Source organism: Sorangium sp. So ce1036, from assembly GCF_051369805.1.
GTDB classification, from domain to species: domain Bacteria; phylum Myxococcota_A; class Polyangia; order Polyangiales; family Polyangiaceae; genus Sorangium; species Sorangium cellulosum_F.
In genome coordinates this window covers 115,343-576,715 of sequence record NZ_JBBMOX010000001.1, presented here as the reverse complement: position 1 = coordinate 576,715, position 461,373 = coordinate 115,343, and the positions used below count along the sequence as shown (strand labels likewise).

Annotated in this window: 382 protein-coding genes, 1 tRNA gene, 4 pseudogenes and 1 CRISPR repeat array (2 of these 388 only partly in view); of the genes and pseudogenes, 203 read left to right on the top strand and 184 right to left on the bottom strand. The window is 71.4% G+C overall.

The genetic code is table 11. The features are described 5' to 3' along the window. From WMF31_RS02170 to WMF31_RS02115, 12 genes are all read left to right on the top strand, one after another. A protein-coding gene (locus WMF31_RS02170) for a PAS domain-containing protein (protein ID WP_129354101.1) crosses the window boundary here: on the top strand, positions 1-1,150 show its 3' portion. 29 nt of this gene lie to the left of the window's left edge; only the last 1,150 of its 1,179 coding nucleotides appear in the window; the start codon falls outside the window, past its left edge; it ends in the stop codon at positions 1,148-1,150. A gap of 145 nt (positions 1,151-1,295) precedes the next feature. Next, positions 1,296-6,155: direct repeats of the CRISPR family, unit length 36 nt; unit sequence GCTTCAATGGGGCCGCCGCCTTTCAGCGGCGGAGAG. Between the two features lie 1,295 nt (positions 6,156-7,450). Beyond that, on the top strand, positions 7,451-8,389 hold the full coding sequence (locus tag WMF31_RS02165; RefSeq protein ID WP_436600347.1) for a hypothetical protein: 939 nt from the start codon (positions 7,451-7,453) through the stop codon (positions 8,387-8,389). A 128-nt stretch (positions 8,390-8,517) separates the two neighbouring features. Beyond that, positions 8,518-8,874: a hypothetical protein gene (locus WMF31_RS02160; protein WP_207213707.1), complete on the top strand. Its 357-nt coding sequence runs from the start codon at positions 8,518-8,520 to the stop codon at positions 8,872-8,874. Between the two features lie 750 nt (positions 8,875-9,624). Next, positions 9,625-13,821, top strand: a complete 4,197-nt coding sequence (locus tag WMF31_RS02155) for a hypothetical protein (RefSeq protein WP_436600346.1) — start codon at positions 9,625-9,627, stop codon at positions 13,819-13,821. 2 nt (positions 13,822-13,823) lie between these two features. Further along, on the top strand, positions 13,824-14,978 hold the full coding sequence (locus WMF31_RS02150) for a UDP-N-acetylmuramate dehydrogenase (RefSeq protein ID WP_436606508.1): 1,155 nt from the start codon (positions 13,824-13,826) through the stop codon (positions 14,976-14,978). Positions 14,979-15,210: 232 nt separating this feature from the next. Further along, complete coding sequence (gene pheA / locus WMF31_RS02145; protein ID WP_436600345.1) at positions 15,211-16,290, top strand: prephenate dehydratase; 1,080 nt, start codon at positions 15,211-15,213, stop codon at positions 16,288-16,290. Between the two features lie 23 nt (positions 16,291-16,313). Then, positions 16,314-16,736 (top strand): hypothetical protein, encoded by a 423-nt coding sequence (locus WMF31_RS02140; protein WP_436600344.1) that lies wholly within the window; start codon positions 16,314-16,316, stop codon positions 16,734-16,736. A 177-nt stretch (positions 16,737-16,913) separates the two neighbouring features. Further along, the gene (locus WMF31_RS02135; protein WP_436600343.1) at positions 16,914-18,050 is read left to right on the top strand and encodes a PAS domain-containing protein; all 1,137 of its coding nucleotides are present in this window, start codon (positions 16,914-16,916) and stop codon (positions 18,048-18,050) included. A 186-nt stretch (positions 18,051-18,236) separates the two neighbouring features. Next, positions 18,237-19,691: a hypothetical protein gene (locus WMF31_RS02130; protein ID WP_436600342.1), complete on the top strand. Its 1,455-nt coding sequence runs from the start codon at positions 18,237-18,239 to the stop codon at positions 19,689-19,691. A gap of 108 nt (positions 19,692-19,799) precedes the next feature. Then, complete coding sequence (locus WMF31_RS02125; RefSeq protein WP_436600341.1) at positions 19,800-20,399, top strand: RNA polymerase sigma factor; 600 nt, start codon at positions 19,800-19,802, stop codon at positions 20,397-20,399. Continuing rightward, positions 20,396-21,436 (top strand): tetratricopeptide repeat protein, encoded by a 1,041-nt coding sequence (locus WMF31_RS02120; protein ID WP_436600340.1) that lies wholly within the window; start codon positions 20,396-20,398, stop codon positions 21,434-21,436. Before WMF31_RS02125 ends, WMF31_RS02120 begins: the two co-directional genes overlap by 4 nt. 410 nt (positions 21,437-21,846) lie before the next feature. Next, positions 21,847-22,845, top strand: a complete 999-nt coding sequence (locus WMF31_RS02115) for a hypothetical protein (protein WP_436600339.1) — start codon at positions 21,847-21,849, stop codon at positions 22,843-22,845. A gap of 72 nt (positions 22,846-22,917) precedes the next feature. On the opposite strand, the gene WMF31_RS02110 is transcribed toward WMF31_RS02115, so the two are convergent. Beyond that, positions 22,918-23,232, bottom strand: a complete 315-nt coding sequence (locus WMF31_RS02110; protein WP_436600338.1) for a hypothetical protein — start codon at positions 23,230-23,232, stop codon at positions 22,918-22,920. Between WMF31_RS02110 and WMF31_RS02105 the strand changes: the two genes are divergently transcribed. The 6 genes from WMF31_RS02105 to WMF31_RS02080 all read left to right on the top strand — a co-directional run bounded on the left by WMF31_RS02105 (position 23,231) and on the right by WMF31_RS02080 (position 31,468). Then, the gene (locus tag WMF31_RS02105; RefSeq protein WP_436600337.1) at positions 23,231-24,007 is read left to right on the top strand and encodes a hypothetical protein; all 777 of its coding nucleotides are present in this window, start codon (positions 23,231-23,233) and stop codon (positions 24,005-24,007) included. The genes WMF31_RS02110 and WMF31_RS02105 overlap by 2 nt on opposite strands. A 57-nt stretch (positions 24,008-24,064) precedes the next feature. Further along, positions 24,065-26,137 carry a PEP/pyruvate-binding domain-containing protein gene (locus WMF31_RS02100; protein ID WP_436600336.1) on the top strand — a complete coding sequence of 691 codons (2,073 nt, stop codon included), beginning with the start codon at positions 24,065-24,067 and terminating at the stop codon, positions 26,135-26,137. A 64-nt stretch (positions 26,138-26,201) separates the two neighbouring features. Continuing rightward, positions 26,202-26,885: a DUF4956 domain-containing protein gene (locus tag WMF31_RS02095; protein ID WP_436600335.1), complete on the top strand. Its 684-nt coding sequence runs from the start codon at positions 26,202-26,204 to the stop codon at positions 26,883-26,885. 100 nt (positions 26,886-26,985) lie between these two features. Beyond that, positions 26,986-29,109 (top strand): HlyD family secretion protein, encoded by a 2,124-nt coding sequence (locus WMF31_RS02090; protein ID WP_436600334.1) that lies wholly within the window; start codon positions 26,986-26,988, stop codon positions 29,107-29,109. After that, positions 29,106-30,536, top strand: a complete 1,431-nt coding sequence (locus WMF31_RS02085; protein WP_436600333.1) for a TolC family protein — start codon at positions 29,106-29,108, stop codon at positions 30,534-30,536. The genes WMF31_RS02090 and WMF31_RS02085 overlap by 4 nt, the downstream gene beginning before the upstream one ends. Before the next feature lie 101 nt (positions 30,537-30,637). After that, positions 30,638-31,468, top strand: a complete 831-nt coding sequence (locus WMF31_RS02080; protein ID WP_436600332.1) for a hypothetical protein — start codon at positions 30,638-30,640, stop codon at positions 31,466-31,468. A gap of 39 nt (positions 31,469-31,507) precedes the next feature. On the opposite strand, the gene WMF31_RS02075 is transcribed toward WMF31_RS02080, so the two are convergent. The 8 genes from WMF31_RS02075 to WMF31_RS02040 form a co-directional block, all read right to left on the bottom strand. After that, complete coding sequence (locus WMF31_RS02075) at positions 31,508-32,005, bottom strand: hypothetical protein (protein WP_436600331.1); 498 nt, start codon at positions 32,003-32,005, stop codon at positions 31,508-31,510. Positions 32,006-32,319: 314 nt separating this feature from the next. Then, entirely contained in the window at positions 32,320-32,856 is a 537-nt protein-coding gene (locus WMF31_RS02070) for a hypothetical protein (RefSeq protein ID WP_436600330.1), read from the bottom strand. Between the two features lie 194 nt (positions 32,857-33,050). Further along, positions 33,051-33,407 carry a hypothetical protein gene (locus WMF31_RS02065; protein ID WP_436600329.1) on the bottom strand — a complete coding sequence of 119 codons (357 nt, stop codon included), beginning with the start codon at positions 33,405-33,407 and terminating at the stop codon, positions 33,051-33,053. A 122-nt stretch (positions 33,408-33,529) separates the two neighbouring features. Then, positions 33,530-33,778 (bottom strand): hypothetical protein, encoded by a 249-nt coding sequence (locus WMF31_RS02060; protein WP_436600328.1) that lies wholly within the window; start codon positions 33,776-33,778, stop codon positions 33,530-33,532. Positions 33,779-34,065: 287 nt separating this feature from the next. Continuing rightward, the gene (locus WMF31_RS02055; RefSeq protein ID WP_436600327.1) at positions 34,066-34,839 is read right to left on the bottom strand and encodes an acyl-CoA desaturase; all 774 of its coding nucleotides are present in this window, start codon (positions 34,837-34,839) and stop codon (positions 34,066-34,068) included. A gap of 512 nt (positions 34,840-35,351) precedes the next feature. After that, complete coding sequence (locus tag WMF31_RS02050) at positions 35,352-35,660, bottom strand: RNA recognition motif domain-containing protein (RefSeq protein WP_436600326.1); 309 nt, start codon at positions 35,658-35,660, stop codon at positions 35,352-35,354. A gap of 328 nt (positions 35,661-35,988) precedes the next feature. Further along, positions 35,989-36,750, bottom strand: coding sequence for an SDR family NAD(P)-dependent oxidoreductase (locus WMF31_RS02045; RefSeq protein ID WP_436600325.1), 762 nt, complete (start codon positions 36,748-36,750; stop codon positions 35,989-35,991). 22 nt (positions 36,751-36,772) lie between these two features. Further along, the gene (locus tag WMF31_RS02040; protein ID WP_129354147.1) at positions 36,773-37,441 is read right to left on the bottom strand and encodes a TetR/AcrR family transcriptional regulator; all 669 of its coding nucleotides are present in this window, start codon (positions 37,439-37,441) and stop codon (positions 36,773-36,775) included. A 138-nt stretch (positions 37,442-37,579) separates the two neighbouring features. Between WMF31_RS02040 and WMF31_RS02035 the strand changes: the two genes are divergently transcribed. The 4 genes from WMF31_RS02035 (at position 37,580) to WMF31_RS02020 (ending at position 43,390) form a co-directional block, all read left to right on the top strand. Then, on the top strand, positions 37,580-38,263 hold the full coding sequence (locus WMF31_RS02035; protein WP_436600324.1) for a methyltransferase domain-containing protein: 684 nt from the start codon (positions 37,580-37,582) through the stop codon (positions 38,261-38,263). A gap of 58 nt (positions 38,264-38,321) precedes the next feature. Then, a complete protein-coding gene (locus tag WMF31_RS02030; protein WP_436600323.1) occupies positions 38,322-40,607 on the top strand; it encodes a glycosyltransferase in 2,286 nt (761 codons plus the stop codon). A gap of 10 nt (positions 40,608-40,617) precedes the next feature. Continuing rightward, entirely contained in the window at positions 40,618-42,033 is a 1,416-nt protein-coding gene (locus WMF31_RS02025; protein ID WP_436600322.1) for a DUF362 domain-containing protein, read from the top strand. 388 nt (positions 42,034-42,421) lie between these two features. Beyond that, a complete protein-coding gene (locus tag WMF31_RS02020; RefSeq protein ID WP_436600321.1) occupies positions 42,422-43,390 on the top strand; it encodes a macrolide 2'-phosphotransferase in 969 nt (322 codons plus the stop codon). A gap of 103 nt (positions 43,391-43,493) precedes the next feature. Here the strand turns inward: WMF31_RS02020 and WMF31_RS02015 are convergent, their stop codons facing one another. From WMF31_RS02015 to WMF31_RS02005, 3 genes and pseudogenes are all read right to left on the bottom strand, one after another. Continuing rightward, on the bottom strand, positions 43,494-44,348 hold the full coding sequence (locus tag WMF31_RS02015) for a hypothetical protein (RefSeq protein ID WP_436600320.1): 855 nt from the start codon (positions 44,346-44,348) through the stop codon (positions 43,494-43,496). 179 nt (positions 44,349-44,527) lie between these two features. Continuing rightward, positions 44,528-44,904 (bottom strand): annotated as a pseudogene (locus WMF31_RS02010) (sigma 54-interacting transcriptional regulator); the annotation flags it as partial. A 464-nt stretch (positions 44,905-45,368) separates the two neighbouring features. Beyond that, positions 45,369-45,905, bottom strand: a complete 537-nt coding sequence (locus WMF31_RS02005; protein WP_436600319.1) for a peroxiredoxin — start codon at positions 45,903-45,905, stop codon at positions 45,369-45,371. Positions 45,906-46,087: 182 nt separating this feature from the next. On the opposite strand from WMF31_RS02005, the gene WMF31_RS02000 reads away from it, so the two are divergent. Continuing rightward, entirely contained in the window at positions 46,088-47,254 is a 1,167-nt protein-coding gene (locus tag WMF31_RS02000) for a hypothetical protein (RefSeq protein WP_436606507.1), read from the top strand. A 66-nt stretch (positions 47,255-47,320) separates the two neighbouring features. On the opposite strand, the gene WMF31_RS01995 is transcribed toward WMF31_RS02000, so the two are convergent. The 5 genes from WMF31_RS01995 to metG form a co-directional block, all read right to left on the bottom strand. Continuing rightward, positions 47,321-49,750: an ATP-binding cassette domain-containing protein gene (locus WMF31_RS01995; protein ID WP_436600318.1), complete on the bottom strand. Its 2,430-nt coding sequence runs from the start codon at positions 49,748-49,750 to the stop codon at positions 47,321-47,323. Between the two features lie 51 nt (positions 49,751-49,801). Beyond that, the gene (locus tag WMF31_RS01990) at positions 49,802-50,020 is read right to left on the bottom strand and encodes a hypothetical protein (RefSeq protein WP_436600317.1); all 219 of its coding nucleotides are present in this window, start codon (positions 50,018-50,020) and stop codon (positions 49,802-49,804) included. A 77-nt stretch (positions 50,021-50,097) separates the two neighbouring features. Next, positions 50,098-50,538, bottom strand: a complete 441-nt coding sequence (locus WMF31_RS01985) for an SRPBCC family protein (RefSeq protein WP_436600316.1) — start codon at positions 50,536-50,538, stop codon at positions 50,098-50,100. Next, the gene (locus WMF31_RS01980; protein ID WP_436600315.1) at positions 50,535-50,864 is read right to left on the bottom strand and encodes an ArsR/SmtB family transcription factor; all 330 of its coding nucleotides are present in this window, start codon (positions 50,862-50,864) and stop codon (positions 50,535-50,537) included. The genes WMF31_RS01985 and WMF31_RS01980 overlap by 4 nt, the downstream gene beginning before the upstream one ends. 421 nt (positions 50,865-51,285) lie before the next feature. Beyond that, positions 51,286-53,340 (bottom strand): methionine--tRNA ligase, encoded by a 2,055-nt coding sequence (gene metG, locus WMF31_RS01975; RefSeq protein WP_436600314.1) that lies wholly within the window; start codon positions 53,338-53,340, stop codon positions 51,286-51,288. Positions 53,341-53,555: 215 nt separating this feature from the next. On the opposite strand from metG, the gene WMF31_RS01970 reads away from it, so the two are divergent. Together WMF31_RS01970 and WMF31_RS01965 are read left to right on the top strand one after the other, a co-directional pair. Beyond that, positions 53,556-54,845 carry a phytoene desaturase family protein gene (locus WMF31_RS01970; protein ID WP_436600313.1) on the top strand — a complete coding sequence of 430 codons (1,290 nt, stop codon included), beginning with the start codon at positions 53,556-53,558 and terminating at the stop codon, positions 54,843-54,845. Positions 54,846-54,847: 2 nt separating this feature from the next. Next, positions 54,848-55,843, top strand: coding sequence for a sigma-70 family RNA polymerase sigma factor (locus WMF31_RS01965; RefSeq protein WP_436600312.1), 996 nt, complete (start codon positions 54,848-54,850; stop codon positions 55,841-55,843). 171 nt (positions 55,844-56,014) lie between these two features. Here WMF31_RS01965 and WMF31_RS01960 read toward each other — a convergent pair whose 3' ends face one another. Further along, the gene (locus WMF31_RS01960) at positions 56,015-56,338 is read right to left on the bottom strand and encodes a polyhydroxyalkanoic acid system family protein (protein WP_436600311.1); all 324 of its coding nucleotides are present in this window, start codon (positions 56,336-56,338) and stop codon (positions 56,015-56,017) included. A gap of 434 nt (positions 56,339-56,772) precedes the next feature. Between WMF31_RS01960 and rseP the strand changes: the two genes are divergently transcribed. From rseP to WMF31_RS01945, 3 genes are all read left to right on the top strand, one after another. Continuing rightward, positions 56,773-58,443: an RIP metalloprotease RseP gene (rseP, locus tag WMF31_RS01955; protein ID WP_436600310.1), complete on the top strand. Its 1,671-nt coding sequence runs from the start codon at positions 56,773-56,775 to the stop codon at positions 58,441-58,443. Then, positions 58,436-59,971: an RsmB/NOP family class I SAM-dependent RNA methyltransferase gene (locus WMF31_RS01950; RefSeq protein ID WP_436600309.1), complete on the top strand. Its 1,536-nt coding sequence runs from the start codon at positions 58,436-58,438 to the stop codon at positions 59,969-59,971. Before rseP ends, WMF31_RS01950 begins: the two co-directional genes overlap by 8 nt. Positions 59,972-60,061: 90 nt before the next feature. Continuing rightward, positions 60,062-60,466 (top strand): GFA family protein, encoded by a 405-nt coding sequence (locus WMF31_RS01945; RefSeq protein ID WP_436600308.1) that lies wholly within the window; start codon positions 60,062-60,064, stop codon positions 60,464-60,466. A gap of 168 nt (positions 60,467-60,634) precedes the next feature. Here WMF31_RS01945 and WMF31_RS01940 read toward each other — a convergent pair whose 3' ends face one another. Beyond that, positions 60,635-61,783 carry an FAD-dependent oxidoreductase gene (locus tag WMF31_RS01940; protein ID WP_436600307.1) on the bottom strand — a complete coding sequence of 383 codons (1,149 nt, stop codon included), beginning with the start codon at positions 61,781-61,783 and terminating at the stop codon, positions 60,635-60,637. Positions 61,784-62,049: 266 nt separating this feature from the next. On the opposite strand from WMF31_RS01940, the gene WMF31_RS01935 reads away from it, so the two are divergent. From WMF31_RS01935 to WMF31_RS01910, 6 genes are all read left to right on the top strand, one after another. Next, positions 62,050-62,355 (top strand): hypothetical protein, encoded by a 306-nt coding sequence (locus WMF31_RS01935; protein WP_436600306.1) that lies wholly within the window; start codon positions 62,050-62,052, stop codon positions 62,353-62,355. Further along, entirely contained in the window at positions 62,352-63,659 is a 1,308-nt protein-coding gene (locus WMF31_RS01930; protein WP_436600305.1) for a hypothetical protein, read from the top strand. The genes WMF31_RS01935 and WMF31_RS01930 overlap by 4 nt, the downstream gene beginning before the upstream one ends. Before the next feature lie 188 nt (positions 63,660-63,847). Beyond that, complete coding sequence (locus WMF31_RS01925) at positions 63,848-65,089, top strand: DUF4339 domain-containing protein (RefSeq protein WP_436600304.1); 1,242 nt, start codon at positions 63,848-63,850, stop codon at positions 65,087-65,089. Positions 65,090-65,129: 40 nt separating this feature from the next. Further along, positions 65,130-65,203, top strand: a tRNA-Gln gene (locus tag WMF31_RS01920). 395 nt (positions 65,204-65,598) lie between these two features. Continuing rightward, positions 65,599-66,261: a sigma-70 family RNA polymerase sigma factor gene (locus WMF31_RS01915; protein ID WP_436600303.1), complete on the top strand. Its 663-nt coding sequence runs from the start codon at positions 65,599-65,601 to the stop codon at positions 66,259-66,261. Further along, complete coding sequence (locus WMF31_RS01910; RefSeq protein WP_436600302.1) at positions 66,258-66,767, top strand: hypothetical protein; 510 nt, start codon at positions 66,258-66,260, stop codon at positions 66,765-66,767. The genes WMF31_RS01915 and WMF31_RS01910 overlap by 4 nt, the downstream gene beginning before the upstream one ends. 183 nt (positions 66,768-66,950) lie before the next feature. Here the strand turns inward: WMF31_RS01910 and WMF31_RS01905 are convergent, their stop codons facing one another. Continuing rightward, positions 66,951-67,724 (bottom strand): Stp1/IreP family PP2C-type Ser/Thr phosphatase, encoded by a 774-nt coding sequence (locus WMF31_RS01905; protein WP_129354194.1) that lies wholly within the window; start codon positions 67,722-67,724, stop codon positions 66,951-66,953. Positions 67,725-67,894: 170 nt separating this feature from the next. Next, positions 67,895-69,205 (bottom strand): trypsin-like peptidase domain-containing protein, encoded by a 1,311-nt coding sequence (locus WMF31_RS01900; protein WP_436600301.1) that lies wholly within the window; start codon positions 69,203-69,205, stop codon positions 67,895-67,897. Between the two features lie 181 nt (positions 69,206-69,386). Between WMF31_RS01900 and WMF31_RS01895 the strand changes: the two genes are divergently transcribed. Continuing rightward, the gene (locus WMF31_RS01895) at positions 69,387-69,965 is read left to right on the top strand and encodes an RNA polymerase sigma factor (protein WP_436600300.1); all 579 of its coding nucleotides are present in this window, start codon (positions 69,387-69,389) and stop codon (positions 69,963-69,965) included. Positions 69,966-69,969: 4 nt separating this feature from the next. Then, on the top strand, positions 69,970-74,382 hold the full coding sequence (locus WMF31_RS01890) for a FecR domain-containing protein (RefSeq protein WP_436600299.1): 4,413 nt from the start codon (positions 69,970-69,972) through the stop codon (positions 74,380-74,382). Between the two features lie 86 nt (positions 74,383-74,468). Here WMF31_RS01890 and WMF31_RS01885 read toward each other — a convergent pair whose 3' ends face one another. Both WMF31_RS01885 and WMF31_RS01880 read right to left on the bottom strand, forming a co-directional pair. Beyond that, on the bottom strand, positions 74,469-75,014 hold the full coding sequence (locus WMF31_RS01885; protein ID WP_436600298.1) for a hypothetical protein: 546 nt from the start codon (positions 75,012-75,014) through the stop codon (positions 74,469-74,471). Between the two features lie 3 nt (positions 75,015-75,017). After that, positions 75,018-75,350 carry a hypothetical protein gene (locus WMF31_RS01880; protein WP_436600297.1) on the bottom strand — a complete coding sequence of 111 codons (333 nt, stop codon included), beginning with the start codon at positions 75,348-75,350 and terminating at the stop codon, positions 75,018-75,020. 205 nt (positions 75,351-75,555) lie between these two features. Between WMF31_RS01880 and WMF31_RS01875 the strand changes: the two genes are divergently transcribed. The 3 genes from WMF31_RS01875 (at position 75,556) to WMF31_RS01865 (ending at position 79,566) form a co-directional block, all read left to right on the top strand. Then, entirely contained in the window at positions 75,556-78,018 is a 2,463-nt protein-coding gene (locus WMF31_RS01875; protein ID WP_436600296.1) for an AAA family ATPase, read from the top strand. Between the two features lie 154 nt (positions 78,019-78,172). Then, the gene (locus WMF31_RS01870; protein ID WP_436600295.1) at positions 78,173-78,640 is read left to right on the top strand and encodes a hypothetical protein; all 468 of its coding nucleotides are present in this window, start codon (positions 78,173-78,175) and stop codon (positions 78,638-78,640) included. 35 nt (positions 78,641-78,675) lie between these two features. Next, the gene (locus WMF31_RS01865; protein ID WP_436606506.1) at positions 78,676-79,566 is read left to right on the top strand and encodes a 3-hydroxyacyl-CoA dehydrogenase family protein; all 891 of its coding nucleotides are present in this window, start codon (positions 78,676-78,678) and stop codon (positions 79,564-79,566) included. A 37-nt stretch (positions 79,567-79,603) separates the two neighbouring features. Here the strand turns inward: WMF31_RS01865 and WMF31_RS01860 are convergent, their stop codons facing one another. The 7 genes from WMF31_RS01860 to WMF31_RS01830 all read right to left on the bottom strand — a co-directional run bounded on the left by WMF31_RS01860 (position 79,604) and on the right by WMF31_RS01830 (position 89,472). Next, complete coding sequence (locus WMF31_RS01860) at positions 79,604-80,257, bottom strand: hypothetical protein (protein WP_436600294.1); 654 nt, start codon at positions 80,255-80,257, stop codon at positions 79,604-79,606. A gap of 131 nt (positions 80,258-80,388) precedes the next feature. Continuing rightward, positions 80,389-81,375, bottom strand: coding sequence for a PfkB family carbohydrate kinase (locus tag WMF31_RS01855; RefSeq protein WP_436600293.1), 987 nt, complete (start codon positions 81,373-81,375; stop codon positions 80,389-80,391). Positions 81,376-81,603: 228 nt separating this feature from the next. Beyond that, on the bottom strand, positions 81,604-82,353 hold the full coding sequence (locus tag WMF31_RS01850) for a hypothetical protein (RefSeq protein WP_436600292.1): 750 nt from the start codon (positions 82,351-82,353) through the stop codon (positions 81,604-81,606). 163 nt (positions 82,354-82,516) lie between these two features. Beyond that, on the bottom strand, positions 82,517-83,482 hold the full coding sequence (locus tag WMF31_RS01845) for an RluA family pseudouridine synthase (protein ID WP_436600291.1): 966 nt from the start codon (positions 83,480-83,482) through the stop codon (positions 82,517-82,519). Next, positions 83,479-86,556: a PEP/pyruvate-binding domain-containing protein gene (locus tag WMF31_RS01840; RefSeq protein WP_436600290.1), complete on the bottom strand. Its 3,078-nt coding sequence runs from the start codon at positions 86,554-86,556 to the stop codon at positions 83,479-83,481. The genes WMF31_RS01845 and WMF31_RS01840 overlap by 4 nt, the downstream gene beginning before the upstream one ends. A gap of 69 nt (positions 86,557-86,625) precedes the next feature. After that, positions 86,626-87,543: an alpha/beta hydrolase gene (locus tag WMF31_RS01835; protein ID WP_436600289.1), complete on the bottom strand. Its 918-nt coding sequence runs from the start codon at positions 87,541-87,543 to the stop codon at positions 86,626-86,628. A gap of 336 nt (positions 87,544-87,879) precedes the next feature. Further along, positions 87,880-89,472: an AgmX/PglI C-terminal domain-containing protein gene (locus tag WMF31_RS01830; RefSeq protein ID WP_436600288.1), complete on the bottom strand. Its 1,593-nt coding sequence runs from the start codon at positions 89,470-89,472 to the stop codon at positions 87,880-87,882. A gap of 507 nt (positions 89,473-89,979) precedes the next feature. Between WMF31_RS01830 and WMF31_RS01825 the strand changes: the two genes are divergently transcribed. Both WMF31_RS01825 and WMF31_RS01820 read left to right on the top strand, forming a co-directional pair. Further along, a complete protein-coding gene (locus tag WMF31_RS01825) occupies positions 89,980-91,632 on the top strand; it encodes a serine/threonine-protein kinase (protein ID WP_436600287.1) in 1,653 nt (550 codons plus the stop codon). 74 nt (positions 91,633-91,706) lie between these two features. Continuing rightward, the gene (locus tag WMF31_RS01820) at positions 91,707-92,339 is read left to right on the top strand and encodes an AMIN-like domain-containing (lipo)protein (RefSeq protein ID WP_436600286.1); all 633 of its coding nucleotides are present in this window, start codon (positions 91,707-91,709) and stop codon (positions 92,337-92,339) included. 78 nt (positions 92,340-92,417) lie between these two features. On the opposite strand, the gene WMF31_RS01815 is transcribed toward WMF31_RS01820, so the two are convergent. Then, complete coding sequence (locus tag WMF31_RS01815) at positions 92,418-93,659, bottom strand: LysM peptidoglycan-binding domain-containing protein (protein WP_436600285.1); 1,242 nt, start codon at positions 93,657-93,659, stop codon at positions 92,418-92,420. A 242-nt stretch (positions 93,660-93,901) separates the two neighbouring features. On the opposite strand from WMF31_RS01815, the gene recD2 reads away from it, so the two are divergent. Beyond that, positions 93,902-96,349: an SF1B family DNA helicase RecD2 gene (gene recD2, locus WMF31_RS01810; protein ID WP_436600284.1), complete on the top strand. Its 2,448-nt coding sequence runs from the start codon at positions 93,902-93,904 to the stop codon at positions 96,347-96,349. A gap of 368 nt (positions 96,350-96,717) precedes the next feature. Further along, positions 96,718-97,851: a tetratricopeptide repeat protein gene (locus tag WMF31_RS01805; protein WP_436600283.1), complete on the top strand. Its 1,134-nt coding sequence runs from the start codon at positions 96,718-96,720 to the stop codon at positions 97,849-97,851. Between the two features lie 91 nt (positions 97,852-97,942). Here the strand turns inward: WMF31_RS01805 and WMF31_RS01800 are convergent, their stop codons facing one another. The 4 genes from WMF31_RS01800 to WMF31_RS01785 form a co-directional block, all read right to left on the bottom strand. Beyond that, the gene (locus WMF31_RS01800; protein ID WP_436600282.1) at positions 97,943-98,785 is read right to left on the bottom strand and encodes an HAD hydrolase family protein; all 843 of its coding nucleotides are present in this window, start codon (positions 98,783-98,785) and stop codon (positions 97,943-97,945) included. A 93-nt stretch (positions 98,786-98,878) separates the two neighbouring features. Continuing rightward, on the bottom strand, positions 98,879-99,136 hold the full coding sequence (gene rpmA, locus WMF31_RS01795; protein WP_129354228.1) for a 50S ribosomal protein L27: 258 nt from the start codon (positions 99,134-99,136) through the stop codon (positions 98,879-98,881). 14 nt (positions 99,137-99,150) lie between these two features. Next, positions 99,151-99,459, bottom strand: a complete 309-nt coding sequence (rplU, locus tag WMF31_RS01790) for a 50S ribosomal protein L21 (RefSeq protein WP_436600281.1) — start codon at positions 99,457-99,459, stop codon at positions 99,151-99,153. Positions 99,460-99,780: 321 nt separating this feature from the next. Continuing rightward, a complete protein-coding gene (locus WMF31_RS01785; protein ID WP_436600280.1) occupies positions 99,781-102,393 on the bottom strand; it encodes an ATP-dependent Clp protease ATP-binding subunit in 2,613 nt (870 codons plus the stop codon). Positions 102,394-102,472: 79 nt separating this feature from the next. On the opposite strand from WMF31_RS01785, the gene grxC reads away from it, so the two are divergent. From grxC to WMF31_RS01760, 5 genes are all read left to right on the top strand, one after another. Next, positions 102,473-102,766 carry a glutaredoxin 3 gene (gene grxC / locus WMF31_RS01780; RefSeq protein ID WP_436600279.1) on the top strand — a complete coding sequence of 98 codons (294 nt, stop codon included), beginning with the start codon at positions 102,473-102,475 and terminating at the stop codon, positions 102,764-102,766. A gap of 180 nt (positions 102,767-102,946) precedes the next feature. Further along, the gene (locus WMF31_RS01775; RefSeq protein WP_436600278.1) at positions 102,947-104,632 is read left to right on the top strand and encodes a serine/threonine-protein kinase; all 1,686 of its coding nucleotides are present in this window, start codon (positions 102,947-102,949) and stop codon (positions 104,630-104,632) included. Positions 104,633-104,639: 7 nt separating this feature from the next. After that, the gene (locus WMF31_RS01770; protein ID WP_436600277.1) at positions 104,640-105,887 is read left to right on the top strand and encodes a hypothetical protein; all 1,248 of its coding nucleotides are present in this window, start codon (positions 104,640-104,642) and stop codon (positions 105,885-105,887) included. A gap of 132 nt (positions 105,888-106,019) precedes the next feature. Then, positions 106,020-107,987: an acetate--CoA ligase gene (gene acs, locus WMF31_RS01765; protein ID WP_436600276.1), complete on the top strand. Its 1,968-nt coding sequence runs from the start codon at positions 106,020-106,022 to the stop codon at positions 107,985-107,987. 238 nt (positions 107,988-108,225) lie between these two features. Then, positions 108,226-109,662 (top strand): serine/threonine protein kinase, encoded by a 1,437-nt coding sequence (locus WMF31_RS01760; protein ID WP_436600275.1) that lies wholly within the window; start codon positions 108,226-108,228, stop codon positions 109,660-109,662. 84 nt (positions 109,663-109,746) lie between these two features. Here WMF31_RS01760 and WMF31_RS01755 read toward each other — a convergent pair whose 3' ends face one another. From WMF31_RS01755 to rho, 4 genes are all read right to left on the bottom strand, one after another. After that, positions 109,747-111,432: an ATP-binding protein gene (locus WMF31_RS01755; RefSeq protein WP_436600274.1), complete on the bottom strand. Its 1,686-nt coding sequence runs from the start codon at positions 111,430-111,432 to the stop codon at positions 109,747-109,749. Then, positions 111,429-112,535, bottom strand: coding sequence for a (Fe-S)-binding protein (locus WMF31_RS01750; protein WP_436600273.1), 1,107 nt, complete (start codon positions 112,533-112,535; stop codon positions 111,429-111,431). The genes WMF31_RS01755 and WMF31_RS01750 overlap by 4 nt, the downstream gene beginning before the upstream one ends. A gap of 33 nt (positions 112,536-112,568) precedes the next feature. Beyond that, complete coding sequence (locus WMF31_RS01745; RefSeq protein WP_436600272.1) at positions 112,569-114,656, bottom strand: GAF domain-containing protein; 2,088 nt, start codon at positions 114,654-114,656, stop codon at positions 112,569-112,571. Between the two features lie 155 nt (positions 114,657-114,811). Then, on the bottom strand, positions 114,812-116,059 hold the full coding sequence (rho, locus tag WMF31_RS01740) for a transcription termination factor Rho (RefSeq protein WP_044986941.1): 1,248 nt from the start codon (positions 116,057-116,059) through the stop codon (positions 114,812-114,814). 389 nt (positions 116,060-116,448) lie between these two features. Between rho and yccX the strand changes: the two genes are divergently transcribed. Together yccX and WMF31_RS01730 are read left to right on the top strand one after the other, a co-directional pair. Further along, the gene (gene yccX, locus WMF31_RS01735; protein ID WP_061609615.1) at positions 116,449-116,727 is read left to right on the top strand and encodes an acylphosphatase; all 279 of its coding nucleotides are present in this window, start codon (positions 116,449-116,451) and stop codon (positions 116,725-116,727) included. Positions 116,728-116,828: 101 nt separating this feature from the next. Further along, on the top strand, positions 116,829-118,670 hold the full coding sequence (locus tag WMF31_RS01730; RefSeq protein WP_436600271.1) for a hypothetical protein: 1,842 nt from the start codon (positions 116,829-116,831) through the stop codon (positions 118,668-118,670). A gap of 59 nt (positions 118,671-118,729) precedes the next feature. On the opposite strand, the gene rplQ is transcribed toward WMF31_RS01730, so the two are convergent. The 24 genes from rplQ to rplV form a co-directional block, all read right to left on the bottom strand. Next, on the bottom strand, positions 118,730-119,248 hold the full coding sequence (gene rplQ / locus WMF31_RS01725; RefSeq protein WP_436600270.1) for a 50S ribosomal protein L17: 519 nt from the start codon (positions 119,246-119,248) through the stop codon (positions 118,730-118,732). 20 nt (positions 119,249-119,268) lie between these two features. Continuing rightward, positions 119,269-120,309 (bottom strand): DNA-directed RNA polymerase subunit alpha, encoded by a 1,041-nt coding sequence (locus WMF31_RS01720; protein WP_012240545.1) that lies wholly within the window; start codon positions 120,307-120,309, stop codon positions 119,269-119,271. A gap of 207 nt (positions 120,310-120,516) precedes the next feature. After that, positions 120,517-121,146 carry a 30S ribosomal protein S4 gene (gene rpsD, locus WMF31_RS01715; RefSeq protein ID WP_436600269.1) on the bottom strand — a complete coding sequence of 210 codons (630 nt, stop codon included), beginning with the start codon at positions 121,144-121,146 and terminating at the stop codon, positions 120,517-120,519. Between the two features lie 11 nt (positions 121,147-121,157). Beyond that, complete coding sequence (gene rpsK / locus WMF31_RS01710) at positions 121,158-121,568, bottom strand: 30S ribosomal protein S11 (protein ID WP_129354252.1); 411 nt, start codon at positions 121,566-121,568, stop codon at positions 121,158-121,160. Between the two features lie 20 nt (positions 121,569-121,588). Beyond that, positions 121,589-121,966 (bottom strand): 30S ribosomal protein S13, encoded by a 378-nt coding sequence (rpsM, locus tag WMF31_RS01705; RefSeq protein ID WP_129354254.1) that lies wholly within the window; start codon positions 121,964-121,966, stop codon positions 121,589-121,591. Between the two features lie 42 nt (positions 121,967-122,008). After that, complete coding sequence (gene rpmJ / locus WMF31_RS01700; protein WP_012240549.1) at positions 122,009-122,125, bottom strand: 50S ribosomal protein L36; 117 nt, start codon at positions 122,123-122,125, stop codon at positions 122,009-122,011. 30 nt (positions 122,126-122,155) lie between these two features. Then, on the bottom strand, positions 122,156-122,407 hold the full coding sequence (gene infA / locus WMF31_RS01695; RefSeq protein WP_020740966.1) for a translation initiation factor IF-1: 252 nt from the start codon (positions 122,405-122,407) through the stop codon (positions 122,156-122,158). Continuing rightward, complete coding sequence (locus WMF31_RS01690; protein WP_436600268.1) at positions 122,404-123,042, bottom strand: adenylate kinase; 639 nt, start codon at positions 123,040-123,042, stop codon at positions 122,404-122,406. The genes infA and WMF31_RS01690 overlap by 4 nt, the downstream gene beginning before the upstream one ends. Positions 123,043-123,052: 10 nt before the next feature. After that, complete coding sequence (gene secY / locus WMF31_RS01685) at positions 123,053-124,381, bottom strand: preprotein translocase subunit SecY (protein ID WP_436600267.1); 1,329 nt, start codon at positions 124,379-124,381, stop codon at positions 123,053-123,055. A gap of 43 nt (positions 124,382-124,424) precedes the next feature. Then, positions 124,425-124,916, bottom strand: coding sequence for a 50S ribosomal protein L15 (gene rplO / locus WMF31_RS01680; protein ID WP_436600266.1), 492 nt, complete (start codon positions 124,914-124,916; stop codon positions 124,425-124,427). Positions 124,917-124,966: 50 nt separating this feature from the next. After that, complete coding sequence (rpmD, locus tag WMF31_RS01675; RefSeq protein ID WP_436600265.1) at positions 124,967-125,170, bottom strand: 50S ribosomal protein L30; 204 nt, start codon at positions 125,168-125,170, stop codon at positions 124,967-124,969. Beyond that, positions 125,167-125,769, bottom strand: coding sequence for a 30S ribosomal protein S5 (rpsE, locus tag WMF31_RS01670; protein WP_436600264.1), 603 nt, complete (start codon positions 125,767-125,769; stop codon positions 125,167-125,169). Before rpsE ends, rpmD begins: the two co-directional genes overlap by 4 nt. Positions 125,770-125,848: 79 nt before the next feature. Beyond that, the gene (gene rplR, locus WMF31_RS01665; protein WP_129354266.1) at positions 125,849-126,208 is read right to left on the bottom strand and encodes a 50S ribosomal protein L18; all 360 of its coding nucleotides are present in this window, start codon (positions 126,206-126,208) and stop codon (positions 125,849-125,851) included. A 47-nt stretch (positions 126,209-126,255) separates the two neighbouring features. After that, complete coding sequence (rplF, locus tag WMF31_RS01660) at positions 126,256-126,873, bottom strand: 50S ribosomal protein L6 (RefSeq protein WP_436600263.1); 618 nt, start codon at positions 126,871-126,873, stop codon at positions 126,256-126,258. Further along, entirely contained in the window at positions 126,873-127,268 is a 396-nt protein-coding gene (rpsH, locus tag WMF31_RS01655; protein ID WP_129354270.1) for a 30S ribosomal protein S8, read from the bottom strand. Before rpsH ends, rplF begins: the two co-directional genes overlap by 1 nt. 4 nt (positions 127,269-127,272) lie before the next feature. Then, positions 127,273-127,458: a type Z 30S ribosomal protein S14 gene (locus tag WMF31_RS01650; protein WP_081426659.1), complete on the bottom strand. Its 186-nt coding sequence runs from the start codon at positions 127,456-127,458 to the stop codon at positions 127,273-127,275. 10 nt (positions 127,459-127,468) lie between these two features. Further along, positions 127,469-128,191 carry a 50S ribosomal protein L5 gene (rplE, locus tag WMF31_RS01645; protein ID WP_436600262.1) on the bottom strand — a complete coding sequence of 241 codons (723 nt, stop codon included), beginning with the start codon at positions 128,189-128,191 and terminating at the stop codon, positions 127,469-127,471. A gap of 2 nt (positions 128,192-128,193) precedes the next feature. After that, a complete protein-coding gene (gene rplX, locus WMF31_RS01640; RefSeq protein ID WP_436600261.1) occupies positions 128,194-128,511 on the bottom strand; it encodes a 50S ribosomal protein L24 in 318 nt (105 codons plus the stop codon). After that, positions 128,511-128,879 carry a 50S ribosomal protein L14 gene (gene rplN / locus WMF31_RS01635; RefSeq protein ID WP_061614904.1) on the bottom strand — a complete coding sequence of 123 codons (369 nt, stop codon included), beginning with the start codon at positions 128,877-128,879 and terminating at the stop codon, positions 128,511-128,513. Before rplN ends, rplX begins: the two co-directional genes overlap by 1 nt. A gap of 4 nt (positions 128,880-128,883) precedes the next feature. Further along, on the bottom strand, positions 128,884-129,234 hold the full coding sequence (gene rpsQ / locus WMF31_RS01630; protein WP_436600260.1) for a 30S ribosomal protein S17: 351 nt from the start codon (positions 129,232-129,234) through the stop codon (positions 128,884-128,886). A gap of 2 nt (positions 129,235-129,236) precedes the next feature. Beyond that, positions 129,237-129,440 (bottom strand): 50S ribosomal protein L29, encoded by a 204-nt coding sequence (gene rpmC, locus WMF31_RS01625; RefSeq protein WP_129354274.1) that lies wholly within the window; start codon positions 129,438-129,440, stop codon positions 129,237-129,239. Positions 129,441-129,448: 8 nt separating this feature from the next. Then, on the bottom strand, positions 129,449-129,862 hold the full coding sequence (rplP, locus tag WMF31_RS01620) for a 50S ribosomal protein L16 (RefSeq protein WP_104985823.1): 414 nt from the start codon (positions 129,860-129,862) through the stop codon (positions 129,449-129,451). 12 nt (positions 129,863-129,874) lie between these two features. Beyond that, complete coding sequence (gene rpsC / locus WMF31_RS01615; RefSeq protein ID WP_104985824.1) at positions 129,875-130,567, bottom strand: 30S ribosomal protein S3; 693 nt, start codon at positions 130,565-130,567, stop codon at positions 129,875-129,877. Positions 130,568-130,584: 17 nt separating this feature from the next. Continuing rightward, a complete protein-coding gene (gene rplV / locus WMF31_RS01610) occupies positions 130,585-130,923 on the bottom strand; it encodes a 50S ribosomal protein L22 (protein ID WP_129354276.1) in 339 nt (112 codons plus the stop codon). Positions 130,924-131,551: 628 nt separating this feature from the next. Here rplV and WMF31_RS01605 point away from each other — a divergent pair. From WMF31_RS01605 to WMF31_RS01595, 3 genes are all read left to right on the top strand, one after another. Further along, entirely contained in the window at positions 131,552-132,298 is a 747-nt protein-coding gene (locus tag WMF31_RS01605; protein WP_436600259.1) for a hypothetical protein, read from the top strand. A 369-nt stretch (positions 132,299-132,667) separates the two neighbouring features. Beyond that, complete coding sequence (locus WMF31_RS01600; RefSeq protein WP_436600258.1) at positions 132,668-133,588, top strand: SUMF1/EgtB/PvdO family nonheme iron enzyme; 921 nt, start codon at positions 132,668-132,670, stop codon at positions 133,586-133,588. Positions 133,589-133,719: 131 nt separating this feature from the next. Beyond that, complete coding sequence (locus WMF31_RS01595; RefSeq protein WP_436600257.1) at positions 133,720-135,165, top strand: hypothetical protein; 1,446 nt, start codon at positions 133,720-133,722, stop codon at positions 135,163-135,165. A gap of 101 nt (positions 135,166-135,266) precedes the next feature. Here the strand turns inward: WMF31_RS01595 and WMF31_RS01590 are convergent, their stop codons facing one another. Continuing rightward, on the bottom strand, positions 135,267-135,833 hold the full coding sequence (locus WMF31_RS01590; protein ID WP_436600256.1) for a hypothetical protein: 567 nt from the start codon (positions 135,831-135,833) through the stop codon (positions 135,267-135,269). Between the two features lie 975 nt (positions 135,834-136,808). Here WMF31_RS01590 and WMF31_RS01585 point away from each other — a divergent pair. Beyond that, entirely contained in the window at positions 136,809-137,474 is a 666-nt protein-coding gene (locus WMF31_RS01585) for a class I SAM-dependent methyltransferase (RefSeq protein ID WP_436600255.1), read from the top strand. 81 nt (positions 137,475-137,555) lie between these two features. Further along, positions 137,556-138,185: a hypothetical protein gene (locus WMF31_RS01580; RefSeq protein ID WP_436600254.1), complete on the top strand. Its 630-nt coding sequence runs from the start codon at positions 137,556-137,558 to the stop codon at positions 138,183-138,185. A 49-nt stretch (positions 138,186-138,234) separates the two neighbouring features. Here the strand turns inward: WMF31_RS01580 and WMF31_RS01575 are convergent, their stop codons facing one another. Then, the gene (locus WMF31_RS01575) at positions 138,235-139,335 is read right to left on the bottom strand and encodes a PhoH family protein (protein WP_436600253.1); all 1,101 of its coding nucleotides are present in this window, start codon (positions 139,333-139,335) and stop codon (positions 138,235-138,237) included. Positions 139,336-139,577: 242 nt separating this feature from the next. Between WMF31_RS01575 and WMF31_RS01570 the strand changes: the two genes are divergently transcribed. From WMF31_RS01570 to WMF31_RS01555, 4 genes are all read left to right on the top strand, one after another. After that, on the top strand, positions 139,578-141,350 hold the full coding sequence (locus WMF31_RS01570) for a porin (protein WP_436606505.1): 1,773 nt from the start codon (positions 139,578-139,580) through the stop codon (positions 141,348-141,350). Between the two features lie 180 nt (positions 141,351-141,530). Next, the gene (locus WMF31_RS01565; RefSeq protein ID WP_436600252.1) at positions 141,531-142,811 is read left to right on the top strand and encodes a penicillin-binding transpeptidase domain-containing protein; all 1,281 of its coding nucleotides are present in this window, start codon (positions 141,531-141,533) and stop codon (positions 142,809-142,811) included. 484 nt (positions 142,812-143,295) lie between these two features. Further along, positions 143,296-143,547, top strand: coding sequence for a hypothetical protein (locus WMF31_RS01560; RefSeq protein WP_129354294.1), 252 nt, complete (start codon positions 143,296-143,298; stop codon positions 143,545-143,547). Positions 143,548-143,819: 272 nt separating this feature from the next. Further along, the gene (locus WMF31_RS01555) at positions 143,820-143,999 is read left to right on the top strand and encodes a hypothetical protein (RefSeq protein ID WP_436600251.1); all 180 of its coding nucleotides are present in this window, start codon (positions 143,820-143,822) and stop codon (positions 143,997-143,999) included. Between the two features lie 104 nt (positions 144,000-144,103). On the opposite strand, the gene WMF31_RS01550 is transcribed toward WMF31_RS01555, so the two are convergent. From WMF31_RS01550 to WMF31_RS01535, 4 genes are all read right to left on the bottom strand, one after another. Next, positions 144,104-144,628 (bottom strand): hypothetical protein, encoded by a 525-nt coding sequence (locus WMF31_RS01550; RefSeq protein WP_436600250.1) that lies wholly within the window; start codon positions 144,626-144,628, stop codon positions 144,104-144,106. Between the two features lie 59 nt (positions 144,629-144,687). Then, positions 144,688-147,735 (bottom strand): BamA/TamA family outer membrane protein, encoded by a 3,048-nt coding sequence (locus tag WMF31_RS01545; RefSeq protein ID WP_436600249.1) that lies wholly within the window; start codon positions 147,733-147,735, stop codon positions 144,688-144,690. A gap of 24 nt (positions 147,736-147,759) precedes the next feature. Further along, the gene (locus WMF31_RS01540; RefSeq protein ID WP_436600248.1) at positions 147,760-148,782 is read right to left on the bottom strand and encodes a PilZ domain-containing protein; all 1,023 of its coding nucleotides are present in this window, start codon (positions 148,780-148,782) and stop codon (positions 147,760-147,762) included. 212 nt (positions 148,783-148,994) lie between these two features. Continuing rightward, positions 148,995-149,975 (bottom strand): methionyl-tRNA formyltransferase, encoded by a 981-nt coding sequence (locus WMF31_RS01535; protein ID WP_436600247.1) that lies wholly within the window; start codon positions 149,973-149,975, stop codon positions 148,995-148,997. Between WMF31_RS01535 and WMF31_RS01530 the strand changes: the two genes are divergently transcribed. The 9 genes from WMF31_RS01530 to WMF31_RS01490 all read left to right on the top strand — a co-directional run bounded on the left by WMF31_RS01530 (position 149,948) and on the right by WMF31_RS01490 (position 156,788). Continuing rightward, positions 149,948-150,769, top strand: a complete 822-nt coding sequence (locus WMF31_RS01530) for a cell division ATP-binding protein FtsE (protein ID WP_436600246.1) — start codon at positions 149,948-149,950, stop codon at positions 150,767-150,769. The genes WMF31_RS01535 and WMF31_RS01530 overlap by 28 nt on opposite strands. 40 nt (positions 150,770-150,809) lie before the next feature. After that, positions 150,810-151,703, top strand: coding sequence for a cell division protein FtsX (locus WMF31_RS01525; protein ID WP_436600245.1), 894 nt, complete (start codon positions 150,810-150,812; stop codon positions 151,701-151,703). Beyond that, positions 151,700-152,716, top strand: a complete 1,017-nt coding sequence (locus WMF31_RS01520) for a murein hydrolase activator EnvC family protein (protein WP_436600244.1) — start codon at positions 151,700-151,702, stop codon at positions 152,714-152,716. Before WMF31_RS01525 ends, WMF31_RS01520 begins: the two co-directional genes overlap by 4 nt. Before the next feature lie 140 nt (positions 152,717-152,856). Then, positions 152,857-153,630 carry a ribonuclease PH gene (gene rph, locus WMF31_RS01515; protein ID WP_436600243.1) on the top strand — a complete coding sequence of 258 codons (774 nt, stop codon included), beginning with the start codon at positions 152,857-152,859 and terminating at the stop codon, positions 153,628-153,630. Further along, positions 153,627-154,280 carry an RdgB/HAM1 family non-canonical purine NTP pyrophosphatase gene (gene rdgB, locus WMF31_RS01510; protein WP_436600242.1) on the top strand — a complete coding sequence of 218 codons (654 nt, stop codon included), beginning with the start codon at positions 153,627-153,629 and terminating at the stop codon, positions 154,278-154,280. Before rph ends, rdgB begins: the two co-directional genes overlap by 4 nt. A 68-nt stretch (positions 154,281-154,348) precedes the next feature. Continuing rightward, positions 154,349-154,729, top strand: coding sequence for an AtpZ/AtpI family protein (locus WMF31_RS01505; protein WP_436600241.1), 381 nt, complete (start codon positions 154,349-154,351; stop codon positions 154,727-154,729). Then, positions 154,719-155,183 carry an ATP synthase subunit I gene (locus tag WMF31_RS01500; protein WP_436600240.1) on the top strand — a complete coding sequence of 155 codons (465 nt, stop codon included), beginning with the start codon at positions 154,719-154,721 and terminating at the stop codon, positions 155,181-155,183. The genes WMF31_RS01505 and WMF31_RS01500 overlap by 11 nt, the downstream gene beginning before the upstream one ends. A gap of 204 nt (positions 155,184-155,387) precedes the next feature. After that, positions 155,388-156,155: a F0F1 ATP synthase subunit A gene (atpB, locus tag WMF31_RS01495; protein WP_129354318.1), complete on the top strand. Its 768-nt coding sequence runs from the start codon at positions 155,388-155,390 to the stop codon at positions 156,153-156,155. A 294-nt stretch (positions 156,156-156,449) separates the two neighbouring features. Further along, the gene (locus tag WMF31_RS01490; protein ID WP_436600239.1) at positions 156,450-156,788 is read left to right on the top strand and encodes an ATP synthase F0 subunit C; all 339 of its coding nucleotides are present in this window, start codon (positions 156,450-156,452) and stop codon (positions 156,786-156,788) included. Between the two features lie 287 nt (positions 156,789-157,075). Here the strand turns inward: WMF31_RS01490 and WMF31_RS01485 are convergent, their stop codons facing one another. The 3 genes from WMF31_RS01485 to WMF31_RS01475 form a co-directional block, all read right to left on the bottom strand. Next, a complete protein-coding gene (locus tag WMF31_RS01485; protein ID WP_436600238.1) occupies positions 157,076-158,413 on the bottom strand; it encodes a L,D-transpeptidase in 1,338 nt (445 codons plus the stop codon). A 94-nt stretch (positions 158,414-158,507) separates the two neighbouring features. Then, positions 158,508-159,656 (bottom strand): FHA domain-containing protein, encoded by a 1,149-nt coding sequence (locus tag WMF31_RS01480; protein WP_436600237.1) that lies wholly within the window; start codon positions 159,654-159,656, stop codon positions 158,508-158,510. A 268-nt stretch (positions 159,657-159,924) separates the two neighbouring features. Beyond that, a complete protein-coding gene (locus WMF31_RS01475) occupies positions 159,925-161,529 on the bottom strand; it encodes a hypothetical protein (protein WP_436600236.1) in 1,605 nt (534 codons plus the stop codon). Positions 161,530-161,829: 300 nt separating this feature from the next. Between WMF31_RS01475 and WMF31_RS01470 the strand changes: the two genes are divergently transcribed. The 3 genes from WMF31_RS01470 (at position 161,830) to WMF31_RS01460 (ending at position 169,911) form a co-directional block, all read left to right on the top strand. Then, positions 161,830-165,219, top strand: a complete 3,390-nt coding sequence (locus WMF31_RS01470) for a DNA translocase FtsK 4TM domain-containing protein (protein WP_436600235.1) — start codon at positions 161,830-161,832, stop codon at positions 165,217-165,219. A 179-nt stretch (positions 165,220-165,398) separates the two neighbouring features. Then, positions 165,399-165,626: a hypothetical protein gene (locus WMF31_RS01465; protein WP_436600234.1), complete on the top strand. Its 228-nt coding sequence runs from the start codon at positions 165,399-165,401 to the stop codon at positions 165,624-165,626. A 2,230-nt stretch (positions 165,627-167,856) separates the two neighbouring features. Next, the gene (locus WMF31_RS01460) at positions 167,857-169,911 is read left to right on the top strand and encodes a hypothetical protein (protein WP_436600233.1); all 2,055 of its coding nucleotides are present in this window, start codon (positions 167,857-167,859) and stop codon (positions 169,909-169,911) included. A 103-nt stretch (positions 169,912-170,014) separates the two neighbouring features. On the opposite strand, the gene WMF31_RS01455 is transcribed toward WMF31_RS01460, so the two are convergent. The 4 genes from WMF31_RS01455 to WMF31_RS01440 form a co-directional block, all read right to left on the bottom strand. Further along, positions 170,015-170,692, bottom strand: coding sequence for a hypothetical protein (locus WMF31_RS01455; protein WP_436600232.1), 678 nt, complete (start codon positions 170,690-170,692; stop codon positions 170,015-170,017). Between the two features lie 163 nt (positions 170,693-170,855). Further along, positions 170,856-171,848 carry a hypothetical protein gene (locus WMF31_RS01450; RefSeq protein WP_436600231.1) on the bottom strand — a complete coding sequence of 331 codons (993 nt, stop codon included), beginning with the start codon at positions 171,846-171,848 and terminating at the stop codon, positions 170,856-170,858. Positions 171,849-171,859: 11 nt separating this feature from the next. Beyond that, positions 171,860-172,966, bottom strand: coding sequence for a M50 family metallopeptidase (locus tag WMF31_RS01445; RefSeq protein ID WP_436600230.1), 1,107 nt, complete (start codon positions 172,964-172,966; stop codon positions 171,860-171,862). A 222-nt stretch (positions 172,967-173,188) separates the two neighbouring features. Then, entirely contained in the window at positions 173,189-173,749 is a 561-nt protein-coding gene (locus tag WMF31_RS01440; RefSeq protein ID WP_436600229.1) for a hypothetical protein, read from the bottom strand. Between the two features lie 359 nt (positions 173,750-174,108). Here WMF31_RS01440 and WMF31_RS01435 point away from each other — a divergent pair, with 359 nt between their 5' ends. Further along, on the top strand, positions 174,109-175,929 hold the full coding sequence (locus WMF31_RS01435) for a right-handed parallel beta-helix repeat-containing protein (protein ID WP_436600228.1): 1,821 nt from the start codon (positions 174,109-174,111) through the stop codon (positions 175,927-175,929). A 537-nt stretch (positions 175,930-176,466) separates the two neighbouring features. Further along, positions 176,467-177,231: a hypothetical protein gene (locus WMF31_RS01430; RefSeq protein ID WP_436600227.1), complete on the top strand. Its 765-nt coding sequence runs from the start codon at positions 176,467-176,469 to the stop codon at positions 177,229-177,231. Between the two features lie 309 nt (positions 177,232-177,540). On the opposite strand, the gene WMF31_RS01425 is transcribed toward WMF31_RS01430, so the two are convergent. Continuing rightward, complete coding sequence (locus tag WMF31_RS01425; protein ID WP_436600226.1) at positions 177,541-179,166, bottom strand: hypothetical protein; 1,626 nt, start codon at positions 179,164-179,166, stop codon at positions 177,541-177,543. A 141-nt stretch (positions 179,167-179,307) separates the two neighbouring features. Next, positions 179,308-181,185: an ATP-dependent zinc metalloprotease FtsH gene (gene ftsH, locus WMF31_RS01420; protein WP_436600225.1), complete on the bottom strand. Its 1,878-nt coding sequence runs from the start codon at positions 181,183-181,185 to the stop codon at positions 179,308-179,310. 520 nt (positions 181,186-181,705) lie between these two features. Between ftsH and WMF31_RS01415 the strand changes: the two genes are divergently transcribed. The 3 genes from WMF31_RS01415 to WMF31_RS01405 all read left to right on the top strand — a co-directional run bounded on the left by WMF31_RS01415 (position 181,706) and on the right by WMF31_RS01405 (position 183,993). Beyond that, on the top strand, positions 181,706-182,632 hold the full coding sequence (locus tag WMF31_RS01415) for an SUMF1/EgtB/PvdO family nonheme iron enzyme (RefSeq protein ID WP_436600224.1): 927 nt from the start codon (positions 181,706-181,708) through the stop codon (positions 182,630-182,632). A 347-nt stretch (positions 182,633-182,979) separates the two neighbouring features. Next, positions 182,980-183,213: a hypothetical protein gene (locus tag WMF31_RS01410; RefSeq protein WP_436600223.1), complete on the top strand. Its 234-nt coding sequence runs from the start codon at positions 182,980-182,982 to the stop codon at positions 183,211-183,213. A gap of 42 nt (positions 183,214-183,255) precedes the next feature. Next, positions 183,256-183,993: a hypothetical protein gene (locus tag WMF31_RS01405; protein WP_436600222.1), complete on the top strand. Its 738-nt coding sequence runs from the start codon at positions 183,256-183,258 to the stop codon at positions 183,991-183,993. Between the two features lie 186 nt (positions 183,994-184,179). Here WMF31_RS01405 and WMF31_RS01400 read toward each other — a convergent pair. Then, positions 184,180-184,410, bottom strand: a pseudogene (locus WMF31_RS01400) (RNA polymerase sigma factor); the annotation flags it as partial. Between the two features lie 251 nt (positions 184,411-184,661). Between WMF31_RS01400 and WMF31_RS01395 the strand changes: the two are divergent. The 3 genes from WMF31_RS01395 (at position 184,662) to WMF31_RS01385 (ending at position 186,995) form a co-directional block, all read left to right on the top strand. Then, on the top strand, positions 184,662-185,528 hold the full coding sequence (locus WMF31_RS01395) for a hypothetical protein (protein WP_436600221.1): 867 nt from the start codon (positions 184,662-184,664) through the stop codon (positions 185,526-185,528). 727 nt (positions 185,529-186,255) lie between these two features. Beyond that, positions 186,256-186,516: a hypothetical protein gene (locus WMF31_RS01390; protein WP_129354357.1), complete on the top strand. Its 261-nt coding sequence runs from the start codon at positions 186,256-186,258 to the stop codon at positions 186,514-186,516. Then, positions 186,513-186,995 (top strand): hypothetical protein, encoded by a 483-nt coding sequence (locus WMF31_RS01385; protein WP_129354359.1) that lies wholly within the window; start codon positions 186,513-186,515, stop codon positions 186,993-186,995. The genes WMF31_RS01390 and WMF31_RS01385 overlap by 4 nt, the downstream gene beginning before the upstream one ends. 163 nt (positions 186,996-187,158) lie before the next feature. Here WMF31_RS01385 and WMF31_RS01380 read toward each other — a convergent pair whose 3' ends face one another. From WMF31_RS01380 to WMF31_RS01355, 6 genes are all read right to left on the bottom strand, one after another. Continuing rightward, positions 187,159-188,091 (bottom strand): NAD(P)-binding domain-containing protein, encoded by a 933-nt coding sequence (locus WMF31_RS01380; protein ID WP_129354361.1) that lies wholly within the window; start codon positions 188,089-188,091, stop codon positions 187,159-187,161. Continuing rightward, a complete protein-coding gene (locus WMF31_RS01375) occupies positions 188,088-189,986 on the bottom strand; it encodes a 1-acyl-sn-glycerol-3-phosphate acyltransferase (protein ID WP_436600220.1) in 1,899 nt (632 codons plus the stop codon). Before WMF31_RS01375 ends, WMF31_RS01380 begins: the two co-directional genes overlap by 4 nt. Positions 189,987-190,052: 66 nt before the next feature. Beyond that, a complete protein-coding gene (gene gloB, locus WMF31_RS01370) occupies positions 190,053-190,808 on the bottom strand; it encodes a hydroxyacylglutathione hydrolase (RefSeq protein WP_436600219.1) in 756 nt (251 codons plus the stop codon). A 230-nt stretch (positions 190,809-191,038) separates the two neighbouring features. After that, the gene (locus tag WMF31_RS01365; protein ID WP_436600218.1) at positions 191,039-192,658 is read right to left on the bottom strand and encodes a glucosamine inositolphosphorylceramide transferase family protein; all 1,620 of its coding nucleotides are present in this window, start codon (positions 192,656-192,658) and stop codon (positions 191,039-191,041) included. Positions 192,659-192,668: 10 nt separating this feature from the next. Then, positions 192,669-193,931: a hypothetical protein gene (locus WMF31_RS01360; protein ID WP_436600217.1), complete on the bottom strand. Its 1,263-nt coding sequence runs from the start codon at positions 193,929-193,931 to the stop codon at positions 192,669-192,671. A 10-nt stretch (positions 193,932-193,941) separates the two neighbouring features. Next, positions 193,942-195,663, bottom strand: coding sequence for a GNAT family N-acetyltransferase (locus WMF31_RS01355; RefSeq protein ID WP_436600216.1), 1,722 nt, complete (start codon positions 195,661-195,663; stop codon positions 193,942-193,944). Between the two features lie 210 nt (positions 195,664-195,873). Here WMF31_RS01355 and WMF31_RS01350 point away from each other — a divergent pair, with 210 nt between their 5' ends. Together WMF31_RS01350 and WMF31_RS01345 are read left to right on the top strand one after the other, a co-directional pair. Next, a complete protein-coding gene (locus WMF31_RS01350) occupies positions 195,874-196,872 on the top strand; it encodes a hypothetical protein (protein ID WP_436600215.1) in 999 nt (332 codons plus the stop codon). A gap of 115 nt (positions 196,873-196,987) precedes the next feature. Next, positions 196,988-198,139, top strand: coding sequence for a bifunctional methionine sulfoxide reductase B/A protein (locus WMF31_RS01345; RefSeq protein ID WP_436600214.1), 1,152 nt, complete (start codon positions 196,988-196,990; stop codon positions 198,137-198,139). An 87-nt stretch (positions 198,140-198,226) separates the two neighbouring features. On the opposite strand, the gene lpdA is transcribed toward WMF31_RS01345, so the two are convergent. The 6 genes from lpdA to WMF31_RS01315 all read right to left on the bottom strand — a co-directional run bounded on the left by lpdA (position 198,227) and on the right by WMF31_RS01315 (position 204,063). Beyond that, entirely contained in the window at positions 198,227-199,633 is a 1,407-nt protein-coding gene (gene lpdA / locus WMF31_RS01340) for a dihydrolipoyl dehydrogenase (RefSeq protein ID WP_436600213.1), read from the bottom strand. A 189-nt stretch (positions 199,634-199,822) separates the two neighbouring features. After that, complete coding sequence (locus WMF31_RS01335) at positions 199,823-201,016, bottom strand: thiamine pyrophosphate-dependent dehydrogenase E1 component subunit alpha (protein WP_436600212.1); 1,194 nt, start codon at positions 201,014-201,016, stop codon at positions 199,823-199,825. 96 nt (positions 201,017-201,112) lie between these two features. Continuing rightward, complete coding sequence (locus WMF31_RS01330) at positions 201,113-201,388, bottom strand: hypothetical protein (RefSeq protein WP_436600211.1); 276 nt, start codon at positions 201,386-201,388, stop codon at positions 201,113-201,115. 42 nt (positions 201,389-201,430) lie between these two features. Further along, positions 201,431-202,045, bottom strand: coding sequence for a DUF4149 domain-containing protein (locus WMF31_RS01325; protein ID WP_436600210.1), 615 nt, complete (start codon positions 202,043-202,045; stop codon positions 201,431-201,433). 117 nt (positions 202,046-202,162) lie between these two features. Next, the gene (locus WMF31_RS01320; RefSeq protein WP_436600209.1) at positions 202,163-203,212 is read right to left on the bottom strand and encodes a HEAT repeat domain-containing protein; all 1,050 of its coding nucleotides are present in this window, start codon (positions 203,210-203,212) and stop codon (positions 202,163-202,165) included. Positions 203,213-203,265: 53 nt separating this feature from the next. Continuing rightward, entirely contained in the window at positions 203,266-204,063 is a 798-nt protein-coding gene (locus WMF31_RS01315; RefSeq protein ID WP_436600208.1) for a hypothetical protein, read from the bottom strand. 157 nt (positions 204,064-204,220) lie between these two features. Between WMF31_RS01315 and WMF31_RS01310 the strand changes: the two genes are divergently transcribed. The 4 genes from WMF31_RS01310 to WMF31_RS01295 all read left to right on the top strand — a co-directional run bounded on the left by WMF31_RS01310 (position 204,221) and on the right by WMF31_RS01295 (position 208,568). Further along, positions 204,221-204,526, top strand: coding sequence for a YfhL family 4Fe-4S dicluster ferredoxin (locus tag WMF31_RS01310; RefSeq protein ID WP_129354383.1), 306 nt, complete (start codon positions 204,221-204,223; stop codon positions 204,524-204,526). Positions 204,527-204,620: 94 nt separating this feature from the next. Further along, a complete protein-coding gene (locus tag WMF31_RS01305) occupies positions 204,621-205,412 on the top strand; it encodes a hypothetical protein (protein WP_436600207.1) in 792 nt (263 codons plus the stop codon). 89 nt (positions 205,413-205,501) lie between these two features. After that, complete coding sequence (locus WMF31_RS01300; protein ID WP_436600206.1) at positions 205,502-206,479, top strand: hypothetical protein; 978 nt, start codon at positions 205,502-205,504, stop codon at positions 206,477-206,479. A 22-nt stretch (positions 206,480-206,501) separates the two neighbouring features. Then, positions 206,502-208,568, top strand: a complete 2,067-nt coding sequence (locus tag WMF31_RS01295) for a protein kinase domain-containing protein (protein WP_436600205.1) — start codon at positions 206,502-206,504, stop codon at positions 208,566-208,568. An 11-nt stretch (positions 208,569-208,579) separates the two neighbouring features. Here WMF31_RS01295 and WMF31_RS01290 read toward each other — a convergent pair whose 3' ends face one another. Next, positions 208,580-208,843 carry a hypothetical protein gene (locus WMF31_RS01290; RefSeq protein ID WP_436600204.1) on the bottom strand — a complete coding sequence of 88 codons (264 nt, stop codon included), beginning with the start codon at positions 208,841-208,843 and terminating at the stop codon, positions 208,580-208,582. Between the two features lie 253 nt (positions 208,844-209,096). Here WMF31_RS01290 and hutU point away from each other — a divergent pair, with 253 nt between their 5' ends. Then, positions 209,097-210,776, top strand: coding sequence for a urocanate hydratase (hutU, locus tag WMF31_RS01285; RefSeq protein ID WP_436600203.1), 1,680 nt, complete (start codon positions 209,097-209,099; stop codon positions 210,774-210,776). 3 nt (positions 210,777-210,779) lie between these two features. Here the strand turns inward: hutU and WMF31_RS01280 are convergent, their stop codons facing one another. Beyond that, the gene (locus tag WMF31_RS01280) at positions 210,780-211,718 is read right to left on the bottom strand and encodes a deoxyribonuclease IV (protein ID WP_436600202.1); all 939 of its coding nucleotides are present in this window, start codon (positions 211,716-211,718) and stop codon (positions 210,780-210,782) included. 370 nt (positions 211,719-212,088) lie between these two features. On the opposite strand from WMF31_RS01280, the gene WMF31_RS01275 reads away from it, so the two are divergent. Both WMF31_RS01275 and WMF31_RS01270 read left to right on the top strand, forming a co-directional pair. Beyond that, positions 212,089-216,591, top strand: a complete 4,503-nt coding sequence (locus WMF31_RS01275; protein WP_436600201.1) for an AMP-binding protein — start codon at positions 212,089-212,091, stop codon at positions 216,589-216,591. Next, the gene (locus WMF31_RS01270; RefSeq protein ID WP_436600200.1) at positions 216,588-217,589 is read left to right on the top strand and encodes an NAD-dependent epimerase/dehydratase family protein; all 1,002 of its coding nucleotides are present in this window, start codon (positions 216,588-216,590) and stop codon (positions 217,587-217,589) included. The genes WMF31_RS01275 and WMF31_RS01270 overlap by 4 nt, the downstream gene beginning before the upstream one ends. A 43-nt stretch (positions 217,590-217,632) precedes the next feature. Here the strand turns inward: WMF31_RS01270 and WMF31_RS01265 are convergent, their stop codons facing one another. Together WMF31_RS01265 and WMF31_RS01260 are read right to left on the bottom strand one after the other, a co-directional pair. Beyond that, positions 217,633-218,550 (bottom strand): DUF2267 domain-containing protein, encoded by a 918-nt coding sequence (locus WMF31_RS01265; protein ID WP_436600199.1) that lies wholly within the window; start codon positions 218,548-218,550, stop codon positions 217,633-217,635. Between the two features lie 102 nt (positions 218,551-218,652). Then, positions 218,653-222,621 carry a transglutaminase domain-containing protein gene (locus WMF31_RS01260; RefSeq protein WP_436600198.1) on the bottom strand — a complete coding sequence of 1,323 codons (3,969 nt, stop codon included), beginning with the start codon at positions 222,619-222,621 and terminating at the stop codon, positions 218,653-218,655. Positions 222,622-222,861: 240 nt separating this feature from the next. Here WMF31_RS01260 and WMF31_RS01255 point away from each other — a divergent pair, with 240 nt between their 5' ends. The 4 genes from WMF31_RS01255 to WMF31_RS01240 all read left to right on the top strand — a co-directional run bounded on the left by WMF31_RS01255 (position 222,862) and on the right by WMF31_RS01240 (position 227,352). Then, on the top strand, positions 222,862-223,308 hold the full coding sequence (locus WMF31_RS01255; RefSeq protein ID WP_436600197.1) for a hypothetical protein: 447 nt from the start codon (positions 222,862-222,864) through the stop codon (positions 223,306-223,308). A gap of 93 nt (positions 223,309-223,401) precedes the next feature. Continuing rightward, positions 223,402-223,833 (top strand): hemerythrin domain-containing protein, encoded by a 432-nt coding sequence (locus tag WMF31_RS01250; protein ID WP_129354409.1) that lies wholly within the window; start codon positions 223,402-223,404, stop codon positions 223,831-223,833. A 54-nt stretch (positions 223,834-223,887) separates the two neighbouring features. Next, on the top strand, positions 223,888-226,599 hold the full coding sequence (locus WMF31_RS01245; RefSeq protein WP_436600196.1) for a protein kinase domain-containing protein: 2,712 nt from the start codon (positions 223,888-223,890) through the stop codon (positions 226,597-226,599). Positions 226,600-226,608: 9 nt separating this feature from the next. Continuing rightward, positions 226,609-227,352, top strand: a complete 744-nt coding sequence (locus WMF31_RS01240; protein ID WP_436600195.1) for a class I SAM-dependent methyltransferase — start codon at positions 226,609-226,611, stop codon at positions 227,350-227,352. A gap of 202 nt (positions 227,353-227,554) precedes the next feature. Here the strand turns inward: WMF31_RS01240 and WMF31_RS01235 are convergent, their stop codons facing one another. The 5 genes from WMF31_RS01235 to WMF31_RS01215 form a co-directional block, all read right to left on the bottom strand. Continuing rightward, a complete protein-coding gene (locus tag WMF31_RS01235; RefSeq protein WP_436600194.1) occupies positions 227,555-230,149 on the bottom strand; it encodes a hypothetical protein in 2,595 nt (864 codons plus the stop codon). A gap of 187 nt (positions 230,150-230,336) precedes the next feature. Then, complete coding sequence (locus tag WMF31_RS01230) at positions 230,337-230,582, bottom strand: hypothetical protein (RefSeq protein WP_129354417.1); 246 nt, start codon at positions 230,580-230,582, stop codon at positions 230,337-230,339. Positions 230,583-230,800: 218 nt separating this feature from the next. Then, positions 230,801-231,109 carry an NADH-quinone oxidoreductase subunit NuoK gene (gene nuoK, locus WMF31_RS01225; RefSeq protein ID WP_129354419.1) on the bottom strand — a complete coding sequence of 103 codons (309 nt, stop codon included), beginning with the start codon at positions 231,107-231,109 and terminating at the stop codon, positions 230,801-230,803. Between the two features lie 5 nt (positions 231,110-231,114). Next, positions 231,115-231,630 (bottom strand): NADH-quinone oxidoreductase subunit J family protein, encoded by a 516-nt coding sequence (locus WMF31_RS01220; RefSeq protein ID WP_129354421.1) that lies wholly within the window; start codon positions 231,628-231,630, stop codon positions 231,115-231,117. A gap of 60 nt (positions 231,631-231,690) precedes the next feature. Next, the gene (locus tag WMF31_RS01215; protein WP_436600193.1) at positions 231,691-232,401 is read right to left on the bottom strand and encodes a NuoI/complex I 23 kDa subunit family protein; all 711 of its coding nucleotides are present in this window, start codon (positions 232,399-232,401) and stop codon (positions 231,691-231,693) included. A gap of 292 nt (positions 232,402-232,693) precedes the next feature. Here WMF31_RS01215 and dapA point away from each other — a divergent pair, with 292 nt between their 5' ends. From dapA to WMF31_RS01185, 6 genes are all read left to right on the top strand, one after another. Next, a complete protein-coding gene (gene dapA / locus WMF31_RS01210) occupies positions 232,694-233,599 on the top strand; it encodes a 4-hydroxy-tetrahydrodipicolinate synthase (RefSeq protein ID WP_436600192.1) in 906 nt (301 codons plus the stop codon). Positions 233,600-233,670: 71 nt separating this feature from the next. Then, a complete protein-coding gene (gene dapB / locus WMF31_RS01205; protein WP_436606504.1) occupies positions 233,671-234,492 on the top strand; it encodes a 4-hydroxy-tetrahydrodipicolinate reductase in 822 nt (273 codons plus the stop codon). Between the two features lie 103 nt (positions 234,493-234,595). Then, a complete protein-coding gene (locus WMF31_RS01200; protein ID WP_436600191.1) occupies positions 234,596-236,734 on the top strand; it encodes a hypothetical protein in 2,139 nt (712 codons plus the stop codon). Positions 236,735-236,816: 82 nt separating this feature from the next. Next, positions 236,817-238,916 carry a glycine--tRNA ligase subunit beta gene (glyS, locus tag WMF31_RS01195; RefSeq protein ID WP_436600190.1) on the top strand — a complete coding sequence of 700 codons (2,100 nt, stop codon included), beginning with the start codon at positions 236,817-236,819 and terminating at the stop codon, positions 238,914-238,916. A 26-nt stretch (positions 238,917-238,942) separates the two neighbouring features. Then, positions 238,943-239,194, top strand: a complete 252-nt coding sequence (locus WMF31_RS01190; RefSeq protein WP_436600189.1) for a hypothetical protein — start codon at positions 238,943-238,945, stop codon at positions 239,192-239,194. A 189-nt stretch (positions 239,195-239,383) separates the two neighbouring features. Then, positions 239,384-240,121: a hypothetical protein gene (locus WMF31_RS01185; RefSeq protein ID WP_436600188.1), complete on the top strand. Its 738-nt coding sequence runs from the start codon at positions 239,384-239,386 to the stop codon at positions 240,119-240,121. A 234-nt stretch (positions 240,122-240,355) separates the two neighbouring features. Here the strand turns inward: WMF31_RS01185 and WMF31_RS01180 are convergent, their stop codons facing one another. The 3 genes from WMF31_RS01180 to WMF31_RS01170 all read right to left on the bottom strand — a co-directional run bounded on the left by WMF31_RS01180 (position 240,356) and on the right by WMF31_RS01170 (position 243,246). Then, positions 240,356-241,246: a zinc metalloprotease HtpX gene (locus WMF31_RS01180; RefSeq protein ID WP_436600187.1), complete on the bottom strand. Its 891-nt coding sequence runs from the start codon at positions 241,244-241,246 to the stop codon at positions 240,356-240,358. Between the two features lie 417 nt (positions 241,247-241,663). After that, positions 241,664-242,317, bottom strand: a complete 654-nt coding sequence (locus WMF31_RS01175) for a hypothetical protein (RefSeq protein ID WP_129354437.1) — start codon at positions 242,315-242,317, stop codon at positions 241,664-241,666. Next, positions 242,314-243,246 carry an ABC transporter permease gene (locus WMF31_RS01170; protein ID WP_436600186.1) on the bottom strand — a complete coding sequence of 311 codons (933 nt, stop codon included), beginning with the start codon at positions 243,244-243,246 and terminating at the stop codon, positions 242,314-242,316. The genes WMF31_RS01175 and WMF31_RS01170 overlap by 4 nt, the downstream gene beginning before the upstream one ends. Before the next feature lie 382 nt (positions 243,247-243,628). Between WMF31_RS01170 and WMF31_RS01165 the strand changes: the two genes are divergently transcribed. Then, positions 243,629-245,056, top strand: coding sequence for a sensor histidine kinase (locus WMF31_RS01165; RefSeq protein WP_436600185.1), 1,428 nt, complete (start codon positions 243,629-243,631; stop codon positions 245,054-245,056). Between the two features lie 11 nt (positions 245,057-245,067). Here WMF31_RS01165 and WMF31_RS01160 read toward each other — a convergent pair whose 3' ends face one another. The 3 genes from WMF31_RS01160 to WMF31_RS01150 all read right to left on the bottom strand — a co-directional run bounded on the left by WMF31_RS01160 (position 245,068) and on the right by WMF31_RS01150 (position 247,160). Beyond that, positions 245,068-245,496 carry a hypothetical protein gene (locus WMF31_RS01160; RefSeq protein ID WP_129354441.1) on the bottom strand — a complete coding sequence of 143 codons (429 nt, stop codon included), beginning with the start codon at positions 245,494-245,496 and terminating at the stop codon, positions 245,068-245,070. Positions 245,497-245,529: 33 nt separating this feature from the next. Then, complete coding sequence (locus WMF31_RS01155; protein WP_436600184.1) at positions 245,530-245,943, bottom strand: hypothetical protein; 414 nt, start codon at positions 245,941-245,943, stop codon at positions 245,530-245,532. Positions 245,944-246,029: 86 nt separating this feature from the next. After that, the gene (locus WMF31_RS01150) at positions 246,030-247,160 is read right to left on the bottom strand and encodes a site-2 protease family protein (RefSeq protein WP_436600183.1); all 1,131 of its coding nucleotides are present in this window, start codon (positions 247,158-247,160) and stop codon (positions 246,030-246,032) included. Between the two features lie 277 nt (positions 247,161-247,437). On the opposite strand from WMF31_RS01150, the gene WMF31_RS01145 reads away from it, so the two are divergent. Beyond that, positions 247,438-249,528 carry a carotenoid oxygenase family protein gene (locus WMF31_RS01145; protein ID WP_436600182.1) on the top strand — a complete coding sequence of 697 codons (2,091 nt, stop codon included), beginning with the start codon at positions 247,438-247,440 and terminating at the stop codon, positions 249,526-249,528. Positions 249,529-249,537: 9 nt separating this feature from the next. On the opposite strand, the gene WMF31_RS01140 is transcribed toward WMF31_RS01145, so the two are convergent. Beyond that, complete coding sequence (locus tag WMF31_RS01140; protein ID WP_436600181.1) at positions 249,538-250,539, bottom strand: 3-oxoacyl-[acyl-carrier-protein] synthase III C-terminal domain-containing protein; 1,002 nt, start codon at positions 250,537-250,539, stop codon at positions 249,538-249,540. A 932-nt stretch (positions 250,540-251,471) separates the two neighbouring features. Here WMF31_RS01140 and WMF31_RS01135 point away from each other — a divergent pair. After that, the gene (locus tag WMF31_RS01135; RefSeq protein WP_436600180.1) at positions 251,472-252,389 is read left to right on the top strand and encodes a hypothetical protein; all 918 of its coding nucleotides are present in this window, start codon (positions 251,472-251,474) and stop codon (positions 252,387-252,389) included. A 213-nt stretch (positions 252,390-252,602) separates the two neighbouring features. Here WMF31_RS01135 and WMF31_RS01130 read toward each other — a convergent pair whose 3' ends face one another. Together WMF31_RS01130 and WMF31_RS01125 are read right to left on the bottom strand one after the other, a co-directional pair. Beyond that, positions 252,603-254,432: a glycoside hydrolase family 15 protein gene (locus WMF31_RS01130; RefSeq protein WP_436600179.1), complete on the bottom strand. Its 1,830-nt coding sequence runs from the start codon at positions 254,430-254,432 to the stop codon at positions 252,603-252,605. A gap of 189 nt (positions 254,433-254,621) precedes the next feature. Beyond that, entirely contained in the window at positions 254,622-254,753 is a 132-nt protein-coding gene (locus WMF31_RS01125; protein WP_436600178.1) for a helix-turn-helix domain-containing protein, read from the bottom strand. 813 nt (positions 254,754-255,566) lie between these two features. Here WMF31_RS01125 and WMF31_RS01120 point away from each other — a divergent pair. After that, the gene (locus WMF31_RS01120; protein ID WP_436600177.1) at positions 255,567-255,689 is read left to right on the top strand and encodes a hypothetical protein; all 123 of its coding nucleotides are present in this window, start codon (positions 255,567-255,569) and stop codon (positions 255,687-255,689) included. 35 nt (positions 255,690-255,724) lie between these two features. Further along, entirely contained in the window at positions 255,725-256,810 is a 1,086-nt protein-coding gene (locus tag WMF31_RS01115; RefSeq protein ID WP_436600176.1) for a hypothetical protein, read from the top strand. A gap of 553 nt (positions 256,811-257,363) precedes the next feature. Here the strand turns inward: WMF31_RS01115 and WMF31_RS01110 are convergent. Both WMF31_RS01110 and WMF31_RS01105 read right to left on the bottom strand, forming a co-directional pair. Next, positions 257,364-257,906 carry a response regulator transcription factor gene (locus WMF31_RS01110; protein WP_436600175.1) on the bottom strand — a complete coding sequence of 181 codons (543 nt, stop codon included), beginning with the start codon at positions 257,904-257,906 and terminating at the stop codon, positions 257,364-257,366. Beyond that, a complete protein-coding gene (locus WMF31_RS01105; protein ID WP_436606503.1) occupies positions 257,903-259,189 on the bottom strand; it encodes a sensor histidine kinase in 1,287 nt (428 codons plus the stop codon). Before WMF31_RS01105 ends, WMF31_RS01110 begins: the two co-directional genes overlap by 4 nt. Before the next feature lie 226 nt (positions 259,190-259,415). Between WMF31_RS01105 and egtD the strand changes: the two genes are divergently transcribed. Beyond that, positions 259,416-260,378: an L-histidine N(alpha)-methyltransferase gene (gene egtD, locus WMF31_RS01100; protein ID WP_436600174.1), complete on the top strand. Its 963-nt coding sequence runs from the start codon at positions 259,416-259,418 to the stop codon at positions 260,376-260,378. Then, positions 260,375-261,649, top strand: a complete 1,275-nt coding sequence (locus tag WMF31_RS01095) for an SUMF1/EgtB/PvdO family nonheme iron enzyme (RefSeq protein WP_436600173.1) — start codon at positions 260,375-260,377, stop codon at positions 261,647-261,649. The genes egtD and WMF31_RS01095 overlap by 4 nt, the downstream gene beginning before the upstream one ends. 50 nt (positions 261,650-261,699) lie before the next feature. Here WMF31_RS01095 and WMF31_RS01090 read toward each other — a convergent pair whose 3' ends face one another. Continuing rightward, positions 261,700-262,317, bottom strand: coding sequence for a class I SAM-dependent methyltransferase (locus WMF31_RS01090; protein ID WP_436600172.1), 618 nt, complete (start codon positions 262,315-262,317; stop codon positions 261,700-261,702). Between the two features lie 135 nt (positions 262,318-262,452). Here WMF31_RS01090 and WMF31_RS01085 point away from each other — a divergent pair, with 135 nt between their 5' ends. From WMF31_RS01085 to WMF31_RS01030, 12 genes are all read left to right on the top strand, one after another. Beyond that, complete coding sequence (locus tag WMF31_RS01085; protein ID WP_436606502.1) at positions 262,453-264,699, top strand: bifunctional salicylyl-CoA 5-hydroxylase/oxidoreductase; 2,247 nt, start codon at positions 262,453-262,455, stop codon at positions 264,697-264,699. A gap of 152 nt (positions 264,700-264,851) precedes the next feature. Then, complete coding sequence (locus WMF31_RS01080) at positions 264,852-265,580, top strand: MerR family transcriptional regulator (RefSeq protein WP_436600171.1); 729 nt, start codon at positions 264,852-264,854, stop codon at positions 265,578-265,580. A 311-nt stretch (positions 265,581-265,891) separates the two neighbouring features. Beyond that, positions 265,892-266,902, top strand: coding sequence for a YihY/virulence factor BrkB family protein (locus WMF31_RS01075; RefSeq protein ID WP_436600170.1), 1,011 nt, complete (start codon positions 265,892-265,894; stop codon positions 266,900-266,902). Positions 266,903-267,009: 107 nt separating this feature from the next. Continuing rightward, the gene (locus WMF31_RS01070) at positions 267,010-267,339 is read left to right on the top strand and encodes a hypothetical protein (RefSeq protein WP_436600169.1); all 330 of its coding nucleotides are present in this window, start codon (positions 267,010-267,012) and stop codon (positions 267,337-267,339) included. 68 nt (positions 267,340-267,407) lie between these two features. Continuing rightward, positions 267,408-268,358: a diacylglycerol/lipid kinase family protein gene (locus WMF31_RS01065; RefSeq protein ID WP_436600168.1), complete on the top strand. Its 951-nt coding sequence runs from the start codon at positions 267,408-267,410 to the stop codon at positions 268,356-268,358. A 58-nt stretch (positions 268,359-268,416) separates the two neighbouring features. After that, positions 268,417-268,704, top strand: a complete 288-nt coding sequence (locus WMF31_RS01060; protein ID WP_436600167.1) for a hypothetical protein — start codon at positions 268,417-268,419, stop codon at positions 268,702-268,704. A 290-nt stretch (positions 268,705-268,994) separates the two neighbouring features. Next, the gene (locus WMF31_RS01055; RefSeq protein WP_436600166.1) at positions 268,995-270,308 is read left to right on the top strand and encodes a Kelch repeat-containing protein; all 1,314 of its coding nucleotides are present in this window, start codon (positions 268,995-268,997) and stop codon (positions 270,306-270,308) included. A gap of 209 nt (positions 270,309-270,517) precedes the next feature. Further along, positions 270,518-271,714 (top strand): ketopantoate reductase family protein, encoded by a 1,197-nt coding sequence (locus tag WMF31_RS01050; protein ID WP_436600165.1) that lies wholly within the window; start codon positions 270,518-270,520, stop codon positions 271,712-271,714. Between the two features lie 187 nt (positions 271,715-271,901). Next, complete coding sequence (locus tag WMF31_RS01045; protein WP_436600164.1) at positions 271,902-273,824, top strand: hypothetical protein; 1,923 nt, start codon at positions 271,902-271,904, stop codon at positions 273,822-273,824. A 2-nt stretch (positions 273,825-273,826) separates the two neighbouring features. Continuing rightward, positions 273,827-275,653 (top strand): acetyltransferase, encoded by a 1,827-nt coding sequence (locus WMF31_RS01040; protein ID WP_436600163.1) that lies wholly within the window; start codon positions 273,827-273,829, stop codon positions 275,651-275,653. Positions 275,654-275,682: 29 nt separating this feature from the next. Beyond that, the gene (locus WMF31_RS01035) at positions 275,683-277,173 is read left to right on the top strand and encodes an OmpP1/FadL family transporter (protein WP_436600162.1); all 1,491 of its coding nucleotides are present in this window, start codon (positions 275,683-275,685) and stop codon (positions 277,171-277,173) included. Positions 277,174-277,444: 271 nt separating this feature from the next. After that, positions 277,445-278,602 (top strand): hypothetical protein, encoded by a 1,158-nt coding sequence (locus WMF31_RS01030; protein WP_436600161.1) that lies wholly within the window; start codon positions 277,445-277,447, stop codon positions 278,600-278,602. A gap of 351 nt (positions 278,603-278,953) precedes the next feature. Here the strand turns inward: WMF31_RS01030 and WMF31_RS01025 are convergent, their stop codons facing one another. Next, positions 278,954-279,340: a fucose-binding lectin II gene (locus WMF31_RS01025; RefSeq protein WP_436600160.1), complete on the bottom strand. Its 387-nt coding sequence runs from the start codon at positions 279,338-279,340 to the stop codon at positions 278,954-278,956. 737 nt (positions 279,341-280,077) lie between these two features. On the opposite strand from WMF31_RS01025, the gene WMF31_RS01020 reads away from it, so the two are divergent. The 3 genes from WMF31_RS01020 to WMF31_RS01010 all read left to right on the top strand — a co-directional run bounded on the left by WMF31_RS01020 (position 280,078) and on the right by WMF31_RS01010 (position 283,188). Continuing rightward, a complete protein-coding gene (locus WMF31_RS01020) occupies positions 280,078-280,773 on the top strand; it encodes a pirin family protein (RefSeq protein ID WP_436600159.1) in 696 nt (231 codons plus the stop codon). Positions 280,774-280,876: 103 nt separating this feature from the next. After that, positions 280,877-281,833: a LysR family transcriptional regulator gene (locus tag WMF31_RS01015; RefSeq protein WP_436600158.1), complete on the top strand. Its 957-nt coding sequence runs from the start codon at positions 280,877-280,879 to the stop codon at positions 281,831-281,833. 137 nt (positions 281,834-281,970) lie between these two features. Further along, a complete protein-coding gene (locus tag WMF31_RS01010; protein ID WP_436600157.1) occupies positions 281,971-283,188 on the top strand; it encodes a serine hydrolase domain-containing protein in 1,218 nt (405 codons plus the stop codon). Positions 283,189-283,230: 42 nt separating this feature from the next. On the opposite strand, the gene WMF31_RS01005 is transcribed toward WMF31_RS01010, so the two are convergent. Beyond that, positions 283,231-284,571 (bottom strand): cytochrome B6, encoded by a 1,341-nt coding sequence (locus tag WMF31_RS01005; RefSeq protein WP_436606501.1) that lies wholly within the window; start codon positions 284,569-284,571, stop codon positions 283,231-283,233. 739 nt (positions 284,572-285,310) lie between these two features. On the opposite strand from WMF31_RS01005, the gene WMF31_RS01000 reads away from it, so the two are divergent. The 3 genes from WMF31_RS01000 (at position 285,311) to WMF31_RS00990 (ending at position 288,885) form a co-directional block, all read left to right on the top strand. Beyond that, complete coding sequence (locus WMF31_RS01000; RefSeq protein WP_436600156.1) at positions 285,311-286,057, top strand: ABC transporter ATP-binding protein; 747 nt, start codon at positions 285,311-285,313, stop codon at positions 286,055-286,057. Beyond that, positions 286,058-288,178, top strand: a complete 2,121-nt coding sequence (locus WMF31_RS00995) for an FtsX-like permease family protein (RefSeq protein WP_436600155.1) — start codon at positions 286,058-286,060, stop codon at positions 288,176-288,178. It abuts the gene before it with no gap. Between the two features lie 176 nt (positions 288,179-288,354). Continuing rightward, positions 288,355-288,885 carry a Uma2 family endonuclease gene (locus WMF31_RS00990; protein WP_436600154.1) on the top strand — a complete coding sequence of 177 codons (531 nt, stop codon included), beginning with the start codon at positions 288,355-288,357 and terminating at the stop codon, positions 288,883-288,885. A 515-nt stretch (positions 288,886-289,400) separates the two neighbouring features. Here WMF31_RS00990 and WMF31_RS00985 read toward each other — a convergent pair. The 3 genes from WMF31_RS00985 to WMF31_RS00975 all read right to left on the bottom strand — a co-directional run bounded on the left by WMF31_RS00985 (position 289,401) and on the right by WMF31_RS00975 (position 291,561). Then, the gene (locus tag WMF31_RS00985) at positions 289,401-289,670 is read right to left on the bottom strand and encodes a hypothetical protein (RefSeq protein ID WP_129354522.1); all 270 of its coding nucleotides are present in this window, start codon (positions 289,668-289,670) and stop codon (positions 289,401-289,403) included. Positions 289,671-290,226: 556 nt separating this feature from the next. Beyond that, on the bottom strand, positions 290,227-290,772 hold the full coding sequence (locus WMF31_RS00980) for a hypothetical protein (RefSeq protein WP_436600153.1): 546 nt from the start codon (positions 290,770-290,772) through the stop codon (positions 290,227-290,229). A 498-nt stretch (positions 290,773-291,270) separates the two neighbouring features. Next, positions 291,271-291,561, bottom strand: a complete 291-nt coding sequence (locus WMF31_RS00975) for a hypothetical protein (RefSeq protein WP_436600152.1) — start codon at positions 291,559-291,561, stop codon at positions 291,271-291,273. 225 nt (positions 291,562-291,786) lie between these two features. Between WMF31_RS00975 and istA the strand changes: the two genes are divergently transcribed. The 4 genes from istA to WMF31_RS00955 all read left to right on the top strand — a co-directional run bounded on the left by istA (position 291,787) and on the right by WMF31_RS00955 (position 299,558). Beyond that, on the top strand, positions 291,787-293,274 hold the full coding sequence (gene istA / locus WMF31_RS00970; protein ID WP_436600151.1) for an IS21 family transposase: 1,488 nt from the start codon (positions 291,787-291,789) through the stop codon (positions 293,272-293,274). Further along, on the top strand, positions 293,271-294,032 hold the full coding sequence (locus WMF31_RS00965) for an ATP-binding protein (protein WP_436600150.1): 762 nt from the start codon (positions 293,271-293,273) through the stop codon (positions 294,030-294,032). Before istA ends, WMF31_RS00965 begins: the two co-directional genes overlap by 4 nt. A gap of 924 nt (positions 294,033-294,956) precedes the next feature. Then, positions 294,957-297,590: a type VI secretion system tip protein TssI/VgrG gene (gene tssI / locus WMF31_RS00960; protein ID WP_436600149.1), complete on the top strand. Its 2,634-nt coding sequence runs from the start codon at positions 294,957-294,959 to the stop codon at positions 297,588-297,590. A gap of 9 nt (positions 297,591-297,599) precedes the next feature. Continuing rightward, entirely contained in the window at positions 297,600-299,558 is a 1,959-nt protein-coding gene (locus tag WMF31_RS00955) for a hypothetical protein (RefSeq protein WP_436600148.1), read from the top strand. Between the two features lies 1 nt (position 299,559). Here WMF31_RS00955 and WMF31_RS00950 read toward each other — a convergent pair whose 3' ends face one another. Continuing rightward, positions 299,560-300,678 (bottom strand): hypothetical protein, encoded by a 1,119-nt coding sequence (locus WMF31_RS00950; RefSeq protein ID WP_436600147.1) that lies wholly within the window; start codon positions 300,676-300,678, stop codon positions 299,560-299,562. A gap of 355 nt (positions 300,679-301,033) precedes the next feature. Between WMF31_RS00950 and WMF31_RS00945 the strand changes: the two genes are divergently transcribed. The 3 genes from WMF31_RS00945 (at position 301,034) to WMF31_RS00935 (ending at position 303,902) form a co-directional block, all read left to right on the top strand. After that, positions 301,034-301,432 carry a PAAR domain-containing protein gene (locus WMF31_RS00945; protein ID WP_436600146.1) on the top strand — a complete coding sequence of 133 codons (399 nt, stop codon included), beginning with the start codon at positions 301,034-301,036 and terminating at the stop codon, positions 301,430-301,432. Between the two features lie 11 nt (positions 301,433-301,443). Beyond that, entirely contained in the window at positions 301,444-303,213 is a 1,770-nt protein-coding gene (locus tag WMF31_RS00940) for a hypothetical protein (protein ID WP_436600145.1), read from the top strand. A gap of 230 nt (positions 303,214-303,443) precedes the next feature. Beyond that, complete coding sequence (locus WMF31_RS00935) at positions 303,444-303,902, top strand: hypothetical protein (protein WP_436600144.1); 459 nt, start codon at positions 303,444-303,446, stop codon at positions 303,900-303,902. 489 nt (positions 303,903-304,391) lie between these two features. On the opposite strand, the gene WMF31_RS00930 is transcribed toward WMF31_RS00935, so the two are convergent. After that, positions 304,392-305,900 (bottom strand): hypothetical protein, encoded by a 1,509-nt coding sequence (locus tag WMF31_RS00930; RefSeq protein ID WP_436600143.1) that lies wholly within the window; start codon positions 305,898-305,900, stop codon positions 304,392-304,394. A 152-nt stretch (positions 305,901-306,052) separates the two neighbouring features. Continuing rightward, positions 306,053-307,147, bottom strand: coding sequence for a PEGA domain-containing protein (locus WMF31_RS00925; protein WP_436600142.1), 1,095 nt, complete (start codon positions 307,145-307,147; stop codon positions 306,053-306,055). A gap of 214 nt (positions 307,148-307,361) precedes the next feature. Between WMF31_RS00925 and WMF31_RS00920 the strand changes: the two genes are divergently transcribed. The 3 genes from WMF31_RS00920 (at position 307,362) to WMF31_RS00910 (ending at position 309,651) form a co-directional block, all read left to right on the top strand. Beyond that, complete coding sequence (locus tag WMF31_RS00920; protein WP_436600141.1) at positions 307,362-308,462, top strand: sigma-70 family RNA polymerase sigma factor; 1,101 nt, start codon at positions 307,362-307,364, stop codon at positions 308,460-308,462. Positions 308,463-308,569: 107 nt separating this feature from the next. Then, entirely contained in the window at positions 308,570-309,139 is a 570-nt protein-coding gene (locus tag WMF31_RS00915) for an RNA polymerase sigma factor (protein ID WP_436600140.1), read from the top strand. A 191-nt stretch (positions 309,140-309,330) separates the two neighbouring features. Further along, positions 309,331-309,651, top strand: coding sequence for a hypothetical protein (locus WMF31_RS00910; RefSeq protein ID WP_436600139.1), 321 nt, complete (start codon positions 309,331-309,333; stop codon positions 309,649-309,651). A 3,375-nt stretch (positions 309,652-313,026) separates the two neighbouring features. On the opposite strand, the pseudogene WMF31_RS00905 reads toward WMF31_RS00910, so the two are convergent. After that, a pseudogene (locus WMF31_RS00905) lies at positions 313,027-314,366 on the bottom strand (IS3 family transposase); the annotation flags it as partial. 485 nt (positions 314,367-314,851) lie between these two features. Here WMF31_RS00905 and WMF31_RS00900 point away from each other — a divergent pair. The 4 genes from WMF31_RS00900 to tnpC (WMF31_RS00885) all read left to right on the top strand — a co-directional run bounded on the left by WMF31_RS00900 (position 314,852) and on the right by tnpC (WMF31_RS00885) (position 318,755). Next, entirely contained in the window at positions 314,852-315,841 is a 990-nt protein-coding gene (locus WMF31_RS00900; RefSeq protein ID WP_436600138.1) for a DUF2806 domain-containing protein, read from the top strand. A gap of 479 nt (positions 315,842-316,320) precedes the next feature. After that, positions 316,321-316,662 (top strand): IS66 family insertion sequence element accessory protein TnpA, encoded by a 342-nt coding sequence (tnpA, locus tag WMF31_RS00895; protein WP_436600137.1) that lies wholly within the window; start codon positions 316,321-316,323, stop codon positions 316,660-316,662. Continuing rightward, positions 316,659-317,030 carry an IS66 family insertion sequence element accessory protein TnpB gene (gene tnpB, locus WMF31_RS00890; protein ID WP_436600136.1) on the top strand — a complete coding sequence of 124 codons (372 nt, stop codon included), beginning with the start codon at positions 316,659-316,661 and terminating at the stop codon, positions 317,028-317,030. Before tnpA ends, tnpB (WMF31_RS00890) begins: the two co-directional genes overlap by 4 nt. Positions 317,031-317,150: 120 nt before the next feature. Beyond that, positions 317,151-318,755 carry an IS66 family transposase gene (gene tnpC, locus WMF31_RS00885; protein WP_436600135.1) on the top strand — a complete coding sequence of 535 codons (1,605 nt, stop codon included), beginning with the start codon at positions 317,151-317,153 and terminating at the stop codon, positions 318,753-318,755. Positions 318,756-319,817: 1,062 nt separating this feature from the next. Here tnpC (WMF31_RS00885) and WMF31_RS00880 read toward each other — a convergent pair. Together WMF31_RS00880 and WMF31_RS00875 are read right to left on the bottom strand one after the other, a co-directional pair. Beyond that, entirely contained in the window at positions 319,818-320,852 is a 1,035-nt protein-coding gene (locus WMF31_RS00880; RefSeq protein WP_436600134.1) for a hypothetical protein, read from the bottom strand. Next, entirely contained in the window at positions 320,837-321,256 is a 420-nt protein-coding gene (locus tag WMF31_RS00875; RefSeq protein ID WP_436600133.1) for a hypothetical protein, read from the bottom strand. The genes WMF31_RS00880 and WMF31_RS00875 overlap by 16 nt, the downstream gene beginning before the upstream one ends. A 1,006-nt stretch (positions 321,257-322,262) precedes the next feature. On the opposite strand from WMF31_RS00875, the gene WMF31_RS00870 reads away from it, so the two are divergent. The 4 genes from WMF31_RS00870 (at position 322,263) to WMF31_RS00855 (ending at position 327,558) form a co-directional block, all read left to right on the top strand. After that, entirely contained in the window at positions 322,263-323,096 is an 834-nt protein-coding gene (locus tag WMF31_RS00870; RefSeq protein WP_436600132.1) for a transposase, read from the top strand. Positions 323,097-323,411: 315 nt separating this feature from the next. Then, positions 323,412-324,446 (top strand): hypothetical protein, encoded by a 1,035-nt coding sequence (locus WMF31_RS00865; protein ID WP_436600131.1) that lies wholly within the window; start codon positions 323,412-323,414, stop codon positions 324,444-324,446. A 322-nt stretch (positions 324,447-324,768) separates the two neighbouring features. Further along, complete coding sequence (locus WMF31_RS00860; RefSeq protein ID WP_436606500.1) at positions 324,769-325,938, top strand: IS4 family transposase; 1,170 nt, start codon at positions 324,769-324,771, stop codon at positions 325,936-325,938. Positions 325,939-326,484: 546 nt separating this feature from the next. Continuing rightward, a complete protein-coding gene (locus WMF31_RS00855) occupies positions 326,485-327,558 on the top strand; it encodes a DUF4062 domain-containing protein (RefSeq protein ID WP_436600130.1) in 1,074 nt (357 codons plus the stop codon). A 248-nt stretch (positions 327,559-327,806) separates the two neighbouring features. Here the strand turns inward: WMF31_RS00855 and WMF31_RS00850 are convergent, their stop codons facing one another. The 13 genes from WMF31_RS00850 to WMF31_RS00790 all read right to left on the bottom strand — a co-directional run bounded on the left by WMF31_RS00850 (position 327,807) and on the right by WMF31_RS00790 (position 337,550). Beyond that, a complete protein-coding gene (locus WMF31_RS00850; RefSeq protein WP_436600129.1) occupies positions 327,807-328,343 on the bottom strand; it encodes a hypothetical protein in 537 nt (178 codons plus the stop codon). Further along, a complete protein-coding gene (locus WMF31_RS00845; RefSeq protein ID WP_436600128.1) occupies positions 328,340-328,906 on the bottom strand; it encodes a sigma-70 family RNA polymerase sigma factor in 567 nt (188 codons plus the stop codon). Before WMF31_RS00845 ends, WMF31_RS00850 begins: the two co-directional genes overlap by 4 nt. 292 nt (positions 328,907-329,198) lie before the next feature. Beyond that, positions 329,199-329,633 (bottom strand): DUF6573 family protein, encoded by a 435-nt coding sequence (locus tag WMF31_RS00840; RefSeq protein WP_436600127.1) that lies wholly within the window; start codon positions 329,631-329,633, stop codon positions 329,199-329,201. A gap of 11 nt (positions 329,634-329,644) precedes the next feature. Next, positions 329,645-330,283, bottom strand: coding sequence for a hypothetical protein (locus WMF31_RS00835; RefSeq protein WP_436600126.1), 639 nt, complete (start codon positions 330,281-330,283; stop codon positions 329,645-329,647). 76 nt (positions 330,284-330,359) lie between these two features. Further along, positions 330,360-331,094, bottom strand: a complete 735-nt coding sequence (locus WMF31_RS00830) for a hypothetical protein (protein ID WP_436600125.1) — start codon at positions 331,092-331,094, stop codon at positions 330,360-330,362. 110 nt (positions 331,095-331,204) lie between these two features. Next, positions 331,205-331,627, bottom strand: a complete 423-nt coding sequence (locus WMF31_RS00825) for a hypothetical protein (protein WP_436600124.1) — start codon at positions 331,625-331,627, stop codon at positions 331,205-331,207. A gap of 217 nt (positions 331,628-331,844) precedes the next feature. Further along, on the bottom strand, positions 331,845-332,420 hold the full coding sequence (locus tag WMF31_RS00820; protein ID WP_436600123.1) for a hypothetical protein: 576 nt from the start codon (positions 332,418-332,420) through the stop codon (positions 331,845-331,847). Further along, a complete protein-coding gene (locus tag WMF31_RS00815; RefSeq protein WP_436600122.1) occupies positions 332,417-333,271 on the bottom strand; it encodes a tyrosine-type recombinase/integrase in 855 nt (284 codons plus the stop codon). The genes WMF31_RS00820 and WMF31_RS00815 overlap by 4 nt, the downstream gene beginning before the upstream one ends. 4 nt (positions 333,272-333,275) lie before the next feature. Further along, a complete protein-coding gene (locus WMF31_RS00810) occupies positions 333,276-334,445 on the bottom strand; it encodes an IS4 family transposase (RefSeq protein ID WP_436606500.1) in 1,170 nt (389 codons plus the stop codon). An 86-nt stretch (positions 334,446-334,531) separates the two neighbouring features. Continuing rightward, entirely contained in the window at positions 334,532-334,849 is a 318-nt protein-coding gene (locus tag WMF31_RS00805; RefSeq protein ID WP_436600121.1) for a hypothetical protein, read from the bottom strand. Positions 334,850-334,948: 99 nt separating this feature from the next. Then, on the bottom strand, positions 334,949-335,173 hold the full coding sequence (locus tag WMF31_RS00800; protein WP_436600120.1) for a helix-turn-helix domain-containing protein: 225 nt from the start codon (positions 335,171-335,173) through the stop codon (positions 334,949-334,951). A gap of 2 nt (positions 335,174-335,175) precedes the next feature. After that, a complete protein-coding gene (locus tag WMF31_RS00795; protein ID WP_436600119.1) occupies positions 335,176-335,589 on the bottom strand; it encodes a single-stranded DNA-binding protein in 414 nt (137 codons plus the stop codon). Between the two features lie 59 nt (positions 335,590-335,648). Next, positions 335,649-337,550, bottom strand: a complete 1,902-nt coding sequence (locus WMF31_RS00790) for a 5'-3' exonuclease H3TH domain-containing protein (RefSeq protein ID WP_436600118.1) — start codon at positions 337,548-337,550, stop codon at positions 335,649-335,651. Between the two features lie 265 nt (positions 337,551-337,815). On the opposite strand from WMF31_RS00790, the gene WMF31_RS00785 reads away from it, so the two are divergent. Continuing rightward, complete coding sequence (locus WMF31_RS00785) at positions 337,816-338,136, top strand: hypothetical protein (RefSeq protein WP_436600117.1); 321 nt, start codon at positions 337,816-337,818, stop codon at positions 338,134-338,136. On the opposite strand, the gene WMF31_RS00780 is transcribed toward WMF31_RS00785, so the two are convergent. After that, entirely contained in the window at positions 338,111-338,593 is a 483-nt protein-coding gene (locus WMF31_RS00780) for a helix-turn-helix domain-containing protein (RefSeq protein ID WP_436600116.1), read from the bottom strand. The two genes, WMF31_RS00785 and WMF31_RS00780, sit on opposite strands and share 26 nt — an antisense overlap. A gap of 154 nt (positions 338,594-338,747) precedes the next feature. Between WMF31_RS00780 and WMF31_RS00775 the strand changes: the two genes are divergently transcribed. The 9 genes from WMF31_RS00775 to WMF31_RS00735 are packed head-to-tail and all read left to right on the top strand — an operon-like array spanning position 338,748 to position 344,539. After that, on the top strand, positions 338,748-339,023 hold the full coding sequence (locus WMF31_RS00775) for a helix-turn-helix domain-containing protein (protein ID WP_436600115.1): 276 nt from the start codon (positions 338,748-338,750) through the stop codon (positions 339,021-339,023). Then, on the top strand, positions 339,020-339,559 hold the full coding sequence (locus WMF31_RS00770) for a hypothetical protein (protein WP_436600114.1): 540 nt from the start codon (positions 339,020-339,022) through the stop codon (positions 339,557-339,559). Before WMF31_RS00775 ends, WMF31_RS00770 begins: the two co-directional genes overlap by 4 nt. Further along, complete coding sequence (locus WMF31_RS00765) at positions 339,556-340,668, top strand: adenylosuccinate synthetase (RefSeq protein WP_436600113.1); 1,113 nt, start codon at positions 339,556-339,558, stop codon at positions 340,666-340,668. The genes WMF31_RS00770 and WMF31_RS00765 overlap by 4 nt, the downstream gene beginning before the upstream one ends. After that, positions 340,668-341,432, top strand: coding sequence for a dUTP diphosphatase (locus tag WMF31_RS00760; RefSeq protein ID WP_436600112.1), 765 nt, complete (start codon positions 340,668-340,670; stop codon positions 341,430-341,432). The genes WMF31_RS00765 and WMF31_RS00760 overlap by 1 nt, the downstream gene beginning before the upstream one ends. Beyond that, on the top strand, positions 341,429-341,683 hold the full coding sequence (locus WMF31_RS00755) for a hypothetical protein (protein WP_436600111.1): 255 nt from the start codon (positions 341,429-341,431) through the stop codon (positions 341,681-341,683). Before WMF31_RS00760 ends, WMF31_RS00755 begins: the two co-directional genes overlap by 4 nt. A gap of 27 nt (positions 341,684-341,710) precedes the next feature. Beyond that, complete coding sequence (locus WMF31_RS00750; protein ID WP_436600110.1) at positions 341,711-342,226, top strand: HNH endonuclease; 516 nt, start codon at positions 341,711-341,713, stop codon at positions 342,224-342,226. Further along, positions 342,226-342,435 (top strand): helix-turn-helix domain-containing protein, encoded by a 210-nt coding sequence (locus WMF31_RS00745; protein ID WP_436600109.1) that lies wholly within the window; start codon positions 342,226-342,228, stop codon positions 342,433-342,435. Before WMF31_RS00750 ends, WMF31_RS00745 begins: the two co-directional genes overlap by 1 nt. Beyond that, positions 342,432-342,884, top strand: a complete 453-nt coding sequence (locus tag WMF31_RS00740) for an ERCC4 domain-containing protein (protein WP_436600108.1) — start codon at positions 342,432-342,434, stop codon at positions 342,882-342,884. The genes WMF31_RS00745 and WMF31_RS00740 overlap by 4 nt, the downstream gene beginning before the upstream one ends. Continuing rightward, positions 342,881-344,539 (top strand): hypothetical protein, encoded by a 1,659-nt coding sequence (locus WMF31_RS00735; RefSeq protein ID WP_436600107.1) that lies wholly within the window; start codon positions 342,881-342,883, stop codon positions 344,537-344,539. Before WMF31_RS00740 ends, WMF31_RS00735 begins: the two co-directional genes overlap by 4 nt. Before the next feature lie 11 nt (positions 344,540-344,550). Here WMF31_RS00735 and WMF31_RS00730 read toward each other — a convergent pair whose 3' ends face one another. After that, positions 344,551-344,976: a hypothetical protein gene (locus WMF31_RS00730; RefSeq protein WP_436600106.1), complete on the bottom strand. Its 426-nt coding sequence runs from the start codon at positions 344,974-344,976 to the stop codon at positions 344,551-344,553. A gap of 184 nt (positions 344,977-345,160) precedes the next feature. Next, positions 345,161-345,466, bottom strand: a complete 306-nt coding sequence (locus WMF31_RS00725; protein ID WP_436600105.1) for a PadR family transcriptional regulator — start codon at positions 345,464-345,466, stop codon at positions 345,161-345,163. Between the two features lie 605 nt (positions 345,467-346,071). Here WMF31_RS00725 and WMF31_RS00720 point away from each other — a divergent pair. From WMF31_RS00720 to WMF31_RS00650, 15 genes are all read left to right on the top strand, one after another. Further along, positions 346,072-346,827 carry a hypothetical protein gene (locus WMF31_RS00720; RefSeq protein WP_436600104.1) on the top strand — a complete coding sequence of 252 codons (756 nt, stop codon included), beginning with the start codon at positions 346,072-346,074 and terminating at the stop codon, positions 346,825-346,827. Then, positions 346,824-348,389 (top strand): hypothetical protein, encoded by a 1,566-nt coding sequence (locus WMF31_RS00715; protein ID WP_436600103.1) that lies wholly within the window; start codon positions 346,824-346,826, stop codon positions 348,387-348,389. The genes WMF31_RS00720 and WMF31_RS00715 overlap by 4 nt, the downstream gene beginning before the upstream one ends. Further along, positions 348,386-349,771: a phage portal protein family protein gene (locus WMF31_RS00710; RefSeq protein ID WP_436600102.1), complete on the top strand. Its 1,386-nt coding sequence runs from the start codon at positions 348,386-348,388 to the stop codon at positions 349,769-349,771. The genes WMF31_RS00715 and WMF31_RS00710 overlap by 4 nt, the downstream gene beginning before the upstream one ends. Next, on the top strand, positions 349,761-350,897 hold the full coding sequence (locus tag WMF31_RS00705; protein WP_436600101.1) for a hypothetical protein: 1,137 nt from the start codon (positions 349,761-349,763) through the stop codon (positions 350,895-350,897). Before WMF31_RS00710 ends, WMF31_RS00705 begins: the two co-directional genes overlap by 11 nt. A gap of 3 nt (positions 350,898-350,900) precedes the next feature. Beyond that, positions 350,901-351,338 carry a hypothetical protein gene (locus tag WMF31_RS00700; RefSeq protein ID WP_436600100.1) on the top strand — a complete coding sequence of 146 codons (438 nt, stop codon included), beginning with the start codon at positions 350,901-350,903 and terminating at the stop codon, positions 351,336-351,338. Between the two features lies 1 nt (position 351,339). Then, positions 351,340-352,344, top strand: coding sequence for a Mu-like prophage major head subunit gpT family protein (locus tag WMF31_RS00695; protein ID WP_436600099.1), 1,005 nt, complete (start codon positions 351,340-351,342; stop codon positions 352,342-352,344). A gap of 76 nt (positions 352,345-352,420) precedes the next feature. Beyond that, a complete protein-coding gene (locus tag WMF31_RS00690; protein WP_436600098.1) occupies positions 352,421-352,891 on the top strand; it encodes a phage protein Gp36 family protein in 471 nt (156 codons plus the stop codon). After that, on the top strand, positions 352,881-353,291 hold the full coding sequence (locus WMF31_RS00685; protein ID WP_436600097.1) for a hypothetical protein: 411 nt from the start codon (positions 352,881-352,883) through the stop codon (positions 353,289-353,291). The genes WMF31_RS00690 and WMF31_RS00685 overlap by 11 nt, the downstream gene beginning before the upstream one ends. Beyond that, positions 353,288-353,824, top strand: coding sequence for a hypothetical protein (locus tag WMF31_RS00680; RefSeq protein ID WP_436600096.1), 537 nt, complete (start codon positions 353,288-353,290; stop codon positions 353,822-353,824). Before WMF31_RS00685 ends, WMF31_RS00680 begins: the two co-directional genes overlap by 4 nt. Next, positions 353,825-355,282: a DUF2586 family protein gene (locus tag WMF31_RS00675; RefSeq protein WP_436600095.1), complete on the top strand. Its 1,458-nt coding sequence runs from the start codon at positions 353,825-353,827 to the stop codon at positions 355,280-355,282. A gap of 3 nt (positions 355,283-355,285) precedes the next feature. Further along, the gene (locus WMF31_RS00670) at positions 355,286-355,786 is read left to right on the top strand and encodes a hypothetical protein (RefSeq protein ID WP_436600094.1); all 501 of its coding nucleotides are present in this window, start codon (positions 355,286-355,288) and stop codon (positions 355,784-355,786) included. Between the two features lie 2 nt (positions 355,787-355,788). Continuing rightward, positions 355,789-356,313, top strand: a complete 525-nt coding sequence (locus WMF31_RS00665; RefSeq protein ID WP_436600093.1) for a hypothetical protein — start codon at positions 355,789-355,791, stop codon at positions 356,311-356,313. Positions 356,314-356,516: 203 nt separating this feature from the next. Then, on the top strand, positions 356,517-358,511 hold the full coding sequence (locus WMF31_RS00660; protein WP_436600092.1) for a hypothetical protein: 1,995 nt from the start codon (positions 356,517-356,519) through the stop codon (positions 358,509-358,511). Further along, positions 358,508-359,071: a hypothetical protein gene (locus WMF31_RS00655; protein WP_436600091.1), complete on the top strand. Its 564-nt coding sequence runs from the start codon at positions 358,508-358,510 to the stop codon at positions 359,069-359,071. The genes WMF31_RS00660 and WMF31_RS00655 overlap by 4 nt, the downstream gene beginning before the upstream one ends. Then, a complete protein-coding gene (locus WMF31_RS00650) occupies positions 359,071-359,748 on the top strand; it encodes a hypothetical protein (protein WP_436600090.1) in 678 nt (225 codons plus the stop codon). Before WMF31_RS00655 ends, WMF31_RS00650 begins: the two co-directional genes overlap by 1 nt. Positions 359,749-359,750: 2 nt before the next feature. Here the strand turns inward: WMF31_RS00650 and WMF31_RS00645 are convergent, their stop codons facing one another. Next, entirely contained in the window at positions 359,751-360,041 is a 291-nt protein-coding gene (locus WMF31_RS00645; protein ID WP_436600089.1) for a hypothetical protein, read from the bottom strand. Positions 360,042-360,361: 320 nt separating this feature from the next. Between WMF31_RS00645 and WMF31_RS00640 the strand changes: the two genes are divergently transcribed. Continuing rightward, a complete protein-coding gene (locus WMF31_RS00640; RefSeq protein WP_436600088.1) occupies positions 360,362-360,871 on the top strand; it encodes a hypothetical protein in 510 nt (169 codons plus the stop codon). Between the two features lie 14 nt (positions 360,872-360,885). Then, positions 360,886-362,490, top strand: coding sequence for a baseplate J/gp47 family protein (locus WMF31_RS00635; RefSeq protein ID WP_436600087.1), 1,605 nt, complete (start codon positions 360,886-360,888; stop codon positions 362,488-362,490). A gap of 8 nt (positions 362,491-362,498) precedes the next feature. On the opposite strand, the gene WMF31_RS00630 is transcribed toward WMF31_RS00635, so the two are convergent. After that, complete coding sequence (locus WMF31_RS00630; RefSeq protein ID WP_436600086.1) at positions 362,499-363,383, bottom strand: hypothetical protein; 885 nt, start codon at positions 363,381-363,383, stop codon at positions 362,499-362,501. A gap of 56 nt (positions 363,384-363,439) precedes the next feature. Here WMF31_RS00630 and WMF31_RS00625 point away from each other — a divergent pair, with 56 nt between their 5' ends. Genes WMF31_RS00625 through WMF31_RS00615 form a run of 3 tightly spaced genes read left to right on the top strand, consistent with a single transcriptional unit; the run spans position 363,440 to position 365,063 of the window. Continuing rightward, positions 363,440-364,249, top strand: coding sequence for a hypothetical protein (locus WMF31_RS00625; RefSeq protein WP_436600085.1), 810 nt, complete (start codon positions 363,440-363,442; stop codon positions 364,247-364,249). Between the two features lie 2 nt (positions 364,250-364,251). Beyond that, positions 364,252-364,830: a hypothetical protein gene (locus tag WMF31_RS00620; protein ID WP_436600084.1), complete on the top strand. Its 579-nt coding sequence runs from the start codon at positions 364,252-364,254 to the stop codon at positions 364,828-364,830. Beyond that, positions 364,827-365,063: a hypothetical protein gene (locus tag WMF31_RS00615; RefSeq protein WP_436600083.1), complete on the top strand. Its 237-nt coding sequence runs from the start codon at positions 364,827-364,829 to the stop codon at positions 365,061-365,063. The genes WMF31_RS00620 and WMF31_RS00615 overlap by 4 nt, the downstream gene beginning before the upstream one ends. A gap of 76 nt (positions 365,064-365,139) precedes the next feature. Here the strand turns inward: WMF31_RS00615 and WMF31_RS00610 are convergent, their stop codons facing one another. The 4 genes and pseudogenes from WMF31_RS00610 to WMF31_RS00595 all read right to left on the bottom strand — a co-directional run bounded on the left by WMF31_RS00610 (position 365,140) and on the right by WMF31_RS00595 (position 368,528). Continuing rightward, the gene (locus tag WMF31_RS00610; RefSeq protein ID WP_129348459.1) at positions 365,140-365,409 is read right to left on the bottom strand and encodes a hypothetical protein; all 270 of its coding nucleotides are present in this window, start codon (positions 365,407-365,409) and stop codon (positions 365,140-365,142) included. Further along, positions 365,406-366,242, bottom strand: coding sequence for an ExeA family protein (locus WMF31_RS00605; RefSeq protein ID WP_129348457.1), 837 nt, complete (start codon positions 366,240-366,242; stop codon positions 365,406-365,408). The genes WMF31_RS00610 and WMF31_RS00605 overlap by 4 nt, the downstream gene beginning before the upstream one ends. 86 nt (positions 366,243-366,328) lie before the next feature. Beyond that, positions 366,329-367,738: pseudogene (locus tag WMF31_RS00600) on the bottom strand (IS481 family transposase); the annotation flags it as partial. Positions 367,739-367,838: 100 nt separating this feature from the next. Continuing rightward, the gene (locus tag WMF31_RS00595) at positions 367,839-368,528 is read right to left on the bottom strand and encodes a hypothetical protein (RefSeq protein ID WP_129348455.1); all 690 of its coding nucleotides are present in this window, start codon (positions 368,526-368,528) and stop codon (positions 367,839-367,841) included. Between the two features lie 125 nt (positions 368,529-368,653). On the opposite strand from WMF31_RS00595, the gene WMF31_RS00590 reads away from it, so the two are divergent. The 3 genes from WMF31_RS00590 to WMF31_RS00580 all read left to right on the top strand — a co-directional run bounded on the left by WMF31_RS00590 (position 368,654) and on the right by WMF31_RS00580 (position 371,241). Beyond that, entirely contained in the window at positions 368,654-368,878 is a 225-nt protein-coding gene (locus tag WMF31_RS00590; protein ID WP_436600082.1) for a hypothetical protein, read from the top strand. Between the two features lie 609 nt (positions 368,879-369,487). Next, positions 369,488-370,591 (top strand): DUF262 domain-containing protein, encoded by a 1,104-nt coding sequence (locus tag WMF31_RS00585; RefSeq protein ID WP_436600081.1) that lies wholly within the window; start codon positions 369,488-369,490, stop codon positions 370,589-370,591. After that, on the top strand, positions 370,588-371,241 hold the full coding sequence (locus WMF31_RS00580) for an MAE_28990/MAE_18760 family HEPN-like nuclease (protein WP_436600080.1): 654 nt from the start codon (positions 370,588-370,590) through the stop codon (positions 371,239-371,241). The genes WMF31_RS00585 and WMF31_RS00580 overlap by 4 nt, the downstream gene beginning before the upstream one ends. A 298-nt stretch (positions 371,242-371,539) precedes the next feature. Here the strand turns inward: WMF31_RS00580 and WMF31_RS00575 are convergent, their stop codons facing one another. Continuing rightward, positions 371,540-371,809 (bottom strand): hypothetical protein, encoded by a 270-nt coding sequence (locus WMF31_RS00575; protein WP_436606499.1) that lies wholly within the window; start codon positions 371,807-371,809, stop codon positions 371,540-371,542. A gap of 559 nt (positions 371,810-372,368) precedes the next feature. Next, on the bottom strand, positions 372,369-372,878 hold the full coding sequence (locus tag WMF31_RS00570) for a hypothetical protein (protein ID WP_436600079.1): 510 nt from the start codon (positions 372,876-372,878) through the stop codon (positions 372,369-372,371). Positions 372,879-373,184: 306 nt separating this feature from the next. On the opposite strand from WMF31_RS00570, the gene WMF31_RS00565 reads away from it, so the two are divergent. The 4 genes from WMF31_RS00565 to WMF31_RS00550 all read left to right on the top strand — a co-directional run bounded on the left by WMF31_RS00565 (position 373,185) and on the right by WMF31_RS00550 (position 378,546). Then, on the top strand, positions 373,185-373,601 hold the full coding sequence (locus tag WMF31_RS00565; protein ID WP_436600078.1) for a helix-turn-helix domain-containing protein: 417 nt from the start codon (positions 373,185-373,187) through the stop codon (positions 373,599-373,601). Next, a complete protein-coding gene (gene tnpB / locus WMF31_RS00560; protein ID WP_436600077.1) occupies positions 373,598-373,942 on the top strand; it encodes an IS66 family insertion sequence element accessory protein TnpB in 345 nt (114 codons plus the stop codon). Before WMF31_RS00565 ends, tnpB (WMF31_RS00560) begins: the two co-directional genes overlap by 4 nt. 254 nt (positions 373,943-374,196) lie before the next feature. Beyond that, entirely contained in the window at positions 374,197-376,242 is a 2,046-nt protein-coding gene (tnpC, locus tag WMF31_RS00555; protein ID WP_436600076.1) for an IS66 family transposase, read from the top strand. A gap of 1,383 nt (positions 376,243-377,625) precedes the next feature. Further along, the gene (locus tag WMF31_RS00550) at positions 377,626-378,546 is read left to right on the top strand and encodes a hypothetical protein (RefSeq protein WP_436600075.1); all 921 of its coding nucleotides are present in this window, start codon (positions 377,626-377,628) and stop codon (positions 378,544-378,546) included. 955 nt (positions 378,547-379,501) lie between these two features. On the opposite strand, the gene WMF31_RS00545 is transcribed toward WMF31_RS00550, so the two are convergent. The 6 genes from WMF31_RS00545 to WMF31_RS00520 form a co-directional block, all read right to left on the bottom strand. After that, positions 379,502-379,981, bottom strand: a complete 480-nt coding sequence (locus WMF31_RS00545; protein ID WP_436600074.1) for a hypothetical protein — start codon at positions 379,979-379,981, stop codon at positions 379,502-379,504. A gap of 665 nt (positions 379,982-380,646) precedes the next feature. After that, positions 380,647-381,183 carry a hypothetical protein gene (locus tag WMF31_RS00540; protein ID WP_436600073.1) on the bottom strand — a complete coding sequence of 179 codons (537 nt, stop codon included), beginning with the start codon at positions 381,181-381,183 and terminating at the stop codon, positions 380,647-380,649. After that, positions 381,180-381,668 carry a sigma-70 family RNA polymerase sigma factor gene (locus WMF31_RS00535; protein ID WP_436600072.1) on the bottom strand — a complete coding sequence of 163 codons (489 nt, stop codon included), beginning with the start codon at positions 381,666-381,668 and terminating at the stop codon, positions 381,180-381,182. Before WMF31_RS00535 ends, WMF31_RS00540 begins: the two co-directional genes overlap by 4 nt. Positions 381,669-381,871: 203 nt before the next feature. Continuing rightward, entirely contained in the window at positions 381,872-383,389 is a 1,518-nt protein-coding gene (locus WMF31_RS00530; RefSeq protein WP_436600071.1) for a hypothetical protein, read from the bottom strand. Between the two features lie 89 nt (positions 383,390-383,478). Continuing rightward, positions 383,479-384,978, bottom strand: a complete 1,500-nt coding sequence (locus WMF31_RS00525) for a hypothetical protein (protein ID WP_436600070.1) — start codon at positions 384,976-384,978, stop codon at positions 383,479-383,481. Positions 384,979-385,129: 151 nt separating this feature from the next. Beyond that, a complete protein-coding gene (locus WMF31_RS00520) occupies positions 385,130-386,221 on the bottom strand; it encodes a PEGA domain-containing protein (RefSeq protein WP_436600069.1) in 1,092 nt (363 codons plus the stop codon). 213 nt (positions 386,222-386,434) lie between these two features. Between WMF31_RS00520 and WMF31_RS00515 the strand changes: the two genes are divergently transcribed. Further along, positions 386,435-387,535 (top strand): sigma-70 family RNA polymerase sigma factor, encoded by a 1,101-nt coding sequence (locus WMF31_RS00515; protein ID WP_436600068.1) that lies wholly within the window; start codon positions 386,435-386,437, stop codon positions 387,533-387,535. A 39-nt stretch (positions 387,536-387,574) separates the two neighbouring features. Further along, complete coding sequence (locus WMF31_RS00510) at positions 387,575-387,976, top strand: RNA polymerase sigma factor (RefSeq protein ID WP_436600067.1); 402 nt, start codon at positions 387,575-387,577, stop codon at positions 387,974-387,976. A 311-nt stretch (positions 387,977-388,287) separates the two neighbouring features. Here WMF31_RS00510 and WMF31_RS00505 read toward each other — a convergent pair whose 3' ends face one another. Continuing rightward, positions 388,288-389,004, bottom strand: coding sequence for an RNA polymerase sigma factor (locus tag WMF31_RS00505; protein ID WP_436600066.1), 717 nt, complete (start codon positions 389,002-389,004; stop codon positions 388,288-388,290). Positions 389,005-389,540: 536 nt separating this feature from the next. On the opposite strand from WMF31_RS00505, the gene WMF31_RS00500 reads away from it, so the two are divergent. Next, positions 389,541-391,532, top strand: a complete 1,992-nt coding sequence (locus tag WMF31_RS00500; protein WP_436600065.1) for a YgiQ family radical SAM protein — start codon at positions 389,541-389,543, stop codon at positions 391,530-391,532. Beyond that, on the top strand, positions 391,507-392,739 hold the full coding sequence (locus WMF31_RS00495) for an aminotransferase class V-fold PLP-dependent enzyme (RefSeq protein WP_129354538.1): 1,233 nt from the start codon (positions 391,507-391,509) through the stop codon (positions 392,737-392,739). Before WMF31_RS00500 ends, WMF31_RS00495 begins: the two co-directional genes overlap by 26 nt. Before the next feature lie 46 nt (positions 392,740-392,785). Here the strand turns inward: WMF31_RS00495 and WMF31_RS00490 are convergent, their stop codons facing one another. The 4 genes from WMF31_RS00490 to WMF31_RS00475 form a co-directional block, all read right to left on the bottom strand. Next, positions 392,786-394,057 (bottom strand): calcium-binding protein, encoded by a 1,272-nt coding sequence (locus tag WMF31_RS00490; RefSeq protein ID WP_436600064.1) that lies wholly within the window; start codon positions 394,055-394,057, stop codon positions 392,786-392,788. A 91-nt stretch (positions 394,058-394,148) separates the two neighbouring features. Further along, on the bottom strand, positions 394,149-399,947 hold the full coding sequence (locus tag WMF31_RS00485; protein WP_436600063.1) for a calcium-binding protein: 5,799 nt from the start codon (positions 399,945-399,947) through the stop codon (positions 394,149-394,151). A gap of 313 nt (positions 399,948-400,260) precedes the next feature. Then, on the bottom strand, positions 400,261-401,661 hold the full coding sequence (locus WMF31_RS00480; RefSeq protein WP_436600062.1) for a sigma 54-interacting transcriptional regulator: 1,401 nt from the start codon (positions 401,659-401,661) through the stop codon (positions 400,261-400,263). Between the two features lie 195 nt (positions 401,662-401,856). Next, the gene (locus WMF31_RS00475) at positions 401,857-402,846 is read right to left on the bottom strand and encodes a hypothetical protein (protein ID WP_436600061.1); all 990 of its coding nucleotides are present in this window, start codon (positions 402,844-402,846) and stop codon (positions 401,857-401,859) included. Between the two features lie 475 nt (positions 402,847-403,321). Here WMF31_RS00475 and WMF31_RS00470 point away from each other — a divergent pair, with 475 nt between their 5' ends. Next, positions 403,322-406,606, top strand: a complete 3,285-nt coding sequence (locus WMF31_RS00470) for a CHAT domain-containing protein (RefSeq protein WP_436600060.1) — start codon at positions 403,322-403,324, stop codon at positions 406,604-406,606. 54 nt (positions 406,607-406,660) lie between these two features. Here the strand turns inward: WMF31_RS00470 and WMF31_RS00465 are convergent, their stop codons facing one another. Further along, complete coding sequence (locus tag WMF31_RS00465) at positions 406,661-410,332, bottom strand: protein kinase domain-containing protein (RefSeq protein ID WP_436600059.1); 3,672 nt, start codon at positions 410,330-410,332, stop codon at positions 406,661-406,663. A gap of 427 nt (positions 410,333-410,759) precedes the next feature. On the opposite strand from WMF31_RS00465, the gene WMF31_RS00460 reads away from it, so the two are divergent. After that, positions 410,760-411,098: a hypothetical protein gene (locus WMF31_RS00460; RefSeq protein WP_436600058.1), complete on the top strand. Its 339-nt coding sequence runs from the start codon at positions 410,760-410,762 to the stop codon at positions 411,096-411,098. Between the two features lie 166 nt (positions 411,099-411,264). Here WMF31_RS00460 and WMF31_RS00455 read toward each other — a convergent pair whose 3' ends face one another. Both WMF31_RS00455 and WMF31_RS00450 read right to left on the bottom strand, forming a co-directional pair. After that, positions 411,265-411,846, bottom strand: coding sequence for a hypothetical protein (locus tag WMF31_RS00455; RefSeq protein ID WP_436600057.1), 582 nt, complete (start codon positions 411,844-411,846; stop codon positions 411,265-411,267). A gap of 24 nt (positions 411,847-411,870) precedes the next feature. Beyond that, positions 411,871-412,749 (bottom strand): hypothetical protein, encoded by an 879-nt coding sequence (locus WMF31_RS00450; protein WP_436600056.1) that lies wholly within the window; start codon positions 412,747-412,749, stop codon positions 411,871-411,873. Positions 412,750-412,840: 91 nt separating this feature from the next. Here WMF31_RS00450 and WMF31_RS00445 point away from each other — a divergent pair, with 91 nt between their 5' ends. The 5 genes from WMF31_RS00445 (at position 412,841) to WMF31_RS00425 (ending at position 420,474) form a co-directional block, all read left to right on the top strand. Then, positions 412,841-414,706 (top strand): bifunctional homocysteine S-methyltransferase/methylenetetrahydrofolate reductase, encoded by a 1,866-nt coding sequence (locus WMF31_RS00445; protein WP_436600055.1) that lies wholly within the window; start codon positions 412,841-412,843, stop codon positions 414,704-414,706. A gap of 122 nt (positions 414,707-414,828) precedes the next feature. Further along, a complete protein-coding gene (locus tag WMF31_RS00440) occupies positions 414,829-417,489 on the top strand; it encodes a M1 family aminopeptidase (RefSeq protein WP_436600054.1) in 2,661 nt (886 codons plus the stop codon). 153 nt (positions 417,490-417,642) lie between these two features. Then, positions 417,643-418,431 carry an enoyl-CoA hydratase-related protein gene (locus WMF31_RS00435; RefSeq protein ID WP_436600053.1) on the top strand — a complete coding sequence of 263 codons (789 nt, stop codon included), beginning with the start codon at positions 417,643-417,645 and terminating at the stop codon, positions 418,429-418,431. Positions 418,432-418,534: 103 nt separating this feature from the next. Further along, positions 418,535-419,785, top strand: coding sequence for an AAA family ATPase (locus WMF31_RS00430; RefSeq protein ID WP_165373531.1), 1,251 nt, complete (start codon positions 418,535-418,537; stop codon positions 419,783-419,785). A gap of 14 nt (positions 419,786-419,799) precedes the next feature. Beyond that, on the top strand, positions 419,800-420,474 hold the full coding sequence (locus WMF31_RS00425; protein WP_129354564.1) for a hypothetical protein: 675 nt from the start codon (positions 419,800-419,802) through the stop codon (positions 420,472-420,474). 19 nt (positions 420,475-420,493) lie between these two features. Here the strand turns inward: WMF31_RS00425 and WMF31_RS00420 are convergent, their stop codons facing one another. From WMF31_RS00420 to WMF31_RS00390, 7 genes are all read right to left on the bottom strand, one after another. Continuing rightward, positions 420,494-421,564, bottom strand: a complete 1,071-nt coding sequence (locus WMF31_RS00420; protein ID WP_436600052.1) for a hypothetical protein — start codon at positions 421,562-421,564, stop codon at positions 420,494-420,496. Positions 421,565-421,595: 31 nt separating this feature from the next. Continuing rightward, positions 421,596-422,717, bottom strand: a complete 1,122-nt coding sequence (locus WMF31_RS00415; RefSeq protein WP_436600051.1) for a hypothetical protein — start codon at positions 422,715-422,717, stop codon at positions 421,596-421,598. Between the two features lie 310 nt (positions 422,718-423,027). Beyond that, the gene (locus WMF31_RS00410; RefSeq protein ID WP_436600050.1) at positions 423,028-423,729 is read right to left on the bottom strand and encodes a hypothetical protein; all 702 of its coding nucleotides are present in this window, start codon (positions 423,727-423,729) and stop codon (positions 423,028-423,030) included. Positions 423,730-424,082: 353 nt separating this feature from the next. Then, positions 424,083-426,287 carry a hypothetical protein gene (locus tag WMF31_RS00405; RefSeq protein ID WP_436600049.1) on the bottom strand — a complete coding sequence of 735 codons (2,205 nt, stop codon included), beginning with the start codon at positions 426,285-426,287 and terminating at the stop codon, positions 424,083-424,085. Continuing rightward, the gene (locus WMF31_RS00400) at positions 426,284-427,741 is read right to left on the bottom strand and encodes a hypothetical protein (RefSeq protein WP_436600048.1); all 1,458 of its coding nucleotides are present in this window, start codon (positions 427,739-427,741) and stop codon (positions 426,284-426,286) included. The genes WMF31_RS00405 and WMF31_RS00400 overlap by 4 nt, the downstream gene beginning before the upstream one ends. A gap of 425 nt (positions 427,742-428,166) precedes the next feature. Further along, entirely contained in the window at positions 428,167-428,997 is an 831-nt protein-coding gene (locus WMF31_RS00395) for a hypothetical protein (RefSeq protein ID WP_436600047.1), read from the bottom strand. Positions 428,998-429,075: 78 nt separating this feature from the next. Beyond that, complete coding sequence (locus WMF31_RS00390; protein ID WP_436600046.1) at positions 429,076-429,243, bottom strand: hypothetical protein; 168 nt, start codon at positions 429,241-429,243, stop codon at positions 429,076-429,078. Positions 429,244-429,544: 301 nt separating this feature from the next. On the opposite strand from WMF31_RS00390, the gene WMF31_RS00385 reads away from it, so the two are divergent. Further along, positions 429,545-430,732, top strand: coding sequence for an amidohydrolase (locus tag WMF31_RS00385; RefSeq protein ID WP_436600045.1), 1,188 nt, complete (start codon positions 429,545-429,547; stop codon positions 430,730-430,732). 87 nt (positions 430,733-430,819) lie between these two features. On the opposite strand, the gene WMF31_RS00380 is transcribed toward WMF31_RS00385, so the two are convergent. Beyond that, on the bottom strand, positions 430,820-431,401 hold the full coding sequence (locus WMF31_RS00380) for a hypothetical protein (RefSeq protein ID WP_436600044.1): 582 nt from the start codon (positions 431,399-431,401) through the stop codon (positions 430,820-430,822). 228 nt (positions 431,402-431,629) lie between these two features. Here WMF31_RS00380 and hemE point away from each other — a divergent pair, with 228 nt between their 5' ends. The 7 genes from hemE (at position 431,630) to WMF31_RS00345 (ending at position 440,925) form a co-directional block, all read left to right on the top strand. Then, positions 431,630-432,679, top strand: coding sequence for a uroporphyrinogen decarboxylase (hemE, locus tag WMF31_RS00375; RefSeq protein WP_129354578.1), 1,050 nt, complete (start codon positions 431,630-431,632; stop codon positions 432,677-432,679). 177 nt (positions 432,680-432,856) lie between these two features. After that, the gene (locus WMF31_RS00370) at positions 432,857-433,642 is read left to right on the top strand and encodes a class II glutamine amidotransferase (RefSeq protein ID WP_436600043.1); all 786 of its coding nucleotides are present in this window, start codon (positions 432,857-432,859) and stop codon (positions 433,640-433,642) included. An 842-nt stretch (positions 433,643-434,484) separates the two neighbouring features. Continuing rightward, positions 434,485-435,384: a GGDEF domain-containing protein gene (locus WMF31_RS00365; protein ID WP_104986242.1), complete on the top strand. Its 900-nt coding sequence runs from the start codon at positions 434,485-434,487 to the stop codon at positions 435,382-435,384. Between the two features lie 52 nt (positions 435,385-435,436). Further along, entirely contained in the window at positions 435,437-436,795 is a 1,359-nt protein-coding gene (locus tag WMF31_RS00360) for an aspartate aminotransferase family protein (RefSeq protein WP_436600042.1), read from the top strand. Between the two features lie 62 nt (positions 436,796-436,857). Beyond that, positions 436,858-438,129 (top strand): acyl-protein synthetase, encoded by a 1,272-nt coding sequence (locus WMF31_RS00355; RefSeq protein WP_436600041.1) that lies wholly within the window; start codon positions 436,858-436,860, stop codon positions 438,127-438,129. Further along, entirely contained in the window at positions 438,129-439,274 is a 1,146-nt protein-coding gene (locus tag WMF31_RS00350) for an acyl-CoA reductase (protein ID WP_436606498.1), read from the top strand. Before WMF31_RS00355 ends, WMF31_RS00350 begins: the two co-directional genes overlap by 1 nt. A 100-nt stretch (positions 439,275-439,374) precedes the next feature. Continuing rightward, positions 439,375-440,925, top strand: coding sequence for a GAF domain-containing protein (locus WMF31_RS00345; protein WP_436600040.1), 1,551 nt, complete (start codon positions 439,375-439,377; stop codon positions 440,923-440,925). 27 nt (positions 440,926-440,952) lie between these two features. Here the strand turns inward: WMF31_RS00345 and WMF31_RS00340 are convergent, their stop codons facing one another. Then, on the bottom strand, positions 440,953-441,090 hold the full coding sequence (locus WMF31_RS00340) for a hypothetical protein (protein WP_165373534.1): 138 nt from the start codon (positions 441,088-441,090) through the stop codon (positions 440,953-440,955). A gap of 96 nt (positions 441,091-441,186) precedes the next feature. Here WMF31_RS00340 and queD point away from each other — a divergent pair, with 96 nt between their 5' ends. Continuing rightward, a complete protein-coding gene (gene queD / locus WMF31_RS00335; RefSeq protein WP_436600039.1) occupies positions 441,187-441,549 on the top strand; it encodes a 6-carboxytetrahydropterin synthase QueD in 363 nt (120 codons plus the stop codon). Between the two features lie 4 nt (positions 441,550-441,553). Then, positions 441,554-441,835 (top strand): (2Fe-2S)-binding protein, encoded by a 282-nt coding sequence (locus WMF31_RS00330; protein ID WP_129354588.1) that lies wholly within the window; start codon positions 441,554-441,556, stop codon positions 441,833-441,835. On the opposite strand, the gene WMF31_RS00325 is transcribed toward WMF31_RS00330, so the two are convergent. Beyond that, a complete protein-coding gene (locus WMF31_RS00325; protein WP_436600038.1) occupies positions 441,832-442,656 on the bottom strand; it encodes a class I SAM-dependent methyltransferase in 825 nt (274 codons plus the stop codon). The genes WMF31_RS00330 and WMF31_RS00325 overlap by 4 nt on opposite strands. Then, the gene (locus WMF31_RS00320; protein ID WP_436600037.1) at positions 442,656-443,333 is read right to left on the bottom strand and encodes a HEAT repeat domain-containing protein; all 678 of its coding nucleotides are present in this window, start codon (positions 443,331-443,333) and stop codon (positions 442,656-442,658) included. The genes WMF31_RS00325 and WMF31_RS00320 overlap by 1 nt, the downstream gene beginning before the upstream one ends. A 279-nt stretch (positions 443,334-443,612) precedes the next feature. Here WMF31_RS00320 and WMF31_RS00315 point away from each other — a divergent pair, with 279 nt between their 5' ends. Continuing rightward, entirely contained in the window at positions 443,613-444,560 is a 948-nt protein-coding gene (locus tag WMF31_RS00315) for a hypothetical protein (protein WP_436600036.1), read from the top strand. Between the two features lie 81 nt (positions 444,561-444,641). Here the strand turns inward: WMF31_RS00315 and WMF31_RS00310 are convergent, their stop codons facing one another. Beyond that, a complete protein-coding gene (locus tag WMF31_RS00310; RefSeq protein ID WP_129354596.1) occupies positions 444,642-445,334 on the bottom strand; it encodes a response regulator transcription factor in 693 nt (230 codons plus the stop codon). A 173-nt stretch (positions 445,335-445,507) separates the two neighbouring features. Then, on the bottom strand, positions 445,508-447,961 hold the full coding sequence (locus WMF31_RS00305; RefSeq protein WP_436600035.1) for a hypothetical protein: 2,454 nt from the start codon (positions 447,959-447,961) through the stop codon (positions 445,508-445,510). 703 nt (positions 447,962-448,664) lie between these two features. Between WMF31_RS00305 and mgtE the strand changes: the two genes are divergently transcribed. Continuing rightward, positions 448,665-450,050, top strand: coding sequence for a magnesium transporter (mgtE, locus tag WMF31_RS00300; RefSeq protein ID WP_129354598.1), 1,386 nt, complete (start codon positions 448,665-448,667; stop codon positions 450,048-450,050). A 292-nt stretch (positions 450,051-450,342) separates the two neighbouring features. After that, on the top strand, positions 450,343-450,942 hold the full coding sequence (locus WMF31_RS00295) for a single-stranded DNA-binding protein (protein WP_436600034.1): 600 nt from the start codon (positions 450,343-450,345) through the stop codon (positions 450,940-450,942). Positions 450,943-450,959: 17 nt separating this feature from the next. Here the strand turns inward: WMF31_RS00295 and WMF31_RS00290 are convergent, their stop codons facing one another. The 4 genes from WMF31_RS00290 to WMF31_RS00275 all read right to left on the bottom strand — a co-directional run bounded on the left by WMF31_RS00290 (position 450,960) and on the right by WMF31_RS00275 (position 454,201). Further along, complete coding sequence (locus tag WMF31_RS00290; protein WP_436600033.1) at positions 450,960-451,619, bottom strand: hypothetical protein; 660 nt, start codon at positions 451,617-451,619, stop codon at positions 450,960-450,962. Then, positions 451,600-451,974 (bottom strand): MerR family transcriptional regulator, encoded by a 375-nt coding sequence (locus tag WMF31_RS00285; RefSeq protein WP_129354604.1) that lies wholly within the window; start codon positions 451,972-451,974, stop codon positions 451,600-451,602. The genes WMF31_RS00290 and WMF31_RS00285 overlap by 20 nt, the downstream gene beginning before the upstream one ends. A gap of 5 nt (positions 451,975-451,979) precedes the next feature. Beyond that, complete coding sequence (locus WMF31_RS00280; protein ID WP_012241218.1) at positions 451,980-452,285, bottom strand: integration host factor subunit alpha; 306 nt, start codon at positions 452,283-452,285, stop codon at positions 451,980-451,982. Positions 452,286-452,638: 353 nt separating this feature from the next. Further along, positions 452,639-454,201 (bottom strand): glycosyltransferase, encoded by a 1,563-nt coding sequence (locus WMF31_RS00275; RefSeq protein ID WP_436600032.1) that lies wholly within the window; start codon positions 454,199-454,201, stop codon positions 452,639-452,641. Between the two features lie 511 nt (positions 454,202-454,712). Between WMF31_RS00275 and WMF31_RS00270 the strand changes: the two genes are divergently transcribed. Further along, the gene (locus tag WMF31_RS00270; protein WP_436600031.1) at positions 454,713-455,753 is read left to right on the top strand and encodes a hypothetical protein; all 1,041 of its coding nucleotides are present in this window, start codon (positions 454,713-454,715) and stop codon (positions 455,751-455,753) included. 26 nt (positions 455,754-455,779) lie between these two features. Here the strand turns inward: WMF31_RS00270 and WMF31_RS00265 are convergent, their stop codons facing one another. The 6 genes from WMF31_RS00265 to WMF31_RS00240 all read right to left on the bottom strand — a co-directional run. Beyond that, positions 455,780-456,154, bottom strand: a complete 375-nt coding sequence (locus WMF31_RS00265; RefSeq protein WP_436600030.1) for a response regulator — start codon at positions 456,152-456,154, stop codon at positions 455,780-455,782. A gap of 204 nt (positions 456,155-456,358) precedes the next feature. Continuing rightward, a complete protein-coding gene (locus WMF31_RS00260) occupies positions 456,359-457,117 on the bottom strand; it encodes an ABC transporter ATP-binding protein (RefSeq protein ID WP_129354612.1) in 759 nt (252 codons plus the stop codon). Next, positions 457,114-457,932, bottom strand: a complete 819-nt coding sequence (locus WMF31_RS00255; protein ID WP_436600029.1) for an ABC transporter ATP-binding protein — start codon at positions 457,930-457,932, stop codon at positions 457,114-457,116. The genes WMF31_RS00260 and WMF31_RS00255 overlap by 4 nt, the downstream gene beginning before the upstream one ends. Beyond that, positions 457,929-459,146, bottom strand: coding sequence for a branched-chain amino acid ABC transporter permease (locus tag WMF31_RS00250; RefSeq protein ID WP_436600028.1), 1,218 nt, complete (start codon positions 459,144-459,146; stop codon positions 457,929-457,931). Before WMF31_RS00250 ends, WMF31_RS00255 begins: the two co-directional genes overlap by 4 nt. A 47-nt stretch (positions 459,147-459,193) precedes the next feature. Further along, positions 459,194-459,913: a ClpXP protease specificity-enhancing factor SspB gene (locus WMF31_RS00245; protein WP_436600027.1), complete on the bottom strand. Its 720-nt coding sequence runs from the start codon at positions 459,911-459,913 to the stop codon at positions 459,194-459,196. A gap of 180 nt (positions 459,914-460,093) precedes the next feature. Continuing rightward, positions 460,094-461,373 carry the 3' portion of a phenylacetate--CoA ligase family protein gene (locus WMF31_RS00240; protein ID WP_436600026.1) on the bottom strand. Its footprint extends 91 nt past the window's final position, so 1,280 of the gene's 1,371 nt are visible here — the last part of the coding sequence; the start codon falls outside the window, past its right edge — the gene reads right to left on this strand; the stop codon is at positions 460,094-460,096.

The following is a 461,373-nucleotide window of genomic DNA, read 5'->3' as shown; positions in this document are numbered from 1 at the left end:
GGTGATCGAGTGCGCGGGAAACCTCGACGATCTCGTGGTCGCCGGGTGGAACGCCGGCGCTGAACACATCTTTGGCTACACCAGCGCCGAGGCGGTGGGTCGTCCCCTGACGGACACGATCTTGAGCGGGCCCGACGGCGAGGCCTGGCGGCGCGCGCTCGGGCAGGAGGGCGCCGCCCCGCTCCGCTGCACCCATACGAGCAAGGACGGTCGCACCGTGGTGTGCGAGTGGCACCATGCGCCGGTGCTCGACGACGCCGGCGGGCCGACGCGGCTGCTCTGCTTCGGGCACGACGTCACGGAGCTGGTGACGGCCGTGGAGGCGCTGAGGCAGCGCGACGTCGTCCTCCGGGCGATCCTCGGCACGCTGGAGACGGCGGTGACCCGGATGGATCGGGACGGCTATACCGTCTTTCACGAGGGCAAGCTGCTCGATGCGCTCGGCATGAAGCAGGGCCAGTTCATCGGAATGAACGTGTTCGATCCTCCTCCTGCGCCGATGGACATGGAGCCGCTGCGCCGAGGGGTCCGAGGCGAGTCGATGCGCGCCCGCGTGGAGGTGTTCGGGACGATCTGGGAGACGTGGGTGATCCCGCTGCGTGACGCGCGGGGGGAGCCGGACGGCGCGGTGAGCGTGGTGCTCGACGCGACGGAGGCGAAGGTCCGGGAAGACGAGCTGAGGTCGCGGATCGAGCTCATCGAGCGCCAGCAGGAGGTGATCCGCAGCCTGTCGGCGCCGATCATCGAGGTCTGGGACGGCGTGCTGACGCTGCCGATGGTGGGGGTGGTCGACAGCCAGCGGGCCGCCGAGGTGATGGACAGCCTGCTGGCGGCCATCGTGGACAAGCAGGCTCGGTTCGCGATCCTGGACCTCACGGGCGTCGAGCTGGTCGACACGAAGACGGCGAGTTACCTCATCGAGCTGGTCCGCGCGATCCGGCTCCTGGGCGCGGAGGGGGTCATCACGGGGATCCGGCCGAACGTGGCGCAGACGATGGTGGCGCTGGGGCTGGATCTGTCGGGGATCGCGACGAGGGGGAACCTGCGGGCGGGTCTCAGGCTGTGCATCCAGCGCCTCTCGGCGGGCGGGGCGGCGAACGGCGCGCCGGCGGGCGGCGCGCCCGCGCCGGCGGGCGGCGGGCGGCGCTGAGCCGAGGAGAGGCGACCGCGAGGGCGCAACGAACGCACGGGAGAGGGAACTCACCTTTCTATCCTGAGGGATCCCCTTGTTCTTCGCGGAGCCGGGAATCCATCGCCCGGCGGGTGGTTGATGCGGCAGTACGGGAAGGGCTAGCGCTTCAATGGGGCCGCCGCCTTTCAGCGGCGGAGAGAAATCAGGCGACAGCGTACAGGGTACGGGAAGGGCTAGCGCTTCAATGGGGCCGCCGCCTTTCAGCGGCGGAGAGGAGCAGATCCGCGCCGCCCTCCCGGGTGCCTGCGTGCTTCAATGGGGCCGCCGCCTTTCAGCGGCGGAGAGCGGCAACGGGATCGATTACTACGCGTGCACGGCACGGCTTCAATGGGGCCGCCGCCTTTCAGCCGCGGAGAGGCTGCCACCGCGGCTCGCGTCCGGGCTCGCGGCCGACAGCGCTTCAATGGGGCCGCCGCCTTTCAGCGGCGGAGAGCCTTTGAGCCGCTGGGCTGGCGACGATGCCGAGGTCGAGCTTCAATGGGGCCGCCGCCTTTCAGCGGCGGAGAGAGCGCGTCAATGTGACGCGCATGGTGGCGGTCAAGTAGCTTCAATGGGGCCGCCGCCTTTCAGCGGCGGAGAGGAGCGGGGCGCGATGCGGGCGCGTCGGGATCTGGCCCGCTTCAATGGGGCCGCCGCCTTTCAGCGGCGGAGAGCTCGCGACCATGGGCGACGCCTCGCTCGATGCGCTCGCTTCAATGGGGCCGCCGCCTTTCAGCGGCGGAGAGGTGCACCTCGAGACGTTCATGAAGAAGACCCGGGAGCTTCAATGGGGCCGCCGCCTTTCAGCGGCGGAGAGGAGAGCTCTCCCACGTCACCATCGACGGGCGACCACGGCTTCAATGGGGCCGCCGCCTTTCAGCGGCGGAGAGAGGGGTTCGACGGCGGCGAGCTCGGCCTGTCGTTGGCGCTTCAATGGGGCCGCCGCCTTTCAGCGGCGGAGAGACGGTCGTTTCATCGCCAAGAAATGGGCACGAACGGGTCGCTTCAATGGGGCCGCCGCCTTTCAGCGGCGGAGAGCTCGATCGACGCGGCCGACCTCCCGGAGGAGAGCTGGCTTCAATGGGGCCGCCGCCTTTCAGCGGCGGAGAGCCGCGGAAAGGTGTAACGATGAACATCCAGGACTGGCTTCAATGGGGCCGCCGCCTTTCAGCGGCGGAGAGCATGCACAGGACGGATCGCTCCGCAAGATGGATCGTAGCTTCAATGGGGCCGCCGCCTTTCAGCGGCGGAGAGGGCGCATGGGAGGCGCTGCTCAACACGTGCCTCGTGCTCGGCTTCAATGGGGCCGCCGCCTTTCAGCGGCGGAGAGCTCGTGGGGCGGGCCCGCGGTCGCGCTTCGCATCGTGGGCTTCAATGGGGCCGCCGCCTTTCAGCGGCGGAGAGTTCAGCGCTGCCTGCGCATCCAGCGCGGCAGTGACGCGCTTCAATGGGGCCGCCGCCTTTCAGCGGCGGAGAGTTCGGGGCGCGGTCCGCGGAGCGAGACCAGATCGCTGCGCTTCAATGGGGCCGCCGCCTTTCAGCGGCGGAGAGCAACGGGATCGCGGTACACGTCGCCTCGCACTGGCACGAGGCTTCAATGGGGCCGCCGCCTTTCAGCGGCGGAGAGCCCGAGCTCGCGCTCCAGCCGGGAGAGCGTGTGGTCGCTTCAATGGGGCCGCCGCCTTTCAGCGGCGGAGAGGACCTGGGCGAGGCGCTCTCCGGCCTCAGCGACAAGATGCTTCAATGGGGCCGCCGCCTTTCAGCGGCGGAGAGTTCCCGTGCAACGTCTACCCGGACGAGAACCGGGAGCTGCTTCAATGGGGCCGGCGCCTTTCAGCGGCGGAGAGGCACTGGCCGAGCGACGGATCGACCGCGTAGTGCCGCTTCAATGGGGCCGCCGCCTTTCAGCGGCGGAGAGCCTAGGGTCCTCGCGTGCGAGGGTCCTAGGCGTCGAGCTTCAATGGGGCCGCCGCCTTTCAGCGGCGGAGAGGACCGGCTTGTGGTGGGGCAGCGCGGCGGCGTCGAGGCGCTTCAATGGGGCCGCCGCCTTTCAGCGGCGGAGAGCGACCCTCATGTTGAGGACCGCCGTGCCACCCTGCGCTTCAATGGGGCCGCCGCCTTTCAGCGGCGGAGAGCAGAAGGCGCGCGCGAAGGCTCGATATGCCGCCGAGATGCTTCAATGGGGCCGCCGCCTTTCAGCGGCGGAGAGCTCCGCAGCTCCCCGGAGCGACGCATCAATGGGCGGCTTCAATGGGGCCGCCGCCTTTCAGCGGCGGAGAGTGATCCAGGGCCCTCCCGATGACGCTATCCCCGCCCTTGCTTCAATGGGGCCGCCGCCTTTCAGCGGCGGAGAGGCTGTTTTTGGGTGGTAGGCGGGTGGGGACCGTGCGGCTTCAATGGGGCCGCCGCCTTTCAGCGGCGGAGAGACGGTGTTCCGGTCGCTCACCTTCACGGGGATACCCATGCTTCAATGGGGCCGCCGCCTTTCAGCGGCGGAGAGCGCCGATGAGCAAGACGCTGGACATGGTGGCGACGCTGCTTCAATGGGGCCGCCGCCTTTCAGCGGCGGAGAGTCGCCAACCGGGCCCCCATCTACGCCGACGAGTTCACGCTTCAATGGGGCCGCCGCCTTTCAGCGGCGGAGAGCACCGGACCGACAGGATGCCGATGCCCCTGTCCGCGCTTCAATGGGGCCGCCGCCTTTCAGCGGCGGAGAGAAACGCAGGGGATGCACTACCCCGCGAACAACCCTGAGCTTCAATGGGGCCGCCGCCTTTCAGCGGCGGAGAGACGTGCAGGCGCTTGAGGGGTACATCGTCACGGCGAGCTTCAATGGGGCCGCCGCCTTTCAGCGGCGGAGAGGGCCTTCGTCATGAGCCGATCGGCTGGGAGATGGAGCTTCAATGGGGCCGCCGCCTTTCAGCGGCGGAGAGGCGGCAGGTTGCGTAGCGGTCTGCCGTCGCGCACTACGGGGCTTCAATGGGGCCGCCGCCTTTCAGCGGCGGAGAGCTGCAAGGCGGAGAGGGTCGAGTTCGAAGTGAGCGAGCTTCAATGGGGCCGCCGCCTTTCAGCGGCGGAGAGCTGGATCGATGCGCAACTGACCCGCCTGCGCGAGGGGGCTTCAATGGGGCCGCCGCCTTTCAGCGGCGGAGAGTCCTGGGCAGCGCGCAGCACCTCGACGAAGGCCAGGGCTTCAATGGGGCCGCCGCCTTTCAGCGGCGGAGAGGTCAAGCAGCACGACCAGGTGATCACCAACACCAGGCTTCAATGGGGCCGCCGCCTTTCAGCGGCGGAGAGTGCGGTTCCGCACGGACTACGCCGCGCGACGGGAGTACGGCTTCAATGGGGCCGCCGCCTTTCAGCGGCGGAGAGGCTCGCGCGAGACGCCCGCCGACGTCCTAGCGCTCATGCTTCAATGGGGCCGCCGCCTTTCAGCGGCGGAGAGGGCGGCGTAGTCGGTGTCTCCAACCTCGTGAGGATCGCTTCAATGGGGCCGCCGCCTTTCAGCGGCGGAGAGGACGGGTGGGTCGACAGGCTGACCGCCGACCTGGCGCTTCAATGGGGCCGCCGCCTTTCAGCGGCGGAGAGAACCCCTTCCTGGAGACGACACGATGCCGAACGACCCGCTTCAATGGGGCCGCCGCCTTTCAGCGGCGGAGAGTTCCGGCATCTCGGAGCCAGCGGAGAAGACGCGGCGGGCTTCAATGGGGCCGCCGCCTTTCAGCGGCGGAGAGCCGTCTGGGTCACGATCTGCCCGACGAAGGCGATCATGCTTCAATGGGGCCGCCGCCTTTCAGCGGCGGAGAGCAGGCGCCCGCGCCCGCGACGTCTACGGGAATCCCGGCTTCAATGGGGCCGCCGCCTTTCAGCGGCGGAGAGCCGCGGCGCGCTCGCCCCGGCGTCAGCTCGGCGCGTCGCTTCAATGGGGCCGCCGCCTTTCAGCGGCGGAGAGGTCGAAGATAAACAGGTTCGATTCTTGGATTGGGGTGACAAATGCTTCAATGGGGCCGCCGCCTTTCAGCGGCGGAGAGAGAGGCCAGCTCCCGCCGCACCTCGGCGTCGTACGCCTCGGGGCTTCAATGGGGCCGCCGCCTTTCAGCGGCGGAGAGACGTTCTATGTGCTGACGCCGGCGGGCGAGGAACTGGCTTCAATGGGGCCGCCGCCTTTCAGCGGCGGAGAGTTCGCGCGGCTCTACGCGGACTCGCGCACCGGCATCACGCTTCAATGGGGCCGCCGCCTTTCAGCGGCGGAGAGTCGATATCGTCGACGTCTCCGACAATCGACGAGAAGCTTCAATGGGGCCGCCGCCTTTCAGCGGCGGAGAGGCCGGTGCTCCGCGAGATCCTCTACCTCGCTCCACGGCTTCAATGGGGCCGCCGCCTTTCAGCGGCGGAGAGTTCCAGCGCTTGGCGCCGTGCACAGCCCGCTCGATTCGCTTCAATGGGGCCGCCGCCTTTCAGCGGCGGAGAGCGACACGCTGGAAGTCGGCAGCTACCCGGACGGGATCGCTTCAATGGGGCCGCCGCCTTTCAGCGGCGGAGAGCGAGCAGGCGCAAGCCGAGGTCGCTGCCGCACAGCGCCATGCTTCAATGGGGCCGCCGCCTTTCAGCGGCGGAGAGCCGCCCAGGAGATCGGATCCGATGGGTTCATGCCAAACGCTTCAATGGGGCCGCCGCCTTTCAGCGGCGGAGAGATGTGGAGGCAGAACCACTGGATCTGGTGGTTCGCCACGCTTCAATGGGGCCGCCGCCTTTCAGCGGCGGAGAGTGTCGGTCGCCAGCAGCACGCGCACGCTCCCCGCCGGCTTCAATGGGGCCGCCGCCTTTCAGCGGCGGAGAGAAAGAAGGTCGTGCCGCGGGTGACGACGGAGCCTGGGCTTCAATGGGGCCGCCGCCTTTCAGCGGCGGAGAGCATTGTTCGCCGCAATGACTAGTCGTGTGGCTCCTAGCTTCAATGGGGCCGCCGCCTTTCAGCGGCGGAGAGAGGTCTCGCAGCTTACGAGACTTTTCGCGCACTTACAACCCGGTTTGCGAGAGGTTCCCGTTCCACCCCCCGCTCCGGGGGTCGGAGGCGCCCCGCGGGCCCCCGTATCCTCTCGAAATCCTCCATCATTTCAAACATCTACCGGCCTTGCGAGCGCCCCCCGGGTTTTTGGCGTCACTCCACCGCTCGCAGCCGGTCCGCCCTCCTCCTTACTACCATGCCCACCCCCTCCCTCGCCCAGCCCCTTCCGTTCTCCTCCGGCGCTGTGCCTCCATCTCCCCCTCCCCTCCGCCGCCGCTCGCCCTGCCGCCTCCGTCCCCTGATCCCCCACCTCGCCCGGGTTCGTCCCCCGGCTCACGCCGTCCTGTCCGTCCGCTGCCTCGTCCTCCCCCCACTTCACCCTCCCCCACCTCACCGGATGTGCTCATCCCCCTCGGGGCTCCCACCTTCCGGGCCGGGGCCGGAGCCCGCCGGCCAGGGGGATCCGCTCTTCATCATCCCTGGCACCCCTGGCCCCTCCCGCCCCCCCGCACGGTCGCGCTGGCGCTCCCCTCCCGCGATCCCGTCCGCGGCGTCGCCGCATCCCGGGATCGCTCTCCGAGCGCGGGGTCGACCCTCCCACCCTGGGACGTGCTCACCCGGCGGACAGGACGGCGCTGGCGCTGTTCCGTTCTGCTCCCGGTCTGCTCCCCGCCTACCGGAGCCTACCGGAGGGCCTGCCGAGGTCACGTCGAGCCCCGTCCTCCAGCAGAGGTCGAGCAGAGGTCGAGCGGAGTCCGGGCGGGGGGCGGGCGCGCGACCGACCCCAGGACCTCGCACGACTCGCACGAGAAGGGTCGCCGCAGCGCCCGTGCTGCGCGCACGGCTATCCGGCGGCGCGGTCGCGCCGAGGGGGGCGCCTGATCCAGCGCGTCTCCCCTCGCTCGGCTCGGCGTCCTTCTTACCGCGGTGGCGGCCGCCAGCGCCCCAGCTCGGCGGAGCGACGCCGGGGCGGAGAAGCGACTTCCCGTCGCATCGCCTCGGCGTTCCTCAGGCGCCACTCCCCTCGCCTCGCCTATTACCCACGCTCCACACGAATCGCCTCGAATTGCGCAGCAGCGGCAACAGCAGCAGCAACGCGACATGCCCACTCGCCCCATCGATTACAGCACGAGATCGCCGCCACCCACGCAACACCGCTCCGGCGCACGCCGAGCGCCTGCCATCGCGCCTCCGGCCCTCGAAAATCCAGCCCACGAAACACCACAATGGCCTTGCCGCACCGCGGGCAAAATCCCATGCTCGCCCTCGAGTCGATGCGCAGCAGATTCGACGCCTTCGGCAAGAACGTCTTGCGCGATACCCTCACCCGCGTCGGCGCCGTCGACACCGAGGTCGAGGTCATCGCCGCTTCCCAGACCATCGACGTCTGGTACGTGCCCGACCCGACCCGCGCGACCGCGCGCGCCGAGCTCGGCTTGCTCGGCGAGCTCGCGGCCGATCCATGCCAGTTCGAGCCGTTCCACGACACCCCGGGTCCGGGCGAGCTGCGCGGCTGCGTGCGCAAGCAGCTCCACTGGCATCATGAGCTCGCGCGCCGCGCCGGCGGCGAGGTGCCGTTCCCGCGGCTGTGCGTCCTGAGCAGCGGCCGGCCCGCGACCGTGCTCGACGCGTTCCGCTTCGAGCCCGAGCCCGGCCGCGCCGGCCTCTACCGCGCCGCGCCGGGCTGGCGCGTCGATGTCGTCGTCATCGCCGAGCTGCCGCGCACGCGCGAGACGCTGCTCCTGCGGCTGCTCGGCGCGCGCGCCGTGCTCCGCCACGCCGTCCAGGACCTCGTCGCCCTGCCCGAGGACGCCTGGGAGAGGAGCATCGCCCTGCCCTGGCTGGTACGATTGCGCTTCATGAGCCAGCAGGACCCCTCGGCGCGGACGGCGGAGCAGGTTGAAGAGGAGGAGATCATGGCGGAAGTCCACGAATGGTTCGAGCAGCTCAAGCAATCGATCCGGAGGGAGGGGCTCAAGGAAGGGCTCGCGGAGGGGCTCAAGGAAGGGCTCGCGGAGGGGCTCAAGGAGGGGCAGATCCGGGCCCTGGCCAGGCAGTTCGAGAAGAAGCTCGGCCGGCCGCTCTCCGGCGCCGAGCGATCCGTGCTGGCCGAGCGGTTCGACCGGCTCGGCCTGGATCGCCTCGACGATGTCCGTCTGGAGCTCTCCGCCGACGCGCTCGCCGCGTGGCTTGCCGAACCGACAGCGCGCTGAACGTGGATTGCGCGCTGACGATGCCGGTCCGAGGCGTGAGAAGTCCGTCGCCGGAAACGGAATGCATCAAACGAAAGGCCCGGCGTGGCGACCCATCCGGATTGCTATGACCCCATGAAGGCACACGAATGAGCCAGCAGGACCCCTCGGCACGAACGGCGGAGCAGGTTGAAGAAGAGCAGGTTGAAGAAGAGGAGATCATGGCGGAAATCCACGAGTGGTTCGAGCAGTTCAAGCAGTCGATCCGGAAGGAGGCGCTGCAGGAAGGGTTCAAGGAAGGGCTTGAGAAGGGGCTCAAGGAGGGGCAGATCCGGCCCCTGGCCAGGCAGTTCGAGAAGAAGCTCGGCCGGCCGCTCTCCGAGGCCGAGCAGTTCGTGCTGGTCGAGCGGTTCGACCGGCTCGGCCTGAATCGCCTCGACGATGTCCGTCTGGAGCTCTCCGCCGACGCGCTCGCCGCGTGGCTCGCCGAGCCGGCGGCGCACTGAACATGGATTGCGCGCCCACGATGCCGGTTCGAGGCGTGAGAAATCCGGTGCCAGAACGGAATGCGTCCAACGAAAGGCCCGGCCTGGCGACCCGTCCGGATTGCTATGACCCCATGAAGGCACACGCCGAGCCCCTCCGAGGTCGGCGTCTCACGCTCCCCCTCGCCCTTCGGCGACTGGACGGCGTTCGGGGTCGACGTGGACTCACCCCGGTCGCCGGCCGCAGCTTCCGACCCGCCGCGACACTCAACTTTGTATAATGAACTACATAAATGTGCTGCCCAGGAGACATTTGTGTATGCCGCACTACATAAATATCCTCCGCGGGAGACATTTGTGTATAACAAACTACATAAATGTGCTGCCCGGGAGACATTTGTGTATGACGGCCTACTTTAACCCCCGGTCTCGTTCGCCGGTGCCGCCTGGTTTGTATAAATGATCACACGAATGTCCTGCCCGGGAGCCATTCGCGTGTTGTGGACCACAACAACTTCCGGCTTCGTTCACCGAGCTGCCTGATTTTCTGCCTCCGGGGGTACCCGCGCCGCCACGCTTGCATGAGCTCTTCCTTCCGGGAGTCGCCGCGGAGGCCTCCGCGAGCGCCGGCCGGCTCCCGGAGGTCGCCTGGAGGGCGAACCCGCGAACGAGGGCCAGCTCCCGCGGGGAAGTTCGCGTTTGCGTCGGCAATCCACGCCCCCTAAGGAACCGCGGGCAGGCGCCGCCGCGCGACGCCGGGAGACGCCGATCGTGACCATCCAGCCTCGCCGCAGCATGAACGTGGACCAGCGCGCCGCGAGCCCTCTCCCCGCCGCGAGCCCTCTCCCCGCCGCGAGCCCTCTCCCCGCCGCGAGCCCTCTCCCCGCCGCGGGCCCTCGCCCCGCCGCGCGCCCCCGCCTCGCCGCGCCCCCCCGCCTCGCCGCGCCCCCTCGCCCCGCCGCGCCCCCCCGCCTCGCCGCGCCCCCTCGCTCCGCCGCGGGCTCCCGCCTCGCCGCGCCCCCCCGCCTCGCCGCGCTGGCGCTCGCCGCCGCGCTCGCCGCCCCCGCGTGCGCCCCCCCGCGCGCCGAGGCGCCCGCGCAGCCCGGCGGGGGGCTCGCCGCGACGTTCGCCAGGGCGATGGAGGCCGAGGCCGCGCGCTCCGCCGCGGCGGCGCCGTACCTCGACGCCATCGACCAGGCCGTCGAGGCGCCGCGCGCCGACGGCGCGCTCGCCGCCGTCCTCGCGTCCACCGACGCCCTCGTCTTCGGCGCCGGCACCGCGAGCGGCCCCGATCCCGCCGCCTCGGCCATCGCGTTCCGCTCGCGCGAGGCGCTCCCCGAGATCGCCCGCCGCCTCCAGCGCGCCTGGGCGCTCGCGGACGCCAGGGGCCGCGGCGCGACGGAGATGCCGTTCCTCCGCGGCGCGCTCGCGAGCGCGCTCCACCGCATCGCCCTCCACGTCGGCGACGAGACCGCGGCCGTGACCTGGAGCGCGCGCCGCGGCTGCGCGGGCGAGGCCGCCCTCATCGGCCCGCTCGACGGGCCGCCGCTCCACGGCCTCGCCCGGCCCTCGCCCGTGAGCTCCGCGCCCGGCGCGCCGCTCGCGCGCTCCTACCCCGGGATCGCGCCGTTCGCGAGGAGCGTCTCGCCCGTCGTCGTGCGCGCCAACGCGTGCGCGATCGACGTCGACGCGGTGAGCGCGCTCCAGGGCACGCGCGCCGTGGTCGTCGACCTCCACAACCCGATCGCCCAGCGGGTGAGCCTCGCGCTCGCCTCCTCGTCCGCCGCCGAGCTCGAGATCGGCGGCGTGCCCGCCATCCACCGCAGCTACGCCGCGGGCGGCGACGAGGTCACCCGGCTCGCGACCGTCGAGGCCCAGCCGGGCACGCTGCGCGTCGTCGTCCGCGTGGCGCAGAAGGGCGACGGCGGCACCATCGAGCTCGACGCGTGGGGCGAGGACGGCCTGCCGCTCCGCGCCCGCGCACCGCGCCCCGGCGCCGCGGCGGCCGCGGCGGCGTCGCGGCCCACCCCGGTCGCGCTCGCCCCCGCGAGGCGCGCCGGCCCCGCGGAGCTCGATCTCGCCGCCGCGGCGCTGCTCGCGCTCGGCGACGCGCGCGCGGCCGAGCACCTCCTCGATCCGGCCGGCGACGGCCTCCTCGCCGACGCCGCACCGCGCTCGCCGCCCTCGCCGCTGCGCGCCCTGCTCTACGCGCGCGCGATCCGCCGCGTCGGCGATCTGCCCGAGCCCCAGGTCGCCGAGCGCACCCGGGCGGCCCTCGGCCGCGTGCTCGCCGCGTGGCCCCGGTCGTGGGAGGCGCGCCTCTACCTCGCCGAGCTCGCCGAGCGCCGCGGTGGCCCCGGCCAGGGCACGATGGACGCCCTCCGCGAGCTCGGGCTCCACGTCGCGCCCCCCGGGCCGTCCGGCCTCTCGGCGCCCGCCGTCCCCGACGCCGACCGGATGGTCCTCGCCCAGCTCGCCGCGATCGCGCGCCGCGCCGGCGTCACCGACGTCGCCGAGGCCGCGTACGCGAAGCTCGCCGCGGCCGCGCCGGGCTCGGCCCTGCTCGCCAGCGTCGACGACCGGATCCACGGCCGCGCCGGGGCCGACGCCGTGAAGGCCGCCTGCCACGGCGGCCTCGATCGGTCGGGCTTCGCCTGCCTCGTCGCCCTCCAGAACACGGGCGACCACCCCGCCGTCCTCGCCGAGATCCAGCGGCTCCGCCGGCTCCGCCGCGCGCCGCACGCCCTGCGCGACGTGGAGCTCGGCGAGCGCGTCGCCCGCGGCGACCTGCGCGGCGCGCTCGCCGTCTACGACGCCATGGCGCCGGGCGAGCGCGTCCTGCTCGAGGCGCTCGGCCTCGCCGCCGGCCGCGGCAACGCCCGCGCCGTGCGCGGCCGCCTCGCCCGCGACCGCGCCGCCGCCCACGACGCCCCCACCGGCATCGCCCCGATCGCCCGCGCCCTCGGCCTCACGCCCGATCCGGCGCCGCGGCTCGAGGCCGAGGGGCGAAAGCTCGTGCTGGAGGACCAGGCGAAGGCGTTCCTCCCCGGCGCCGCCACCGCGGTGCTCCGCCACGTCGAGCGGTTCGACATCGCGCACGACGGGCTCGTGTACTTCGTGACCTACGATCTCCGCCGCGTCTCCGGCACCACCGACGTGGCCCAGGGGGCGGCCACCTACGGCCCGCTCATCGAGGGCCGCGCCGTGACGCGCCTGTTGCGCCGCCGCATCCACAAGCGCGACGGCCGCGTCCTCGCGCCCGACGCCGCGGCGAACGCCGCCCAGGAGCACAGCGATCTCTCGCAGCTCGAGCAGGGCGACTACGTCGAGCAGATCACCGAGGGGTACGCGCTGCCGGGCGACAGCGGCCAGCTCGTCATCGACACGTGGGACCTGCTCCCCGAGCGCACGAGCGTCCGCGAGGCCGAGATCGAGGTGCGCCGCCCGTCGTCGCTGCCGCTCGCGATCTGGTCGCACCCGCTGCTCGGCGAGGCGGAGCAGCGCGCCGAGGGCGCCTCCACGGTGAGCGTCTTCCGGCTCGAGGACCAGCCGCCGCGGCGCATGGAGGACGGCGTGCCCCGGCTGGAGATGGCCGTGGGCGTCAGCCTGGGCACGCTGACCTGGGACCACGTGGCCGCGGCCATCGACGAGAACATCCGCTCGCTCGACGACCGCGATCCGTTCATGGCCCGCTGGGCGAAGGAGGCGGCGGGGGCCGAGCGCGCCCCGGGCCCCGCCCTCCTCGAGCGCGTCGTCGCGGCCGCGGGCAAGGCGGTGAGGCTCGCCGGCGGCGCCGACCTCTCGGACCTCGCGGCGCTCTTCAACGCCGGCCCGCAGCGCACGACCGCGCGCACGATGATCGAGCTCGGCCAGGGCAGCCGGTCGTGGGTCATCTACCGCGCGCTGCGCGAGCTCGGCGTCCGGGCCGACCTCGCCGTCGCCGAGACCGAGCCGTTCAGCGCGTCGGCGGACTTTCCGCCGCACGCGGGGCGCTTCCGCCACCCGCTCGTCATCGCCCGCCTGCCGGGCGGCGACGTGTGGATCGACGCCGACGTCGAGGGCCCGCCGCTGCCGCCCGGGCGCGTGAGCCCCGAGCTCCGCGGCCGCTCCGCCATGCTGCCGACCGGGGAGCTCGTCACGGTGCAGGGGACGAGCGGCGAGATGGGCGACGAGGTCGACCTCAGGCTCCGGGTCGACGCGCACGGCAACGCCTCGGGGACGCTGACGATCCTGCTGCACGGCCGCGCGGCGCAGGCGCTCTCGGAGGCGTTCGAGACCGTGGTCGGCACGGCGCGGCGCGACCTGCTCCGGGAGGTGGTGCTCGGCTGGCTCCCGTGGGCCGACGTCGAGGACGTCGTCGTCTCGTCGGCCGAGGGCGCGTGGGGGGTCACGCTCCGCGCGGCCGTGAGCCTCCACGGCTTCGCGCGGCCGGAGGGCAAGGACGGCGCGACGTGGACGCTGCCGGGCGTGGAGCCGGTGCACCTCGTGTTCCCGCGCGCGTTCACGAGCACGCTCGGCGCCACGTACGCGTCGCGCGGCGCCCGCACGAGCGCGCTCGCGATCGAGACCGCGCTCCAGTACCACGTGCGCCGCAGGATCGAGCTGCCGGAGGGCCACGTGGTCGTGCGCGCGCCCGAGGGCGTGCGCGTCGAGCACCCGATCCTCACGGCGTCGCGCAAGGGCACGTACGGCGGCGCGGCGGGCGGCAACACGAGCGGCGGCGCGGCGGGCGGCGGCGCGGCGGGCGGCGGCGCGGACGGGGCGGCCGGCAGGACGATCGAGGAGGATTTCACGCTGAGCTTGCCGACGGGGACGGTGGACGCCGACGATTACAAGGCGTTCGTCGAGCGGGTGCAGGCGGTCGACAGCGGCTTCATGGCGGGCATCCGGGTGGCGCGGCCGGCCGGGGCCGCGCCGGAGCCGGGTCGCGGGGCCGGGGCCACGGGGACGGCGGAGAAGAAGCCTTGAGCCTGGAGATCCGCGAGTCGGTCCCGCTGGCACCGCTCACGACGCTCGGCGTGGGCGGTCCGGCGCGCTTCTTCGCCGAGGCCGACGGCGAGGCCGCCGTGGCCGAGGCGTTCCGCCTCGCCGAGGCGCGCGGCGTGCCGCTGTTCGTGCTCGGCGGCGGCTCGAACCTGCTCGTCGCCGACCGCGGCGTCGACGCGCTCGTGCTGCGCGTGCGCACCCGCGGCATCGAGGTCGAGCGCGCGGGCCCGGCGCGAGCCGGGGCGCACGGGGGCGCGGCGGACCGCGCGCTCGTGCACGTCGGGGCGGGCGAGCGGTGGGACGACCTCGCCGCGCGCGCGGTCGAGGAGGGCTGGGCGGGCGTCGAGTGCCTGTCGGGCATCCCCGGCGACGTCGGCGCGACGCCGATCCAGAACGTGGGCGCCTACGGCCAGGAGGTCGCGGAGACCATCGCCGAGGTCCGGGCGATCGACCGCGCGACGGGCGCCGCGGCCGTCATCGCGGGCGCGGACTGCGGCTTCGGGTACCGCGACAGCCGGTTCAAGCGCGCGTGGCGCGGCCGGTACGTCATCACGCGCGTCACCTTCGCGCTGCGCCCCGGCGGCGCCGCGACGGTCCGCTACCCCGAGCTCGCGCGCGCGCTCGCGGCGCCCGCCGGCGGGCCGGCGCCGCCGCTCGACGAGGTGCGCCGCGCGATCCTCGCGCTCCGCCGCGGCAAGTCGATGGTGCTCGATCCGACGGACGAGAACGGCCGGAGCGCCGGGTCGTTCTTCATGAACCCGACGCTCGCCGCAGGGGACGCGGCGGCGGCGATCGCGCGCATCGAGGCCTCGGGCGTGCTCGCGCCCGGCGAGGCGATCCCGCGGTACCCGGCGGGCGCCGGCCGGGTGAAGCTCTCCGCCGCCTGGCTGATCGAGCGCGCCGGCTTCGCGAAGGGGACGCGCCACGGCGCCGCGGGCATCTCGACGCGCCACACGCTCGCGCTGGTGAACCGCGGCGGCGCCACCGCCGCCGAGCTCCTCGAGCTCGCGCGGCGCGTGCGGCGGGGCGTGCTCGATCGGTTCGGCGTGGCGCTGACGCCGGAGCCGGATCTCGTCGGCTTCGCGCCCGGCGAGACGGACGATCTCACGGGCGGGCGCGCGGCAGACCAGGGCGGCTGAGCGGCCGCGCCCGGGGAGCTGAACGGCCGCGCGCCCGGGGACGGCGCGCCCAGCGCAACGCGCGCCGGCGCCGCCGCTGCGCCCGCGACGCGCGCGCAGGCGCCCCAGGCGTCGCCGCTGCGCCCGCGGCGCGCGCGTCCGTTGCGCGCATTCCGGGCGCCGCGGCGAGCCTTGCGCGGCCGCGCCCCCTGCGCTTTGATGGCCGCTCGACCCTCCCGAGGTGGATCCTTCCATGGCGACCCTGGACGAGCTTCGCGCGCGCATCGACGGCATCGACGACCGGATCCTCGACCTGCTCGCCGAGCGGGCCGAGGTGGCCGTCGAGGTCGCGCACGCGAAGCGCGCGGCGAACGCGACGCGGTTCCACGACCCGGAGCGGGAGCGGCGCGTGCTCACGCGGCTCCAGGCCAGGGGCGCGGGCCGCTTCCCGCGCGACGCCATCCGGGTCGTCTTCCGCGAGGTGATGAGCGCCTGCCTGTCGCTCGAGGAGCCCATGAAGGTGGCCTTTCCGGGGACGGAGGGCGCCTTCGCGGAGGTCGCGGCGCGGCACCTGTTCGGGCTGGCGGCGGTGTACCGGGAGACGGGCACCATCGAGGGCGTCTTCGACGCGGTGCGCGCGGGGGAAGCGGCCTGCGGCGTGGTCCCGGTCGAGAGCTCGACCGAGGGCTCGGTGACGCTCACGGCGGACGCCCTGATCGAGAGCGATCTCCAGATCCGGCAGGAGCTCGTGCTCGACGTCGCCTACTGCCTGTTCAGCAAGGCGGCGGGGCTGAGCGGCGTCAGCCGGGTCCACGGGCACGCGCAGGCGCTCTCGCACTGCCGCCTCTGGCTCGCGAAGCACCTCCCCGGCGCGCAGATCGTCCAGACGGTCTCCGCCGCCGAGGCGGCGCGCGAGGCGCTCGCCGATCCCGCCGCCGCGGCGGTCGGCAACCGCGGCGCGGGCGAGCTCTACGGCCTGCCGCTGCTGCGCGAGCGCATCCACGACCGGCCCGAGAACGCGACCCGGTTCATCGTGATCGCGCCGGCCGACGCGCCGCCCACGGGCACGGACAAGACCTCGATCGTCTTCTCGGTGCAGGAGGAGCCCGGGGCGCTCCGCCGCGTGCTCGCGATCTTCGACGACGCGGCGATCAACCTGACGCGGATCGAGTCGCGGCCGAGCCGCCAGAAGCACTGGGATTACGTCTTCCTGGTCGATCTGGAGGGGCACCGGACCGAGGCGCGCGTGGGGGAGGCGATCGAGCGGCTGCGCGCCCGCTGCGAGATGGTGAAGGTGCTCGGCAGCTACCCGCGCTCGACCGGCGTGCGCTGAGGCCCAGGCGGTGGTGCGGCCCTTTGGGGGGCTCACCTCCGGGGCTTAATGCGCTCTCGCAGAAGCTCATTCCGAGCATCGCGCTGCAGGACCCCACGGGCGAGTGGGACGAGCTGCCGAGCCTGGTCGACTACTGGACGAAGCCGGATGTCGTCGCGGTGATCAAGGAGCGCCGGCAGAGCCTGCTCGTCGACATCGGCAACGAGGTGGCCAATCCGGCGTGGGAGGCAGGCTGCAAGGACGCGATCCCGCGGATGCGCGCGAACGGCGATTGCCAGGACGATGGACCATTCGACATCCGCCAGCGCGGAGCGCCGCGCCCCGGCGCCGCTCGCGCTCCGGGCGCGGCGGCGCGTCGAGCCGCCCCCGCCTCTCCCACGGTGACCGGCACCACCGAGACACGATGCGGTGAGCCGAGATCGGCAACACCGGGCATCATGCGGTGAGGCGGTGCGACACCCTGTGACTCAAGGCGCGATGTACCCCGAAAATTCGCCCTGATCGACCGGGCGTCGCGCCTGCCCCCTCGACGGACCTCGCGCGCGCAGGGTATGGGTGAAATCACCATGGGGGGTGCGAAGGCGACGAGAGACGAGCACCGGGCAACAGGCTACCTGCGCGCGATGCGCAAGGCGCCATTCGCCCTCATCGAGTGCGCCGGCGGCCTCGACGCGCTCGAGATCGTCGAGTGGAACGCGGCGGCCGAGCGGGCCTTCGGCTATTCCAGAGAGGAGGCCATCGGCAAACGCCTCGTCGAGCTCCTGGTGCGCGAGGCGGACCGGGCGGCCTTCCGGCGCGCCTGCGCCGACGAGAGCGGCGCGCCGCACGTCTTCACCATCGCGCGCAAGGACGGCAGCGCGGTCGAGTGCTCATGGGTTCACGAGCCCGTCCTCGACGAGGCGGGAGCGCCGGTGGGCCTGGTCTGCTTTGGCCAGCTCGTGACGGAGCGGGCACGGCCGTCGGCGGAGCGCGACGAGGCCGGGGAGCTCCTCCGCGCGCTCCTCGATCGCCTGCCGCTCGCGCTCGCCAGGTTCGATCGGGCCGGCGTGTTCCGGCTCCACAAGGGGCTGGCGCTCGCCAGGGCGGGCCTCGAGGAAGATCAGCTCGTCGGGCAGAGCGTGCTCGATGTCTTCGCGGGCTTCCCGTCGACGCAGCTCATCCGCGAGGCGCTCGCGGGGACCCCCGGACACGAGATCGCCGACGTGAACGGCTGCACCTGGGAGACATGGTATGTGCCGGTGAGCGACGAGCGAGGCGAGCCGGATGGTGTCATCAGCATCTCGCTCGACGGCTCGGAGGCGAAGCGGAGGGAGACAGAGCTCCTCTCGAACCTCGAGACCATCGAGCGGCAACAGCGGGTGATACGCGAGCTGTCCACGCCCATCATCGAGGTCTGGGAGAGCGTCCTCACCGTCCCCATGGTCGGCGTGGTCGACAGCGCGCGGACCTCCGAGGTGATGGACAACCTGCTCACGGCCGTCGCCGACAAGGGCGCTCGCTTCGCGATCCTGGATCTCACGGGCGTCGAGGCGGTGGACACGAGGACGGCGGGCTACCTCATCGAGATGGTCCGTGCCCTCCGCCTCCTCGGCGCCGAGGGGATCATCGCCGGGATCCGCTCGAACGTCGCCCAGACCATGGTCGCGCTCGGCGTCGATCTCACCGGCATCGTGACGAAGGGCAACCTGCGCGCGGGCCTCAAGCTCTGTATCCAGCGCATGGCCGCCGAGGCGGCGACGCGCGATCTGTCCCCCTCCTGACGCAGCCCCCGGCGTGCAGCGCCACCCGCGGAGGGGCCCGTCCCGAAGCGCCGGGCGGGGATGGTGCGACGAGAGGAGCAATGGTAACTTCGGTCGCCCGTGCCGGCTGCGACGTCCGCGCTCGCCCTCCGCGCTGCCTCAGCGGCCGCAAGCGCGGCCGCTTGCGCGGTCCTCGCGCTCCCGGCGTTGGCGGCCGGGCCGCACGCGGAGCTCACGCCGGTGCTCGTCCTCGCGGCCTCCCCGGGCGCCGGCAGCCTCGACCGGCGGGCCCTCGACCTCGTCGCGGCCCACGTTCGCCCGCTCGGCGTCCGCCTTCAAATCGTCCGCCCCGACGCGCCGAGGCCGGCGCTAACACGGCTGCTCCCCGACGCGCGCGCGCTCGCCGAGGCGTGGGATGCGCGGGGCGTGCTCTGGATCGACGCCGGGTCGAGCGACGAGCTCGCGCTGTACGTGGTCGAGCGGGACGGCGAGCAGATCCACGGCCGCCGCATCCCGGTCCCGCCCGGGCAGACCGCGACGGCCCTCGAGTCGCTCGCCAACATCGCCGCCGCGGTCGCCGAGGAGCTCCGCGAGGGGCACGTCGTCGGCCTGGCCGAGGTGGACGCCGCCGCGGCGGTACCGACGCAGGCGGCCTTGCCTGCGCCCGCCGCCCCTGCGTCCGCCGCCCCTGCGTCCGCCGCCCCTGCGCCCGCCGCCCCCGCATCCGCCGCCGCCCCTGCATCCGCCGCGTCCGCGGAGCCGCGGAGCGCCCCCCTCGCGCCGAGCCGGCCGCCGACCGTCGCCGTCCTCGTCGGCTACTCGGGCGCGAACTTCAGCGGCGAGGCGCCCTGGCAGAGCGCCGCCGCGCTCCGCGCCTCCTTTGCGCCGGTAGATCGCGTGGTCGTCGGCCTGGGCTACGACCTGATCTTCCCGACCACGATCGGCGACGAGCGCTCCGGGTTCGAGCTCATGCGGTACCCGGTGCTCACGACCGCGCAGGTTCGGTTCGGCCTCCCGCTCGGCTTCGACCTGCTGCTCGGGGCGCGCGCCAGCGTCGATGTCGTCCAGCGCATCCCCCGGCGTGGCGCGCCGCCGACCACGACCACCGCGTCGTCGCCGCCGCCGACCACCACCTCGCCGCCGACCACCACTTCGCCGCCGACCACCACCTCGCCGCCGACCACCACTTCGCCGCCGACCACCACCTCGCCGCCGACCGCGACCACCGCGCCGTGGCCCCCCCCGTCGTGGCCGCCGCCGTGGCCGCCCCCGTGGCCGCCGCCGCCTCCGCGGCCGCGCGGCGATGCGCCGCTGGGCGGCTCGCCCTGGCCGTGGCCAGAGGCCGATCCGCAGAGGCCCCCGCCGCCTCCGCCGGAGACCCGGACCGACGTGCTCGTGAGCGTCGCGCCGGTCGCGGAGCTCGGGGTTCCGCTCACCAGGGGGCTTCGCCTCAAGCTGACGCTGGGCGTGGACTTCCTCCTGACGCGACCTGACGCCGCCGTGCACCCGAGCCTCGCGCTCGATCCCCACCCGGTGCGGTTCCTCACCGGGCTCGGGCTGGAGCTCGGTTTCCCCCCGTCGGCCCCACCGCGGCCGCGGGCGCGGCCGGCCGACACGCCTTCGCAGCCACGGCGGAGATCTCCTGCGCAGAAGGAAAATTGACCCGGTTCGGGCCGGGTGCCGCACCTCTGGGCCGCGATGGACGCTGAGCACACACGGGCTCTTCGCGCGAGCTTCGGGCTGTCGCCCGAGCCACGCTTGACCAGCGCCATGATGCGCCCCGCTCCCGTCCTGTCGACCACCGCGCCCGCGTCACCCGATCTCGAGCGGATGCGCCGCGCCGGCGCCGGGGACGCGGCGGCCCAGGCCTGGCTCATGGCCCAGGTGATCTCGCGGGTCCGCCGGATCGCGCGGGCGTTCCTCCGCACATCGGCCGACGCGGACGACGCCGCGCAGCTCGCCCTGCTCGCGATCCTCGAGAGCGCCGCGACCTACCGCGGCGAGGCCGCCGTCGAGGCCTGGGCCCGGCGCATCGCCGTCCGGACGGTCCTCCGGTACGCCAGGCAGCAGCGCCGGGATGGCGCGCCGGTCGCCCCGGAGAGCGCGATCGACGAGGAGCTCGTCGATACGCCGCGCCAGCGCCCCGGCGAGGCCCTCCCGCGCGAGGTGCGCGAGTACCTCGACGGGCTGCCCGAGGCGCAGCGCGACGTGATCATCCTGCACCATGCGCTCGACTACTCCATCGAGGAGATCGCTGGAATGACGGAGGTCAGCCCCGACACGGTGAAGAGCAGGTTACGCCTCGGGATCGGCGCGCTCCGCAAGCAAGTGCGCCAGGACATCGCCGTCGGCCGGAAGAGAGCGTCATGACTGGCCCGCAGAAGTCCGAGATCGACGTGGACCGCCTGCCCACCCTCCTCGTCACGCAGGCGCGCGGCGCTCCACTCCGCCCGGAGGACGCGGCGCTGCTCCGCCGCGCCGAGGAGGCGGACCCCGATCTCCGCGTGGAGGCGCAGCTCTGGGCTGCGATCGGAGCGCTCGGCGACGCGCGCGGCGACGGGCGCGAGCTCAGCGAGGCCGCCCTGATCGAGCGGGTGCTCGCGCGCACCCACGGCGAGCCCGCGCCGCGGAGCACGGCGCGGCCGCGCGCGGCGCCGCGGCCGCTGCTGCGACGAGGGGTCGCGGCGGCGGTCGCGGGCGTGGCGGTCGCGGCGACCCTCCTGGTCGCGCTCGCGGCCGAGCTGATGGACGGGGGTGACGAGGCGCCTCCGCCCGCGCCGGGCGGGAGCGAGGCGCTCGATCCGAACGGCGCGCCGCGCGTGCTCCCGGGCCCCCCCTCGCCCGCGCCGCCGGAAGAGCCCCCGCCCGGCGCCGGCGCGGCGGCGGCGGAGCCCCCGCCCGGCGCCGGCGCGGCGGCGGCGGAGCCCCCGCCCGGCGCCGGCGCGGCGGCGAGCGAGCCCGCGGACACCGCTGTCGTCGAGGCCCGGCATCGCGCTCCACAGCCGCCCAGACCGCCTCCGGAGGAGCCCGCGATGGGGGCCGAGGCGCTGCTCCTGCGCGCGCAGTCCCGGCTCGGTCAGGGGAAGACCGCCGAGGCGCTCGCCGCGTACCGCGCCCTGCTCGCGCGGCACCCGGAGAGCCCCGAGGCGCGGGCCGCGCTCGTATCGCTCGGCCAGATCGCGCTCCGCCAGGGCAAGGCGGCGGAGGCGCTCGGCCATTTCGAGCGCTACCTCGCCGGCGGCGGCCCCCTCGCCGCGGAGGCCCGGATCGGGCGGGTGCAGTGCCTGCGCCGGCTCGGGCGCACGGCCGACGAGCGCGCCGCCATTGCCGAGTTCCTCGCCCGTCATGGCGACAGCGTCCACGCGCCGCGGCTGCGCGCGCGCCAGACCGAGCTCGGCAAGAGGTGAGCCCCGGGGTCTGACGCCCTCCCGGCCTGATCCGCGAAAGGCACGACGCCGGACTGGGCGGCAGAGGCCGGCGCGGGTCGCGCGAGAACAACGCCTCTCCTCGCCGGGGCCTGCGCACACCGCGAGACACCTTCCCCGGGGCCTGCAGACACCGCGAGACGCCTCGCCGGGGCCTGCCGGTGCCTCACGCCCCCTGTGCCGTCGGCGCTTCGGGCTCCTTCCTCAAGCCCCCTCGCGCCCCTCCGGGGCCTCGGGGTCACCGGCGTTCGCGCGGGTGCGGCGCGCGCAAAAAAGATTGACCCACCCTCCCGTAAGATCGACACCTGGCCATCGAGATGTCGCACAAAGTTTGCCAGAATGTAAAAATCCCATTTCGAAGCGGCTGGCGCATCGGCGTCCTTGGCGGGGTCGTGGGCCTTCTGTCCCTCAACTGCTCGAGCTCGACGGCTGACGGCAACGATACGCCGGACACCGGGACCCCTGGCAGCTCCGCGGCATCGGGCGGCGGCTCCACGGCATCGGGGGGATCGACCGGCGACCCGACGCGCCTCATCGGCGCCTTCCAGGTGCGCTCGCTGCCTGCCAGCCCCGCGGAGGGCACGCCGGAGGCGACCGGAAGCACCTCCGTGCTTGGAAAGATCTACGACGGCCCCACGCCCTCCCAGATCGTGTGGGAGGTGCAGGCCGAGGAGGGGGGCTGTCAGCTCCTCACGCCGCGCGTCCCGTTCTGCAATCAGCCCTGCGGGGGCAGCGCCGTCTGCGTGGAGGACGACACCTGCCAGCCCTATCCGGCCGCGCACAGCGCCGGCAACGTGACCGTGACCGGCTTGAACCTCGAGTCGGGCGAGGCGTCCTTCGTGATGACCCCCACGGCGAACAACTATCAGCCGCCCGCCGGCGTGAGGCTCGCCTATCCGCCCGCCGACGAGGGCCAGGTGGTCCGCTTCGAGGCGAGCGGCGATCACTTCGGCGCCTTCACGCTGGAGGCCCGGGGCGTGAGCCCCCTCGCTCTCCTGAACGACACGATCCGCCTCGATCCCGGCCAGCCCGTGCGGCTCGAGTGGGCGCCGCCCGGGCAGGCCGACATCTCCAGAGTCCACGTGAAGCTCGATATCAGCCATCACGGGGGCACGAAGGGGATGCTCGAGTGCGCCGCGGAGGACACCGGCGCGCTCGAGCTGCCGGCATCGCTCGTCACGCAGCTCCTCGATCTCGGCGTCGCGGGGTTCCCGACGATCATCGTCACGCGCAGGTCCGTCGGCTCCACGACGATCGACGCCGGGCGCATCGATCTGATCATCTCGTCTCAGATCGAGCAGTCGGTGGTGATCGAGGGGCTCACCTCGTGCAACGACGACGCGCAGTGCCCCGACGGCCAGACCTGCCAGGCCGATCTCACGTGCCAGTGACCCTCGAGGGGCCTGCGCACCGAACCATCTTGCTTACCAGAGACAGGGAATCGACATCATGACACGCGCTTATCAATCCTTGTTCCTTCCTCTCTCCATGGCGCTGTTCTCGCACGTGCTCGGCTGCTCCGGCGCGGATGGGGACGCCTCGAGCGACGGGGCGACCAGCACGTCGTCGAGCTCCGGCGGCGGCTCCGGGGCGACCAGCGGCAGCACCACGACCACCGGCGCCGGCACCACCACGACCACCGGCGCCGGCACCACCACCACGACCACCGGCGCCGGCACCACCACCACGACCACCGGCGCCGGTACCACGACCAGCAGCGGCACCGGCGGCGCGGCGACCGAGAAATTCAGCTTCTTCGTGACGAGCCTCGTCGCCATGCAGGAGCTGTCTGGCTCCCAGGACGGGTTCGGCGGCGATCTCCGCTTCGGGGAGACGGGCCCGGGCGCCGGCCTGCGCGGCGCGGACAAGATCTGCGCGACGATCGCCGAGAAGAGCATGCCGGGCGCGGGGGCCAAGGGGTGGCGCGCGTTCCTGAGCGCCGTGGACGGCGGGGACGGCAAGCAGGTCGACGCGATCGACCGGATCGGCGAGGGGCCCTGGTATGACCGGCTCGGCCGGCTGGTCGCCAACAACAAGGAGGAGCTGCTCAACGACCGCCCCATCGCGGCCGATCCGGCGATCATCGATGATCTGCCGAACGAGGACGGCGTCCCCAACCACCAGCCCGATCCGAGCCAGCCCGAGGTGGACAACCACGACATCCTGACGGGGACCAACGCGGAAGGGAAGCTCTACAGCCCGACGGCGACGTGCAAGGACTGGACGAGCGCGGAGGGCGACAGGGACACCGAGGGGAGGCCGCGCGTCGGGCACTCGTGGCCGAGGAGCTTCGGCTTCCCCGGCGGCACCACCGGCACCGGCGGCCCCGGCGGCACCACCGGCACCGGCTTCCCCGGCGGCACCACCGGCACCGGCGGCCCCGGCGGCGTCGGCGGCGACTTCAACATGGCCAACTGGATGTCGTCCCTCGACGAGTCGGGGTGCGCGCCGGGCGTGCACCTCGTGGAGATGGGGCCGCCGCAGCTCGACGTGCCCACGGTCGGATCCGGCGGCGGTTACGGCGGGATCTACTGCTTCGCGCTGACGCCCTGACGCAGGAGCTCCGACGTGCACCGCCCCTCGACCAGCCCGTCCGCCTCAGGAGAACTCATGGTCCAAAGCACCCGCATCACCTCGATCGCCGTGCTCGCCCTGGTCGCGGCGATGCTGCCGCCGGCGTGCAGCAGCTCGGGCAGCGGCCCGGGCGACGACGGCCCGCCCATCGAGGTCTGCGAACGCACGAGCGACGACGCGTCGACGGAGTTCCTGAAGCGCGTGGGATGCGCCGAGGACTTCGAGGCGCTCGCGTCGGAGCCCATCGACGCGAGCTTGCCCGGCGCGCGATCGGTCAAGGTCGTCCTGGATCAGGCCGATCAGAACGCGCTGTATTTCCAGAACAGCGTGCTCTACAGGGTCCACTACGACTTCGTGTCGTCGCACCTCTCCGGCGACGGGCTGCCGTTCGTCCCCCCCCTCGGCGAGTTCAACGCGACCGAGTACTTCACGCCGGATCGCCGCTTCGTCCTCGGCGCGGTGACGCATTACGAGGGGCCGGACGTCTGGGCGCTCGAGATCTCTCCGTACGACACCGCGTCCGCGGACATGATCACCACCCTGTTCAAGGCGGTCCAGCGCGCCTCCTTCTTCGGCGCGAAGCTCGCCTTCCACCCCACGTCGGAGTCCGTGGCGATCGAGGCGCAGAAGCTCCCCGAAGGCGTCCCCGTGGTCAGCACCGACGATCTCTACGCCGGGATCGACTACCAGCCGCTCTCGCTGGGCACGGCCGTGGGGCGGCTCCGCTTCGTGAGGGCGGCCGCCCTCGACTCGGAGTACCTCTCCCACCAGGACATCGTCGTCCTCGACCAGGCGCCCAACGACATCTCGGTCGTCCAGGGCATCATCACGGAGGAGTTCCAGACGCCGCTCTCGCACGTCAACGTGCTCTCCCAGAACCGGCGCACGCCCAACATGGGGCTGCGCAACGCGATGAGCCACCCGGAGCTGCTCGCGCTGAAGGACAAGCTGGTCGAGCTCACCGCGGGGGCGTCGTCCTGGAGCGTTCGCGAGGTCACCGAGGCGGAGGCCGAGGCGTTCTGGGAGGCGCACAAGCCCGTACCCGTCACGCTCCCGCCGCTCGATCTGACCGCCACCGAGCTCCTCGACCTCGAGGAGGTGACCCCCGATCCGGCGGATGGCGAGTCGCTCCGGGACGCGATCAAGAAGGCGGTCCTCGCCTACGGCGGCAAGGCAGCACACTATTCCATCCTGGCCCGGATGCCGGAAATCCCGATCCTGAAGGCGTTCGCGATCCCGGTTTACTACTACGACCAGTTCATGCAGCAGAACGGGTTCTACGACCAGCTCGAGGCGCTGCTCGAGGACCCGGAGTTCAAGACCGATCCGGCGGTCCGCGACAGGGAGCTGAAGGCGCTGCGCGACGCCATGAAGGACGCGCCCCTCGACGCCGACTTCCAGGCGCTCCTCCAGGCGAAGATCGAGGCGGACTATCCCGGGTTCAAGATGCGCTTCCGCACCAGCACGAACAGCGAAGATCTGGAGGGATTCCCGTGCGCAGGATGCTATGATTCACACACCGGCGACCCGGCGGACTGGGAGGACGTGGCGGACGCAATCCGCAAGACGTACGCCAGCGCCTGGAAGCTCCGTACCTTCGATGAGCGCACTTATTACGGCATCGACCACAGGTCCCTCGGGATGGCCCTGCTCGTGCATCACAACTTCCCGAACGAGGAGGCGAACGGCGTGGCCGTGACCAACAACCCGTTCGATCCCTCGGGGCTCCAGCCTGCCTTCTACGTCAACGTGCAGAAGGGCGGCAGCGTGGAGGTCGTGGCCCCGCCCCCCGGCGTGACGAACGACGAGTTCCTCCACTTCTTCAACCAGCCGAATCAGCCGGTCACGTACCTGACCCACTCGAGCCTCGTGCCGGAGGGTCAGACGGTCCTCACGCCGGCGCAGGTGCACCAGCTCGGCGTGGCGCTCGACGCCATCCACGACCGGTTCTCGCCGGCCTACGGGCCCGCGTCGGGCAACAGCGGCTGGTACGCGATGGACGTGGAGTTCAAGTTCGACGACGACGAGAACCCGGGCGAGCCGCCGGCCCTCTTCATCAAGCAAGCACGCCCCTACCCGGGACGCGGGGCGGCATCCGAGGCGCCGTGATGCGGGCACGCGCGCGGCCGGGCGGGCCGCACCTCACGAGCGCCCCGAGGAAGAGCGGCGCCTCATGATCGACTGGCTCGGGTGGCTCACCCAGGGGAGCGTCGTGGAGCTCCGCGTGGCCCTCGTGTCGCTCCTGCTCGCGTTCGGGCTCGGACAGGCGGTCGCGGTCGTCTACATGGCCACGTTCCGCGGGCTCTCGTACTCCCGCTCCGCCGTGCACAGCATGGCGATGGGCAGCGTCATCGCCTGCATGCTCATGCTCGCCGTCGGCAACAGCATCGCCGCCGGCATCGGCGTCGCCGTGGGCCTCAGCGCGGTCCGGTTCCGGACGACCCTGCGCGATCCGCGCGACATCATGTTCATCTTCGCGGCGCTCGGCGTCGGCATCGCCAGCGGGCTCCAGGCGCACGCCGCGGCCCTCCTCGGGACGGCGATGTTCGCGGGCGGGTCCTTGCTCCTCCACTTCACCGGCTACGGGGCGCGGCATCAGCCCGACGGCCTGCTCCGCTTCACGGCGCCCGCGGGGCCCGGGGCGGAGGAGGAGATCACGACGATCCTCCGCACGCACTGCCGCACCTTCTCGCTCGTGACGCTCCGGGAAGCCGCCCAGGGGACCGTCATGGAGCACGCCTATCAGATCACCGTGCGCGCCCCGGAGCTCCGCTCCTCGCTCGTCTCGAGGCTGCAGGCCATCCCGGGCGTGCAGGACGTCTCACTCCTGCTCCAGGAGCCGACGCTGGATCTCTAGGGACCGAGATCCACCGCCGGCGGGCCTGTTTCGTGCCCTCGCGGGCCATCCCGACTCGTTGACGCGATCGCCGTTGTCTTCACCGCGCAAGGAATCACCGATGCTCAGCTACCCGCGACTCCGCTCGACGCTCCAGGATGCCGGCCCCGCGATCACCCTCGTGCTCACGCTCGGGGCCGCCCTGTGGCTCCACGTGGGCGGCAGCCCGCACGGCCGGGTCTTCGGCTACGCGGAGGCGCTGCCCGAGGTGATCTCGCCGGTCGAGACCGCGCGGGTGGCCACCGTCGAGGTGGCCGTCGGCGAGGAGGTCGAGGCCGGGCAGATCATCGCGACGCTGGACGCCTCGGTGATCGACGGCGAGATCGGCGTCGCCAGGGCGGAGAAGGAGCAGATCGAGGCCGACCTGCGCGCGGAGCTGGCCCTCCTCGAGCAGGAGATCGACATGGATCGCGAGTCGGTCGAGCGCGACATCGCGGTCCACCGCGAGGAGCAGCGCCGGGCGCTCGCCGAGGCGAAGGTGCTGGACAGCGAGATCTCGAGGATGAAGCAGCTCGTCGAGAACCGGCAGGCGGTCCTCGACGACCTGACGAAGCTCGACCTGCAGCACGCGACGGCCACGGCGATCGCCCGCGAGAAGCCGCGCACGCTGAGCGTCCTCACGGCGCAGCTCAAGGCGGCGGAGCGGCGCCGGAGCGAGCTCCGGGATCAGACGTCCGGGCTGGCGGCGAAGCTCGACGCGGACGTGCGCGTCGCGGCCGAGACCATCGCGATGCTCGAGAAGCGGCGCGAAGCGTACGTGCTGCGCGCCGCGAACGCGGGGCGCGTCGCCTCGATCCTCAAGCAGCCCGGCGAGGTCGTCCCGGCCGGCGAGCCGCTGGTGCAGCTCCTGAGCGCGCGCACGGGCGCGCGCGTGGTCGCCTGCGTCCCCGAGCGCGCCGCGTTCGGCGTCCACGAGGGGGACGCCGCCAAGCTCTGGATCCGGGGCCAGCTCGGCGACGCGCTCCCGGGCACGGTCCTCACGGTGGGTCCGCTCGTCTCGGAGCTCCCGCCGCGCTGCTGGTCGGCGCCGGACATGCCCGCGTGGGGTCGCGTGGTCACCATCACGCTGGACGCGCCGGTGGCCATCGTGCCCGGGCAGGCGTTCGACATCAGCTTCGACCGCCGCGGCGGCGCCGCCGCGGCCCCGCCGCCGAAGGCCCCCGCCGCGCCGGACGCCGACGCGCCGCCCGGGGCCGGCGCGCCGCCCAGGGCCGCCGCGCCTTCGGCCCAGCGCGTCCTGCAGATCCCCCCGGCGCTCGCGATGCGCTCGCGCTTCGAGCCGTCCGGCGTCCTCGCGCGCCCGGGCGAGTCGCGGTACCTCGTCGTCAGCGACGACACGGGCCAGAAGCGCAACGAGGGCGTGCCGTGGCTCTTCGCGATGTCCGCGGGCGGCGCCGTCGATCCGGAGCCGGTGCCGGTGCACGGCGTCCAGAAGATCAACGACATCGAGGGGATCGCAGCGGGGGACGCGGGCGAGCTCTACCTCCTCTCGTCCCAGAGCTACAGCAAGAAGGGCAAGCGCAAGCGGGAGCGGACCGCGCTCCTCCGCCTCCGCCCGGAGGGCCAGGGCTTCCGCGTCGACGGCGCCATCCACCTGGCGGAGGTCCTCGACGCGGCCCCGGCGCGCGCCGCGGCGCTCGGCCTCCCCGACGGGACGCGGGCGCTCGACATCGAGGGCCTCGCGTTCCGGCAGGGCGCCCTGTACCTCGGGCTGAAGGCGCCGCTCGATCCGCAGGGCAACGCGATGATCTGGCGGATCGAGTCCCCGGGCGCGCTCTTCGGCGAGGGGAGCGCCTCCCCGGTCAAGGTGGCGGTGGCGAGGGACAAGGGCGCCGCGGACGAGGCGAGGCGCTTCGACGCGGCGCGCGTCTCGCTGTGGGCGCGCGCCCGCGTCGACGTGGAGCTCGCGGGGCGGCCCACGCCGGGCGGCATCTCGGACCTCGTCTTCATGCCCGACGGCGCGCTCGCGATCACGTCCACGCCCTCGACGGCGGACGGCGACGCCGGCGCGCTGTGGCGGGTCGATCGCCCCGAGGCCGGGGCCCTCTCCCCGCGCCTCGTGCAGCGGTTCCCCGAGCTCAAGCCCGAGGGGATCTCGCCGTCGCTCACGCCGGGCAAGCTGATGATCGTGTTCGACGCCGGCAGCGCCGCGCCGTCGTTCCAGGAGGTCTCGTGGAGCCCATGACGCCGCGCGCCCGGGGCGCGGCGCTGTGGATCACGCTGCTCTGCGCGGCGCTCGCGGGGTGCGCCGCGCCGCCGAGGGCGTCGGCCTCCGATCGAGCGATCGCCCTCTACCGCGAGGGCCGCTCGCCCTCCGGCGCGGCCGCGCACCGGCGCGCGGGCCCGGGGCTCGGCGCGCGGGGGGCCACCGCCGGGGAGCCGCTCGCGCTGACCGTGGACGACGCGGTCGCCTGGGCCAGGGAGCGCAGCGCCGAGCTCGCCGCGCAGGACGCCCGCGCCGACGCGGCCGCGGCGCAGATCGAGGCGGAGGACCATTTCGAGAACCCGGAGCTCCGCCTGTCGAACATCGACATCGAGCCGATGGTCCACGGCGAGCCGCGGGTGAGCGCCGCGCTCCGCTTCCCGTTCGCGCGCCCGGGCGAGGTCGGCGCGAACGTCGCGGCCGCGCGCGCGGACGAGGCCAAGGCGCGCGGCGAGGCGCGCGAGATCGAGATCGCCATGGAGGCCGAGATCCGCGCGCTCTTCGACCAGGTGCTCCTGCTCGACGCGGAGATCGCGGCCGCCGACGCGGTCGCCGCGGCGCGCCGGTCGCTCGCCGCGTGGATGAAGAAGCAGCTCGCGGCCGCGCGCACGACGGCGCTCGACGAGGCGATGACGGAGCTCGCCGTGGTCGACGCGGAGCAGGACACCGTGGACCTGCGCGCGCAGCGGAGCGCGGCGCTCGGCGCGCTCCTCGCGCGCATGGGGCTCGACCCGTCCGTGCCCGTGCGTGTCATCGGCGAGCCGAAGGCCACGTGGCCGCCCCCGGAGCTGCCCACGGAGGAGGCGGCGGTCGAGCTCGCGCTCCGGCGCCGGCCCGAGATCGAGCTCGCGGCCGCGCAGCTCGACGAGGCGGACGCGGCGCTCCACGCCGGGCGCGGCGAGCGGTGGCCGTGGCTGTCCTTCTTCGAGGTCGGCTACGACTTCGAGCCCCGCACCCGGACCGGCCTCGGCTGGACGTTCGGGCTCGCCGTCGACCTGCCGATCTTCGATACCCGCAGCGCGACCGTCACCGCGGCGGACGCGGCGCGCAGGGCGGAGCTGCGCGCGATGGCCGCCGCGGTGGAGCTGGTGACGCGCGAGGTGCGGACGAGCCTGAGCGAGGCCCGGGCGGCGCGGGACGCCGCGACCGAGATCCGGCGCCGGATGCTCCCCGCCGCCGAGCGCGCGGGCGAGGAGGCCAGGCGGGTGCTCGAGAGCCACGCCATCGACGCGGGCGAGGCGCTCGAGGCCGACGAGCGCCGCATGCGCCTGGAGCTGCGATGGCTGCGCTCCGTGCGCCGGTACTGGGAGGCCGTCGGCGAGCTCCGCCACGCGGTCGGCGGCCGGCTCCCGGCGGAGGCGGGGCGGGCGCCGAGGAGCGGGGGCGTCGAGCGAGATGCGCCACGGTAGGCTGGACACGACGCGCTTCCGGCGCGCGCCTCTCCTCCTCTTTGTCCTGCCTCCGCCTGGCGTCGAGCCAAGCCCCGGTGGACCGGTCGCGTCCAAGCGCCATGCCCACCCCCTACCGGGATGATCTCGACGCCCTGAACGCCCGCCACGATCTGCTCGCCGAGGAGCTCGCGGTCCTCAAGGAGCGGACGGCGGAGCTCTCCGCGCTGAAGGAGGCCGAGCGGCGCGTCGAGGGGGAGCTCGACGCCGTGCGCCGCCAGCTCGACGAACGCGCGGCGCGCCGATCGCTCGCGCTGCTCGAGCGTGTCCGCGTCGCGAGCCCCTGCAACGCGGACTGGGACGAGATGGTCGGCGACGACCGGGTGCGCTTCTGCGATCACTGCCAGAAGGACGTGTACAACCTGTCCGGGATGCCGCGCGACGAGGCGGAGCAGATGATCCGCGAGGCCACGGGCGCCGTGTGCGTGCGGCTGTACCGCCGCGCGGACGGGACGGTGCTCACGGCCGACTGCCCCGTCGGCGCGAGGCGTCGCCGCGTGCGCAACGTGACCGCGGCGGCGGTGGGGGGCGGCCTGCTCGCCGCGGGGGCGGCGGTCGTCGACCTGCTCACCGTCCCCGTGGCCACCGTGGGCGCCGTGGAAGCGTCGCCGCCCGAGGTCGCGCCGCCCTCCTTCGCGCCGCCCGAGGTCGTGCGGTATCCCGTCGTGCACGCCGACCCCGGCGACACGGTGATGATGGGCCTGCTCCGGCCGTCCGATCTCCCCCTCTCCGGCGCGCCGGGGTCCGCCGCGACAGGCTCGGCAGGGCGCATGGAGGGGCGAGACAGGCCCCCTCCCGGCACCCGAGTAACGCCCCGGCGCCCCGGGGACGCTCAGGGCGCGACCGTGGGTTGCAAGTGCGTCCCGGGGGATCCGCTCTGCACCTGCCTGTGATCGCTGGCGGTCGAGAGCGCCTGGAGCGCCCGGCCCGACTCAAGCCGACTGGGCGCGCCGCTGACCCATCTGGCGCCTCAGCACCTCGACGGCGTCGATGCAGATCCCCGGATTGATCGGCGCGCCGGAAGCCGCCAGGTGCCTCGACACGAAGTTGGCCGAGTCAGCCACGTTCCCGCACGGTCGGAATGCAGCGCGCGAGTTGGCCAGCATCATGATACCGGTCGCCACGCTGCGCACGGCGGACGCGAAGAACCCCTGCCCTTCGAACGCGACCGAGACGGCGCCCACGGCCGTCGGGTGCTCCTCGAAGACACGGATGATGATCTTTCGCACCTCCGGTGGCGGAAGCGGGGTATTCGGCTCGATGACCGCGAGATGGCCAAGCCCTGAGCCGAAGCGCGAAATACCAGCCTTCATTTCCCTGTAAAACACACGGGCTGTGTAGATATCGTTTTCTCGCCAGACGGCGATCTGAAGCCGATCCACCCAGCCGAGCGCGCAGATCTCGTTGACCAGGCGAACGTCTACAGCCATATCCGAGGAAGGATAACCGGCGCGCTGTCCATGGCGCAAGGCCCGGTCGCGCCGCGGCGGACGGCGCCGATGGCGCCGATGGATGAGAGCGCTGCCGCCACACTGGTGTGATGGCGGCCACACCCATCAACGTGACCGCCATCACTCATCTTGGCGCTCGGCACGGCCACGGTGGTGCTGCACTCTGGGTGCTGCCGGAGTGGCTGGCGTCCAGGCGCGAGCGCCACAAGGGGCCCGCCGGCACGCACCCCGGAGAGGTGAGCCCCCACAGGAGCCGCAGCGGCGCGTTCAGCGCCGGCGTCGTCCGACCCGGATCAGGCGGACGGGGCGCCCTGCCGCCCCATCCGGCGCCTCAGCTCTTCGACCGCGTCGATGCAGAGCCTCGGCTCCAGAGGCGCGCCGGAGACCGTCACGTACCTTGACAAGAACGCGACCGCATCGGCCACGCTGCCGCAGGGTCGAATTGGAATCCGCGGCTTGGCCAGCAGCATGAGGCCGGTCACCGCGCTGCGCACGGCGGACGCGAAGAAGCCTTGCCCTTCGAACGCGACCGCCACGGCGCTCACCGCCGTGGGGTGCTCCTCGAACACGCGGATGGCAGTCTTCCGCACCTCCGGCGGCGGGAGCGAGACCTGCGGATCGGCGACGGCAAGATGACCGATACCCGATCCGAAGCGCGCGATGCCGGCCTTCATCTCTCTATAAAACACGCGGGCTTCATAGAGGTTGCCCTCCCGATAGACAGCGATCTGGAGCCGGTCCAGCCAGCCGAACGCGCAGGCCTCGTTGATGAGGCAAACCTCGAAAGCCATTGGCATTCGAGCATAACCGGCACGCTTCGCTGAACGCAAGGCTCGATCGCGCCGGGGCGGCCGGCGCGGACGGCCGCAATGATCAGCACCTGCATTGGCATATGCTCGACGCAGCCGACCGGTGTCAGGGCGACGGCGTCGCCGGCGCCGCGCACACGAGCAGCTCCCCGGACCCCCTCGGTCGAGCGCCAACGCGGCCGGCTCGCGCAGCCCGGGGGGCCGCGCGAGGGCGATCAGGCGCTGCCGCTCACCTTCGCCGCCCGGGTGGCGCCGTCGAACCAGGATTCAATCGTGTACAGCGCCCCGTAGTAGGAGATGCTCCCGTCCTCGCTCAGGCTCCCGCCGCGCAGCACGTTGGCGGCGCTCTCGTACAGGAGAAAGGGCGCGACGCCCACGGGCAGCTCGCTCGACAGCGTCCAGGTGCCCTCCGCGCCGCCCGAGGCGATCATGAGGTGCTGCTGAGCGCCGGACGCGTCGACGAGGACGCCGAGCGTCGAGCCGCTCCGGTCGCGGCACGTCGCGCGGAAGTTGAGGTGGGCCGCGGTGGCGAGCAGGTGGGCGGAGGTGACGGGCTTCTGTGGGGTAGGCATGGCTGTGATCGCTGTGATCGACGACGGGGGTGAACAACTCGGCTGCTGGCTCGACGACCGCTCCGCGGCTCCGCGTCGTGCTCGACGCGGATGCGGTCCTCCGGTCGCCGCGGTCCAGGCGCTCACGCGCCGAGACCGGCGATCGCGCTCCTGGGCTGCCAGAAGAGCCCGCGGTACTTCCGGGGAGATCCAGAGGGGTCCAGCCGCTGGAACGTCTCGCCCAGCCTGAGGTGCCGCTGACGGTCGCGATCGAACGGGCCGTGCGGGCCGCTCGCTGGCTCGTACATGGCCTCGCTCCTTCCATGGACCTGGAAGCGCCAGCAGAGCCTCAGCTCCACGCCGTCCACGACCCGCGACAGACACGATTTCATGGCGACCACCTCCTGTATGCTCAGCCCATGAGCTGGACGAGCGGAATCGATGGACGCGACCGGACCAGCGGGCGCGACCTCCCTTTTCGCGCCTCGGCCGCCGCGCGAGCCTCCCGGGCTCGGCACCTTCAGCAGCTTCGCTGCGCGCGCATCACCGTGTACCAGAGAAAGCTCCGTGGCACCACAAAAGCCGGTGACGTACCGGTCGATTTTGGCGATACGAGGCGTCTCCTCTCCTCGTGCGCGCGCCTGACGGCAGGGGGAGCCCGTCGCCGGGTGACGGCCTTTCACCCCCCGGCGCGCGCGGAGTCATGCTCCAGCCGCGCGACCTGATGCCTCTCGGGCAACTGGAGGATGCCCACCGCGGCGAGCAGGCGGATGACCTGATAAGCCGGGTCGATCTCGAACCAGCGCACCGCGAAGTTCGGGCTCATCGCGTATTTGTGGTGGTTGTTCTGGAAGAGCTCGCCGAGCGTCACGAGATCGAGCGTCAGCGTGTTGCGCGAGTCGTCGTCGCTGTTGAAATTGCGGTAGCCGTAGCGGTGGCCGCACCAGTTCACGATGGCGCCGTGCAGCGGGCCCATGGTCCAGTGGAGCGGGAGGAACAGGAACTGCCACCACTGCGTCGCGAAGGCGATGTAGAAGAGCGCGTAGCCCGTGCCCCAGGCCAGGCGGCTGGTCCACGAGTTGCCGATGCGATCGAGCGTCGGCCACTCGGGATAGCCGCCGAGGAAGCGCGGCTCGACCTCGGCCGTGCCATCGCAGATCGCGTCGTATTGCTTCTTGGTCGCCCACATCATCGCGGCAGGCCCCTTGGCGTACCGCGGCGAGTGTGGGTCCTTCGGCGTGTCGCTGTACGCATGGTGCATGCGATGCAGGATCGCATAGGCCCGGGGCACGAGGTACGAGGAGCCCTGCGCGAGGTACGTGAGGAAGTGGAAGGCGCGCTCCCAGCGCCTCGACATCGTGAACATCCGATGCGATGCGTACCGATGCAGGAAGAAGGTCTGAAAGAAGACCGAGACCGTGGAGTGGGCAATGAGGATAGCGACTAGCTCCATGCCCGGCTTATACATCAATACATTCCCGGCAGACGGTCAGCACACGGTCACGACTGCAAGCACGGATTCACAGATTGCGTCGCAGGTCGATATCGTATGTCCACACAGCGCGCCTTTCCGTCCACGACAATGGCCGCGCCCGTGACGGCATGGTGATCTTCATGTTTCCTGAGCCGGGCGCCTCCTGCCCCCAGGGGCACTGGCGCGCCGGTCACCGGGCGGGTTCAGGGCGCGAGAGCGCCCCTCGGCGAGCGGCATCTCTCCGATGCACGCAACAGCGCAGCGCGGGCGCGCGCTGAATCGCGCGCTGGCGCGGCGCTGCCGACGTCGCGATCGGCACGACCTCCGGCCCGAGCTCGCTCGATGGAATCCACGTCTGGGCGGACGAGATCGAGGGCCCGCTCGCCTGGCGCGGCGTCCGCGCGCGGCGCGGGCGCCTCGTGAGCCCCCCCAAAAAAAAGCGGCGGGCCCGGAGGACCCGCCGCGCTGTGCCGGTTCGACGAGGGGAGCTATCAGTAACGACCGCGACCGCCGCCGCCGCCGAAGCCACCACGGCCGCCGCCGCCGCCCGCCGGGCGCTCCTGCGCCTCGTTGACCCGGAGCGAGCGCCCGTCGAGCATCATGCCGTTGAGCTGCGAGATGGCGTTGTTCGCCGCCTCGGACGAGCCCATCGTGACGAACGCGAACCCGCGCGGCTGGCCGGTCTCGCGATCGGTCGGCATCGCGACCTCGCGGACGTCGCCGCTGTTGGCGAACGCGGCCTCGAGCGACTCGCGGGTGGTGGAGTACGAGAGATTGCCGACGTAGAGACGATTACTCATGACACATGACTTTCACGGCTTGCAGCTGCGCTCGTGAGCGCTCTTCGCCTGCCATTCGATGAAGCCGTCGCGGATCGAACGGGGACGTGCCGCGCAGCGAAGCCTGCGCAGGCACACGGTGCGTCGTCCAGTCATCCGCGCGAGCAACGACCTCCCTCGCGAGGAGGGAGAGAGAAAGCATCGTGTCGAGAGCCAGTGACGTCGTGAGGGACCCAGGCTAGCCCTGCGCCGCGCCCCGCGCAAGGAACATCGCTGGATTCTTCATCCGCCCGCCGCGTCGTCGGCGGGCGCCGCGCGGCCAGGCCGCACGGGCCTGGCCCCCCGCCGCTCACGCGGCCAGAAAGCCGCCGTCGACCGGCAGCGCAGCGCCGGTCACGTAGGCCGCGCCCTCCGAGCACAGCCACGCCGCGGCGCCGGCGATCTCCTCCTCCGTCGCCATGCGCGCCATCGGATGCTGCGCCACCAGCGCACGGACGAGCTCCGGCGCCGCCTCCTCTGCCGCCCGGATCCCCGGTGTCCGGGTGACGCCGGCGCAGATCGCGTTCACGCGGATCCCCCGGGACGCCATCTCGAGCGCCACCGAGCGCGTCATCCCGACGACCGCGTGCTTGGACGCGACGTACGCGTGGTGCGCGGGCGCGGCCGCGACGCCGAAGATCGAGCTCATGTTGACGATGGCGCCGCCTCCCGACCGGAGCATGGCCGGGATCTCGTGGCGCATGGCCAGCCAGACCCCGCGCGCGTTGATCGCCATGACGCTGTCCCACACCTCCTGGTCGGTCTCCTCGACGGTGGCCCTGTCGCCGGCGCCCGCGCAGTTCACCGCGAAGTCGAGCCGGCCAAGGCGCGTCATCGCCTGTTCCACGGCGCGCGCCACCGCCGCCTCGTCGCGCACGTCGGCCTGGATGAACAGCGCCGCCGCGCCCTCGCGCTCCAGCGCCGCGCAGGCCCGCCGCCCGGCCTCGTCGCCGCGCGCGACGACGGCCACGCTCGCGCCCCCGGCCGCGAACGCCCGCGCCGTCGCGAGGCCGATGCCCGAGGTGCCGCCGATGACGAGCGCGACGCGCCCGGAGAAATCGTACCGGATCATGAGAGCTCCCTTCTTTCTGGTCCTATGAATCGCGCGCGCCCAGGCCGCTCCGGATGAACAGGACCGCCTGGCGCGCGAGGCGGCGGCGGCGCTTCGGGCCGAGCTGCCGCCGGAGCGCGTCCGAGGCCAGCACGTCATGCAGCTCGGCCCCGAGCTCCTGGAGCACGACGTCGGTCAGCCCGGGGCCGACGACCGCGGCGACCAGGCGGGTCGCCGCCTCGAGGCTCAGGTCGGAGGACCGGAGGGCGCCCGCCGCGATCCCCTGCTCGAGCAGCGCCCGGAGCTCCGCGAGCCCGGCCTCGCAGATGGCCCTGTGCAGGCCGCGGACCTCCGCGATCGCCGTCGGATCGGCGGCCGCCGCGGAGAGGCGGGCGAGGTGCGGGTGCTCGACGAGGAACGCCATGCCACGCTCGATCATGGTCTCCAGGCGAGCCCAGAAGTCGCCCTCCAGCCGCGCCGCGCCGACGAACTCGCGCTTGCGCCGCGGCGCCTCCTCGGTGAGCAGCCACCGGTACAGATCGAGCTTGTCCTCGAAGTACTGATAGAAGCTGCCCTTGGGGATCCGGGCGCGACGGGCGATCTGCGACAGCGAGGCCTCGGCATAGGTCCGATCGGCGAACTCGGCGATGGCCTCGCGCACGAGGCGCTCCCGCCGCTCCTCGGGCAGCCCAAAGAACGTGCTCTTCGGCATGCGACCGGTCAGTCATATGACCGCGCGGTCGCATCGTCAAGGGAGATGCGACCGATCGGTCACATGACCGCGCGGTCGCGTCGGCGGGCGGCGCGGCCTCCGGGTGAGGCTCCGCCGGCCCCGTGCTATGCCCGCGGCATGCCGAACGCAGCCGGCGACATCGACGTGGAGGCGATGAACGACCGCCTCGCCCGGGAGCACCCGATCGACGACTACTACGAGCGCGCCCCGCTGCCGATCCGCCTCATCGAGCGAAAGCGGCTCGCCATCCTCCGCGACATGCTCGGCGACTGCGCCGGCCTCGAGCTCGCCGAGGTCGGCTCGGGCGGCGGCCACGTGCTGCGCATGTTCCCGCGAGCGCGCATCACGGCCATCGACGTCTCCGACGTCTACCTCGACACGGCCCGCAAGAACCTCGCGGGCTACGACGTCCGCTTCATCAAGGGCGAGGTCGACAAGCTCGACCTGCCCGCCGCGAGCTTCGATCGCATCGTCTGCACCGAGGTCCTGGAGCACACGGTCGATCCCCCCGCGATCCTCGCGGCCACGGCGCGCCTCCTGCGCCCCACCGGGGTGGCGGCGATCACGGTGCCCAACGACCCGCTCATCGCGCGGCTGAAGCGCGTCCTCCGCGGCACGCCCGTCCTCGGCCGCCTGCTCGGCGACCGGATCCGCTGGGGCGGCGACGCCTACCACCTGCACCAGTGGACGCCGGCCCAGTTCGGCCGCCTCCTCTCGCGCTATTTCCACGTGGTCGAGCGCCGCGCCGCGCCGTACGACGCGCTGCCGATCCGCGCGTGCTTCCGCTGCGCGCCCCTGTGATCCGCGCCGCGCGCCCGGGGCCTCTCTCGGGCTCCCCTTCAAGATAGGCGAACCCACCATGACCGACCCCCATCGTGAGCCTGCCCCGGAGACGCCGATCGAGCTCTCCGTCATCGTGCCCTGTCTCAACGAGGAGCTGAACATCCCCGAGCTCACCGACCGCGTCCTCGGCGTCTTCCGCCAGGGGGAGCTCTCGGGCGAGCTCCTCCTCGTCGACGACGGCTCGACCGACGGCACGAAGACCACGATCCGCGCCCTCATGGCCGCGCACCCCGGCGTCGTCAGGGGGTGCTTCCACCCGCAGAACCGCGGCATCACGGCGGCGTGGCGGACGGGCGCGGCCGCCGCGCGGGGCAAGCTCGTCGCCATCCTCGACGCCGACCTCCAGTACCAGCCCGAGGACCTCCTGCGCCTCCGGCGCGAGCTCTACGAGCACAGCGTCGATGTCGTCCAGGGCTGGCGGAGCGCCGTCGGGCGCCGCAAGGACCGCCGGTACCACCTGAGCCGCGGCTTCAACCTCCTCCTCAACAAGACGTTCGGGATGTCGCTCCGGGACAACAAGAGCGGCTTCGTGATGTGCGCGCGCGAGGTGTTCCAGGATCTGCTCACGTACAAGGGGACGTACTTTTACTGGCAATCGTTCATCCTGGTCGCCGCCCACGCCAAGGGCTATTCGTACAAGGAGGTCGAGACGCTCTTCGAGCCGCGCCGACAGGGCGTCTCGTTCCTCGACCAGGCCGAGGTGAGCGCGGTGCTCCGGTCGTTCTACGACCTCGGCAAGGCGGCGTGGGAGTACCGCGTCGACCGGATCCCGGCGGACGCGGCCACGCAGTACCTGCGCCGCAACCCGGTGATCGACCGCTCGCCGGAGCGCGATCCGCTCACCGCGGCGCGGTGGCGCGCGTACCTCGCGGCGTTCAACCACACCCACTGGATGATCACGCGCGACGTCGAGCACTATTACGAGACGCTCCGCAAGACCCAGTGGCTCACGCCCGCGCAGACCCGCGAGCTCCAGGACGAGAAGCTCCGGCGGCTGCTCCGCCATTGCTACCGCAACGTGCCCTATTACCGCGCCCGGATGCAGGAGCTCAAGCTCCGGCCCGAGGACATCCGCGGCCAGGAGGACCTCCACAAGCTGCCGTTCCTCACGAAGGCCGATATCCGTCGCCACCTCTACTTCGACATCATGTCGGAGAACCACGACAAGTCGCAGATCCTGAAGATCACGACGAGCGGCTCCACCGGCGAGCCGTTCGTCTGCTATGCCGACCGGGCGCAGCTCGAGTTCCGCTGGGCGGCGACCTTGCGGGCGCAGGAGTGGACGGGCTACCGCTTCGGCGATCCCACGGTCCGGCTCTGGCACCAGACGATCGGGATGACCCGGTGGCAGGCGGCCCGCGAGCGCGCGGACGCCATCCTGTCGAACCGGACGTTCATCCCCGTCTTCGAGCTGTCCGACGGCAACCTGAGCGGGATGATCGCGCGGATCGCCCGCGCGCAGCCGGTGCTCATGGACGGCTACGCCGAGGCGCTCGATCTGCTCGCCCATTACGTCAAGAGCACGGGCCAGGTCGCGGCCCGGCCGCGCGCGATCATGTCGAGCGCGCAGACGTTGCCGCTGCCGAGCCGCCGCCTCATCGAGGAGGCGTTCGGCTGCCAGGTCTTCGACAAGTACGGCAGCCGCGAGTTCTCGGGCATCGCGTACGAGTGCGAGGCCCACGAGGGCCACCACGTCGTGGCCGAGGGGTACATCGTCGAGATCCTGCGCGACGGGCAGCCCGCGAAGCCGGGGGAGATCGGCGAGGTGGTGATCACCGATCTCAACAACACGTGCATGCCGTTCGTGCGCTATCGGATCGGCGACCTCGCGGAGGCGATGGATCCGGCCGCGCCGTGCCCGTGCGGCCGGGGAGCGCCGCGCGTGGGCAGCATCGAGGGGCGGGTCCAGTCGATCATCCGGGGGACGGACGGGCGTTATCTTCCGGGCACGTTCTTCGCGCATTACCTCAAGGAGTTCGATCATGCGATCAAGCGTTTCCAGGTGGTGCAGGAGGAGCGCGACGCGCTCACGTTCCGCGTGGTCAAGGGCGGTCGGTTCTCGCAGCAGGTGCTGGACGAGGTGCTCGCGACGTTCCGCCACTACCTCGGCGAGCGGATGCGCATCGAGGTCGAGTTCACGGACGACATCGCGCTCGTCCGCACGGGCAAGCACCTCGCGAGCGTCTCTCGCCTGAACGTCGACTTCCAGCGCGCCGCGCCGGAGGAGATCCGGCCCGCCGGCGGAAGCGGCGCGAACGGCGTGAACGGCGTGAACGGCGCGAACGGCGCGCGCATCGGATGAGGAGCTCCCGATGGCAGTGACGAGGAACCGCGTTGTCACGGTGTCGAGGCCGGGCGTGGCCTACGCCGATCGCGCGCCGTTCGGCCCGCCGAGCCCGGTCTACGAGGCCGTCGAGGCGCTCTTCCGTCGCCTCGGCCTCGACGCGGGGCGCGCCGGCACGCCCGCGTGGAACCCGCTCGGCGACCTGATCGCGCCGGGCGACCGGGTCATCATCAAGCCGAACCTCGTCTCGTCCAGGAACCTGCACCAGAAGATCACGGGCGAGCGGCTCGCCGCCTCCAGCACGCACGGCTCGCTCCTCCGGCCCGTGCTCGACTACGCGCTCCGCGCCGCCGGCCCGCGCGGGCGGGTGCGCGTGGTCGACTCGCCGGTCGAGGGGTGCGAGATCGAGAAGGTCGCAGGGCCGCTCGGGATCTTCGACGTCATCGATCACCTGAAGGCCCAGGGGCACGACCTCGATTTCATCGACCTGCGGTACTTCCGGGTCGCGCCGCTGTTCGCGCTCGACGACGTGCGCCGCCTCGGCCGCTCGTGGAACCTCGGCCTGCTCCTCCGCCGCCCCCTGCCCGGCGACCCCGCGGGCTACCGGGTCGTCGATCTCGGCCGCGACAGCTTCTTCGCCCTGGCGGGCGCGCCGCGGCCCGACGCGCTCCGCTTCCACCGCAGCCATTACGCGACGCCGGTGCCACACCACACCGGGGAGCGGCACGAGTACAGCATTCCCCAGACGCTGCTCGACGCCGATGTCGTCATCAACCTCCCCAAGCTGAAGACGCACAAGAAGACGGGCGTCACGCTCTCGCTGAAGAGCGTGATCGGACTCACCAACGAGAAGTACTGGCTCCCTCACTTCACCGAGGGTGATCCGTCGGTGGGCGGCGACGAGTTCGACAGGCCGCAGCGGCTCGCCGAGGCGGTGGAGGACAAGCTGAGCCGGCTCCCGCTGCCGGGCGATCACTCGCTCGTCGCGCGCGCGCCGCGGCTCGGGGCGCCGCCGAAGGTCATCGACGGGAGCTGGGAGGGGAACAACACGCTCTTCCGGACCATCCTGGACCTCAACCGCATCCTGTTCTTCGCGAGCCGCGAGGGCGCGCTGCGCGGGGAGCCGCAGCGGCGGTATCTGACGATCGTGGACGGCATCGTCGCGGGCGAGGGGGAAGGGCCGCTCGGGGCGACGCCGGTGCGCGCAGGGCTCTTGATCGGCGGGTTCGATCCCGGCGTGGTGGACGCGGTCGCGTCGCGGGGGATGGGCTTCGATCCGGCGCGGATACCGCTCGTCCGCGAGGCGCTGGGCGGGGCGCTGCTCCCCGGCAGCCGCCTCGACGACGTCGAGCACATCGTGGATGGGCCCGCGCCGACGCACCGGTTCAGGCCGCCCCGGAGCTGGCCGTCGCTGCTCGATGGCGTGGGCGGCGCGGCGGCGTGACCGAGGGGGCGTCTCCGGGGGCGGCGTCGCCCATGCTCCGACAGCAGCGGCCCGAGGCCCACGGGCGCTTTCGTACCGGCGACTCCGCTGTTGCGCTCCACGGCCCCGTGTGAGACGCTCCGGCCGTGGCATTCATCCGGCTGCGCTGAGCTCGGCATCCTCGTCCTCCTGTAGCCCCCGGCGCCGCCGGGGAGGTGCGGTGAGCGCGTGGGTGCCTGTCCGTGCCCTGTCTTCCCCCGAAACGCGGAAGACCGGGGCGCGGTGACTCACGCCCGGCAGCCTGGAGGAAGCATGCCACGCTCACCGATCCGGTCGTGATCTCGCGCCGCGCGTCTTCCCCTTCCCCACGCGCCGTCGACGTCGGCGGCGCGCGAAGAGGATCGCGATCATGACCGAGCATCACCCGATATCGTCCACGGACTCTTCCTCCTCATCCTTCGAGCCGCTCGACTCCGTCGGCGCGCTCCTCGAGGCCGCGCGCCGCGAGGGGCTCCGCCTGACGACGTCCCAGACCGAGCTCGACCAGATGGGGCTCGATTTCCTCGTCGTGCACGCGACGGACGAGGCGGGCGTGCCGTGGATCGTGCGCGCGCCGCGCCGGCGCGCCGTGGTCGAGGCGGCCCGCGTCGAGGCGCGCGTGCTCTCGCTCGTGCGCCCGCGCTTGCCGGTGGCCGTGCCCGACTGGCGCGTGCACACCGACCATGTGATCGCCTATCCGCGGCTCGGCGACGTCCCCGCCGTCACCGTCGATCCGGCGGCGGGCATTCGCTGGAATCGCGTCGATCCGGCGGCGCCCTCGGCCGCGTTCATCGCGTCGATGGCGGGGGCGCTGGCGGCGCTGCAGCGCGTGGACGCGGCGTCGATCGAGCGCGCCGGGGTCCCCGTGAAGCCCATCGACGACGCGCGCCAGCTCCTCGCGAAGGCCATGGACGAGACGCGCGGGGTGCTGGCGCCGCCCGACGCCCTGTGGGCGCGGTGGCACCGGTGGCTCGACGACGACGCGGTGTGGCCGCGCCACCTGGCCCTGGTGCACGGCGACCTCCACGCCGGGCACATGCTCGTCGACGAGGGCGGCCGGCTGACGGGGATCCTCGACTGGACCGAGGCGCACCTCGGTGACCCGTCGATCGACTTCGCCCTCTTCGTCGGCACGTTCGGCAAGGCGGCGCTCGACGCGTGCATCGCGCGCTTCGAGGCGGCCGGCGGGCGCGTCTGGCCCGGCCTCGCGCTCCACGCCGCGGAGCGCTGGGCGGCGTTCCCCGCGCTCGGGGCGAAGTGGGGAATCGAGTCGGGCAACGAGGCTGTGATCGCGCAGGTGCGCAGCATGCTCGGCACGATCGCCGCCGAGAGCGGGTGAGCGCAGGCGCCCGCGACGCCCGGGGGCTCGCGCGACGCCCGGGGGCTCGCGCGACGCTTGGGGCACGGCCGAGAGCGGCCGTGCCCCTTGCGCACAACGAGGTTCAGCGGAGGATGGGCGAGCAGCACCCGAGCTCGCAGGTGTAGCCGACCTCGCATCCGTCAACCCCCGCGCTGTCGCAGGTGTCCTGGCACGTCCAGCCAGGCCCGTCGCCCCCGCCGCCGTCGCTGCCCCCGCCGTCGTCGCTGCCCCCGCCGTCGTCGCTGCCCCCGCCGTCGTCGCTGCCGCCGCCGTCGTCGCTGCCGCCGCCGTCGTCGCTGCCCCCGCCGTCGTCGCAGCCGTCCGACCCGCAGCCATCATCCGGGCCGCAGCCGCCGTCCGGATCGCCCGGGTCGCCCGGATCGCCCGGATCGCCCGGATCGCCGGAGCCGCTGCCGGGACCGTCATCGCAGTGGCCGGGGCCGAGGCGGCCCTCGTTGAACGCGGTGAGCTTCTCCGAGAGCGAGACCGCCTCGCTGGCGGCGGGGCCCCCTCCCTTCACGCCGTACGGGAGCTCGTCGTCGGCATCCAGGTTGGCGGCCATCCATTCGTCGGCCTTTGCGATCGCCTCGTCGAGCGCCGCGTCGCTCGCGCTGCACTCGGCATTGAGCTTGGCGGCGATGAGCTGGTGGCCCAGGATCAGGCTCTTGTCGCCGCTCGGCGGCGTCTTGAGGAGCTCGAGCAGCTCCGCCTTGGAGTACTCGACCCCCCCGAGAGAGAGCGACCCCACACACCAGTCCTCGGGGTGGTTCTTCCAGAAGCCCTGCGTGAGCGTACAGCCGTCGCCGTCCTCGGACGGCACCCTGACCACATTGCCCCGCCCCTGCGCGAGGGGATCCGCGTCGCTCCCCTGACATGCGAACAGGCCGGTGCCAGCCAGCGACAGACATCCCACAAGCATCATCCTGCTAAGCGTCATGAGTCCTCCTGCGTAGTCTCCCGGTGCAGTGCCGAGGTCAGCTCAGCGCGGCTCATGTTTTTTCGATGTCAGCCCGGGACACGGACAGATCTCTTCATATCAAAAATTTCCCCCGTGGCAGCACATACGTTGTCGACAGGACCGACTGTCCCGTGCGGCCGCATCCGTTCCCTCGGCGGCAGCGACCGGTGCGTCGCCGACGCGATGCCGAGGTCGACCGTCAGCGGCCGCGCCGCGCCCAAGGGCAGGATCCCGCCCGTCTCGAGCACCCGCAGGAGCTTCACCTGCAGCGCCGGATCCATGTCGCCGATCTCGTCGAGGAACAGCGTCCCTCGTCCACCTCGACGAACAGGCCGGGGGCGTCCTTGACCGCGCTCGTGAACGCGCCCTTCCTGTGGCCGAACAGCGTCGACTCCAGCAAGGTCGGCGCGAGCGCGCCGCAGTCGACGGCGAGGAAGGGCCTGTGCTTCCTCCGGCTCCTCGCGTGCAGGTACCGGGCCAACACCTCCTTGCCGGGCGGGGGGGGGGCAATGGTCGGGCCATCGAGGAGCACGGGATCAATGCATGCGCATCAGGGCTTCTCGCAAGCGCAGGACATGCTCCTTCGACTGAACACAATCAGCGGGCCTCCGCCCTCCGAGCGCAGGGACCCTCATCTCGAGCCACGCCAGACACCCCTCCCCCACCTTCGCGAAGATCATGGCCGCTAGGGGCAAATCGCCCTGGACCCTTCGAAGGAGCTCTCGCTGGAGCTCGGAGCTGGTCCAGTATTGTTCCTGGGCGATCCTGGCGTTATCAAGCCAGACGTCATCTCCGGAATAAACATCTTCGAGCTGGAGTCGCTTCATCTCGACAGTCCGGCGAGGCCCATCGGGCTCGAACCAACGTTGCTGTCGGGCCAGCGCGCCTCGGAGCGCGCGCCGCCCCCCCCGGGGCGCGCTTCGAGGCGCAGCCACCCGCCGTGCCGCGCCAGCCAGCGCGCCGCGACGGCCAGGCCGAGGCCCGTGCCCGGGTGCTTCGCTAGGCGCCGAGCGTCTTCTGCCCCGGCTTCCACTCGCACGGGGTCAGCTCGCCCGTCCTCAGGGCATCGAACACGCGCAGGACCTCATCGACGCTCCTCCCGACCGGGAGATCGTTCGCGCTCGCGAAGCGGATGATCCCGCCCGGATCCACGATGAAGGTCGCGCGCAGCGGGACGCCTTCGGTCGGGTGCAGGATCCCGAGCTGCGTGGCGAGCTCGCGCTTGTGGTCGGCGAGCATCGGGATCGGGAGGTCGCGGAGCGCCGGGTGGTGCTCGCGCCACGCGAGGTGGACGTAGTGCGTGTCCGTGCTCAGCCCGAGGACCTGGGCGCCGCGCTCCGCGAAGTCGCCCGCGCGGCGGCCGAACTCGGCGATCTCGGTCGGGCAGACGAACGTGAAGTCCATCGGCCAGTAGAACAGGACGAGCCACTTGCCCTCGAAGCTCGACTCGCTGAGGGTCTTGAACTCCTTGCCCGGCTCGCGGCTCACGACGGACTGGAGAGAGAAGGAAGGTAGACGATCACCGACGGTCAACATGACGAATGGCTCCTTTCAGGATGGCTCGGAGGGCATGGCGCTCGGCAGCCCTCGCGCTCCTGAAAGTTAGAATCATTATAAACTGAATGTCAAGTGGGCGGGGGTGCGCTCCGCGCCGCGCGCGCAGCCCGCGCCGCTGCGCGGCGCCGCCGCGCGTATGCTTTCCGGTCGAGGAGGAGATGATGCGGCGATCGCGGGGACCGATCTTGTGCCTGTCGATGGCGTGCGTGCTCGGCGCCTGCGGGGGCGGTGAGCGCGGGGGCGAGGAGGCGCCCGGCACGGGTGGCCCCGGCGGGACGGGCGCCTCGGGCGGTGGAACGGGCGCGGGCGGCGCGATCCCGCGGTCGCCCGCGCACGGAGGCGGCGGCCCGCCGGCGGGCAACCCCGACGGGGCCTGCGCCGTGCCGGCCGAGGCGCAGGCCGTCGACACCTCGTCCCCGACGACGGTGATCGGCGACGGGACGCCGGAGAGCTGCACCTCCGAGGAGGTCGTCCGCGCCGTCGCGGGCGGCGGCATCATCACCTTCGACTGCGGCCCCGACCCGATCACCATCACGCTCGAGGAGACGGCGAAGATCTTCAACGACACCGGCCCCGAGATCGTGATCGACGGCGGCGGGCTCGTGACCCTGAGCGGCGGCCGCAAGCGGCGCATCCTCTACATGAACACCTGCGACGAGGCGCAGGTCTGGACGACGCCGCGCTGCGACGACCAGGACCACCCGCGCCTGACGATCCAGAACCTCACCTTCATCGAGGGGGACTCGACCGGCGAGGACGACGAGGGGGGCGGCGCCATCTTCGCGCAGGGCGGGCGCCTGAGGGTCGTCAACTCACGCTTCTTCGACAACGCGTGCGATCCGACCGGCCCCGACGTCGGCGGAGCCGGGATCCGGGCGCTCATGCAGTACGATGGACTGCCGCTCTACGTGGTGAACAGCACCTTCGGCGGCGCCGAGGGGTACGGGAACGCGTGCGCGAACGGCGGCGGCATCAGCAGCATCGGCGTCTCCTGGACGGTCATCAACAGCCTGTTTTCCCACAACCGCGCGCTCGGCAACGGCGGCAACCCCGCCCAGGCGGGGACGCCGGGCGGCGGCAGCGGCGGGGCCATCTACAACGACGGCAACACGATGACGCTCACGCTCTGCGGGACCCGGATCGAGCGGAACGAGGTGAACGCCCACGGGAGCGCGATCTTCTTCGTGAGCAACGACCACTCCGGGAAGATCGTCATCGATCGGTCGGTGATCACCGGCAACACCGGCGGCTCCTGGTATCCCACGTACCCGCAGATCTCGAACCACGACGATACGTCGATCACGGTGACGGGCTCGATCATCGAGTGAGCGCGGCCGGCTGCGGCGGACGAGGCGGGGACGCGCCGGCGACGCCGTGGCGCCGGCGCTGCTGCGTCACAACCGCTTTTCCAGCCGCTGCCTCGGCTCGGGGCCTCGCGCCGAGGGCGCCCTTCGCTCGACGCCGCCGCCGACGAACGCCGCCAGGTGCTCGCCGGTCACCGTCGACCTCGCCGCCACCAGGTCGGCCGGGGTGCCTTCGAACACGATCCGCCCGCCGTCGTGGCCCGCGCCCGGCCCGAGGTCGATGATCCAGTCGGCGTGCGCCATCACCGCCTGGTGGTGCTCGATCACGATGACCGACTTGCCGGCGTCGACCAGCCGGTCCAGGAGCCCGAGCAGCTGCGCGAGGTCGGCCAGGTGCAGCCCGGTGGTCGGCTCGTCGAGCACGTAGACGCCGCCGTCTTCGCCCATGTGCGTCGCGAGCTTGAGCCGCTGCCGCTCGCCGCCCGACAGCGTGGTGAGCGGCTGGCCGAGCCGCAGGTAGCCGAGCCCCACGTCGGCCATGCGCTGCAGGATCGCGTGCGCGGCCGGCGTGCGCGCCTCGCCGGCGCCGAAGAAGCCGACCGCGTCGTCGACCGACAGGTCGAGCACCTCGGCGATGTTGAGCCCGCCGAGCCGGTAGCCCAGCACCGACGCCTGGAACCGCCGGCCCTCGCACTCCTCGCAGACCGTGGTGACGCCGGCCATCATCGCGAGGTCGGTGTAGATCACCCCGGCGCCGTTGCAGGTCGGACAGGCGCCCTCGGAGTTGGCGCTGAACAGGGCGGGCTTCACGCCGTTGGCCTTCGCGAACGCCTTGCGGATCGGCTCCAGCAGATCGGTGTACGTCGCCGGGTTGCTCCGCCGCGAGCCGCGGATCGGGGTCTGGTCGACCGACACCACCCCGTCCCGGTTCGACACCGAGCCGTGGATCAGCGAGCTCTTGCCCGACCCCGCCACGCCGGTCACCACCACCAGCACGCCGAGCGGGATGTCGACGTCGACGTCCTTCAGGTTGTGCGTGCGGGCGCCGCGCACCTTCAGCACGCCCGACGGCTTCCGCACCGACCGCTTCAGGGAGGCCCGGTCGCTCAGGTGACGCCCGGTGAGCGTGGCGCTCTTCCGCAGCCCATCCACGGTGCCCTCGAAGACCACCTGGCCGCCGGCGGTGCCGGCGCCGGGGCCGAGGTCGACGACGTGGTCGGCGATCGCGATCACCTCCGGCTTGTGCTCGACCACGAGCACGGTGTTGCCCTTGTCGCGCAGCCGCAGCAAAAGGTCGTTCATCCGCTGGATGTCGTGGGGGTGCAGCCCGACCGTCGGCTCGTCGAAGACGTAGGTCACGTCGGTGAGCGACGACCCGAGGTGGCGGATCATCTTGGTCCGCTGCGCCTCGCCGCCCGACAGCGTGCCGGTCGGCCGGTCGAGGCTGAGGTAGCCGAGGCCGATCTCCACGAACGAGTCGAGCGTGTGCCGCAGCGCGGTGAGCAGCGGCGCGACGGACGGCTCGCTCAGATCGCGCGCCCACCCGGCCAGCTCGCTGATCTGCATCGCGCAGGCGTCGGCGATGTTGATCCCCTTGATCTTGGACGACCGGGCGACCTCGTTGAGCCGGGTGCCGCGGCACTCGGGGCAGGGGCTGAACGTGGCCACGCGCTCCACGAACGCTCGGACGTGCGGCTGCAGCGAGTCGAGGTCCCTGGACAGCATCGACTTCTGGATCTTCGGGATCAGCCCCTCGTAGGTCAGGTTGATGCCGTCGACCTTGATCTTGGTCGGCTCCTTGTGGAGCAGGTCGTGGAGCTCCTTCTTGGTGAACTTGCGGATCGGCTTGTCCGCGTCGAAGAAGCCGCAGCCGTTGAAGATGCGGCCGTACCAGCCATCCATGCTGTAGCCGGGGATCTTGATCGCGCCCTCGTTGATCGACTTGCGCTCGTCGTAGAGCTGCGTGAGGTCGATGTCGCTGACCGACCCCATGCCCTCGCATCGCGGACACATGCCGCCGGCGCGGGTGAACACGACGTTCTCGGCCTTCTTCCCTCCCTTCTCGACCGTGATCGATCCGGACGCGCGGACCGACGGGACGTTGAAGGCGAAGGCCCCGGGCCCGCCGATGTGCGGCTCGCCGAGGCGGCTCCACAGCACGCGGAGCATCGCGTTCGCGTCGGTCACCGTGCCGACCGTCGAGCGGGGATTACCGACCAGCCGCTCCTGGTCGATGAGGATCGCGGTGGTCAGCCCTTGCAGGACGTCGACCTCGGGCCGGGCCAGCGTCGGCATGAACCCCTGCACGAACGCGCTGTACGTCTCGTTGATCAGCCGCTGCGACTCGGCCGCGATGGTGCCGAACACCAGCGACGACTTGCCCGATCCCGAGACGCCGGTGAACACGGTCAGCCGCCGCTTGGGGATCTCGACGCTGACGTCCTTCAGGTTGTTCTCCCGCGCGCCCTGGACGCGGATCAGGTCGTGGCTGTCGGCGGGGTGCTGGGTGGAGGAGGCCATGTTCAAGCTCATTCCATGAAGATTTCAGGTTTCGTGCGGCCGGCCGCCCGTTCAGTCGGCGCGCCGCCCGCTGCGCCGCTCGGTGGCGTACGGCAGCACGAACAAGTACAGGCCGGTGAACAGGAGAAAGACGAGCGGAAGCAGCGCCAGGAGGCCCACCCAGACGGCAGGCTCTTCCCGTCCCATGGCGACGAGGTTGACGATGACGGCCACCGTGAAGGCGATGGACACCCAGCGGTGGGATTGTCGAATCCATTTGTTCCAGTTCAATGGGACCTCCTCTGAAGACGAGCCCGGAGTGATCGGGCACCCCCGCGACGAGCCTCAGGCCACGAGCCTCCACCGGCTCACGGGATCCTCGCGACCAGGTCGACGAGCCTCCCGCCCATCATCTTCCAGCCGTAGCGCGCGCCGGCGAAGTTCTGCTTCTGGTCCGGCTTGAAGCCCGAATGCACGAGGGACAGGCGCGTGCCCGACGCCGTGGGCGTGAGCGTGAACGTCACGAGGGTGTCCATGTCGCCGACGACCCACGTGTAGCTGAGCTTCCTGCGCTCTTCGATCTCGGCGAGCCGGCAGTTCACGAGGCCGTCCCAGCCGGGCTGCGGCTGCGCCTTGAGCGTGAACGCGGCCCCCGGCTCGAGCTTGAGATCGACGACGGGCAGGAGCCACTCCGCGAGCAGCGCGGGGTCGGTGAGCGCGCGCCACACCTTCTCCGGCGAATGACGCAACTCGAACTCGAATGAAATGGACTCGGTCTGCGCTCGTGCGGTCTTGTCGGTGAGAGTCATTCGTCCATTTTCTCCAGCAGTCGCTCGAGGCGATCGACGTGCTCCGTCCAGAAGGCGCGGTAGTGCGCGATCCAGTCGATGAGCGGCTTCAGCCCGCGCGGCTCCACCCGGTAGTAGACACAGCGCCCCTCGCGCCGGCCGTTCACCAGGCCGGCGTCTTTCAGCGTGGCGAGGTGCTGCGAGACCGCCGGCTGCGAGATGTCGAAGCGCGCCGTGAGGTCCTTCACGGCCGCCTCGCCGCGCGTGAGCGACTCGAAGATCGCCCGGCGGCTGGGGTCCGCCAGCGCCTGGAAGATCTTGTCTTCGGCCGCGGCCGCGCGGTGCATCCTCGAACGTATAAGTCTATGCTTATATATTGTCAAGCGCGCGCTCGCTCGCCGGCAGCGCGAGCGCGCGCAGGAGCCCCCTGCTGGCGCTGGCGGATGAGGGGACGGCGAACCCGCGTGCCGCCGGCGGGTGGGCGCTACGGCGTGGAGGAGAGGATCCGGCGCTCGGCCACCGGGGCGCGTGGCCGCCCCCGCAGCGCTTCCTCGAGGTGGGCGTGGGCGCGCTCGGCGCGGCTGGGGTCACGATCCTGGAGCGCGGGTCCGCCGAGCGTGCTGGCATGGCACGCGGAGCAGCCGCGTCGTCGAGGTGGACGCCGGCGAATTCGTGGTCGTCGATGGCCGCCCGTGTGAACGAGCTCGGGCGGAGACAGGACACGCCTCGGAGGGCGCCGCGCCGGCGCGCCGCGCCCCCCGGGGCGCCTCAGTGCACGCGCATGCCCGGCTTCGCCCCGGCGTCGGGCGACAGCACGTGCACCGTGTCGTCGCCGGCCGCCAGCACCATCCCCTCGCTGAGGCCGAACTTCATCTTCCGGGGCGCCAGGTTGGCGCACACGATGACGAGCCGCCCGACGAGATCCTCCGGCTTGTAATGGGCCTTGATGCCGGCGAACACCGTGCGCCGCGCCTCTCCGCCGAGCGAGACGGTGAGCTTGAGCAGCTTCTTCGCCTCGGGCACGTGCTCCGCCGCGAGGATGCGCGCGACGCGCAGGTCGATCTTCGTGAAGTCGTCGATCGTGCACTCCGGGGCGAGCGGCTCCTTCGCGAGCGCCGCGCCGTCGTCCTCGGCGCCCGCGGCCCCGCCCGGCGCCGCCGCGCCGGCGGCCGCCGCGGCCGGCGCCTCCTCGGCGGGGCGGCTCTCGGCGATCATCCTGTCCACGGCGGCCGGCTCGACGCGCTTCATGAGGTGCTCATACGCGCCCACGGGCGTGCCCACGAGCGGAGTCCTCGCGTGCGCCCAGACGTCCATCGGACACCCGAGCAGCCGCGCCACGTCGTCCGCGAGCTTCGGCAGCACCGGCGCCAGGTAGAGGACGATCTGCCGGAACAGGTTGAGCGCCACCGTGCAGACGGCCTGCACCTCGGCCTTCTTGTCCGGCTGCTTCGCGAGCGCCCACGGCTGCATCCGGTCGACATACTCGTTCGCCCGGTCGGCGAGGGCGATGATGAGCCGCGTCGCCCGCGCGAAGTCGAACGCCGCGTACGCCGCCCCGATCGCGTCCCCCTCCGCCGCCGCCGCCGCGAAGAGGCCGCCGTCGTCCGGATACACGGGCGACAGCCCCACCCCCGCGACGAAGCGCGACGAGCGGCTCGCCAGGTTCACGACCTTGTTCACGAGCTCGGCGTTCACCTTGTTCACGAGCTCTTCCAGGTTCAGATCGATGTCGTCGACCTTCGAGCTCAGCTTGCTCGCGTAGTAATAACGCAGGTACGCGGGGTCGAGGTGCTTCAGGTACGTCGAGGCGAGCACGAACGTGCCCTTGCTCTTCGACATCTTCTCGCCGTTCACGGTGAGGAACCCGTGCACCTGCACGCGCGACGGCAGCGTGAAGCCCGCGCTCCTCAGCATCGCCGGCCAGAAGAGGGTGTGGAAATAGACGATATCCTTGCCGATGACGTGGACGATCTCGGTCTCTTCCGAGCGCCACCAGTCGTCGAACGACTCGCCCTCCCGGTCGCACCACTCCTTGCTTGCGGCGATGTAGCCGATCGGCGCGTCGAACCAGACATACCAGTAGTTCCCGGGCGCGTCCGGGATCTCGAAGCCGAAGTACGGGGCAGGGCGCGACACGTCCCAGTCCCGGAGCGGCTCCGACAGGAAGTGGCCCGCGAGGTAGTTCGCGATCTCCTTCGGCATCCGCCCCTCGGCCTGCGTCCAGGTGGCCAGGAACGGCCGCTCCGGCTCGATGGCCACCATGAGGTGCTGCGCGCTCCGCACCTCGGGCCGCACGCCCGTGAGGGCGCTCCTCGGCTCGACGAGATCCGTGGCGGCGTAGGTCGAGCCGCACTTGTCGCAGCTGTCGCCGTACTGGTCCGGCGCGGCGCACTTCGGACAGGTGCCCTTGACGAAGCGGTCCGCCAGGAACATCCCCTCCTTCGGATCGAAGAGCTGCGTGACGTCCTTCGTGGTCACCCTGCCGCGCTCCCGCAGCGACGCCCAGATCTCGTGGCACAACGCCCGGTTCGCGGGGGAGTTCGTGCTGCCGTAATGGTCAACGCGGATCTGGAATGCGGCGAAGTCGCGCTGGTGCGCCGCGTTCATGTCGGCGATGACGTCGACCTCGCTCCGCCCCTCTTGCCGCGCGCGGATCATGATGGCCGTGCCGTGGGTGTCGTCGGCGCAGAGGTAGATGGTCCTGCGCCCGGTCATGCGCCAGTAACGCGCGAAGATGTCGGTCTGCGTGTATTCGACCAGGTGGCCGAGGTGGATGTGGCCGTTCGCGTAGGGGAGCGCGCTGGTGATGAGGAGCCGTTTCATGCTGGGCAGGACTTTGCACGAACTCGCGGCCCGACGCCATGCGCGGGCGCGGCCCCGCGCGACGGCGTCGCCGGGGCGCGCGGTCCGGGACGGAGCGAGCCGCCGCCGCCAGCGGCGTTGAGCCGGGCGCCGCGAGGGCGAGCCCGCGATTCGTCCGGGACCGCGTAACCTTTCCGGCCCCCCGATCGTGGTACGGCCAGGAAAGGGGACACGGGATGAGACACACGAACGACGTGGTGGTGATCGGCGGCGGGCTCGCGGGGCTCGCGGCGGCGGCGTACCTGGGCCGGGCGGGGCGGTCCGTCGCCCTCGTCGAGAAGGCGCACGCGCCGGGCGGCCGCGCCGCCACGCAGGAGAGCCGCGGCTTCTCGCTCAACCTCGGCGCCCACGCCCTCTACCGGGGCGGCGCGGCGCACCGGGCGCTCCAGGAGCTCGGCGTCCGGTTCAGCGGCGGGGCGCCGCCCGGGTCGGGGGCGTTCGCCCTCGACCGGGGCGTCCTGCACACCATGCCTTACGGCGCGCTGTCGCTGCTCACGACGGGCCTCTTCGGCGTCGCCGAGAAGATCGAGGTGAGCCGCGTCCTCGGCAAGCTCGCCTCGGTCGACGCCGCGCCGCTCATGGCGGTCCCGGTCTCGACCTGGCTCCAGGGCGCGTTCCGCTCCCCCGCGGTGCGCCGGTTCGTCTCCATGCTCATCCGGCTGTCCACCTTCTGCGCCGACGACGAGCGCCAGAGCGCCGGCGCGGCGCTCGAGCAGGTGCAGCGCGGCGTCCGCGACGGCGTGCTCTACCTCGACGGCGGCTGGAGGACGCTGGTCGACGGCCTGCGCGACGCGGCGGTCGCGGCCGGCGTGCAGATCGTCACCGGGGCGCGGGCGGAGCAGGTCGAGCTGCAGGGCGGCGAGGCGGCCGGCGTGATGCTCGCGGGCGGCGACCGCATCCGCGCCGGCGCCGTGCTCATCGCCGCCGGCCCGCGCGCGGCGGCCGCGCTCGTGCCCGGGAGCCCAGCGCTCGCGGGGTACGCCGAGCGCGCCGTCCCGCTCCGCGCGGCGTGCCTCGACGTGGCGCTCTCGCGGCTGCCTCGCCCGCGCCTCAACCTCGTGCTCGGCATGGATCGCCCGCTCTACCTGTCGGTGCACTCGAACGTCGCGCGGCTCGCCCCCGAGGGCGGCGGCGTGATCCACACGATGCAGTACGGCCCCGAGCGCGCCGGGGGCGACGCGGAGCGCGCGCTCGAGGACCTCCTCGAGCTCGGCCAGCCGGGCTACCGCGACGCGCTCGTCGAGCGCCGCTTCCTGCCGTCGCTCGTCGCCAGCAACGCCGTGGTCACCGCCGACGGCGGCGGCTTCGCGGGGCGCCCCGGCGTCCGCGTCCCGGAGCTCGCCGGGCTCTTCGTCGCGGGCGACTGGGTGGGACCGGAGGGCATGCTCGCCGACGCGAGCCTCGCCAGCGCCCGGGCCGCCGCCGAGGCCATCCTGGCGCGCCGGGCGCTCGACCGCGCCGCATGACGATGAGGTCGCCGCAGCACGCCGCCGACCCGAGGGGCGCTTCCGCGCCGGACGCGGCGCTCGCCTCGAGCTACCTCGGGGCGAGCTACCGCGAGCACGAGCGCTTCCTCTGGGCGCTGTCCTACCGGCTCACGGGCAGCGCCGCCGACGCGGACGACATCGTGCAGGAGACGTTCATCCGCGCGCTGGAGCGCCCGCCGGCGCGCACGGACGAGCCCGTGCGCCCCTGGCTCACACGCGTCGCGCTGAACCTCGGCCGCGACGTCCTGCGGCGCCGCAAGCGCCGCCCCTACGACGGCCCGTGGCTCCCCTCCCCGATCGAGGCGGAGCCCGAGCCGCCGTCGTTCGAGCTCCCGGGCAAGGACGGCACCGAGCACCGCTACGATCTCCTGGAGAGCGCCTCGTTCGCGTTCCTCGTCGCGCTCGAGGCGCTCACCCCGCGGCAGCGCGCCGTGCTCCTGCTCCGCGACGTCTTCGACTACTCGGTGCAGGAGACCGCCGCCGCGCTCGACCTGTCGGAGGCCAGCGTGAAGACGACGCACCACCGCGCCCGCCGCGCCCTCGAGCCGTACGACCGCGATCGCTGCCGCCCCTCGCCCGAGCTCGTCGAGCGGTCGGGCGCGGCGCTCGTGCGCTTCCTCCGGACGCTGGCGACGCACGACGTGCCGGCCATCGAGGCGCTGCTCAGCGAGGGCGTCCGCGTCGTCAACGACGCGAACGGCGAGTTCAAGGCGGCGCGCAAGATCGTCACCGGGCGGAGCCGGGTCGCGCGGTTCTGCGCCGGCGTGCTCCGGTTCGGGTATGGCGGCGAGGCCCGCCACGCGATCCGCCTGCTCAACGGCCTCCCCGCGCTCGTCGTCGAGCGCCTGGGCGGCTCGGGCAAGCTCGCCCCGCGGTACGTCACGCGGTGCGACATCGACGCGGACGGTCGCATCACGGTGATCCACACCGTGCTCGCCTCGCGCAAGCTGACGGCCGTGAAGCCGCTCGCCCCGTGAGCCCCCGGTGCGCAGCACCACCGGCGCCCAGGGGGCAGAGGCAGCCCCCTGCCGGCCGAGCACTGGAGTGAGTCATGTCGTGGGGCGTGCTTCGGCCGGCGAAGTAGATACTGTGATTCAGCAGCCTAGCGCCGGTGGGCGTTCGTGTCCACGCTGGAACAGCCCGCTCGCTCAGGTCGCTTTCTGGGCCCGCTCGCGGTGCGCCTGCTCGATGAAGTGGCGAACCTCCTTCTCGATCGCCGCGAGCGCCACCCCCTTGAAGGGGCGCAGGAGGAGCGGCACGTCGAGATCGACGTCCACGGCGCCGGGGCGGAGCTCCATGCTGCCTTTCAGCTTCACCCCCTTCACCGAGAATCCCAGCTCGGCGCGCCGGTCGTCTCGCCACACGAGGAAGGGCTGATACTCCGCGTACTGCTCTCTGTACTGTGCGATCGCTCGTTCGGTCGCCAGCTTCGCCTCTTGGTCGTTCAGGTCATGTTCGATCGTGTGTTTCATGGGACCTCGCAGTTGGGTTCAGAGGCACATCGCGAGAACCGGCCAGTGAGCCGCCCGCCGCGGGCGCTTCGCGGGGCGAGCGCGGTGCCCGGCCGATTTTCTCCGTGAATACCACGGATGCACCCCACCCGCGGGACGTTGACTCGCCTCCTGACTCGAAATCTGCATTGTGGGACATTTCGCCGCGCCCGGCACCGGTGCGCGCGGCCAGCGCGCGGCCGGGCAGCCGTCGCGAAGGCGGCGCGGATCGCGGCGATGTCGGCGCGGATCGCGCGGATGAGCCCGGCCATGACGGGCCACGGCCCCGGCACGCCTGAGCCCGCTGCCGCGCGCGGCCGCGCCGGGGGGCGCCCGGGCTCGATGACCACAGGCGCCCCCCCCCCGCGCGCGCCTGTGGTCATCGAGCCCGGCCTCGCGTAAAGAACAGCGCCGCCGTGGACCTCCTGTATTTCGCGCTGCTCTGCTCCGTGCTCATCTTCGTGCACGAGCTCGGCCACTTTGTGTGCGCGAAGCTCTTCGGCGTGAAGGTCCTCACCTTCTCGATCGGCTTCGGCCCCCGCGTGCTGCGCCTCCGGGGCCGCGAGACGGAGTACTGCATCGCGCTCCTGCCCCTCGGCGGCTTCGTGAAGATGCTCGAGGAGAACCGGCAGGAGGCCGTGCTCCCCGAGGATCGCAAGCGCACCTTCGAGTCCCAGGCGCTCTGGAAGCGCGTGATCATCGTCATGGCGGGCCCGGCGATGAACGTGCTGTTCCCGGTGCTCCTCTACTTCGCGGTCTTCATCGGCGAGACGCGCTTCGTGCCGCCGACGGTCGGCGTGGTCCTGCCGGGGCACCCGGCCGAGGGCCGGCTCGTGCCGGGCGATCGCATCCTCGAGGTGGACGGCGAGCGCATCGGCACCTTCGCCGAGCTCCACCGCATCGTATCGAAGAGCCCCAACCAGGAGCTCCGGCTCACGGTCTTCCGCGACAAGGAGCGCGTCGAGGTCACGGTCGTCCCGGAGGAGAAGATCGTCCAGAAGCCGCTCGAGATCGTCGACCGCGTGGGCGAGATCGGCATCAAGCCGAGCCGCCCCGCGGCCGTGATCGGCGTGGCGCGGCCCGACTCGCCCGCCTACCGCGCCGGGCTCCGCACGTTCGACGTGGTGACGGACGTGCGCGGCAAGCCCGTGAAGACGTTCGCCGACCTGGAGCACGCGCTCGAGGACAACCGCGGCGCCACGGTGCCGGTCACGTACCTGCGCCCGGTCCCGGTGCCGAACGCGCTCGGCGGGCTGGCCGAGCTCGCGGTGTACGAGTCGGGCGTCGCCGCGCTGACCCCCGAGGCCGGCCACGGCGATCTGCTCGCGCGGACCGGCATCGAGCCCGCGGACCTCTACGTCGCCGAGGTGCCCGAGGGCTCGGCCGAGTGGGACGCCGAGCTCCGGCCGGGCGACCGCATCACCGAGGTCGACGGCGTCGAGGTCACCGCCTGGTCGACGTTCGTCGAGCTCCTGTTCGCCGCGCCGGACCGGCCGCACGTGATCACCTGGCAGCGCGCGGGCCAGCGCAAGAGCGGCACGATCGAGCTGCGCCGCGAGGACTGGATCGACGAGTACGGCCAGCACCGCCCGCGCTTCTACCTGCGCGCGTCGAACTGGTCGCCGATGGTGGCCGAGCCGTTCGTCGACAGCCCGTCCGCGTTCCAGTTCGCGCTGGAGAGCGCGATCGACGAGACGTACGACGTCATCCGGTTCATCGTGGTCGGGATCGTCCGCATCATCGAGGGCAAGGTCAGCATCTCCACGCTGGGCGGCCCGATCACGGTGTACGACGTGATCGGCGAGGAGGGCGCCAAGGGGGTCAGCTACTTCGTGTGGGCGATGGCGGTGATCTCGATCAACCTCGGGCTCATCAACCTGCTGCCCATCCCCGTGCTCGACGGCGGCCACCTGCTGTTCTTCACGTTCGAGGCCGTGCTGCGGCGCCCGCTGCCGCTGCGCGTGCGCGAGATCGCGAGCCTGGTCGGGCTCGTGGTGCTCATCGGCCTGATGGGCATCGCCTTCAAGAACGACGTCGAGCGCCGCTGGGACGTGATCCAGGGGCAGTTCAAGGAGCTCGTTGGCTGACCGGACGCGAGGTGACGGGGGCGGCGCGGCGCGCGCGCCCCAGGGCCCGCCGGGCCCGCGGCGGCCCGGCGAGGGCGGGGCGCGGGCGGTCGCCGCGCGCGTGCTCGCGCGGGTGTGGGGCTCGGACGCCTTCGCCTCCGCGGCGCTGGACGCGGAGCTGCGCCGCGCGCCGGCGCTGGATCCGCGGGACGTCGGCCTCGCGACCGAGCTCGTCTACGGCGTCCTGCGCGCGCAGGCGGCGCTCGAGGGGCGCATCGCCGAGCTCGCCGCGAAGGGCGGGTGGGCGACGGACCCGGTGGTGCGGGCGCACGTGCTGATGGGCGCGTACTCGCTCTGCTTCCTCGACCGGATCCCCGCGTTCGCGGCCGTCTCGGAGGCGGTGGCCGGCGTCCGGGCGGCGGGCGGGCCGCGGGTGGGCGCGTTCGCGAACGCGGTGCTGCGCAGGCTCGCGGCGGCGGTGGACGGCGGCGCGCGCCCGCCGCTCGAGGCCGCGGTGGTCGCGTCGGCGCCCGGGTGGCTGCGGGGCGCCCTGCGGCGCTCGCTCGGCCGCGCGGCGGCCGAGGCGTTCCTGTCGGCCGGCCCGGTGCCGCCGCCCTCGGGGCTCTGCCTCGCGCCGGGCGAGGATCGCGACGCGTGGCTCTCCGCGCTGCGGGGCGCCGCGCCGGCCGCGACGTTCGAGGCGGGGCGCGTCTCCCCGCGCGCGATCGTCGCGCGCGGCGCGGGCGATCTCCGGCGGCTCCCCGGCTTCGGCGCGGCGTGGATCGGCCAGGAGGAGGGGGCGCAGGCGCTCGCGCTCGCGCTCGGGGCGCGGCCCGGCGAGCGCGTGCTCGACGCGTGCGCCGGCCGGGGCACCAAGTCGTGGCTGCTGTCGCGCGCGGTGCTCCCCGGCGGCGCGGTGGACGCGGCGGACCTGTACCCGGCGAAGCTGTCGCAGCTCCGGTCGACGCTGGGCGCGCCCCCGACGAGCTCGGAGAGCGCGAGCGCGGAGGGCATCGACGCGCCGGGCGGCGCGCCCGGGAGCGATGCGCTGGGCGACGCGCCCGGCAGCGGCGCGCCGGGCGGGGCGCGCGAGCGAGCGGCTGGCCTCGTCCGCGCGACGTACGCGGTCGACTGGACGGTGGGCGTGGGCGACGTGCCCGAGGGCTACGACCGGGTGCTCGTCGACGCCCCCTGCTCCGGGGTGGGCACGCTGCGGCGGCGCCCCGAGCTCGCGCTCCGCCGCGAGGCGGACGACCTCGGGCGCCTCGCCGACCTGCAGGTCGCGATCGTGCGCCGCGCCGCGACGCGCGCCCGGGATGGCGGCCGGCTCGTGTTCGCGGTGTGCAGCGTGCTGCGCGAGGAGTGCGAGGCCGTGGTGGCGCGGCTCGCGGCCCCGGCCGAGGACGACCTCGGGGTCCAGCTCTCGCCGGCTCCGTTCGACGCGGAGATCGCCCGGGAGCTCTCGGGGGGCGGCGAGGCGTTCCGGCTCCTGCCGCACGTACACGGGACCGACGGGTATTTCGCCGCGATGTTCGTCGTGCGGCGCTGACGGCGCGCCCGCCGTCGCCCGCCGAGATGGAGTAGCTTCATGCCGTCGAGCGTTCGAACGTGAACGCCCATCGTACCGGGAGGTAAGTGGATGAAGAAAACGTACACGGGGAGCTGCCACTGCGGCGCGGTCCGCTTCGAGGCCGACATCGACCTGAGCGCTGGAACCAATAAGTGCAACTGCTCTATCTGCATCAAGACGAGGAACTGGAACGTGATCATCAAGCCGGACGCGTTTCGGTTGCTCGCGGGAGAGGACGCGCTGAGCGACTACCAGTTCGGCCTGAAGGTTGGACACCACCTGTTCTGTCGACACTGCGGCGTGCGCTCGTTCGGGCGTGGGCATGTGGAGGAAATCGGCGGTGACTACGTGGCGGTTCAGCTTGCTTCGCTGGACGACGTGGATCTCGGGGAGCTCATCTCCGCGCCGATCAGGTACGCCGACGGACGTAACAACAACTGGGGGGCATCCCCCACAGAGATCCGGCACCTGTGAACGTGGCGCGCCACCCCCGGAGGCCCGGCGTGCTTCGGCGGCGACGGCGGGCGTCGTCGCGATCGCGGACACGGGCGCGGCCGAGCCTGCGGAGATCGTCCGGGGGCGCCCGTTCTTTTTCTTCCTCAACGACCGCCACGGCGGCGGAGCGCACGAGGTGTCAGCGGCTCATCCGAGGGCGCCGGACCAGAGCTTCGCCATGCCCTGAGCGGCTTCGTCGAAGTTCGTCTGTCGGCTTCGGCGATTGCGCTCGCTCACGAAAGCGGGATCCGGGTTGAACAGCATCGCCGCGAAACCACGCCCCGCGCCGATGATGGCGTTTGCCTTCTCGCGGCGGACCGCCGTGAACCGCGGGAAGAGCTCGGAGGGCGCCTGTGGCACGCCATCGTCGAGCAGACGGCCCAAATGCCACGCGTCTTCGAGCGCCTGGCACGCGCCCTGACCGGAGGTGGGGAGCGGAGCGTGGGCCGCATCGCCGATCAAGAGCACCCGCTGCCGATGCCAGAGGTCGATCGGATCGTGATCGTGCACGTAGATTTCTCGGAGGCTGTCAGCATCGGCGCAGCGGATCGTCTCCTGGACAGGCTGGGGCCAAGCGGAGAAGCGCTCCGCCAGCATCGGTCCGATGGCGCTGCGGTGCGCCGCGGCCCTGGGCATGGCCGCGGCCCCAGCGAAGTAGGCGAGCCGGCTCGAGATGGGGACGATGCCGAAGCGCTCGCCGCATCCCCAGACATCGAGGACCGTATGGGGGTCGAAGACGTGCTCGGCGGAGCGGGCCACGCCGATCCAGTTCACGAACCCGCCGTAACGTGCCTGGTTGTCCCCCAGCACGAACTTCCGCAGGGGTGAAGCCATGCGCCCGTCGGCGCCGAGGACCCAGTCGGCCTCGAGCCGTCGACCATCGCTCAAGAGGACCGCGCCTCCTTCCGCGGCGCCGGTGACCCGCCGGGAGTACTCGACCGTCGCCCCGCTCTGCTCGGCAAAGCGGGTCAGAATTTCATGCAGGTCAGCACGCAGGATCGAGTAGCTCGGCGCGCCGAGACGCTCGTTGATGGCGGACAGAGGCAGGTCTCCCAGGCGCTCACCGCGATCCGACATGCGTCGCATCGTGCGTGGCGTGCCCGCGACCCCACGCACCGCTTCCTCCAGCCCAAAGGAGCGCAACACCCGGGTCGCATTGGGGAAGGAGACGATGCCAGCCCCCAAGGTCGAGGGCCCCTCCCGCCGTTCGAACACGCGCACGTCGTGACCGCGCTGGGCCAGAACACCTGCTGCGCTGAGCCCCGCGATGCCCCCGCCGGAGATGATCACCTCCATGGGGAGAAACGATGGCACCCGCGCGATCGGCGCGCCAGGAAGGTGCCCTCACGCGGGCGCTGCTGGCGACAGCACGTCACCGCCGGAAGCTCGGGGGCGTTCCGCTCGGAAGAGCTCCCCCGTTCTTCTCGCAAGCACGCACATCCACCGCGGCGCCTCCGCGCCCGGCCGCCTCCGACATCGGGAGAAACCCGATTGTCGCGGCGTCCCCCGCCGTGAGCGCCGCTGTACGGTGCCGCGGGCGTGTGCGAGGATCGCTGTCGCGCATGAAGAGGATCAAGCTCAAGCTGCACAGCGACGAATACCACCTCAGCGCCGTCGGCTTCCTGTTCGAGGGCGCCGCCCCCGAGGAGGATCCTGCCGGCGTGAAGCCGTTCTCGATCCGCAACACGGTATTCCCCGAGTTCGATCTGGAGCCCGGCGACTACGTGTTCCGCTTCAGGGTGCGGAACGGCAGCGGCAAGTTCCAGATCCTCGCCCTCGACCCCAAGACGAACCAGAGCACCCGCGCGGACTTCGACACGGCCAACGGCGCCGAGGGGCTCACGTTCAAGTTCACGGTGACGCCATGAGGTGCTCCTCGCTGCCGGGGCGCGCCGCGGCGCTGCTCTCGCTCTCGCTGGCCGCCCCCGCGCTCGCCCAGGGCGCGCCGCCGTCGTCGGTCCCTGCGCCGCCCGCCGCCGCCATGCCGAGCGTGCCCGTCCCGCCCGCCGCCGCGCCGGGCGCCCCCGCCGCGCCCCCCCTGCCCGCCGCGCCAGGCGCCCCCGCCGCGCCCGTCCCCGCCACGCCGAGCCCTCCGCCCGCTCCTCCGCCAGTCCCCGCCGCGACGGCGGCGCCCTCCCCTCCATCCGGCCGCGCCATGGCGCCGATCGCGCCCGCTTCCGGCGCGTCGATCGCGCCGGTCGCCACGGGCCGCGAGCTCGTCTTCCTCTTGCCCGCCAATGTCACGGGCGGCTCCGGGGGCGGGGCGCTCGCGCGGGTCGGCTTCGGTGTGCTCGCCGGCTTCGGCGAGGCGACGGATCCGACCGGCTGGGACGTCAGCACCGTGCTCGAGGCCGAGGTGGCGACGCAGAACGGGCTGGCCTCGCTGATCGGGCTCGCCGCGGTCGACGACAGCACGCAGCTTCCGAGCGGCCGCCTGCACCTGTCCGCGTCGCTCGCGCGCCTCGACTTCGAGGGCAAGGGCAGCTCGGCCTATCCCCCGCTCATCTTCTATCTAGGCGGCTCCGTCGGCCGCGCCCGGTTCAATTACCTCGGCCCCGGCCCCGAGCGGCGCGACCAGAGCCTGCCGCCGACCTTCGTGCGGCGTGAGCTCATCGCGCTGCCCTGGAGCGTCGGCGCGGCGGCGGTGTACATCACCGAGGGCTGGTCGAAGCTCGCGCCGACCTTCGAGGGGCAGGTCGCGTTCGACTCGCGCTGGACCGCATCGACGGACAGGGTCTCGTGGTGCGAGCCCGTGGGCGACGTCTTCGGCAGCGTCGATCCAGGCACCCAGCCCCCCCGCTATGTCCCGACCTCGCGCTGCAAGGAAGAGGTGCTCGGCGCGCCGGCGAAGAGCCAGGAGCTCAAGCTCACAGCGCACCTCGGGCTCGTCGACAAGGTCGCGGACGCGACGTTCCGCGCCTCGTTCGGCGCGAAGGTCGCGGTCGCGCTCAACGACGATGCGCCCGCCGATCTGCACATCAACCTCCGCGCCCCGGTCCACGTGACGCTGGCGCGCGCGCCGAGAGGGACGAAGTACCGCGGCATCGTCCGGCTGTCGCCCGCGCTCAGCATCGCCCGGCTCTCGGACGGCAAGACGGACATCGGCGGCATGCTCGAGATCAGCCTTCTCGGCCAGCGCGCGATGTTCTCCGACAGCTACACCGATCTCTGATCGCAGCGCGCCGCCTCGCCCCGCCGCGACCCGCCCCGCAGCCCCGGTGCCGCAGCGCCCGCCGCGCCGGTCCCGCCCGGCACTTTCTTGGCCCACCGCGCCATCCTCCGCTACCGACGCACGGGAGCAGCGGAGGTGCACCCGGACGCAGCATCGGGTGGGCCGCCGTTGCCCGTCACGGAGATGCGATGGGCCCGAGCACGGCGTACAAGGTGGAGGGGCTTTGCGACGACGGGGTGCCGGCGCGGCGCGGCGCGGCGGGGCGCAGGCAGGACCTGTCGAGCCTCTGCAGCGCCCCCACGATGCCGGTCAGCTCGCATACCGGAGTCGTGGCGGACGAGCCGGCGGAGTCGAAGCCCTGGTGCATCGATCACGGCGACTGGCTCGAGGCCATGAGCACGGTCGCGCTGTGGCGCGCGCTGGAGATGGGCGAGCTCCCGCCGTCCACGCGCGTGTGGCGCGAGGGCCTCGAGTGCTGGACCCCCGCCGGCGAGGTGAAGGCGCTCTGCTGGACCGTCTCCCAGCCGCCCCCGCGCGACGAGGCGTGCGTCGAGGAGGCGCAGGCCCTCTCCGCCGCGAGCGAGGGGCCCGAGTCCACGGGTCCGCTCAGCTTCGCGCTGACGCCGGGCGACCTCGAGGCGGTCGCGCCGCGCCTCGACTGGAGCGACCCCGCGAGGGCCCCCGACGCGCGCGCGGACGCCTGCGCGCTCGGCCCGTTGCCGATGGCCGACGCGGCGTCGCGGTCCGCGCCCCCCTCGCCGCCGATCTCCCTCGAAATTCCGGCGTCGTTCCCGGCGATCCCCGCGTCCGCGCCGGACACGCTGCCGAGCGCTGGGACCCGGAGATCAGGCGCTCCGAAGCGCGTGTCCGGACCGGCGCGCGGCGCGGCCGGCGAGGCGCCGCGCGGCCGCGGGCCGGGCGTGTGGTCGAGGCTCGCGCGACGCGCTCGCGCTTCCCGGAGCGCGGCCGCGCTGGCCGCGGGCAGCGCGGCCTTCGTGCTCGCGCTCGGCCTCTCGGCCCTGAGCTCGCTCGCGCCCCCGGCCGCGCCGGCGAGCGCCACGATCCTGCCCACGGCGCGGCCCGGTATCGCCCGGGGCATCGCAGCGGCCGCTGCCCAGGCCGATCGCCCGCGCGCCCCGGCGCTCGCCGCGGCGACGCCGGGGGCCGCGGACCTCGACCGCGCCGGCACCGACGCGGCCCTGGCGGCCGGCGCGGCCTCGGCCGTGGACGCTGAGGCCGCGGCGCAACCGCGTCCGCGCGCGGAGAGCGCCCCGTCGCCGGGCGCGAAGCCGGCGCCGGTGAGCCGGGGCCGCGAGCGCGGGCAGTTCCGCCTCCGGCGAGGTCGATCCGAGGCGGACACCGGGCCCGGCATCCGCTACCCCGGCCGTGATTTCGCCAGGACGGGTGCCATCCTGCGCGACTCGCGCTAAGGTGCGCGCCGCGCGGCGGTCAGCGCCGATCCCGCAGCACTCCGGCGTCGTTCAAGGGCAGGACGGGGGACTTTGAATCCCCTAATCGTGGTTCGAATCCACGCGCCGGAACCAATCGAGCGCCCGTACCCTCTGAGCAGGGGTTGTGGCGAGCGACCTCCATCGAGAGCGCGGGCGCGCCTCGGGCGCCGCCGCACCGCGGCCCGAGCGCGGCCGGCGCCGTCCCCTGCTCGCTATTGTCTGGCGCGCCCGAGCCAGGGTTGTTTACCGTGGTCTCGTCGAAGGCCCCGCGCCTGCCGCGCGGCGGGCGCGATGCCCTGAATCCTGGAGGACCGGACGGCGTGGCGAGTGACGAAGGGGATCGCGTACGCGGATCCACGACCCATGCAGAAGCGGGCCGCGGACGCGGATCCTCGACCCACGTCGGCGCGGACCGCGGACGCGGAGCCCCGCCCCACGACGGCGCGGACCGCGGACGCGGAGCCCCGCCCCACGTCGACGCGGGCCACGTGCGCCCCGCGCCGACCCACGCGGTAGCGGAGCCCGAGCGCGAGGCGGCGGCGCTCCTCGAGGTGGGCGAGGCGCAGTTCATCGCGCGGCTCGTCGCGCGCGACGAGAGCGCGTTCAACGAGCTCGTGGTCCTGTACGAGCGCCGCGTCTTCGCCCTCGTCTACCGCATGCTCGGCCGGCGTGACGAGGCCGAGGACCTGTCCCAGGAGGTCTTCGTGCAGGTCTTCAAGGCGATCGACCAGTTCCGCGGCGAGTCGAAGCTCTCGACCTGGATCTACCGCATCGCCGTGAACCTCTGTAAGAACCGGACGAAGTACCTCTCACGCCGCCACGCCGGCGCCCAGGACGACGTGGACGCCATGGTCGAGCGGGTGCCGCTGTCGGCCGCCAAGGGCGTGAGCGTCGGCGACGTGAGCCGCCCCGACGAGCTCGTCGAGGGGATGCAGCTCGAGGCCGTCGTGAAGCACGCCATCGGACAGCTCGATCCCGAGTTCCGGGAGGCGCTCATCCTGCGCGACGTCGAGGACATGTCCTACGAAGAGATCGCCTCGGTCACGGGGCTGCCGGACGGGACGGTGAAGAGCCGGATCCATCGCGCGCGCGCGCAGCTCCGCGCGCTGGTCGAGAAGGTGATGGGCGAGAAGGTGAGAGGCGGAAAATGAGCGGAGCGGATGACCCCAGGCGCACGGGGCAAGCCGAGGAGCCGACCGCTTCGGGCGTGGAGAGCGGCAGCTCCGGCGTGGAGAGCGGCAGCTCCGGCGTGGAGAGCGGCAGCCGCCCCACGCCCACGATGTCGCGACAGCAGCGCGACGACGCCGCGCCGCCCCACGCCGTACCGGACGATCGGCCAGGCGCCCCGCCCCGGAGCGGCGATCCCTCCGAGGACGGCGATCTCCCCGAGGACGGCGATCTGCCGCTCGTCGACGAGCTCGATCTGCGCGAGCTGCTCCGCGACGCCATGCGCCCGCCGCCGGCCGCCCCGCCGAGCCTGCTCAGCGGCGTACAGCGACGGATCCGCGTGCGGTCGCGGGGGAAGTTCTACGGCGACGGCTGGAGCACGGCGCGCTCGCCGCGCTCGACGTACCTGATGACGAGCCTGTTCATGCTCTGCCTCATCGCGTTCGTCTTCCTCGTCCTCGTCCCCTGGAGCACCGGCGCCCTCCCGTAGCCAGACCCCCGCGCTCCCCCGCCCCACCCCTGGCCCCGCAGCGAGGCCGCTACCGCCCCTGAGCGCCGATCACCCGCACAGGAGACGGGCCCAGATCGGCGTTTTCGGCGCGGAAGCGCACTCCTGTGCGCTGAGCACCGAAAACGTCGAGATGGACCCGTATCCGAAGCGGGTGACCGCCGCTCACTGCGTCCAGCGGACGAGGACGCAGGTCACGTTGTCGGGGCCGCCGTTCTCGTTCGCGCGCTCGATGAGCTTCGACGTCGCGACCTGGATGTCCTGATGCTCCGCCAGGATCTGGGCCATCTCGGCGTCGGGCACCGGGCCGGAGAGGCCGTCCGAGCAGAGGATGTAGGTGTCGTTCAGCTGCGGCACCTCGAAGCGCGTGTCGACCTTGACCGTGTCCTTCATCCCGAGCGCGCGGACAATCACGTTCTTGTGCGGGAAGTTCGCGATCTCCTCGGGCGTGAGCCGCTTCATCTTGATGTAGTCGTTGAGGAGCGAGTGGTCCTCGGTCAGCATCTCGAGCTTGCCGTCGCGGAAGCGATAGACCCGGCTGTCACCGACGTGCGCGACGTACACGCCGTCGTTCGCCGTGAAGATGCCGACGAACGTCGTCCCCATCCCCCGCTTCTTCGCCTCGCGCTGCGCGGTCTCGTAGATGCGCAGGTTGGCGAGCTTGATGCCCGTGATCAGCCGGTTTTCCTCGTACCCCTTGGACCTGTCCATCTTGTACGGCCAGGTCCGCTCCGGGTCGTCCTGCGTCTGGGCAAAGAAGTCCTGCATCGCGTCGACTGCCATCTTCGACGCGACCTCGCCCGACGCATGCCCGCCCATCCCGTCGGCGACCATGAAGAGGCCGTACTCCACCATGATGCCGAAGTTGTCCTCGTTGTGGTTGCGCTTGCGCCCGACGTTCGTCTCGCCGGCCACTTCGATTCGAAACGTTTGGGACACGGATCACCCGATCGAAGGCCCCTGTACGCAGGGCCGAATGAGAACCGCGAGCGCGCCGGATCGAGCCGCCCGAGCTTGATCCTGGAGGTTCCGTCGAGGAGGTGTCAACCCGATCACGCCCGGACGCCGAGCTTATAGAATCCTCGCACCGGGCCACATCATTTTTCTGCTCACTTGCGGTACGCCTCGGGCGCCTTGCCGCCCGAGCTCGGCCGCGGGAGCTCGGCCTCGTGCGCGGCCGCCTTCGTCGCCGCGCCGGCCCTGGGATCCGGCGCGGCGCGGAGCAGCACCGTGACCTGACGGTACTTCCCGCCGCTGAGCAAGGTGAGGGGCACCTTCTCGCCCACGGCGCGCGCGCGGATCGCGTCGGCGAGCGCCTCGGGGCTCGTGACGGGGACGCCGTCGACCGCGAGGATCATGTCGCTCTCGTTGCGAGCACCCCCCTTGAGCTGCGCCTCGTCCGCGGGGCTCCCGGGGTGCACCTCCGTGACCCGGACCCCCTTGGCGACCGGCGCCGCCTCGCTGACGCCCTGGATCCCCAGCCACGCGGCGGGCGCGACGGCCGTCTTCGGGACGGCGCGGAGGAACGTCCGGATGGCGGCGATCGGCGCGCCGTAGGCGACCGGCGTGCACGGCTTGCCCTCGTTCGGGGCGCAGCCGCGGCCGAGGATCGCGACGACGCGGCCGTCCTCGTCGACGATGGGCGCGCCCAGGTCGAGCGGCGAGACGCGCGACCCGAGCTCGATGGCGTCGTCGAGCGGCGTGTCGTCGCCGCCGATCAGCGACCGGCGCGACCGCAGCACGAGCGGGACGGCCGCCGCCTTGCCCCGGACCGCCGAGAACGAGCGGATCTTCGCGTCCGGGCGCACGGGATCGCGCGACGAGGCGGTGAGCCCCTCGGTCCACCTGCCGCTCTGCGGCACGAGCAGCGCGAGGTCCCACACGCGGTCGTGGTGGCCGAGCTTCACGCGCACCACCGTCCCGTCGGCGAAGCGCGCGGTGAGGTCGTTGCCCGCGCCGAGCGGCGAGAGCGCCGTGAGGATGCGCCCGTCGCCCGCGAGCACCGCGCCGAGGCCGAGGACCTGCCCGCCCCGCTCCACGATCGCCACGCCGCGCCCAGCGCGCTCCAGGGCCGCCTCCGCCTCGTCCCCGTCGGCCGGCCCGCCCTTCCGGTCCGCGGGGGCCGCCTTCCTGCCCCGGTCGCCCGCGGGGGCCCGGGCCGGGGCCACCGCGCCCCTGTCCTTGCGCGCCCTCTGGGCCGGGGGCGGGGCCTCGCCCCCGGCCTCCTGGGTCGGCGCTCCGTCCGGCGCGCCCTGCGCGGGCGCCGCGGGCGACAGCGACGCGCCGGCGACGGACAGGGCGACCAGGAGCGCCTGGCGCCGTCGACGGCGCTTCACAGGCGACGTGTCAACGGAAGCGCCCGGCCCGGCGCCCCCTGGCGCGTTGGCCTTCGCGAACACGGACAGGCTTGTCTCATCCATAAGCGCGGCTCCTGAGGCGACTGCCGATTCTGCTGCGGCTGGGATCGCATTGCAAAAGGCAAAGGCCGGACCGGCCTGTACGGTGAGATCCGGCACCGGAGTCCGCCGGGGGGGCGAATGGCGAGAGAATTCCGGTCACGAAGCGGGGGGACGCAGGCACATGGCCGGCAATGAGGCAGCGATGGCAGCTGGGTTAGCGCTCGTGGGCTCGGAGGGCGGCGCGCGGGCCGACGAGGCGCAGGAGATCGAGGCGCTGATCGGGGCAGGCGACTTCCGGGAGGCGCTCTCGCGGTGCGCGAGGGCGTACGCCATGCCGCTCGGCCGGCTGTGCATGGCGTTCACCGGATCGCAGGCCGAGAGCGAGGAGCTGGTGCAGGAGACGCTGCTCGCGGCGTTCGACGCGTTCCCGCAGTACCGCGCCGAGGGGAGCGTGCGGGCGTGGCTCTTCGGGATCGCCCGGCGCCTCTGCGGGCGGCACACGGAGCTCAAGGCGCGCCGGGAGGCGCGGCTGCGCCTCGTGCACGACACCCGGCCGCGCCCCGACGCGAGCGAGCTCGCGGCGGAGCGCGAGCGGGCCGAGCGCGCCCGGGCCGCGCTCGCGAGGCTCAAGCCGAGCGAGCGCGAGGCGGTGGTGCTGCGCTTCGAGGCGGGGCTCTCCTTCAAGGAGGTGGCCATCGCGTGTGGGATCGACGAGGCGGCCGCGCGGAAGCGGGTGAGCCGCGCGCTGGCCCGGCTCAGGGCCGAGCTGGGCGAGGAGTGAGGCGATGAGCGCGACAGGAACGGACAGGGCGGAGCTCTGCGGCGAGATCGAGGAGCAGCTCGCCGCGGTGCTCGACGGGACGGCGCGGGCGGCGCTGTACGAGCACATCGCGGGCTGCGACGCGTGCCGCGATCTCCGGCACGACGCGGCCGCGGCCGCGGAGGTCGTGGCGGGCGCGGGCGCGGACTTCCGGCCCGCAGGCGACCTCGCCGACGCGCTGCTCCGGCGGATCGAGGCGGCGCGGCCCGCGGAGCGCGGGGCGAGCGGCGCCGTCGCGAAGGCGGCGCTCGAGGCGGCCGCGCCGGCCGAGGCGGCCGAGGCGCGCACCGGTGCGACGACCGAGGCGCACACCGGCGGCGCGCCGGCCGAGCTCCCCGCCACCCCCGCCGACGCGCGCACCGGCGGCGCGCGCGCCTCGAGCGCGGAGCGGGCCGCGCCGGCCGCGCGCCGCGCGCGAGGCGCGGCCCCCGCGCGACGCCCGGTCGTCGCCGGCGCCGCCCTGGCCGCGGCCGTGGCCGCCGGGGTCGCCCTGTGGAGGAGCGGCGGCGAGGACAGGCCGGCCGATGCCGTCGCGACCGCGTCGCCCTGGTCCGGCAAGGTCGCCTCGGTGGCGCGCGCCTCGGCCGACAGGTCGGGCGGCCTCGAGGCGTGCGACGCCTCGGGCGCCTGCGCGCCGCTCGCCCCGGGCGCGGCGCTCCCCGAGGGCGCGACCCTGCGCACCGATCCGCGCACGCGCGCGCACCTCGCGCTGAAGGACGGCTCCACCCTCGCGCTCGACCGCGGCTCCCGCGTGTGGCTCGGCGCCGGCGACGCCCGCCGCGCGCGCGTCGACGAGGGCGTCGTCGTCCTCGACGTCGCGCCGGCCCCGGGCGCGCCCCCCGCGCGCGTCGAGGTGCCGCACGGCGAGATCGAGGTGCTCGGGACGAAGCTCGCCGTCACCGCGGGCGCGGCGCGCGCCTCGGTCGAGGTCACCCGCGGCGCCGTGCGCGTCACCGGCGAGCAGGGCGAGCCCGTCGAGGTGCGCGCCGGCGAGGAGGCCACCCTCGCGCGGGGCGCCGCGCCCCGGGTCGCGAGCGCGGCGCCGTTCGCCGACGCGCTCGCGTGGAGCGACCGGTCGGCCGAGGAGGCCGACGCCCCGGCGCTCCGCGGCCTCGGCGAGCTCAGGGCGCGCCGGCCCGGCGCGACGCAGGAGAAGGAGCGCGCCGTGCGGCTCGCGCGGCACGCGGTCAAGGTGCGCATCGTCGACGTCGTCGCCAGGACGGAGATCGACGAGACCTTCGCCAACGACACCGACGAGGAGCTCGAGGGCATCTTCCGCTTCCCGCTGCCGCCGGGCGCGCAGATCGAGCGGCTCGCGCTCGAGGTGGACGGCGAGCTCGTCGAGGGCGCGTTCGTCGATCGCGATCGCGGCGCCGCCATCTGGCGCGGCGTCCTCCAGAACGCCGCGCCCAAGGCGCCGAAGCCGCGCGAGGAGATCGTCTGGGTCCCCGGCCCCTGGCGCGACCCGGCGCTGCTCGAGTGGCAGCGCGGCGGCCGGTTCGAGCTGCGCATCTTCCCCATCCCGAAGCGCGGGTCGCGCCGCGTCGTGCTCACCTACACGCAGATCGTCGAGCAGTCGGGCGGCGTCCGGCGCTTCACCTACCCGCTCGCGCACGACCAGAGCGGCACGACGAACATCGGCGACTTCTCGCTCGACCTCCAGGTGCTCGGCCACGACCGGGCGTTCGGGGTGGAGACGCGCGGCTACGCGCTCGAGACAGCGCCCGCGGACGGCGCGGCCGAGCGGCGCACGCTGGAGGCGCGCGGCTTCACGCCCGCCGGCGACCTCACCGTCGAGTACGCGCTCCCCGATCGCGATCGGCCGGTCACGGCGTGGGCGTACGAGATGCCGCCCGCCGCCGCAGAGGAGCCGCCGGCGCCGGCGAAGGGGCGCGGCGCGCCCGGCCTGTCCGGCGCGTCGGCGCGCGGCGACGCCGAGCGCGCGGCGTCGCTCGCCGCGGCGCGGGCCGTCGCGAGCGACCCGTCGCCGTACGTCGCGATCGCGATCCGGCCCAGGCTCCCCCGCTGGCAGGAGGCGAGATCGCGGCTCCACGTCATCGTCGTCGATTCGAGCCGGTCCATGGTCGGCGAGCGCTTCGCCCGCGCGACGCGGCTCGCCTCGTCGATCGTCCGCGAGATGGACCGGCGCGACGAGGTCCTCGTGCTCGCGTGCGACACCCTCTGCCGCGCCCTCGGCGAGGGCGGCGAGGGCGGCGCCGCGCGGCCCATGGCGCCCGGCGCCGCGTCGGCCGGCGAGGTCGAGCGCTTCCTCGGCCGCATCGAGCCCGACGGCGGCACCGATCTCGCCGCGGCGATGGTCGCGGCGCGCGCGGCCGCGGGCGCGCTCGGCGACAGGGAGCTCCGGATCCTCTACCTCGGCGACGGCACGCCCTCGGTCGGGCCGACGCGCCCCGCGCACATCGAGGCGGCGGTGCGCGGCGCCGTCCCGGCGGACGACGCCGCCGTGGTCGCGGTGGCGCTCGGCAGCGACGCGGACACGACGTCGCTCCGGGCGCTCGCGCGGGGCGGCGGCGGGGTGATGGTCCCCTACGTGCCCGGCCAGAAGGTCGCGAGCGCGGCGCGGGCGGCCCTCGGCGCGGCCTACGGCCTCGTGCTGCGCGATCCGGAGGTCGAGCTGCCGGCCGGCCTCACCCAGGTCACGCCGGCGCGGCTCGACCCGATCCGGGCGGGCGGCGAGGCGTTCGTGATGGCGCGGATGAGCCCCGGCGCCGACGTGACCGGCGCGATCCGCCTCCGGGGCCGCATCTCGGGTGAGCGCTTCGAGCAGACCTACCCGGTCCGCATCGTCGCCGGGAAAGGCGCGGGCAACGCCTTCGTCCCGCGCCTCTACGCCGCGGCGAGGATCGCGGAGCTCGAGGAGACGGGCGGCGACGCGCAGAAGCCCGCGATCATCGAGCTGTCGCGGCGCTTCGCCGTGGCGAGCCGGTTCACGTCGCTGCTCGTCCTGGAGAGCGAGGCGATGTTCAAGGCGTTCGGCCTCGAGCGGGGCAGCATCGCCCCCGCCTTCACGGGCGAGGAGCAGGCCGACAGCGTGAGCGCGAGCGCCGAGGGCGGCGAGCTGCACGACGGCGCGGAGGACGAGGCGGACGCGCTGGGCGGGCTGCTCGACGCGGAGCCCGCGGCGGCGGCCGCCCTGCCGAGGGCGCGCGCGTCCAGGTCCGCCGGGGATCTCGGCGTGACGGGCAGCGGGCTGGGCGGCGGCGGCCGCGGCGGGCCCGCGCCGTCGCGGCTCAAGAAGGGCGACGGCGGCCCCGCCGCCGAGCCTCCCCCGGCGTTCGAGCAGCGCGCCCTGCCGAGGCCCGCGCCGCCGCTCGCGCCGCCGGCGCCCGCGCCGACGACGGCGCCGCCGACGATCCCGGAGTGGTCGCGTCCGGCGCGACGGATGATCCCGATGCGCCGGGTGTTCGATCGCAAGGTGGGCTTCGACGCGGCGGGCGCGCTCGCGCCCGGGGGCGAGGGCGCGATCGCGGCCGCCGAGGCGGCGCTCGCGGCGGCCCCGGACAGCCGCGACAGGACGGCGAGCCTCTACGCGCTCTACGCCACGACCGGCCGCCTCGGCGAGGCCCAGGAGCTGACCGCGCGCTGGAGCGGGCGCGACGCGCTCGACCCCGACGCGCTGATCGCCCGCGCCGACCTCGCGGCCCGGCAGGGCGAGCGCGACCGCGCCGCGCGCATCCTCGGCGGCCTCGCCGACGTGCGCCCCGGCGACCGGGCGATCCAGGCGCGCCTCGCCGAGCTCTGGGACGCCGCGGGCCGGCCCGCGTTCGCCTGCCAGCACCGGGTGGCGCTCGCCGACCTCGCGCCCGCCGACGCGAAGCTCGTCGCCGCGGCGATCCAGTGCGCCGGCGACGGCGGCATGCGCGAGCTCGCCGCCCAGCTCCGCGTCGACGTGCCCTCCTCCGCCCGGGCCGAGCTCGAGCGGCAGCTCGCCCGGCCTCGCGCGGCGCCGGCCGCGAGCCTCCCGGGCGACGTGCAGCTCAGCGCGACGTGGTCGGGCGGCGCCGATCTCGACCTCGCGCTCATCGACGCGCAGGGGCGCCGCATCTCCTGGATGGGATCCACCGCGCGGGCCGTGACCGTGCGTTCGCGCGACGCGACGAGCACGCGCGCCGAGACCCTCGCGCTGCAGAGCCTCCCGAGGGGGCGCTACCTCGTGGAGATCGCGCGCGCGTCGACCGGCGAGGGGCCCTCGGCGTCCGCCGCGCCGGGCGCGCTCGACGTCGTGCGCGGCGAGCTGACCCTGCGCCTCGCGGGAGCGACGCGCAAGGTGCCGTTCACGCTCACGGGCGCGCGCCTCGAGCTCGGCACGGTGCGCGTCTTCTTCACCTCCCGCCTCGTGCCGGTCGACGCCCCGTGACCGTTCCCGTCCCGGTGAGCCCGAGCGCTGACGTCAGCTCCGTGCAGGATCATCGCTCATGCGGCGAGGCTCCGCGTCAACCCAGCTCAGCGCTTCGGGATGATCTTGTCTCCCGTGAGGAGCAGAAGCAGGAAGAGCTGTGCCAGCGGATCGTTCTGGGCGTGCTGCCAATCCTTGAAGGCCTGCTCGGCGCGTTCGACCGTGTTCAGGGCCCCTTGCCGCGTCAGGCGAGGCGCGCCGAGATCGTAGTCCGCCATGTGCCGCTGCTCCTGCAGATCTGCGAAGGTGGCCGCGACGTCGCGTAGCTGGGGCGAGACCAGCCTGGGCAGCTTCGACATCGAGGTTCGATCCGTCATGTCGGCCAGGGCTGGCGGCGTCCCCTTCCCCTGGAACCACTCGGCCACGCGCTTCATGGTCGTGTGATCGAACCAGCGCCGCACGCCGTGGTTCACCTCGGCGGAGACCCCGAGCAACGGATGGCCCACGAGCCGGGCGCTCGCCTCATGGATCAGGAGGTGAAACACCGCGTAGTAGGCGCTGGATACGGCGCGCCTCAGGTTACCTTGCCGGGGTCGCCGAGGGTCGTAGGTGGCGAGGTTTCGTGCCTGCTCGAGCAGCTCGTCGTGCAGCATGCCTCAGGCATCCGCGCCATGTCCGCTATCCTCGTCCTCTTCCGGCCCCTTCAGCTCGGATTCCAGGCTGAACTGGATGTACGGCCATCGCCGCACCGCGGACTGCTGGAATGTCTCGACGATCGCGTTCCGGATCGGGGCGAGCTCGCTCCAACCGTAGAGGCCTCCTCCAGGCGGATCTTTCAAGATGACCGTGACCAGCACCGAGTCCTCCCCGGTCGAGTCGACGTGGAATCTCCAGTCGTAGCGTTCGACCTGAGGCGCTGGGGGGAAACGCCGCCGCGCCTCCTCCAGGGTGCTGTTGACGAGCTGGGATTCGGCGTCCGCGGCGTGCATGCCCAGGAGGGTGCCAGACCCGCCCGCGGCGGTCCACCTGCGGCACCGGCAGACGCCAGCCGCTCCTGGCGCGAGCGGTGGCGGTCAAAAATCCACGGATTTCTGACGCCCAACGCTCCGTTCGGCCGCGCGCGCGTTCGCGCCGAGGGTCCGCAGGCCGCCCGCCGCGCTCGTGTCGGGCGGAGATCCCCGATACAGTTTGGACATGAATCCGCTCGTCCCGGACTTCATCCTCGAACAGGACGCCGAAGGGCAATACGCGGGCGCGCTCGACGCGGCGGTGCTCCACGTCTCGCTGCCGGCGGTCGTGGATCTCGCCGAGCAGATGATCGCGCACCAGGCGATCGACCCTGGGGCGCTGCGCACGCTGTTCGATCCGCTGTTCGAGGCCGTGCACCAGTCGGGCGGGTTCGTCGCGGCGTTCCCGCCGGGCGGCGGGTTCACCGCGCTGTTCCCGGACAGGCCGGGGCGCAACGTCACCCGGCTCGCCCGCAGCGCCGCCCTCGCGATACGGCGCAGCCTCCTCGAGTTCGCCGCGCGGCGCGCGCTCGGCGCCGTGGGGGCGCAGGTGCCGTTCCGGATCGGGCTCGCGTGGGGCCCGGTCCACTGGACGATCGTGCGCATCGACCGGGATCGGGCCTATTTCCTGCTCTATGGCCCCGCGATCGAGGCGTGCCAGGCGACGTACCGCGGGGTGGACGACAGCGAGCTCCACCTCGATCGCAGCTTCCGCGAGCGGCTCCCGGCCGCCGGCGCGAGGGAGAGCATCCCGGAGATCGACGAGGCGGATCTCCCCGGCGATCCCTCCTCGCCGACGGCCGCGTCGGGCGCGATGACCGCGGCGGTCGAGGCGTTCCTGCCGCCGGGCGCGGGCGAGCTCGCGCCGGAGGGCGAGCTCCGGGAGGTGACGACCGTCTCGCTCTCGTTCGATCGGGGGGCGAGCCCGACGGAGCTCATCCAGCAGCTGCACGAGATCTCGGCGATGTACGGCGCCACGTTCGCGGGCATGACGGCGACGGACCGCGGCTTCGGCGCGCAGTTCTACTTCGGCGCGCCCGTCGCGCACGAGAGCGACCACGATCGCGCGCTCGACTTCGCGCTCGAGCTGAAGAGCAACGGCCTCGGCGTGCCGCGGCTCGCGATCGGCATCACCCGCGCGCGCTGTCTCGTCGGCTTCTTCGGCGGCGAGGGCCGCCGCGAGTTCGCGTGCCTCGGCCGCGCCGTCCACCTCGCCGCGCAGATCGCGCGCAAGGCCGCGCCGTCGTCGATCTGGGCGGACGAGCGGGCCCACCTCGCGGGCGAGGCGAGCCACCAGTGGTCGACCGAGAACATCTTCCGGTTCGACGGGTTCGACCTGCCGATCCTCGTCTACTCGCTCGAGCGGCGGCGCATCGCCGTGCAGGAGGAGTTCTACGACCTCGGCCCCATCGGCCGCGAGGCCGAGCTCGAGAAGCTGACGCGCGCGCTCGAGCCCCTCTTCGCCGGGCGGACCGTCGGGGTCGTGCACATCGTCGGCGAGGCGGGCATCGGCAAGAGCTACCTGGTGCACAGCTACCGCCACAAGCGCGCGGAGCTCATGGACATGCGCCCGCTCCTCTGGATCGAGGCCCGCTGCGACCAGACGCTCCGGACCCCGCTCTACGCCTTCGAGTTCGCGCTCAAGGAGTACCTCGGGATCTCGTCGGAGATCGGCCAGCACGAGAAGCAGGCCGGGCTCGACCTCGCGCTCCAGCTCCTCCTCGAGCGGCTGTCCGACGGCTCGATCGAGGCGCGGGCGCGGATCGATCGCGCGCGCGGGGCGCTCGGGCGGCTGCTCCGGCTGCGCAAGGACGAGGCGACGAGCGCCGAGGCCGAGCGCGAGGAGGCGCTCGCCGCGCTCTCCGCGCTGCTCGTCGCGGAGAGCTCGCTGCAGCCGGTGGTGGTGCACCTCGACGACGCGCAGTGGGCCGACCCCACGTCGATCGAGGCGGTCCGCGCGATCACGGCCGCATGCCGGGACCTGCCGCTCGCGGTGATCTGCACGGCGCGGCCCGGGCCGGACGGCGCCGCGGCCTCCATCCCGCTCGACGCCGGCATCCCGTCGCAGGTGATCGAGCTCGCCCCGCTCCCGCGGGAGCGGCTGCTCGCGCTCGCGGAGCCGTTCTTCGGCGGCCCGCTCCCCACGATGCTCGAGTCCCTGATCGGGCAGACCGCGGGCGGCAACCCGTTCTTCGCGCAGGAGATCCTCGCGTACTGGCTGGAGGACGGCCGGTACGGGTCGAGCCCCGACGGCGTCCGGTCGAGCCGGTTCATGCCGCCGCGCACCGTGAACAGCCTGCTCGTGGCCCGGCTCGAGCGGCTCGAGCCGCGGACGAGGCAGACGGTCATCGCCGCGGCGGTGCTGGGGCGGGAGTTCGACACGCGGGTGCTCGCCCGGATGATCCCGGACGCCTCCGTGCTCGTGGACCACCTGCGCTTCGGCGAGGCGCAGCGGATCTGGTCGCGCATGGGCGAGCACCGCTTCGAGTTCTGCACGGTGCTGATCCGCGACGCCGCCTACGGGATGCTCCCGCAGGAGCTCGCCGAGCGGCATCACCGCCTCGCGGCCGAGGCGATCGAGGCCGTCTACGGCGACGACATCGAGGACCAGCGCCCCGCCCTCGACAGCCACCGGAGCCTCGCGGGCTGAGCCGCCGCCGGAGCCTCGCGGGCCGAACAGCCTCGCGGGCCGAGCAGCCGCCGGAGCCTCGCGAGCTGAGCGCGCCCGACCGCCGGCGCGCGCCTCGGGGCCGGCGCGCTGAACCCCCTCGACGCCGCTGGGGAAGTGCGGCAACTGTCCGCGCATGAGCACGGCCCATCCCGACCCTCGCGCGGCCGCGGCGCACGACGCGAGCGATCACCACGACTTCGACGGGGAGCCCGCCCGCGCGCTGCCGGCCGACGAGCCGCCCACCCCGAGCTGGGTCCCTGTCCTGGGGCTGGCGCTCTTCGTCGTGGCGGGCATCGCGTTCCTCGCGATGAGCAGCGATGGCGCCTCCGAGGGGCAGGCCGCCCCGGCCCGCGCCCGCGCGGCGGCGGCCGCCGAGGCCCGCCCGGCGTCGCGCCCGGCGGCGCGCCAGCCGACGGCGCCCGCCGCGCGGCGGGCGGAGGCCCAGCGCGCGGCGCCCGGCGGCACGGCGGCGCCCGCCGCGCCGGCCTCGGCGAACCTGCGCAAGCTGTCGCCCGAGGAGGTGGAGCGGGTGCGCCAGCGCATGCTCGACGCGCGGCAGCGCGCCGGCGCGCCGGCGCAGGCCCCCGCGCCGGCGAAGTGAGCGAGGCCGGCGTGGAGGGCTCGGCCGCCGCGCGGATGCGCACGGTGCTCGTGCTCGGCGCGGGCACCATGGGCCAGGGGATCGCGCAGGTCACGGCGGTCGCCGGCTACGTGACCCGGCTCCACGACGTCGACGCCGCGCGGATCAAGGCGGCGATCGAGGACATCAAGCGCACGACCGATCGCCTCGTGCAGAAGGGCAGGATGCTCAACGAGGCGCGCAGCGAGATGATCGGCATGCTGGTCGCGGCGCCGGATCTCGCGCGCGCGGCGGCCGACGTCGATCTGGTGATCGAGGCGGTGCCCGAGCAGATGGACCTCAAGGTGGAGGTGCTCGGCCGGGTGAAGGCGGCGGCGCCGGAGCGGGCGCTGTTCGGGTCGAACACGTCGAGCCTGAGCATCACGGAGCTCGGCCGCCGGCTCGGCGCGGGCGCGCGCACGGTCGGCCTGCACTTCTTCAACCCGCCGCCGGTGATGGAGCTGCTCGAGGTCGTGCAGGGCCTCGAGACGGACGAGGCGACGGTGACGGCGGCGCTCTCGGTGGCGAGGCGCCTGGGCAAGACGCCGATCGTGGTGAGCGACACGCCCGGCTTCGCGACGAGCCGCCTGGGCGTCGCGCTCGGCGCCGAGGCGATGCGGATGCTGGAGGCCGGGGTGGCGTCGGCGGTCGACATCGATCGCGCGATGGAGCTCGGGTACCGGCACCCGATGGGCCCGCTCAAGCTGACCGACCTCGTGGGGCTGGACGTGCGGCTCGCGATCCTGGAGCACCTGCACCGGGAGGTCGGGGAGCAGTTCCGGCCGCCGGTGATCCTGCGGCAGATGGTGCGCGCGGGGCGGCTCGGGAAGAAGACGGGCGAGGGGTTCTACCGGTGGACCGAGGCTGGGCCCCAGCCGGTGGGCGACGGCTTGCGCAGGGGGCGGTGAGCGCACCGGCGCGCGCGGGCAGCGGCGGGCGCAGGGGCTAGCGGTTCCGCTTGTCCTTCTTGGCGTTCTCCTCGGCCTCTTTCTGGCGCTCGGCCTCGCGCTGGACGATGCGCTCCTTGACGGCGGCGTAGTCCTTCTCGTCCTTCACCCGCCGGTCGATCTGCTTCTGCCGCTCGGTCGCGGTCCCGGGATAGCCGCCCGCCTTGGGATTGCTGGTCAGGTACGCGCCGTACGCGCCCCACGCCTCCCGCGCCGCCTGCCAGCTCTTCTGGCGCTCGCGCAGATCCGCGAGGCAAAACAGCACCTTGGCGTGGAGCTCGTCCGCGCCCTTCTTGCTGAGCGCCGTCGTCCAGGCCGCCTCCGCCTCGGCCGCGTTGCCCGACTCGAGCATCGCCTCGCCAAGGCGATAGAAGCCGAGCATCCTCGTGGGATCCTGCTTGATCGCCTCCTGGAACGCCGCGATCGCGCCAGGGATGTCGCGCGCCACGAACGACGCCTGGCCCCTCACCACGTGCTCCATGTACGGGCTGATGCCGGTCTGCCCCTCGGGATCCTTGCGCGCTGACGCGGAATCGGCAGGGGCCGGGGTGGCCTCCGGGGCCTCGGACGGTTGCTGGGCAGCGGCCGGCGCCGCGAAGACGACGGCGGCGAGGGCGAACGATGCGATGCTGGCGAGCGGGCGGTCCTGCATGCGCGCCAGCGTACCGCAGCCGCGGCGCGGAGGGGAAACGTTGCAGCGCGCGCCAGCCGCCGGCGCACGCCGGAGGCAGCCCGGTGGCGGCAGGGAGCCCCCCTCGGCCCCTGCTGCGGGAGCTCGCGACATCACGGGCGGCCGCGCGCCCCCGGCAGGGAGCGCCGCCACGCCGGTCCGTCGCGGAGGCGACCCCGAGGGGCCATGGCGTGCGCCGCTCGATGCGCCCGCGCGACACGATCCCCCGTCGCCGGGAAGGGGTGCTCCCGCATGTACGCGAGGACCTCCTCGCGGCTCGGGATCCCGGCCATGCCCACGCGCTCGACGCCGAACGAGGCCGTGACGTTGGCGAAGCGCGCCGACTGGACCGGATCGCCGGTCTCCTGGAGCCGGATCATGAACGCCGTCGCGAAGATATCGCCTGCTCCGGTGGGGTCGATCTCCTGGGCCTCACGAGGAGGGACCTTCGTCTCCACGATCGCCCCGCGGCCGAGGCGCCGATAGAGCGTGCTCCCGTCCCGGGACTCGGTGAGCACGACGAGCGGCACATGCTCGAAGAACGGCTCGAGGCGGCTCAGGTCGTGATCGATGTCCTCCTGCGACAGCACGAGCACGTCCACGAACGGGAGGACCTCGGCGACATCGTCCCATCGCTTGCTGTAGACACGCCCCGTGTCGTCCCACCGCCGCATCCACCCCTGCGGCACCGCGACGACGAGCGTCGTATCATCGAAGATGCCCGCCACGTCCGGGCCGATCTCGTTGACGAGCGGGCCCAGCAGCACCGCCCGCGGCCTGCGCAGCGGGCCGTCGATGTCGTTGGCCGTGATCGGCAGCGCCCGCGCATAGCAGGTTTGAACCCGACCCTGCTCGGTGTAGACGTTGGCGAAGGTCGTCGTGGTCGGCGACGGCAGGACCCTCACCTCCGCCTCTGCCGGGAGCCCGGACAGATCCGTCGAGGGGGCGGCGCGTGTGATGATCGTGGGGGCGCGGCCGAGCCGCACCGCCGTGACCGCCGCGAAGCTGACGGTGCCACCGAGGCGGTGATCGCTTTGCGGATCGGCGCTCGACAGATCGCAGGTGACATGCCCGATGAGCAGGATATCCGGGTGGGCCATGTCCTTCCCCCTTCGCTGTGCCTGACGAGCCGCTGCGCGCCCCGCTCCGTGGGTCGAGCCCGCTCGAGACACCGCAGCACGCCTCGCTCGCTCTCCCAGGCTCGGGCCGCTCGCAACGTCCATCCCATGGAGCCCGGAGCCGCGTTGGCCAGTCCATCGCGGGTGCTTTGGCCAGGTCCCTCCCCGGTTCCCCTGTTGCGTGAGCCCAGGGAGAGGGTGTTCGCCGCGCTACTTCCCCCGCGGCCGCCCCGCGTCCAGGGTCCACCCTGCATCCACCGACGGCCACCCGGCATCCGCGGGTGGCCACCCGGCATCCGCAGGCGGCTTTCCCGCGTCCGCAGGCGGCCTTCCCGCGTCCGCAGGCGGCCACCCGGCATCCGCGGGCGGCTTTCCCGCGTCCGCAGGCGGTCCCCCGGCATCCGCGGGCGTGCCCCCGTCGAGCGCCGCCGGGCGCCGCGCGTCGAAGGAAAGGAGCCGGCCGTCCGGCTCCGGCGGCCACAGGAAGCGCTGCTCCACGCCCGTCTTCCGGTCCACCAGCTTGGCCCAGCTCGCGCGCGGGTTGTCCGCCATCTGCACGCGCAGCCGCGTCGTCACCCCCTCGTCGAACGTCGGCCGGCGCCGCAGCACGCCGGATGACCTCTCGGGCGCGTCGCCGGTCAGCGGCACGTCGAAGCGGATCCGATCGAGCAGCTCCGTGCCCACGTAGAGCTCGATCGCGAACCGGCCCATCAGGCGCGCCGTCGCCGCAGGCCTGGCGAGCACCACGGGCCGCGCGCGCGTGATCGAGCTCTTCCCCTTCGTGTGCAGCACCTCGAAAACCCAGTGCTTCGCGCTGGGCAGCGCCGCGGGGTCCGGCGCATACCCCGCGCGGGGCGGAGGCCTCGGGGGCTCTGCCAGCGCAGCCACGCCGGCAGCGGCGAGCGCGACGCCGGTGAGGGCCGCGAGGGCGGTACGGGCAAGCGGGTGGCGCAGGGTCATCGCGAGCAAGGCTCCCTCTCGGGCGGCGAGGCCGCCTCGACAAGAGCCGCTCTTCCCACGCCGAGCCGCCGCCGTCGAGGCCTCGGCCGGGCATGCGCGCGGCTGCGCAGCCAGGCCACGGGCCTCTCGGGCCCTGCCGCACGCGGTTCTCCTCTGCGGCTCTCTAGACCCCCGCCGTCGCAGCGAGCGCCTGGTCCCACGCCGAGCCGTCGCCCCCGAGCGCCGCCCAGAGCTCGCGGAGCTCCTCCGGCACCGGCGCGACCACGGCGCGCGTCCGGCCGCGCTCGTCCGGCACCGAGACCTCCACGGCATGCAGCGCGATGCGCGCGAGCGGCAGCACGCGGCCCGTCGCGGTGGTCACCGCGCGCGCGCCCCCATGATCGCGATCGCCGAGGAGCGGCGCGCCCGCGTGCGCGGCGTGCACCCGGAGCTGGTGCATGCGCCCCGTCACCGGCTCCAGCCGCAGCAGCGTCGCCACCGCGGCCCCACCGCCCGCCGAGGCGATCGCCCGGTAACGCGTCGCCGCATCCTTCGCCCCGGCGCCGCCCACCGCGGGCAAGCTGCGCCCGCCCCGCGCCCGCGCCGCGCCGATCGGCGCGTCCCACGTGCCCGCCCCCTCGACGCGCCCCGCGGCGACGCCGACGTAGACCCGCGCGATGCGCCCGGCCTCGCGCATCGCCGCGAGGTGCCGCTGGCCCCGCGGCCCCGTCGCGCACAGCACCACCCCGCTCACGCCCACGTCGAGCCGGGAAGCCGCGTGGGGCAGCGCGGGCGAGCCGAGCAGCTCCGCGACCTCCGTGACGAGCGACCGCGTACCCCGGCGCTCCGGCTCGGTCGGCAGCGCGGCCGGCTTCGACGCGACCAGGATCTCCCCCCAGCGCGCCAGCACCTCCACGGGCGGCGCGCCCGGCGCTTCGCGCCGCGCGGGCCAGACCGCGAGCTCATCGCCTGGCGCCACCGCGTCGCCCGGCCGCGCCCGTCGTCCGTTCAGGAAGGCGCGCCCCTCCGCCGCCGCGCCCGCCATGCCCGCCGTACCCTCCGCGCCCGCCACCGACGTGGCCCTGCGCTCCAGGACATCGGCCACCGTGGGGCCGTCGCCCGGCCCGACACGCCACCGCGCAGCCGTCATTCGTCCGGCGCGACGGCCGGCGTCGCGCCCTCGACCGCGGCGCCCTGCCCGGCCCTGCCGTCCTGCCTGGCCTCGTCAACCTGCCCGGAACCGTCAACCTGCCCGGAACCGTCAGCCTCCCCGGCCCTGCCAGCCTGCCCGCTCCCATCGTCCTGCGGCGCTGGCGGCGCGGCGCGCTCCTCCAGGCGCTCGACCACGCCGCGATCACCGTCGATCCGCAGCCGGTCGCCCGTCTTGATCGCCAGCGTCACGCCGGGCACGTTCACCACCGCGGGGATGCCGTACTCCCGCGCGACGATCGACGCGTGCGACATCGGGCCGCCGAGCTCGGTCACCACGGCGGCCGCCACCAGGAACAGCGGCGACAGGCCGACGTCCGTCGTGCGCGCGACCAGGACCTCGCCCGGCTCGACCGCGTCGAGCGCCGGCGCGCCCGGCTCGATCACGCGGGCGCGCCCCTCCACGACCCCGGCGCTCGCCGGCAAGCCGAGCAGGCGCATCCCCGACGCCGGCGGCAGCACGACGGGCGGCGGCCGGCCGATGAACGTGGGCGGAGGATCGGGGCGCGCGGCGTCGCGCACGTGCTCGGCGCGGCGCAGCCGCACCACGTGGCCGAGCTCCGCGCGGCCGCTGGAGAGCGCCGACGCGAGCTCCTCGTAGGTGCAGAAGAAGACGCTGCCCGGCGCGAGCGAGGGCTCGATGCGCCGGAGCCGTCGGTCGATGTCGAGCGCCACCTTGCGCATCATGCCGAGCACGCGGGTCACCCACGTGCGCATCCGCTCGCGCAGGCGCGTGTAGCGCTGCGCCCGGCCGACCAGCACGCGCACCAGCGCGAGCTCCGCCCGCGGCACGCGCATCTCCAGCACCGCCATCTCCCGATCGGCGAGCGCGCGCGCCCGCGCCAGCGCGCGCTCGGGATCGCCGGGCGCCCCGCGCAGCGACGCCGTGAGCATCGCGATGACCGGGGACGGGTCCTCCCGCCAGCGGGGCGTCGCGAGCTCCGCCTCGCGCACGGCGCGGTCGCCGTACGCGTCGAGGAACCGCGCGAGCGCGTCGCGCGCCGGCCCCTCGGGCAGGTCGCGCGGCCACCTCACCTCGCCGGCGAGCAGCCGCTCGCGCGACACCCGGTCCTGCATCACGAGCTCGGCCACCCGCGCGAGCTCGATGCCCGGCCCCGCGCTGTCGAGCTCGCGCACGCCGCCCGCCAGCGCCTGCGCCAGGTGCTCGATGCTGGCGTCCGAGCGCCCGGCCGGCTCGTCGAGGGGCGCCTCCCCCGACGCCGACCGCGCGGACGCGCGGCGGCGCGTGACCCGCTGCAGCGCCCTGGTCAGCGCGAGGTGGCTCGCGAGCGACGCCGACGCGCAGTGCAGCATCAGCGCCCCGGTCCGCTCTAGCAGCAGGTACACGCTGCGCAGCGTCGTGCCGATGGCGTCGTCCGGCAGCAGCGTCATGTCGAGCTCCGAGAGCGCGCGCTGCGCCCAGAGCGCCTCGCCCTCGAACGCCGCGACCTCGCGCTCGAGCCGCGCCTGCCGCAGGAGGAGCCGCGGCCCCGTGAACGGCAGCCGCGCGTAGAAGCCGCGCCGCGAGACGCCCGCGCTCTGCGCCGAGAGCCGCGCGATGAGCGGCTCGCTCGCCCCGCCGCTCATGCCGAGCAGCGCCCTCGGCGACAGCCCCGGCACCTGCGCCGCGATCTGCATGAAGGCGGAGAGGTTCAGGTAGAAGCGCCCGTGCACGTTGGCCACGAGGCGCGCGCCGCGCGGCACGCGGCAGCCGAGCGCGGCGAACGCCTCGCGGAAACCGCGGTCCGAGAACGCCCGGGCCACCGACCAGGTGAGCGGCGTCGCCGCCCCGGGGAGCGCCTCGCTGACGTTGGCGCGCGACCAGATCGTCTCGGCGTCGCCCCCCTCGGGGAAGCCGCCGCCGCTCACCGGGCGCACCTGGAGCAGCCACACCCGCGGCGCGCCCGCGCCGCTGGCCGGCAACAGCGCGCCGCCCGCTGGCGAGGCCGCGCCTTCGGCCGCCGACACCGCGCCTTCGGCCCCGGACACCGCGCCTTCGGCCGCCGACACCGCGCCGCCGGCCAGGTGGCCGGAGTCGTCCCCCTCCACCGCGAACTCCACGTCGAGCGGGCCCTTGCCCCCCTGCTCGAGCCGCTCGGCGAGCTCGGCGAGCAGCCGCAGCGCGGCCTCGCTGAGCGCCGGCTGGTCGGCGCGCTGCCCGGGGACCGCGACCTCCTCGAGCCCCCGCGGGCCCACGACGAGCGCCCGCCGCTTCTGCGCGACCGCCGACGCGACGACCTGGCCGCCGGCGCGCGCGATGCGGATGGTGTCCGCCGTCACGGCGCCGTCGACGACCGGCGCGCCGAGGCCGAGCGTGGCGTTCACGAGCCGCTCGCCGGCGCGCCAGTGCTCCCCCTCGAGCCCGGGCGGGGGCGCGGTGAAGAGCACGCCCGCGGCCTCGGCGCGCACCATGACCTGCAGCACGACGCCCATCGCGATGTCGCGGACGCCGGCGCGCGCGAGGTACGCGAGCGCGCGCGGCAGGAACGCGCTCGCCCAGACCTGCCGGATCGCCGCGCCGAGCTCGTCCTCGCCGCGCGCGCCGAGCACGGACGTGGCGAGCCCCGCCATCGACATCTCGTCGGAGTCCTCGCACGTCGCGCTCGACCGCACCGCGAGCCCCCAGGGCGCCTCGGGCTCGACGGCCTGCCAGAGCGCCCGCAGCGCGGCCGAGAGCGCCTCGGGCAACGGCTCGCTCAGGATGCGATCGCGCGCCCGCGCCGCCCGGTCGACGCCCACCTTGGTGCCCGCCAGCCGGATCAGCGTCGCGACGTCGTGCCCCCTCGGCAGCTGCCGGTCCACGAGCTCGGTGAAGCACCGCGCGTCGAGCACCCAGCCGCGCGGCACCGGGAAGCCGTCGCGGAGCAGGCGGCCGAGCGAGGCCGCCTTGCCGCCGACGCGCCGCGAGCTCGTGCTCCGGCGCTGGCCGGCGCGCTCGAGCGGCTTCAGCCACTCGCGCACGGCGGGCGGGTCGGGCGCGCCGTCGGCGCGGGCGATGCGGGTCGGGTCGGCCACGTCGTTGCCGAGGAGTTAACACGGTTCGGCGGCGTGGGTCAGGGCCTTGTGACGCCCGACCCGCCGCGCTCACGGCGGGCGCAACCCCCGCTGCACGCGCTCGTGCCAGAGCACCATTTCGACGCCGCCGGGGCCGCGATTCCAGGCATAGTCGTGCGGTCCGGGCGCAATGAGCAGCTCGTGGGCCACGCCGTCTCGGCGCAGCCTGTCGCTGAGCGCCTGGATGGCGGGCAGGAACGGATCGGCCTCGCTCGACACGAGCCGCAGCGCGACCGCGCGGCGCTCCATGGCCCGGCGCGCGAGCGCGGAGAACATCTCCGCCTCGTCCGCCCGCACCGCGGGCTGGAGCGCGCCCACCGCGCCGAAGACGTCCGGGTGCGACAGGCCCACGAGCAGCGCGAGGCGGCCGCCGAGGCTCACGCCGTCGATCCCGGTCGCCTCCCGGGCCGCCTGGCAGCCGCTCTCGGCGCGCGCCCGCGGCAGGAGCCGCTCGACGACGAACCGCCCGAAGTCCGCGGCCCCCGCGACGGATCGGTCGCGGAGGTCGGGCGTGAACGGCGTCGCGATGCACAGCCCGCGGTAGGGGTGCTCCTTCAGCGAGGCGTTGAGCTGCGCGAGCCGCCCGGGCGTCACCATCTGCCCGAGATCGTCGGGCGTGAGCGGCGGCGAGAGGATCCGCGCGAGCGCCGCGTCGAGGCGATAATCGTCGCGCCACCCGCGCGCGCCGACCTCGAGGCCGCGCACCGCCTCCCCGCGCCCGTGCAGCGCGACGAGCATCGGCAGCGTCGCCGCGCCCTCGGGCGCGAGGAGCAGGGCGCGCTGCGGGCCTTCGCCCGCCGAGGCCGGCTCGAACGCGAGCTCCTTCCAGGCGGCCGCCGCGGTCGGCGGCGGACCGCTGCGCCGGCAGGCGGGCGCGGCGAGCGCGGCGAGGCCGAGCAGCGCGCGCCGGCGCGTGAGCGAGGGGGGCGCGGGGGGCGCGGGGCGCACGGGGTCAGCCGCGCTCCACCCACGAGCTCAGGAGACGGGAGAGGGCAATCATGCGAGGACGATAGAGCATGTCAGGGGCGGAGACGACGCCCTCGATGTCTATCGCAGTGAGGACGGATCGCCCGCTGGAAGGGCTGCTATCACGACCGCGGGAAGTTGCCCCGGATCAGCAGAAGAACCGCCATGGCGCCAACGACGCCAAGAAGAGAGGGGAAGGGTTGTCCCGCCATTTTCCCCTTCTACTTCCCTGGCATCTTGGCGCCCTTGGCGTCATGCCGGTTCGCCTCTCGGCCCGACTTCCCGCCGTAGCGCTATCCCCCGCTGGAAGGGCTGCTGTCACCCGCCGGAAGGGCTGAAGAGGATTGGATAGCTCACGGTCACGACGCCGGCGTCCGGCGGGGGGAACGACAGCCCGTAGAACGCTCGCACCACGCAGGCGACAATGCCGCTGTCCGGCAGGTCGGAGCCGCCGTTCTGGACGCTCGACACCGCACCGTCACGGCCGATCACGAACGCGACCGAGACGCGTCCGGTAAGGTTCGGGCTGCTGCGCAGCCCGCTCTCGTAGCAGAGCCGGAAGCGACCGAAGTTCTGGCGCACGATGCGCTGGATGACCTCGGGCGGGAGCCGGCCCGACACCGAAGGCGACCCGACCCGCATGCGCGGGGCGCTCGGCTTGTGGCCGGGGCCGCCGACGAAGCCCGATCCGCCGTGGCCAGGGCCGAACCCCTGCCCGTCGCCGAGGCCGTTGCCGCGGCCGATGGTGCCGATCGCCCCCATACCGACGCCCAGGAAGCGGCCGCCGCCGCCCTCGCCGATGCCGGTCAGCCCGAGCCCGCCCGCGCCGCCCGACTCGCCGAGGGTCGCGTCCCACAGGGTGCCGAGCGCGCTCTTCGAGCCGTTGCCGAGCGTGTCGACGCCGCTCCAGGGCGCCGTGAGCGCGTTCGGATCGCCGCCCATGCCCGCCTGGAGCACGCCGATCATGCCGAAGCGCGCCGCATCCTCCAGCGCCTGCGCCCGCGAGATCCGCACGTCGCGGTTGTCCTTCGGCCCCTCGATCTCCCAGCGTCCGCCGGTCTTCTGGCTGGTCGTGCTCCCGGCCTTGCCCGACTCGCCCACCGCCGCCGCGCCCGTGCCGCCTTCCCGCTCGCCCGGGCGGCTCGCCTCCGTTTCCTGCTTCGCCTCGGGCAGCTCCCTCTCCGCGAGGGCCTCGAGCGCCTGCGCCATCAGGTAGGCCTGCTCCGAGGTCACGCCGCCCTCGTCGGCCATCGCCATCGGCGGCATCAGCGCGGCCATGGTCGCGAGCAGGCCGACGTGGAGCGCCGTCGAGAGCGCGGCGAACGGCAGGCTGCGCCGGTCGACGCTCACGTTGCCCGCGACGCGCCGGCCCGCCCTGCCGACCGCCACCTCGACCTCGAAGTCGCCGAGCTCGAGCGTCGCGCGCGCGCCGAGCGGGAGCTCGATCTGCCGCGCCCCGGCGAGCTCCGCGCAGGGCACGGCGCGCCCCGACGAGATCGCCTGCGCGATCGTCATCCTGCAGTTGCCGATCTGGATCGAGCCCGACGCGCCCTCCGGGATGACCGCGCTCACCTCGCCGCCGTCCCCGACGAGCACGAGCGGCGCCCTCGCCGCGCCGAGCCGCGCGGCCGGCACGAAGACGTCGCACGCGCCGGCCGGGGCGTCGTCCTCGCCCACATAGAAGGCGCGCGGCGGGGTCAGGTGCGCGAGGTGAAGCAGGCTGTTGCCCCACCGGACGAGCACCTCGACGGACATCGCGTCGGTCTCGCACTCCTCGACGGGCACGTCGGGCGCGCTCTTGACCAGCGCGTAGGTGTACGAGCCCTCCGGCGCGTCCTCGGGCACCCCGGGGTCGCAGGCCGGATACGGGCTGAAGGGCAGGTTGCCAAGAAACGGATTCGAGGATGCCATGCTCGGAGCCACCTTGAACGTGTCCATCTGAGACCAGCCCTTTCCCTGCTCGCGCGCGAGCGGCCTGAATGGAGCGAGCGCTCGAGAGCCCGCGGCCGCCCGCGCTCCCGGCGCACACGCGGCGAGCACCGCCGCGCTCTGTGCGCGCGGAGCCTCGCGTCCACGCCCGGGATCGACAGCGCGACCCGCCCCAGGTTCCGCACCCGGGCCGCGATTTTCGGCGGGAGCTCCGGCGCGCAGGGCGACGTCCCCCCGCGCTCGAGCAGGAGAGAGGGCGCAGGCGCGGAGCACCCGTGAAACCGGATCGCAACGTTCTGGCGTCCCCTGGTTCACGGCGCGGAACCGCTCCGGAGATGCGGCCAGAGGACTCCGCTTCAGCACAGCAAGATATCGACCACGCATAGCGCAGGACGAAGCGATCTGCGCGGCGAATTCGTCACACTGCAATCGGCCTGGACACAGGGGTTGGGGTAGCCGTGCGACCATCCTCGGGCATATAGTGACGACATGGCTGCAACCAGGAGCAGCGGTCATGACCCGCTCATCGGCGCGACGCTCGCCGGCCGATATCGGATTATCTCGCTGATCGCGCGCGGAGGTATGGGCAAGGTCTACAGGGCAGAGCAATCCGCGCTGGGCAGACTCTGCGCTCTCAAGCTCCTGTGTCCCGACGAGCGCCGCGAGCAGGATCCGGAGTTCTTCCGGCGTTTCTCTCGCGAGGCGGCGACCGCGGCGCGGCTCACCCACCCGAACTCGGTCACCGTCTTCGATTATGGCAGGGACGGTCCACTCGGTATCTACTTCATCGCCATGGAGTACATCGCCGGGCGCACGCTCCACCGGGTGCTCCATGACGAGGGCCCGCTCACCGAGGCGCGCGCGAGCCGGATCGCGCGGCAGATCTGCCGCTCCCTGGCCGAGGCGCACGGCCTCGACCTCGTGCACCGGGATCTCAAGCCGAGCAATGTGCTCCTCGTCGACCGGGGTGACGAGGAGGATTTCGTCAAGGTGCTCGACTTCGGCCTGGTCAAAGACATCTCCGGGCAAGAGGACGACCTGACCCAGAAGGGCCTGTTCATCGGGTCTCCCAAGTACGCCGCGCCGGAGCAGGCGATGGGCAACGAGCTCTCGCCGCGCGCAGACATCTATGCGCTCGGCGTCCTGCTCTACGAGATGCTCTGCGGCGAGGTGCCGTTCGACAGGAAGACGCCCACCGCGACCCTCATGGCCCACGTGAGCGAGCCGCCGCCGCCGCTCGCCGGCCGCGCTCCGGGCGTGCTCGTGTCACCGGCGATGGAGGCGATCGTGATGCGGTGTCTCGAGAAGAGCCCGGACAGGCGCTTTCAGTCGATGCGGGAGTGCCTCACCGCGCTCAAGCGCGCGGCGGGCGAGCCGATCGAGGTCGCGCGCGCGGCAGGCGAGCCGATCGAGGTCGCGCGCGCAGCAGACGAGCCGATCGAGGTCGCGCGCGCGGCAGACGAGCCGATCGAGGTCGCGCGCGCGTCGATCTTCGACCTCCTGCCCACACCGCAGCCCTGCGGCGCGCCGGCTTCCGTCCCGCCGGGCTCCTCCGGGATGCGCCTCTCTGCCCTCGCGACGCCGCTGAACGAGTCGGGTGCGTCGCCCCAGCCAACGACGCTCGACTCGCTCGCTCCTCCCCTTTTCCCTCCGACCCTGGGCGGCGCTGTCTCCCCTCCCCGCCACCGGCCCTTGTCTCTCTACATCGTGATCGTGGCGGTCGCCGCGGCGGTCGTCGGCGGCGGCCTCGTGCTGACGCTCGGCGGGCGCGCGCGCGGACCGGACGTCGCGAGCGCCCCCGCGCACGGCAGGTCCGACCTCGTGGCGAGCGCCGCGCCCGCCCGGCCGCGAGCGCCCGGCCCGGCCGAGTTCAGGATCGTGAGGATCGAGAGCGCTCCGCCGGGCGCTCGTGTCGCCGATCGCGGCACGGAGGTCTGCCTGGCGACGCCGTGCCGCCTCGTCCTGCAGGGCGCCGACGGACGGGCCGAGCACCGGCTCGAGCTGACCAAGCCCGGCTTCAACCCGACGCTGCTGGTCGTGCGCCCCGAGGACGAGATCGCCTCGGCGAAGCTCGAGGCCCTCCCGGCCGCGGCCGCGCAGCGCGCCGCGCGGAGGGGGAAGTGCGCGCACGGCGCGTGGTGACGACGGCCGGCGCGTCGCGCGTCGCCGTGGACGAGGTGGACGCGCGGCCGCCGTGGATCCATGGAAGGGGCCTCATGAGAACCGCGGACCTGCTGCTCGCAGCCACGACCGTGTCGCTCGCCGCGGGTTGCCGGGGCGGCGCCGGCAGCGAGCCCGCCCAGCCCATCCCGCACGTCACGCCGATCGACACGCGCGCCCCCGAGCCGGTCGCGGACGACGTGCCGCTCACGCCGCGGCCGCCGAAGCAGGTGGACGCGGCGGGCGCGGACACGTTCGAGGGCACCGCGGGTGTCACCGACAAGCCGCGCCCGGACGCGAAGCCCTCGGTCTTGCGCGATGTCCGGGCGGCCGGGCACGAGCACTACGACCGCGTCGTCTTCGAGTTCGAGGGGGACGCGCTCCCTGGCTACCATGTCGAGTACGTCGACCGGCCGGTGCGGCAGTGCGGCTCGGGCGAGGTGACCGAGGTCGCCGGCGACGGCTGGCTCGCGGTGCGCATGACCCCCGCCGCGGCGCACACGGAGGCCGGGCGAGCGACGATCCCGTTCCGCGAGCGCAAGCTCTCGCTCGGCGTGATCGAGGAGCTCGAGCGCACGTGCGACTTCGAGGGTGAGGTGACGTGGGTCGTCGGCGTCTCGTCGCCGAACAGGTACCGCGTGCTCGAGCTGACCCGGCCCGCGCGGCTCGTGATCGACGTGAAGCGCTGACGGCCCGCCGGGCGGGCTCCGGCGCATCGCCAGCGCGCCGCGTCCAGGTGGGCGAGGCCACGGCGCGCGCGCCGCCGCTCAGCCGCCGAGCCCCGGCCCGGCCTCGCCGGGACGCACGGGCCTGTGGCGCTCCGGCAACGATGCGTCCGCTGCCCTGGGCGGGGGCAACCGCCTCGCGGGCACCGTGATGTGGTGCAACGCCTGCGGGGCGGCCGGCCCGCCTCGCCGCGGGATGTTGTAGACGCGCCGCGCCTGGATCAACGAGGATCGCAGCCCGTTGGCCCGCTTGATCGCCTCCACGGTGGTGCCGTACCGCCGGGCGAGCCAGCCCAGGGTCTGCCCCTTCTTCACCCGGTGACGCACGTAGTAGGTCCTCGGCTTGATCGCTTTGTGCTTCACGAGCAGCGGATACGCGCGCGCGGCCGATTCCTGCGCGATGGGGTTGTAGAACCGGATGTGGATGTGGCTCGCATGCCCCCGGGCATGACGGATGAGCGGGCGCGGCTTCCTCGACCCGAACTGGAAGATGTCGTCGAGCCAGGCCTTGTCCTCGCCGATCTTGAGCGCGTGCTCCTTGAGCAGCCGCTGCACGCTGCTGTCGATGAGGATGAGCTCCACGTCGGTCTCGGTGATGAGCGCCCGGACGAACGCCCAGGTGCGCTCCCGGTCGAGGTTCGCGGCCGTGGCCCGCTGGTACCAGCGGTGCTGCGCGTCGAGGAAATAGCTGATGTCGACGTCGCGGCCGGCCTGATGGCTCTTGTGCGGGGAGAGATAGCCCCCGTCCCGCGCGCTGATGTGGCCGATGTAGAGCTTCGGGCTGCCCGGGAATTGCCGGTGCACCTCCGCGATCGCCCGCTCCAGCGCGTCGACCGTCTCGCGCGTCCCCCAGGCGTGGTTCGGATCGACGAGCTCCCACCGCTCGCCCTCGGGCATCCGGATCGCGTTGAACAGCGCGCCCGCGTTGGTGGGGCCCACCGACATCGGCCCGAGCGCCGCCGGATCCTTGAGGAGCAGCTCCTCGATCTGGGCCTCGGTCATCGCCGCGAGCGGCGAGCGCGCCGCCGTGCCGGCGCCCGGCTCTGCCGGCAGCTCCGGGCCGTCATCGACCTCGTCGTCCTCCTCCTCGGCCTCGTGGACGCCCGCGGCGTCCTCCTCCGGAGCCCCGGGCGCGGCCGCCGGCGCGGCGCCGCGCTGCTCCACGGAGACCGAGGCGGCGGCGCGCAGCAGGCCTTCCTTGGCTCGCGCCGCCTCCGGCGCCTTGGCGACACAGCCTGCGAAGACGAGGGCGCAGATGACGGAAACGAAGCTGCTGCGGCCCATCGGGCGCGCACTATACCGACCCGCGGATGTCGCGCCAACCGCGGCCCCGCGGACGCCCGCGCGCCTCAGGACACCTGTTCAGCGCCGGGACGCCCGGCGCGGCCGCGCTCCGGCCGGCAACGCAGGTGCGCTCCGGCCGGCGACGCGGCTGCGCTCCGGCCGGCAACGCGGGTAGAAGACGCTGCCCCTCGCCGCGCACGAGGACGTTGCCGCCGGCGCGCGGGCAGCTACATGCTGCCCTCGTGCAACGGTCCCAGCGGAGCGGCCGCCCCGATCGGGCGGCCCCGGGAGGCGGCGGGGCCCGGGGGGCAGCCGCGCCGGCGCCACGGCCGGCGCCGGACGGCGAGCCGCGCCCGCACGACGGCGGCGAGCGTCCGGCGGGTAGCGGCGAACGCCAGGCGGGCGGCGGGGGCCAGCAGAAGCTCTTCTCGGCCAGGGAGGTGGCCGGCGACGGGACCGCGACGATCGAGGGCGAGGTCGTCCGGGTCACCTACGAGAGCGAGTCGAGCGGCTTCCGGGTGCTGCGGGTGGAGGTCACGCCCGGCGCCGTGCCCGAGGTCTGGGTCGGCGTGTTCCCGCAGGTCTGTCCCGGCACGCGCGTGCGGGCGACCGGGCGGTACGAGCGGGATCCCCGGCACGGCGAGCAGCTCAAGGTCGAGACGCTGCTGCCGATCGCGCCCGCCACGCTCGACGGGCTCGAGCGCTACCTCGGCTCCGGCATGGTGCCGGGCATCGGCCCCGCCTACGCGAAGCGGATCGTGGAGGCGTTCGGCGCCGAGACGCTGGAGATCCTCGATCGGTCGCCGGAGCGGCTCGCCGAGGTCCCGGGGCTCGGCCAGCGGAGGGCGCAGGCCGTCGCGAAGGCGTGGGCGGCGCAGCGCGCGATCGGGGCCATCATGATCTTCCTCCAGGCGCACGGCGCGTCCCCGGCGCTCGCGAGCCGCATCTACAGGCGGTTCGGCCCCCACGCCATCGACATCGTCTCCCGCTCGCCGTACCGGCTCGCGCTCGACGTGTGGGGCATCGGGTTCAAGACCGCCGACCGGATCGCGCGCTCGATCGGCGTCCGGGCGGACTCGCCGGAGCGGGCGCAGGCGGGCGTGCTGCAGACGCTCGTCGACCTGTCCACCCGCGGGCACACGCTCGCGGAGCGGGCGGAGCTCGCGGCGCTCGCCGCGACGATGCTCGAGCGCGACGCCGCCGAGGTCGACGGCGCGATCGACGCGCTCGCGGCGAGCGGCCACGTGCGCATCGAGGAGCTGTCGACCGGCGAGGTGGCCGTCTACCCGAAGGACCTCCACGAGGCCGAGGTGCGGCTGGCGCGCCGGCTGCGCTCGATGCTGGCGGGCGGCGAGGACGACGCCTCGGACGCGGCCCGCCTCGCGGAGGGCGTCGGCGCGGCGCTCGCCGCCTTCGAGGAGAAGACGAAGGTCTCGCTGGCGCCGGCGCAGCGGGCGGCCGTGGAGCAGGCCGCGCGGAACAAGGTGCTCGTCATCACGGGCGGCCCGGGCGTGGGCAAGACGACCATCGTCCGGGCCATCCTCGCGCTCTTCGATCGCGCCCGGCTGCCGGTCCGGCTCGCCGCGCCCACGGGCCGCGCCGCCAAGCGGATGAGCGAGGCGACCGGGCGCGAGGCCGTCACCCTCCACCGGCTCCTGGAGTTCGATCCGAAGCAACGCAAGTTCGGGCGCCAGCGGGGCCGGCCGATCGAGGCGGCGGCGATCGTGGTCGACGAGGCGTCGATGCTCGACCTCGCGCTGGCCGACGCGCTCCTGCAGGCCACGGCCGACGCCGCGCGGCTCGTGCTGGTCGGCGACGTCGATCAGCTCCCGTCGGTCGGGCCGGGCGCGGTGCTGCGGGACGTGATCGCCTCGGGCGAGGTGCCCACGGTGCGGCTCACGCAGATCTTCCGGCAGGCCGAGGGCAGCCTCATCGTCCGCAACGCGCACCGCATCCACGACGGCGAGCCGCCGGAGGGCGCGCGCGGGCCCGGCGGCGAGTTCTACGTCATCGAGCGGACCGAGGCCGAGGCGGCGGCGGAGCTGATCCTCCACCTCGTCACCGAGCGCATCGCCAAGGGGTTCGGGCTCGATCCGCGGCGGGACGTGCAGGTGCTGACGCCGATGCACAAGGGCGAGGCGGGCGCGATCGCCCTGAACGCGCGGCTCCAGGCGGCGCTCAACCCCGAGGGCCCGAGCGTGACGCGCGGCGCGCGCACGCTGCGGCTCGGCGACAAGGTGATGCAGCTCCGCAACGACTACGACCGCGAGGTGTACAACGGCGACGTCGGGTTCATCGCGGACGTCAACGTGGAGGACCGGAAGCTCCTGGTCCGCTTCGACGATCGCGAGGTCAGCTACGAGGAGGCGGAGCTCGACGAGCTGACGCTCGCCTACGCGACGAGCATCCACAAGAGCCAGGGGAGCGAGTACCCGGCCGTGATCGTGCCGATCCTCACCCAGCACTTCGTCATGCTGTCGAGGAACCTCATCTACACGGCGGTCACGCGCGGCAAGCGGCTCGTTGTGCTCGTCGCGGACCCGCGGGCGGTGTCGCTGGCGCTGGCGGAGACCCGGCGGGAGGACCGTCGCACGCACCTCGCCGAGCGGTTGCGCGGCGCGGCGCCGGCGCACGTCGGGTCCGTGCGCGAGCCCAAGGCGGCCCTCGCCGCCGGCCCGCGACTCGACTAGGACGGCGGCCCGAGAGGGCGAGCGACATGGGCGTCCGAGACAACGACAACGACGACGACAGGCACGATCACGATCCCACGATCGCGCGCGGCGAGGAGGCGCGCGCCGGATCCACGGCCACGGGCACGCAGGGGGCGGCGCGGCTCGCGTGGAGCGCGAGGAGCACGAGGAGCACGGCGAGCGCAACAGGCGGAGCCAGAGCCCGCGCGCTGAGAGCTCCCCCGTTGCCGGGCTGGGCCCACCCTGCTAGCGTTCGCGCCCCCTCTACACGAACGACTGCCCTCATTCCAGCGCGCAGGGTACCGGGGCGAGGCTGGGCGTTTCCTGCCCCTCGGCGCGCGTGGGGGAAAGATCTCGGAGCATCGACGATGACGACCAACGGACAGCAGCAGGCGGGTGGGCTCAACATCACCGGAGGGGCGGCGATCGTCGCGCCCGTGAGCGCGTTTCCGAACGGAGTTCCGGGCAACGCGCTCATCGTCATCCCCATGAACAAGCCGACCGATGAGCTGAAGGGGATGCTCGAGAAGGGCCCCGCGGCCGTGACCCTCGATCAGATGTGGCAGCTCCTCGGCTTCAACGGCCCTGCGGTGCAGGTGCAGGACGAGCAGGGGCGTCCCATCGCGATCGGCCTGGAGGACCTCCTAGCGGGCCTCGAGAAGCACTGGACCGAGCAGCCCGATGACCTGAACCGCGGGCGCATCTACGCGCAGGAGCTCCTCAAGCACAACCGGCTGCAGCGCGCCGAGCAGGTGCTCTCGAAGGTCGTGGCGAAGGGCGGCACGGGCGACGACTGGCTCGCGCTCGGCATCGCGCAGCTCTCCCAGGACAAGCACGACAAGGCCGAGGGGACGCTCAAGGGCGCGCAGAACCTGCTCAAGGACAACCCCTACCCCTCGCTGCACCTGGCGAAGCTGTACCAGGCGCGCAAGGACGACGCGAAGGAGCGCGAGTTCATCGACAAGGCGATCGCGATCGACGCGGGCTGCATCGACGCGTGGGCGTACCTCTTCCAGTACCTGAAGCAGCGCGGCGACGAGGCGAGCGCGATCTCCGAGATGGAGAAGCTCGCGGCCGACAAGAAGACGGCCGCGCCGTACATCGCGATCCAGGGCTTCTTCGCGGGCAACGAGGAGACGCGGGACAAGGCGATCGAGTACGCGAAGAAGGCCGTCGACCTGAACCCGGACGACCCGCTGGCGCTGCTCTGCCTGTCGGCGCTGTACGGGCAGAAGAACGACCTCGAGGCCGTGGTTCGCCTGCTCCAGCCGCACGAGGCGAAGATGAGCCGCGACGTGCGCCTGGCGAACAACTACTTCGAGGCGCTCTTCCAGTCGCGCCAGCTCGAGAAGGTGACGAAGCTGCTGAACGCGCTCGCCGGCTCTCCGAGCAAGGAAGTAAAGCAGTTCGCCATCGAGCGCTCGCGCGCCGTCGCTCAGTACCTGCAGCAGCAGCAGCAGCAGCTCGCCGCGGCAGCCCAGCCGGCGCAGCGCAAGGCCTGACCTCACACGCGGGGCGCGGTGGGCGCAGACGCCGCCCCCGCGCCTGAGCGCATCCTTCCAGCGCTTGCGCTGCGCGCGGGCGCCTCGGAGATCAGTGACCGAACGCGCGGCGGATGGCCTCGGCGATGCCGCCGCCGAGCGAGCCGTCGGCTTCCAGGTGGTCCGTCGCCGCCAGCTTCACGCTCTCGGGTGCCTGCCCCATGGCAAAGGAGCGCCCGGCGACCTCGAACATCGGCACGTCGTTGAGCCAGTCGCCGACGACGACCACGTCCGACGGCGAGCATCCGTGGTGCTCCGCCAGCCACGCGATCGCCGTCCCCTTGGTGGGCCCCGCGGCGCGGACCAGCATCGCGAAGATGCTGGCGCGCGGATCGCGCGCGACGGGGAACGAGGCGACGAAGGCCACGTGACCGAGCTCGGACCGGATCTCCTCGACGGCGGCCGTGATCTGCCGCTCGGTCCCGATCGCCACCAGCGCGAGCAGGCCGTGGTCGTGCTCCCAGTACGGGTGCGACAGGACACGCTCGACCTCGGCGATGGCGCTGGACCAGGTGCGGACGTAGTGGACGTGGGGCACGCCGGACGCGTCGTGGACGATGCTGTCCTGCGCGAACAGGAAGCAGGCCATCGCGTGCCGCTCGATGACCGAGCGCAGGAGGGCCGCGTCGGCGCCGAAGATCGTCCGCGAGTACAGGTGCGCGTCGCCCTCGGTGTGCACGATGTGGCTGCCGTCGACGCACGCGATGGGGCCGATCACGCCGATCTGCCGCGCGACGTCGCGCGTCCCCGAGTACAGGCGCCCGGTCGCGATCGACACCGGGACGCCGGCGGCCTGGAGCCGCCGGATGGCGCGTAGATCTTCGTGATGGATGGAGCCGTCTCGACGGAGGAGCGTTCCATCGACGTCAACGGCGAGGAGCTTGTACGTGGTCACCGCGCTTGGACGGACTGCGAGCGCTGCAGACGCGGCAAAAGGGACACGATGGCCCGGATCCCGAGGATCCGGAGGCCATCTCCGAGGCGAGGATCAGGAAGCCGGGTAGACCGACACCTGCTTCTTGGTATTGGACTTCCACTCGTACTTCACGACGCCATCCACGAGGGCGAAGAGCGTGAAGTCGCGGCCGGTGCCGACGTTCTCGCCGGCATGAATCGACGAGCCGACCTGCCGGACCAGGATGTTGCCCGCACGCACGGGCGCCCCGGCATACACCTTCACCCCGCGGCGCTGCGCGTTCGAATCGCGGCCGTTCCTGGAGGAGCCGCCGCCCTTTTTGTGAGCCATGTCTACTTCTCCTGCTAGGCGGTGATGCCGGTGATCTTGAGCTCGGTGTACGGCTGGCGATGGCCGTTCTTGCGGCGGTAGTTCTTCCGGCGCTTGAACTTGAAGACCACGATCTTCTTGCCGCGGTCCTGCCCGGTAATCTCGGCGGCGACGGAGGCGCCGCTCACGAGGGGCCTGCCGATCTTGGGGGTGTCTCCGCCGACAAGGAGCACCTCGCCGAAGGTGATCTTGTCACCGGCATTGCCGGCGAGCTTCTCGACCCGGAGCTTCTGACCTTCGGCGACCCGATACTGCTTGCCGCCCGTCTTGATGACCGCGTACATGGTGCGTCTTCCTCAACCTGGGGACCGCGAATCCCTCACCTGACGCCGCGTGGTGAACGCCGCGTAACGGCCCACAAGGGGCCCGGTGAGCGAGGGAGCGGCAGTATACGGACCCTGAGCAGCTTGGCAAGTGCTTCGCAGCGTCGGGGCCGGGTTCTTCGCCCGGAGATGGAGATCCCGCTGGATCCGCGGCGCAACGGCCAGGCCGCGGCCACGAGCGGCCACGACCGGCCACGACCGATTGCGCGGTCGCTACCGCTGCGCCTCCCTTCCTTCCACTCTCCCCTCGAGCTCCCGCGTTCCCGTCCCGAGCTCCCGCGTTCACGCCTTGGTGAAGACGAACCTGTCGTCCGACACGTCGACCTGCATGGTCTGGCCGGCCTGGTAGCCGCCGGCCAGGATGGTCTCGGCGAGCGGGTTCTGGAGCTCGCGCAGGATGGCCCGCTTCAGCGGGCGAGCGCCAAGGCTCGGCTCGTAGCCGAGCTCGACGAGCCGGGCCTTGGCGGCGTCCGTGAGCGAGAGGCGGATCTCCTTGTCCGTGAGCAGCCGCTCGAGGCGGCGGAGCTGGATGTCCACGATGCCCCGGAGATCCTCCTTGCTGAGCGCCTTGAAGACCACGATGTCGTCGATGCGGTTCAGGAACTCGGGGCGGAAGAACCCGCGCAGCTCTTCCAGCAACACGTCGCGGATCGCCTCGCGGCCGTCCTCCGTCGACCAGAGCTTCGCGTCGGTCTCGAGCACGCGCTTGGATCCGATGTTCGAGGTCATGATGACGACCGTGTTCGAGAAATCGGCCAGCCGACCCCGGCCGTCCGTGAGCCGGCCGTCGTCCAGGATCTGGAGCAGCAGGTTGAACACGTCCGCGTGCGCCTTCTCGACCTCGTCGAACAGCAGCACGCTGTACGGCCTGCGCCGGGCCGCCTCGGTCAGGAAGCCGCCCTGCTCGCTGTCCGCGTAGCCCGGGGGCGCGCCGATCAGGCGCTGGGCCATGTGGCGCTCCATGAACTCGCTCATGTCCATGCGCGTCAGCGCCTGCTCGTCGTCGAACAGGAACTCCGCGAGCGCCTTCGCGAGCTCCGTCTTGCCCACGCCGCTCGGGCCGAGGAACAGGAACGAGCCGATCGGCTTGCCCGGGTCGCGCAGGCCGACGCGGCCGCGGCGCACCGCCTTCGCGATCGCGCGCACCGCCTCGTCCTGCCCCACCACGCGCAGGGCGAGCCGCTCCTCCATCTTGAGGAGCTTCTCGGCCTCGCCCTCGAGCATCTTGGCCACGGGGATGCCGGTCCACTCGTTGAGCGTGGCGGCCACGTCCGACTCGCTGACGACGTTCGAGGCGGGCGCGATCCCCTCGCGCTGCGCGGCCTCCTCGGCCGCCTGGAGCCGCCGCTTGATCTCCGGGATCGTGACGTGCTCGAGCTCGCCGATCTTGGCGAACACCTTGTCGCGCTGGGCGACCTTCAGGGCCTCCGTCGCGGCGACGAGCTCCCGGCGGATGGACTGGCACGCGGCGATGACGCCGCGACGCGACGCGTTGCGGGCGCGCATCGCCTGCGCCCTGGGCTCGATCTCCGCGAGCTCCGCCTCCAGGCGCGCGCGGGTCTGGACGCTGAGCTTGTCGTCGTCGTCGGCGAGCGCGGCGATCTGCGCGCGCAGCGCGTCGACGCGCCGGGTCAGCGTATCGAGCTCGGCCGGCACCCCGTCGACCTCCACCCGCTTGCGCGCGGACGTCTCGTCGAGCAGGTCCACGGCCGTGTCGGGGAGCGCGCGATCCGAGAGGTACCGCTTCGCCAGCGCGACGGCCGACGCGATGGCGCTCTCGCCCACCCGGACGCGGTGGTGGGACTCGTACTTCGTCGCGATCCCCCGCAGGATCTCCGTCGCCTGATCGATGCTCGGGGCCTCCAGGGTGATGGTCGAGAAGCGCCGGATGATCCCGGGGTCGCGGTCGTTGATCTTGCGCACGCCCTCGGGCGTCGTCGTGGCGACGATCCGGATCTCCCCGCGCGACAGGAGCGGCTTCAGGAGCTCGCCGACGCCCGCGCCCTGCACGCCCTGGCCGAAGAGCGCGTCGAGATCCTCGACCACGAGGATGCTCTCGGCGTCCTGCTCGCCGCGCAGGCGGTCCACGAGGACCTTGAGGCGCTGCTCGATCTCGCCGCGGAGCTTCGCCCCGGCGACGAGCGCGCCGGTGTCGAGCTCGTAGAGGTGGGCGCCGGCCAGGTTCGTCGGCACGTCGCCGTGGGCGATCCGGTCGGCCAGGCCCCGGATGAGGGCGGTCTTGCCCACGCCGGGCTCGCCGACGATGAGCGGGTGGTTCTTGAACCGACGCTCGAGGATCTGCAGCAGGCGGCGCGCCTCGACGTCGCGCCCGATCACCGGGTCGAAGCGCCCCTCCCGGGCGTCGGCCACGAGATCGCGGGTGTAGGGCGCGGGCTGCCCCGGCTCCGCGGCGCTCCCGAGCGCGGGCAGCGGCTCCCGCGAGGCGGCCTCCAGCGCCCCGAGGTGCGGCCGGAACGCCCCCGGGCCGATGCCGAACGAGGAGAGGATCTCCCCCGCGGGCCCCCGGATCTCCTGGGCGAGCGCGTGGAGCAGGTGCTCGATGCCCACGTTCGCGGACTTGTCCCGCGTCGCCTCCCGCTCGGCGCGCCCCAGGAGGTCGAGCAGCCGAGGGCTCACGTACGCCACCCCGCTGCTCGACCTGGGCAGCTTCTTCAACGCGCTCTCGGCGAGCTGGAGCACCTCGTTCGGGTCGGCCCCGGCCCGCCGGAACACCTCCGACACCCCCCGGTCACGCTCGATCAGCCGCGTCAGCAGGTGCAGCGGAGTGACCTCGGTGTGCTGGCGCTCGTCCGCGATCTGCTGGGCGCCGGCGACGACCTGCTTCGCGTCGCTCGTATAGCGATCGAGGTGAATCGTCCCCTCTTTGTCGGCCATGCGCGCAGCCTACCGCACGCCGCGGCCTGCGCGCTTGCATCTTTGGCCGTCCCGATAAAGGAAAGAGGACGGGATTTCCATGCAGGCAGCCGAAGTTATCCTCTACGTCACCGACTACTGCGGATACTGCGCGATGGCGAAGCGCCTCCTGACCCAGAAGCAGGCGCGCTTCACCCAGATCAACGTGGAGGCGCGAGACGACCTCCGCGTCTGGCTGGTCGAGGCGTCCGGGCAGCGGACCGTCCCCCAGATCTTCATCAACGGGAAGAGCATCGGCGGGTTCAGCGAGCTCGCGGCCCTGGACAGGAAGGGCGAGCTCGACGCGCTCCTCGGCGAAGCGCCGAGCGCGGACGCGCCCGCCCTGCCGCGCTGAGGGCAGTCCATGTGCGGTGTGGACAGGCGCCGGCGCGCCCCGAGGGCCCTGGCCGGCGAGGCTGCCCCCTGGCGCGGGTAGGTGATAAGCTCCGGCGCGGGGACGGGGCGCAGCTTTTCTTGATACGGTTCGTCCAATAGGGCCTCCTGGGCTTCCTCCGCCCCCTGAGCCGCCACCGCCATGCCTAGCAGCCCCGACAGCACTGCCGCAGCGCCTCAGCCGGCCGAGGGGTCGCTCGTCGGGAAGCGGGTACAAAAGTACGAGATCGTACGAACGATCGGGCGTGGCGGGATGGGCACGGTCTACGAGGCGATCAACACCGCCATCGGCAAGCGCGTCGCGATGAAGTTCGTCGACGCCGACCTCACGCAGAACAAGGACGCGGTGGCGCGGTTTCACCGCGAGGCCCAGGCGGCGAGCGCGGTCGAGAGCGCGCATATCGTCGAGATCTTCGACTCCGGGTTCGCGGACGACATCCCCTTCCTCGTCATGGAGCTGCTCCGCGGCGAGGATCTCGCCCACCGCATCCGGCGCTGCGGCAGGCTCGACCTGGGCGAGGCGCTCCACGTGATCGCGCAGATCCTCCGCGGTCTGCACCGCGCCCACGAGGCGGGCATCGTCCACCGCGACCTCAAGCCGGACAACATCTTCCTGGTCGACCGCGACGACGACCCGAACTTCGCCAAGATCCTGGACTTCGGCATCTCGAAGGTGCCCCGCGCCAGCGGCATGTCGGCCCACACGTTGACCCGGCAGGGCACGGTGCTCGGAACGCCGTTCTACATGTCGCCCGAGCAGGCGCAGGCGCTGCCGGACGTGGACGGGAGGACCGACCTCTGGGCCGTGGGCGCGATCCTCTACGAGTGCCTGACCGGGCACCCACCCCACAGCGGCAACTCGTACGAGCAGGTGATCGTCAACATCTGCATGAAGGACGCCCAGGACGTGCGGATGAGCAACCCGGCTGTCCCGGAGCCGATCGCGCGCGTCATCGCGAAGGCGCTCGCGCGGGACCGGGACGCGAGGTACTCGTCGGCGCGGGAGCTCCTGGACGCGCTGGTCGCGGCGTCCGGCGGTGCGCTCGCGTCGCGGCGCAGCTCGAGCGACGAGCTCGGGGTGCTGACGACGAGCGCGGCGGGGGCGGCGGGGCAGGTCCTGGCGCAGCGGACGCCGGGCGACCCGGGCATCGGCCTGGATCCGACGCTCGAGGTGCAGGGCAGCGGCTCGAAGGTGGGCTGGTCGAGCAACGGCCGCGCCGGCGCGCGGGGGCCGCGGTGGCGCGCGCTCGTCGCGGTCGCGCTGGTCTCGATGGCCAGCGGGCTCGCCGGCGCGCTCCTCTTCGCGCGCCGCTCGCCGCCGGTCGAGGAGGTCGCGGCCGCGCCTGTGCCTCCCTCCCAGGTCTCGGTCGCGCTCCGGGCGAACGCCGAAGGCGCGCGCTTCCTCGTCGACGGAGTGGACCTGGCCGACCGTACGCTGCGCGGCCGCGAGGGCGAGACCAAGCGGGTGCGGATCGAGGCGTTGGGCTACACGCCGGTGGACAAGGAAGTGACGCTCCAGGCCGGCCAGGAGCTGATCGAGGTGCAGCTCGATCCGCTGCCGCTCGTCGTGACGCCGGCGCCCACGGCCGCCGCGCCCACGGCCGCCGCGCCGACGACGGCCGCGGTCGCGGAGCCGGCGCCTCCTGCGTCCGCCTCGCGCCCCACGGCCGCGCCGGGCGCGCGCAAGGCGACGGCGATCCCCTTCTCGGCGCGCCCGCGGGGGACGGGCACCGGCGCGAAGCCCGCCGCTCCGACCAGGGCCGCCCCGGAGGTCGCGACGCCCAAGCCGGGCGGGGTCGCGGCAGGGCTCCAGCTCAAGGTCGACTGAGGCGCGCTTGGCCCGATCGCACGGATTGCTCCCGCTCGCGCTCTGCGCGGCGATCCTCGGTCTGGTCGTGCAGCTCTCGCCGGCGCACGCGCAGGTCGAGCCGTACCGGCAGCACATGGAGAACGGCATCAAGCTGTTCCAGGACCGGAACTACCGGGCTGCGGTCGTCGAGTTCGAGGCGGCCTACAAGGCGAAGCCGAAGGCCAGCCCGCTGTTCAACATCGCGCTCGCCGAGAAGGCCCTCTTCAACTACCCGAGGGCCATCGCGGCGCTCGAGCGGGCGCTCGCGCACCACCGCGACACGATGGACGAGGGCGACGAGAAGACGGCGCGCAGCGCCATCGAGGAGATGCGTGCGCTGCTCGCCCACGTCACCATCGAGGTCAATCCGCCGACCGCGGCGCTGCTCGTCGACGGGGAGGAGCTGCCCCCCTCGTCGTCGGCGACGCGGGTCGTGGAGCTCGGCCCCGGGGTGCACCGCATCGGCGCGCGAGCCGAGGGGTACACGAGCGCCGAGCAGAGCGTGACCGTGGTGAGCGGCCAGCGCGACCGGAAGGTGAAGCTCACGCTGGCCCCGGACAGGGCCGCCATCCCCCCCGAGCCGACCCCGGTCACGCTGCCGCCCCCGCCTCCTCCGCCGAAGCCGGTGCCCGTGCAGAGCTCCCGGCAGGGATACTACGTGATCGGCGCCGCATCGCTGCTCTGGCCGCTCGCCCATCCGCGGGCGTTCCCGGCGGAACCGAACAGCGGCGGCGCCGGGTCGATCCGGGTAGGCTACCGGGTGAACACGCCCGCGGCGTTCGACGTGATGTTCCAGTACGCGAATATCGCGACCGGAGCGGACGAAGCCGAGTACTCGGACGCCAGCTACACGCTCGGCTCGACGCGCGTCGGGCTCAACGTCCGCCTGATGACCCCCGGGCAGACATGGCGGTTCGTGGGCTCGATCGGGGGCGGCCTCACGTACGACGACGTGAGCTTCGACAACCTCCGGAGGCCGGACGGGTCCGACATCTGCAATGGCGGATGTCAGCACGCCGACGGGGTGAACGCGTTCGTCTTCTCCGAGGTGGGCGTCGAGCTCGACCTCGGCGGCGTGCTCCTCGGCTTCTCGCTCGACAGCTACTTCCAGTCGTCGCGCGGCATCAGCTACAAGCTCGACGAGCACGACCCGAACAGCGACGACATCACGCTCTACTCGTCCGTGTTGCTGCAGCTCGGAGGCAGCCTGCACGCCGGGTATGCGTTCTGGTGACCGGCCGCGCCGGGCCTGAGCGCTCGATCGCTCCCTTCTTGTTCCGCGGCGTGGCGGATGTATTCTCGCTCGCCCTCACGATGAGTCGGGGACGGTCGGGGCTCGGCTTCGCCGGCCCCTCAAGGGGTGACCATGTCGCAGGATGCCATCACGTCATTGCTGAAGGAGACGCGCCGGTTCGCGCCGTCGGCCGATTTCTCACGTCGCGCGCGCGTCGGGTCGCGGGAGGCTTACGAGGCGCTCTACCGCGAGAGCATCGAGCAGCCGGACGCGTTCTGGCGCCGGGAGACGAGCGATCTCGTGTTCCGCACGCCATGGACCACGACCAGCGACTGGTCCCTGCCGCACGTCCAGTGGTTCATGGGCGCCACGCTCAACGTCACCGAGAGCTGCCTCGACCGACACCTGACGACGGCCACCAAGAACAAGGCCGCCATCCTCTGGGAGGGCGAGCACGGCGAGACGCGCACGCTGACCTACGCCCAGCTCCACCGCGAGACGCTGCGGCTCGCCAACGCGCTGAAGCGGCTCGGCATCGAGAAGGGCGACCGGGTCGCGATCTACATGGGCATGGTCCCCGAGGTCGCCGTCGCGATGCTCGCCTGCGCGCGCCTCGGCGCGGTGCACACGGTGGTCTTCGGCGGCTTCGCCGCGGACGCGCTCCGCGACCGCATCCACGACAGCCAGGCCAAGCTCGTCATCACGCAGGACGGCGCCTACCGGCGCGGGCAGATCGTGCCGCTGAAGGCGACCGTCGACAGGGCGCTCGCGCAGCCCCAGGCGAAGAGCGCGACGCGCGTCATCGTGTACCAGCACATCGGCGCCGAGCGCTGCGAGGTGCAGATGACGCCTGGCCGCGACGTCTTCTGGCACGATCTGCTCGCCGAGGCCGCGGCCTCCTGCGAGCCGACCATCGTCGACGCCGAGCACCCGCTGTTCATCCTCTACACGAGCGGCTCGACCGGGAAGCCGAAGGGCGTGCTCCACACGACCGCCGGCTTCCTGGCCGGCGTGCACGTCACGACGAAGTACGTCTTCGACCTGCGCGACGACGACGTCTACTGGTGCACCGCGGACGTCGGCTGGGTGACGGGGCACAGCTACATCGTGTACGGCCCGCTCTCGTGCGGCGCGACGTGCCTCATGTACGAGGGGGCGCCCAACTTCCCCGACTGGGGCCGCTTCTGGAGGCTCATCGAGCGGCACGGGGTGACGATCCTCTACACCGCCCCCACCGCGATCCGCGCCTTCATGCGGCAGGGCGACGAGTGGCCCGCGAAGAGCGATCTGTCGAGCCTCAGGCTGCTCGGCTCGGTCGGCGAGCCGATCAACCCGGAGGCGTGGATCTGGTACCACCGGACCATCGGCGGCGGCCGCTGCCCGATCGTGGACACCTGGTGGCAGACGGAGACGGGGGCGATCATGATGACCACGCTCCCCGGCGCGGTGCCCTCGAAGCCGGGGTCGACGGGGCTGCCGATCTTCGGGGTCGTGCCCGAGGTCGTGACGAAGGACGGCAAGCCGGTCGCCCCGGGAGAGGGCGGGCTGCTCGTGCTGAAGAAGCCGTGGCCGTCGATGCTGCGCACGGTCTGGGGTGACGACGAGCGCTTCCGCAAGCAGTACTTCAGCGACGTCCCGGGCTGCTACTTCACCGGCGACGGCGCTCGCCGCGACGAGGACGGCTACTACTGGGTCGTCGGCCGGATCGACGACGTGCTGAACGTGGCCGGGCACCGCATCGGGACCGCCGAGATCGAGAGCGCGCTCGTCTCCCACCCCGCCGTCGCGGAGGCGGCCGCGGTGGGCCGCCCGGACGACCTCAAGGGGCAGGCGCTCGTGGTCTTCGTCTCGCTCCGGCCCGGCTTCACGGCCGGATCGGAGCTCCAGGCGAAGCTCGCGGAGCACGTCGCCAAGGAGATCGGCAAGTTCGCGCGCCCCGACGCCATCCGCTTCGCGGACGCCCTGCCGAAGACGCGCAGCGGCAAGATCATGCGCCGGCTGCTGAAGGACGTCGCCGCGGGCCGCGAGCTCAGCGGCGACACCTCGACGCTGGAGGACTTCACCGTCATGGCGAAGCTGCGGCAGCAGGAAGACGAGTGAGCCCCGTGGCGCCGCCGGGGCCCGCGCGCCCCGGCGGCCGGCGCGACGGTCCCTGCGCGCGCCGACCTGGAGAGGCCCCACGGAAGCGAGCTCCACCACGATAACGCCCCATGGTGCCGCGCCCCCGTCGTTCGCGGCGTGGGAGGGGATCACCGCGGCCGATGGCCGCGCCGCGTCGTTCGCGCCGGAGAATTTGATCCCCCCCATCCGCGCGGGGAATAATGTCTGTGAGGCGCTTTTGGAGCTCGAAGCTGGAACCGTCGTTGCGCACCGCTATCGCATCCTCCGCCAGCTCGGCCGCGGCGGCATGGGGGAGGTGTTCGCGGCGGAGAACGTCCGCACCGGCCGCCAGGTGGCCATCAAGCTCCTGCGCTCCGACTCGAAGGCCAAGTCCTCGGCGGTCGAGCGGTTCCGGCGCGAGGCGCGCGCCGCGGGGTCCATCAACAGCGACCACGTCACCGAGATCCTCGACGTCGAGGAGGACGCCGAGCACGGCATCGTGCTCGTGTTCGAGCTGCTCGAAGGCGAGTCGCTGATCGACCGCCTGAAGCGGACCGGACCGATCGGGTTCGACGAGCTGCACCCGATCATCGAGCAGGTCTGGATGGGCCTCGCCGACGCGCACCGCGCCGGGATCATCCACCGCGATCTGAAGCCATCGAACGTGTTCCTCGAGCGGCGCCCCGACGGGACCACGCGGGTCAAGATCCTCGACTTCGGCATCTCCAAGCTGCCGAAGGAGATGGGCGCGGAGACCCTGACCGAGATGGGCCAGAGCCTGGGCACGTTCTCGTTCATGCCGCCCGAGCAGATCGGAAAGGCGAAGACCGTCGACCACCGCGCGGACATCTACGCCTGCACCACGATGATCTACCAGTCGATGAGCGGCCAGCTGCCCTACCAGGCGCGCAACCTCCTCGTCATGGTCGAGATGAAGCAGAAGGCCGACGCGCGAACGCTCGCCGAGGCGCTCGACGGGCCGGTCGATCCGCGGCTCGAGGCGTTCCTCGCGAAGGGGTTGGCGCGCGATCCGGGAGACCGCTTCCAGAGCGCGCTCGAGGGGCTCGAGGCGTGGAGGGCGCTGCGCCCGGCGAGCGCCTCCAGCCATCCTGCCGCCGTCCGGTCGTCGACGGTGCGCCCCTCCGCGCTGCCCGTGAGCAGCGCGCCGGGTCACCCGGCCGGCGCGGCCGGCCACCTCCACACGGCCGCGGAGCCGCCGCAGGTGCCGCTCGAGGACCCGGGCCAACCCCGCGGGGCCAGCGGCTACCCGGCGTTGCCGCAGGTGCCGTGGACCGGTCCGAACGGCACCATGGTGCTGAGCAACCCGGCCGGCGAGCTCGCCCCTCCGCTCGCGCCGCCCGTCAGGGCGTCGCAGGAGCTCCCGGACTTCTCCGCGGACAGCTCCAGCGGGGCGACGAGCCAGGGTCCGACGCTCGTCTACCGCCCGACGCGGCCCACCACGGGCACGATGCCGGGCACGGGGGCGATCCACGAAGCGCCCACGGCGGCCGACGTGCCGGCGCCGATCGAGCAGCATCCTGCCGGGCGTCCGCCCGCGCGGACGCTTCGAACGGTCGTCTATGTGCTGGCGGCGCTCCTGTTCGCGGTGGTGGGCTTCCTCCTCATGGGGATCGCGCTCGAATACCTGGACGCGCAGGGGTGGCCCGCGCGCTGAGCTGCGCTCCTGCCCTGGACGCGCAGGGGTGGCCCGCGCGCTGAGCTGCGCTCCTTGCTCTGCCCTCGCCGCGGCCTCCGCGGGTCAAAGGGCCGCGTGCTCCTCCGCGGCGCGGCCCTGGGCCGGCGCGCCCCCGGCGGGCAGCGTGATCCGGAACCGCGTGCCTCCCGCCTCGCGCGCCTCGCACGAGATCGTGCCGCCGTGCGCCTCGATGATGTCCCGCGTCACCGCGAGCCCGAGCCCCGTGCCGCGCTGCTTGGTCGTGAAGAAGGGGTCGAAGATCGACGCCCGCAGCTCCTCCGGCACGCCCGGGCCCGTATCGTCGACCGTGATGGTCGCGGCGCCGCTCGAGAAGCTCACGGTCACCACGATCTCGCCGCCCTTCGGCATCGCCTCGCGCGCGTTGCGGAGCAGGTTCAGCAGCGCCTGACGGAGCTGCGACTCGTCGAGGAGGATCTCGGGCCCCTCCGCCTCCACCTCGACGCGGACCGCCACGCCGGCGCGATCGAGCTCGGGCCGCACGAACGCGACGAGCTCCTGCACCAGGTCGTCCACGCGCTCCGGCTCCAGCCGGGGCCGGGGGCGACGCGCCACGCTGAGGTACTGCTCCGCGATGCGCGACAGGCGATCGACCTCGGCGCGGATGGCGGTGACGAGCTGCGCCGACTCCTTCATCACGGGCCTGAGCTCCGCGTCGGGGGTGTCCGCGGCCGTGGCGCGCGCCACCTCCTCCTCGAGCAGCTCGAGGTTCAGCCCGATCGACGACAGCGGGTTCCTGATCTCGTGCGTTACGTGCGCCGCCATCTTCCCGATCGTCGCCAGCCGCTCGGCGTTCACGAGCTCGGCGCGCGCGCGGCGGATCGCGGCGACCATGTCCTCGAACGTGGTCGCGAGCTCGCCGATCTCGTCGTTCGTCGCGAGCACCTGCTTCGGGGTGAGATCGCCGCGGGCGACCGCGTTGGCCCGCTCGGTGACCGCGGTGAGCGGGGCGAGCACGCGCCGCGCGTACAGCGACATCATCACGCCGACGAGCAGCGTCAGCACGCCCAGCCCCACGAGCAGGTGCATCGAGCGCTCCTCTCGCCGCCGCGCCTCGGTGGTGAGGCTCTCCATCCGCTCCTCGACGCGGCTCTTGATCGCCCGCAGCCGCTGCGCGCCCTCGACCTCGCGCTTGACCATCTCGTCGCGCGTGCGCTCGGCGAGCTCGCGGTTCCCGACGGCGAGCGCCTGGAAGAGCTGAGAGAACCGCTCCGGGTTGGCCCCCACGAGCCGTTCGATGGCCGTCACCTCCGCCACGACCTCCTCGCTGAAGCGACGCACGCCCGACGAGATCGCCGCCTGTCCGACGCCGGCCTCGCCGCCGGCCGCCCTCTCGTCGGCCCCGGCGAGCGCCCGGGCGGCGTCCTTGACGAGCGAGAAGGCGAGCGGCCGGGTCCTGCGGGCGGTCTCGAGCCACTCCCGCACGTCACCCGGGTTCTTGGCGGCGGTGATGTGGTTGAGCTGGGCGTTGAAGACGTTCTGCTCGGCCAGGACCTCGCCGATGCGCAGCAGCAGCGGGACGTACCCCGCGCGCAGGAGCTGGGCGTCGCGGGACGCGGCCCGTAGCGCCTGCACGCTCCAGCCGACGGTCAGCGCGAAGGCGGCGAGCACCACGAGGTAGCTCGCGAGGAGCCGCCCGGCGACGGTGCGCCGCTTCTGCGGCGCGCGCCCCGCCGCCGGGCCCGCGGCGCCGCCGCGCGCGTCGTCCACGGCAGGCGGCGGCGTGCTCATCGCGGCGCGACGGCCCGGGCGACGAGGCTCGCGAGGTCCTCCGCCGGCTCGCCCCGCGTCCTGAACCGCCGGAGGCTCTGCGCGCAGTGGGTCACGAGGAGCCCGCCGCCGAGCGCCCGGTGCTCCGCGATCCGGCCGTCGGCGATGGCGGCGGACGAGGCGGGGCGCGTGGCAGGCACGAGGCCGCCGCCGCCGCTGCAGTCCGCGTGCTCTCGGCGATGGATGAACTCCTCAGGCGGCCGCCCCGTGATGCGGGCGAGGATCTCCCGCGGCGCGTCGTAGCGATCGAGGCCGCGGCCGAGCTGGCACGGGTCGTGGTAGCGCACCCGCCGCTCCGACGTCGACCGCTGCAGCCGATCCAGCGAGGCCCGCGCGAGATCGACGAACAGCTCCGGCGCCTCCACGCTGACGCCGACGCGCGCGTACTCGACGCGCACGGCGCGCGCGCACCCGGGGTCGACCGCGACGAAGCGCCCGCCGTCCGCGACCTCGGCGGCGAGCCGCCGCGCCGCGGCCTCGAAGCCCGGCCGATCGCCCGCGTAGAGCAGCGGCAACCCGCAGCAGGCGCGCACCGGGCGGACGGGGGCACCGGCGAGCGCCTCGGTGGCATCGAGCGCGTCGCGGGCGACGTCCGGCGCGTGGCGAACGTACCCGCAGCCGATCAGCACGCGGACCGCGGCAGGCTCCGCCGCGCGGGAGAGCGCGTCGAGCGCGCCGCGGAGCTCCTCCTCGCGGGCCGCGAAGCGCGCCGAGACGCGCTGGGCCGGCTCCGGCGCGAGGCCGCGCGCGAAGAACTCGGCCCGCGCGTCGGTCAGCACCGTGGCCACCTCGTTCTTGTGATCGCAGCGCTCGCGGCAGGCGTAGCAAGCGGAGCACGCCCAGGCGGGATCCGCGTGGCGCGCGTCGAGCGGCACGTCGCCGCGCGCGGCGAAGTACGCCATCGACATCTTCCCCCAGGGCGTGACCGTCTCGTTCGTCTCGGCGTTCGACACGGGGCACGCGGCCCGGGAGAGCTTGGGGCAATAGACGCACTTCTCGAGCGACGTCCGGTGCGGCTCGAGGAGCTTCAGATGGAGCTGGGACACCGGTTCGAGTCTCTTCATGGGATGCGCCTCGCGCAAGCGGCGGAGGGCGCGCTAGGCGTCCGATCCGCTGCTCGAGCGTCTACCTCGCTCGCCCGCTGGGGGGGCCGAGCTCGCCGTCCGGCGGCGGGGGCCGCCTTCGTGGACCACCGGCGCGGCCCCCGCGGCCGGCCTGACGACCGCGTGGCCGTCCGTCGAGGCCAGCCGGGGCGGCGCCTCCGCCTCCCCCGCGGGGGGCGCGGACCGCGACGGCGCGCTCTCCTGGGGCAAGCGGATCGTGAACTTCGCGCCCTTGTCGGACGACTCGACGTGGATGGTCCCGGCGTGCTCGTCGACGATCTTCTTCACGATGGCGAGCCCGAGCCCGGTGCCGCCGCGCTTGCCCGAGGTGACGAACGACTGGAAGAGGCGGCCCTGGACGTCCTTCGGGATCCCCTTGCCCGTGTCGGCGACGCTGACCACGAGGTCGCCGCCGTCGCGGTAGGTGCGGATCGTCACCGTGCCCGCGCCCGGGCGCATCGCCTCGACCGCGTTGCGGACCAGGTTGTGCAGGAGCCGCGTCATCTTCGCCTCGTCGAAGCGCGCCGTCCCTCGATCCTCGAGCTCCATGCGGAGCGTCACGCCGGTGCCGGCGAGCTCGTGCTCCAGCTGCTTCTCCATATCGCCGAAGAACTTGGACAGGTACACCTTGCGCACGAGGATGCTCCGCTCGCCGCGCGCGAACTCGAGCACCTCGCGCTGCATCGCGCTGATCACGTCGAACTGCTTGAGGATGAGCCGCGCGTGCTCCTCGCGCGTCGCCCCGTCGGGCGCGCTCGCCATGAGCTGGACGTAGCCGCTGATCACGGTGAGCGGCGTGCGCATGTCGTGCATCACCCCCGAGAGCAGGCGCCCGATCGTGGTGAGCCGCTCGCTCTGCTCCCGCTCGAGGCGCGACCGGAACAGCCGCAGCGCGGTCGACGCGTTCGCCGAGATGAGCCGCAGCAGCGCGCGATCGTCCTTCGAGAAGCCGTGCGGCTTCCTGGAGTTGTAGAGCGCCATGGCCCCGATCGGCACGGCGTCCTCGCCCTCCAGCGGCACGGCGATCGCCGACGTCAGCTCCGTGCCGAGCAGGTGGGCGAGCCGGGTCGGCCCCTCCATGTCGCCGCGCTCGTCGTCGGCGCCCTGGCCCTGCGAGAAGCACACGGCCTCGTCGTGCACCATCGCGCGCCCGATGACCCCCTCGCCGCGGCGCATGGCGATGCGCATGACCTCTGGCCGCGGGGGGACCCCGTCCACGACGCCCTCGATCTCGGCGCTCGCGGCGGACGCTCGCGCGGACGGGCTGCCCGCCTCGAACGCCGCCAGGTCGAAGAAGTAGAGGAACAGCCCGCCCTCGATCTCGTCGACGAGCATCCCGCCCGCGCGCGCCTCGCACGCCCGGCCGGCCTCGGTGATGACCGCGCGCGCGAGGTCCTCCATCGTCGTCGCGCGGCCCATCGCGCTCTCGAGCTCGAAGAGCAGCTTGAGGTCGCTCACGCGATGCTCGAGCTGCTCCTTCGTCTCCACGAGCTGCGTGTTCTTCTGGATGACCGAGAGGAACAGCCGCGAGTTGTCGATCGAGACGGCGGCCTGGGTCGCCAGGGCGCTGAGGAGCTCCTCGTCGTGGACCGAGAACTCCCCGTCCCCGTGCTTGTTCAGGACCTGGATGACCCCGATGGTCCGGCCGACGTGGTTCTTCATCGGCGCGGCGAGGATCGAGCGCGTGCGGTACCCGGTCACCTCGTCCCACTCGCGCTGGAACCGGCGATCCCGGTAGGCGTCCTTCACGCGCACCGTGCGCCCGACCTTGGCGACGTGGCCGGCGATGCCGGCGCCGACAGGCAGCTCGATCGCGCGCGCCTCCTCCCCGATGACGATCCGGGAGAACAGCCGCTGGCGCTGCTCGTCGAGCAGGTACAGGGTGGCCCTGTCGGCGTCGAGTAGCTCCGTGATCTTGTTCAGGATGAGCGCGAGGAGCTGGTCGAGATCCAGGGTGCTGCCGAGCGCGAGCCCGACGTCCCGGAGCGCCTGCACGGTCTTGTCAGCCTGGGCAAGGCGCGCCTCCAGCTCCGCTATCCGAGCCTGCAGCGACTTCGTGCGTTGTTCCGCCTTCGCGGTCACCAGAGGACGCTAACACGACTTCGCCCGAAGGAGCGCGCGCCGCGGTCCCCTCCACGCCCCGCTCCGCCGGCGGAGAGCGCTCCCTATCCACGCCCCGCTCCGCCGGCGGAGAGCGCTCCCTACAGCCGCGCCGGGAGCGCCCCTAGGAGCCAGCGCTACTGGTTCATGCTCTCGAGGAATTCCTGATTCGTTTCGGTGCGGCTCACCTTGTCCAGGAGGAATTCCATCGAGTCGATGACGTTGAGGGGGTGCAGGAGCTGACGGAGCAGCCACACGCGCTGGAGGATCCACTCGGGGAGGAGCAGCTCCTCCTTGCGGGTCGCGCTCTTGTTGATGTCGAGGCAGGGGAAGATCCGCTTCTCCATCAGCTTGCGATCGAGGTGGATCTCGCTGTTGCCGGTCCCCTTGAACTCCTCGAAGATGACCTCGTCCATGCGCGAGCCCGTGTCGACGAGCGCGGTCGCGACGATGGTCAGCGAGCCGCCCTCCTCCACGTTGCGCGCGGCGCCGAAGAACCGCTTCGGCTTGTGCAGCGCGTTCGAGTCGACGCCGCCGGAGAGGATCTTGCCGCTCGGCGGGACGACGGTGTTGTAGGCGCGCGCCAGGCGGGTGATCGAGTCGAGCAGGATGACGACGTCGTGCTTGTGCTCGACGAGGCGCTTGGCTTTCTCGATCACCATCTCGGCGACCTGGACGTGCCGCGTCGGCGGCTCGTCGAAGGTCGAGCTGATCACCTCGCCCTTCACGGTCCGCTGCATGTCGGTCACCTCTTCCGGGCGCTCGTCGATGAGCAGCACGATCAGCGTCGTGTCCGGGTGGTTCGAGGAGATCGCGTTCGCGATCTGCTGGAGCAGCACCGTCTTGCCGGCGCGAGGCGGCGAGACGATGAGGCAGCGCTGCCCCTTACCGATGGGGCAGAGCATGTCGATGATGCGCGTCGAGAAGCTCTTCGTCCCGTTCTCGATGTTGAACTTCTGCTGCGGGTAGAGCGGCGTCAGGTTGTCGAACAGGATCTTGTCGCGGGCGACCTCGGGGGGCTCGCCGTTGATCTTGTCGACCTTGAGCAGCGCGAAGTACGCCTCGCGCTCCTTGGGCGGCCGGATCGAGCCGCTGACGCTGTCGCCGGTGCGGAGGTTGAAGCGCCGGATCTGCGAGGGCGAGACGTAGATGTCGTCCGGGCCCGGCAGGTAGTTGTAGTCCGGCGCCCGCAGGAAGCCGAAGCCGTCCGGCAGGCATTCGAGGACGCCCTCGCCGTACACCGGCTGGTCCTGCGCCGCGTGGGCCTGCAAGAGCGCGAAGATGACCTCCTGCTTGCGCAGCCCGGCAGCGCCCTCGATGTTGAGCCCCTTCGCCATCTGCACGAGCTCGGCCATCGGTTTCTGCTTCAGTTCCCTGAGGTGCATGAGTCGGAAAGCTCCAGGATGCGACAGCGCGCGCCCGTCAAGGGACGTGGAGGCCGTCGGTCGATGGTTTCTGGTTGGGGGGGTCTAGCGGGTCGAGCCCGAGGCGGGGCCGAGCATGCCGTCGATGCCGGCGGGTCGCCAGGGGGAAGAGGGCTCGCCACGCGGGCGGCGCCCCTCACGTTCATGTCGCTCGATCGGCGGGCAGCGCTTGCCGATCGGGCGGCGACTGTATCAAGCGCGTTTGCTCTGTCAATGCGCGCCGGGAGGCACGGGCGCGCCGCCCGGTACCTTTCGTGCCGCGGGACGGCAGGGGCGAACCGCTGATAACACGCTCGGGCGCTGCCTGAAGTTGCCTCCCTCCGGATGCGCGGCTAAGTCAAGCTGGTTCCATGGGGCTCAAACAGGTTCAACTGTTCGTCCGCGGTCGCGTCCAGGGCGTCTTTTTCCGTGCCTCCACACAGCGCGAGGCGAAGCGGCTCGGCCTCACCGGTTGGGTGAAGAACCGCGCCGATGGCAGCGTCGAGGTCCTCGCCGAGGGGGAGGAGGACGAGCTCAAGGAGCTCATCGCCTGGGCCAACAGGGGCCCGAGCGCGGCGCGCGTCGAGCGCGTCGACGTCCGGTGGCGGGGCTTCTCTGGCGATTTCTTCGACTTCCGCATCACGGATTGAGGGGCTTGGCACGCGTTCCGTCCGAACCGAGGGGCGCCGGCGCGGAGCCGCGGCGGCGATGTCGACGGGCGAGAGCGTCGCTCGTAGGGCTCAGCCTGCTCGTGGCGATTCCGCTCGCGCCGGCCGCGGCGCACGCCGCGGCAGAGCGCGCGGCGAGCGCCGCGCCGGCGTCGTCCGCGCTCCCGGAGCTCCCGCGGCTCGCCCCGATCCCCCGTCCAGAGCCGGACATCACGGCGCTCCGCGAGCTCGACCGCGTGCTGGAGCAGATCACGTCGCAGGACGCGCGCTCCCGCGAGAGCGCCCGCGCGGCCCTCGACGAGCCGATCCCCGGCATCGTCGACGCGGTGCGGGTGCGCGTGCAGGACATCCGCGGCTCGCTCGATCGAGACGCCGCGCCGCGCGTGCTCACCGAGGCGCGCAAACAGGGGCGCAAGGCGCTGAAGGCCGAGAGGGACGACGACGGCGCCAAGGAGGGCGCGGACGCGAAGAGGGGCGCGAAGGACAGCAAGGCCGCGAAGAAGGGCTCTGGCACGGCGAAGAGGGGCGCCGGCGACGACACGGACAAGAGGGACGAGCCCGAGGGCGACTGGCTGGACTTCATGCTGGCGATGCCGCGGCCGCGCGACGGCGCGTGGCGCGATGTCGTCAAGCTGCTGACGATGGATCGGATGCTCGTCGCCGCAGGCACGACGCCGGCGGTGCGTGAGCTCATCGCGCTGCACGCCTACTTCGGCGAGCTGCTCCGCATCGATCTGCAGAGGCAGATCGCCAAGCTGCGGGACAAGGCCGTCCCTGCGCTGATCGAGGCGCGCCAGCACGACGCGAGGATCGTCCAGCGATGGGCGAACAAGCAGCTCGACCTGCTCGGCCGGGCCATCCCCGGCGAGGCGATCGCGTCGAACGACACGCAGATCCTGGCCGACGTCCTCCGCGCCTATGGCCGCGTCCGCGACGTCGACGCCATGCGCGTGATCCTGAGCTTCTGCAACAGCGATCGCGCGCGGCTGCGCGACGCTGCGCGCGAGGCCATCTCCGCGATCGGCGAGCCCGGGATCTGGCAGCTCCGCGACGCTTACCTGAACCTGACCGGGGAGAAGGCGCCGCGAGACTGGGCGTGGGATCGCATCGCGCGCGAGCTCTTCGCGACGTATGACCGCGCGCGCCTCGCAGAGGTTTACAAGCTGATGGACGAGGGCGTCGCCGCGGCGAGCGCGGGCAAGCACGCCGAGGCGACCGACGCCTTCGACAAGGTGCTCGCCCGCTCGCCGCTCTTCGAGCGCCGCAAGGAGATGGTCGGAGCCTACGTCGAGCGGGCGAAGGCGCTCTCCGGCGACCGGCGAGAGGACGCGCTCGCGATGCTGCGCAAGGCGCTGCGCCTCGGCCCGGACAAGGAGCAGGCGAAGCAGATCGAGGCGGACATCGCGTACCTCGAGGGCGTGCTCCTCATCGAGCGCGGCACACCGGACAAGTTCGTGCTCGAGCGTGCGCTCGAGCTCGATCCCGCCCACGCCGGCGCCAGGGAGGCGCTCGCGTCGCTCGCGGACAAGGTCGTGGAGCAGAAGAGCCAGACGGATCGCTACATCGCCGCGGGAGCGGTGGGTCTCGCGGCGATGCTCGCGATGCTCTTCATCGCCCGCTTCCGGAGCGATCCGGCGCCGTCGCCTGGGCGACGCAGCGCCGCTCCTGCGCGACCGCCGGCAGCTCCTCCGCCCACGCCGCCCTCCGAACCGGCGCCTCAGGCCGCGCCGCCCTCCGAACCGGCGCCTCAGGCCGCGCCGCCCTCCGAACCGGCGCCTCAGGCCGCGCCGCCCTCCGAACCGGCGCCTCAGGCCGCGCCGCCCTCCGAACCGGCGCCTCAGGCCGCGCCGCCCTCAGAATCGGCTCCTCAGGCCGCGTCGCCCTCCGAGCTGGACGCTGAACGCAAAGACGCCGGGGGAGCGTGATCGCTCTCCCGGCGTGCTCCGCGTAACGCCGGCGCCGTGGGGCGCCGGCTCACCTCAGCTCAGCCCGCGGTGGTCGCCGGTGCGGCCGGCTCCGCCGCGGTCACCGGCTCTGTCGCCTGGGTGGGCGCATCCTCCAGCGCGGGCGCGTCGATGAACTCGATGAGGCTCATCGGCGCGCTGTCACCCCGACGCGGCCCGAGCTTGATGATCCGCGTGTAACCGCCAGGTCGCCCCTCGAACCGCTTCGACAGCTCGATCATCACCTTCGCGACGATGTCGACCTTCTTGCCGTCGGTCGCGACCCCCCAGCGAGGGATGTAGCTGCCCACGAGCCGCTCGGCGTGGAGCCGGCGCGCCCTGTCGCCGGGGCTGAGCTCCCCGTGCGCGGTGTACGCGACCTTGCCGAGCCGCGTGGCCTTGGTGATGAGCCGCTCCGCCACACGCCGCAGCTCCTTCGCCTTGGCGTCGGTCGTCTCGATCCGCTCGTGGGTGATCAGGTTCGCCGTCAGGTTGCGAAGCATCGCCCTGCGGCTGGAGGTATCCCGACCAAACTGCCTGCCCGCTTTCTTGTGACGCATGACGTTCCCTCAGTACCGACTCACGCCTGCGCCTGCTGCGCCTTCCAGCGCTCGAGGAGCTGCGGCCAGTTGTCGATCTTCATCCCGAGCGAGAGCCCCATGTTCGCGAGGATCTCCTTGATTTCCTTCAGCGACTTCCGACCAAAGTTCTTGGTCTTGAGCATGTCCTGCTCGGTCCGCTGCACGAGCTCGCCGATGAGCGTGATGTTCGCGTTCTGCAAGCAGTTCGCGGAGCGCACGCTCAGCTCGAGCTCCTCGACGGAGCGGAACAGGTTCTCGTTGAGCGGCTCGTCGTCGCTCATCACCGCCTGGTAGCTCGTCTCTTCGCTCTCCTCGAAGTTGACCCAGATGGAGAGCTGCTCCTTCAGGATCTTCGCGGCGAACGCGACCGCATCCGCCGGCGACACCGAGCCGTTGGTCCAGACCTCGAGCGTGAGCTTGTCGTAATCGGTCACCTGCCCGACGCGGGCGTTCTGCACGGTGTAGTTCACCTTCCGGATCGGCGAGAACAGCGCGTCGATCGGGATCGTCCCGATGGGCATGGTCGGGGTCTTGTTGCGCTCGGCAGGCACGTACCCGCGGCCCACGTTGACCGTGAGCTCCATCGAGAGCGGCCCCTTCTTGTCGAGCACGGCGATGAGGTGGTCGGGGTTGAGCACCGACAGCCCCTCGACGAGTTGGATGTCGCGCGCGTAGACGGGCCCCGGGCCCTCGCGGTCGATCCGCACCGAGTACGTCTTCGGGGTGGCCGCCTTGAAGACGACCTCCTTCACGTTGAGGATGATGTCGCTCACGTCCTCGACGACGTCGGGCACGGTCGTGAACTCGTGCAGCGCCCCCTCGATGCGGATGGCCGTCGCGGCCGCCCCCTGGAGGGAGGAGAGCAGCACCCGGCGCAGCGAGTTGCCGATCGTGATGCCGAAGCCGCGCTCGAGCGGTTCGCACGTGAACTTGGCGTAGAACTGGGTCCCGCTCTCAGCGTCGATCGAGATACCCTTGGGCCGGATCAGGTCGCGCCAGTTCCGCGCGATCATCGTGAGGTTCGGGTTGTTCATCGTCATGACCATCTCCTTCCTTCATGAGGTTTGCGCGGAGGTCTCACGCCGCGGCCGCACTCGACCGGTCCGGCGCCGCCTCCTGCCCGCATCCTTGGCTCCGTGCGCCCGCGCCCTCTGCGCGCGGGCGGCGGCGTCGGGAGCCCGCGGCGGGCGAGCGCACCGCGTCGGGTGCGCTCGCGCGCTGCGCTCTTCCGGGCCGCCCTCGCGCGATCAGCGCGAGTAGTACTCGACGACGAGCTGCTCGCGGATCTCCGGCTCGTTGAGATCCTCGCGGATCGGAGCTCCCTTGATGGCGCCGGCGAACGCCTGGCGATCCACCTCGATCCAGCTCGCGACCGGGCGCTTGTCCGCGCCCCCGACGGACGCGAGGACGCTCTTGAACTTGCGCGCCCCCTCGGTGAGCTCGATCCGGTCCCCGGTGCGCACCACGTAGCTCGGGATGTCCAGCCGCTTGCCGTTCACGTGAACGTGCCCGTGCCGGACGAGCTGGCGCGCCTCGGCGCGGGACGAGCCGAAGCCCATCCGATGCACGACGTTGTCGAGGCGCCGCTCCAGCAGCGCGAGCATCTCCTCGCCCGTCCGGCCCTTGCGCCGGTTGGCCTCCTGGAAATACCCGCCGAACTGCCGCTCGAGCACGCCGTAGATGCGGCGCACCTTTTGCTTTTCACGCAGGCGCACCGCGTACTCGCTGAGCTTGATGCGCCCCTGGCCGTGCTGGCCGGGCGGGTACGGGCGCCGCGTGTAGGCGCACTTCTCGGAGTAGCAGCGCTCTCCCTTGAGGTAGAGCTTCATCCCCTCGCGGCGGCAGAGCTTGCAGACCGGACCAATGTAGCGAGCCATCGTGAATTACCTCAAACCCTGCGCCGCTTCGGCGGCCGGCAACCGTTGTGGGGGATCGGCGTGACGTCGCGGATCAGCGTCACCTTGAAGCCGGCGGTCTGGAGCGCGCGCAGCGCGCTCTCGCGACCCGCCCCCGGCCCCTTCACGAACACGGCGACCGAGCGCATCCCGTGCTCCTGGGCGCGCCGCGCCGCCTCTTCGGCCGCGAGCTGCGCGGCGAACGGCGTGGACTTGCGCGACCCCTTGAAGCCGCGGGCGCCCGCCGACGACCACGCGATCGCGTTGCCGTTGATGTCCGTGATCGTCACGACCGTGTTGTTGAAGGTCGACTGAATGTGCGCGATGCCCGCGGCGACATTCTTCTTGACCTTCTTCTTCTGCTTGGCCTTGCTGGTGGAGGCAGCCGTCTTCGCTTGCGCCATGGCGTCCTAATCCCCGCTCATCACTTCGCGGCTGGACGCCGCTGCAACATGCCCTTGCGCGGTCCCTTCCGGGTGCGCGCGTTCGTATGCGTCCTCTGCCCGTTCGCCGGGAGGCCGCGCCGGTGCCGGAGGCCCCGGTAGCAGCCGAGATCCATCAGCCGCTTGATGTTGAGCTGCACCTCGCGTCGCAGGTCACCCTCGACCTTGTACTCCGTGTCCAGGAGGTCGCGGATCGCCTTCACCTCAGCGTCGCTGAGCTCCTCGACCCGCTTGTTCACCGGAATGTTGGTCTTCTCGCAGATTTGCAAGGCGAGCGTGCGACCGATGCCGTACAGGTACGGCAGGGCGTAGGCGATATGCTTTCGACGCGGGAGATCGACACCAGCGATACGAGCCATGGTTACTCCAAACCAAAACGGGGCGGGCTTCCGCCGAAAGAGCTAGTTCCCCTGGCGCTGCTTGTGGCGGGGGTTCTCGCAGATGATCCGAACGACACCACGCCGCCGCACCACCTTGCACTTGTCGCAGATCTTCTTGACGCTCGGGCGCACCTTCACGGGGAGCCTCCAGATTCCTCAAAAAATACGTTACTTGTGCCGGTACGTGATCCGGCCTCGGCTCGGGTCGTAGGGCGAGACCTCGACGGTCACGCGATCGCCCGGCAGGATCTTGATGTAGTACTGCCGCATCCGGCCGCTGATGGTGGCGAGGACGCCCAGGCCATTGTCCGCCTTGACGCGAAACATGGCGTTCGGCAGGGCTTCCTGAACCACGCCGTCGAACTCAAGCTTGTCGCCCTTCGGTTCCTTCGGCGGTCTGGCTTGTTTGGAACGCCTCATTCTCCACCCGAGCCCGGTCGGTCCAGGACCGACAGTACCCTCTGCGTAACTTCTTCTGGTTTCCCGACACCGTCGACGCGATGCAGCAGCTTCTTCTCCTCGTAGAACGGGAGAAGGGCGGCCGTCATCGCCTCGTAGGCATCGAGACGCCTGGCGACAGCCTCAGGCCGATCGTCGGCCCGATGCTCGAGCTCCGCTCCGGGGGGCGGCGGATTATAGACGAGATGATATATCTGTCCACTGCGTTTGTCAGTTCGGCGGTGGATCAATCGTTCCTCGAGCAGGGGGCGCGGGACGTCCAGCTGGAGCACCGCGTCGATCCGCTTGCCGCCCCGGGCGAGCAGCTGGTCGAGCGCCTCCGCCTGAGGTACCGTCCTCGGAAATCCGTCCAACAGAAAACCGTTCGCGCAGTCAGGTTCGGCCGTCCGGCGGTCGATGAGGCTGATCACGGCCTCGTCCGGCAGCAGCCCACCCGAGTCCATGATGTCGAGGTAGTGCTTCTCGAGCGTGCCCGACCGCTTCGCCTCGCGCAGCATGTCGCCGGTCGAGATCTGCGGGATGTTGAAGCGTGCGCACAGCAGCTTCGCCTGCGTACCCTTACCAGCACCAGGCGGTCCCACCAGAACCAAGATCATTTGCCCTCCATCACGCCTCGGGGAGCCGGCGTCCACGGATACGGGTCGCACCGGGGCCGGTCAGCCCCTCGTAGCTCCGCGTGATCAGGTGCGCCTCCAGCTGGTTCACGGTGTCGAGCGCCACGCCGACGACGATCATGAGCGACGTTCCTCCGAAGCCAAACGGGATACGCAGCCAGTTACCGACGATCGAGGGAACCACGCACACCGCTGCGACGTAGAGCGCGCCGCCTACGGTGACCCGCTGGATCACCCGGTTGATGTAGTCCGCCGTCTGCTTGCCTGGACGGATCCCAGGAATGTTTGCCTGTTGCTTCTTCAGGTTCTCGGCGACGTCCACGGGCTGGAACGTGACATTCGTGTAGAAGAAGCAGAAGAAGATGATGAGCAGCGCGTAGCCGGTGTTGAAAACCCAGTCGCCCCGGTTGATGATCGCCTGGATCTTGTCGGCCCCTGGCACCTCCATGTTCGCGAGCGTCGCCGGGAACATGAGCAACGACGAGGCGAAGATGGGGGGGATGGTGCCGGCCGTGTTCACCTTGAGCGGCAGGTGCGCCGTCTGGCCGCCGTAGACGCGGCGGCCGACCTGGCGCCGCGAGTACACGATCGGGATCTGCCGCCTGCCGTTCTCGAAGAAGGCGATGACCCCGATGATGGCCACGATGAAGGCGACGATCGCCGCCATGTTGAGCGGCTGGAGATCGCCCGCGTTCTGCGCGAAGTAGTTCCCGATCTCCTGCGGGATGGCTGTGATGATGCTCGCGAAGATCAGGAGCGAGATGCCGTTCGAGACGCCGCGCTCGGTGATCTGCTCGCCGATCCACATCAGGAACGCGGTCCCGGTCGTCAGCGTGATGACCGTCATCAGCTGGAAGGCGATGCCGGGGTGGGTCACGATGCCGGCGCCCGTCTCGCTGCTCGACAGCCCCTCCAGCATCTTCGCGATGGAGAAGGCCTGGAACAGCGAGAGCGCGACCGTGCCGTATCGCGTGTACTGATCCAGCCGGCGACGCCCCTGCTCGCCCTCTTTCCGCAGCTCGTCGATGGGCTTGTACACCATGCCCATGAGCTGCATGATGATCGATGCCGAGATGTACGGCATGATCCCGAGCGCGAAGATCGACAGGTTCTCCAGCGCTCCGCCCGAGAACATGTTGATGAAGCCCAGGAGGCCGCCCGACTGCTTCGCGACATACTGTCGCATCGCGTTGCGGTCAACGCCGGGGGTGGTCACGAAGACGCCGACCCGGTAGACGGCGAGCATCACCAGCGTGAAGATCACGCGTCGCCGGAGCTCGGGGATCTTGTGAAAATTGGTGATTCCCGCGAGGCTGGCCATGGGCGATCCTGGGCTCTGGGTGGAGGGGGCGCCTGCGCGTTGGCTAGGCGGACGCGGAGTCCGTCGACTGTTCCCGGGGAGCGGGCGAGGCAAGCACGACCGCCTTGCCCCCCGCCTTCTCGATCTTCTCGATCGCTCCCTTGGAGAAGCGATGCGCCGTCACGGTGAGCTTCTTCGTGAGCTCGCCGCCGCCGAGGATCTTCACGACGTCGAATCGCCCCTGGACGAGCCGGGTCGCCTGGAGCGCGGTCACATCGACCGCCACGCCATCGTCGAACGCCTCGAGGGCGCCGACGTTGACGTTGACCACCACGTCCGCGAGCGGGTTGCGGAAGCCGCGCTTCGGGAGGCGCCGCTGGATCGGCGTCTGTCCACCCTGGAAGTGCTTCTTGTTGATGTTGCCGCCCGCCCGGGCCTTCTGCCCTTTCTGTCCGCGGCCGGCCGTCTTGCCAACGCCGGATCCCACGCCGCGGCCGACGCGGAGCTTCTTCGTTACGGCGCCCTCGGGGGCCTGAAGCTTAGAGAGGATGTCCATGTTTCACACTTCCGTACGCGGCAACTCCGCTGGAATGACGATCTAGCTTCTCAGGACTTCGAGGGGGCCGCCTCGTTGGCGACCTCCTCGACCTCGACCAGGTGGAGGACCTTCTTCACCATGCCACGGAACGAGGGCGTGTTCGCGACGATCACCTCGGATCCCGGGCCACGGAGGCCGAGCCCCTTCACCACGCGGCGGGTGTGCTCGACCTGGCCGATGGTGCTGGCCTTCTGACGTACGCGGAGCTTCACTGCGAGCCTCCTTCGGCGCCACCCTGCGGCGAACCACCCTGCGCAGGCGGCGCGACGCTCGCGCGCCGGCGGCCCGTGGTGCTCGTCGCGCCGCGGCGCTGGTAGTCCAGCGAGTCGAGCTGCATCGACCGCTTCCCGGCGACGCTCTCCGGGCTCTTGAGGCCGCGGAGCGCAGCGACGGTCGCGTGCACGACGTTGTGCGGGTTGCTCGTCCCGAGCGACTTCGTCAGCACGTCGTGGATCCCCGCCGACTCGACGACGGCGCGCACCGCGCCGCCGGCGATGACGCCCGTCCCAGGGCTGGCCGGCTTCAGCAGCACCTTGCCCGCCCCGATGTGGCCGAACGACTCGTGCGGGATGGTCACCCCATCCAGCGGGATGCGGAACAGGTTCTTGCGAGCCTGATCGTTCCCCTTGCGGATCGCCTCGGGCACCTCGTTGGCCTTGCCCAGACCCACGCCCACGTGCCCCGCTTCGTCGCCCACCACGACCAGCGCCGAGAAGCTGAAACGCCGGCCGCCCTTGACGACCTTGGCGACGCGGTTGATGTGGATGACTCGCTCTTTCAGCTTCTCTTCGTCGACATGATCGAACGCCATAACCGTCCTCTATCACGTTCTCCGCCGCGGCAGTCGACCGCGCCCGCCGCCCTCTCCTCGAGGGCAGCGGCTGTGGGAGTCAGAAATCGAGACCTTCCTCGCGCGCCGCCTGGGCGAGGGCGCTCACGCGCCCGTGATACAGATAGCCGTTGCGGTCGAAGACCACCCTGTCGATCTTCTTCGACTTGCAAATCTTGGCGATCAGCGCCCCGACCTTCTTCGCCGCCTCGACCTTGTTGTCCTCGTCGAGCGAGCCCTTGAGATCCTTCGACAGCGTCGAGGCGTGGGCGAGGGTCGTGCCGCTCACGTCGTCGATGACCTGCGCGTAGATATGCTTCGAGCTGCGGAAGACGCTGAGGCGCGGGCGCTCCGGCGTCCCCGAGACCTTCTTGCGGATGCGGAGCTTCCGGCGCTCCCGACCGACGATATTCATGCCCATGACCGTCTCGTCCCTCGGTGCAGCGGCGTACCCGCCGCCGCTCGCCTTTACTTCTTGCCGCCCTTGCCGGCCTTACCAGCCTTCTCCCGGACGCGCTCGCCGCGGTAACGGACGCCCTTGCCGCCGTACGGCTCGGGCGGCCTGAAGCCACGGATCGTAGCGGCCGTCTGCCCGATGAGCTCCTTGTCCGCGCCGGTCAGGACCAGCACGGTGCCCTTCGAATCCGCAGGGATCGTCGCGGAGAGACCGGCGGGCACAGCGAACGTCACCGGGTGGGAGAAGCCGAGCGCGAAATTCAGCGTCATGCCCTTGAGCTCGACGCGGTAGCCGGTCCCCTTGAGCTCGAGGACCCGCTCGTAGCCCTCGGAGACGCCCTTCACCATCGCGGCCACCAGGGCCCGCGTGAGCCCCTGCAGCCGGGACGCGTCGCGCCCGGGCGCGACCGAGCTCACGTGGAGCTTCCCCCCGTCGAGCTTGATCTCCACCTTGTCGGTGAGCGTGCGGGAGAGCTGCCCCTTCGGGCCCTTGACCTCGATTTTGCGCCCGTTGACGGTCGCGGTGACGCCCTTCGGGAGGTCGATCGGCCGCTTGCCGACCCGCGATGTCTTCGACGCGAGCCGGTTGTCACCGTTCGCAGCCTGGGCTGCGTTCGCCTGGAGTTCCATCACCACACCTCGCAGAGCAGCTCACCGCCCACCTTGAGGCGGCGCGCATCCCTGTCGCTCATGAGCCCGCGCGACGTGCTCAGGATCGAGATCCCGAGCCCGCTGAACACGCGCGGGATCCGGTCGTGACGCACGTACACGCGACGCCCCGGGCGGGAGACACGGCGCACGCCGTCGATCGCGCTCCGTCGATCGCGCCCGTACTTGAGGACGATCGTGAGCTTCTTGGGACCCTCGCCCTCGGTCTCGCGCACGTCGGCGATGAAGCCCTCGGATTTGAGGATCTCCGCAACGGCAGCCTTGATGCGGCTGGCGGGGACCTCGGTCCGGTCGTGCCGCGCGAGCGCCGCGTTGCGAATGCGGGTCAGCATGTCGGCGATGGGATCGGTCATCATAGAATCACCAGCTGGCCTTGATCACACCAGGGAGCTCACCACGGAGCGCGAACAACCGAAGGCAGACACGGCAGAGCTCGAAATCGCGGTAGTAAGCGCGCGAGCGCCCGCACACCTTGCAACGGTTCTTCTGCCGGGTAGAAAACTTCGGCGGACGGTTCAGCTTCGCAAACTCTTTTGCACGGGCCATCGAAAATCCCTCAGTGCCGGAACGGGATGCCAAGCTCCGTGAGGAGCGCGCGTCCTTCCTCGTCCGTCTTCGCCGTGGTCACGAACGAGATGTTGAGCCCCTTCACGACGTCGATCTTGTCGTAGTCGATCTCGGGGAAGATGATCTGCTCGCGCAGGCCCATCGTGAAGTTGCCCTTGCCGTCGAAGCCCTTCGGGCTCACGCCCTTGAAGTCACGGACGCGCGGCAGCGAGAACGAGATCAGGCGATCCACGAACTCCCACATCCGCTCGGCGCGCAGGGTCACCATCACGCCGATGGGCAGGTTCTCGCGCAGCTTGAACGTCGCGATCGACTTCCGGGCACGGGTCACCACCGGCTTCTGGCCGGAGATCGCCCGCATGTCCTCGACCGCAGAGTCGATGATCTTCGGGTTCTGCACCGCCGCGCCGAGCCCCATGTTGAGCACCACCTTCTGCAGGCGGGGCACCATCATCGGGTTCTTGTAGCCGAACCGCTTCGAGAGCGCGGCCGTCACGCTCTTCTGGTAGTGCGTGCGGAGCCGCGGGGTGTAGTTCGGGTCGCGCGGACGCACCTCGGCCGGCTCGGCGGCCTCGACCTCGGCGGCCTTCCCCTTCGCGCCCTTCGCTTCCTTGCTCTTGGCGGGCGCCTGCGGCTTCGCCTGCTGCGGCTTGGGCTTGTCCTTGCCCTTGCCGTCCTTGGCCGCCTTGTCCTTGTCCTTCTTGTCCGCCATGGCTAGCCCACACCGATCGCGCTGCCGCTCTTGCCGACGCGCGTCTTCTTGCCGTCCTCACCGACGCGGATCTTCACGCGCGTCGGCTTGCCCGTCGCCGGATCCACCGGCATGACCTTCGAGGCGTGGATCGGCGCCTCCTTGGTGATCTTCCCGCCCTCCTGGTTGCGCGGCGTGGGCCGCTGATGGCGGGTCACCGTGTTCAGGCCTTCCACGATCACGCGATCCTCGTCCGCGAGGATCCTCGTGATGCGCCCCTGCTTCCCCCGCTCCTTGCCGCTGATGACCTCCACGAGGTCACCGACCTTGAGGCGCTTCATCAGAGGACCTCCGGGGCGAGCGAGATGATCTTCATGAACTTCTTCGCGCGGAGCTCGCGGGCGACCGGCCCGAAGATGCGGGTGCCGATCGGCTCCTTCTCCTTGTTGATGAGGACCGCGCTGTTGCCGTCGAACTTGATGTAGCTGCCGTCGGAGCGCTGGTACTCCCGGGCGGTGCGGACGACGACGGCGCGCGCCGTGTCACCCTTCTTCACCTTCGTCCCCGGCAGCGCCTCCTTGATCGACACGACGATGACGTCGCCGAGCGCGGCGTACTTGCGGCGCGAGCCGCCGAGCACCTTGATGCACTTCACGACGCGGGCCCCGGAGTTGTCCGCGACCTCGAGATGGGTGGACACCTGGATCATGGCGCTACTCCTCCACCGTACGAGCAACGAGCTTGGTCACGAGCCACCGCTTGTCGCGGGAGATCGGCCGGTGCTCCATGATCTCGACGCGATCGCCCACCTTGTACTGGTTCGTCTCGTCGTGCGCCTTGTAGCGGTCCCGCTGCCGGACGTACTTCTTGTACACGGGGTCGAGCGCGTTCCGGATGACCTCGACGGTGACCGTCTTGTTCATCTTGTCGCTGACCACCTTGCCGACCAGCCTGCGCCGGAAGCCGTGCGCCTTCGCCTCGGTCTCGGGCTGCGCAGGCGCTGCGGCGGCCAGCTCGGGCGCCGCAGCGACCGGCTGCTGGGATTCTGCCTTCTTCTTCGCCATGGCTATGCCTTCTCCTCGGCACGCGCGCGCTGCGTGAGGATCGTCTTCACCCGCGCGAGATCTCGCTTCGCCTTGCGAATCGTCGCCGTGTCGTTCAGCCGATTCGTGAAATTCTTGAACCGCGCCTCGAAGAGGCTCGCCGCCAGCGACTTCTCGAGCTCGCGCAGGTGGTCGGTCGTGCGTTCCCGCAAATCCTTCGCCTTCATCTCAACCCTCACGTCAGCCCGCGGGCGAGGAACTTGCACTGCATCGGGAGCTTGTGCGCCGCGAGCCGGAAGGCCTCCTTGGCGGTCTCCTCGCTCACGCCGCTGATCTCGTACATCACGCGACCCGGCAGCACGAGCGCGCACCACTCCTCGGGCGCACCCTTTCCGCCACCCATGCGCACCTCGAGCGGCTTCTTCGTCACCGGACGGTCCGGGAAGATGCGGATCCAGAGCTTGCCGGCGCGCTTCACGTGCCGCTGGATGGCCATACGGGCCGCCTCGATCTGCCGCGCGGTCACGCGCGCGGGCTCGACGCACTGGAGCGCAAAGTCGCCGAAGGAGACGTCGCTGCCCGTCGTGGCCAGGCCGCGGTTGTTCCCCTTCTGCATCTTGCGGAACTTGGTTCGCTTCGGAGACAGCATTCTGCAATCCCTCTACTGGATCCGGCGCGCCTTACGCTGCAGGACCTCGCCCTTGAACATCCAGACCTTCACGCCGATGATGCCGACCTTCGTCCTCGCCTCGGCGAGGCCGAACTCGATGTCGGCGCGGAGCGTGTGCAGCGGCACCCGGCCCTCGCGGTAGGTCTCGACGCGGCTCATCTCGCTGCCGCCGAGGCGGCCAGCGCAGCGCACGCGGATCCCCTTCGCGCCGAACTTCATCGCGGTGGCCACCGCCTTCTTCATCGCCCGGCGGAACGCGATCCGGCGCTCGAGCTGCGTCGCGATGTTCTCGGCGACGAGCTGCGCGTTGGTCTCGGCCTTCCGGACCTCCTGGACGTCGATGAAGACCTCGTTGTCGGTGAACGACGACACGCCAGGGAAGAGGGTCTCGCCCTTGGACGCGGTGCCGATGTTGCCGCTCTTGAGCGTCTCGATCCCCTTGCCGCCCTTGCCGATCACCATGCCCGGGCGGGCGGTGAAGACGATGACCTTCGCGCGGTTCGCCGCGCGCTCGATCTCCACGCCGGCGATGTTCGCGTTGTAGAGGTACTGCTTGATCGCCCGCTTGATGCGGATGTCCTGGTGGAGCCACTTCTGATACGCGGCGCCGTCCTCGTACCACTTGCTGCTCCACGTCTTGATGACACCGACGCGGAAGCCATACGGATGGGTCTTCTGTCCCATATCGGCAGGTCCTCTACTTACTTTCTCTCGTCGACTTCGATGACGATGTGCGACACGCCCTTGGTGATCCGGGTCGCACGGCCCATCGCGCGCGGCCGCCAGCGGCGGTTGAACTTGTTCGGCCCCTTGTCGACGGTGGCCTTGCTGATGAAGAGCGCGTCGATGTCAGCGCCCGCCTGCTGAGCATTCGCGACCGCGCTCTCGATGACCTTCCGCAGCACGGGGGCGCCGCTCTTCTGCGTGAACGAGAGCAGCTGGATCGCCTCGTCCGCGTCGCGACCTCGGACGAGATCAGCGATCATGCGAGCCTTGCGCGGGGCGATCCGCGAAAACATCGCACTGGCTTTGCTTACCATTCGAGACACCTCGCGACACCGGCGGGCGGAGTGACTCCGTACCGGGTTTCGGTTCGCTGCGAACCGGTTGCACCGTCGTACGCTTCCGGTCCCAGCCCGGCGTCCCTGGACGCGACCCCCCCCTCGCGTCACCGGGGGGCTTCCCGCGGCGGCCGAGGAGGCGGAGCTGAGATCGAAGCGCCGTTACGGCTCTTCTACTGGGAGACCGGGATGACGCCCGATCGCCCGGGAAAACGGAGCGCGGTGCTTACCAGCGCGAGCCACGGTACGCAAGCGCGATCCTTCCGCTCGCCTGCAGTTTCTTGCGCCGGGCCGCGCCCCCTGGGCAGGCTTTCAGACTTTCCTGAACGCGCGTCCGGAGGAGCCGGGCTCCTCGCCGCTGCACCACGAGCCCGAGGCGGGCCGCAGGGCCCTTCAATTTTTCCTTGACATCTGGAAACATCGAGAAAATCGCAGCCTCGGCCCTCGGGCGCGCGCCGATCGCGCGCGCTGCGGGCGCGCGTCGCGCCCGTCGCTCGGCGTCGCAGGAGGAAGAGCAGGATTGCGCGGGGAATAGGAGAGGTCCAGGTTGAGTCGAACGCACCACGCTCGGGAGCTCTTCCCCGACGATGTAGGAGGTCACGACACCATGCTTGCTCGTCATCGCCATCGTTTTCTCGCGCTCACCTTGGCCCTGCCCGCAGCGATTCACGCCGGCTGCGTCGTGCGGGCCGCGGACACCGACAACGACGTGGAGCAGACGACCGGGCCCGGCGTCACCAGCACCACCTCCACGACCGGCGGCGGATACGGAGGTGACGGCGGATACGACGGCGAAGGCGGATACGGAGGTGACGGCGGATACGACGGCGAAGGCGGCCAGGGCGGGGATGGTGGGCAGGGCGGCGAGGGCGGCCAGGATGGAGCGTGTGTCCCCGAGTGGGACGGCGACCTCACCGTCGAGGCCTGTGACGAGCTGAACATCTCGCCGGCGCAGGGGGCGACGAGGCAGTGCGGCGACACCCGCGACGAGGACCCCATCGGCTACAGGCTCTGCACGCGCGGCTTCGCCATCTTCGGCCCCGGCCACGCCGCGGATCTCGTGGATTGCCTGAGCGACATCGGCGTGCAGGACGCGTGCGATCAGGCGCCCGCCGAGGCGTGCCTCAACCGGATGTACGCCAACGCGTGCACCGGCCAGGCCGCCGCGACCTGCGACGCCATCGTCGTGGGCTGCAACTCTCAACCGTTCGACGTCGACCAGTGCGAGCGGCAGCTGAACCCCCTCAGCGACGCCGGCGTGGATGAGCTCGTCGGCTGCATCAACGAGACCGATCTGAATGTCAGCTGCCAGCAGGCCTACGACGACTGCTATCGATATGTCATGAGCTTCTGAGCAGGCCCCGCCCACGAACCGCGATCCGGGGCGCGCTCGCCGCCTCTCCGCTGTGACGGTTCTTTTCGCCCGACATCCTACGCCCCTCGGATCACTCTGGGCCTCGCGCCAGCGCACGCCCACCACGCGTGCCGCGCGCGCTCTCCGGCCCCACGGCGCCGCGGCGAGCGCGCCCTCCGCCGCGACGAGCGCGCCCTCTCATGCACGCGCGTTCGGGGCCGCCCTGAGCGCGGTATTCGGTTGCATTTGGGATGGCGGGAGGGGATCCTCGGCTCCTCCGTGGCCAAGGACATGTCCTGCTTGCGCCTGGTCTCCCACCATCCCCGTTCGTCGGGGGCGCGTCCATGCCGCGGCGGAGCGCTGCTCGGTGTGCTCGTCGCGTCGGCCGGGTGCACGCCGGGCTCGACGACCGCGGAGCAGATGTCGCCGCGGCTCATGGCGCGAGCCTCGATGGAAGCGAGCTCCACCGTCGCCGTGGAACGGCCGACCAAGGCCAAAGGGAACGCGCTCGCCTCCTTCAAGGAGAGCGCGCTCGTTTCTGCCAACGACGGCATCTCGCTCGAGCCCGTGACGGAGCCCGTCCCAGGAGCCGACCAGCAGGCCTCGTCGACCGGTGGCCCGCGCTGCCCCGCGGAGATGGCCCTCGTCGAAGATCGCGTGTGCGTCGACCGCTGGGAGAGCTCGCTCGTCGAGCTGACGCCGAGCGGTGAGCGCCCCTGGTCGCCGTTCGATCCGATCGACGGTCGGGAGCGACGCGTCCGCGCCGTGTCCTGGCCGGGCGTCATCCCGCAAGGCTACATCAGCGGACGGCAGGCCAAGATGGCGTGCGCGGCGTCGGGCAAGCGCCTGTGTCGCTCGGATGAGTGGGTGAGCGCCTGCCGCGGGCCGCAAGACACGCTCTTCCCGTACGGCGCGCTCCGCCAGCGCGGCGTGTGCAACGACGACGAGCGTCCCGTGCATCCCGTCGCCGAGATCGCGGCGCTGCTCGACATCAGGTCCGAGGAGCTCTGGACGACGGCGATGAACAACCCCCTCATCAACCAGCTCTCCCACGCGCTGCGCCCGACGGGCGAGCGAGCGGGGTGCACCAACGCCTACGGCGTGTTCGACATGGTCGGCAACCTCCACGAGTGGGTCGATGACCCGGGCGGCACGTTCCGTGGCGGCTATTACATGGACACGACGCGCAACGGCGAGGGCTGCAAGTATGCCACGACCGCGCACTCCTTCGGCTACCACGACTACTCGACCGGCTTCCGGTGCTGCATGGATCCGGAGCAGGTTGACTAGCTTCGCGCCCCCCAGGCTCATCCATCATTCCGCGGCGGCGGTGGGCTCGAGGAGAGCCTGTTCGTCGCGCGGCGCAGCGAGGGCCAATGGCTGAGCCCGGTTGCCCGTGCGCCTCCGGCTCCGCCCGAGGTGTGTCGGATCAGGCGAGGCACGGTTCAGGGGCGAGCGCGATCGTCCGGCGCGACGTCGCCTCCGCCGCGCTGGCCGTCCTGATCGCTGTCCTGCCGCTCGGATGCAAGAAGAAGGAAAAGCAAGAGCCCATCAACGTCCCGCCGCCCCCGGGCGCGGCGTCCTCGGATGAGCTGACCACCGCCGTCGGCCCGGCGCGTGGGCTCAGCTCGACGCTCGCGCCGACGTCGACCCGATGGAAACGTGTGTTCGTGCTCGACGACAAGCGGGCCGTCGTGGCAGGCGAGACCGAGGATGAGGCGATCGCGCTCGTGACGGAGAATGCGGGCAGGACCTGGCGCTCGCTCCGGCGTCCGCGCGACGGCTGGTCTGCCTGGTCGGTCGGCGCGGACGGGTCCATCGTGCTCGCCGTGGGCTCGCGCGCCCCCGGGCGCTCGAAGGACGTGGACGGCGCGGCGTTGCCCCCCGAGGAGGAGCCGATCAACCTCTTCTTCGCGCCGTCGGAGGCTGCCGATCTCCTGGCGCCGTCCCCCGTCCCCCTCCCCGAGCTCGGCCGCAAGGCGACACCGCCGGTGGATTCCGTACCCGCGGTGTTGTCTGCCGAGAGCGCGGCGCTGCTCATCTCACCAAAACCCCGACGTGCCGCCCTCGTCCACGCGGGGCCACCTGGCGCCACGCCGGCTCCGCCGATCCCGCTCCCGCCGCAAGAACAGGCGCTGCCCATCCCGTATGGCCGGCCACCAGCGCTCCTGTCCGTGCGCGGACGCAACCTCCTCACGCGGCCCGTACCCGCACCGGGAAAGCCGCTCGAGGCGCCCCGGACCGTCGCCGGGCTCGTGATGACCCCGGCGGCGACGGCCGCGCTCTCCGCGTCCCCAGCCTGCGATTTCGGAGAATGGTCGATCCAGGTCGTCCCCCAGCCGCCCGACAAGAGCGCTGTGGTCGCCATCTCCGCGGCACGGACAGCCGTGCTCAAGCTCCCCGCGAAAGCCGCCCCCCTGGCCACGGTCGGCTGTGGCGCCAACCGGATCACCGTCGATGTCATCGCGCCCACAGGCGGAGAGCCCACGCTCGCGACGTGCGACCTCAAGGGCGCTTGCGTCCTCGCGGAGAAACAGCCCTTTCACCCCTGGATCGAGCCGCATGAGCGGTCCGTCGCCTCGGCCCCCACACGCGAGGGGGTCGCGGCCGTGCTGACCGCCCGCGCCGCAGCGCGATGGGGGCTCTACATCGCGCTCTCGCCATCGCCTGAATCGGGCAAGCTCTACGAGGTCCCCAGGGTGATCGGCGAAGGCCAGGGCGAGCGCGGCCGTATCGATCTCGGCGCGCTCCTCTCCTTCGGCGATCGCCTCCTGATGCTCCTCCAGGCCGACGTTACCGGGACATCACGTCGCGGCTGGTATGTCACGGTTTCCGAGGATAGCGGGCTCACCTGGAGCCCGCCCTGAGCTCCGTCTGGAACGGGATAGCCATTCCAAACGCGGCGCGTCAGCATGGTGGTCTACCAATGTGACCGAACTGACCATGAAGCGCGTGATGGTTTTCAGCCTTACTTTGCGGGAGCAGCGGCCGGAGCGACGCGCTTGCGTCCCTTGACGCTCGGCTTCTTCGCCGGCGTCGGCCCGGCCGCGTTCTTACGTGCGTTCGCGCTCGCCTGCTCGGCGGTCTTCGCGTCACCCGCATAGCGAGCGAACCGCCGGTCTCCTCCCTGGAAGATCCGCTTCTCCAGCTTGAGCTCCTTCAGCGCTGCGGCTGCGCGCGTCTGCGGGATGCCCGCCTGCTTCGCCACCTCGCTCGCGCTCAGGCCAGAGCTCGCTTTGACGATGCGCTCGACGGCCTCCAGCGTCTCCTGCCGCTCCGCCGAGGCAGCGGGCGACTTGCGCGGGCGACCAGGCCGGCGCTTCGGCGCGGCGCCGCGCTTGGCCGCGACGGACGACGGTTTGGACTGGGCCGCTCCAGCACGGGCGCGCGCGCGGTTGCGGCGCGGCGCGGGAGGAACCAACGGCGTCTCCCCCGTCACGGCGCCCAGCTGATTCTTGACGAGCGCGAGGATCGCCTCGTCCGGCATCTTCCGCACGAGGTTTACAATCTGCTGTGAAAAGGCGTCCGTTGCCATGTGCTCTCCCTCGTCGCCGAATCCAGCTCGGCGGTTGGATACGACTATGCCGTTGCCACTTGCCTGGTCAAGCGAATTGAGGACACAGGGCCGTCTTTTCTTTCATTGGGCGCTGCGGGCGGGCTCAATCGGAGAGCACATTTGGACGGCCACGAACGGCTGGGCTGCTTTGCTCGACAGGCGCCGAGCGTTGAAGGGGGCCCGCGAGCCGCGATTGATAGCCGAGACCCCTCCCCCGCGCAGGACGGCCCGCCCGCGCCAATTCCCTCTCGCTCCCCGCTCACGATGCACTGCGGCAATGCCTGTCTCGGGTGCTCGCGGCGCCGGTCGGGCAAGCGCTGTATGGGACCGAGCGGCTCCGCTCCCTCGATCCAAGCTCCCGTCGCGGGCGGCAATGCGAGCGCGCGTACAGCGGGCCGCGAGGCGCATCGCCCCAGGGCACGGCGCGCCCACCGCAACCATTGAAGCATCCTGCGCAGACGCGAGCGCCTGGCGACCCCACACAGGCGCCCAGCGCGTGGCTACATTGCACGCCCTGGGCGCACGACTGGCCTGCAGGGGCGTCATAGGATACCGCGTCGCAGATGGGGCGACGCGCGGGGCCTTCGCGAGGGGCGCCCGCGGGGACAGTCGACTCGAGAGCGCCGGGAGGGGGGCCGGCTGCATCGTCGACCCGAGAGCCCTTCACGGGTCACGCTCCTCGGCGGCGCTCAGCCATCGACCCGGCGCTCTCATGCCTGGCAGGTGCCTCCCCTGCACGTACGTCCTCTACACTACATTTCGCCTGCGCCAGCCGCGCGGGTGGCACGGTCCCGGCCAGCTCGACCTCGACTTCTGCAAACGCCTTCCTCTCCATTCTACTCCACGAGACCCGCCTGCGCCGACCCGGCCGGCTCCGGTCGAGGGGCCAGCCGAGATGGGTCAGTCGCCGACAATCGGTTGACAGGCACATCCCCCGCGGAGAACGATGCGCTCATGCCGCTGGTGCGCGTGCTCGAGCCCGAGGTCATGGATACCCACGACGACGCGCTCGCCTATGACAGCATGGACCACGCCGCCGTCAACGCGGCGTTCTGCGATGATCTCCTCGCCCAGGCCCCCGATCTCGCATACGCCCTCGACGTCGGCACAGGGACGTGCCTGTTGCCGATCGAGCTTTGCAAGCGCGTGGCCACGGCGCGGATCAAGGCGATCGATCTCTCGGCGTCGATGCTCGATGTCGGGCGCGGCCACGTCGAGCAGGCAGGGCTCACCGGCGCCGTCACGCTCGCGCTCGCGGACGCCAAGGCGCTGGCCGAGCCGGACAAGACATTCTCGGCTGTCCTCTCGAACAGCATCGTCCACCACATCCCGGAGCCCACGTCGGCGCTGCGCGAGATGCTCCGCGTCCTCCGGCCCGGCGGTCTCCTGTTCGTGCGAGATCTCGTGCGTCCGGAGGATGAGGCCTCGGTCGCGGCCCTCGTCCAGAGGTATGCAGCGAACGATACCGCGTACCAGCGGGCCCTGTTCGACGCGTCGCTGCGGGCTGCGCTCTCGCTGGACGAGGTGCGGGAGATGCTGCGTTCACTCCAGGTTCCCCCCGAATGCGCGCAGAAGACGAGCGATCGGCACTGGACCCTGGCGTTCCGCAGGCCATCCTGAGCGGCAGCGGCTGGCCCTCCGCCGCGCGGGACCGTCAAAATCGACGCGACGGCCAGCCCGGCACGTAATAAAAGCGTCCGCGTGAATCCCCCCGGAACGAGAGCTCGCCGGGCGCGCGGTGGCGTCCGCGCGCTCCTCCTGCCCGTCGCCTTCGCCCTGCTCGCAGGGTGCGAGGAAGGTCCGCCGCGCCCGAGCCAACCGGAGCGGCCCGAGCCGCCGGCGCCTCCGCCGAGCGCCGCCGTCGCAGCGCCGCCCGCGAGCGGATCGGCCGCCGCCGGGGCGAATGGCGCCAGCGCGTCGGCCGTCGCGGTCGGCGCGACGGATGCGGCGCCCTGGCAGGGCACCTGGGAGGGAAGCTACGACGCCAGGAAAGGGAGCGTCGTGCTGCCCCCCAAGGTCAAGGACGTCGTGCGCAAGAAGGACGACGGGAAGCTGGCCACCGGCAAAGGGACGGTGACGTTGACCATCGAACCGAGCGGTGAGCTGAAGGGCAAGGCGAAGGGAGCGCTCGGCGACGCGAGCCTCGTCGGCAAGACGGAGGACGGCATGGTCCGCGCCTCGGTCTTCCCCGACGATCCGCGCGCGCCGAACGCAATGACCGGCATCTTGGTCGGCGAGCTGAAGGGAGAGGTGATCGAGGGGGAGCTCCGGGTGACCGGGCCCGACGCCATGCTGGTGCGCGAGTCGCCCGTGACGCTGCGAAAGCAGTGATCCGCACGGCGGGCGAGGGCGCCGGCGCCCCGTCCAGCCGCCGCTCGAGTCAGCTCCTCCCGCCGGCCGAGCCCAGCCCCCCCGCGGGCGCCTGCCCCGGAGGCGCGGCCTCGGCGTCCCCGCCCGCGCCGCCGCGCGCGCCGCGCATCGCCTCGCTCCGTCGCTCCTCGCGCTGGCGGGCCACCTCGGCGTCCCGCTTCTCGTACGCCACGATGATCCGCTGCACGAGCGGGTGGCGCACGACGTCGACCTCCGAGAAGGAGCACATCGCGATCCCCTCGATGCCCGCGAGCAGCTCGCGCGCCTCGGCGAGGCCGCTGCGCGCGCCGTGCGGGAGATCGACCTGCGTGACGTCGCCCGTCACCACGGCGCGAGACGCGTACCCGAGGCGCGTGAGGAACATGCGCATCTGATCGCTCGTCGCGTTCTGCGCCTCGTCGAGGATGACGAAGCAGTCGTTGAGCGTGCGGCCGCGCATGAAGGCCAGTGGCGCGACCTCGATCTGACCGCGCGCAACGAGCCCCTGCGCCTTGTCGGCATCCATCATGTCGTGGAGCGCGTCGTAGAGCGGGCGCAGGTAGGGATTCACCTTCTCGGCGAGATCGCCGGGCAGGAAGCCGAGCCGCTCTCCCGCCTCGACGGCCGGGCGGGTCAAGATGATCCGCTTCACCCGGCGCTCGAGCAGCGCGTGGACGGCCATCGCCATCGCGAGGTAGGTCTTCCCCGTGCCGGCCGGGCCGATGCCGAACGTCATGTCGTGCGATCGGATCGCCTGGATGTAGCGCTTTTGCGCGAGCCCCTTCGCCGAGATCGGCCGGCGCCGCGCCGAGATGAGGACGACGTCCTCGAACAGCTCGCGCAGCGTCATCCCGGGGTCGTCCTGCAGCGCCTGCACCCCGCGCACGTAGTCCTGCGGATCGAGGACCATGCCGCTCCTCAGCATCTGCGCGGCCTCCGCCAGGCACCGCTCGGCGAGCGCGACCTTGTCGGCGTCCCCCGCGAGCCGGATCGTGTTGCCACGGACGCCTGATTCGATCCCGAGCGTGCGCGCGATCAGCTTCAGGTGTTCGTTCCCCGGCCCGGCGAGAGCCACGAGGGTGCTGTTGTCGAGCACCTCGACATCCGCCGTGATCCGCACGCTGGTCGTCATCCAATCATCCTTCCCGGGCCTTGCCTCGGCGCGTCGTTGCCGCCAGCGCGCCATCCCCGCGACGGGGACCTTGATGTCACCCGCGGTCGCATGCGACTGTCCGGCCCGCTCGCCTCATGACCTACACGGAACTGTGACGTCTCGGTCATCATTCTGCGATTGAGTGCCCGGCGGAATCAAGCGCGCGGGCGGGCCGCGCAAGGGAGATATGCATGAGGGTAGCTACATCGGCGCTGTTGGGCATGAGTGTCACGCTGTCGGGCCTGTCGGCGCTAGCACAGCCTGGGCCTCAAGGCCCGGCGCAACCGCCTGCGGCGCAGCAGCCTCCGGCCCAGCCGCTCCCGGCCGAGCCGCCTGCGGTCCAGCCGCCTGCGGCTGCGGTCCCGGCGCCCGGCGGCGCGGTCGCCCCGCCCCCCGCCGCCCAGAGCCCCGCGCCGCCTGACCAGGCGGCGCCGCTCGCGGAGCAGGCGCCGCCGCCGCCTCCTCCTCCTGGAACGGCAGCGGCCATCCCGCCGCCGCCGCCGCCGCCGCCGCAGGTGTTCGCGCCGACCGCCGAGACCGCCGGCGTGGCGGAGCGGCAGCCGCTCGCCGGCTGGCACGGCAGCTTCTTCCTCCGGGACGCCAGCGACACCTTCCGGCTGTACCCGAAGGGGCGGATGCACCTCGACTTCTACAGCAGCTTCGGCGGCGGGGTCTCGGAGGTGAGGGCGCAGGACGGCGGGAACGCGCTGCAGCCGCGCTTCTTCGTCCGCCGCGCCCGGCTGGAGCTCGACGGCGAGCTCCTGAAGCGGTGGTCGTTCAAGCTCGACGTCGACTTCGGCGGTCAGGGGCTCGGCAACGCGAACGGCAAGAGCCAGACCTCCGCCGCGCCGGCGGGCAGCGCGCCGACCGCCGAGTCGGCGCGCTTCGCCGCGGTCCAGGGCACGAGCTCGAGCGCCTCGCTCGCCGACGTCTGGCTGAACTACTCGGTCGTCCCGGCGCTGAACTTCATGTTCGGGCAGTTCACGTCGCCCTTCTCGATGGAGAACCAGACGAGCAGCAACAGCATCACGTTCATGGAGCGCAACATCGCGGTCCGGAGCTTCGCCCACCCCGAGGGCAAGAGCATCGGGCTGATGGCCTGGGGCGACCTCGCCGGCAAGGCGCTCTCCTACGGCGTCGGGGTGTTCGGCGGCGACGGGCAGAACCGGACGGGCGTCGACGCCCCGCCCGATTTCATCGGCCGCGTGGTCGTCCGCCCGTTCAGCGGCGACAAGGAGGCGCTGCTCTCGAAGGCGCAGATCGGCCTCAGCGCGCGCCACGGGGAGCGCGACCAGGAGTACGTGGGCTACGACTACGCGCCGATCAAGACGGGGCAGGGCTACACGCTGTGGGGCGGCGGCTACAAGGACTCGCTGAGCCGGCAGATCCACGTCATCCCGTCGGGCGCGCAGAACGCGATCGGCGGGGAGCTCCGGCTGCCCATCAAGCGGGTCGAGCTGCGGGCGGAGGCGTACTACCTCGCGAACAACACCCGCGAGGCGGTCGAGGGCTATCAGCTCGGCCACACCGAGCGGCTCGGTCAGGTGAGGGGGCTCGGCTACTACGTGCAGCTCTCGGCGTGGCCGCTGGGCGACGCGTTCGTCACCGGCGACCCCGGGACCAGCCCGCGTCCGGCGAAGGTCGATCTGTCGAAGGACCTCGGGAAGCCGAAATCGGGGCTCGAGGTCGCCGCGCTCCTCTCGGGGATCAGCGCGACGTACGACGGCGCGTCTCGCGAGGGCGCGTACGACGAGAAGACGCCGGGCGCCGAGGCGGGGCCGGGCACCGACCTCTCGGTCATGCAGGTCGGCCTCGCCGCGAACTACTGGCACACGAAGCACGTGCGGCTCAGCGTGAACTACAACGTTTACCTGACGCCGGGCAGCGGCTCGGCCGACAACCTCCTCAGGGTCCCGGGCAATACCCTGAAGGAAGCGGATCCGGACGCGCACGCGCTGCACGAGCTCGGCACCCGGCTCGGCCTGTCGTTCTGACCCGCGCGCCGCCCCCCCCGCCGCGTCCCCCTCCTTCGCCAGAGCGCCGCCTCGATCGTTTGTGCTCCAATGAACCGCGCCGCGGGGCGGCGCCCGCGCGGCGCGGCGCGCTCTCCCCGGCGCGCGGGCGGCGCGCCTCAATCTTGGCCCAACCCACGTCGGCGGGGTACCGGTCGGGCCATGCGCGAGATGCGTCAGTGGATCGCCGTCGGTGCAGCCGTGGGGCTCGTGGCCGTGACCCTCCCCATGCTTCGCGAGCACGACGTGCAGCTCGAGGGGCTGCTCTCCAAGAAAAAGGTCGCCGGTGGGCCGACGATCATGCGGACCGTGACGCCGCCGCCACTGACGGACCTCGACCTGACGCGCATCGACGACCGAAAGAGCCCGCCGACGGCGCCCGCCCACGGCGGCCGCGTCGCGGAGCTGACCCTCGATCCGAAGTACCAGCGCGCGGCGCTCGGCTTCCTGCGCGCGGGCCGCGTGCCGGAGGGCGCGGTCGTGATGACCGATGTCCGCACGGGGAAGGTGCTGGTCTGGGCGAGCTACGTGGACGAGGGGGCGCTGCACGACGTGGCGGCCGAGGCCACCGCGCCCTCGGCGAGCGTCTTCAAGATCGTGACCGGCACCGCGCTCATCGAGGCCGGCCTGAGCCCGAGCACCAAGCAGTGCTATTCGGGCGGTGAGCACTCGATCCGGCCGATCGACATGATCGACAACAAGCGGCGCGACAAGTACTGCGCGACGCTCACGCAGGCGATGGGCCGGAGCATCAACACGGTGTTCGCGCGGCTCGCCGCCAGGAACCTCGATCAGGAGAAGCTCGGCGCCGTGGCCGCGAGGCTCGGCTGGGCCCAGGACACGCCGTTCGACGTGAAGGTCGCGGAGAGCACGATCTCGCTGCCGGAGGACGAGCTCGGCTTCGCGCGGACCGCGGCGGGCTTCTGGAATACCACGCTGTCGCCGTTCCAGGGCGCAAACCTGGCGACCATCGTCGCCAATGGCGGCGAGATGATCCGGCTCCACATCGTCTCGAGCGTCAAGGACGAGGCCGGCGAGATCTACCAGGGGCCGACCGAGCGGCAGGTCCTCAAGCGGGTGATGGAGGAGAGCACCGCCAGCGCGGTGACCACCATGATGGAGGCGACGGTGGATAACGGCACGAGCTACCGCTCGTTCCACGATCGCAACGGGCGCGCCTACCTGCCGGACATCCGCGTCGCCGGCAAGACGGGGACGCTCACGAGGAAGCCCGAGGGGCCCTTCTACACCTGGTTCGTCGGCTTCGCCCCGAGCCGGAAGCCGGAGATCGCCATCTCGGTGATGGTCGCCAACGGCGCGAAGTGGCGGGTGAAAGCGACCAACGTCGCGTGCAACATGCTCCGCACCTACTTCGCGGACCAGGGCGCGCCCGGCGTGAGCGATCCCAACGGCCGGACCGGCGCGAAGGCTCGCCGTCGATGACGCCGGGGCGCGGCGAGCCGCTGCCCGCGTGGAGGGGGCGATCGCGGGCGCGCGGCGCGTCGCGCCCTGCGACCCGGGAGCCGCCGCGCGCCGCGCCGGAGACCCGGGTCGCGGGGATCCCGCGGCCGGCGTCGCCCGCGCGCTGAGGCCGCCGGGCGTGGCCCCCCGGCCGTGCCCGGCCAGCGGCCGGGATCGCTCGTCAGGCGGGTCGCTCGCCCCCGCGGCCGGCGAGGATGGTGCGCGGGATCGGTGTGCTGGGCCGCCGGCCGCATGCACAGGAGCGCTGGGCGCGCGTCGATAGCCATGTATTTCTGGAACTTTTCCGCCCGGGACCTAGCCCTGCCGCCCGCTCGCCGTCCGCAGTGCGGAGGTCCGGCCCGCTCCGATGCAGCCGGACACTCTGGGCCAGGGTGGGACCTAGTTGCGAGAGGCGCTGCTTGTGCAGCTTGTGCTCGGCCGAGTTCTGCGTGCTAGCATCTCGGCTGTGCAGGTTGTGCTCCGCAAGCTCGGCCGGGGATCGCGCGCAGTCGTTGGCCGGCTCGTCCGTGCACCACGGAAAGGCTCGGTCATCGTCATCGAGTTTTCCGACGGAATGCATGAATACGTCACGACGCCGGTCAAGCGCGTGTTGCGTCTCGCCGGGCGCGAGGTCTTCTACATCGAGACCGTCAACTCGAGGTACCGCCTCGAGGTCCGCGGCCGTGAGGTCGCGCTGGACGGCGCCGTCGGCGGCTGAGCGAACGCCCGGCGGCGGGACGAAGACCCGGCGATACTGAACACGACGGCCCCAGCGGAACACGACGGAGCGCAGCGAAACGCGACGAAGCGCGACAGACCGCAGCGAAACGCGGCCGTGAGCGCGATCCCGCGCCGGCCAGGCGCGCGGGCTCAGCAAGGCACTGCGCACACGTCTAGCGCAAGAACCGCGCTCGCGAGCGCATTGACCCTTGCGCTTCCCCTCGCTCTTGGGCACATTGCGCGCCCCCGACCGCGAGGAGATTGAAGCAGATGGGCAAGCGCGATCGTCGCCAGTCGATGAAGATGAGGCGCCGCAAGGCGCAGGCCGCCAAGAAGGAGCGCTCGAAGCGCAGCAAGGCGGCGAAGGCCACGCCGGAGGCTGCGGGCAAGGCGAAGAAGCCTCGGGCCCCCAAGAACACCGCGCCTGCGGCCCCTTCACCGGCTGCCTGACGGCCCCGTAACCGGCCACGCAGGCCGCACGTGGGGCCGCCTCGCTGGGCGGTCCCGCGTGCTGGATGGCATCGTCACGCGGCGCCCCGCCGCCACCGCTGCCTTCATTCCTCACGGATGACGCGCGTGTGGAGGCTCATGCCGGCCCGCCGCCCGCCGCTGGCCGCGCCCGCTCCCGAGGCCGCGCCCGCGGCCTCTCCCGGCGCGCTCTCCGCGGGCCGAGGCTCACCGAAGAGCCCGATCTCGCCGTCTTTCCGCGCCTCGCTGACCAGCTCCCAGTGGCCACGTTCGTCGCGCCATCGCTGGGTGATCCTGGTGGTGCGCACCGTGGTCTCGTCGTTCCGCAGCCAGAGGACGTCGAGGAAGACGTCGGCCTCGTCGCGCTTCACCATCTCGAAGCCGCCGAACTCCACGTCGACGACCCGGAGGCGGGTGCCCCAGTCGGCGTGGCCGCGCAGGAAGTCCTCGCGCGCCTTCCATCCCACGCGCTCGAGCGCGACGTCCATGCGGCCGAACCGGGTCGCCGTGTTCATCTCGAGCGCCGCCTCGGTGAGACGCTGGGAGCTGGTCGGCGGCATGGGACAGCCGGCGAGGGAGAGGAGGCCAAGGGCGAGCACGACGCGGCGCATGGCCGAGCACCCTGGGCGAAGCGACGGGCGCGGGCAAAATTTCCGGCGAGCGCGCGCGCTCAGAACGAGCTCGTCGCGACGAAGTAGAGCTGACCGCCCGGGATCGCGAGCGGGCTGAGGCCGTAGGCATAGCCGAGGCGCAGCTGCGATGTGAGGACGTACCCGAGGTTCATTTCGAGCCACAGCTCGCCGCCGATCGACGTGTGCAGCTGGGGCGAGAGCAGGCCGTGCCGCGTGAACAGCGCGAGCTCGTCCACCTCGAAGCGGTTGAACGCGCCGCCGAGATCCAGGAAGAGGCTCGCGTCGATGCGGCGCAGGTAGACCGGCAGCGTCGAGAGGCCGCGATCGGGCTGCGCGATGGGCGCGCGGTACTCGAGCGTCTGCGAGAAGTAGGAGCGGCCGGCGACGGCGCCCGGCGCGTAGCCGCGGAGGGTGAACGAGCTGTTCGTGACCCCCGTGAGCAGCGTGTCGACGAGCGAGAGGCGCTCGAGATCGTACCCGCCCACCGAGTACGTGGCGCCACGCGGATAGCCGCCGCCCGAGACCGCCCCGGCGACGCGGAGCGCGACGGTGTGGTCGCCCGACCAGGGCATCTCCACGTAGGCGTTGAGGGACGTCGAGAACGCGTAGGTCGTGTAGCTGCTGCCCGTCTCCTGGCCGGCGTAATCGAGGCCCGCGTTGAGCGAGACGCCGCGCGCCGCGCCGGCCGCGTCGAGCGAGCCCTCGGCGTTCGAGAACCCGTAGCCGAGGTGCGCGATGTTCAGCGTGCCCTGCGGCGGGAGGAGGGTCCGGGGCGCGTACGGATCGAGGTCGCTGCCGACGGGGAGCTTCCCCTTGAACGCGACGGCGCTGAACGAGGCGCTCAGGGTATGCCGCGAGAACTCGCCGCGGATGGGATAGCTGACGCCCGAGACGATCCCGATCGATCGCTCGTCGTAGGGGGCATTGCGGCCGCCGATGCGGTAGCCCCAGCGCGGCAAGAACGTGTGGTACGCGCGGACGCCGAGATCGATGGGCAGCCGCCCGTAGGTGTACGAGAGCAGGACGTCCGGCGCCGGCGCGTCCGGCTGCACGGTGATCTGCCCGTAGATCGCGTGGCGACCGACGATGTCGGTGCCCGTTACGCTCACCGTCAGCGCGTTCGAGCCGTACGCCCCGGGCGCGTAGTCGAGCGTGATCGCGCGCGGCGCGAGCGTCGGCAGCGGGTCGTAGGGGTACCGCACGAGCCGCACCCCCGCGGGCTCGGTCGGGGGATCGGGGCGATCGGTCGGCGGGGGCGGCGCCGGCAGGAACCGCTCCCGATCGAGCGGCATGACGAAGAGGTCGTGGCCGCGCGAGGTGTAGCCGACATAGACGAGCGTCTTGCCGTCGGGGCTGATCGCCGGATGGAACGCCCCGAGCTTCACATTCGTGACCTGCCGCAGCGTGCCGGTCGCGAGATCGTGGGCGTAGACGTTGGAGATGCCGGTGCGGTCGGAGCAGAAGTAGAGCGTCCGCCCGTCGGGCGACCAGACCGGGTTGGTGTCGGCCGCGCGATCGCGGGTGATCTGACGGAAGCTGCCCGTCGCGACGTCGACCACGCGGATGTCGCGGTAGCCGCCGGCGGTCCATACGCTGTAGGCGAGGAGCTTGCCGTCGGGGGAGAACGACGGCGAGTAGGCCTGCTCGAAGCGCGCGCTCGGCACGAGGTCGCGCCGCTCCGAGATGGATCCGCCCGCGGAGAGCCGCGCGATCTCGAGGTAACGGGTTCCCTTGCTGTTGAGGGAGAAGGCGATGTGGCCGCCGTCCGGGCTCACGTCCGGCGCCGAGGACCGGAGGCCGTGCGTCAGCCGGCGCCGCGCGGGCTCGTCGCCGTCGGGCGCCGTCTCGCCGCGCGGGAGGAAGACCAGGTCGTGCCGGTAGTAGTGATTGCGCCACGGCATGAGCGCCGTGAACACCAGATCGCCGTCCGGCGTGAACGCCGGCCGCGAGGCCGCGTGGGTCCGCGCGACCAGCTCCTCCGGGCGCTCGCGCCCGGGCGCGGGCGCGGCGAGGGAGAGGCGGTAGATGCCCCGGCGAGCGCTGCCGTCGTCGCGGTAGTAGACGATCTCGTCCGCGGTGGACCGGCGCGCGACGGGCGGGACGAACCGCGGGTAGTACACGGTGCGCCCGTGGTGGGTGAGCCGCATGCCCTCGCGGAGCCCGCGCGCCTCGACGGCCGCGATCTGCTCGCTGTAGAGCCGGCGGAGGTGATCCTTCCAGCCCTCGTACAGCTCGACGTAGGTCTTGCCGGTCACGCGGCGGATGGCGCGGTTGATCCCCCAGGGGACGAGCGACGCGCCATAGTCGGCGGAGACCGCGCGCATGGTGCTCGGGCCGTAGACGTCGAGGATCCAGCCGAGGAACCTCGATCCGTAAAGATACCAGAGGTTGCCCTGCGGCCAGCGGAAGGGGACGCTGGAGATCTGATCCAGCCCGGCGAGGTTGTCCTCGATCACGTCCGCGCGCAGGTACATGTCGAAGAGGGTCGAGCGCATCCGGCCGCCGCTCGTGTGATGACTCTCGCTCACGACGGCGAGCCCCTCGATGATCCACCGCGGCTGCACCTGGTTCGGCGAGAACGACTTGCCCAGGATCGCATTCAGGATCGCCGGGATGCCCGAGGTGTTGTCGATGTGCGCGATGTGCGTGAACTCGTGCGTGACGAGGTCGAGGTACCAGTCGTCGTAGTCGCCGAGCACCGACATGTCCTCGGGCGCGGTCACGTAGAGGCGGATCGCGTTGTAGGGGAGCGTGCCGGCCGACCCGTTCGCGATCTCGGAGTCGTCGGTGATCACGATCTCCGTGCGGCTCGACGGGGCGTAGCCGAGCGCGTCCTCGACGCGCCCATGGATCGTCTCCGCGAGCGAGGCGACGCGCGCGGCGACGGGCGCGAGGCCCTGCGGGTGGTGCACGCGGAAGTGCTCGGTCTCGAAGGTCCAGAGCTCGAGATCAGGGTCGCCGGTCGCCCGGGCGGAGCGCGGCGCGAGCAGCAGCAGGACCGCCAGGGCGACGGCGGACAGGGCGGTGGCTACGCGGTGGAGCGGCCGGCTCGCTCGTGAGCCAGGGCTCGCGGGAGGAGGATTCACCAGGCTCGATGCGACGTGGAGGCGTCAGAGGTCGTCGTAAAACAGCGGCTCCCGGTTGCGCGTGAACCGGGAGACGAGCTGGCGGCCCTCCGCCGAGATCTGCGTGATCCGGGCGCCGAAGCCGGGCTCCACCGAGTCCCTCGAGCCGCCGGCCTCGCGCGTCCATCGGACCGTCGCCGACGCGGTGAACTCGTAGTCGCCCGGCAGGCGGACCCGCAGGCTCACGACGGAGCCGATCGGCGGGATCTTGTAGGTCGCGACGAAGATGCCCCCGTGCTCGATGACGTCGTTGCCAGCAAGCCCTTTGTAGAAATTCGACGGGGTCAGGGCGCCGAGCTCGACGTCGACGACGGAGACAGGTGTGCGGTTCTCGACGGGCTGCAGCGTCGCCGGATGGGGCGGCGGCGCGGGCGCGGGCGCCGCCGGGTGACGCGCGGCAGGGTACGCAGGCGGGGCGGCCGCAGGCGCGGGCCGCGGCTGGTGCTGCGGCGGGGAAGCGGGCGCCACCGGGTGACGCGCGGGCACGGCCACCGGCGCGGGCACGGCCACCGGCGCGGGCACGGCCACCGGCGCGGGCGCGGCCATCGGCGCGGGCACGGCCACCGGCGCGGGCGCGGCCACCGGCGCGGGCGCGGCCACCGGCGCGGGCACGGCCACCGGCGCGGGCGCGGCCACCGGCGCGGGCGCGGCCACCGGCGCGGCCATCGGCGCGGGCGCGGGCGCGGCCACCGGCGCGGGCGCGGCCACCGGCGCGGGCGCGGCCACCGGCGCGGGCGCGGCCACCGGCGCGGGCGCGGCCGTGGCGGCAGCAGCATGCGCCCTGCTCAGCGCGTGCACCTTGCTCAGCGACGCGGCGACGTGCTCCATCAGCACATCGATCACCGGATCGGCCACGGTGATCCTCTGCAACCGGTTCAGGACGTCGCGCACGTGTCCGAGCGCGATCTCGCTGCCGTCCAGGGCCTGCCCCCCGGAGCGCTCGATGCGATGCATGATGCTCATCGCCTGCGCGATCGGCTCGGCGAGCGCCTCGATCTCGGGCGACACTCCGCCGTTCGACTGGAGTGCGTTGAGCGCCGCTGCAAGCTTTTCGCGGGCGCTTTTCGCAAGCTGCGCGGGTTCCGACATGAATCCTCCGAAGGGCGCATCCTACGCGGTCGCGCGCGCGCAGGCTCAGGATTCGATGGTCAGCGCGCCGGCCAGCCGAGCCCGCCGTCCACCGCCCGGCCGCCGAACGCGCCGGGTCGCGGAGGTGGCGACTATCCGATCGGCGCGCCCGATGAAAGGAGCGCCGCGAGCTCGCCGGCCGACGCCGGCTCCCCCTCGATCTCCCCCTCCAGCAACGCGACGGCCGTGTCGCCGGTCCGCACCACCACCACCCCACCCTGGGCGACCGCTTCGCCCGGCTCGAGCGCGGCCGGGAAGCTCGGCGCCGGCGCGGCCCGCAGGACGATGACGCACACGCCCTCGATCTCGGTCCACGCCCCCGGCGCCGGCGCGAGGGCGCGGATGTGCCGGAGGACGCGCTCGGTGGGCCACGACCAGCGGATGGCGCACGCCTCGTCGTCCAGCGCGGGCGCGTGCGTGGCGAGCGCCGGATCCTGCGCGACCCCCGCCACCTCCTCGCCGCGCGCGAAGCGGGCCACCGTGCGCCGCAAGACGCGCAGGCTCGGGCGATCCAGGGCGCGGGCGAGCTGCCACCCGGTCCACGCCAGATCGATGGGGAGCCGCTCCTGGTCCAGGATGTCGCCGGTGTCGTAGTCCTCCTCGATACGGTGCGCCGTGACCCCGCTCTCGAGGTCGCCCGAGGCGATCGCCCAGGTGGTCGGGTCCGGCCCGCGGTGGCGCGGGAGCAGCGAGGGGTGCACGCCGATCCCCCCCAGCCGCGCCGCCCTCACGAGCGACATCGGCAGGCGCGTGGTCCAGAACCAGCTCACCAGGAGATCGGGCGCGAGCGCCTCGACGCGCGACCTGAGCGCCGGGCTCCCCGCGTCGGGCCGCAACAGGAGGCGCGCCCCGAAGACGCGGCGGGCGCGGCGGAGCCCCACCACGTCGGCGCGGCTGATCGCCGCGAGCGCGATCTCGTGGCCGTCGCGGTCGAGCAGCAGGGCCGCGAGCGGCAGCCCGAAAAAGGCGATCCGCAGCGGCCGCTCGCCCGGCCGTCGGCCGAAAAGTTTTCCGTGTCCGAGCAGGCTGATAGGGGAAGGGTCCGATGGCGGCGCCCCCTCTGCAAGGCTCATTTCGTCCGGCGCTCCGGCCTGGCCACCGCTACGACGCGTCCGCCGCGCGCCGGCCGATCCTCGTGTTCGAGGACGTATATAAGTCCTACCGCGCGGATCAGCCGGTGCTCCGCGGGATGTCGCTCTCGATCGAGCGGGGCGAGTTCGTGTTCATCACCGGCCCGAGCGGCTCGGGCAAGAGCACGCTCCTCCGGCTCGTGCACCGCACCGAGCGCGTCGACGACGGGCGGATCCTGTTCCTCGGCCGGGACATCGCGCGCCTGACCGAGGCGTCGATCCCCGCGCTCCGGCGCAACATCGGCTTCGTGTTCCAGGATTTCAAGCTGGTCCCGAGCTGGTCGGTGTTCGACAACGTGGCGATCGCGCTGGAGGTGCTCGGCCTGCCGTCGCGCCTGCTCCGGACCCGGGTCGGCGAGGCGCTCGAGCGCGTCGGGCTCTCGGGGCGCGGCGGCGACCGGGCGCAGGTGCTGAGCGGCGGCGAGCAGCAGCGCGTCGCGATCGCGCGGGCGATCGTCGGCGAGCCGGCGCTGATCCTCGCCGACGAGCCCACGGGCAACCTCGACCCGCAGCTCGCGATCGATCTGCTCGGCCTGTTCGAGGACATCCACGAGACCGGCACGACGGTCCTGTTCGCGACGCACGACCGGACGCTGCTCGACGTGCGCCCGCGGCGCGTGGTGGTGCTCGACGACGGCAAGGCGACCGACGTGCCGCACGGCCTCGGGGCCGCCGGCGCGCTCGACGATCTCGACGGCGAGGATGAGCTGAACAGCGGCGTGCGCGGCGCGGCCTAGCGCCGAGGCGCCGCCGCAAGCGATGGATAGAGGGAGCCGGATGCAGATGAACGAGCGTGACGATCGGCGGAGATGGCTTCGCACCTGGCGGGCCGGGAGGAGCGACTGGCGCCTGCAGGCGCTGTCGATCTTCTCCCTCGCGGTCGCGTTCGTCTGCCTCGCGTCGGCCCTCCTCGTGGTCACGAACCTCGCGGCGGTGCGCGACCGCTGGTCGCGCGCCGGCCGCGCCACGATCTACCTGCGCGACAGCGCGACCGAGGCCGAGACCGCGGAGCTCACCCGCGCGCTCGAGGGCACGCCGGGCGTCCAGAAGGTCCGGCTCGTGACGAGCGCCGAGGCGCGCCGCGAGGTGGTGCACGACGACAGCGACGGGGCCCTCGCCGCGCTCCCGCCGAGCGCGTTCCCCGCCTCCCTCGAGGTCGGCTTCACCGAGGAGATCACCGACGACGCGCTCGCCTCGATGACCGTAAAGCTGCGCGCCCTGCCGGCCGTCGACACGGTGGAGACCTACCAGCGCTGGACGGAGCGGCTCTCGTCGCTCCTCGGCGGCGGCGTCGCCGCGAGCGCCTGCCTCGCCGCGATCGTCCTCTGCGCGGTCGTGAGCGTCATCGGCTCGACGATGCGGCTGCTCTTGCACCGGCGGAAGATCGAGGTCGAGGTGCTGAAGCTGGTCGGCGCGACGGACGGCTTCGTGCGCCGGCCGTTCATCGTCGAGGGCGCCACGCAGGGCGCGGCCGGCGCGGCCGGCGCGCTGCTCATGCTGGGCGCGCTCTTCTTGATCGTCCGCGGCCGCTTCGATCACGAGCTCGCGAACCTGCTCGGGGTCTCGCCGTCGTTCCTTCCCTGGCCGGTCGCGCTGGGGATGGTGGCCCTCGGCGCCGCGCTCGGCGCCGCGACCGCGCTGCTCACGCTGCGCAAGATGGTGGCGGTGTGAGGCGCCGCGCTCGGATCGCGCCGATCGCGCTCGCGCTCCTGACCGGCGCCGCCACGAGCGGCGCACAGGTCCGGGCGCTCGACGCGCCGGCGGCCCCGCCCTCCGCGCCGACGAGGGCCCCGGCGCCCGCGGCGCGCCCGAGCTCCGCCCTGGCCGAGAACGATCTCGATCGGCTGCTCGCCCGGCTCGACGCCGAGGAGAAGGCGCTGCGCGCGGAGCTCGCCTCCATCGGCCCCGCGCTGGACCTCACCCGCCGCCGGATGATCGCGCGCGGGCGCGCGTATTACCGCCACGTCCGCGCCGGTTTCCTCCCGGTGGGCGGCGGGTTCGACGCGCTGGTCGATCACGCCGCCCGCGTGGAGCGCACCCGGCTCGCCCTGGAGCGCGATCTCGCGCGCGAGGCCGAGCTGACCCGGCGGAGCGCCGAGATCGCGGATCGCCTCACGCGCCTCGGCGCGGAGCGCGCGCCCCTCGAGGTGCACCGCGAGGCGATGAACCGCGCGCGGGTCGCGCTGGCCCAGGAGGAGGAGCGCCGCGCCGCCTTCGCGCGCGCGTTCGAGACGAGCGTGCGCCCCGACTACCTCGCGATCTACGGCGCGGACGTGGGGCCCACGGAGCTCGACCGCCGCGCCGGCTTCCGCTCGCTCGCGGGCCGGCTCCCCTTCCCCATCGCCGGGCGCGCGGAGGTGCGCAAGGTCTCGCGCCGCGGCGCGGGCGGGCCGGGCGTCGAGCTCACCGCCCTGGCCGGCGCCCCGGTCCGCAGCGTGGCCGCGGGGCGGGTGGCGTTCGCCGACACCTACGCGGACTATGGGCTGACCGTCATCGTCGATCATGGCGAGCGGTACTACTCGGTGTACGCGAACCTCGGCGCCGCGGACGTGCGCGCCGGCGATCAGCTCCCGGGCGGGGCGCGGGTGGGCACGGCGGCGAGCGGGCCGGACGGCGCGAAGCTCTACTTCGAGCTCCGGCGCGGCGCCGAGGTGATCGACCCGGGCCCCTGGTTCGGGATGTAACGACCGCGGCGCGCCCGCCCCCGCCGGCCGCGCGCCCGGCCCCTGAGCGCGGCGCGCCCGCCCCCGCCGGCCGCGCGCCGCGCCGGTTCCACCTCGCGGCGACCCCGTACCCCCGCCCGACCTGTGCTAAGGCGGCGCTCGTGAGTCGCCCTGACGGTCGCGCCCTCGATGTTCACCGCCCCGTGGAGATGATCCTCGGGTTCCACCGCAACGCAGAGGGGTCCGTCCTCTACCGGGCCGGGCGGACGGTCGTGCTCTGCACGGCGTCGGTCGATCCCACGGTGCCCGCCTGGATGCTCGGCAAGGGCGCGGGGTGGCTCACGGCCGAGTACCAGATGCACCCCCGATCCAGCCCCGCGCGCAGGGAGCCGCGCGACGGCCGCGGCAAGGCGCCGAGCGGGCGCACCCAGGAGATCCAGCGCCTCATCGGGCGCGCGCTCCGGGCCGCGGTCGATATGAAGCAGCTCGGCGAGCAGACGATCGCGATCGATTGCGACATCCTCGAGGCCGACGGGGGCACGCGGACCGCGTCGATCACCGCCGGGTTCGTGGCGCTCGCGCTGGCGCTCGCGCGGATGCGCGCGGCCGGGTCGCTCACCGCGCCCGTGCTCCGCGATCAGGTCGCGGCGATCAGCGTCGGGCACCTCGCGGACGGGCTCGCGCTGGACCTCGTGTACACCGAGGACAGCGCGGCGCGCGTCGACATGAACGTCGTCGCGACGGCGCGCGGTGCGATCGTCGAGGTCCAGGCCACCGCCGAGGACGAGGCGATCCCCCGCTCGGAGCTCGACCGCATGGTCGACCTCGCGACCGCGGGTGTGGCGTCGCTCGCGCGCGCGCAGCAGCGGGCGCTGGCCGACGCCGGCGTGGATCTCGCCGGGCTGTTCCAGCCGGGCCGCTGGAGGGCCGCGTGAGCCGGGAGCCGCTGCGCGTGCTCGCCGCGACCTCGAACCGGGGGAAGCTCACGGAGCTGCGCTCGCTGCTCGCGGATCTCCCGATCGAGGTGATCTCGCTCGCGGAAGCGCTGCCCGGCGCGCCGCCGGTCGTCGAGGACGGCGAGACCTTCCTGGAGAACGCGCTCCTCAAGGCGCGCGCCGCGGCGCTCCGATCCGGGTGGGTGACGCTCGCGGAGGACTCGGGGCTCGAGGTCGACGCGCTCGGCGGCCGGCCGGGCGTCCGGTCCGCCCGCTTCGCGCGGGAGGGCGCGACCGACGCGGAGAACAACGCGGCGCTGCTGTCGGCGCTCGCCGAGGTGCCGGACGAGCGGCCGCGGGCGCGCTTTCGCTGCATCATGGTGCTGCTCGACCCGCGCTCCGAGGGGCAGCCCGTCGTCACCGAAGGACGCTGCGAGGGGTGGATCTGCCGGCAGCCCCGGGGCGCGGGCGGCTTCGGCTACGATCCGCTGTTTGTCGTGGAGGAGTTCGGACGGACGATGGCCGAGCTCGGCGAGGCCGAGAAGAACCGCGTGAGCCACCGCGGCAAGGCCACGCTGGCGATGCGCGCCGCGCTGGACGCGTTGATCGCGCGCCGTCGCGAGGCAGGGCCGCCGGGCGGCGGCGGTTGACCCCGCCCGGGACCGCTTGTAATCGCAACCGGAGGCACCCAGGTAGCGCAGGGTGATCGGATCCCCTGATGAAGCAGGACTGGAAGGCCGTCGGAAGCTACGGGACCGTCGGTCTCGAGATGGTGCTGAGCATCCTGCTCGGGCTGTTCATCGGCCGCTGGCTCGACGGCAAGCTGGGGACCGAGCCGGTCATGTCGGTGCTCTGGTTCTTCTTCGGGCTCGGCGCGGCCGGCAAGGCGGTCCACCGAGCGTGGAAGGAGATGCAGGCCGTGGCCGCGCGGGAAGAGCGCGAGGAGGGGAACCCGGCGCCGCGGTTCGGCGACCGGGAGCCGCGCCAGGACGAGCGCTCGCCGGGGCCGAACGACGGCTACCGGACGGCCCCGAGCGATGTCCCCGGCGACGGCGACGGCCGGCCCCGCGCGGACGTGGAGAGGCACGATGAACGCTGATCGCCCTGGAGCGCCTGGCAGCGAGCCCCCGCAGAAGGACCCCGCACCCGGCGGGCAGCCGGGCGTGGACGCGGCCATGCGCGTCGTGCTCCGCTGGGTCGCCGGCACGGCCGCGGTCCTGGCGGTCGCCGCGCTGCTCGCGTACGGCGCCCGCGCGGCGCTCGGCGTCGCCATCGGGGGCGCGATCGCCGCGGCCAACCTGTACGTCTTCGCCCGCATCGTGGACGCGTTCCTCTCGCGCAGAGGACGCACGGCCTCGTGGACCCTCATCGCCTTCGTGAAGCTCACCGGCCTGATGGGCGGCGTGTGGCTCATCCTGAGGAGCGGGATCGTCTCGGGCGTCGCCCTGATGGTCGGTTATGCCTCGCTGGTCGTCGGCATCACCCTGGGGACGCTGTTCGGCCCCAGGCCTCCGGAAGACGGCGCCGGCGCCCCGCCGGGCGGCCCCGGCTGAGCTCCGGAGAGGCGCGCCGGGCGGCCGAGGATCTGCGCGCGACGCGGCGGCGACTCGGCGCGCTCCTGGATACCCATCGTAAACGAGTTGTGGTAGAGGCGAGGCCCCCTCGTCCGAGGGTGAACTCCCACAGGATCGCCAGCCGCTGCGGCCGCGCCGTCACGGCCGCGCAGCCGCCGGCTCGGCGCCTCGACGACGAAAGCCATGCCTGAGCATACAGGGTTCCTCACGTATCTCCTGGCGCAGCTCCCCGGGCTGCGGGAGAACGCTCGCAACATCGGCAAGACGTTCATCGGCCACCACACGGTGGACTACCGCGGGACCGAGCCGATCTTCATGAGCCTCTTGATCATCGTGCTCTTCTTGCTGCTCGCCATCGAGGTGCGCGGGCAGTACCGGCGCCTGAACGAGTCGGTGATCCCCGAGGAGAAGCTCACGCTGCGCACGTTCTTCGAGGCGTTCTTCGGCTACTTCTACGGGATGTCCCGGGACGTCATGGGGCCCGACAACGCGAAGCGGTACTTCCCGGTCATCGGCGGCGCGGCGGCCTTCATCTTCTTCTCGAACGCCTCGGCGCTCATCCCCGGCGTCAACCCGCCGACCTCGAGCCTCAACGTCACGATCGGCTGCGCGGCCGTGGTGTTCATCCTCTTCAACTACTACGGGCTCAAGGAGAACGGCTGGAGCTACGTCGCCCACCTCGCCGGGCCGAAGTGGTACCTGGCGCCGCTCATCTTCCCGATCGAGGTCATCTCCACCTGCGTCCGCCCGGTCACGCTGGCGATCCGGCTCATGCTCAACATCGGGGTCGACCACCTCGTGGCGAGCCTCTTCCTCGGGCTGGTCGCGATCCTCGTGCCCGTGCCGCTGATGTTCTTGGCGATCATCGTCACCGTCGTGCAGACGCTGGTGTTCTGCCTGCTGTCCTGCATCTACATCGGGCTCGCGACGGAGAAGGCGGATCACCACTGATCGCCTCGCCTGGCCGCCCGGCCAGGGGTGACCAGCGCCGTCGAAGAACGGCGCCCGAGGTGCAGAGAAGGCTAGCCAGCCTTCGAAATTCGGATTAGAGGGGGCCCCGCTGTCGATGGGTTGCCCCAGAGAGGTGGGTGGATCGCGAAGGCGCATCCCCTACCGAGCAGTGATAGGGGCCGCGGGAACGATCCCCGGACCTCGCAAGGGTGCCGCCAGCGCGGCCCCCGACCCTCGCAGAAGATACGCATGCGGCCCCGCACGGGCTGCGTGGCTTGAAAGGAGCAGATTCGGATGTCGCTGAAGAGCAAGCTGTCGCTGTCCGTCGTTGTCGCCACCGCGCTGGTACTCGTTCCCGCCATGGCGCTGGCGCAGGATGGTGCGGCGTCGAACAAGTACGACGCGAACTCGTGGCTCGCCGTCGCTGCCGGATTCGCGATCGGCATCGCGGCCCTCGGCGGCACGATGGGCCAGGGGCGCGCCGCGGCCGCCGCCCTGGAGGGCATTTCCCGGAACCCGGGCGCTGCCGCCCGCATCCAGACCCCGATGATCCTCGGCCTGGCGCTCATCGAGTCGCTCGTGCTCTTCGCCTGGGTCATCGCGTTCTTCCTCCAGGGCAAGATCGCCCTCTGAGCCGGCGCTCGCCGCGCCCGAACGGGCCCGACGCCGCCGCCTCTCCTCCGCCTCACCGCCGCGCCGGACGAGCGCTCCTTCGACAGGACCTCGCTCTCGGCGCGCTCGCTTACCCGAGAATGAGCCGTCGCGCTCGATGCCAGCCCCGCACGGCATCGAGCGCCGCGTGACGTCATCTCACCGACGCGCCGCCGCAGCCCGCTCACGATCGCGCCCGCGACACCGCGCCCGCCCGCGACACCGCGCCCGCGACACCGCGCCCGCGCGCGCCGTCGCACGCGCTCGCGCTATCGCACGCGCACCACGGTGCCGGGCTCGTGCGCCGTGGGGAGGACGGCCGTCCAGCCGGCGGGGAGCCGGGGCGACGTCCACCAGAACAGCCGCTGGGCGTCGAGCGGCGCCAGGTTCACGCACCCGTGGCTCCGCACCTGGCCGAACGAGCGATGCCAGAACGCGCCGTGCAGCCCGATCCCTCTGGAGAAGTACTGCACGTACGGGACGTCCTCCATCCGGTAGTAACGCTCGGCCTCCTCGTCCTCGAGGTTGTCCATGTCCGAGGTGAGCAGCTTGGCCCAGACGCGGTAGGTCCCCGCGGGCGTGGCGCGCGGCGACCCGGGCGCGCCCTTGCCGGTCGAGACGAGCGTCGTGAACACGGGACGCCGCCCCTCGTAGGCCACGAGCGTCTGCGTCGAACGCTCGACGTCGATCCAGCGCTCGCCCGCGTCGACGTCGACCTCGGGCGGCGGCGGCGCCGCCGTCGGGCGCCGGAGATCGCGGACCGAGATCCAGCGGGCCTCGTCGCCCTCCGCGATGCGCGCGAGCCTCCCGGAGGGGCCCTGCGCCTCCTCGAGGTAGGGGACCGCCTCGAACCGCGCCTTGCGCTCCTCGGTCCTCGTGAAGCCCGCCCGCGTGCGCGTGAAGAGCGGAGCCCTCTCGGACACGACCCACGCGATCGCGATGTCCTCGGCGTCCTCCGGGAGCTCCACGCCGCGAAAGGCGAAGGCGTGCACCGGGCCGAGATCGCGCATCGGCACCCAGAAGCCGCTGTTCGTGCGGCCGTAGCGCGATCCGCCCTCGACGCGCTCCTCGACGATCGCCACCGCGAAGCCGGGCTCGAGCTGCGCGTCCGGCGCGTCGATGTCGGCGGCCTCGGCCCGGCGGTAGCCGAACGATCCGTCGGGGCCGACGAAGTAGTACCGGTACGGGAGCCCGTCCGGCATCTCGCGCCACGTCCGCACGAGCGGGCTGATCGGGCCCGCGGCCGAGAGCTCGACGGCGTCGTCGCAGAGCCAGGCCGTGGCGCCCACCTCGAGCCAGCGCCCGAGGCAGCCGTCGGCGCGCCGGGCCGCGAAGACGGGCAGCTGCACGTTGCGATCGACGGAGCCGCGCCGGCGCGGGTCCTTGCCCGGCGCCTCGAACAGCGGCTGGTCCCGCTTGAGCACGCGCGCGCTCCTCACCCAGGCCGGGAGCGGGGCCTCGCCCGCCGGGACCCACGGCGGCAGCTGTGAAGCGAACACCGCCCCGCCCCAGATCGACGCGACCAGGACGCCCCCCACCGCGCCGCCCCGCCACGCGCTGCGGCGCAATCCCCGCGAGCCGGCCGCCGCGCCTCCACGCCTCCGCATCCTGCGGCGGGATCCTAGGGCGTCTCGCGCGCGCGAGCCAAGCTCCTGAATCCCGCTCCGGCGCGCGGCGGCGCAGAGGCCACGGTGGCCTCGGTCAGCGGTACGAGAAGCGCACTTCGTGGTCGCAGATCCGGAACAGATCGCCCTCGACGATGGCCTTCCGGGCGATGCGCTGGCCGTTGTACTCGACGCCGTTGGTCGAGCCCATGTCGACCATGTAGTACTGGCCGTTCAGGAACTCGACCATGGCGTGCTGGCGCGACACGTTCGGATCCTTGATCGTCAGATCGCTCGACTGCTTGCCGCGCCCGATGATGAACCGGTCCTTGTTCACGACGAAGCGCTGCCCCGCATAGAACGCCGCGAGCGCCGGGCCGGCGGGGGCCTGGTTCGGCATCCCCACGCCCATGGCCGGGGCGCCCGGGATGCCAGCGGGCGGCTGCGGCGGAACGACGTACCCCGGCGGCGCCATCGGCGGCGCGGGCGGCCCGTAGCCGGGCGCGTGGCTCAGCGGGTTGCCGAGCGGCGGCGGGGGCGGCCCCGAGCGGCTCGCCGCGGCGCCGGAGAGGCTCGGGCGCGCGCCGGGGCTCGAGACCTGCGACGGGAGCGGCGGCGGCGCGCCGAGGCGAGCCGCGCTGGGCGGCGGGGGCGGCGGTCCGCCCACGCGACCCGGAATGGGCGGCGGAACGGGGAGGCTGGGCCGCTTTCCGCCGGCCGTGCTGCTGCCGGGCGGCGGCGGGGGCGGCGGGGGCGCGCCCGGCCGGACCTGCCCCGGCGGCACCGGCGTGATGGCCGGGACCGGCGTCGGGATCGGCGCCGCCACCGGGGGCACGCCGAACGGCGGCGAGGCCGCGCCATATGCGGGCGCACCGGCCGAGGCGCCGTAAACCACGCCGCCAGCTGCCGGTGCGGCCATCGGAGCGCCGCCCGCGCCGAACGGCGGAGGCGGTGAGCCGGACGCCGCCGGCCCGGGCGGCTGGGGCGTCGCGTTGTGGGGGGGCATGCCTGGATGAGCCTGTGCGCTCGCCTGCGCTGCGGAGCCGGTAGGCCCGTCGACCCGGGCAGGCGGCGGAAACGGCGTGCGCGGGCTGTAGCTTCGCTGCCGCGCGTACTGCTTCATCGACTCATTGATGAGGTAGTCGATGGAGCATTCGAGCTCGCGCGCCATCTGCTCGAACGTTTCCCAAAGGACATCGCGACACTGGAACGTCCGTGCGCTTTTCTTGTTCGGATCCGCGCTCATCTCTACCTAACGATAACGGAGGATGAATTGCGCTGGGAAGCCTCCTCCCGGCCTCTTCCCTGCAAGCACCTGACTGCTCTGGACCGTGCCGCCAGCGCGCTGCGACGATGGACATGCCGGTGCGAGATCCGTTGGCCGCGCGCCGCGCCCCATGCGGCCGGGCCGCCCGGCGAGCCGGGCTCCGAGCGCCGCGCGACGGGCGCGCGAGGCCGCGCCGGGGCCGGGGCGCGCTCGCCCGAGCATCTCGCGTTCCGCGCCGGCGCCCGTGTCACTTCGGCGCGCCCTTCTCGAGCTCCGGCTTCCTCTCCTGCACGGCCGGCTCGATGCAGTACTGAACGAAGTCGCCGACGGTCTTCACAGCCCTGAGCTCGCGCTCGTTCGACCCCGCCTTCGACACCTCGCACGCCCACTTGCAGTCCGGATCGGCCTCGCAGACCGGCGCGCGCGTGGTGTCGCCCTCGAGCGCCTTGAGCGCGGGGAGATCGGCGGCCGTGCCGAAGGTGAAGTAGTAGGAGATCGCGCTCGTCCGCACCGGCGCCGGGCCCGAGGTGAAGTGCTTCTTCAGGGCCTCGAGGGGGGAGCCCTCCTTCAGGTCGCCGAGCGCCGCGCCGTACGTGAGCGCCTCGGGCAGGGCGAACCCCTTGCTGTCGGGGAGCCTGCTCATGAACTCGTCAATGTGCTTCACCGTCGACATCTTCAGGAGGGTCGCGGCGGCCGCGCGGCGGATCTTCCACTTGTCGGTCTTGAAGAGCCCGTACAGCTTGTCGGCGACGAGCTCGCGCGGCATCTCGCCGACGCGACGGAAGGCCTGGTCGAGCACCACGTCGGGCGCGTCGGCGGTCACGATCTCGAGGATGCGCTGGATGTCGCTCGGGTTGTTGCGGTCGAGCCGGCCCTCGAGCGCGGCGAGGGCGGCCTGGCGGCGCTTCTCGGGCAGCTCCTTGTTCGCCGCGAAGGCGAGGAGGTAATCCACCGACGGCCGGCCGCCGAGCTTCTTCATCGAGCCGAAGACCCGGAAGAGCTCCTCCTCCTGGTACTGCGCGAGCTGCGCCTCGAACTGCTTCTCGGTGGGCGTGAGCTTCGACGCGGCGTTCGCCGCCTGGAGCTCGGGCTTCTTGGCGTCGATCCACGCCTCGGACGTGACGAATCGGGCGATGGCGACCAGGTTCGCCGACGCGGCCTCCTTGGTGGCCGCGTCGCCGTGCTCGGCCACGAGCGACGCCATCTGATCGAGCCGCTTCGCCTCGCGCGTCATGAGCCTCGGCAGCCCGGCCACCGCGGCGGGGCCGATGAAGCGCAGGAGCTGCTCCATCCCGTACGCCTGCGAGCGGTCCTCGAGCCGGTGCTCGAAGTCCGCCATCGCCCAGTCGATGAGGGCGGCCTTCAGCCCCTCCTTCAGCCCCTCGTCCGCGATGATCGCCGTCCGGTCCGACGTGAGCATCGCGTAGGCGGCGTCCTTGTACGGGAACGAGGTGTCCGGCGGGAGCGGCTGCCCGGGCTGCGCGACGGGCGGGGGCTTCCGGAGCTCGGCGATGATCGCCGGCACGAGCGCCGCCACGATGGCCTGCCGCTCCGCGGGCTCGATGCTCGCGAGGGTCTCGACCAGGATGCCGATGCCCACGCGCCGCCCCTGCCGCGGCTTCATGCGGATGAGCGAGGTGGCCGCCTCGACGCGGAGCGAGGGGTCGTACTTGTCATGGAACAGCACGGCCCTGAGCTTGTCGGGCCCGTGCGCTGTGGTCTCCCAGCGGCGGATGTCGTTCTCGTTGACGCGGCAGCCGCTCGCCGTGAGCCCCGCGGAGGCGGCCGCGAGGTACAGCAGAAGAAGGCCCGCAGCGCCAGCGCGCCGCCCTGCTCGTTCGACAGTTTCCATGCACGTCCCAGGAGGGTCGGGATGGTACCGCCCGCCGCGTCCTGTTTGAAAGAATTTCAAGGCCGATAAGAAGCGAACTCCAGGACATCGCGGGCCAAATACGGCCGGAATTCCGGCGCGGCGCCGCGCTCGCCGCCCGCTCGCCGGGCGCGCCCACGGACCGCTCACCTCGGCATCGCTCGCCATGCGGGCTCAGGCACGTGGTCGAGGCGCGAAACGGCGCCAGTTCTTCCAGTCCCACCAGACTTCTTGCCCCCGTGGGGGAGTGCGCATATGTGAGCAAGGTAGGTTCAAGTAGGCATGAACGTCCCCTTGTTCGCACCTCGACGGGCCCAGCCCACCGCCGGCCTCGGCGATTCCCTGCGATCGGAGGCGCCTCTCGGGGCGCGAAGCGGCAGGGCGGCGAGCGCGGGCGCAGCCGGAACACGTGGGCACGGGTACGCCCGGGACGCGGCGGCGCTGGTGCTCCTGGTCTCGGCGCTCTACAGCGCGCTGGCGCTCGCGTCGTTCCGCGCGGATCCGCTGCGCCCGGAGGTCTCGGGCGAGGACTGGGTGGGCCCCGTGGGCGCCGCGCTGGCGGGGGCGTCGGTCCACGCGGTCGGCGTGATCGCGTGGTTCGTCCCGCTCGAGCTCGCGCTGCTCGCGATGCCGCTGCTCGGGGCGAAGCGCTCGATCGCCAGCGTGTTCCGGCTGAGCGGCGACGTGGTGGTGGTCATCGTCCTCGCGGCGCTCGCGCACGTCGCGTTCCCGCAGGCGGTCGCGTTCGGCGCGATGCCGCTCGGCGGGGCCGTGGGCGAGCTGTTCGGGGAGGTGCTGCGCGCGCTCTTCTCGAACATCGGATCGTACATCATCGGGCTCACGATCGTGGCGCTCATCCTGATGGGCCGGGCGACCTTCTCGTTCATCGAGCTCGCGCAGCGGTCCGAGCAGATCGTGATCGCGATCGCCCAGCGTATCGCGGGCTGGGTGCGCGCGCTCTTCGGCGCGTGGGCCGCGGCGCGCGACCTGGAGCGGGGCGCGGGGGCGCCGGCGCAGGAGGCGCAGCCGCGCATCGCGCGCAACTCGAGCCCGGACGCGATCATCGCCGCGCTGGCCGACGACGCGGACGGGCCGACCTCCGATCCGGCGGCGAGGAGCACGCCCGCCGAGCCGGCGAGCGTCGAGGCGCCGGCGATCGACCTGTGGAAGGCCGGAGCCGGCGTCGCCGCCGCCGAGGAGCCGGCCCCGCCGAAGCCGCGGCGCGGTCGCAAGGCGCAGCCGCGCGAGCCGCGCGAGGCCGCGCCGCAGAGCGACGAGCCGCGCGTGGTGATCCACGACGACGAGCCGCGCGTGGTGATCCACGACGACGAGCCGCGCGTGGTGATCCACGACGACGAGCCGCAAAGGCCGGCGGAGCACGGCGACGAGCCGCGCGTGGTGATCCACGACGACGGGCCGCGCGAGGCGGCGCCGGACAGCGACGGGCCGCGCGAGCTGGTGCTGTTGCAGGGCGATGAGCCGGACGAGGCGGCGGAGCGCAACGACCGGCAGGAGGAGCCGGCGGCGCGCCGCGCCGCGCCGCGCGAGGCCGCGCCGCGCCGCGCGAGGCCGCGCCGCGCCATGGCCCCGGCGGGGCCGCCCGGCGCCGCGGCCCTGGAGGATCGTGAAGCGGCGCATTTCGAGGGCGAGGCGCGCTTCCTCGAGGGCGAGGCGCGCTTCGAAGAGGACGGCGTGGCCGAGCTTACGGCGATCGCGTCGGCCGACGAGGAGATCGCGGCGGCGTTCGCGGAGCCGGAAGTGGTCGATGTGCCCACGCCGTCGCCCATCCTGCCCGTGCGCGAGCGGCGTGAGCTGCCTGCGCGCGAGCCGCGCGAGCTGCCCGCACGCGAGCCGCGCGAGCTGCCCGCACGCGAGCCGCGCGAGCTGTCCGCACGCGAGCCGCGCGAGCTGCCCGCACGCGAGCCGCGCGAGCTGTCCGCACGCGAGCCGCGCGAGCTGCCCGCACGCGAGCCGTCCCTGCGCGAGCCGTCCCTGCGCGAGCCGCGCGAGCCGGACGCCAGGGTGGCGCCGCGCGAGGCGCTGGCCGGCGCCCCGGAGCGCCCTCAGGGCGCGAGGCCGCGCGGCCCGACGATCGTCGACACGAGCCGCGAGCTCATGAGCGAGAAGCCGGCCCTCACGAAGGTCGTCCCGGCCACCGGGGAGGGCTTCCGCCTGCCCACGACGGACATGCTCGAGTTGCCCGCGGGCGGGCGCCTCCAGCTCGACGCCGACCAGCTCAAGGCGACCGCCCAGCTCCTCGAGAAGACGCTCGCCGACTACGGCGTCAGCGGGAAGGTCGAGGAGATCCACCCGGGGCCGACCGTGACGACGTTCGAGGTCTCGCCCGCCGCCGGCACCAAGGTCTCGAAGGTGGCCGGGCTCGCGGACGACCTGGCGCTCGGCCTCTCGCGCAAGGTCCGCATCGTCGCCCCCATCCCCGGGAAGAACCGGATCGGCTTCGAGATCCCGAACGAGCACCGGCTGCCCGTCAACCTGCGCGAGCTCGTCGAGGACCGCCGCTTCGTCGACATGAAGGCGCCGCTGCCCTGCGTGCTCGGCCGCGACATCATCGGGACGCCGTACTTCGCCGACCTCGCGTCGATGCCGCACGTCATCGTCGCGGGCGCGACCGGCGCGGGCAAGAGCGTCGGGCTCAACGTGATGCTGGTGAGCCTGCTCTTCCGCAAGACGCCGGAGGAGCTCAGGCTCCTGATGATCGATCCCAAGGTCGTCGAGCTCGCGCCGTTCGATCGCATCCCGCACCTGCTCCTGCCGGTCGTGACGGACATGAAGCAGGCGGCCAACGCGCTCAAGTGGGCCGTCGACGAGATGGAGCGCCGCTACCAGCTCTTCGCGAACGCGGGGACCAAGAACATCACGACCTACAACGCGTGGGTCGAGCGCGTGCAGCGCGGCGAGGCGCGCCCGCCGCGGCCCCCGGCCAAGGTGAGCGCGATCGCCGTCGACGGGACCGAGGTGGAGGTCGACGCGGCGAAGGACGGGTCGGACGCGGCGCTGCCGGAGAAGATCCCCTTCATCGTGATCGTGGTCGACGAGTTCGCCGACCTGATGATGCAGCAAGGCAAGGACGTGGAGGCCAGCGTGGCCCGGCTCGCGCAGAAGGCGCGCGCCGCCGGCATGCACGTGATCCTCGCGACGCAGCGGCCGAGCGTCGACGTGATCACCGGCATGATCAAGGCGAACTTCCCCACGCGCATCGCCTTCCGGGTCGCGCAGAAGGTCGACAGCCGCACGATCCTCGACGAGCAGGGCGCCGAGCACCTGCTCGGCCGGGGCGACATGCTGATCAAGATGAACGGATCGAACGACACGCGGCGCGTCCAGTGCCCGTTCTGCTCCGAGGAGGAGGTGCAGCGGATCACCGACTTCCTCCGGCTGCAGGGGGAGCCGGTCTACGACGAGGCGATCCTCCGCCCGCGCGACGAGGACGGCGAGGAGCCCGACACGTCCGACGCGGAGAGCGACCCGATGTACGACGCCGCGGTCCGGATCGTGGCCGACACGCGGCGCTGCTCGACCTCGTGGCTGCAGCGAAAGCTCGGCGTCGGCTACAACCGCGCCGCCAAGCTGGTGGAAGCCATGGAGAAGCGCGGGCTCGTCGGCCCCGCGAACGGCGCCAAGGATCGCGAGGTGCTGATCGCGCCGATCTGATCCGTTCTCATTTTCCTTGACGCCGATTCGTAACGCGTGTTCGCACGCCATCGCTCCGGGCGGGCGAGGCGGGACGGGATGCGGAGGGGCGCAGCGCGTCCTCCTCCAGCGCGGTGGCCGCGCCCCGGCAGGGCGGTTGTTTTGACTTTCCCGTTTGAATGCTTCATGGAGCACGCAGGATGGCGCCTGAGGAAACGCGCACGCGTCTGATCGCTCAGATCGCGAGCCTCCTGAACGACGGCACGATGCCCGCCGACGCCCGCGCGGCGGGGCTGACGCTCATCGGCTGGCTCGCGAGGCGCATGCCCGGCGAGGCGCCGTCGCGCGATGGCGTCGACGAGATGTGCCGGCGCGCCGCGGTGTTGAGCTGCCGCCCACGGCGCATGGGCGGGCGGCGGCCCCGCTGAGCGGACGGCGCCGGGTCGGACAGGGCGCTGCCCGAGCGCATCGGATCCGGCCGCGATGTACGGCGGCGGACCGCCGGAGGGCCGGAGAGCCGACCCGATGCCGTAATTTGTACGTGCCGTATCGACCGCGGTTAAGCTCCGGGTGGCGCGGCGTCTCCGCGCCGTCGGGCTCGCGCGACGCTTGAACCGGACGTCGGCTCGCTTGGTACGATGGGGTAAACGGCCGCAGTGGGGCCTGTGATAGGTGGTGTTGCTCATGGCGAACCGCGTGGTCGCCCTCCCCGAACCGCACCCGGATGACGATGAAGATGTCGTATGGGGGATCTCCACGGCCAGCGCGCTGTGGGCTCGAGGCGAGCGGCGCGACGCCATCGTGTGGCTCCGGCGCGCGGCCGAGGCGGCCCAGGCGGCGGGGCAGCCGTTCCGCGCCTCGGAGCTCGGCCTGTGCGTGACGACGCTCGAGGAGGTGATGGCCTCGGAGGTCGGGCAGCCGAGCGATCCCGATCTCCTGGAGATCTCCAGCGACGACGACGCTCCCCTGTCCCCTGACGAGGACCCGCCGTCCGACGAGCAGACCTGGCGCCGCCGCATGTCGCTCACGCAAGAGCTGCGCGCCTCGATGCCCTCGATCGAGATCGATCTGTTCGAGCCTCTCTCGCAGCCGGAGCTGGCCTCGGAGGCGGCGCGCCGGCCCCCCCCGCCGCCGCCACGTGTCCTGCAGCAACCCTCGCAGGGTGGAGCGGATGCGCCCGGCGCGGCGGCCCGGCCGATCGCGCCGTTCGCCCCGGCGCCGCCCGGCCTCTCGCACGGCGGCGCATCGCCCCCTGCACCGCCTCCCGCGCCGGCCACGGTGCCCGCAGCGCAACCGCCGGCGCAGCGCCCTCCGGGCGTCGCTTCCCCGCACGCTCCCCCGCCCCTTCAGCCGGCGGCGGCCTTCACGCCAGGAGCGCAGCCCGGCGCCGCGTACCAGCCGCCGGCCGCCGCTTACCTGCAGGCGGCCACACCGCAGAGCGCCGCGTCCGCGCAGCCCGTCGCACCGCCGGTGGCCGCGTCTCCGCAGCCCGTCGCGCCGCGCTCCCGGCCGCCGGGTGCGCCATCCGCACCGCCCCCACCGCCGGCGATGCCCAGCCCCCAGGCGGGTGCGCTCTACCAGAGTCAACCGCCCCCGCTCACGAGCGCGCATCCGGCGAGCGCCATCCCGCCTCCGCCACATCCTCCATCGTTCCGTCCACGGATGATCACCGAGCCGCTGCTCTCGGTGGAGGCGCCCGCGCAGAGCGCCCTGCCGCCCGCGCCGGTACCGCCGCTGCCCGCGCCGGCGCCTCCGCCGGCCCCACGGCATGCCTCCGCGCCCCCGCAACCGCCTCCGCCGGCCCCACGGCATGCCTCCGCGCCCCCGCAACCGCCTCCGCCGGCCCCACGGCATGCCTCCGCGCCCCCGCAACCGCCTCCGCCGGCCCCACGGCATGCCTCCGCGCCCCCGCAACCGCCTCCGCCGGCCCCACGGTATGCCTCCGCGCCCCCGCAACCGCCTCCGCCGGCCCCACGGCATGCCTCCGCGCCCCCGCAACCGCCTCCGCCGGCCCCACGGCATGCCTCCGCGCCCCCGCCGCCTCCGCCGGCCCCACGGCATGCCTCCGCGCCCCCGCCGCCTCCGCCGGGAACGGCCGCGCCCCTGACGCATCCGCCGGCGTCCGGGCCCTCGCCGTCGCCGTCCCACCCGCCATCCTTCGGACATCCGCCGGCGCTGCCGCCCTCCTTCACGCCGGCGATTCCCCCGCCGTCCGCTGCGCCGCCGCGGCCACAGGTCGTGCCTCCACCGGCGCCGCACCCGCCGTCCTTCGGGCCGCCGCGCCCGCAGCCTCCGCCGCCCGCGCTGGCGTCCGCCGCGCCGCCGCCCGTCGCGCCGCCGCATCCGCAGCAGGCCCTGCCCCCGCCGGGGCGACCGCCGTCCGTCGCGCCGCCACCGTCCGTCGCGCCGCCGCATCCGCAGCAGGCCTCGCCTCCGCCGGGGCGGCCGCCGTCCATCGCGCCACCGCCGCCCGTCGCGCCGCCGCATCCGCAGCAGGCCTCGCCTCCGCCGGTGCTACAGCCGTCCGCCGCCCCCCCGCCGCCGCATCCGCAGCACGCCCCGCCCCTGCCGTCTTTGCCCGCAACCGCGGCGCCTCCACCTGCCGCGCCGCACCCGCCGCCTGCCGCGTCGTTGTCGCCCCCGGCGCCACCGCAGGTCGTGACCTCGGCGCCGCGCGTCGAGGAACCCGGGCAAGAGGAGGACATCGCCGAGATCCTCGTGGAGGATCAGGATACGCCGCCCGAGCAGGCCCGCGCCGTAGCGGCTCCCCTCGCCCAGGGAGCGGGCGCACCGAAGCGCAAACCGCGCGAGCCCATCCTCGATCCCTGGTCCGACGATGCGGAAGCGGCCGCGCCGCCCCGACCCCCGCAGGAGACCATGACCCCGAGCGGCGACACGTACCTCGTGGCTCGCCGGTCGCCCTCCACGCCGCAGGTGGGCGATGACGATGAGGTCATCACGTCCGCAGCGCCGCTCGATCTGACGCTCAAGCGCAAGCCGATCTCGGGGCGCCCCCCCGGGCCTCCATCGCCGCCGGCGCGCCCCCGGCCCCCCACGCACCCCGGGAGCGCGCCGCCCGGACACCTCGGGTCCGCGGCCGCCGCCATTCCCGCGAAAAAGAGCGCCCTGGCCGCGAGCGGGAACGACGAGCCCGAGCCTCTGCCGATCGCAGAAGAGCCGCCGCCGGTGTCGACACCGGATGGAACCGTCGTCGTCGAGCTCTCTGACAGCGATCTCGAGACCCAGGCGCCGCCCTCATCGCCGCTCGACCGCTCGCCCCCTGCGCCGCAGCAGGACGACGGTCGGCGCGCGGCGGCTGGCCCTGGCGTGAGCAGGCCCGCCGCCGACGGGACCAAGGAGCCGGCGCGTCCGCAGCCCGAGCTCGCTCGCCCGGCTCCCACGCCCGGGGCCGAAACTCGCTCGGCTTCCACGCCTGAGGTCGACGCGGCCGATGTCGATGCATCCGATGAAGAGGTGCTCGATGACGCGGACATCGCGCTCGACGAGGAGCCTGCCGAGCCGCTGCCGCCACGCGCTGCTGCGGCCGACAGGCTGGCCCCGGCCGGCGCTCTCCGCGAGAGCGCCGGGGCGCCGCCCGAGCCGACCGCGATGGGGTTGCCCGGACCGGATGCAGGCCGACGTCTCGATCTTCTCGACGCGCCGGCCGCGCCGGCCGCAGCGCAGCAAGCGAGCGCCGCGCCCGACCCCGCGCCGGCGCTCGCGGCCCGACCCGCACCGGCGCTCGCGGACGACCTCGCCCCGCAGCCAGCGTCCGCCCCCGCCCCGGAGCTGCTGGAGACTCCCGCGGCGCACGCTGCGGCGGCCCACGACGCGGCGGCGCACGCTGCGGCGGCCCACGACGCGGCGGCGCACGCTGCGGCGGCCCACGACGCGGCGGCGCACGCTGCGGCGGCCCACGACGCGGCGGCGCACGACGCGGTGGGAGCCGAGGCCCTCACCGGCCGCGAGCTCGAGCACATCGAGGCGTTCGCCGACCTCCCCGAGGGGATGCACGACGAGCTCGCGCGCGCAGCGCACGTCGGCAATCTCGCGCCCGACGAGGAGCTCGCCGTCTACGGGGCGGCGCTGGTGCTCACCGGGAGCGCCTCCGTGTGCGCGAACATCGTCGATACGCCGGCCGAGCGCGCGGCCACCCGGACGCTCGTGCCGTCGCGCGGGACGCTCCAGGAAGGGATCCCGCTGCGCGTCGTCGCCGGCGCCGGCGGCGCGCGGGTGGCGATCTGGGACCAGACGACCATCGACAACGCGCTCCGCACCTGCCCCTGGGTGGTCGACGAGCTGCGCGGCGTCGCCGACCGGCTCCAGGCCCTCGCTGGAGCCACGATGGGGCCGCTCGGCGAACTCGAGGAGCCGCTGCTCCGCCGCGTCCTCGGCCGCCTGCGCCTCCGCGTCCTGGAGCCCGGCGAGCAGCTCATCCACGCCGGCAATCCCATGCCCGGGCTCGTGATCATCGGGGCCGGCGCGCTGGATCTGATCGAGGAGCGATCGCGGCAGAGCGCCGGCGCCGCCAGGCCCGGAGAGCTCCTGTTCGCCTCCGAGCTGCTCGCGGGTCAGCCGGCGCCGTCCATTGCGCGCGCGGCCACCGGCGGCGCGCTCGTGCTCGTCGCCGACCACCCCACGCTGCGCGAGCTGTTCGAGAGCACGCCGGAGATGCTCTCCATCCTCGCCCAGGCCGTCTCGATGCACGCCTAGCGCGGCGAGCGCGGCGAGCGCCGCGGCCCGACGCCCCGCTGGCCCTCGGGCGCGCCGCGCCGTCCTCGTCCCGTGGGAGCGCCGCCGCCCCACCGCCGGCCGCTCACCGGCCCGCGACCGGACGCCGCGGCCGCGCGGCCTCCTGCTCCAGCTCGACGGGCGCCGCGGGCTCCTCGTCCTCCGCGAGCTGCCAGACCAGCTCGCTGTTGCCCTGCGCCCCCGCGAAGCGGAGCCCGAACCACTTCGCGCTCGGCGAGATCGTCTGCCTCCCGTCCGCCGTCGTGCGCGGGAAGCGGATGCGGAACGCCTGCCGCCACACCGTGTTGTACGGGAAGTACGTCCGCTCGAGCGCGTTCGGCTTCGTGATCGCGATGATCTCCTCGGGCGCCGTCTCGTTGCCGGTGTCGTCGATCAGCCGGACGATCCACGCGCTGTTCGGCGCCGTGAGATCGTTGTACTTGCGCACGCCCCCGAAGATCGCGACGAAGAACTGGTGCCGCTGGTGCGTCTCCTCGAGCGTCTTCTCGAGGAGCTTCTGCCGCTGATCGATCGTGAGGCGGTAGTCCTGCGCGTAGCGGACCACGTACGCCCAGCGGAAATCCCACGACTCGAAGGTGGCGGTGGCCGTGAGGAAGTTGTCGAGCTCCGAGAGCGCGAACAGGTGCTCCGTGCGCGTCCAGGCGCGCAGCACGTTCTCGTAGTCCGTGGCCACGTACTCGCGTGGCCCCTCGCTCAGGCTCACGAGCTGGGTCGCGCAGCCGGTCGATCCGAGCAACGCCATGAGAGCCACGAGAGCCGCGCGAGCCGCGCGAGCCGCGGTGACCAGAGCGCGCCGGCTCCATGCCGCATTGACCACGCGCCCAGGGTACCCAGCCGCCGCGCCGGATGCACGCGCTCGAGCGGGGGTGCGAGCTCACCTCGCCCGCCCTGCCCCGGCGCGCGCGCTACCGGGGCGCCCTGGGCGCCTTCGTCGGGAAGGAGAACCCGACGTTGATGCGCGCGGCGTAGTACGAGTCGACGTCGCCGCGCAGCGGCGTCGCGAGCGGCAAGAGCACGCTCAGCGCCGGCTGCACGTTGGCCAGGATGAAGCGGATGCTCGGCGAGATCGCGAACGTCGCGCGCTTGTTGTCCCGCAGTCCCTCGGTCAGCGGGTAGACCTCCCAGAGCTCCAGCCCCAGCCCGACCGGCCTCGAGAGCCGGTAGCCGAGGTAGAACGCGACGTGCGCCGTGATGTCGGTGCGGCGCTCTCCGGGCCGGAGGCCGCGCACGACCAGCGACCAGTCGAGGCCTTGCCGGAGCTGGAAGATGAACGGCCCGGTGATGTGCCGCATGTCGAACCAGGGCCGGAACGTGAGCGTGAGATCCCGGAAGCGGGTCTCGTCCCACGGCCGCACCACGCGCGCCGTGCGCAGCACCTCGTCCTCGGCGGGCGAGACGTCGCGCGGGACCGGCAGCACGACGCCGAAGCCTCCGCCCGAGGAGAGCCCGCGCACGCTCGACCAGACGCCGCGCCCGTAGAGCTCGGGGCTCCCGAGCAGCACCGACCCCTCGACCCCCGGGACGCTCGCGGCGGCGAGGTCGTGCGCCGCGCCGACGAACCACTTGCGGGGCACGAGCGGCACCTCGAGGTCGCCGTGCGCGTACCAGGCGAGGGCGCTCCTGCCCCCCGCGCGGCTCGCCGACTCGGGCTCGATGACGGCCGCCGTGTACTCGAAGGTGAAGGTCGGATCGCGCCGCGTGAGCCCGGGGAGCGTCGGGGGCGCGGGGACGTCGAAGACGGCCGCCGCCTCCTCCTCGTCGGCCCACGATCCCGGGCCCGGCGGCGCGGCCAGCGCGGCGCCCGGCCGCGCGGCCAGCGGGAGCAGCGAGAGCCAGGCCGCCGCCCGGGCGAGGCGCCCGGCCGACGCCAGAACCCGCGCGGGCGGCCGCGATGCCACGCCGGGGGGAGCTACTTCGACCCGAGGCCGAAATCGTTGGCCGTGACGTAGATCATCAGCCCGATGAGCATGAACACGCCGACCAGGTGGATGTGCGCCTCGATGCGGGCGTTGGGCCGGCGCCGCGTGGCGGCCTCGTAGAAGAGGAACATCAGGCGGCCGCCGTCGAGCGCCGGGAACGGGATCAGGTTGAAGGCGCCGAGGTACGCCGAGAGCAGGCCCAAAAACTCGAGCCCCTCGGCCCACCCGCGCTTGGCCGCGTGCGCGGTCTCCTCGATCATCCGCTTCGGGCCGCCGAGCTCACCGTCGACCTTGCCCGTGATGTACTGGCCGAGCCCCACGACCAGGCTCTTCACGACCTTCGGCGGCTTGGTCACCGCGATCACCGCGGCCTCCTTCATGGTCACCGGCGCCGAGTGGACCGGGCCGATGGCCATCACGCCGATCTTGCCGGAGCCGTTCTCGTTCGCGGGCGTGACCGTGGTCTGGATCCGCTCGTCGCCGCGCTCGACGACGAGATCGAGCGGCCGGCCCGGGTTGCGGGAGATGATCTCGGCCATCTTCTCCCACTCCTTCACCGGCGTCCCGTCGATCTCGACGATGCGGTCGCCGTCCTTCAGGTTGGCGGCCGCCGCCGGCATCCCGGCGACCACGCCGACCTCGGTCAGGCGGTAGGGCTTGCCGCCCACCATCAGGCTCGCGAAGAAGAGCACCGAGGCGAACAGGTAGTTGGCCAGCGGACCGGCGAAGATCGCCGCGATCCGGCCCATCAGGCTCGCGTTCGCGTAGCTGCCCTTGTCCTCGGGATCGACCTCCTCGAGCGGGTTCATCCCCGCGATCTGCACGTACGCGAGGAAGGGGATCATCGCGACCTGGAACACGGTGGGGCCGTGCTTCACCGGGTCGTGACGCCAGAGCCGCACGCGGATCTTGTCCGCGGCGGTCGTGAACCAGAAGTACCCGTCCTTCGGGACGACCTTGAAGAAGGTGGGGCCGAAGCCGATCGAGAACTTCAGGACGCGCATGCCGTAGGCGCGCGCGGCGAGATAGTGCCCGCCCTCGTGGACCACCATCAGCAGGGCAAGACCGAGGATGCCTACCAGATACCAGCCGACCATCTCCGGCTAGTCTAACCAGGGCGGGGCCCATCCGCACGCGCGCGCTGTCCGCCCCGCACGCTCGCCTCGCGCATCCCCCCGGCGAATCGCGCCGCCGACGGCAGAGGCCGCGCGCCGTCTCCCCGGCGCGGCTCGGAAGCAGGGCCGCGGCGCGAGCTGGAGCGGCGCGAGCTGGAGAGAGGGGGGGCTACGAGGCGCGGCGGAGAGCCCGCAAGGAGCGGATCAGCCGACGAAGAACGACACCCCGAAGCTGACGAACGGGTAGCCGATGCGCATCGTCAGCGAGATGTCGTCGTTGAAGTGGTACCGGCCGCCGATCATACCGATGACGTCGAACCAGGCATCCCGGTAGAAGCCGTCGGACCGGATGGCGACGCCGAGGTCGGCGAACGCGCTCCACTGATCGGTGAAGAAGAAGTTCCACTGCATGGTGACCGGACTCCACAGGGTGAAGTCGTCATAGCAATACCTGCAGTTCGTGAGATCCAGGCCGAACGAGATGCCGACCGTGTTGTTGAGCCTGGGGATGAAAGCCGGATCCGCGAGCTCGATCGTCGCCCGGAAGCCGACGCCGAACTCCGGGTCCCCGAAGTCCCGGTACCTGCGGTAGTTGCGCAGGCCGTAGTCGCGCCGCCAGAACACGAAATTGCCGTGCGGCTCGAGCTCGGCGAAGTAGTCGGGGTGGTCGTTCGGATTCTTGATGTTCGCCTGCGCCTCGGGCGCGAGCGCAAGGAGGGTGGCGCCGGCGAGGGCAACACTCACGAGCGAGGGGAGCGCTTTCATGAGCTCTTCGTATCAAAGGAACGGCAGCGAAGGAAGCGAACGGCCACCCCGACGGCCCCTCGCCACCACGACCACCGCTGGACGGCGATGTCGCACCTGATCCGGAGCGCTGCGCCGGGACCGCGCTGCGCCGGGACCGCGCTGCGCCGGGACCGCGCTGCGCCGGGACCGCGCTGCGCCGGGACCGCGCTGCGCCGGGACCGCGCGTCAACCAGGCGAGCGCGCTCGCCTGGCTGACGCGCGGGAGCTCGCCGCACGGCGCGCTCGCCTGGCTGACGCGCGCGCTTCGAGGTAAACAGGGGCCTGCCGCCGCATGAGCCCGCGCGCCGCGGAGGGGCGGCCCTCGCCGGAGCATCCAGATGAGAGGACCGACAAGCGCCACGGAACGGACCCGCACGTACTCGCGCCTCGGCTGCGTGCTCATCGCGCTCGGCGCGCTCGCCTGCGGACCGACGGTCCATGTCGCCGGGCCGCCGGCCGAGGAGGCGGCGCAGCCGCCGGGGCCGCAGAAGACGCCGCCGGCCCCGCCCACGCCGCCGGAGGCGCCGGCTCCAGCGGCCGGCGTCGAGCCGTTCGTGAAGACGCTGGACTCGGACGAGTGGGTGAGCAAGACGCTGAAGCTCCAGCGGCGCTACGAGCGCGTCCTCGTCGTCGGCGCGCCGGCCCCCGCCACGATCCGGGTCGGCGCGCTCGATCTGAACGCGCGCGGCGCCGCGGCCGAGCTGCAGGAGGTCCCCGTCACGCGCGCGTTCGCGACGCTCCAGGAGGCCGCGGACGCGGCCCGGGGCGGAGACCTCGTCGCGGTGTTGCCCGGGACATACGCGGGATTCTCGCTCGATGACGAGCCGAGCGCCGGCCAGGAGCGGTTCCTTCATTTCAAGGCGATGGGGCGCCCCGGCGAGGTCGTGATCAACCGGCCGTGCGCCGCCGACCCGCGCTGGATGATCTATCTCAGGGCCGCGCACCACGTGGTGGTCGAGGGCTTCAACATCGCCGGGAGCAGCGCGCCGGGCGCGCAGAGCGCCCAGAGCGCGGGCGGACGGGGCGCGGGGATCATGGTCGACGGGGCGTTCGCCGAGACGGGCAAGCTCGCGCACCACATCGCGCTGGTCGGCAACTTCTCTCATCACCACCGGACCTGGGGGTTCCACTCCACCGACAGCCACTCCGTCCTCCTGCAGGACAACCTGTTCGCCTTCTCGGCGCGCGAGCATGGCGCGTACGCCTCGGACGGCTCGGACAACTATGTGGTGAGGCGCAACGTGTTCTTCGGCAACAACGCAGGAGGGTTCCAGGCGAACCTGGATCCGGAGGCGTCGCTCGAGGAGGTGTTGCGGCATCCGGCCTTCCGGGGCTATCCGCCGATGGAGCCGACGCGCGCCTGGGCTGCGGGGTTGATGAAGCTCGCCACGGAGCGGTTCGGCGAGCACGGGTTTCCCGACGGCCGGGGCGTCAATTACATCATCGAACAGAACGTGATGAACGGTAACGGGCGCGCCGGCGGCGGGGCGATCAACCTGGCCGGGCTGTCGGACTCGCTGATTCAGAACAACCTCGTCTACGGGAACTTCGCCCACGGCATCGCGCAGTGGGACAACGCGAACCCGTTCGACCGGGCCTACGTGGAGCCGGGCCCTCGCTCGCCGGAGCAGGTGAGCGGCCCTGACGCGCTGCCCCTCTGGGGGTGCCGCAACAACCTGATCCGCAACAACACCGTGATCATGAGCAACGGCGGCCGGGCCGCGCTCCAGTGCGGCAACGGGAGCTGGGGTTGCCGGCTGCGGAACAACATCCTGATCAACGACGCCTCGGCGTCGATCGAGGTGCTGAACACGAGCATCTACCGGTTCGACGCGGGCAACAACGTGGTAACCCAGGTGAGCTACGGCGGGATGCCGGCGGCGCTGAAGCGCCTGGCGGCGGCGCTGCCGGAGACGCGGGCCATCACGGGGATCACGCGCGCGCGGTTCGCGGCGGAGGTGGTGCGCGCGAGCGAGGAGCCGTGGGTGGTCCTGGAGGGGAGCTGGTGGAAGCTCAACCCGAACCGCCCGGATTTCCGGCCCAAGCCGTCGTCGAAGATGCTGCTCGGACAGGGCGACGCGCGCGAGATGCCGGCGCGGGATCTGCTCGGGAACAAGCGCAACGGCGCGGAGCTCGGGGCGCTGTCGCCGGGGGGCTGAGGGAGGCTGCCGAGGCTGCTGCGACGGCTGCGGGGGACCCTCAGGGCGGTTGCAGGCTTGTTGAGGCTGCTGCGGGCTGCTGAGCCGTTGCGGACTGCCGCGGGTTGCTGAGCCGTTGCGGGCTGCTGCGGGCTGCTGAGCCGTTGCGGGCTGCTGCGGGCTGCTGAGCCGTTGCGGGCTGCTGCGGGCTGCTGAGCTGCTGCGGGTTGCTGAGCTGTTGCGGGCTGCTGAGGCTGCCACAGAAGTTGCTGGGGCTGCTGCGGTCGAGGAATCCAGCCAAGTCGAACTATGCCGAGGACGTGCGGGGCAGGGGCAGACCGGGCGTGGCCGGGTCCGCGAGACGGATCCGGAAGGCGCCGCCCCCGGACCCTGGAAGGAAGAGACCGCGAAGACGCTCACAGTGAAACATGTGCATGCGGGCGAAAAATCTTGCCGGGGGTCCGAAGTAGACGAACGATCGCACCGTGTTGGGCGCAATTCCGTGGAACCTCCGCGGCGTGCCCAAGGAGATTGGCGATGCGTAGAAGAACTTCTTCTTTGGTTATCATGGTTTGTATCGCGGCAAGCGCGGCGCTCGCGGCGTGCTCGGGCGACAGCTCGGAGAACCCCGGTGGAGACGGCGGGAGCGGGGGGACGACGACGAGGACGACCACGAGCGGAACCGGCGGCGAGGACGGCGCCAACGAAGGCGGCGCTGACGGCGAGGGCGGCGCCAACGAAGGCGGCGCTGACGGCGAGGGCGGCGCCAACGAGGGCGGCGCGAGCGGCGAGGGCGGCGCCAACGAAGGCGGCGCGAGCGGCGAGGGCGGCGCCAACGAGGGCGGCGCGAGCGGCGAGGGCGGGAGTGACAGCGGGAACGTGTGCGATGAGGCGTGCGCGCGCGCAGTTGAATGTGGCGCGGACCTTTGCAAGGACATGCCCTTGGACTGCGGGAGCCCGCAGAACGAGTGCATTGCCCAGTGCGTCGTCGATGCCGGGGAGTGCTCCGACCTCAGCACTGACAACCAGGAATTCATCGAGTGCGCCGTCGCATGCGCGGGCGAGGAACAAGCAGACGGCGCCGCGTGCGGCGAATGCGCTACTCAGGGCGGCTGTCTGGACAGCTGCCTTGATAATGATCCAGTGTGCCAAGCGTGGGCGGCTTGCGCGTTCCTGTGCTTCGCGAACGATCCGCAGCCTTCATGCTTCGATGCGTGCGACGCGGCCTCCCCTGGCGCCGCGCAGAAGTATGGCGATGTGTATTCCTGCGCCTGCACGAGCTGCAGTGAGAGCTGCGCGGCTGTCGCGAATCCCTGCGACTAGATAGCCGGCGCCAGATCGGGGCGGCTATGCCGGGCTGAACGGCCTCATCGCCTGCGCCGTGGCGCCACGCCGGCCCCACGGCGCGCGCGCCACAAGAGCCTCGGCGCGCACGCAGGATCGCCTCCAGGCCAGCCCGGTCCATCCTCTCCCCCTTGAGCGACGCTCCGCGATGCGATGGAGCGACGGCAGCGCCCATCCAGGAGGGCGCGGCTTCGCTCGTACGCAACCAGCAAGGCTGCGCGCGCCGCGACATCGATCGCGCGGGCAGGCCCCTCGCTGGAGTTGCACTTGCCCCTGCGCTCGCCCGCATCACGGAACAAACTTCGCCACGAACCCATCACTCTCCCCGTCCGGAACCATCGCTCCAGCACCAAAGTCCGCCATGCCGTTCGCCCTCCCGACGACGAACAACCCATGAGCATCGGAATGCGCAAGAGCGACAGCACCGCGATTCCCCACATGACCAAACGCTCTGGCCCACAACAGGTCTCCCCGTTCGCCCATCTTCACGAGAAGCAAATCATCCGCAGAGATCGGATGAACCGTCTCACCATCCAGCTCCACATCACCAATCAATCCCCCCACAATCAACGACTCACCACGGGCATCGACCGACAGCCCCCCGAGAAGCACATCATCCATATCGAACGTCCGATGCCACCTGTAGATATTCGACGTAGTATACCTGGACACCACATGCGTGACCTTGCCGACAGTAATCTCCCCGCCACCGAGATCGAATGTGCCATTAAACACACCCACAACAACCGGCCCACCGAATCGGTCCACTGCTACAGAATCGAATCTATCCCCATGGACTCCGCCAGACGACCTCACCCAACTCACAAGACCAAGATTCGTCAGCTTAGCAACAAACGCATCCGCATTCCCGGCTGACTGGAGCGAAGCGTCACCAAACCGCAGCTCCCCCCAAAAGCTACCAACAACAACAACGTTATCAGCAGCATCAACAGCAACATCGGCCACATACTGCACGTCATCGCCACCAAAGACAGTCACCCAGCCTTCACGGCCATCGATCCCTCCGTCGGAAGACCGGATTTTGGCAACAAAAGCATCGGGAAGCCCTGTCTCGTTCGAGACAGCATGAGTCTCATCGAACCGGATCTCTCCACAGTAGATACCCGCGACCACCACGCTCCCGTCCGACACAATGGCCATGGATCCTACACTACTCGGCACAATTCCACACATGGAGCCACCCAGCGCCCTGCGCCATGACAGGGCTCCACTCGACTCATATCTCTGAAGCACCACTTCGCTATGATCCAGCCTCGTATCAAATTCAACAACCGCGACAATCGCCTCTCCCTCGGGACTGACCGCAATCGCGTAGGCAGTGTCGTGATATATTCCCCCCAGCTGCCGGCTCCAGAGATACTCCCCAGACGGGGAGAACTTGACCAGGAAGGCGTCATTCTCCCCGGAAGCAATGAGCACATCCTCTCCCAGAGGGATCGCCCCCTCGAACGTGCCGACCACGTAGACATTGCCCATCGCGTCCACCGCGACGTCGTTCACCGCCTCGCCTTCCGCTCCTCCGATGAGCGTCGCCCACGCGACGCAGTCCTTCCCGTCGCAGTCCTCGTCCTCCGTGCTCGCGCACGTCTCCGCCGCCGGCGTCACCTCGCCCGAGCACACCTCGTAGCCGGAGCCATCCTGCTTGCACGCTTGCGTCCCCGCCTGGCAGATCCCGACGCCCTCCGTCCCGGGAGCTCCGGAGTAGCACTCGACTTCACTCTCCGGCTCGCACGTGCCCCCTCCGCCCGTCCCCGCCGATGTCGCGCCGCCAGAGGTCGCGCTGCCAGCCGGCGCGGCGTCCTCGAAGTCGTCGAGGCCGAGCACCAGTCCGCAACCGGATACCGCCAGGACGCCCACCCCCACGATGCACCGAAGCGACACACGTATCTTCATGCGCGCCATCGTAGAGCGAGCGGCCCAGGGAGTCAGCCCGCGCCCCTGGGTCCACCGCGCTGCGCCAGGACACCGCCCTCGCGAGGGGACACCGCCCTCGCGACGGCACACCCCCGTCGCGACGGGACGCCGCCTCAGGCCTCAGGCCACGCCCGCCGCTGGCGCGCCGGCGCGCGCGCCGTCCCGCGCCGGCGCGCCCTGCGCGCGCACGATCGCCTCCAGATCGCTCCGGTCCAGCGTCTCCCGCTCGAGCAGCCGCTCCGCGATGCGATGGAGCACCGGCAGCCGCTCCTTCAGCACGGCGCGGCTCCGCTCGTACGCCGCCGTGACGGTCGCCCGCACCTCCGCGTCGATCGCGCGGGCCGTCTCCTCGCTGAAATTGCGCTCCTCCCCGAGGCTCACCGGGCTGTCCAGGAACCGCGCCCCCGCCGGGCGGCCGAACGTGAGCGGACCGAGCGCGTCGCTCATCCCGAAACGACACACCATCTGCCGCGCCGTCTCCGTCGCGCGCTCCAGATCGTTCTGCGCGCCCGTCGAGATGTCCTTGCAGCAGAGCTCCTCGGCGATGCGGCCGCCCAGCATCACGCAGAGCCGATCCCGCAGCTCGCCCCGCGTCATCAGGTACCGGTCCTCGGTCGGGAGCTGGAGCGTCGCGCCGAGCGCGCCGATCGAGCGCGGGATGATCGTGACCCGATGCACCGGATCGGCGTGCTCCACCGAGAGCGCCACGAGCGCATGGCCCGCCTCGTGGAACGCCACCCGGCGCTTCTCCTCCTCGTTCATCGCGCGGCTGCGCTTCTTCAGGCCGAGCTGGATCCGATCGATGGCCTCCTCGAAGTCCCGCAGCTCGACCAGCGCCGAGCCCCGGCGGGCCGCCGCCAGCGCGGCCTCGTTGACCGCGTTCGCGAGATCGGCGCCCACCATCCCGGAGGTGCGCTGCGCCACGACCCCCAGATCGACGCCCTCCGCCAGCTTGAGGCGGCGCACGTGGACGCGCAGGATGTCCTCGCGCCCCTTCAGGTCGGGCCGGTCGACGAGCACCTGCCGGTCGAAGCGCCCCGCCCGGAGCAGCGCCGGGTCGAGGACCTCCGGGCGGTTCGTCGCGGCCATCAGGATGACCCCGCCCGTCGGATCGAAGCCGTCCATCTCGACGAGCAGCTGGTTGAGCGTCTGCTCGCGCTCGTCGTGCGTCGCCAGCGCGGCCACGCCCCCGCGCGACTTCCCGATCGCGTCGAGCTCGTCGATGAAGACGATGCAGGGGGCGCGCTCCTTGGCCTGCACGAAGAGATCGCGCATGCGGGCCGCGCCCACGCCGACGAACATCTCCACGAACTCCGATCCGGAGAGCGAGAAGAACGGCACGCCGGCCTCCCCCGCGACGGCCTTGGCGAGCAGGGTCTTGCCCGTGCCCGGCGGCCCCACGAGCAAGACCCCCTTCGGGATGCGCGCGCCGAGGGCCCGGTACTTCTCGGGGCTCTTCAGGAAATCGACGATCTCGACGAGCTCGGCCTCGGCCTCGTCCACCCCGGCCACGTCGTCGAAGCGCACCCGCTCTTCCTGGTTGACGTCGTAAATCTTCGCGCGGTTCTTGCCGATGGCCATCGGCCCGGCGCCCCGGCCGAGCCTGCGATACCCCATGTAATAGATGCCCGCGATGAGCGCGAGGGGCAGCGCCCAGCTCAGGAGCAGCTGCTCCCAGAACGAGACCACCTCGATCTTCCCCGAGAACTTCACGCCCTTCGCGACCAGCTGCTCGAACAGGTGCGTCTCGTCGATGCCCGGCAGCCGGGTGGTCTCCACGAGCGAGCGCGCGTCAGGGCGCGCGTCCCCTTCCCCGCCCGGCTTGAGCGCCGCGACGAGCTCGTTCTGGCGGATCTCGACCTCGTCGAAGCGCCCTTCCTGGAGCATCGACAGGAACTCGCTGTAGGGCACGACCCGAGGCTCGAAGCGCCGCGCGACCGTGGCCTGAAAGAGCCACAGGAGGGCGAGCGCGACAATCAGATAGATCCCAGAGAACATCGCCCGTCGCTTCTTCACTGGATCCATGATGGCCGCTCCGATCACGAGACGTGGACGTACTGACGGATCGATAGGCATCTTCCCGCCGCGGGCAAGCGAGCGCACGCGAGAAGGCTGGGGGGTTGACGTCCTGTCTCGATGTCGCGCTTCGATGTCGCGCGCCGGGACCATGGGATCTCCGTGAGCCCGGGGCCCGCTGGAGCGCAGGCCCCGCGAGCGATGAACCGGGACGGGCTCGAGCGACAGCGTGGCGGGGCGACGGGGTCGAAGCGCGCCGCGATAGACCGCGGTCCGTGCGCCGGGCACGTGTACACTTCCGCCCGTGCCGATCGAGCCGACCCGCGATGCCCTCCGGGCTTCCCTGTCGAACCGCTCCCCGAGCCCCCGGCGCCGCAGATCGGGCCCCGCGCATCCAGGCTGGCTCCTTGCCCTGCTGTGGCTCACGGCGTGCCCCGGGCCCAGCGATGGCGGCGGCCCCGCGCCGAAGGCGGACGCGCCCGTCGAGCTCCATGCAGCCCAGATGGCGGCGGCTGCCCCGCCCCCCGCGCACGCCCCGCAGGCCCCTGCGGTCGCCGGGAGCGCGGACGCCGGGGCGGCGCTCCGCGGCGGTCCAAGCGGCGCGCCGGCGGCCGTCGCGGCCAGCGCCGGCGCCGCCCCGACGGGGACGCCGTCGCTCGGAGCGGCCAGCACCGGGGTGCCCGCCCTCCCCGCGCAGGGGCTCGGCTCGTGTCCCGCCGACATGGTCCTCGTCGGCAACTTCTGCATCGATCGCTACGAGGCGCACCTCGTCACCGGCGACGGCGGCGAGCTCGCCGTCCACCCGTACTTCCAGCGGCCTGAGCCGGGGGTCCGCTACCTCGCCCGGAGCGCGGCCGGCGTCTTCCCGCAGGCGTACATCAGCCGCGTCGAGGCCGAGGCCGCGTGCGTCGCCGCCGGCAAGCGCCTCTGCTCGCGGCGGGAGTGGCAGCGCGCCTGCCGCGGCGACGGCGTCCACCGCTACCCCTATGGCCCCCGCGGCGAGCGCGGACGGTGCAACACCGGCAAGCCGCACCTTTTGCGCGAGGTCTTCGGCGACCACCCGCCGGGCGGGTGGAGCTACGAGCGGCACTTCAACAGCCCCGACCTCGACCAGAGACCCGGCTTCCTGGCCAGGAGCGGCGACCACGCCGGCTGCGCGAGCGAGCTCGGCGTCCACGACATGGTCGGGAACCTGCACGAGTGGGTCAGCGACAGGGTCGATCGCGCGCTCGTGCAGCGCATGGAGCTCGAGAACGTCACCCGCCGCGATCAGCCCTGGCACGACGGCGGCGGCGTGTTCATGGGCGGCTTCTTCAGCACCACCAGCGAGCTCGGCGCGGGCTGCTACTTCACCACGATCGCCCACGAGCCGACGTATCACGACTACTCCACCGGCTTCCGCTGCTGCGCCAGCCCCGCCGGCCGCTGACATCCCCTCTCCCGCGAGGGCAATCCCGCGCCGGCGAACCTCCAGTAAGGTGCCGCCCTGTCGCCGTCGCGACGGTCCGCATCGCTGGTCCTGAGCAGCGCGCTCGCGCTGGGGTCCGTGCCGGCGTCGGCGCGGCCTGGGCCCGCCCCGCCCTCTCCGATCCCCGCTGCCCCGGCCGCCTCGGCGGCGGACGCCAGCGCGCGCGAGGCCCTCCAGCGCGGCCACGCGGCGCGCCGTGCCGGTCGCCTGGCCGAAGCCGCCGCCGCGTACCGTGGCGCGCTGGAGGCAGGCCGCGGCCAGGCGCTCCCCCGCGCGCGGCGCGCCGAGCTGGCCGGGGAGCTCGGCGTGTGCGAGCTCGCGCTCGGCGCGCATCGGAGTGCAAGCACCAGGAAGCCCTCATCGCGCGACGCGACGGCCTGGGCGCGGCGGCCGCCGCGCTCCTCATCGCGCTCGGCGCGCTCGCCGTGTCGTCGTACGGGTGGGCCCCGGCGACACCGTCGCGCGCCACGATCGGCTTCTCGCCGATGGCTGCACGCGCGGACGGGTTTTCCCCCGGCGTGACCCTCGAGACGGTGTGGTAGGGTCTTCCGGTGACCTGGGGCACGTGAGGAGGGCACGCTGCCGTGCGCCGTCGTGCGCTCGACGCCGCCGTGGCAGGGATCGTCGGGTGCGGCAGCGCGGCCACCGTGTGCGGGTGCTATCCGTACGATTGCGCCGAGCACGTCGCGTGCAGCAATCCCTCCACGCCGGAACCGGTGCCCGAGGACGCGGTCGGGCCCGACGCGCCCGACACGCCGGCAGATCCCGGGGGCGTCCCGTGCGGCGGCGATCCCGACGGCACCGCGCCCGGCGACGGCTGCGGGATCTTCGCGAGCAGCAGCCTGGGCGACGACGCGAACCCGGGCACGCGCGCGTTGCCGGTGCGCACGATGCGCCGGGCGATCGAGCGCGCGCGCCGGGGCGCGCGGCGCATCCATGCCTGCGCGGAGATCTTCCCCGAGGCCGTCGAGGTCCCGGCCGGAACGCAGATCCGGGGAGGCTTCGACTGCGCGCGCGGCTGGGTCCTCGCCGGCGATCGCGCGAGGACGGTGCTCGCACCGGGGCCCACCCGTACGACGATACGGCGCTCGCGACGGCGAACGGCGGTGACGGCGGGCGGGGCGGCGTGGGTCAGATCGGCGGAGAAGGGGGCAGCCGAGGCACCGGGGGCGCGGCAAGGGACGGCTCGCTGCGGGGCTGCGACGGCGGCCGCGGCGGCCAGGGCGGCAACGGGGGTCACGGCGGCGGTGGGCTGGGTGGCCCCTCCATCGGGGTCGCCTATTTGCTGGATCCCCCAAGGATCGTCGGGACGCTCGCGCTGAGCATCGGTGAGCCCGGCAAGGGCGGCGCGGGTGGACGCGCGGGCTCCACTGATCTGGCGGGCGAGGACGGCACATCCGCCGAGCTGCTCGGATTTCTCGAGTGAGCGCCTCGTTGCTCGGCGCCTCGTCGAGGAGGGGCTCGAAGCGCTCGGGGGCCCAGGGGACCTCGCGGCGGCGATGGGCTCGGCCCCGGTAGTGCGACACGTGGTGCGTCGCGATGCGGAGGAGCCAGCCACGCATCGTGCCGAGCGCTGGATTGAACCGATTCAGCGAGAGATAGGCGCCGTGGAGCACGTCCTGCATCACGTCCTCCAGATCCTGCCGCTTCACGCCGAGGCGCAGCACGTACGTGGCGAGCATCTCGCGATGGGTCTGCCAGATTGTCTCGAAGAGCGCTTCGTCGGATTCCAAGACCATCTCACCCGGGCGCGCGCGAGACCTCTGCGCGACGTCGCGTCACCGCGCCTCGCGGCCCTCACTTCAGAAATTGCGAGCAGGCGCCGCGGACCGTCACGGAATCGACGCGCTCCCCTCCCCTCGGCTCGGCGTTGACAGGCGGGAGAAGGCTCCCTGTAAGATGTCCGATCGACAATCTGCCGCGGGGCGTTTGCTTGCAAAGAACGTGTCCCTGCCAGGCGAACGGCGCTCGCGGCCGCAAGGGAGGAATCGTGGCAAGACCGAGAGGAAAGAAGTCGGCGCCGGCGAGGCCGAGCGCTCCCAAGGAAGCTGCCGAGGCGTTCGCGCGGATCGAGCCCGAGCTCGAGCGCGTCGAGAAGGTCGTTCCCATCAACGTCGATATCCCGCGCGCGGTCGCCGTGGCGGTGGGCGCCGTTCCGCACCTCATGGCGCTGCGCCCGCGCTTCGTGGACGAGCTGCCCAGGTTCCCGATCGAGGCGCTGGACAAGCTGATGAACTACGCGCTCGGCGCCTGGTACGCGCACCTCCTGGCGCTGCCGGCCGGTCCCGGTCAGGACGGGCTCAAGCCGCTCCTCGACGAGGCGTCCGCGCTGCGCGCCGACCTGCTCGTGGCGGCGGAGGCGCTCGCGCACAAGGGCTTCGTCGACGCGGGCAGGGTCGCGGAGATCCGGAGCGGCAACGGCCACCTCGACACGGCCAACGATCTGGTCGCGCTGGCCGCGCTGTTCGGCGAGGCGTGGGACGCCGTGAAGAACAAGACGACGGTGGAGTGGACGGAGGTCGAGCGCGCCTCGAAGCTCGGGCCGGAGCTGCTCGTGGCCCTCGGCGCCCGCAATCAGCCGGGGCTCCCGGCGCCCAGGACCGCCGACCCGGCGGACCGACGCGCCCGGGCGTTCACGCTGCTCGTGCGGGCCTATGACCAGTGCCGCCGCGGGGTCACGTACCTGCGCTGGGCCGAGGGCGACCACGATGCGATCGCGCCGTCCCTGTTCGCAAGTCGCGGCGGCGCGCGGCGCGCGGCGCGGGCGAAGGACGAGGAGACCGACGAGGGGGCGGAGGCAGAGCAGGCGGGAGGTGGCGGGGTGGACCTGGAAGGCGGCGAGATCCCCGTGGAGTAGCGTGGGGCAGAGGTCTGCGGCGGGGTCGAGGCGAGGGTCGGCCTCGAGGCCGGACCAGCCCCTGTGGCGGGAGCGGTCAGGAAGACCGTTCCCGTCGGCCTCGCCGCTCCCCGGATCCGAGTGCCGCGCACACAGCCTCTGCGCCGACCGGTCGAATCCCACGGAAAGAACGCCTTTGGAGCTGCCCGAGCACCCCGCCCGCGACGACGCGACCCCGGCGGAGCGGTAGGACCGCCGCTTCGCTGTCGGGATCGTTGTCCAGAGGGCGGTCCGACCGCCCCGCCGCTAGCGAGATCGATGCCGGAAGGGCGGTCCGACCGCCTCCCGGGCGGCGAGTTCGATGCCGGAAGGGCGGTCCGACCGCCTCCCGGGCGGCGAGTTCGATGCCGGAAGGGCGGTCCGACCGTCCCGCTGCTGTCGAGATCGACGCTGGACGGGCGGTCCGACCGCCTCCCGGTTGGCGAGTTCGATGCCGGAAGGGCGGTCCGACCGCCTTCCCGGGTGGCGCGACCGGTGCCTGGTATGCCCGACGCGTCCGCGCAACGGAGAGCGAAGACCGCCAACCAGCCGATTCGCAGCGCGATCCTCCCCAAACACCAGTCTTGAGGACTCAAGGGCGCCACGAGCGCACTCGTGCTCTGCTCGCGTGGCGCTCTCCCCCATGTCTCCTCCATGCGGCGCAGCATCGTGATGGCTCGACCCGGGCCGACCGTGGCATGCTCAACCCATGGGCGACGACCAGCACAGGCAGGACGGCGGCCAGCAGGCGGACGCCTCGCCACCGCCGCAGCATGCCGATGCGTCGAGCGTGGATCCGGTGGACCGGCCTGATCCGATCATCGAGCTCTACAAGAAGCACGTCGACCGCAGCCTGCTCCGGGAGAACCTGAAGCTGACGCCCGAGCAGCGCCTGCTGAAGATGATGGACCTCCAGCGCTTCGCGGCCGAGCTCCAGCGCGCTGGCCGCGCAGCAAAGAAGCGCCCGTGACCGACCTGCGCCGGCTCATCGAGGTGCTCGTCGAGGGCGGCGTCGAGCTGATCCTCGTCGGAGGCGCCGCGGCGGTCGCCCACGGGGCGTCACGGCTGACGCAGGACGTCGACGTCGTGTACGCGCGGACCGGCGAGAACCTGCGGCGCCTCGTGGCTGCCCTGGCGCCGTACCGTCCGTACCCGCGCGGTGCCCCGCCCGGCCTGCCCTTCCTGTGGGACGAGATCTCGCTGAAGAATGGGCTCAACTTCACGCTCACCACGGAGCTCGGTGACGTGGATCTGCTCGGGGAGGTGGCGGGCGGCGGCGACTACCAGGACCTGCTGCCCCATGCGGTACCGCTCGTGGTCTTCGGCCGCGAGATCCAGTGCGTGGGGCTGCGAAAGCTCATCGCGCTGAAGCGCGCCGCCGGGCGGCCCAAGGACTTCGAGGCGATCGCCGAGCTGGAGCTCCTGCTGGAGGACGAGGCGCCGGGCTGACCGCCGAAGCCGCCGGCTCAGGCCAAACGGATCTCCCTGGAGCGTGACATGCCCTCTCCGGCTCGTGCTCCGCAGGGGGCGCCCCCTCTCCGGCTCGTGCTCCGCAGGGGGCGCCCCCTCTCCGGCTCGTGCTCCGCAGGGGGCGCCCCCTCTCCACGTCACGTCACGCCGCGAACATCCGCGCCAGCACCGCCTTCGGCTCGCCGCCCCGCAGCATCGCCTCCAGCGCCTCGAACACCCCGCCGTCGACCCGCCGCTCCCGCGCGAACGCCACGACGCGCGGGATCAGCGGGATCGCCTCGACGCGCAGCCGGGCCTCCGCGACCGCCTCGTCGAGCGTCCGCCCGCGCGCGAGCGCCTTGCCGAGCCGCACCTCGGGGCGGCTCTCGAGCCGGATCGACGCGAGCAGGTCGCCGTACCCGCCGAGCCCCAGCATCGTCCGCTCCTCCGCGCCCGCCGCGGCCGCGATGCGGGCCGCGCCGTCGACCGCCCTCGAGATGAGCGCCGCGAGCAGCCCCGGCCCGGCGCCCGCCTGCTCGGCGAAGCCCACGCCGATCGCCAGGCAGCCCACCAGCGCCGACGCCCACTCCAGACCCCGGATGTCCGGCGTCGTGTAGACGTGCAGCGCGTCCGACTGGAACGCCGCCGTCACCGCCGCGTGCACCTCCGGGAACCGCGAGCCGCACACCACCGCCGAGGGGCGCCCCTCCGTGAGCTCATCGGCCTGCACCGGGCCGCCCAGCGCGCCCACCCGGCGCGCCGGGGTCTCCTCGCGCACCAGGTCCGAGAGCGTCTTCAGCGCCTCCCCCTCGAGGCCGCGCACGCCGTGGATCACGAGGTGCGAGCCGTCCATGTGGTCGCCGAGCGCGCGGAGCGCCGTCCGCGCCGCGTTCGACGGCACCGCGATCACGAGCAGCCGCGCCCGGGCCACCTCGGCATAGTCCCGCACGACCCGCAGGCCGCCCGCGAGCTCCGGGTGCTCGCGGCGGGAAAACAGCACGACCTCCGCCCCGGTGCGGCTCGCCGCGAGCGCCAGCGCCACCCCCCAGAAGCCGCCGCCGATGACCCCCACCGACGACGCCGCACGCGCGCTCATCGGACACCTCCGGCCCCGTGGGCCGACCCCGCGCGGGCGCTCGCGCCGCCGGCGCTCGCGCTGCCAGCGCTCGTGCCGCCGGCGCTCGCGCTGCCAGCGCTCGTGCCGCCGGCGCTCGTTCCGCCGGCGCTCGTGCCGCCAGCGCTCGTGCCGCCGGCGCTCGTGCCGCCGGCGCTGCCATCACCGGCGCGCGGCGAGGCCGCGCCCCGGTCGTCCCGCGGCACGTACGCCGGCGAGGACGGCGGCAGCGGCGGCAACGGCGGCTGCACCGGCAGGCCGGTGGGGACGCCGGGGGGCGCGATCACGTCCCACGCCACCCCGTGGGCCGCGAGGCGGTTCTGGTAATAGAAGAGCAGGTTGGTGTCGCACAGCGCGATGCCGTCGGGCCGCGAGGCGAGCACCGGCGCCGAGTGGTAGCTCGCGAAGGCCCGCAGCGCGCGCTCGATGATGTCCCCGCCCGAGCCGAGCCGGACGTCCTCGCCCAGCACGATGCACCCCTGCCGCTCCAGCGCGCGCAGCCGGTCGCACAGCGCCACCACGTCGGCCGCGAGATCATCCCGCGGCACCGTGAGCACGTCGCGCTGGCGGAGCACCGTGAAGAGATCCGCCGCCGGCGCGTGGCCGCGGAGCCGCGCGAAGCTCGCCGCCGCGACCACGTGCGTCGCCATCACCACCGTGTCGCGCGCGTACGCCCGGCACAGCTCCTCGCCGAGCTCGCGGGCATACTGGGCGTCCCGCGCCGCGTCGATGACCGCGTTGCCGTCCCGGTCCCTCACGTAGCTCGCCGGGTCGACCTCGCGGCCGCGCGCGTCGTAGGAGCGGCCGAGCTCGTCCACCCGGTTGCCGAACGGATCGAGCGGCTCCGAGAAGCGGATGACCACCGCGGCGTTCATCGCGAGGAGCTTGCGGAGGAACGAGGCGATCCGGCCGATCCGGCTCGACTCGTCGTCCTCGATGATGAACCGGCCCTTGCCGGCCTCGGAGAGGAAATCCGCGATGAGCGTCTCGGCTTCCAGCGTGATGAGGTAGTTGATCGTGGCCGGGACGAAGAAGATGCGGCGCTCGCGGCCGCTCTGCAGCGTCCGCGTGTACGCCTCGAACGCGCTGCCGACCAGGCCCAGCTTGAGCCGCCGCTCCACGCCGCCGGAGCGCGACCGCGTGCCCCCGGGGAAGAACAGCGAGTGATAGCCGCGCTCGAGGAGCACGCTCGAGTACGTCTTCAGCACGTCCTTGTAGAGGTTGTGCCGGATGCGCCGATCCACGCGGTAGGCGCCGAGGTTGTGCATGAAGAACGAGAGGACGGGGTTCGTGAACAGGTTCTTCCCCGCGCCGTAGGTGGCCGGCGGCAGGCCGGCCCGCTCGAGGGCATACCCGAAGACGATCGAGTCCAGGTTCGACAGGTGCGTCGGGACATAGACCGCCGTGCCCTGGCGCACGAGCGACCGGAGCTTCGCGAGCGGCCCCTGCACGAGCACCCGGTCGGCGAGCAGCTCGAGGCTGACCAGCCTGCGCGGGTCGTGGACGATGGTCGCCAGCTTGCGCGGCGCGAGCAGGGCGCTGACGACCGGCGGCAAGAGCCGCGACGAGAGCTGGTAGACGCGCCGGTCGAAGTTCCCCGCCGTGTCCCACGCGTACTGCTCCGCGAGCTCCCGGAGCCGCCGCCGGCGCTCGGCGTCGTGCATGCGGCCGAGCGACCGGGCGAGCCGCTGCCACTCGGCGAGCTCGCGGAGGTCGTGCGGATCCCGCGACCCCTCGAGCCGCTTCGTCTCCTGATACGCCGCCTCGTTCATCGCGAGCAGCGGATCCTTCGTGGCGCCGACGACCCGGTCGATCACGGTGCGCACGATCGCGTCGCGCGCGTCGTTGAACCCGAAGATGGGAGCGCGGGAGTCCATGGGTCTAGTCGTATAGAATTCAGGCGGCGGGCGCGAGCGGAATACGGCCCCGCGGGATGCGGTCGCTCAGCGGTAACTGTCCTTGGCGCGACGCACGGCGGCGAACACCTCGGGCAGCGTGGCGCCCGGGAAGCGGGCCTGCACGGTCGGCTCGCCGCAGCGCAGGAACGGGTTCGTCGCGAGCTCTTCGCCGAGGGTGCTGCCCACGGTGGGCTCGCCGCGCTCGCGCGCCGCGCGGGCGGCGGCGAGCTTCTCGCGGATAGCCGCGTTGCCGGGCTCGACCGTCTCGGCGAAACGGAGGTTGCTGACCGTGTATTCGTGGCCGCAGAAGACGCGCAGATGCGGCGGGAGCGCGGCGAGCTTGGAGAGCGAGGCGTGCATGACCTCCGGCGTGCCCTCGAACATGCGGCCACAGCCGCCAATGAAGAGTGTGTCCCCGGTGAACACGGCGTCCTCGACGCAGTACGACACGGCGCCGAGCGTGTGGCCGGGGACATGCAGCGGCCGGAGCGTGAGGCCGGCGATCTCGACCGGCTTGCCCTCCTCGACCCGCTCCGTCTGCGCCGGCACCCGCCCGACGTCGCTCGCGTGCGCGTAGACGGGGAGATCACCGTAACGCTGGCGCAGCGCCTCGTTGCCGCCGACGTGGTCGTGGTGATGATGCGTGTTGACGATGGCGACCAGGCGGAGCTGCTCGCGCTCGAGCGCTTCGACGACCGGCGGGGCCTCGGACGGGTCGATGACGATCGCCTCGCGCCGCCCGTCCGCGGCCACGAGGTAGGCATAGTTGTCGCTGAGGCAGGGTACGGGGACGATGCGCATGGGACGGGACTATAGCGGCGCCCCCGCCGAGGGCCGGAGAAAAGGTGAGCGGGCCTCCGGGCGGGGTGGGGCTGCGGCCTGGGGGGCTCACCTCCGGGGCTTGCGTTCCGGCGAGCCCCTTGCGTGGCTCGCCTGCACGAAAGCCCCTCCGGTGAGCCCCCCAGGCCGCAGCCCCACCCCGGGCGACGGCTCAGTCAGGTGGCAGATCTGCGGCTCAGCCACGCAGCCGATCAACCAGAGGGACGGCCGAGGCCCATTCGCCCGGCGATCTTCAGCACCTTCCGGCGAATATCCTGGGCTGTCACGCGCCGGGTGCGCTTGCCATCCACGAGCGTCCGCTCCCCCGCCGCCGACAGCGTGTGCAGCCCCTCCGGGAACGGGCCGCCCGGATCAGGCTCCACGGCGGCCACCACCTCCTCCTCGTACTCGGTCGGCGTGAGCCGGTTGACGCGCAGGATCACGATCCGACCTCCATAGGTCCTCGAGCAATCCTGGGCAGGCCGGTAGAGCTGACCGTCCACGACGAACGGTGTTCCGCCCGGCCGGGCAGAGCCGACATCCACCTTGACGGGATTGGCCGGGTGCGGCGCCCAGGGGCCCAGGAGATCCGGCGCGTGATAGAGAAACAGGCTCGTGGAGTCGCCCGAATACGGGACGTCCGCGGCCCAGAGCCAGAATCGCCCGCCGTGGTGCACGAGGGTGGCGTCGGAGTAGTCGAAGTCGTCGAGGAGGGTCGCGGCGTGGACCCACCGCTCCGGGAACGGATCGGCGCGGTAGAGCGAGAGCTTGCCGGTCATGCGGGTCTCGGGGACGCAGTAGATCTCGCCGCCGTGGCGGAACAGGTACGGATACGACGCGTGGACGCCGGGATCGAGATCGGCCACCGGGCGCGCCGGCGACACGCGATCGCCGTCGAGCGTGAGCCCGACGAGGACGCCGCGGCCAAGCTGCATGTCGAGGTACTCGCAGAGGATGCTCAGGCGATCGCCGTCGGCGACGCCGAACGGATCCGCGAAGAACTCGTCCGGCCCCCCCTCCGCGAGCCATCGCACCTTCGGGCGCGCGCTCGGCTGGCCGAGGAAGGAGTGAATCGGGGCGTCCACGACGCCGATGCACCACTCCTCCTGGAGGAAGACCCGCCGCGCCATGAACGCGGCGCGGTTCTCCGCCGTCCGCGCGAGCAGCCGGGCGACGTCGCGGCGCGTCGGCGCCCCCTCGGCGGGCGGCGGCTCCGCCGCGGGCGGCGCCTCGAGGTAGCCGGCCGCGCCCCGCGCGATATCGGCGCACACCTGCGCCGGCCACGCCGCGCTGCCGTCGCACGAGCGCGCGACGTTGGCCGGATAGGTCAGCACCGTCTTGAAGAACCCCCGCTTGAGCGGCGCCGCCGCGCCCGGCGCCGCGCCGAGGCGCTGGAGCACCACCTCGGTCACCGGCGCGCGGGTGAGCACCTCCCAGAACCCCGGCGGGCGGCCTGAGGACGCGTCCTGCGCGTCGTGCCGGAACGTCCAGGCCCCGTGCCGGGGGGCGCGGAGGAGCGCGCCGTCGAGCCCCGCGGCCCCGAGCACGAGGAGGAAATCGAGCTCCGCCGCCGCGCGCGCGCCGTCGGCGAGCGGGATCCGCGGGGCGTCGGGGAGGGCCGCCGCGAGGTCGACGGCGCGCTCGGCGCCCACGGCGGCGCGGCGGTAGGCCTGGAAGAGCGGCGGCGCGGCGCTCGCCGGCGGCGCCGGGCAGCGCACGACGAGGGCCGGGCGCGCGCCGACGCGGCGGAGCTCCTCGATCGCCCTCGCCTGCCACGCCTTGAGCGCGTCGCCGGCGCAGGCGACGCCGAACCGCAGACCCGTGCTGTCCATGGCCGCTACCCTAGAGCAGAAGCGAGACGGCGTAGCCCAGGAACAGGAGCCCCAGGGCGGCGAGCGTGATGCGCCGGAGCAGGGGCACGTCGAGCAGGAACAGCATCCGCAGCACCGCGATGAGCCCCGAGGCGCCGAGCACGCCGAACCGATCGAGGAACCCGGCGGGCCAGACGAGGAGCACGACGGCGAGGAGCAGGCTGCTCAGCACGCTCCCCAGCACCAGGCCGCGGCCGCCGTGCGACCGGGCGAAGAAGAAGCACAGCGGGTCCGAGATGGCCGGCACCGAGACGGACACGAGGAACGTGGGCGGGAGCGCCTCCCGCGCGCCGCCCGTGAACGGCAAGAGCGGCACGCGGACGACGAACAGGAGGTAGATGGCCACCCCCACCGCGAGCGTGAACGGCACGGTCCGCGCCCAGGCCGAGAGCGCCTGCGCGCGCCGCTCGGCCTCGGCGCCGCGCTTGTCGAGCGCGGCGGCGGTGAGGGCGCGGCTCGCGAACGACTGCGAGGTCGTCGAGAGGAGCGGCACGATCGACCAGCAGAGCGCCTGCGTGCCGACCTTCGCCTCGCCGAGCAGCGGGATGCCCTGGTACAGGGCGAGCGGGTAGATCGCGACCGTGGAGAGGTTGACGATCGAGGGCGGCACCGAGCTCCGCACGAGCAGGACCGCGTAGCGGGCCGCGCGCCGGAGCTGGACGCGGCCGAGCATCGCGAGGACGGGCACGGCGACGCCCGCGCCCACGAGCACGGCGCTCAGCCGGGGCATCCCGAGCAGCGCCGCGCCGAAGCAGAGGCCGACCGAGATCACGGCCGTGACCGAGAGGAGCGCGAGGAAGCGCCCCCGGGCCTGCCAGACGGGCCACGCGACCGGGTTGGCGCACGCGAGCAGCGTGGGGAAGGCGAACAGCGCGGCGCTGAGGGCGGCGACCGGGCCGAGCCCGAGGGCGAGGTCGACGGCCAAGGTCAGCGCGCCGGCGACGGCGCCGAGCACCGCGAGCGCGCCCGCCACGAGCGCGCGGCCGCGCGCCGCGCCGAGCAGCCTGGCGCGGTGCGTGAGCGCGGACGCGAGGCCCACCGCCACGAGCGAGACGATCGTGCTCGCGTGCGACGTCGTGAGGACGTAGGCCGTGACGGCGCTCGGGCCGGCCACGCCCGACAGGAGCCACTGGCTGGTGAGCGAGGCGGCGCGGGGCAGGAGCAGCGCCGCCGCCACCCCGAGGCCGCCGTGCGCGATCCGGTGGAGCAGCTTCGTCGCGGCGCGGGGGTTCACGGCGTCTCGACTACGGCGCGGGGAGCCACTGCGTCTCGACGGCGCCGCCGCGCCGCCGCCGCTCCCGGATCGACACCGGCTGGAACCCGGCCTTCACGATCCCGCGCTGGGAGGCGACGTTCCAGTCGTTCGTGTAGATGAGGCACGTGTCCCCGGGCGGGATCGCCGCGCGGACGGCCCGCAGCACCCTGGGGTACAGGCCCTGCCCCCGGGCGCGCCGCGCCGTGACGCAGTCCGCGATCACCCAGGCCGGGGCGCCCTCGGCGCCGGGCGGGATCTCCTCCGGCGCCGCCGGGCGCAGCCAGCAGACCTGCACCGCGCGGCCGTCCCGGAGGACGCCGAAGGCGCGCTGGCCCTGCGACAGGGCCGCGAGGTACCGCGCGCGCCCCCGCGCGTCGAGGGCGACCTCGTCCTCGAGCATCGCGAGCAGCGCCGGGGCGCGGAGCTCCACCACGTCGGGGTGCGCCTGCCCGGCCTCGGCCGGCGCGCGGTAGAAGAGCATGCGCTCCCGCTGGAGGCGGCTCCGCGCGCGCCCCGCGAGCGCGCCGAGCGGCTGGCGCGCGTCCACCGCGACCGCCCTGCGGAGCCGACGCCGCGAGCGCTCGAGGCCCGACATCACGGCGCCGCGCAGCCTCCTGTTCCCCCACTCGTCCCAGAGCGCCTGGAGGCGCGACGACGCCCGGATCCGCTCCTCGACGAGCCCGCGCACGTAGAGCGCGGACGCGGCGCGCGGCGCGGCGATGAGCCGGAAGAGCGGCTCGTCGACGTCGGCGAAGCGCCGCTTGTACGACTCGCCGCCGGCGCCGAAGTCCATGCACGTGTACCCGCGCTCGCCCATCCAGAGGACGATGCGCCGGATCAGCACCGTGGCCGGCGAGCAGGCGGCGTGCTCGGGCGCGTACGCGACGTGGTGGTAGACGAGCCGGTCGCGCGCCGTGAGCGCCACGGCGAAGGCGATCCCCTCGCCGGCCGCCTCGAGCGAGAACCGGACGAGGACGCCGGCGCGCGCCCAGCCCCGGAGCTTCACGAGGAGGCGCCGGCGCTCCTCGGCGACGCGGTACTCGGACGGGGTGGTCGTGATGTTCCAGCGCCGCTCGTGGGCGTCGCAGAAGGCCTCGACCCAGGCCTCGAGGCCGGCGTCGCCCTCGACGGCCTTGAAGGCGAAGCCGGGCAGCCGCTTGAGGCGGTTGTCGAGGTTCTTCAGGCTCGACCCGCTCACCTTGCGGCGCAGCGCGTCCGGAGCGCCCGCGCCCTCGGGGACGCGGAGCACGGTGCAGGGGGTCGCCGCGAACGAGCGCCCCCGCCACCCGGCCGCGGCGATCCCGCGGCGCGCGGCCTCCAGGGTCGGCCCCCAGCCCGGGACGTTCTTGAGGAGCAGGCCGGCGCCGCCGACCTCCGCGAGGGCGCGGGCGAGCCCCTCCCCGAGCGCCTCCGGCGCCGCGCCCTCGCGCGCCACGCAGGTGCAGTGATCCGCGCCCTCGATGTTGAGCATCTGGATCACCCCGTCGCGCTCGCGGCGCAGCGGCCAGGCCGCGGCGGCCGAGCCGTCCGGCGCGATCGCCACGGCGACGAGCGGCGCGGCCCCGTCGCGCCTCGCCAGCTCGGCCAGCTCGTCGAGGTAGGCCGGCGCGCAGAAGGGGCTCCGGTGCGGATCGGCGCTCCAGAGCGCCGGGTACGCCGTCTCCAGGATCGCCCCCGGCGCCTCCAGGGCCGCGATCTGCCACGTCATCATCGTATTTTTCCCCAAGGGGCGCGCGAGCTTAGACGAAGCGCGCGGGCCTGACCACGGGTCTGGGCCGGGGGGCCCACCACCCCGCGCAGGAGCTCGACAACGTTTGAGAATTTCGCGAGGGCACCCGGAAAGGGCTTCGCCTGGCCGGCGTGGGGTGTGGACGAGAACGGCGCGGTGACACGGGCGCCGTCGTGTGGCAAGGGGGCCCGCATGGCGTCGGCCGAGCCCTCTGTCCGCTACCGCATCGGCGTCGATGAGAACGGCCTGGGCCCGCGGCTCGGCCCGATGGTCGTGACCGCGGTCCTCTCGCGCGTCACCGACGCGGGCTGGCCGGTCGCGGGCCGCGCGCCCCGCGGCGCCCTGGCCCGGCGGCTCGGCGACTCGAAGCAGCTCGTCTCGTACGGGGACGCGTCGCTCGGCGAGGCGTGGGCCCGCGCGCTGGTGGCGCGCGGCTGCGGCCGCACGCGCGCGGCCGCCTCGACGGTGGACGAGCTGCTCCACGCCGTCTCGCTCGACGACCGCGCCGCGCTGCGCGCGCTCTGCCCGGGCCACGTCGAGGAGCAGTGCTGGTCCGCAGAGGGCGAGGCGTTCACCGCGCCCGACGACCTGCTCTGCGCGATCGACCGCGACCTCGACAAGCTCGCGGCGAAGGGGGTCGAGATCGTCGCGGTGCGCTCGGTGCTCCTCTGCGCGAAGCAGATGAACGACGGGGTCCGCGCCGGCAAGAACCGGTTCGTGCTCGACCTCCACGCCATGGAGCGCCTCGTCCTCGAGCTCGGCGGCCTCGCCGGCGCGGAGGTGTTCGCGGTCTGCGGCAAGGTGGGCGGCTTCGGCAAGTACGGGTCCGCCTTCGGCCCGCTCGCCGGGAGGCTGCACCTCGTCCTCGAGGAGAGCCGCGCCCGCAGCGCCTATCACTTCCCCGGCCTCGGCGAGATCGCCTTCGTCCGCGACAGCGACGCGTCCGATCTCTGCGTCGCGATGGCGTCGATGGTGGGCAAGTATGTCCGCGAGGCGATGATGGAGCGGGTCGCGCGCCACTACCAGCGCGCGATCCCGGATCTGCGCGGGGCGAGCGGCTACCACGATCCGGTCACGTCGGCGTTCATCGCGGCGACCCGGCTCGTCCGCCGCGAGCGGGCGATCCCCGACGACTGCTTCGAGCGGCGCTCCGCCGCGGGGGACGCCCCGGCGGAGCGCGTCGGCCCGTGATCCCCGAAGCGAGCGCGGGCGCGTCGGCCCGTGAGGCGCGCGCGCCGGGCGAAACCAGAGGCGGCGTCCGGCGTAGGGAGGTCGGGTGAGCTACGCTCGACCGGCCAGGTGAACCATGGATTTGCTCCGCGCTGCTCGTCTATTTTTCACGCTCTTGCTCGTCGCGTGCGCGGGCCTCGCATGCCAGCGCGCGGGCGACGCGCGACAGGCGGGCAAGGTCGCGCCGGGGTCGAAGGAGGCTGTGACGATGTCGGACAGAAGCTATCGCAAACCGTCGGAGGAGGAGCTGCGCAAGAGGCTCACGCCGCTCGCGTACGAGGTCACCCAGCGTGACGCGACCGAGCCGCCGTTCCGCAACGCCTACTGGAACAACCACGAGGCGGGCCTCTACGTGGATGTGGCGAGCGGCGAGCCGCTCTTCTCGTCGCTCGACAAGTTCGACTCGGGCACCGGGTGGCCGAGCTTCACGCGCCCCGTCGCGCCGGAGCGGGTCGTGACGCGCGTCGACAGGGCCCACGGCATGATCCGGACGGAGGTGCGCTCGCGCGACGGCGACTCGCACCTCGGGCACGTCTTCGAGGATGGGCCCGCGCCGACCGGGCTGCGGTACTGCATCAACTCCGCGTCGCTCCGGTTCATCCCGCTCTCCCGGCTCGAGGCCGAGGGCTACGGCGCCTACCGCGCGCTGTTCGAGGGGAAGGCCGGCGCGTCGCAGCCGGAGGGCGGCGCCAACGCCTGCGCGCTCCCGGCGGAGGGAGAGGTGGCCGGCTGCAAGGCGACGCTCGAGACGGCCATCCTCGCGGGCGGGTGCTTCTGGGGGATGGAGGAGATCCTCCGGAAGATCCCTGGGGTCCTCGAGACGGAGGTCGGGTATGCGGGCGGCCGGACGAAGGACCCGACCTACGAGGACGTGAAGACCGGAGCGACGGGCCACGCGGAGTCGGTGCGCATCGTCTTCGACCCGGCGAAGCTGTCCTATGCCGAGCTGCTCGAGAGGTGGTTCTTCCGCATGCACGACCCGACGACGCGGGACCGCCAGGGCAACGACGTCGGCACGCAGTACCGCTCGGCCATCTTCGTCACGACGCCCGAGCAGCGCCGCGTGGCCGAGGAGGTGAAGGCGCGCGTCGATCGGAGCGGCAAGTGGCGCGCCCCCATCGTCACGGAGATCGTGGAGGCCGGGCCGTTCACGCGCGCCGAGGACTACCACCAGAAGTACCTGGAGAAGTACCCGGGCGGGTACACGTGCCACTACCTGCGCGACTGACGTGACGGCGGCCCGCCCCCGGCTCCGCGGCCGGCCGCGCCCATCGCGGGGCGCAGGTCGGCGCGGCTCCGGGGGGCCGCGCCTCGCTCAGCGGTTCGCGATGTGGATCGCCGCGCCCATCGCGTGGGCGGCGGCCTCCATCAGCGACTCGCCGAGGGTCGGGTGGGGGTGGATCGTGAGCGAGATGTCCTCGAGGAAGGCGGCCATCTCGAGCGAGAGGGCCGCCTCGCTGATCATCGTGCTCGCCTCGGGGCCGACGATGTGCACGCCGAGCACCTGCTTCGTCTTCTTGTCGGCGACGATCTTCACGAACCCCTCGGTCTCGTTCATGGCCATGGCCTTGCCGAGCACCGAGAACGGGAACTTGCCGACGCGGATCTCGAGGCCCTTGGCCTTCGCCTCCGCCTCGGTCAGCCCCACCGTGGCGATCTCCGGATCGGTGAAGATCGCGCCCGGGATCGCGACCCAGTCCTTCTCGGCCTTGTGCCCCGCGATCACCTCGGCGACGATCTCGCCCTCCTTCGTCGCCTTGTGCGCGAGCAGGGGCGGGCCGCTGACGTCGCCCACGGCGTAGATCGACGGGATGTTCGTGCGGCCCGTCCTGTCCGTGGGGATGAAGCCGCGCTGATCGACCGTCACGCCGACCTTCTCGAGGCCGAGCCCCTTCGAGCTCGGCCGCATGCCGACGGCGACCAGCACCGTGTCGACCACGATCGTCTGCTCCTTGCCGTCGATCTGGATCTTCACGCCGACGGAGCCGTCCTTCTGCTTCTCATAGCCGAGCGCCTTCGCGCCCTTGTAGATGGTGCCCCCGCGCTTCAGGATCTTCTTCTCGACGACCTTGGTGCAGTCGGGGTCGACCCCGGTGAGCAGATCCGGCAGCGCCTCGACGACGGTGAGCTCGGAGCCGAACGCCTGGTAGACCATGCCGAGCTCGAGGCCGATCACGCCGCCGCCGATCACGAGCAGCCGCTTCGGGATGCGGCGCAGGCTAACCGCCTCCTTGGCGCCGATGATCGCGTCGCCGTCGAACTTGAACGTCGGGATCTCGATGGTGGTCGAGCCGGTCGCGATGACGATCCCCTTCGTCGCCTCGACCTGCTCCACCGAGCCGTCCGGCAGCGCCACGTCGACGCGGTTCGGCCCGACGATCGTGGCGGTGCCGGTCATCAGCTCGGCGCCGTTGCCCTTGAGCAGCGACCTGACGCCGCCGGTGAGCTTCTTGACGATCCCCTCCTTCCAGTTCTGGAGCTGGTTGGGATCGAGCTCGACGCCGCTGACCTTGATGCCCATGGCGCCGCCGGCCTGCGACTTCTCGTAGAGGTGGGCGGCCGAGATCAACGCCTTGGAAGGGATACAGCCCCAGTTGAGGCAGACGCCGCCAGGCTGCTCCTTCTCGATGCAGAGCGTCTTCTGCTTGAGCTGAGCCAGCCGGATGGCGCAGGGATAACCGCCGGGGCCGGCACCGATGACGATCGCGTCGTAGGTCTTCATCCTTGTCCTTTTGTGCGCTTCGGAGACTGGGATAGGGGCGCCGGGGTTCGCCCGGCAAGCCCCTCGGAAACCAGCCCTGAGGCCGCGCCCGCGCTCGCGAGCCGTACCCTGGGGTGAGGCGGGCTTACACGACCTCGCCCCGAGGGGAAATCCTCTCCACCGGGCCGGGTGGCGCTGCGCGTCGGGTGCTCAGCGCCCGTCGGGGTGCGCGGGCGCCCTCGGGCAGCGCAGGAGCTCTGCGCGCTGGTCGCGCAGGTGCCAGGGCGGCTCGGCGTAGACGTCGTCGAACAGCGTCGCGCGATCGGGCGGGGCCATCACCTCGACCTCCGCGACGGCGGCGGCGATCTCGGCGTTGAGCTCCGCCTCGAGGGCGGCCTCCGCGGCGTCGTCGAGGAGGCCGCGCGCCGTGAGGTGGCGGCCGAGGCGCAGCAGCGGATCGCGCTGCGTCCAGCGGTCGACCTCCTCCTGCGACCGGTACCGGCTGGGGTCGTCGCTCGAGGAGTGCGCGCCGATGCGGTAGGTCAGCGCCTCGATGAAGGTCGGACCGCCGCCGGCCCGGGCCCGCGCGACCGCCCCGGCGACGGCGCGGTAGACGGCCAGGACGTCGTTGCCGTCGACCCGCGTCGACGGGACGCCGTACGCCCGCCCCTTGATGGCGATCGTCTTCGAGGCCGTCTGCCGGGCCGTCGGCACGCTGATCGCCCAGTGGTTGTTCTGGCAGATCAGCACGCAGGGCACCTTGAACACGGCCGCGAAGTTCATCGCGTTGTGGAAGTCGGGCTCGCTCGTCGCGCCGTCGCCCATGAACCCCACGACCACGATGCTGTCGCGGCGCAGCTTCGCCGCCCACGCGGCGCCCACGGCCTGCGGGATCTGCGGGCCGATGCAGCTCGACCAGGACACCTGGTTCACCTGCCGCCCGCTCATGTGCGACGGCATCTGACGCCCCTTGAGGAGATCGCCCGAGTTGCCGAAGACCTGGGCGACGTAGGTGCGGAGCGGGAAGCCGCGCACCAGCATCATCACGCTCTCGCGCAGCGCGGGGAAGATCCAGTCCGAGGGCTCGAGCGCGAGCGCCGTCGCGATCGGGGTGGCCTCCTGGCCGGTGCACGCGCCGTAGAAGCCGACGCGCCCCTGCCGCTGGAGCAGCAAGAGCCGCGCGTCGAGCAGCCTGAGGCGCTTGATCTCCCGGTAGGCGCGCAGCAGGAGCGCGTCGGAGAGGCCGGGGTCGGTCGCGGGATCCAGCGACCCGTCGTCGCGGAGGACGCTGAGCAAGCCTTCATCGTCCGCCTCCGCCGCCCAGGACAGCGGCGCATGCGGTGGAGGGGCATCGGCGGCGGGCGGCGTCGAGGCGGCGGGCGGCGTGGCTTCCAGCTCGCTCATGGGCGGACCATACCGCGAAACGGCGGCGGTCGCGGCGCCTTCGGCCCCGCCGGGGCGCGCCTGCTCCGGCCCGATCGGCGCGCCCGCGCGGCGCGCTCAGCCGAGGAGGACGCGGAACATCCGCTTGCTGTCGGAAAGGTAGTAATACGCGGCGCGATCCGCGTCGCCCATCAGATCGAGGATGGCGCGCTCCATCTGGTCCGGGCTCAGCGAGTTGGACACCTCCCAGGTGCCCGGCGTGACCTCGTCGCCCTGCCACGGCCCGGCGCAGAGCGCGACGAGGCGAGCCCGGTTCGCCTCGTCGGCGATCGAGAAGGTGAGGATGTAATCGTGGTTGACGAAGCCGCTATAAAGCCTGTTGTCGCGCGGCATCTGGTCTCTCCCTTCGTGGGGTGGTGCGCTGCGCCGCCGGCGTCACCGCGGCCCCGGCGGTAGCGGGGCGACCGCCTCGTCGTCCTCGTCGTCGTCCTCGGGGCGGCGGGCGCCGAGCGTGAAGACGTGCAGCACGACCAGGGTCGCGCCGAGGAACACCTCGGCCCTGCCCGCGAGCTCGGCGTGGCGATGGACGCGCTCGAGCTCCACGCCGAGCGCCCCCTCGCCGCGCCGGGCCCCCTCGCGATGGAGCTCCGTGATGCGGGGCGTGAGCACGAGGCCGACGTACGCGGCGCAGCCGGCCATCACCATGGCGAGCGCCCGGCGCACGCGGGCCGCGCCGCTCGCGCCCCGGCGCCCCGCCGCCCAGGTGCGCGCCACCTCGGCGCCGAGGAGGATCACGGCGGCGCCGAGGGCGAGCTGATCGAAGCGGGCGAACGCGGCGCTCATCGCGTCGCCGGAGAACGGGGCCGGGGCGAGCCGGAAGACGAACGGGGCGGCGCACGCCCCGAGCGCGACCATGCCGCCGGCCCAGGCGCCCGCGGCGAGCGCGGCCGCGCTCGCGGCGACGCGATCGATGAGGTGGCGGCGCGACGCGGCGCGCTCCTCGGGGCTCGGGGCGAGGTCGGCCTCGCTGAACTGGGCTTCATCGTTCATGCATCCACCTCGGCGGGGCGGCGCGGCGTCGCAGCGACGGCCGCGCGGCTCGGTCCTTCTACGCCACCCGCGCGCGCGGCGCATGCCCCGCGCGCGGCGCGACGCCGCGGCGGGGGCTCAGCCGCCCGGGGGCGCCGCGCCGGGGGCGGTCGCCGCGCCGAGGGCGGCGAGCGCCTCCTCCACGGCGCCCTGATCCGCCCGCCGCTCGTCGCCGCGCATCGCCGCGATCGGCCCGAGCGCGGCCGCGAGGCGGGCTCGACCCGCGGCCGCGACGGCGAGCGTGCGGCGGTGGCGGTCCCACGCGCCGAGGTCGCCGAGGATCTCGCGGACGGCGCGCGCGTGCCCCATCCGCGCGAGCGCCACGCGCGCGTGCCAGCGGAGCGGATCGCGGCCGAGGCCGAGCTTCAGCCCGAAGGCGCGCCGCTCCAGGGCGCTCGTGGCCTCGGACAGGCCGAGCTCGCCGCAGAGCTCGATGGCCGCGGCCTCGTCCTCGTGGTCGACGTCGCGGAGCCTCCGCTCCGCGATCGCGACGAGCACCGGGTGTCCCGCCGGATCGTCGAAGCGCGCGAGGACGACCGCCGCCGCGGCCTGGACGAGCGGCGAGGCGTGGCCGAGCAGCGCGCGCGCTCGCTCCATGCCCGAGGCGGGTAGCTCGCCGAGCGCCTCGCCCAGCTCCTCGAACATCCGCAGGGCGATGTGGCAGACGAGCGGGTCGTCGTCGTGGGTGGCCCGGAGGATGGCATCGATCGCGTCGGCCTTCTCGGTGCAGACGCGGGGGAACGCGATCACCGCCTGGAAGCGGACCTCGGGCCGCTCGTCCGAGAGGGCGCGCCGGAGCCGACCCGTGGCGCGCGCGTCGCCGATCTCGCCGAGGGCGGTGATCGCCATCTGCCGGACGTGGGCGTCTGCGTCCTCGACCGCCAGGAGCAGCGCGGGGAGCGCCTCGACGGCCTTGGTGTCGGCGAGGGCGATGGCCGCGGCCGCGCGGACGGAGGCGTGCGCGTCGGAGCGCAGCGCGTTCTCGAGGGCGCGCAGGACCTGCTCCCGCGCCGTCGCCGCATACGGGACGAGGTCTCCCACCGCCTCGGCGCGCACCGCGGGCTTCAGCGAGGCGACATCGCGCAGCGCGGCCTCGAACGTCCTCTTCGCGGGAGCCAGTCCAAACACGCGGCGAACGCTAGCACGAGCGCCGCGCGGAGCCGGATCGCACCGAGGGACGCTCAGCCCCCGCCTGAACCGCCTGCGCCCCCGAGGCCACCCGAGCCGCCCGCGCCCTCCGAGCCGCCCGCGCCGCCCGTGCCCTCCGAGCCGCCGGCGCCATCCGAGCCGCCCGAGCCGCCGGCGCCATCCGAGCCGCCCGAGCCGCCGGCGCCATCCGAGCCGCCCGCACCGCCGGCGCCGCCGGCGCCATCCGAGCCGCCCGCGCCCTCCGAACCGCCGGCACCGCCCGCGCCCGTCGACACCGGCGTGTAGGGGGTCCATTCGGGCCGCTCCGGAGCGGCCCCGCAGACGCCAGGCTCGCTGTCCGGATCCTGCGGCCTCTCCTCGGGATCGCTCGGAGCGGAGCGCCCGTCGGGCAGGCACGCCTTGTAGGCGTCGGGCTCGACATCGACGATGGCCGCGTTGCGCTCGCCCGGCGGGATCGCCGCGGCCTCCCGGAGCCCGCGGAGCTCGACGCACGAGTAGCCGCCGCGGCAGTCGTCGTCGTCGTCGCAGGTGGCCATGCAGAACGTCCGCCCGAAGCGCGGCCAGCGGACGTTCTCGAGCTCGCCGCACGCCTGATCCAGCACCGGGTTGAACGCGACGCAGACGCTGCTTCCGACGCAGCTGTCCGGCTCGCAGTTGAAGACCGTGCAGTAGCCGCCCGGCTGGGTGCTGTCGCAGAAGAGCGCTTGCTCCTGCTGCACGCAATCGAGCGACGAGGCGCACGCGTCGCCGATCTGCGGGCCGCATCCGGCAAGCAGCGAGGCGGCGCCGAGGAAGACGAGCAGGAGGGCGGGCCCGGTGAGGCGGAGCATCGAGGAGGCCGCTTAGTACCGGCAGGGGCGCCCGCGCGCAAGCGCGCGCCGGATCTGCCACGAACCCACGCGTGGTTCCGCCCCGAATTGACACCCTGCGGTCCGGCCTCTACAAACGAGCGGACCGGGGTTGACCCCGGAGAATGAAGCGAAGGCCATGGCGACTTACATCACCGAAGACTGCATCAACTGCGGCGCCTGCGAGCCGGAATGCCCGAACGAAGCGATCAGCGAGGGCGATGAGATCTACGTGATCGATCCCGAGCTCTGCACGGAATGCGTCGGATTCTACGACCACGAAGCGTGCCAGGCCGTGTGCCCGGTCGAGTGCTGCCTGCCCAACCCGCAGATCGTGGAGACCGAGGAGACGCTCATCGCGCGGGCGGTCAAGCTGCACCCCGACGACGCCGAGCTGCAGAAGCGGGCCGCTGCCAACGACTACCCCTCGCGCTTTCGCAAGTAACACCCCCCATCGGACCCCGCGTCGCCTCCCTGGCCGCGCATCCCATGGCTCTGCTGGCTCCTTCAGGTCGACGCGGCGCCCGGGGTACGCGGTGGTGAGCCGCCCGTGGGCCGCACGGCTCCTCGCGGGAGCTTTCGCCGCGGGGGCTTGCGCCGGCTGCCACGGCGGCGGCCCGCTGTTCCATCCAGCGCACGTCCTCCGTCCGGGCAACGTCAGCTTCGGCGGAGGGATCTCCGGCGCGATGGTCGTCGCCGGCGCGACGGCCGCCGAGGCAACCACCGGCGCGAGCACGGCCGGCGACCCGGCGGAGGGCGCCGCCGAGCGGGCCCTCTCCGAGCTGACCGCGGCGCCCGGCGTGGCCCCCTGGGTCAGCGCCCGCGTCGGGATCGACGGCGACAACGAAGCGGGGCTGACGTACACGGGGCGCTCGGTCCGGCTCGACGGACGCCATGCCTTCTCGCTCGGCAAGCCGACCCTGTCGATCGGGCTCGGCGCCTCGGCGCTCTTCGCCGACGGGCGCGGCGCCGACGGGAGCGGCGTGCAGGGCGCCGGACTCGACGTGCCTGTCCTGCTCGGCTTCCAGTCGGACGCGGACCTCTACGCCGTGTGGTTCGGCCCGCGGCTCGGCCTCGAGCTCCTCGGCGGCGAGGTGCGGTTGCCCGCGGCCGATGCATCGGCGGCGACCCGGGGGCCGCTCGTCGACGCGTCGGGCCGGCACCTCGCGCTCGGGTTCGTGCTGGGCGTGCGCGCCGGGTTCCGCCATGTGCATGTCGCCCTGGAGACCACAGCGACCTACCACCACGCGAGGGGCGAGCTGGGCGGCGCTCCGGTCGCGATCGACCAGGGGACCATCGTCCCGGGCGGCGGCCTCACGGTCAGCTTTTGACGCGATCGCAAATAACGGAATTTGCTTGCACTTTTCGCATTCCGCGCAGGCGCTTGCCCGCCCGGAGCGCCGGCCTTAGACTCGGATCCATGCGTCCCTACGGCGCCCTCTCCAGTACCTGCCTCCTCCTCGCCGGTGCGGCGCTCGTCGGCTGCTCGGCGCCGGTCGCGGGTGATACGGCCGACGCGAGCGGGGCGATCACGCAGGGCGTCGTGCTCGTCGAGCGCGCGATCAACCTGAGCCGGGACGCGACCTTGACCTCCTCCGCCCTCGAGGGCGAGGACGCCGCGCCGGGCGCGGCCGCCGTCGCGGGGTCGGTCACCAACGTGTCGGCCAAGTTCATGCGCCTCTCGTCCGCGACCGATCCCGAGCTCGCCGAGCGCCTGGTCGGCTCGCCGTTCGATCTGCCGTCCGCGGGCAGCTGCATGGTCCTGTCGCCCGCCGCCGGGGACGAGGCGACGAGCCTGAGCTCGCTCGGCTCCATCGAGCTGCTCGACGCGGGCGACGTGACGATGAAGACCGACAGCACGGAAATGCCGCTCGCGGCGCGCGCATTCCCGGACGTGGGCGACCTGGTCTTCGGCGTGTTCTACACGTCGCGCGACGCCACGAGCGATCTGCCGGCGCCGGCCCGGTACGCCTTCGAGAGCTCCGGCTCGGGGATGCTCGATCGGTTCGCCTTCGAGGCCGACGCCCCCGCGGGCCCCGAGGAGGTGCGGATCGGCGACGTCGATCTGGCCGATGGCGTCGAGCTCGACGCCGGGGTCTCCGCGATCGTGCAGTGGCGCGCGGACGAGGACGGCGGGGCCGGCAGGGCGCGGGACATCGTCTATGTCGACGTGACCTCGGCGCGCGGCACGGCCGTGCGGTGCGCGTTCAGGGACACGGGTCGCGGCGTGATCCCCGGGTCCCTGCTGGATCCCTCGACGCTCGGGCCCCTGCCGGCGAGCGCGACCCTGGCCGTGCACCGCACGCGGCAGGTGCCCTTCAGCGCCTCGGGGATCGACCTCGGCGAGGTGCGCTTCGACCTCTCCGTGATCGGCCGCGCGCGCGTCGTCGCGCGCTGAGGCTCGGACGATCGACGTCGGGGTGGCGGACGAGGAGCTGCGACGGCGCGCGGACGAGCTCGCGGCGATCGGGCAGCGCGACCGCGGCGCCGCCCTCCTCGCGGACGCGGGCGATCACGCGGGCGCGTCCGCGCTGCTCGAGCGGGCCTGCGATTTCCCCGGCGCGGCCAGGGCGGCGCTCTCGGCCGGGGACCCGGCCCGCGCGGCGCTCATGGCCGCGCTCGGCGGCGACGACGCGCTCGCCCTCGAGGCGATCGACCTGCTCGCCGCCACGGCGCCCCGCGACGCCGCGCTGCGCGCCGCCGCCGAGCTCTCGGCGCGCGGGTTCGCCCGCCACGCCGGCGCGCTGTTCGCCGCGCTCGGCGCCCACGCCGCGGCCGCGGAGGCGTTCACCGCCGCGCAGGACGCGCGCCGCGCCGCCGAGAGCTTCGAGCGCGCCGGCCGCCCAGCGGACGGCGCGCGGGTGCTCGAGGCCGCGCTCCGTCGCCGCCCCGAGGACGCGGCGGCCTGGCTCGCCCTGGGCGAGCTGCTCGCGCGCCACGGCCGCACCGAGGCCGCGGTGCGGGCGCTGCAGCAGCTGCCGCCGTCCGCCCCGGAGCGCGCCCGCGCGCTGCCGCTCCTCGGCAAGTGCCTGAGCGAGCTCGGCCTCGAGGAGGCCGCCCGGACGGTGCGCGACGAGATCTCCCGGCTCCCTCGGGCCGGCGAGGCGGCCCCTTCGCCGCGGGTCGCCCCGTCGTGCCGGCCCGCCTCGAGGCCTCTGCCTGCGGGCGCCGTGCCCGCGGGGCCGCTCCTCTTCGGGCGCTACGAGACCCTGCGCGAGATCACGGCCACGCCCCACGCGCGGGTCGTGGAGGCGCGCGACCGGATCACGGCGGAGCGCGTCGCCGTGAAGATCTTCACGGGCGCGGCGTTCGGCGCGGGCCGCGACGCGCTCCTCCGGTTCGAGCGCGAGGCGCGCGCGCTCGCCCAGCTCCGGCACCCGAACGTCGTCGCGCTCCGCGCGTACCACCCGGAGGGGCCGGCCATGGTGCTCGCCTGGATGGCGGGCGGCTCGCTCATCGAGCGGCTGCGGGGGGAGCCGGTCGCGCCCGCGCGCGCCGTCGAGATCGCGTGCGCGCTCCTGTCCGCGCTCGGCGAGGCGCACCGGCTCGGCATCCTCCACCGCGACGTGAAGCCGAGCAACGTGCTCTTCGACGAGGTCGGGACGGCGCACCTCGCGGACTTCGGCGCGGCGCACCTCGGCGATCTGTCGACCACCGCCACGGCCGGGGCGATCGGGACCTTCGCGTACATGTCGCCCGAGCAGCGCATGGGCCGGCCCGCGACGCTGGCGAGCGATCTGTACGGCGTCGGCGCGGTGCTGGCCGAGCTGCTCACCGGAGAGCCGCCCGCGCCCGCCGTGCGCGGGCGGCTCGATCCCGCGCCGAGCGAGGCCCACCCGGATCTCACCGCGGCCCACGACGAGGCCGTGGCGGCGCTGCTCGCGGAGGACCCCGCCGCGCGGCCCGCCGACGCGTTCGAGGCGCGGCGCGCGCTCACCGCGCTCGCCTGGCCGGAGCGCCCGCGGCCGCAGCGAGCGCGCGCGAGCGCGCGGCCGCGCTCGAGCGAGGCGCCGCCCCGGGCGACGGCGCGGCTCGGGGCGACCCTCGAGGCCGGCGACGGCCGGGACACGGAGGGGCGGTGGCGCGACCTGTGGCTCGAGCGCGACGTCCTCGTGCTGCAGCTCGACGACGCGTCCCTCGCCCGCGCCCGGGCGTTCGCGCGCGCCGGTCACGCGGCCCTGCCGGCCGTGCTGCGCGTCGACCTCGCCGAAGGGGAGATCTGGGTGGCGCCGCCCCGGGGCCGCGCGCTCGCGGACGAGCCGCGGGCGCTCACGCGGGGCCACCGCGCGCGCCTCGGCGAGGCGATCGCCGCGCTGCACGCGGCGGGGGGCGCGCACGGGTGCATCGACCGCCAGCACCTCTACCTGCACGACGGCGAGATCACGCTGGCCTACCCGCGCGAGGCCCCCGGCGACGTCGCGGAGACGGCGGCGCGCGATCTCGCGGCGCTGCGCGAGCTCGACGACGGCGCGCTCGACGCGCCCTGAAGCGGCGCCGGCTACGGCGAAGGCGGCGGCGACGCGCGGCCGTCGGGCGAGGCCTGGCAGACGCCGTAGTCGTCGTAGTCCCGCTTGGTGATGTCGTAGCAGCAGTAATCGCCGTCGAACTCGGGCTCGCTGTCGACCGACGCGACCTCGCCGTCGCACGCGGTGCTGCCGAAGTAGGCGAGCGCCTCGTCCTGGGAGGGGCACGCCCCCTCGTGCTCCGTCCACTCGAAGCACCCGACCTTGCCGCAGCCCGCGCCCGCGAGGGCGAGCACCATGGCCGCGAGCGGAAGAGCACCGAGCGAGCGACGCGCACGTGCCGAACGGAGGGAAGAGATCATGGAGTCTCCCGCAGAGGGGCGAACGCCGCGCCCGGCGCCAGCATACTCCGGTTCGGACGAAGCCGGCGCCCCTGGAGGAGGCGCTGTCGCCCCGAGCGGGATCACGCCACGCCCTCGGCAGGGGCGCCCGGCGCCCCGCGGGGCGGCCTCCCCTCCTGGTCGCCTCGGAGCGGCTGGAGTACAGGACAGCATGGCGACCGGAGAGCAGGGGGCCCGGGTGGTGCGCGCGCCGCGCGGGAGCGAGAAGAGCTGCAAGGGGTGGGTCCAGGAGGCCGCGCTCCGGATGCTCCACAACAACCTGGATCCGGAGGTCGCCGAGCGGCCGGAGGATCTCGTGGTCTACGGGGGCACCGGCAAGGCCGCGCGCTCGTGGGAGGCGTTCGACGTGATCGTCCGCGAGCTCCGGGACCTCGCCGACGACGAGACGCTCCTCGTGCAGTCGGGCAAGGCGGTCGGCCGGTTCCGCACGCACCCGGACGCGCCCCGCGTGCTCCTCGCGAACGCGAACCTCGTGGGGCGGTGGGCGACGTGGGACGAGTTCCGGCGGCTCGAGGCGCTCGGCCTGACCATGTACGGGCAGATGACCGCGGGCTCCTGGATCTACATCGGCTCGCAGGGCATCGTGCAGGGCACCTTCGAGACGTTCGTCGCCGCGCGGAAGGCGCACGCGGCGCGCGTCCCGGGGGGCGGGCGCTGGGTGCTCACGGCGGGCCTCGGCGGCATGGGCGGCGCGCAGCCGCTCGCCGCGACCATGGCGGGCATGGCCTGCCTCGGCGTCGAGATCGACCCGGCGCGCATCGAGAAGCGGCTCCGCACCCGCTACGTCGACGAGCGCATCGACGACCTCGATCGCGCGCTCGAGGCCGTCCTCGAGAGCGCCGAGCGCGGGGCGCCGCGCTCGATCGCCCTCTGCGGCAACGCCGCCGACGTCTACCCGGAGCTCGTCCGCCGCGGCGTCACGCCGGACCTCGTGACCGAGCAGACCGCCGCGCACGACCCGCTCGTCGGCTACATCCCGCCGGGGCTCACGCTCGAGCAGGCGGCGGAGCTCCGCACGCGCGATCCGGGGGAGTACGTCGCGCGCGCGAAGGCGGGGATGCGGCTCGAGGTCGACGCGATGCTCGCGATGCAGCGGCGCGGGGCCGAGGTCTTCGACTACGGCAACAACCTCCGCGCCTGCGCGCTGGAGGCGGGCTGCGAGGACGCCTTCGCGATCCCCGGCTTCGTCCCGGCGTACGTGCGCGAGCTGTTCTGCCAGGGCAAGGGCCCGTTCCGCTGGGTCGCGCTCTCGGGCGATCCGGAGGACATCCTCGCGACCGACCGCGCGGTGCTCGAGGCGGTCCCGGGCGATCCCGATCTCCGGCGCTGGATCGAGCTCGCCGAGCAGCGGATCGCGTTCCAGGGGCTCCCGGCCCGGATCTGCTGGCTCGGGTACGGCGAGCGCGCGCGGGTCGGGCTCGCCTTCAACGAGCTCGTGCGCGCCGGCCGGGTGAAGGCGCCGATCGTGATCGGGCGCGACCACCTCGACTGCGGGTCGGTCGCGTCGCCGTTCCGGGAGACGGAGGCGATGAGGGACGGCTCGGACGCGATCGCCGACTGGGCGCTCCTGAACGCGCTCGCGAACACCGCCGGCGGCGCGTCGTGGGTCAGCTTCCACCACGGCGGCGGGGTCGGGATCGGCAACTCGCTGCACGCCGGGGTGGTGATCGTCGCCGACGGCACCGAGGCCGCCGCCCGCAGGCTGGAGCGGGTGCTGACCATCGACCCGGGGATGGGCATCATCCGCCACGCGGACGCGGGGTACGAGACGGCGATCCGCGTCGCGGACGAGAAGGGCGTCCGCGTGCCGCACCGGCCCGCTCGCCCGTGAGGCTCACCCCCGCCGCGCGCGGGGGCCTCGCCTCGCCGGGCGCGGCGCCTCCGGCGCGCGCTGCGACGGCGCGGGCGGCGGCTCGGCCGCGCCGCGGAGGCGGCGAAGCCGGTCGATCTCCTCCGCGTAGCCGCGCCGCTCCTTCGACAGCGGCGGCAGCTCGATCACCGCCGGCACGTCCGCGAGCCGCGGGTCGTTCGCGAGGCGCCAGAACGGCACGAGGCCCATCTCCCCGTCGCCGATGCGCTCGTGCCGGTCGAGCCGCTGGCCGAGCGCGGCCTTCGAGTCGTTCACGTGCATGCACCGCAGCCGGTCCCTGCCGAGCAGCCGGTCGAAGTCGGCCCAGAACCGCTCGTAGCCGGCCTCGCTCCGCAGATCGTGCCCCGCCGCGAAGGCGTGCTGCGTGTCGATGCAGACCCCGAGCCGCGCGCGCTCCGGCCCGGCGCGCTCGATCATCGCGGCGATCTGATCGAGGCGATCGCCCAGCGTCGTCCCCTGCCCGGCCATGTTCTCGATGCACAGCGTGGCGCGGAGCCCCTTCGCCCGCGCGAGCACCGTCGCGAGGCTCTCGCCGATGCGATCCAGCCCGGCCTCCTCGCCGAGGCCGCGGTGCGCGCCCGGATGGAACACCACGAAGTCGATCCCGAGCGCGTCGCACCGGGCGAGCTCCTGGAACAGCGCCTCCCGCGAGCGCTCGAGGATCGAGGCGTCGTCGGCGCACAGGTTGATGAGGTAGCTCGCGTGGGCGAGCGTCCGCCCCGCGCCCGCCCAGGCCGCGCGCGCGGCGCGAAACGCGGCGATCTGGTCCGCGCCCAGGGCCGGCTCACGCCACTGGCCCGAGACCTTGGTGAAGATCTGCATCGCCTCGCATCGGTCCTCTCCCGCCAGCGCGATCGCGCGGTGAAGACCGCCGGCCACCGACTCGTGCGCGCCGAAGATCATGGGCCGCACTGCTTGGGTCGCCCGCCCCGCGCCGGCAACCCATTCCGCCGAGCGCGCCCGATTTGCCACGAGCCCCGCACGCCGCACCAGCGCACGACGCACCCAGAGCACCGCGTCAACTCCCTCGCAACATCTTCAATTTCACCACTCAACCCGCCCCAAAGCCGAGCAAACCGCGTGCCCGGCGGGCGCGTACCGTGGTTCGCGGCACCTCGCCCTTGACGCATTCCGGCCCAGGCGCGAATTGAGCGGCCTTCCTGGAGTCTCGATGAGCCATATGGGTGTTACGAACGGGGCTGGGGCCAGAGGGGCGGTGCCGGGGTTGCCGGGTGGAGCCCGCGGCGAAGAGAACGCGGCGGTCCCGCCGCTGGTGCCGTCTCACGTGCTCTCGGGCAAGCGGCTCGTGGTGGTCGGAGGCACCGGGTTCCTCGGCAAGGTCTGGCTGGCCATGCTGCTCGCGAGGTTCCCCGAGATCGCGCACATCTACCTGCTCGTCCGGGCCAAGGGGGACCAGTCGCCCGAGGAGCGCTTCTGGTCGCAGATCGCGACCTCGCCGGTGTTCGATCCGATCCGCGAGCAGCACCCGGGGCCCGCCTTCGAGGAGTACCTCCGGCAGAAGGTGACCCCGATGAACGGCAACGTGGGCCTGCCGATGCTCGGGCTCGGCGACCGCGTGGGGGAGCTCACCGGCCAGATCGCGGCGGTCGTGAACGTCGCCGGCGTCGTCGACTTCAACCCCCCGCTCGACGAGGCCCTTGAGGTCAACGCGTTCGGCGTCAGCAACCTGGTCGAGCTCGGGCGGGCGCTCGGCGCCAAGCTGATGCACACGAGCACCTGCTACGTCGCGGGGTACCGCTCCGGCCTCATCGAGGAGAACCACCCGGCCGAGATCCCCTTCCCCCGCGCCGCGGGCGAGACGTGGTTCGGCGCCGCCTGCCCGAAGCGGACGCTCGATCGCTCGCACTGGGATCCGCAGCGCGAGATCAGCGAGTGCCTCGACCTCGTGAAGCAGGCGCGCCAGCGGTGCGAGGACGCCTTCCGGCAGAGCGCCTTCCTCGACGAGGCCAAGGCCAACCTCGCGGCGCGCGGCGAGCCGTGCCGCGGCAGCGCGCTCGAGAACGAGCTCGCCCGGGTCAAGCGCAAGTTCATCAAGGACCGGCTCGTCGAGGCCGGTAAGGAGCGCGCGCTCTTCTGGGGGTGGACCAACATCTACACCTACACGAAGAGCATCGGCGAGCAGGTGCTCGCGAGCTCCGGGCTGCCGTTCACCATCGTCCGGCCCGCCGTCGTCGAGACCGCCGTCGAGTTCCCGTTCTGCGGCTGGAACGAGGGGATCAACACCTCGGCGCCCTACCTCTACCTCGCCTCCAAGGGGCAGGTGCAGTTCCCCGGCGACCACGACGTGCGGCTCGACCTCATCCCGGTCGACATGGTCGCGAGCGGCATGATCGCCTCGCTCTGCGAGCTCATCGAGGGGCGCGCGCCCGCGGTGTACCAGTACGGGACGACCGACACGAACGGCTGCCGGGTGACGCGCTACCTGGAGCTCGCCGGGCTCTACAAGCGGCGGCAGGTGTTCGAGGGGAAGAAGACCGCGCTGTTCGACGTCGTGTCGTCGCGCTTCGAGCCGCGGGGCCTGACCAAGCAGCAGTACGGCGCGCACGGCGCGCGCGCCATCGAGGGCGCGCTCCGCGGCCTGGGCAGCCTGCTCAAGGCGGCCAGCGTGGGCCCCGCCGCGGCCGTCCTCAAGCCGGCGTCGGCCGCGCTGGAGGGCGCCGCCAGGGCGGAGCAGAAGACGGCCTCCCTCCTCGAGGTGTTCATGCCGTTCGTCGCGGAGGCGGACTGGGTCTTCTCCTGCGCCAACACGCGCGCGGCGATGGCCCGCATGCCGCCCGAGGAGCGGGCGCGCTTCACCTGGGAGCCGGAGAAGATCGACTGGCGCGACTACATCTTCAGGGTCCACCTCCCCGGCCTGGAGAAGTGGGCCTTCCCGCTCATGGAGCAGATGCTCCGCCGCGAGATCAAGCCGCTCCGGGCCTACGACAGCCTCGTCGACCTGCTCGACGAGATCGCCGAGCGCCACGATCACGCGCTCGCCCTGCAGCAGATCGAGCAGGACGGGCTGTCGCGCACGAGCTACCGCGAGCTCCGCGACGCGGCGTGCAGGACGGCCGCGCGCCTCGCCGCGCTCGGCGTGCGCCACGGCGACCGCGTGGCGCTCTCCGGCGCGAACCAGCCGGCGTGGCCCGTCGCGTACTTCGGCATCCTCCGCGCGGGCGCCGTGGCCGTGCCCGTCGATCCGGGGCTCGACGCGAGGGCGTTCGCGGACGTCGTCCGCGCGTCGACGGCGAGGATCGTCCTCTGGGACCGCCGCGTCGAGGAGCGCCTCGGCGCGGCCGTGCGCGAGGCGCTGCCCGAGCTCCACGCCTTCGACCTGGCCGGCTTCCCCGACGGCCGCGCGGGCGACCTGGGCCCGGCCTCGGGCGACGGGCTCGCGCCCCCCGACGCGCGCCTGGGCAAGGACGACGTCGCCAGCGTCGTCTTCACGAGCGGCACGACCGGGGAGCCGAAGGGCGTCCTGCTCACGCACGGCAACTTCACGGCGCTGCTCGCCTCCCTCGCCCCGCTCTTCCCGCTCACGGCGCGCGACCGCGTGCTCAGCGTGCTGCCGCTCCACCAGACCTTCGAGGTCACCTGCGGCCTGCTGCTGCCGCTGTCGCAGGGCGCGCGGGTCATCTACCTCGACGAGCCCTCGAGCGACCGGCTGGGCGACCGCCTGGGCGAGGGGCTGAAGAGGGCGCGCGTCACGGCGATGGTCGGCGTGCCGGCGCTCTGGCAGATGCTGGAGCGCAGGATCGTCGCCGGCGTGAAGGAGCAGGGGCCCGCCGCGGCGGCCGCGTTCAGCTGGGCGATGGAGCTGAACCGCATGCTCGGCAAGCGCCTGGGGCTGAACGCGGGGCGGCTCTTCTTCGGCAGCGTCCACGACGCGCTCGGCGGCAACGTCCGCTTCCTGATCTCCGGCGGCGCGGCGCTCCCGAAGGACACGGCCGCGGTGTTCAAGGGCCTCGGCCTGCCGCTCGCCGAGGGCTACGGCCTGACCGAGGCAGCGCCGCTCCTCACCGTCGCCAGGCCCTCACCGGCCGGGTCGCCGGGGCACGTCGGCAAGCCGATCCCGGGCGTGCAGCTCAGGATCGCGAACCCGGACGCGAGCGGCGTCGGCGAGGTGCTCGCGCGGGGCCCCAACGTCATGAAGGGCTACGCCGACGCCTCCGACGCGACCCAGGCGGCGCTCGACGCGGACGGGTGGCTGCACACGGGCGATCTCGGCAAGCTCGACAAGCAGGGGCGGCTCATCCTCGTCGGCCGGCAGCACGAGGTCATCGTCGTGAAGGGCGAGCACGTGTACCCCGACGAAGTCGAGCGCCTGCTCGGCAAGGTCGAGCACGTCCGGGAGCTCGCGATCGTCGGCATCGACGGCGGCCGCGGCGGCGATCATCAGGTCGCGTGCCTCGCCGTCCCCAGGGCGCCGGAGGCCGGCTTCGACGGCGACGACGAGGCGGCCCTGCGGGCGGCGCAGCACGAGCGCGCGCTCGAGGCGCTCCGGACGGCGATCCAGGCGCTGCCGAAGCCGAGCCAGCCCGCGGTCGTGCACCTCCAGGAGGCCGACCTGCCGCGCACCGCGTCCGGGCAGGTGAAGCGCGCGGAGGTGAAGGCGATCCTCACGCGCCTCGCCGCCGAGGCCTCGGCGGCGGCCGCCGAGGCCTCCGCCGCGACCCCGGCGCACGACGCCGGCGCGGCGCCGCCGGGGCCGAGGGTGAAGCCGGGAGAGGAGCCCATCTACATCCCCCGCCCGGTGGCCGACTTCGCCAAGCACTGGATGAACAAGGTCCAGTCCGGCTTCTACGGGAACGTGATGCGCCCGAAGGTCTACGGGCGCGCGTTCATCCCGCACAACCGGCACACGATCGTCATCTCGAACCACGCGAGCCACCTCGACATGGGGCTCGTGAAGTACGCGCTGGGCAGCTATGGCGACGGCCTCGTCTCGCTGGCCGCGCAGGACTACTTCTTCGAGGGCAACCGCTGGCGGCGCGCCTACTTCGAGAACCTCACGAACCTCGCGCCGTTCGACCGCAAGGGCGGCCTCCGCACGGCGCTGCGGCAGACCGGCGAGATCCTGGACAGCGGGCGGACCGTGCTGCTCTTCCCCGAGGGCACGCGCAGCCCCGACGGCGCCATCCTGGAGTTCAAGCCGGCGATCGGGCACCTCGCGCTCACGCACGGGGTGGACATCCTGCCGCTCTACCTCGGCGGGACCTACGAGGCGCTCCCCAAGGGGCGCACCGTCCCGATCCGCCGCGACCTGCTCGCCCGCATCGGGCCGCCGCTCGAGATCGCCGACCTGCGCCGCCTCACCGCCGGGATGAAGTACGCGGTCGCCTGCCGCAAGGTCGCGGAGCTCACCCAGCTCGCCGTGATCAAGCTGCGGGACGGAGGCGCCCTCGACCTGCGCCGGGTCGAGAGCATCGACCAGGCCGCCGGGACGAAGGAGCACCCGCTCACGCTCCTGTTCCGCGAGCTCGAGGGCAAGTACGTGGCGGGGCGGGTCACGCAGCCGATCACCTACTACGTCACGCTCGGGAACGAGGACGAGGCGAAGTGGACGCTGCGGATCGATCCGGCCGGCTGCGAGGCGCGGGTCGGCAAGCCGAGCCAGCAGGCGGACTGCGTGCTCAAGACGACGCCCGAGATCTTCACCAAGATCGTCCGCGAGGCCTACACGCCGAGCCCGATGGAGTTCATGACGGGCCTCGTGAAATCGAACGACATCTCCCTCCTGCAGACCTTCCAGAAGGTGTTCGACCTCGCATGAGCCGCTACCTCGTCACCGGCGCCACCGGTTTCCTGGGTTCGCACCTCGTCGCGGAGCTCCGCAGGGCAGGCCACGAGGTCGTGGCGCTCTGCCGGACGGAGGCGCCCGCGCTCGCCGGGGCGGGCGCCCTCGTCCGCCGCGGGGACGTGCTCGACGCGGCGTCGGTCCGCGCCGCCGCCGAGGGCTGCGAGGGGCTCTTCCACTGCGCCGGGCGCGTCTCGCGGCGCCGCGAGGACGCCGAGCTGCTCTACCGGATCCACGTCGAGGGGACGAAGATCACCCTCGACGCGTGCCGCGACGCGGGCGTGAAGCGCGCGGTGGTCGCGAGCACGAGCGGCGTCGTCGCGGTGAGCCGGGATCCGAACGACATCCGCGACGAGACGGCCGAGCCGCCGATCGACCTCATCGCCCGCTGGCCGTACTACCGCTCGAAGCTCTACGCCGAGCGCGCGGCCCTCGACCGCAACGGCCCGGCTTTCGAGGTCGTCGCCGTCAACCCGAGCATCCTGCTCGGCCCGGGCGACGTCCACGGCGCCTCGACGGGGGACGTGGTGAGCTTCCTCGAGCGCCGCCTGCCCTTCGTCCCGGCGGGCGGCCTCTCTTTCGTCGACGCCCGCGACGCGGCGCACGGCATGGTGCTGGCGATGGAGAAGGGCCGCCCGGGCGAGCGCTACCTGCTCGGCGCGGCCAACATGAGCCTGGAGGTCTTCTTCCGCCGGCTCTCGCGCATCTCGGGCGTCCCGGCCCCCGCCCTGCGGCTCCCGCGGAGCGTCGCGCTGGCGAAGGCGGGCGCGCACCTCATCGAGCAGGCGCGGAAGCGGTTGCCGATCGATCTGCCGGTGGATCCAGTGTCGGCGGAGATGGGCCAGCACTTCTGGTACCTCGACGCGACCAAGGCCCGGCGCGAGCTCGACTGGACACCGCGCGACCCGCTGGAGACGCTGGCGGACACGGTCGCGGACCTGCGCGCGCGGGGCGTGGTCTGGCCGCAGGGGTAACGCGGCGGGCCCCCCGGCGTGCGGCGCCTCCCGCCGGCGCGGGTCAGCCCGCCCGGCGGAGCGGGGTCGGCGGGAACAGGTCCTTCATCTCGAGCGGCAGCTGACCCCGGAAGCCCTCGATCTCCCCGGCGGACACGCTGTCCGCGACCGCCTCGCAGATCGACTGGAGCACGAAGCTGGCCGCCTCGCGGTCCATCTGCAGCTCGCGCGCGACGGCCTCCTCGATGGTGTCCGTGGTGATGCGCTTGTCCGGCCCGTCGAGGAACGGATCGAGCGACGGGTGGAGCCTGGAAGGGAGCTGCGCGATGAGGTGCCGCGCCTCCTGGGGTGTCACCCGGCGGCACAGGTGGCCGAGGACGATCTGCAGCGCGAGCTCGGCGCGGTCGCGCTGCTGGAGGCCGCTGTGCCGCTCGACCGCGCGGAGCAGCCGGCCGTAGGCGTTGTCCGCCCGCGCCTTGCGCCGGGTGATGGATCGCACCGGGCGCGAGATCTCCGGGCGCGCGGGCTCCCCCGGGTGCGTCGCGCCCTCGGGCTTGAACCGGGCGGCCACCTCGAGCTGCGCCCTCACGACGGCTCCGGCGGCCTGCGCGTCGATGACCCCGTCGGCCAGCAGATCGTCGAGCGTGACCAGCCCGACGGGCCGGCCGTTCTCGATGATCGGCACGCGCCGACACGCACGCTCGCGCATCGTGCGCACGGCGTCCTCGACCGACGCGCTCACCTCGAGGGCCGCGACGTCGTCCGACATGATGTCATGCAGCGGTGTGCTGCGCGCGTCGAGCTCGCCTGCCACGACCTCGATCGCGATGTCGCGGTCGGTCACGATGCCGGCGAGCTGCTGCGTGTCGTGGACCAGGATGGCGCCGACGTGGTTGTCGACCATCGCCCTGACGGCCTCGTAGGCGGTCGAGCGCGGGCTCAGGACGATCATCCGCGACCGGCGGTACTTTTCGAGCGACATGACGGGAGCCCCTCCCCTGGGCAGCGTGGGTACGTGCGTGCGCCCCGGCACGACTAGCCAGAACGGTACCAACCTGGGCCGCGACGGCTCGAGGGGACGCGCTCAGCGCGCCCGCCCGGCGCCGCTACCCTGGCGGCCTCGGCCGTCCGAGGGCACGAGCCGCACCATCCGGTGCAGGAGGCCGTCGACCCGCTGCAGCCAGCCGCGCCAGGCGGCGTACTGAGCCACCGGGATGGTCGAGCGATCGACGACCACGCGCTCCTTCACCACCACCGCGTCCTTGCCCGGCACCCTCTCGAACGTGAGCGTCGCGCGGCCGAACTCGCCGCCGTCCTCGTCGCCCCCGGGCGGGAGCTCGGCGAACGTGTAGCCCGCGGGCGCGACGATCGTGATCGTCCGGTGGTGGTGGCGTGGCGCGAGGCTCGGCGGGAGCACCACCGGCAGCGCGCGCTTCACGAGCGGCGCGAGCTGCGACGTCAGCGTGGAGCTGCCCGCGAGGGGCACCGCGAGCTCCGCGCCCTCGCGGCGCGCGAGCCCCTCGGAGCGCGCCTCGAACGCGAGCGACGCCGCCCCCTGCGGGAGATCACCCCGGAACGTCACCTCCGGCTTCACCTGGATGGTCGGGAACCAGCCGTACGCGAGGTACTGCTCGACCCACTGCGCGCGCGCGTCGGCCTCGGCCAGGTTCGACCGGAGCTCGAACGCCGCGTCGCCGATGTGCCGCTCCCTCGCCGCGAGCTCGCCGGCGCCCGTCGGGTGCAGCGCGATCGTCCACGCGGCGTCGACGCCGTGGTCGGCGGGCGAGCTCGCCGGCGTCTCGACGATCTTCGGCGGCCCGTCGTCGACGAACAGCGCGAGCGTGCGCGCGTCCATCGCCGGCAGCGGGCCGAGCCGGCTCTGCGGGCTCGTCGCGTCGAGCCACAGGCCGGGCGCCCCCCCCTTGCCCGGGAGGTACGCGATGCCGTGATCGAACGCCGGGATGGCCGCCACCTCGCTCCGCAAGAGCGACGGCTGGCCCGTGTAGCGCGTCTGCACCAGCACCTCCGTCGCCTCGATGCCGATCGACTTGAGCAGCGTGATCAGCAGCATCGCCTTGTCGTCGCAGTCGCCCTGGCGCCGGGCCAGGAGCTCCTGCGGCCGGTTCGGCAGCCACCACTCGCCCGACACGAAGTTCACGTAGCGGATGTCGTCCGCCACGAAGTCGAAGAGCGCCCGCAGCTTGTCCTCGCGCGTCACCTTGCCCTTCGTGAGCTCGGCGGCGAGCCGCCGGACCTGGTCGTCGGGCTCGGTGAAGCCCGCGACCGCGCCCCGGTACCACTCCCGGAAGTCGTGCCAGCCGTGGAACGTCGACCCCACGACGACCGGCAGCACCTCCGCGAGGTGCGGGGCGAGCGGCTCCTCGGGCACCTCGGGCGGGTCGTCCCAGATGAACCGCGTCACCTCGCGGCCCTCCTCCTCGGACCGGAGCACCCGCTCCGCCTTGCCGTTCAGGACATCGATCGCCAGCGGGTCGCTCTTCGGCGAGTCGACGACGACCTCGTTGTAGAGGATCGGCCGCGTGTCGGTCGAGCCGACGTAGTCGATGAAGTAGAACGGCGCGTCGCCGCGGCGGCCGACGGGGCCCGGCGTCCAGGAGCGCACCGCGACCTCGACCACGTCGCCCGTCCTGAGCCTGGGCCACCGTACGAACGGCCTCGCCCCGCCCGAGCCCTGCTCGTCGGGCTGCGCCACCGAGCCGTCCTTGCGGTGGACGCGCGCGAAGAGCAGCTCGGTCTGCGCGCCCTCGGTGGGGATGTCGCGCTCGTAGAGCTCCTGATCCGAGCGCGGCTCGATGACGATCTCGCGCGCGTAGTGCATGAGCTGTGAGACGCGCTTGTCCGGGTGGTAGGTCACGGCGCGCACCCAGTGGAGCTGCCGATCGGCCACCTCCCCGACCTTCGCCGGGGCCCCTCGCGCCCGCGCGAGGAAGATCTCGGGCGCGACGAGGTGCTGCTCGTCGCGCATGCGCCGCCGGCCGGGCGCGGAGGGCGAGCCCTCGCCGAGGCGGAGGGCGAGCTCCGCCCGGAGCGACGGGTCGCCCGGCGCGAGGTCGCGCGCGCGCGCGAGCGCGGCGTTCGCCGCGGCCGCCCACGGGCCGCCCGCCGTGCCCTGCCGGGCCGCGGCGAGCGACCGGAACGCGCCGGCCTGGTTCGGCGCGATGTGGGCGGCGTAGGACAGCACCTCGCGCGCCCACGCGCCGCGGCCCGCGTCGTGGAGCGCGCGGCCGATGCGGATCACGTCCTCGGCCGACGTCTGCTGCGCGAGCGCGCCGGCGGCCGCCACCTCCATCGCGGCGCCGCCCTGGTGCTCGAACGCGAGCACGTAGGGCGCGCCCCGGGACTCGGGCGCGATCTCGGCGAGCCGCTGCGCGGCCCGGAGCTCGAGGGCAGGGTCCCGCCGGGCCGCGGCCGCGATCTCCTGCCAGACGACGACAGGGGTCCGGCCTTTCTGCTGGCGCTCGATCGCGAGCAGCTCCTCGAGCGCCGCCCGGCCGAGCCCCGACGGCGCGAGCTCCTTCTTGACGAGCGCCCTGAGGACGCGCGCCTCGGGATCGCGCGCCGAGCGCAGCGGCTGCTCGCGCAGCGCCGCGGCCGCCCAGTCGACCCGGCCCGACGCGAGGTGGGCGGCGACGAGCCTGCGCTGGGCGAAGGCCGCCGAGGCGCGATCCTTCTCGGTGAGGCCGCGGGCGCGCGCGGCCTCGAGCCAGCCGCTGCGGTTCGCGCCGAACGGGGACACCCACCCCGCCATCGCGAGCGCGTCCGGCGAGACCTCCGGCGCCCGCGTCACGCGATCGAGCAGCCCGGGCGCGCGCGGCGATCGCTGGTCGTCCGCGCCCCCGAGCGTGCGCACCACGGCGGCCGAGAGGACCCGATCCAGCGGCTCGTTCGCGCCGACGTCGAGCGCCCTGTCGAGCGCCGTCTTGACGACGGTCACGCTCGAGGGCGCCGCCGGGGGCGCCCGGAGCGGCGAGAGATCCGACGAGGTCGGGAGCGGCGCCGGGCGGCGCTGCTCGTCGGTGAAGCGCACGCGGACCCGCCCCGCGTCGGCGATCGCGCCGGTGCACACCTTCAGCGCGAGCAGGTGATCGCCCGCGGGCGCCTCGATCCGCGCGGCGATGCGGTCGAGCACGAGGCGCTCGTGGGACGCGTCGCTCGACGCGACGTCGGCGCCGTCCCACGCGACGCGCACCGCTCCGGTCGCGGCGACGTGGGCGAGGATCGGCGCGCGATCGAGCGCGGGCGGGATGGTGACGCGGGAGGCGAGGTACGTGCAGCTCTCGGCGCGCGGGTGGATGTAGAGGTCGAGCGGCACGCCGCGGGCGGTCGACGCGGCGGGCAGCACGCGGCGCCACGCGACGTCGTAGACGCCCCAGGAGTAGCGGGCGCCCATGTCCGAGAAGCGCCGGCCGTCCGCCTCGGGGCCCTCGCGGCGCGCGAGCCCGTCACCCGAGTTGTCCTGGAACGGCCCCAGGATGGCGAACGCCTTGACGAGCCCTGATGCGTCCGGGGGGGCGTCGTACGACACGGCGCGCGCGCCGGGCCACGCCGCGGCCTGTGGCTCGGGGGTGAGCGAAGCGGCGAGCCAGCGCGCGTCGTCGGCGAGCGGCGAGGAGGACCGCGCGATCCGCGCGAGCCCCTCGCGGGCGCGGCCCTCGGCCGCGCGCTCGGCGAGCGCCGCCGCGATCACGAGCCCCGGGATGGCGTCGTCGCCGCCGCGCTGCGCCCGGGCCAGCGCGGCGCGGAGCATCTCGTCGGGCGTCGCGGCGGTCCACCGCGGCGAGCGCGCGATGGGGGCGCGCTTGTCGCTCACCTTCGCGGGGCCCGCCGCCGGCTTCTTCACGGGGCCCGCCGCGGGCTGCTCCGCGGCGCCCACGGCCGCGCCGCCCGGGCGCTGCGCCTGCGCGCGCGCGGGGGCGGGCGCGACGGCGACGGCGAGCAGCGCCGCGATCCATCCGCGCCGCCCGCACCAGCGCGCTGCCCGCGCGCGCAGGCGCCCTCCTCGTCGACTTGCCCCCGGCGAGCTCCGTTCCATCGCTCCTCGCTTCCGGGCCACGGCATAGCGCGGGCCGGATCGCGGCGCGAGCGCGCCGAGGGGCGCGCCGGGGCGCCCCGCGCTGCGCCGGAGCAGCCGCCCGCGCCGGGACCGGTGCGCGCGCCTCTCGGGACCGGTGCGCGAGCCCCTCGGGACCGGTGCGCGAACTTGGCCGGCGAGCGCGCGGTTCACTAGCGTGCTCCCATGCGGCGCGCGTCGAGATGGTTGCTTTCGGCGGTGATGGCCCTGACCACGCTCACGGTCTCGCCCGCGGAGAGCCTTGCCCGTGGCACCCGGGTCGAGTGGAAGAGCGTCGATGTGCCCGCGGGCGAACGCCAGAAAGAGCGGGCCCGCGCGCTGCGCGGCATGCTCAGGAGCGCAGCGAAGGAGGCGGATTTCGGCAAGGCCAAGTCGGTCGTGCTGAGCGCGCGCGTGGTCGAGTTCACCTCGGCGACGCGCGGCGACGTCCACCGGGTGAGCTGCACGCTGGTCGGCCGCGTCGTCGGCGGCCCCACCGCCCGCTCGCGCATCTCGTTCGGCGGCCGGCCCAGCGAGCGGCAGGCGCTGGAGAAGCAGGTCCTCACGATGGTCGCGAACGGCATCGTCGGCAGGCTCGCCTCGATCGTCCGCGCCCGCGACGAGGCGCGCGACAAGGCGCGCGACGACCGCGACGAGGCGCGCGACTGAAGGCGCGCCGGCGCGGTCCGCGCCCTGCGCGCGGGCCCGCGCCGCGCCTCGCTCGACCTTCCTCGCGATCTGGACTACGAGGGCCCGCGCATCATGGAACTCGACCGGATGGTGGCCGAGCTCTTCCAGGAGGAAGACCGCGCTCGGGAGATGGCGGGAAAGCTCATCCAGCTGGCGCAGCGCTCTCCGGCCGCGGCGTGCGCGGAGCGCGAGGGCCTGCTCGCGTTCCTCCGCGGGCCGATGGAGCGTCACATGCGCTACGAGGAGGCGGCCATCTTCCCGCATTTCCAGGCGCACGGCCTCGCCGAGGAGGTCCAGGTCGCGCTGAAGCACCACGCCGCCCTGCGCGAGGCGACCGAGGCGCTCGCGAACGTCGCGCCGGACGGCGACGTCGCGGCGCGCATCGCGAACGTCGCCCGGCTCCTCTTGCACCATACAAATTTCGAGGGCGACTACATTTACCCCGAGCTCACCCACGACGAGTGGCGCGAGCTGATCAGGGAAACGGTTCGCCCGGGCGTCTGACGTCAGCGCAGGAACTCGACAGGGATGTTCCCCTCGACGTAGGCTTTTGCCGCCGTGTCGATCGCAGCTGGTCAGGTGCTGAGCGAGCGCTACCGCCTCATCCGACCCGTCGGGCAGGGTGCGCAAGCTTCGGTGTGGGTCGCCGAGCACCTGGCGCTCAGCACGCAGGTCGCGGTCAAGCTGATCGATCCCGAGCTCGCGAAGCAGGAGGAGGCGCGCGAGCGGTTCCGCCGTGAGGCGACGGCTGCAGCCCAGCTGCGCAGCGCGCACGTCGTGCAGATCCTCGATCACGGCATCGCGGGGGAGCAGCCGTTCATCGTGATGGAGCTGCTCGAGGGCGAGGACCTCTTCGAGCGGCTCGCGCGGCGCCGCCGCCTCTCGCTCCAGGAGACGTCGCGGATCGTGACCCAGGTCGCGCGCGCGCTCACCCGCGCGCACGGGGCCGGCATCGTGCACCGCGACCTCAAGCCGGAAAATTTCTTCATCTCCGCGAACGAGGACGACGAGATCGTCAAGATCCTCGACTTCGGCATCGCCAAGGTGCGGGCGCAGTCGGGGAAGCGGGCCATCAAGCGGACCACCGCCGGCACGCTCATGGGCACACCGCACTACATGAGCCCGGAGCAGGTGAAGGGGCTCCGGGAGGTCGATTATCGCGCCGATCTCTGGGCGCTCGGCGTCATCGTCTACCAGTGCGTGACGGGCGAGCTCCCGTTCGACAGCGAGGGGGTGGGCGATCTGCTGATCAAGATCTCGATCGGCGAGATCCCGGTCCCCTCGAGGGTGAACCCGGAGCTGCCACCGAGCTTCGACGCGTGGTTCGCGCGAGCCTGCGACCGCGACCCGGCGCGCCGCTTCGAGAGCGCGCGCGACCTCGCCGAGTCGCTGGCCCGCGTCGCCGAGCTGTCGACGGAGTCCCAGGGCGCCCTGAGCTCACCGCGACCGCCGCCGATGCCGCCGGCGCCGCCGCGGCCGTCGCCCACCCGCCCGCCGGCGGCCGCGCCGCGGCCGGCGACGGGCTCGTCGATCCCCAAGGCGCCGCCCGTCCCCCGCGTGGCCGCTCCGACCGGCGGAGGCCTCTCGCGATCGCCGGAGCCGATGCCGGGCGAGCGATCCGCCGACAGGGCAGCGACTCCGCTGCCGGGGGGGCCGAGCGCGCGGCTCAGCGAGCGGGCACCGGTCGCGCCGCGGCTCAGCGAGCGGCCCCCTGTCGCGCCGCGGCTCAGCGAGCGGCCGCAGGCCACGCCTCCGCTCAGCGAGCGCACGCCCCTCTCAGCGCGACGCGGCGGGCCGCCTCCGGCGCCACCGCGGCTCGGCGACACCGCTTCCCAGCGACCACCGGCGCCGCGCTCCACCGGCGCACCGCTCTCCGTCAGCAGCGCACCGCGCTCCACCGGCGCACCGCTCTCCGCCGGCGGCGCACCGCGCTCCACCGGCGCACCGCTCTCCGCCGGCGGCGCACCGCGCTCCACCGGCGCACCGCTCTCCGCCGGCGGCGCACCGCGCTCCACCGGCGCACCGCTCTCCGCCGGCGGCGCCCCGCGCTCCACCGGCGCACCGCTCTCCGCCGGCAGCGCACCGCTCTCGACCAGCGCACCCCTCTCCCCGCCGCGGAGCAAGACGCCGCCCGCGGTGGTGGACGAGAGGCCCGAGGCGACGCCGGTCTCGCCGCCGGGGCCGCCGGCGAGCGCCGAAGCGCCGCACCGCGCAGCAGCCGACAGTGCGCCCTCCCTCGTCGACGTCGACATCGCCGACTTCGAGAACGACCCGCTGGACACCGACGTGGACCAGCCGCGCTCCGAGCTGTCGGCGCCGCCCGCGCCGCCCACGCCCGCAGCGCTCGCACCGCAGCCGCCCGCGTCACCCGAGCTCGCGGCGTCCACGCCCGTCAGCGACGTGCCCGCCGCGGCGACCGCACCGCCCGCGTCCCCGGCCGCGGCGCCGCCGCCCTCGCAGCGGGCCCCCACGCCGCCGGGCGTGGAGTCGGCCGAGGACGAGGTGCCCCCGAGCGAGCCGCTGCAGCTGCAGCGCCGTGATGGCGCGGGGCGAGCGCCTGCCGGCACGGTCGGCGGCGAGCTCGCCTCACCTCCCGCCTCGCATCACGCGCCACGTCCGCCCGCGCAACCGATCGCGCCGGCTCCGGCCTGGTCGGAGCCCGCCGTGCCGTCCGACATCACGACGGGCCACTGGGTGAAGGGCTCCAGCGTGAGCGGGCTGGCGCACGAAGGGATCCTCCCCGAGCTCGACGCAGGCTCGCGTCGGCGCCGGCTCGTTCGCTGGGTGGCGTTCGCGCTCCTGGCCCTCACCGGCTTCGTCGCCTGGCAGGTCGTCCGCTCGCAGCTCCCGCCGCAGGACGCGCCGGCGGCCACGAGCGCGCCCGAGCCGCCGGCCGCCACGCCGGAGCCCGAGCCGCCGCCCGCGCCCACGCCCGCGCCTCAGCCCAGCGACACGCCGCCGGCCGCGCGGGCGGTCGATCCCGGACATCCTTCGGCCAGCGCCGTCGCACCGTCTCCGCCGCGAAAGCGGCGGGCGCCGCCGCCGAAGAAGCCGCGAAGACCGCCCCCGCAGCAGCAGCAACAGCCCAAGGTGGACGATCTGACGATCGAGATCCCGATCCCGCCGCCCGAGACCACCGCGGCAGAGCCGAGCTCGCCTGCCGGGGCAGAATCGCCTGCCGGGGCAGAATCGCCTGCCGGGGCAGGGGCAGAGTCGCCTGCCGGGGCAGAATCGCCCTTGGAGGAAGAAGGCACCCCGCAGGCAAAGTGATAGAGGCGGATGGAAACCACAGCGTATCAGCAGTACTCCGAGGAATCCGGCGATTGGTTGAAGAAGGGGAGGTCCCGGCTGCTCGCTCACCTGGTGCGTGAGTTCAGCCCTGGAAAGCGCCCCCTGGAGATGCTGGAGGTCGGCGCCGGGGTCGGCCAGAACCTGGGTGTCCTGACGGAGTTCGGGGTCGTCGATGCCATCGAGGTGAGCCCCCTCGGACAGGACGCGATCGCCAGGACGGGCGCGGCGCGGACGCTCTACAGCACGTCGGTCCCGTTCGAGCTCGACCGGCGCTACGACGTGATCTGCGCGCTCGACGTGATCGAGCACATCGAGGACGACCGCGGCGCGCTCCAGTGGATCCACGATCACCTGAACCCCGGCGGGATCTTCGTCGCCACGGTGCCGGCGTATCCGTGGCTGTTCAGCGATCACGACCGCGCGTTGCAGCATTTCCGCCGCTACACGGCCGGCACCTTCCGTCGCGCGCTGCCGGCCGCCTTCCACGTCGAGGCCTGCGCCTACTTCAATCAGCTGCTCTTTCCCGCCGCCGTCGGCTCGCGCGCCGCCTGGAGCGCCGCGCGCATGCTGCGCCCCGGCAAGGGCAGCGCGAAGCAGTCGTCGCCGAGGTCAGGCCTGGCCTCGTCGGCGCTCGGGGCGGTGCTGCGCGCGGAGGTCGACCTCATCGCGCGCGGGTACCGGCCGCGCTTCGGGCTGTCGGTCTTCTGCGTGGCGAGGCGCACGGCGGCCTGAGGGTCGCCTCGCGCCTCGCGCCTTCCCTCGCGGGCGGGCTCGGCAGGGCCCACCCCCGCGGGCGCCCCCCTCGCCCCTGGCCGGGCGGCTCGCAAACACCTCTCCCGCGGCCAGGGGCAAACCCCGGCGGCAGCGCGCGCGCCGCGACGCCGTGGCCGGAAGCCGTCCGCGAGCCTGCGGACACCTCCGGCCGTGAGGCGGATCAGCGCTCGTTCTCGTTGGAGAGGTCTTCTTCCTCCTCGTTGGAGAGGTCTTCTTCCTCGCCGGGCGCCACCGGATCCTCGGCAGCAGCGGGGGTCGGCGCCGGCGGCTTCGCCGCAGCGGGCGTGCTCGGCCCGCCGCCCTTGCGCACGTAGAGGTCGAGCTTCCCCTTCCCGCCCAGGAGCACGCGCCGCCTGGCAGCGAGCATGAAGTCGCGCTTATCGGCGGGCAGCGACGGGTGACACTTCGGATCGACGACGGCGAACGCCGCCTGCTTCAGGAGCTCCGCCGCGCTCGCGCCGCCAGGGGGGCCGCTCACCCGGGGCGCAGGGAACGCCCGGTTGTTCGGTCCGAAGACCGGCACCGTCAGGTCGCTGAGCTCGTAGAGGCCTGACTTGTAGGCGTTGCCGCAGCCCAGGTACGCGACCGTGGTCGGGAACGGGGTGTCCGGATCGGGCGCGGGCCCCATCTCGGCGAGCGTCATGCCGCGGTGCTTCGAGTGCTTCACGGTCCGCTTGAGCGCGAAGTCGAAGAACATGAGATCTCCGGCGACCGTGTCCCACCCCTTGCTGACCTGGGTGTCCCAGGCGACATGGGTCACCCCCATGCCCTTCAGGAGGTCCCAGACCTCGCGCGGGGTGCGCAGCCGGCCATAGCTGATGCCGTATTGCCAGCCGTTCCAGTCCGACAGCGTCTCGGCGCCGATGCCGAGGTGGTTGTGGTTGTCGTGCAGCAGCACGCGCGCGCCCTCGGGGAGCGCCCGCGAGATGGACTGGAACGTCGGGTAGATATTGAACCGCTGCGTGTAGCGCTTCGCGTACCCCTGCCCGAGGAGGTCCACCACGGCCTTGATCGGCGACTTCACCATCGCGTGGCCGGGGATGAAGTAGATATCGCCTGACCACACGACCTGCAGCCCGACCAGCGTGCCGAGGCTCGTCCTCGTCGCGAGGGTCGCGAGCCGGCTCTCGCTTGCCGCACGCCAGAGCAGCGCGATCGTGGCCGCGGTCGCCGCCGCCATGTACGGGACGATCGCCTGGAGATACCGGTCCTGGTGGTGCGTCCAGTACCAGCAGAGGAGGGCCACCTGCACGTAGCCCACGAGCAGCCAAATGCGCCTCGTCCCCTTGAGGAAGGGCAGGCAGAGGAGCAGCAGCGTGTAGAGCGACCCGAAGGTCGGGACCTTGCCGTGGTAGCGCGGGTAGTCGTTCGGGATGAAGGAGAAGTCGACGAGCGCTCGGAGCGTCCGCAGCACCCCATCCAGGTTCCGATCTGGCCGCCAGAACTGGTAATCCTTGTAGCCCCATTCAAAGATGTTGGCCGCGTCCGGGGTCCAGGGGCGCAGGGAGAGGTACTTGTACAGCGTGGGATAGAGCGGGTCCCCGTAATAGACCAGGTTCTTCGCCCAGTGCGTGGACGTGAAGAACAGGCCCGCGGCGACCGCGACGAGCGGACCGAGGTACCAGTTCTTGCGGATCGCAGGATCGACCTTTCCTCGGAGCGAGCGGTAGGCAAGGACGAGCGTTCGCGCGCCGAGGAAGAGCGCGGGAAAGGGGACCAGGATGACCGCGCCCGTGTACTTGGTGAGCCCGGCGCCGGCGAGCACCATGATCAGCAGCGCGATGAAGCGGGGCGAGAGCTCCCGGTAGGCGCGGATCAGCAGGGTGAACGCCGGGAGCGCGAAGATGGACGCGATGTGATCGCCCCCGACGCTCAGGCTGGAGTCGTAGAGGAAGATGCCGGGGAAGAGGAAGCGCGCCGCCCACGAGAGCCGGAGCGCATACGGCCCGAGCCCGCGGGGGATCATGAGCCGCACGGCGGCCGGGATGGCGGCCAGGGTCGAGAGGAACCCGACGTACTCCATGTGCGCGGCGAGCTCGACCTTGTCGAAGACGATCCCGCCCGGCAGGAGGAAGGCCCACGAGTACACGAAGGTCGCCAGGTGCGGGTAGGTCTCGACCGTCCAGCCTTCGGGGAACCGGCGAACGCCGCCGGTGACGGCGTACTCCTCCGCCAGCGCCAGGTGCTTCCAGCGCGAGTCGAACTGGACGTTCTCCGGCGTGAGGATGACGAAGTACACCATGCCCGCCCCGAGCAGCCCGAGCGCGAGGACCGCGTAAGTCCAGGCCGGCGGAGGCGGCGCTCGCCGACGCCCGTGGCGGACGTGCCGGACGACCCGCGCAAGGTAGCGCCGCAGCGGGACGAACCCCGCGCCCAGCATCATCAAGGGCAGGAGCACGAAGAGCGCGGGGCCATAGAGCTTGAGGAGCCCCGCCACGCTCATGAGGAAGGCGAACTCGAAGACGCCTATGGCGAAGCTCGTGACGAGATGCTCGACGATCGGGAGGGGGCGGCCGACAACGAGCTTGAGCGTCAAGTGGCCGGCGGACACGCAGGCAGCCGACCAGAGCCCGCAGAGGAGCCAGTAGCCGGCGTAGCGCCAGAAGAGCCACTGCTGTATCGGATAGAAGCGATGGACGAAGCTGGCGAAGAAGGCGGCGGCCCCGAGCAGAAGGACCGGTAGAAGGATCTGCCGGGCGCGCGCCCAGCGCTCGTGCGTGCGTCCCGCGATTTTCGGCGTCTGCGGGGCGTCCATCAGCTCTTTGCAAACCAGGTGGGCTCGACCATGCGCCCGCTCCTAGCTTGCTGCGCGCTGGATGACCAGCGGAACCTGGCCCGCGCCGCCCCTCAGCACGGATCCCGCTTCCCGGAGGATCGCTCGGACGCGGAGGCGGTGTCCCGCAGCCCACCCCCCCGGGCCGCGGGGCGCATCGCCCGCCGCGTTAGTTGAGCAGCTTCTTCGACAGGTGCTTGACCGCCTCCTGCGCCGCATGCCGCAGCGCGACCTCGACCGCCTTGGAGGACGTGTCGCCTCGCACGAGGATGGCGCAGCTGTCCCCTTCGGCCTCGAATGATGCGAGCGGGAGCTCTTTCGCCGCCTCCGCGGCGCGAATGGGTACCTGCACAGCAAGCGAGCCGACCTCGAGCTCCACGAACCCCACCAGCTCCGACTTGGATAGGTTCTGCATGGATTGAACGTGGGTCGTCCACAGGCGCTTAGCAAGGTCAGGTTTTTCCTGCTTGTCGGTGGGATCGAGCGCCCACCTCGACGGATGGAAACGCGGTCGCGTCAAGCGCCCCCTCTGCGGCCGCGTGGGCGGCGGCCGCCCAGCGCGCGGTCGCGTGGGGGGCGGAGCCCGGCGCGCCGACGCGCCGCGCGCGCTTCCGCACGCATGACCGCTCCGCGTCAGTTCTTCAGGGATGTCAGCTGGTCGGCCATGATGGTGCGGCGGTTGCGGTACACCTGCAGCACGATGGCCAGCGCGATCGCCGCCTCGCTCGCCGCGAGGACGATGATGAAGACCGTGAACACCTGGCCGGACACGCCGCCCGCGACGAAGTGCTCGAACGCGACGAAGTTCAGCGCGGCGGCGTTCAGGATGAGCTCGACGCCGAGGAGGATGCCCACCGCGTGCTTGCGCGTCATCACGGTGAGCAGCCCGAGGCCGAAGAGCGCGGCGCCGACGCTGAGGTAGTGGATGAGGCCGATCTCCACGGCGCCTACTCCCTCTCCCACGCGCGCTTGACCGCGCGGCGCGCGAGCACGACGGCGCCGATCATGGCGGCGAGCAGCACGACCGAGCCGATCTCGAACGGGAGCAGGTACTCCCCGAGGAACGCGTGCCCGAGCCTGGCCGTGGACGGCATCGCCGGCCTGGCCTCGGCGGGCCAGGGGGTCCGGGTCGCCACCCTGCCGAGCAGGAGGAGCACCGCCGTGACCAGGGCGAACGCCACCGCGAGGCCGCCGCGCGGGTTGGAGACCCGCATGTCCTCGATGCGGCTCGTGAGCATCACCGCGAAGAGGATGAGCGTGAGCGTGCCGCCGACGTAGACGAGCACCTGCGTCGCCGCGAGGAAATCGGCCGAGAGCAAGACGTACAGCCCGGCGATGCCGAGGAACGTGCCGAGCAGGGCCAGCGCGGAGTGGATGATGTTCCTGGAGAACGCCACGACGCCGGCGGAGCCGAGCGTCAGCGCGGCGAGCCCAAGGAAAGCGAGTGCGCTCAGGGAGGGCATGTGAGGAGAACCGGGACGTTAGACCGCGACCTACCCCCCATCAAGGGGAACACCCCGCGTTCACGCCGCGCCGGCCTTCGCGCTCCCCGCGCCGGCCTTCGCGCTCCCCGCCTCGCCGCCGCCGGCCCCGCCGCCGCCGGCCCCGCCGCCGCCGGCCTCACCGCTGCCGTCCCCCTTGCTCTTGCTGTTCTCGCTGCGCCAGAGGGCGCGCAGCTCCTCCAGGACGGCGGGGTTGTCGCGCATGGCGCGCTCGCGGGCCTCGCGGGCGTGGGGGCCGTACTCGCCGACAGGCACCTCGCCGAGGTCCTTTGGCGCCTTGTACAGCGGCACCAGCCCCTCCGGGATGAAGCGGAAGGTGAGGTGATCGAGCGTCGGCGCCGCCCCCTCGAACTCGCGGGTGTGGCGGATCGCGCCCGTCGACTCGGTCTTGCACGCCTCGACGCAGAGGCCGCAGTACATGCACTTGCCCATGTCGATGTCGAAGCGGCTCATCGCCTGCTTCTTGGTCGCCGGGTCCTTCTCGAGGTCGATGGCGATGCACTCGATGGGGCACGCGCGCTCGCAGCGCTTGCAGCCGGTGCAGATGTCCATCTGCACCTCGAGGAAGCCGCGGTAGCGCGGGGGCAGCGTCTCGCTGACAGGGCGATCCGTCCTGTCGGGGTACTGGACGGTGATGGGTTCCCGGAACAGATGGGAGAACGTGACTGCCATCCCTTCCAGGATGGTGCTGGCCGCGTTCGAGATGCTCTTGATGTACTGGGTGAGATCCATGGCCGGGGCTCTCGGGGGACCTGACGCGCCCGGACAGGCCGTCCGGAGCGGCGAGCCGCCACACCAGCCAGGGTAGCAGATCCCCACCCCTCTTCAGCCTCCCACCCGGAAGCCTGCGACCCGGACGCTGCGGGCGTCCGGGCCGGCGCGCGCGATGCGGCCACGGCCGGGCCCGAGCGGCGCCGTGCCTCGGGCGGGAGCGGCGGCGAGGCGGCGGAGAGCGTGGCGCCCGCGATCCTACGGTCCTCCCCTGTTGACGCGCCCCCCCGGTGGCGAGCATGGTCGCCCTACCATGAAGCAGCTCCCCTTGTCGGGAACGTTCACCGCCCTGGTCACCCCGTTCACGCCCGATGGCGAGGCCGTCGACTTCGAAGCGCTGGACGCGCTCGTCGAGGCGCAGATCGCGGGCGGCGTCAGCGGGCTCGTGCCGTGCGGGACCACCGGCGAATCACCGACGTTGACCGAGGCGGAGGCGAGCGCCGTCATCCAGCGCGTCGTCGAGAAGGCCCGCGGCCGCGTGCCGGTGCTCGCGGGGACGGGCTCGTTCTCGACGAAGAAGACCATCGCGACCTCGCGCGCCGCGCTCGCCGCGGGCGCCGATGGCGTGATGGTCGTGATGCCGTACTACAGCAGGCCCTCGCAGGACGGGCTGCGCGAGCACCTGCTCGCCGTGGCCAGGGCCGTCTCGGGGCCGATCGTGCTCTACAACGTCCCGGGGCGAACGAGCGTCGACCTGTCCGCCGAGACGACCGAGCGCATCTGCGCCGCCGCGCCGAACGTCGTCGGCATCAAGGACGCCACCGGCAACGTGCTCCGCTGCCAGGAGCTCGTGCGGCGCCTCGGCGACCGGCTCACGGTCCTGTGCGGCGACGACGCGCTGACGCTCGCGATGATGGCGCTCGGCGCGCAGGGCGTCATCAGCGTCACGTCGAACGTGCTGCCGCGCGAGGTCAGCGCGGTGACCCGGCGCTTCCTGGAGGGCGACCTCGCGGGCGCGCGCGCGGCCCACCTGTCGCTCCTGGAGCTGCACGGCCTGATGTTCGTCGAGCCGAACCCCGCCCCGGCCAAGGTCGCGCTCGCCGCGATGGGGCGCATGAGCCCCGCGGTCCGGCTGCCTCTCTCGCCGGCCAGCGAGGCGACCCGGCAGCAGATCGGCGAGGCGCTGCGGCGGCTCGAGGCGGGGCGCGGGGCGTCGTGAAATCCAACGGAGATCACCGAGGCGTGCCCATGGGCACGCTGCTGGAGGCGGCCGCGGCCGAGGAGGTGCGCTTGCTGAAGGTCGCCGTCCACGGCGCGAGCGGCAGGATGGGGCAGGCGATCGTCCGGCTCGCCGCGGGCGAGCGCGCCCAGATCGTGGGCGCCATCGTGTCGCGCGGATCCTCGCGCATCGGCCGCGACGTCGGCGAGCTCGCGGGCACGGGCAACCTCGGTGTGGCGATGAGCGACGACACCAGCGCGGGGCTGCTCGGCGCGGACGTGGTCATCGACTTCTCGCGGCCCGAGGCGCTCCCCCGGCTCCTGCACCTCGCCGTGCGGGCCAAGGTCGCCGTGGTCAGCGGCACCACGCGCCTCGACGCCACGTGCGAGCGGCTGCTCGACGAGGCGGCGCGGCACGTGCCCGTCCTCTGGTCGCCGAACACGAGCATCGGCATCCACGTGCTCGCCGAGCTCGCGGCGAGCGCCGCGCGAAGGCTCGGGCCGGGGTTCGACGTCGAGATCGTCGAGGTGCACCACCGCGCCAAGGTGGACGCCCCGAGCGGGACCGCCGTCCGGCTCGCCGACGCGGTGCGCGCGGCCCGGGGCGACGCCGGCGGGGGCGAGCCGGCCGGGGCCGCGGCGCTCTCCGACGTGTACGGCCGCGAGGGCAACGTCGGTCCCCGCAAGCCGAGCGAGCTCGGGGTCTTCGCCGTGCGCGGCGGGGATGTCATCGGGGACCACACGGTCCACCTGCTCGGCCCCGGCGAGCGCATCGAGCTCACGCACCGCGCCACCAGCCGCGATCTGTTCGCGCGCGGCGCGCTGCGCGCGTCGTGGTACCTGCACGGCAAGCCGCCCGGCCGGTACACGATGGCGGACGTGATCGAAGGCTGACGGCGTCCCCGTCCGGCAGAGGACCGGCGCGCGATCCAGCGCGCGGCGAGCGAGGCCACAAGGTGGTCCGCAGCGCCTCGCCGCACTAGGCTGTCGTGTTCGTATGGAGACGCTCGCTGCGCGGATCGCGCGTGCCGGTCCTCTGCCGGACAGGGACGCCGTGGGCTGGGTCATCCGCCTGGCGAAGCGCGTCGAGCGCATGCACGCGCGCGGGACGGTGCACGGGCGGCTGTCGGCCGCGTGCGTGATCTCCGAGGACGCGCCGTGCACCTCGAAGGGGTGGCTCTCCGATCCGATCGCGACGCCGTCGTCCGTGAGCTATCGCTCGCCCGAACGGGCGGCCGGCGAGGGGCCATCGCGCCGGGACGACACGTGGGCGCTCGCGGTGACCCTCTACGTGACGCTCTCGGGGAAGCTCCCCTTCCCTGCCAGGAACGACAGGGAGCTGCGCCGCGCGATCGGCGCCGGGGCCGCGCCCAGGATCACGCCGCCCGGCGCGGCGGGCGATGCGCTGTGGCTCGTCCTCGAGCGGGCGCTCGCGCGCGACGCGGCACAGCGGATCGTCGACGTCGCGGAGCTCCGCCGCGCGCTCGAGGCGGCGCGGCCGGGCGGCGGCCTGGGTGAGCTGCCCCCGCTCGACGAGCCCGCGCTCGCAGAGCCGCCGAGGACCGCGCCGGCGCCGCGCCCGTCGAGCAGCGGGCTGAGGCGGGCTTCCAGCTCGCCTCCGGGCGGGCGCTCCAGCTCGCCGCCGGGCGGGCGCTCCAGCTCGCCGCCGGGCGGGCGCTCCAGCTCGCCTCCGGGCGAGCGCTCCAGCTCGCTACCACCTTCCAGTCCGACCGCAGCGCGGCGGACACCGGTCCCTTTGCACGGGCTCGCGACCCTCGGGCTCCGGTCCATGGCGGGCACGCCCACCACGCCGGTGCCGGAAACACCGGACCGCCCCTCCAATTCACAGCTCGCCTCGCCCAGCGCGCCGCCGGACCGTACCGACGCTGCAGCGGCGGACACCTCCAGCAGCCCGCCCGCGCCGGACGCCCCGCCCGCGCGAGTCGAGCAGCATCCCGTTCCTGCGTCGCCCGGGCCCCGTGCGGCGCAGGATGAGCCGGAAAGCCCGTCGCCGTGGCCGGTCCGCGAGCTGCCCGCGCCGGTGGGCCTGCACGCGCCGGTAGACGCGCCGCACGCGCCGTCCGCGCCGGATGCCCCGTCCGCGCCGGTAGACGCGGACGCGCCGCACGCGCCGGTAGGCGACGCGCTGCCGCTGGAGCCGCCAGAGCCCTCCTCGCTCGCCCCGGACAGCGCCGTCGCGCATGCCGTCATCGACGGACGCGTAGGCACGTCGCGCGCGCTGGCCGCGGCGCCGGAACCGGAACCCCGCCGCAAGGCGCGCGCCGCCGCGCGGTGGACCGTCGCGCTGGCCGCTGCCGTGGTGGCCCTCGCGGGAGCTGCCGCGGCCTGGATCTGGAGGCTCCCTCTCGGCGCCGCCCCCACGCAGTCCGCGGGAGCGGCCGCAGCGCCGGCCGCCTGCGTCGCCCCGGCCGAGCCGGGCGTCCCGGCGACAGCCGGCGCGGGCACGCCCGACACGATCGCCGCGGACGCAAGCCCGGAAGGCGTGCGCGCCGCAGCGGCCGAGCCGGCGGACGCAGGGCCGGCGGACGCAGGGCCGGCGGACGAAGGGCCGGCAGACGCAGGGCCGGCGAGCCACGCGCAGGAGGGAGACGCGACCACGGCGGACTTCGCCGCGTGCGCGGCGCCGCTGTTTCCCGAGGGGAGCGTCGACCCCGCGACCGCGGGGCAGCTCTCGTCCGTCTGCGCCGAGATCGACCCGAGGGAGGGCGCCGCCGCGCTCCAGGACCACCTCGCGCAAGCGGCCGGGACCCGGGGCGCCTCGGACGCGACCAGGGAGTGGGACCGGCTCGGCTGGTACGACCTGGCGATGCTCGCCGCCCTGCGCGCCCGCTGCTGCCCCGCGCCGCCGCCCCTCGAGCTGCCCCCCGCGCCGAAGCGCTGCGCGCCGCTCGACACGGCGCTGAACGACCTCGGCGCGGCCGTGGCGGCGTCGTCCGGCCCGGACGATCGGGCGGTCGCGAAGGCGACCCGGCGCTACACGCAGGCGGTCCAGTGCGTCGTCCGGGCCCGCGCGGCGAGCCGTTACGGACGGGAGGGTACGCCCAAGCGGAGCGAGGCGCGCGCCTTCAAGAAGGCGCTCGCGCGCGCGCTGCGGGACGCGGCGCCGCGGCGCTGAGCCGCGGGCGGCGCCGGGCGCGCGGCTCGGTCGATCGACCGCCTCGCCGGGCGCGCGGTTCTGGGGTAGCGTCCGCGTTCCCATGTCCAACGAAGCGAGCGATCTCCTGCTCGAAATCGGCGTCGAGGAGCTCCCCTCGTCGTTTGTCGAGGCCGCGCTCCGCGCGCTCCCGGATCTCGCAACGAAGCGCTTCGCGGAGCTCAGGCTCCGCCACGGCGCGCTCCGCGCGCTCGGCACCCCGCGGCGGCTCGCGCTGCTCGTCTCCGGGGTCGCGGCGCGCCAGCCAGACCTCGAGGAGGAGGTCACGGGCCCGCCGGTCAAGGCGGCCTTCAAGGACGGAGCGCCCACCAGGGCGGCCGAGGCGTTCGCGCAGAAGCTCGGCTGCGCCGTCTCGGATCTGCGCCGCGTCGAGGGCCCCAAGGGCGAGTACCTCGCGGGCACCCGGCGCGAGGCCGGCAAGCCCTCGGCCCAGCTCCTCCCGGCGGCCCTCTCGTCGCTCGTCGCGGCCATCCCGTTCCGCAAGTCGATGCGCTGGGGGGCGGGAGATTTCGCGTTCGGCCGCCCCATCCAGTGGCTGGTCGCGCTCTTCAGCGACGAGGTCGTCCCCGTCGAGCTCGCCGGCGTCCGCAGCGGGCGCGTGAGCCGCGGCCACCGCTTCCTCGCGCCGGGCGAGATCGCGATCGGCGCGGCCCGCGACTACGTGGAGGCGATGCGCGCGGCGCACGTGATCGTCGACCCCGAGGAGCGCGCGCGCCTGATGCGCGAGCGCCTGGTCGCCGCGGCCCGGGAGGCCGGCGGGGTGCTGATCGAGGACGACTTCCTGATCGGCGAGAACCTCTCCCTCGTGGAGGAGCCGCACGTCCTCCTCGGCGGCTTCGAGGAGCGGTTCCTGGAGCTCCCGGAGCGGGTGATCCTCGAGGTCGCGCGCGGGCACCAGCGCTACTTCGGCGTCCGCGACGAGAAGACGGGCGCGCTGCTCCCGAAGTACCTGGCGGTCGTCAACACCGCGGAGGCGCCCGAGACGATCCGGCGCGGCAACGACAAGACGATGCGCGCGCGCCTGTCGGACGCGCAGTTCTTCTACCGGGAGGACGTCAAGATCCCGCTCGCGAGCCGCCGCGAGAAGCTCGGCGGGATCGTGTTCCAGAAGCGGCTCGGCAGCGTGCTCGCGAAGGCCGAGCGCGTCGAGCGGCTCGCCCGCGAGCTCGGCCTCCTGCTGATGCTCCCCGAGCCGACGCTCATGGCCGCCGCCTCGGGGGCGCACCTCGCGAAGTGCGATCTGGTCTCGCTGATGGTGGGCGAGTTCCCCGAGCTCCAGGGGGAGATGGGCCGCGCCTACGCGCTGGCGCAGGGGGTGAGCCCCGAGGTCGCCGACGTCATCCGCGATCACTACCTCCCCAAGGGCGCCGCGGACGCGACCGCGCCGACGCACGCCGGCGCGCTGGTCGCGATCGCCGATCGCCTCGACACGCTCGTCGGCTGCTTCGCCATCGGGCTCACCCCCACGAGCACGGCCGACCCCTACGGCCTGCGCCGCGCCTGCCTCGGCGTGCTTCGCACGCTCCTGGATCGCGATCTCGATCTGCGCCTCGGCGACGCGTTCGGCGCCGCGTACGCGGGCTACGCCGGCGTGGAGCTCAACGTCGCGCGCGAGGAGCTCGCGGCGCGCCTCGGCGAGTTCTTCGCCGACCGGCTGCGCGGCCTGCTCGCCGACCGGCTCCCGCACGACGCGGTCCTCGCGTGCCTGCCCGTCGCCGCGGACCGCCCGCTCGATCTGCGGGCGCGCGTGCGCGCCATCGACGCGCTGAGCCCGGACGTGCGCGCGCGGGTCGGCGAGGTCTTCAAGCGGGCCACCAACATCGCCGACAAGGCGCCGCCCGGCGAGCCGGTCGCGCCGTTCGGCAAGGACGTGCACCCGAGCGAGGCGGCGCTCTTCGAGGGCTACCTCAAGCTGCGCGAGCAGATCGCGTCGGACGTCCGGAGCGGCGCGTACGACGCGGCGTTCAAGGCGGTGGCGGCCTTCGCGCCGCTTCTCCACCAGTACTTCATCGACGTGTTCGTGATGACGGACGACGCGGCCGTGCGGGACAACCGCCTCCGGCTGATGCGCGCCCTGTCGGAGACCTGCGCGAGCCTTGCCCGGCTGGAGCTGCTCGGCGAAGCGCCGCGCGCCGCGTCCTGACGGGGCGGGCGCGGCGGCCGTCCCGCTTGCTGAATCGCTGGAGCGGCCGCTCGCCGCGTCCTGACGGGGCGGGCGCGGCGGCCGTCCCGCTTGCTGAATCGCTGGAGCGGCCGCTCGCCGGCGCCGGCTTCGCCGACCTCAGCGTCGAAATCGTCCAGAAGGCAACCACGTCCTCGAGCGCACGCGAGGTCGCGATGGGGCTCATCGAGGGCGACCCGCCCGCAAAGCTCACCTGGGCCAACGATTCCGCGTCGTTACCGGTAATCGTCACGCGGTGACGAAGGCCATGGTGAGAATTTTGGCGACGTTCCCGCAATGCTCACGCTCGCGGCGCTGGTCGCCTCGGGCAACGCGCCCCAGGGCCCGTGAGATGTGCTGCTGGCGTCGATCGCCGGCCCGCGAGGGCCGCCGGAGCGCGCTGGCCTCGACGGTCCCGGTGGAGTAAGGAGGGTTGACCAGGAGGCACCATGGGCATCTCCATCGCGTACCGCGGCAAGCTCCGTGATCCGGCCCTCGTCCCAGAGCTCGTCGGCGATCTCGCCGCCAAGGCCGAGTCCGCAGGCTGGCTCAGCAAGACCATGAAAGAGCTCGTGGCCGAGAAGCGCGTCACCTGCTCCGGTCTCGAGGGGATCACGCTCTACCCCCATCGCGAGTGCGAGCCGCTGCACTTCCATTTCGACGAGGAAGGCACCTTCACCAACCACTACTATCATGCCCTCCTCAGCGACACGGAGATGGCGGACATGATGCGTGAAGCGCTGGCCGAGTCCGCGGCCCTCACCCGCAATCTGGCCCGGAGCACGCAGAGCTCGCAGGCGGACGCCGGTCGCGGCGCCGGGCCGCGCATCACCGTCCCCGACCTGCCGGAGGCGCCAGGGGTCGAGTTCTTCAAGCAGGGGAGCCGTTACAACTGGACCAAGACGCAGTTCGCGGGCCCCAAGGTGCATGTCGCCGTGTGCGCCATCCTGCGTTACGTGAAGGAGCGCTATGCACCCGATCTCGAGGTCAAGGACGACAGCGGGTACTTCGCCAGCGGCGACTACGCGAAGCTCGAAGCCGGGCTCGCTCACGTCGAACGCCTCGCCTCGATCACGACGGACGCCATTCAAGCCGCGGCCACGTCGAGCAAGGGCCCGATGACCCTCGACGAGTTCGTGAACCGGATCAACGAGGAGATCGCCGAGGCCAGGAGCAGGCTGCACTGAGGAGCGGCCAAGGAGCCGGCGACGCGGTCGGCCGCCTCGCCTCGGCTCCCTCGCCGTGCGCCCTGGCGCGGGGGCGCGCGAATGGCGCGGTGACAGGACCTCACCGCGTCATTCGCGCGTCACGTGTCCCGCGGCGAGAGGGGCGAGCGCGGGAGAGCGGCGCCGTGGCGGGACCCGCGCCGGGAGGCATCCCGGGAGGGCAGCGCCGGGATGCCCCCGAGGGGCGACGCCCTGTCAGGCGACCGCCCCGGTCCAGCGCGGCGCCGTCCGCTCGCTCGACGCCATCGCGAGCAGCCGGCTGACGCGCTCCTCGGTCGTCGGGTGCGTCGAGAACCACTTCAGCACCGAGGCGCCCCCCGCGAGCGGGCTCACGATGAAGAGGCTGGCCGTCGCGGGCCGCGCCGCGGCCTCCGAGGGCACGACCGCCACCCCGTGCTCCAGCTTGGAGAGCGCGCTGGCGAGCGCCTCCGGGTCGCCGCACAGCCTCGCCCCGGTCTCGTCCGCCATGTACTCGCGCGAGCGCGAGATGCCGAGCTGCACGAGCGTCGCCGCGATGGGCGCGACGATCGCGAGGGCCAGGCCGCCGAGCGGGCTCCCGCCCTCCTCCTCGTCGGACTGGCCGCCCCCGAAGATCCCGGCGAAGCTCACCGCGTGGGCGATCCATGTGATGCCGGAGGCGAACGCCGCCGCGATGGTCGACACCAGGATATCGCGGTTCTTGATGTGCGCGATCTCGTGCGCCAGCACGCCGCGCAGCTCCCGCTCGCTCAGGAGCTGCAGGATGCCCTCGGTCACCGCGACCACGCCGTGCTCCGGGTTGCGCCCGGTGGCGAAGGCGTTGGGCTGCGCGTCCGGGATCACATAGACGCGGGGCTTCGGGATCTCCGCCCGCCGCGCGAGGTCCTCCACCATCCTGTGCAGGCCCGGCGCCTCCGCCGGCGAGACCTCGGCGGCGTGGTGCATCGCGAGCACGATGCGATCCGACATGAAATACGCGCCCAGGTTCATGGCGAGCGCGAGCACGCCGAACAAGACGAGGTACCCCGGCCCGAGCGCCCCACCGATGGACACCAGGATCGCCGACATCACGCCGAGCAGCAGGATCGTCTTGATCTGATTCTTCATTAACTTCGTTACCTCCTCGGAACCGAGCGCTGCAAACGTCGCTCCCGCAGATCGATGTGTCGCGCCCCGCGGCCTGGCAATGCCACCCCCCGCGGATCAGCAGGCGCCCCATCCCGTGGATTCCCGCGGCCGATCTCCCGCCCCCCGCCCCATTTCGCCCCGATCCGTCCGCCGCCGCCCCATTTCGCCCCGTTTCACCCCCGCTCCCCCCGAGGCGCGCCTCGGACCCTTCCACCCCCCATTACCCTCGAGGCGCGCCTCGGACCTGGACGGCGGGCTCGGGGGGGTGGGGCAGGCTGGGGGCTTGCCGGAGGGGCGGGAGTGCAGGCGAGCCACGAAAGGGGCTCGCCGGAACGCACGCCCCGGAGGCGAGCCCCCAGCCTGCCCCACCCACCCGAGCCCGCCAGGCGAGGCGCGTCAGGCCTGCCAGATCGCGAGCAACCAGACCGCGACCCCGGCCGCGCACACCAGCAGCCCGGGCACGGCCCGCGGCCAGACCCACCGGCCGGTCACCGTCACCGCGCGCCGCACCACCCAGAGCGCCCCGGCGACCCAGGCCGCGAACGCCAGCACCAGCGCGACCACCCAGCCGGTGCGCGGCGCGTCGTTGCGCGCCAGCGCCTCGAGGTGCTCCCGCGCGACCACGGCCGCCGGATCGGTCCGGGTCCCCGGCGGGCGCGGCGCGGCCGCCGCGAGCCGGGCGATGGCCCGGTTCGCCTGCTCCAGATCCTCCGCGTGCGGCGTCGTGAGCCAGCGGGTCTCCAGGGCGGCCGAGCGCACCGCGCGCCACGCGAAGAGCGCCGTGTCGGCCTGGCCGAGGCCCTCCGCCGCCGTCGCGAGCGCGATGAGCCGCTCGTACGCCACGCGGACGTGGGGGGCGCCGGGGGCGTACCAGCCCGCCGCCCGCCGGGCGTGGAGCGCCGCCGCGTGCGGATCGCCGGCGAGCAGCGCGGCCGTGCTCTCGGCGATCTCCCGCTCGCCCGCGACCACGACGCGCAGCGACGCCGCGCCGAGCAGGAGGCCGGCGACCGCGAAGCCGCGCAGGATGCCGAGCACGACCGGGAGCTTCACAGAAAATCGCGCTTCTTGAACACGAACGCCGCCACGGCCAGGAGCCCCAGCGCCCAGCCGACGCAGGTGGTCGTCGCCCAGCCCAGGTAGATGAGGAGGTTCGCGTCGGCGACCTCGCCCGCGAGCAGGGGGCGCGGCGGCACGTAGATCTGCAGGTTGGGCACGACCCTGGAGAGGGCGCGCGCCGCGGCGCTGATCTGGGGGCCGAAGTACTTCACCGGCATGCGCGCGAGCGCGTCGGCGTTCCGGCCGACGAGGAAGACGCCCAGCGTGAGCACCGAGGACAGGAACGGCGTGGAGAACGACGAGAACAGCGTGGCCAGCGCCGCGACGATGCCGACCTCGAGGAACGCGAGCGCGCTCCCGGCGAGCACGACGCGCCGCTCGGTGGGGGCGACGTCCGACAGGAGCACGCCGAGGACGAGGAAGACGGCCGACCACGGGATGAACCCGTAGGTGCGCGCCCCCGGGGAGCGCCACGCCGCCAGGCCGAGCGCCGCGAGCGAGGCGGCGCCGGCGCCGATCACGAGCGACGCCGGGCGGCCGGCCAGCACCGCGCCGATCAGCAGCACGAGCCCGGCGTCGGCGAGGATGAACACCGCGAGGGTGAGCAGCGTGCCGAGGTACTTGCCGACGAGGTACTCGCCGCGGCGGATGGGGCGGGCCAGGATGGGGAAGATCGTCTTCTGCTCGAGCTCGCGGTACAGCGACGTCGCGCCGATGATGACCGCGACCGCGATGCTGAACACCGAGAGCGACGCGACGCCGAGGTCGCTGACCACGCGCGCCCCGTTGCGGAGCGTGTAGGCGCCGACGATGATCGAGTAGAACGCGACCGCGAAGGCGAGGCCCGCGAGGCCGATGAGGATGCGCGCCCGGAGCGACTCCCGGTAGGTGTTGAGGGCGATCGCGGAGATGCGGCCGAACATCGGCGGCGACGTTAGCAAGGGACCGGGGGCGCGTGAAAGGGCCGCAAGTCAGGGGCCTCCGCCCCGCGCACCGGGATGCCAGGGGACGCGCGGGCGATCGTGGCCGTCAACCTGGAGGGCACGGACGCCCGGATCGAGCGTGAGATCGAGGAAGCTCCCCGGGTCGCGCGCCCCAGCGTACGTCGCCGGCGCGCCGGCGCAGCGGGCGCCGTCCTGAAAGGCCCCGTCGTCCGGCGTGAGCCGGCGGCCGAGGCACGTCAAGCGGGAAGGAGCGCGCCGGCGCCTCGAGCGAGGCGAACGGGAATGAGCGTAGCAGGGCACGGCCACGTCTGGCATCATGGCGCGCGATCCCGCAAAACGCGGCGGACAGAGGGAAATCAGGGTGACGAGCGACAGACTGACCCGACCCGAGCTGACGTGGTTGCTGGCGCAGGAGGCGCGCAGCGCCGCCCAGAAGCTCCGCCAGGGCGTGGGCATGATCGCGGCCGAGGCCACGCCGCTCCCGCCGCCCTCGTCGGAGGACGGCTCGGGCGGCGTGGAGAGCACGCTCAACCGGCTCGACGAGGCCGTGAGCATGCTCGCCTCGCTCCACGGCCGGCCGATGCCGCGCGGGCGGCGCGGCCGCGTCGACCTCACCGCCCTGCTCTGGGAGGTCGCGCCCGAGGCGCGCGTGCAGATCGAGATGGGCGAGGGCACCACGGTGTTCGGCGACGAGACCGAGCTCCGGCGGATGCTCCAGGTGCTCATCGCCCAGGGCGGCGATCCGACGAGCCTCACCGGCGCGCCCGAGGTGAGCATCCGCCGCGCCGGCGACGAGGTGAGCGTCAGCGTCCACCTCGGCCCGGAGACGCCGGTGAACCTCGAGACCGAGCGGGTGTGGCTGTCCCGGATGGCGGTGCGCTACGGCGGCCGGCTCGAGCTCGACGGGCTCACGCAGACGTTGACCTTGCCGGCCGAGGTCGACCTGCAGCGCCTCGAGGTCGAGAGCCTCAAGAAGGAGCTGGCGGCGGCGCAGGCCCAGGGCGAGGCCTACGCGCGCGAGCTCGCCGCGGTGTTCTCGCGCGCCGAGGGCGAGCGCGAGCGCGGGGCGCTGGCCGGCGTCGTCGCGCGGCTCAGCGGCAGCGATCCGGTGTCGCACCTGCCGCCGAACGGCGAGGGCCTCGCGGTGCTCATCGCCGCGGTGCGGGTGCTCGGCACCCAGCTCCGCGGCATCCTGTCGGCGATCGGCCGCGACATCGCGCCGCTCCGGGGCCACGGCGGCGACATCGGCGAGACGGCCTCCTCGGTGGGGCGGCACGTCACGGCGGCGTCGGAGATCGTCAGCGATCTGGCCAGGCTGGGCGCGTGCCCGCTCCACGAGTTCCCGCGCCACTGCGACGTCGCCGACGTCCTGCGCGACGTCGTGAAGGACGACCTCGCGCGCGCCGCCCGCCACGACGTGCGCGTGGTGCTCGAGGCGCCGGAGAGCGCGCACGAGGTGGTGCCGCAGGGCGCGCTGACGGTGCTCCTGCACGCGCTGCTCGATCACGCCATCAGCGCGTCCCCGCCGGGGAGCGAGGTGGCGGTCACGCTGCTCGACACCCCGGGCGGGATCGAGATCGCGTTCGACGACGCCGGGCCGCCGCTGCCGGCCGCGGCCCGCAACGTGGTGCTGAGCCGCGACTTCGAGGCGGTCGCGCAGGGGCGTCCGCCCGCGCTGCCGCTCATCGCCGGGCACGCGATCGCCGCGCACACGGGCTGCGGGATCGTCATCGAGGACGGTCCGCGCGGGGAGACGCGCGTGCGGCTCACGATCCCGCGATCGGGGTAGGGCGGCGCGACCTACAGGAACGAGTTGGCCGGGAAATCGATGTCGAGGTTGAGCTCGGCGCCGCTCACGATCTCGAGATCCTCGAGCGGCAGCGTCGTGGTGACGGGGCGGTCGTCGCGCCGCTCCACGAGGGTCGCGTATCCGCTGTACTCGCCGGGCGGGAGATCCACCGTGAGGCCGAAGTCCTCGCAGGGCGCGACCTCTCTCGCCACCTCACGGTTGTGCTCGTCGTAGAGGAGCAGCTCGAAGTCGGCGGCGCCGCCGGCGAAGCGAGCGCAGGAGCGCGGACTGCTCCGGCGGCTCACGGTCCACTCCACGGTGAGGCTCCCGTCGGACGGCCGGGGGTGGCGGCCGTCCCGTACGTCGATGATGCACCCCGTGGTCAGGACGCTCGATAGCGCGAGACCGCAGAGGGGATAGACGATCTTGTCCTGATTCATCCTGGATACCGTCCTTTCGCGGCTGCCTCGCCGTCAGCGCGGCGTGTAATAACGGCGCCCCCGCTCGCGCGGATAGCTGAGCTCGCGCTCCGGGACGTAACGCGGCGAGCGCCGGTACGTCTGCCGGTATCGCCTGAGCTCCGCGGGCTCCTCCTCGAAGACGACCCAGCCCCGGTTGGTCGGGTAATACCAGAGGCCGTCGACCAGGTACGCGTAGGTGCCCCGGAAGAAGACGCGCGGATAGGCCGTGATCTCCACGGGGACGACCTCGGCGCGCGCCGCCGGGTAGCCGGAGACCACGTAGCCTTCGGCCCCGACGGTGCCCAGACAGCCCATGAGCAGCGAGGCGCCCGCGCCGAGCGCGGCCGCCGAGAGCGCGGCCCTCATCGCGGAGAGAGGCCGGAGACACCCTCGCACGAGCGAAGGCACGTTGTTGCTCTGCTTCACGTCATTGCTCCTCGGGGCCCCGACTCAGCAATGCCAGTGCCAGCGCCGGGCGCCGCCCGTCGAGACCTCCGGTGACGGCCGGGCTCTCAGCGCCCTGCGCGCAGCCCGCCGAGCGCGCCGGCGAGCGCGAGCGCGCGCTGGATCTCGGCCGGCGTCACGATCCCGATCACGTGCTCGCCCTCGTCGAGCACGGCGACCGCGCTCGCCTCGCCGCTCGCCAGCGCCTCGATCGAGCGGGACGCGTCGTCGGAGGCGCGCGCCCTCGGCACGTCGACGGGCATCACCGCGCCCACGGTCACCGGCGCGACGCCGCGCTCCAGCTGGCGCGCGAGATCCCAGACCGTGACCACGCCGATCTCGCGGCGATCCTCGCCGTCGTGAGGGTCGTCCATCACCCGCGCGCCGACGAGGTTGTCGCGCAGGAGCCGCTCGGCCACCGCGCGAGGGCTCTCGTCCGCGTACGCCACGCCGAGCCGATCGGTCATGAAGCGCGCGATGGGGATGCCGCGGATCATGTCGCGCGTGCTGGAGCGCGCCTGCTCGGCCGAGGCGCCCATGTAGACGAACACGGCGATGAGCACCAGGATGAAGTTCCACGAGAGCAGGCCGAGCAGCCCGAAGATCACCGCCATCACCTTGCCGGTCGCGGTCGCGATGCGCGTCGCGCGCGCGCGCCCCACGCGGCGGAGGAGCAGCCCGCGCAGCACCCGGCCGCCGTCCATCGGGAACGCGGGGAGCAGGTTGAACACGCCGAGGATCGCGTTCGTGATCGCGAAGGCCAGGAGCGCCGCGCCGAGCTCCGTCGGCGCGGGGACCAGGCGAAAGGCGACATAGCTGGCGAGCGCGATACCGAAGCTCATCAGCGGCCCGGCGAACGCCATCCACGCCTCGTGCTCCGGGTCGTCCCGCTCGAACCACGAGACGCCCCCCAGCATCATCAGCGTGATCGAGCGCACCTTGACCCCGTTCTTGAGCGCCACGAACGAGTGGGCGAGCTCGTGCGCCAGGACGGCGACGAAGAGCCCGACCGCGAGGATCGCGCCCCAGGCGAGCGGCGGCAGGCGCATCGCCTCCCGCGGGAGCCCGAGCGACATGGCGATCACCGAGAACTGCGACGCCGCCAGGTACGCAATGTACGGCAGGAAGATCAGCAAGGTGATGTGCAGCCGGATCGGGATCCCCCGGATCCTGAGTACGGTCAGGCCCTGATCGAACATGTGCCTCCTGCGCCTCGCCCTGGGCAAATGGAGCCGATAAGCGCGTCCGCAAGCCGTCGAGGCCACCTCCCTGCATGGAAAACACGGCCTGTCGCGCGGGGGGGTGGGGCGCCGCCATGCAATGCCTGGCCGAGCGCGGAGCCGAGCTCGACTCCAGCGCTCGTCGGCGTCTGCGTCCGTCCCAGGCGGGAAAGCGCGCTTGTCACCGTGGGGATGCGAGCGCGGCGGCGCTCCCGTCGCGCCAGGATTGGCGTAACTTGGTGTGAGCGAGGTCGTCATGCGCCAGCGCGTCCCGGATGCAGTGATGGCAGCGAGCGCGGAGGAGCTCGCGAATGTCGAGCTGGAGGTCCTCGACTCCGCGATTCCGGGCGGCGCGCCGCTGGACCTCACGGGTCATGTGTTCGTCATCGGGCCGGCCGGCTCGGTGGACGGCGGCGCGCCGAGGGCCGATGGCGCGCCGATCCTCAACGGCAATGGGATGATCTATCGGATCGACTTCGGCAGCGGCGGGCCGGTCCGGCTGACCTCGCGGCTCGCGCGCACGCCCTGTTATTACGCGGACGCCGCCTCGCGGCCCGGGACGCGCTTCGAGGAGCTCGGCTTTCATGACGCCGGGCTCCTGCGCTTCTCGCCCTCCCTCGGCCTGCGCAACCAGCTCAACGCCGCGCTCGTGCCCATGCACGCGCCGCGCGCGCCGGCGCGCCTCCTCGTCACGTACGACGCGGGGAGGCCGTACGAGATCGACCCGGCGACGCTGGAGCTCGTCACCCCGGTCGGGCGCAACGGCGCGTGGTATCCGGGCGCGCCCGTCGATCACCCCTTTCCGATCACGCTCACGACCGCGCACCCCTGCTTCGACGCGGAGCGCGGCGAGCTCTGGGCCGTCAACTACGGGCGCGCGCTCCCCGGCCGCCTCATCGCGTCGCTCCCGCTCATCGACGAGCTCGGCGCGCTCCCGCGCTCGCTCGATCGGCTCGCGTCGGCGGCCGCGTCGATGGTCGAGCAGCAGCTGCTCCGGCCGAGCGCGGACCGGCTCGAGCTGTTCGCGAAGCGCGCGCTCGAGCGCCTGCCCGCGCGCTTCCGCCCCGTCGCGCCGCTCGATCCGGCCGACCTCGCCGCGCGGCAGGCGGCGCGCTTCGGCGGGGTCCCGCTCGCGGAGGCGGCTGGCGATTTCGTCTACCTCCTGCGCTGGGACGGGCACAACGAGCCGGAGCGGCATGCGCTCGTCCTGCCGGGCGGCGCGCCGGTGCGGATCGAGCAGAGCGTGCACCAGATCGGGCTGACGCGGCGCTGGATCGTGCTCGCGGACACGGCCTTCAGGATCGGCCTGGAGAGCGTCGCGAGCCTGCGCGCCCCGGCCAGCCCCGGGGTCGAGCGCCTCCTCCGGTCGCTGCTCACGATGCCGCAGGAGCCCTCGACGACGTTCTACCTGGTGCGGCGGGACGCGCTGCGCCCGGGCGGCGGGCCGGTCGTCGTGAAGAAGATCGTCGTCCCGCTGGAGACGCTCCACTTCCTCGTCGACTACGAGGACGCGGGCGATCGCATCACCGTGCACGCCGCGCACAACTGCGCGACCGATCACGGGGAGTGGATCCGGCCCTGCGACCGGCACGCGGCCGACAAGACGCCGGCGCCGCCGCGGCTGCTCGGGCTGCTCCCGGCCGGGCAGGCGGACGTGCACCGGATCGGCCGGTACACGCTCGACGCCGCGGCCGAGCGCGTGGTGGATCAGGCGGTGTTCGCCGACCCGGAGCGGGCGCTGGGCATCGGCCTCTACGCGTACCGGGAGGCGGGCGCGTCGTGGATGCCGCCCGATCGCCTGAAGAACGTCTACTGGCGCGGGTGCGGGATCTGGGACGATCTCTCGACCGAGTTCGTCGACCGGCTCTACGCGAGCTACCCGCACCGCGCGCTCCCGATGGCGACGCTCCGGCGGCTGCGCGCGGACGGCGGCCAGCCGGACAGCCTGTTCCGGTTCAACCACCGCGCGATGCGGATCGAGGATCGGTACGAGTTCCCCCGGCAGAGCGTGGGCTCCTGGCTCAGCTCGCTGCAGTTCGTGCCGCGGCGGGGCGGCAGCGGGGCGGACACGGACGGGTACGTGGTCGCGCTCGTGACGACGCCGCGCCGCGCGGAGGTCTGGATCTTCGACGCGACGAACCTGGCGCGAGGGCCGCTCTGCAAGCTGGGGCACCCGTCGTTCCGCCCGGGGCTCACCCTCCACACCGCATGGCTCAACGCGGTCGCGCCGTGGCGGGGCGGATACAGGGTGCCCGTGCGGGAGGATCACGAGGATTTCGTGGCCGAGTCCCCCTCGGACGAGGTGAGGACGCTGTTCGAGGAGGAGGTCTATCCGCGATTCGACTGAAGCGCCTGCTCAGATCGCGCCCGGGCTCCCGCCGTAGCGCAGGACGTGCGCGGCGGCGGAGCCCGCCCCCGTGCCGAGCAGCAGGATGCGGTCGCCGCGCCGGAGCTTGCCCCCCTCGACGAGCTCGGTCAGGCAGATGGGGAGCGACGCCGAGGCGGTGTCCCCGTGGCGGTCCACGTCGCTGTACTGCTGGGAGGCGGACGCGCCCAGCGCCTCGCAGAGGAGCTGCCGCAGCGGGAGCCACGGCTGGTGCGCCACCAGCCACCGGACGGCGTCCATGCCGACGCCGGCCGCGGCGAGCGCCCGCCGGCTCACCTCGATCGACAGCCGGTGAACCGCCTCGCGCGGCCAGCGCTCGCCCGCCGCCGCGCGGAGACCGTCGCAGGCGGCGTCCGCGCCGCCCCGGGCCGGGCCCTCGCACCGCGGGGCCTCGCGGGCGCCCGGGGGGTCGGCGCCGCGCGCCGAGGCCTCGACCCCGAGGCCGTCGCTCGGCTCGAGCAGCACGCCCGCGGCGCCGTCTCCCAGGACCGCCGCGAGGTCGTCGCCGGCTCGCGGGAGCCCCGCGTGCAGGCGCCACGACCGCACCTCGCTCGACACGATGAGCACGCGCCGCGCGCCCGCGTCGAGGTGCCGATTCGCCACGTCGAGGGCCTCCGCGAAGCCGCCGCGCGCGGGGCAGAGATCGAGGACCAGCGAGGGAGACAGGCCGACCATGCACGCGGCCAGGGCCGCGCCGCCGACGTCCCCGCGCGCGCAGCCGTCGCTCGTCATGAGGAGGACGTCCACGAACGGGTCGCGGAGCCGGCCCGCTTCGATGAGCTGCCGCAGCACCGCCGCGGCCATGGACAGCGTGGTCTCCGCCGGGCCCGCGAGGCGCCGCTCCCGGACCCCGGTCGTCCGCTCCAGCCAGTCGGCCGACCAGGGGAGACCGTGGCTCGTGATGAGCTCCTGGTTCGTGACGACGCGCTCCGGAAGATACTTCGCGACGGCCGTGATGCGACCCCTGGGCATGTTTCCGCTCTGTTCCAGCGCCCGCGCGCAGCGTGCGCCGGCGCAGCAAACCTTGGCCAAGGCGACTCGAGCCGGCGGCTCACCGGTCGGTCATTGCCGGGCACGCCGACGAGCCAGCGTCCCGGACACCATGAGGCATACCGCCTTCAGATCACGAATTCGTGCGCCACACCACAATGCACACGATCCCTCCCTCCCCCAGAGAGCAATGCTCAGGGGACCATTGAAGGAACCTCCCGCGCAAGGGGTTGAATCTCGCGCTCTCCAGGCGAACGACCGGAATGTCGGGCGCCGGGCGACAGACACCGAAACCTGCGCGCGTCTCCACATCTCGCTGCGACGGACGCTCGGCGCCGTTCTGTCGCGGAGCGTGCGATGACGGCGACGGCGGACGGTTCCGGCCGGGACCGACGCTTCCGCTCTCGCGAGCGCGCGAATGCATGAACGTGTCGGAGGGGTCCGCGCTGAGCAGGCCGGGGGCAGCGCGCGCGTCTGGCTCGGACGGCGCGATCGGTCGCGTCGGCGCCGGGCGCGGTCCGCGTCTTTCGGATCCCGGAGGGAGGCGCCACCTGTCTCGCGAATCCCACGGCCCGCCGCGACCGCTGCGCGGCGCGCGTCGCGCGGCGCCCTCGGGCGGGCTCCGCGCGCCTCGCGGGCGCTGCGCGCCGCAACGCGCGTGATCGCAGGGGAGGGTGGGATTCCAGCTCTCCGGCGTGACGACCGCGCCTTTCAGGATCCACCACCATCGAATCGCGGAGAACTCCCAAGGGGCCGCAGATCCGAGGAGTGCCTATTCCGCGAATGCAGCCCTCGAATTCACGCGGTCGGCACGCGGCAGGCTCTGCACAGGAGCTCGAGGCACACAGCCTGCTCTCCGGTGAGCCAAGGTGTTCGGGGGCCGCAGGGCCGATCAGGGACACCGGGGAGGACCAATGATCTCGATTCACGGCAAGATGATGGGTCTCGCGATGGTGCTTGCGCTCGGCGCCGGGTGCGCGGCCGACGCGGACGAGGAGCTCGACCTGGAGGCCACGGAGCTCGACGAGGTGAGCGAGGCGCTGGAAGACGCCGAGCGGGGCGGGTACACGTCCCAGGTTCAGGCGCAGGTCGGCCAGATGGGTCCCAGCAAGCTCGGCATGCCCCCGAGCAAGGGCGTGCTGCCCGGCAAGGGGCCCATGCTCCCCGGCAAGGGCGCGTACCCGGGCAAGGGTGAGCTCCTTCCCGGCAAGGGCGCGTTCCCGGGCAAGGGCGAGCTCCTTCCCGGCAAGGGCGCGTTCCCGGGCAAGGGCGAGCTCCTGCCTGGCAAGGGCGCGTTCCCGGGCAAGGGCGCCCTCCCCTCCAAGGGTGGCTATCCCACCAAGGGCGGATACACGGGGCAGGGTCCGGCGCAGATCGGCCAGGCCTCGGTCGGGCAGGCGGGCCTCGTCGAGGCGCAGGTCGGGCAGGCGGGTCCGGCGCAGATCGGCCAGGCCGGCGTCGGCCAGATCAGCCAGGCGGGTCCGGCGCAGATCGGCCAGGCCGGCGTCGGCCAGATCAGCGAGGCGGGTCCGGCGCAGATCGGCCAGGCCGGCGTCGGCCAGATCAGCAAGGGCCTCGTCGGGCAGACGGGCGCCGTCTCGCAGTCGGGCCTCACCACGCAGGAGACCGGGCAGCGTGAGGGCGCGCGCTTCTTCGGCCTCGGCGGCCTCGGCTGCGGCCTCGGCGGCCTCGGCTGGGGCGGCTTCGGCGGCTTCGGCGGCTTCGGCTGCGGTCTGACGGCCGTCACGACGTCGATCACCAGCGTCATCCCGAGCTTCGGCGGCTGGGGCGGCTGCGGCTTCGGCGGCCTGGGCGGCTTCTGCGGCTGGTGATCCCGCGCTGAGCCATCCCCCATCTCCTGGCGCCGCGGGCCCGGGCGTCTCTGGGTCCCGCGACGCCGCTCCAGTTCTCCTCTTCGCTGGAGCGCCCGAGCGCCGGCAGCCTGGGGTTCGATATCCCAGGCTGCCGGCGGCTCCCTCTCTCCCCGCGCGCTGGGGTCCCCCGGAACCCGGCGTGCCCCACCACCAGGATCCTCCGTTGTCCTGTCAGGCGCCCCGGCCGAGCGCGCGATCCAGGTAGCAGGCGGCGCTGACCAGCCCGAGGTGGGTGAAGGCCTGGGGGAAATTGCCGAGCAGCTCCCCGCTCGCCCCGATCTGCTCGGAGTACAGGCCGAGGTGGTTGGCGTAGGTGAGCATCTTCTCGAAGATGAAGCGCGCCTCCTCGAGGCGGCCGGCGCGCGCCAGCGCCTCGACCAGCCAGAACGTGCAGATGCTGAAGGTGCCCTCCTTGCCGGTCAGGCCGTCGCCGGCGCCCTTGCCGATCTCGTAGCGGTGGACGAGGGTGTCGCTCGCGAGCTCCGCGAGCGTGCGATCGAGGGTGCTCAGGATGCGCGGATCGGTGGGGGAGATGAAGCGCATGAGCGGCATCAAGAGGTTGCTCGCGTCGAGCGCCTCCGAGCCGAACGACTGCACGAACGTCCTCCGCTTTGCGTCCCAGCCGCGGGTCATGATCGTGTCGAAGATGTCGTCGCGCGCGCGGGTGACCCGCTGGCGATCGAGCGGCAAAGAGCGCTTGTCGGCCAGCCGCAGCGTCCGGTCGAGGGCGACCCAGCACTGCAGCTTCGAGTAGACGAACTGCTGCTTTCCGCCCCGGACCTCCCAGATGCTCTCGTCGGCCTGCTCCCAGCTCTGGCAGACCCAGTACGCCATGCGCCGGAGCTCGCGCCAGAAGTCGTACGAGATGGGAGCGCCGTACTTGTCGAACAGGTACACGGAGTCGATGAGCTCGCCGTAGATGTCGAGCTGGAGCTGCTCGGTCGCCCCGTTGCCGACCCGGACAGGCTTCGATCCGCGGTAGCCGTCGAGGTGCGGGAGCGCGATCTCGGGCAGATCGTGGCGGCCGTCGACGCCGTACATGAGCTGGAGCGGCCCGGTGGGGCCGTCCTCCTCGGAGACGCGGGCGGCCAGCCAATCCATGAACCGCGCCGCCTCCTCGGTGTAGCCGAGCCGGAGGAACCCGTAGAGCGTGAACGCGGCGTCGCGCACCCAGACATAGCGATAGTCCCAGTTGCGGACGCCCCCGATCTCCTCGGGCAGGCTCGTCGTCGCCGCGGCGACGATCGCGCCCGTCGGCTCGAACGTGAGCAGCTTGAGGACGAGCGCCGACCTGTGGACCATCTCGCGCCAGCGCCCCTTGTAGCGCGACTTGCCGAGCCAGCCCCGCCAGAAGGCGACCGTGCGCCGGAGGGCGTCATCGCCGTGGATGGGCATCCCGAGCAGGTCGCCGTTCGTCGTCGTCCAGTCCTCCACCTGGCGCAGCGCGAAGGTGGCGGACTCGCCGGGCTCCAGCACGAACTCCGCGGTCACCCCGCCGGCGCCGTCGCTCGACAGGGGGACCGGGCTGATCAGCGCGAGGTCGAGGCCCTCGGAGTCGAAGACCGCGCCGCGCGGGTCGTCGAGGATGACGCGGTGGGGGCGGCGGGCGAAGTCCATCGCGGGGCGGCAGGCGAGCCGGAAGCGCACGGCCCCGCGGACGGCCCGGGCGACGCGGACGATCTGGTGCATGCCGCGGCGGTAGGCGCCGTACGTGTCCCGGTGGATGGGCATGAAATCGCAGACCTCGCCCACGCCGTCGACGTCGAGGAACCGCGTCAGCAGCACGTTGGTGTCGGGCATGTACATCTGCTTGCGCGACGTGGTGTGCGCCGCCGCGAGCTGGAAGCTGCCGCCCTTGCGGTCGTCGAGGATGGCCGCGAACACGCTCGGCGAGTCGAAGTGGGGCAGGCAGCACCAGTCGATGGATCCATCCATGCCGACCAGCGCGATCGAATGCATGTCCCCGATGACGCCGTAAGACTCGATGGGCTTGTAGGGCATCGCCTCTCCTTGCTAGAGCGGGTGTGGGCCGGGCCTGGCACGCTTTCCGGGGGGCCAGGAGCCCCGGCGGGCCACGAAAGGCCCGCCGGAGCGCGAGGCTCAGAGGCGAGCGTACCAAGTCCGGCCCGCGCCTGCGCCAGGGGCGTGCTCGTCCGGACGGAATTGTTCCGGTGACGCCCCTCTGTTTTGTTACTTGGCCCACGATCGCAACGGTAGCCGCGAGAGCTTCCGCTGGAGCGAGCGCCGGTGCATCCTGAGCTTGCGCGCCGCCTCGGCGCTGTTGCCGTCGCAGTCGGCGAGCGCGCGCTGGGGTACTCCCACGTGACGCGCTCGAGCGACGGCGGGTCCTCCTCGCCGCCGGCGGCCGGGGGGAGACCGAGCAGCGCCCGGGCGCGGCGCGTCCGCGCGGACGTCCGGCGGCATGCGCGCGATCACGACGCGGCAGCGCTCGACCTGATCGGCGCTCGTGCGGGCGCGGCGCCTCGCCTCGTCGCTGCCCTCGGGGTCGCGGGCGCCGTGCTCGGCGAGGACCGCGAGGGTCCCAAGCGGAGGACCGAGCTCGTGGGCTGTACCGGCCGAGCGCGCCGAGCGCCTGGATGCGCGACGACGCCTCGGCGCGCCGGCGCAGCGCGAGGTAGCGGCGCGGGCGCTCGGGCAGGGTGCGCCCTTCCGGCGTGATCGCGCGCGGGACGCATCACGCCAGCAATGCAACCGAGGACGGGAGAGCATCAACGCGAGGGGGCAGAGACGCAGGAAGACGGTTGACCTCTTGCGTCTCTGCGCTCACGCGGCCTCGCGTTGACTTCTCGGGGAGCGCGCCGTTTCACACCGCTGGGCGCTCGGAGCGGGGCAGGCACTTCGGGAGCACATCCGCCATGAGGGTCATCCGCACTCTCCAGAGCCGTGGTCCAGCCCATGAACGGTTACGTCAATCCAGTAAAAGAGAAAGAGAGCTGATGAACGTCTTGGTCAAACTCTCTGGCAGGCGGGACCTGCCGCAACCGGATGATGAACAGGCCTGCATGCGGCCGGACTCCAGACGGCCCTTCGGGAATTGACCGCCGCGGGGCGGGGCTGGTATGGTCGGCCACCGTTCGTACCTGCGTGGCTCGTTCGACTTGGAACAGGCAACCGATGAGACATCGGCTCGGCATCCTGCTCGTTGTGCTCGCCTGTGGTTGCTCGATCCTGGACCCCAGCGATCGCGACGAGCTGAGAAAGCGGATCGCTGCAATGCCGCCGAGCAACTGGCCGTGACGTGGTGGGCGAATTCTCTCCCTGGACGGGCCGCTGTGCGCGAAGCAGGGTTTGCTTACTGCCTGTTTACGACCAAGGAACCTCAACAATGGAAGTGGCACCTCGAGCATCTGGGCAAGCAGTGCGGGGAAGCATGGCGAGCCGACCTGTCCGAGGAGGACCGCGCATGGGCAGCGCCGTACCGCGAGAAATTTAGTAAGTGGATTGACGATTCGGGGCACCCTGCTGTCGGCCACAAGGCGAACGCGGGGGATCTCCCGAGCGCCCATGGGCGCTTCGCCGGAGAGCCCGCGCCACCGTGGCCGATGCTGCTGGAGGCCGTCCAGAGCGCGTTCTTCGCCTTCATCGAGGGCTTCAAGAAAGAGCGCTCCGGTTCGAGCGAGCCTGCTGCGGCCGACCCGATGTCGCGCCTCCACCGGACCCATCTCTGGCAGAGGTTGACGTCCGACGACACGGCCGAGGCGGACCGGGCCGAGGCGCTCCGCGCCTTTCGCAGGGGGTTTCGGAGCGGGCGCCGCGGAAAACCGAAGACGCTGACGAGGCCCATCCCTCCGATGCTGGAGCCGTGCCCTTCCTGGGAGGTCGCGGCGCCTGAGCTCCCTGGTCCGAGCGCCGCGCGCGAGCGAGCGCTCAGGGCGCTGCCGGCTCCGGATGACCCGAAGGAGCGCACGGTACGCGAGCAGGAGTTGCGCGCGTTGTATGCGAGCGCATGGCGCGAGGACGTGCCGGAGGAAGACCGCATCTGGGCGGCGGTGTACCGCGAGCTCTGCACGCTGTGGGTCAACCATCGCCGGCGACGAGCCCTCGCGGAGAGCGCCTATGAAGGCCATCTCCAGAGCAGCGATGGTCGCTTCGGTGGAGCGCCCGCTCAGCCGTGGTCGAGCCTGGGCGTCTTCGGCCAGGAACCCTGGTGTTCTTTCGTGGATCGCATCGAGGACGCGCCCGAGGGCGAGAGCGAGCTTGAGACGGCCGAAGCGGCAACGTGGGAATACTGGGACGCGCTCTACCGGGAAGCCCCGCCGTGGGACAGCGACCCGGCCCAGGCGCACTGGCTTGCGGCGGTCCGCGCCGCTCGAAGGAAGGCGCTGGCCGACGATGTGGTGCCGGAAGAGGCACGTTAGCCACCTGAGGATCGCCATCGCCGCGATGTCGCTCGTGCCCACAGGCGCCCGAGCGGAAGAAGGCGCGCCGCCGCGGTGGCAGATCGACGTCAAGGCGGCTTATGTCGTGCTGGGGGCCCGTACCGCGCGATCGGCGAGCGCGCAGCGCCTTGATGTTGCCCTGGACGCTCCTGTCGCCAAGGATGAGCAGCGCGGGGCTCACGGGCACCCTCCACCACCTCCGGCGAAGCCCGCCGCACTTGCCCGGACGTCCTCCACCACCTCCGGCGAAGCCCGCCGCACTTGCCCGGACGTCCTCCACCACCTCCGGCGAAGCCCGCCGCACTTGCCCGGGCGTCCTCCACCACCTCCGGCGAAGCCCGCCGCACTTGCCCGGACGTCCTCCACCACCTCCGGCGAAGCCCGCCGCACTTGCCCGGGCGTCCTCCACCACCTCCGGCGAAGCCCGCCGCACTTGCCCGGACGTCCTCCACCACCTCCGGCGAAGCCCGCCGCACCTCCCCCGGGTGAGCCCCCGGCCCGGCCGATCAGCGGAGGCCGGCTTCCCGGCGCGTCACGATCGCGGCGGCAGCCGCGAGAGCTTCCGCTGGAGCGAGCGCCGGTGCATCCTGAGCTTGCGCGCCGCCTCGGAGACGTTGCCGTCGCAGTCGGCGAGCACGCGCTGGAGGTACTCCCACTCGACCCGCTCGAGCGACGGCAGGTCCTCCTCGCCGCCCGCGGCCGGGGGGAAGCCGAGCAGCGCCCGGGCGCAGCGGGCCGCGTCCACCGGCTTGGTCAGGTAGTCCACGGCCCCGGCGCGGATCGCCGTCACCGCGTTCGCGATGGTGCCGTATCCGGTGAACACCACGATGCGGATGCCGTCGTCCAGGCTCCGCAGCGCGCTCACGAGATCGATCCCGCTCCGGCCCGGCATCCGGACGTCGACGAGCGCGTACTCGAACACCTGCGCGCGCGCGAGCGCCTCGGCCTCCTCCGCGCTGCCGGCGAGCGACACCGCGAAGCCGCGCTTGCCGAGCGCGTCCCCGAGCGCGAGGCGGAAGGCCGCGTCGTCGTCGGCGATGAGCAGCGTCGGGTCGCCCGTGACCTCGGCGCTCATCGCTCCACCGGCGCGAGGCGCAGGGCCACGCGCGTGCCCGAGGGCTGCCGCGCCGACACCGTGAGGCAGCCGCCGACCTGCTCGATGAGCGTCCGCACGAGGTAGAGCCCGAGGCCCATCCCCTCCCCCGGGGCCTTGGTCGTCACGAACGGCTCGCCGAGCCGCTCCTCCAGGCCCGGCGGGATGCCCGCGCCGCCGTCCTCGACGCTGATGACCGGCGCCCCGCCCTCGTCGCCGACGGTCACCACGATCGGCCCTGCGGCCGCGGGGCTCTGCTCCAGCGCGTGGAGCGCGTTGTCGAGCAGGGCGCACAGCGCCGCCTCGATGTCGGCCGCGTCGAGCGGCACGGTGCGGCGCGGCGCGAGGTCGCCGCGCACCTCGACCGCGACGCCGGGGTGCGCCGCCCGCCACGCCTCGACGCTGCGCAGGGCCGCCTGGCCGAGCTCGACGCCCGAGCGCAGCGCGTCCGCGCGGACGTCCGCCCGCATGCGCGCGATCACGACGCGGCAGCGCTCGACCTGCTCGGCGATCGTGCGGGCGCGGCGCCTCGCCTCCTCGGTCGCCTCGGGGTCGCGGGCGCCCTGCTCGGCGAGGACCGCGATGGTCCCGAGCGGGGTGCCGAGCTCGTGCGCGGTGCCGGCCGCGAGCGCGCCGAGCGCCTGGAAGCGCGACGACTCCTCGGCGCGCCGGCGCAGCGCGGCGTTCTCGGCGGCGCTCGCGTCGAGCGCGCGGCGGACCTCGAGGAGGAAGTAGGCGACGAGCCCCGCGCTGAGCACGAAGGCGAGGAGCATCCCGTAGAGGTGGGCCGAGAAGGCGCCGTGCTCCGGGTGGCTCGGGCAGCACGCGCCGGACGGGAGCGCGAAGAGCGCGGCGAACAGGCAGGCGGCGAGGCCCGCGAGGGCGAACGCCGCGCGCGCGGGCAGGAGCGCCGCGGCGAGGGCGACGTGCACGAAGAAGAGGGCGCTGAACGGGTTGCCGGCGCCGCCCGAGGCGGCGAGGACCCCCGCGATGGCGACGAGGTCGAGCGCGACGACGCCGGCGACGAGCGAGCTCTGCGCGCCCTCTCCCTGGCCGGCGCGCACCCGCCGGGCGAGGACGAGGTTGAGCCCGGCGGCCAGCGCGAGGATGGGGACGGCGACCTCGTAGCGGACGTGGTAGCCGAACAGGACCTCGCCGGCGGCCAGGGTCGCGGCGAGCAGCGCGAACACCGCCCAGCGCAGGCCCACGAGCCACCGGAGGACGATCCCGCCCGCCGGCGCGCGCTCCAGGGAAGCCTCGTGCATCACGGCGGGAGCATAGCGCGAAAGCCGGAAAGGCCGCGGGGCCGCGGGGCCGGGAGGGCCGCGGGGCCGCGGGGCCGGGAGGGCCGCGGGGCCGCGGGGCCGGGAGGGCCGCGGGGCCGGGAGCATCGCCCGGTCCACCCCGTGCATCGCTCCCGCCGGGGGAGGGACGATGGAAGCACGACGACGTGAACGAAAGGCGGCTCGATCCAGCGATGACCGGGCGGCCTTGGCCGCCCCGCCCGATCCCGCGTCGCCCACCGAAGGCGAGATTGCGGCGCTGCGCGAGCGCCTCTCCCGACCCCTGCCCGAGATCCCCGTGAAATACCTCTACGACGACGTGGGGAGCGAGCTCTTCGAGCGGATCACCACCCTCTCCGCGTATTACCAGACGCGCGCCGAGATCGGCATCCTCGAGCAGCGCGCGGGCGAGATCATCGAGCTCGCTCGCCCGGCGCGCCTCGTCGAGCTCGGCAGCGGCGCGGGGCGCAAGATCCGGCTCCTGCTCGACGCCTTGGGCCCCGACGCGCGCGGCGCGAGCTGCACCCTGCTCGATATCAACGCGCTCTTCCTCCAGCGCTCGATCGAGCGCCTCGCCGCCGATTACCCCGGCTGCCATTTCCGCGGCGTCGTCGGCGATTTCGTCCAGGATCTCGACCGGCTCGGCCCGCCCGGCGGGCGCCTCCTCGTCTTGTTCGCGGGCACCCTGGGCAACCTCTACCCGGACCAGCGGCGCGCCTTCTTGCGCAGGCTCTCGGCCGGCATGGATGCGAGCGACGCGTTCCTCGTCGGCGTGGATCTCGAGAAAGACCCGGCGCGGATCGAGGCCGCGTACAACGATCCCGGGGGCGTCACGGCCGCCTTCAACAAGAACGTCCTCTCCGCGATCAATCGCCGGTTCGGCGCGGATTTTCGTCCCGGGGCGTTCGCTCACCGCGCCTTCTACGACCGCGCCCATGCCTGGATCGAGATGCGCCTCGTCGCGAGGGAGCGACAGAGGGTCTCCCTCCGCGCGCTCGGCGTGACGCTCCATCTCGCCGAGGGCGCCGAGATCCGCACCGAAATAAGCTGCAAGCTCACGCGCGAATCGCTCGCGCGAGACGCCGCCACGGCCGACCTCGCCATCGCCGGCTGGTACACGGACCGCGAGCATCTCTTCGCGCTCGCCCTCCTCTGCCGGGTGGTCGCGTGAGCGAGGGGCTCGCCGCGGAGCTCTCCGAGCGGCTCGGCGCCGCGTTTCGACGCACGGACGAGCTGTTCGCGAGGATCCCCGACGACAGGCTCCTCGAGCGGCCCATCGCGCTGCGCCATCCCTTCTTGTTTTACCTGGGCCATCTCCCCGCGTTCGCGTGGAATCAGGTGGGCCGGGGCGTGCTCGGCGCAGGGCACCTCGACAGGGCGCTCGACGTCCTCTTCGCGCGGGGCATCGATCCGTCCGATGGCGACGACGCGCGCGCCTCCCTCCGCACCTCCTGGCCCTCCATCGCCGAGATACGCGGCTACCGGGACGCGGCGCGGCGCGCCGTCCTCGACCGCGTCCCCTCGGTGCTCGAGCGGAAGGGCGATCTCCTCTGCGACAACGGCCGCGTCGTCCATCTCGTCCTGGAGCACGAGCTCATGCACCAGGAGACGCTCATGTACATGCTCGCCGCGTGCCCCGAGGGCTCCTTCGGCCGCGCCCCGGCGCCGCTGACCCACGAAAGATACGAGCGCCGCCCCGCCGAGCCCCGGCGCATCCCGGCAGGCCCGGCCACCCTCGGCGCGGACTGGGACGAGATCCCGTTTGGCTGGGACAACGAGTTCGGCGAGACGGTCATCGCCGTGCCGGCGTTCACGCTCGACTCGCTCCCCGTGACGAACCGCGATTGGCTCGCCTTTCGCGAGGCGGGCGGCTCCTCCCCGCGCTCCTGGGTGGAGGGCCGCGGGGGGCTCTCGGTGAGGACGGTTCACGGTCCCCTGCCCTTCGAGCTGCTGGCGGACGCGCCCGTCCAGGTCACGGGCGAAGAGGCGCGGGCGTATTGCGCCTTCGTCGGCGGGCGCTTGCCCACGGAGGCCGAGCTGTATCGCGCCGCCTACGCGTGCCCCGACGGATCACGGCGTCTCTATCCCTGGGGCGACGATCCGCCCGCGCCGCGCCATGGCCATTTCGGCTTTCGGGGCTCCCTGCCCGCGCCCGTGGGCCTCTCGCCGGACGGCGCGAGCGCGTGGGGCGTGGAGGAGCTGCTGGGCAATGGCTGGGAGTGGACGGCGACGCCCTTCGCCCCGCTCCCGGGTTTCTGCGCGTATGCGCGGACCTACCCCGGCTACAGCGCGGACTTCTTCGGCGGCGCCCACGACGTCGTCTTCGGCGCCTCCTGGGCCACGGACGAGCGGCTCTTGCGGCGCAGCTTCCGCAACTGGTATCGGCGAAGTTATCCACACGCGTTCACGAGCTTTCGCGTCGCTCGTGGAGGCGCCCCGTGACGCGCAGAGCCCCCGGGACGCGCTCCCGCGATCGCCCCCGAAGGCCACGATCAGCGCGGCCGGAGCACGCAGAACAGCGCGCGCGGGAGCTCCGGGAGGGTGCCCTGGTAGACGCTCTCGTCAATCGAGAGGACCTCGAACCGCTCCCCGAAGATCGCCCGGATGTCCCCGGGAGAGAACTTGTACGGCCCCTGCTCCCCCGGCTGCCGCGTGCTGAAGCACTTGAGGAAGAAGAGCCCTCCGGGCGCGACGAGCCGCTCGACCGTGCGCGCGTAATCGGCCCTCCGCACCGGCGGCAAGCAGTGAAAGCAACCGCGATCGAAGACGACATCGAACCGCTCGTCGAGGCGGCTGTCCAGGACATCGTCCTGCAGGAAGCGGACCGCCGGCTTCCCCTGCGCCTGCGCCTGCGCCGCCTGCGCGACCGCCCGCTCGATGGCGGCGTGCGAGAGATCCGTCCCCGTCACGTCGAACCCCCGCTCCGCGAGGGCGAACGCCTGCGTGGCGGGGCCCGTGCCGAGGTCGAGCGCCCGCCCCTTCGCGACCTGCCAGCGCTGGAGCGCCCGCTCGATGTCGGGATCCAGGCCCGCGTGGTACCAGGGGAGGCTCTCGTTCGGCGTGGTGCGATACAGCTCCTGCCAGTCCGGGAAATTCCTTTGCTCGCTCATGTCGCTCCTTCATAGCCCGCCCGGAGCGGCGCTGCACACCGGCGTTCTCGTGTAGGCTCCGGCGCAAACGGGGCCCAGACCGGCGCGGGCGAGGGCGCAGAGGGACCAGGGAGCAGGACGGTGAAGATCACGTGCGTGGGCGGCGGACCGGCGGGCCTCTATTTCGCGCTCCTGGCGAAGCAGCGAGACCCCCGGCGCGACGTCGTCGTGGTGGAGCGGAACCGGCCCGACGACACCTTCGGCTTCGGCGTGGTGTTCTCGGACGCGACGCTCGACAACCTCGCCGACGCCGACCGCCCGAGCTACGACGCGATCCGGGCGAGCCTCGCCCACTGGGACGAGCTGCACACGCACTTCGGCGGGCGCGTCCTCGTCTCGAGGGGGCACGGCTTCAGCGGCCTCTCGCGGCAGAGGTTGCTCGCGATCCTGCAGGACCGGGCGCGGGAGCTCGGCGTCGTCCTCCGCTTCGAGGAGGAGGTGGACGACCCGGGCGAGGCCCTCGCCACGAGCGACCTCGTGGTCGCGGCCGACGGGGTGAACAGCCGGATCCGCGAGCGCCTCGCCGACCGGTTCGGGCCCCGCATCGACGTCCGCCCGAACCGGTTCGTGTGGCTCGGCACGACGTTCCCCTTCGACGCCTTCACCTTCTATTTCGAGGAGAGCCGACACGGCCTCTTCCGCGTGCACGCGTACCGTTACCAGCCGGACCGCTCCACGTTCATCGTCGAGTGCCGCGAGGACACCTTCCGCCGGGCGGGCCTCGATCGCGCCGGCGAGGACGAGACGGTCGCGTACTTCGAGGAGCTCTTTTCCGAGAAGCTCCGGGGGCACCGGCTGCTCAAGAACCGGAGCGTATGGCGCAGCTTCCCCACGGTGCACAACGAGCGCTGGAGCGCCGGCAACGTGGTGCTGCTCGGGGACGCCGCGCACACCGCGCACTTCTCGATCGGCTCGGGGACCAAGCTCGCGCTCGAGGACGCGATCGCGCTCGTCGAGCGCCTCGGGGCGCACGCGGGCGTGCCGGAGGCGCTCGCCGCCTACGAGGCGGAGCGCAAGCCCAAGGTGCTCGCGCTCCAGCGCGCCGCGCAGGTGAGCCTGCTCTGGTTCGAGAACACCGAGCGCTACATGGCGCTGCATCCTCTGGAGTTCACGTTCAGCCTGCTCACGCGGAGCCTGCGCGTGACGCACGAGGGCCTGAAGGCGCGCGACCCCGCGTTCGTGCGCGAGATCGACGCGCACGTCGCGCGGAAGGCGGAGGCGCAGTCGGGGGTGCGCGTCGTCTCCGGCGACGCGGCCCCGCCGCCGCCGATGTTCACGCCGTTCCGGCTGCGGTCGCTCGTGCTGGAGAACCGCGTCGTGGTGTCGCCGATGTGCCAGTACTCGGCCGAGGACGGGCGGATCGACGACTGGCACCTCGTGCACCTCGGCAGCCGGGCGCTCGGGGGCGCGGGGCTCGTGATCACGGAGATGACGGACGTGAGCGCGGAGGGGCGCATCACGCCGGGCTGCGCGGGGCTTTACCGGCAAGACCACGCGGCGGCGTGGCGGCGCGTGGTCGATTTCGTCCACGCGCGCTCGCGGGCCAGGATCGGCGTCCAGCTCGCCCACGCGGGGCGCAAGGGCGCGACGAAGCGGATGTGGGAGGGGATGGACAGGCCGCTCGAGCGCGGCGCCTGGCCGCTGCTCAGCGCCTCGGCCATCCCGTACCTTCCGGAGAGCCAGGTGCCGAGGGCGATGGATCGCGCGGACATGGATCAGGTGACCTCCGACTTCGTGCAGGCGGCGCGGAGGGCGGACGAGGCCGGGTTCGACCTCATCGAGCTGCACTGCGCGCACGGCTACCTGCTCTCGAGCTTCATCTCGCCGCTCACGAACCGGCGCACGGACGAGCACGGCGGGCCGATCGAGAACCGGATGCGGTATCCGCTGGAGGTGTTCGACGCCGTGCGGGCCGTGTGGCCGGCGGACAAGCCGATGAGCGTCCGCATCTCGGCGACCGACTGGGCGCCGGGCGGGCTCACCACGGACGATCTCGTGGCGCTCTGCGGGATGCTCCGGGAGCACGGCGCCGACGTCATCCATGTCTCGGCGGGCCAGACGGACCCTTCGAGCAAGCCCGAGCACGGCAGGCTGTTCCAGACGCCGCTCTCCGAGCTCGTGCGGCTCGAGGCGAAGGTGCCGACGATCGCGGTGGGCAACATCCAGAGCTACGCGGACGTGAACAGCATCATCGCCGCCGGGAGGGCGGACCTGTGCGCGCTCGCGCGGGCGCACCTCTACGACCCGTACTGGACCCGGCACGCCGCCGCGGAGCAGGGGTTCGCCATGGAGTGGCCCGACCCGTACCGGTCGGTCGAGAAGTACACGCTCCGCATGCGGTGATCGGGCGCGGCTCGAGGGCGCGTCGTCGGCGGCGGCCGCTCGCGCTGCGCGCGAAAAAAAAGTTGACGCCGGGCCTTGATCCTCACGTTACGTGAGGACCTAGCCTCCGGGGCATGGACGTCCTCCCCCGCCCTGGAACCAGGGGAAGCACCATGCGTTCAGCACCGTTGAAAGTCGGCGATCTCGCCCGGCAGACCGGCCTCTCCGTCCGCACGCTCCACTACTACGAGGAGATCGGCCTGCTCTCCCCGTCGCACCGCACGGCGTCGGGGCACCGGATGTACTCGGCCGGCGACGTCGCCCGTCTCCAGCAGATCAAGTCGTTGCGCGAGCTCGGCTTCAGCCTGGAGCAGATCAGCGCGTGTCTGGACGAGGAGGGCTTCTCGCCGCTCCAGACCATCGAGCTGCACCTGTCGCGGCTGCGCGAGCAGATCGCGCTGGAGCAGAAGCTCTGCGCGCGGCTCGAGGGGCTGGCCCGGGTCCTGCGCGAGGGAGAGGACGTGTCGGTGGAGCAGCTACTTCAAACCATCGAGGTGATGACCATGATCGAGAAGTACTACACCCCGGAGCAGCTCGCGGAGCTCAAGCAGCGCGCGGACGCGCTCGGACCGGAGAAGATCCGCGAGGGCGAGGACGCGTGGAAGACGCTCTTCGAGGACGTGAAGGCGGCGATGGCGGCGGGCACCGACCCGAAGAGCGAGGCGGCGCGAGCGCTCGCGAAGCGCTGGAGGGAGCTCGTCGAGGCGTTCACGGGGAAGAACCCCGAGATCGAGAGGTCGCTGAACGAGATGTACCAGAACGAGCCGGGGCTGAGGAGCCAGGTCGGGCTGGATCCGGCGATGTGTGAGTTCATCGCGAAGGCGACGGGCAAGGCGTCGTAGTCAGCTTCAGCAAGGCATCCTGCCCACGGCCGCGCGCGCCCGGCTGGCTGGACCGGCGCGCGACGGGCCCTGTAGCCGCCCGGGGTCGATGGGATCTCTTTGTGTCGTGTGGGGCAATTCGCGCCACGCGCGCGTGGGAGACCGAGAGGCGGCCCGCTCGGGTGCGATGGGAGAGATCGCTCCCCTGCCAGCCCGAGCCGCCGCGATCGGTCTGGCACCGGCGTTGCTCTCCTCCGGGCAGCACGCCCCGGCGTGCGCCGCCCGCCAGGAACGTCACGGCGCCTGTGCGCCCCTGCCGTGAAGGGTCCGCCATGCACCTGCCCGGAAAAGAGATCCCCTGGAAGGTCTTCCTGAACGACATCAAGCACGAGTGGGTCAAGGACAAGGTGGACACCGTCGCTGCCGGGCTGACGTTCTTCGGTGTCCTCGCGATCTTCCCGTTCCTGCTCTTCGCCGTCGCCCTCGCCGGCGTGGTCATCAATCCAGCCGAGTCGACGAGGCTGGTCGGCGAGCTGTACCAGGTCGCTCCCCCGGCCGTGGCCAACATCCTGGGCGAGCGCCTCCACGCCCTCACCAGCGGCCAGAGCCCGGCGCTCCTGACGGTCGGCGCCCTCGGCGCGATCTGGGCCGCCTCGGGCGGCGTGGTCGCCCTGATGGACGCGCTCAACGCGGCCTACGGCGTCGAGGACGGCCGCTCCTTCCTGAAGCGCCGCGGCATCGCGATCCTGGTCACGCTCGGCGGCGCCGTCCTGCTGACGATCGCCTCCGCGCTCACGGTCGTCACGCCGGCGATCACGGCGCACCTCGGCCCCCTGGCGACGCCGCTCCTGTGGCTGCGCGTGCCGGCCTCGATGCTCATCGTGATGATGGTCCTGGCCGTCCTCTATTACGTGCTGCCCGACGTCGAGCAGAAGTTCAAGTTCATCACCCCCGGGTCGATCGTGGCGGTCGTGATATGGGCCATCGCCTCGCTGGGGTTCTCGTTCTACGTCGGCCGGTTCGGCAGCTACGAGGTGAGCTATGGCGCGCTCGGCGGCGTCATCATCCTCCTCCTCTGGATGTGGATCTCCTCGATGGCGGTGCTCCTCGGGGCCGAGATCAACGCCATCATCGAGCACCGGTCGCCGGACGGGAAGCGCACCGGCGCGAAGCGCTGCGACGACACGGGGGAGGATGTGCCCAAGGCCGTGAAGGAGCCGGCCGAGGGCGCCGCGCAGCCGGCCGGCGCCGCGCGCCCCCCGCGCGCGCAGGACGCGGGCGACGCCGCGCTCCCCCGCCCCGTCCGCTCGAACCCGGCGAGGCTCCATCGCGGGAAGGTGTAACGTGGGCCCCTGCGCCTCCCGCGAGGAGGCCCCGGCGAGGCGCCCTCGCTGACCACCCTCCCGCCCGCGCAGCCTCGCGCGCAGGCCTGTCCCCCGGAGTACGCTTCATGCTGCATCGAGCCGCCTCGTCCGCCATGTTCCTCGTGCTGCTCGGCGCGCTCGGCGCCGGCTGCCAGGGCGCCAAGAGCGGCGCGCCCACGGCGACGCCGGCGGAGACCGGGCGGGGCGCGGAGGGGGGAGGCGCGCCGAGCCCGGCGGACACGGGCGATGGCTCCGACGCGCCGGACACGGGCGGCCAGCCGGGCTGCGTGGACACCCCGTTCCTGAAGTACGTCGGGCAGGGCCACGACGAGTGCGCGCGGATCCGCTTCGTCTGCGAGCCGGGGTGGATCTACTTCAGCGACGACTGCGGCTGCGGCTGCACGAAGCAGCCCTGAGCGGCGCCCGCGGGCGCACAAAAACACCTCGCCCTGGGCGGCCCGCGCCATCTAGCATCGGGGCCCGCATGCGCCCCCTGCTCATCGTGAACCCGCGCTCCGGCGGCGGGAGGACCGGCAAGCTCTTCGACGAGATGCGAGCGCCCATCCAGCGCGCGCTCGGCGAGGTCGACGTCGCGCGCACCGAGCGCCCGCGCCACGCGGTCGATCTCGCGCGCGAGGCCGCGCTCGACGGGCGCGAGACCGTGGTCGCGGTCGGCGGCGACGGCAGCGTCCACGAGGTGGTGAACGGCCTCATGCAGGCGCGCGACCGGGGCGCCGCCGGCACCCGGCTCGGGATCATCGGCGCGGGCACGGGCGGCGACCTGTGCAGGACGCTGAAGCTGAGCCACCGGCTCGACCGCTACTGCGCGGCGATCGCCAGCGGCAGCGCGCGCCCGATCGACGTCGGCCGCTTCTCGTACGAGACGCACGACGGAGAGCGCGCCGAGGCGTTCTTCGTCAACGTGCTCTCGGCGGGCATGAGCGGCCTGGTCGATCGGATCGTCAGCGAGACGCCGCGGACGCTCGGCAACACGCTGGCGTACACGATGGCGTCGCTCCGCAGCCTCGCCCGGAGCCGCGTCGGCCGCGTGCGCTGCGTCGCCTCGCTGAACGGGGAGCCCCGCGAGGAGGAGCTCGCGACGCGCACCGTGGCCATCTGCAACGGCCGCTATTTCGGCGGCGGGATGCAGGTCGCGCCGATGGCGCGGGCCGACGACGGCGTGTTCGAGGTCATCGACCTGGGCGGCGCGCCCCACCTCCGCTTCGCGGCCGTGTCGACCGGGATGTACACGGGCATGCACGTCCGCCACCCGGACGTCCGCCACTTCCGGTGCGATCGCATCGAGCTCACGCTGCTGAACCGCGACGTGGAGCAAGCGTTCCTGCTCGACGTGGACGGCGAGCCGCTCGGGCGGCTGCCGATCACGGTGACGCTGGAGCCGAGGGCGATCGAGGTGCTGGCGCCGGTGGGGTGAGGGGTCGGCGAGGGGCAGCGCTGCGGCCGAGCCGGGCGGGGCTGGCCGGTTGGCTGGCATGGGGCGGGCGCGTGACTGGCCGCCGTATGACCGCACGATCGCGGGACTCCTCCAGGACATCGACGAAAGCCCGGGTCACGTGCAGGAGCGCTGGATCTGCATCGACTCGGACGAGGGCACGTACGAAGCCCGCTACGCCGAGGTCCACCGCGTCGTACAGGCGGAGCTCCGGGGCACCCGGATGGCGAGGACCAATCCATCCCTCGAGGTCCGCATCATCATTCAGCACTGCTGCATCGAGACGTGGTTCCAGGGGCACGACGGCCTCCTGCGCGCGGGCCCGTAGTCGCCCCAGCTCGTCGAGCTCAAACGCTTCTACGACGCGAGCACGAATACACCGACCCCCGCATCCCCACATCATCGCTTCGTCATCGTGAATCGATTCGATGCACCAGGCCGCCTTTCACGAGGATCCTGCGAAACGCGATCCGCGAAGCGGCTACACTGCGATTCGAATTGACTGCGCGCCGCCCCGCTGTGAGATGTATTCGTGGCGACGAGTACCAAGCTCGCCGCACCAGCACAGCAAGACGCGCCGAGGGCCGCATGCCCTTGTTCTCACGAGGAGATCGTTCCATGCGATATCCCAGCGCCATTTCACAGCTACTGCCCGCCTGCGCAGCCCTGCTCGTCTCGATGCCTGCGGCTGCGCAGTCCTGGACCTCCAGCTCGCTCGGCATCGCGCGAGCGAGGCACGGCGCCGCCGCGCTCCCGAGCGGGGAGGTGCTCGTCGTGGGCGGGTACTTCGACCAGTCCACATGGACAGCCAGGACCGTGGAGAGCTACAGCGCCTCGACGGGGACCTGGTCCGTATTCGGCGAGACCCACGGCGACCATTACGTCAACGTGCACGCGCTGCCGCTCCATGACGGTCGGCTGCTCGTCGTCTCCATGGAGGCCCCCCTGGAGACGTACGATCCGGTCAGCGATACGTGGACGCAGTGGAGCGACGCATGGGTGTTCGTCTCCGACACCGCGGTCACGCAGCTTGCGGACGGGGACGGCTTCTTCGTGGGCGGCGGGATGGATTTCAACGACTGGGGCACCACGTTCCGCTTCGACGCGGATACCGGCACGCTGCACTCCCTCGCGCCGCTCGCAGAGGGGCGTCGCGCCCACGCGGCGACGGTCCTCGCGGATGGCCGGGTGCTCGTGACCGGGGGCAGCCACTTCATCTGGGAGGACGAGCGCTTCGGGGAGCTCGCGAGCACCGAGATCTACGATCCATCGACCGACACCTGGACAGGCGCGGCGCCGATGCCGGAGGCGCGCGCGTGGCACCATGCCGCGCTCCTGCCCGGCGGGCGGGTGCTCGTCACGGGCGGCGTGGGCAAGAGCTCGACCGTGATCTACGACCCTGCGACCGACGCCTGGACGGCAGGCCCCACGATGGCCGGTGCACGCTGGAACCATACGATGACCACGCTCCCGAGCGGGCGCATCGTGGTCGTCGGAGGCGGCGACGCCGGGACGAGCGTGGAGCTGTACGATCCCGCAACCGAGAGCTTCACGGCGCTCCCTTCGCTGTCGATGGGTCGGTCGGGCCACACCACCACGTACATCCCCGGCAAGGGCCTGCTCGTCATCAACGGCGGCAGCGCGGAGTTCTACGCGCTCCACCAGGCGCCCGAGGGCCACGCCTGCGTCATCACGGAGGAGTGCGCGAGCGGCACGTGCGAGGGCGGGCTCTGCGTCGATGGCAGCGGCTCGTCGGGCGGCGATGCGGGTGGCCCCGGTGGCAATCCGGCGGGCGGCGGGTGCTCGCTGCCCCTCTTCGGTCTCGACGCCTCCTATGCTGGCGCAGCCTGCCTGCTCTTCGCTCCTGGGCTCTTCGCGCGCCGACGGAGGCGATCTTCTGCCAGCTCCCAACCCCCTCGCCCGCCGCGCTGACCCGCGCCGCTGCGGCCTCCGTCCAGGCACCTCGCCGTGAGCTCGAGCTCGCGACGCGCACCGTGGCCATGGCACGGGAGCCCGCGATGCCCTCAGGCGAGGCCCGCCTTGCTCCGCAGCACCTGCCGGAGTTTCCGCCCCGCCTGTCCCCTCGCCGTCTCGCCTGCAGCCCGTCGAGCCCGCGGCGCGGCGGTGGTAAAGGGTCTTGCATGAGCTTCATCGATTCCTCACCGCCGGGCGGGCTCGCCCCGGGCGCCTCCGGGGCGCCCTCGTCCTCCGCTCCCCGGCTGCTGGTCGTCGGCTGCGGCGGGATCGGCGGCATCGTGGCCGCGCACCTGGTCGAGCAGGGCCACGACGTCACCGCGTTCACGACGAACCCGGTCATCGCCGACGCGATCAACGCCGCCGGCTTCCGGGTGCGCGGCGAGGCGAGCCCGGGCACCGTGCGCGGCCGCGCGGTGCGCGAGCTCGGCCCGGACACCCGGCCGTTCGACTACGTCCTCCTGGCCACGCAGCCGCCGCAGGTCGAGGAGGCCGCGCGCGGCGTGGTCGCGCACCTCGCCCCGACGGGCGCGATGATCTGCCTCCAGAACGGCCTCTGCGAGGAGCGCGTCGCCCGCATCGCCGGCCCGGAGCGCACGCTGGGCGCGATCGTCGCGTGGGGCGCCTCGATGGTCGAGCCGGGCGTGTACGACCGCACCTCGAGCGGCGGCTTCGTGCTCGGCCGGCTCGACGGCGCGGGCGATCCGCGCCTCCACGAGCTCGCGCGGATCCTCGAGGCGATCGGCCCGACGACCGTGACCGACAACCTGGCCGGCGCGCGCTGGTCGAAGCTGGCCATCAACTGCGCCATCTCGTCGCTCGGCACGATCGGCGGCGACCGCCTCGGCGCGCTCCTGCGCCACCGCTTCGTCCGCCGCCTCGCGCTGGAGATCATGACCGAGACGGTGCAGGTCTCGCGCGCGGCCGGCGTGCGCCTCGAGAAGGTGGCCGGGACGCTCGACCTCGACTGGATCGCGCTCACGGACGCCGAGCGCTCCGCGGCGGGCTCGCCGGGGCTGTTCGCGAAGCACGCGCTGCTGCTCGCGGTGGGCGCGCGCTACCGCCGCATGCGCTCGTCGATGCTCGCCGCCATCGAGCGGGGGCGACCGCCGGCGGTCGACTTCCTGAACGGCGAGGTCGCCACGCGCGGCGCGGCGTTCGACGTCGCGACCCCGATCAACGCCGCGGTCCGCGAGGAGGTGCTCGCGATCGCGGCGCGCAGGAACAAGCCGGGGCTCCCGCTGCTGCGCGCGCTCTTCGACCGGACGCGCGATCTCGTGGGCGTGCCCCCGTCCGCGCCGCCGCGCGCCGCGGGCTCGCCGGGCGGAGACGCCCGGCGCGATCCCGGGGGGACAGCCGGCTAGCTCGAGGGACATCGAGCATTCCGGTGAAAAAGGACCGCCTCGACGCCAGGTAAACCAACAATTCTCCTGGTGTTCCTGGCGCCCCGGCGGCGCTTGCGGATTGTCGCTTTTGCGCGCCTGAGTTCCGGTAGCATCAGGCGCCTCTTCCTGTGGATCTCGACATGGTCCCTCGACGAGGAGCCCCTGCATGAAGCCCTCCCCGCTCGCACTCACCTCCCGGCGCGGCCTCGCCCATCGCGGCCGCGCGCCCCTCCTGCTGCTCGCCGCGCTCGCCGCCTGCGGCGACAGCAGCGGAAGCGGCGGCGCGGGCGGCGCGGGCGGCGCGGGCGGCGGCGGCGGCGGCGAGGGTGGCGGCGAGGGCGGCGGCGTCGTCATCGAGGAGCCGAGCCGGTTCCGCCTGCGCATCGACGACGCGGAGGCGCCGTCGGTCGTCCTGAAGCTCGACAAGCAGAAGGCGCTCCAGGTCTTCGGCGAGGACGGCGCGAAGCAGATCACGATCCTCAACGTCGACACGACCGAGCTGCTCCGGAGCGCGCTCGATCAGATCCAGAACGCGTGCGGGACCGCGTGGCGGGAGGACAGCGCGGACCCCGGCCACGACTGCGCGGCCACCCCGCTCGGGCAGAGCTTCGGGGCGAACGAGGCGGAATGGCGCACGTCGCCGGAGTTCGCGCTGGTCCGGCTGCTCAGCATGACGCCGGCCAACGCCGATGTGACGGGGACGTCGCTCGAGGGGCTGAACCGGATCTTCGAGGAGAACCCCGGCACCTTCGCGTTCGACTTCGCCGGCGTCCTCGCCGACGCCCTCGACATCGAGCGGACAGCCCCCTTCGTGCCGACGGACGAGCTCATCCTCGCGCTCCAGCAGCAGCTCCTCGCCTCGCACCCGGCCATCTCTGACCCTGACGGCGTGACGATGCCTGTCACGCTCCACGATGCCCTGTTCGATCTCGGGCCCCTCGCCGAGAAGCTCGGCCCCTCCGGCGATCACCCCGGCGTGCTCGTCCCCGACGACGGCACGTTCACGACGAGGAGCGATGTCCTCCTGCCTGATTTCGAGATGCGTGTCGTGGCCGAGTCCGGCCTGCGCAGGGTCTCCGGCGTCGATCTGTCGAAGGGCGGCGGTGACATGTTCCTCCGCGAGGGCGACGCGCCGCTCCGATTCGACTTCAACGATCCGGAGAAGCTCCAGATCCGTGGCATCGCGGAGGCCCCGACCGTGGACATGCGGTTCTCGCTGCGCGAGCTCGACAGCCACGTCCTGCCATGCGTCGAGGAGCCGGCCTGCAAGAGCAATCTCCCCACCACGCCCGCCGGCACGGACAGCGTGTGGAATCTCTCGCCGTTCCTCCTCGAGCCCATCGTGGCCAAGGCGGCCTACCTGACGTACAGCGAGCGCGCGTTCACGGCGTGTTACTTCCGCCTGAGCGGCACGTGCCGTGTGGGCGTGGACATCGGCCAAGGCGGCAATCCGAACGGCTGGACGGTCTTCACCGACGGGATCTCGGACCCGCCGCCGCCGATACCGGATCCGCAGTTCCTCTGGGAGCTGCTCACCGACGTCGGCCAGGTCGCCATCCACGATCCGACCGGCGACGGCACCCCCGATATCCATGAGGGCGACGCCCAGCCGGTCTTCGCGCTCCACGGCGTCGGCATCGGCCTCACCGCCGACGAGATCGTGGCCGAGCTCCGCCCGACCTTGCAGGGCCAGGCCACGCAGATCGCGGACATCATCCTGGGCCGGTACTGGGTCAACAACGACGCGCTCGACTTCTTCTACAGCCGCGGCGCCCCGGACGGCGCTCCAACCCTGTTCTTCGTCGCCGAGGAGGATCTCCGCCCCTCGGACGAGGGCGGCGAGGCCCCGCGCGCGTACGCCTACGAGAAGCCCGGCTTCTTCACGAGCCCAGACCTCGACGAGGCGAGCAAGGTCTCGACCAAGGAGGTCGACGGGCTCGCCGACACCACGCACGAGAAATACCGGCTGCCGCCGGGCGAGACCACGCTGTACATGCAGGACGACGAGGCCGCCGTCTACGAGGTCCGCTTCCATGTGCCCGACAGCAGCGACCCCGTGGAGATCACCGCCGACGTGAAGAGGCTCTGATCATGGAAGCGCGAGACACCCCCCGCCCCGCCCCGCCCGCCGGCCACAGGCTCCCCCGGCTCGGCCCCCTGCTCGCGGCCGCGCTCTCGTGCGCCCTCCCCGGCTGCGTCGACGCCGTCACCGTGGAAGAGGAGGCGCCCCCGCCAGCGCTCGGCGTGCGCGAGAGCCGCACCCTCACGCTTGAGTTCCTGCGCTTCGACGCGAAGCGCTTCGCCAAGACGCTCACGCTCGAGGAGCTCCGGGCCATCCCGAAGCCCACGCTCGAGGCGATATGGCTCCTCGATCTCGACATCTCGGCGCTCATCGAGAACGCGCTGCTCGGGATCATGTACCTGCCGCCCGCGGACGTCGAGGCGCTCCCCCCCGCGTCGCGGAACCTGGTCGGGCTCCTCAACATGACGCCCGAGAGCGCCGATCTCCGCGGCACCAGCCTCGAGGGCCTGCTCGGCGTCGGCAACGCCGTCGGGCTCCCGACGTCGAAGATCCTCGCCGATCTCGTGGGCGCGGCCGGCAACGAGCGGCTCATCCCCGTCGAGATCGCGGCGCAGGCCGTGCTGGAGAACCTGGTCAGCACGCACCCGAACACGAAGGCGCGGCGCGGGCCGCCGTCGAGCGAGCACCCGGACGGCATCTACCCGGTCGCGCCGCGCTCCATCCCGGTCACGCTCTACGACGTCGTCTCGGACTTCGCCGGCCTCGCGGAGCAGTTCGGCCCGACACCCCTCGACCCCGACGACCCCGACGGCCCGAAGCACCCCGGCTTCATCAAGGCGACCTCGGGGGTCAAGGCGGCCCTCGACCACTTCACGATGACGGTCCGGGTCAACGTCAACGCGCTGCCGTACAAGGGCGTCGACGCCACGGCGGCCGACGTCGCCAGCGTCAACAGCACGCCCGGCCAGATCGACACGCTGTTCGATTTCAGCGAGCCCGACTGGCTCGAGCTGAACGGCCTCGCGGAGGGCCTCTCCATCGGCGAGCTGACCATGGCCATCCCCGAGAGCCCGATGTACCTGCCGGGCGGCACCGCCGAGGAGCCTTCGCCGCGCGGCGACTCGCCCGTCTGGGAACAGCCGCCCTGGGAGCTCGAGCACATCCTCGCCCGCGCGGGCGAGCTCCGGGCCGCGCTGATCGAGGATCACTGCTCCTCGTACGGGCCCCAGGGCACCTCCACGAGCCAGTTCGAGCCCGTGGAGGTGTGCATCGACGAGCGCGGGTGGACCGAGATCCGCGTCGATGACAGCGTCGTCCTGGAAGAGCCGCCGCCCCCGCCGTCCTATTTCTGGGACATCCTCGTCGAGGTCGCCCAGAAGCGCCTCCACGACGGCGATCTCGCCGAGGGCGACGCCAACGTCGAGGTGACCGTGCGCGACGTCCCGGTCGGCGTGGAGACCGACGATCTCGTCGCGCGCATCAAGGAGAACCTCGCGAACGATCCCGCGGTCCTCGAGGACATGGCGATCGAGCTGAACGACAACGCGGCGGGTGACGCGGACTTCTACCTGTACCAGCCGAGCACCGAGGGCGGCGTCGCCGGCCGGCGGGATTATCTTTACTTCATCGCGCCCGACGACATCCGCAAGGACGCGGCGGGCGCGCGCGTGCGCGACTATGCGTACGAGAACCCCGGCTTCTTCGCGGACGCCGAGCTCACGGAGAAGGTGTCGACGACCGAGGAGATCGACGGCGACGCGCTCCACGAGAAGGTGGAGGTCGCGCCGGGCGACACGCTGTATTTCGAGGACGACGAGGGGCGCCGTTACGCGATCGAGATCGGCGACAAGCCGAGCGCCCATCGCCTCTCGCTCACCCTCACCCGGATCCAGTAGCCGGACCACCCACCGTGAGGACCCGTCTCATGTCAGGAGCTCTGCCGACCTCGCGGCCCCGCGCCCGCGCCCGTCAACAGACAGGACGTGAACTCTCCACCGTCGCGCTCGCGATGGGCCTCGCCTGCCTGACGGCCGCGGAGGCGCGCGCCTCGGGCCTCGACGCGCCCTGGATCACGAGCGGCGCCTCGGGCCCCACGACGCCCGACGCCGCCGCGGTCTACTGGAACCCGGCCGCGCTCGCGGACGTGAAACGGCCGGAGCTCCTCCTCGGCGCGGGGCTCATCGTCGGCCACGCCACCTACGCGCGCGAGCGGCGCGGCACGTACCAGACGCCGGATACGCTCCAGTTCAAGCTCCCGCTCGATCCGGGGAACGTCGATCCGGGCAAGACCGGCCGCGCCGAGCAGGTCTCGGCGACGCCGATCGCGCCGACCGGCAACGGCTTTTTGGCGATCCCGGCCATCCCGGACCGGCTCACGCTGGGCGTCGGCCTGTACGTGCCCTACGCCGCGGCGCTCGGCTTCCCGGAGGACGGCGCGCAAAGGTGGCAGCTCCGGCAGGCGTTCATCGTGGCGAGCTCGCTCACGGCGGCGGCCGGCGTGAAGCTGAACGAGAAGGTCTCGCTCGGCGTCGGCGTCTCGTACGTCAGCGGCCTCGCCGAGCTCTCGAAGGTGCAGGACTTCGCCGGCCTGAGCGAGTTCCGCGACGGCCTCGCCTACCTGAAGCAGGACAACGACTTCGGCCCGAGCACGCCCTCGGAGCTGCGCGAGCTCGACGTCCTCGCCCGCTCCATCTCGATCAAGCAGGCGATATCGCACGGCGCCTCCTTCCATGTCGGGCTCTCCTTCAACCCGAACGACGACCTCCGCTTCGGCCTGACGTACCAGCACAGCGCCGCCATGCGGTACAAGGGCAAGTTCGCCATCGACATGGATCACCCGTTCTTCACGCAGGACCTCGCCGAGCAGGGCCTGCGCTACGAGCCGCTGGTCGAGGGCGACGCGGAGCTGTCGTTCACGCTCCCGAAGCGGCTCACCGCGGGCGTGGGCTACCGGGTCAGCGACCGGCTCAGCCTCGATGGGCTGCTCTCCTACGTGCTCTACTCGGACGTCGAGGCGTTCGTGGTCGAGGCCTCGTCTCCGGATCTCGCGCAGCCGAAGCTCGGCATCACCGACCGGGTCACGGTGACGCTGCCGCGCGACTGGAACGACACGGTGTGGCTGGAGGTCGGCGCGAAGTACCGGCTGAGCGACGCGCTGCTCGCCACGGCGTCGGTCGGCTATCAATCGCCCGCCTCGCCGGACAGCACCATCGACGTGGCCTCGCCCGACAACCACCGGCTGATCGGCGACATCGGCGGCGTGCTCCGGGTGAGCGACAGCGTGTCGCTCTCGGGGGACGTCCGGGTGCAGGGGATCCTGCCGCGCACGGTGACCGAGTCGAACCACGATCTGGGCAACGGCACGTACTCGCTCGTGCTCGCGACGGTCGGCGGGCACCTCAAGGTCGTGTTCTGAGCGGCGAGCCCGCCGCCTGCGGGCTGGAAGTCCGTCGGATACTCGAGCTTTGCTCGCGGCCTTGCTGTGCCGCGCAGGACACCGGCTCACGGGCTGGAGCCATTGAAAAAATCAACTTTCCTGGATAGTGTGCCGGCGTGGCCGGTTCGGAGGATGCCCAGGCTCGGCAGGAGTACGTCCTGCGAAGGGGGGCCTCAGCCGCGCAGCCTCGCGTGAAACGGGAGAGCGTACGATGAGATCAGTTTTTTCTGTGGCGATGCTTGGGTTGCTGGTGGGTTCGTTTGCCGTGGCGGGTTGTGGCGGCGACGACGACGGGAGCGGCGGGTCCGGCGGGAGCGGCGGGTCCGGCGGGAGCGGCGGGAGCGGCCCGACCACGACGGGGGCCGGCGGCGAGGGCGGTGGCGAGGGCGGCGCCGGCGGCGAGGGCGGTGTCGGCGGCGAGGGCGGCGGCGAGGGCGGCGCCGGCGGCGAGGGTGGTGGCGAGGGCGGTGTCGGCGGCGAGGGCGGCGTCGGCGGCGAGGGCGGCGTCGGCGGCGGCCAGCCGGACATCGGCCCCGGGCCGGACGAGAGCTGCTCCGGTTGCGCCCGGCTGGCCGTGCCTCTCACCGAGGCCGCTACCGGGACGCTGTTCCAGTTCGACTTCGCGGAGCTCGTCGACCTGACCGGCGCCACCGTCACGTTCCGTGTCAAGACGCACGCCGGGACCGGAGGTGGGGTGCAGACGTTCGTACAGAACGGCAATGCGCAGGGCTGGGTGGGCGTCCCCTGGGCGTGGACGGACGTCAGCGACCTGCTCGAGTGGACGGAGCTCACCATCGACGTCGATGCCGCCGCTGCGGAGGCGACGATGTTCGACAAGACGGAGGTGAAGCGCATCGGCCTCAAGATCGACGCTGGTGAGGCGGGGCCCTGGGCCAACCCGACCGTGGTCTACATCGACTCCATCACCGTCACGCGGCCCGGCGGCGAGGGCGGCGAGGGCGGCTCCGGCGGCACTGGCGGCGAGGGCGGCTCCGGCGGCGAGGGCGGCGAGGGCGGCGCCGGCGGCACGAGCGGCGAGGGCGGCTCCGGCGGCACGGCCGGCACCGGCGGCGAGGGCGGCGCCGGCGGCATGAGCGGCGAAGGCGGCGCCGGCGGCATGAGCGGCGAAGGCGGCGCCGGCGGCATGAGCGGCGAAGGCGGCGCCGGCGGCATGAGCGGCGAGGGCGGCGCCGGCGGTATGAGCGGCGAGGGCGGCGCCGGCGGCATGAGCGGCGAGGGCGGCGCCGGCGGCATGAGCGGCGAAGGCGGCGCCGGCGGCGAGGGCGGCGCCGGCGGCGAGGTGATTCATGTGATCGGTCCGTTCGAGTTCACGACCGACCTGCAGGGCTTCCTGCTCGGCGACTACATGACCGTGCCCGGATCGAGGCTGGATTACCTCGGCGAGTGAACCAGGATGGCCTGCGGCGCTCGTTCTCGCGCGACCGCGCGGAGCGAGCGCCCGGTCCTGAGAGCGCCTCTCAAAACCTCCCGTCGCCAGGCGGCCAAGGGCGGGCGCGTCGCGTCGTTGCTCCTCGTCGCGCCCAGGGCGACCAACGGGCTAAAACCGCCTGACAAGTGCAGAAACTCGAGCCGCCAAGGCGCCAATGACGCCAAGAATTGATTTTCTCCTTGGCGTCCTTGGCGCCTTGGCGGTCGAGCGCTCGCTTGTTCAACATCGGTGCTCTGACGCTGCGCTCCCCTCGGCCGCCTGGCTCGGTCCGGTTTTGTTCGGCGCGCTGAATGGGCGAGCACGATCCAGCTACCTGGGCGTGATCCAGCTAAACTCAAGTACGCTATCGTTGTAGTCCTCGTCGTCTCCGTTCTCGGCGACGATCACCAGGAGATTGTAGTTGCCTATCGTGTAAGGACCGCCAAACTTCAGCTGGCGGGACTTGCACCACTCTGCGTTGATGTCCGTCTGGTACTCGAACCTCACTTCCAGCTTCGCCCTCGAGTTGGCGACGATGGTCGACTGGCCCGACATGGCGTTTCGCTCGCCGGAGCCCGCGAAGACACACAGCACCTCGTCGTCGCGAATCACGGTGATCTTCTGAGTGTACCTCGAGTTGGTCGCCACCTTGATGGTCACGGTCACACCATCCGGAAGCTCGTTGATTTCACAGGTGTTGCCGTTCAATTGAGGCATGTGCTCATGCTCCTTCCCATGAATCGCGCCCCCCGGCGGGAGAGTGACCGTCGAGAACCGGGACGGTCTCGCGGCGTCAGAAGATGGCTATCAAACCTGCCGCAAGCGCGCAACGACAAACATCTTGCTGTACTGGAAGCGGTCATGGGCAGACCCATCTGACTCAGCCGGAGCGCGGCGCGCCGGTCCTCGGGCGGGGACGCCGTGAAGGGCGTGCGGCGCGCGCTCGAGCCCGATCGTTCGGCGCCGCGCGCCCACCCCGCAGGCGGTGACGCGGGGGCGGCCCCTTCGATGCAGGCGCCGCTGCGGGCGCCGCCGGACAAGACGCCGAGGTTCGAGGCGGCGCCGCGAGGCGGGGGCGCGCCGCTCGACGGGGCGTTGCCGGGCCTGGCGCAGGGCGAGGGCGCGACGTGCTCGGTGCCCCTCGGGGTCCTGGGCACCGCCGCGGAGCGTGGGCGCGCGCGCCCCGGTCATGCGCCCGGCCGCCTGGCGCGGCCCGGAGAATCCATCTGGTGCGTAGATGGATCCCATGAAAATTATGCCGATTCTATCGATGGGCGAGTGACGCTATCTTCTCCTCGTCGGACACGGAGTCACCGATGTCGAGCAAGCACTGGGCCCGTCGTTCACTGCTCACCAGCCTGGGTATCGGGCTCCCAGCCGCGGCCGTGATGGGCGGCATGACGCGGCGGCGCGGCCTCGCGGACGCGCCTGGCGATCCCCCGAAGGAGCTATCCATGATCATCCGTCGTTCCTCGGAGCGCGGCCACGCCGACCACGGCTGGCTCCGCTCGTTCCACACCTTCTCGTTCGCGGGCTACTACGATCCCGCGCACATGGGCTTCGGCGCCCTGCGGGTGATCAACGAAGATCGGGTCCAGCCCGGCAAGGGCTTCGGCACCCACCCGCACAGGGACATGGAGATCATCTCGTACGTGCTCGACGGCGGCCTGGAGCACCGCGACAGCATGGGCAACGGATCGGTCATCCGGCCCGGTGACGTGCAGCGGATGTCGGCCGGCACCGGCGTGACGCACAGCGAGTTCAACGCCTCGCGCTCCGAGCTCGTGCACTTCCTGCAGATCTGGATCGTCCCCGACCGGCGCGGGATCGCGCCGAGCTACGAGCAGAAGGCGTTCCCCGAGGCCGAGCGGCGAGGCAAGCTGCGGCTGGTCGCGTCCCGCGACGGTCGCGCCGGGTCCGTGCTCGTGCACCAGGACATGAACCTCTACGCCAGCCTGCTCGGCGCGGGCGAGCCAGTCCGCTACGAGGTCCCGGCGGCCAGGCGGGCGTGGATCCACGTGGCCAGGGGCAGCGTGGAGATCGGCGGCGCGCGCCTCGACGCCGGCGACGCGGCCGCCGTGAGCGAGGCAGGCGCGCTGGACATCGTCGGCAAGGACCCGGCCGAGGTGCTCGTGTTCGACCTCGCCTGACGCCGGTCGCGCGGCGGGGCGCGCCCCGCGGGCGCCGCGCTCAGGCCCTGCGCACGCCGCCGCCGCCCCGGCGCGCGCCATCGATCCACGGATATCATGGCGCATGCCCGACGCGATCACGCTGGATCAGCTCCGGACCTTCATCGCCGTGGTCGACGAGGGGAGCTTCTCGGCCGCCGGACGCAGGCTCCGGCGGGTGCAATCGGCGGTGAGCCACGCCATGGCCAACCTGGAGGCGCAGCTCGGCGTTCGCATCTGGGATCGATCCACCAAGATCCCGACGCTCACGCCCGGAGGCAAGGTGCTCCTCGCCAGCGCGCGGCGGATCTGCGCCGACGTCGACGCGCTCCAGGGGGTCGCCGGCGGGCTCGTGGGCGGGCTCGAGGCCAGCGTGTCGCTGGCGCTCGACGCGATCTTGCCCGTCCGCGCGGTCGTCGATGTGTGCCGCGAGTTCGCGCGGGAGTTCCCCACGGTCGAGCTGCGCCTGCACACGGAGACGCTCTCGTCGGTGTCCGCGCTGGTGCTCGACGGCACCTGCCAGATCGGCGTCGTCGGCCCGGCCGCGCACGCGCAGGGGCTCGAGCGCGAATACTTCGCCTCGGTGCAGCTCATCCCCGTGGTCGCGAAGGAGCACCCGCTCGCCGCGCGCGCGGGCCGGATTCCGACGCAGGTCCTGGCCGAGCACGTCAACGTCGTGCTCAGCGAGCGAGGCAGCGAGCGGCAGACGCCGGATCAAGGCGTGCTGTCGCCGCGGACCTGGCGCGTCGCCGATCTCGGCACCAAGCACGCGCTGCTCCTCGGCGGCCTCGGCTGGGGGAACATGCCGGAGCACATGGTCCGCGAGGACATCGCCCGTGGTCGCCTGGTGCGCATCCGACCCGCCGCGTGGAGCGACGACGAGTGGAACCTCTCGCTCAGCGTGGTGCACCGGCCGGCGCTGTCGAAGGGGCCGGCCACGCGCTGGATCCTGCGGCGCCTCCCCGAGCTGTGCGTCCGCGAGACCGGGCTCGGCGCGCCGGGACGCAGGCGGCGGAAGCGCAGCGACGCGCGCGGAGGGTGAGAGGAGCGCGCCGCGAGCGCGCAGGAGAGGTCGTCTGGATCGACGCCTGGCCCATGGGGCGCGCGGGCGCAACTCTGCTCCTCGACGAATTCGAAGATCGCGATGAACGAAACCAGGGCCGGCGGGAACACACGGACATGAGGTTCAACCACCTGTCGATTCCGCTCCTGTACACGACGTCGCTCGCGCTGGGCTGCACGCCCAGCCCTTCCGACGAGAACAGCGCGTCTTCCGATGAGGCCAGCGCGCTCCACGACGAGATGTTTCAAGACGGCCTCGACAAGATCCGCGCAAACGGGATCGTCGCCGTACATGGAGAGGTGCTCGACGGCGACCGCCGGATCCTCGCCCGCAGCGGCACAGCGCAGCGCGACGACGAGCAGCCGGTGGACTTCGACAGTTATTTTCGAATGGGCAGCAACACCAAGACGTTCGTCTCCGTCGTCGTGCTGCAGCTCGTCGGTGAAGGGGCGCTGACGCTGGACGACCCGGTCGACCAGTGGCTGCCCGGCGTCGTGTCGGGCAACGGCAACGATGGTAAGCGGATCACGATCCGCCAGCTCCTGCAGCACACGAGCGGCCTCTACAACTACAGCGGTGAGGTCGAGGAGGGGGATCCGGATCCGCAGCCGAACCTGGACGTGCTTCGCTCGGCCGAGGATTATCTCGAGCATCGGCTCGACCAGGCGACAGCGGAAGAGCTGGTGGCGCTCGCGCTGGAGCACGAGCCGCGGTTCGCGCCGGGGGCGAGGTGGTCCTACTCCAACACGAACTACGTGCTGGCCGGCATGATCATCCAGCGCGTCACCGGAAACCACTGGAGGTCGGAGGTGGAGGCCCGCATCATCGAGCCGCTCGGGCTCGACCACACGTTCGAGCCCGGCGACGAGCCCGAGCTGCCCAGCCCGCACGCCACGGCGTACCAGCAGTTCAAGCCCGGCGAGCCGCTGGTGGACGTCACGATCGCGAACCACACCTGGGCCGACGCCGCCGGCTCCCTCGTCACGACCACCGCGGACCTCGCGCGGTTCTGGCGGGCGCTGAGCGACGGCTCGCTGCTCCAGCCGGAGCAGATGTCAGAGCTGCGAGAGACGCTCCCGGCGCCCGACCTGGATCCCATCGCGCCTGGTGCTGGTTATGGCCTCGGCATCATGTGGATCCCGACGAGCTGCGGAGGAGGGTACTGGAGCCACGGCGGGGACACGCTCGGGTACTCGACCCGGAACGCGGTGAACGACGACGGCTCCCGCGTCGCCGTGCTCTCGCTGTCGACCGCGCACGCCGATGAAGAGGTCGCGTTCGCCACGATCAAGGACAGCTTTCAGCTCCTCGACCAGATCATGTGCGCCGACTGACCGCACACCTCGCGCCGAGACTGGAACGTTGTCACCGAAGTACTAGAGAGCCCGCATGAAGGCCGTGAGATCGGACTTCTCCTGGGCGGTCAGCTTCAGGCCGAGCACGAGGTTGAAGAACTCCACCGTGTCCTCCAGCGTGAGCAGGCGGCCGTCGTGCAGGTAGGGCGGGCTGTCCTTGATGCCCCGGAGCGGGAACGTCTTGATGGGGCCGTCCGCGGTGGCCATCCGGCCGTTGACGAGCACGGGCTCGTGGAAGCGCTCCGTCTGCAGGTTGTGCATCAGGTTGTCCGTGTAGTACGGCGCCGGGTGGCACGAGCCGCACCGGGCCTTGCCGTGGAACACCTGCTCGCCGCGGAGCTCCTCCGGCGTGGCCTTCGCGGGGTCGAGGCGCCCCTCCACGTCGAGCTTCGGCGCCGGCGGGAAGTCGAGGATCGCCTGGAACTCGGACATCATGTGGGTCTGATGCCCGCGGTCCAGGAGGTTGATCCCCTTCTTCACGGCGATGACGGGGTCCCCGTCGAAGTACGCCGCTCGCTGCTCGAACTCGGTGAAATCCTCGACGGTCTTGAGCGCGCGCTGCGAGCCGAAGAGGCGCTGGACGTTCACGCCGCGCAAGGTCGGGGTGTCGATCCGGTGACGGAACTCCTGCGGGCGGATGTCGCCCACGAGGTGGGTCGCGTTGTTCGTGTGCCCGTTCGCGTGGCAATCGAGGCAGGCCACGCCGAGGCTCGGCCGCTCCGAGCGCCGGTCCGCCGTCGCGTTGAACTGCATCTGCGGGAACGGCGTGACGAGCAGCCGCAGCCCCTCGAGCTGCTTCGGGTTCAGGATGCCGTTGAAGAGCTCGTAATAGTTGTCGATCGTCACGAGCTGCCCCCTGGAGACGTCGCCCAGGTCAGGCCGCGTGGTGAGATAGATCGGCGGAGGGAACTCGGAGAGGAGGTGGTCCGGCAGGTCGAAGTCCAGATCGAAGCGCGTGAGATCCCGCCCGGTCTGGCGCTTCAGCTCGTCGATATGGAACTGCGGGAAGACCATTCCGCCCTCCGGGTGGTTCGGGTGCGGCAGCGGCAGGAAGCCCTTCGGCCAGAGCCCCTGCGCCCGGATGGCCTCGGGCGTGAGCGCGGCCAGCGCCTCCCAGGTGGTCCCCTTCGGGAGCTTCACCCGGACGCCGGCCTGGATGGGCTTGCCGCGCGACATGGTGACCCCGCGCGCAGGGCGGTTCGCGAGGTCGTACCGCTGCTCGAGCAGGGCCCGGTGGCGCTTCATCACGGCGGGCTTCTCGGCCTTCATCCGCGCCATGATCGTGGCGAACGGCTCCGTGTCGAACACCGGCAGGTAGCTCGTGCGCGGCGCCTCGGGCCCGGGCGGAGGGTTCGCGTTCATGGGCGCCCGCGGGCCCGCCGGCGCGAGGACGTCGCCGGCGGCCGGCGGCGACTCGCGCGGGGCGGCCGGCGTCCCGGGCTCCGGGACCGGCGCCGAGGCGCAATGCACGAGGCCGAGCGAGAGCGCCGCGGTGCACGCGACGACGCACGAGACATCCATTCTCTTGATGGGCATACAGGCGGCTCCTTCACGAGGGTCACGTGGACAGGGGACGGCCGCCCGGAAGCCGCTGCTCTCCGGCAGCTCCAGCTCCCGTCCGGTCGACGCAACATGCCGGTTCGCCGAGCGCACGAGCCAGGCGCCGTATCGCTCGATCATCAGGCGATTCCCGTGCCAGACGTGCCCAACCCTCCTCTTCACAGCCGCGCAGCGGAGAAGGGCGAGTTCTGCGGGAGAGCTCTCCTCCTTTGCTGCATGGGCAGAGAACACGAACGCCGGCGTCCGCCCGCGCCTGGATCCGGGCGCGCGGCTCGATTGCAACCTCCGGCGCCGCGAGGCGAACTGCCACACTCCGTGGCATCCGTCCTCGGCAGGGCGGGCTCGCGCGCGGCGGCCGGGACGAAAGGAGGGCGGCGCGGGCGCGCCCCTTCGCGCGCGCCGCCCGCGCGCGCGACGGGGCCGCAGGGCGCCGCGTGGGCGGCGAGGACGCGGCGGCGAGCCCGCTCACACGCCCTGGGGCCGGCCGTCGATCGTGCTGAAGGTGTCGCAGAGATCCTGTAGACAGACCTGACACCCTACCGTGAGCTCCGACCAGCCCGTCCTCCGCGTCCGCAGCCTCCACAAGTCCCACGCGCTCGGCGCCACGCCCATCGAGGTCCTGCGCGGCGTCGATCTCGACGTCCACGCCGGCGAGATGTGCGCGATCATGGGCCCTTCCGGCGTCGGGAAGAGCACGCTGCTCTCGTGCGTCGCGGGCCTCGACTCCCCCGATCGCGGCGAGATCCACGTCCTCGGCGAGGACATGGCGGCGCTCGACGAGCACGGCCGGACGCTCCTGCGCCGCCGCCGCATCGGCATCGTCTATCAGTTCTTCAACCTCGTCCCGACCCTCACCGGCTACGAGAACATCGTCCTGCCGTACCTCATCGACGGCGCCCCGCCGGACCACGACGCCGCCTCGCGCATGCTCGACCGCGTCGGCATGCGCGCCCGCGCCGAGCACCTGCCGTCGCAGATGTCCGGCGGCGAGATGCAGCTCATCTCCATCGCCCGCGCCCTCGTCCGACGCCCCGCGCTCGTGCTCGCCGACGAGCCGACCGGCAACGTCAACGTGGCGACCGGCCGCCGCATCATGGCCCTGCTGGCCGACGCCCTCGCCGAGGCGGGCAGCGCGATGCTCCTCGTCACGCACAACGCCGAGGACGCCGCCCGCGCCCACCGCGTCGTCTTCATGCGCGACGGCCTGCTCCTGCACGACGCCTCGCTCGCGGGGCCGGCGGTCACGTCGGCCGCCGTCCACGACCGGCTGAAGGAGCTCGGGATCTGAATGCTGCTCCTCCTCCGCGCCCTCTTCCAGCCGCTCGTCCGCCTGCTCGCCCTGCGCAACCTGCGCGCCGACCGCTTCGGCGCGCTCGCCGCGGTGCTCGGCGTCGCGCTCGGCACGGCCACGGTCAACGTCGTCCTCATCCTCGACGTGGGCACGCGCGCGGTCGAGGCGAAGAGCGCGATCACCAACCCCGATCTCCCCGTCTTCACCGAGCAAACCATCTCGCTGCGCGGCTTCCGCCCCGACGGCCAGCCCATCGCCGCGGCCGACGCGCAGGAGGAGACGCACGAGGACTACGAGATCATGCGGTCGGCGATCCGCCTCGGCTCGCTCTCGGCGTTCCTGGTCGGCGCGCTCATCGTCTTCTTCACCTTCAACGTGGCCGTCGAGCGCCGCCGCCGCGAGATCGCCCTGTTGCGCAGCGCCGGCGCGCTGCCGCCGCAGGTCGCGGCCGTGTTCGTGCTCGAGGCGCTCTTGCTCGGCGTGACCGGCGCGGCGCTCGGCCTGTTCGGGTCGATCCCGCTCGCGTACCTCGCGGCCAAGGGGGGCATCACGACCACCGGGCGCGCCTACATCCCGCTCTACGCCATCCGCCTGCCGTGGAGCGCGATGCTGCTCGTCAGCGCGACCGGCGCCTTCACCGCGCTGCTCGGCGTGCTGCGCCCGGTGCGCGACGCGCTCCGCCTCGACGTCTCCCGCGCCCTGCGGCCGCGGTTCCTCGAGGGCGGGGCGGAGCAGCGGCGCCGCATGCGCGGGGTCACGCTGCTCGCGCTGCCGTTCATGGTGCTCGTCTACGGCCTGCTCCGGCCGTTCTTCCGGGAGTCGGTGCCGCTGCTCGCCTTCTTCGTCCTGGAGGCGGGCCTCGCGTGCGCGGCGTTCCTCGCCGCCATCGTCTTCGTGCCCGACGTCGTCGCGCGCCTCGGCGCGCTCGCGGTCCGGCTCGCGCCGCGCCGCTGGGCGGCCGAGCGCCTCCTGCTGCAGCGGCGCGTGGAGCACAGCGGCCACGAGCTCGCCTGGAGCGTCGGCGGGGTGATGATGGTCTTCGCCCTCCTGCTCGCGCTGCACATCGCCACGGCGGCCCTGAAGCAGGAGGTCACGGACTGGGCCGACCGCGCCCTCGCGCCGTACGCGTTCCTGTACCCCGACGAGCCTCTGGGCCACGCCGAGCGCCTGCTCCCGGACGTGCCGGAGCGGCTCGTGGCGGCGCGATTCTCGAGCCGCACCCCGTGGCCGAACGTCGCGCTCGCGGTCCCGGCCGACGAGCTCCGCGCGCTCGCCGAGGCGACCGGCCGCGCCGAGACGATCGCGCTGAGCCGCCGCTTCGGGCCCGGCAAGGCGATCGTGTCGACGATGATGGCGCGCCGCTTCGGCGTCGGGGCCGGCGACCTGCTCGAGGTGAGCGGCCGCGCGGGCGCGCGGCGGCTCGAGGTGGTGGGGGTGAGCGACGACATCGGCTACGTCCACGCGGCGGGCGCGTACCGCAACCTGCGCACGTATGCGGTCATCGAGGCGGCGGACTTCCCGCTCATCTCGCCGTACGCGACCGCGATCGGCCACACGATCGCGCTGGCCGATCCGGTGACGGGCGCGGCGGTGGCGCGGGGCGGCGCGGAGACGCCGCCGTGGGACGAGCTGCTCGCCGGCGTGCCGCGCGTGCGCGACGTGCGGATGCAGACGGGGGTCGAGATCGCGTGGATCCGCAGGAAGGCGACGGGGCGAGATTTCGTGATCTTCGACATGATCCTCGCCTTCACGACGGTGCTGGCGGCGATCGGCGTGACGAACCAGATGGTGCTGGCGCTGCACGCGCGGCGCCGGGAGCTCGCGCTGCAGCGGGTGCTGGGGATGACGGCGGGGCAGGTCCGGCGGATGGTGCTGATGGAGGGCGCGCTCGTGGGCGTGCTGGGCGGCGCGCTGGCGGTGGCGCTGGGGGTGCCGCTGGGCTCGGCGGCGCTCGGGGCGCTGCGCACGGTGTCGAGCTTCGAGGTCGAGTTCCGCATCCCGCCGGAGTACGGGCTGCTGACGGCGCTCGGCGCGACGGCGGTGGCGCTGCTCGCGTCGCTGTACCCGGCGCGCAACGTGCGGCGGAGCAACACGGCGGAGTCGGTGCAGTACGAGTAGGGGCGGCGGGGCGGGGCGGGCGTCCGCGGCGGGAAACGCTGCTGCGGGCCACGCGCGAGCGCGGCGGGAATCGCTGCGGGCGGGCCCCGGGGGTGCGGTCGGGAGCAGCGGCACGGCCGCGTGATAGGCTTGGCCCGATGACAGGGACGGCCGAACGGGGGCGTCCGACGAGGCGCATGACCTTCGAGGAGGCGGCCGAGCTCGACCTCGATGAGCAGCCTGGCGAGATCGTCGATGGGGAGTGGGTTCCGGCGACGAGGAGCTCGTGGCGTCGTGGCGAGATCACGTCGGCGACCAACTTCCTCTTGAAGCTCTACGCGCGGGAGCACGGGGGCTGGAGCGTGTCCGTGGCAGATCCCGCCGTGAAGCTTGGCCGCAATCCCGACCGGCTGCGGGGGCCCGACGTCGCGATGGTCCGAGCGGAGAGGGCGCCGAAGGGAAAGGGCGTCGAGGGGTGGCTCGATGGCGCCCCGGATGTGGCGGTCGAGGTCGTGGGAGACAGCCAGTCCATCTCGGAGATGGCGAAGAATGCGCTCGACTACCTCGGCGCCGGGGCCAAGATGGTGTGGATCGTCGACGCCGAGCCCCGGCGCGTCGTGCTGTTCACGCCGCCGGACCGCGTGACGATCCTCGGGCCCGACGACACGCTCGACGGCGGCGATGTGCTCCCAGGCTTCCGCTGCAGGGTCGCCGAGATGTTCACGTGATGCCACGGCCGGCGCAGCGGCCGTCGAGGCCTGGCTGCTGTGTCCTGGGTTCGCCGTGATACAACACCGGATCCCAGCACAAGGCGCTGATTCGATGCCAGGAGGATCTCAGGGAGATATCCTCACGGCTCTTGCTGATGGGCGCTCTCCGTGTGCTGAGGTCAGAGCGCGGGGCCATACGAGGGGGGCACTCGCAGGCACGGGGTGGGACAGAACCCACCAGTTTGGGGGGCGCGGCGTTCCTTCAGGGGCCGGTCGTGGCGAGGAGCTCCCGGGCGTTGCTGACGACAGCAGCGCGGCGGATCCAGCGATCGAGCTCGGCGAGGTCGCTGCTGGCGAGGACGCGCTCCCGCGCCGCCGCGGGCTGAGGAGACCTCTAGCCGGTGCCCCCGGTTGGCGGCGCAGACGGACCTTACCGCCGAACGATCCGTCCATCTTCGAGCAGCACCCGGGGGGCCGAAGCCGAGTACGCCGCCGTCCCAGCGATGGGAAGGCTCAGCGCATCCGTGGGTCGCTCATTCGTCCTCCTTCATTCGCGGTTCGAGGGGAGGGTCGAGCGCATCGCCGTGCAACCCGCGCAGCAGGATCGCGGCGTGCCGGGCTCCGTTCTCGACCGCATCGAGAGGATCGTCCCCCCATGTGGTAAATGTGCGCCCATCGACGTCCACCGTGACAGCCCAAGGCCTCTTTTCCTCCGAAGGGTTTGACCTTGGCTCGTGGATCCGAACCACGATGTCGCGCGACACACCGTCCTCTCCAGTCACCTTGAAGACCAGCTCAATCATCACTTACACCTTCTGTCGCAGTCTTTGAGACACTTCATATACTCTTGCATACACCCATCCCTGCACTTCTTGTCTCCCTTCGGACAGCCGTCCCAGCACCGTTCCCAGAGTTGATCACACTTTTCCTTACATGCCTCTCGGCAGTCAGATCTTGCGCCCATCCCCCACTCGCAAGAGCCGCAAGACTGCGCTTCGGAGCTCTTCCCGACTCCGTAGGCCATCTCGCAATAGTCCTTGGCTTCGTCGAGTGACGCATGCTTGCCCTGGTACAGGGTCGTGCAGGCAGCTGCGCTTCCACCACAGATGCTCGAACCGGCCTTCCATGTGACCGTACACGTCACCGTTTGCGAGGCGCACAGATCATAGGAACCATAGTCACCGTCGGCGCTTTGTGGCTTCCGCGGCACGTTGCCGAAGCCTCCTGCCCCCGTCGGGTAGATGATGCCGCCGCCGGCACCGCTCGTTTCATCGCCAGGAAGCCAGCACTCACCGACGTCGAAATTGCAGGCAACAAGACCAGCGAAAAGACTGACGAGCAGGACCGCAAAAGCTCTGTTCATTTCGACTCTCCCCCAAATCTCCAAACAGGCCCAGCAGCGACCATCGCCACCCAGCTACCATGAAGCACGCGACTATCTCCGCCAGCCCAATCCAGGTTAGCGCTCACGGATACGCCCAGGGGCTCGGAGAAGTACCAGTCAGTCTGTGCGTGACCGCCCGGAGCAACCCCCACCACTCGGTTGCAGCTCATGGGGCTGCACACCGGCATCGAGTAGATCGACACGGATGGCCCGAGGCTCGCCTTGCCCGTCTTCCAAGCGTACACGAGGGAGAGTGCTGTTCGATCGTAGATCCCGACGCGAGTGCCAGGAACGACGCTGAACATGTTGTGGAGCTCGATCTGGAAATCCTTCTCTCGGCGCCAGAGCAACCCGCCGAAGGGGCTCAGCGCGAGCCTCGGGCCGGTCCCGATCTGGAACCCGCCCACGCTCACGCCACCGCTGAGCTCGAGCGCCCTTGCCGGCGCCGGAACGACGACGAGTGCACAGGCACAGACGAACAGCACGAGCGCCCTCGCCTGCCTCTTCGGCCCGTGGCCCATGCTTCACCCCGCCCATGGCCACCGTCCTCCTGCTGGAGGCCGGCGTCAACTGGTAATCCAGGGTCCAAATATGTTCACACTGCCACGGCGCCTACCGCGAGCCGTGCGCTTGCGCGGAGGGACCCCAACCAGTGCTTACGAGCGTCGTCCTGGGTTCGTTTGTCTCCGTGTGATCTCCGTGTGCCCCGACGTCAGGGCACGAGACTCCACGAAGGGATCGAGAGGGCACGTAGGGTACGTGAGGAATCGAGCCCTCGATGACCTCTGACACCGCTCCGACGCGTCCGACTGTCGGTGATCATCACGTCCCGCGTCCGATCGGTGAAGACTGCGGCCACGTGATCGCCGGCGTTCACCGTTCACCGCCCGCGCTTGCGCCGATCTGGGCCCCGCTCGCCTCCGCAGCGTAGACGTTGGGCCCGCCGAAAAGTTGAAGGCCCGAGGGCTGCCACCCTCGGGCCTTCTGGAGCTCCGCCTTGTCGGAGTCCCCCACCTTCATCACAAGCCGGGCTCCAGGTCCAGAAATCGGCGGCATGGAGCTCGTTGCCTTCGTCCACCTACCGCCTCGCCCTCTGCGCCTGCTGCCGCGTCCAGCTTCGCCTCTGCCGTCGCTGCGATCGCGGCCAGCGCCTCTGCCTCGACTGCCGCCCGCTCCGGCGTCGTGAGTCGCTCCGCCGCGCCGGCGCCGCCTATCGGACCCGGCTTCGCGCTCGCCGCCTCCATGCCGCTCGCCAGGCCCGGTACCGCGAGCGGCAGCGGGACAAGTTCTCGGCGCAGAAAGTGATGCATCACAGGGTGACGGAAGCCGCGGCCGCGTCGATGTCCCAGGTCGCGCCGGAGATCACCCCCGGCCGAAAGGACAACGATGACGATCGGATCCGAGATGTCGGCCGCTGCTCGCTCTGCGGAGCGCGGCTTCCACACTGGGCCATGCGCGAGCGGCGCGCTCGGCCAGCTCTCCACCGACGCGCTCCCCGCGTCCCACGAGGGCCACCGCGGTGACGGGAGGTGGCGGTGATCGCCAAGGAGAAGGAGGCCGAGATCCTGCGCCTCTACCACGGCGAGAAGTGGCCCGTTGGCACCATCGCCGGCCAGCTCGGGCTGCACCACACCACCGTGCAGCGCGTGCTCGGGCAAGCGGGCGTCGACCCGAAGGTCGTCGCGCCGCGCCCGTCCATGGTCGACCCGTTCGTGCCCTTCATCGTCGAGCAGCTCGGCAAGTATCCCTCGCTGCGCTCGAGTCGCCTCTTCGTCATGCTCAAGGAGCGCGGTTATCCGGGCGGTCCGGATCATCTGCGCCGGGTGATCTGCCGCCTCCGCCCCAAGAAGCCGGCCGAGGCATTCCAGCGGCTCCGCACGCTGCCCGGCGAGCAAGCGCAGGTCGACTGGGCGCACTTCGGCAAGCTGGCTATCGGCCGGGCTCGGCGACCGCTCTGGGCCTTCGTCATGGTGCTCAGTTACTCGCGGCGGATCTTCCTGCGCTTCTTCCCGGGCGCGGCGATGCCCTTCTTCGTGCGCGGGCACGTCGAGGCGTTCGCCGAGTTCGACGGTGTTCCACGCGTGCTGCTCTACGACAACCTCAAGAGCGCCGTCGTGGAGCGCCACGGCGACGCGATCCGGTTCCACCCCATGCTGCTGGATCTCTCGGCGCATTACCGCTTCGAGCCGCGCCCCGTCGCCGTCGCCCGCGGTAACGAGAAGGGCCGCGTCGAGCGCGCCATCCGCTACGTCCGCGAGGCGTTCTTCGAGGCCCGGACCTACGCCGACCTTGACGATCTCAACCGACAAGCGGCCGAGTGGACCAGCTCCGCGGCGCTCGATCGCTCCTGGGTCGAGGACCGCGCCCGCACCGTGCGCCAGGCCTTCGACGATGAGCGCAGCGTCCTCTTGCAATACCCCGACACGCCGTTTCCGGCCCACGAGCGCGTCGAGGTCGAGGTTGGAAAGACCCCCTATGCGCGCTTCGATCTCAACGACTACTCCGTCCCCCACGACCGGACGCGCCGCACGCTGGTCGTCTTCGCCGACCTCGAACAGGTGCGCATCGCCGACGGCAACGAGATCGTCGCCACCCACGCCCGTTCGTGGGATCGCGGTCAGCAGATCGAGCAGCCTGAGCACATTCAGCGCCTCGTCGATGAGAAGCGCCGCGCCCGCGAGCACCGCGGCCTCGATCGCCTTGCCCGCGCCGCCCGCAGCAGCCAGGCCTTCCTTCGCGTCATCGCCGAGCGCGGCGGCAACGTCGGCAGCGCGATCGCCCGGCTTCTGCAGATGCTCGACGCCGTCGGCGCCGCAGAGCTCGAAGAGGCCCTCGTCGAGGTGCTCGAGCGCGACACGATCCACGTCGGTGCCGTCCGCCAGGTGATCGACCGCCGCCGCTCCGAGCGCTGCCTGCCCCCTCCGGTCTCGATCCCCGTCACGCGCGGCCAGCACGCCAACGTCGTCGTCACGCCGCATTCACTCGCCACCTACGACGCCCTGAAGAAGGACTCGACGCCATGACCGACCTGACGCCCATCGAGACCAAGTCCCGCCTCAAGAGACTTGGTCTCTTCGGCCTGCTCGCCTGCTTGGATGAGCTCGCTGACAAGCCCTGGCTTCACGAGGTGCTCGCCATCGAGGAGCGCGAGCGGCACAAGCGCAGCCTCGAACGCCGCCTCAAGAACTCCCGCGTCGCCACCTTCAAGCCCATGAGCGACTTCGACTGGTCCTGGCCCAAGAAGATCGACCGCGAGGCCGTCGACGACCTGTTCGCCCCCGGTTTCGTCGCCACCGGCCACAACGCCGTGCTCGTCGGCCCCAACGGCGTCGGCAAGACCATGATCCTCAAGAACGTCGCCCACCAGGCCGTCGTCCGGGGCCACACGGTCCGCTTCTCGACCGCGAGCGACATGCTCGCCGACCTCGCCGCGCAGGAGTCCTCGGCCGCGCTCGCGCGAAGGCTGCGCCGCTACACGGTCCCCACGCTTCTCTGCATCGATGAGGTTGGCTACCTCTCCTACGATAGCCGCTACGCCGACCTGCTCTTCGAGGTCGTCACCCGTCGCTACGAGGCGCACAGGCCGATCCTGCTCAGCACGAACAAGGCCTTCTCCGACTGGGGCCAAGTCTTCCCGCACGCCGCGTGCGTCGTCACGCTCGTCGACCGGCTCGTGCACCGCGCCGAGGTGATCGAAATCGAGGCCGAGAGCTACCGGCTCAAGGAAGCCAAGGAGCTGAGCGCCCTCCGCACCAAGCAGCGCCGCACCAAGAAGCGCTGAGCGGCCTCTTCACCGGGAAAATTCACCGGCATCGGACGCGGATTTCACCGGTGAACTTCACCGGCATCCGGCGTGGTCTCCATCGGCACCGGCTGCGGATTTCACCGGTGAACTTCACCGAATTCCCGCGGGTTACCGAGATCATCAACACGCGGCAATCATGGGCATGCGAAAACGCAAAATGTCCTTGCAGACTTCCTTCGGAAGCACGGTCTCGAGCCACGTTCACCATCCCTGAGCGAGCCGGAGTACGACCTCGCCTGGGAGGTGGGTACCACGACCTTCGTGGCCGAGGTCAAAAGCATTACGGACGCGAACGAGGAACGGCAGCTCAGGCTCGGGCTCGGCCAAGTGCTTCGGTACGGCCATCTTCTCGGGGCCGGCCGGAGGACAGTCGCACCCGTCCTTGTGACGGAGCGGGAGCCGCGGGATCCGAGCTGGGCCGACATGTGTCAGGCTCTCGGGGTCCGGCTCGTGTGGCCGGACGCGTTCGCAAACGCGCTGTAGCGAAATGTGTTCAGCCGTTGACACTTTTCTACAGCTCGGTCCGGTGGACGCCGCCTACGCCAGTCGACTTGGCGGGCACTGCGCTCCGCCAGTTCGGCCTTGCGAGGTCAAGGGCTCTACTGCTCTGCCTTACGGGCCCTGAGGAACAGCACGATGTCGATCACGCGCGCGTGTGGGCGCAGGTCGAGGCGAGCCGTCCGATGCTACCGGACGAGCTGAAGGATACCTTCATCGTCCTCGCAGGCGCGATCCAGCCGACGTGCCCCCGGCAACGGGAGGCCGCGTGACCGCACCGACCCCCACGGGGTGGCGCGAGGCGTAGGCGCCGTCCTCGCATGCACCGCAACGCAGGCCCCTACATGACGCGGTGACCGTGCTCCTTGCACACAGCCTTGCGGCTCCTGTTAGATTGCGCCCGTGATCAGCGATCTCTTCGAGCTCCACACCGCGCCGTTCGCGCCCGCGGACCTGCGCGTCGTATCCTTCCGAGGACGTGAGGCGCTCTCCGAGCTGTTCTCGTTCCAGCTCGTCGTGCAGGCCGCCCCCGAGCTCGATGGCCGCGACGCCGAGCTGCTCGGCCGCCTCGCCATCTTCATCCTGCGCGACGGTCGCGGCGCCGAACGCCGCATCGAGGCCCTCGTCGATCAGGTGCGCGCGGAGGCGGCCTTCACCCCGCGAGCCGGCCCGATGTGGCACCTCCGCCTCGTGCCCCCGCTCGCGCTGCTCCGCCGCCGGGCGACCAGCCGCATCTTCCAGGACGAGAGCGTGCCGCAGATCCTCCAGCACGTGCTCGCCGCAGCCTCCCTCCCGGTAGAGCTCCGCCTCTCGCGGACGTACGCGGTCCGGAGCTACTGCGTGCAGTACCGCGAGAGCGATCTCGCCTTCGTGCGGCGGCTCGCCGCCGAAGAGGGCATCGCCCTGTGCTTCGCGGACGCGCCGGACAGCACCGCTGCAGCCGTGGCCCGCGCGCCCGTGATCTTCCTCGACGACCCCGCGCACTACGCCGCGACCTTCGGCGGCGAGGTGCCTGCCGCCCTCGTCCTCCGTCCGGAGGCAGGCCTCGCCCAGACCGGCCTCGAGATCGTCTCCTTCAGCCTGCAGCGCGCGCTCAAGCCGAGTGCCGTGCATCTCAGGGACTACGACTTCCGCCGGCCCAACCTGGTCCTCAGCGAGAAGGCCGGCAAAGCTGCTGGCAACCCGCCGCCGCTCGATGTCTACCAGCATCACGCCGACTACGACACGCCCGAGGTCACGCCCGAGCGTGCCCGCGTCTTCCTGGAACAGGTCCAGCGCCGCTCCGTCGTCGGCCGCGGCGAGAGCTGGGTGCGCGCGCTCGCACCGGGGCGCCGCTTCGATCTCCACGCCGAGGCCTCTCCCGGCCTCGAGGGTGCCTACGCGGTCACCCGTGTCGTCCACGAGGGCCACACCCCCGAGCTGTCCGGACAGCCCGCCGAGCGCGCCTACCGCAACCGCTTCGAGTGCCTCCCGGCGACGGCGCTGCTCCGGCCACGTGCACCGGCGCGCAAGCCGAAGCAGGTCCTGGAGACGGCGATCGTCACCGGGCCGGCCGGACACGAGGTGCACACCGACGAGCACGCACGCGTCAAGGTGCAGTTCCACTGGGACCTGGAGGGACAGCGCAACGAGAGAAGCTCGGCCTGGCTCCGCGTCGCGCAGAGCTGGGCGGGCGCGTCGTTCGGCTCGCAGTTCATCCCGCGCGTGGGCATGGAGGTGCTGGTCGGCTTCCTCGGTGGGGACACCGACTGCCCGGTGGTGCTCGGGTGCCTGTACAACGCGACGCACCCGCCGCCGTTCCCGCTCCCGGCAGAGAAGCTCAAGAGCGGCCTACGGACCCAGAGCTCGCCCGGCGCGGGCGGGACCAACGAGCTCTCGTTCGATGATCGCTCGGGCGCAGAGCGCGTCCTCCTGCGGGCAGCGCGCGACCTCGAGGAGGTCGTCGCCAACGATCACCGCCTCAACGTGACCGGCCAGCAGGCCATCGTTGTCGGCGGGAGCCGGCAGGAGACGGTCTCCGGGAGCCAGACCCAGGTCACCTCCGGCGATCGGCGGGTCGTCACCCTCGGCAGTCGGGTCGATCAGGTCGCCGGCACGCAGCGCGAGGAGGTCGGCGGAGGTCGAAGTGTCGTCGTGTACGGCATCGACACCCACACGGTGAAAGGCAGCTCGCTGCAGACGGTCGAAGGCGAGGCGAACCTGCGCGTGCAAGGGAGCTTCAGCCTCGAGGTCGGGACCGAGGAGGACCCACGGACGGTCGAGGCGTTCTCGTGGGGAGACTATGCGGTCGGCAGCGCGAGCGTGCTGCGGCTGCGAGGTGAAGGAGGGCTCGTGCTGTCCGCGGGCGAGAGCCGGATCGAGCTCACCCCCAAGGGCATCACGCTGAAGGCGCCCAAGGTCTCCATCGCCGGTATCGAATCGGTGAGCGTGCAGGGCGACGGCCCGCGTCTCCGGCTGGACAAGGAGGCCGAGGTGGTCGCCGAGACGGTCCGGATTTACGCGTCCGAGTCCAGCGTCGAGCTCGACAAGGACGCGCACATCAACGGCAAGCTGGTGAAGCTCAACTGCGGGCCGCTCGACCCGGACGACGTGACGGGCGAGGACGGGAAGCCGAGTCTACAGCATCTCAAGCTCAAGCTCACCGACGTGAGCATGACGCCCTACGCGCACAAGGACTATGTTCTCAAGTCCCTGGGGGTGAAGTTGGAGGGCAAGACCGACGGCGACGGTGTGCTCGAGGCCGATCTGCCGGCTGAGGCACGGACCGCGGAGGTGACGCTCTGGATCGAGCCACGCCCGACGGGCAAGACGAGGCGCTACGTCATCGCGCTAGGCGAGCTGGCGGCCCCCGATTCGGTTCCAGGGGTCGAGAGTCGCCTGCGAAACCTCGGCTACTACTGGGGCCGGAGCCAGACCGAAATAACGGGGGATCTCGCCCGCGCGCTGCGCGACTTCCAGCAGGACCACGGGCTGGAGTCCACCGGAAGAGCCGACGCAGCCACACGGGCGAAGCTCGTGGAGATCCACGGGACCTGAGGGAGAGATATGGCGTTCCTCACGCGCAGCGTCACCTGCATCGTTGTCAACAAGACGACGTGCCCTTTGCGGCTGTCGACGAGCAAGCTCCTCCACGGCAGCCTGGACACGCCGATCCCGAACCGTATTCCCCCCGGAGGCAGCGGGAAATGGACCTCGAGCACGGCAGGCGCCTTCACGGGCACCGAAGGATGGGCGGTGTTCGAAATGGAGGGGGCCGAAGCCATGTTCGAGGTCGACTGGAACAACCCGTTCGTCGGCACGAACTCCTTCAAGCAGATCTTCCGACTGCTGCCGGACGTGCTCGAATCACCGGCCGGCACCTACATACCATCAGAGCCCACGGGCGAGGATCTGGAAGACGCGGACGACGTGACCGTGACCTTCTCCCTCACGATGGAACCGCCCGAACCCGCAACAGCAGCAGCGGACGCTGGCGGTACAGCTGCCGCCGAACCGGCACCGCCTCCTCCAGACGAGGACGCGCCGCAGGCGGTGAACGCGCAGCCCGGCGCCGAGAACCACGCCTCCGGCCTCGGCGTGCTCGCGCCACCACGCCTGTCCGTCGCGCTGAACGCTGTCGACCCTGGCGACACGGGGACCGATACAAGCATCGATGCCACCCTGGCGCTCATCGCCAAGCGCCTCGAAGGCAGGCTCGATATTGTCTGGAAAAAAGGGGCCGCAATGGGCCTCTGGGACACAACGAAGTGGAAAGAGAGCGACCCAGACGAACAGTGGGCGCGAGCGATTACGGAGCTGCTGCTCGGGCAGCCCTACAACGGCGCCGCCGCAAGTTACGGGCATCCCAACAAGGACACGATCTTCTACAAGCCCTTCTCCGATCCGGCGGCCTCGCCCATCGTGTCTTTCACGGCCGCCTGCCAGCACAACGTGAGCTTCGGCGTACTCGCGCGCGGGTACACCATGAGCGACGTGGCCGGCACAGGATTCTCCTGCGACGACTCGTCAGCCATGGGCGTGTTCAAGAACGGAGGAAAATGGTTCAGGGACGAGGAGAAGAGGGACCTCGCCAAGGCCATCGATGCCGGTCTGACTCCCGGAAGCATCTACGTGTTCAAGCCGAAGCCCATATCCGAACACGAGAAAAAGGCGAACGTGCAGCGCGAGGGGTCGCATATCGCGTTCGTGCTCCGCGTCGACAAAGCCCAGAAGCAAGCGCAATTCTTCGACACGGGCGGGCTGAAGCACAAGGAGCGCGTTAGCGGTCCCGTCCCGTTCATCATGACGGATTTCGCAGGCAAGGGTTCTTACGATGATCCCCTCTGGAACAATGTCACGACGAAACACTACATCGGGATGGGTATTCCCAGGCCGCCCGCGGATCTGGCCGGCGCCGTCGCGCGGATCCGAAGAACGCGGCCGATTGGCTTCACGCGGCTGGTGCTCACCACGCGCGGCGCCACGTTCCCGAGCCCCATCGATCCCAAGAACCCGCCCGATGGGCTCCTGTTCGTGAGCCGGCTGCTCCGCATGTGGGGCGACACGGAGGACCGGAACTTCACCATCGCGAGCTACTTCTGGTCGCTCCGGAGCCTGCCTGGAACGAGGGATGTACACGCATTCTGGGTCTTCTATGTGCCGCTTGATGCCTACGTCGGCGCGGATGCGTCGGAGGAGAAGAAGAAGGCGGCGCGTGTCGCGTCGGCGGTGATGGCCGCACCGCGTACGACGAAGGTCGACGAGTTCGGGACGCCGCTCCACCGCGCGCGCTACCTGATCATCGGCTCGCTCGCAGACGGTAAGGTCAAGCAGGTGCAGCGGACGTTCACCAAGACCCGAGGCAACGAGCCCGGCTCGACGACGAAGGCCGTGTCGTACCAGGAAGTCGAGCCTGCGGGCGCGTTCCCTCTCAATCTACAACGCTTCGTTGACATGCTCCCGCCGAGAGAAACGATCGCTCCGAGCAACCCCGTTCTCCCAGCGCTGTTCAAAGACTACGCCTGACTCAAGGGGGAATCGTCAGGGTCGCGGCCACCGGAGATGTCGTCCAGACGAGCACGCGATCCCTCTGCGTTTTCGTGAACCCCACGAACCAGGCGACGCTGCCCTGTACGTAGACATGGCTGAGGATCACGTCGGCTCCAACAGGCCCCGAGGGCGCCCGGAGCCGTACCTGGGCCCACTCCCCGGATGGCGCGCGCCGGAGGAGCTGCGAGGTAAACGTGCGGGGAGGCGCAGGGTTGGCGTCCGATGTGTCGTTTAGGATCCAGAGCGTTCCGTCCTCACCGACGCTGATCTCTGGGCCCCAGAGGCCCGGAGGTACATCGAGCAGGCTCCAGGTCGTCCCATCGAAGTGGACGAGATACGAGACCGTTGGGCCCATATGCTCGGGTGGATCGGCCAGGACACCTGCCACATACACGTCGCTCGGCGAGCGTGCGGCGAGACTCCGCCATTCGAGCCGCGGAGGAGGCTGCTGCGGCAGCGGGAGCGCTTCCAGCGTGCCCGTTTCGGCACCGGGGTTGAAACGCTCGACGCAGGGGATGTCCCGGCGAGGGATCTGCGAATCGTTTCCGAGCACGAAGAGGTGCCCGGTGGGAAGCGAGGCGGACGCAAGCACGAGTAGACGCTGGCCGCCATCCGCGCGGCGAGCGAGTTGGGGGACCGGGGCCTTGCTCTGCGGGTTCAGGGACACGACCACGCTCTGGGAGCTGTAGCCGCCGTCGAAGGCATGGACGATCGCTCCGATCGAACCGTCGCCGCGGTACCAGGGGCCATACTGTTCGTCGGCCTCCGTCGCCCTCACGCGGCGCCAGCGATCCTTCTCCCATCGGTACAGCGCGCCCTGCGTGTGCCCGCTGTCCCAGGAATCGTCGTCGCGCAGCTGAGCCCAGGCCGACGCCGGCCAGTCGCCGAAGAGGGTCATCGCGGTGAATCCCTGTGCAGGTAGGCCGCGGGTGGTCTCTGGGCGCAGTACGAGGCGCCGGCCATCGAGCTCGGCGTAACGCCGCTCAGCCTGGAAGAGGAGTTTCTGGCCCAGGCGGTGGAAGCCTACCGCGGCGGGGCATGGGCAGCCGGGCTCGGCGATCTTCGCCTCGGCAGCGAGCGAGACGGCGAGCTCCACCTCGGGGACCGGAGCGTGCTGCGGCGGCACCGGCGAGGCGGGCGGCTGCGCCGCGGCCGGCGGTGAGGTCTTCGGTGGCAAGGCTGGCCCCTGCGCGGTCGGAGCTCCGATCGATCCTGCGTTCGGGGCGGGGTTCGAGGGAGTGCATGCGACCGGCGCAGTGCATACGCAGAGCCCCAGGAGGAGGTTGAGGACGGAGGAGGGCAAGGATGCGCGGCGTCGCACATGAGCAGGATGCTGCGGAGCCGGCGCGCGGCGCAAGAGGCGTCGTCGCCGCGCAGGGACGTTCGAGCGCGCTTGCTCGCTCGCGGTGCAAGCCATGGTCTGGCGGGCACGCCGGGCGTAGGCTCGGATCATGTCAGGCAAACCCGTCGCGAAGCAAGGCGATAGGGTCATCGGTATCGACACGCACGTGGTGATGCTCCCGTCGCCGGGCGGGCCGGTGCCCACACCGACGCCGATGCCGTTCAGCGGAGACCTGTCCGGCGACCTGAGCGCGAACGTCCTCGTCGACGGCAAGCCCGCGGCGATCCAGGGGAGCACCGCAGCGAACGCCCCCGCGCACGTCCCCGCGGGAGGCACGTTCCAGCGGCCGCCGTCGAACCAGGCCCGCGTCCAGGCGGGCAGCAAGACGGTGCTCATCAACAACAAGCCCGCCGCGCACCTGGGCGATCCGGCGCTGACCTGCAACGACCCGGCCGACGCGCCGAACGGGAGCGTGATCTCGGCGGGGACCGTGCTGGTCGGCGACTAGGAGCCAAGGGAATGACGGCAGCGACGAAGCCCGCGGCGGGGGCGCAGGAAGCGCGTGAAGGGATCTCGCTGGCGCAGTATGCGGCCGTCAGGGCCGCGGTGGCGGAGGGGTTCCCGCTCGCGGACGTGCTCGCAGTCGAGGGGCTGATGCCGCGTAGGTGGGCGCGGGCCGATCTCGTCTGGAAGCAGCGGCTGGCCGCAGAGCCGAAGCTGCTCGCGACATACGAACGAGAGCTAGCGCAGGCGGAGGACTGGCTGGAGCGACAGGTCGAGCCGCTCGCGGAGGACCCGACCGCCTGGGCGAGCTTCCTTGCGGCCTTCGAGGCGCATCCGGCCCCGTTCGAGCTGCTGCAGGAGCAGGACCTGGGCATGAACGACGTCGCGCGGCTCCGCCGCCGGTGGGCGAGACGCGCCGAGAAGGACGCGAAGGTCGGCGAGATCATCGCAGAGCGGCGCACGAAGCCCGGGAGGCTGGGGCCGCTCCGGATCGGCCCCCGGGTACTGCGGCCATCGAGGGTCGCGCAGGCGCTGGGACGGACGACGGGGCCCGCAGACGAGCTCACCGCGGCGGTGCCGCACGGCGAGCCACAGCTGGGCCTGGCCGAGTACGCCGCGCTGTGCGCCGAGCTCGACGCGCTGCCCGAGCATCACGAGCGGGTCCTCCGGCGCCACGGTCTGACGGATAAGGAGGCGCACGCCACGCTCGATCGACGGTGGCAAGCGGCACTGGCTGGTGATGCGGCGCTGGCGAAGGACTTCAAGCGGCTCCACGCGCACCACGCGCGTCGCCTTGAGATGCTCCTCGCCCGTGCGCGCGACTCCGGTTACGTCGGGCTCTCGCCTACGCCTATCGCCGCCCCGTCCGCGCCGCCCGCCCGCGAGGTGATCGCCGAGCCCATGGCGCCCGTTGTGATCGCGGGGGTGCCATCGGGCGCGGGCCCCCTGCTCGATGTCCCCCGCAGCGCCGCGGTGCCCTTCGCGCCCGTGCGCGGCGAGATCGCGACCGTGAGGGTAGAACCGAAGCCTCCACGCGCCGCGGAGTCGCTCACAGGCACAGCTCCCCTGCCCGACATTCCGCGGGGGCCAGCGCTGCCGTTCCCTCAATCCGGCGGGCTCGCCGAGAAGCGCCCTCCCGCCGTGATCGCGGAGACCGCGCCGCTCCCCGACGTCCCGCGCGGTCCTGCCCTCCCGTTCGCGACCGGCGCGTCGGGGTCTCCTCCGCCGTCCGCTCCGATCACCCGGCCGCTACCGCCGCGCGCGCCCTGGGAGGTCGCGGAGACGTCACCGGCGCACGGGCCCCCGCGAGGCCCGGTGCTTCCCTTCGCGAGCGCGCAGCCCGCACGGCCTGCCGGCACTCCGGTAGCGTTGAGACCTGCTCCGCGGGCTCCGTCTGAGCTCGGCGAGACGTCGCTGAACCTCGAGATCCCCCGTGAGCTGTTGAAGCAGGGCGCGCGCGCGGCAGCGCCCGTCACCGATGCAGCCTCCCAGAACTCCACAGCGTCGAGCAGGGCCGGAAGCACGAATCCGGCTACCCTTCGGGAGCCGCTGGAGACGATCCTGCCGCTCTCCCAGTACGCCGCGCTTTGCGCCGAACTGGCTCTGTTTCCTGACGCGGCCGAGATGATCTTCCGCCGGCACGGGCTGGGTTCCGGCGAGATGCGCTCAGCAGTCGATGCGGCTTGGAAGGAGCGGCTCCGCAAAAGCCCTGTAGAATACGCAAGGTGGCAGGAGATGTACTGGCGCCATCATGCGCGCCTTTCGAAGCGGGGCGCCTCGGAGTGAATCCGCCTCGGTCTCGCAACATCTGATGGCTCGATGCGCCCACGGCGAGCTTGAGGAGCACTGCGGTCACGCTCCGGGGTGACCGTCTTGATGCCCAGGACGAGCGCCTACTATAAGGCTCCGGTCCAGCGGGTACCTGAACGCGGTGAGGGCGTGCCCGCGGGCTCACGCCACGCGCTCTACATCGCACTTGACACCGGCGAACATTCTATCGTTCCCTATGCTCCGACATGGCAGAATTGGAACACGACTTCTTCCTGTTGGATCGCGCGGAGCACCCAATTGCGGAGTACAGAGACTTCGCTGGCCGTCCCGGCGAAATCCAGATCCATGACGATCTTCTCCGCTATATAATCGACACTCTCGAGTGGATTCCCTCACTGAACCCTGCGCGGAAGCGGCGCGGCTCCGGGCTGAATCTCTACGGCCCGATGGTCATTACGAACGTTGGCGCAGCGACCACGCGACGGATCTTTCAGTCCTGGGTGCGACTCTTCTCCTGCTCACCTCCGGTACTCCGCCTGTATGGCCCGTGGTCCGAAGTCGTCGGCAAGGCCGGAACTGGTCGGCGGCTAACACGCAGATATCGTCGAGATGATGTCATCTCGCGGTTGCGCTCGCTGGTGCTGCTCTGTCGGCGCATCGAGCGCGGCGGCAGCAAGCTTTACCTCCTGCACATGGGCATTTGAAATGTACCGGAGCGCGCCGCACGCATCCGTGCGCAGGACCGGCGGTGTCCAGGCTGCGTCCGTCCGCGGGGATCGCCGCGTCCAGGTCGCCGTCAAGAAAACCCTCAGAGAGGGCACTCTCACGATCAGCGGCGGATGGCCCAACGCACGGTGCGCGCCGGATGCTGCTCTCCTAATCTTGGAAGCCCATCGAGAGCGCTGCGGTGCCTGGCTTGCCCGGGCTCGCGTGCAGCTCGCCAACGCCTCCGCCGTCACCAGGAATCCCGACGTGAATCGACGCGTCGGGGTCGATTTCGGGACCCCGATCGATGGTGTGTGCCACAGCGAGCGAGTGTCCACCGTGTCCGCCACCGCCTCGGCCGCCATTGCCGCCACCGCATCCGATCGCCGCGATCCCGCCAAACAGCGCGGCTCCGAACAGCGAAGACCGAGCGCCGAGCGCACGGAGGCCGGTTCCCCTTCTCGTCCTCTCTTCCCACATGGCGCCCCCTACTGCAGCTCATTGGAGTCTGGATCGTTCGGATCGATGGCCGCAAACGGCAGAAACTCGGCCGCCACGCCATTGTCCCCCTTGCTCTCCGTGGAGTTCGGGTCGCCGCCGGGCCCTCCCTTCCCAGCCGTTCCAAGGAGAAACGTCGCCTGGACGTCCTCGCGCGTGACCTCCGCAGTCTCCAGATACGCGATGCCCACCGAATGACCACCGAGCCCACCGCCTCCGCCACCACCGGGCCCCCCGATGCCGCCGTCGCCTCCGCGGCACCCCGGGAGCGCGCCGGGCACGCCTCCACCTCCCTCGCCGCCGGGAGCTCCCCTCCCCCCTGGCAAACCCGCTCCTCCCGCGCCGCCCCGCCCCCCGCGGCCGGTCTGAAGAGTCGATCCGCGGACGGTGACCTTCGAACCTCTTGTAACGATGCCGATGCTCGCTCCTCCAGCGAACCCCCCCGCTCCCTGCTTGCCGCCGCAGCCGCCGGAACCGCCCGAGCCGCCGAACGCTCCCCCGATCGGCCCGGCACCACAGGCCGTCGCACCGCCGCGCGAGCCGCCACCACCGCCGCCCCCCTGACCCGGCCGTCCGAGCGTTCCATCCTGCCCTTTGCCTAGCGTACGGACCCATCCGACAACGCCAGGACGCCTTGCTCCTTGGCCGTGCACCCCCGCGGCACCGTTGAGTCCGCGCTGACCGTCGGTGCACGCCGCGCTTCCCTGCTGACCGACGCCTCCAATACCGGCGGCCGTTGGATTCGGGTCGGGCAGCGGCCTTCCATCACCTCCGCTGAAGCCGTCATCGGGCAGCCCAGAGCCGCCATGGCCGCTGACCGAGGTTCCGTCATCACACTCCGTTGTGACCGCTGGGGTTGCGACCACATCATCAACCGTGCACGCGTCGGCTCCCGGGTTTCCAGGCCGCCCGTCGACCGCCGGTGTGCCCTCCGCCGGAGCTCCGGGCTCACCGTCGGCTCCGTCGCCTGTGACGATGAGGCTGTCGATCACCTCGATCTCGCTCCCCGCGGAGAGATAGATCCCAATCGAGTTGCCGCCCGGCTTCGCGCCCTGTCCTGTAATGACTTCGCTCGCCACGAGCTTGAGCTGGGCCTCGTCGCGCACGGCGACGATTCCGATCGAGCACGCTTCTGTTCGGTCCACCTCGTTGCCATCGGGCGCCACGATCCGCAGGTTCGCGAGCGTGATTTCTCGCCCTCCAAACGTCACCACTTCTCGAACGGGTCGCTCCGGGGCGATGACGGTCTTGGCATCGGCACCGAGGGACTTCCAGCCGTTCGTGCAGTCAAACCCGCCCCAGATGCTCGTATCGTAGAACCAGATGCTCTCATTGAAGGTTTCCGCGCACGCGTAGATATGGTGCGGGTGGCTGCTCGTCTCCGCGAGCTCGATGGCCTTGCGCAATGTCTTCAGCGGCTCCGCGCGCGTTCCTGCATTCGCGTCGTTTCCGAGGCTTGCGCTAACGAAAATACCACAACCGTCTTCCGGAGGCCTCACCGTGGGATCATCGTCGCAGACGGGTACCGTGGGGCCGGAGGAACACCCGCACACTACCGCGACGATTCCACATCCGAGCGCGATGGGCACCAAGGTAACCCTTCTGCGTCGACCTTTCGATGAGGTACTCATGTCCCCGAGCTCCACGTTCGTCACCACGCACCGATCATCATCAGCCCAGCTCGCTGCCCGTTCACGGTGGGCACGATGCGCACCCCATCGCTAGGCGACGACGGCCGCCCCACGAGCAGAGACGCGAGCGTCAGCACACCGATCACGCCGCCGGACGCAAGGGTCACCCATCCAGCTGTCTTCAGGAGATCCCGCTTCTCTTGCAGGTCGCGCAGCTCCGAGCACGTGCGCGGTGCGTTCGGGCGGGCACATCGGCTCGCGTCCTTATCTGCACCACGTAGCGCGGTGGCTCGGTTGTGGAGCTCTTCCTCCGTATAAGCGCTCCAGATCAGGAGCCCACCGCCGGCTGCCATGGTCGCCCCTGCCAGGACCGCGCCAGCGATGCGCAGCTTCGACGCGGTGGAGGACGTCGGGGCGGCTGAGGCCTGCGCTCCTCGCGCGGACCGCTTCGGCTCCCGCGTCACCGTCGCAGCGTCCTTCGCCGGAACGGCTGCCGGCGGCGCGGCGCGTGGCACCTGCAGCGAGATGGTCGTCGGCTTCCCGGCCTGCGCATCGAACGACGCGAACGCCTCCTCGTGGCCCGCCAACCGAGCCCGCACCATGTGCTGACCGGGATCCAGGAACAGCCTGTAGGTCCGCGCAGGACTGCCGATCGACTTGCCGTCGATGAGCACTTCTGCATCCGGCGGGTCAACCGACAGGTAGAGCGTCCCGACGTAAGGCGCTGCCTTGCGTTGCCCGGCCTCGAACCGGAGCTGCAGTGCGAGGGGGAGCGCGTCGCGCTGCTCGAGGCTCCACGCCAGATGCTCGATCGCATCACGGTACCTGCGCAGCGCGAGCTCGCAGAGGCCGAGTTCTCCGGCGATCTCCGCGCGCTCCTTTTCCGTGCTCGATGCCGGGTCAGCCGTCTCGAAAGCTGCCTTGTAAGCCGCGTGCGCCTCGATCCACCGCCCCGCGTCGCGAGCCTTCTGCGCACGGCGAACATGGTCCTTCACCGTCGACCCGTTGCTTCGTTCGAGCGTCGAGTAGATGTCCTCGGCGCAGGCCGGGCTCGTATAGACAGCTGCAGCGCCGAGCATTACGCAGAACAGCAAGGAAGGCGCACCGAAACGCATGGGGGCACCGTACTTACGCCGGGCGCGCGATGTCAACCGAGGGCGACTTGCTGAATTAGGACCTTTTCCGCGAGAAAGATCGGCTCGGAGGCGCAATGCCATTGGTCTGCTCCCCCGGCGAGGATGGTCACGCACGCGTGGGCCATCACACTACATTGTCCCACAAAAGTTGTCCCGCCGTGCGTTTTCCTGAACCCTTCCGGAAGGCTCAGGGGTGCTACCAGCTGTGGACACGCCAGCAAGAACCCCCCCTCGCTTCCAGCTCCTCCGGCGCCTGGCGAGGCGCTTCGGCGTCCCCGAGCGGAACGCCGAGGACATCGCGCAGGATGCGCTCTTGCGCGGATGGGAGGCGCGGGAGCGGATCGAGCCGGGCGGGGATCCGACCCCGTACTCCGTCACGATCGCCCTCAACCAGGCGCGGAACCACACCCGCAACGCGCGCCGTCGGGGAGAGGTCTTGACGTCGTTCGACGATCGCGACCTTCGGGACGAGTATTTCAGCCCGGAAGATCCGGTCCGGAGGCGGCAGCGGGAAGCGCTCACCTGGTACCTGATCGATCAGGTCGACCCCAAGTACCGCGACCTGTTGATCCGGCACCAGCTCGAAGAGACGCCGCTCGCCGAGATCGCCGCCGAGCGAGGGCTCAAGCTGGAGACCGTGAAGACCCAGCACCGCCGGGCCCTCGAACACTTGGAGGCCGCGAAGCGGCGCTGGATGGCCCAGCAGCGCTCGCGCGGCTGGGAGGAAGAGGCCTGCGTTCCGGTGGCGCTCGGCCTGTACCCCCACGAAGGGTGGACGGACACCCTACGCAAGGTCGGGGTGAAGATTTTCGTGCAGGGGGCGTTCGTTGTGCTCACCGGGGCCGTCGTCGTGGCGCCGCCGCCCTCATCCGGCACGCATTCGTCGTTGCGGCCGACGGCGGTCCACGCGCATGGATCCGCGCTCCTGGGGCAGAGCATCGCACCGCCCACCGAGCAGCGCGAGGTGCATCCAGCAATCGCCGCGACCGCGCCCCGGGAGCAGAGCATCGCACCGCCCGGCGAACCACGGGACGTGCCTCCAGCGGTCGTGATGAACGGGAAGCCGGCATCATCCGCTTCGACGGCTCCTGGTGCATCGCGTCCGGCCAGCGCCGCACGCCCGACGGCCAGCGCGCGCGAGAGGGATCTGATCCATCGGGCCCGCAAGGCCATCGAGGCTCGCAACGCCAGGGCAGACGTCGAGGCGCGACGCCTGCTGGACATACACGCCATGGAGTTCCCTCGGGGTCAGCTCGCCTCGGAGCGCGAGGCGCTGATGCTGCAACTTCGCTGAATCGTCGGCGGCCCAGCGGCAGGTAGCCAGCGGTGGAGACGGCGGCGTTCTTGAGCGACGCCCGGCCGAGATCCGCTCTGCGACGGGCCAGGAGAATGAGCACGTCCATGAGACGCAAGGAAGCCGTGGCGGAGCATAGGCGCCCGTCGCGTCGAGTCGAGATTGATGCGCTCCCGGCAGTGCACGTCCGGTTCGAGGTCATCCTACGGCACTCGCGGATGATCCATGCGGTGTTGCGCCAGCTTGCCGTGCCCGCTCGCGATCAGCCCGATGTCATGCAGGAGATCTTCCTGTCCTCCTGGCGCAGCGTGGAAGCTGGACGATTTCGGCCCTCGCAAGACGTGTCGCTGAAGAAAGCCTTACAGTGCTGGCTGTTCGCTGTTACTTGGCACCACGTGTACCATTACCGGGAGCGGATGTGTCGGTTGCACAAGGAGCATGCGGCATGTACGGCTCCCATGCCCCCGAGCTACGCGCCGTCGCCCTTTGGGCAGGTGGAGGCTCGGCTGGCTCTTCGTCGTCTGGAGTGGCTCGGGCCCGAGTTGCGTGACGTGCTCACGGGTACCGCCTTGGGCTACACCGCCAAGGAGATCGTCGCGAAGCTTGGTGGGAATCCAAGCACAACGAACGGTCGGCTGCATCGCGGGAGAAGGCAGCTACGGAAGGTGCTCCGCTGAGCGAGGCGCTGTCGTAGCTCGCCGTCGCCGCGTGCGCTCGAGCCGATCGAGCAGGCCCTGCTCGCTGGATCGACACGCTGTTCTTCGGCGTCCGCCGCATCCTCGCTGCGGGCGTCGAGCTACCAGAGCGGCCGGCGCTCAACTTCGTCGGCGCGGTCTGCACCGACAACCCCGCCGAGAACCGGACCGACGTGTTCATCCCGGGGATCTGGCAGGTCAGCCCCATCGTGACCAGCACCTACACGGCCCGGCCGGGCGAGCTCGTCAAAATCAACCTGAACGACCCGGTGACCATCACGCTCCCGTCGGCCCTGGGGAACGTCGGTGCGGCGATCCTGATCAAGGAGGTCGTCGGAGGGAGCAGGACGCTCACGCTCGCCGCGGGGCCAGGGCAGAGCGTCGAGGGCGCTCCCACGTTCAGCCACAGCGGCCCGTGGGCGTGCCTCCGGCTGATGAGCGACGGCGCCGGCTGGCTCGTCGTCGGCTCCTACGAGGGGCCGCCCCCCTCATGAGCACGGGGCCTCCCCCTGCGGGGCCTCCCCCTGCGGGGCCGCACCGGAGGGAGGGGCGAGGCCGGTGAGGCCGACGGGAACGAGCCCGCGACGGGCGGCGGGTCCGGGTCGGGCGGCGCACTCCGCCCGAGGGGACGCCGATCGTCATCGAGCGGAGCTCACCGGGAGGAGGAGGCAATCGCGGTCCTCGCCAGCACGGGGGAGCAGGTCGCGCGGGACGGGGACCCCACCTTCCGGCTGATCAGCGACGGCGCGACGTGGATCGTGGTCTGAGGGGCAGGGGCAGTTAGGGATTGGGACAACAAGGCGCCCAAGCCTGACACGGGGGAGGACCAGCCAGCAGAGCCTTCCTCGGCGCCGCCCCAAGAGCCAGCCACCCGGCGCTTTTCGGTACGGCGGCGCTGGCCGAGGCGCAGCCCGGCGATCCGGCCATCCTCGGCCGGCGAGGCGCCGGTGAACGCCGGGGCGACTCGCTGCGACGATCGGGGTTTACCTGGCAGGGCTCGTATTAAACCCGCTGGGCGCCCGTCGATGCTGTAGCGAGTCGACTCAGAAAAGGTGTGCCCCCCGCGCCAACGCGACATACCCAGCCGCGATCGGGATCGTACGCCATGGCACCTCCGATGGCCACCGGCGGCGCGTCACGCAGGCTCGGCAGCGCATCAAGGATCGCCTCGCCCCCCGGACGCCATCGGAATGACCATCTGCTCAATTCAGACGGTTTCTCCGGGTGCTCCTGACACTCGATGATGCGTCCTTGGCCATGCCAGCACCACTCCAGCAGCCGCTTTGGGACATACAAATCACCAACGTGCGAGAGCCACTCATGCAAACCCGATCTTGCGCTCATCGCACCAAGAAACACTTTGGACGATGTGGTCCACTCATTGGAGAGCTGCCTCAGAAGAAGCTCATCAAAGCGGGAAAGCAAAATATTAGAACCAATCTGCCTAGGGAACCATCCGGCGTGATAGCAACCGAGATTCGCTAGCTGCGGATGGAGCGAGCTGGCAGAAGCGCAAAATCTAGACAGGGCAACAGGCGAACGGCGACACCACATTTTCCAGACCGTGGCGACAAGCGCAGTTTCAAGCGATGAGCACCGAGCCACAGGTGGCCTTTGTCGCAGAGCGTCCGCAACATCAAAAATAATATCTTCGGTTGGATCATACCCCCGCGTGGGCGCCACAGCGATGTCTGGTCCAAGAGCGATCGCGAACACTGGACGCTTTCGCTCAATGCAAGAAGCACAGATCCGGCCGAAGCTCAGTAACCCGCGGAGCGTCGGTGGAAGCACTACGCAGAGGGGAGGACCATCTGAACGAGCTAGCTCCTCGTTGAGCTTTGCAGATGGCTGTGCTCCCCAATACTGCTTCCGTACGGCACGATGCCGCCTCGGGGCCGCGCTCGATGGACCGAGCAGCAAATTGTCGTCTTCGACCACGACGGGAGATACGTACCCCCTGAGAGCTGACTGAGCAATTCCGCCTATGGCAACATAAACTGCGCCATTTGCTGCGTCATCTATCATCGGAATCCACACGATCTACATTTGCAAGCGGGCGGGTATGCCAAATCACGGAGGCAGGCATCGTAGCAGCTCTTGCATGGGCTACTGCCGAACACATCGCATCCCGGGTACCCCTTGATGCACCTTCCGCCGATGTCTTCACAGTCATCGAACATGTCTTGGCATGTTTTGCTTGGCGAGCAGGACCCTGCCATCTCAAGCTGTGCGCTGCCCACTTCTTCGTCTTCCGGCTCGTCATCCGCGCCGTTGCTTGGAAAATCTCCCGCCCCTACGGATTCTGTCGGAATCTCATCATCCCCACCTCCTGGCGCCACCGTGTTGCAGGTGTAGGACAGGTCGCACGCCGACGCGAGCACCGCGACGACCCCGCCGCATAGCACGAGTGCGCCCACCTTCGCGTTCAACCCACCTTCCATGTCTTCCTCCCGGTCCGCATGAGCGCACCGAGATCTCCCAGCGGAGAGGCGGCGTCAACAGGTGACCTGGACTACCTTACGTCCATGCGGTCCTTGCACATGGGAGCCGGAGCGCGACCGCGACCGGCCGCGTGAGTGATCGAGGCGCGCAGCAGCGAGTTCGGCGGCATCTCGTCTACTCGCTGGCTCGCTACGTCCGCAGCGGATCGACCGGTGACTCTGGCCCGGGTTACAGGCAGCCCGCCGGGTTCAGCACGCCGTGTGACCTCCGTGTGCCCCGACGTCAGGGCACGAGACGCCACGAGAGGGCACGAGAGGGCACGGGAGGAATCGAGCCCTCGATGGCCTCTGACACCGCTCCGACGCGTCCGACGCGGCGTCTGCCGTGTCTCTCGCGCATGCTGGTCATCGGTTCAGATCCGGGTTCGATTCCCGGCGCCTCCACTCAGAAGACACGGCGAGAGCCGTGTCTTTTTTTGGCGTGTGACCTGCGTGTGACCTGACAAAGTTCGGCGGGGATGGTTTGCCGCCTAGCTGGATGTGGGCGAGACCACCAGGGACGGGCGCTGCGGGGGACGAGAGGGTACGGGAGGGCACGGCGCTCCACGACGGGCGACCAGCTGACACCAGGCCGGCGGGGCCACCCCCGGGTCCGAGTTGCGATGCCCGGACCAGCAGCGACGCTGGACCAGCAACCGCGGCCAGGCTAGCGGCACCGAGCGGATGGGCGTCATGTTATTCCGTCCACAACGGACCAGACACCGAACTGGCCGCCAAGATCGCCCGTCAGACCTCTGCGCCAGGTATCATGGCCGCATGTTACGCCGCACATCCCTACACGGACTCGGCCCTGGCCTCGCCCTCTTCCTGATCGGGTGCGGCGGGACCGGGGAAGACACGACTTCCTCAGACACACAAGCCAGAGTAGCCATTGCTTGTGGCGCCGTCACGTGCGACCAGATCTGCTGCCCCCTATCGGAGAGTTGCGCCGAAGAGGTAGACACATGCCTGGACCCAACAAACGGTCACGGCGTCTACATGAAGTGCGATGGACCAGAGGATTGTTCCGATGGCGAGACATGTTGCATCGGTGTCGGTGCCGCATTCTTCGGTAGCGCCGAGTGTACAGCAGCATCCGAGTGTTCCGAGTCATTCCAGCAGATCGCGTGTCACGGTGGAGGGGACTGCCCTACTGGAACGATCTGCCAACCAGCAGCGAGCGCGGCGGAGAATGCCAACAGGTTTGAGACAGGCCGGACGAGAATCCTATGAGGGCATGGCGCTGAGGAGCGCGTTCCGGCTCTGGGCAGCGTCCGGTCGGGGCGGCTGCGGCACGGCGGTGTGCGTGACGCCAGATTCGGGCGCGGCGCGGGTGGTGGCCGTGTGCGTCGGCGCCGCGGCCTCGGAGGCGGCGTCGTCGACGGACAGCGGGTTGATGACTACCGAAGCGGGCGGCCTGCGCACGACGGGCGGCCCGTTTGGGAAGCGTTCCGGATGCGCGGCGTAGGCCGTGTCCAGGGCGACCTGGCGCCGAGCCGCGACATCTTCGACTCGGCCATAGAATACATCAGCAGGTGTGAAGAGCGCAAGTCCAGAATGCTGATGAAGGTCGTTATCCCAGGTGAAGAACTCCTGGCACCACGCTCGTGCGTGAGCCAGCGAGGCAAAGCGGTCCGGATAGTCGGGCTGGTACTTGAGCGTCTTGAACTGCGACTCGGAGAAGGCGTTGTCGTCGCTGACGTGAGGCCTGCTGAAGCTACGAACGACGCCGAGCGAGCCGAGGAGCTGGGCGAGCCCCTCCGACCTCATCGCGGAGCCGCGGTCGGCGTGCACCGTGAGCGAGCCGGGCTCGACGTCGTGGCGGGCGACGGTCTCCGCGAACAGGTGCTCGGCGAGCTCTGCGCTCTCGCGCTCGGCGAGCAGCCAGCCGACGGTCATGCGACTGAACAGGTCGAGGACGACGTACAGGCAGTAGAAGACCCCGGGCAGCGGCCCGCGCAGCTTGGTGATGTCCCACGTCCAGATCTGGTTGGGAGCCGTGGCGGTGAGCGTCGGCTTGGCATGCTTCATCGGCCCACGCTGCGCGCGTCGCTCGCCGCTCTCGCCGGACGCCGCGAGCAGGCGGTACATCGTGCGGATGGAGGCGAGATAGACGCCGCGCGACAGCAGCGTCGCATAGACCTCTGGCGGGGGCTGGTCGACGAACTCCTCGCTGTGCAGCACGTCGAGCACGGCTTGCCGTTCGGGGTCGCTGAGCCGGCGTGGGCTCGGAGCGGGCCCGGTCAGCGCGGGCGGCTTCGCGGGCTGGGTCTGCCGGTAAAGCGTGGCGCGGCTGACGCCGAGCGCCGCACACGCCTGGGCGATGGGGACGTGCGGGTCATCGAGCTCCTCGATGACGTCCATCAGCGCTCTTCGTCGGTCGTGAGATTGACACCCAGAATGGCAGAGACTTTTTTTTGGAGGTCGATGAGCTTCTCAGCGAGCGCGAGCTTCTCCTCGAGCCGCGCCGAGCGCTTCTCAAGCTCGGCGATGCGCCGGTCCTTCGCGTCGTGCTTCGGCTTGCGGCCGGGCTTGCGCCCCGCGAGAGCCTCGCTGCCGTGAAGGGCGAGCTGCTTGCGCCACGCCGCCAGGAGGGAGCTGTAGATGCCCTCGCGGCGCAGCAGCGCCTCGATGTCCCCGCGCTCGGTGCACGCGGCCGCCGCGCGAACGATGCGCAGCTTCTCAGCCGCCGAGAACTTCCGCCTCTTGCCCGGCTTCGGCAGGGTCTCGACGGCGACGCCACTCGGGCGGGGAGCAGCGCCCTGCGCCGCTGGGGCGGGGGTAGGATCGACGGATCGGAGATGGGAAGGCTTCGGCACGGGTCAGGTCCATTCTCCGCCCTCTCACCACAGATTTCCAGGGGGAGCCTGTCTCACCCGACGTTGGCACAGAGGGGCGGATATCTTCGTGCCGACACTACTCAGCTGCCAGTAACGGCCATGGCTTGGATACTCGAGACGACTCCCTGTGAGGCGGGCGGCGCCCATGCCAGCAAGGTCGCGCAAGACCGCGCGGCGGGCGCCCTCCCTGCCGGAGGCAGAGGCACCGGAGGCAGCCCCGTCTCGACACGGGACGGTATCTCCGCTGGCCTTACAGATCGAGGGAGCTATGGGGGTAGCTGACGTGGAAGCGAGAGCCAGAGAGATGCCTCCCTCCACCTGTGCGAAGCCCACCTTTCCAGCAGAATCTATCTTTAAACTTCGGGAGCAAACCCATGGTTGACACAGAACAAATAACCACACTCGCCACAGGCGTTGGAAGTAGCATACCGTACGTAGCCAGCATACCAATTATCAAGCGATTCATCGAGGCAGTCGAAAAGGGCATCGGAGCCGTCGCCGCGCCATGGCAGATGAAGCGGCTAGCCCAAGCCGAGCAGGACATTAAGCTTATTCAGGCACGCGGCGAATCCAGCCTTCGCGCGCTACAGCTCAAAGGCAACCAAGAGCTGGAAGAGCTCAAAGCATCACTATCACCCAAAGCCCACGCCGCTTCGATCTGCACGCCCGATAACGAGGAAGAAATCCCTGTCACCATTGGAGAAATATTGGAAACAGACGTCGTTCCAGCACGCCCCCTAGCAACCAGATCGGAGGCAAGGCTCAGATATCAGGAAGCAAAACGACAACTCAACATCGAGCGTGTTGTCAACATAGCGTTCAGTGAGCTACCACCCGAAGGGCAGGACGAGGCCGTTGACGACGACTGGATCGCGCGATTCTTTGAGTGGGTAAAGGATATTTCCAACGAAGACATGCAGAAAATCTGGGGAAAGCTGCTCGCCGGTGAGGTAGCGAGACCAAGGCGGTTCTCACTACGAACCCTCGACATCCTCAGAAATCTGTCCACCGACGAAGCGAACCTATTCAAGTCCGTCACAGGGTGCATAGAATCAAATGCGAAAGTGATTCTATTTGGTCATTCCACCACCAGCATGGCCCAGGGCCTCGATAGGCTATGCGAAGCTAGGATCTTACATGCACATGGCATGTGGTCGCTCGACGCTGGACGGCGGTACCGAATGTTATATGGCAACAGGGAACTATACCTTAGGCTCAAGGGGCCAGGCATGATGGATCACTACGCACTAACCTCCACAGGAATCGAATTATTACAACTCATTCCCTTCGTTGAAAGACCGGACTACGTAGACGCCTTGATTAATGATCTCAAGCGTGCGGGATACGAAGTATCCGACAAATGAACACGCCGCCTTCACCCAAGCTCAGCATGAATCACGCGTGGCTGCGGCAGGCATGCCTGCGGCAGGCTTGCCCCTGCGTACACCCACAGCGGAACGACCCAGGAGCCGCTCGCCGGGAACACGGCGGCCGGGTGGCCCTCCCCCGGCGGGAGGCATCCCTGCCGGAGGCACGGGAGCAGCATGCCCCGTCTTGACACGGGACGGTATCTCCGCTGGCCTCGCAGAGAGGGATGGCCATGGGAGTAGCTGGAGCGGCAGCGAGGACCAGAGAGATGCGTCCGAGAGATGCGTCCGGAGGCCCGCGCGATGCCGGCGTAGCGCCCAACGTACGAATAGATTTTCCGCGAGTTCACCTTTATTCTGAAGCCCCTCGAACGAAGGGCTACACACACGATCCGCCGCCCCATTGTATGCGTTCGGCGGTCCCCATACTGTCTTCGAGCCTCCGGGCTGCGTAGAAAACCGCACCGGAGGTATCGATGGACGAGAGCACACGCACCTGGCGCGACCGTGTGGCGCGCTGGCACAAGAGCGGGCACTCCGCCCGCGTGTTCGCAGAGCAGGAGGGGGTCAACGCCGGCACGCTCTACTCCTGGAGCCGCCGGCTGGGCATGAAGCGGAGCGAGCACCGGCAGCGCTCGGAGGGGGCGACGCTGCCGGCGCTGCTGCCCGTGGTGGTCGCCCCGGCAGGAGCTACGGCGCCCTCGTCGAGCGCACCGCTGGAGATCGTCTTGCCGGACGGTGCGGTCGTCCGTGTCCCGCCGTCGTTCGACGAGGCCACGCTGGCGCGCGTCGTTCGTGCGCTCGGGGGTGCGCGATGATCCCGGGCCGTGTCTCGATCTACGTTGCCACCGAGCCGCTCGACCTGCGCCGGTCGTTCGATGGCCTTGCCGCCGTCGTGCGCGAGGTGCTGCGGCAGGATCCCCTCTCCGGCGCGCTGTTCCTCTTCTTCAACCGGGCAGCCGACCGCTGCAAGGCCCTGTGGTGGGACCGCAGCGGGTATTGCCTGCTTTACAAAAGGCTAGAGCGCGGAACGTTCCGAGTCCCGCGCGCGATCACACCGGGCGGCACGAGCGTCGTCATCGACGCCGCCGAGCTCGCGAAGATCCTTGAAGGCATCGCGCTTTCGCCCTCGAAGCTGCGGCGAGAGGTCCGGCTCGCCGAGGCTGCACCGCCTCCAGCGCCCTGATCCTACCCGAGAGCTCTGCATGCTTCCGGGGTGCATCGATAGCTGCATTCCCGTGAGAGGTAGTAATTTTCCTCAACAATCCTCTTCAAAAAACATGAGCTCACGAGTACTTACGGCGCCGTGAGCAAGCCGCTCGAGGAGCAGATTCGTGAGCTCAAGGACAAGCTTGCGCGCGCTTCCCACGAACGGGACGAGTACCGCAAGCTCTACGAGCTCGCCAGCATCGAGCTGGAGCGGCTTCGCCGGCACATCTTCGGCCAGAAGGCCGAGCACGTCGACCCAGCGCAGATGCAGCTCGCCTTCGACGCGATCGTGCAGATGCTCGCGGGCGCCGGTGCGCAGCCGGACGCGGGCGCGACCAGCTCGCCGGACGGCCATGATGGCGCGGCGCCGAACGGCTCCTCCGGAGGCGGGGACAAGAAGCGCCAGGCCCGCCCGCACGGGCGGCAGCGCCTGCCCGAGCATCTGCCTGTCGAGCGGATCGAGCTGTTGCCGCCGGAGGCGCAGGATGAACGCGCAACCACGCTTGTCCGTATCGGCGAGGAGGTGTCGGAGACGCTGGAGTGGCGGCCCGCGAGCTTCGTGCGGCTGCAGATCGTGAGGCCGAAGTTCGCGGTCAAGGGTGAGCCCGAGCAAGGTATCACGATTGCGGACGTCCCCGACAGCCCCATCCCGCGCAGCCTCGCCGGTCCGGGGTTGCTCGCGCACGTGCTGGTGAGCAAGTACGCGGATCACTTGCCGCTCAACCGGCTGGAGAAGATGTTCGAGCGCTGGGGCGTTCACCTGTCGCGCTCGACGCTGTGCGGCTGGGTCGAGTCGTGCGCCGACCAGCTCGCGATCCTCGTCGGGGCGATGGCCAAGGACGCCCTGAATGCGCACTGCATCGCCATCGACGCCACCGGCGTGCTCGTGCAAGCAAAGGAGAAGTGCCGGCGGGGCCACTTCTGGGTCCTGGTGGCGGACCGGGATCACGTCCTGTTCCGGTTCACGCCCCATCACAACCAGGATGGCCCCAAAGAGTTCCTTCGCGGCTACAAGGGCTATGTTCAGGCCGACGCCTCGAGCGTCTACGAGCAGCTCTTCCGCACCGAAAAGGTGACCGAGGTCGGTTGCTGGGCCCATTGCCGGCGGAAGTTCTTCGAGGCGATGACCTCCGACCGAGACCGCGCGACGGTAGCCATCGGCTTCATCCGCAAGCTCTACGCGATCGACAAGGCGACCAAGAAGCTGTCTCCGAACCGTCGAACCGAGCAGCGCCGGACGGATGCCGAGCCCGTGCTCGTGGCCTTCCGCGCCTGGCTTGAGACAGAGGACCTGCTCGTCCTGCCGAGGAGCCCCATCGCCGGCGCCATCGGCTACGCGCTCAACCAATGGGTCGCACTCACTCGCTTCCTCGAGGATGGTCAGCTCCGCCTGGACAACAACCGGAGCGAGCTCGAGCTCCGCCGTGAAGCCGTGGGCAGGAAGAACTGGCTCTTCGTGGGCAGCCAGGACGGCGCCGAGTGGAACACCACCATCGTGTCGCTCATCGCCTCCTGTGCGCTGCACGGCATCGAGCCCTGGGCTTACTTGCGCGATGTGCTGATCCTGCTGCCAACCTGGCCTCACGAGCGGGTCATCGAGCTCGCTCCCAAGTCCTGGAAGCAGACCCTCGAGAACGCTGACACTCGGCAACGGCTCGCGGCCAGTCCGTGGTCTCGGGCGCCGGCCGCAGCCCCGAGCTGATCGCTGCTCGGCCTCGCCATCCGCTGCCGCGGGCACGGACGCACCGTTGCCGGCCGCCAGACTCGCGGCTCGCCGGCGTTGACGCGCTGGTGCCGCCTCTTCGGCCCTCGCTCGGCCGGCGCGTGGCCGCCGGCGCCGCGTCGACGACTCGGGCTCGGCAGAGGCATCGGCGGCACGCGGCTTCGCCGCCGTGCGGCTGCGGGCGACCTGCACTCGGGCGGCGATGTCGGCGTCGACCGCCGCGTCCCCCGCTCGCTGCTGCGCCCAGCCTCCCTTCGTCGCAGGCCGCTCTTGCTCTGGCATCGCGTCGCGAATCTACGGCGGCGGCACGCACCTCGCGAGGATGGGGTCTACAGAACGGATACTCACTTTCTGCGCCGAGAACTTGTCCCGCTGCCGCTCGCGGTACCGGGCCTGGCGAGCGGCATGGAGGCGGCGAGCGCGAAGCCGGGTCCGATAGGCGGCGCCGGCGCGGCGGAGCGACTCACGACGCCGGAGCGGGCGGCAGTCGAGGCAGAGGCGCTGGCCGCGATCGCAGCGACGGCAGAGGCGAAGCTGGACGCGGCAGCAGGCGCAGAGGGCGAGGCGGTAGGCGGACGAAGGCAACGAGCTCCATGCGCCGATTTCTGGACCTGGAGCCCGGCTTGTGATGAGGGTGGGGGACTCCGACAAGGCGGAGCTCCAGAAGGCCCGAGGGTGGCAGCCCTCGGGCCTTCGACTTTTCGGCGGGCCCAACGTCTACGCTGCGGAGGCGAGCGGGGCCCAGATCGGCGCAGGTGGTGCGGGCGGTGAACGGTGAACGCTGGCGATCACGCGGCCGCGGTCTTCACCGATCGGACGCGGGACGCGATGATCACCGACAGCCCAAGCCTGACACGGGGGAGGACCAGCCAGCAGAGCCTTCCTCGGCGCCGCCCCAAGAGCCGGCCACCCGGCGCTTTTCGGTACGGCGGCGCTGGCCGAGGCGCAGCCCGGCGATCCGGCCATCCTCGGCCGGCGAGGCGCCGGTGAACGCCGGGGCGACTCGCTGCGACGATCGGGGTTTACCTGGCAGGGCTCGTATTAAACCCGCTGGGCGCCCGTCGATGCTGTAGCGAGTCGACTCAGAAAAGGTGTGCCCCCCGCGCCAACGCGACATACCCAGCCGCGATCGGGATCGTACGCCATGGCACCTCCGATGGCCACCGGCGGCGCGTCACGCAGGCTCGGCAGCGCATCAAGGATCGCCTCGCCCCCCGGACGCCATCGGAATGACCATCTGCTCAATTCAGACGGTTTCTCCGGGTGCTCCTGACACTCGACGATGCTTCCGTGAGCATGGCGGGCCCACTCCAAGAGACGCCTGGACACGTAGAGATCACCGATATGCGAAAGCCAGGCGTGCAGACCAGACCTGGCCTTCATCCCGCTGGCGAACATCTTGGCAGCCGTGATCCATTCGCTAGAGAGTTGCCTCAAAAGCAGCTCATCAAAACGCGACAGCAGCAACCCTTGGCCAGTTTGCCTAGGAAAGTGGCCAGCGTGGTAGCGCCCGAGGCTTGCGAGCAATGCGTGGAGCGTGCCACCGGAGGCGCAGAAACTGGACAGGGCAACAGGCGAGCGGCGACACCATAGCTTCCAGAGTGTAGCCGCGAGCGCCGTCTCGATGTCCGAGCATCGAATCGCGGACGGCTTCCGTCGCAGGGCTTCGGAGACATCGATGGTGGACTCTTCCGCCGGATCGAGCCCCTGCGGCGCTGATCCTGCCGCATCCGGCCGGAGAGTCATGGCGAACACTCGCCGGCCTCTCGCAGCGAGAGAAGCGCAGATTCGGCAGAAGCTCAACAGCCCGCCGAGGGTCGGCGGAAGCACCACGCAGAGGGGAACGCCGCCAGAACGAGCGAGCTCTTCGTCGAGCTCCGCAGACGGCTGTGCTCCCCAGTACCGAGCGCGCAGGACACGATGACGCTTCGGATCCGCGCTCGACGGACCGAGGAGCAGATCGTCTTCCTCAACCACGACCGGAGATACCACTTTCACGAGCTCGGAGCCAGCAACTCCTCCTATGGCAACATAGATCATATCCCGAATCGCCTTGGTCATCATCGAAAACCACACGAATAGCAGTTACACGCTGGCGGATATGGCTTGTCGACGAGGCAGGCAGCCAGACAAGTCCTGCATGGCGTGCGGCCATATTTGTCGCACCCAGGGTATCCGACGGTGCACTTGCCGCCAATGTCCTGGCAATCTGCGAAGAAATCGTAGCAGTCCTTGCTTGGCGAGCAGGACCCCGCCATCTCAAGCTGTACGCTCGCCACTTCCTCGCCTCCACCTCCATCTTCTTCGCCGTTGTTCGGGAAATCTCCCGCCCCTACGGATTCCGTGGGAATCTCATAATCCTCGCCTCCCGACACCACCGTGTCGCAGGTGTAGGACAGGTCGCACGCCGGCGCGAGCACCGCGACGACCCCGCCGCATAGCACGAGTGCGCCCACCTTCGCGTTCAACCCACCTTCCATGTCTTCCTCCCGGTCCGCATGAGCGCACCGAGATCTCCCAGCGGAGAGGCGGCGTCAACAGGTGACTTGGACTACCTTACGTCCATGCGGTCCTTGCACATGGGAGCCGGAGCGCGACCGCGACCGGCCGCGTGAGTGATCGAGGCGCGCAGCAGCGAGTTCGGCGGCATCTCGTCTACCCGCTGGCTCGCTACGTCCGCAGCGGATCGACCGGTGACTCTGGCCCGGGTTACAGGCAGCCCGCCGGGTTCAGCACGCCGTGTGACCTCCGTGTGCCCCGACGTCAGGGCACGAGACGCCACGAGAGGGCACGAGAGGGCACGGGAGGAATCGAGCCCTCGATGGCCTCTGACACCGCTCCGACGCGTCCGACGCGGCGTCTGCCGTATCTCTCGCGCATGCTGGTCATCGGTTCAGATCCGGGTTCGATTCCCGGCGCCTCCACTCAGAAGACACGGTGAGAGCCGTGTCTTCTTGCTTTTGTGTGACCTGCGTGTGACCTGACAAAGTTCGGCGGGGGTGGTTTGCCGCGCCGCCGGATGTGGGCGGGACCACCGGGAGCGGGCGCAGCGGGGGACGAGAGGGTACAAGGCTCCACGAGGCTCCACGACGGGCGAGCGGCTGACACCAGGCCGGCGGGGCCAAGCTCGGGTCCGAGTCTGCGACGCCCGGACCCCGCCAGTGGCCGATCCAGCGAACGCGACGGCGCGGATGTAGGTGCAGGTGAGCCCCCCCCCTGCCCGGCCGGCCGCCTCTGCCCTGGCTGCGGCCCCCTGCCTGCCGCAGGCAGAGCATGCCCCGTCTTGACACGGGACGGTATCTCCGCTCGCCTTACAGATCGAGGTGGCAATGGGGGTAGCTGGGACAGCGGCGAGGACCGGAGAGATACCTCGGAGCGCCTGTGCCAAGCAGAGCGTGTCCAACGTCCACCTCGCAAAGTACTCGGAGAGCGATGGCTAATATACGCCTTCCCGTAGCAGTTTGCTCAGTGGTTGGAGAGGTCTTGGTGGGGTCTCACGCAACTCTGGACGCTCTATTCCTAGCGGCCGGCGCGCCGGGCCCGCCGCCTGCTCTTTCTCACAGTGCGAAGTGGAAAACCTGGCTACTTCAGGCAGGGAATGACCCGAACGTCGATAGCCTAGCGGTATTAGGCAACGTCATTGAAGAATTCATGGACCTCGGCCCAGACGAGTCGACGACTGAATTCGAATCTTGGTCGAGAAAACGCCAGCGCCTCGTAAAAGTACTGGAGGAGCACGGCTTCCGGTACTATCGCGGAGGCCGAGTTCTGCCTGCTGGGGAGCTGGCTCCCCCCATCGTTTCGGAATCGGCAAACAAGAAAAACGATCCCGCGGAGCCCCGAAAACCAACGTCAGTCCATGAACTTATCCTAACTCTCGTTCGCGGCCTACCGAGAGCGATGCACCCGCTCACTCACCGACGCAAGGGCGCAGCCTCTCTCTCATTCCAATCCGAATACGATATTCAGGATCTCCTCCACGCCCTTCTTCGTCCCTGGGTCGCCGACATTCGACCAGAAGAGTTCACTCCGAGCTATGCAGGCTCAAGCACCCGCATGGATTTCCTGCTACCCGCCTACAAGCTCGTCCTTGAGCTAAAGCTAATTCGCGATCACACCCACGGCCGTAAAGTTGGAAATGAACTCATTATCGATATCGAGCACTATCGCCGCCACCCAGAGTGCGACACGCTTTGGTGCATAGTATATGACCCCAACAACTTTATTCCGAACCCCCAGGGCCTCGCAGGCGACCTCGAAGGCAAACGGTCGACAACGGATGGGGCTATAGAAGTTCGCGTTCTGATACTGGCTCCCTGAGCAGCCGAACCGCATGGCGAAGTTATCTGCCCGCGTACCCGCCACACGACCCAGACGTCAGCACCTGCTCCTGCGGAAGGCACACTACCGGAGGCAGCTCCTCTTGACACGGGACGGCATCTCCGCTGGCCTCGCGGAGGGGCACGGCGATGGGAGTAGCTGGACGGGCGGCGAGGACCAGAGAGGTACCTGCGAGCGCTTGCTCGAAGTGGCGCATGGCCGCGGTATCCTCCTGCGCCTTGCGCCTGTGGGAGATCTGCTCACGCGGACTTCTCGGCGGTTACCGGTTCGCAGCTAATATATCGGAGCCAAATCATGACCGACGATGCCATAACTATCCGATTCAATTCAGAGAAGTCACACAGCTTCCTGCGCTATATTTCACCGAAACCGCATCGGCGAGTCGTTCACGAACTTGCAGTCGCGCTAATGAACCAGTATTTTAACGCCAGCCTATCGCGACGCCAGTGGCTAAAACAGCCTCGTCAGCCAGCAGCATGGCACTTTGACAACCATTCACGCAAGTCAAAACCCATCGACATCAACATCATCGAAAGCCTCCTTGAGACAGGCACATTTGATTTCAATGCATTAGACATCTTTGATCCCCGCTGCAACTGGCTGGACTCTTCTATTCACATCAAAGCTAGAGTTCATCTTCCCGGAAGCGACGGCAAATCCGTAGTTTTCCGGATTCCAACGAATCTTGGTTCATCGTTCCCATATGTGCCACATCTAGATCGCGAAGGCCACGCACTTAACTCTCTACAGATCATGTCCCAGAAGCGCATTCTGGAGCTCCACTCGATTGTCGTCAGCGAGAGCCACAGCTATGATCAGCTCTCATGGTTCCAAAACCTAAGATCATACATATGCGAATGCGTATCGCTGATCGACATGACTCTCCATCAGATATACTACAAGGCGCGATACTCTCCGCTGCCCGGATGGACATTCAATAAAAACAAGCTTGGTCCACGGTTTGGTCGCCGACTGAGCGACAAAATTGCCTGGATCTACAAAATCACTTCGAAGCACCTAGGCGCCGAGGACGAGCTGAAGGAATTCTATATCCTTAAAGACCTGCGCAACCATCTGCAGCACTTCGACCCACCATGTATCTGCTACACACTCGAAGACGTTGCTCACTGGCTCAACGGCATACATTCGGTGGCTGCTCTGGCTTGGAAAATTCGAAAGTGCATCGGCTCTCCTCTATCAGTACCACTCATCGAGATGTTGCTAACACCAGTGGTTGAGTTTGTGCCAAGTGACACCAGTCTGCCACGGATACCACAACCTTCGAATGTCGGCTATGCGAGCACACGGCCTCGCGATGTAAACCAATAACAACAGTCCGGCCACCCACCGGTCAGAGCAGGTCCACGAGGGGCGCGCAACTCCTGACAGATCCCCTCATTTTATACGGCAAATTCGTCGATTCCCGCGCCGCTGGCCCACCGCTTCCACCGGGCACCAATGTGGGGCAATCGTTTACATGGACCCACGAAACTCAGGTGTTTCGGGTGAGCCGACGACGAACACGTGAGAATCTGCAGTCGCTGGCCGGAATAGTATCAGTATGAGGCAATCGGCGGGCGTCGACGCGTGCACGGAAGGCAAGGCGACGGGGAACTTGACGACGACGCGCTCGGAGGAGCGGTCGCATTCGATGAGGGCTCGCAGGCAACTCGAGCGCGTAGGGCTCAGCGCGAGTAGCATCGAGCGGTTCCTTCACACCGCTGTGAAAGTCGACCTGCACGTCAAGACCGTGCTGTCCTTGTCGCTGGCAACCCTGGGCGTTCTGCACTCCGTCTCCCTTTGCATTCACGTGATCGGGCGAGGGATGGCGTGGGCAAGAGACGGTAGCCCCAAGCACGCGACCAAACAAGTTGATCGCCTGTTGAGTAACAACAATGTGTCCCCATGGCTTCTGTTCGACGCTTGGGTTCGCTTCGTGGTGGGGCCGCGAGAGGAGATGCTGGTCGCTCTCGACTGGACGGAATTTGATGTCGATGACCACGCCACGCTGGCGTTGTACTTGATCACTCGTCACGGGCGAGCAACGCCGCTTATTTGGAAGACGGTCAAGAAGTCGTCGTTGGCTGGCAAGCGCAACGCCTATGAAGACGAGGTGATTGAGCGGCTGCACGAGATCCTTCCGAAAGCAACTCGAGTAACGCTCCTCGCGGACCGGGGCTTCGGCGACCAGGAGCGGTACGCACATCTCGCCAATCTGGGCTGGGACTACATCATTCGGTTCCGCGAGTGCATCATCGTCACCGATGCTTATGACACCGCGCGTCCTGCAGGCGAGTGGCTCGCATCTACCGGACGGGCAAAGATGCTGAAGAACGTCCGGGTCACGCAGGACAAGACGGCCATCGCGGCGGTCGTGCTCGTTCACGACAAGCGGATGAAGGAGCCCTGGTGCCTCGCAACCAGCCGTGCCGACCTGACGGCGAGCCAGGTGGTCAAGCTCTACGGCCGTCGCTTCTGCATCGAGGAGACGTTCCGCGACGTCAAGAACGTTCATTTTGGCATGGGTCTCTCCGCCACACATATTGGCGACACTGCCCGACGCGACCGACTCCTGCTTATAGCTGCCTTTGCGCACGTGCTCCTGACGCTCCTTGGGGAGGCAGGAGAACGGGCCGGCCTCGATCGACTCCTGAAGACCAATACCGTGAAACATCGAACCTTGTCGCTCTATAACCAGGGGTGCTACTGGTACACGGCCATTCCCAACATGCGGGAAGAGCGGCTTGTTCAACTCATGACAGCGTATGGCGAGGTGCTCCGTGAGCACGCCGTGACCCGTGAAATTCTTGGGACTATATGAGGGGATGCATCAGGCGCAACTCAACCTCTCCGTGGGGGGGGACGGCGCACGTTCCCGGTGGGCGACGCGAGCCAGCGGGTCTGTGGCGGAAACCTGCCCCCCTCCGACGCTACGCGACCGGCACGCTGGTACCGTCGATCCCGACGACCCCGCCGCCATCGCGGCCGCCGCTGTCGGTGAGCCCGTCGCTGTCCTCTTGCTGTCCGTCGCGCCCGGCTTCGTGCTGGAGCTCGTCTACGATGCCTGCGGCAGGCTTGACCCTCCACGTAGTACACCCACAGCGGAACGCCCCAGGAGCCGCTCGCCGGGCAGCACGGCCGGCCGGGCGCCATCCCCCTGCGGGAGCAGCACGCCCCTCTTGACACGGGACGATATCTCCGCTGGTCTCGCAGACTGGAGTAGCTATCGAAGTAGCTGGAGCGGCAACGAGGACCAGAGAGATGTCTCCGATCGCGCGCGTTGAGCTATACACAACCTGCTGATACGGCTAGAAGTACAAACGGCGGGAATGCAGAATGATATAACAATCGGTCCCAGGATTCGCTGATGGCAAAGAAACTTCAAATTTTCGTGTCCTCCACATATCAGGATCTGATCGCGGAGCGCCAGGCCGCGGTGGAGGCCATACTTACGGCTGGACACATTCCTGCAGGCATGGAGCTCTTTACTGCGGGAGACGAATCACAGCTCGAGACAATCTATCGCTGGATCGACGAATCAGACATATTCATGCTGATTCTTGGTGGTCGCTATGGATCAATCGAGAAAAACAGCGGCAAGAGTTACACACAACTCGAATACGAGCACTCTCTAAGTAGCGGCAAGGCGACTTTTGCAGTCGTAATGCACGACGATGCCCTGGCAGCGAAGGTGAAGAGGGACGGCGCCAATGTACTGGAACTCGAGAACCGAGATAAGTTTGATGCGTTCAAGAGCACCGTCCTGAGCAAAATGTGCATGTTTTTTCACGATCATAAGGACATTCAAATTGCCTTCCATCGAACACTGGCACGCCTACTGAGAGAAAGAAACTTTCCTGGATGGATAAGTGGAACCGAAATTGCTAATATAGAGTCCATTAGCGCAGAAGTTGCTAGACTCAGCAAGGAGAACAGCGATCTGCGATCCAGAGTCCAAACAGCAGAGAAACAGGCCGGCGAGACATCACGCTTCGGCGGACTCACGTTTGAACAACTTTGGACTACGCTTTCTTCTACCAACGTCGATATGCCCGAAGAAGTAAGCAGTGACCTGCGGCGCCTGGACTTACTTTCTTTATTTCATTACTATGGAAGCAGGCTCTCCGTAGGCGTCCGAAACAGTATCGACGCTAAACCCGTAGAATCATTTCTGTTTTATCGAGTGGCCGCAAATCTCGTCCATTTTGGACTAATGGAGGTCGAGAATGTTTCCGGGGCTCGACACCAACGCATTCGGACGACCAAAGCGGGCAATGACTTCCTGGCTCTTCTTGCTCATAAATTTGTCGATCTAAATAAGATGAAGGTCGGTGGCGAGCTTCAGAATTCAGCAATCGACGTTGCGGCAGAAGAATCAGCAAAGGTCCAAGCCGAGTTTATCCAGAACGATGCGCCGGGAAAGCCGACGCCCATGGGATAAGGCAAGAAGCGACCCCGACGTTCGTCCTAGCTTGGAGTGCAGCACAGCAGGCGATATTGCCGATGGGCGTCGTTGAGCGCCCTCGTCAGATCGTTCGATCGTTACGTGCACGCGCGCCGCCACCGTTTGAGCACAGCAGCGAGGCGATTCCGTCCAAGACGCATCCGAGAGCGCGGTCTCGATGGGCAGCCCGACGCTACGGGCGATCTCGCTCACCTGTTCGCGGTCGCTCGCCGACGAGGAGGCAGCTACCAGCGCCGTACGTAGGCGCGATCGAGCACGTCGAGCACCTTCAACGCGCCGAGCGCCTGCTGGAAGCGCTCCCAGTCGCGCGGCTTGCGCTGGCGCTTCGGGGCAGCGCGGACGCCGAGGTCGAGCACGGCGCGCCACAGCGCCTGCGGGTCCCACGGCCGCACCCCGGGGAGCCCGTCGAGCACGCCGGTCTCGTCGGCGATGCTGGACAGGTCCTCCTCGGCGAGGCGCAGCACGTGGGGAGCCCGGTCGGTGGGGCTCAGGCCGAGCGCCCGCGCCTCGATGGCCCGCAACGTCTCGCCAGGCGAGCGGTGCTCCGCCCTGGCGACGAGGGCGACGAGCTCCTCCAGCCGGTAGTCCCCACGCGACGGCAGCGGCACGGACTCCGAGCCGCGCGTGAGCCAGTGCGGGCTCCCGTCGAGCCAGCCGGTCGCCCGGAGGTAGGCGTGCACGTCCTCGCGGGACACCTCGCCCGTGATGGCCGGCCCGGGCAGCCGGAGGCGATGCCGCCGCTTCATGGCGCGGGCCTTCATCGGCGCCACCTCCTGAGCCGCAGGGCCAGCGCCTTGCGGGCGATGCGGAGCCGGGACGCTGCCGTGCTGGGGTTCATCCCGCGCCGCTTGGCGTACTGGACGAGCGATTCCGGGTCATCCAAGGCGAGCAGGATCTCGCGCTGCCACGCCTTCAGGTCGACCAGCACCTCCAGCATGTCGCGGGCCAGGACCTGCGCTTCGAGGCTCGGCCCCAGTATGTCGCGGCGTAACCCGAGCGGCTCCGGGTGGATGACGGCATGGCGCACGTACGCGCTCAGGACGTAGTGCGACGCGTTCCGCCAAGCGACGCCGCGGAGCCAGATGCGGAGCGCCACGCGCGGATCCAGGCTCGGATCCGGCCGGTACATGCCGCGCTGCACCGACCGCCAGGCGCCAAGGAGCACCTGCTGCGCCACGTCGGCGCGGTCGCGCCGCGGCACACCGCTCGCGATGAGCGTCGCGACGATGAGCCCGTGCTCGGCGATGATCGCCTCGATGCTCGGGAAGGCCGGGGGATGTTGCGCGGCGGGCGGGCGCTTGGCCCCCCTCCGCGGCTTGCTCACCCCGCCCTCCCGCGTTCAGCCGGGCCGGCGGGCGCCTTGGAGCAGTCTGGATCAGCGGGCGACCAGGGGCGAGCGATGGACGGATCGATTCCTTGGCCCCTCGTGGGACCTCGAGATACAAGGATCATTTGTCGGACCTCGTTTGCGCGGGGTTCGGCCACGCAGCCCGGGCGACGGCAATCGCCGCGGGCTGCACTTCATTTGGTGCCTTGTAACAGGCGTGTTCAGGGAGGCACAACTCACGCCAATCTGCTGCGCAGCTTTCTGCGAAGCAGTGGAGACGGCGAGTGCGTCAGTCCTCGTCAGGGAGCATGATGGTGATGACCGGTTCGCCGTCGTCGCCGGGCCCGCAGATGGCCTTGAGCTCCACGAGGGAAGGCCTGATGGACTCGGTGATCACGCGGAGCTGGAAACGGAGCTCGCTTGCCTCCATCGCTCGGAGGGCGAAGCACCGGAACATCCACAGAATGTCCCAGAGGCGCCCGTCCTCGCTGCCGGCTGCCCGGATCGCGGCCGGCGTCAGCTTCACGTAGCGCTCCCAGACGGAGCTCGTCACGGCGACGGGGATCCTCACGCCGAGCTCTCGTGCCATCTTGGAGACGTCGATGAGCACGCCGTCCTCGATGGCCTCCTTGCGGGTGTACGTGTGGATGACCTCCATCGTGATCTCGTCGTCGATCGCCGCCCGATGAGCCCGATCATCAGATTTTCCGTTGTTGCCCGCCATAGCTCCTCCCTTCAAGTAGCTTCTTGGCCCCACCGGCACCACACCAGGCCAAAGTCGATCACGCATCGAACACGGCGCGCGCCGTCCCTCGGCGGAACGCCCGATATCTCGTGCTGCACGATACGGATTGCCTGCCTCCCGTGCTCGTCGCGCTGCCCTCCGTCGAGCCCACAGATGAGCGCCGTCGTTTCGTCGGGGTAGCCTTGGGCTGTCACGTCGAGCGCCGTCCAGACGTGCTCGGGACCGCCGTACTCCGGACCACCACCCACGATCACCACATCGCCTTCATGCAGGGTCGGCAAACGCTCGCGGACATGAACGAGCGCCTGCGATGCCGCAGCGATCTCGACGAGATCCGCCACCGCTCGCCCGGTGCGGTAGGGCGCGCGCAGGATCGGGTGATGTACACCGAGGCGCCTCCACATCCCTCGAACGACGAGAGCGCAACCGGACATGGCGCCCATTTCCAGCGCCCGCTGGCGTCCCTCCCCCGCGGCGATCAGGTCCAGATAGCCGTCCTGGTTGCTCGTCACGCCGAGGCCGTCGAGGCTTCGCGCAAGCTCGATGCAACGGCGGCGCGCGGGAATCTCCTGGGAGCGACCTGCTGCGATACGCGCGCTCGTGAGTGCTTGACCGAATGCTGTTCGCATTAAAAACCTCCGACGCCGCTATCCCCGGGCCCGCGCTTTCCGCGGGACACCGAGGTTCAGCTGGCGCCGGAGGCCGTCAGATGCCGATCGCCTCGCGGATCTCGTCGGTCATCCAGGGAGCGCCGCGGAGGTACTCCACCGTCGCGCTCGACTTGTCGAAGCAGGCTTCGGGGAGCGCGCCCCTGCCCGCCTGCCCGCGGGCGACCTTCAGCACGATCGAGTGGAGCTTCGCGTCGTGACCCAGGGCGAACCGGCGCTTCGGGCCGAGCTCGGCGCCGCAGCCGCAGAGGCAGATGCCCGTCGCCGTGGTCATCGTCTCCTTGGCCCTCTTGGCCTTGGGCGCCTTCGCCGCCTTGGCCTTCTTCGCCTTCTTGCCGCCCTCGGCCTCGCTGCCCTCCGTGTGCCCCTCGGAGGCCGTCTCGTGGCTCTCGGCAGCCGTCTCCGGGGTCCCCTCGCCTGCCTGGGCCTCGCTGCCCTCGGCGGGCTCCTCGGGCGCCTTCTCGGTGTCGTTCGCGGCCTCGACGGCCGGCGCGATCTCGGGCTCCTGCGCGGCCGGCGTGACCTCAGACGGCTGGGAGAGCGGCGCGACTTCGGTGACGGCGCTCTGCGGGGCCTCCTCCTGCGCAACCTTCTTCCTCGCCTTGATCCGGTAGACATTGTTCGTCAGCGTCAGCACGCCGTTCTTGACCAGGTTGTTCGCGGCTCGCACGTCGAGCCCACGGCTCTTGAGCTGCACCATCTCGACGGCTCCGTGCTTGGCGACGAACTCATAAACAGCCTGCTGCGGCCCGGTGAGAATCATCTTGTCCATGTCGTCCTCCTGTCCTGAAACCTTCATGCGACGTGCCAGTGTCTCTGACGCCTTGAGCCCCGGGCCCGCGCGCTCCGCGGGACACCGGGGCTAGGTGGCGACAGAAGTCGTCAGAGGCCGATCGCCTTGCGGATCTCGGCGGTCATCCAGGGCGCGCCCCGGAGATACGCGACCGTTGCGCTCGTCGCGGGAAGCGTGCTCTTGGCAGCCTGCCCGCGGGCGACCTTCAGCACGCTCGAGTACAGCTTCGCGTCGTGCCCCTGCGCGAACCGCCGCTTCGCGGCGAGCTCGGCACCGCAGCCGCAGAGGCAGCCGCCCGTGGCCTCCGTGACCTCCTCCTTGGCCTCGGGAGCCTTCTTCTCGGCATCGCGATAGGACTTGCCGTCCCACGCCAGCAGGCCGCACGCGACGAGGCTGTTTGCAAACCGCACCTCAATGCCAACGCTCTTCAGGCGAGCCCGCGTGACAGCGCCGCTCTTCACCACGAAGTCGTAAGCCCGGCGCTCTTTCCTGCTCAGCATCTCCACGTCCATCGTCGTCCTCCTGCCCTAAAACTTTCACTCGACGTGCCAAGTCTTCATGAGCACCGTCGGCGGGCAGGCCACGTCACCGAAGCCGATTTCAAGGATCGATGATTATGACAACGGTGTCATGTATCGACACCAACCGTGTTTTCGAGAGACGCTTGCGAAGCCGCGGAGGCGCCTCCGGAAATATTATGACAGTCGTGTCATATATCTGGCAGACACGTCATATTGCGCGCCTCCGGAACGTATAGGCTCCCCTGCGCACACGGAGCTCGGCGCCGGACTCGGTGGCTCCGCCGGCCAGGTGAGCAAGGGCGCTCCGCAGCGCATCCGCCGCGTCCCTGTGACTCCCCTCGGGCGACGCCAGCTCCCGTCGCGCTCGCTCGACGGCGAGGAGAGCGCGCCTCTGCCGGGCCAGTGCAGCCACCCGCAGGACCGCTCTCGTCGCGTCCCCCTCGGGGTCGTGGTCGCGCAGCAGGCCGCGCAGGTAGCCGATCACCTCGCCGTGCACCAGCTCGTCGGCCACGACGCCGGTTCCCAGGGCAGCGGCGATCGCCCGATGCAGCGGCTCGCCGAAGTCCTCGGGCTGCAGGAGGGGATCGAGCTCGTTCGCCACGAGGCAGGCCACGAGCGCTTCCCTCTCCGCCTCCAGGTCTACAGGCGGCCTCGCGTCGAGCTCCCTCTGCCAGCGCGCGATCCGCTGGACGGCGAGCACGGCCCCGAAGGCGGCGAGGACGTCATCGACGGTCCGCTTGAGCTCCGCTACCGCCCACACGAGCTCCCCCCTCGTCAGCCTCACGACACCATGCGTTCCTTGATCATCGCCACCGGCGTGTCGAGCAGCGTCACGGCGTCACGCCGGATGTCCGGTGAAAGGTGACTGTAACGAAGCGTCATTTCCATGCTGCTGTGGCCGAGCAGCTCCTGGATCGCCTTGATGGCAACCCCCTTCATCGCGAGATGGCTGGCGAACGTGTGTCGGAGCACGTGCCAGCCGATCCGGCGCAGCCCCGCCCGATGGCACGCACGCCAGAGCGGACGCCTGCACTCGCCACGGGTGAGCATGTGCCCCCCGCGGCCCGGGAAGACGAGGCCTCCCGCGAACCTGGAGGGCAGCTCCTTGAGCACCGCGACGGTCTCCGGGGACAGCGGCAGCTCCCTCCCCTTCCCGCTCTTCGGCGTGCCCACGATGCCCCGCGCAACCGCCCGGCGCACGTTGAGCCGCCCGGTCACCAGATCCACGTCGTCCCAGCGGAGCGCGAGCAGCTCGCCGTGACGCAGCCCGGTCCGAAGGGCGAGCAGGAGCATGGGTCGCCACTCCTTCTCGGCCGCATCGAGGAGCCGCGCAGCCTCGTCGAACGTCAGGAAGTCGAACTCGGGCAGCGGGGTCGGGAGCCAGCGCATCGAGGGGACCGTCGCGAGCCGCCCCCACTCCTTCGCGACGGTGAAAACCCGGTGCAGGACCGTGAGCTGGTTATTGATCGTCTTCGGAGCTAGCCCCGCCGAGACCTGCTTCGCCTTGAACTTCTCGAACTGCTGCGGCCCGATGGCGTCGAGACGGAACTCGCCGAAGAAGGGGACCAGGTGCTTGTAGATGATCGTCTTCTTGGTCTCGACCTCCGAGGGCTTGTTGTTCGTGACCTGATGCATCCCCTCATATAGTCCCAAGAATTTCACGGGTCACGGCGTGCTCACGGAGCACCTCGCCATACGCTGTCATGAGTTGAACAAGCCGCTCTTCCCGCATGTTGGGAATGGCCGTGTACCAGTAGCACCCCTGGTTATAGAGCGACAAGGTTCGATGTTTCACGGTATTGGTCTTCAGGAGTCGATCGAGGCCGGCCCGTTCTCCTGCCTCCCCAAGGAGCGTCAGGAGCACGTGCGCAAAGGCAGCTATAAGCAGGAGTCGGTCGCGTCGGGCAGTGTCGCCAATATGTGTGGCGGAGAGACCCATGCCAAAATGAACGTTCTTGACGTCGCGGAACGTCTCCTCGATGCAGAAGCGACGGCCGTAGAGCTTGACCACCTGGCTCGCCGTCAGGTCGGCACGGCTGGTTGCGAGGCACCAGGGCTCCTTCATCCGCTTGTCGTGAACGAGCACGACCGCCGCGATGGCCGTCTTGTCCTGCGTGACCCGGACGTTCTTCAGCATCTTTGCCCGTCCGGTAGATGCGAGCCACTCGCCTGCAGGACGCGCGGTGTCATAAGCATCGGTGACGATGATGCACTCGCGGAACCGAATGATGTAGTCCCAGCCCAGATTGGCGAGATGTGCGTACCGCTCCTGGTCGCCGAAGCCCCGGTCCGCGAGGAGCGTTACTCGAGTTGCTTTCGGAAGGATCTCGTGCAGCCGCTCAATCACCTCGTCTTCATAGGCGTTGCGCTTGCCAGCCAACGACGACTTCTTGACCGTCTTCCAAATAAGCGGCGTTGCTCGCCCGTGACGAGTGATCAAGTACAACGCCAGCGTGGCGTGGTCATCGACATCAAATTCCGTCCAGTCGAGAGCGACCAGCATCTCCTCTCGCGGCCCCACCACGAAGCGAACCCAAGCGTCGAACAGAAGCCATGGGGACACATTGTTGTTACTCAACAGGCGATCAACTTGTTTGGTCGCGTGCTTGGGGCTACCGTCTCTTGCCCACGCCATCCCTCGCCCGATCACGTGAATGCAAAGGGAGACGGAGTGCAGAACGCCCAGGGTTGCCAGCGACAAGGACAGCACGGTCTTGACGTGCAGGTCGACTTTCACAGCGGTGTGAAGGAACCGCTCGATGCTACTCGCGCTGAGCCCTACGCGCTCGAGTTGCCTGCGAGCCCTCATCGAATGCGACCGCTCCTCCGAGCGCGTCGTCGTCAAGTTCCCCGTCGCCTTGCCTTCCGTGCACGCGTCGACGCCCGCCGATTGCCTCATACTGATACTATTCCGGCCAGCGACTGCAGATTCTCACGTGTTCGTCGTCGGCTCACCCGAAACACCTGAGTTTCGTGGGTCCATGTAAACGATTGCCCCACATTGGTGCCCGGTGGAAGCGGTGGGCCAGCGGCGCGGGAATCGACGAATTTGCCGTATAAAATGAGGGGATCTGTCAGGTTCGTGACCGCGTAGGTCTCCACGAACTCCTTGGCGAACTCCTCGAACTTCGGGACGGTCACGCCGAGCTTCAGCGACACCTCGAGCCGGTTGCGCTCCTGCCGCTCCAGGGCGAGCGCCTCCGACTTGCTCACATTGCCTACCGTCTTCCGGATGCGGTTGCGCCTCCCGTTCCGCCAGATGACGATATCGATGACCCACGAGCATTTACGCCGACGTACTGTCATTCCGCATCACCTCTTCTGCCTCTGCTTCTTGTCTGCGGCGGCCCATTCCAACACAGCAGGACGGTAGATGCGAAGTATGCGCTTGAGTCTCTTGACACCAGGGATCACACCGTCCCGTATGAGCCCATACACGGTCTTCCTGCTGATGCGCAGATACGCCGCGAGCTCGTCAGGGGTGAAGAAGTCCTCGTCGGCGGTGGCTTCCGCCTCCGTGTTCGCCGGGGCACCCATGGTCAGAAGGGAATGTCGTCGGTGGAACCGAGGCCAGGTGAGCCCGACGGCTGGTAGTCGTCGCGCCCCTGCCCGCCGCCGCTCCTCTTGTCGAGCAACACGAGATTGGTGGCGACCACCTCCGTCTTGTAACGCTTGTTACCCTCGCGATCGTCGTAGCTCGACGTCTGGAGCCGTCCCTCCACGAGGATCTGCGAGCCCTTCCGAAGGATCGAGGCGAGCGCCTCGCCGCGCCGACCCCAGAGGGTAACCAAGTGCCAATCGGTCCGTTCCTTCTTCTCGCCCTCCCTGTCGAAGTAGGGCTCGGTCGTCGCCATGCGCAGGTTCAGCACGGCTTGCCCGGACTGCGTGTGCCGGAGGTCCGGATCGGCTCCGAGGTTCCCCGCAAGAATGACCCTGTTGATTCCGTACGCCATCGTCGCCTCCTACTTGCCCGCGCCGAAGTTCACCTCGTCTTCGCTCATGTCGTCCCCCCTCACTCCGCGGCATCGATCACGGGCGCGTCCTCCAGTGCAACCGCCAGCATCCCCTGAGCGCGCGAGACGAGCGCCGAGAGCTTGTTGCCCGTCGCCGTCTCCAGCTCCGCCTCGATCGCCGCTCGGTCCTCGGGGGCGAGCTGCGGGAGAACCTCGTTCAGCTCCGCCCGGAGCTTCGTATCGGGCGCGGCGACGCCAGCCGCCCAGGCCTTCGCGAGGTCCTCCCACGCCGCCGGCAGGGACGGCGGGAGCCGCAGGCGCGTCTTCGCGTAGTAGCTGGCGCTCTCTCGGGTGTGGAGGATGCGCCCCTTGTACCGGCCGATCGCGCGCGAGGTCTTGCTGCCCTTCTGCACCTCAACGGCCCAGTCCAGGAAGAACACGTGGTCAGCCCACGTACGCCACATCTGCCGGGCCTCAACGCCGGTCGTTCCAGTCCCCTTGAGCTGGATGTCCCAGCGGCGGTAGATCTCCCCCGACGTGGTGGACGCGTCCACGGTCTCGGCCGAATGCGCGACGATCCAGATGTGAACGCCAGTGCGGCGGATCGCGTCGAGCTTCTCCTGGACCTCGAACCAGAACGGCTCGGCGGCAGACCACACCTTCTTGAAGTCCTTGGCCTCCATGTGGCGAACCTTCTCTGCGCCGCACGCGGCTTCGTGGACGAGCCGCTCGATGCCGGACAGGGAGTCGAGCGCGAGGTGCGGGAATTGCCTCCTCCCCTCCGAGTCGACGGTGTTGAGCTCCGCGAAGACGTCGAGCGCCCGGTGGAGCTCGCCGATCGTGCGCGGGGTCTCCTTGAAGTGTGCCGGCTCATGATCGGGCGACACGCCCTTGAGGCCTTCCTCGATCGGCACGATGAACACCCCGGGGATCGTGGAGACGAGGTGCGTCTTCCCGACGCCACTGCGGCCGGTGAGGATGAGCCTGTGCTTGCTCCGGTCCGGGGCTCGGGTGACCGAGGCCGCGGAGAAGCGCGACGGCGGCCGAGGCTTTGAGACCTGAGCAGGAGGCGGGGAAGGCGGCGCCTTCGCGGGCGGCAGGCTCCTCGCCGGGGGCTGCTGCGCCTTGCCATCACTCGCGGGCCTCCCCTCGCCGGACATGGGCCCGATGCGGGAGACTGAGAACAGCTCGAACTTCTCCAGCGCCTCCCAGATCGGCGCGTCGGTGCGGAGGGTGACGAGCTTGAGCGCGTGGTCCAGCACGCCGACGTTGGTGATCAGCGATTCGCGGATCCCATCGGGCCGGACCTTCCAGCTCCCGTCGTTGTTCTTCTCGTCGAGCGCCTTGAGCAGCCCGGCCGCTGACCCGAACTCTCCGAGCAGCCGCTTCGCGTGCTCCGGGCCGATCTTGGGGACCCCCTTGATATTGTCCGCGGTGTCGCCGACCAGGGCGAGGTAGTCCCGCATCTGCTCGGGATCGACGCCGAACTTGACCCGCACGTTCCCGGGCCGCACGACGACGCCGTTCTGGATGTGCAGGAGCGACACCCGGTCGCTGAGCAGGGAAAGCAAGTCCTTGTCCTGCCCGGCGATGATCACCTCGATCGGGGGATCTTGCTCGCCGGCCCAGGCCGCAGCCGTCGCGATGAGGTCGTCCCCCTCGAAGCCGGCTGCCTCCAGCACCTGGAAGCCCATCGATTTCAGCTCGCCAATAACCCGCACAAGCTGGGCGGATCCAACCTCGTCCTTTGGGGGCCGCTTCGCCTTGTATTCGGGGTCGAGCTCATAGCGGAACGAACGTCCGGCGTCGCAGCAGATGGCGACGTGCGAGTACTTGCTCGCGAGCTGCCGAACCTTCCCGATCACGAGCTCGAAGGGCGCATCGATCGCCTGGTGCTTCGAGCTGAACCAGCTGTGCCAAAACAGAGCGGATAGATCCACGAGGAGAAACGCGGCCGACATCCTGACCTCCGACCGGCCAGGTAATCACGCTCGGCCAGTGCTGTCAACTGTGGCACCACATGGTGTCAGGACATGGCAGGATTCTGACGTCTCCATCGATTGACAAATTGCCCGAGGCAGGTTTGTATCCGACACTGGAATGCCTCGCGCGCACGTGCCGTGGGGAGCTCGTGCGCCGCGGGGTCGCGCATGGGCGCACATATGAAGAAACGAGCCTGGGGGAGGCATTCGCTCCACCGGGCCCCATCCACACGGACGGTGTGCGGTGACCAAAGGGAAGCAACCTAAGCGCAATTTTCCAGAAAGGATCGTCGCGGGCTCAGGGGAATGCCATCTACTCGCCGATCTGAAGGAAGCGACGACCGCGCAGCTCCTCGCCTTCGGCCTCACCGGGAGGTCCGGACCGATGAGCTTTGCAGATGCTCTCGATGCTGCTGCGCTCGAAATGGAGCCGCTCTACGAGGCTCTCGAAGCCAAGGGGGAACGCTGGGCGGCCGGAAGCTTGCATCTGATCCAGAGCCGTGTGCGCATCCTGGCCGAGCTGGCTCGGAGGCCAGACGTCATCCCGGACGACGTTTGCCGGTGAGTTTCACCTTGGACAGAGCGGCGTCGATCTGGTCGAGCACTTCGGCCCACTCGGGCGGCTCCAGATCGGCTGCTTCCGGGCTCTTGGCGAACGCGCGCGCCGCGGCGATGGTCGGGGCAGGCCACCTCCCCCGATGGTACGCGATCGCTGCTTCCAGAGGGTGTGACAACGGGGTGGGACCAGCTGGTGCCAGGTCGCCTCCCTCGATCGAGCCCCGCCCGGTCGCCAGCCACTCGAAGCTGACCTCCAGGGCATCGGCGATCCGGCGCATCATGTCCGGGGACAGCTTGGCCCGCTCGCCCTTGAGGATCCGGCTGACGTAGCCGCGCGAGAGCTGCGCCGCCCCCTCCAGGCCGTGCTGCGACATCTGGCGCTTCTCCAGCATGATTGCGATCCGCTCGGCGAGGCTCCCCGGGGCAGGCACTGGAAGCGCTAAGTGCTGGGCATCCCTGCTCATTTCGGTGTCTCCGGGCCGGATTTTAGCCTGCCAGGTGTCACCCGCGCAAGTACCAGCGCAAAACTGCGACGAGACCGCGATGCCTCCAGCCGCATGGGTGGTGTCAGGTTGACACCAATTGACATCACCAAGTGACAGTGATATCCTGTGGGGCATGCATCAGCTTACCAAGATCCAGCTCGGTAAACGTTTTTCGGAGGGGTCCAGGAAGCTCTGGCTCTTGATGCTGAAGCGGAAGTGGACGCAGCGAGATCTCGCCCGTGCATTGGGGAAGGACCACAGCGTCATCTGCCGCTGGCTTCACGGGAGCAGGACTCCGGACAGAAACTCGGTCGCCCTCATCTATCAGGTGCTCGGCATCGGGCCGACCCTGTGGCGCAAGGCGCCGCGCAAGCCCTTCAGCCCGCCGGATGCTCGGGGGCTCGTATGATGGACGCGCTCACAGCGGCAAAGCGGGCGCTCGCCTGCCCGGGGGCGCTCCTCATCGTCGATGTCGACGGCACGCTCGCCGACGACGTGGTGCGCCGGCATCTGCGGCCGGTACCGGAGCCACACTGCCTGGGAGCCGTGCCCCCTGAGCAGATCGAGCGGTACATGGCACCGGAGCTCGTGGCGCTGGACCGATGCGTGACGGGCTCGAGGCTGTTCCTCCTGTCGCTCATCCTCGGAGCCGGGCGCGCCCGTCCCAACGTCACGGTCATCACGGCACGCTGGGACACCTTGCGCGACATCACGGCCGCGTGGCTGGAGCTGCACTTCGCGTTCCTACGGCCGCAAGGCCTGCTGATGCGGCCGCGCGGCGACGTCCGCCCGTCCATCGAGGTGAAGCTCGAACTCGCCCTGCGGTGCGGCAAGGGCGGCGTCTGGCTCGACGACGACCCGGAGATGCTCGCCGTCGCCGAGCGGCACGGCTTCGTCCCCCTGAAGGCGCCCGAGGTCTACGGACGCGTGGAGGTGCCCGGATGATCGGCGGAAAGGTCAACGTCCTGCTCGACGCCCAGTGGGGAAGCAGCGGCAAAGGCAAATTTTCACCATGGCTCGCTGAGCGGTACGGGGTGACGTTCGCATCGTCGTCCAATGGACCGAACGCCGGTCATTGTGTCGAACGCGACGGCGTGCGTCGGGTGCTGAAGTGCCTTCCAGCAGCGTGCGTCGTGCCCTCCGTCAAGACGGTGCTCCTCACCGGAGCCAGCGTCTTCGACATCCGGCAGTTCAAGGCCGAGGCTTGCTGGACCAACGCGGGGATCGTCGTCCACGAACGAGCCGTCGTCCTCCAGGAGCGACACCGCGAACAGGAACGGGCCAGCGCGGGCCTGACGGTGATCGCCTCGACGCAGCAGGGCTCGGCCGCCGCGGCGGTTGAGAAGCTGATGCGCAACCCGGAGGTCGTCGCCGCGGCGCACAGGGACGCGTTCTGGCCGGATCGCGTCGCCAGCTCGTTCGAGTGCCGAGACATCCTGCTGGACAGGCTCGAAACGGGCGAGGCGACGCTGCACGAGGTCTCCCAGGGCTACGCGCTGTCGATCGATCACGGCTCGCACTTTCCCCAGTGCACGAGTCGCAACTGCACCACGGCACGCGCGCTCGACGACCTCGGCATTAGCCCTCGGCTGCTCGGTGACGTCTACCTCAACGTGCGCCCCTACCCCATCCGGGTTGGTCACATCGTGCGCGACGGCCACGTGCTCGGTCACTCGGGCGGGTTCTACCCCGACTGCGAGGAGACCGACTGGGAGACCGTCGGACGGCTCGCCGGCATGCCCGACGAGGAGATCCGGAAGCTCTACCAGGCCGAGCTCACGACGGTCACCAGGCGGCTCCGTCGCGTGTGCACGTTCAGCTGCATGGGCTTCGTTGATGCCGTTCGGGCGAACGGCGCCACGAAGATCATCCTGAACTTCGCCCAATACCTCGACTGGAGCGTGAGCGGCGCTCGCGGCGAGGTGCCCGTCGATGATCTGCCCGCACGGGTCCGTGACTTCGTGCGGCTGCTCGAATTCCTCTCCGGCTGCCCGGTCGTCGCGATCGGCACCGGCGCTGACCACAACGACGTTCTCATCCCCAGGAGGCCGTGATGGATCAGGTTCGTCAAGAGCTGTTCGATAACTTTGGCCGGGTGACGGAGGCCGCTCGGCACCTCTTCGAGCGGAAGAGCGCATCTTATGGCTACCGCAACATCGCGGAGAGCGGCGAGGAAGGCGTGCTGCTCCGCATGAAGGACAAGTTCGCCAGGATCAGCAACAAGGATATCCCGGGCGAGAGCGTCGACGACACCCTGATCGACCTCATGAACTACGCCGCGATCTTGCTGCTCCTGCGCTCCGGCAAGTGGCCCGGCTACCAGGCCGGGACGGCGCACCGCGACCTCGGGCGGTCCCTCCAGGTCCTCGACAGCGGCGCGGCGGGGATCTCCGCCCCCGCGCTCGAGGGCGACGTCGGCTACGACCTCCGGGCGGCGCGCGACGTGACCGTGCCCGCGGGGCTGGCCGGGCCGACGTACATCCCGACCGGCGTGCGCGTGAAGGCGCCGGAGGGGACCTGGCTTCGGATCGTCGGGCGCTCCAGCACCACCCGGCTCGGGCTGCTGACCGCCGAGGGGGTCATCGACAACGCCTACACCGGCGAGCTCCTCGTCGCCTGTTTCAACCTCTCCGGGCGCGACATCACCGTCCGGGCGGGCGACCGGCTGGCCCAGCTCATCTGCTGCCCGATCATCACGCCAAAGATGACCATCGTCGAGCAGCTCCCCGTCACGGCGCGGGGGACGAAGGGGTTCGGATCGACCGGCGAGGCCGTCAGCAGCTCGGCGGCGCCGGCCGTCGCTGCGGTCGGGGCATGAGCCGGGTGGAGGTCCTGACGGAGCTGCGCCGGCTCCTGGAGGGGCTGCCGGAGCCGTGGCCCGAGGTGGTCCTCTACGTCGTCCGGCGCATCGCGTCCGGCCAGCCTGGCGTGCGACGGGAGGGCATCTCGACGGCCGCGGAGTGCGCGGCCCATGCATGCGACGTCGCGATCGAGCGGATCGCCGGGTTCCTCCAGCACGGTCCTGACGCCGTGGTGAGCCCGACCGGCATCTCGGCGCCGCGGCGATAAACAGCGCCGCGCGAGCGGCCACAGAGAGTGCCAAACGCGCGCGCTTGGCGGCGCATAGGTCGCCTTGCGCGCAATTTCTGGAGAGACACGACCTTGAGCCGATGGAGTGCCGTAGCTCGACTCGGGCCCTACACGGTTGCTGCGCTCATCTGGAGAGCCAAGAAGCGTTGCACCTGGTGCGGCCAGGAGGTCGCCAAGGGTAGATATGCGATTGACCACGTGGTTCCTCGCGCGTTGGGAGGAACCGACGTCTGCAGGAACCTCGTCCTCGCGTGCAGCGAGTGCAACGTCGCACGGAGCGCCGCGCCCGGCATTTCGCCGCCCTTGCTCGCCCGCATCAAGGCGGCCGGCCGCACCGAGGCCGAGTGCTGGGACGAGGTGAGGCGGCAGCTGGAGATCCCGGTCGGGCGCGGCACGTGGGCCAACACCTGCTCGCGACCCCTGGCAAAGCAGTGGTTCGGCGATGCCATCACCCAGGACCTCGCGCACGCGCGCTCGTACAAGGCGCGTGTCGCGCAAGAACTCAAGAGGGTTCCGTTCTGATGCGCACGGAAGGCCAACTCCGGCTCCTGAAGCTGACGAGGAAATACACACAGGCTCGCGTCGCGCGCAAGTGCGGCGTGAGCCAGGCCGTCATCAGCCTGTGGATCTCGGGCAAGCGGAAGCCGGACTACGAGAACCGCAAGACCATCTTCGAGCAGTACGAGATCGCGATGGACGCCTGGGACCGCGCCGCGGAGCAGGGAGCATGAGCGGCGGCATCGTCCTGGTCATCGACACGCGCGAGCAGCGGCCCTGGTCCTTCTCGGACGAGGTGACCACCGTGCGGGCGACCCTTTCCGCGGGCGACTACTCGGTCCAAGGCCTCGAGGACCGCATCCGGCTCGAGCGCAAGGAGCTCGGCGACTTCGTGAACTGCTGCACACGGGAGCGCGACCGCTTCGTCCGCGAGCTCGACAAGCTCCGCGCGTACGAGCTGCGGGCGATCGTCGTCGAGGCCTCCCTGCTCGATGTTGCGGCGCACCGGTACCGCTCGCGAGCACTGCCCAAGGCGATCGTCGCGTCCGCCGTCGCGTTCCACGTCGACTACGGCGTGCCCACGATCTGGGCAGGCGATCACGCCAAGGCCGCGCGCGTCGCCGAGATGATCCTGTGCCGGTTCGCCAGGAAGGCGGCCGAGAAGGGCACCGAGCAGGCATGAGCTCCGGGGAAGCGAAGTATCTCGCGGAGGAACGCGCTGCGATCCAGAGCGAGCAGGAGCACGGCCGGCGCGGGAACCTGCGCGTCGCCCCGCCGAGCGAGGATCCGCGTCCGCTCATCCGGCTCGGCCCGGAGCTCCACGAGCTGGCCGATCGCGGCATCCAGGCGCTCCGCACGGATGAGGACCTCTACCAGCGCGACGGCTCTCTCGTGCACGTCACCCAGGCAGACGCGGAGGCCTCCTCGAAGTTCTCGGGCTCGCCGCAGATCAGACGACTCGCCCTCGCTACCCTCCGCGAGCGGCTCACGCGCGCCGCACGCTGGGAGCGCTTCGACAAGCGGGCCGATGACTGGGTGCGGACGATCCCCACCGACCCGGTGGTCCACGCGATCCTGAACCGGGGAGAGTGGGACGGCATCAGGCACATCGTCGGCATCATCGAGACGCCCGCCTTGCGCCCCGACGGCTCCGTCCTCACCTCCCCGGGCTACGACCAGGAGACGGGCTACCTCTACCTGCCCAACGCGGACTTCCCGCAGGTGCCCGAGTCGCCGACCCAGGACGATGCGAGGCGCGCGCTCGCCGAGCTCGCCGAGTGCTTCTGCGACTTCCCCTACAAGTCCGAGGAGCACCGGTACACGGCGATCGCGGCGATCCTCACGCTCATCGCCAGGCCAGCGATCCGGGGGGCGGTCCCGGCCTTCCTGTTCGACGCCTCCACGAGGGGCAGCGGCAAGACCCTCCAGAGCGACGTCGTGTCCCTCATCGCGACCGGTCGGACCACGGCGAAGATGAATTACCCGGCCGACGACGCCGAGCTGGAGAAGGTCCTCGGAGCCTACGCCCTGCGCGGGACCGCGCTCGTGAACTTCGACAACATCACCCGACAGTTCGGGGGCGGGCCGCTCGATCGCTGCCTGACGGCCGAGGACACCGTGGAGCTCCGCATCCTCGGCAAGAGCGAGATCCCGACGCTGCGCTGGCGGTCCGTGATCGTGGCGACCGGGAACAACATCACGTTGACGGGCGACACCGCGCGCCGGGTGCTCATCTCCAGGCTCGAGAGCGACCTCGAGAACCCGGAGGACCGGGCCGAGTTCAAACACCCCGACCTCCTGGGGTGGGTCCGCACCGAGCGGACGCGCCTCGTCGCCGCGGCGCTGACACTTCTCCGCGCCTTCTTCATCGCCGGCTGCCCGCAGGGCCACGTCAAGCCCTGGGGCTCCTTCGGCCCCTGGGCGCAGTTCGTGCCGGCCGCCATCCTCTTCGCGGGCGGAGCCGACCCGATGCTCACGAGGCCCACCGTTGAGGGCGAGGAGGACCCGGAGAAACAGGCGCTCGCCGTCATCCTCCACCACTTGCCGCGGCTCGACAGCACTGGCGCAGGCATCACCGCGAAAACCGCGATCGCGGCCCTCTACTCCACCGAGCGCCTGCGCGGTCAGCACGTCCCCCCGGACGGCTTCGACGATCTGCGCGAGGCCATCGAGGTCCTGGTGCCGACCAGGCCGGGGACAGCACCTGATCCGACACGCCTCGGGAACAAGCTCGCGAAACTACGTGCACGTGTAGTTGGCGGGCGCAAATTGGTCGCGGTGGCAGGCGGTAAGGGGGTGAAGCGCTGGAGGATAGCCGAGTCAGTAGACAACAAATAAACTCATCGCGTCTACTCGCCCGACGCCCTTCTAACCCCCTTCAGTTGAGACACCAGGTAGCCGATAGCGTGCACCATCACCCAAAACACGGTAGTCACGATCTTCAGATATACAGGCCAGCGAGCTGGTGAACGCTGCAACTGAAGCGAAATTTCCTCGACCGCATCACCGATTTCCTCATCCACCAACCGCTTCGGCAAGAACAGAGCAACGAAGCGAAACGCACATTCAACCCGCAGCATCGAGCGTTCAGCAACTTCAGCATGACCAGTCGGCAGCACCTGCAGCCATGAATGCTCCTGACGTATCAGGCCCCTGGCGTATTCAGATTCTAGACGAGATGCCTTCTCACGAAGCTCGGGATGCACAATTCCTCTCCGACGAGCCTCCTGATCGATAGCATTCAATACCATCACACGAGCCTGCACACTGGCCATGCTCTCAGTCGCACGAAGCAGTTGCTTCGCAGCATCTATTCGGTGAGCATCGGCCGACCTCATAGCTTCAGCCAACAAGAACACGGCCCCGAAATATGCGTCATCTCCCTCGGAATGTTTGTGGCGTCCACAGTTCCTGCAAACCTCGTCCCCGTCGAAATTACACTCATCCGATGACATAGGCTTACACGACCTCCGCAAACAGACCCAAGGCGACTTCACGGTGCTCCATGGCGACCTTCGCCCCTAGAGCGTTGAGCTTGTAATACCTCCGCGGTCGGCCGCCGCGCTCTGGAGTGGGGTCCGCCTCATAACTTTCTACGAGTCCCTCGCGTTCCAGCTCGCGCAACGCTGGGTAAACACTGCCCTGTCCGAGGCTTAGCTTGCCCTTGGTTTGCGCCTTCACGCGCTCGATGAGGTCGAGCCCGTAGCCTGGCCCTGAGATGAGGGCCTGAAGAAGGGCCGCCTTCGCGGTCACCGGTGCGTCCATGATCCGCAGCCTAACCTCAAACCTTGAGGGTGCAACCACAAAGTTTGAGGATCGCGATCGGTTCGAGGGCGGATCTCGATCCGGTCTTAGACCCGATAGGTTGGGCAGGTTGGGCAGGTTGGGCGTCTCCAGCCCTAGGCCGGCGAAATGGCAGACATTTTCCCGCGCGCGCCCGCGTATGCACGCACACGCAACAAAGAACGTGCCAGGCGACGGTGACATCTTACGGGACTGGGCCCGGAAGTGCCCCACCTGCCCCACCTGCCCCACCCAGCCCTCTCTCGGCCGGGAGTGCATCGCTCTGGGGCTCGGGCTCCCGGAGCTACCTCCAATGGCCATCACCCACCACGAGTTCCAGGACGGTACCGCTCCGTGCCAGGACGGCCCTATTTCAGGCAGACCTGCCGCTGTCCCTGCCTGCATGCCTGCGGCAGGCTGCCTCTCCCAGGGTCAACGGCCTCCACGCCAGTTCGCCGGCAAGGAGAATGCGTTTCCAACAGTGCGGGGAAAGTTGAGGTACCGGGGTCTCGCTTTCGCGACTCGGCACACCCGTTGCGTCGTAAGGCTATTACACCTGTTATAACGAGGCGTGCTTTTCTTCGGGTGTGGCCGATTCTTCGCAGCACAGCGGCGCGTGCGTCGTCTGCAAGCACAAGAAGCTTGCGGCGGTGGATGCTGCTCTCGCGGCTGGCGAGGACGTCATCAAGATCGCGCAGCGGTTCGGCATCACGAAGGTGGCGCTGCGTCGACACGATGCCCATCGCACCAAGGAGGCACCGTCATGCTCGGATAGCCCTGCTCTGGCGGGAGCTCCGTCTTCAGGCCAGGAGAAGGCCTCCAATGTAGTCTTCCTTCCCCGCCCGACCACGGGGCCGAACACCTGCCCGATCTGCGTTCACGCCAAGCGGGCCGCCATCGAGGCCTCCGTCGCCGCAGGCGACACGTGGAAGACCATCGGGCGCCATCACCTCGTGGACGCCACTGCCGTGCGCCTCCACGCCGAGGGCTGCCTCAAGGGGGCGCTCCGGCGCACGGGGGGCTCCGAGGACGACCTCAAGGCCGTCGCGAACGCGCGGGCCCGCTGCCTGTCGCTCGTCGAGAAGGTCGAGCTCCTGGTGCGCGAGGCCGTGGAGGATGAGGAGGCGAGCTGGCGCGATCGGGCATCGCTCATCGTGGCCGCGAAGGGGGCCCTCGAACTCCTGGGGAGGTTCACCGGCGAGATCGGGCCGGCGTCCGAGCTCATCATCGTCGACTCGCCGAAGTGGAAGCGGATCGAGGCCGCCATCTCCAAGGCGCTGGCCCCCTTCCCTGACGCCGCCGCTGCCGTGGCGAAGGCGCTGGCCGAGCTGGAGGCCGCATGACGGAGCCGATCGCCGATCGCGTGGCGAAGCGCGGGCGCCGCCCTCGCGCGACCATGGCCGGTGCGCTCTCCGCCGCCATCCTCGCCGCCTCTGCGGCCGAGGGGCGCATCCACTGGCCGTCGGCCCGGTACCGCGAGAACCCGGTGGCCTTCTTCCGGGAGGTGCTCGGCATCGAGCCGTGGAGCCGGCAGATCGAGGTCATCGAGGCCGTACGCGACCACAAGCGCGTATCGGTCCGCTCGGGTCACAAGGTCTCGAAGTCGAACACCGACGCGGGCGTCGCGCTCTGGTTCTACGCCTCCTTCGACGATGCGCGCGTTGTCATGTCGTCGGTCACCGACCGGCAGGTCAACCAGATCCTCTGGTACGAGCTCCGCCGGATGTACGCGCGGGCGAAGCATCCGCTCGACGGCGAGATCCACGAGCTCGCGCGGTCGGGGCTCAAGTCCAAGGACTTCCGCGAGATCACGGGCTTCACGGCCAAGGAGGCTGAAGCCGTCGCCGGGGTGAGCGGCAAGAACCTGCTCTACATCCTCGACGAGGCGAGCGGCATCCCTGAGGTCATCTTCGAGGCCATCGAGGGAAACCGGGCCGGTGGCGCTCGCGTGCTGCTCACCGGCAACCCGACGCGCTGCGAGGGCGAGTTCTTCCGGTCGCACACGGACAAGAAGGAGTTCTACAAGACCATCCACATCTCCAGCGAGGAGACGCCCAACGTCATCGAGGGGCGGGAGGTCATCCCGGGGCTCGCGACGCGGGAGTGGATCGAGGAGAAGCGCCTGGAGTGGGGCGAGGACTCGGCCATCTACCAGGTGCGCGTCCGCGGCAACTTCGCCCGACAGGATGCCTGCACGGTCATCCCGCTCTACATGGTCGATGAGGCCGAAGAGCGCTGGTACGACACGCCGGCCGAGGGGCGGCTGCATGTCGGTGTCGACGTCGCGCGCTTCGGTGACGACGACGCCGTGGCGATCCCGCGCCGGGGCTTCAAGGCGATCGAGGTCGCAGCCTGGAACGGGCTCAGCGAGGAGAAGCTCGCGTTCGAGGTGATGCAGGTCGTGCGGCGGCATCGGCATCCGCGCGAGCCGAAGGCGGCCGTCAAGGTAGACGCCTGCGGCGGCATCGGCATCCGGGTTGTCCACCACCTCCTCACCTACTCCGAGGAGATCGAGGTCATCCCCGTCAACGTCGCGGAGAAGGCGCGGCTCCCGAACGAGTTCCCCCTGCTGCGTGACCAGCTCTGGTTCGCACTGCGTAACTGGCTCAAGGCGGGCGGCGCGATCCCCGAGGACAGCAAGCTCGCGGCGGAGCTCACCGCGCCGAAGTTCGAGTTCGACATGCTCCAGCGCAGGAAGGTCGAATCCAAGGACCACCTGCGCAAGCGGCTGAAGCGCTCGCCCGATCGGGCCGACGCGCTCGCCCTCTGCGTCTGGGAGCCGGCCATCTTCCAGCCGGATTACCCCGACGACGATGCCGGTGGCGACGAGGCCGACGTGGAGGCCGCGCGGCTCGATCCGTACGGGGGCAGCCTCGACCCGTACGCGGGAGGCATCGGCGTATGAGGGGCCGCATCCGCCGCGCCATGGCCGCTGCGTTCGCCGAGCTCGCGACGCCGGCCACCTCGCCGATCGCGTCGGCGCGCCCTGCGGCACGGAGCCTGGAGGCGCATCGCCGCCGTCGCAGGGGCAAGCGGATCACGCCGCTCCCGGTCAACGTCACCCGCTGGTATCAGCGCGACGTCGAGGACGCGCAGCACCAGGCCAGCCAGGGGGACCTCGCGCGGGCTGGCCAGCTCTACCGGGCGCTCCGTCGCGACGGCGTGGTCCAGGGCCTCCTCGGGACGCGCACGGGCGGCTTGGTCCGGCTCCCGAAGCGGTTCGCTGGCGATCCCGAAGCCGTGGCCTTTTTCGAGGGAGCCGAGGGTCGCGAGGGCGCCTTCAACGCCATCTTCCCCGCCTCCGAGCTGGCGATGCTCGACGCCGACGGGGTGGTGCTCGGGGTCGGGGTCGGCGAGTTCGTCGACGTCGAGGGGTCGCCCTACCCTGTCTTCTGTCGCCTCGATCCCGAGTACCTCATCTACCGGGCCCACGAGGACCGCTGGTACTACCGCTCCCTCGAAGGCCTCCTGCCCATCACGCCAGGCGATGGCCGCTGGGTCCTCTACACGCCCGGCGGTCGCCAGGAGCCGTGGAACAACGGGCTGCTCTGGGCGCTGGCGCGCGCGTACATCTCGAAGGAGCACGCCTTCTTCCTGCGGGAAAACTGGAACTCCAAGCTCGCGAATCCCGCGAGGGTTGCCGTGGCGCCGCAAGGCGCATCGCAGGAGCAGAAGGAGAGCTGGTTCCAGAAGGTCATGGCATGGGGCGTCAATACCGTCTTCGGCCTCACGCCGGGGTACGACGCCAAGCTGCTCGAAAGCAACGGCCGTGGTTACGAGAGCTTCCGGCAGACGATCGAGGACAGCAACCAGGAGTTCATGATCTCGATCGCCGGCCAGATCGTCACTGTGACCGGCGGTGCGGGGTTCGCAAACGCCAACATCCACGCGACGATTCGCGCCGACCTCATCCAGGGCGACGCCGAGGCGCTCGCCGCCACGTTGAACACCCAGGCGCTCCCGGTCGTGCTGCCCGAGGGGCGCCTCCCGCGCGGCGTGCGGGCGACAGTCGCCTGGGACACGCGGCCCCCCGCCAACCTCAAGGCTGAGGCCGAGAGCCTCAGCGCGGCAGCCAAGGCGATGGACGATTGCACCGCGGCGCTGCAACGGCATGGCCTCCAGGTGGACGCGCGCTCGCTCGCCGCCCGGTTCGCCATTCCGGTCGCTGGCGACATGGACGGGGACGCGAAGCCCGACGTCAAGACGCCGCAGCTCGCGCGTACTCCCGTGCTGCCGCTTCCCGCTGCTTCGACTGAGCCAGAGCAGGAGTTGCCCTATGCAGCATGAGTTGGCGCGCCTCGTCGCCCACTGGGTGGAGCGCCTGCGGATGCGGGACTGGGACATCCAGCTCAAGGTCGTCGACGATCTCAGGACGCCGGACGGCTTCGAGGCCTACGGGCTGTGCGATCCGTTCCCCGACGCTCAGCGCGCGCGAATCTACATCCGCGCTCCGCGCACGCCCGAGGACAAGGCGCGTGTGGCGGAGACCGTGGTCCACGAGCTGCTTCACGCGAAGCTCTCGCCGCTCGTCGGAGCGAATCGAGAGCCGGCGTCGATTGCGGCCGAAGAACAGTTTGTCTGGTCCCTGGCTCCGCTCCTTGCCGAGCTCCGCGGGACCGCGGATAGCGAAACGTTGGTTCGGGCGATGGTCCGAGCCATGAGGCGCCCGCTCCGAGCGGGCGGGAGGTCGAGGCGAATGGATCCGAATGATCTTGCGACCCTTGCGACCGAGGGTGGCGCGTTCACCGCGCGTGAAGACGTGCCCGAGGACGTGAAGGGCTGGATCACCAAGGCGATCGCGGCGATGGCCGGCGGTTCCGCGACGCCGGAAGAGACGCCGCCGGCCGCGCAGCAGGACGAGGACAAGCCCATGCCCACCATGCAGGACGACGAGGAGAAGCCGCCGGTCTACCAGCGCGGGACCAGCAGGGCCGCGCGTGCGACGCAGCCTTCACAGCCGACGCAGCCGCCGCAGGCTGGCGATCTCGTCCCGGTCATTGAGCGAACCGTGCGCGCCGCTGTGGCGCCGCTCGCCGGAGATCTCGACTCCGTGAAGCGCGACCAACTCCTGGAACGCGCGGGCGGCATCCTGACCGACGAGCAGCTCCGGTGGGCGCGCAGCCAGCCGTTCACCGTGGTCAAGGGCCTGCTCGACGCGACGGCGAGCGGGCAGCAGCAGCCGGCGCAGCAGCAGCGCGCAGCGCGGGCGTCCGCACCGACGCGCGGCGGGCGCGGCGGCGGGCTCGCGCCGGGCGCTCGCGATCCGGAGGTCGACCGCAAGATGGGCATCAATCGGGGCCCCGTGGGGCCGGAGCGCACGCCCGACGGCGGGATGCAGATCAACCCCACCACGCCGGGCCAGCTGCGCGCCGCGCTCCGCGCCGGCTTCGAGCGGCTCAACGGGAGGGGCTGACCTATGGCCTCGGTCCGCAAGTTCCGACCCCAGACGGCGGGGCAGGTCGAGCGCGTCAGCCGCACCAGCGTCGAGCTCGCGGCCAACGTCGCCGTCCGCAAGGGCCGACCGGCGGTCATCGACGGCGGCTACTACCGCGAGCCGGCCGCGGGTGTGGCAACCCTTTCGACCGCTCGAGGCCGGTGGACGCAGGACGTGAGCAACACCGGTGGGGCCGCGGGTGCGAAGCGCGCTGAAATCGACTTCTACCACGAGTTCCAGGTCGTCTGGCTCGTCAACGACACCGAGGGCACCCCGGTGCAGAAGGCCGACCGAGGAGAGCCCTGCTACTGGGCCGGCCCGCTCACCGTGACTAGCACGGCGACTGGCAACAGCGCGGCGGGCGAAATCTTCGATCTCACCGACGACGGCCGATTCGTCGCGGTGAAGCTGGAGGCGTGACATGTCGGTCCAGATCACTCCGAGCTTCATCCTCCAGTTCGAGGACAACCTTCAGTACCTCTTCGAGGACACCTGGGCCTCGGTCCTGCAGGAGCTCATCTGGGACCGTTTCATGCGCCAGATGCCGAGCAGCGGCCGCACCGAGTACTACTCGTGGATGCTGAACGCGGCCGGCATCCAGCCGCTCGGCAACGGCGGCCGCTTCCCCCTCGAGGACCTCTTCGAGGTGAGCCACAAGATCGAGAACGAGGAGTTCGGGACCGCGCTCGAGCTCGAACGCAACTCGATCGAGGACGTCGACGGCAAGGGCATCCAGCGCGGCGCCCAGTGGGCGCAGCAGATCGCCGGAGAGGAAGCCTACTTCCCGCAGGACGGTCTGTTCCGGCTCATCGAGGAAGGCGAGGACCAGCCGGCCTATGACGGTGTGAACTTCTTCCACGTGGAGCACCCCGTCAACCCGGTGCTCGGTCCCGCCGCTGGCACGTACGCGAACGTCCTCACGAACGCGCCGCTCACGCCGAGCACCTTCGCCAGGGCGATCGCCTACATCAAGACGATCCGGGGGCCGAACAACAAGCCGCGGAAGCTCATTCCGCGAACCCTCGTCGTCAGCCCGTACCAGGAGCTGACCGCGAAGGAGATCCTCGTCGCCCAAACGCTCGGTCGCGACGGTCCCACCGAGTTCGGCGCGCAGGACAACGTGCTGCGTACGTACGGCTTCAACCCGCCGGTCGCCGCCCATGAGCTCACCGTCGATGGCCACTGGTACATCGGCTGCGAGGTCATCGGCTATGCGCTCCCGGCCTTCATCTACCAAGTGCGCCGGCCCTTCAAGCTGAACAGCTTCTCGCACCTCGACCAGGCGGAGCTCGACGTGATGAAGAAGTTCCGCTGGACCTTCGATGGCCGCAACCAGGTTGAGTACGGCCATCCCTTCTTGTTCTTCAAGTTCAAGCCGACGGGCCCTGGCCTGTCGCTGGATGACTTCGAGACGATCGTGAGCTGATCGCTTCCTACCTGCTCGTTGCTGTACCCCACCCCGACCGGCTCAGCCGGCGGGGATTTGGGGTTAGAGGGGTCCGATGAGCTGCTACGTCACCATCGCTGACGTCCGCGATCTCGGCACGCTGCCGGAGGAGGACATCACGCAGCTTGAGGTCCAGTACCCCGGGATCACCCTGCGTATCGCCACGAAGATCTCGGGGCAGTTCGACGCTCGGCTCATCAAGAGGTACGCCGCGCCGTTCCAGGAGCCGTACCCCGACCCGCTTGTCGACAACGTGGCGCGCGTCGTGGCCTACCGGCTGACGCTGAAGCGAGGGTTCAACCCGTCCTCGGAGCAGGATCAGCTCATCAAGGAGGAGAAGGACGAGGCGCTCGCGTGGCTGAAGGAGGCCGCGGACAGCGAGAAGGGGCTCGTCGAGCTGCCCCGCAGGCAGACGACGCCGGGCGGCGGGAGCGCGATCGACAAGGGCGGCCCCTTCGGCTACTCGGAAGCGAACCCGTACCTCTGGACCGACGCTCAGGCGAGGGAGCCGCGGTATGGCGAATAGTGGCGACTTCGCCGCCCTGGAGCGGATGATCGCGAGCTGTCGCGAGCTGGCCCGGCTACCGGAGCTCGCCGCGCCGATCGCCGCGCGCAACGTCGAGGCCGAGCTGCGCGCGTCGGCCTCAGCAGGACGGGCGCCGGACGGCACCGCGTGGGCGCCGCGCAAGAGCGACGGGGGGAAGCCGCTCGCGAACGCCGCCAATGCCCTCTCCGTCAAGGCGATCGGCACCGTGGTGCTCATTGTCCTCACCGGACATCACGTGTTCCACCACTTCGGCGCGGGCGGGAAACCGAAGCGCCAGATCATCCCGCAGGGCTCGATACCACCGAAGCTCGGCAACGCCATCCGGCTCGGCTTCGTCCCGCCGTTCCGCGATGCCGTGAAGAAGGGGAGGAAATCATGAGCCTCACTTCGCTCTACCGCCACGTGCAAGCTCATCTCCAGGCGGCCGGCGTCACGGCGAATGTCGTGTTCGGCAACCGTGAGGTCGCAAAGCAGATTAACCAGGGGGCAGGCCGGGCCAACCGCGTGGTCTTCGCGCCGGGTGACGACGGCGGCTCACTCGGCGGCTACGGCCCCCCGGCGAAACCGGGCAGGAACCCGCGTCCGCTCTGGGACTGGCTGCTCATCGCGCGCGTGTACGTCTGGACCTTCGACGCGAGCGCGCCGCAGGACGAGGCGGTCCAGTGGGATGCCGTGGTCGAGCTCCACGATCGGGTCGTCGAGGCGATCCACAGCTTCACGGCGGGGTTCTACAGGCTCAGCGCGCCGCGGCGCCTCGGTCCCGTGGAGAAGCGGTTCGGTGAGGAGCTCGTGTTCCTGCTCGAGTACGCGCAGCCGGTCTGTGCGCTTCCCCGGCCGAGGCGAGAGGCTCCTATCACGGCTCAGGGTCAGACGTTCTTGGTCACGCCAACCGGCGGAGAACAGGGGTGTTGAGTGTCGACTCCCAGCATTGACATCGAGATCCTCGACAACCAGCTCGGCATCCGAGCGCCGGCCGATGCCGTGCTTGCGATCGTCGCCACGGCGGCGGGTGGCCCGCTGTACACGCCCACGTCGACCACGCGAACCAAGGACCTGGTGGATACGTTCATCGAGGGGCCGCTCGTCGAGGCAGGCGCCTACGCGATCGAGCGCTTCGGACTGACCGTGCTCCCGGTCCGCACGGATGCGAGCGTGGCTGGCGCCTTCGGGCCGCTCACGGCCGACCTCCAGGGCACCAGCGTCGCCACGATCGACAACACGACCGAGCCGACGGACGAGCTCGAGATCGCGATCAGGTTCCTCACCGGGGGCACCGTCGGCACGGACGGGATCACCTACCAATACTCGCTCGACGGGGGGCGCACGTTCTCGACCACGCGTGCGCTCGGCACGGCAAACAACATCGTCCTGCCCGAGGCGGGCAACGTGCGGGTCGACCTCGCCGCCGGATCGATCGGCGCTCGCGGCCAGCTCTCCTTTCCGACCACGGCGCCCTGCTGGAACGCGGCCGAGCTCACCGAAGCGATCACGGCGCTGCGCCACACGCGGGCCCGCTGGACGGCGCTGGAGGTCTACGGCGACCTCGACTCGATGGCGCTCTCCGCGCTCGATGCTGGCCTCGAGGCAATGCACACGGCCGGGCGCAACCGGCGCGCCATCGCCCACGCCAGGAAGCCGAACGCCGCGGAGACGCCTGCGGCCTACCTCGCCGCCCTCTCCGCGGTCTTCGGCGAGTCGTCCTCCCGTCGCGTGGCCGTGTGCGCCGGCTACGCGAAAATCGACTCGTCCGTGTCGCGGCGCCGCTACCGTAGGCCGCCGTCGCTCGCCGTCGCTCCCCTCGCCGCTTCCGTGACCGAGGAGATCGACCTCGCGGAGCTCGCCTACGGGCCGCTTCCTGGCGTGTTCATCCGGGATCCGAATGGCAACCCGGACGAGCACGACGAGACCGTATATCCGGGCCTCGACGATGCGCGGTTCCTCACGCTCCGGTCCTGGGAGAACCGGGCCGGCGTCTGGGTGAACAACCCCCGGCTCCTCGCTCCGGTCGGCTCGGACTTCCTGTACCTCCAGTACGGGCGCGTCATCGACCTCGCCTGCGACATCGTGCGCACCGAGCTCGAGCCCATCCTCAGCCGCGGCGTCGAGGTGCGCCGGGACGGCAGCGGACGAATCGATCCCGAAGTCGCGACCTCGATCGAAGGGCAGCTCAACGCGCGGCTCGGCGACGCCATCGTGGCCAAGCGCAAGGGAACCTCGGTCGCGTTCACACTCTCGCGCACGGACGACGTGCTCCGTACGGGCTTCATCAGGTGGCAGGTTCGGGTGCTCCCTCTCGCGTACATCAAAAAGATGCGGGGGACAGTGGCTCTGGTCGCATCGGCGAGCGCGACGGCAAACGTCAGGGGATGAGATATGGCCATCGGCAAAGACATCTTCAGGCGGAATGGCTACGAGGTCGGCTGGTTCTCCGCCTTGGCCAAGGTCGACAACGACGAGTTCTACGGGTTCACCGGGATCGACTACGAGGAGCGCCTCGAGCGGGCGTTCGCGTGGGGCATGGATCGAGCGGGCGTTCCGCGCGGCGTGACGCGGGGCAAGTACAGCGTCGAGGGCAGCAGCATCAAGGCCTACAAGGCCAGCGCCCTGGCGCTCATCGAAGCACTCGCCCGCAAGAGCCCCGACGGCAAGAGCTACGGGTCCGTCTCCTTCCACTTCACACTGCAATACGAGGAAGAGGACATATCCATCACGGAAGAACTCTTCGGCTGCCGGATCAGCGGGCGCAAGGCGAGCCTCTCGAACGGCGCTGACCCGCTCGTCGACGAGATCCCGATCACCGTCATGTACGCGAAGCTTTCAACGCCCAACATTCAGGGCATGACGCTGTTCGACAACCGGCAAGGGAGGTACTGAGCATGAGCGATGGTGCTGAGCTGCAGGCGCAGTATGGGGGACACACGGCGGAACAGACCGCGGAGGCTCCGGCCAAGGACCCTGCGATCGTCGCACTGGAGAAGGAGCTCGAGGCAGAGCGCGAAGCCCTCGCCGCTGCCGAGATAAAGCGCGAGCGCGACCGGCGGGCTGCTGTGCTCAAGGAGCAGATCGAGGAAACCCGGCGCCGTCGTAGGGATGAGGAGGCGCTCGCCGAGGCCGAGGCAAAGTACGGTCCTCTTGGCAAAAAGATCGAAGCCTTACAAACGATCGACAGGATGGTGATCGTGAAGGCGCCCGAAGGCATCAAGGCTCGCAAGTGGATGGACGAGCACGGCGAGCGGCCCACGGTGCAGGCCTGCCGGCAACTCGCACGGTTGTGCGTTATCCATCCGCCGTTGCCTGAGTACGACCAGATGATCGAGGAGCGCCCTGCTATCGTCATCGCAACGGCCAATGCCGCCCTGAAGCTTGCCGGGCTCGGCGGGAAGGAGCTCGGGGGAAAATAGCGACCCTCGCGGACAGGGCGAGGGGCGATGACGGGCTATCGGCGGAGCTCCTGAGGTCGCTATTCCAGGAGCGCAGCAGGAACGAGGCGGAGTTCGTGCGCGGCGCGGCAGGGGCGGTCGTGCTGCTTCGTGAATTCCGCCGTATCGAGGCGGAGCTGAAGGCCACACGCGAGACGATCGCGCGGGCACTGGGCGGGTGAGACATGGTGGCGGCGGATCAAGAAGCCAGGTTTGCGGTCGATCTGAGTGTCACGGGCGCCGACAAGGCGAAGGACCTCGGGCAGGCGCTCGCGAATCTGCGCGACAAGATCAAGGCCGACCAGGCTGCGATCAACGAGCTTCAGGCCGCCATGCGGCGCCTTCAGGGGGGCAGCGCCGTCAACGTCGCGGTGATGAAGCAGCTCCGCGACCAGCTCGCCGCGAAGCGCGCCTCCCTCGCCGCCGCGCAGGAATCCTACGTCCGGCTTGGTGGCACGTTCGGCGATCTGCGCAACGCCGCGCGAGCTACCGGGTCCGGGCTCGACGATCTGCTCGGTGTGGCCCAGGGGGCTGGAGGCCCAGTCGGCGGCCTTGCGGGCCGGGTGTCGCAGCTCCGTGGCCTCCTGGGCAGCGCGGGCGCAGCAGGCGCCGCCGTCGTCCTCGCCGCCGCGCTCGTCGCGCTCGTCGCGGGGTCCGTCGTCGCCACGGCCGCCCTCGCCGCCTTCGCGCTTCAGGCGGCCGGCGCAGCCAGGGAGGCGCAGAGCCTGTTCGATGCGGTGAGCGCGGGCACGGGCGCAGACCAGCGGCTCGGCATCCAGGTGGAGCTACTCGCCGGTCGCATCGCGCTCGCTCGTTCGCAGCTCAACGACATGGCCCTGGCGCTCGGGCGCACCAGGCTCCAGGGGCGCTCACTCGAGGCTGCCTTCTCTGCCGTCGCGACCGCAACGGCGGTCATGGGCCAGGCGGCCGGCGGAGTGCTCCAGGGCATCGCCACCGAAGCGGCGCGCACGAGGGTGTTCGTGCTCAATGCCTTCTCGCTTGACGGGACGGGCCTGAAGGTCGCCGACGTCGGAAAGGCGCTCGCAAAGCGCATGGGCGTCAGCTTCCAGACGGCCATGGCCGCGATCCACAACGGCCGCGTGCGCGTCGAGGAAGGCCTCAAGGCGCTCGACGATGCCGTACAGGCCAAGTTCGGGCGCATCGCGAAGGCGCAGCTCCTCGGCTTCGGAATGCAGCTCCAGCGCGCACGGGAGAGCATCGGCGCGCTGTTCAAGGACGTGAAGATCGAGCCGTTCCTGCGCGGGCTGCAGAGCGTGCTCCGGCTGCTCGACCAGAACACCGTGACGGGCCGGAACCTGAAGTTCATCGCCGAAACGCTCCTGAACCCGCTGTTCGAGGCGGTCGGGCGCGTAGCGCCCTATGTGCAGGGATTCTTCAAGGGCATGGTGATTGCGGCACTCGTCGTCATTCTCATGCTCGTTCGCGTCAAGCGCGCACTCGAAGGCGCTTTCGGCAGCGACTCGAAGACCAAGATCGATGGGCTCAAGGTGGGCGTCTACGCCGGCATCGCCGCGGTCGCCGTGTTGGTCGCGACGCTCGGCACGCTCGCCGCGCTTATCGCGCTGTCGTTCGTTCCGCTCGGTACCCTGCTCCTCGGTGTGGCTGCCGGCGTGCTGCTGCTCTTGACCCCGATCGTCCTTGTCGCCGCGGCAGCCTATGGCCTCTACGTCGCGTTCGATGCCGCGTACAAGGCGATCGCCGGACTCGACTTCGGAGCACTCGGCGCGCGCCTCGTCGATGGCCTCGTGACAGGGATCCGCTCCGGCATCTCGCGCGTCGTGTCCGTCGTCAAGGAGCTCGGTACAAGCGCAACGGCAGCACTGTCGAGCATCTGGAAGATCGCCTCGCCGTCGAAGGTCGGGTTCGAGAAGGGCGCGTTCTACGGGCAGGGCATCGAGCTCGGCGTGGAGAGCCGCACAGCCGGCGTCGAGGTGGCGTCCCAGGGGCTCGCCGAGGCCGCAACGGGCGCGAAGGCCTCCGGGACGGGGCGTGCCGCGGGTGCGACGCAGCGGAGCGGCGGCAACACGTACAACGTCAACATCTACGGTGTGAAGGACGCGGACGAGCTGACCGGTCGCGCGCTCCTGGCACGCCTCGTCGCCGAGCTGGAGGGCGCGGCGGTCACGAGCGGCATTCCCCTCGAACCGGAGCCGACGTGATCAACCCGCTCCGAGAGCCCGACCCGTGGAACGTCGTCGTCCTGGCCTCCAGGCGCACGCCTGGCCTTGCCGAGGTGGTCGGCGCGGGCTCGCCGCGGGACTGGGACGAGCGCAAGGGGTACGGCATCTCGGGTGCCTTCCTGGTCTACACGGGCGATGGCCTCGCGACGTTCTCGGTGCGGGTCTACCTCTGGGAAGACGAGCACTTCGAGGAGTGGGAGAGCTTCAAGCTTATCGTCGACAAGCCGCCGCGCGGCGTCAGGCCGAAGGCGCTCGACATCTACCACCCTGCGCTGGATGACCTGAATATCCGCTCGGTCGTCGTCGAGGACCGTTCCCAGCTTCAGCCGCACGACGAAACCGGGATGTGGTTCTCGGAGATCAAGTTCAAGCAATTCCGAGCCCCTGTGCCCATGCTGTCGAAGCCCGAGGGCAGCACCGCGAAGCTCAACGAGCCCACTGCCGAGGACAACTACGACCGCGTGCAGCAGGCGCTCATCGAGCAGATCAAGAACCCGACCGATGACTTCTCCATCATCGATGCCCTGGGGAGTCTGTGATGCTCTTCGCCTCCATCAACGGCCATCGGGTGCTCACGGCGAGCGTTCACGTGCCCTTCGCCGGGCTGTGGTACGCAGACGTGGAGCTGGACGAGGCACACGAGCTCAGTGGCGCCGCCGTCGTGAAGCTCGGCCCCCTGGAGCTCCGCGGTATCGTGCTCGAGTTATTCTCGGGGACCTTCCAGCTCGGCGCGCGGGCTCGTGTCGTCGCAGGCACAGGTGGATGGTCGCGTCGCTGCAAGACGAGGCACTTCCACAACGACGCCGGGGTGACGCTTCGAAGCGTGCTGACCGCCACGGCGGCGGACGTGGGCGAGAGCTTCGACACCTCGGGGATCGAGGGGCGCCTCGCCGTCGACTTCGTGCGCGAAGCCGCGCCGGCCTCCCGCGTGCTGCGGCAGCTGCTCGGCGCGACGCCGTGGTGGGTCGGCTACGACGGCGTGACCCGGGCCGGGCAGCGGTCCCAGGTGGAGGCGAGCGACAAGGCCTATGAGCTGCTCAGCTTCGACCCGCGAGCCAAGGTGGCGGAGCTCGCCGTCGACGATCCAGGCGCCGTGGGGATCGGCTCCGTGCTCCGGGCACGGCTCGACCGTTCCCTCGTGGTTCGACAGCTCGACGTGGAGATGAGCAAGGGGGCGCTGCGCGTCAGCGCGTGGGGACAGGAGCTCGCGGCGTGATGCTACCGGAGCTCGATGCAGATCGGGCGGGTGAGCTCGGAGAGCGCCCGAAGCCGGCACTGGATCGTGTGCAGCGTGCCTGCCGCGAAGCGGTCCTCGCGCGCATTCAGCATCTCATAAAGAAGCTCAAGATCGCCGACGGCAGCCTCGATGGCGTCTCCCACTGCAAGCCTGTCGGGGCCGCATCCGAGCGCGAGCGAAACAATGCTCGCCATCTTGGACTCGGTGAGGCGGATCTGCGCGCTTACGCCTGTGCCGGTCGTCTCGTTCCTCGATCTGACTTTCCTGTCCATAGAACAAACCTCTCTGCAAGAGGTGCAAGGAGGGGAGCGCGACGCGTCGGCACCCACGCCGCGCTCCCCTCGCCTGCAACACCACGAAATCACGGGTCAAATGCCGGTGTCAACCTGTCGACGAATGCAGCATGTGCGTCGAACCACGCGCGGCGGACCGACGCGTCGAATCCTCCTGCATATGTATTTGCGGGGAGGGCGACGATCTTCTCAGGCGAATGGACGGCGGTACCTCCACGGCCCTCATTTTCATCGCACCTTGTAGGCAATTACCCACAGAGGCAGCCGGCTAGCGGGCCCCCCTCGATGGGAGGTGCGCCATGAGCGACGACCGGCTCTTACGCGTGCTGCGGGCGATCGTGCGGGAAATGTTCCCTCGGTACGATTTCCTGGGAAAGTACCGGTACCGAGTGCTCGCCATGGCTGGCGACCGGGTGGACCTCCAGGCCGTGCGGAAGGGTGCAGGGCTGCCGGATATCCTCCCCGTGCCCATCGCGGCTGGCATGGCCGGTCTGTCGGCGGAGCTGACGCCCGGCGCGATCGTGTTGGTCGAGTTCATCGAGGGCGATCCACAGCTTCCGATCGTCACAGCCTTCTCGCGGGACGGCGGCACCACCTTCTTGCCGGTCTCCCTGATTCTCGATGCGACGGATGCGGTGCGGATCGGCGAGCAGGCGAGCGCCGTCGAGCTCGGCGCGGCTACTGCGGTCGTGGTCCGGGACGGGGACCTCGTGAACATCGCCGGAGTCCAGCCGGGCCCCGGGGTGGTCGCGGTGCAGCTGAGCCTCGCTCCGCCTCCCGCGCAGGTGCTCTCGAAGGTGCGCGCATGAGCCTGCTCGAAGACGTGCTCGCCAGCGCGACCGCGGATGCCGAGATGACGGCCGCTGTCCCCGACCCCCACGGCTTCGGGGTCGATTTCGACTGCGCTGATGATCTGACCGAGCTCCTGGAGCTCGCGTCCGGGCCCAAGGCGCTCGCCCAAGCCGTCTACCGAAGGCTCACCACACCTCGCGCTGCGCTCCTCGATGCGCCCGACTACGGCTACGACCTCCGCGAGCTGCTCTGCAGGGGCATGACTTCGGCGGACCTCGCCGCCATCCCGGGGATCATCCGCTCCGAGGTCACGAAGGACGAGCGGATCTTCGACGTGACTACGCGCGTCTCCCAGCCAGCCGCCGACACGCTGGAGCTATCCGATCCACTGCACCACAGCCGAGGGGCCATTCGCCCTGGTCCTCAGCGTCACCGCCGAGACGGTCGCTCTCTTGGAGGTCCGGTCGTGATCTTGTTGCTGCCGATCGACCAGCTGACGAAGCCGCTGACGCGAAAGCAGGTGAGGGAGTCGATCTACCGGCTGCTCGCCGCGATGAAGCTCCCGGTCACCGCATGGCAGGACGGCGGGGTAGCCAAAGCGATCATCTCCGTTGTCTCGGCCATCTTCGCCGGATTCACCGAGGTCATCGCCCTCGCCATCCGCGCGAACTTCCTCGACACCGCCGAGGGGATCTGGCTGACGCTCCTCGCCTACTACGTTTACGGCGTCCAGCGCATCGAGGCGACGTTCGCATCGGGCGAGGTGCAGCTCGTCAACACGGGCGGCGGGATCTTCGAGTTCGAGCCGGGCGAGTTCATCTGCAGGCACGCGGTCTCCGGCCAGCAGTACACGAACGTCGCGTTCTTCAGGCTCGAGGCCGGGCAGACTCTCAACGTCGCGATCCGGGCCCTCGAGGCCGGCTCGCGCAGCTCAGCGACACCGGGCCAGATCACCGTGCTCGTGACGACCATGCGCGGCGTCACATGCTCGAACCCCGCGCCGGTCGTCGGGCGCGACGGGGAGACCGATCCCGAGCTCCGGGAGCGCTGCCGTGACTCGCTCGGGGCGCTCAGCCCCAACGGGCCGGAGGCCGCCTACTCCTACTGGGCGAAGAGCGCGCGCCGGGCAGACGGCCAGCCCGTGAACGTCAACCGCGTGTGGGTGAGCAAGGCGAGCTCCGTCGGGCATGTGACGGTCTACGTCGCCAGCCCAAGCGGCGCGGTACCTGGCACGATCGACGACGACTCCACGGACCTTGGCGCGGTCGACAAGGCGATCCGCACGAAGGTCGTACCGCTCGGCGTGACGTGCACGGTCGCGAGTGCCGTCCCGCATCCGCTCCCGATCACGTGCGAGGTGTGGATCTCCAAGGAAGCGAACCTGAACGAGGCGCAGATCATTCTCGATGTCGGGCAGCGAATCAACTCGTACTATTCGTCATCTCCCATCGGTGGGCACACACTCTCACCTGGGACCACGGGCTTCATATTCAAGAACGCGATCATAGGGCAAATTGAAGCCGTATACCCTTCTATCATCAAGGCAGACGTGAGCACCCCCGCAGGAGACGTCGAGCTTCTTGAAAATGAGGTAGCGCTCGGGAGCGTCAACTCAGTAACGGTGCATCAGGCATGACGGCACCGCTATATACACGTGCCATCGGCGTGCGACCCGTCGTGCTGAACGATGCGGCAGAGGACACCCGGCTCGCAGTACCCGGCTCCTCCCGGAAACGCACTACACACAGTGACGGTTGTTGGGGACGTGAACCACATGATGTAGTAAGAGTGCGTTTCTCCATCGCAGTCGATAAAGATCCCCTCCGGCGTCTCGCACTGCACGGGAATGTACGGCACGCAGGCGCGGTCCTGGCACAGACCCGCCGAGCACGCCGTCCCCGTCGGGACCGGCGCATGGATCGGGCCGGTCGCTGTGCACGCATCGACGGTGCACTCGTTGCCATCGTCTGGAACGTCGGCCGGTGCAGACATGACCAGCTCGCCGCCGGAACCGTCGCATTGCAGCTCGCGACAGTCGCCGGGGGTCTGCTCGGCGAGGGGGCCCGCCGGTGCGAACTCCCGGCCGCACACGCCGGCCTCGCAGGTTCGCCACGCGCACGCGCCATCCAGCCCCGGGCAGTCCGCGGGCATTGTGCATTCCGGCTCGGCGCCGCCGCTTCCGCCGCTCCCGCCCCCTCCCATGCCTCCGGAGCCGGCCTCTCCTGCCCCTCCGTCGCCCGAGGACGAGCTCGACGGGGTGGCCGAGCTATATCCCCCGCCTCCCTGCCCTCCGCAGCCGTCGCAGGGCCCGTAGCCGCTCCCGTCGAGCAGGCAGGTCTGGATGCCGTTCGGCGCTCCCCCCGGGCAGTCGCAGGCGATCTGGTGGCCAGGCTCGCAGACCTCCGAGCCGCCCGTCGAGGAGATCGTCTCCGCGTGGTCGGGGGGCGGCGTCCAGAAGAGCCGCTCCTCGTCAGGAGTGCACCCAGAGATCACCACGGCGAGCACGATGCCCGGCACTGCCTCGCGCATAGCCCCGCAGCCTACGCAGTGGCCATCCGGCGTCAACGCCAGCAGGGAGCCGCGCCGTGGCAAGACTGAGCTTCCGCGAGACGCTCCGCCGCTATGTGCCTCCCTGGCTGTCGGACCGGCCCGGTAGAACGGTCGGGTTCCGTTTCCTGTACGCGATCGCTTCCGTCCTCGATGCAGGCGCGGAGGTGCTCGTGCAGGGGCTCCAGGCGCGCTTCCCCGGCCTCGGGACGCCGACGGCGCTCCCGTACATCGGCCGGGATCGGCGGATCGTCCGCGGCCCCTTGGAGAGCGACGCCGCGTACGGCGCACGGCTCGTTCGATGGCTCGACTACTGGCGCGCAGCGGGCAACGCGTACGTGCTCGCGCTGGCCTTGCAGAGCTTCTTGTATCCAGGGCATCCCAGGATCCGGATCGTGACCCGCTCGGGTGTCTGGTACACGCTCGAGCCTTCCGGCGAGCTGCACTGGCATCGAGCAGAGCCGAGCAACTGGGACTGGGATTCGCTCACCCACCCGGAGCGCGCGGGCAACTGGTCCGAATTCTGGGTCATCGCCTACCCGCCCCACTACGCGTCCGACGGCAACTGGGGCGACGGTACCTCGACCTGGGGACCAGGCGACACGTTCGGCGTGCAGACCACGACGAGCAACATCGCTGCCATCAAGGCGATCATCCAGCAGTGGAAGGGCGCGCACACGAGGTGCGCGATGTTCATCCTGGCCTACGACCCGTCGAGCTTCGACCCGGCATCGCCGCCGGGTGCTCCGGGGATGCCGGACGGGCGATGGGGCCACTGGTCCAAGGACGACGGCGCGGGCGGGCGCGTGAAATCCAGGCGCGAAGACGCGCGTTACGTGGAGGTCTGAGCATGGCTCAATACAGCGGGCAGGAGCGCTTTCCGACGTCATTCGAGATGGTGAACGATGGGGCCGGGCGCGACGCGGCAGGCGTCAACGTCGGGCTCGAGGCGCTCGCCGACCGTACGCTCTTCCTGCGTAACGTCGGATTCCGTCGGGTGGCGTTCTGGTCATACGATGATCAGACCAGCTTCCGCTCATGGGCATTCAACAGCACCACCTACAGCCCCAACTTCACGTTCCCCAACGATTGGGTCGTGACGGTCCCCAACACCCGCGTTGGCGACATCATCATGGTCGACGCTTCTGCGTTCTTCAACGCCGACTCGACGTTCGCGTTCTGGAAGATCGGCGCGACGGACAACTTCACCGGAGGCGGGACGGAGACGTTGACCCCTGGCCTGATGCGGCTTGGCGGTGGAGCCCAGATGTGGGCCACCTTTACCACACTTCACACCGTTGCCGTCGCGGGGATCACGCGGATCCGGTTGCTGGGACGCTACGAGGGCAGCCTCAATGCCGGGTTCTCAGCCGCTGCGAGCGGCGTGCTGCGTGCGGCCCTCTTTCGCTCGAGTGGGAGCTCGGAGTGATCATACTCAGCTGGATCGACACGCTGTTCTTCGGCGTCCGCCGCATCCTCGCCGCGGGGGTCGAGCTGCCGGAGCGGCCCGCCCTCAACTTTGTCGGGGCGGTCTGCGCTGACAACCCGGCCGAGAACCGGACCGACGTGTTCATCTCGGTGGCGTGGCTCATCAGCCCCGTCGTGATGGGCGCCTACACGGCTCGATCGCGCGAGTTCGTCAGAGTCAACCTGAACGACTGAGCATAACCACGAGAATTGAGGGGCTCTTGCGCACGGAGCTTGAGGGACGCGGAGCGTCAAGCGGGTAGCTTGCGCGTCAGAAGGGGATGCCGTCATCGTCGGGTTGTTCGAGGACGCGGTGGACGGCCGAGCGGTAGGAGCGGATGGCGCCGCGGAGCGAGCGGATCTGGACGAGCAGATGGCGTGCCGCGCACAGCGTAGGCGGCTCCGTCGGCTCGGCGAGCGTGTCGAGGGTCGGGTGCTCGAGCCGGAGCGCGGTGGAGACGGCATCGAGCGCAGCGGAGAGCAGCCGCAGCTCCAGGAGCTCGCGCGCGGCGTAGAGCCTGCGGCGGACCGAGGGGCTCATCGCTTCTTCGTCGATGCTTTCGGCCGCTGGGGCGGAGAGAAGACCTCGAGGTAGAGCTTCTCGTCGAGCCGTGGCAGGCCGCGGTCGGCGCCGGCGGCGAGCAGCTCGTCGCAGAGGTTCATCAGGATGCGGTAGTTGCCGGCGGCGTGATCGACGAGGGTGGCCTTCAGCTCCGGGGTCATCAAGGCGAGGTTGCCGGCGGCCTCGAGGAGATGGTCGAGACAGGCGGTGAGATCGTCGCGGGAGGCGTAATCGAGGTGGAGGCGGCGGCGGATGCGGCTGCCGAGGGGCAAGAGCTCGGGGGTACGCAGCCGCTCGGGCAGGCGGCCGTCGCCGGCGAAGATGACGCAGAGCAGCTGGCGAGCGTCGAAGTCCTTGCTGGCGAGGATGCGCAGCTCGCAGAGCACCTGAGTGAGCGCCTCCTGCGCCTCATCGAGGATGAGCACGGGGCGGCTGCGCGTCGTGCTGATGTGCTCGCTCCAGCGCGTCCGCAGCGCCTTGAAGCCGCCCCAGCGGTTATGGGCGCTCAGGGGCACGCCGAAGAGCTCGCCGAGCTCACGATAGAAGTCGGGCACGCGGCTCTGCGGGTGCTCGATGGTCCCGACCGTCACGTCAGGCAAGGTGCCGAGGTGCTCACGCACGAGCCTGAGCGCGACGCTCTTGCCGGTGCCGGGGTCGCCGGTGACGAGCGCGAAGCCGCCGTCGGTGACGCCGCTCTCGACGCGCCGCAGGAAAGTGTGGACCTGTGGCGTGACGTGGAGCGCCTCGACGGGGAGGTCGGGTCGGAAGGGGTTGAAGATGAGACTGTAGAGGGACAGGATCTTCGAGGTCATGAGAGGGCCTCCTCCGTCGATTCAAGACAAGGATCTTGGTTCGCTGGGTCGAGCGCGGCGCCATCCTCGGGAGCGCCGTCCTGCCCGCCGTCGTCGAGCGCCAGGTACGCAGGCGGCAACCCGGTGGCGGCGTACTCGGCCATCAGCGCCTTGAGGTGCGGCGCGATCCCGGAGCGCCGCGGCGCCGGCGCGGGCTCGGAGAGCGCGCGGCGCGCGCGATCGGCGTTCTTGACCTTGTCGAGCGGCCGGAGCGTGGTGAGGTGAGCGCCGGTGCGCGGGTCGACCAGATCGACATGGCTGAGGTCCCAGCGCGCCACGCGAAGGCGGAGCCGGTTCAGGGTGCGATAGGCAGAGGGGACCTCGTAGCGCACGCCGCACGCCGTCACGGTCCCATCGCTTTTGCGCTGGGTACGCGTGATCTCCATGCGAAAGGCGCGGCGCAGCTCCTCGGAGCCAGGGCTGGGCCGGCCGACGTCGGGACCGCGAAGGTAGCGTTCCAGCGGCGTCTCCTTGAGCTCGCTATGGACAGCGCGGTGGTACTCCTGCTCGATCCATGCCTGGGTGGCCTGGTTGAGCAGGCTGAGGGTCAACCCCTCGACGCCCTCGAGCATGGCGAGCAGGCGCTTTTCGATCGGGCCCCAGAAGGACTCTTGTTTGCCGTTCTGGGCGGGCGTGCGGGGCATCGTGTTGAAGTTGACGATGCCGAGGCGCAAGAGCCCCTCCGTGGTCTCGGCGGCGACCATCTGCGAGCCGTTGTCGTCGAGCAGGGCGCGCGGCAGTCCTCGCTTCTGGATCCCCTGCGAGAGCGCATGCACCAGGGCTTGCGTGTTCTCCTTGTAGTACCACTGCCCGTGGCAGCAGACCCGCGAGGCATCGTCGAGTACGCCGAGCATGACCGGCTTCACCCACGCGCCGGACGGGTGGAGCACCTTGAGCGAGCCCTTGTGGAAGTCGAGGTGCCACAGCCCGTTGACATGCTCGACCTCGAAGGACCTGACCTCGCGGGGCACGTAGCCCTCGCCCCGGGCGATACGGGTCTGCCGTTTCTTCTTCGTCAGGCCCTGGTCCTTCATGAAGCGGCAGATCGTCGCGTAACCGGGGAGCTTCCCGAGCGATGGATCCTGCTTCGCGCTCGCACAGAGGTTGTCATAGTGGAGCTGGTAACTCCAGGTCTCGTGCTCGGCGTGCTGCTTGCCGAGCGCGGCGGCGAGAGCCGGCGTGACGCTCGGATGGGTCCCGGCGTGCTTGGGCACCTTGCGTGCGAGCGCCCGAAACGGGTCGAGCTCGCTGCGCGCGGCGTAGTACCACCGCTCGATCGTCTTGGCGGAGAAACAGACCGTCTCGCCGGTCGTCGGGTGATGCCAGGGGCGGCCGGAGAGCTCGGCGATGGTCTCGCCGAGCCGCCCCCGCACCGCCGGCGAGGCGAGCAGCGGTCCGATGATCGAAAGGCGCAGACGTGCCCATCGCACGCGCGCTGGCGTGTCTTCGTGGCTCATGGGTCCTCTCCGCGGGCAGGGTCATCTGTCCGTGCGCCGCGAGGGAAACCCTACGCCAACCTGCGAATCCCTTCATTTTACATCTTCTGCGTGCCCCTCATCAGGCCCCAGCGCTCCTCAGAAATCGTGCGCCGTCAGCGACAGACCCCGTGCTCAGCGGCGCCAGCAGCTTGAGCAGCGCCGTGACCTGCTCGACGGCGCTGCCGGTCAGCCGCTCGAGCAGCGAGCAGGGCAGTCTCGCCGCGTCCACGGGCGAGGCGAGCAGCCCGCGCAACGCCACGAACAGGCCCGTGACCGGCAACTCCGTCTGCCACCACCTCGACCACCGCCCGAGCGTCCGCGCCGGGACCTGCGTCGCCGGGGTCCGTCTCGGCGAGGCCTGCGCCGGCGCGACCTCTGCCGGCGGCACGTCTGCCGGCGGGACCTGCGCCGGCGGACACGCCGTCGTGCGCCGCAAAAGCGCGCTCGCGCTCGCGACGATGACGACCGCGCCGAGGTAGACGCGCCGGCCCAGAAAGACGACCGACGGCGGCGTGCGCCGCCGCCGGCACCCCTCCCGGCGGCAGCAGTAGCTGATCCTTCGCACCGGCGGCTCCGCGGTCGCCGCGATGAAGCGATCGCCGCGGGGCTTGCGGTCATAGTCGCTACGATCCAGCGGGCCGCCGCACCGCGGGCACCCCGCCCGCGCCACCTGCCGCGCGATCTCCTGGTCGATCTCCTGGAGGCATGAGAAAAATTTGTCCCCGAGGACAAAGGCGAGCCAGCATGCATCCTCTCCGGTCTTCCACACCCGGAGCGGGCCCTCTCGGACGACTTATGGCAAGTTTTCTGAGGGGGCTTCGTCTTTTGTTCCTCGGCAAACCTGATCGGAATCGAGCGAACGCCCCTCCATCTTGAAGGCGCTGCTCAGACCCGGTGACCATCACGCTCCCGTCGGCCCTGGGGAACGTCGGCGCGGAGATCTTGATCAAGGAGGTCGTCGGAGGGAGCAGGACGCTCACGCTCGCCGCCGGGACCGGGCAGACCATCGAGGGGGCTCCCACGTTCAGCCACGGCGGCCCGTGGGCGTGCCTCCGGCTGATGAGCGACGGCACCGGCTGGCTCGTCGTCGGCTCCTACGAGGGGCCGCCCCCCTCCTGAGCGCCGAGCCTCCCCCCTGCGGGGCTCCCTGCGGAGAGCGAGGCGGGCGAGGCCGACGAGAACGGGCCCGTCCCAGGGCCCACGGCGCGCCCGAGGACGTCGCCGCTGCATGCTCCGTCCCAGCGCGACGAGGGGCGCACGGGCGCGCGCCGGGCTGGCCGGCGCGGCGCTTCAGGCGTGCGAGCTGAGCCAATAGAGGTCATGCACCCAGCAGCGAGAGCTTGCCGCTGGGCCTGCCTTGGTGCCGCCCGGAGAGCCAGCGGTTCCCGCGCTGCCGGCAAGGCGGCGCTAGCCGGAGCCGCGGCCCGGCGCTATGGTCATCAGCGGGGCGGGAGGCGACGGTGTGCCTCGGGCGGCGCCCTGAGGTGGCCGGCCGGGCGCTCCGGCCGTGTGCGGTATGCAGCGTGTGTCTAGTAAGCGGCGTGGTGGCTCGACTTCCCGGACACGGCTAGCGACGCCCACACATGAACACAGCTCCCGAGCAGAGTTTAGCACGCTACGTGGTCCATCGTCCCGCACCGCGCCGCGCTGGGCGCCACGGTTCGAGAGGTAGCCCTGCCTTGACTTTGCGACCATTTGGACGCTAGCGTACCGAACCGGGAAAACCACATGTCATTATCGCAAGAGATCGACAAACACGCCGCAGTAGTTTCAACATCATCGTACTCCATGTCGGTCGGAGAGATGATCTCAATGTATCGCGACGGCGAACTGGATTTGCATCCCGAATTCCAACGTTTCTTCCGATGGACACCAGAGCAGAAGTCGCGCTTCATCGAATCACTCCTCTTAAGCATTCCCATCCCACCGATTTTTGTCGCGGAGCGCGGCGACTCAAAGTGGGACGTTATCGACGGGCTGCAGCGACTTTCCACAATTCTAGAGTTATTGGGCGAGCTAAGAAACGAAGACGGCACAATCAAGCCCGCCCTCAAACTAACGAAAACACGATATCTCCCCAGCCTCGCCGACAAGGAGTGGTCCGCCAGCGAAGAGGAGCGCCAGCTTCCAGAGGACGCACGTATACGGATAAAGCGCGCTCGACTTGACATTAACATAGTCAGAAACACCAGCAGCAAGATCGCCAAGTACGAAATATTTCAGCGATTGAACACAGGCGGCTCAATCGCCACCGATCAAGAGGTTCGAAGTTGCATCTTGATCATGGTGAACCGCGAGTTCTTCCAGTGGGCGCGAGAGCTCGCGGACGAACCTTCGTTCCGCGAGTGCATTCCCATGACAGATCGCGCACAAGACGAAGCCTATGACCTGGAACTCTTTGTGCGCTTCTTAGTACTCACCATAGTTCGCAGGAGTGAGCTTCGTCAGATTGCTGAGCTGGGCGATTTCTTGACAGAAGAGTCAATAAAAATTGCATCCGACCCCGATTTTGACCGCGACAAATTGGCGACCACATTTCGCAGCTTGTTCGAGTTTCTCGCGGCGAACCTTCGCTCGAACAGCTTCCGCCGCCACGACTCAACGCAGCGTCGATATCTCGGGCCAATGCTCATTTCTTTATTCGAAGTTGTCGCAATTGGACTCGGGCGGCGGCTGCTGCGGGGCAGGGAATTGCCCGCACCGGAACAACTCCTAAAAGCGCACAAGAGGCTCTGGAAAAACCCTAAACTGATCGATTATGTTGGTTCGGGGGTCAATGCATCTCGACGCATACCCAAGACAGTGCTCTTCGGGGAGGCGTGGCTTGCATGAAAGTACGAACGGCTGAAGACCTGCTCGACCTACTAGACAATTCAAGCCAACGCAGAAAGCGAGAGTTAACTACTGTTCATGCTGGAATTAAGGATTGGCGCGCTCACGAGATGGCCTTTGCCCACCGCGCCGCGGTAACATTCGCATATGCGCACTGGGAAGGCTTCGTCAAGGATGCCGCGCAGGGTTACGTCGCCTACGTTGATAATCTTGGACCTCCGTTCTGTGAACTGATAGCCAACTTTCAAGCTTTGGCCTGTAAGACAAAGATCATGGTGGCAGGAGCGGCAACAAAGCGAATCGCTCCACACTTCGAGGTCGTAGGGCTATTCACACAACAGAGCATGCAGCGAGTTCGAATCGATGCCGTCAAAGCGATCGACACAGAATCCAATTTGACGTGGGAAGTATTCCAAAACATTTGCTTATCAATCGGCGTTAACGTTGATCCTAAGTGGGTCGTATATGCACATTGGATCGATGAATTGTTTCAGAGCCGGTGCGCGATTGCACACGGCGCCTTGGTGCAGATTGAAGCAAAATACGCCAACGAGGCGATCCGCCAGGTAATCGACTTTCTCGATTGGTTCAAGAGTGATGTCGAGAATGCTGCCATCATGAGCCGATTCCGTAGACCCAACGCAGCGTAGCGCTCGTCCAGGATCCGGTCGTGACGGGCAATTCCCTGGCGTCGCCGACGACCCCTGCGCGGCGAATCCAGCGGTCCAACTCGGCGAGGTCGGTGCTCGCGAGGATGCGCTCCCGCGCTGCCGCGGGCCGGAGGTCTCAGCCCGCACCCTGGGCAAGGAGGCGCAGGCCGGTCCAGCACGTCGACGTTAGTTCTCACAGCCGAGTGAACCGTCCGCCTTCGAGCAGCACCCGGCGGGGGGCGAAGACGAGTACGCCTGGGGCCCAGCGATGGGCAGGCTCAGCGCATCCGCGGGTCGCTCATTCGTCCTCCTTCATTCGCGGCTCGAGGGGCGGATCGAGCGCATCACCATGGACCCCGCGCAACACGATCGCGGCGTGTCGGGCTGCGTTTTCGACCGCATCGAGGGGATCCACACCGTATGTGGCAGTGCGGCGCCCATCGATGTCCACAGCGACGTCCCAAGGCCACTCTTCTCCCGGGAGGTTTCGCGTCGGCTCGTGGATGCGAACCACGATGTCGCGCGGCTCGCCCTCTTCTGGAGTCAACTTAAACGTCAGCTCGATCATCACCTACACCTCTTGTCACAATCCCTGAGACACCGGATATATTCTTGGGAACACCTGTCCAGACAGGCTCTATCCCCCCTTGGGCAGTTTTTGCGGCAGAGCTCCGATATCCGATCACACTTTTCTTTGCATGCCTCTTTGCAGTCAGACGAACTTGAGCCTGTGCCCCACTCGCAAGAGCCGCAAGACTGCGCTTCGGAGCTCTTCCCGACTCCATAAGCCATCTCGCAATAGTCCTTGGCTTCATCGAGTGACGCATGCTTGCCCTGGTACAGGGTCGTGCAGGTAGATGTGCTTCCCCTACAGATGCTCGAACCGGCCTTCCATGTGACCGTACACGTCACCGTTTGCGAGGCGCACAGATCATAGGAACCGTAGTCACCGTCGGTGCTTTGCGGCTTCCGCGGCACATTACCGAAGCCTCCTGCCCCCGTCGGGTAGATAATGCCGCCGCCGGCACCGCTCGTTTCATCGCCAGGGAGCCAGCACTCACCGACGTCGAAATTGCAAGCAACAAGACCAGCGAAAAGACCGACGAGCAGGACCGCAAAAGCTCTGTTCATTTCGACTCTCCCCCAAATCTCCAAACAGGCCCAGCAGCGACCATCGCCACCCAGCTACCATGAAGCACGCGACTATCTCCACCAGCCCAATCCAGGTTGGCGCTCACGGACATGCCCAGGGGCTCGGAGAAGTACCAGTCGGTCTGTGCGTGACCGCCCGGAGCAACCCCCACCACTCGGTTGCAGCTCATGGGGCTGCACACCGGCATCGAGTAGATCGACACGGACGGTCCGAGGCTCGCCTTGCCCGTCTTCCAGGCGTACACGAGGGCGACCGCTGTTCGATCGTAGATCCCGACGCGAGTGCCAGGAACGACGCTGAACATGTTGTGGAGCTCGATCTGGAAATCCTTCTCTCGGCGCCACAGCAACCCGCCGAAGGGGCTCAGCGCGAGCCTCGGGCCGGTCCCGATCTGGAACCCGCCCACGCTCACGCCACCGCTGAACTCGAACGCCCTTGCCGGCGTCGGGACGACGACGAGCGCACAGGCACAAACGCATAGCACGAGCGCCCTCGCCTGCCTCTTCGGCCCGTGGCCCATGCTTCACCCCCCATGGGCACCGTCCTCCTGCTGGAAGCCGGCGTCAACCGGTAATCCAGGACCCAATTATGTCCGCGCTGTCACCGCGCCTACGGCGAGCCGTGCGCTGGCCCGGAGGGGCTCCAACCAGTGCTTACGAGCGTCGTCCTGGGTTCGTTTGTCTCCGTGTAGCCGCTCCGCAGACCACGTCTTTCCCTTGGCCAGATTCGGTTGCACGCTACGCGACGTCCGGTGAGGGCCGTGCCCTCGCCGAGCGAAGAGGAGCGAGCGATGCCAGGAAGCAGGGAGCTGGTGCAGCTGCGTGCGGAGCTGTCGAGGTATCGAGAGCAGAAGAGCCGTGGGAAGTACCCGAGCGAGCTGCGGGAGCGAGCCGAGGCGTACGCCAGGGAGCGTTCCCGCGCGGGGGCGACGCCGACCGAGATCGCCACGGAGCTCGGTGTCCACAAGATGACTGCCGACCGATGGCTGGCTGGCGGTGAGCGCGTAGACGACGGGGCGTTGCCAGGAGCCACCAAGGCGGCTCAACAGGATGTTCCGTTCCTACCCGTCGTGGTGCGCCCGGAGCGCCGAGAAGCGCCGTCTTTGCGGCTCAACGTCGCATTTACCGATGGGACGCGGATGCAGGTATGTGGGATAGGCGCGCGCGACCTCGTGGAAGCGATCGAAGCGTTGCGGAGGGGACGGTGACCCCCGCGACGATAGCCGTCTATCTGGCGGTCGGTCCAGTGGACTTGCGTGGCGCATTCGACCGGCTCGCCGCGATCACCCGGCAGGTGCTGTGTCTGGACCCGGCCAGTGGCGCGCTGTTCTTGTTCCTCAATAAGAGGCGCAACCGGCTGAAGGCACTTTGGTGGGACCGCAACGGGTATACAATCCTGTACAAGCGTCTCTCGAAGGGTGCATTTGTTCTGCCCTCGTTCACCGAGGCCGACGGCAAGTGTATCGAGCTGTCAGCACACGACTTCGCGCAACTGCTCGCCGGTCTACCCGTGGAAGAGCTGGCAAGCCGCCGCCGGGTGGTCCACTGAGGCGTCTGCGCCGCCGCTCGTTCACCGCGCTGCCGGCGCCAGCGCAGCCCGATGGTGGCCGGCGCAGCCCGATGCGGAGATGGATCAGGGCACGAGCTGCATCATCCCGAAGACCTCGCGAGAGCGCGGCGCCGAGGGCGCACCATGCCTGTTTGCATTCCCGTCTTCGGTGAGAAATTCTCATCAAAGACAGCGAATATTGTCTACATAAGGTACTTGCCAAGCGCAAGCAAAGGGGGCATTCATGGCGCGCCTTGACCTCGACGACCCGACCCGGTGAGACCGAGCTGCCGCAGCCAGCGGAGACAGAGCGCCTTGACGGCGCGGCGCTCGTGCTCGGCTATCTCCAGGCCAGGGGACAAGGACAGGGGAGCCCCGCCGACGCCGCGTCGGTGGTCGACGCGCTGCTCCGGCGGGTGCAGGAGCTCGAGGCGAGGCTGGCCGACCTCTCGACGGCGGCGCAGCAGGCGCAAGAGCTCGCTCGCTCTGTCGAGTCGCTCAAGGCGTATAATCAACAGCTGCAGGAGACGATCCGGACCTTGGAGATCGGGTTCCGGCGCCATGTTTCCGAGCGAGTCTCGCCTGACCAGCTGCGGCTTTCGCTGGCCGGGGAGCCCGATGCCTGTTCGGGGGCGGCTGCACCGCAGGCCGAGGGCCTCGACGCCTCGCCCGAAGCAGACGCAGACGAGGTCAGCAGCCCGCCGCCGGGCCCCGCGAGCCCGCCGGAGCGCGCGGGGACGGCAGAATCCTCCTCCGGCTCGGATCCCGGAGGAGGCAAACGAGCCAAGCGCCACGAGCACGGGCGCCGCCGCATCAGTGTCATTCCGCGGGTAGTCATCGAGTCGCTGCCGCCGGAGGTGCTGCTCAAAGGCATCGAGCGCTTCGAGCGTGTGGGCGCCGAAGACAGCTCGGTGATCGGCCACCGGCGCGGCGGCCCCGTGGAGATCATCTGGCGTCGCCCCAAGTACGTGGCCAAGGCGGAAGCGCCGGCGGCGAGCAGCGGAGCGGGCGAGGAGCCTGCTCCTTTGCCAGCCGGTGGACCGGCCCTCACGCGCGAGCTCGACGAGCCCCTCGTCGTGCGGGAGCACGAGCTCCTGGGGATCCCCGCGGACACGGGCTTCAAGCGAAGCCCCTTCGTCGACGGCGTCCTCGTTCGCTACACGCCCGAGTCGGACGCTGCGGAGGACAGCGGCGGACCGGTGAAGATCGCCTCGCTGCCGGAGCGCCCGATCGACAGGTGCCTTGCCGATCCGAGCCTCTTGGCCCACCTGTTCGTCCACAAGCTCGACTACCACACGCCCTACTACCGGCAAGAGGTGGAGTCGGAGCGCCACGGCTTCCGCATCGGCCGCGGCAACATGACACGCTGGCAGTACGATTGTGGTGGCATCGCGATGCGCATCGCCGATGCCATCTGGAGCGACGCGCTCTCGAGGTCGTGGTTCGCCATGGATGCGACGGGCACCGCCATCCGGGCCAAGGAGAAGCACCGCTACGGGCATGTCTTCGTCCTGGTCGCGCCGGGCGATGGGGTGCTGTTTCGCTATACACCGACGTACGACGGCCCCACCGTCACGAAGCTCTTCGGCGGCTACCAGGGGACGCTCGTCGCCGATGCCTCGTCCAACCACAACGTGCTGTTCGGGCCGGGCAAGGCGCGCGAGGCCGGCTGCTGGAGCCATGCACGAAGGCGCTTCTTCAAGGCGTTCAAGGCCGGGGCGGGCAAGGAGGCGGCGTTCGCGCTCCAGACCCTCCAGGCGCTCTTCCGGGTCGAGGAGGAATGCGCGCTGTGCAGCCCCGACGAGCGCCTCGAGATCCGGAAGCGCGAGTCCGCACCGCTGATTGGCAAGCTCTTCGCGTGGGTCGAGGCGCGGCGGCAGGTCGTCCCGGAGCATTCGCCATTGCGCGAAGGGCTGGTCTATCTGCACAACCAGAGGGCCGCGCTCTGCGAGTTCCTCTCCAACGGGGAGATCCCCATCCACAACAATGCCTCCGAGAGGGCGCTGCGCCGCGTCGTCAAGGGGCGGCGCAACTGGCTCTTCCACGGCAGCGACGAGCATGCGGTCCGGGCGTGCGCCATCACGTCGCTCATCGCGACCTGCCAGGTGCACGGGCTCGATCCCGAGCTTTACTTGCAGGAGATCCTGACCGTGGCTCCGAGTTATCCGCTCAGCCGCATCCTCGACCTGAGTCCCAAGAACTGGGTCGCGACGCGACAACGCCTCATCGCCGAGGGGCGGCTGAAGTACCTGGACCTGGCTCGGATCACCGGCTCGCGGCTCGTCCTGCGCGCTCGCTGATCGCGCCGCGTCGCCCGCTTCCATCGCGCCCACAGCGCTCGTCGCGTTCGGAGCGGCCGAGCCAGGCGCGCGTCCTTTCCGCGCCGAGGAGCGTCGGCTCGTCGAGCCGGCGCTGTCGTCGCTTTGCCCGGCCGCCGTCGAGCTCGTCCTGGCGGGGGGCCTTCGGGTCGCATCGCTTCCGCGCTGCTTGTCCGCGCCTCGCGTCGGCCGCCGTCCGCCCACCTCCTCCGCGGACGGGAGGGCGGCGCTCTCGCGGCGCCGCACGCCTGCGGCGTCGGCTGCTCCCGCGCGCTCCTTCTGCCCGGCCGCGCGACGCGGTTGCCCCTTCGCGCGGGCGGGGGCGTCCTCGCGACCTTGCCACGCGACGTGCGGCGCAGACAGCGTCAGCACCGCCGTTGTCAGGCTCGGGATCTCGACTCCCTCCTCCCCGCTCCGTCGCTTCGTCATCGCACCGCGACTCTACGCACGGGGTCGCCTTCCACAAGCACGCTTCAGAACGCGTTCTGCGGAGCGGCTACGTCTCCGTGTGACCTCCGTGTGCCCCGACTCCAGGGCACGGGGCTCCACGAGAGGGCACGAGAGGGTACGGGAGGAATCGAGCCCTCGATGGCCTCTGACACCGCTCCGACGCGTCTGATGCGGCGATTGCCGTATCTCTCGCGCATGGTGATCGTCAGTTCAGCTCCGGGTTCGATTCCCGGCGCCTCCACTCAGAAGACACGGCGAGAGCCGTGTCTTCTTGCTTTTGTGTGACCTGCGTGTGACCTGACAAAGTTCGGCGACCCTGGTTTGCCGCGCAGCCGGATGTGGGCGAGACCACCGGGAGCGGGCGCAGCGGGGGACGCCAGGGTACGGGGCTCCACGGAGCTCCACGGCGGGCGAGCGCCTGACACCGAGCGGGCGGGACCAACCCCGGGTCCGAGTCTGCCTGCTCGCGTAGCCTGAAGCCAGGCGAGCGGGCGCCACGGCGCGGGGATGTAAGTGCAGGTGAGGTCCCTCCCCTGCGGGGCCGCCCCCCTCCGTCCTGCCGGCCGCCCCCCCTGCCGGAGGCAGCCCCGTCTTGACACGGGACGGTACTTCCGCTGGCCTCGTAGAGGATGGCGGCCATGGGGGTAGCTGGACGGGCGGCGAGAGGCAGAGAGACCGCTCTGAACGCGGTGTCGATCGCGCGAGAACAAGACTTGGTGGCAACCGCTGCGACGTCAGAGGAAGGGTCGCCTCGTTGCCAGTTGCCTTGTACAAGGGCGGCACCGGAGATCCCACACATTCGCAATTACAGAGCCCTCGCTCGTTCAGCTCTCTCGCCGACCAATTGCCAGCGTCGACGAAGGGCTATGTCCACGACTCAAACCGAATACCCAAATAGAATGTGACGAGGACACCATGGGCGAGAACCTGGTATATATCGCCACCCGCGTTGCCCTTCAATTTAATCCAAATATAATATGGAACCGAAATACCGGCGCACCTCTGCTTATTCCACATAGCGTCGCCCAGGCGCTACGAAAAAAGCGCCACTTCGGGCGCCTACTGGATGAGGCCGCCCAGCAGAATCGCGCGACTCTTCTCAACCCCGTCGATCCGGTTGATCTATCGAGGCTACGCGACAAGTTCAGCAGAATCTCGCACAATGCCGACTGGCCATGGACACCGTTCGCAAGCGAGAGAGACTTTATGGACCCTCCGGCCGAAGCCATCAAGGTGGTCGGCGAAATTTTAGCAATAATCGAAATGTACCCTCGAAGCTGCGTTGTGGTCCAATACAACGATCAAGAATACTACAAACTGCTGAATGTTCCCACATGTATACCCGATAACATTGCTGGACCGGCCGCGGAGAATCACTCGCTCGCGAACGCTCTCACGCGCCGAAACCTGCGTCCGTTTCGAGTTTTCGCTGCACTAACACTGTTGATTCAAATACCAATCGGAATCATAAGTCGAGATCCCCAGGTCAAAGAACCGGTTGTTCAAGCACTGGAGTGGATGGCCGCCCGGATATCCCAGCGACTAGGAACTCCTGGACTGGTGGTTATTGCTTTGTTGTCTGGATTCTTGTTCTATTTCTTTCGAAGCCGGTATCGATTCCTATACGGGATCGCCGAGGTGGCGGTTGGCGTGTTGCTCTTCTGTGGCAGTGTTCCCGTTGTAGACGGGCGAATTTCAGATCTTCTTCTGATGACCGCAGGTCTGTATGTTATCGTCCGAGGCCTTGACAATTTGGGGAAGTGGGTGCGAGACACCAGTGGCGTCAGTCCTGCGGTCTATTCGGCGTGGGTGCGCATTTTTGGCGACCGATTTTGATACTTGCCAAGGCTGAGAGTCGACGGCCAGTTGCGGTGATGCTTAGATCGCTTCTCATGTCCTCGTCCCCCTGCCGCGCCGCCAGCGCTCTGCCGCGAAGTCGATGACGCGGGCTACGTCGGCCCACCGGCGTGCCGAGCAGCCGCCCGATGGTCTCGTGGGCGGTGCGCGCCACCAGTACCAACAGCAGGCGGAGCGTATGCGCAACAGGCGCGCCCCCGCCGTCGCCCCTCCCCCGGCATGGACGCCCCGTACAATCTCGCCGCGGCCACTCTCGTTACGCCCGGCTCCGTGTGGAGCTCGCATGCCTCGCGGCAGGCGGGAGCGATGCCCTGAGCCACGTACAGCCACAACGGAACACGCCGGAGTCGGGCAGTAGCGCCCGGCTCGACGACGGAACCCTGCCCCTCTCCAGCGGAACGCAACCGGCGCCTCCAGCCCGTCGATATCTCGGGGCATGATCGACCCTGACGACCTCGCCGCCATCGCCGGAGCTGCACTCGCTGAGCCCGCCATAGTCGGTAGGGCGGCGAGCGCACGCCAATCCGACCACGTGGGAGCGTTAAGATTGCCGGCTTCTGTTGCTAGGCGCCGGCGGGCCCCCGAGCTCAACCTCTGCAGGCTCAGCTCATCGTTGTGTACGGGTGTCGATTAGCGGATGTGGATCGGCACACGGCGTCCGTTGATCATCCGGATGATGATCGGCCGGCCGCAGCGGCAACCTCTGGCTGTACAAACCATCGGTCCTCCGATACGCTGTGGACATTATTGACACCCGCCGAGCGTTGGCCTACACTTCCGATGTCGAGCAGAACGTGTGGCCATCGCTGCCGGGTCGGCTTCCGCTTTCGCGGAGGTGTCAGTAATGCCGGTGGCGGTTTCCCCGGACTGTTGATAAGGGCCGCGGCCGCTAACCGCGGCCCTTAACTTTTTGAGGCTCCCCTCACCTGATCATTTAATCAGTCTTCCCCTCTTCCGCCTCGGCCATCGTCTCCAAAAGAGTCCTAAGTGCGTCGAGCTGTTTCCACATTACCTCGATGTCAGACTTCGACATGCGTGCGGGCAGACGCACATAAAATCGTCGCCCCCCCGGCAACCCAAAGTTAAAGGCGGCTTCCTCCGCAGGCGATTGTTTTGATGGCATTTCTCGCTTTATCTTGAACTGCCACGCTGTATCCGCCGGGCGGACAACCTCTGCGGCTTTCTTTGGTGCCTCCTCCGGCAACGGACTGCTCTTGGTCGCATTATAGAAATCATGAAAAAGGCGTCGGAGCCTGGACTCGTACGTCTTGAGCGATGCCTCGGAAACCTGCCCGCCAGCGTGATGTAGGCGCAGCAAGTCCGCGATCCGCGGCTCCAGCTCATCCAAATCGATATCGTTGGCTTCGCCAAGGCCGAGCTGAGCCGCATGGGCGAGCGCGATCTTGAGAGCCATCCGCATGTTCTGGGCTTGAGCTGGAGAGTACGCACCGGCCGTCATTCCGTCCTCAATAAAATTTCGTAGTGACTGGACGGTGCCTCTTCTTCTCTGTCGCATGTGTCTGTGGTCCGATTGGTCGTGATTGCCGAGGGTAAGCTTCGTTCAAGATCGGCCCCAAGTCAATATAGATCGGTCAGCGATCCATTTTCTCTTGGTTCTGCTCGATCTTTTCCGCCAAAACGATCGACCGAACGATCCTACGGCACGCCGATCTGGACCGCAAGAACGATCGTTCTGCGGCCTGCTCGGACCGGATCAACGATCTTCCATGTGTTCTACATTACTTTTTCGCGGGATCTAGCGCTCTGCCGGACGCGATCGCCAACTCGATCATCTCGCAGAAGGCAGGCGCCGGCTGATCACGAACCAGGCGACGCCGGACGACGGATCACGACCGAGCCGGAGCAGTCTCGTCCCGCATAGGGGCTCCGGGCGACCTCGCTCACCAGCTCGCGCCGCCGATCTGGCGAGGAGGGGGTCTAGCGCGAGCGGCGCCACCGCTTGAGCACGGCGGCAAGGCGGTTGCGCCCTCGGCGGAGCTGCGAGAGCGCGGTCCCGATGAGTATCCTGAGGCGCGGGCGAACGCGCTCACCTGCTCGCCCTGGTCGACGAGGAGGCAGCTACCTGTGCCGCACGTAGGCGCGATCGAGCACGTCGAGCACCTTCAGTGCGCCGATCGCCTGCTGGAAGCGCTCCCAGTCGCGCGGCTTGCGCTGGCGCTTCGGGGCGGCGCGGACGCCGAGGTCGAGCACGGCGCGCCACAGCGCCCGTGGGTCCCACGGCCGCACCCCGGGGAGGCCGTCGAGCACGCCGGTCTCATCGGCGATGCTGGACAGGTCCTCCTCGGCGAGGCGCAGCACCTGGGGCGCCCGGTCGGTCGGGCTCAGGCCGAGCGCCCGTGCCTCGATCGCCCGGAGCGTCTCACCGGGCGAGCGGTGCTCCGCCCGGGCGATGAGGGTGACGAGTTCCTCCAGCCGGTAGTCCCAGCGGGACGGCAGCGGCACGGACTCCGAGCCGCGGCTGAGCCAGTGCGGGTTCCCGTCGAGCCAGCCGGTCGCCCGGAGGTAGGCGTGCACGTCCTCGCGGGACACCTCGCCCGTGATGGCCGGGCCAGGCAGCCGGAGGCGATGCCGCCGCTTCGTGGCTCGATCCTTCATCGACGCCACCTCCTGAGCCGCAGGGCCAGCGCCTTGCGGGCGATGCGGAGCCGGGACGCTGCCGTGCTGGGGTTCATCCCGTGCCGCTTGGCGTACTGGACGAGCGACTCCGGGTCGTCCAAAGCGAGCAGGATCTCGCGCTGCCACGCCTTCAGGTCGACCAGCACCTCCAGCATGTCGCGGGCCAGAACCTGCGCTTCGAGGCTCGGCCCCAGGATGTCGCGGCGTAACCCGAGCGGCTCCGGGTGGATGACGGCATGGCGCACGTACGCGCTCAGGACGTAGTGCGACGCGTTCCGCCAAGCGACGCCGCGGAGCCAGTTGCGGAGCGCCACGCGCGGTTCCAGGCTCGGATCCGGCCGGTACATGCCGCGCTTCACCGACTGCCAGGCGCCGAGGAGCACCTGCTGCGCCACGTCGGCGCGGTCGCGTCGAGGCACGCCGCTCTTGATGAGCGTGCCCACGATGAGGCCTTGCTCGGCCATGAGCGCCTCGATGCTCGGGAAGGCCGGGGGATGTTGCGCAGCGGGCGGGCGCTTGGCCCCCCTCCGTCGCTTGCTCACCCCGCCCTCCCGCGTTCAGCCGGGCCGGCGGGCGTCGAGGAGCTGCCTGGATCGGCGGGCGACCAGAGGCGAGCGATGGACGGATCGATTCCTTGGCCCCACGTCGGGGATCGAGATGCAAGGCTCTAATCCTGGAATCCCATCGAGACAGCAGCGGAGCCCGGCTTGCCCGAGTTCGCGTGCAGATCACCAGTACCTCCGCCGTCACCAGGAATGCCGAAACGGATCGGAGAGTCGGGATCCACGTTGGGGCCCAGGTCGGCGGTATGTGCAACCGCGAGCGAATGTCCACCGTTGCCGCCACCGCCTCGGCCGCCGTTGCCGCCTTTCCCTCCATCGCCACCACGGCAGCCTGGCTGCGACCCAGCTCTATTTCCCCCACCCGTACCGCCATACCCGCCCACACCACCGAATTGACCGTTTCCGCCGCGTCCACCGTTGCCGCCCCGGCCTGTGATGATGCTCGTTTTGCTCACGCGGACGTTAGCGTGGTAGGAGAGGATTCCGATGCTGGATCCGCCTGGGCCGCCACCCTTGCCGGGTTTGCCGCCGCAACCTCCAGCGCCGCCGGAGCCGCCAGAAGCGCCGCCCTGCGCCCAACCGGCGCCGCAGAACATGGATCCGCCACGCGAGCCGCCCCCACCGCCGCCTCCGTAGCCGCGCTGCCCGGCCTGGCCATCTTCGCCCGCGATGCCTTCCGGCCCGAGGTCGGTGAGCCGTCCCAGCCCTGACGCACCGTTGCCGTTCGCGCCGTCGTCACCCGCAAGGCCGCCCCTTCCTTCCGTGCAGGGCATGGTGCCTTGTCCAGTTCCACCCAAACCGTAGCCCATCGGATTGGTAACCGACGAGGGGTAGCCAGTCTCACCGTCACCGCCACCGCTCTTGGCTCCGATGCCCCCCATCCCTCCTGAGGAAACGCCGTCATCGCATGAGGTGGTGACTCGCGCCCCTCCTGCCAATAATTCCGCAGAGCAAGCCATGGCTCCCGGATTCCCCGGTGCACCCTCCTGTGCCGGTGCAGGGCCACCATCCGCGCCAGCAACTCCATCCGCGCCGTCGCCCGCCACGATCTCGCTCAGACGCACCTCCACCGTCACCCCTGCCAACGCGCGCATGGCGATGGCAGAGCCACCCGGCACGGTGGCGTCATGCGCGACCAGCCGCATCCTGGTGATCATCGTGGTCACGGCGCCTTCCGTCGCGGGCTCCGCCTGCTCATCTGCGACGGTGAGCGGGATCTGGTTCGGTCCTGGCGCAATCGTGGTGAGCTCGCCGAGCGGGTGTAGCGGCCAATGTCCACGGGGATCGCGACAATTGAGCCCACCCCATACCTCCATGCCTGCCGGCACACGCACTTCGACATCGAAGAGCTCTGCGCACACGTAGACCCGCATCCCGCGATCGCGAGCGAGATCGAACGCACGGGCAAACGTCGCCACCGGGTTACCTCGCGTCCCCGGATGGTCATCACGACCATCCGTTCGCAAATACACGCCATCGCAGTCGACCGGACGGTCAAGAACGCCAGGGTCAGCGTTGCAGGCCACCTGCGGGATGCACGTGAGGGTTTCCTCGCAGCGTTCCCACGTCTCCGGGTCGGCACCGCATCCCGTCGTCGCGACTCCGAAAAAGCAGGAGGCCAAGACTAGCGGAGGCCATTCCGCGAACGCGCGACGCCACCGGTCGCGTCGGGGGGTTATGCTCATCATCATTTCCCCTCGTGCCCCTGCCCTCACTCCAGCGCCCCAGAATTCGGGTCGTTCGGATCGTCGGCCATGAAGGGCAGGAACTCGGCTGCCACGCCGTCGTCACCGACGCTCGCCGCGGCCTCTGGGTCGCCGCCAGGGCCGCCTTTGCCGGCGGTTCCGAGAATGAACGTCGCCTGGACGTCCTCCCGCGTCACCTCCTCGGTGGCCAGGTACGCGATGCCGACCGAATGGCCGCCGAGGCCGCCGCCCCCGCCGCCACCGGGTCCGCCGTTGCCCCCGTCGCCTCCGCGGCACCCCGGCAGCGTACCGGCCACGGCTCTCCCGCCATCACCTCCAGGAGCTCCGCTACCGCCCGGCAACCCTGCTCCTCCGGCGCCGCCCCGACCGCCCCGGCCCGTCTGGATCGTCGACCCGCGGATAGTGACCTTCGAGCCTCTCGTGGCGATGCCGATGCTCGCTCCCCCGGCGAAGCCCCCTTTCCCCGGCTTACCGCCGCAACCGCCCGAGCCACCTGAACCGCCGAACGCTCCCCCAGTAGGTCCTGCACCGCAGACCGCCTCACCGCCGCGCGAGCCGCCTCCACCGCCGCCCCCCTGACCAGGGCGCCCGAATTGCCCATCCTGCCCCTTGCCCAGCGTGCGACCCCACACGACGACGCCTGGGCCCCTCGCCCCCTGGCCCTGCGCACCAGCGGCACCATCGAGGCCGCGCTGGCCATCGCTGCACGCCTCGCTTCCCTGCTGACCAACACCACCAGCGCCGGCGCCCGTCGGGTTGGGATTCGGAAAAGGCTCTCCGTTGCCTGCGTTGGAGCCCCGGTCCGCTAGCCCGAGCCCGCCCGCGCCGCTGGTCGAGGCTCCGCCGTCACACTCGGTCGTGACGGCTGGCGTCCCCGCCGTGGCGTCCACCGTGCACGCATCAGCGCCCGACCGACCTGGCGCTCCATTGGCCGCCGGCGCGCCCTCTGCCGCCGCTCCAGGCTCGCCGTCCGCGCCGTCGCCTGCAACGATGCGGCTGTCAATCACTTCGATTTCACTACCTGTTCGAAGATAGATCGGAATCGAGCTGCCGCCAGGCATTCCACCACGCCCGGTGATGACCTCGCTCGCCACGAGCTTCAGCTGGATGCCTTCGAGTGTCGCAATCCCGATGGAGCCTCTTTGGACATGATCCACGTCATTGCCATCGGGGGCGACAATGCGCAGGTTCGCGAACGTGATCCCCTGCCCGCCGAACGATACCACCTGGGGAACGGGGCCCTCCGGGGCGACCACGGTCTTCGCGCTCGCGCCGAGATGCCGCCAGCCATTCGCACAGTCGAACCCACCCCAGATGCTGGTGCCATAGAACCCGAGGGTCTCGTCGAAGGCTTCCGCACACGCGTAGACGCGATGGCTGCCTCGATCTGCGAGCTCAAGAGCTTTCGAGAACGTCTTCACCGGCTCCGCGCGGCTACCCGGATTCGTGTCATCGCCGAGACTTGCGCTGACGAAAATACCGCAACCGTCCTCGGGCGGCGTCACCGTGGGATCCTCATCGCAGACAGGTGCCATGGGGCCGGAGGAACACCCGCACACCACCGCGACGATCCCACACCCGAGCGCGACGGGCACCAAGGTAACCATCCTGCGCCCACCTTTCAATGAGGTAGTCATGTCCCCAAGCTCCACGCCATTACCACGCACCGTTCATCATCAGCCCAACTTGCTGCCCGTTCACAGTGGGCACGACGCGTACCCCATCGCTGGGCGTCGAGGATCCGCCCACGAGCAGAGACGCGAGCGTCAGCACACCGACTGCGCCGCCGGACACTAGCGTCACCCATCCAGCGCTCCTCAGGAAATCCCGCTTCTCTTGCAGATCGCGCAGCTCCGAGCACGCGCGCGGCGCGTTCGGGCGGGCACATCGGCTCGCATCCTGGTCTGCTCCACGGAGCGCCGTGGCTTGGTCGTGAAGCTCGTCCTCGGTGTAAGCGCTCCAGATCAGGAGTCCGCCGCCGGTTGCCATCGTGACTCCCGCCACGACCGCGCCAGCAATGCGCAGCTTCGACGCCGCCGGAGACGGCACGTCGGACGAAGCCTGTGCTCCTCGCGCGGGGTTCTTCGCCTCCCGATGCCCCGTCACGGGCTCCGTCGCGGCGGCCCCCGGCGCCACCGCTCGCGGCACCTGCATCGAGATGCTGGTCGCCTTGCCCGCCTGCGCTTCGAACGACTGAAACGCATCCTCATGGCCCGCCAGCCGGGCTCGGACCATGTGTTGCCCCGGCTCCAAGAACAGCCTGTAGACCCGCGCGGGTCCGCTAACGGGCTTACCGTCGATGAGCACCTCCGCATCGGGTGGATCGACCGAGAGGTAGAGCGTCGCCACGTACGGCGCTGCCTTGCGTTGGCCGGCCTCGAACCGGAGCTGCAGCGCGAGGGGGAGCGCGTCGCGCTGCTCGAGGCTCCACGCCAGATGCTCGGCCGCGTCACGGTACCTGCGCAGCGCGAGCTCGCAGAGGCCGAGCTCTCCGGCGATCTCGGCGCGCTCTCTCTCCGTGCTCGACGCCGGGTCAGCCGCGTCGAAAGCTGCCCTGTAAGCCGCGTGTGCCTCGGTCCACCTCCCCGCGTCGCGAGCCTTCTGCGCGCGGCGAACATGGTCCTTCACCGTCGAACCGTCGCTTCGTTCGAGCGTCGAGTAGATGTCCTCGGCGCAGGCCGGCCTCGTATAGGCAGCTGCAGCGCCGAGCATTACGCAGAACAGCAAGGCAGGCGCACCGAAACGCATGGGGCACGGTACTTACGCCGGGCGCGCGATGTCAACCGAGGGCGATGTTCTGAATTAGGACTTTTTCCGCGAGAAAGATCGCATCGAAGGCGTAATACCATTCGTCTGCTCCCCCGGCGAGGGCGCTCACGCAAGCGTGGGCCATCATACCACATTATCCTACAAGAATTGTCCCGCCGTGCGTTTTCCTGAACCCTTCCGGAAGGCTCAGGGGTGCTACCAGCCGTGGACACGCCAGCAAGAACTCCCCCTCGCTTCGAGCTCCTCCGGCGCCTGGCGAGGCGCTTCGGTGTCCCCGAGCGGAACGCTGAAGACGTCGCGCAGAATGCGCTTCTCCGCGGATGGGAGGCGCGGGAGCGGATCGAGCCGGGCGGGGATCCGACCCCGTACTCCGTCACGATCGCCCTCAACCAGGCGCGGAACCACACCCGCAACGCGCGCCGTCGGGGAGAGGTCTTGACGTCGTTCGACGATCGCGACCTTCGGGACGAGTGTCCCAGCGCGGAAGATCTGGTCCGGAGACGGCAGCGGGAAGCGCTCACCCGGTACCTGATCGATCAGGTCGACCCCAAGTACCGCGACCTGTTGATCCGGCACGAGCTCGAAGAGACGCCGCTCGCCGAGATCGCCGCCGAGCGGGGGCTCAAGCTGGAGACCGTGAAGACCCAGCACCGCCGGGCTCTCGAGCACCTGGAAGCCGCCAAGCGGCGCTGGATGGCCCAGCAGCGCTCGCGCGGCTGGGACGAAGAGCCCTGCGTCCCGGTCGCGCTCGGCCTGTACCCCCACGAAGGGTGGACGGACCCCCTACGCAAGATCGGGATGAGGATTGTCGTGCAGGGTGCGTTCGTTGTGCTCACCGGGGCCGTTGTCGTGGCGCCGCCGCCCTCATCCGGCACGCATTCGTCGTTGCGGCCGACGGCGGTCCACGCGCATGGGTCCGCGCCCCTGGGGCAGAGCATCGCACCGCCCAACGAGCAGCGCGAGGTGCATCCAGCGATCACCACGACCGCGCCCCGGGAGCAGGGTATCGCGCCGCCCGGCGCATCACGGGACGTGCCTCCAGCGGTCGTGATGAGCGGGAAGCCCGCGTCATCCGCTTCGACGGCTCCTGGTGCATCGCGTCCGGCCGGCGCCGCACGCCCGACCGCCAGCGCGCGCGAGAGGGACCTGATCCACAGGGCGCGCAAGGCCATCGAGGCCCACAATGCCAGGGCGGACGTCGAGGCGCGACGCCTGCTGGACATGCACGCCATGGAGTTCCCTCGGGGTCAGCTCGCCTCGGAGCGCGAGGCGCTGCTGCTGCAACTTCGCTGAATCGTCGGCGGCCCAGCGACAGGTAATCGGCCCGATGTCATGCAGGAGATCTTCCTGTCCTCCTGGCGCAGCATGGAGGTTGGACGATTTCGACCCTCGCAGGACGTGCCGCTGAAGAAGGCCTTGCGGCACTGGCTGCTCGCTGTTGGTCGGCATCATGTATCCCACTACCGGGAGCGCATGTATCGGTTGTACAAGGAGCGCGCAACATGTACGGTTTCAGGGCCACCGAGCCACGCGCCGTCGCCCTTCGGGCAGGTGCAGGCCCGGCTGGCTCTTCGTCGCCTGGAGTGGCTCGGGCCCGAGTTGCGTGATGTGCTCACGGGTACCGTCTTGGGCTACACCGCCAGGGAGATCGTCGCGAAGCTTGGTGGGAATCCAAACACAACGAACGGGCGGCTGCACCGCGGGCGAAGGCAGTTGCAAAAGGTGCTCCGCTGAACGAGGTGCTGACGTAGCTCGCCCTCGTCGCGAGCGTGTTAGCCGCTCCGCAGACCGCATTCCGAAGCGAGCTTGTAGCGGGCGGCGATGTCGGCAGAGTCGCCGCGCATGGGGGAGCGAGCAGACGCGTCGTGGAGGCCCAGCTCAACACTGGATGAACGGCGTGAGATGCCGTGGCTCTCATCATGAACGCTTCAGGCTCGCGTGATGACAAGCATCCAAATCACAAGATCACGACAAGCCCAGGAGCGCCCTCTCTTCACGCCTCGTCGCCCCGCCCGCTCGCCCCGCGCTCACCGCCCTCACCGCCCTCACCGCCCCTCCCCGCGCCGCGGCGCCGGCCGGCGCGGCGCCTTCGCCTCGGCGGCGAACGGCCTGTCGCCGAGGCGCAGGGCGCTCCGCTGCTCCGGGCTGAGGCGCTTCACCGCCGCCTGGAAGTCCTCCCGGGCCAGCCGGAGCCGGTTCTGGGCCGTGTTCTCGTTGATCTTGAGCTCGCGCGCGATGTCCACCACCGGGATGTCGAGCATGTCGTGCATCACCAGCACGACCCGCCGCTGCGGGACGAGGCTCCCGAGCAGCGCGTCGACCACCTCCGCCCGGTCCTTCGCCGCCGCCTGCGCCTCCTGGCCGGGGCGCACGTCGACGCCGGCGAAGATCGGGTTGTTCTGCAGGCCCATCGGGAGCTCGCGGCGCCGATACGCCCGCTCGCGGTAGTGGCTCACCTGTCTCCACGCGATCCCGAAAAGCCACGAATAGAGCGGGCTCCACGCCCGCCGCGTCCGGATGCTGCCGAGCTGCGGGATCACGGCCTCGAACGGCACGCGCTCGTCCTCCTCCTCCTCCTCCTCCTCCTCGGCGTGCTCGTCGAGATCGAGGAGCCCCCCCTGGATGGCGCGCAGCAGGCGGCTGGCGTCGAACGTGTCCAGGCTGCCGTAAACGGCGATCAGGACGTCCTGCAGCACATCCTCGAGATCGCTCGAGGCAACACCAAACCCACGGAGCAGCCGACGAAGAAAGGAGACGCTCACCTCATGCAGGACAGCGAAGCTCTGATGCCGGGCGCGGAGGACATTGTCTGGTTGAGATCCCACATATAATTTTTACGTGCGGTCATTCCAGGTCGTTCTGGATCCGGCGTCCGCGCGTGGAGATCCCGCGTTGTGCGCCCTGGAGTGTCCGGGAAATCCGTTGACCAGAAACCGTGACCAGCCGGCGAAGTGCTGTGCAATTTGGCGCCTCGGCCACGACCCAGCGCGCCCCGCGGCCCCGCGTGCGCCGCGCTCGCACGCATCGCGCACACACTCCACTGCTCCCGCGCGCCCCGCTCCCGCGCTCCCGTGCGCCCCGCCGCTCTCGCACACACCCGCTCCGCCCCCGCGCGCCCCGCGCGCCCCGCGCGCCGCGCTCCCCGCTCCCGCGCTCCCCGCGCGCCCCGCTCCCGCGCTCCCCGCGCGCCCCGCCGCCCTCGCGCGCCCCGCGCGCCCCGCCGCCCGCCCTCGCGCGCGCCGGCCGCCGCGGCCGCCCCCTTGCCCCCCGCTCCCCCGGCCCGTAGGGTGACGGCGCCGTGCCCCTCGTTCAGCTCCGCCGCAGCGCCGGCGCCGCCCCCCGCGACCTCACCGCCTTCCTCCCGACGACCCGGGAGGAGATGCGCGCCCGGGGCTGGGACGCGCTCGACATCCTGATCGTCAACGGCGACGCCTACGTCGACCACCCCGCGTTCGGCGCGGCCATCATCGGCCGCTTCCTCGAAGGGCGCGGATTTCGTGTCGGAATCATCTCCCAGCCCCGCTACCAGGACCCGAGCGACCTCCTGCGCATGGGCGCCCCCCGGCTCATGGTCGGCGTCACCGCCGGCAACCTCGACTCGATGCTCAACAAGCTCACCGCCCAGAAAAAGGTCCGCAGCGAGGACCAGTACTCGCCGGGCGGGCAGGTCGGCCTCCGCCCCAACCGGGCCTCCATCGTCTACGCCAACCTCTGCCGCCAGGCGTTCCCCGGCGTCCCCATCGTCCTCGGCGGCATCGAGGCGTCGCTCCGGCGCATCGCGCATTACGACTACTGGTCCGATCAGGTGCGCCGTTCGGTCCTGCTCGATGCCAAGGCCGACCTGCTCATCTACGGCATGGGCGAGAAGGCCGTCTGGGAGGTCGCCGACCGCCTCCGCCGCGGCGAGCCCATCCGCTCCATCCGCGACGTCCGCGGCACCGCCATCCCCCTGCGCAAGGGTGAGTGGGAGCACATCGAAGGATCACGTTACGTCCAGGACGGAAGGACCGTGATCCTCCCGAGCCACGAGGAGGTCGCGGCGGACCGGGGGGCGTTCGCGGAGATGTCGCGCGCGTTCCAGTTCGAGACCAACCCCGGGAACGCCCGGCCGCTGCTCCAGGCGCACGGCGCCGAGGCGGTCTACTTCAACCCGCCCGCGTTCCCGCTGGCGACCGAGCAGATGGACGCGCTCTACGACCTGCCGTTCACCCGGGTGCCGCACTGGTCGTACGAGGCGCCGATCCCGGCGTACGAGACGGTGAAGCACTCGGTCGTCACGATGCGCGGCTGCTTCGGCGGCTGCACGTTCTGCTCGATCACCGAGCACGAGGGGCGGGTGATCCAGTCGCGCTCGGCCGAGAGCGTCCTGCGCGAGGTGCGGGCGCTGCGGCGGATGGACGGCTTCCGCGGCGTGCTCAGCGACCTCGGCGGGCCGACCGCGAACATGTACCAGATGCGGTGCAAGGACGACGCGATCGAGCGCGCCTGCCGGCGGCTCTCGTGCGTCCACCCCGAGGTCTGCGAGAACCTGAACACCGACCACGGCCCGCTGCTCCGGCTGATGAAGGCGGTGCGCGAGGAGCAGGGGATCAAGAAGGTCTTCATCGCCTCCGGCGTGCGCTACGACCTCGCCGAGCGGTCGCCCGAGTTCATCGAGGAGCTCGCCGCCCACCACACGGGCGGGCAGCTCTCGGTCGCCCCGGAGCACAGCAAGAAGGACGTGCTCGACAAAATGAAGAAGCCGGGCATCGAGAGCTACGAGCGCTTCGCCGAGCAGTTCCGGTGCGCGAGCGAGGAGGCCGGGAAGAACCAGTTCCTCGTGCCCTACTTCATCTCGGGGCACCCGGGCTCGACGCTCCGGGACATGGTCGACCTCGCCGTGTACCTGAAGAAGCACGGGATGCGGCCGCGCCAGGTGCAGGACTTCATCCCGACGCCGATGTCGATGGCCGCGTGCATGTACCACACGGGCATCGACCCGCTGACGCGCGAGCCGGTGTACACGGCGAAGGATCTCCGGGAGAAGAAGCTCCAGAAGGCGCTCCTGCTCTACTGGGATCCGGCGCACCACGACGAGGCGCGCGAGGCGCTGATCAAGGCGGGCCGCGGGGACCTCATCGGCACGAAGCCGCACTGCCTCGTGCCGCCGGCGTCCGGGAAGGGGGCGCCGCCCCGCTACCTGGCCAAGGTCCGCGGCGAGCGCCGGGGGAAGCCTTCCAATGCGACACCCACGCCCCGCGGCGAGCGCCGGGGAAAGCCCTCCGATGCGACACACCGCCGAAGCCGCTAGCGGCCGGCCGCCGGCCGCGAGGCTCGGCGACCGCAGCCTGTTCCCGCACCTCGCGCCCCTCGTCTACCTGAACCACGCCGCGATCTCGCCGCCCTCCCGGCCGGTGCGCCAGGCGATGCTCGCGCTGCTCGACGACTACGCCGCGCAGGGCGCCGCCGCGTTCCCGGCGTGGTTCGCGCAGCGGGTCGGCCTGCGCGCGAAGCTCGGCCGGCTCATCGGGGCGGAGGCGCAGGCGGACGACATCGCGCTCATCCAGAGCACGACGCGCGGGATCTCCGACGTCGCGCTCTGCTTCCCCTGGCGGCCGCGCGACCGGGTGATCCTCTTCGAGGGGGAGTTCCCCGCCAACGTGACGCCGTGGCAGCGCGCGGCCGCGCTCTTCGACCTGGAGATCGTCCTCCTGCCGCTCGGCGGCTTCGCGGACGGCAGCGGCGCGGGCCTCGCGCGGCTCGCCGACGAGCTCCGGCGCGGCGCGCGGCTCGTCTCCGTGAGCGCGGTGCAGTTCCAGACGGGCCTCCGGATGCCGCTCGCCGCCATCGGCGCGCTCTGCCGGGAGCACGGCGCCGAGCTCTGCGTGGACGCGGTCCAGGCGGTCGGCGCGACGCCGGTCGACGTCGAGGCGGCGGGGATCGACTACCTCGCGTGCGGCGGCCACAAGTGGCTGATGGGGCTGGAGGGCACGGGCTTCCTCTACATCCGCCGCGAGCGCGCGCCCGCGCTCCGGCCCGCGGTGGCGGGCTGGCTGAGCCACGAGGACGGCGTGGGCTTCCTGCTGCGGGGCCCGGGCCACCTCCGCTACGATCGCCCGATCCGGCAGCGCGCGGACTTCGTCGAGGGCGGCAACCTCAACGCCGCGGGCTTCGCCGGGCTCGAGGCGGCGGTGGACCTGATCCTCTCGATCGGCGTCGCGCGGATCCACGAGCACGCGAACCGCTACCTCGACCCGCTCGAGGCGGGGCTCCGGGAGCGCGGGTTCGAGAGCCTGCGCGCGGCGGATCCGGCGCTGCGCTCGTGCGCGCTCGGGGTGCGGCCGCCGGCCGGCGCCCCGGTGGTGGAGCTCCACCGCGAGCTCATGGGCCTCGGGATCGCGTGCTCGATCCCGGACGGGGTGCTGCGCTTCGCGCCGCACTGGCCGAACGCCCTCGACGAGGTGGAGCAGGTGCTGCTCTCGGTGGACGAGGCGCTCGCGCGGGTCCGGAAGGGCTGAGCGCGCGGGGCGCCGGCGACGAGCGACCGCCGGGCCCCGCCCGCCGTCACCACCGCATGCTGGTACCGCACGTGGTCCGCACGTCCACCGCCGTTCCGATCGGCACGGCGGCCAGCGCGTTCCGGATCATCCAGCTCCTGCACAGCGTGCGATCGGGCCAGCGGACATCGTCCACCTCGTTGGGATCGGCGACCAGACCGGTGACCGGATCGAAGAAGCCCATGACCCGGATGGCGAGATTGTGCTCGGGCGCGAGGCGCAGGACGAGGTCGGTGTCGTTCGGCCGATGAAACGACGCCCCGTCGATCACGGACTCTGGACCATCGATCTTGATGTAATCGTAATTAACAGACCAGTCGGGCTCCGACGGCTGATAGATGACGTCATTACCATCCCCGGGCTTGAAGATGTAGCTGTCGCTCCCGTGCCCGCCGTGGAGCAGATCATTGTCGAGCCCGCCTTCCAGCTCGTCCGCGCCTGGGCCACCGAGCAGTACGTCGTATCCGCTCTCCCCGTACAGGCCGTCGTTCCCATGGTATCCGATGAGCACGTCGTCGCCCGCCCTCCCCCAGAGGAGATCCTGCTGGGCGGCCCCTCTCAAATCGTCTTCAAGGCTGGTACCGATGATCGGGGTCCCGCTCCCGTACAGCGCGATATACGCCACCTCGTCCGCGGACATCTCCCACGTGTCGGATTGATTGCCGAACCTGATCCGATCGACCGTGCCGCCGGCGGCGCCGTTGCCCCCGAAGAACGAGAGGATGCGCAGCGTGTCGGGCCGGCCGGGGAAGCTGATCAAGAGGTCCGTCAGGTCCTGCTGGAAGACGACGTGGTCGGGAGGGGTCGAGTGGGTATCGATGATCACGGTGTCGACGTCGATGTTGCCATGGCCCGCCACATCGACGTTATGGATGATGTCCTGCCCCTGGCTATAGTAGTAGGTATCCGCGCCGTCTCCGCCCCTCATCACGTCGTTGCCGCTGCCGCCGTTCATGTGATCGGCGCCGCTACCGCCCGTGAGATCGTCGTCACCGACCCCGCCCTCGAGGATGTCGTCGCCATCATCGCCCAGCAGCACGTCGTCCCCACCGTCGCCGAACAGGAGATCATCCCCGAAGCGGCCGTGGATGGTGTCGTTCCCGTCGAGCCCTGATATGATATCGCCCGCCTCGGTCCCCTCGAGGACGTCGTCACCAGGCGTCCCGGAGATCTCGTCGTCCTCCGCGCCCTCCCCTGTCGCCTCGAGGGTGACCGGATCGATGCCGCCGCTCGGCAGGACGTCCTCCACGGGCACGTCGTGCGCCGTGCAGGCCGACACGGCGCCCAGAGCCCCTACCGAAACCAGGATCACAAACAAACGTCGCTCGTTCATCGTGCACACCCTCGCGCTGTTCCGGCGCCGCGCGCCGCTACCACTGCATGTCGCTGCCGCACGCGGTCCGGGCGGGGACCGCGGTCCCGGACGGGCTCGCGACCAGCGCGTCCCGGATCCGCTCCTTGGTGCACAGCGTGTGATCCGACCAGCGGACCTCGTCGACCTCGTTGGTCGGCTTGACGGTGCCGGCGGCGTCGCCCAGGAGAAAGTCGCGGATCGTCACGACGAGCTCGTCCCCCGCCGAGAGCCGCAGCTCGATGTCTCTCGGGCTCACCCGCCGGAACGTGGCTCCCTCGATCACCGCCGCCGGCCCGCCGATCTCGATGACGTCGAGATCCCCGGGCGCGCCGTCCGACGCCTGCACGATGATGTCGGCCCCGTCGCCGGGGTTGAACACGTACCTGTCGCCCCCGGCGCCGCCGCGGAGCGTGTCGTTGCCGGGCCCGCCGTTCAGCGTGTCGGCGCCGGGGTCGCCGTACAGCTCGTCGGCGCCCGCCATCCCGTTCAGGATATCGTCGCCGTCCTTTCCGAACAGCGCGTCATTGCCGCCGAAGCCGGAGATCGTGTCCGCCCCGAGGAACCCTTCGAGACGGTTCGCGAGCTCGTCCCCGTGGATGGGGCTCCCGTCCCCGTAGAGCATCAGGTGAGCCACCTCGGCGGCCGTCATCTGCGGCGCGCCGGGGGCGGCGCCGAACTGGAACAGGTCGACCGTGTACGCAGAGGCCGCGTTGCCCGTCAGGAAGCCGGTGACCCGCAGCGTGTCGGGGAGGCCGCGGACGCTGATCAGGAGATCGCTGTATCCGTCCTTTCGGAACTCCAGGTCGCCGGGCGCGAGGGCGTCGTCGAAGATCACGGTGTCGATGCTGGCAGCGCCCACGTCGCTGTTCTGGATGATGTCTTGCCCTCCGGAGTAATAGTATGTATCGCTGCCCTCTCCGCCGTTCATCGAATCGTCGCCGGCCCCGCCGACGAGGACGTCGTCGCCCTGGTAACCGTTGAGGCGATCGTCCCCGTTCCCCCCCTCGAGGGTGTCGTTGCCGCCGTCACCGCTCAACGAGTCGTTGCCGTCATCGCCCTTCAGAGAGTCGTCGCCGCCTTGCCCGGAGATCGCGTCGTTCCCTGCGAACCCCGAGATGACGTCCGCCGAGTCGAACCCGACGATGCTGTCGTTCTCCGGTGTCCCGGCGAGCGCCAGGAAGCGCAGGTCTTCCCTGTTCCAGGTCGCGGTGGCCGGATCGCCGATCTGCATGACGTCGACCCCCGAAGCGCCGCTCTCGGTGAACTGCGACCGAACGGTGATCTGCCGGTACTCGCCGTCGCCCAGGAGCGTGACGATCATGGCCCGGTTCACGTTGCGGACGTGCACCATTTCGGGCGTCACGTCGGCGCCGAGCACGAGGCGATTGCTGCCGCCCGAGAAGTCGTCCACCAGATCGGTGCCTCCCTCCATGCCGCCCACGAGGAACGTGTCGTCGCCCTCGCCGCCGGTGAAATGGTCGTCGCCCTCGCCGCCGTCGAGCACGTCGTTCCCCCGCTGCCCCGTGAGGTTGTCGTCCCCGCTCCCGCCGATCAGGTGGTCGTCGCCGTCGCCGCCGTCGAGCCCGTCGTCGCCGTCATCGCCCGACAGGACATCATCGCCGCCTTGACCCGAGAGCCCGTCGTTCCCCGGACCTCCCGAGATGATGTCCGCCGTCGAGAACCCCACGAGGTTGTCGTTCTCCGGCGAGCCGGCGATCGCCAGGAGCCGCAGGTCCTCCCGGCTCCAGGTGATGATGGCGGGGTCGCCGATCTGCACGGTGTCCACGCCGCTCGAGCCGCTCTCGCTGAACTGCCCCCGGACCTTGACCTGCCGGGACTGGCCGTTGCTCGCGATCGTGAGGACCATGTCCAGACCGACGTGGCGGACACGCACCATCTCGGGCGACACGTCGGCGCCGAGCACGAGCCGGTCGTCCCCCGAATAATCATCCACCAGATCGTCGCCGCCCTCCAGGCCGCCCACGATGTGCGTGTCGTTGCCTTCATTGCCGGTGAAATGATCGTCGCCTGGACCGCCTTCGAGCACGTCGTCGCCCGCGTGGCCCACGAGACGGTCATTTCCGCTGCCGCCGATCAGGTGGTCGTCGTGATTGCCGCCGGTGAGGGAGTCGTCCCCGCTGCCGCCGTCCAGGCGGTCCTCGCCGTCGCCGCCGTCGAGCCCGTCGTTCCCGTCGCCGCCGGACAGGTCGTCGTCGCCGCCGCGGCCGCTGATCACGTCGTTTCCATCGCCGCCCGAGATGGTGTCCGCCGACTCGAACGCCGTGATGACGTCGTTGCCCGTCGTGCCGGACATGGCCATCTGCTTGAGCTCCTCCCTGTTCCACGCCGCCACGGCCGGCTCGCCGATCTGCACGGCGTCCACGCCCCGCGTGTCGCCCTCGGTGAACTGCCACCGGACCGTGACCTCCCGCGATTCACCATCGCCCGTCACGGTGAGGACCATCGTGCCGTTGTCGTTGCGGACGCGGATCATCTCGGGCGTGACGTCGGTGGCGAACGCGAGTCGGTTGCTGCCCGCCACGTCGTCGACCAGATCGTCACCTGCCAGGAGCCCGCCCACGAGGAACAGGTCGTCGCCGTCGCCACCCCTGAAGTGATCGTCGCCCGCGTCGTCGTCGAGCACGTCGTCTCCACGCTGGCCGGAGAGGTTGTCGTCCCCGGCGCCCCCGTACAGGTAGTCGCCGTGATCGCCCCCGTCGAGGCTGTCGTTGCCGTCGCCGCCGAGCAGGAAGTCCTGCCCATCCTGGCCGGCGAGCGCGTCGTTGCCCCCCTGCGCGTCGATGAGGTCCGCGGTCCCGTAGCCGAGGATCGACCCGCCTGCGTCGCCGTTGTCCAGCACCTTCACGCGGAGGTCGCGGGTCTCCCAGAACGTGCCGTCGCTGAACGCGACGGTCCCCAGCGCGGCGCCGCTCGTGGCGTCTTGCCCGAAGAACCCCGCGACGGAGACCTTCGTGCGGGTCTCCTGCGGCGCGCTCGTCACCTCGAGGACGAGGTTGTGGTTCGCGCGCGTGACCTTGACGTCCTCCTTGCGGATGCCGTCGATGAACTGCAGCGTGTCGGTGCTGAGCTCGGACCCCGCGAGGTAGAGCTCGCCGTAATTCGCGCCGACGACATAGGTGTCGTCGCCGGGACCGCCGTCGATGCGGTCCGCGTCGGTCGGGTGGACGAAGATGAGGTCGTCGCCCACGCCGGCCGACACCTTCTGGGCGTTCCAGACGAGATCATGGCCGTTGCGGTGGTGATCGAAGCGGAGGGGCGTCGTCTTCGTGGGGTTCGCGATCTGGCCCTCCCAGGTGTAATCGAACCAGCGGAAACTGCCGCACAGATCCCCGGGGCTGAGCTTCACCAGGAAGGAGTCGGGCCGGTTGTACGGGTCGGGGTACCCGCTGTGCATGAACAGGGAGTGCCGGTCCTGCAGCGCCCCCAGGTACGACTCATTGTAGTGGGCGGTGGGATCCATCCCCGCGGAGGGCTGCCAGAAGCACCCGCCGACGGGGAGCCAGTCGTTCGCATAATCGAAGGTGGCATCCAGCGTCGCGTCGAGGGCGTCCGCGATGAGCGGGCGCGGATCCCAGCCGAAGCGCATCAGCGAGGGGCCCGCGTGGCGCACGAGATCCACGAGATCGGCGAGCGCGTCATTGGACTGCACCATCTCGTACTCGCCGTCGATATCGAGCTGGAGGCGCTGGTCCAGCGCCGAGAAGTCGAGGCTCCCGGGCCCGGTGGGATCGGGGACGAGATCGAGGTACGACTGCAGGCGCGTCTGGACGGCGAGCGCACCGTAAACGCGCTCGGAGATCAGGCGGTACGCCGCGTCGAACCCCCACGTGTTCTGGGCGTTGAACGTGACGCGCTTGCCATACGCGTCGGTCGACAGCTGGTCCCAGTCGCGGCTCGCCACGCCGCTGAACACCTCGACCACGGTGAGGCGCCCGAGGTGCCTCTTGTACTCGATCACCATCGGATGATCGCTGAGCTCCAGCACCGCCTTCAGCCACCGCGGGTCTCCGCTCACCCCGAGGCGCTCCGCCTCCGAGGAGAACAGCGTCGCCAGATCCGTGCGCGTCTGGTCCTCCGTCGCGCCCGGCACGAGCGGGGTCACCCCGTAGTCGGCGCTCATCGGGTACACATGACCTCTGTTGACGGAAGAGCTGCCGCTCGTGGTGAACGCGCCGCCGCCTTGCGCGTCGACCTTCGGCTTCTTCGCGCGCTGGAAGTTCACCCAGATGGGCGTGTTGGTCGCGATCGACTGGTGGTAGAGCGAGCCCCCGGGCGCCGCCTGCGCCCAGCGCGCCAGGATCTCGTCGACCTTGCGCCGCTGGCCCTCGCGCGTCGGCTCGGCCGCGAACGCGCTGACCAGCGAGAGCAGCACGGGATCGATCGACATCGCCTCGCGCAGCGGGCGCACGAACCCGCTGCCGCCCATGTACGGGAGCGCCGCGGCCTCGGGCGAGATGACGACCGGGTCCGTGAACTCCGCGTAGAAGTTGCTCTCCGCCGGGATCAGGTTGGCGACGATCCCGGTCGTCCCGTCGTCGCGGGTGTACACGGCCGTGCCGGCGAAGCGGTTCCCGTTGGCGCCGCTGAGGTTGCCTGTCTCCGAGAGGGCGATCGAGGTGATCCCCATCTCCGCGAGCGGCGCGAGCTCGCCCAGCTCGACCCAGCCGTTCGAGTTCAGGTCCTGCCAGACGCGCAGCATGCCGAAGTCGGCGTCGGCGGCGTCGACGAGCCCGTCGCGCGTGGTGTCGAGATCCGAGAGGGCGTCGAGGCCGTCGGCCGCCAGGGTCCCGTCGAGCTTCACGGTGTGGACGCCGAAGAGCTCGTTTCCGTCGTTGATCTGACCGTCGAGGTTGCGATCCCGCACGATCCAGCCGTCGTCGGGCGCCACCCACCCCGTGGCGGTGGCCACCCCGTCGCCGTCGTGATCGAAGAGGACCGAGTCCGAACCATCGAGGCCGAGGGTCTCGACGCCGTCGTCGTCGAGATCGATCGCGAGCGGATCGCCGCCGATGTTCATGAAGGCGAGGAAGAGCGCCATGTCCGGCAGCTCGGCGTCGACGTCGCCCATGTGCGGCGCCCGCCCCTGGGACAGATCCAGGAGGTAGTCCTGGCGCCAGCGCATGAAGTCGGCCAGGTGCCCCAGCATGCCGTTGCCGAGCAGGTCGCGCCGGCCGAACCCGACGTACTCCTCGTTGATGATCTCCAGGCCGAGGATCGATGTCTCGACCGCGAACCCCCAGTTGGGGTCGGGCGACTGGATCCCCTCGAGGACGAATTTGAGCTTCGCCTCCGTCTCCCAGTGGTCGCCCTGCTGATGGACGCCGGAGCCGTCCGCCTTGTAGCTGGTCCTGAGCGGGCGGGCGAGCCCGAACTCGATCTCCGCCTTCTCGGGGACGTACTCCCACTTGTCGTTCATCTTCCCTTCGGTGACGAGCGCGACGTTCGGTCCGACGGGGACCTCCAGCTTGATGCCGCGGTTCGTGCCGTAGGTGACGACGCCGTTCCCCTCGCCGGGCACGTTCCAGACACCGCCGTTCTCGATGGCGGTCGGGTTGGTGCCATAGTTGGCCGAGTAGATGCCCGAGTTGGGTGAGGTGAGCTCGAAGTTGATGTTCCCTTCCGACGCGTTCCACTTGAGCTCGAAGCCGCCGGGGCCCTCCCATTTGCCCTGCTTCACGCCGCTCTTCGGCTGGATGTCTTCCCAGGAGAAGGCATGCGCCGCGGGCGACACGCCGAGCGCCCCTATCGATGTCAGGATCGCAAGCAGAAGATTCTTGTTGGTAGTTCGTCTCATCGCGCCCACTCCAGAACGAGCGCTGGATACTCGGCAAGAACCGCGCCACGCCTGGCGCGGGCGGATCCTCCGGTGGGCCCAGGCAAACAGGCGGAGATCCGGGCGCGCTGCGCCATCGGACGGGATGGTGTCATGTGACATCGGCCAGATGTCCCGTGACATGTCGCGTGACATCGGCGGACCGAGTCGATGCCTCCGCGCGACGCCGGCGTCGCGACGAGCGTCGGCGCGCGCTCGGGCTCCGGGTCCTCGTGGGTGGGTCGTCCGCTGCGCCGGCGTGGATCCCGGACTCCTCCTCCGCCGCCCGCAGCCCCTACCCGCCCGCGTCCCCGCCCTCCCCGTCCGCGTCCCCGCCCTCCCCGCCGGCGTCCGCCCCCCCGCGCAGGCCATACCGCTTCATCGCGCGCTGGATGAACTTCCGGTTCACCCGCGCGAGCTCCGCCGCGCGCGACACGTTGCCGCCCGTCTGCCTGAGCGCGGCGTCCAGGTAGGCCCGCTCGTACGCCTCGGCCACGCGCTCCCGCCCGGCGAGCAGCGGCTCGCCCAGATCCACCGCGGGCGCGCCGGGCGCGTCGCCGTCGCGCGCCGCGCCCGGCGCCGGGGGGCCGCCCGCGCTCCCGGCCGCGCCCAGCGAGAGCGCGCGGGCGACCGCGTTGCGCAGCTCCCGGACGTTGCCCGGCCACGAGCGCGCCGCGAGCGCCGCCACCGCCTCCTCGGACAGCGCCGGCGGCGACCCCGCGCGGGACCCGAGCTCCCGCTCGAAATGACGCACGAGCAGCGGGATATCCCCCTGCCGCTCGCGCAGCGGCGGCACGGTGACCTGGATGACGGCGAGGCGGTAATAGAGATCCTCGCGGAACCGCCCGCGCTCCACCTCGCGGGCGAGGTTCCTGTTCGTGGCCGCGACGACGCGCACGTCCACCCGCCGCGCCACGTTGGACCCCACCCGCCGCACCTCGCGGCGCTCGAGGACGCGCAGCAGCTTGGGCTGCAAGTCGAGCGGCAGCTCGCCGATCTCGTCGAGGAACAGGGTGCCGCCGTCCGCCGCCTCGAACGCGCCCGGCCGCTCGGACACGGCGCTGGTGAAGGCGCCCTTCACGTGGCCGAACAGCTCGCTCTCGATGAGCGTGGCGCTCACCGCCGAGCAGTCGAAGACCACGAACGGCCCGCCGTGCCGCGGGCTCTCCTCGTGCACCGCCTCGGCCACGAGCTCCTTGCCGGTGCCGGTCTCGCCCTCGACGAGCACGGTGGCGTCGGTGAGCACGACCCGCTCGAGCACCGCGAACAGGCGGCGCATGGCCACGCTGGGCCCGAGCATGCCGCCGAAGCGCTCGCGGTGGGAGAGCGGCAGCTCGATGACGTCGCTCAGCATGCGCAGGCGCAGCGTGGTGCCCCCGACGACGATGGCCGCGTCGGGGCGGGCATAGGCGTCCCGCACCGCCACCCCGTCGACCAGGGTGCCATTGCGGCTGCCGTCGTCGATCACGCGGATGCGCTCGCCCTCGATGCGGACGACGAGGTGCCGGCGGCTGACCGTGGGATCCTTGAGGACGAGATCGCACTCGCGGCCGAGCCCGACGCTCGCCTCGGGCCCGGGCAGGTCGGCGACGAGCCCTCGGTCCGGCCCGTCCACGACCTCGACGCGGATCTTGCGCGAGGCGAGCTTGTAGGCGCTGCCGTCGCGCGCGAGCGGCTGGGTGAGCTCCTCGGCCACGCGCCGCAGTATACCCGGGGAGCCGACGACCGGCGCGCCGCGCGTGGTTGCGCGCGGCGTCGACGACCTGGACGGCGACCCCGCGACCCGCCCCGGCCCGCCGCGCGCGACGGCGGCGGGCCCGAGCGGCGAGGGCGCGGGGTGGCGCTTCAACGGAAGCGCCCGTGCGAGGCGGCGCCCTCGCGGGGCCTCGGCTCAGGGCACGGGCGGGTATTCGATGAAAGCGCCGGTGTAGCGGTACCAGGCGCCGTCGCTCGGCGTGACGGTGAAGCGCAGGTCGAGGCCGTAATGGGGGGTGTTGAAGTTGTCGTACTCGGGCACGTCATAGTGGTGAATGTCGCGGGTCGCGACGCGATTGGGGCTGAGGGTCACGTTCACCCCGGGGACCACCGCCCACGCGCCGCTGATCCCCTTCTTGACGTAGCCCTTGAAGTTGGTCCGCGCCGCGCCGCACGCGGCGACGGTCATGCGGCCCTCGAAGGCGTACGGCAGGCCCTGCTGGCTGGCGGTGCGCTGCGCGCCGCCCGAGAAGGGGCCCACGCGGCACCAGCTCACCGAGTCCGCGACCTGCGGGTGAGAGGCGTAGTCGTCGATCGCGCCGCAGTGCACGCTCGTGAAGACCGCCGCGCTCTGGCACGGGCCCAGCGCGGCGATGCCGTCGAGCGCGGCGGGCGGCGTGTTCACGACGACGGGCGCGTCCGAGAGCGCGCGCGTGAGCCGGGGCGCGTCCTTGCAGGCGGCGACGAGCGCGCGGGGCACCGGGGTGCCCTCCGGCGAGGCCGCGAGGAACGTGTCGAGCGCACAGGCGGAGGGCGCCCCGACGGGGGCGACGCCGCCCGGGGTGATCTGCAGGACCGACGTGCCGCCCGAGTCGCTCGCGCAGAACGCGAGGTAGCGGCCCGCCTCGTCGACGATCGAGGCGACGTGCGCGTCCTCGCCGCAGGGCGCGTCGCCCGCCGAGAGGCCCACGGCCTCGAGGTCGATGCCGAGCGGATCCCGCGCGGCGGCGTGGCCCGGGTCCTCTGCCTCTCCGGGCGACTCTTGCGGTTCGCCGGAGACGCAGGCCACCAGGACGAGAGAGCTCATGCAGGCGAAAATGTGAGCGAGCTTCATGGCCGTCATCTTTCCCTTGTTGTTGTCTTGAATCGTCGAGCTATCGAATCGACCGACGTGCCGATCGGGCATGATGAGCGCCTATCGCAATCGCCGTACCAGGGCGCCGGAGCGCGCGAACGCGGCGCTGGCCGGCCGGCCCGGCGCGCCGCGCGCGCGCGGCGAACAGGGCTCATGGGCGGGGGGCAGGCCGCGGGAGGATCGGGGCGGCTCGCGGCGCGGTGCGACCGCGCAGGGACACCGCACCTCCCGCCCGGCGCCCCCGGTGCGACGGGCGCGTCGCGCTCGACGGCGAGGGCCGGGAGATCGAGGCGCAGGAGGGCGGCGCCGCGCTCGCGCCTCCTGCCGCTGTCCGCTGTCGCCGGATCCCTCGGTGGGCCCGCCGCAACGCAGGGTTGACTCCAGTGGAGACAGGCTCCACGCAGGTCGCGCGCGCCTCGTGGAGCCGGCCGCTCCGCGGATGGGCGATGCCGGGGAGCTGCGCTCGGCGGCGCTCGACGCGCGCCTTTCGCGGCGGGCGCGACACGAGGTCGATGGAGGATGGACGATGAGCGGCAGGATGCAGGGCGCTGGCCGCGGCCGTGGCGGCGCGATGGCCACCGTGCGGTGGGGTGGATGGCTCGGCGGCGCGGCGTCGCTCCTCGTGGTCTGGCTCGCGGCGGCGAGCGCGCACGCTATCGAGCCGCGCGGCGCCGTGCTCGGGCCGGGAGACGCGACGGCCGCGCTGTGGCTCAGCAACAATGAGGACTACGCGGCACGGGCGCGCGGGGCAGCGTCCAGCATCGCAGACATCGAGGAGGCGCGAGCGCGCAGCGGTCGCCCCACCCGCGGCGCCGCCGGAGACGCCGACCTGACCATGTGGCGGTACCTGGTGGAGCTCGGGGCCGCGCGAATGGGGAGCGGAGATTACGCCGGCGCCGAGCCGCCGCTCGCGCGCGTGCTCGACGCGGTGGAGCGGTATCGCGCCAGGAAGCGGGAAGACACCGGCACGCGCGAGGTGCTCGTGCGTGCCCTCGCGGTGCTCGGAGAGCTCCGCATGAAGCAAGGCGATCACGCCGCTGCGGAGCCGCTCCTCATGCGTGCGATGTACGGAGAAGACTGGCCCCACCGCTCGGCGTCCGCGGCGCACCGGGGCGCCGTGGACACCCTCGCTCGCCTCCTCCTGGCGAAGGCGGAGTACGGCCAGATCGACGCGCTGCTGAGCAAGGCCGATGAGAAGGACCGCAGCCTCTCTGCTCACCTCATCCTGGCCCAGGCAGAGCTGGAGATCGCCCGCGCGGACTACGGGCGCGCCGAGGGCCGCCTCCACGACCTCCAGGAATCCAAGTGCAAGTTCGACCAGCCCCTCACCGCGCGCTGCCTCCAGGACCTCGCCGACATCCACGCCGAAGCGGGCGATCCGGCGCTGGCCCGGCCGCTCCTCGAGCGCGCGATCGGCATCCTCGAGGAGCGGCTCGGCCCGGAGCACCCGAGCCTCGCCGCCGCGCTGGACCGGCTCGCGTCGGTCCTGCTGCTGCAAGGGGCCGACCCCTCGCAGGTCGAGCCGCTCGTCGAGCGGGCGCTCGCGCTGCGCGACAGGAGGCTCGGCGCAGGCCACGTCGGGCGGACCACCTCCCTGATGATCCGCGGCGATCTCGCGCTGCGGCGCGGCGATCCCGCGGCCGCGGAGCGCGCCTACCGCGACGCGCTCGCGCTGCGCGAGCGGCGCCTCGGCGACCGGCACCCGGGCGTCGCCGAGGCGCTCGCCGCGCTCGGCGAGCTCCAGGAGGCGGGCGGGGCCCCTCGGGCCGCCGAGCCGCTCTACCGGCGCGCGCTCGCCATCGAGGAGGCCGCCTTCGGCCCGGAGCACCCGCGTGTCGCCCGCGCCCTCGCGCGGCTCGGCCGGCTCCGCCTCGCCCAGGGGGAGATCCGCGAGGCCATCGGCCTGCTCGCGCGCGGCGCGGACCTCCAGGATCGGCGCGCGCTCGCGCTGCTCCCCACCGCGAGCGAGGAGCACCGGACCGCCTTCGCCGGCGCGCTCGGCGACGAGACCGACCTGCTCCTCTCGCTGCACGCGGACGGCGCCCCGTCCGACGCGGAGGCGGCGCGCCTCGCCCTGACCACCGTGCTCCGGCGCAAGGGCATCGCCCTCGACGCGGCCGCGGACCGGATCGCCGCGCTCAGGGACCGGGGCGACGCCGACGACGCGCTGCTCCTCCAGCAGCTCGTCGACGTCCAGTCGCGGATCGTCGATCTCGTCGTCCGCCTCCCCTCCTCGCGGCAGCCCGAGGTGCTCCGCGCGGGGATCGACGAGCTCGATCGGCAGAAGCGGGCGATCGAGGAGGAGATCGGCCGGCGCGGCGCCCCGCTGCGGATCGACGACGCGCCGGTCACCCTGGACCGCGTGGCCGCCGCCCTGCCGGAGGGCGCGGCGCTCGTGGAGCTCGTCGTGCGCCGCCCGTACCTCCCGGGACGGGGCGGCGCCGCGCCGCGCGCGCCGGGCGCCTGGCGCGCGCCGGGCGCCTGGGGCGCGCCGAGGTACGCCGCGTACGTGCTCCACGCCGACGGCCGCGTCGCCTGGGTCGACCTCGGCGAGGCGGCGCCAATCGACGCGGCCGCCGGCGACCTGCGGCGCGCGTTCGCCGGGGCGCGCCGCGACCCGCAGCGCGCCGCGCGCGCCCTCGACGAGCGCATCATGCGGCCGGTCCGCGCGCTGCTCGGCGGCGCCCGCTGGATCTTCCTCAGCCCCGACGGCGAGCTCAACCTGGTCCCCTTCGGCGCGCTCGTCGACGAGCGCGGGCGCTACCTGCTGGAGCACAGCTCGTTCACGTACCTGACGAGCGGCCGCGACCTGCTCCGCGCCCGGCACCACGCCCCGCGCCGCGCCGCGCCGGCGCTGCCCGCGCTGGTCGTCGGCGCGCCGGAGTTCGGCGACGCGCTCCGGCACGCCCGCTTCCGCCGCGCGGCCCCGGCGGGCGCCGCGGCGCCGAGGCGCTCCGTCGACATGCGCGCCCTGTCGTTCCCGCCCCTGCCCGGCACGCTCCCCGAGGCCACGGCGATCGGGCGGCGCTTCCCGGGGGCGAAGGTGCTCACCGGCCTCGACGCGACCGAGGAGGCGCTCAAGGGCGCGGCGCACCCGCGCGTCCTCCACCTCGCGACGCACGGGTTCTTCCTCCCCGACGCCGACGAGGCGCGCGCGGGCGGGGTCGCCGCCGAGAACCCGCTGCTGCGCGCCGGCGTGGCGCTCGCCTCGGCCAACCGGCCCTACGACGGCCCCGAGGACGGCGTGCTGACCGCGCTGGAGGCCTCGGGCCTGGACCTTTACGGCACGCAGCTCGTCGTGCTGTCGGCGTGCGAGACGGGCCTCGGCGAGCTGAAGCGGGGGGACGGGGTCCACGGCCTGCGGCGGGCGCTGGTGCTCGCCGGGGCGGAGACCCAGGTGATGAGCCTCTGGAAGGTCCAGGACCGCGAGACCCGCCGCCTGATGGAGGCCTATTACGAGAAGCTCGCCGCGGGCGGGGGCCGCGTCGAGGCGATGCGCCAGGCGCAGCTCGAGATGCGGTCTCGGCCGGAGACCGCGCACCCCTTTTACTGGGCCGCGTTCATCGTCTCCGGCGACGGCACCACCCTCGACGGCCGCGAGGTGGCCCCGCAGCCGGCCGCGCCGCGGCCCGTGCCCGCCGTGGCCGCCGTGCCCCCCGGCCCCCGCGGCTGCGCCTGCGACGCGGCGGGGGCGGCCGCCTCGTCCGGGGGCGCCGCGGGCGGCGCGCTCCTCGCGATGGGCGGCCTCGCCGCGCGCCACCGCCGCCGGAGGGCCGCCCTGCGCCGCCCCGCGGCCGGTCGAGGGGGGTGAGGCCCCCTGGGCGCCCCTCCCCCGGGGCACCCTCCCCCCGGTCGAGCCGCCGCGTCACGCCCGCGCCGCCGCCCCGGCGATCCACGCGCGCGCCTCGTCCATCAGCGCCAGCGTGAGCGGGCGCAACGTCACGCCCGCCCCGGCGGCCTCGGCGACCGCGTCCTCCAGGGCCTCGACCCCGATCTCGCCGCGCCGCGCCAGGTGCAGGAGCTCCCACAGCCGCGCGCCGATCGCGAGATCGCGGTCGGCCCCCGCCTCGGCGACGTCCCTGGCCGCGCGCGCGTCCGCCAGCGCGTCGGCGGAGCGGCCCGACAGGGCGAGGATCTCCGCGCGCCGCAGCAGCGTGAGCGCCTCGCGGCGGTCGCGGTGGGCGCGCTGGAGCGCCGCGGCCTCGTCGGCCGCCGCGAGCGCGCCCTCGAGCTCCCCGACGCGCCGGAGCGCGTCCGCGCGCAGCGACAGCGCGCTCGCGCGCAGCGCCGGATCGCCGGCCTCGGCCGCCAGCTCGGCCGTGCGCGCGGCCGTCTCCGCGGCCTCGCGCGCGCGGCCCTGGCGGAGCAGGAACGCGGCCAGGTTCGTCAGCACGAGGCGGAGCTGGCCGCGCATGCCGTCCGCCTCGGCCTGGCCGGCGACGCGCTCGAGCCGCGCGATCGCCTCCGCGATCCGGCCGCGCTCGGCGTCGAGCACCGCGAGATCCGCCTCGATGTGCAGCCTGTGCCAGCGCGAGCCGAGCGCCTCGGCGATCGCGAGCGCGCGCGTGAGGTCCTCCTCCGCCACCGCGAGATCGCGGCGGTTCGAGGCGTAGTTCAGCTCGAAGCGCAGCACGCGCGCCCCGAACTCCAGCCCCGCCCCGGCCCGCGCCGCGAGCGCCACCGCCTCGCCCGCGAGCGCCATGGCCCGCTCGGGCGAGGCGACGCCGGCGAGCGCCATGCGCGCCTCGCACCGGAGGGCCGCGTCGGGCTGGGCGTCGGCGTCCGCGAGCAGCCCCGGGTCGTCGTAGCCCTCCTCGCGCAGCCCCCGCGCCACCTCCAGCCGGCAGAGCCGCCGCCGCAGCGCCACCTCGGCGCGGCGCGCGGGGAACACCGCCGCGCGCGCGTCGAGCGCGGCGAGCCGCCGCCGCGCCTCCTCGAGCTTCCGACCGCGCAGGAGGGCGCGCACCACGTCGATCTCGGCCGCGGCGCGCTCGTCCGGATCCTCGACGAGCGCGGCGAGGCGCTCGCCGAGCTCCACCGCCTCGGTGAACAGGCCGGCCGACATCGCCGCCTCCATCGCCCGGCCGAGCCAGCGCCGCGCCTCCGGGGCCGCGCCGAGGCGCTCGTAGCCGGCGGCCAGGAACGCGGCGTCGGCGGCCGCCGCGGGCCTGCGGGCGAGGGCGTCGAGCAGCGCGCGGTGCACGCGGCGCAGCCAGGGGCGCGGCCGCACCAGGTTGAGCACCGAGAGGCGCACCATCTCCTGGACGAAGCTGTACTCCGGCCCGCGCTGCCGGCCCGCGGCGGCGGTGAGCAGGCCGGCGTCCACGAGCAGGTCCAGCGCGGCCTCCAGCGCCTCGTCGTCGCGGCCCGTGGCCTCGGCGAGCACCTCCGCGCAGAGGCCGCCGCCGTGGAGCGCCACGGCGGCGAGCGCGCGCAGGGCGAGGCGCCCCTCGTCGCTCGCGGGGTCGAGGTAGCCGGCGAGGCGCGCGACCACGAGGTCGTCGACGCCCGGCACGCCGCGGTCCGCGAGATCGGGCTCGGCGGCGTCCCAGACGCCCTCGCGGTGGATGAGCGCGCCGGTCTCGCGCCACGCCACGAGCGCGTGCACGATGAAGAACGGCACGCCGCCCGAGCCGCGCACGACCGCGCGCTCGAGCGCGGGCGCGACCGGGAGCGTGGCCTGGGCGAGGCGCGCGGCGTCCGCGTCGCCGAGCGGGCCGAGGGCGAGGTGGCGGGCGCCGGGGCGGGCGCGCCCGCGCGCCTCGGCGAGCAGCGCGCGGAGCGGCGGCGAGGGGCTCGGCTCGTCGCGCGCGGCCGCGAGGACGAGGAGGCGCGCCGGGGCGCCCCCGCGCGCCACCTTCGCGCCCACGCGCTCGAGCAGGAGCCGCAGCAGCGCGAGGGTGTGCGCGTCGGCCCACTGGAGGTCGTCGAGGGCGAGGACCAGCGGCGCCTCGGTGCTCGCCCAGAGCAGCGCGTCCTCCACGCCCTCCAGGGCGGCGGTCGTGTCCGGCGCGCCGGGGAGCACGCTCGGGGAGAGGGCCCGCTCGATCGCGTCCACGAGGAGGCCGAGCGGGCTCGTGGCGTCCTGGGGGAGCGCCTCCAGGGCGCGGAGCAGCGGCCGGAGGGGGCTCTTCCGCTCGGGGGAGCAGGCGGCGCGCAGGACGCGGTCCGCGCCGAAGCGCTCGGCCTCGAGCGCGGCGTCGAGCAGGCGGGTGCGGCCGATGCCGAGCGGCCCGGTGATCAGCGCGACGCGGACGCCGCCCCCGCGCGCCTCCGTGGCCAGGCGACCGAGCGCCGCGATGGCGTCGCCGCGGCCCACCAGCGGGGCGTCCAGGCAGGGCTCGGTCGGCGCGACGGTCTCGGTCCGCCGGGTCGGCCTGGCGCCCCGCGAGGCCGGCCCCACGGCCTCCGCCGTCGGGCGCTCGGCGTGCGGGGCCGGGCGCGCGCCCCACGCGGCCGGGGCCTCGGCCTGCGGGGCCGGGCGCGCGCCCCTGCCCCGCGCCGCGGGGGCGTCGGAGTCGAAGGCGTCCAGGTCGCGCGCGCCGGATCGCTCGCGCCCGGCGCCGGGCTCCGGCCGCCGGATCGGCGGCGGGCCCTCGTCGATCGCGCGCTCGAGCACGCGCTCGAGCTCGCGCGCGACCCACTCGGCGTGGCGCGGGCGCGCGCCGGGATCGGGGTCCAGGAGGAGCGCGGTGAGCTGCGCGAGCGGCGCGAGCGCGGGGGAGCCCGGCGGCAGGATCGCGTCGAGCCGGGGCGGGCGCCGCGGGCTCCGGACGAACGAGATCTCCCCCTCGGCCTCGCCGGGCGGGAGCTCGCCGGTGCACAGGCGGAAGAGGGTGGCGCCGAGGGCGTAGAGGTCGGCGGCGGGGGTGGCCGCGCCGCCGCGGAGCAGCTCCGGCGCGATGTAGCCGGGCGTGCCGACGAGGCGGGGCGCGGCCGCGCCCCGCGGCCGGAGCGCGGGGTCCTCGACGACGATGCCGAAGTCGATGAGCTTGTGGACCGGGTGCGCTGCGGGGCCGTCGCCGGGCGCCCGCCTCGCCGGGGCGCGCTCGATGATGTTGCCCGGCTTGACGTCGCGGTGCACGAGGCCGGCGCCGTGCACGGCCGACAGCGCCCAGGCGACGCCGAGCGCGGCCCGCGCGACCTGCTCGGGGCTCAGGGGGCCGGCCTCCTTGAGCCGGACCTCGAGGCTCACGCCCGTGATGTGCTCCATGGCGAGGCCGACCACGCCCCAGGCGTCGTCCCGGTGCAGGGCATAGAAGCGGACGATGTTCGGGTGCTCGACGCGGCAGAGGGCGCGCGCCTCGTCGAGGATCGCGTCGCGCCAGCGCGCGGCGTCGTCCGAGCCCGGGGACAGGCCGTCCGGGAGGAAGAAGAGCTTGACCGCGGCGTCGCGGAGCTTGCGCCCCTCGTAGACCTCCTCCGCGAGCCAGACCGGGGCGAAGCCGCCCTGGCCGAGCGGATGGAGCAGCCGGAACGGCCCGAGCCAGCGCTCCGCGCCGGGGCGCTCCAGGAAAGCGGGCGCTGCGGAGGACATGGGGGAGGCCATCCTGCGGCCGCGATGCTACCGCGGCCGGGTGTGCATCGGGGCACGTTCCACGTGCCCCTGCGCCGGCGCGCGAGACCGGGTGCGACGCCGGAGGGCCGCGAAGGGCGGCGGCCCGAGCCCTCGTGCGACGTCCTCGTCGCACCGTGGCCCCTCCGGACAGCGCGCTCCAGCGACCGGCGGGTCGCGCCGCCGAGGCACGGAAGAGCCGTATTTCCCTCACGCGCCGGCGGGCGCTGTCGCTGCGAGGCGCGCCCTGGCGGCGCCGAGGCGCGCCCTGGCGGCGCGGTGGCGCGGGGCACGACGTGGAATGCTGGTTGCCAAGAGGGTGGCCCGTGAGACCCAATCGCCGCACCGCGCGCGCCGGATCTCCGGAGGCGGGCGGGTGCTGCCCAGCGTTCCATCGCGGAGAGAAGCCATGTCCCGAAGCCTGATCTTGATCTTCGTCTCGTCGCTCGCCGTCGCCGCCGCCGCCTGCCAGAGCGGCCAGCAGCAGCCTGCAGGCGCCCCTGTCACGGCCCCGCCCGAAGGGGCGCGCGCAGGCGCGACCCCGGACGCCGCTCCGGCCGACGACGACATCTGCGCGGACCAGCAGCCGACCGGCGACCCGCCGGAATGCCCTTCAGGCTGCGTCTGGGATGAGGCCAAGCAGCGGTGCGCGCAGCTCCGCGGCGTGATCGTCGACCAGCGCCCCGACGGTCGGTTCCCCACGGAGCCCCCGGCGACGTCGCCCACGACGCCGGCCCCCGCGGACTGACCCGCGCGCGCGACCGGCCGGGCGCGCGTCGCCCCCTTCGACCCGCCCGGCCCAGGCCTCCTGAACCGCGACGTCGCGACGACGAAGCGCGGGGCGCGGCGCCGCCCGGAGGAGGCGTCGCCGCTCGATCACAGCGGGGAGCCCCCCGCCCTCGAGTCGGGCCCGCTCACCGCGCGCGCTCGTAGTCGAGCGCGGCCTTCTCCACGACGTCCCAGTCCCTGGCGGCCCGCTCGGCCTCGGCCACGAGTTCCGCCGTGAACAGCGTGAGCCCCCAGATGCCGTTCTCGCGCCGGCGGAACGGGTAGCGCGTGCCGCGCGCCGTCTCGATCGTGGCCCGCTCGCCCGTCACCTCCACCTTCGCGATGCCGGACAGGTCGCGCCGCAGGCGCGCCGTGAAGCCGTGCCGCGTGGCCAGGTCGACCCACACGTCCGCCCCGTCCTCGGCCTCCGCGTGCGCCCGGTACTCGTCGAGCAGGCGCGAGCGCTCCGGCTCCGGGTAGCTCGCCTCGATCCGCTCGCTCGCCTTCCGGCGGTAGTCCCGGATCGTGTAGGCCGCGTGCTGCGCCCGGTCCTCCAGGTACGCGAAGCACGCGCGCGGGTTGCTGGCGCCGATGTTGTACGCGATGCGGAGGTACGCGCCCTCGGGCGTCGTGTCCGGCGGGAACTTGAAGAACCGGTAGAGGGCGAAGCCGAGCGCCACCGCGGCGACGACGGCGGCGCCCCAGGCGATGGCACGGCGACGGGTCATGCTGCTTCCAGGTCGACGCGCGCTCTAGTCGATATGCCCCCCGAACTGGAGGTACAGCGACGTCACCCGCCCCCTGTCGAACGCCGGGCCGAGCGGCTCGTCCAGCGCGAGGAGCAGGCCGGCCCGCATGAAGAAGGTCTTCTGGCTGTCGTACACGAAATACGGCTGCAGCGAGACCTGCCCCCGATCGCTGTAGTCCGACGACGGGACCCACACCGTCTGGAGCGCCACGCCGCCGCCGAAGCCGGCGCGGCTCTGGAACTCGGGCTCGACCTTCCCCTGGATCACCACGTCGAGATCGTCGGAGTCGTCGAAGGCGCCGCGCGCGCCGCCGTCCCGCATCGGGACGAAGAACGTGAGGTCGCCGCCCGCCCGGAGCACGAAGAAGCGCGCGAAGCGGTACTCGATGCCGCCCAGCCCGCCGATCGGCAGCGCGTCCGACGCCCACAGGTGGAGATCGTAATAGCCCATCGCCGCCGCGCCGTAGGCCGTGGCCAAGCGCCAGTCGAAGTCGTCCACCATGCCGAGCGGCAGCCCGGCGCGGCCGCCCGCGTACCACGTGAGCTTTCCGCTGATGTCCGAATAGTAGAGCGTGAACGTCGGGTTACCGAGCCCCGCGCGCGACTGGTCGCGCGGATCCTCGAAGTCGCCCGGGCCGTCGAGGGAGAGCGCCAGCGGGAACTTCAGGTTGATGAACAGGTCCGGCGTCGGCTCGAACTGGACGAACGGGACCGCGGCGACCGACGTGCCGAGCCGCCGGGCGCTCCACAGGTAGAGATCCGCGCCCGCGTCCGAGCGGTGCACGACCGGGTCCCAGGCGAGCGCCTCGGCGGGGGCGGCGAGGACAGGGGCGGCGGCGGAGGCCGCCAGGGCGAGTGCGAGAAGCCATCGGGGCGTGCTCATCTCGAGGCTTTGCGTACCGACATCCTGGCCGCGCCGTCAACCCGCGGCGCGCCCCTTCCTGGAAAGCCGGGGCGCCTCTAGGATGCGCCCCATGTCCCGCACGCGACCAGAGGCCCCGTTCCTCGACGCGCTCAGGCGCTCGATCCTCGTGTTCGACGGCGCCATGGGCTCGCTGCTCTACGAGCGCGGGGTGTTCGTCACCCAGAACTTCGAGCAGCTCAACGTCACGCGCCCCGACCTCGTGAAGAAGGTCCACGCCGACTACCTCGCCGCGGGCGCGAACGTCATCGAGACCAACACCTTCGGCGCGAACCGGTTCCGGCTCGAGCGGTACGGGCTCGTCAACGAGGTGCGCAACTTCAACCTCGCGGGCGCGCGCCTCGCGCGCGAGGCCGCGGGCGGCGACGCGTACGTGGGCGGCTCGATCGGCCCGACCGGCATCGTGCCCGGCGTGGCCACCCGCGACGACCTCGCCGCCGCGGCCGCGACCTTCGCCGAGCAGGCCGGCGCCCTCGCCGAGGGCGGCGTCGACCTCCTGGTCCTCGAGACGTTCCGCCACCTCGACGAGATCAAGCTCGCCATCGAGGCGGCGCGGTCCTCGGCCCCGGGGCTGCCGATCCTCGCGTCGATGACGTTCGACACGAACGGCGCCGTGGCCGACGGCAGCGCGCCCGAGCGCGTCGCCGGGGCGCTGCGGGACTGGGGCGTCGAGCTCCTCGGCGTCAACTGCGGCGACGGCCCGCAGCTCTCGCTCGCGATGGCCGAGCGGATGGTGACCGCCGGGCTGCCGCTCTGCGTGCAGCCGAACGCGGGCCTGCCCCGCACCGTCGACGGCCGCCTCCTGTACATGGCCACGCCCGAGTACTTCGACGTCTTCGCCCGCCGCATGATCCAGGCGGGCGCCGTGATGATCGGCGGCTGCTGCGGCACCACGCCCGAGCACGTGAGGTGGATGGCCAAGTCCGCCCGCATGCTCCGGGGCAGCGCCGTGGCCGAGCCCGCCGCGCGCCCGCACGTCGCGATGGGCGCGCCCGCGGGCCTCGAGCCCACGCCGCTCGCCGAGCGCAGCCCCCTCGCGGCGAAGATCGCGGCGGGCAAGTTCGTCGTCTCCGTCGAGGTGAACCCCGCGCCCGGCCTGAGCCCGGACAGCGCGCTCGCCGCCGCGAAGATGCTCATCGACAGCGGCGTCGACGTCGTGAACGTCGCCGACGGCCCGCGCGCCACCGCGCGGATGACCAACCTCGCCTTCTGCTCGCTCCTGCTGGAGCGCCACGGCATCGAGCCGATCCTCCACGTGTGCGGCCGCGACCGGAACCTCATCGGCCAGATGGCGCACCTGCTCGGCGCCCACGCGATCGGCCTCCGGAACCTGGTCGTCATCACGGGCGACCCGCCGAAGGTCGGCGACTACCCGGAGGCGACCGCCGTCTACGACCTCGACTCGATCGGGCTGCTCCACATGGCGAGCACGATGAACCGCGGCCTCGACCCGGCCGGCAAGCCGATCCCGGGCGGCAAGACGTCGTTCTTGCTGGCCACCGGGCTCGAGCCCGGCGCCCAGGATCTCGACAAGGAGATCGCGCGGCTCGAGCGCAAGCGCGCCGCGGGCGCCGACCTCATCATGACGCAGCCGGTCTTCCACCAGGACCTCCTCGAGAAGGTGCTCCGGCGCATCGAGCACCTCGGCATGCCGGTGCTCGTCGGCGTGCTGCCGCTCGTCAGCTACAAGAACGCCGAGTTCCTCCACAACGAGGTGCCTGGCATGCAGATCCCGGAGGAGATCCGCGAGCGCATGCGCAAGGTGCCGGCCGGGCCCGAGGCCCGCAAGGAGGGGGTGAAGATCGCGCGGGAGATGCTCTTCGCGGTGCGCGACCGGGTGCAGGGGGCGTACCTGATGCCGCCGCTCGGCAAGTACGAGCTCGCGCTCGAGGTGCTCGACGGGCTCAAGACGGGCTGAGCCGGCGCGGGCGGGCCGCCTCGACGGACGCCGGCGCGCGCGCGCGGGCGCGGGTGGGCCGCCCCGACGAGCGCCAGATCGTGCTTGCAGGCGCGGGCGCTGCGCGAGGAAACTCCGCCGGGATGTCCCTGGAATACCGGCTCCACTCGCGCTGCGCCTGCGGCTCCGTGCTGTCCTCTTCCGAGCTCGGGCTCGCCTCCCGCCCCTTCACGCTCACGGGGACGAAGCGCGTCTACGAGCGGTCCCGCCCCTTCACGATCCGGCACATCGCCCTCGACCTCGCGCTCGACGTCGCCGAGCGCGGGGTCCGGGGCACGGCGCGCGTCGAGGCGGTCCGCGTCGACCCCGCCGCGCGCGAGATCGCGCTCGACGCGGTCGGCTTCGAGATCGAGGCGGTCGAGATCGGCGCCGGCGCGGCGCGCGCCGGCAAGCCCCGGCGCGGCGCGGGCAAGGGCGGCGAGGCGCGCAGGCCGGCCGAGCACACGTACGACGGCGAGACGCTGCGCGTCGCCGTCCCGCTCGACGAGGCCGAGGCCTCCATCCTGGTGCGCTACCGGGCGACGCCGCGGCGGGGGCTCTACTTCCTCGAGCCCGACGAGCACGTCCCCGACCGCCCGCGCCAGGTCTGGACGCAGTGCCAGGACGAGGACGCGCGCCACATCTTCCCCTGCATCGACAAGCCGCACGTCAAGCAGACGACCGAGCTCCGGGCCGAGGTGCCCGCGGGCTGGTACTGCCTGTCGAACGGCGAGCTCACGAGCGACGCGAGGTCGCAGAAGGCGGGCGTCTACCACTACCGGCTCGACGAGCCGCACCCGAGCTACCTGTTCACGCTGGTCGCGGGCGAGTTCGCCCGGCTCGACGACGAGGCGCTCGACGTCCCGCTCGCGTACTTCGTGCCGAAGGGGCGGGAGGAGGACGGCCGCCGCACGTTCGCGCGCACGCCGGACATGATCCGCCACTTCAGCGAGAAGCTCGGGGTCAAGTACCCCTACCGCCGCTACGCGCAGGTGGTGGTGAGCGACTTCATCTTCGGGGGGATGGAGAACACGACCGCCACCACGATGTACGAGCACATCCTGCTCGACGAGCGGGCGGCGCTCGACATCAGCTCGGACGACCTCATCGCGCACGAGCTCGCGCACCAGTGGTTCGGCGATCTCGTGACGTGCCGTGACTGGTCCCACGGCTGGCTCAACGAGGGCTTCGCGACGTTCATGGAGCACGTCTACCGCGAGCATCATCTCGGCGCCGACGAGTACGATCACGGCCTCAAGGCCGATCTCGACGCCTACCTGAGCGAGGCGCGCGGGCGCTACCGGCGGCCCATCGTCTGCCAGGACTACGAGGCGCCGCTCGATATCTTCGACCGGCACCTCTACGAGAAGGGCGGGCTGGTGCTCCACCTGCTCCGCCGCGAGCTCGGGGACGCGCTGTTCTGGCGCGGGGTGAGCATGTACCTCACGCGCCACGCGCGCGGGGTCGTCGAGACCCGGGATCTCGCCCGCGCGCTCGAGGACGTCAGCGGCAGGTCGCTGGAGCGCTTCTTCGAGCAGTGGGTCTTCCGCGCCGGCCACCCCGAGCTCGACGTGAAGATCGAGATCGAGGGGGACCAGTGCACCGTGACGGCGCGGCAGACGCAGCCGGCCGCGCAGCACCACGGGCGGGAGCACGCGTCCCAGCCGGACGCGTCGACGCCGTATTTCGCGTTCGACCTGGTGCTGGATTTCGGCCTCGCGGACGGCAAGGGCGCGACCGTGCGCCGCGAGGTGCGGCGCGTCGACCAGCAGGCGCACACCTTCGTCATCCCGCTGCCGCGGCGGCCTCGCTTCGTGGTCGTCGATCCGGAGCTCCGGATCCTCGGCGAGGTCAAGGTCGACGCGCCCGGCGATCTCCTCCGGGCCCAGCTCGCCCACGCGCCGACCGCGCGCGGCCGCATGCTCGCCGCGAAGCCGCTCTCGCGGCGCGACGATCCCCCGACGACCCGGGCGCTCGGGCAGGCGCTCGCCGACGCGAACGAGTTCTGGGGGGTGCGCGCCGCCGCGGCGACCGCGCTCGGCGCGCTCCAGTCGAGCGCGGCGCTCGCGCTGCTGGAGGGGAGCGCGGGCGTCGAGCACCCCAAGGTGCGCCGCGCGGTCGCGCACGCGCTCGGCGGCTTCAGGTCGCCGAAGGCCGTGGAGGCGCTGGCCAAGCTCGCCCTGCGCGACCCGAGCTACCTCGTCCAGGCCGAGGCGGCGCGGGCGCTCGGGGCGACGCGGCAGAGCGCGGCGTTCGAGACCCTGCTCGACGTGCTCGATCGCCCCTCGTGGGGCGAGGTCGTCCGCTGCGGCGCGATCGACGGGCTCGCCAACCTGCGCGACGAGCGCGCCGTGCCGCACCTGACGGCGCGCACGCGCTACGGCGTCCCGACGCGGGGCCGCCGGGCGGCGATCCTGGCGCTGCCGAAGCTGTCGAGCGATCGGCGGACGCGCGAGCTGCTGGAGGAGCTCCTCGATCAGCCGGACCCGTACCTCCGGGTCGACGTCGCGCGCGCGCTCGGCGATCTCGGCGACGGCCGGGCGCGGGGCGCGCTGCAGCGGCAGCTCGACCGCGATCTCGACGGCCGGGTAAGGCGGCGGATCCGCGAGGTGCTCCGGGACCTCGGCGGGGCGGGCAAGCGCGAGATGGAGCGGCTCCGGGACGAGCTCGAGGCGCTGCGGCGCGACAACGCCGAGATCCGGGCGCGCCTCGGCAAGCTCGAGGCGACGGCCGGGCACAAGGGCAAGAAGGCCGACGCGCGGTGAGCGCGGGGGGGTGGGGCCCCTGGGGGGCTCCCCTCCGGGGCCTGCGTTCCGGCGAGCCCCTGTCGTGGCTCGCCTGCACTTCAGCCCCTCCGGCGAGCCCCCCAGGGGCCCCACCCCCTTTGCCACGCCGCCGCGGTCGGCTAGGGAAGGGCCATGTCCGAAGCCTCTCCCGTGAAGCTCGACCGGCGCGGCGCGGTGGCGGTGCTCACCCTCGACCGCGTGGATCGCCGCAACGCGCTCTCCCGCGACGCGCTGCTCGCCTTCGGGCGGCTCGGCCGCGAGCTCGTGGCCGACCCGGGGGTGCGGGCCGTCGTGGTCACGGGCGCCGGGGACAGGGCGTTCTGCGCCGGCGCCGACCTCAAGGAGCGGCAGGGGATGAGCGCGGACGACGTCCGCCGGCAGGTGGGCCTCTACCGCACCGAGCTCGGCGTGCTCGCGCGGAGCCCGAAGCCCGTGATCGCGGCGATCAACGGCGTCGCGTTCGGCGGGGGGCTCGAGCTCGCGCTGGTGTGCGATCTCCGGGTCGCGGCGCCGCACGCCGAGCTCGCCCTGCCGGAGACGTCGCTCGGCATCATCCCGGGCGCCGGCGGCACGCAGCGGCTGCCGCGCGTGGTGGGCGAGGCGCGGGCGAAGGAGATGATCCTGCTCGGCCGGAAGCTCACGGCGGGGGAGGCGCTCGCCTGGGGGCTCGTGAACCGGGTGTCGCCGGAGGGGACGCCGGTGCTCGACGACGCCCTCGCCTGGATCGAGCCCATCGCGAGCGGCGCGCCGATCGCGCAGGCCGCGGCGCTCGGGGCGATCGAGGACGGCTACGACGTGCCGCTCGATCTCGGGCTCGAGCTCGAGCGGGTGCACTACGACGAGACGCTGCGCAGCGAGGACCGCCTGGAGGCGCTCCGCGCCTTCGCCGAGAAGCGAAGGCCCGTCTACAAGGGGCGGTGATCGCGCGAGCGGCGGTCGAGGGCGCGCGGACAGCACCGGCGTCGTGAGCCCGGGAACCTCGCTGCGGCGCGCTTCGCGGCGCCCTGTGGTAGGGTGCCATGCCGTGATTCGCAGGCTCCAGATCCAGGGATTCAAGACCGCGACGGACGTCACCCTGGAGCTCGGGCAGCTCAACGTGCTGATCGGCGCGAACGGCGCCGGCAAGAGCAACCTCCTGGAGGCGCTCGGCGCCCTCTCGTGCGCGGCCGAGGGCCGCGTCGACCAGCGCACGCTGCAGGCGCGGGGGGTGCGGCTGGGCACGCCGGTGCTCTACCGGTCGGCGCTGCGCGCGCAGAAGCGGCTCGTCGAGAAGATCACCCTGGAGGCGGAGACGGACGGCGCGCGCTACCGGGTGAGCCTGGGCAACCCCGCCACCCGCGGCAAGAGCGCGTGGCGCTACGTCAGCGAGGAGCTCGCCGAGCGCGGCGAGCCCGTCGGCCGGCGCTCGGCCCGCGGGGCCCACGTCTTCCCCCGCGCGTCGGGCCGCCGGGGCGCGGGGGCGCAGCCGCAGAAGCAGCCGGTCGAGCCCGGGCCGCGCGACGGCCTCGGTCCGATCGTGAGGTCCGTGCACGGCCGCGGCCCGCTGGCCGAGCTGCTCGAGCACCTCGGCGGCTTCGCGATCTACGCGCCGTGCACGCCCATGCTGCGCGGGCAGGTCGCCGATCCGGCGCCGCCCGAGCCGCTCGGGCTCCTGGGCGGCGGCCTGGCCGACTGCCTGTTCGATCTGCGCGAGACGCCGCAGGTGTACGAGCGCGCGCGGGACGAGGCGTTCTCGCTGATCGACTGGGCGACCGACGTGCGCTTCGACGCCTCGACCGGCTGGGCGGCGGCGCCGCCGGGCGTGCAGCCGCCGAGCCGCCTGTCCCTCAGCTTGCGGGACCGGCACCTGATCGACGACATCGGCTGGATCTCCGCGCGCGAGGCGAACGAGGGGGCGCTCTACGTCCTGTTCGTGTTCCTGCTCCTCTTGCACCCGGACGCGCCGCGGGTCCTCGCGATCGACGGCGTGGATCACTCCCTCAACCCCTGGTTGATCGGCGGGCTGATCCGGCGGATGCAGCAGATCGTGCTCGGCGAGCGCGATCGCCCGCAGCTCCTGTTGACCACGCAGAACCCGGTCGTGCTCGACGCGCTGGATCTGCGCGACGACCGCGTCCGCCTCTTCACGGTCACCCGGACGCGCAGCGGCGCCACGGAGGTGAGCCGGGTCGAGCACGACGAGGCGCTGGATCGGGCCGAGGAGAAGTGGATGCCGCTGTCGTACCTCTGGACGTCGGGCTCGCTGGGCGGCATGGGCGGCGTGCCGGGCCTGTGAGCGCGCCGGGGTCCGTGAGCGCGCCGGTGGTGATCGGCCTGGTCTGCGAGGGCGAGTCGGACGCGATCGTCCTCCAGGCGGTCCTCGATCAGGTCTTCGGCGTCGAGGGCTACCGGCTGAGGCCGCTTCGCCTCGGGCACGGGAGGCACGGGCCTGTCGGCGGCAAGAGCGCGGTGCAGCGCTGGTGCGAGCGGCACGGGCCGGAGATCGGGGTCTCGCTGCTCCGCGACTGCCAGCTCCTCATCGTCCACCTCGACGCGGACGCGCGCAAGGCGCTCAAGATCGCCACGACGAAGGAGCTCTGCGAGGTGATCCAGGGCTGGCTCGGCCTGGACAGGAGGCGCCGCGAGGACCGGCGGACGATGAGCCCGCGGCTCATCATCGTGATCCCGAAGGAGGCGACGGACACCTGGCTCCTGGCGACGCTCGGGTCGGCGAACCCGCAGCTCGAGAGCGCGGAGGGCCCGCGCGCTCGCCTGGTGGCCGCCGGGGAGCTCCCGCCGTCGGACGCGCCCTGGTCGGTCCGGCGGGAGCGGTACGCGCAGCTCTCCGCCCGGCTCGCCGCGCAGCTCCCGCAGCTCGGCGAGGTCCTGTTCGAGCTGCGCCACTTCCTCGAGAAGCTGAGCCGGTTCCGCGCGGGGCCGTCGCCGGCGAGGGCGCCGGAGGCGGCGGCAGGGCGGCGGGGATAGCGAGAGGGCGCGGACTCTGTCAGGACATCAGGCCGAGCGCGAAGAGCGCGTCGGCCCAGAGCGGCCAGAGCGTGCGGTAGGGGTGGGTCGCCAGCACCACGCCGCCGCCTGGAAGGCGCTGGATGTGATACCGGGCGTGGTCGACCAGGAACTCGAAGTGGTCGAGGGTGATCTCGACCTCCGACAGGGGCGAGCCTGTGCCTGTCTCCGCGCCCCGTCCGTCGCTCTCCCTGCACTGGAGCGTCCGCTCGTAGATCTCTCTCGCGCGCGGCTCCGCGGCGCGCCACGCGCCGTCGGGCACCTCCGCCGCGGCTTCGAGCGCCTCGAGCAGGGCGGAGGGCGGCGTCACCAGCGCCTTGAGGACGGCTTCACGGGAGAGCGAGCTCGAGCACCCGCCGCCATGTCGCAACGCGACGCGCGCGCCCGGCGGCGCGGCTTCCACACGCATATGGAGCGCTTCCAGCGACAGGCCCGCGATGCGCGACACCCTCTCCTTGTCGTGGAGGCAGATCCACGAGAGGGCGAGATCGCGCGCGATGTCGCGGGCATCCGCGTTGTACGTCGCGCACAGGGCGACCGGCGCGAGCCAGGTCCGCGCCGTCGTGCAGCCCCCGGTCGGGACGCGCCCGCTCGCGTCCGGCGCGCAGAAGCGGAGCAGGACGTCCACGAGGTCTTCCAGGGCCATGTGCCACGCGAGCACGGCCTCGGCCTGCACGGAGCGCGGGCCGCGGCCCAGGGCGAGGTCCATGTGCATGGGGGTAAAATCCTCGATCTCGCGGGCGTGCATGTGGAGGGGGCCCATCGGCCTGAGACGTTCGCTCCTGTCGGTGAAGCAGCGAAGGATGCAATGGACGAAGTGTTCCTGGCTCAAGGATGCGACGAGGTAGGCTTCGGCGTCGGTGCGCCCGAAGTGGGCGCGGAGCATCGCGACCACCTCGTCCACGGAGGTCGTATTGCATTCCGTGTCGCGATCCATGATCGCGCGGATACTGTACTGTGGCTCCTTGATGAGGGCCGACAGCGCCGCGCCGAACGCATCGACCCGCTGTGCCTCGTCGCACCAGGCGAAGAAAAACGGCCCTTCTCTCATCGCTTCGTCCTCCTCATGAGGCAGCCTCTTGTCATGACATCAGGCCGAGCAGGGAGAGCGCGTCGGCCCAGAGCGGCCAGAGCGTGCGGTAGGGGTGGGTCGCCAGCACCACGCCGCCGCTCGGCAGGCGGCGGACGTGGAAGGGGGCGTGACGCTCGATGAATCGAGTGTGCGCGCCCGTATTCACGCTCACGTCCTCGGTGGGCGCCCCCTCCTTCGCGGCCTGGATGGTCTCGAGCGCGATCGGCTCGATCGCGCGCCACGCGTCGTCCGGTACAGCGGACGCTTCGAGCGCTTCAAGCAGCGTGGCCGGCCGCGTGGAGAGCGCTGCAAGGACTTGCTCGCGCGTCAGCTCGGCGTCGCCCGCGAGCGCGACGCGCGTGCCGAGCGGTAGAACCTCGCCACACGCGCGCAGCGCGTCCTCCCTCTCTGTGAGCTCGATGGACTTCCTCCAGCGCGCGCGCGCATCGGGCTCATCGCGCACGAGCAGCCCCATCCTCTCGCCCTCTGCGAGATATTCCAGCTCGGCGTGCTTGCGCGCGCGCGCGACGGTGCGCGCGACCGCGATCCGCGTCCCGCGCGGCGCGGCCTCGACACGCGCTCGGAGCGCATCGAGCGAGTTGCCTGCGGCGCGCGCCACCTTGTAGCCCTCGTGGACGTGCACCCAGGAGAGCGCGAGATCGCGCGCGACGAAGGAGTCCGCGTGGTAGGTTGCGGCGAGCTCGATGGGTGGCCCCCAGGTATTGAGGTCTGAGCACCCGCCGGTCGTCACGTGTTCGCTCGCGCAGACACGGACCAAGAAATCGTTGATGTCCTGCTGAACATGCACCGACATCACCGCGGCTTCGACCTCGACGGAGCGGGCGCCGACGGCCACGTCGATGCGGTACGGGAGCAGATCGTGATGATCGCCGCTCGATGCGCTCAGAGGACCGTCCGGGGACCGGCGCTCGTGCTTCTCGTCGGCGCAGCCGATGGTGAGCGGGATGCCGTGGCCGAAGCTCGTCATGGTCCAGAGGCCCGCTCCGATGCGCGCATCCGTGCCGAAGGCCGAGCGAGCCACTGCCACGGCTTTCTCGACGGGAAGTGCGGCGTAGGACCTGTCGGGACCGGCGAGCGGACGGATCGAGAGCCTCACGAACCACCCCGGCATGACGAGGGCGGACAGAGCAGCCGCAAACGCGTCGATCCTGTGTTCCTCGTCGCACGCCGCATACAAGCGAAGGGGCTCCTCCCTCAGCGTACGATAGCTGCTTGCGCGGCTCACGACGCGATGGCCTCCGACCTGAGCTGAATGGCTATACCACGTACACCTTGCTGACGGACCATTGGTTTCCCTTCATCACAGAACCAGGTCGGCTGCCATCGCGGCCCTCGTGCCGGCCTGCCCCATCCGTCATTCCCCGGGCTTGCTCCTGGCCCCTGGCGTCACGGCCTCCCGATGCGTGTTGCTTGGCGTGACGTCACGCCATGAGGCCGAGCACGAAGAGCGCGTCGGCCCAGAGCGGCCAGAGCGTGCGGTAAGGGTGGGTCGCCAGCAGTACGCCGCCGCTCGGGAGGCGGCGGACGTGAAAGGGGGCGTGCTCTTCGAGGAAGCGGGTGTGCTCGCGCGTCGTGACGTCCACCCAGAAGGCGGGGGGCACCTCCCCCGCGTCCTCGTCGTCGAGCTGGCGGCGTAGCTCGATGAGCTCTTGCGCCTTCGGCTCGGCCGCGCGCCACGCCTCGTCGGGCACCGCCGCGGCCTCGAGCGCGTCGAGCAGCGCGGCCGGCGGCGCCGCGAGCGCCTTGAGGACGGTCTCGCGCGAGAGCGAGCGCGTGAGCTCGCTCGTGCCTTTCATGGGCAGGCGCGCGCCGCGCGGCGCGGCGTCGACGCGCGCGTGCAGCGCTTCCAGCGACGTGCCCGCGATGCGCGAGACGCGCTCCTTCTCGTGGAGGCTCACCCACGACAGGGCGAGGTCGCGCGCGAGCTCCGCGGCGTTCGCGTTGTAGGTCGCGCACATCGCGACCGGGGCGAGCCAGTCCTCCTTGTCCGTGCAGGCGCCGGTCGGCACGCGCCCGCTCGCATCCGGCGCGCAGAGGCGGAGCAGGAGATCCTCGACGTCGCTTTGGACCACGTGGTAGGCGGCTGCGGCCTCGGCCTCCACGGAGCGAGGGCCCCTGCTCACCGCGAGCTGGTACGGGTAAAAATCCCACTTGCGTGAGCCCGCAGTCAAGCGGAGCGGGCCCCAAGGATGGAGACGTTCGCTTTCGTCGGTGTAGCACTTGAGACCGAACGGCATGGCGTACTCGGGACCGTTCAGTTTCATGCCAGAGCTTAGGTGAGCGTTGTTCGTTTCTCCGAAGTGAGCGCGGATCATCGCGAGCACTTCCTCCACGGAGCGTGTCTCGCACCCTTGCTGGTGGCTCATCATCAGGCTGAGGAGAGCCCCCGGACTGATGAGGGCCGACAGGGCCGCGGCGAACCCGTCGAGCCGCTCTGCTTCGTCACACCACGCATAGAACCAAGGTTGTGATTGGCTCATAGCCGGATCACCATGATGAACTTGTTGGAGTCTATCAAGGTCACGTTCTTTCCCGTCTTCCAGTTGAACAGATAGCCGTCCCGAACCGTGATATTCGGGTCATCAAATTTCGCCCCCTGCTCCATGATGAGCTCGTATCGGGCCACGTCTCCATCGAGCTTTTTATCCTTCAGCGCCTTCATGGCGTTCGTGAGCTGCTTGCGCACCGTGTCGACCTCGATCTTCCCGCCTTTGGCCTCGCTCACCGTCAGCTTGTGCCCGCTGGATATGGACAGGAAGTCGGGCGCCTTCCCCTCATACCCACCAGAGGTTGATTCCCTCGGAATATCGAGCACCGTGCGCACCCCGTCGTCGCCGACCCCGACGAGCGACCTGCCGTCGTCCACCAGGAACTTCGCCGCCTTCTTCTCGAAGATGTCCACATCGAACTTGGTGATCGCCCCGCGGAGGTTCTTGTACCCCCTGACGCGCTTCGTCTTCACGATCTGCGCAAACGCCTCCTCGATCTCGGCGATCTCCCCGGCCACCCGGATCGCGGACGGCCTGAGCCCGCTGCTCGTCTTGATCACCCGCCACATCGGCCCGATCGCCCCGAGCCCGAACCCCACCCCCGAGAAGATCCGCTCCTCGTCGCTCAGCTCCTGCCCCGCCGGCAGGCAGAACGCCTTCCCGGTGACCGCCTCGCACAGGTCGAGCACCGGCCCGACCACGGGCACGAACCCCACCCCGATGCGCGTCGTGGCATGCACGAGCGTCTGCATCATCCCCGCGTACGCCTGGAAGCCCTCGCCGACCGTCGACATGGCCCCCGCGAAGGCGCTGATCGTCTGGTAGAGCTGCGTCTGCTCCAGATCGAGCGCCTCGCCCGTCAACAGGTTGAGGCTGTCCTTCATCTGCTCGGCGAGCGCCTCGAACCGCGGCCTCAGCACCAGGTCCACCTGCGCCCGCAGGTCCGGCGGCACCGGCGTATCGAGGAACCAGTCCGACGCATCCATGTACCGCCGCACAACCGCCGTGACCCGGTTCTGCGCGTTCAGGAACGCGTTCGTCTCCGCGAGCGACACGCCCATCCGGTCGCGCAGCGCGATCTCCAGCGCCGCGCTGTTCTCCCGCCACGCCCGCACGTTCGTCACGAAGTCCGCCCGCGCGACCACCACGTCGCCGCTCACGTCCTTCTCCAGCGCCGCGATCACCGCATCCGCATAGGCCGCATACGGATCCCTCCCCTCGTCGAACGCCCCCGGCACCTCCGAGATGTCCGGCACCTCGACCCACGGCACGTCGTGCTCGCCGAGCGCGTAATTCGATGGGTCGTCCGGATCCCACCCCTCGGCGCGCGCCCCCTGCGTCGCGAGGTCCGCGACCTCGTCCGCCTGCGCGCTGAACTCGTCGATCAGCCGCCCGAGCTCGTCCTCCAGGTCGCCGACGCTCTGCTTCAGGTCGTCGACGAGCTGCTCCATCGCTGCCCGCGTCTCCGGGTCGACCACGTCCTCGTAGCGGTCCAGGATCTCGGCGAGGTCGACCCGCGCGATCTCGTCGAGCGGCCGGGCGACCAGATCGTGCAGCTCGGTGTCGAGCTGCTGGAGCCGGTCCATCCTCGCCCGCAGGTCCGAGATCCTCGCGGCGTTCCGGATGAGCTTCTCGCGCAGCGCGGCGAGCGCGACCTCGAGGTTCACGATGTCCCGCGCCAGCGCCGGGTTGACCTCCGCGAGGCTGAGATTGACCCTGGTGTCGCCCTCGAAGCCGGTCCCATCGCGGCGGATGTCGAAGAGCGGCTTGTTCAGCCCGAGCGGCTCCGAGACGAGGTGCACCACGTCATGCGCGTGGGTACACCAGTCGCCGCCGTTGACGGTATGGACCCCGAAGTGGAACGCGTTGGCCCCCATGAGGAGCAGCACCGAGTCGAACTCCGCCTCGCGCGTGTTGCTCTGGGAGCCGTCGCCGTGGATCTGCAGCGCACCCGGCACCCCGTAGGTGGGCAGCGGCGTCTGGTTCACCTCGAAGATGGCAGTGCCCTCGTACTCCAGCACGGGTCTCCCGCATGACGTAGCGTCATGATGGCTGCTCCAGCGCACGCTGTACGGCGTGCCGGCCCAGGCGAACGACGGCGCCAGCACCGCCAGCGTCGTGAACAGCGCGACCAGCTTGTGGAACACCGCGGCGCTCCGGCCACGCCATGCAACCTCCTTCGAGCCTCTCATGTCCCCTCCGCGCGGCTCACGGCCGCGTCATGCGCGATCGCCGCCCCCATCACATCGCCCGCGTCGAGCCTCGCCTGCGCTGCATCGAGCAGCGCCGCGTCCACCCCCTTCGCGCGCATCGCCGCGAGGCCTGCCTCAATCCTCCGGGGCAGGGTCGTCTTGAGCTCGGTCTCCGCGGCCTCGTACCGACCGCGGAGCGCGGCGCACCCGGCCTCGCGCCACGAGGACGACGGCGCCTCGCACAGCGGCCGCGTTTGCAACAGCGCCGCGAGCTCTCCGCACCGATCGGCGACGTACGGCAGCCCCAGGCGAATGGCCGCCGGCAGCGGCCTCGCGATCGCCGCGGCCCGCGCCTGCGCGCCGGCGAGGAACGTCGCCGACGCCGTCTCCATCCGCGACCGCGCGCTCGCCTCGCGCGCGCCCTCGTCCCCTTGCAGCGCGAGGAGCGCCTGCCGCCGGAGGCGGACCCCGCCCAGCAGCGCCGTCGCCGTCCTGTCGCTGCGGGCGACCCGCTGCTGCGCATACCCCAGCATCGCGTTGAGCGAGCGCAGCGCCCCCGAGCTCATGTCCGGCATCGCCGCGCCGTGCGTCGCGAGGAGCTCCTCGTGCGGCGCGAGCGCCTCGTCGAGCGCGACCGCGGACGCCTGGATCCGCGCCGAGAGCGCCATGATCGCGACGGAGAGCTCGCCCGGCGCGCGGCTCGCCTCACGCGCCGCCGCGAGGATCGCCGGCTCCACGGCGTCGAGCTCCTCGATCGCCGACCGCGACGCCTGCGCCGCAAGCGCCGCAACCGCCGCGGTCTCCGCCGCCTCGGTCGCGCGGTACTCCGCGAACCGCGCAACGACGCTCGCGTACTCGGCCTGGAGCGGCGCCGCGTCCTCCCGCGCCCGGTCGAAGATCGCCTGCACGGCCGCCATCGATTGCTTGTCCTCCGCGAGCGCCGCGACGAGCGGCTCCTTCTCGGCGTTCGCCTTCTCGGTCATCGCCTCCTTGAACCGCTCGGCCGCGGGGACCGGCTCCTGCTCCAGCAGCGATCTCTGCTGACCCGCGGCATGATCCAGCAGAAAGCGGAGCTTGCCCGCGAGCGTCGCGCTGTACGACTCGGCATTCCGCTCCTGGTCGCGCACATAGGAGACGACCTTGTCCACGTTGCCGAGCCAGAGCTCCAGCATGTCCTCGCTCCCGGCGAGCTCGCGCATCGCCACGCCCCGCGGCAGATCCGCCCACATCTCGATCGGCAGATCGCCATGCCTCTCGGCCTGGCTCCACGCGTCGCCCGGGCTCCAGTTCGCGCCCACGCAATATTCCTTCCCGTCCTCGTCGCCGTTCGCCGGCACGGCGCAGAAGCGCCCGAGCGAGTCGTCGCTGCGCTTCCAGCACCCGGACGCCGCGATGCCGAGCGCCAAGGCGGCCACGGCCCCCATGAGGAGCCTCGCCTGTACCCCCGTCCTCATTCGCATTCCCTCCACCCTGCGAGTTTTCTCGCCCGCACACGCTCGCCCGTTCGCTTCTCAGATACAAACGTCCACACCGAAGCGATAGGACATTGCTCGGCCGAGCATCGCGCCCCCCGAGCGCCATCTCGTCCGCCCTCGGTGCACGGGGCATCGCCCCGGGCTTTCCTCACGGCGGTGCGCTTCGTCGATGACGACGTCGGGCGGTTCGGGCCGCAAGCGCCCTCTCGATCCGCGTTCAGGTGGTGCAACCCCGGTCGCGACCTGCTTTCAGGTGCTGCAACCCCGGTCGCCACCCGCTTTCAGGTGCTGCAATCCCGGTCGCCACCCGCTTTCAGGTGCTGCAACCCCGGTCGCGGCCTGCTCGCAGCACCTGTGAGCCTACCGGCGACCTGCTCGCCGCTGCTGCAAGGAATCGCGGCGCTTCACGCCGGCTTGTCGCCCGAGGCCGAGGAGGCCGAGGCCGAGTCGGCCTCCTCGGCCTCGGGTTCCCCCTCTTCCGGCTCGGTCGCGCCGCTGGCCGCCGACGCCGGCGGGGGATACCGCTTGAGCAGCTCAAGGAACGGCCGGTGCAGCGCTTCGACCTGCTCGCGCTTCTTCCCCGCGGGCAGGTGCTCGAGGAGCCAGACCATCTCGTCGTGGATGCTGTTGAAGGCCGTCACACAGGCCCCGATGGCCTGGCGCAGGCGTATCGACCGCGCGCCCGGCCGGCCCTCCGCCGCGCCGCGACCCATCCCCTTCGCCAGCGCCTCGGTCGCCGCCTCGATCCGCTTGATATGAGGGAGCGCGCCGATCTTCTTGAGATCGGCCTCCATCCGCTTGTTCTTGGCCGCTTCGAGCTGCGAGCGCCCAAAATCGACCTCGGCACCATACGTCAGGGTGGTCTGCGCGGTGCCGCCGCCCTTCAGCATGGCGCGCCGGACCCGCGTCGCGGCCGCGCGCACCGGCGCGTCCTCGTGCTCCTCGGCCGCGGCCACCGTGTAATCGAACGCCCGCTGCGCCGAATCCCACGCCGCGTCGAGCGAGCGGAGCACGTCGTCCGACGCGACCGCCAGCACCTCGGCGAGCCGCGCGATGCTCCACCGCGCGCGCAGCTTCCACGCCACCGGCCGCGGCGCCTCCAGGAGCAGCGGCGCTACCTGATCCGGCGCGTCGTACCTGTCGATCGAGATCTCCTTCCACGCCCCTTCCTCGAGATCACCGAGGAACGCGTGGAATCCCCGGTCGGGGACGTGGCTGTATCCATAAGCCGCCATGTCTCTGCGCTCTCCTTTCCCCCTCCCCCGCAACGGCCATTCTACGTTGAGCTCGGCCGGCGGGCGCAAGAGAGTCGTCTACTCGTCCGGATCGAGCTCCCAGCCGAGGATCCCGGGCGTGCGCGCGCGGTGCCTGCGCGTGCGCGCGCGGTGCCTGCGCGTGCGCGCGCGGTGCCTGCCGAGCGCGTCGCCGCGCAGCCGGGGGCCGTCGGCGGCCCAGCGGGCGGTGAAGGCGTCGCGCAGCACGAGGGAAACCTTTCAGGGTCGCCCTCTTGTCCTTGTCGAAGAAGTAGCCGTCCTTGGCGGTGTACCTAGAGCGCCTCTCAAAACCGCCCGTCGCCAGGCGAGCGAGGGTAGAGGTCGAGCGCCGGCCCCACCACCGGCACGAACCCCACTCACCGGCGCGCGCCTCCCCGACGAGGCCGCCGCCGACGCGCCCCGCCGCCGACGCGCCCCGCCGCCGACGCGCCCCGCCGCCGACGCGCCCGGCCGCCTTCGCGCCATGGCCCGGGCGAGCCGCGGAGATCCGGCGTAGTATCGCCGGGCCATGAACCTCGACCCGCGCCGCCTCCAGCGTGACATCGACGATCTCTCCCCCGAGCTCCGCGACATCGCCTCGCGCATCCACGCGAACCCCGAGCTCCGGTTCGAGGAGCACAAGGCCGCGGCGTGGCTCGCCGAGGCGGTCGAGCAGCACGGCGTCCAGGTCGAGCGCGGGCTCGCCGGCATGCCCACCGCGCTGCGCGCGCGGATCGGCCGGGGGAACGGGCCGCACCTCGCCGTCCTGGCCGAGTACGACGCCCTCCCCGAGATCGGCCACGCCTGCGGGCACAACCTCATCGCGGCGGGCGCGCTCGGCGCGTTCCTCGCGCTCGCGCGGCAGCGGGACGCCGTGCCGGGCACCGTCGACCTGGTCGGGACGCCCGCCGAGGAGGGCGGCGGCGGCAAGATCAAGCTGCTCGAGGCGGGGGCCTTCCAGGGCGTCGACGCCGCGATGATGTTCCACCCGTTCGACCGCGACCTGCTCGCCCACGACACGCTCGCGAGCACCTGGCTGGAGCTCCACTTCCACGGCAAGCCGTCGCACGCGGCGCTCGCGCCCTGGGACGGGAGCAGCGCGCTCACCGCGTGCCTCGACACCTTCCGGCTCATCGACGGCCAGCGCGTGCACTTCCGCGACGGCGTCCGGGTGCACGGGTTCATCAAGAACGGCGGCCAGGCGGTCAACATCATCCCGGAGCTCGCGGTGGCCGAGCTCTCGGTCCGCGCCCTCGACGTCGAGGAGCTCGCCCGCGTGCGGGCCATCGTCGAGCGCTGCGCCCGCGGCGCGGCCATGGCGAGCGGCGTCGAGCTCACGATCGTCGACCAGGGCGGCTACAAGAACATGATCAACAACCGGCGGATGGCGCACCGCTTCGGCGAGCACCTGCGCGCCCTCGGCCGGTCGCCGATCGACATGGACCCGCTGGTCGGCACGGGCTCGACCGACATGGGCGACGTGTCCCACGCGCTCCCCGCGATCCACCCGTGGATCGCGATCTGCGGCAAGGGCGAGACGACGTGCCACCAGCACGCGTTCGCCGCGTGCGCCGCGAGCCCCGCCGGTCAGGACGCGATGCTGATCGCCGCCAAGGCGATGGCGCTGACGTGCGCGGACCTCCTGCTCGATCCCGAGCTCCGGAAGGGCGTGCGCGAGGAGTTCGCGCAGCGCAGGGCCGGCGCGCGCGCGATCTGAGCCGGCTCGGCCGTCGTCCTCCCGGCGCGGCCGTCGTCCTGCCCATTCAGCCGTCGCCCTGCCCGCGCGGGCCGTCGTCCTGCCCGTTCAGCCGTCGTCCTGGAGCGGGTTGCCGAGGTCGTCGAGCAGCCCGGTGCCCCCCTCGATCGGGATCGCCCGCGCCAGGGCCACGCGCTCCAGCACCATCGACAGCGCGAGCCTGTCCCCCACGGCCGGCAGCCAGGTGCGGGACCCGTCCCAGAGATCCAGCCGGATGTTGCCCGACGGGCTGTCCGGCGCCGCCGCCGCGCGGCCGCCGCTCGCCTGCGCGGGGGGCACCGACATCCGGTCGATCTGCGACCAGGCGAAGCGCCGCACGCGCGGCAGCCCGAACCCGAGCAGCTCGCGCAGCTCGATCCCCTCCGGGTGCACGATGACGCCGCGCATCTGCTCGCGCAGGACCGCCGCCAGCGCGCTCGTGAACAGGATGATGGCGCAGACGCTCGAGGAGATGAGCCGGTGGCGATCCCCCTCGACGACATACTGGAAGATCCGGGAGCCCGAGGGGGCGTTCTGGCCGTAGACGATCACCACCGAGACGGCGATCGCGAAGCCGAAGTAGAGCAGCGCCGGGATGCGCTCCTTCAGCGGCGGCCCGAACGCGATGCGCTTCTCGGGCCTGTACGTCATGTCAAAGCCGGGAGGTCGGGAGGGACGCGCCATGGATTCCAAGTCTACACGGCAAGCCCGCCGGCGCTTGGGTTCCGCTGGAGACCGCCGGCCCGGCGCCGGCGGGAGAAGGGAACGCCTGACGCGGCGCAGTGCGGCCCCGGGCCGCCAGAAACCCATTGCCGGGCGATGGCCACACGGACATGAAAGGCGCCCGAGGGCGGATCCTCGACCATCCTGGAGCCTCTCATGCACGACCGCTTCCTGCGCGCCTGCCGGCGTGAGCCGACCGATGTCACGCCCGTGTGGTTCATGCGCCAGGCCGGCCGGTACATGGCCGAGTACCGCGAGCTCAGGAAGAAGCACACGCTCCTCGAGATCTGCAAGACGCCCGAGCTCGCGCTCGAGGTGACGCTCCAGCCGCTGCGGCTCGGGGTCGACGCGGCGATCCTCTTCGCCGACATCCTGCTGCCGCTCGAGCCGATGGGCGCGCCGTTCGAGTTCGCGAAGGGCGAGGGCCCGGTGATCCACGAGCCCGTGCGCGACCGGGCCGGCATCGAGCGGCTCCGCGTGTTCGAGCCCGAGGAGGGGCTCGGGTACGTGCTCGAGGCCGTGCGGCTCATCCGCCGGGAGCTCGACGGCAAGACGCCGCTCATCGGCTTCGCCGGCGCCCCGTTCACCATGGCGAGCTACCTCGTCGAGGGGGGCAAATCGAGCGACTACCGGCGCACGAAGCAGCTCATGTGGAGCGATCCCGAGGCGTGGTCGGCGCTGATGGGCAAGATCGCCGAGGTCGTCCGCCGCCTGCTCCGCGCGCAGGTGGCCGCGGGCGCGCAGGCCGTGCAGCTCTTCGACTCCTGGGTCGGCGCGCTGTCGATCGACGACTACCGCGAGCACGTGCAGCCGCACGTGCGGCACATCCTCCGCGACCTCGAGGCGACCGGGGTCCCCGTCATCCACTTCGGCACGAACACCGGGGCGCTGCTCGAGGCGCAGCGCGACGCCGGGGGCACGGTCCTCGGCGTCGACTGGCGCACCCCGCTCGACAAGGCGTGGGAGCGCATCGGCCACGACCGCGCCGTGCAGGGCAACCTCGATCCGCTGCTGCTGTGCGCCCCGCGCGCCGTCGCCGAGCGCCGCGCGCGGGCGGTGCTCGCCCAGGCCGGGGGGCGCCCCGGGCACATCTTCAACCTCGGCCACGGCATCATCCCGGAGACGCCGGTCGACACGGTGAAGGCGATCGTCGATCTCGTCCACGCGATCCCGCGCGCGTCGCTGCAGGGCGCCCCGGGCCAGTAGCCAGGCGCCGCGTCGCCATCGATGACGAGCGCGGCGGCCGCCATCGACCACGGGCGAGCGCGGCGGCCGCCATCGGCCACGGGCGAGCGCGGCGGCCGCCATCGGCCACGGGCGCGGCGGAGGCGCGAAGGCGGCCGCCTCAGGCTGCTTCCGTGGTGGTATCGTGCTGCTGCGAGCATGTGCGAGCTCCTCGGCATGGAGTGCAATGTCCCGACGGACATCGTCTTTTCCTTCAGCGGCCTCAGGCATCGCGGCGGCCGCACCGGCCCGCACGCCGACGGCTGGGGGCTCGCGTTCTTCGAGGGGCGCGCCGCGCGCGTCTTCCTCGACCCGGGCGCCGCTGCGGAGAGCCCGCTGGCGCGGTTCCTCAGCGAGACGCCGATCAAGACGCTGCTCGCGATCGGCCACATCCGTCGCCGCACCCGCGGCGACGTCCTGCTCGCCAACACGCACCCGTTCGTGCGCGAGCTCTGGGGCCGCCACTGGGTCTTCGCGCACAACGGCACGCTGCCGCGCGTCCGGCGCCGCGCGCTGGGCCGCTTCAACCCCATCGGCTCGACCGACAGCGAGCACGCCTTCTGCTACCTGCTCGAGGGGCTCCGCAGCGCGTTCCCCGGCTACCCGCGGCGCACCAGCGAGCTCTGGGAGGCGGTCGCGGAGCTCGGCGGCGAGCTCGGGCAGGACGGGACGTTCAACTTCCTGCTCGGCGACGGGCGTCACCTCTTCGCCCGCTGCGCCACCCGGCTCTGTTACATCCTCCGCAAGGCCCCGTTCGGCGTGGCGACGCTCGTGGACGACGACGTCCGCGTCGACTTCTCCACGGTCACGACCCCGAAGGATCGCGTCGCCGTGGTCGCGACGGCCCCCCTCACCGCGAACGAGACCTGGACCCCGGGACAGCCCGGCGAGCTCTGGGTGTTCGACGGCGGCGACCTGCGCGCCACGCTCCCCTCGGTCGCATGATCCGGGGCTCGACCAGGCCGGGGACCTCGACCGGAACCCGCGCGGGCACCCGGCGGCCGGCCAGCCGGGACCGGAAATGAAAAACGCCGCGACGGACCTGGGGGGGGAAGGTCTCCGCCGCGACGCAGGTCCTATCCTACGCACCCCGTGTGCCAAGTCAACCAACCGGCGTCGCGCCGGTGGCGAGGCGAGAGACCCGCGCGGCGGTCGCGGCGCGCGCGGCGCTCAGTTCAGCGTTGTGATGCGCCCTGGTTTTGAGGCAGAACTCACGGAGGCTCCTCCCGGCAGGGTGAGGGCATGGCAGGCGAACCGACACATCGTGCCCCAGCCAACGATTCTATCCGCTGTCGGCGCAAGCGCGCGCCGGACGAGTGGCGGCGCGCCCGGAGAACGCATAGAGAGAGCGCCATCGACGGCGGCACGGGCTGCACAACCGGAAAGGGGCGGCGCGTCAACCGCTCTGGAGGCGCACAACGCCCCACAGGGCGCGTGAGCGAGCACAGGGGATGTGGTGCGGAGCAAGCGGGAGGGGGGCGGACCGTGGCGGGGGGCGGACGGCGTGCGGGGAACAAGCCGAGAACGTGGAAGGGTGCAGCGGAGCGCAGAGGGCGACGTATGCCCTTGTCGGGTTGGGGAGGCGGAGGAAGCACCGAAGACGGCTCCGCCCGGATGGCCGTCTTGACGGGAGTCGGGGCATGTCAGTACGCTTTGACGTCGGGCGAGCTAGGGCATTTCGAGCCGTCAGATCGCGACCGAGGAGCCGCGCCCGGGATAGGCTTCGTCTCCGGGGGAGCTCGAAGGGTAGCGAGGCTGGGTCGCACGACGGGTTGGGCTGAGCGCGCGTGAACGACTTCGACGAAAAGACTCGTGTAACGCAGGTGGTCCAGCCCCCACCGGGCGGCGGCAGCAAGAACACGACCGACTGCCTGGTCGTGATCTACACGAAGGAGCCCACGCTGCTCGGCAAGCGGTTCGTGCTGGAGCACAACCCGACGCGGGTCGGACGCGGGGCGGACAACCACATCGTGCTCGACGGCGACTCCGTCTCACGAAGGCACGCCCATTTCGAGCAGCGGCCGAGCGCCTGGATGGTCGTCGACGACGGCAGCACCAACGGGACGTACTGCAACGACGAGCAGATCTCCCGCGAGGTGGTGCTCAAGAACGGTGACCGGGTGAAGATCGGCCCCACGATTTTCAAGTTCCTGTCCGGCGCGGACGTGGAGGCGCAGTACCACGAAGAGATCTACCGGATGACCATCATCGATGGTCTCACGCAGATCCACAACAAGCGCTACCTCTACGAGGCGCTGGAGCGCGAGATCATCCGCGGCCGCCGCCACGAGCGGGATCTCGCGATCCTCCTGTTCGACATCGACCATTTCAAGCGCATCAACGACGTCCACGGGCACCTCGCGGGCGATTTCGTGCTGAAGGAGGTCGCGCGCATCGTGCAGAGCCGCATCCGGCGCGACGAGGTCTTCGCGCGCTACGGCGGCGAGGAGTTCGCGATCATCCTGCCGGAGACGTCCATCGAGGGCGCGGCGGCGCTCGGCGAGACGCTGCGGCAGAAGGTCGCCGAGCACCTGTTCGTCTTCCAGGCCGACAGCATCCGCGTGACGATCAGCGTCGGCGTGGCGCTGCTGCAGGAGGGCGATCGCACCGCGAACGACCTCATCAAGCGCGCGGACGAGCGCCTCTACCACGCGAAGAACAGCGGAAGAAACCGGGTGTGCGCCTGAGCGCCGCGCCGCGGCCGCGCTAGATCCCGCGCGGAGGGAGCCGAGGGAGACCATGCCGAGCAGCGAGCTTCTGCCGGCGGCGCCGGGCGCGTCCGGCGCCGGAGATCAGATGCCCGAGATCGTCGCGGCGCCGCCCGGCCCCCGGTCGCGGAGCGCGCTCGAGCGGCTCGAGCGCGTGGAGTGCCCGGCGTTCGGCCGGCGCCGCGCGGCGCGGGCGCAGGCGAGCGGCGCCGAGGCGCGGCCCATCGTGCTGTCGCACGGGCGCGGCGCGAACGTCTTCGACGTCGACGGGAACCGCTACGTCGACCTCTGCGCGGGCTTCGGCGCGCTCCTGCTCGGGCACGCGGCGGCGCCGGTGCTGCGCGCGATGGAGGCGCAGATGTCCCGGCTGACGCTCGCCCTGGGCGACGTGTACTCGGCCGACGTGAAGGTCTCGCTGCTCGAGCGGCTCGCGGCGCTGCACCCCGGGCCCGCGCCCATGGCGATGCTCGGCCAGAGCGGCAGCGACGCGATCACCGCGGCCCTCAAGACCGCGGCGCTCGCGACCGGGCGGCCCGGGCTCGTCGCCTTCGAGGGGGCGTACCACGGCCTCGGCTACGGGCCGCTCGCGGCGTGCGGGCTGCGCGCGAGCTACCGGGCGCCGTTCGCGGAGCAGCTCAACCCGCGCGTGGCGTTCGCGCCGTACCCCCGGGGCGAGGCGGACGTCGCGCGCGCGCTCGACGGGGTCGAGGCGGCGCTCCGGGGCGGCGACGTCGGCGCGGTGCTCCTCGAGCCGATCCTCGGCCGCGGCGGCTGCGTCGTCCCGCCAGACGCGTTCGTGCACGCGGTGTGCGAGGCGGCGCACCGGCGCGGGGCGCTCGTGATCGCCGACGAGATCTGGACCGGCCTCGGGCGCTCGGGGGCGCTGACGCGCACCGGAGCGATCGGGGCGGCCGTGGACATCCTCTGCTTCGGCAAGGGGCTCGGCGGCGGGCTCCCGATCTCCGCGTGCGTGGCGCCGGAGCCGATCATGCGGGCGTGGGCGCGCGAGGCCGAGGTGGTCCACACCTCGACGCACGCCGGGTCGCCCCTCGCGTCGAGCGCCGCGCTCGCCACGCTCGACGCGCTCGACGCGGGCCGGCTCCCGGCGCGCTCGCGCGAGGTCGGCGCGCGCTTCCAGGGCGCGCTGCGCGAGGCGCTCGCGCGCTGCGCCGGCGTCGTCGAGGTGCGGGGCGCAGGGCTCATGGTCGGCGTCGAGCTGGCGAGCGCGGAGCTCGGCCTGCGCGCCATGAGCGGGATGCTCGCCGAGGGCTACCTCGTCCTCACGGGCGGGCAGCGCGGCGAGACGCTGACGCTGACGCCGGCGCTCACCATCCCCGAGGAGCTGCTCTCGGCCGCGGCCGGCGCGCTCGCGCGCGTGCTCTCGGCGTAGCGCCGCGCGCGGGCCGGCGCGCGGCGCACGCGCGCGGGCCGGCGCGTGCTATCCCGGTCGCCGTGGGACCGATAGACCAGAGCGAGGCGCTGCACCGCCGCGCGCGGGCGTTCCTCTCGGCATCTCTCCAGCCGGGCGCGCCGGGCTCGCCCGGCCCCGGCCGGGCGGCCCCTGCCCCGTTCCAGCAAGGGGCGCGCGCCGCGTCCGCGCCCTCCCCCGCGCCCGCCGCGCCCGCGCCCGCCGCACCCGCGCCCGCCGCGCCCGCGCCTTCCGCGCTCCCGGAGACCTTCGACGAGCTCGCGGTCGCCCTCGCGCGGCACCAAGCCGCGGGCTGCGCGCCGGTCGCCCGTCTCTACCGGGCGCGCGGCGTGGACGTGGAGGCGCTGCGGCGCGCGGAGCAGATCCCGGCCGTGCCCTGCGACGTCTTCCGGTTCGCGCGCGTCGCCGTCCACCCCAAGGAGGCGGACGAGCGCGTGTTCCGCACGAGCGGGACCTCCCTCGGCGCGGCGTCCCGCGGCGAGCACCCGCTCCGCACGACCGCGACCTACGAGCTCGCCGCGCTCGCCTGGGGGGAGCGCCTCCTCTGGCCCGACGGCGAGCGGCTGCGGGTGATCATCCTGGCGCCGCCGCTCGACGAGGCGCCGGACTCGTCGCTCGGGTTCATGCTCGATCGCTTCGCGGCGCGCCTCTCGGGGCCGGCGAGCTGGCACGTGCGCGGCGGGGAGCTCGACGCCCGAGGGTTCGCCCGCGCGTGCGGCGAGGCGCGCGACGCGGGCGAGCCGGCCATCGTGCTCGGCACCTCGTTCGCGTTCGTGCACCTGCTCGAGGCCGAGCTGCCCAGCGACGCGACGCGGCTGCCCGAGGGGAGCCGCGTCATGCAGACCGGCGGCTTCAAGGGGCGCTCGCGCGAGGTGCCCGCGGAGGACCTGCGCGCGGCGATCGCGCGGGCGCTCGGGGTGCCCCCCGCGCACGTCGTGGGCGAGTACGGCATGACGGAGCTCTCCAGCCAGCTCTACGAGGGCACGCTCGCGGCGGCGCTCGCGCGCGCCGGCGCCCCCGAGGTCGGGGCGCGCGCCGCGCCCGGGCTCTACCTCGCGCCGCCGTGGGTGCGCGTCACCGCGGTGGACCCGGAGACGCTCGCGCCGCTGCCCGCGGGGGCGGTCGGGCTCGCGCGCGTCGTCGATCTCGCGAACGTCGACTCGGCCGTCGCCATCCAGACCGCCGATCGCGTGCGCGTGACCGAGGCGGGCGTCGAGCTCCTGGGCCGCGCGCCCGGCGCGCCGCCGCGCGGCTGCTCGATCGCGCTCGACCAGATGCTGGGCGGCGCCGCGTGATGGACGCCGGCGCGGCGCGGCGCACCCGGGTCGAGCGCGTGATCGCGGCGGGCGCGCGGATCGCGGACCCGCGCGATCCGCTGGGCGAGGAGGCGCGCCGGCGGCTGCCGCTCACGAGCGGCCTCTCCCCCGAGGGCGTCGAGCTCGCGCTCGGCCGCCACCTCGAGATCGCCCCGAGCCGCGGCGAGCTCGACGCGCTCGTCGCGACCTCGGGGCGCGCGCGCCGCTGCCACGTGGTCCTGGCCGCCAACGTCTGCACCGCGCCGCTGCGGGCCATCGCCGTCGCGGCAGCGACGGCGCCGGAGGTCTTCGTGCGCCCGTCGCGCCGAGACCCCGTCGTCGCCGAGCTCCTCGCGCGCGCGCTCCAGGCGGACGAGGTCTTCGCCCGCTCCCGGGGCGCCGTCGCGCTCGTCGCGGATCTCCAGCTCGACGACGCGGGAGAGCGGGCCGCCCGCGACGCCCGCCTCGGCGACGGGCCGCGCGCCGCGCCCGACGCCGAGCCGCGCGCCGAGCTGCACGTCTATGGCACGGACCGGACCGTGGCGACGCTGCGGGCCCAGGCCGGCCCGGGCGTGCTCGTGCGCGGGCACGGCGCCGGCCTCGGGCTCGCCGTCGTCGGTCCCGACGCGGACCTCGCCGAGGCGGCGCGGGCCATCGCCGGCGACGTCGTGCCGTTCGATCAGCGCGGGTGCCTCTCGCCGCGCTTCGCGCTGGTCGAGGGCCCGGCCGGACGCGCCGAGGCGCTCGCCCGCGCCCTGCACGAGGCGCTCGAGCTGGCCGGCGCGCGGATCCCGCGCGGGCCGCTCGACGGCGCCACGCGCGCGGAGATCGCCATGTACCGGGCCACCCTCGAGGCCGTGGGCTCGTTCTGGGGAGGGGAAGGACACGGGGTCGGCCTGGATCCGGCGCCGCGCGCGTTGCTCCTGCCGCCCGCGGCGCGGGTCGTCCACGTGGTCCCCGTGACCGCCGGCGCGGCGGCGGCGCTGCTCGCGCCGATCCGCGGCGCGCTCACCGCGATCGGCGCGGGCGGCGGCGGACAGCTCGCGGCCGCGGCCTCCGCCCTGGCCCCGCGCGCCCGGGTCTCGGCGCTGGGATGGATGCAGCGCCCGCCCCTGGACGGCCCCGTCGACCTGCGGACGCTCTGATCGTCGAGCCCGGCCGCCGCTCCGCGACGGCGACGCCGCCGCGTCGACGCGGGCGCGTGCGAGGTGCTCCCGGGCGACGGTGTATGATAGCGATCGTCGTATGTCGTCGCGCACCGATCCGAAGGCGACCCCGCCGCCCACGGAGCTCGAGGCGATCGCGAGCCCGCTCGATCCGCCGCCCGGCGCGGGCGGCTCGCCGGAGCGATCCATGGGCGGCGTGCCCGAGGAGCTCGCCCCGGGCCACGCTCCCCCGCGGCCTCTCGACCTGGGCGACGACCGGGAGGCCGACGACGACGAGGAGGGGTTGCCCTCGATCGCGTCCGCCAGGATCCAGGTGCGCCGCGACGAGCGCCTGGATCTGGTCATCGAGTACCTCGCCTTCGTGGCGAAGCCGATGCCGCTGTCGCTCCTCCTCGACGAGGCGCCGGCGCGGATCGTGGCCATCCTCGGCGCCGACGTCGCCTCGCTCTACCTCCTCGAGGGCGACGGCGACGAGCTGGTGCTCCGCGGCAACGTCGGCTTCCCGCGCGAGGCGCGGGGCACGGTGCGGCTGTCGGTCGGGCAGGGCATCACGGGCATGGCCGTCGAGTGCCTGCGCCCGATCTCGGTGGTGAAGGCGGCGGAGCACGAGCGTTACCGCGCGTTCCCCGAGCTCCACGAGGAGCGGTTCCCGGTCTTCCTGGCCGCCCCGATCCTGGGCAGCGGCCGCCCGCTCGGCGCCCTGGTCGTGCAGCGGGCCGGCGATCGCGCGTTCACGGCGCGCGACGTCGAGCTCCTCATGGCCCTGACGGCGCCGATCGCGGCCGGCGCGCGCCACGCGCAGGTGCTCGACGAGCTGCGCGAGCGGCGGCGGCGCACGGGCGGGGGCACGCGCAAGGTCACGCTGCCGGGGTTGCCCGTCGTCCCCGGGCGCGCGCTCGGCGCCATCGCGGCGCTGCGGCGGCCGGCCAGCTCGTCGCTCGGCCCCCGGCACGGCCACGGCGATCCGAAGCTCTTGCGGCTCGCCTTCGACATCGCGGAGAAGGCGCTCATCGACCTCAACGCCCGCGCGGCGCGGCGCGGGATCGCGGAGGACGCGGCGTTCCTCTCGACCTATCTCCTGATGATCGGGGACGGCCGGCTGCGCGCGCGCGCCTTCGAGCTCGCGGCCAGCGGCCGCAGCATCGCGCAGGCGCTCGGGACGGTCGCGCGCGAGGTGGCGCGGGCCGCCAACGGCATCGTCGGCGACCCGTTCTTGCAAGAGCGCGCCCGCGACATCGAGGATCTCTGCGACGCGATCCTGATGCTGGCGACGCCGGACGCCCGGGCCGAGCTCCCGTCGAAGGCGGTGCTCGTGGGCGACCAGCTCACGGTCTTCGATCTCCTGATCTCCGCCCGGGCCCACCCTGTGGGCGTCGCGCTCAGCGACCGGTCCGGGCCGCGCTCGCACGTGCTCCTTCAGCTCCTGGGCGTCCCATCGATCATGGACGTGGCGGGCGCGTTTCGCTGGGCGTCCCCGGGCGACGTCGCGCTCCTCGACGCGGACCATGGATTTCTGGTGATCAACCCGTCGCGGGCCGAGGTCGCGACCGTGCGCGCGGCGCGCCGCAATGCGCGAGCGTCGCAGGAGCTTGCGCCGGAGGACGACGGCGAGGACGAGCCAGCGGGCTGAGCACCGGTCGGGACCGGTGCTCGCGGCTCAGCTGCGGGGCTGCGCGGCGGCGGCCTGCTCGGCCGGCGCCTGGGCGTTCTGCTGCTCCTTCTTGGCGCGCCAGATCGCCAGGCGCTTGGTGTCGCGACGCTTCTTCTTGGCTCTCACTGCGGGTTTCTGCGGCATGCGCGGCGGTATAGCCGCTCGCGCCCCTCGAGGGAACCCCGTAGCGGCCGCGTGGGCGTTGACGCCTCACTGCGCCCGCCCCATGACCGCTGCCCAATGAACGTCCGGCTCGTGCATGAGTTCCGCTTCGAGGCCGCCCACCGCCTCCCCAGGGTCCCGCAGGGGCACAAGTGTGCCCGCCTCCATGGCCACAGCTTCAAGGTCGAGGTCGCGATCCGCGGCCCCGTGAACGAGGAGACGGGGTGGTTCATCGATTACAGCCACCTCTATGACGCCTGGGCCCCCCTCCACGCCGAGCTCGATCACAATTACCTGAACGAGGTCCCCGGGCTGGAGAACCCGACGAGCGAGGTGCTCGCCCGGTGGATCTGGGACCGGCTCGCGCCGGCCTTGCCGTCCCTGAACCGGGTCACGATCTTCGAGACCTGCGACGCCCGCTGCGAGTACGAGGGCGACTAGACCGATGAAGACGCTCGTCTGCCGCTGCGAGGACGTCACCTTGCACGAGCTCGAGGCCGCGATGGACCGCGGCTACAAGGACATCGAGTCGATCAAGCGCTACACGGGCTTCGGCACCGGCTGGTGCCAGGGCAAGTGGTGCCTCGCGCTCTGCGCCCGGCTCATCGACGAGCGCGGGGGAGACATCCAGAAGCCGATCACGCCGCGCCCCCCGTACCACCCGGTCTCGCTCGCCGCGCTGGCCGGGCTCGACGATCTCGGCCTCCGCGGCGGGCGCGATCGCTAGAGCGGGCGCCGGGCGCTCACGCACCCGACGTTCACGGTCAGCTCGAAGACCCCCTCGGACCAGTACTTCGCGATCGCGTGGTGCAGGTACTGGAGCATCGAGTCGATGATCTCCGGCTCGAGATCGAGCATCGCCGTCGCCTCGGGGATCACCATCAGCTTCGAGATCGGGTCCTCGAGGAACGCGCGCCCGCTGTCGAACGACACCGCGATGAGCTGGACGTCGACCTCGACCTCGTCGAACCCTGCGCCCTCGACCTCCTCGGCGATGGTCTCGATCGTCGGGCGGCTGACGGCGGCCGCGTCGACCGCGGCGCCGAGCTCGGAGAGATCCTGCTTGAGCGCGCACTCCCGCGCGATGTCCGCGATCTCCGGGAACGAGCCGCGCAGCGGCAACGCGAGGAGCGCCTGGCCGCCCGGCACCAGGACCCGGCGCAGCTCGGCGAGGAGCAGCGCCCGCTCGCTCGGGCGGCAGACCGGGTGGAGCGTGAAGGCGTGGGTGAAGCTCGCGTCCGGGAGCGGCGCGGGCAGGGAGTCGACGAGCAGGTAGGTCGCGTTCATCCCGGAGAACAGCGCGGCCTTGGCGCGCGCGAGATCGAGCGCCGCCGCGGAGCCGTCGAGGCCCACGAGGGTCGCGCCGGGCAGCTTGTCGGCCACGATCGGGTCGGGGAAGCCGCTCCTGCAGCCGAAATGGACGATCCGAGCGGCCTCCGAGGGCAGCATCATCTCGATCGCCAGCGAGGCGAAGAACGAGAGATAGCGCGGGACGACGGCGTGCTCGAACAACACGGCGTCCGCCGGGCTCAGCGGCGGGCCGATCATCACGCGACCCCGTCCTCCTCCTCCCCCTCGTACGGCGCGAGGAGGCCGAGCGCCTCCTCGGCGAGCTCGCCGATCGTGACCTCCGACGTCGCGTCGCCCCCGTCGTCCGCGAGCTCGACCGTGCGCTTGTCGCCGAGCAGCGGCTCGATCATCGAGGCGTGCGTGGGGTCGCCGATCTCGACCAGCGTCTCGATCGCGGCGGCGACCGCGTCCGGATCCTTGTGGCCCAGGAACTGGCCGATCAGCCTGGGCACACCCGGCTCGGGGACCTCGGCGATGAGGTACGGCAGCTCCGGGAGCGCCGGCGACCCGACGGGCAGCCGCTTCAGCGCCCGCTCGATCCCCTGGGCGACCTCCTTGAAGCGGTCGTAGGCGAGCGACTCGATCTCCTCCCCCGCCGCCTGCCGCGCCTCGGGGTGCTCCGAGGCGAGCACGTCGATGAGCGCGTCGATGGCGCGCGGGCCCTCGTGCTCGCCGAGCAGCGAGGCGATGCGCACCAGCCGGAGCGCCGCCTCGTCGTCGTCGCTCTCGCGCGCCGCGCCCGCGATCGCGTCCGTGAGGACGTCCAGCAGCGCGTCGCCAGGCATGGCCGCCAGGTCGTCGTGGAGCCGGCGCGCCATGCGCTCCGCGTCGAACAGCTTGTTCAGGGTCGTCTCGATGGCTTGGCGATTTTGCACGAAGAGGAGCTATCAACAGCGCGCCGCTTCCGCAAGCCGGCAGGCAGCAAGGGCATCTTCCCCGTGAATTCCCGTCCGCGGCGGGCACGGTCGACAGAGCTGGTAGCCGCCCGCGCCGGAGCGCGCGGCATGTGGGCTCGGCCGTGCGGGCCGCACGCACGGGGGCTCGGCCGTGCGGGCCGCACGCGTGGGCTTCGGGGCCCGGCCGTGCGGGCCGCATCCGGGTCGAGCGCCACCTCCGATGCGGTGGACCGCTCGATGCGGTAGACCGCTCATGGCATGCGCGCGCTCGGTTCCTCGCAGGCTCGCCCGACGAGGGCGACGGTATCGCCCTCCCCGCTCGTGCGCGGCGCCGCGGCGTCCGCCCTCGTCCTTGCGCTCGGCGGCCTCGATGACCCCGAGCCGCCGGGGCCCGCGGTCGCCCCTCCGGCGGCGGCGCACGACGCCGCGGCCACGGGGGCGCTCTGCGGGCCCCGCGCCGTGCCGGAGGGCGCCGCGTGCATCCCGCTGCCCGCGCCGGGCGCGCCGCTCCCCGAGGGCGGCGCGGTCGCGCGCTTCGGCCCCGCCGGGGCGCGCCCTGGTCCGGCTGGCGCGCGCGGCCCCGCGCAGGCGGTGGAGCACATTCCCCGCCGCCCCGAACGCCCGGCGAGCGCCGCCGCGTACGCCTTCCCGATCGGCGCGCCGGATCAGCCGCCGGGGTTCCTCCTGGTCGAGGACGCCGCGGCCCAGGTGGGCGCGATGCCGCCGGGGACCCAGGCGGCCGCGATGCCGCCGGGGTCCCCGGTGGCCGCGATAGGCGCCGCGCGACCCGAGCCGCCGTCGTGGACCCGAGGGGTGGACATCGCGGCGACGCGGGGCGAACGGGTGGCAGCCCTGAAGCTCGAGGGCCAGGAGGGGAAGGCCGAGGTCGCCTTCGTCGGCGAGCTGTTCGGGGTCACGGTCGCCACGGTGCACGCCGTGCGCGCGGCCGAGCGGGTGCGCAAGGTCGTCGTGCTCCACGGCCACCTCGATCGCCCTGGGCCGGGCGTGGTGGCGGGCGCGCACCTCGAGGCGGGCGACGTGGTCGGGTACGCCGGCGACAGCGGCAGCCCGGGCCTGGTCCGGCTGCACCTCGAGGCGCGTCAGCTCCGCGAGGGCGCGCGCCTCTCGGACGGCGACCCGAAGCGCCTCCTCGACGCTGCCGTGACGGTGCCCTGCGACCTGCGCAACGTGCTGCCGCGCCGGTAGCCGCCCCGCGACAGGAGGCGCGCGGCCCTTTGCGACGCGGGCCCTTCGGGACGCGGGAGCAACGAGCCCGGGCGACGCGCGCTAGGGCGCGAGCTTGTAGCCGAAGCCGTAGACCGTGAGGATGTGCTCCGGCCGGTCGGGCGAGCGCTCGATCTTCTTGCGCAGCTTGACGATGAAGTTGTCGACCGTGCGGTTCGACGGCCCCGCCTCGATGCCCCAGATCTTCTGGAGGATCTCCTCGCGCGAGACCGGCTGGCCGAGGCGCTCGTGCAGGAGGCGCAGGAGCTCGACCTCGTAGAACGAGAGCTGGTCGGAGCGCGAGCCCCGCGAGACCGTGTGGGTGGTCATGTTGACCTGCACGTTGCCGATGGTGAACACCTCGACGGCCGCCTCCGCGGGCCGGGCGGCGCGGCGGAAGATGGCCCGGAGCCGGGCGATGAGCTCGCCCACGCTGAACGGCTTGGTCACGTAGTCGTCGGCGCCCGCGTCGAGGCCGCGGATCTTGTCGATCTCCTGGCTGCGGGCCGTCAGCATGATGATCGGCACGAACGCGTCCCAGCGCCGCAGGTCCTCGCAGACCTTGAAGCCGTTGGTGTCCGGGAGCATGAGGTCGAGGAGGATCGCGTCCGGCTTCTCCTGCCGCGCGAGCAGGACGCCGTCCTTCCCCTTCGAGGCCGACGCGACCGAGAAGCCCTCGAACTCGAGGGCGTCCGTCAGCCCCAGCACGATGTGAGGCTCGTCCTCGATGATGAGAATCTTCTTGCGCGCCGCCACTCCGGGGCCCGGTCTTAGCACAAAACCCGGCGGGCCCCTCCAGCGCCTCGCCGGCGGGCGGGTGGTGGTGGGGGACGCCGGCGCAGGGGAGCTCCGCGCCGGGGCCACAAAAAGCGCCGCGGGGCGCGATCTCGCGATCGGGCCCCGCGCGCCGGGTGCTCAGCCGCTGCCGGCTACTCGCCGGAGCAGGAGATGTACAGCGTGGCCCCTTGCTGGGCCTTGCCCTCGCCCATGAACCGGATGATGCGCTGCTCGGTGGGCGGGCAGCCGGCGACGATGTCCGGGTTGCCGACCTTGATCGACGGGTCGATGTAGCACCACCCGTCCACAGGCTGGCCATTCAGCTGGGCGTTGTCGTTGAGGTCCGTCCTGCACACGTCCGCCTGCTCGTTCTCGAGCTGCTGGATCTCGCACACGCAATCCCAGCCGGAGGCCTTCGCGATGTCGAGCTCGCGCACCTTTGCCTCCGCCTGGCTGTGCTCGGGGAGCACGGGGGTGCGCGCCGCCTGGTTGCAATCGCACTTGCCGCCCGTGTTGCGCGCCTCGAGGATCAGACAGGGCGCCTTCTTCTGGCTGTCGAGCGTCAAGGTACGCGGCAGGCACTGCCCGCCGAGCACCGTCTTCAGGCGATCGATGATGGCGCCGATCGCCGGCCGGTAGCCGAAGTCGGGCGCGTTCGCGTTGTCGAGCTGCTTCGGGCACACCGAGCCGACGATGCCCTGGGCTCCGAGATCCCGGATGAGCTGCAGCTCGCGGAGGCCCGGGTAGGCCTTCGCCTTGTACTGTATCGACGTCCGATCCCCGGGCTGCCCCGGGTCGCCGTTGCCCTCCGGCCTGCACAGCGGGTTGTCGTTCAGCTCGCTCGGATCGGCGAGCCGGCAGTCGCAGCTCTGGGACTGCGTCTCACAGTCTTGCTCCTCGGGGAGATCGAAGATGCACGCGTACTGGAGATCCCCGGCGTTCGATTTCGGGATCGTGTACTCGCGGCCGTTGATCGCGTTCGAGCCCGTCTCGCCGGGCTGGACGATCCGATCGCCGGTGATCGGGTTCGCGCCCGAGCGAGGCGCCGACGACTCGACCATGAAGGGATCCTTGGGCGGCACGTGGCTCGCGGGATCGCCGAGGATGAGCTCCCAGGTGTTGGCGTAGGATCCGCCGTCCATGACCGTGGGGGGGACGCTGAGCTCATCGGCGTTCTTGAACCCGCCGACCGGCTCGCCGTCCGCGTTGAGGCCGTTCAGGAGATCGGGCTCGCCAGCCGCGTTCTGGCGCGCGATGTCCTGCCACGGCACGCCGACGATGCCGGCGAAGAAGACGAGCGCGGGATCGCGGATGCTGCTGTCGTCGTCGGTCTCGTCCAGATCCATGAAGATCGGGTTCTGGACCAGGTCGCCCCCGCGGGTCTCGATCGTCGCCTCGGTGAAGGCCTTCTTGTAGCGCTCGATCGGGTAGAGGAAGTCGAAGCCGAACCGGCGCTTCTGATCCCAGCACCGGGAGTTGACGGGATCCTCGTCCTCGCTCAGCCGCGCGGGGTTGCCGTCCGGACCCGTGCAGGTCGGATCCACCCCGCACTCATCGGGGTGTTCCTGGTTGCACGACAAGCAGCACGGGTCGTTCGGGTCGGTCGCGCACTCCTGGCGCGGCCTCCACATGCGGAAGCTGCTGGCGGTGTTCGCCACGTAATAGTTGCGCCCCCCCTCGCGGATCGAGCAATCGTTCTCGTCGGTGAGCATGATGATCGCGAGCAGGGAGCTCGGCCGGAGGAACCGCTTGCGCTGCTCCAGGACCGTCGTATCCACGTCTTTCGGGACGGCGCGGCCTTGATCATCGATCTCGATGGTCAGGTAGGGCTCCGGGTCGACGAGGAAGCGGTACACGCTCTCGAGCTGCGCCTCGAAGCCGCAGCCGGACTGCCCCGTGCCCTTGACCATGTTCGCGAGCTGCTCGACCAGCGACGTGGAGTTGAGATCAGCGTTCGTGTCGCTGCCATCGATGTCCGCCTCGCCATCCCCCGGATCCGCCACGTCGGGCGTGCCGTTGGGATCGAGCTTCTGCTCGGGGTCCCAGGCCAGGAAGCCCTGGTCGAGGTACGTCTCGAGGTCGTTGGTCCCGGCGTTGTGGCCGCTGCGCGCGATGAGCCGCCCCATGTCGTTGTTCGAGAGGCTCGTGTTCGGATCCGGCTTACAGGACGTCGCGCCGTGGCCGCCGAGGCTCGAGCTGATGATGCCGATGTGGATGTCCCTGACCGGCTCGAACTCGCGCTGGAAGCCCTCGTCGCACTGGCCGGTGTTCGGATCGGCCCTCCTGGGAGCCTGCGTGCCCGCGAGGTGGATGCAGCGCGGATCCACGAGGCCCTGGACGAGGTCGGGGATCGCGCGGACGAGGATGTCCTGCTTGTCGGCCATCGAGCCCGAGTTGTCGATGGCCAGGAGGAGGTCGATCTTGTCGACCGCGCTCTGCGTCAGCCGCTCGACGATCGTCGACGTCGTGCGGGGATCGTTCGGGGCAATGGGGCGATCCAGACACCCGACGGCGCTACCTGTGCCCGCGATCAGGAGGCTCGCGATGGCGAGCCTCGCCGCGCCCCTCCACGGGCGCCTCCTCTCACGCTCTGTCCGCGTCATCATTCGACTTTCCTTTCGACCACCGATCCGGTTGCGCGGCGCTCAGGCCACCGAACGGGCCCGCCGTGGGCGGGCCAGTGCCCGACTCCCGCAGGCGATCCGCGGCGCGACGGGAGCCCGATGCTAGGGACCCGACCGGAATGCTGTCAATTCGACCTGTCGGCCCGCTCGGGCCTCGCCGGAGGGACACCGAAGCAACCGAGGTGCCGCCGCGCCGCACCTCGGCGTTTCCATCGCCGCGCGCCGCGGCGCCGTCAACCTGATTGCGGATCGGCCAACAGAGTTGGCCACCTCCCAACCTGGGTCAGGCTTCCGGCCGGCTCCTCCCAACCTGGGTCGGGCTTCCGGCCGGCTCCTCCCAACCTGGGTCGGGCTTCCGGCCGGCTCGGTTGGCCTTGCCTCAACCTGGGTCGAGCTGCCGCCGGGTCGGCCGCAACCTGGGTCGGTTGGCCCCCCGGGTCGGCCGCAACCTGGGTCGGTTGGCCCCCAACCTGGGTCGGGCTGCCGGCCGGCTCGGCTGGCCCCGCCCCAACCTGGCTCTGGCCCTGCTTCAACCTTGGCCCTGCTTCAACCTGGGTCGGTTGGCCCGGCCGACCCGACCGGCTTCAACCTGGGTCGGTTGGCCCGGCCGATCCGACCGCGCGGGCGGCGCTGCGGCGGGCGTTGACGCTTCCCAGCAGGGCCGAGTTGTGGTCAGTGCCCCAGCATGATGCGCGTCGCCCTCGCCATGGTCCCGGAGGTACGACAGCTCCTCGCCGAGGATCCCGCGCAGCTCTCCGAGCTGCTCGACGAGATCCACCACGAGGACCTCGCCGACCTCATCGGCCTGCTGGACGGCGCCGAGGCGGCGAAGGTCTTGATGGCGCTCAAGGCCGAGGACGCCGCGCCCATCTTCGAGCGCCTCGACGGCGAGACCCAGGAGGCGCTCGTCGAGCACATGGGCGTCGAGAGCATCGCGCCGATCGTCTCCGAGATGGCGGCCGACGACCGCACCGATCTCATCGAGGCCCTCCCGGACCAGGTGAGCGGCACGCTGCTCTCCACGCTGGAGAAGGTCGACCCCGAGGCCGCAGCCGAGGTCGAGGAGCTCGCCAAGTGGCCCGAGGACAGCGCCGGCGGCCTCATGACGACCGACTACATCTCGGTCGGCATCCACCTCACGGTCGCCGATGTGATCGAGCGGATCCGCGCCGTCGGCGAGGACGCCGAGACCATCTACTACGTCTACATCGTCTCCGAGCGGGGGCACCTCATCGGCGTCGTCTCGCTGCGCGACCTGCTGCTCGCCTCGCCGTCCGAGAGGCTCGCGGACGTGATGACCGAGAACGTCTTCGCCGTCAGCCCCGAGACCGACCAGGAGGAGGTCGCGCGGACGATGGCCAAGTACGACTTCAACGCCCTGCCCGTGCTCTCCGCGGATCGGAAGCTGCTCGGCGTCATCACGGTCGACGACGTGATGGACGTGCTCACGGAGGAGCAGACCGAGGACGTGCAGCGGCTCGGCGCGGTCGGCCCCATCGAGGACAGCTACTTCAGGACGAGCTTCTGGACGTTCATCCAGAAGCGCGCCCCCTGGCTCGCCGTGCTGTTCGTCGGCGAGTTCATGACGGGCTCGGTGCTCCGGAGGTACGAGCACGATCTCGAGGCCGTCGCGACGCTCGCCTACTACGTGCCCCTGCTCATCTCGACCGGCGGCAACTCGGGCTCGCAGTCGTCGTCGCTCATCATCCGCAGCCTCGCGGTCGGCGACCTGCGCGTCGGCGACTGGTCGAGCGTCCTCGCCCGCGAGCTCGGGCAGGGCGTCGTGCTCGGCCTGATCCTCGCGATCATCGGCATGCTCCGCGTCTGGCTGTGGGGCGACGGCACGGGCTTCGTCGTGACCATCGGCGCGACGCTGATGGCGATCGTCCTGATGGGCTGCACGGTGGGCGCGATGCTCCCCCTCCTGCTCCGGCGGCTCGGCCTCGATCCGGCGACCAGCTCCACGCCGTTCATCGCGAGCCTCGTGGACGTCCTCGGGATCATCCTTTACTTCAGCATCGCCCGGCTGGTCCTGGCCGACCTCCTCCAGCAGGCCGGCACCGGCGGCTGAGCGGGCTGGAGCGACAGCGGTCCGGCCCGCCCGGGCGCGCCGCGCCGCCCGGCGCGCTGCCCCTCGTGGCGCGGGGGGTGGCCTCGTCTGGGGGGCTCACTTCCGGGGCATGCGCTCCGGCGGGCCTATCTTGTGGCCCGCGTACGCTCCAGCCCCTCCGGTGAGCCCCCCAGACGAGGCCACCCCCGTGGCGCGTCGCCCCCCTTGACGCGTCGGCCCCCATGGGGGAGTGAAACAGTCGTCGTTAGTTCAGCGCGAAGCGCGCTGACCCCCTCCTAGAGAAGGAATCACGATGGCCGAAGGCTTGAATCGCGTGATGCTGCTCGGCAACCTGGGCGCCGACCCCGAGCTTCGGTTCACCCAGGGAGGGCAGGCCGTCCTGAACCTGCGGCTCGCAACGACCGAATCGTACCTCGACCGCGACAAGGTCCGGAAAGAACGGACGGACTGGCACAATGTCGTGATCTGGGGAAAGCGCGCGGAGGCGCTGGGCAAGATCCTCAGCAAGGGCTCCTCGATCTTCGTCGAGGGCTCGCTCCGCACCTCGAGCTACGACGATCGGGACGGCAACAAGCGCTACAAGACCGAGGTGATCGCCAACAACGTCCTGCTCACGGGCGGAGGCCGCGGGCGCGGCGCCGTCGGTGACGATGCGGGCGGGTTCGGCGGCGAGGCCGGCGGCGGCTACGGCGGCGGCGGTGGTGGTGGCGGTTACGGCGGCGGCGGTTACGGTGGCGGTGGCGGCGGCCGCCCGGCCGGAGGCGGCTACGGCAACCGTGGCGGTGGCGGTGGCGGCGGCGGCGGCCGCCCTGCGCCGCCGGACCCCGGCCCCCCTGCGGACGACTACAGCGGCGGCTTCGGCGGCGGCAACGACGACGACATCCCGTTCTGATCGCGGAGTCCGCGACGTCAGGGGCGCGGGCGAGGGCGCCGCGCCAGAAGGACGGCCACGGCGGCGGCCGCAAGCGCCCCGAGCGCGGCGGCCACGGCGAGCGGCTGATCCGCGGCGAGGAAGATCGTCCGGACGAGCAGGTCCGGCTCCGGCGGCGCCACGAACGCGCCCTCGAGCTCCGCCGCGGCGAGCAGCGCGCCGCAGCGGGGCGCCCCCTGCGCCGGCTCCAGGCAAACCACGCTGCAGAGCGCCGCGTCGCGCTCGCTCCCGGCGAAGCCGAGCACGTGCCGCCCGTGGAGCGCCAGCGCGCGCTCCCCCGCCCTCGCGGTCCCCTCGAACGGCTGCTCGAACCGGTGCGACACGGCGCGGATCGGCCGTGCCTCCCACCGCTCGATCGTCACCCCGAGCGCCCCGTGGACGAGCCCCGACGCCCGGTCGAGCACCAGCTCCTCCAGACCGATCGCCCAGTGCCGCGACGGCGCGGTCACGCAGACCGCGCGCAGCGAGAGCCCGTCCGCCTCGACGCCCCGCCGGAGCGTCACCGCCGCGCCCGCGAGCGCCGAGACGTCGATCGCGGGCAGCGCCTCCTCCGGCACGTCGCGCGCCCCCGCGGGCAGCGCGAGGCGCAGCGCGAGGCCCGGCGCGACGCCGTGGAGCTCAGCAGCGCTCGAGCTCATCCATCAGCGCCACGACCTCGCTGCGGATGTCGACGAGCGCCGCGCGCATGCGCTGCACCTCCTCGAGGCTCGCGGTCGAGTCGGGGGCCGGCGGCTCGATGCCGCCCTCGCGCAGCTTGCGTCGCGCCCCCGCGATCGTGAAGCGGTGCGAGTAGAGGAGCTCCTTGACCTTGAGGAGCGTCTCGACGTCGCGCCGGCTGTAGACCCGCTGCCCCTTCGCCGACTTCTGCGGGCGAACGGAACGGAACTCCGTCTCCCAGTACCGGAGCACGTGCGGCTCGACCCCCACGATGCCGGCCACCTCGCCGATCCGGTAGTACAGCTTCGCCGGAAGCTGCTGCTGGCGCCCGGCCAAGCGGCCTACTCCTCCGCCGCCGAGGCCGTCTCGCGCGGGTTGAGGGCCTGCTTGAGGATCTGGCTCGCCTTGAAGTTCAGGACGCGGCGCTCCGTGATCAGGATCGGGTCGCCGGTCTGGGGGTTTCGACCCTGGCGCTGGCGCTTGTCGCGCAGCACGAAGTTGCCAAATCCGGAGATCTTGATCTTTTCCCCGCGGCCCAGGGTCTCCTTCATGGTCTCAAACACAAGATCGACCAGATCGGCGGATTCCTTCTTCGAGAATCCCCCAAGGCGAGAGTAGACCGCCTGAACGATTTCGGCTTTCGTCATGATACCCCCATCGCCCTGTTCTGAAGGGAGACACGCCGCAACCCCTGAGGACCGTTCAGGAAGCCGCGTGCGGTTCCCCCGACCGGGTTGGGGCAGGATGCCAGCCCGCGTCGGGGAGGTCTAGGGGGTTACGCGGGCTCCCCCCGACGCGCAACGCGCACCGCCACGGACCGCACGAGCGCTGCCGGAACGGATTGGGACGATGGCGGGGGTGGGATCCGGAGAGGCCGGGGGAACGAGGCCGGGGGAACGTGGTCCAGGCGCCGCGCGCCGCCCGCCGCGCAGCGGGGGCCTGAGCCCGGCAGCGCCCGGCCGCGCGACGCGGCCGGCTGGGCTCGCCGGCCGCGCTTCGCTCAGGCGGCGAGGTCGCCGAGAGACCGCTCCTTGGTCGCCGGCCTGGGCCAGGCGCCGACGACGGACGCGTCGCTCGGCCGAGCGTCGCTCCAGACGGCCGGCGCGCTCGAGGTCGCCTCGCGCCGGCGCGCGATCTGCTCCCGCGCGACCATCGCCGCGACGTAGAGGTAGCCGACCGCGAAGAGCACCGCGAACGGCGTGGCGAAGTAGTGCCCCGTCTGGACCGACGCGACCACCGCGCCGCACGACAGCACGGCGAGCACCGCCTCCGTGAGCGGCAGATCCGTGCGCACCCTGTACCGGCCCTTGTTGTCGCCCTGCTTGGGGGTCCGCACGAACTCGCCGCTCATGCTGCGCAGGCCCTCGAACACCGCCTTCGAGAGGTGCGGCGCGAGCCCCGTCCCGAGCGCGATGAGCATCGGCAGGCGCACGATCGCGCCCCACCGCGAGCGGCCCTGCGCCGTCTCGGCCAGCATGTAGAACGCGGCGAGCGAGCCCGTCGTCGCCGTGCAGAGCGGCAGGTCGATCGCGACCATCGTCAGCGTGTCGGCGGCGGGGAACAGGACGAGCGCCGGCAGGAGCAGGACGCTCAGCAGGACGAGCAGCGGGTAGGCGAAGTGCGGCGTGAGGTGGAAGAACGCCTCGATCCGCTGCGCGCGCGAGAGCTTCGCCCCGAGCACGGTCGCCATGAGCTTGCGCGCGGTCTGCACCGTCCCCTTGCCCCAGCGGTACTGCTGCGCGCGCAGCGCCGAGATGTCCTCGGGGAGCTCCGCCGGCGAGACGACATCCTCGCGGTAGATGAAGCGGTAGCCCGCGAGCTGCGCCCGGTACGACAGATCCAGGTCCTCGGTCAGCGTGTCGTGCTGCCAGCCGCCGGCCTTGAGGATGGCGTCCTTGCGCCACATCCCCCCGGTCCCGGAGAAGTTGAACAGGAGGCCCGCGCCGAAGCGCGCGCGGTTCTCGACGAGGTGGTGGCCGTCGAGCATGAGCGCCTGCACCTGCGTGAGGATCGAGACGTCGCGGTTCAGGTGGCCCCACCGCGTCTGGACCATGCCGATCGTCGGATCCTTGAAGTGACCGACGATGGAGCGAACGAAGCCCGGCTGCGGGATGAAGTCGGCGTCGAAGATCGCGACGAGCTCGCCCTTCGCGACCTTGAGCCCGGCGTCGAGGGCGCCCGCCTTGTAGCCGACCCGGTCGGTGCGGTGCAGGTACACCGCGTCGATGCCCCGCGCGCGGAGCCGCTCCACGTGCGCCCGCACGAGGCCCTGCGTCTCGTCCGTCGAGTCGTCGAGCACCTGGATCTCGAGCCGGTCCGCCGGGTAGTCCATCCTGGCGACCGCATCGAGCAGCCGCGCCGCGACGGTCGACTCGTTGAAGAGCGGCAGCTGGACGGTCACCCGCGGGAGGTCGCCGTCCGAGAGCGCCGGGACGTCCTGCGCGCGCGCGATCTTCGCGCGGTGCACGCGGCAGAGGATCACGAGGTGCAGCCGGTGCAGGCCGTAGGCGCTGAGACCGAGCAGCACGCCGAAGTAGAGCACGCAGAGCAGCATCGAGAGCATCGGGAGCACCTGCCGCCAGCGTGGTGCCGAGCAGCCGTGGGATCTGGCGGGAGGCCGGTCTCCACTCCTGCGGATGCTGGCGGGCAACGAACGCGTACCACCCGCCGAATCCGAAGTTGTCATGCACTTGTAATTCGTTGCAACTCTCTGTCACGAGGTCAGGAAAGTTGACTCCTGCCCCGGCGCTGCCCCCTGTGAAAATGACAACGACCGACAATCCCACATCGCCCCGGTGCGCCGCGATGGCCGTGTTTCGCCGCGGAACGCGCGTCCGCGAGCGACACACGGGGTCAGGCGATCCCCCGATAGGCGCAGTTAAATAAGGCACCCTCGCGTCAGGAATCACCTGGTGAGGTGTGCTCTGGGTAAGGTGTTTACCGGATAGTCGAGGCCGGCAGACGGCGCGGCGCGCCCGGAGGGCCTGTCGAGGGGCCGCGCTGCGGGCCCCGGCCGCGGTGGGGGTCGCCGCTGCGTCTGGCGTCGGCGGGCGCGCAGGGCTATCGGTTCGCGGATGAGCCGGGCGCTATTCCAGGAGCTGAGAGCTCGCCAGATCGCATTCCTCGAGGCGCGGCTCGTGTCGGACGCCGCCGCGCGGGCGTGGCGGCGGCACCTGCCCGAAGGCTTCGCCGCGCTGCTCGCGACGCCGCTCGGGGAGCTCGCCGACGCGGCGGCGATCGCGCGCGTGCTCGACGCGCTCGCGGCGGAGGAGTCGCTCCGGCGCGCGGTCCGACCCGCGGCCGCCGCGGCGATCGCGGCGCTGCTCGAGGCGGGGCGCGGCGAGCCGCGGCGCGCGAAGGAGCTCCTGCCGGAGGGGGCGCGCGACAAGCTCGACCGCATCCTGGAGCAGCCGAAGCTCGTGCCGGAGCGGCTCGTGCGCGAGGTAATGGAGAGCGACGCGCTCGACGCGGTGATGCGCGACGTCCTCTACGACACGCTGAAGGAGTTCTCCGAGAAGGTGAACCCGTTCTTCGCCGAGTGGGGGCTGCCGGCGCTCCTCAAGCGGGTCGCCCCGTTCGGCCTCGGCGGGGTCGGCAAGACGATGGGCGCGATGCGGGGCGAGTTCGAGCGGCGCCTCGAGCCGGAGATCCGCAGGTTCTTGCAGGGTTTCTCGCGCACGGCGATGCTGCGGGTGCACGACATCCTCGTCGCCCGGGGCGACGCGCCCGAGTTCGTCGCCCTGCGCAAGCACGTCGCGGCGTGGGTGCTGGAGCAGGAGATCCGCGCGCTGCTCGGCCAGCTCGACGCGCGGAGCGCGGCGCTCGTCGAGGCGCTCGGGGCCGACGTCGCCGCGCAGCTCCTGCGGGACCAGCCGGCGCGGCGGCGGCTCGCGGAGGCGACCGCGGCGTTCATCGCGGCGCACGCGCGCGAGCCGCTCGGCCAGGCGCTGCAGCGCCTCGGGATCACCCCCGTCCTCGACTTCGACGCGGTCGCGGCGGCGACCTGGCCGGTCGTGCGGAGCCTGTGCGCGAGCGCGCCGGTGCGCGCCTTCATCGCGTCGCTGGTGGAGGAGTTCTTCGACGGGCTGCCGGACGAGCTCGAGCCGCCGGCCTGAGCCGCCGGGGATCGACGCGGTCGCGCTCAGGCCATCGCCGACGCGTCCGCGACCACGGACTCGATGTACGCGAGGCTGCGCGTCGGGCACACAGGCACCGTCGGCGCGAACGCCTCGACGTCCAGGATGAGCTCGGGGCCGCCCGCGGGCGTCAGCACCACGACGGGCACGCGCGGGTACATCCGGCGGAGCTCTTCCATCTCCGCGTGCGGTTCGGCCTCGAGCCGCGGCACGAGCACCATGACGTGCGGGCGCCAGCGGGCCAGCACGTCACGCGCGTGGTCGAGCCCGCAGCATGTCTCCACCGTGTAGTCCCGAGACGTGAGGAAGCGGACGAGCGGCTGGGTGTTGCTCGCGTCGTCGTCGATCACCAGAACTCGGGTCGTGCTCTCGATCTCCATGGGTGTCCCCCGTTGTCGGCATGGTCCAACCGCGGCAACTTCAAACCAGAACTTCTACCCTGGTCCGAGGGACACCATACCGCATCGGGGACAGAGCGCGATGTCAATTGCGCTCCATCGCATCGCGCAACGCCGCGATACGCGCCAGAAACACCGGCGCTCTCAACCTGAAGTTCACCGGATCGACGCGCGATCCGCCGCCGCTCAGCCGCCGAGGTAGGCCGCGCGGATCTCCTCGTTCGCTGCGAGATCCCGGGAGTCGCCGCTCATGGCGATCTGCCCCGTACGGAGCACATAGGCGCGCGTCGAGTACTTGAGCGCTAGTCGGGTATTTTGCTCGACGAGGAGTACGGTAGTTCCTGACTCCGCGATCCTGGCGATGGATTCGAAGATGTCGGCGACGAGCCGCGGCGCGATGCCGAGGGACGGCTCGTCGAGGAGCAGCATGGCCGGGCGCGCCATCATGGCGCGGCCGATCGCGAGCATCTGCTGCTCGCCGCCGGAGAGCGTGCCGCCGTGCTGGTGCATGCGCTCGCCGAGGCGGGGGAAGAGCCGCACGATGTCCTCGAGGGTCTCCGCCATGGTGGGCCCGTGCTTGTGGCACCACGCGCCGAGCTCGAGGTTCTCGCGGACGGTGAGGTTCGCGAAGATCGCGCGCCCCTCCGGGACGAGCGAGACGCCGCAGGCGACGAGCTCCTCGGTGGAGACGGCGGCGAGGTCCCTGCCGTCGTAGCAGATGCGGCCGGAGGCGATCGGCAGGAGCCGGACGATCGTCTTCAGCGTGGTCGTCTTGCCGGCGCCGTTCGCGCCGATCATCGCGACGATCTCGCCGCGCCGCACCTCGAGGTCGATGCCCTTCAGCGCCTTGATGCCGCCGTAGCCGACCTCGAGGCCCTCGACGACGAGCAGGCGCTCGCCGGGCGCCGCGGAGGGGGGCCTTCGCGTCGGATGGGCCGTCTTCATGTGGCCTCCTCTGCCGCCGCGGCGGGCGCGGGGCGGGGCTCGGCCGCCTCGTCGTCGACCTCCTCGCCGAGGTAGGCCGCGAGGACCTTCGGGTCCCTGCGCACGGCCTCCGGCGTGCCGTGCGCGATCGTCTCGCCGTGGTCGAGGACGTGGATCTCCTCGCACACGCCCATCACGACCTGCATGTTGTGCTCGACGAGCACGACCGTGATCTCGAACGTGTCGCGCAGCCAGCGGATCTGCTGCTTGAGCCCCTCGGCCTCGCCGTAGTTCATGCCGGCCGCCGGCTCGTCGAGCAGCAGGAGCTTCGGCTTGAGCATCATCGCCCGGGCGATCTCGAGCCGCCGCTGGTTGCCGTACGACAGCGACGTCGAGATCTCGTCCGCCATGTCCTCGAGCTGGAACACCGAGAGCAGCGAGAGCGCGCGCTCGGTCATCTCCTGCTCGTCCCTGTAGAAGAACGGCGAGCGGAGCAGCGCCGAGGTGAGCGTCGCCCTCCGCAGGTTCTCGCAGGCGACGAGCACGTTCTCGAGCACCGTGAGCTGGCCGAAGAGGCGGATGTTCTGGAACGTGCGGGCGATGCCGAGGCGCGCGATCTGGCTCGGCCGGAGCGGCGCGAGGTCGATCCCGCCGAAGTGGATCGAGCCCTCGTCGTGCTTGTAGACGCCGGTGATCAGGTTGAACACCGTCGTCTTGCCGGCGCCGTTCGGGCCGATGAGCCCGAAGATCGAGCGCTCCGGCACGCTGAACGAGACGCCGCCGACGGCCCGCAGGCCGCCGAACCGCTTGGTCACTTGCTTCAGTTCGAGGTTCACTCGAGCTCCCTCCCGGTGGGCTTGATCTCGCGTTCGATGGCGGCGCCGGGCGGCGGCGCGCCGTGCGCGGCGGCCGCCTCGGGGGCGGTGGTCGCGGGGACGGGCTCGGCCGGCGCCGTGGCGGGGCGGGTCGGGCGCTTGCGGCGCCGGACGAAGATCTCGCGCTCGCCGAAGAGACCCCCGGGGCGCAGGACCATGAGGCCGATCAGGATGCTCGCGTAGAGCACCATGCGCAGCGCGTTCAGGTCGAGCGCGGGGTAGGCCGCCTTCAGCGCGAGGATGCTGTCGAGGCCCTGGAGCTGCTCGATGAGCTTGACCGTGAAGGTCACGAGCACGCCGCCCACGATCGCGCCGCTGACGCTGCCCGAGCCGCCGAGGATCACCATCGTGATCGCGTCGAACGAGTAGTTGAACGTGAACTGGTCGGGCTGGACCGTGGGGTTGCCGTCGCGCATCGAGGCGAGCAGGCTCCCGGCGACGCCGCCGCCCGCGGCCGAGATGACGAACGAGGTCACCTTGTAGCGGGTCGGGTCGACGCCCACGGCGGCGGAGGCGATCTCGTCCTCGCGGAGCGCGCGCAGGGCGCGGCCCCAGCCGGAGAACTTGAGCCGCCACGCGATGAGCGTCGCGAGCACGACGGCGCCGAAGATCCAGAACGGGCCGGCGTACTGCGGGACGCCGGTGTCGTCGGGGCCGGCGTAGCCGATCGGGCCGCCGAGCTCCGCGAGCAGCCTGCCGATCGTCCCCTGGTCGGCGGCGCCGGCGCCCGCGGTGGCGATCGTGAGGCGGAAGATCTCCGCGAAGCCGAGGGTCACGATCGCGAGGTAATCGCCGCGCAGCCGGAGGCTGGGCAGGCCGACCACGAGGCCGAAGAGCGCCGCGACGAGCCCGGCCGCGAGGAGCGCGAGCGGCATCACGAGGAACGAGTTGCCGAACGTCGGGTCGCCGCCGCCGAGCTGCTGGTGCAGGTTGCCGGCGATGATCGCCCCGGTGTACGCGCCGATCCCGACGAAGCCGGCGTGGCCGATCGAGAACTGGCCGGCCATGCCGTTGATGACGTTCAGCGAGAGCGCCGCGATGACGTTGACCATCGCGAACAGCGCGAGCTGTCGCCAGGCGGCGTCCGGCAGGAGGATCTCGAAGCCGAACTCGAGGGCGACGACGACGCCGAGGAGCCCGAGCGCCGTGAGGACGCGCTGCAACGGTCGAGGCATGGCGGGCCACAGTTGAATTGGCCGAGCCGCACCGTCAAGCCGTTGCGTTACTTGATGACGCGCAAATAGGGGGGCAGCTCGCGCTTCGGCTTGCCCGATCCGCGGCGCTGGGGCCCGGGCTCACCGGAGCTCCCCGATTCGTCGTCTTCGACCTCATCGCCGGAGCGCACCGGCGCGAGGGCCGGCGCGGGCACCGGCGAGAGCGGCCGCACCGGCGCGCTGGCGTCCCGCGCCGGCGCCTCGCCCGCGCCGCGGGCGCCGGCCTCGGCGTCGGGCTCGCCTTCGGGGCGGCGCGCGCCGGGGGTGCGCGCCCGGGCCGCCTCCGCGGAGGGCTCGTCGTCGCCGGAGGGCGCGACGGCGGCCAGCCGGGGGCGCGGCCGCTTGGCGGGCTTCTGCGGCGAGGACGCGCCGGGGCGCTGCTGCTTCGGCCCGGGGAAGTCGGCGGGGATGTCCTCGGGCCAGACCATGCCGCGCTGGTCCTCGCTCACGAGCGCCCAGATCGCGTGCCACGGCAGGCGGCACCAGAACGGCACGCGGTTGAACGAGAGCGTGCAGCTGATCCCCTCGTCGTCCACCCTCAGGTCGGGGATGGGGATCGCCATGTTCAGCCCGACCTGCAGGATGAGCTGCGGCTGCCCCGTGAACCACTTGGGGACGGAGACGCCGGGCCTGCGTGGGTCGAGGTGGATGAACACGCTCGGCTCTCGCTCGAGGAGGGCCAGCGCGACGTCCTTTTTCGGCGGGAGCGGTCGCTGCACGTCGGACATCGTACTGCTCTGCCCAATACCCCGGACCGAGCGGGTCCGCCAGCGCTTCAGGGCGCCGGGCGCGGCGCGAGGCGCCGGTGCGCACGCCGCATGGCGAGAGCCGCCGGGCGACTCCAGCAACTCTGTAGAAAGACCACGACGGGCGCGCAACATCCGGTCAGCGCCGTGGCGCCGAGCGGCTCACGACGCGGACCCCCGGCTCAGCTCGACGGGGACCTCCGAGATGGTGACCCGGTGCTTGCCGCTGCTCGTGAGCGGGATGTGATCGACGATCTGGATCCGGATCTCCGCGCGCTCGCCCAGGTGCTTCCGGACGGTGCGCTCGATGAGCTCCGCGGTCTCGGACCGGAAGCCCTTGCCGGGCACGAGCCGGACGGTGATCGCGCGCCGCCGGTCCTGGTGAACCTGGTAGCCGGCGATCGTCGGCTGGTCCTTGATGATCTGCGGGAAGAGCTCCCCCGCGAGCAGCCGCCCGTCAGGGCCGACCAGGAGATCGAGGACCCGGCCCTCCACCGAGGCGAGCATCGGCAGCCCGCGGCCGCACGCGCACGGCGCCGCGGCGGCCACCGCGACGTCCTGGTTCTTGTAGCGGATGAGCGGCATCGATCGGCAGAGCAGGTCGGTCACGACGACCTCGCCCGCCTCGCCCGGCAGCGCGTGCCGCCCGTCGCGGAGCAGCTCGACGAACACGCCCTCCGTGTTGATGTGCTTGCCCTCGTGCCGCTCGCACTCCGCGGCGATGAGCATGAGCTCCCGGCAGCCGTACCGGTCGAACACCGGCGCGCCGAAGGCGCGCTCGATGGCCTCGCGCTGGTGCGCGAACAGCCGCTCCGCCGTGGTGACGACCCCGCGCGGGGCGGGGAGCGGGCGCCCCGCCGCGAGCGCGTACCGCGCCGCCTGGTACAGCGCGTTCGTGTATCCGACGACGAGCTGCGGCCGATACCGGGCGATCTCGTCGAGCACGGCGGCGAGCCGCCGCTCGGACAGGTCGTAGGCGCAGATCATCTTCTTTCGGAGGACGACCGCGTGCAGGGAGCGCTTCGCCTTCTTCAGGAGCGTCTCCCCGATCTGGACGCCCCAGAAATGAACCTCCCTGTCGCCGAGCCGGGCCCCCGCCCACCCGTCGGCGCGCATCGCGGCCGCGATGCGGCGCTCGTAGGTGCGATGATCGAAGCGGAACCGCGCCGGCTCGCCCGTGGAGCCGCCCGTGCCGCTCGAGTAGAGTCGGCCGGTGAAGCCCTCCGCCAGGAGCTCTCCGCCGTGCGCGCGGAGATCGGCCCGCGTGAGGATGGGAAAGCGCAGGAGGTCTTCCGGCGTCTTCACGGAGGCGGCGCGCACGCCGTACTCGGCGAACCGGGCCCGGTAAAACGGGACGTTCTGCTCGGCGAACGAGAGCGCGGCGAGCATCCGCCGAAAGCCGAGCTCGCGAATCTCCTCCTCCGATCGCCACTGCGAGCGCT

Excerpts from the sequence above, each read along its gene's own strand:
- WMF31_RS00450 (WP_436600056.1), bottom strand. The coding sequence starts at position 412,749 with ATGAGCACGCCCCGATGGCTTCTCGCACTCGCCCTGGCGGCCTCCGCC.
- acs (WP_436600276.1), top strand. The coding sequence starts at position 106,020 with ATGTCGCAGGATGCCATCACGTCATTGCTGAAGGAGACGCGCCGGTTC.
- WMF31_RS00275 (WP_436600032.1), bottom strand. The coding sequence starts at position 454,201 with ATGCTCTCGATGCTGCTCTGCGTGCTCTACTTCGGCGTGCTGCTCGGT.
- WMF31_RS00260 (WP_129354612.1), bottom strand. The coding sequence starts at position 457,117 with ATGAAGACGGCCCATCCGACGCGAAGGCCCCCCTCCGCGGCGCCCGGC.
- WMF31_RS01020 (WP_436600159.1), top strand. The coding sequence starts at position 280,078 with ATGATCATCCGTCGTTCCTCGGAGCGCGGCCACGCCGACCACGGCTGG.
- WMF31_RS00990 (WP_436600154.1), top strand. The coding sequence starts at position 288,355 with ATGACCTTCGAGGAGGCGGCCGAGCTCGACCTCGATGAGCAGCCTGGC.
- WMF31_RS01315 (WP_436600208.1), bottom strand. The coding sequence starts at position 204,063 with ATGCTCCGCCTCACCGGGCCCGCCCTCCTGCTCGTCTTCCTCGGCGCC.
- WMF31_RS01480 (WP_436600237.1), bottom strand. The coding sequence starts at position 159,656 with ATGAGCGCGGATCCGAACAAGAAAAGCGCACGGACGTTCCAGTGTCGC.
- WMF31_RS01055 (WP_436600166.1), top strand. The coding sequence starts at position 268,995 with ATGCGATATCCCAGCGCCATTTCACAGCTACTGCCCGCCTGCGCAGCC.
- WMF31_RS01130 (WP_436600179.1), bottom strand. The coding sequence starts at position 254,432 with ATGCCCTACAAGCCCATCGAGTCTTACGGCGTCATCGGGGACATGCAT.
- WMF31_RS00835 (WP_436600126.1), bottom strand. The coding sequence starts at position 330,283 with ATGCGAACAGCATTCGGTCAAGCACTCACGAGCGCGCGTATCGCAGCA.
- WMF31_RS02060 (WP_436600328.1), bottom strand. The coding sequence starts at position 33,778 with ATGAAATCGTGTCTGTCGCGGGTCGTGGACGGCGTGGAGCTGAGGCTC.
- WMF31_RS00265 (WP_436600030.1), bottom strand. The coding sequence starts at position 456,154 with ATGGAGATCGAGAGCACGACCCGAGTTCTGGTGATCGACGACGACGCG.
- WMF31_RS01045 (WP_436600164.1), top strand. The coding sequence starts at position 271,902 with ATGAAGCCCTCCCCGCTCGCACTCACCTCCCGGCGCGGCCTCGCCCAT.
- WMF31_RS01850 (WP_436600292.1), bottom strand. The coding sequence starts at position 82,353 with ATGACCCTGCGCCACCCGCTTGCCCGTACCGCCCTCGCGGCCCTCACC.
- WMF31_RS00360 (WP_436600042.1), top strand. The coding sequence starts at position 435,437 with ATGCCGAGCAGCGAGCTTCTGCCGGCGGCGCCGGGCGCGTCCGGCGCC.
- rplE (WP_436600262.1), bottom strand. The coding sequence starts at position 128,191 with ATGGCGGACAAGAAGGACAAGGACAAGGCGGCCAAGGACGGCAAGGGC.
- WMF31_RS02120 (WP_436600340.1), top strand. The coding sequence starts at position 20,396 with ATGACTGGCCCGCAGAAGTCCGAGATCGACGTGGACCGCCTGCCCACC.
- rpsC (WP_104985824.1), bottom strand. The coding sequence starts at position 130,567 with ATGGGACAGAAGACCCATCCGTATGGCTTCCGCGTCGGTGTCATCAAG.
- WMF31_RS02015 (WP_436600320.1), bottom strand. The coding sequence starts at position 44,348 with ATGACGCTTAGCAGGATGATGCTTGTGGGATGTCTGTCGCTGGCTGGC.
- WMF31_RS00535 (WP_436600072.1), bottom strand. The coding sequence starts at position 381,668 with ATGGCCGAGCAAGGCCTCATCGTGGGCACGCTCATCAAGAGCGGCGTG.
- tnpB (WP_436600136.1), top strand. The coding sequence starts at position 316,659 with ATGATCCCGGGCCGTGTCTCGATCTACGTTGCCACCGAGCCGCTCGAC.
- WMF31_RS00995 (WP_436600155.1), top strand. The coding sequence starts at position 286,058 with ATGCTGCTCCTCCTCCGCGCCCTCTTCCAGCCGCTCGTCCGCCTGCTC.
- WMF31_RS00660 (WP_436600092.1), top strand. The coding sequence starts at position 356,517 with ATGGTGGCGGCGGATCAAGAAGCCAGGTTTGCGGTCGATCTGAGTGTC.
- WMF31_RS01080 (WP_436600171.1), top strand. The coding sequence starts at position 264,852 with ATGCGTTCAGCACCGTTGAAAGTCGGCGATCTCGCCCGGCAGACCGGC.
- WMF31_RS01105 (WP_436606503.1), bottom strand. The coding sequence starts at position 259,189 with ATGCACGAGGCTTCCCTGGAGCGCGCGCCGGCGGGCGGGATCGTCCTC.
- WMF31_RS01250 (WP_129354409.1), top strand. The coding sequence starts at position 223,402 with ATGGAACTCGACCGGATGGTGGCCGAGCTCTTCCAGGAGGAAGACCGC.
- WMF31_RS01145 (WP_436600182.1), top strand. The coding sequence starts at position 247,438 with ATGCGCCAGCGCGTCCCGGATGCAGTGATGGCAGCGAGCGCGGAGGAG.
- WMF31_RS01890 (WP_436600299.1), top strand. The coding sequence starts at position 69,970 with ATGAGCGCGACAGGAACGGACAGGGCGGAGCTCTGCGGCGAGATCGAG.
- rpmC (WP_129354274.1), bottom strand. The coding sequence starts at position 129,440 with ATGAAGGCGAAGGATTTGCGGGAACGCACGACCGACCACCTGCGCGAG.
- WMF31_RS00645 (WP_436600089.1), bottom strand. The coding sequence starts at position 360,041 with ATGGACAGGAAAGTCAGATCGAGGAACGAGACGACCGGCACAGGCGTA.
- WMF31_RS01310 (WP_129354383.1), top strand. The coding sequence starts at position 204,221 with ATGGCGACTTACATCACCGAAGACTGCATCAACTGCGGCGCCTGCGAG.
- WMF31_RS01930 (WP_436600305.1), top strand. The coding sequence starts at position 62,352 with ATGAGGTGCTCCTCGCTGCCGGGGCGCGCCGCGGCGCTGCTCTCGCTC.
- WMF31_RS00405 (WP_436600049.1), bottom strand. The coding sequence starts at position 426,287 with ATGAGAGGCTCGAAGGAGGTTGCATGGCGTGGCCGGAGCGCCGCGGTG.
- WMF31_RS00445 (WP_436600055.1), top strand. The coding sequence starts at position 412,841 with ATGTCCCGCACGCGACCAGAGGCCCCGTTCCTCGACGCGCTCAGGCGC.
- WMF31_RS01530 (WP_436600246.1), top strand. The coding sequence starts at position 149,948 with ATGGCGGCGCCCCCTCTGCAAGGCTCATTTCGTCCGGCGCTCCGGCCT.
- rpsD (WP_436600269.1), bottom strand. The coding sequence starts at position 121,146 with ATGGCTCGCTACATTGGTCCGGTCTGCAAGCTCTGCCGCCGCGAGGGG.
- WMF31_RS01425 (WP_436600226.1), bottom strand. The coding sequence starts at position 179,166 with ATGAAGATACGTGTGTCGCTTCGGTGCATCGTGGGGGTGGGCGTCCTG.
- WMF31_RS00935 (WP_436600144.1), top strand. The coding sequence starts at position 303,444 with ATGGCAGAATTGGAACACGACTTCTTCCTGTTGGATCGCGCGGAGCAC.
- glyS (WP_436600190.1), top strand. The coding sequence starts at position 236,817 with ATGTCCAACGAAGCGAGCGATCTCCTGCTCGAAATCGGCGTCGAGGAG.
- WMF31_RS01875 (WP_436600296.1), top strand. The coding sequence starts at position 75,556 with ATGAATCCGCTCGTCCCGGACTTCATCCTCGAACAGGACGCCGAAGGG.
- WMF31_RS00770 (WP_436600114.1), top strand. The coding sequence starts at position 339,020 with ATGATGGACGCGCTCACAGCGGCAAAGCGGGCGCTCGCCTGCCCGGGG.
- WMF31_RS01565 (WP_436600252.1), top strand. The coding sequence starts at position 141,531 with ATGCGCGAGATGCGTCAGTGGATCGCCGTCGGTGCAGCCGTGGGGCTC.
- WMF31_RS02050 (WP_436600326.1), bottom strand. The coding sequence starts at position 35,660 with ATGAGTAATCGTCTCTACGTCGGCAATCTCTCGTACTCCACCACCCGC.
- WMF31_RS02055 (WP_436600327.1), bottom strand. The coding sequence starts at position 34,839 with ATGGAGCTAGTCGCTATCCTCATTGCCCACTCCACGGTCTCGGTCTTC.
- rplF (WP_436600263.1), bottom strand. The coding sequence starts at position 126,873 with ATGGAACTCCAGGCGAACGCAGCCCAGGCTGCGAACGGTGACAACCGG.
- WMF31_RS01180 (WP_436600187.1), bottom strand. The coding sequence starts at position 241,246 with ATGAAGAATCAGATCAAGACGATCCTGCTGCTCGGCGTGATGTCGGCG.
- WMF31_RS01815 (WP_436600285.1), bottom strand. The coding sequence starts at position 93,659 with ATGGGCCGCAGCAGCTTCGTTTCCGTCATCTGCGCCCTCGTCTTCGCA.
- WMF31_RS00350 (WP_436606498.1), top strand. The coding sequence starts at position 438,129 with ATGGACGCCGGCGCGGCGCGGCGCACCCGGGTCGAGCGCGTGATCGCG.
- pheA (WP_436600345.1), top strand. The coding sequence starts at position 15,211 with ATGGCGACCCTGGACGAGCTTCGCGCGCGCATCGACGGCATCGACGAC.
- WMF31_RS00840 (WP_436600127.1), bottom strand. The coding sequence starts at position 329,633 with ATGGCGGGCAACAACGGAAAATCTGATGATCGGGCTCATCGGGCGGCG.
- WMF31_RS02080 (WP_436600332.1), top strand. The coding sequence starts at position 30,638 with ATGCCCACCCCCTACCGGGATGATCTCGACGCCCTGAACGCCCGCCAC.
- WMF31_RS01895 (WP_436600300.1), top strand. The coding sequence starts at position 69,387 with ATGGCAGCTGGGTTAGCGCTCGTGGGCTCGGAGGGCGGCGCGCGGGCC.
- WMF31_RS00800 (WP_436600120.1), bottom strand. The coding sequence starts at position 335,173 with ATGGGTGCCCCGGCGAACACGGAGGCGGAAGCCACCGCCGACGAGGAC.
- WMF31_RS01255 (WP_436600197.1), top strand. The coding sequence starts at position 222,862 with ATGGCCCTGACCACGCTCACGGTCTCGCCCGCGGAGAGCCTTGCCCGT.
- WMF31_RS02025 (WP_436600322.1), top strand. The coding sequence starts at position 40,618 with ATGGCAGTGACGAGGAACCGCGTTGTCACGGTGTCGAGGCCGGGCGTG.
- WMF31_RS01375 (WP_436600220.1), bottom strand. The coding sequence starts at position 189,986 with ATGGACTCCCGCGCTCCCATCTTCGGGTTCAACGACGCGCGCGACGCG.
- WMF31_RS00580 (WP_436600080.1), top strand. The coding sequence starts at position 370,588 with ATGAAAGTACGAACGGCTGAAGACCTGCTCGACCTACTAGACAATTCA.
- WMF31_RS01215 (WP_436600193.1), bottom strand. The coding sequence starts at position 232,401 with ATGGATCTCACCCAGTACATCAAGAGCATCTCGAACGCGGCCAGCACC.
- WMF31_RS00855 (WP_436600130.1), top strand. The coding sequence starts at position 326,485 with ATGGCAAAGAAACTTCAAATTTTCGTGTCCTCCACATATCAGGATCTG.
- WMF31_RS00860 (WP_436606500.1), top strand. The coding sequence starts at position 324,769 with ATGAGGGCTCGCAGGCAACTCGAGCGCGTAGGGCTCAGCGCGAGTAGC.
- WMF31_RS00495 (WP_129354538.1), top strand. The coding sequence starts at position 391,507 with ATGCGACACACCGCCGAAGCCGCTAGCGGCCGGCCGCCGGCCGCGAGG.
- WMF31_RS00685 (WP_436600097.1), top strand. The coding sequence starts at position 352,881 with ATGGCGAATAGTGGCGACTTCGCCGCCCTGGAGCGGATGATCGCGAGC.
- WMF31_RS00790 (WP_436600118.1), bottom strand. The coding sequence starts at position 337,550 with ATGTCGGCCGCGTTTCTCCTCGTGGATCTATCCGCTCTGTTTTGGCAC.
- WMF31_RS01380 (WP_129354361.1), bottom strand. The coding sequence starts at position 188,091 with ATGAGCGCGCGTGCGGCGTCGTCGGTGGGGGTCATCGGCGGCGGCTTC.
- WMF31_RS00740 (WP_436600108.1), top strand. The coding sequence starts at position 342,432 with ATGAGCGGCGGCATCGTCCTGGTCATCGACACGCGCGAGCAGCGGCCC.
- WMF31_RS00250 (WP_436600028.1), bottom strand. The coding sequence starts at position 459,146 with ATGCCTCGACCGTTGCAGCGCGTCCTCACGGCGCTCGGGCTCCTCGGC.
- WMF31_RS00755 (WP_436600111.1), top strand. The coding sequence starts at position 341,429 with ATGAGCCGGGTGGAGGTCCTGACGGAGCTGCGCCGGCTCCTGGAGGGG.
- WMF31_RS01855 (WP_436600293.1), bottom strand. The coding sequence starts at position 81,375 with ATGGCCCACCCGGATATCCTGCTCATCGGGCATGTCACCTGCGATCTG.
- WMF31_RS01280 (WP_436600202.1), bottom strand. The coding sequence starts at position 211,718 with ATGATCTTCGGCGCGCACGAGTCGGTGGCCGGCGGTCTTCACCGCGCG.
- WMF31_RS00440 (WP_436600054.1), top strand. The coding sequence starts at position 414,829 with ATGTCCCTGGAATACCGGCTCCACTCGCGCTGCGCCTGCGGCTCCGTG.
- WMF31_RS01475 (WP_436600236.1), bottom strand. The coding sequence starts at position 161,529 with ATGGAAACTGTCGAACGAGCAGGGCGGCGCGCTGGCGCTGCGGGCCTT.
- WMF31_RS01605 (WP_436600259.1), top strand. The coding sequence starts at position 131,552 with ATGCTTGCTCGTCATCGCCATCGTTTTCTCGCGCTCACCTTGGCCCTG.
- WMF31_RS00280 (WP_012241218.1), bottom strand. The coding sequence starts at position 452,285 with ATGACGAAAGCCGAAATCGTTCAGGCGGTCTACTCTCGCCTTGGGGGA.
- WMF31_RS02040 (WP_129354147.1), bottom strand. The coding sequence starts at position 37,441 with ATGCCGAAGAGCACGTTCTTTGGGCTGCCCGAGGAGCGGCGGGAGCGC.
- WMF31_RS00245 (WP_436600027.1), bottom strand. The coding sequence starts at position 459,913 with ATGTCCGACGTGCAGCGACCGCTCCCGCCGAAAAAGGACGTCGCGCTG.
- mgtE (WP_129354598.1), top strand. The coding sequence starts at position 448,665 with ATGATGCGCGTCGCCCTCGCCATGGTCCCGGAGGTACGACAGCTCCTC.
- infA (WP_020740966.1), bottom strand. The coding sequence starts at position 122,407 with ATGAGGCGTTCCAAACAAGCCAGACCGCCGAAGGAACCGAAGGGCGAC.
- WMF31_RS00695 (WP_436600099.1), top strand. The coding sequence starts at position 351,340 with ATGTCGGTCCAGATCACTCCGAGCTTCATCCTCCAGTTCGAGGACAAC.
- WMF31_RS00955 (WP_436600148.1), top strand. The coding sequence starts at position 297,600 with ATGGCGTTCCTCACGCGCAGCGTCACCTGCATCGTTGTCAACAAGACG.
- WMF31_RS01505 (WP_436600241.1), top strand. The coding sequence starts at position 154,349 with ATGAAGCAGGACTGGAAGGCCGTCGGAAGCTACGGGACCGTCGGTCTC.
- WMF31_RS00485 (WP_436600063.1), bottom strand. The coding sequence starts at position 399,947 with ATGAGACGAACTACCAACAAGAATCTTCTGCTTGCGATCCTGACATCG.
- WMF31_RS00315 (WP_436600036.1), top strand. The coding sequence starts at position 443,613 with ATGCGCGCGCTCGGTTCCTCGCAGGCTCGCCCGACGAGGGCGACGGTA.
- WMF31_RS00295 (WP_436600034.1), top strand. The coding sequence starts at position 450,343 with ATGGCCGAAGGCTTGAATCGCGTGATGCTGCTCGGCAACCTGGGCGCC.
- WMF31_RS01465 (WP_436600234.1), top strand. The coding sequence starts at position 165,399 with ATGGCGCCTGAGGAAACGCGCACGCGTCTGATCGCTCAGATCGCGAGC.
- WMF31_RS00700 (WP_436600100.1), top strand. The coding sequence starts at position 350,901 with ATGGCCTCGGTCCGCAAGTTCCGACCCCAGACGGCGGGGCAGGTCGAG.
- WMF31_RS00670 (WP_436600094.1), top strand. The coding sequence starts at position 355,286 with ATGGCCATCGGCAAAGACATCTTCAGGCGGAATGGCTACGAGGTCGGC.
- WMF31_RS01335 (WP_436600212.1), bottom strand. The coding sequence starts at position 201,016 with ATGAGCGAGCTGGAAGCCACGCCGCCCGCCGCCTCGACGCCGCCCGCC.
- WMF31_RS00850 (WP_436600129.1), bottom strand. The coding sequence starts at position 328,343 with ATGAAGGCCCGCGCCATGAAGCGGCGGCATCGCCTCCGGCTGCCCGGG.
- WMF31_RS00735 (WP_436600107.1), top strand. The coding sequence starts at position 342,881 with ATGAGCTCCGGGGAAGCGAAGTATCTCGCGGAGGAACGCGCTGCGATC.
- WMF31_RS01590 (WP_436600256.1), bottom strand. The coding sequence starts at position 135,833 with ATGGCAACGGACGCCTTTTCACAGCAGATTGTAAACCTCGTGCGGAAG.
- WMF31_RS01135 (WP_436600180.1), top strand. The coding sequence starts at position 251,472 with ATGATCTCGATTCACGGCAAGATGATGGGTCTCGCGATGGTGCTTGCG.
- WMF31_RS01300 (WP_436600206.1), top strand. The coding sequence starts at position 205,502 with ATGCGTCCCTACGGCGCCCTCTCCAGTACCTGCCTCCTCCTCGCCGGT.
- grxC (WP_436600279.1), top strand. The coding sequence starts at position 102,473 with ATGCAGGCAGCCGAAGTTATCCTCTACGTCACCGACTACTGCGGATAC.
- WMF31_RS00400 (WP_436600048.1), bottom strand. The coding sequence starts at position 427,741 with ATGAGGACGGGGGTACAGGCGAGGCTCCTCATGGGGGCCGTGGCCGCC.
- WMF31_RS01860 (WP_436600294.1), bottom strand. The coding sequence starts at position 80,257 with ATGCAGGACCGCCCGCTCGCCAGCATCGCATCGTTCGCCCTCGCCGCC.
- WMF31_RS00915 (WP_436600140.1), top strand. The coding sequence starts at position 308,570 with ATGAGACGCAAGGAAGCCGTGGCGGAGCATAGGCGCCCGTCGCGTCGA.
- WMF31_RS00330 (WP_129354588.1), top strand. The coding sequence starts at position 441,554 with ATGAAGACGCTCGTCTGCCGCTGCGAGGACGTCACCTTGCACGAGCTC.
- WMF31_RS01825 (WP_436600287.1), top strand. The coding sequence starts at position 89,980 with ATGGCTGCAACCAGGAGCAGCGGTCATGACCCGCTCATCGGCGCGACG.
- hemE (WP_129354578.1), top strand. The coding sequence starts at position 431,630 with ATGCACGACCGCTTCCTGCGCGCCTGCCGGCGTGAGCCGACCGATGTC.
- WMF31_RS01965 (WP_436600312.1), top strand. The coding sequence starts at position 54,848 with ATGAGGTCGCCGCAGCACGCCGCCGACCCGAGGGGCGCTTCCGCGCCG.
- WMF31_RS01120 (WP_436600177.1), top strand. The coding sequence starts at position 255,567 with ATGAGACATCGGCTCGGCATCCTGCTCGTTGTGCTCGCCTGTGGTTGC.
- WMF31_RS00420 (WP_436600052.1), bottom strand. The coding sequence starts at position 421,564 with ATGAGAGAAGGGCCGTTTTTCTTCGCCTGGTGCGACGAGGCACAGCGG.
- WMF31_RS01925 (WP_436600304.1), top strand. The coding sequence starts at position 63,848 with ATGGGCCCGAGCACGGCGTACAAGGTGGAGGGGCTTTGCGACGACGGG.
- WMF31_RS00340 (WP_165373534.1), bottom strand. The coding sequence starts at position 441,090 with ATGCCGCAGAAACCCGCAGTGAGAGCCAAGAAGAAGCGTCGCGACACC.
- WMF31_RS01830 (WP_436600288.1), bottom strand. The coding sequence starts at position 89,472 with ATGGCATCCTCGAATCCGTTTCTTGGCAACCTGCCCTTCAGCCCGTAT.
- WMF31_RS01785 (WP_436600280.1), bottom strand. The coding sequence starts at position 102,393 with ATGGCCGACAAAGAGGGGACGATTCACCTCGATCGCTATACGAGCGAC.
- WMF31_RS00620 (WP_436600084.1), top strand. The coding sequence starts at position 364,252 with ATGGCTCAATACAGCGGGCAGGAGCGCTTTCCGACGTCATTCGAGATG.
- WMF31_RS01470 (WP_436600235.1), top strand. The coding sequence starts at position 161,830 with ATGAACGTCCCCTTGTTCGCACCTCGACGGGCCCAGCCCACCGCCGGC.
- WMF31_RS00270 (WP_436600031.1), top strand. The coding sequence starts at position 454,713 with ATGAGCCGGGCGCTATTCCAGGAGCTGAGAGCTCGCCAGATCGCATTC.
- WMF31_RS01885 (WP_436600298.1), bottom strand. The coding sequence starts at position 75,014 with ATGCTGCACGACGAGCTGCTCGAGCAGGCACGAAACCTCGCCACCTAC.
- WMF31_RS00715 (WP_436600103.1), top strand. The coding sequence starts at position 346,824 with ATGACGGAGCCGATCGCCGATCGCGTGGCGAAGCGCGGGCGCCGCCCT.
- WMF31_RS01345 (WP_436600214.1), top strand. The coding sequence starts at position 196,988 with ATGGATTTGCTCCGCGCTGCTCGTCTATTTTTCACGCTCTTGCTCGTC.
- WMF31_RS00900 (WP_436600138.1), top strand. The coding sequence starts at position 314,852 with ATGGTTGACACAGAACAAATAACCACACTCGCCACAGGCGTTGGAAGT.
- WMF31_RS02000 (WP_436606507.1), top strand. The coding sequence starts at position 46,088 with ATGCGGCGATCGCGGGGACCGATCTTGTGCCTGTCGATGGCGTGCGTG.
- WMF31_RS01805 (WP_436600283.1), top strand. The coding sequence starts at position 96,718 with ATGACGACCAACGGACAGCAGCAGGCGGGTGGGCTCAACATCACCGGA.
- rpsE (WP_436600264.1), bottom strand. The coding sequence starts at position 125,769 with ATGGCGTTCGATCATGTCGACGAAGAGAAGCTGAAAGAGCGAGTCATC.
- WMF31_RS01265 (WP_436600199.1), bottom strand. The coding sequence starts at position 218,550 with ATGTCGCTCGAAAAGTACCGCCGGTCGCGGATGATCGTCCTGAGCCCG.
- WMF31_RS00825 (WP_436600124.1), bottom strand. The coding sequence starts at position 331,627 with ATGGACGTGGAGATGCTGAGCAGGAAAGAGCGCCGGGCTTACGACTTC.
- WMF31_RS01845 (WP_436600291.1), bottom strand. The coding sequence starts at position 83,482 with ATGACGGCTGCGCGGTGGCGTGTCGGGCCGGGCGACGGCCCCACGGTG.
- WMF31_RS00705 (WP_436600101.1), top strand. The coding sequence starts at position 349,761 with ATGCAGCATGAGTTGGCGCGCCTCGTCGCCCACTGGGTGGAGCGCCTG.
- WMF31_RS01330 (WP_436600211.1), bottom strand. The coding sequence starts at position 201,388 with ATGCCGCGCGACAACAGGCTTTATAGCGGCTTCGTCAACCACGATTAC.
- WMF31_RS01490 (WP_436600239.1), top strand. The coding sequence starts at position 156,450 with ATGTCGCTGAAGAGCAAGCTGTCGCTGTCCGTCGTTGTCGCCACCGCG.
- WMF31_RS00325 (WP_436600038.1), bottom strand. The coding sequence starts at position 442,656 with ATGATCGGCCCGCCGCTGAGCCCGGCGGACGCCGTGTTGTTCGAGCAC.
- WMF31_RS01940 (WP_436600307.1), bottom strand. The coding sequence starts at position 61,783 with ATGGAGGTGATCATCTCCGGCGGGGGCATCGCGGGGCTCAGCGCAGCA.
- WMF31_RS00575 (WP_436606499.1), bottom strand. The coding sequence starts at position 371,809 with ATGATCGAGCTGACGTTTAAGTTGACTCCAGAAGAGGGCGAGCCGCGC.
- WMF31_RS02030 (WP_436600323.1), top strand. The coding sequence starts at position 38,322 with ATGACCGACCCCCATCGTGAGCCTGCCCCGGAGACGCCGATCGAGCTC.
- WMF31_RS02085 (WP_436600333.1), top strand. The coding sequence starts at position 29,106 with ATGACGCCGCGCGCCCGGGGCGCGGCGCTGTGGATCACGCTGCTCTGC.
- WMF31_RS01440 (WP_436600229.1), bottom strand. The coding sequence starts at position 173,749 with ATGAAAGCGCTCCCCTCGCTCGTGAGTGTTGCCCTCGCCGGCGCCACC.
- WMF31_RS02020 (WP_436600321.1), top strand. The coding sequence starts at position 42,422 with ATGACCGAGCATCACCCGATATCGTCCACGGACTCTTCCTCCTCATCC.
- WMF31_RS01350 (WP_436600215.1), top strand. The coding sequence starts at position 195,874 with ATGGCGTCGGCCGAGCCCTCTGTCCGCTACCGCATCGGCGTCGATGAG.
- WMF31_RS01960 (WP_436600311.1), bottom strand. The coding sequence starts at position 56,338 with ATGAAACACACGATCGAACATGACCTGAACGACCAAGAGGCGAAGCTG.
- yccX (WP_061609615.1), top strand. The coding sequence starts at position 116,449 with ATGGGGCTCAAACAGGTTCAACTGTTCGTCCGCGGTCGCGTCCAGGGC.
- WMF31_RS00540 (WP_436600073.1), bottom strand. The coding sequence starts at position 381,183 with ATGAAGGATCGAGCCACGAAGCGGCGGCATCGCCTCCGGCTGCCTGGC.
- WMF31_RS00730 (WP_436600106.1), bottom strand. The coding sequence starts at position 344,976 with ATGGCCAGTGTGCAGGCTCGTGTGATGGTATTGAATGCTATCGATCAG.
- WMF31_RS00605 (WP_129348457.1), bottom strand. The coding sequence starts at position 366,242 with ATGACCTCGAAGATCCTGTCCCTCTACAGTCTCATCTTCAACCCCTTC.
- WMF31_RS02160 (WP_207213707.1), top strand. The coding sequence starts at position 8,518 with ATGAGCCAGCAGGACCCCTCGGCACGAACGGCGGAGCAGGTTGAAGAA.
- WMF31_RS01445 (WP_436600230.1), bottom strand. The coding sequence starts at position 172,966 with ATGGTCGGCTGGTATCTGGTAGGCATCCTCGGTCTTGCCCTGCTGATG.
- WMF31_RS02005 (WP_436600319.1), bottom strand. The coding sequence starts at position 45,905 with ATGTTGACCGTCGGTGATCGTCTACCTTCCTTCTCTCTCCAGTCCGTC.
- WMF31_RS01140 (WP_436600181.1), bottom strand. The coding sequence starts at position 250,539 with ATGCCCAGGGGTCGCATCACGGCCGTCGCGAAGTATCTTCCGGAGCGC.
- WMF31_RS02035 (WP_436600324.1), top strand. The coding sequence starts at position 37,580 with ATGCCGAACGCAGCCGGCGACATCGACGTGGAGGCGATGAACGACCGC.
- WMF31_RS01720 (WP_012240545.1), bottom strand. The coding sequence starts at position 120,309 with ATGACGATGAACAACCCGAACCTCACGATGATCGCGCGGAACTGGCGC.
- WMF31_RS01110 (WP_436600175.1), bottom strand. The coding sequence starts at position 257,906 with ATGAGCGCCGAGGTCACGGGCGACCCGACGCTGCTCATCGCCGACGAC.
- WMF31_RS00830 (WP_436600125.1), bottom strand. The coding sequence starts at position 331,094 with ATGGACAAGATGATTCTCACCGGGCCGCAGCAGGCTGTTTATGAGTTC.
- WMF31_RS00380 (WP_436600044.1), bottom strand. The coding sequence starts at position 431,401 with ATGACGTACAGGCCCGAGAAGCGCATCGCGTTCGGGCCGCCGCTGAAG.
- queD (WP_436600039.1), top strand. The coding sequence starts at position 441,187 with ATGAACGTCCGGCTCGTGCATGAGTTCCGCTTCGAGGCCGCCCACCGC.
- WMF31_RS00980 (WP_436600153.1), bottom strand. The coding sequence starts at position 290,772 with ATGGGCCACGGGCCGAAGAGGCAGGCGAGGGCGCTCGTGCTGTTCGTC.
- rpmA (WP_129354228.1), bottom strand. The coding sequence starts at position 99,136 with ATGGCTCACAAAAAGGGCGGCGGCTCCTCCAGGAACGGCCGCGATTCG.
- WMF31_RS00565 (WP_436600078.1), top strand. The coding sequence starts at position 373,185 with ATGCCAGGAAGCAGGGAGCTGGTGCAGCTGCGTGCGGAGCTGTCGAGG.
- WMF31_RS02110 (WP_436600338.1), bottom strand. The coding sequence starts at position 23,232 with ATGGCGACGAGGCTCGTCACGAAGAAGCTGAATTTCTCGGTCGCCGCG.
- WMF31_RS00680 (WP_436600096.1), top strand. The coding sequence starts at position 353,288 with ATGAGCCTCACTTCGCTCTACCGCCACGTGCAAGCTCATCTCCAGGCG.
- rpsK (WP_129354252.1), bottom strand. The coding sequence starts at position 121,568 with ATGGCGCAAGCGAAGACGGCTGCCTCCACCAGCAAGGCCAAGCAGAAG.
- rpsQ (WP_436600260.1), bottom strand. The coding sequence starts at position 129,234 with ATGGCGAAGAAGAAGGCAGAATCCCAGCAGCCGGTCGCTGCGGCGCCC.
- WMF31_RS01150 (WP_436600183.1), bottom strand. The coding sequence starts at position 247,160 with ATGTTCGATCAGGGCCTGACCGTACTCAGGATCCGGGGGATCCCGATC.
- WMF31_RS01240 (WP_436600195.1), top strand. The coding sequence starts at position 226,609 with ATGGAAACCACAGCGTATCAGCAGTACTCCGAGGAATCCGGCGATTGG.
- lpdA (WP_436600213.1), bottom strand. The coding sequence starts at position 199,633 with ATGAAGACCTACGACGCGATCGTCATCGGTGCCGGCCCCGGCGGTTAT.
- WMF31_RS01035 (WP_436600162.1), top strand. The coding sequence starts at position 275,683 with ATGTCAGGAGCTCTGCCGACCTCGCGGCCCCGCGCCCGCGCCCGTCAA.
- WMF31_RS00760 (WP_436600112.1), top strand. The coding sequence starts at position 340,668 with ATGGATCAGGTTCGTCAAGAGCTGTTCGATAACTTTGGCCGGGTGACG.
- WMF31_RS00865 (WP_436600131.1), top strand. The coding sequence starts at position 323,412 with ATGACCGACGATGCCATAACTATCCGATTCAATTCAGAGAAGTCACAC.
- WMF31_RS00975 (WP_436600152.1), bottom strand. The coding sequence starts at position 291,561 with ATGCATCACTTTCTGCGCCGAGAACTTGTCCCGCTGCCGCTCGCGGTA.
- rpsM (WP_129354254.1), bottom strand. The coding sequence starts at position 121,966 with ATGGCTCGTATCGCTGGTGTCGATCTCCCGCGTCGAAAGCATATCGCC.
- WMF31_RS00725 (WP_436600105.1), bottom strand. The coding sequence starts at position 345,466 with ATGGACGCACCGGTGACCGCGAAGGCGGCCCTTCTTCAGGCCCTCATC.
- WMF31_RS01870 (WP_436600295.1), top strand. The coding sequence starts at position 78,173 with ATGAGCACGGCCCATCCCGACCCTCGCGCGGCCGCGGCGCACGACGCG.
- WMF31_RS01060 (WP_436600167.1), top strand. The coding sequence starts at position 268,417 with ATGGGGCGGGCGCGTGACTGGCCGCCGTATGACCGCACGATCGCGGGA.
- WMF31_RS00985 (WP_129354522.1), bottom strand. The coding sequence starts at position 289,670 with ATGATTGAGCTGGTCTTCAAGGTGACTGGAGAGGACGGTGTGTCGCGC.
- WMF31_RS00795 (WP_436600119.1), bottom strand. The coding sequence starts at position 335,589 with ATGGCGTACGGAATCAACAGGGTCATTCTTGCGGGGAACCTCGGAGCC.
- WMF31_RS01040 (WP_436600163.1), top strand. The coding sequence starts at position 273,827 with ATGGAAGCGCGAGACACCCCCCGCCCCGCCCCGCCCGCCGGCCACAGG.
- WMF31_RS00875 (WP_436600133.1), bottom strand. The coding sequence starts at position 321,256 with ATGGAAGGTGGGTTGAACGCGAAGGTGGGCGCACTCGTGCTATGCGGC.
- WMF31_RS01570 (WP_436606505.1), top strand. The coding sequence starts at position 139,578 with ATGAGTGTCACGCTGTCGGGCCTGTCGGCGCTAGCACAGCCTGGGCCT.
- WMF31_RS02100 (WP_436600336.1), top strand. The coding sequence starts at position 24,065 with ATGGTCCAAAGCACCCGCATCACCTCGATCGCCGTGCTCGCCCTGGTC.
- WMF31_RS01750 (WP_436600273.1), bottom strand. The coding sequence starts at position 112,535 with ATGAAGAGACTCGAACCGGTGTCCCAGCTCCATCTGAAGCTCCTCGAG.
- rplN (WP_061614904.1), bottom strand. The coding sequence starts at position 128,879 with ATGATCCAGGTGTCCACCCATCTCGAGGTCGCGGACAACTCCGGGGCC.
- WMF31_RS01015 (WP_436600158.1), top strand. The coding sequence starts at position 280,877 with ATGCCCGACGCGATCACGCTGGATCAGCTCCGGACCTTCATCGCCGTG.
- hutU (WP_436600203.1), top strand. The coding sequence starts at position 209,097 with ATGGCGACCGGAGAGCAGGGGGCCCGGGTGGTGCGCGCGCCGCGCGGG.
- WMF31_RS01945 (WP_436600308.1), top strand. The coding sequence starts at position 60,062 with ATGAAGAAAACGTACACGGGGAGCTGCCACTGCGGCGCGGTCCGCTTC.
- WMF31_RS00415 (WP_436600051.1), bottom strand. The coding sequence starts at position 422,717 with ATGCCGGGGTGGTTCGTGAGGCTCTCGATCCGTCCGCTCGCCGGTCCC.
- WMF31_RS01820 (WP_436600286.1), top strand. The coding sequence starts at position 91,707 with ATGAGAACCGCGGACCTGCTGCTCGCAGCCACGACCGTGTCGCTCGCC.
- WMF31_RS01010 (WP_436600157.1), top strand. The coding sequence starts at position 281,971 with ATGAGGTTCAACCACCTGTCGATTCCGCTCCTGTACACGACGTCGCTC.
- WMF31_RS01390 (WP_129354357.1), top strand. The coding sequence starts at position 186,256 with ATGGGCGACGACCAGCACAGGCAGGACGGCGGCCAGCAGGCGGACGCC.
- WMF31_RS01550 (WP_436600250.1), bottom strand. The coding sequence starts at position 144,628 with ATGCGCCGCGTCGTGCTCGCCCTTGGCCTCCTCTCCCTCGCCGGCTGT.
- WMF31_RS00630 (WP_436600086.1), bottom strand. The coding sequence starts at position 363,383 with ATGCGCGAGGCAGTGCCGGGCATCGTGCTCGCCGTGGTGATCTCTGGG.
- WMF31_RS00550 (WP_436600075.1), top strand. The coding sequence starts at position 377,626 with ATGGGCGAGAACCTGGTATATATCGCCACCCGCGTTGCCCTTCAATTT.
- WMF31_RS02065 (WP_436600329.1), bottom strand. The coding sequence starts at position 33,407 with ATGCCTACCCCACAGAAGCCCGTCACCTCCGCCCACCTGCTCGCCACC.
- metG (WP_436600314.1), bottom strand. The coding sequence starts at position 53,340 with ATGAAACGGCTCCTCATCACCAGCGCGCTCCCCTACGCGAACGGCCAC.
- WMF31_RS00610 (WP_129348459.1), bottom strand. The coding sequence starts at position 365,409 with ATGAGCCCCTCGGTCCGCCGCAGGCTCTACGCCGCGCGCGAGCTCCTG.
- WMF31_RS00435 (WP_436600053.1), top strand. The coding sequence starts at position 417,643 with ATGTCCGAAGCCTCTCCCGTGAAGCTCGACCGGCGCGGCGCGGTGGCG.
- rplX (WP_436600261.1), bottom strand. The coding sequence starts at position 128,511 with ATGAAGCGCCTCAAGGTCGGTGACCTCGTGGAGGTCATCAGCGGCAAG.
- WMF31_RS01775 (WP_436600278.1), top strand. The coding sequence starts at position 102,947 with ATGCCTAGCAGCCCCGACAGCACTGCCGCAGCGCCTCAGCCGGCCGAG.
- tnpA (WP_436600137.1), top strand. The coding sequence starts at position 316,321 with ATGGACGAGAGCACACGCACCTGGCGCGACCGTGTGGCGCGCTGGCAC.
- WMF31_RS01435 (WP_436600228.1), top strand. The coding sequence starts at position 174,109 with ATGAGAGGACCGACAAGCGCCACGGAACGGACCCGCACGTACTCGCGC.
- WMF31_RS00460 (WP_436600058.1), top strand. The coding sequence starts at position 410,760 with ATGTCCCGAAGCCTGATCTTGATCTTCGTCTCGTCGCTCGCCGTCGCC.
- WMF31_RS01025 (WP_436600160.1), bottom strand. The coding sequence starts at position 279,340 with ATGCCTCAATTGAACGGCAACACCTGTGAAATCAACGAGCTTCCGGAT.
- WMF31_RS02125 (WP_436600341.1), top strand. The coding sequence starts at position 19,800 with ATGATGCGCCCCGCTCCCGTCCTGTCGACCACCGCGCCCGCGTCACCC.
- WMF31_RS01555 (WP_436600251.1), top strand. The coding sequence starts at position 143,820 with ATGGGCAAGCGCGATCGTCGCCAGTCGATGAAGATGAGGCGCCGCAAG.
- WMF31_RS01220 (WP_129354421.1), bottom strand. The coding sequence starts at position 231,630 with ATGCCCTCCCTGAGCGCACTCGCTTTCCTTGGGCTCGCCGCGCTGACG.
- WMF31_RS00925 (WP_436600142.1), bottom strand. The coding sequence starts at position 307,147 with ATGCGTTTCGGTGCGCCTTCCTTGCTGTTCTGCGTAATGCTCGGCGCT.
- WMF31_RS01200 (WP_436600191.1), top strand. The coding sequence starts at position 234,596 with ATGGAGACGCTCGCTGCGCGGATCGCGCGTGCCGGTCCTCTGCCGGAC.
- WMF31_RS01690 (WP_436600268.1), bottom strand. The coding sequence starts at position 123,042 with ATGATCTTGGTTCTGGTGGGACCGCCTGGTGCTGGTAAGGGTACGCAG.
- WMF31_RS00710 (WP_436600102.1), top strand. The coding sequence starts at position 348,386 with ATGAGGGGCCGCATCCGCCGCGCCATGGCCGCTGCGTTCGCCGAGCTC.
- WMF31_RS01525 (WP_436600245.1), top strand. The coding sequence starts at position 150,810 with ATGCAGATGAACGAGCGTGACGATCGGCGGAGATGGCTTCGCACCTGG.
- WMF31_RS01865 (WP_436606506.1), top strand. The coding sequence starts at position 78,676 with ATGCGCACGGTGCTCGTGCTCGGCGCGGGCACCATGGGCCAGGGGATC.
- rho (WP_044986941.1), bottom strand. The coding sequence starts at position 116,059 with ATGCACCTCAGGGAACTGAAGCAGAAACCGATGGCCGAGCTCGTGCAG.
- WMF31_RS01485 (WP_436600238.1), bottom strand. The coding sequence starts at position 158,413 with ATGCGGAGGCGTGGAGGCGCGGCGGCCGGCTCGCGGGGATTGCGCCGC.
- WMF31_RS01365 (WP_436600218.1), bottom strand. The coding sequence starts at position 192,658 with ATGGACAGCACGGGTCTGCGGTTCGGCGTCGCCTGCGCCGGCGACGCG.
- secY (WP_436600267.1), bottom strand. The coding sequence starts at position 124,381 with ATGGCCAGCCTCGCGGGAATCACCAATTTTCACAAGATCCCCGAGCTC.
- WMF31_RS01270 (WP_436600200.1), top strand. The coding sequence starts at position 216,588 with ATGAGCCGCTACCTCGTCACCGGCGCCACCGGTTTCCTGGGTTCGCAC.
- rpsH (WP_129354270.1), bottom strand. The coding sequence starts at position 127,268 with ATGATGACCGATCCCATCGCCGACATGCTGACCCGCATTCGCAACGCG.
- WMF31_RS01260 (WP_436600198.1), bottom strand. The coding sequence starts at position 222,621 with ATGGAACGGAGCTCGCCGGGGGCAAGTCGACGAGGAGGGCGCCTGCGC.
- WMF31_RS01235 (WP_436600194.1), bottom strand. The coding sequence starts at position 230,149 with ATGGACGCCCCGCAGACGCCGAAAATCGCGGGACGCACGCACGAGCGC.
- WMF31_RS00945 (WP_436600146.1), top strand. The coding sequence starts at position 301,034 with ATGTCAGGCAAACCCGTCGCGAAGCAAGGCGATAGGGTCATCGGTATC.
- rplV (WP_129354276.1), bottom strand. The coding sequence starts at position 130,923 with ATGGTAAGCAAAGCCAGTGCGATGTTTTCGCGGATCGCCCCGCGCAAG.
- WMF31_RS00780 (WP_436600116.1), bottom strand. The coding sequence starts at position 338,593 with ATGAGCAGGGATGCCCAGCACTTAGCGCTTCCAGTGCCTGCCCCGGGG.
- WMF31_RS00745 (WP_436600109.1), top strand. The coding sequence starts at position 342,226 with ATGCGCACGGAAGGCCAACTCCGGCTCCTGAAGCTGACGAGGAAATAC.
- WMF31_RS01980 (WP_436600315.1), bottom strand. The coding sequence starts at position 50,864 with ATGCACCGCGCGGCCGCGGCCGAAGACAAGATCTTCCAGGCGCTGGCG.
- WMF31_RS01185 (WP_436600188.1), top strand. The coding sequence starts at position 239,384 with ATGGGCATCTCCATCGCGTACCGCGGCAAGCTCCGTGATCCGGCCCTC.
- WMF31_RS00640 (WP_436600088.1), top strand. The coding sequence starts at position 360,362 with ATGAGCGACGACCGGCTCTTACGCGTGCTGCGGGCGATCGTGCGGGAA.
- WMF31_RS01455 (WP_436600232.1), bottom strand. The coding sequence starts at position 170,692 with ATGGCGTTGCTCGGATCGACCGGCTGCGCGACCCAGCTCGTGAGCCTG.
- WMF31_RS01585 (WP_436600255.1), top strand. The coding sequence starts at position 136,809 with ATGCCGCTGGTGCGCGTGCTCGAGCCCGAGGTCATGGATACCCACGAC.
- WMF31_RS00370 (WP_436600043.1), top strand. The coding sequence starts at position 432,857 with ATGTGCGAGCTCCTCGGCATGGAGTGCAATGTCCCGACGGACATCGTC.
- WMF31_RS00465 (WP_436600059.1), bottom strand. The coding sequence starts at position 410,332 with ATGTCCTCCGCAGCGCCCGCTTTCCTGGAGCGCCCCGGCGCGGAGCGC.
- WMF31_RS00510 (WP_436600067.1), top strand. The coding sequence starts at position 387,575 with ATGCAGGAGATCTTCCTGTCCTCCTGGCGCAGCATGGAGGTTGGACGA.
- WMF31_RS01880 (WP_436600297.1), bottom strand. The coding sequence starts at position 75,350 with ATGCACGCCGCGGACGCCGAATCCCAGCTCGTCAACAGCACCCTGGAG.
- WMF31_RS01065 (WP_436600168.1), top strand. The coding sequence starts at position 267,408 with ATGCGCCCCCTGCTCATCGTGAACCCGCGCTCCGGCGGCGGGAGGACC.
- WMF31_RS00815 (WP_436600122.1), bottom strand. The coding sequence starts at position 333,271 with ATGCATCAGGTCACGAACAACAAGCCCTCGGAGGTCGAGACCAAGAAG.
- WMF31_RS01070 (WP_436600169.1), top strand. The coding sequence starts at position 267,010 with ATGCTGCATCGAGCCGCCTCGTCCGCCATGTTCCTCGTGCTGCTCGGC.
- WMF31_RS00455 (WP_436600057.1), bottom strand. The coding sequence starts at position 411,846 with ATGACCCGTCGCCGTGCCATCGCCTGGGGCGCCGCCGTCGTCGCCGCG.
- WMF31_RS01500 (WP_436600240.1), top strand. The coding sequence starts at position 154,719 with ATGAACGCTGATCGCCCTGGAGCGCCTGGCAGCGAGCCCCCGCAGAAG.
- rplO (WP_436600266.1), bottom strand. The coding sequence starts at position 124,916 with ATGGACATCCTCTCTAAGCTTCAGGCCCCCGAGGGCGCCGTAACGAAG.
- WMF31_RS01995 (WP_436600318.1), bottom strand. The coding sequence starts at position 49,750 with ATGGCCTCCTCCACCCAGCACCCCGCCGACAGCCACGACCTGATCCGC.
- WMF31_RS00290 (WP_436600033.1), bottom strand. The coding sequence starts at position 451,619 with ATGAGCTCGAGCGCTGCTGAGCTCCACGGCGTCGCGCCGGGCCTCGCG.
- WMF31_RS00810 (WP_436606500.1), bottom strand. The coding sequence starts at position 334,445 with ATGAGGGCTCGCAGGCAACTCGAGCGCGTAGGGCTCAGCGCGAGTAGC.
- WMF31_RS01090 (WP_436600172.1), bottom strand. The coding sequence starts at position 262,317 with ATGAGCGAGCAAAGGAATTTCCCGGACTGGCAGGAGCTGTATCGCACC.
- WMF31_RS00470 (WP_436600060.1), top strand. The coding sequence starts at position 403,322 with ATGAGCGGCAGGATGCAGGGCGCTGGCCGCGGCCGTGGCGGCGCGATG.
- WMF31_RS00520 (WP_436600069.1), bottom strand. The coding sequence starts at position 386,221 with ATGCGTTTCGGTGCGCCTGCCTTGCTGTTCTGCGTAATGCTCGGCGCT.
- WMF31_RS01535 (WP_436600247.1), bottom strand. The coding sequence starts at position 149,975 with ATGAGCCTTGCAGAGGGGGCGCCGCCATCGGACCCTTCCCCTATCAGC.
- WMF31_RS00775 (WP_436600115.1), top strand. The coding sequence starts at position 338,748 with ATGCATCAGCTTACCAAGATCCAGCTCGGTAAACGTTTTTCGGAGGGG.
- WMF31_RS00305 (WP_436600035.1), bottom strand. The coding sequence starts at position 447,961 with ATGATGACGCGGACAGAGCGTGAGAGGAGGCGCCCGTGGAGGGGCGCG.
- WMF31_RS01075 (WP_436600170.1), top strand. The coding sequence starts at position 265,892 with ATGCACCTGCCCGGAAAAGAGATCCCCTGGAAGGTCTTCCTGAACGAC.
- WMF31_RS01290 (WP_436600204.1), bottom strand. The coding sequence starts at position 208,843 with ATGGTGCTCGCCCTCGCGGGCGCGGGCTGCGGCAAGGTCGGGTGCTTC.
- WMF31_RS02165 (WP_436600347.1), top strand. The coding sequence starts at position 7,451 with ATGCGCAGCAGATTCGACGCCTTCGGCAAGAACGTCTTGCGCGATACC.
- WMF31_RS01900 (WP_436600301.1), bottom strand. The coding sequence starts at position 69,205 with ATGGATGAGACAAGCCTGTCCGTGTTCGCGAAGGCCAACGCGCCAGGG.
- rplQ (WP_436600270.1), bottom strand. The coding sequence starts at position 119,248 with ATGCGTCACAAGAAAGCGGGCAGGCAGTTTGGTCGGGATACCTCCAGC.
- WMF31_RS01170 (WP_436600186.1), bottom strand. The coding sequence starts at position 243,246 with ATGTTCGGCCGCATCTCCGCGATCGCCCTCAACACCTACCGGGAGTCG.
- WMF31_RS00665 (WP_436600093.1), top strand. The coding sequence starts at position 355,789 with ATGAGCGATGGTGCTGAGCTGCAGGCGCAGTATGGGGGACACACGGCG.
- WMF31_RS00965 (WP_436600150.1), top strand. The coding sequence starts at position 293,271 with ATGACCGACCTGACGCCCATCGAGACCAAGTCCCGCCTCAAGAGACTT.
- WMF31_RS01650 (WP_081426659.1), bottom strand. The coding sequence starts at position 127,458 with ATGGCCCGTGCAAAAGAGTTTGCGAAGCTGAACCGTCCGCCGAAGTTT.
- WMF31_RS00585 (WP_436600081.1), top strand. The coding sequence starts at position 369,488 with ATGTCATTATCGCAAGAGATCGACAAACACGCCGCAGTAGTTTCAACA.
- WMF31_RS00940 (WP_436600145.1), top strand. The coding sequence starts at position 301,444 with ATGACGGCAGCGACGAAGCCCGCGGCGGGGGCGCAGGAAGCGCGTGAA.
- dapA (WP_436600192.1), top strand. The coding sequence starts at position 232,694 with ATGAAGCAGCTCCCCTTGTCGGGAACGTTCACCGCCCTGGTCACCCCG.
- WMF31_RS00385 (WP_436600045.1), top strand. The coding sequence starts at position 429,545 with ATGAACCTCGACCCGCGCCGCCTCCAGCGTGACATCGACGATCTCTCC.
- rplU (WP_436600281.1), bottom strand. The coding sequence starts at position 99,459 with ATGTACGCGGTCATCAAGACGGGCGGCAAGCAGTATCGGGTCGCCGAA.
- WMF31_RS01970 (WP_436600313.1), top strand. The coding sequence starts at position 53,556 with ATGAGACACACGAACGACGTGGTGGTGATCGGCGGCGGGCTCGCGGGG.
- ftsH (WP_436600225.1), bottom strand. The coding sequence starts at position 181,185 with ATGTTCTCTGGGATCTATCTGATTGTCGCGCTCGCCCTCCTGTGGCTC.
- WMF31_RS00395 (WP_436600047.1), bottom strand. The coding sequence starts at position 428,997 with ATGGCGGCTTATGGATACAGCCACGTCCCCGACCGGGGATTCCACGCG.
- rplP (WP_104985823.1), bottom strand. The coding sequence starts at position 129,862 with ATGCTGTCTCCGAAGCGAACCAAGTTCCGCAAGATGCAGAAGGGGAAC.
- WMF31_RS02095 (WP_436600335.1), top strand. The coding sequence starts at position 26,202 with ATGATCGACTGGCTCGGGTGGCTCACCCAGGGGAGCGTCGTGGAGCTC.
- WMF31_RS01935 (WP_436600306.1), top strand. The coding sequence starts at position 62,050 with ATGAAGAGGATCAAGCTCAAGCTGCACAGCGACGAATACCACCTCAGC.
- atpB (WP_129354318.1), top strand. The coding sequence starts at position 155,388 with ATGCCTGAGCATACAGGGTTCCTCACGTATCTCCTGGCGCAGCTCCCC.
- WMF31_RS00545 (WP_436600074.1), bottom strand. The coding sequence starts at position 379,981 with ATGGCTCTCAAGATCGCGCTCGCCCATGCGGCTCAGCTCGGCCTTGGC.
- rplR (WP_129354266.1), bottom strand. The coding sequence starts at position 126,208 with ATGGGCATGAATATCGTCGGTCGGGAGCGCCGGAAGCTCCGCATCCGC.
- WMF31_RS01355 (WP_436600216.1), bottom strand. The coding sequence starts at position 195,663 with ATGATGACGTGGCAGATCGCGGCCCTGGAGGCGCCGGGGGCGATCCTG.
- WMF31_RS01985 (WP_436600316.1), bottom strand. The coding sequence starts at position 50,538 with ATGACTCTCACCGACAAGACCGCACGAGCGCAGACCGAGTCCATTTCA.
- WMF31_RS01005 (WP_436606501.1), bottom strand. The coding sequence starts at position 284,571 with ATGAACGCGAACCCTCCGCCCGGGCCCGAGGCGCCGCGCACGAGCTAC.
- WMF31_RS01230 (WP_129354417.1), bottom strand. The coding sequence starts at position 230,582 with ATGCAGAACCTATCCAAGTCGGAGCTGGTGGGGTTCGTGGAGCTCGAG.
- WMF31_RS00690 (WP_436600098.1), top strand. The coding sequence starts at position 352,421 with ATGAGCTGCTACGTCACCATCGCTGACGTCCGCGATCTCGGCACGCTG.
- WMF31_RS00765 (WP_436600113.1), top strand. The coding sequence starts at position 339,556 with ATGATCGGCGGAAAGGTCAACGTCCTGCTCGACGCCCAGTGGGGAAGC.
- WMF31_RS02045 (WP_436600325.1), bottom strand. The coding sequence starts at position 36,750 with ATGATCCGGTACGATTTCTCCGGGCGCGTCGCGCTCGTCATCGGCGGC.
- WMF31_RS00650 (WP_436600090.1), top strand. The coding sequence starts at position 359,071 with ATGCTCTTCGCCTCCATCAACGGCCATCGGGTGCTCACGGCGAGCGTT.
- WMF31_RS01415 (WP_436600224.1), top strand. The coding sequence starts at position 181,706 with ATGGCGGCGGCTGCCCCGCCCCCCGCGCACGCCCCGCAGGCCCCTGCG.
- WMF31_RS01575 (WP_436600253.1), bottom strand. The coding sequence starts at position 139,335 with ATGACGACCAGCGTGCGGATCACGGCGGATGTCGAGGTGCTCGACAAC.
- WMF31_RS02090 (WP_436600334.1), top strand. The coding sequence starts at position 26,986 with ATGCTCAGCTACCCGCGACTCCGCTCGACGCTCCAGGATGCCGGCCCC.
- WMF31_RS02075 (WP_436600331.1), bottom strand. The coding sequence starts at position 32,005 with ATGGCTGTAGACGTTCGCCTGGTCAACGAGATCTGCGCGCTCGGCTGG.
- WMF31_RS02135 (WP_436600343.1), top strand. The coding sequence starts at position 16,914 with ATGCGCAAGGCGCCATTCGCCCTCATCGAGTGCGCCGGCGGCCTCGAC.
- WMF31_RS01755 (WP_436600274.1), bottom strand. The coding sequence starts at position 111,432 with ATGAGCACGCCGCCGCCTGCCGTGGACGACGCGCGCGGCGGCGCCGCG.
- gloB (WP_436600219.1), bottom strand. The coding sequence starts at position 190,808 with ATGCGCATCGTCCCCGTACCCTGCCTCAGCGACAACTATGCCTACCTC.
- WMF31_RS02105 (WP_436600337.1), top strand. The coding sequence starts at position 23,231 with ATGCAGGAGCTGTCTGGCTCCCAGGACGGGTTCGGCGGCGATCTCCGC.
- WMF31_RS01325 (WP_436600210.1), bottom strand. The coding sequence starts at position 202,045 with ATGAACGATGAAGCCCAGTTCAGCGAGGCCGACCTCGCCCCGAGCCCC.
- WMF31_RS01910 (WP_436600302.1), top strand. The coding sequence starts at position 66,258 with ATGAGCGGAGCGGATGACCCCAGGCGCACGGGGCAAGCCGAGGAGCCG.
- WMF31_RS01160 (WP_129354441.1), bottom strand. The coding sequence starts at position 245,496 with ATGAATCAGGACAAGATCGTCTATCCCCTCTGCGGTCTCGCGCTATCG.
- WMF31_RS00475 (WP_436600061.1), bottom strand. The coding sequence starts at position 402,846 with ATGCCCGATCGGCACGTCGGTCGATTCGATAGCTCGACGATTCAAGAC.
- WMF31_RS01050 (WP_436600165.1), top strand. The coding sequence starts at position 270,518 with ATGAGCTTCATCGATTCCTCACCGCCGGGCGGGCTCGCCCCGGGCGCC.
- WMF31_RS00345 (WP_436600040.1), top strand. The coding sequence starts at position 439,375 with ATGTCGTCGCGCACCGATCCGAAGGCGACCCCGCCGCCCACGGAGCTC.